Annotated in this window: 411 protein-coding genes and 1 pseudogene (2 of these 412 only partly in view); 237 read left to right on the top strand and 175 right to left on the bottom strand. The window is 36.9% G+C overall.

The window, feature by feature from the left end; all coding sequences use genetic code 11:
• On the top strand, positions 1–2197 hold the 3' portion of the coding sequence (locus NTX65_09765; GenBank protein ID MCX6169618.1) for a T9SS type A sorting domain-containing protein. It extends 1361 nt beyond the left edge of the window; only the last 2197 of its 3558 coding nucleotides appear in the window; its start codon lies beyond the left edge, outside the window; it ends in the stop codon at positions 2195–2197.
• A 195-nt stretch (positions 2198–2392) separates the two neighbouring features.
• Here NTX65_09765 and NTX65_09760 read toward each other — a convergent pair whose 3' ends face one another.
• From NTX65_09760 to NTX65_09715, 10 genes are all read right to left on the bottom strand, one after another.
• The gene (locus tag NTX65_09760; GenBank protein ID MCX6169617.1) at positions 2393–3079 is read right to left on the bottom strand and encodes a class I SAM-dependent methyltransferase; all 687 of its coding nucleotides are present in this window, start codon (positions 3077–3079) and stop codon (positions 2393–2395) included.
• Positions 3080–3328: 249 nt separating this feature from the next.
• Complete coding sequence (locus NTX65_09755; protein ID MCX6169616.1) at positions 3329–4447, bottom strand: ABC transporter permease; 1119 nt, start codon at positions 4445–4447, stop codon at positions 3329–3331.
• Entirely contained in the window at positions 4447–5550 is a 1104-nt protein-coding gene (locus NTX65_09750; GenBank protein ID MCX6169615.1) for an ABC transporter permease, read from the bottom strand. The genes NTX65_09755 and NTX65_09750 overlap by 1 nt, the downstream gene beginning before the upstream one ends.
• A 79-nt stretch (positions 5551–5629) precedes the next feature.
• Positions 5630–5893 (bottom strand): GIY-YIG nuclease family protein, encoded by a 264-nt coding sequence (locus NTX65_09745; protein ID MCX6169614.1) that lies wholly within the window; start codon positions 5891–5893, stop codon positions 5630–5632.
• 62 nt (positions 5894–5955) lie between these two features.
• Positions 5956–6702 (bottom strand): ABC transporter ATP-binding protein, encoded by a 747-nt coding sequence (locus tag NTX65_09740; GenBank protein MCX6169613.1) that lies wholly within the window; start codon positions 6700–6702, stop codon positions 5956–5958.
• A 57-nt stretch (positions 6703–6759) separates the two neighbouring features.
• Positions 6760–7674, bottom strand: coding sequence for an ABC transporter ATP-binding protein (locus NTX65_09735; GenBank protein MCX6169612.1), 915 nt, complete (start codon positions 7672–7674; stop codon positions 6760–6762).
• Between the two features lie 8 nt (positions 7675–7682).
• Positions 7683–8669, bottom strand: a complete 987-nt coding sequence (locus NTX65_09730) for an HlyD family efflux transporter periplasmic adaptor subunit (protein MCX6169611.1) — start codon at positions 8667–8669, stop codon at positions 7683–7685.
• 66 nt (positions 8670–8735) lie between these two features.
• On the bottom strand, positions 8736–9998 hold the full coding sequence (locus NTX65_09725) for a TolC family protein (GenBank protein ID MCX6169610.1): 1263 nt from the start codon (positions 9996–9998) through the stop codon (positions 8736–8738).
• A 2-nt stretch (positions 9999–10000) separates the two neighbouring features.
• A complete protein-coding gene (locus NTX65_09720; GenBank protein MCX6169609.1) occupies positions 10001–10603 on the bottom strand; it encodes a TetR/AcrR family transcriptional regulator in 603 nt (200 codons plus the stop codon).
• Positions 10604–10736: 133 nt separating this feature from the next.
• On the bottom strand, positions 10737–11333 hold the full coding sequence (locus tag NTX65_09715; GenBank protein ID MCX6169608.1) for a class I SAM-dependent methyltransferase: 597 nt from the start codon (positions 11331–11333) through the stop codon (positions 10737–10739).
• An 87-nt stretch (positions 11334–11420) separates the two neighbouring features.
• Here NTX65_09715 and NTX65_09710 point away from each other — a divergent pair, with 87 nt between their 5' ends.
• The 5 genes from NTX65_09710 to NTX65_09690 all read left to right on the top strand — a co-directional run bounded on the left by NTX65_09710 (position 11421) and on the right by NTX65_09690 (position 18241).
• A complete protein-coding gene (locus NTX65_09710) occupies positions 11421–11780 on the top strand; it encodes a co-chaperone GroES family protein (protein ID MCX6169607.1) in 360 nt (119 codons plus the stop codon).
• A gap of 111 nt (positions 11781–11891) precedes the next feature.
• A complete protein-coding gene (gene mscL / locus NTX65_09705) occupies positions 11892–12269 on the top strand; it encodes a large-conductance mechanosensitive channel protein MscL (protein ID MCX6169606.1) in 378 nt (125 codons plus the stop codon).
• A 108-nt stretch (positions 12270–12377) separates the two neighbouring features.
• Entirely contained in the window at positions 12378–13682 is a 1305-nt protein-coding gene (locus NTX65_09700; protein MCX6169605.1) for a sodium:proton antiporter, read from the top strand.
• Positions 13683–13813: 131 nt separating this feature from the next.
• Entirely contained in the window at positions 13814–16888 is a 3075-nt protein-coding gene (locus tag NTX65_09695) for a fused MFS/spermidine synthase (protein MCX6169604.1), read from the top strand.
• 108 nt (positions 16889–16996) lie between these two features.
• Positions 16997–18241, top strand: coding sequence for a T9SS type A sorting domain-containing protein (locus NTX65_09690; protein ID MCX6169603.1), 1245 nt, complete (start codon positions 16997–16999; stop codon positions 18239–18241).
• Positions 18242–18349: 108 nt separating this feature from the next.
• On the opposite strand, the gene NTX65_09685 is transcribed toward NTX65_09690, so the two are convergent.
• Both NTX65_09685 and NTX65_09680 read right to left on the bottom strand, forming a co-directional pair.
• Positions 18350–18895 carry a hypothetical protein gene (locus NTX65_09685; GenBank protein MCX6169602.1) on the bottom strand — a complete coding sequence of 182 codons (546 nt, stop codon included), beginning with the start codon at positions 18893–18895 and terminating at the stop codon, positions 18350–18352.
• A 7-nt stretch (positions 18896–18902) separates the two neighbouring features.
• Positions 18903–19871: an asparaginase gene (locus NTX65_09680; GenBank protein ID MCX6169601.1), complete on the bottom strand. Its 969-nt coding sequence runs from the start codon at positions 19869–19871 to the stop codon at positions 18903–18905.
• Positions 19872–20295: 424 nt separating this feature from the next.
• On the opposite strand from NTX65_09680, the gene dnaA reads away from it, so the two are divergent.
• The 9 genes from dnaA to gyrA all read left to right on the top strand — a co-directional run bounded on the left by dnaA (position 20296) and on the right by gyrA (position 31334).
• The gene (gene dnaA / locus NTX65_09675) at positions 20296–21699 is read left to right on the top strand and encodes a chromosomal replication initiator protein DnaA (GenBank protein ID MCX6169600.1); all 1404 of its coding nucleotides are present in this window, start codon (positions 20296–20298) and stop codon (positions 21697–21699) included.
• Positions 21700–22013: 314 nt separating this feature from the next.
• Positions 22014–23144: a DNA polymerase III subunit beta gene (dnaN, locus tag NTX65_09670; protein MCX6169599.1), complete on the top strand. Its 1131-nt coding sequence runs from the start codon at positions 22014–22016 to the stop codon at positions 23142–23144.
• 1 nt (position 23145) lies between these two features.
• On the top strand, positions 23146–24258 hold the full coding sequence (gene recF / locus NTX65_09665; protein MCX6169598.1) for a DNA replication and repair protein RecF: 1113 nt from the start codon (positions 23146–23148) through the stop codon (positions 24256–24258).
• A complete protein-coding gene (locus tag NTX65_09660) occupies positions 24236–24535 on the top strand; it encodes a DUF721 domain-containing protein (protein MCX6169597.1) in 300 nt (99 codons plus the stop codon). Before recF ends, NTX65_09660 begins: the two co-directional genes overlap by 23 nt.
• Before the next feature lie 20 nt (positions 24536–24555).
• Complete coding sequence (gene gyrB / locus NTX65_09655) at positions 24556–26553, top strand: DNA topoisomerase (ATP-hydrolyzing) subunit B (GenBank protein MCX6169596.1); 1998 nt, start codon at positions 24556–24558, stop codon at positions 26551–26553.
• A gap of 108 nt (positions 26554–26661) precedes the next feature.
• Positions 26662–27663, top strand: coding sequence for a magnesium transporter (locus tag NTX65_09650; protein MCX6169595.1), 1002 nt, complete (start codon positions 26662–26664; stop codon positions 27661–27663).
• A 29-nt stretch (positions 27664–27692) separates the two neighbouring features.
• On the top strand, positions 27693–27908 hold the full coding sequence (locus NTX65_09645) for a hypothetical protein (protein MCX6169594.1): 216 nt from the start codon (positions 27693–27695) through the stop codon (positions 27906–27908).
• Entirely contained in the window at positions 27898–28761 is an 864-nt protein-coding gene (locus NTX65_09640) for an HNH endonuclease (protein MCX6169593.1), read from the top strand. Before NTX65_09645 ends, NTX65_09640 begins: the two co-directional genes overlap by 11 nt.
• Positions 28762–28892: 131 nt before the next feature.
• Positions 28893–31334 (top strand): DNA gyrase subunit A, encoded by a 2442-nt coding sequence (gene gyrA, locus NTX65_09635; GenBank protein MCX6169592.1) that lies wholly within the window; start codon positions 28893–28895, stop codon positions 31332–31334.
• Positions 31335–31376: 42 nt separating this feature from the next.
• On the opposite strand, the gene NTX65_09630 is transcribed toward gyrA, so the two are convergent.
• The 4 genes from NTX65_09630 to NTX65_09615 form a co-directional block, all read right to left on the bottom strand.
• Positions 31377–34076 (bottom strand): TonB-dependent receptor, encoded by a 2700-nt coding sequence (locus tag NTX65_09630; GenBank protein ID MCX6169591.1) that lies wholly within the window; start codon positions 34074–34076, stop codon positions 31377–31379.
• A gap of 48 nt (positions 34077–34124) precedes the next feature.
• Positions 34125–35507, bottom strand: coding sequence for a S41 family peptidase (locus tag NTX65_09625; protein MCX6169590.1), 1383 nt, complete (start codon positions 35505–35507; stop codon positions 34125–34127).
• 17 nt (positions 35508–35524) lie between these two features.
• A complete protein-coding gene (locus NTX65_09620; protein MCX6169589.1) occupies positions 35525–36571 on the bottom strand; it encodes a FecR domain-containing protein in 1047 nt (348 codons plus the stop codon).
• A gap of 79 nt (positions 36572–36650) precedes the next feature.
• Positions 36651–37238, bottom strand: coding sequence for an RNA polymerase sigma-70 factor (locus tag NTX65_09615; protein MCX6169588.1), 588 nt, complete (start codon positions 37236–37238; stop codon positions 36651–36653).
• A gap of 185 nt (positions 37239–37423) precedes the next feature.
• On the opposite strand from NTX65_09615, the gene NTX65_09610 reads away from it, so the two are divergent.
• The 4 genes from NTX65_09610 (at position 37424) to NTX65_09595 (ending at position 43763) form a co-directional block, all read left to right on the top strand.
• Positions 37424–38647, top strand: coding sequence for an aminotransferase class I/II-fold pyridoxal phosphate-dependent enzyme (locus NTX65_09610; protein MCX6169587.1), 1224 nt, complete (start codon positions 37424–37426; stop codon positions 38645–38647).
• A 189-nt stretch (positions 38648–38836) separates the two neighbouring features.
• On the top strand, positions 38837–40729 hold the full coding sequence (locus NTX65_09605; GenBank protein ID MCX6169586.1) for a M1 family metallopeptidase: 1893 nt from the start codon (positions 38837–38839) through the stop codon (positions 40727–40729).
• A gap of 60 nt (positions 40730–40789) precedes the next feature.
• Entirely contained in the window at positions 40790–42700 is a 1911-nt protein-coding gene (locus tag NTX65_09600; GenBank protein MCX6169585.1) for a M1 family metallopeptidase, read from the top strand.
• Between the two features lie 169 nt (positions 42701–42869).
• Positions 42870–43763 carry a putative sulfate exporter family transporter gene (locus tag NTX65_09595; protein ID MCX6169584.1) on the top strand — a complete coding sequence of 298 codons (894 nt, stop codon included), beginning with the start codon at positions 42870–42872 and terminating at the stop codon, positions 43761–43763.
• 21 nt (positions 43764–43784) lie between these two features.
• Here NTX65_09595 and NTX65_09590 read toward each other — a convergent pair whose 3' ends face one another.
• The 3 genes from NTX65_09590 to NTX65_09580 form a co-directional block, all read right to left on the bottom strand.
• On the bottom strand, positions 43785–44948 hold the full coding sequence (locus NTX65_09590) for a metallophosphoesterase (protein MCX6169583.1): 1164 nt from the start codon (positions 44946–44948) through the stop codon (positions 43785–43787).
• A 100-nt stretch (positions 44949–45048) separates the two neighbouring features.
• Positions 45049–46518 carry a glycogen synthase GlgA gene (gene glgA, locus NTX65_09585; protein MCX6169582.1) on the bottom strand — a complete coding sequence of 490 codons (1470 nt, stop codon included), beginning with the start codon at positions 46516–46518 and terminating at the stop codon, positions 45049–45051.
• 71 nt (positions 46519–46589) lie between these two features.
• Positions 46590–48662: an acetate--CoA ligase family protein gene (locus tag NTX65_09580; protein MCX6169581.1), complete on the bottom strand. Its 2073-nt coding sequence runs from the start codon at positions 48660–48662 to the stop codon at positions 46590–46592.
• 114 nt (positions 48663–48776) lie between these two features.
• Here NTX65_09580 and paaA point away from each other — a divergent pair, with 114 nt between their 5' ends.
• The 12 genes from paaA to NTX65_09520 are packed head-to-tail and all read left to right on the top strand — an operon-like array spanning position 48777 to position 59308.
• Positions 48777–49751 carry a 1,2-phenylacetyl-CoA epoxidase subunit A gene (gene paaA / locus NTX65_09575; GenBank protein MCX6169580.1) on the top strand — a complete coding sequence of 325 codons (975 nt, stop codon included), beginning with the start codon at positions 48777–48779 and terminating at the stop codon, positions 49749–49751.
• A gap of 41 nt (positions 49752–49792) precedes the next feature.
• The gene (gene paaB, locus NTX65_09570) at positions 49793–50092 is read left to right on the top strand and encodes a 1,2-phenylacetyl-CoA epoxidase subunit B (GenBank protein ID MCX6169579.1); all 300 of its coding nucleotides are present in this window, start codon (positions 49793–49795) and stop codon (positions 50090–50092) included.
• Positions 50092–50868, top strand: coding sequence for a phenylacetate-CoA oxygenase subunit PaaC (paaC, locus tag NTX65_09565; protein MCX6169578.1), 777 nt, complete (start codon positions 50092–50094; stop codon positions 50866–50868). The genes paaB and paaC overlap by 1 nt, the downstream gene beginning before the upstream one ends.
• A 49-nt stretch (positions 50869–50917) precedes the next feature.
• Positions 50918–51373, top strand: a complete 456-nt coding sequence (gene paaJ / locus NTX65_09560) for a phenylacetate-CoA oxygenase subunit PaaJ (GenBank protein ID MCX6169577.1) — start codon at positions 50918–50920, stop codon at positions 51371–51373.
• Between the two features lie 12 nt (positions 51374–51385).
• Complete coding sequence (locus NTX65_09555; GenBank protein ID MCX6169576.1) at positions 51386–52174, top strand: enoyl-CoA hydratase-related protein; 789 nt, start codon at positions 51386–51388, stop codon at positions 52172–52174.
• The gene (locus NTX65_09550; protein MCX6169575.1) at positions 52171–53370 is read left to right on the top strand and encodes a 3-hydroxyacyl-CoA dehydrogenase NAD-binding domain-containing protein; all 1200 of its coding nucleotides are present in this window, start codon (positions 52171–52173) and stop codon (positions 53368–53370) included. The genes NTX65_09555 and NTX65_09550 overlap by 4 nt, the downstream gene beginning before the upstream one ends.
• 12 nt (positions 53371–53382) lie before the next feature.
• Positions 53383–54591: a 3-oxoadipyl-CoA thiolase gene (pcaF, locus tag NTX65_09545; GenBank protein MCX6169574.1), complete on the top strand. Its 1209-nt coding sequence runs from the start codon at positions 53383–53385 to the stop codon at positions 54589–54591.
• A 5-nt stretch (positions 54592–54596) separates the two neighbouring features.
• A complete protein-coding gene (locus tag NTX65_09540) occupies positions 54597–55196 on the top strand; it encodes a transferase hexapeptide repeat family protein (protein ID MCX6169573.1) in 600 nt (199 codons plus the stop codon).
• 12 nt (positions 55197–55208) lie between these two features.
• Positions 55209–57227, top strand: coding sequence for a phenylacetic acid degradation bifunctional protein PaaZ (paaZ, locus tag NTX65_09535; GenBank protein ID MCX6169572.1), 2019 nt, complete (start codon positions 55209–55211; stop codon positions 57225–57227).
• Positions 57228–57247: 20 nt separating this feature from the next.
• A complete protein-coding gene (locus NTX65_09530; GenBank protein MCX6169571.1) occupies positions 57248–57640 on the top strand; it encodes an SRPBCC domain-containing protein in 393 nt (130 codons plus the stop codon).
• Positions 57641–57653: 13 nt separating this feature from the next.
• Positions 57654–58346, top strand: a complete 693-nt coding sequence (locus NTX65_09525) for a DUF1080 domain-containing protein (protein ID MCX6169570.1) — start codon at positions 57654–57656, stop codon at positions 58344–58346.
• Positions 58347–58384: 38 nt separating this feature from the next.
• Positions 58385–59308, top strand: a complete 924-nt coding sequence (locus NTX65_09520) for a diacylglycerol kinase family lipid kinase (protein MCX6169569.1) — start codon at positions 58385–58387, stop codon at positions 59306–59308.
• Positions 59309–59443: 135 nt separating this feature from the next.
• On the opposite strand, the gene NTX65_09515 is transcribed toward NTX65_09520, so the two are convergent.
• Positions 59444–59941, bottom strand: a complete 498-nt coding sequence (locus NTX65_09515; protein ID MCX6169568.1) for a hypothetical protein — start codon at positions 59939–59941, stop codon at positions 59444–59446.
• A 125-nt stretch (positions 59942–60066) separates the two neighbouring features.
• Positions 60067–60681 (bottom strand): YdeI/OmpD-associated family protein, encoded by a 615-nt coding sequence (locus NTX65_09510; GenBank protein ID MCX6169567.1) that lies wholly within the window; start codon positions 60679–60681, stop codon positions 60067–60069.
• Positions 60682–60760: 79 nt separating this feature from the next.
• Here NTX65_09510 and truA point away from each other — a divergent pair, with 79 nt between their 5' ends.
• From truA to NTX65_09470, 8 genes are all read left to right on the top strand, one after another.
• Positions 60761–61564 (top strand): tRNA pseudouridine(38-40) synthase TruA, encoded by an 804-nt coding sequence (gene truA, locus NTX65_09505; GenBank protein MCX6169566.1) that lies wholly within the window; start codon positions 60761–60763, stop codon positions 61562–61564.
• Complete coding sequence (locus NTX65_09500) at positions 61561–62460, top strand: DMT family transporter (protein MCX6169565.1); 900 nt, start codon at positions 61561–61563, stop codon at positions 62458–62460. The genes truA and NTX65_09500 overlap by 4 nt, the downstream gene beginning before the upstream one ends.
• A gap of 109 nt (positions 62461–62569) precedes the next feature.
• Complete coding sequence (locus NTX65_09495; protein MCX6169564.1) at positions 62570–64294, top strand: amidohydrolase; 1725 nt, start codon at positions 62570–62572, stop codon at positions 64292–64294.
• Between the two features lie 75 nt (positions 64295–64369).
• Positions 64370–65326 carry a polysaccharide deacetylase family protein gene (locus NTX65_09490; GenBank protein MCX6169563.1) on the top strand — a complete coding sequence of 319 codons (957 nt, stop codon included), beginning with the start codon at positions 64370–64372 and terminating at the stop codon, positions 65324–65326.
• Between the two features lie 198 nt (positions 65327–65524).
• Positions 65525–66379, top strand: a complete 855-nt coding sequence (locus NTX65_09485; protein ID MCX6169562.1) for a DUF2911 domain-containing protein — start codon at positions 65525–65527, stop codon at positions 66377–66379.
• 38 nt (positions 66380–66417) lie between these two features.
• Positions 66418–67644 (top strand): 4-hydroxy-3-methylbut-2-enyl diphosphate reductase, encoded by a 1227-nt coding sequence (locus tag NTX65_09480; GenBank protein MCX6169561.1) that lies wholly within the window; start codon positions 66418–66420, stop codon positions 67642–67644.
• 115 nt (positions 67645–67759) lie between these two features.
• Positions 67760–68326: an RNA polymerase sigma factor gene (locus tag NTX65_09475; protein ID MCX6169560.1), complete on the top strand. Its 567-nt coding sequence runs from the start codon at positions 67760–67762 to the stop codon at positions 68324–68326.
• A 170-nt stretch (positions 68327–68496) separates the two neighbouring features.
• Entirely contained in the window at positions 68497–68787 is a 291-nt protein-coding gene (locus tag NTX65_09470) for a hypothetical protein (protein ID MCX6169559.1), read from the top strand.
• Positions 68788–68862: 75 nt separating this feature from the next.
• On the opposite strand, the gene dgt is transcribed toward NTX65_09470, so the two are convergent.
• The gene (gene dgt, locus NTX65_09465) at positions 68863–70131 is read right to left on the bottom strand and encodes a dNTP triphosphohydrolase (GenBank protein ID MCX6169558.1); all 1269 of its coding nucleotides are present in this window, start codon (positions 70129–70131) and stop codon (positions 68863–68865) included.
• A gap of 64 nt (positions 70132–70195) precedes the next feature.
• Here dgt and NTX65_09460 point away from each other — a divergent pair, with 64 nt between their 5' ends.
• On the top strand, positions 70196–71119 hold the full coding sequence (locus NTX65_09460) for a cation diffusion facilitator family transporter (GenBank protein MCX6169557.1): 924 nt from the start codon (positions 70196–70198) through the stop codon (positions 71117–71119).
• 53 nt (positions 71120–71172) lie between these two features.
• Here the strand turns inward: NTX65_09460 and NTX65_09455 are convergent, their stop codons facing one another.
• Together NTX65_09455 and NTX65_09450 are read right to left on the bottom strand one after the other, a co-directional pair.
• The gene (locus NTX65_09455; GenBank protein ID MCX6169556.1) at positions 71173–71631 is read right to left on the bottom strand and encodes a SufE family protein; all 459 of its coding nucleotides are present in this window, start codon (positions 71629–71631) and stop codon (positions 71173–71175) included.
• Between the two features lie 34 nt (positions 71632–71665).
• Positions 71666–72499: a DUF3078 domain-containing protein gene (locus NTX65_09450; protein MCX6169555.1), complete on the bottom strand. Its 834-nt coding sequence runs from the start codon at positions 72497–72499 to the stop codon at positions 71666–71668.
• Between the two features lie 165 nt (positions 72500–72664).
• On the opposite strand from NTX65_09450, the gene uvrB reads away from it, so the two are divergent.
• From uvrB to NTX65_09435, 3 genes are all read left to right on the top strand, one after another.
• Positions 72665–74680: an excinuclease ABC subunit UvrB gene (gene uvrB, locus NTX65_09445; protein MCX6169554.1), complete on the top strand. Its 2016-nt coding sequence runs from the start codon at positions 72665–72667 to the stop codon at positions 74678–74680.
• Positions 74681–74773: 93 nt separating this feature from the next.
• On the top strand, positions 74774–75430 hold the full coding sequence (locus NTX65_09440; GenBank protein ID MCX6169553.1) for a metal-dependent hydrolase: 657 nt from the start codon (positions 74774–74776) through the stop codon (positions 75428–75430).
• A gap of 99 nt (positions 75431–75529) precedes the next feature.
• Positions 75530–75961 (top strand): VOC family protein, encoded by a 432-nt coding sequence (locus NTX65_09435; protein MCX6169552.1) that lies wholly within the window; start codon positions 75530–75532, stop codon positions 75959–75961.
• Positions 75962–76033: 72 nt separating this feature from the next.
• Here the strand turns inward: NTX65_09435 and NTX65_09430 are convergent, their stop codons facing one another.
• On the bottom strand, positions 76034–77203 hold the full coding sequence (locus NTX65_09430) for an aminopeptidase (GenBank protein ID MCX6169551.1): 1170 nt from the start codon (positions 77201–77203) through the stop codon (positions 76034–76036).
• Between the two features lie 150 nt (positions 77204–77353).
• Between NTX65_09430 and NTX65_09425 the strand changes: the two genes are divergently transcribed.
• The 13 genes from NTX65_09425 to NTX65_09365 all read left to right on the top strand — a co-directional run bounded on the left by NTX65_09425 (position 77354) and on the right by NTX65_09365 (position 87099).
• Positions 77354–78346: an isoaspartyl peptidase/L-asparaginase gene (locus NTX65_09425; protein ID MCX6169550.1), complete on the top strand. Its 993-nt coding sequence runs from the start codon at positions 77354–77356 to the stop codon at positions 78344–78346.
• A gap of 66 nt (positions 78347–78412) precedes the next feature.
• Entirely contained in the window at positions 78413–78832 is a 420-nt protein-coding gene (locus tag NTX65_09420; protein MCX6169549.1) for a DUF1761 domain-containing protein, read from the top strand.
• A 73-nt stretch (positions 78833–78905) separates the two neighbouring features.
• Complete coding sequence (locus NTX65_09415) at positions 78906–79571, top strand: HAD-IA family hydrolase (GenBank protein MCX6169548.1); 666 nt, start codon at positions 78906–78908, stop codon at positions 79569–79571.
• Between the two features lie 7 nt (positions 79572–79578).
• Complete coding sequence (locus tag NTX65_09410; protein ID MCX6169547.1) at positions 79579–80337, top strand: enoyl-CoA hydratase/isomerase family protein; 759 nt, start codon at positions 79579–79581, stop codon at positions 80335–80337.
• A gap of 37 nt (positions 80338–80374) precedes the next feature.
• Positions 80375–80893: a hypothetical protein gene (locus NTX65_09405; protein MCX6169546.1), complete on the top strand. Its 519-nt coding sequence runs from the start codon at positions 80375–80377 to the stop codon at positions 80891–80893.
• A 22-nt stretch (positions 80894–80915) separates the two neighbouring features.
• Entirely contained in the window at positions 80916–81260 is a 345-nt protein-coding gene (locus tag NTX65_09400; GenBank protein MCX6169545.1) for a hypothetical protein, read from the top strand.
• Between the two features lie 21 nt (positions 81261–81281).
• The gene (gene blaOXA / locus NTX65_09395; protein MCX6169544.1) at positions 81282–82073 is read left to right on the top strand and encodes a class D beta-lactamase; all 792 of its coding nucleotides are present in this window, start codon (positions 81282–81284) and stop codon (positions 82071–82073) included.
• 48 nt (positions 82074–82121) lie between these two features.
• Positions 82122–84185: a DPP IV N-terminal domain-containing protein gene (locus NTX65_09390; GenBank protein ID MCX6169543.1), complete on the top strand. Its 2064-nt coding sequence runs from the start codon at positions 82122–82124 to the stop codon at positions 84183–84185.
• The gene (locus NTX65_09385) at positions 84148–84507 is read left to right on the top strand and encodes a prolyl oligopeptidase family serine peptidase (GenBank protein MCX6169542.1); all 360 of its coding nucleotides are present in this window, start codon (positions 84148–84150) and stop codon (positions 84505–84507) included. The genes NTX65_09390 and NTX65_09385 overlap by 38 nt, the downstream gene beginning before the upstream one ends.
• A gap of 137 nt (positions 84508–84644) precedes the next feature.
• Positions 84645–85454, top strand: coding sequence for an MOSC domain-containing protein (locus tag NTX65_09380; GenBank protein ID MCX6169541.1), 810 nt, complete (start codon positions 84645–84647; stop codon positions 85452–85454).
• Entirely contained in the window at positions 85455–85979 is a 525-nt protein-coding gene (locus NTX65_09375; GenBank protein ID MCX6169540.1) for a hypothetical protein, read from the top strand.
• Between the two features lie 87 nt (positions 85980–86066).
• A complete protein-coding gene (locus NTX65_09370) occupies positions 86067–86717 on the top strand; it encodes a dienelactone hydrolase family protein (protein ID MCX6169539.1) in 651 nt (216 codons plus the stop codon).
• A 13-nt stretch (positions 86718–86730) separates the two neighbouring features.
• Positions 86731–87099, top strand: a complete 369-nt coding sequence (locus tag NTX65_09365) for a VOC family protein (protein ID MCX6169538.1) — start codon at positions 86731–86733, stop codon at positions 87097–87099.
• A 103-nt stretch (positions 87100–87202) separates the two neighbouring features.
• On the opposite strand, the gene NTX65_09360 is transcribed toward NTX65_09365, so the two are convergent.
• Genes NTX65_09360 through NTX65_09350 form a run of 3 tightly spaced genes read right to left on the bottom strand, consistent with a single transcriptional unit; the run spans position 87203 to position 91200 of the window.
• Positions 87203–87580, bottom strand: a complete 378-nt coding sequence (locus tag NTX65_09360) for a response regulator (protein ID MCX6169537.1) — start codon at positions 87578–87580, stop codon at positions 87203–87205.
• Positions 87581–87611: 31 nt separating this feature from the next.
• Entirely contained in the window at positions 87612–89705 is a 2094-nt protein-coding gene (locus NTX65_09355; protein MCX6169536.1) for an ATP-binding protein, read from the bottom strand.
• A gap of 52 nt (positions 89706–89757) precedes the next feature.
• Complete coding sequence (locus tag NTX65_09350) at positions 89758–91200, bottom strand: hypothetical protein (GenBank protein ID MCX6169535.1); 1443 nt, start codon at positions 91198–91200, stop codon at positions 89758–89760.
• 62 nt (positions 91201–91262) lie between these two features.
• On the opposite strand from NTX65_09350, the gene NTX65_09345 reads away from it, so the two are divergent.
• The 4 genes from NTX65_09345 (at position 91263) to NTX65_09330 (ending at position 93667) form a co-directional block, all read left to right on the top strand.
• Entirely contained in the window at positions 91263–91802 is a 540-nt protein-coding gene (locus tag NTX65_09345) for a GNAT family N-acetyltransferase (GenBank protein MCX6169534.1), read from the top strand.
• 101 nt (positions 91803–91903) lie between these two features.
• The gene (locus NTX65_09340) at positions 91904–92452 is read left to right on the top strand and encodes an RNA polymerase sigma factor (protein ID MCX6169533.1); all 549 of its coding nucleotides are present in this window, start codon (positions 91904–91906) and stop codon (positions 92450–92452) included.
• Positions 92442–92996, top strand: coding sequence for a zf-HC2 domain-containing protein (locus NTX65_09335; protein ID MCX6169532.1), 555 nt, complete (start codon positions 92442–92444; stop codon positions 92994–92996). The genes NTX65_09340 and NTX65_09335 overlap by 11 nt, the downstream gene beginning before the upstream one ends.
• A 14-nt stretch (positions 92997–93010) precedes the next feature.
• Positions 93011–93667, top strand: a complete 657-nt coding sequence (locus tag NTX65_09330; protein ID MCX6169531.1) for a hypothetical protein — start codon at positions 93011–93013, stop codon at positions 93665–93667.
• Positions 93668–93711: 44 nt separating this feature from the next.
• On the opposite strand, the gene NTX65_09325 is transcribed toward NTX65_09330, so the two are convergent.
• Entirely contained in the window at positions 93712–97068 is a 3357-nt protein-coding gene (locus NTX65_09325) for a hypothetical protein (protein ID MCX6169530.1), read from the bottom strand.
• Positions 97069–97098: 30 nt separating this feature from the next.
• Complete coding sequence (locus NTX65_09320) at positions 97099–97761, bottom strand: DUF4159 domain-containing protein (GenBank protein ID MCX6169529.1); 663 nt, start codon at positions 97759–97761, stop codon at positions 97099–97101.
• Between the two features lie 202 nt (positions 97762–97963).
• On the opposite strand from NTX65_09320, the gene NTX65_09315 reads away from it, so the two are divergent.
• From NTX65_09315 to NTX65_09305, 3 genes are all read left to right on the top strand, one after another.
• Positions 97964–99466 carry a M64 family metallo-endopeptidase gene (locus NTX65_09315; GenBank protein ID MCX6169528.1) on the top strand — a complete coding sequence of 501 codons (1503 nt, stop codon included), beginning with the start codon at positions 97964–97966 and terminating at the stop codon, positions 99464–99466.
• A gap of 29 nt (positions 99467–99495) precedes the next feature.
• Positions 99496–100020 (top strand): type 1 glutamine amidotransferase, encoded by a 525-nt coding sequence (locus tag NTX65_09310; protein MCX6169527.1) that lies wholly within the window; start codon positions 99496–99498, stop codon positions 100018–100020.
• Positions 100021–100143: 123 nt separating this feature from the next.
• Complete coding sequence (locus tag NTX65_09305) at positions 100144–101037, top strand: diacylglycerol kinase family lipid kinase (protein ID MCX6169526.1); 894 nt, start codon at positions 100144–100146, stop codon at positions 101035–101037.
• 241 nt (positions 101038–101278) lie between these two features.
• On the opposite strand, the gene NTX65_09300 is transcribed toward NTX65_09305, so the two are convergent.
• From NTX65_09300 to NTX65_09215, 18 genes are all read right to left on the bottom strand, one after another.
• The gene (locus NTX65_09300) at positions 101279–102058 is read right to left on the bottom strand and encodes a class II aldolase/adducin family protein (protein MCX6169525.1); all 780 of its coding nucleotides are present in this window, start codon (positions 102056–102058) and stop codon (positions 101279–101281) included.
• An 18-nt stretch (positions 102059–102076) separates the two neighbouring features.
• Entirely contained in the window at positions 102077–102355 is a 279-nt protein-coding gene (gene eutM / locus NTX65_09295) for an ethanolamine utilization microcompartment protein EutM (GenBank protein ID MCX6169524.1), read from the bottom strand.
• A gap of 54 nt (positions 102356–102409) precedes the next feature.
• The gene (locus NTX65_09290; GenBank protein ID MCX6169523.1) at positions 102410–103369 is read right to left on the bottom strand and encodes a pyridoxal-phosphate dependent enzyme; all 960 of its coding nucleotides are present in this window, start codon (positions 103367–103369) and stop codon (positions 102410–102412) included.
• Between the two features lie 375 nt (positions 103370–103744).
• Positions 103745–104344 carry a TetR/AcrR family transcriptional regulator gene (locus NTX65_09285; GenBank protein ID MCX6169522.1) on the bottom strand — a complete coding sequence of 200 codons (600 nt, stop codon included), beginning with the start codon at positions 104342–104344 and terminating at the stop codon, positions 103745–103747.
• A 119-nt stretch (positions 104345–104463) separates the two neighbouring features.
• Complete coding sequence (locus NTX65_09280) at positions 104464–107208, bottom strand: valine--tRNA ligase (protein MCX6169521.1); 2745 nt, start codon at positions 107206–107208, stop codon at positions 104464–104466.
• Positions 107209–107254: 46 nt separating this feature from the next.
• Complete coding sequence (locus tag NTX65_09275) at positions 107255–107569, bottom strand: pyrimidine/purine nucleoside phosphorylase (GenBank protein ID MCX6169520.1); 315 nt, start codon at positions 107567–107569, stop codon at positions 107255–107257.
• 54 nt (positions 107570–107623) lie between these two features.
• Positions 107624–108859 (bottom strand): cysteine desulfurase-like protein, encoded by a 1236-nt coding sequence (locus NTX65_09270; protein MCX6169519.1) that lies wholly within the window; start codon positions 108857–108859, stop codon positions 107624–107626.
• A 17-nt stretch (positions 108860–108876) separates the two neighbouring features.
• Entirely contained in the window at positions 108877–109638 is a 762-nt protein-coding gene (locus tag NTX65_09265) for an arginine deiminase family protein (protein MCX6169518.1), read from the bottom strand.
• Positions 109639–109677: 39 nt separating this feature from the next.
• Complete coding sequence (locus NTX65_09260) at positions 109678–110040, bottom strand: hypothetical protein (GenBank protein ID MCX6169517.1); 363 nt, start codon at positions 110038–110040, stop codon at positions 109678–109680.
• 17 nt (positions 110041–110057) lie between these two features.
• Entirely contained in the window at positions 110058–110555 is a 498-nt protein-coding gene (locus NTX65_09255) for a rubrerythrin family protein (GenBank protein ID MCX6169516.1), read from the bottom strand.
• Positions 110556–110736: 181 nt separating this feature from the next.
• Entirely contained in the window at positions 110737–111708 is a 972-nt protein-coding gene (locus NTX65_09250; protein MCX6169515.1) for a Gfo/Idh/MocA family oxidoreductase, read from the bottom strand.
• A 31-nt stretch (positions 111709–111739) separates the two neighbouring features.
• Complete coding sequence (locus NTX65_09245) at positions 111740–112393, bottom strand: HAD family acid phosphatase (GenBank protein ID MCX6169514.1); 654 nt, start codon at positions 112391–112393, stop codon at positions 111740–111742.
• Positions 112394–112470: 77 nt separating this feature from the next.
• Positions 112471–114105, bottom strand: a complete 1635-nt coding sequence (locus tag NTX65_09240) for a hypothetical protein (GenBank protein ID MCX6169513.1) — start codon at positions 114103–114105, stop codon at positions 112471–112473.
• 145 nt (positions 114106–114250) lie between these two features.
• Positions 114251–115615 (bottom strand): ATP-dependent protease ATPase subunit HslU, encoded by a 1365-nt coding sequence (hslU, locus tag NTX65_09235; GenBank protein MCX6169512.1) that lies wholly within the window; start codon positions 115613–115615, stop codon positions 114251–114253.
• Positions 115616–115626: 11 nt separating this feature from the next.
• Complete coding sequence (hslV, locus tag NTX65_09230) at positions 115627–116163, bottom strand: ATP-dependent protease subunit HslV (protein MCX6169511.1); 537 nt, start codon at positions 116161–116163, stop codon at positions 115627–115629.
• A gap of 33 nt (positions 116164–116196) precedes the next feature.
• Positions 116197–116841: an isoprenylcysteine carboxylmethyltransferase family protein gene (locus NTX65_09225; protein ID MCX6169510.1), complete on the bottom strand. Its 645-nt coding sequence runs from the start codon at positions 116839–116841 to the stop codon at positions 116197–116199.
• Entirely contained in the window at positions 116838–118307 is a 1470-nt protein-coding gene (gene rpoN, locus NTX65_09220) for an RNA polymerase factor sigma-54 (GenBank protein MCX6169509.1), read from the bottom strand. Before rpoN ends, NTX65_09225 begins: the two co-directional genes overlap by 4 nt.
• 2 nt (positions 118308–118309) lie before the next feature.
• Positions 118310–118876: a DUF3109 family protein gene (locus NTX65_09215; GenBank protein ID MCX6169508.1), complete on the bottom strand. Its 567-nt coding sequence runs from the start codon at positions 118874–118876 to the stop codon at positions 118310–118312.
• A gap of 124 nt (positions 118877–119000) precedes the next feature.
• Between NTX65_09215 and NTX65_09210 the strand changes: the two genes are divergently transcribed.
• A complete protein-coding gene (locus tag NTX65_09210) occupies positions 119001–119789 on the top strand; it encodes an SDR family NAD(P)-dependent oxidoreductase (GenBank protein MCX6169507.1) in 789 nt (262 codons plus the stop codon).
• 7 nt (positions 119790–119796) lie between these two features.
• On the opposite strand, the gene NTX65_09205 is transcribed toward NTX65_09210, so the two are convergent.
• Positions 119797–120099, bottom strand: coding sequence for a DUF962 domain-containing protein (locus NTX65_09205; GenBank protein ID MCX6169506.1), 303 nt, complete (start codon positions 120097–120099; stop codon positions 119797–119799).
• 36 nt (positions 120100–120135) lie between these two features.
• Complete coding sequence (locus NTX65_09200) at positions 120136–121773, bottom strand: M14 family metallopeptidase (protein ID MCX6169505.1); 1638 nt, start codon at positions 121771–121773, stop codon at positions 120136–120138.
• Between the two features lie 143 nt (positions 121774–121916).
• Between NTX65_09200 and NTX65_09195 the strand changes: the two genes are divergently transcribed.
• From NTX65_09195 to NTX65_09140, 12 genes are all read left to right on the top strand, one after another.
• Positions 121917–122273, top strand: a complete 357-nt coding sequence (locus tag NTX65_09195; protein ID MCX6169504.1) for a cupin domain-containing protein — start codon at positions 121917–121919, stop codon at positions 122271–122273.
• A 70-nt stretch (positions 122274–122343) separates the two neighbouring features.
• Positions 122344–123312, top strand: a complete 969-nt coding sequence (locus NTX65_09190; GenBank protein MCX6169503.1) for an aldo/keto reductase — start codon at positions 122344–122346, stop codon at positions 123310–123312.
• A 15-nt stretch (positions 123313–123327) separates the two neighbouring features.
• The gene (locus NTX65_09185; GenBank protein MCX6169502.1) at positions 123328–123618 is read left to right on the top strand and encodes a YciI family protein; all 291 of its coding nucleotides are present in this window, start codon (positions 123328–123330) and stop codon (positions 123616–123618) included.
• A 37-nt stretch (positions 123619–123655) separates the two neighbouring features.
• Positions 123656–124771, top strand: coding sequence for a DUF2891 domain-containing protein (locus NTX65_09180; protein MCX6169501.1), 1116 nt, complete (start codon positions 123656–123658; stop codon positions 124769–124771).
• Between the two features lie 68 nt (positions 124772–124839).
• Positions 124840–125472: a SagB/ThcOx family dehydrogenase gene (locus NTX65_09175; GenBank protein ID MCX6169500.1), complete on the top strand. Its 633-nt coding sequence runs from the start codon at positions 124840–124842 to the stop codon at positions 125470–125472.
• Positions 125469–126458 carry a D-cysteine desulfhydrase family protein gene (locus tag NTX65_09170; GenBank protein MCX6169499.1) on the top strand — a complete coding sequence of 330 codons (990 nt, stop codon included), beginning with the start codon at positions 125469–125471 and terminating at the stop codon, positions 126456–126458. Before NTX65_09175 ends, NTX65_09170 begins: the two co-directional genes overlap by 4 nt.
• Before the next feature lie 92 nt (positions 126459–126550).
• Entirely contained in the window at positions 126551–127894 is a 1344-nt protein-coding gene (locus tag NTX65_09165) for an ATP cone domain-containing protein (protein MCX6169498.1), read from the top strand.
• Between the two features lie 143 nt (positions 127895–128037).
• Complete coding sequence (locus NTX65_09160; GenBank protein ID MCX6169497.1) at positions 128038–130179, top strand: TonB-dependent receptor; 2142 nt, start codon at positions 128038–128040, stop codon at positions 130177–130179.
• Between the two features lie 11 nt (positions 130180–130190).
• Entirely contained in the window at positions 130191–130844 is a 654-nt protein-coding gene (locus NTX65_09155) for a hypothetical protein (GenBank protein ID MCX6169496.1), read from the top strand.
• Between the two features lie 46 nt (positions 130845–130890).
• Positions 130891–131328, top strand: a complete 438-nt coding sequence (locus NTX65_09150) for a nucleoside deaminase (GenBank protein MCX6169495.1) — start codon at positions 130891–130893, stop codon at positions 131326–131328.
• 96 nt (positions 131329–131424) lie between these two features.
• On the top strand, positions 131425–133755 hold the full coding sequence (locus NTX65_09145; GenBank protein ID MCX6169494.1) for a GH92 family glycosyl hydrolase: 2331 nt from the start codon (positions 131425–131427) through the stop codon (positions 133753–133755).
• 205 nt (positions 133756–133960) lie between these two features.
• Positions 133961–135775 (top strand): hypothetical protein, encoded by a 1815-nt coding sequence (locus NTX65_09140; protein MCX6169493.1) that lies wholly within the window; start codon positions 133961–133963, stop codon positions 135773–135775.
• 5 nt (positions 135776–135780) lie between these two features.
• On the opposite strand, the gene alr is transcribed toward NTX65_09140, so the two are convergent.
• A complete protein-coding gene (gene alr, locus NTX65_09135; protein ID MCX6169492.1) occupies positions 135781–136932 on the bottom strand; it encodes an alanine racemase in 1152 nt (383 codons plus the stop codon).
• 167 nt (positions 136933–137099) lie between these two features.
• Between alr and NTX65_09130 the strand changes: the two genes are divergently transcribed.
• The 9 genes from NTX65_09130 (at position 137100) to NTX65_09090 (ending at position 144024) form a co-directional block, all read left to right on the top strand.
• Positions 137100–138071, top strand: a complete 972-nt coding sequence (locus NTX65_09130; protein MCX6169491.1) for a SpoIIE family protein phosphatase — start codon at positions 137100–137102, stop codon at positions 138069–138071.
• 109 nt (positions 138072–138180) lie between these two features.
• Positions 138181–139164 carry an SDR family oxidoreductase gene (locus tag NTX65_09125; protein MCX6169490.1) on the top strand — a complete coding sequence of 328 codons (984 nt, stop codon included), beginning with the start codon at positions 138181–138183 and terminating at the stop codon, positions 139162–139164.
• A 31-nt stretch (positions 139165–139195) separates the two neighbouring features.
• Positions 139196–139852, top strand: a complete 657-nt coding sequence (locus NTX65_09120) for a carbonic anhydrase (GenBank protein MCX6169489.1) — start codon at positions 139196–139198, stop codon at positions 139850–139852.
• A 17-nt stretch (positions 139853–139869) separates the two neighbouring features.
• Complete coding sequence (locus NTX65_09115; GenBank protein ID MCX6169488.1) at positions 139870–140775, top strand: alpha/beta hydrolase-fold protein; 906 nt, start codon at positions 139870–139872, stop codon at positions 140773–140775.
• A gap of 75 nt (positions 140776–140850) precedes the next feature.
• Positions 140851–141474, top strand: a complete 624-nt coding sequence (locus NTX65_09110; protein ID MCX6169487.1) for a hypothetical protein — start codon at positions 140851–140853, stop codon at positions 141472–141474.
• Between the two features lie 13 nt (positions 141475–141487).
• Entirely contained in the window at positions 141488–142237 is a 750-nt protein-coding gene (locus NTX65_09105; GenBank protein ID MCX6169486.1) for a copper homeostasis protein CutC, read from the top strand.
• The gene (locus NTX65_09100; GenBank protein MCX6169485.1) at positions 142234–142911 is read left to right on the top strand and encodes an RluA family pseudouridine synthase; all 678 of its coding nucleotides are present in this window, start codon (positions 142234–142236) and stop codon (positions 142909–142911) included. The genes NTX65_09105 and NTX65_09100 overlap by 4 nt, the downstream gene beginning before the upstream one ends.
• A gap of 23 nt (positions 142912–142934) precedes the next feature.
• A complete protein-coding gene (locus tag NTX65_09095; GenBank protein ID MCX6169484.1) occupies positions 142935–143429 on the top strand; it encodes a hypothetical protein in 495 nt (164 codons plus the stop codon).
• A gap of 40 nt (positions 143430–143469) precedes the next feature.
• Complete coding sequence (locus tag NTX65_09090; GenBank protein ID MCX6169483.1) at positions 143470–144024, top strand: hypothetical protein; 555 nt, start codon at positions 143470–143472, stop codon at positions 144022–144024.
• Here the strand turns inward: NTX65_09090 and NTX65_09085 are convergent.
• From NTX65_09085 to NTX65_09065, 5 genes are all read right to left on the bottom strand, one after another.
• Positions 144021–144842, bottom strand: a complete 822-nt coding sequence (locus NTX65_09085) for a hypothetical protein (GenBank protein ID MCX6169482.1) — start codon at positions 144840–144842, stop codon at positions 144021–144023. The two genes, NTX65_09090 and NTX65_09085, sit on opposite strands and share 4 nt — an antisense overlap.
• Before the next feature lie 178 nt (positions 144843–145020).
• A complete protein-coding gene (locus NTX65_09080; GenBank protein MCX6169481.1) occupies positions 145021–145941 on the bottom strand; it encodes an MBL fold metallo-hydrolase in 921 nt (306 codons plus the stop codon).
• Between the two features lie 131 nt (positions 145942–146072).
• Positions 146073–146267 carry a DUF2892 domain-containing protein gene (locus NTX65_09075; protein MCX6169480.1) on the bottom strand — a complete coding sequence of 65 codons (195 nt, stop codon included), beginning with the start codon at positions 146265–146267 and terminating at the stop codon, positions 146073–146075.
• A 169-nt stretch (positions 146268–146436) separates the two neighbouring features.
• Positions 146437–147390, bottom strand: a complete 954-nt coding sequence (gene trxB / locus NTX65_09070; protein ID MCX6169479.1) for a thioredoxin-disulfide reductase — start codon at positions 147388–147390, stop codon at positions 146437–146439.
• 139 nt (positions 147391–147529) lie between these two features.
• A complete protein-coding gene (locus NTX65_09065) occupies positions 147530–147874 on the bottom strand; it encodes a thioredoxin family protein (GenBank protein MCX6169478.1) in 345 nt (114 codons plus the stop codon).
• 301 nt (positions 147875–148175) lie between these two features.
• Between NTX65_09065 and NTX65_09060 the strand changes: the two genes are divergently transcribed.
• The 3 genes from NTX65_09060 to NTX65_09050 all read left to right on the top strand — a co-directional run bounded on the left by NTX65_09060 (position 148176) and on the right by NTX65_09050 (position 151201).
• Positions 148176–148511: a hypothetical protein gene (locus NTX65_09060; protein ID MCX6169477.1), complete on the top strand. Its 336-nt coding sequence runs from the start codon at positions 148176–148178 to the stop codon at positions 148509–148511.
• Positions 148512–148677: 166 nt separating this feature from the next.
• Complete coding sequence (locus tag NTX65_09055; GenBank protein ID MCX6169476.1) at positions 148678–150018, top strand: multiheme c-type cytochrome; 1341 nt, start codon at positions 148678–148680, stop codon at positions 150016–150018.
• Between the two features lie 10 nt (positions 150019–150028).
• Positions 150029–151201: a hypothetical protein gene (locus NTX65_09050; GenBank protein MCX6169475.1), complete on the top strand. Its 1173-nt coding sequence runs from the start codon at positions 150029–150031 to the stop codon at positions 151199–151201.
• 53 nt (positions 151202–151254) lie between these two features.
• Here NTX65_09050 and NTX65_09045 read toward each other — a convergent pair whose 3' ends face one another.
• The 6 genes from NTX65_09045 to NTX65_09020 all read right to left on the bottom strand — a co-directional run bounded on the left by NTX65_09045 (position 151255) and on the right by NTX65_09020 (position 157258).
• Positions 151255–151641, bottom strand: a complete 387-nt coding sequence (locus tag NTX65_09045) for a NifB/NifX family molybdenum-iron cluster-binding protein (protein ID MCX6169474.1) — start codon at positions 151639–151641, stop codon at positions 151255–151257.
• Between the two features lies 1 nt (position 151642).
• Positions 151643–152062: a DUF134 domain-containing protein gene (locus NTX65_09040; protein ID MCX6169473.1), complete on the bottom strand. Its 420-nt coding sequence runs from the start codon at positions 152060–152062 to the stop codon at positions 151643–151645.
• A gap of 75 nt (positions 152063–152137) precedes the next feature.
• Positions 152138–153499: a sigma-54 dependent transcriptional regulator gene (locus tag NTX65_09035; GenBank protein ID MCX6169472.1), complete on the bottom strand. Its 1362-nt coding sequence runs from the start codon at positions 153497–153499 to the stop codon at positions 152138–152140.
• 9 nt (positions 153500–153508) lie between these two features.
• The gene (locus NTX65_09030; protein ID MCX6169471.1) at positions 153509–155524 is read right to left on the bottom strand and encodes an ATP-binding protein; all 2016 of its coding nucleotides are present in this window, start codon (positions 155522–155524) and stop codon (positions 153509–153511) included.
• A 98-nt stretch (positions 155525–155622) separates the two neighbouring features.
• Positions 155623–156762, bottom strand: coding sequence for a hypothetical protein (locus tag NTX65_09025; protein MCX6169470.1), 1140 nt, complete (start codon positions 156760–156762; stop codon positions 155623–155625).
• Positions 156763–156829: 67 nt separating this feature from the next.
• Complete coding sequence (locus NTX65_09020) at positions 156830–157258, bottom strand: hypothetical protein (protein ID MCX6169469.1); 429 nt, start codon at positions 157256–157258, stop codon at positions 156830–156832.
• 238 nt (positions 157259–157496) lie between these two features.
• On the opposite strand from NTX65_09020, the gene NTX65_09015 reads away from it, so the two are divergent.
• Genes NTX65_09015 through NTX65_09000 form a run of 4 tightly spaced genes read left to right on the top strand, consistent with a single transcriptional unit; the run spans position 157497 to position 160328 of the window.
• The gene (locus NTX65_09015; GenBank protein MCX6169468.1) at positions 157497–157892 is read left to right on the top strand and encodes a YciI family protein; all 396 of its coding nucleotides are present in this window, start codon (positions 157497–157499) and stop codon (positions 157890–157892) included.
• A gap of 34 nt (positions 157893–157926) precedes the next feature.
• Positions 157927–158679, top strand: coding sequence for an arylamine N-acetyltransferase (locus tag NTX65_09010; protein MCX6169467.1), 753 nt, complete (start codon positions 157927–157929; stop codon positions 158677–158679).
• Complete coding sequence (locus NTX65_09005) at positions 158676–159116, top strand: GNAT family N-acetyltransferase (protein MCX6169466.1); 441 nt, start codon at positions 158676–158678, stop codon at positions 159114–159116. The genes NTX65_09010 and NTX65_09005 overlap by 4 nt, the downstream gene beginning before the upstream one ends.
• A 60-nt stretch (positions 159117–159176) precedes the next feature.
• The gene (locus NTX65_09000) at positions 159177–160328 is read left to right on the top strand and encodes an alpha/beta hydrolase-fold protein (protein MCX6169465.1); all 1152 of its coding nucleotides are present in this window, start codon (positions 159177–159179) and stop codon (positions 160326–160328) included.
• Between the two features lie 3 nt (positions 160329–160331).
• On the opposite strand, the gene NTX65_08995 is transcribed toward NTX65_09000, so the two are convergent.
• Positions 160332–161990 carry a M28 family metallopeptidase gene (locus tag NTX65_08995; GenBank protein ID MCX6169464.1) on the bottom strand — a complete coding sequence of 553 codons (1659 nt, stop codon included), beginning with the start codon at positions 161988–161990 and terminating at the stop codon, positions 160332–160334.
• A gap of 134 nt (positions 161991–162124) precedes the next feature.
• Here NTX65_08995 and yjjX point away from each other — a divergent pair, with 134 nt between their 5' ends.
• The 8 genes from yjjX to NTX65_08955 all read left to right on the top strand — a co-directional run bounded on the left by yjjX (position 162125) and on the right by NTX65_08955 (position 170443).
• Positions 162125–162658: an inosine/xanthosine triphosphatase gene (yjjX, locus tag NTX65_08990; GenBank protein MCX6169463.1), complete on the top strand. Its 534-nt coding sequence runs from the start codon at positions 162125–162127 to the stop codon at positions 162656–162658.
• Positions 162659–162735: 77 nt separating this feature from the next.
• The gene (locus NTX65_08985; protein ID MCX6169462.1) at positions 162736–163524 is read left to right on the top strand and encodes a PhzF family phenazine biosynthesis protein; all 789 of its coding nucleotides are present in this window, start codon (positions 162736–162738) and stop codon (positions 163522–163524) included.
• Positions 163525–163623: 99 nt separating this feature from the next.
• On the top strand, positions 163624–164601 hold the full coding sequence (locus tag NTX65_08980) for a hypothetical protein (GenBank protein MCX6169461.1): 978 nt from the start codon (positions 163624–163626) through the stop codon (positions 164599–164601).
• A 19-nt stretch (positions 164602–164620) separates the two neighbouring features.
• Positions 164621–166111, top strand: a complete 1491-nt coding sequence (locus NTX65_08975) for a sigma 54-interacting transcriptional regulator (protein ID MCX6169460.1) — start codon at positions 164621–164623, stop codon at positions 166109–166111.
• A gap of 1 nt (position 166112) precedes the next feature.
• Complete coding sequence (locus NTX65_08970; protein ID MCX6169459.1) at positions 166113–167705, top strand: serine/threonine protein kinase; 1593 nt, start codon at positions 166113–166115, stop codon at positions 167703–167705.
• A gap of 47 nt (positions 167706–167752) precedes the next feature.
• Positions 167753–169039, top strand: coding sequence for a T9SS type A sorting domain-containing protein (locus tag NTX65_08965; GenBank protein ID MCX6169458.1), 1287 nt, complete (start codon positions 167753–167755; stop codon positions 169037–169039).
• Positions 169036–169857, top strand: coding sequence for a hypothetical protein (locus NTX65_08960; GenBank protein MCX6169457.1), 822 nt, complete (start codon positions 169036–169038; stop codon positions 169855–169857). Before NTX65_08965 ends, NTX65_08960 begins: the two co-directional genes overlap by 4 nt.
• Before the next feature lie 220 nt (positions 169858–170077).
• On the top strand, positions 170078–170443 hold the full coding sequence (locus NTX65_08955) for an STAS domain-containing protein (GenBank protein ID MCX6169456.1): 366 nt from the start codon (positions 170078–170080) through the stop codon (positions 170441–170443).
• Between the two features lie 2 nt (positions 170444–170445).
• Here the strand turns inward: NTX65_08955 and NTX65_08950 are convergent, their stop codons facing one another.
• Complete coding sequence (locus NTX65_08950; GenBank protein ID MCX6169455.1) at positions 170446–171654, bottom strand: U32 family peptidase; 1209 nt, start codon at positions 171652–171654, stop codon at positions 170446–170448.
• Between the two features lie 89 nt (positions 171655–171743).
• Here NTX65_08950 and NTX65_08945 point away from each other — a divergent pair, with 89 nt between their 5' ends.
• The 5 genes from NTX65_08945 (at position 171744) to NTX65_08925 (ending at position 177883) form a co-directional block, all read left to right on the top strand.
• Entirely contained in the window at positions 171744–172871 is a 1128-nt protein-coding gene (locus NTX65_08945; GenBank protein ID MCX6169454.1) for an MFS transporter, read from the top strand.
• A 67-nt stretch (positions 172872–172938) separates the two neighbouring features.
• Complete coding sequence (locus NTX65_08940; GenBank protein ID MCX6169453.1) at positions 172939–174900, top strand: PAS domain-containing sensor histidine kinase; 1962 nt, start codon at positions 172939–172941, stop codon at positions 174898–174900.
• A gap of 19 nt (positions 174901–174919) precedes the next feature.
• The gene (locus NTX65_08935; protein ID MCX6169452.1) at positions 174920–176302 is read left to right on the top strand and encodes a sigma-54 dependent transcriptional regulator; all 1383 of its coding nucleotides are present in this window, start codon (positions 174920–174922) and stop codon (positions 176300–176302) included.
• Between the two features lie 19 nt (positions 176303–176321).
• A complete protein-coding gene (locus tag NTX65_08930; GenBank protein ID MCX6169451.1) occupies positions 176322–176663 on the top strand; it encodes an STAS domain-containing protein in 342 nt (113 codons plus the stop codon).
• A gap of 77 nt (positions 176664–176740) precedes the next feature.
• Complete coding sequence (locus NTX65_08925; protein ID MCX6169450.1) at positions 176741–177883, top strand: SpoIIE family protein phosphatase; 1143 nt, start codon at positions 176741–176743, stop codon at positions 177881–177883.
• A 31-nt stretch (positions 177884–177914) separates the two neighbouring features.
• Here NTX65_08925 and NTX65_08920 read toward each other — a convergent pair whose 3' ends face one another.
• Entirely contained in the window at positions 177915–178910 is a 996-nt protein-coding gene (locus NTX65_08920) for a DUF4922 domain-containing protein (GenBank protein MCX6169449.1), read from the bottom strand.
• 1 nt (position 178911) lies between these two features.
• Positions 178912–180369 (bottom strand): glycosyltransferase family A protein, encoded by a 1458-nt coding sequence (locus tag NTX65_08915; protein MCX6169448.1) that lies wholly within the window; start codon positions 180367–180369, stop codon positions 178912–178914.
• A 494-nt stretch (positions 180370–180863) separates the two neighbouring features.
• Here NTX65_08915 and NTX65_08910 point away from each other — a divergent pair, with 494 nt between their 5' ends.
• Both NTX65_08910 and NTX65_08905 read left to right on the top strand, forming a co-directional pair.
• Positions 180864–181082 (top strand): hypothetical protein, encoded by a 219-nt coding sequence (locus NTX65_08910; protein ID MCX6169447.1) that lies wholly within the window; start codon positions 180864–180866, stop codon positions 181080–181082.
• A gap of 248 nt (positions 181083–181330) precedes the next feature.
• Positions 181331–181642, top strand: a pseudogene (locus tag NTX65_08905) (septal ring lytic transglycosylase RlpA family protein).
• A gap of 51 nt (positions 181643–181693) precedes the next feature.
• Here NTX65_08905 and NTX65_08900 read toward each other — a convergent pair.
• Both NTX65_08900 and NTX65_08895 read right to left on the bottom strand, forming a co-directional pair.
• Entirely contained in the window at positions 181694–183118 is a 1425-nt protein-coding gene (locus NTX65_08900) for an ATP-binding protein (GenBank protein MCX6169446.1), read from the bottom strand.
• Between the two features lie 13 nt (positions 183119–183131).
• A complete protein-coding gene (locus NTX65_08895) occupies positions 183132–183800 on the bottom strand; it encodes a response regulator transcription factor (GenBank protein ID MCX6169445.1) in 669 nt (222 codons plus the stop codon).
• Between the two features lie 275 nt (positions 183801–184075).
• On the opposite strand from NTX65_08895, the gene NTX65_08890 reads away from it, so the two are divergent.
• From NTX65_08890 to NTX65_08870, 5 genes are all read left to right on the top strand, one after another.
• Positions 184076–185167, top strand: a complete 1092-nt coding sequence (locus NTX65_08890) for a type III polyketide synthase (protein MCX6169444.1) — start codon at positions 184076–184078, stop codon at positions 185165–185167.
• Entirely contained in the window at positions 185167–185844 is a 678-nt protein-coding gene (locus NTX65_08885) for a methyltransferase domain-containing protein (protein ID MCX6169443.1), read from the top strand. Before NTX65_08890 ends, NTX65_08885 begins: the two co-directional genes overlap by 1 nt.
• Positions 185845–185850: 6 nt before the next feature.
• The gene (locus tag NTX65_08880; GenBank protein ID MCX6169442.1) at positions 185851–186990 is read left to right on the top strand and encodes an NAD(P)/FAD-dependent oxidoreductase; all 1140 of its coding nucleotides are present in this window, start codon (positions 185851–185853) and stop codon (positions 186988–186990) included.
• A 177-nt stretch (positions 186991–187167) separates the two neighbouring features.
• The gene (locus NTX65_08875; protein ID MCX6169441.1) at positions 187168–188898 is read left to right on the top strand and encodes a hypothetical protein; all 1731 of its coding nucleotides are present in this window, start codon (positions 187168–187170) and stop codon (positions 188896–188898) included.
• Positions 188899–189226: 328 nt separating this feature from the next.
• The gene (locus NTX65_08870; GenBank protein ID MCX6169440.1) at positions 189227–190945 is read left to right on the top strand and encodes an NAD-dependent malic enzyme; all 1719 of its coding nucleotides are present in this window, start codon (positions 189227–189229) and stop codon (positions 190943–190945) included.
• Between the two features lie 84 nt (positions 190946–191029).
• Here the strand turns inward: NTX65_08870 and NTX65_08865 are convergent, their stop codons facing one another.
• Positions 191030–191374, bottom strand: a complete 345-nt coding sequence (locus NTX65_08865; protein ID MCX6169439.1) for a hypothetical protein — start codon at positions 191372–191374, stop codon at positions 191030–191032.
• Positions 191375–191564: 190 nt separating this feature from the next.
• Here NTX65_08865 and NTX65_08860 point away from each other — a divergent pair, with 190 nt between their 5' ends.
• Together NTX65_08860 and NTX65_08855 are read left to right on the top strand one after the other, a co-directional pair.
• On the top strand, positions 191565–191993 hold the full coding sequence (locus NTX65_08860) for an Rrf2 family transcriptional regulator (GenBank protein MCX6169438.1): 429 nt from the start codon (positions 191565–191567) through the stop codon (positions 191991–191993).
• A gap of 25 nt (positions 191994–192018) precedes the next feature.
• Positions 192019–192624, top strand: coding sequence for a PH domain-containing protein (locus NTX65_08855; GenBank protein MCX6169437.1), 606 nt, complete (start codon positions 192019–192021; stop codon positions 192622–192624).
• On the opposite strand, the gene NTX65_08850 is transcribed toward NTX65_08855, so the two are convergent.
• The 11 genes from NTX65_08850 to NTX65_08800 form a co-directional block, all read right to left on the bottom strand.
• Positions 192619–193335 carry a class I SAM-dependent methyltransferase gene (locus NTX65_08850; protein ID MCX6169436.1) on the bottom strand — a complete coding sequence of 239 codons (717 nt, stop codon included), beginning with the start codon at positions 193333–193335 and terminating at the stop codon, positions 192619–192621. The genes NTX65_08855 and NTX65_08850 overlap by 6 nt on opposite strands.
• 158 nt (positions 193336–193493) lie before the next feature.
• Complete coding sequence (locus tag NTX65_08845) at positions 193494–195713, bottom strand: nitric-oxide reductase large subunit (GenBank protein ID MCX6169435.1); 2220 nt, start codon at positions 195711–195713, stop codon at positions 193494–193496.
• Between the two features lie 105 nt (positions 195714–195818).
• The gene (locus NTX65_08840; GenBank protein MCX6169434.1) at positions 195819–196154 is read right to left on the bottom strand and encodes a cupin domain-containing protein; all 336 of its coding nucleotides are present in this window, start codon (positions 196152–196154) and stop codon (positions 195819–195821) included.
• Positions 196155–196195: 41 nt separating this feature from the next.
• Positions 196196–196789 carry a DUF6448 family protein gene (locus tag NTX65_08835; protein ID MCX6169433.1) on the bottom strand — a complete coding sequence of 198 codons (594 nt, stop codon included), beginning with the start codon at positions 196787–196789 and terminating at the stop codon, positions 196196–196198.
• A gap of 149 nt (positions 196790–196938) precedes the next feature.
• The gene (locus NTX65_08830; protein ID MCX6169432.1) at positions 196939–197496 is read right to left on the bottom strand and encodes a DUF488 domain-containing protein; all 558 of its coding nucleotides are present in this window, start codon (positions 197494–197496) and stop codon (positions 196939–196941) included.
• Between the two features lies 1 nt (position 197497).
• Positions 197498–197956, bottom strand: coding sequence for a carboxymuconolactone decarboxylase family protein (locus NTX65_08825; protein ID MCX6169431.1), 459 nt, complete (start codon positions 197954–197956; stop codon positions 197498–197500).
• A gap of 162 nt (positions 197957–198118) precedes the next feature.
• Positions 198119–198871, bottom strand: a complete 753-nt coding sequence (gene ric / locus NTX65_08820) for an iron-sulfur cluster repair di-iron protein (GenBank protein MCX6169430.1) — start codon at positions 198869–198871, stop codon at positions 198119–198121.
• A gap of 1 nt (position 198872) precedes the next feature.
• Positions 198873–199526, bottom strand: coding sequence for an SCO family protein (locus NTX65_08815; GenBank protein MCX6169429.1), 654 nt, complete (start codon positions 199524–199526; stop codon positions 198873–198875).
• Positions 199527–199541: 15 nt separating this feature from the next.
• Positions 199542–200342: a formylglycine-generating enzyme family protein gene (locus NTX65_08810; GenBank protein ID MCX6169428.1), complete on the bottom strand. Its 801-nt coding sequence runs from the start codon at positions 200340–200342 to the stop codon at positions 199542–199544.
• 12 nt (positions 200343–200354) lie between these two features.
• Positions 200355–201881, bottom strand: coding sequence for a copper-containing nitrite reductase (gene nirK / locus NTX65_08805; protein ID MCX6169427.1), 1527 nt, complete (start codon positions 201879–201881; stop codon positions 200355–200357).
• 252 nt (positions 201882–202133) lie between these two features.
• A complete protein-coding gene (locus tag NTX65_08800; protein ID MCX6169426.1) occupies positions 202134–202976 on the bottom strand; it encodes a 4Fe-4S binding protein in 843 nt (280 codons plus the stop codon).
• Between the two features lie 114 nt (positions 202977–203090).
• On the opposite strand from NTX65_08800, the gene NTX65_08795 reads away from it, so the two are divergent.
• The 3 genes from NTX65_08795 (at position 203091) to NTX65_08785 (ending at position 206676) form a co-directional block, all read left to right on the top strand.
• Positions 203091–204194 (top strand): 4Fe-4S binding protein, encoded by a 1104-nt coding sequence (locus NTX65_08795; protein ID MCX6169425.1) that lies wholly within the window; start codon positions 203091–203093, stop codon positions 204192–204194.
• Between the two features lie 153 nt (positions 204195–204347).
• The gene (locus NTX65_08790) at positions 204348–206297 is read left to right on the top strand and encodes a TonB-dependent receptor (GenBank protein MCX6169424.1); all 1950 of its coding nucleotides are present in this window, start codon (positions 204348–204350) and stop codon (positions 206295–206297) included.
• Between the two features lie 49 nt (positions 206298–206346).
• Positions 206347–206676 carry a DHCW motif cupin fold protein gene (locus tag NTX65_08785; GenBank protein ID MCX6169423.1) on the top strand — a complete coding sequence of 110 codons (330 nt, stop codon included), beginning with the start codon at positions 206347–206349 and terminating at the stop codon, positions 206674–206676.
• 86 nt (positions 206677–206762) lie between these two features.
• Here the strand turns inward: NTX65_08785 and NTX65_08780 are convergent, their stop codons facing one another.
• On the bottom strand, positions 206763–207590 hold the full coding sequence (locus NTX65_08780; GenBank protein MCX6169422.1) for a hypothetical protein: 828 nt from the start codon (positions 207588–207590) through the stop codon (positions 206763–206765).
• Between the two features lie 13 nt (positions 207591–207603).
• Positions 207604–208773, bottom strand: a complete 1170-nt coding sequence (locus NTX65_08775) for a DUF362 domain-containing protein (GenBank protein MCX6169421.1) — start codon at positions 208771–208773, stop codon at positions 207604–207606.
• A gap of 204 nt (positions 208774–208977) precedes the next feature.
• Between NTX65_08775 and NTX65_08770 the strand changes: the two genes are divergently transcribed.
• The 4 genes from NTX65_08770 to NTX65_08755 all read left to right on the top strand — a co-directional run bounded on the left by NTX65_08770 (position 208978) and on the right by NTX65_08755 (position 213683).
• Positions 208978–209448 carry a DUF2007 domain-containing protein gene (locus NTX65_08770; GenBank protein MCX6169420.1) on the top strand — a complete coding sequence of 157 codons (471 nt, stop codon included), beginning with the start codon at positions 208978–208980 and terminating at the stop codon, positions 209446–209448.
• Between the two features lie 30 nt (positions 209449–209478).
• On the top strand, positions 209479–210738 hold the full coding sequence (locus tag NTX65_08765) for a hypothetical protein (protein ID MCX6169419.1): 1260 nt from the start codon (positions 209479–209481) through the stop codon (positions 210736–210738).
• A 255-nt stretch (positions 210739–210993) separates the two neighbouring features.
• On the top strand, positions 210994–213117 hold the full coding sequence (locus NTX65_08760) for a VIT domain-containing protein (GenBank protein ID MCX6169418.1): 2124 nt from the start codon (positions 210994–210996) through the stop codon (positions 213115–213117).
• 164 nt (positions 213118–213281) lie between these two features.
• Positions 213282–213683 (top strand): PEGA domain-containing protein, encoded by a 402-nt coding sequence (locus tag NTX65_08755; GenBank protein MCX6169417.1) that lies wholly within the window; start codon positions 213282–213284, stop codon positions 213681–213683.
• 4 nt (positions 213684–213687) lie between these two features.
• Here NTX65_08755 and NTX65_08750 read toward each other — a convergent pair whose 3' ends face one another.
• From NTX65_08750 to NTX65_08725, 6 genes are all read right to left on the bottom strand, one after another.
• The gene (locus tag NTX65_08750) at positions 213688–214584 is read right to left on the bottom strand and encodes a PfkB family carbohydrate kinase (protein ID MCX6169416.1); all 897 of its coding nucleotides are present in this window, start codon (positions 214582–214584) and stop codon (positions 213688–213690) included.
• Between the two features lie 41 nt (positions 214585–214625).
• Positions 214626–217415: a hypothetical protein gene (locus tag NTX65_08745; GenBank protein ID MCX6169415.1), complete on the bottom strand. Its 2790-nt coding sequence runs from the start codon at positions 217413–217415 to the stop codon at positions 214626–214628.
• Positions 217412–218326, bottom strand: coding sequence for a DMT family transporter (locus NTX65_08740; GenBank protein ID MCX6169414.1), 915 nt, complete (start codon positions 218324–218326; stop codon positions 217412–217414). The genes NTX65_08745 and NTX65_08740 overlap by 4 nt, the downstream gene beginning before the upstream one ends.
• Before the next feature lie 63 nt (positions 218327–218389).
• Positions 218390–218752 (bottom strand): sulfite exporter TauE/SafE family protein, encoded by a 363-nt coding sequence (locus NTX65_08735; GenBank protein ID MCX6169413.1) that lies wholly within the window; start codon positions 218750–218752, stop codon positions 218390–218392.
• A 106-nt stretch (positions 218753–218858) separates the two neighbouring features.
• Entirely contained in the window at positions 218859–220499 is a 1641-nt protein-coding gene (locus NTX65_08730; GenBank protein ID MCX6169412.1) for a M1 family metallopeptidase, read from the bottom strand.
• 130 nt (positions 220500–220629) lie between these two features.
• Positions 220630–221508 (bottom strand): aldo/keto reductase, encoded by an 879-nt coding sequence (locus NTX65_08725; GenBank protein ID MCX6169411.1) that lies wholly within the window; start codon positions 221506–221508, stop codon positions 220630–220632.
• Positions 221509–221617: 109 nt separating this feature from the next.
• Here NTX65_08725 and NTX65_08720 point away from each other — a divergent pair, with 109 nt between their 5' ends.
• From NTX65_08720 to NTX65_08675, 10 genes are all read left to right on the top strand, one after another.
• Positions 221618–223456: an ATP-binding protein gene (locus NTX65_08720; protein MCX6169410.1), complete on the top strand. Its 1839-nt coding sequence runs from the start codon at positions 221618–221620 to the stop codon at positions 223454–223456.
• A complete protein-coding gene (locus NTX65_08715) occupies positions 223457–224785 on the top strand; it encodes a sigma-54 dependent transcriptional regulator (GenBank protein MCX6169409.1) in 1329 nt (442 codons plus the stop codon). It begins immediately after the preceding gene.
• Positions 224786–225260: 475 nt separating this feature from the next.
• Positions 225261–226031 (top strand): MotA/TolQ/ExbB proton channel family protein, encoded by a 771-nt coding sequence (locus tag NTX65_08710; GenBank protein MCX6169408.1) that lies wholly within the window; start codon positions 225261–225263, stop codon positions 226029–226031.
• A gap of 8 nt (positions 226032–226039) precedes the next feature.
• Positions 226040–226504 (top strand): biopolymer transporter ExbD, encoded by a 465-nt coding sequence (locus NTX65_08705; protein ID MCX6169407.1) that lies wholly within the window; start codon positions 226040–226042, stop codon positions 226502–226504.
• A 15-nt stretch (positions 226505–226519) separates the two neighbouring features.
• Complete coding sequence (locus tag NTX65_08700; GenBank protein ID MCX6169406.1) at positions 226520–227020, top strand: biopolymer transporter ExbD; 501 nt, start codon at positions 226520–226522, stop codon at positions 227018–227020.
• Positions 227021–227035: 15 nt separating this feature from the next.
• On the top strand, positions 227036–227788 hold the full coding sequence (locus NTX65_08695; GenBank protein ID MCX6169405.1) for an energy transducer TonB: 753 nt from the start codon (positions 227036–227038) through the stop codon (positions 227786–227788).
• 11 nt (positions 227789–227799) lie between these two features.
• Positions 227800–228000 (top strand): hypothetical protein, encoded by a 201-nt coding sequence (locus tag NTX65_08690; protein MCX6169404.1) that lies wholly within the window; start codon positions 227800–227802, stop codon positions 227998–228000.
• Entirely contained in the window at positions 227984–228853 is an 870-nt protein-coding gene (locus tag NTX65_08685; protein ID MCX6169403.1) for a substrate-binding domain-containing protein, read from the top strand. Before NTX65_08690 ends, NTX65_08685 begins: the two co-directional genes overlap by 17 nt.
• Positions 228854–228856: 3 nt before the next feature.
• Positions 228857–230269, top strand: a complete 1413-nt coding sequence (locus NTX65_08680) for a tetratricopeptide repeat protein (protein ID MCX6169402.1) — start codon at positions 228857–228859, stop codon at positions 230267–230269.
• Between the two features lie 5 nt (positions 230270–230274).
• Positions 230275–230838 carry an inorganic diphosphatase gene (locus NTX65_08675; GenBank protein ID MCX6169401.1) on the top strand — a complete coding sequence of 188 codons (564 nt, stop codon included), beginning with the start codon at positions 230275–230277 and terminating at the stop codon, positions 230836–230838.
• A gap of 206 nt (positions 230839–231044) precedes the next feature.
• Here NTX65_08675 and NTX65_08670 read toward each other — a convergent pair whose 3' ends face one another.
• Together NTX65_08670 and NTX65_08665 are read right to left on the bottom strand one after the other, a co-directional pair.
• The gene (locus NTX65_08670) at positions 231045–232475 is read right to left on the bottom strand and encodes an amino acid permease (protein MCX6169400.1); all 1431 of its coding nucleotides are present in this window, start codon (positions 232473–232475) and stop codon (positions 231045–231047) included.
• Positions 232476–232691: 216 nt separating this feature from the next.
• The gene (locus NTX65_08665; protein ID MCX6169399.1) at positions 232692–233567 is read right to left on the bottom strand and encodes an ABC transporter six-transmembrane domain-containing protein; all 876 of its coding nucleotides are present in this window, start codon (positions 233565–233567) and stop codon (positions 232692–232694) included.
• 156 nt (positions 233568–233723) lie between these two features.
• Between NTX65_08665 and NTX65_08660 the strand changes: the two genes are divergently transcribed.
• Positions 233724–233846, top strand: a complete 123-nt coding sequence (locus NTX65_08660; protein MCX6169398.1) for a hypothetical protein — start codon at positions 233724–233726, stop codon at positions 233844–233846.
• A 46-nt stretch (positions 233847–233892) separates the two neighbouring features.
• The gene (locus NTX65_08655; GenBank protein ID MCX6169397.1) at positions 233893–235728 is read left to right on the top strand and encodes a KUP/HAK/KT family potassium transporter; all 1836 of its coding nucleotides are present in this window, start codon (positions 233893–233895) and stop codon (positions 235726–235728) included.
• On the opposite strand, the gene NTX65_08650 is transcribed toward NTX65_08655, so the two are convergent.
• Genes NTX65_08650 through NTX65_08630 form a run of 5 tightly spaced genes read right to left on the bottom strand, consistent with a single transcriptional unit; the run spans position 235725 to position 240303 of the window.
• Positions 235725–236537 carry an SDR family oxidoreductase gene (locus tag NTX65_08650; protein ID MCX6169396.1) on the bottom strand — a complete coding sequence of 271 codons (813 nt, stop codon included), beginning with the start codon at positions 236535–236537 and terminating at the stop codon, positions 235725–235727. The genes NTX65_08655 and NTX65_08650 overlap by 4 nt on opposite strands.
• Entirely contained in the window at positions 236534–236965 is a 432-nt protein-coding gene (locus NTX65_08645) for a (4Fe-4S)-binding protein (GenBank protein MCX6169395.1), read from the bottom strand. The genes NTX65_08650 and NTX65_08645 overlap by 4 nt, the downstream gene beginning before the upstream one ends.
• Complete coding sequence (locus tag NTX65_08640) at positions 236966–238345, bottom strand: glycoside hydrolase family 47 protein (GenBank protein ID MCX6169394.1); 1380 nt, start codon at positions 238343–238345, stop codon at positions 236966–236968.
• A 21-nt stretch (positions 238346–238366) separates the two neighbouring features.
• Positions 238367–239824: a glycoside hydrolase family 125 protein gene (locus NTX65_08635; protein MCX6169393.1), complete on the bottom strand. Its 1458-nt coding sequence runs from the start codon at positions 239822–239824 to the stop codon at positions 238367–238369.
• A 20-nt stretch (positions 239825–239844) separates the two neighbouring features.
• Positions 239845–240303 carry a cbb3-type cytochrome c oxidase subunit I gene (locus NTX65_08630; protein MCX6169392.1) on the bottom strand — a complete coding sequence of 153 codons (459 nt, stop codon included), beginning with the start codon at positions 240301–240303 and terminating at the stop codon, positions 239845–239847.
• 205 nt (positions 240304–240508) lie between these two features.
• Between NTX65_08630 and NTX65_08625 the strand changes: the two genes are divergently transcribed.
• Positions 240509–241069 carry a hypothetical protein gene (locus tag NTX65_08625; GenBank protein MCX6169391.1) on the top strand — a complete coding sequence of 187 codons (561 nt, stop codon included), beginning with the start codon at positions 240509–240511 and terminating at the stop codon, positions 241067–241069.
• Between the two features lie 47 nt (positions 241070–241116).
• Here the strand turns inward: NTX65_08625 and NTX65_08620 are convergent, their stop codons facing one another.
• A complete protein-coding gene (locus NTX65_08620; GenBank protein MCX6169390.1) occupies positions 241117–243084 on the bottom strand; it encodes a glycoside hydrolase family 97 protein in 1968 nt (655 codons plus the stop codon).
• A gap of 167 nt (positions 243085–243251) precedes the next feature.
• Between NTX65_08620 and NTX65_08615 the strand changes: the two genes are divergently transcribed.
• Complete coding sequence (locus NTX65_08615; GenBank protein MCX6169389.1) at positions 243252–244340, top strand: M23 family metallopeptidase; 1089 nt, start codon at positions 243252–243254, stop codon at positions 244338–244340.
• Positions 244341–244361: 21 nt separating this feature from the next.
• On the opposite strand, the gene NTX65_08610 is transcribed toward NTX65_08615, so the two are convergent.
• The 16 genes from NTX65_08610 to NTX65_08535 all read right to left on the bottom strand — a co-directional run bounded on the left by NTX65_08610 (position 244362) and on the right by NTX65_08535 (position 266444).
• Complete coding sequence (locus tag NTX65_08610; GenBank protein MCX6169388.1) at positions 244362–245015, bottom strand: GDSL-type esterase/lipase family protein; 654 nt, start codon at positions 245013–245015, stop codon at positions 244362–244364.
• Positions 245016–245051: 36 nt separating this feature from the next.
• The gene (locus NTX65_08605; protein ID MCX6169387.1) at positions 245052–246839 is read right to left on the bottom strand and encodes a beta-galactosidase; all 1788 of its coding nucleotides are present in this window, start codon (positions 246837–246839) and stop codon (positions 245052–245054) included.
• 183 nt (positions 246840–247022) lie between these two features.
• The gene (pxpA, locus tag NTX65_08600; protein MCX6169386.1) at positions 247023–247781 is read right to left on the bottom strand and encodes a 5-oxoprolinase subunit PxpA; all 759 of its coding nucleotides are present in this window, start codon (positions 247779–247781) and stop codon (positions 247023–247025) included.
• Between the two features lie 8 nt (positions 247782–247789).
• Positions 247790–249019, bottom strand: a complete 1230-nt coding sequence (locus tag NTX65_08595; protein MCX6169385.1) for an MFS transporter — start codon at positions 249017–249019, stop codon at positions 247790–247792.
• A gap of 8 nt (positions 249020–249027) precedes the next feature.
• Positions 249028–249972, bottom strand: coding sequence for a biotin-dependent carboxyltransferase family protein (locus tag NTX65_08590; protein MCX6169384.1), 945 nt, complete (start codon positions 249970–249972; stop codon positions 249028–249030).
• 158 nt (positions 249973–250130) lie between these two features.
• Positions 250131–250847, bottom strand: a complete 717-nt coding sequence (gene pxpB / locus NTX65_08585; GenBank protein MCX6169383.1) for a 5-oxoprolinase subunit PxpB — start codon at positions 250845–250847, stop codon at positions 250131–250133.
• A gap of 3 nt (positions 250848–250850) precedes the next feature.
• Complete coding sequence (locus NTX65_08580) at positions 250851–252296, bottom strand: alpha-L-fucosidase (GenBank protein MCX6169382.1); 1446 nt, start codon at positions 252294–252296, stop codon at positions 250851–250853.
• Between the two features lie 15 nt (positions 252297–252311).
• A complete protein-coding gene (locus tag NTX65_08575) occupies positions 252312–253838 on the bottom strand; it encodes an alpha-L-fucosidase (GenBank protein MCX6169381.1) in 1527 nt (508 codons plus the stop codon).
• 177 nt (positions 253839–254015) lie between these two features.
• A complete protein-coding gene (locus tag NTX65_08570) occupies positions 254016–255365 on the bottom strand; it encodes a Gfo/Idh/MocA family oxidoreductase (protein MCX6169380.1) in 1350 nt (449 codons plus the stop codon).
• Between the two features lie 29 nt (positions 255366–255394).
• Positions 255395–256720, bottom strand: a complete 1326-nt coding sequence (locus tag NTX65_08565; protein MCX6169379.1) for a Gfo/Idh/MocA family oxidoreductase — start codon at positions 256718–256720, stop codon at positions 255395–255397.
• Between the two features lie 122 nt (positions 256721–256842).
• Positions 256843–258198: a DUF1080 domain-containing protein gene (locus NTX65_08560; protein ID MCX6169378.1), complete on the bottom strand. Its 1356-nt coding sequence runs from the start codon at positions 258196–258198 to the stop codon at positions 256843–256845.
• Between the two features lie 56 nt (positions 258199–258254).
• Entirely contained in the window at positions 258255–260294 is a 2040-nt protein-coding gene (locus NTX65_08555) for an alpha-L-fucosidase (protein MCX6169377.1), read from the bottom strand.
• A gap of 71 nt (positions 260295–260365) precedes the next feature.
• Positions 260366–260545 (bottom strand): hypothetical protein, encoded by a 180-nt coding sequence (locus NTX65_08550; GenBank protein MCX6169376.1) that lies wholly within the window; start codon positions 260543–260545, stop codon positions 260366–260368.
• Positions 260546–260675: 130 nt separating this feature from the next.
• Complete coding sequence (locus NTX65_08545; GenBank protein ID MCX6169375.1) at positions 260676–263624, bottom strand: GH92 family glycosyl hydrolase; 2949 nt, start codon at positions 263622–263624, stop codon at positions 260676–260678.
• A gap of 61 nt (positions 263625–263685) precedes the next feature.
• Positions 263686–265926 (bottom strand): family 20 glycosylhydrolase, encoded by a 2241-nt coding sequence (locus NTX65_08540; protein MCX6169374.1) that lies wholly within the window; start codon positions 265924–265926, stop codon positions 263686–263688.
• 14 nt (positions 265927–265940) lie between these two features.
• Entirely contained in the window at positions 265941–266444 is a 504-nt protein-coding gene (locus tag NTX65_08535) for a DUF1648 domain-containing protein (GenBank protein ID MCX6169373.1), read from the bottom strand.
• Between the two features lie 179 nt (positions 266445–266623).
• Between NTX65_08535 and NTX65_08530 the strand changes: the two genes are divergently transcribed.
• Positions 266624–267034 (top strand): hypothetical protein, encoded by a 411-nt coding sequence (locus NTX65_08530; GenBank protein ID MCX6169372.1) that lies wholly within the window; start codon positions 266624–266626, stop codon positions 267032–267034.
• A gap of 241 nt (positions 267035–267275) precedes the next feature.
• Here NTX65_08530 and NTX65_08525 read toward each other — a convergent pair whose 3' ends face one another.
• Together NTX65_08525 and NTX65_08520 are read right to left on the bottom strand one after the other, a co-directional pair.
• A complete protein-coding gene (locus NTX65_08525; protein MCX6169371.1) occupies positions 267276–267725 on the bottom strand; it encodes a hypothetical protein in 450 nt (149 codons plus the stop codon).
• Positions 267726–267775: 50 nt separating this feature from the next.
• Entirely contained in the window at positions 267776–268738 is a 963-nt protein-coding gene (locus NTX65_08520) for a fatty acid desaturase (protein ID MCX6169370.1), read from the bottom strand.
• 293 nt (positions 268739–269031) lie between these two features.
• Between NTX65_08520 and NTX65_08515 the strand changes: the two genes are divergently transcribed.
• From NTX65_08515 to NTX65_08505, 3 genes are read left to right on the top strand one after another with little or no spacing between them, the layout of a single operon-like run.
• The gene (locus NTX65_08515) at positions 269032–269412 is read left to right on the top strand and encodes a hypothetical protein (protein ID MCX6169369.1); all 381 of its coding nucleotides are present in this window, start codon (positions 269032–269034) and stop codon (positions 269410–269412) included.
• A gap of 13 nt (positions 269413–269425) precedes the next feature.
• The gene (locus NTX65_08510) at positions 269426–269935 is read left to right on the top strand and encodes a hypothetical protein (GenBank protein ID MCX6169368.1); all 510 of its coding nucleotides are present in this window, start codon (positions 269426–269428) and stop codon (positions 269933–269935) included.
• Positions 269932–271152: a zf-HC2 domain-containing protein gene (locus NTX65_08505; protein ID MCX6169367.1), complete on the top strand. Its 1221-nt coding sequence runs from the start codon at positions 269932–269934 to the stop codon at positions 271150–271152. Before NTX65_08510 ends, NTX65_08505 begins: the two co-directional genes overlap by 4 nt.
• 1 nt (position 271153) lies before the next feature.
• On the opposite strand, the gene NTX65_08500 is transcribed toward NTX65_08505, so the two are convergent.
• From NTX65_08500 to NTX65_08485, 4 genes are all read right to left on the bottom strand, one after another.
• On the bottom strand, positions 271154–271648 hold the full coding sequence (locus NTX65_08500) for a hypothetical protein (GenBank protein ID MCX6169366.1): 495 nt from the start codon (positions 271646–271648) through the stop codon (positions 271154–271156).
• Positions 271649–272119: 471 nt separating this feature from the next.
• Entirely contained in the window at positions 272120–272572 is a 453-nt protein-coding gene (locus NTX65_08495; protein ID MCX6169365.1) for a hypothetical protein, read from the bottom strand.
• Positions 272569–272838, bottom strand: a complete 270-nt coding sequence (locus NTX65_08490; GenBank protein ID MCX6169364.1) for a hypothetical protein — start codon at positions 272836–272838, stop codon at positions 272569–272571. Before NTX65_08490 ends, NTX65_08495 begins: the two co-directional genes overlap by 4 nt.
• A gap of 272 nt (positions 272839–273110) precedes the next feature.
• On the bottom strand, positions 273111–273410 hold the full coding sequence (locus NTX65_08485; GenBank protein MCX6169363.1) for a 4Fe-4S dicluster domain-containing protein: 300 nt from the start codon (positions 273408–273410) through the stop codon (positions 273111–273113).
• A gap of 259 nt (positions 273411–273669) precedes the next feature.
• Here NTX65_08485 and NTX65_08480 point away from each other — a divergent pair, with 259 nt between their 5' ends.
• From NTX65_08480 to NTX65_08455, 6 genes are all read left to right on the top strand, one after another.
• The gene (locus tag NTX65_08480; protein ID MCX6169362.1) at positions 273670–275685 is read left to right on the top strand and encodes a M1 family metallopeptidase; all 2016 of its coding nucleotides are present in this window, start codon (positions 273670–273672) and stop codon (positions 275683–275685) included.
• Positions 275686–275701: 16 nt separating this feature from the next.
• Positions 275702–276619, top strand: coding sequence for a hypothetical protein (locus tag NTX65_08475; GenBank protein MCX6169361.1), 918 nt, complete (start codon positions 275702–275704; stop codon positions 276617–276619).
• A 384-nt stretch (positions 276620–277003) separates the two neighbouring features.
• Positions 277004–278674, top strand: a complete 1671-nt coding sequence (locus NTX65_08470; GenBank protein ID MCX6169360.1) for a hypothetical protein — start codon at positions 277004–277006, stop codon at positions 278672–278674.
• Positions 278671–280089, top strand: a complete 1419-nt coding sequence (locus NTX65_08465) for a DUF5723 family protein (protein ID MCX6169359.1) — start codon at positions 278671–278673, stop codon at positions 280087–280089. The genes NTX65_08470 and NTX65_08465 overlap by 4 nt, the downstream gene beginning before the upstream one ends.
• 91 nt (positions 280090–280180) lie before the next feature.
• Positions 280181–281266: a three-Cys-motif partner protein TcmP gene (locus NTX65_08460; GenBank protein ID MCX6169358.1), complete on the top strand. Its 1086-nt coding sequence runs from the start codon at positions 280181–280183 to the stop codon at positions 281264–281266.
• A 5-nt stretch (positions 281267–281271) separates the two neighbouring features.
• Positions 281272–281994: a phage Gp37/Gp68 family protein gene (locus NTX65_08455; protein ID MCX6169357.1), complete on the top strand. Its 723-nt coding sequence runs from the start codon at positions 281272–281274 to the stop codon at positions 281992–281994.
• 31 nt (positions 281995–282025) lie between these two features.
• Here the strand turns inward: NTX65_08455 and NTX65_08450 are convergent, their stop codons facing one another.
• The 4 genes from NTX65_08450 to NTX65_08435 form a co-directional block, all read right to left on the bottom strand.
• Positions 282026–283093, bottom strand: coding sequence for a methylated-DNA--[protein]-cysteine S-methyltransferase (locus NTX65_08450; GenBank protein MCX6169356.1), 1068 nt, complete (start codon positions 283091–283093; stop codon positions 282026–282028).
• 127 nt (positions 283094–283220) lie between these two features.
• A complete protein-coding gene (gene gatD / locus NTX65_08445) occupies positions 283221–284606 on the bottom strand; it encodes a Glu-tRNA(Gln) amidotransferase subunit GatD (protein ID MCX6169355.1) in 1386 nt (461 codons plus the stop codon).
• 93 nt (positions 284607–284699) lie between these two features.
• The gene (gene gatE / locus NTX65_08440; GenBank protein MCX6169354.1) at positions 284700–286601 is read right to left on the bottom strand and encodes a Glu-tRNA(Gln) amidotransferase subunit GatE; all 1902 of its coding nucleotides are present in this window, start codon (positions 286599–286601) and stop codon (positions 284700–284702) included.
• Between the two features lie 149 nt (positions 286602–286750).
• Entirely contained in the window at positions 286751–288091 is a 1341-nt protein-coding gene (locus NTX65_08435) for a PhoH family protein (GenBank protein ID MCX6169353.1), read from the bottom strand.
• A 124-nt stretch (positions 288092–288215) separates the two neighbouring features.
• On the opposite strand from NTX65_08435, the gene NTX65_08430 reads away from it, so the two are divergent.
• The 4 genes from NTX65_08430 to NTX65_08415 all read left to right on the top strand — a co-directional run bounded on the left by NTX65_08430 (position 288216) and on the right by NTX65_08415 (position 294335).
• Positions 288216–289580, top strand: coding sequence for an NAD-dependent succinate-semialdehyde dehydrogenase (locus NTX65_08430; GenBank protein ID MCX6169352.1), 1365 nt, complete (start codon positions 288216–288218; stop codon positions 289578–289580).
• A gap of 99 nt (positions 289581–289679) precedes the next feature.
• Positions 289680–290231: a DNA-3-methyladenine glycosylase I gene (locus NTX65_08425; protein MCX6169351.1), complete on the top strand. Its 552-nt coding sequence runs from the start codon at positions 289680–289682 to the stop codon at positions 290229–290231.
• A 233-nt stretch (positions 290232–290464) separates the two neighbouring features.
• Positions 290465–291817, top strand: a complete 1353-nt coding sequence (locus NTX65_08420) for a T9SS type A sorting domain-containing protein (protein MCX6169350.1) — start codon at positions 290465–290467, stop codon at positions 291815–291817.
• A gap of 280 nt (positions 291818–292097) precedes the next feature.
• Positions 292098–294335 (top strand): tetratricopeptide repeat protein, encoded by a 2238-nt coding sequence (locus tag NTX65_08415; GenBank protein MCX6169349.1) that lies wholly within the window; start codon positions 292098–292100, stop codon positions 294333–294335.
• Positions 294336–294465: 130 nt separating this feature from the next.
• Here the strand turns inward: NTX65_08415 and alaS are convergent, their stop codons facing one another.
• On the bottom strand, positions 294466–297075 hold the full coding sequence (gene alaS, locus NTX65_08410; protein MCX6169348.1) for an alanine--tRNA ligase: 2610 nt from the start codon (positions 297073–297075) through the stop codon (positions 294466–294468).
• A gap of 216 nt (positions 297076–297291) precedes the next feature.
• Between alaS and NTX65_08405 the strand changes: the two genes are divergently transcribed.
• Both NTX65_08405 and NTX65_08400 read left to right on the top strand, forming a co-directional pair.
• Positions 297292–297870: a sigma-70 family RNA polymerase sigma factor gene (locus tag NTX65_08405; protein MCX6169347.1), complete on the top strand. Its 579-nt coding sequence runs from the start codon at positions 297292–297294 to the stop codon at positions 297868–297870.
• Positions 297871–297875: 5 nt separating this feature from the next.
• Positions 297876–299024, top strand: coding sequence for a hypothetical protein (locus NTX65_08400; protein MCX6169346.1), 1149 nt, complete (start codon positions 297876–297878; stop codon positions 299022–299024).
• A 3-nt stretch (positions 299025–299027) separates the two neighbouring features.
• Here the strand turns inward: NTX65_08400 and NTX65_08395 are convergent, their stop codons facing one another.
• The 3 genes from NTX65_08395 to rocF all read right to left on the bottom strand — a co-directional run bounded on the left by NTX65_08395 (position 299028) and on the right by rocF (position 301315).
• A complete protein-coding gene (locus tag NTX65_08395; protein MCX6169345.1) occupies positions 299028–299531 on the bottom strand; it encodes a hypothetical protein in 504 nt (167 codons plus the stop codon).
• On the bottom strand, positions 299524–300225 hold the full coding sequence (locus NTX65_08390) for a PspC domain-containing protein (GenBank protein MCX6169344.1): 702 nt from the start codon (positions 300223–300225) through the stop codon (positions 299524–299526). The genes NTX65_08395 and NTX65_08390 overlap by 8 nt, the downstream gene beginning before the upstream one ends.
• 163 nt (positions 300226–300388) lie before the next feature.
• Positions 300389–301315 carry an arginase gene (gene rocF, locus NTX65_08385; GenBank protein MCX6169343.1) on the bottom strand — a complete coding sequence of 309 codons (927 nt, stop codon included), beginning with the start codon at positions 301313–301315 and terminating at the stop codon, positions 300389–300391.
• A 161-nt stretch (positions 301316–301476) separates the two neighbouring features.
• On the opposite strand from rocF, the gene NTX65_08380 reads away from it, so the two are divergent.
• Complete coding sequence (locus tag NTX65_08380; GenBank protein MCX6169342.1) at positions 301477–302778, top strand: NCS2 family permease; 1302 nt, start codon at positions 301477–301479, stop codon at positions 302776–302778.
• Positions 302779–302870: 92 nt separating this feature from the next.
• Positions 302871–303299, top strand: a complete 429-nt coding sequence (locus NTX65_08375; protein ID MCX6169341.1) for an OsmC family protein — start codon at positions 302871–302873, stop codon at positions 303297–303299.
• A 57-nt stretch (positions 303300–303356) separates the two neighbouring features.
• Here the strand turns inward: NTX65_08375 and NTX65_08370 are convergent, their stop codons facing one another.
• Positions 303357–303737, bottom strand: coding sequence for a DUF2203 domain-containing protein (locus NTX65_08370; protein MCX6169340.1), 381 nt, complete (start codon positions 303735–303737; stop codon positions 303357–303359).
• 152 nt (positions 303738–303889) lie between these two features.
• Here NTX65_08370 and NTX65_08365 point away from each other — a divergent pair, with 152 nt between their 5' ends.
• From NTX65_08365 to serC, 5 genes are all read left to right on the top strand, one after another.
• Positions 303890–304336 carry a MarR family transcriptional regulator gene (locus tag NTX65_08365; GenBank protein MCX6169339.1) on the top strand — a complete coding sequence of 149 codons (447 nt, stop codon included), beginning with the start codon at positions 303890–303892 and terminating at the stop codon, positions 304334–304336.
• Between the two features lie 77 nt (positions 304337–304413).
• Positions 304414–305118: a pirin family protein gene (locus NTX65_08360; protein MCX6169338.1), complete on the top strand. Its 705-nt coding sequence runs from the start codon at positions 304414–304416 to the stop codon at positions 305116–305118.
• A gap of 74 nt (positions 305119–305192) precedes the next feature.
• Positions 305193–307079, top strand: coding sequence for a redoxin domain-containing protein (locus tag NTX65_08355; GenBank protein ID MCX6169337.1), 1887 nt, complete (start codon positions 305193–305195; stop codon positions 307077–307079).
• A 153-nt stretch (positions 307080–307232) separates the two neighbouring features.
• Entirely contained in the window at positions 307233–308465 is a 1233-nt protein-coding gene (locus NTX65_08350; protein MCX6169336.1) for a DUF1015 family protein, read from the top strand.
• Between the two features lie 64 nt (positions 308466–308529).
• Complete coding sequence (serC, locus tag NTX65_08345; protein ID MCX6169335.1) at positions 308530–309615, top strand: 3-phosphoserine/phosphohydroxythreonine transaminase; 1086 nt, start codon at positions 308530–308532, stop codon at positions 309613–309615.
• Between the two features lie 90 nt (positions 309616–309705).
• Here serC and trxA read toward each other — a convergent pair whose 3' ends face one another.
• The 3 genes from trxA to hisN all read right to left on the bottom strand — a co-directional run bounded on the left by trxA (position 309706) and on the right by hisN (position 314164).
• Positions 309706–310041, bottom strand: coding sequence for a thioredoxin (gene trxA / locus NTX65_08340; GenBank protein ID MCX6169334.1), 336 nt, complete (start codon positions 310039–310041; stop codon positions 309706–309708).
• A 140-nt stretch (positions 310042–310181) separates the two neighbouring features.
• Complete coding sequence (locus NTX65_08335; GenBank protein ID MCX6169333.1) at positions 310182–313004, bottom strand: pitrilysin family protein; 2823 nt, start codon at positions 313002–313004, stop codon at positions 310182–310184.
• Between the two features lie 392 nt (positions 313005–313396).
• Positions 313397–314164: a histidinol-phosphatase gene (gene hisN, locus NTX65_08330; GenBank protein MCX6169332.1), complete on the bottom strand. Its 768-nt coding sequence runs from the start codon at positions 314162–314164 to the stop codon at positions 313397–313399.
• Positions 314165–314249: 85 nt separating this feature from the next.
• Here hisN and NTX65_08325 point away from each other — a divergent pair, with 85 nt between their 5' ends.
• Positions 314250–315215, top strand: a complete 966-nt coding sequence (locus tag NTX65_08325) for an L-threonylcarbamoyladenylate synthase (protein ID MCX6169331.1) — start codon at positions 314250–314252, stop codon at positions 315213–315215.
• 110 nt (positions 315216–315325) lie between these two features.
• Positions 315326–316897, top strand: a complete 1572-nt coding sequence (locus NTX65_08320; GenBank protein MCX6169330.1) for a PAS domain-containing sensor histidine kinase — start codon at positions 315326–315328, stop codon at positions 316895–316897.
• Positions 316898–316899: 2 nt separating this feature from the next.
• Here the strand turns inward: NTX65_08320 and NTX65_08315 are convergent, their stop codons facing one another.
• Together NTX65_08315 and NTX65_08310 are read right to left on the bottom strand one after the other, a co-directional pair.
• A complete protein-coding gene (locus tag NTX65_08315; GenBank protein MCX6169329.1) occupies positions 316900–317730 on the bottom strand; it encodes a hypothetical protein in 831 nt (276 codons plus the stop codon).
• Positions 317731–317826: 96 nt separating this feature from the next.
• Entirely contained in the window at positions 317827–320931 is a 3105-nt protein-coding gene (locus NTX65_08310; GenBank protein ID MCX6169328.1) for a S41 family peptidase, read from the bottom strand.
• A gap of 339 nt (positions 320932–321270) precedes the next feature.
• Between NTX65_08310 and NTX65_08305 the strand changes: the two genes are divergently transcribed.
• The gene (locus tag NTX65_08305; GenBank protein MCX6169327.1) at positions 321271–322461 is read left to right on the top strand and encodes a Xaa-Pro peptidase family protein; all 1191 of its coding nucleotides are present in this window, start codon (positions 321271–321273) and stop codon (positions 322459–322461) included.
• 241 nt (positions 322462–322702) lie between these two features.
• On the opposite strand, the gene NTX65_08300 is transcribed toward NTX65_08305, so the two are convergent.
• From NTX65_08300 to NTX65_08275, 6 genes are all read right to left on the bottom strand, one after another.
• The gene (locus tag NTX65_08300; protein ID MCX6169326.1) at positions 322703–325105 is read right to left on the bottom strand and encodes an alpha-amylase family glycosyl hydrolase; all 2403 of its coding nucleotides are present in this window, start codon (positions 325103–325105) and stop codon (positions 322703–322705) included.
• Between the two features lie 75 nt (positions 325106–325180).
• The gene (locus NTX65_08295; protein ID MCX6169325.1) at positions 325181–325825 is read right to left on the bottom strand and encodes a cobalamin-dependent protein; all 645 of its coding nucleotides are present in this window, start codon (positions 325823–325825) and stop codon (positions 325181–325183) included.
• Positions 325826–325886: 61 nt separating this feature from the next.
• Positions 325887–326534, bottom strand: a complete 648-nt coding sequence (locus NTX65_08290) for a phosphatase PAP2-related protein (GenBank protein ID MCX6169324.1) — start codon at positions 326532–326534, stop codon at positions 325887–325889.
• 83 nt (positions 326535–326617) lie between these two features.
• Complete coding sequence (locus tag NTX65_08285) at positions 326618–327133, bottom strand: hypothetical protein (protein MCX6169323.1); 516 nt, start codon at positions 327131–327133, stop codon at positions 326618–326620.
• 66 nt (positions 327134–327199) lie between these two features.
• Positions 327200–327664: a CoA-binding protein gene (locus tag NTX65_08280; GenBank protein ID MCX6169322.1), complete on the bottom strand. Its 465-nt coding sequence runs from the start codon at positions 327662–327664 to the stop codon at positions 327200–327202.
• A gap of 173 nt (positions 327665–327837) precedes the next feature.
• Positions 327838–332514 carry a lamin tail domain-containing protein gene (locus NTX65_08275; protein MCX6169321.1) on the bottom strand — a complete coding sequence of 1559 codons (4677 nt, stop codon included), beginning with the start codon at positions 332512–332514 and terminating at the stop codon, positions 327838–327840.
• Between the two features lie 304 nt (positions 332515–332818).
• Between NTX65_08275 and NTX65_08270 the strand changes: the two genes are divergently transcribed.
• From NTX65_08270 to NTX65_08235, 8 genes are all read left to right on the top strand, one after another.
• A complete protein-coding gene (locus NTX65_08270; GenBank protein MCX6169320.1) occupies positions 332819–335200 on the top strand; it encodes a M20/M25/M40 family metallo-hydrolase in 2382 nt (793 codons plus the stop codon).
• Positions 335201–335266: 66 nt separating this feature from the next.
• Positions 335267–336361, top strand: coding sequence for a VIT1/CCC1 transporter family protein (locus NTX65_08265; GenBank protein MCX6169319.1), 1095 nt, complete (start codon positions 335267–335269; stop codon positions 336359–336361).
• Between the two features lie 81 nt (positions 336362–336442).
• Positions 336443–337354 (top strand): GNAT family N-acetyltransferase, encoded by a 912-nt coding sequence (locus NTX65_08260; GenBank protein ID MCX6169318.1) that lies wholly within the window; start codon positions 336443–336445, stop codon positions 337352–337354.
• Between the two features lie 52 nt (positions 337355–337406).
• Complete coding sequence (locus NTX65_08255; GenBank protein ID MCX6169317.1) at positions 337407–337814, top strand: hypothetical protein; 408 nt, start codon at positions 337407–337409, stop codon at positions 337812–337814.
• 323 nt (positions 337815–338137) lie between these two features.
• Positions 338138–339034, top strand: coding sequence for a hypothetical protein (locus NTX65_08250; protein ID MCX6169316.1), 897 nt, complete (start codon positions 338138–338140; stop codon positions 339032–339034).
• Positions 339035–339087: 53 nt separating this feature from the next.
• Entirely contained in the window at positions 339088–339465 is a 378-nt protein-coding gene (locus tag NTX65_08245) for a hypothetical protein (protein ID MCX6169315.1), read from the top strand.
• A gap of 150 nt (positions 339466–339615) precedes the next feature.
• Positions 339616–340155 carry an SRPBCC domain-containing protein gene (locus NTX65_08240; protein ID MCX6169314.1) on the top strand — a complete coding sequence of 180 codons (540 nt, stop codon included), beginning with the start codon at positions 339616–339618 and terminating at the stop codon, positions 340153–340155.
• A 174-nt stretch (positions 340156–340329) separates the two neighbouring features.
• Positions 340330–340701, top strand: a complete 372-nt coding sequence (locus NTX65_08235; GenBank protein MCX6169313.1) for a VOC family protein — start codon at positions 340330–340332, stop codon at positions 340699–340701.
• A 51-nt stretch (positions 340702–340752) separates the two neighbouring features.
• On the opposite strand, the gene NTX65_08230 is transcribed toward NTX65_08235, so the two are convergent.
• Positions 340753–341400 (bottom strand): DUF2959 family protein, encoded by a 648-nt coding sequence (locus tag NTX65_08230; protein ID MCX6169312.1) that lies wholly within the window; start codon positions 341398–341400, stop codon positions 340753–340755.
• A 375-nt stretch (positions 341401–341775) separates the two neighbouring features.
• Between NTX65_08230 and NTX65_08225 the strand changes: the two genes are divergently transcribed.
• Entirely contained in the window at positions 341776–342144 is a 369-nt protein-coding gene (locus NTX65_08225) for a hypothetical protein (GenBank protein MCX6169311.1), read from the top strand.
• Positions 342145–342214: 70 nt separating this feature from the next.
• On the opposite strand, the gene NTX65_08220 is transcribed toward NTX65_08225, so the two are convergent.
• Complete coding sequence (locus NTX65_08220) at positions 342215–343099, bottom strand: rhodanese-related sulfurtransferase (GenBank protein ID MCX6169310.1); 885 nt, start codon at positions 343097–343099, stop codon at positions 342215–342217.
• A 181-nt stretch (positions 343100–343280) separates the two neighbouring features.
• Between NTX65_08220 and NTX65_08215 the strand changes: the two genes are divergently transcribed.
• From NTX65_08215 to hutH, 4 genes are all read left to right on the top strand, one after another.
• Positions 343281–344603: a SpoIID/LytB domain-containing protein gene (locus NTX65_08215; GenBank protein ID MCX6169309.1), complete on the top strand. Its 1323-nt coding sequence runs from the start codon at positions 343281–343283 to the stop codon at positions 344601–344603.
• Between the two features lie 101 nt (positions 344604–344704).
• A complete protein-coding gene (locus NTX65_08210) occupies positions 344705–346810 on the top strand; it encodes a BatA and WFA domain-containing protein (protein ID MCX6169308.1) in 2106 nt (701 codons plus the stop codon).
• Between the two features lie 24 nt (positions 346811–346834).
• Complete coding sequence (gene hflX, locus NTX65_08205; protein MCX6169307.1) at positions 346835–348121, top strand: GTPase HflX; 1287 nt, start codon at positions 346835–346837, stop codon at positions 348119–348121.
• Positions 348118–349674, top strand: a complete 1557-nt coding sequence (gene hutH, locus NTX65_08200; protein ID MCX6169306.1) for a histidine ammonia-lyase — start codon at positions 348118–348120, stop codon at positions 349672–349674. Before hflX ends, hutH begins: the two co-directional genes overlap by 4 nt.
• A 16-nt stretch (positions 349675–349690) precedes the next feature.
• On the opposite strand, the gene NTX65_08195 is transcribed toward hutH, so the two are convergent.
• Positions 349691–349867, bottom strand: coding sequence for a hypothetical protein (locus NTX65_08195; protein MCX6169305.1), 177 nt, complete (start codon positions 349865–349867; stop codon positions 349691–349693).
• A gap of 135 nt (positions 349868–350002) precedes the next feature.
• On the opposite strand from NTX65_08195, the gene NTX65_08190 reads away from it, so the two are divergent.
• The 3 genes from NTX65_08190 to NTX65_08180 all read left to right on the top strand — a co-directional run bounded on the left by NTX65_08190 (position 350003) and on the right by NTX65_08180 (position 352885).
• Positions 350003–351526 carry an aromatic amino acid ammonia-lyase gene (locus NTX65_08190; GenBank protein ID MCX6169304.1) on the top strand — a complete coding sequence of 508 codons (1524 nt, stop codon included), beginning with the start codon at positions 350003–350005 and terminating at the stop codon, positions 351524–351526.
• 81 nt (positions 351527–351607) lie between these two features.
• Positions 351608–351976: an H-type lectin domain-containing protein gene (locus NTX65_08185; GenBank protein MCX6169303.1), complete on the top strand. Its 369-nt coding sequence runs from the start codon at positions 351608–351610 to the stop codon at positions 351974–351976.
• A 48-nt stretch (positions 351977–352024) separates the two neighbouring features.
• Positions 352025–352885 (top strand): hypothetical protein, encoded by an 861-nt coding sequence (locus NTX65_08180; GenBank protein MCX6169302.1) that lies wholly within the window; start codon positions 352025–352027, stop codon positions 352883–352885.
• A gap of 57 nt (positions 352886–352942) precedes the next feature.
• On the opposite strand, the gene NTX65_08175 is transcribed toward NTX65_08180, so the two are convergent.
• On the bottom strand, positions 352943–353362 hold the full coding sequence (locus NTX65_08175) for a hypothetical protein (GenBank protein ID MCX6169301.1): 420 nt from the start codon (positions 353360–353362) through the stop codon (positions 352943–352945).
• 154 nt (positions 353363–353516) lie between these two features.
• Between NTX65_08175 and priA the strand changes: the two genes are divergently transcribed.
• On the top strand, positions 353517–355979 hold the full coding sequence (gene priA / locus NTX65_08170; protein MCX6169300.1) for a primosomal protein N': 2463 nt from the start codon (positions 353517–353519) through the stop codon (positions 355977–355979).
• A gap of 133 nt (positions 355980–356112) precedes the next feature.
• Complete coding sequence (locus NTX65_08165) at positions 356113–356721, top strand: pseudouridine synthase (protein MCX6169299.1); 609 nt, start codon at positions 356113–356115, stop codon at positions 356719–356721.
• A gap of 3 nt (positions 356722–356724) precedes the next feature.
• On the opposite strand, the gene NTX65_08160 is transcribed toward NTX65_08165, so the two are convergent.
• The 6 genes from NTX65_08160 to NTX65_08135 form a co-directional block, all read right to left on the bottom strand.
• Positions 356725–357555, bottom strand: a complete 831-nt coding sequence (locus NTX65_08160; GenBank protein ID MCX6169298.1) for a YIP1 family protein — start codon at positions 357553–357555, stop codon at positions 356725–356727.
• A 160-nt stretch (positions 357556–357715) separates the two neighbouring features.
• Positions 357716–358120 carry a hypothetical protein gene (locus tag NTX65_08155; GenBank protein MCX6169297.1) on the bottom strand — a complete coding sequence of 135 codons (405 nt, stop codon included), beginning with the start codon at positions 358118–358120 and terminating at the stop codon, positions 357716–357718.
• Positions 358117–358317 carry a helix-turn-helix transcriptional regulator gene (locus tag NTX65_08150; GenBank protein ID MCX6169296.1) on the bottom strand — a complete coding sequence of 67 codons (201 nt, stop codon included), beginning with the start codon at positions 358315–358317 and terminating at the stop codon, positions 358117–358119. Before NTX65_08150 ends, NTX65_08155 begins: the two co-directional genes overlap by 4 nt.
• Positions 358314–358700: a hypothetical protein gene (locus tag NTX65_08145; GenBank protein ID MCX6169295.1), complete on the bottom strand. Its 387-nt coding sequence runs from the start codon at positions 358698–358700 to the stop codon at positions 358314–358316. The genes NTX65_08150 and NTX65_08145 overlap by 4 nt, the downstream gene beginning before the upstream one ends.
• Positions 358701–358730: 30 nt before the next feature.
• The gene (locus NTX65_08140; protein MCX6169294.1) at positions 358731–359126 is read right to left on the bottom strand and encodes a hypothetical protein; all 396 of its coding nucleotides are present in this window, start codon (positions 359124–359126) and stop codon (positions 358731–358733) included.
• A 123-nt stretch (positions 359127–359249) separates the two neighbouring features.
• Positions 359250–359675, bottom strand: coding sequence for a hypothetical protein (locus NTX65_08135; GenBank protein MCX6169293.1), 426 nt, complete (start codon positions 359673–359675; stop codon positions 359250–359252).
• Positions 359676–359883: 208 nt separating this feature from the next.
• Between NTX65_08135 and NTX65_08130 the strand changes: the two genes are divergently transcribed.
• From NTX65_08130 to NTX65_08110, 5 genes are all read left to right on the top strand, one after another.
• Positions 359884–361254 carry a tryptophanase gene (locus NTX65_08130; GenBank protein MCX6169292.1) on the top strand — a complete coding sequence of 457 codons (1371 nt, stop codon included), beginning with the start codon at positions 359884–359886 and terminating at the stop codon, positions 361252–361254.
• A 72-nt stretch (positions 361255–361326) separates the two neighbouring features.
• Positions 361327–362142 carry a DUF4905 domain-containing protein gene (locus NTX65_08125; GenBank protein MCX6169291.1) on the top strand — a complete coding sequence of 272 codons (816 nt, stop codon included), beginning with the start codon at positions 361327–361329 and terminating at the stop codon, positions 362140–362142.
• Between the two features lie 13 nt (positions 362143–362155).
• Entirely contained in the window at positions 362156–362725 is a 570-nt protein-coding gene (gene amrA / locus NTX65_08120) for an AmmeMemoRadiSam system protein A (GenBank protein ID MCX6169290.1), read from the top strand.
• Positions 362722–363540: an AmmeMemoRadiSam system protein B gene (gene amrB / locus NTX65_08115; protein ID MCX6169289.1), complete on the top strand. Its 819-nt coding sequence runs from the start codon at positions 362722–362724 to the stop codon at positions 363538–363540. The genes amrA and amrB overlap by 4 nt, the downstream gene beginning before the upstream one ends.
• Before the next feature lie 208 nt (positions 363541–363748).
• A complete protein-coding gene (locus NTX65_08110; protein MCX6169288.1) occupies positions 363749–364390 on the top strand; it encodes a hypothetical protein in 642 nt (213 codons plus the stop codon).
• Between the two features lie 36 nt (positions 364391–364426).
• Here the strand turns inward: NTX65_08110 and NTX65_08105 are convergent, their stop codons facing one another.
• Positions 364427–365503, bottom strand: a complete 1077-nt coding sequence (locus NTX65_08105) for a prolyl oligopeptidase family serine peptidase (protein ID MCX6169287.1) — start codon at positions 365501–365503, stop codon at positions 364427–364429.
• Between the two features lie 121 nt (positions 365504–365624).
• Between NTX65_08105 and thrA the strand changes: the two genes are divergently transcribed.
• From thrA to thrC, 4 genes are read left to right on the top strand one after another with little or no spacing between them, the layout of a single operon-like run.
• On the top strand, positions 365625–368081 hold the full coding sequence (gene thrA, locus NTX65_08100; GenBank protein ID MCX6169286.1) for a bifunctional aspartate kinase/homoserine dehydrogenase I: 2457 nt from the start codon (positions 365625–365627) through the stop codon (positions 368079–368081).
• 3 nt (positions 368082–368084) lie between these two features.
• The gene (asd, locus tag NTX65_08095; protein ID MCX6169285.1) at positions 368085–369143 is read left to right on the top strand and encodes an aspartate-semialdehyde dehydrogenase; all 1059 of its coding nucleotides are present in this window, start codon (positions 368085–368087) and stop codon (positions 369141–369143) included.
• The gene (locus NTX65_08090) at positions 369140–370075 is read left to right on the top strand and encodes a homoserine kinase (GenBank protein ID MCX6169284.1); all 936 of its coding nucleotides are present in this window, start codon (positions 369140–369142) and stop codon (positions 370073–370075) included. Before asd ends, NTX65_08090 begins: the two co-directional genes overlap by 4 nt.
• A complete protein-coding gene (gene thrC / locus NTX65_08085) occupies positions 370076–371380 on the top strand; it encodes a threonine synthase (GenBank protein ID MCX6169283.1) in 1305 nt (434 codons plus the stop codon).
• A gap of 27 nt (positions 371381–371407) precedes the next feature.
• Here the strand turns inward: thrC and NTX65_08080 are convergent, their stop codons facing one another.
• Positions 371408–372394, bottom strand: coding sequence for an aldo/keto reductase (locus tag NTX65_08080; GenBank protein ID MCX6169282.1), 987 nt, complete (start codon positions 372392–372394; stop codon positions 371408–371410).
• A gap of 191 nt (positions 372395–372585) precedes the next feature.
• Here NTX65_08080 and NTX65_08075 point away from each other — a divergent pair, with 191 nt between their 5' ends.
• Together NTX65_08075 and NTX65_08070 are read left to right on the top strand one after the other, a co-directional pair.
• Entirely contained in the window at positions 372586–375693 is a 3108-nt protein-coding gene (locus tag NTX65_08075) for a hypothetical protein (GenBank protein ID MCX6169281.1), read from the top strand.
• A 43-nt stretch (positions 375694–375736) separates the two neighbouring features.
• Entirely contained in the window at positions 375737–376588 is an 852-nt protein-coding gene (locus NTX65_08070) for an alpha/beta hydrolase (GenBank protein MCX6169280.1), read from the top strand.
• A gap of 1 nt (position 376589) precedes the next feature.
• On the opposite strand, the gene NTX65_08065 is transcribed toward NTX65_08070, so the two are convergent.
• A complete protein-coding gene (locus tag NTX65_08065; GenBank protein MCX6169279.1) occupies positions 376590–377480 on the bottom strand; it encodes a hypothetical protein in 891 nt (296 codons plus the stop codon).
• A 139-nt stretch (positions 377481–377619) separates the two neighbouring features.
• On the opposite strand from NTX65_08065, the gene NTX65_08060 reads away from it, so the two are divergent.
• The 9 genes from NTX65_08060 (at position 377620) to NTX65_08020 (ending at position 388616) form a co-directional block, all read left to right on the top strand.
• Positions 377620–380022 carry a glycoside hydrolase family 127 protein gene (locus tag NTX65_08060; protein ID MCX6169278.1) on the top strand — a complete coding sequence of 801 codons (2403 nt, stop codon included), beginning with the start codon at positions 377620–377622 and terminating at the stop codon, positions 380020–380022.
• Positions 380023–380118: 96 nt separating this feature from the next.
• Entirely contained in the window at positions 380119–380616 is a 498-nt protein-coding gene (locus NTX65_08055; protein MCX6169277.1) for a hypothetical protein, read from the top strand.
• Positions 380617–380799: 183 nt separating this feature from the next.
• On the top strand, positions 380800–382776 hold the full coding sequence (locus NTX65_08050) for a tetratricopeptide repeat-containing sensor histidine kinase (GenBank protein MCX6169276.1): 1977 nt from the start codon (positions 380800–380802) through the stop codon (positions 382774–382776).
• A 219-nt stretch (positions 382777–382995) separates the two neighbouring features.
• Entirely contained in the window at positions 382996–383622 is a 627-nt protein-coding gene (locus tag NTX65_08045; GenBank protein ID MCX6169275.1) for a DUF47 family protein, read from the top strand.
• Positions 383623–383624: 2 nt separating this feature from the next.
• Positions 383625–384608 carry an inorganic phosphate transporter gene (locus NTX65_08040; GenBank protein ID MCX6169274.1) on the top strand — a complete coding sequence of 328 codons (984 nt, stop codon included), beginning with the start codon at positions 383625–383627 and terminating at the stop codon, positions 384606–384608.
• Positions 384609–384706: 98 nt separating this feature from the next.
• A complete protein-coding gene (locus NTX65_08035; GenBank protein ID MCX6169273.1) occupies positions 384707–386152 on the top strand; it encodes a glycine--tRNA ligase in 1446 nt (481 codons plus the stop codon).
• Positions 386153–386299: 147 nt separating this feature from the next.
• Positions 386300–386869, top strand: coding sequence for an RNA polymerase sigma factor (locus NTX65_08030; protein MCX6169272.1), 570 nt, complete (start codon positions 386300–386302; stop codon positions 386867–386869).
• Positions 386866–387606, top strand: coding sequence for a hypothetical protein (locus tag NTX65_08025; protein ID MCX6169271.1), 741 nt, complete (start codon positions 386866–386868; stop codon positions 387604–387606). The genes NTX65_08030 and NTX65_08025 overlap by 4 nt, the downstream gene beginning before the upstream one ends.
• Positions 387607–387617: 11 nt before the next feature.
• Positions 387618–388616 carry a hypothetical protein gene (locus NTX65_08020; protein MCX6169270.1) on the top strand — a complete coding sequence of 333 codons (999 nt, stop codon included), beginning with the start codon at positions 387618–387620 and terminating at the stop codon, positions 388614–388616.
• On the opposite strand, the gene NTX65_08015 is transcribed toward NTX65_08020, so the two are convergent.
• Complete coding sequence (locus tag NTX65_08015) at positions 388613–390178, bottom strand: hypothetical protein (GenBank protein ID MCX6169269.1); 1566 nt, start codon at positions 390176–390178, stop codon at positions 388613–388615. The two genes, NTX65_08020 and NTX65_08015, sit on opposite strands and share 4 nt — an antisense overlap.
• A 238-nt stretch (positions 390179–390416) precedes the next feature.
• Between NTX65_08015 and NTX65_08010 the strand changes: the two genes are divergently transcribed.
• The 7 genes from NTX65_08010 to NTX65_07980 all read left to right on the top strand — a co-directional run bounded on the left by NTX65_08010 (position 390417) and on the right by NTX65_07980 (position 401131).
• Entirely contained in the window at positions 390417–391742 is a 1326-nt protein-coding gene (locus tag NTX65_08010; GenBank protein MCX6169268.1) for a pitrilysin family protein, read from the top strand.
• Positions 391743–391836: 94 nt separating this feature from the next.
• Positions 391837–393897, top strand: coding sequence for a pitrilysin family protein (locus tag NTX65_08005; protein ID MCX6169267.1), 2061 nt, complete (start codon positions 391837–391839; stop codon positions 393895–393897).
• A gap of 240 nt (positions 393898–394137) precedes the next feature.
• Positions 394138–394788 carry a TetR/AcrR family transcriptional regulator gene (locus NTX65_08000; GenBank protein ID MCX6169266.1) on the top strand — a complete coding sequence of 217 codons (651 nt, stop codon included), beginning with the start codon at positions 394138–394140 and terminating at the stop codon, positions 394786–394788.
• A complete protein-coding gene (locus NTX65_07995) occupies positions 394785–396110 on the top strand; it encodes a TolC family protein (protein ID MCX6169265.1) in 1326 nt (441 codons plus the stop codon). Before NTX65_08000 ends, NTX65_07995 begins: the two co-directional genes overlap by 4 nt.
• A 30-nt stretch (positions 396111–396140) precedes the next feature.
• Positions 396141–397202 carry an efflux RND transporter periplasmic adaptor subunit gene (locus tag NTX65_07990; GenBank protein ID MCX6169264.1) on the top strand — a complete coding sequence of 354 codons (1062 nt, stop codon included), beginning with the start codon at positions 396141–396143 and terminating at the stop codon, positions 397200–397202.
• A 14-nt stretch (positions 397203–397216) separates the two neighbouring features.
• On the top strand, positions 397217–400387 hold the full coding sequence (locus NTX65_07985) for an efflux RND transporter permease subunit (GenBank protein ID MCX6169263.1): 3171 nt from the start codon (positions 397217–397219) through the stop codon (positions 400385–400387).
• Between the two features lie 132 nt (positions 400388–400519).
• Entirely contained in the window at positions 400520–401131 is a 612-nt protein-coding gene (locus NTX65_07980; GenBank protein ID MCX6169262.1) for an HAD-IA family hydrolase, read from the top strand.
• Here NTX65_07980 and NTX65_07975 read toward each other — a convergent pair.
• Positions 401126–401458, bottom strand: a complete 333-nt coding sequence (locus NTX65_07975; GenBank protein ID MCX6169261.1) for an ArsC family transcriptional regulator — start codon at positions 401456–401458, stop codon at positions 401126–401128. The two genes, NTX65_07980 and NTX65_07975, sit on opposite strands and share 6 nt — an antisense overlap.
• 96 nt (positions 401459–401554) lie before the next feature.
• Here NTX65_07975 and NTX65_07970 point away from each other — a divergent pair, with 96 nt between their 5' ends.
• The 3 genes from NTX65_07970 to NTX65_07960 all read left to right on the top strand — a co-directional run bounded on the left by NTX65_07970 (position 401555) and on the right by NTX65_07960 (position 405457).
• Positions 401555–403600 (top strand): dihydrofolate reductase, encoded by a 2046-nt coding sequence (locus NTX65_07970; protein ID MCX6169260.1) that lies wholly within the window; start codon positions 401555–401557, stop codon positions 403598–403600.
• 101 nt (positions 403601–403701) lie between these two features.
• On the top strand, positions 403702–404727 hold the full coding sequence (locus tag NTX65_07965) for a HAMP domain-containing sensor histidine kinase (protein ID MCX6169259.1): 1026 nt from the start codon (positions 403702–403704) through the stop codon (positions 404725–404727).
• Entirely contained in the window at positions 404717–405457 is a 741-nt protein-coding gene (locus tag NTX65_07960; protein ID MCX6169258.1) for a response regulator transcription factor, read from the top strand. The genes NTX65_07965 and NTX65_07960 overlap by 11 nt, the downstream gene beginning before the upstream one ends.
• A 3-nt stretch (positions 405458–405460) precedes the next feature.
• Here NTX65_07960 and NTX65_07955 read toward each other — a convergent pair whose 3' ends face one another.
• The 3 genes from NTX65_07955 to NTX65_07945 form a co-directional block, all read right to left on the bottom strand.
• Positions 405461–405706: a zinc ribbon domain-containing protein gene (locus tag NTX65_07955; GenBank protein ID MCX6169257.1), complete on the bottom strand. Its 246-nt coding sequence runs from the start codon at positions 405704–405706 to the stop codon at positions 405461–405463.
• Between the two features lie 94 nt (positions 405707–405800).
• Entirely contained in the window at positions 405801–406457 is a 657-nt protein-coding gene (locus NTX65_07950; GenBank protein MCX6169256.1) for a fumarylacetoacetate hydrolase family protein, read from the bottom strand.
• A 119-nt stretch (positions 406458–406576) separates the two neighbouring features.
• The gene (locus tag NTX65_07945; protein MCX6169255.1) at positions 406577–407830 is read right to left on the bottom strand and encodes an asparagine synthetase B; all 1254 of its coding nucleotides are present in this window, start codon (positions 407828–407830) and stop codon (positions 406577–406579) included.
• Positions 407831–407916: 86 nt separating this feature from the next.
• On the opposite strand from NTX65_07945, the gene NTX65_07940 reads away from it, so the two are divergent.
• Positions 407917–408861: a DUF3667 domain-containing protein gene (locus tag NTX65_07940; GenBank protein MCX6169254.1), complete on the top strand. Its 945-nt coding sequence runs from the start codon at positions 407917–407919 to the stop codon at positions 408859–408861.
• A 14-nt stretch (positions 408862–408875) separates the two neighbouring features.
• Here NTX65_07940 and clpX read toward each other — a convergent pair whose 3' ends face one another.
• Genes clpX through NTX65_07920 form a run of 4 tightly spaced genes read right to left on the bottom strand, consistent with a single transcriptional unit; the run spans position 408876 to position 413699 of the window.
• Positions 408876–410129: an ATP-dependent Clp protease ATP-binding subunit ClpX gene (clpX, locus tag NTX65_07935; GenBank protein MCX6169253.1), complete on the bottom strand. Its 1254-nt coding sequence runs from the start codon at positions 410127–410129 to the stop codon at positions 408876–408878.
• 2 nt (positions 410130–410131) lie between these two features.
• A complete protein-coding gene (locus NTX65_07930) occupies positions 410132–411982 on the bottom strand; it encodes a tetratricopeptide repeat protein (protein ID MCX6169252.1) in 1851 nt (616 codons plus the stop codon).
• Positions 411983–411989: 7 nt separating this feature from the next.
• Positions 411990–413477, bottom strand: a complete 1488-nt coding sequence (locus NTX65_07925) for an FAD-binding oxidoreductase (protein ID MCX6169251.1) — start codon at positions 413475–413477, stop codon at positions 411990–411992.
• Between the two features lie 6 nt (positions 413478–413483).
• Positions 413484–413699: a hypothetical protein gene (locus NTX65_07920; protein ID MCX6169250.1), complete on the bottom strand. Its 216-nt coding sequence runs from the start codon at positions 413697–413699 to the stop codon at positions 413484–413486.
• 99 nt (positions 413700–413798) lie between these two features.
• Here NTX65_07920 and NTX65_07915 point away from each other — a divergent pair, with 99 nt between their 5' ends.
• Genes NTX65_07915 through NTX65_07905 form a run of 3 tightly spaced genes read left to right on the top strand, consistent with a single transcriptional unit; the run spans position 413799 to position 416319 of the window.
• The gene (locus NTX65_07915) at positions 413799–414362 is read left to right on the top strand and encodes a GNAT family protein (protein ID MCX6169249.1); all 564 of its coding nucleotides are present in this window, start codon (positions 413799–413801) and stop codon (positions 414360–414362) included.
• A complete protein-coding gene (locus tag NTX65_07910) occupies positions 414359–415015 on the top strand; it encodes a phosphoribosylanthranilate isomerase (protein ID MCX6169248.1) in 657 nt (218 codons plus the stop codon). The genes NTX65_07915 and NTX65_07910 overlap by 4 nt, the downstream gene beginning before the upstream one ends.
• Positions 415012–416319 (top strand): hypothetical protein, encoded by a 1308-nt coding sequence (locus NTX65_07905; GenBank protein MCX6169247.1) that lies wholly within the window; start codon positions 415012–415014, stop codon positions 416317–416319. The genes NTX65_07910 and NTX65_07905 overlap by 4 nt, the downstream gene beginning before the upstream one ends.
• Here the strand turns inward: NTX65_07905 and NTX65_07900 are convergent, their stop codons facing one another.
• Together NTX65_07900 and NTX65_07895 are read right to left on the bottom strand one after the other, a co-directional pair.
• Positions 416320–417012: a response regulator transcription factor gene (locus tag NTX65_07900; protein ID MCX6169246.1), complete on the bottom strand. Its 693-nt coding sequence runs from the start codon at positions 417010–417012 to the stop codon at positions 416320–416322.
• Positions 417012–418586, bottom strand: coding sequence for a HAMP domain-containing sensor histidine kinase (locus NTX65_07895; protein MCX6169245.1), 1575 nt, complete (start codon positions 418584–418586; stop codon positions 417012–417014). The genes NTX65_07900 and NTX65_07895 overlap by 1 nt, the downstream gene beginning before the upstream one ends.
• A 128-nt stretch (positions 418587–418714) precedes the next feature.
• Between NTX65_07895 and NTX65_07890 the strand changes: the two genes are divergently transcribed.
• The 12 genes from NTX65_07890 (at position 418715) to NTX65_07835 (ending at position 431570) form a co-directional block, all read left to right on the top strand.
• Positions 418715–419440, top strand: a complete 726-nt coding sequence (locus NTX65_07890; protein ID MCX6169244.1) for a hypothetical protein — start codon at positions 418715–418717, stop codon at positions 419438–419440.
• A 249-nt stretch (positions 419441–419689) separates the two neighbouring features.
• Positions 419690–421330 (top strand): DUF2339 domain-containing protein, encoded by a 1641-nt coding sequence (locus tag NTX65_07885; GenBank protein MCX6169243.1) that lies wholly within the window; start codon positions 419690–419692, stop codon positions 421328–421330.
• A 311-nt stretch (positions 421331–421641) separates the two neighbouring features.
• Complete coding sequence (locus NTX65_07880; GenBank protein MCX6169242.1) at positions 421642–422073, top strand: Rieske (2Fe-2S) protein; 432 nt, start codon at positions 421642–421644, stop codon at positions 422071–422073.
• Positions 422074–422076: 3 nt separating this feature from the next.
• Entirely contained in the window at positions 422077–423159 is a 1083-nt protein-coding gene (locus NTX65_07875) for a cytochrome b N-terminal domain-containing protein (GenBank protein ID MCX6169241.1), read from the top strand.
• Positions 423160–423170: 11 nt separating this feature from the next.
• A complete protein-coding gene (locus NTX65_07870; protein ID MCX6169240.1) occupies positions 423171–424448 on the top strand; it encodes a cytochrome c3 family protein in 1278 nt (425 codons plus the stop codon).
• Between the two features lie 157 nt (positions 424449–424605).
• Positions 424606–426114: a NapC/NirT family cytochrome c gene (locus tag NTX65_07865; protein ID MCX6169239.1), complete on the top strand. Its 1509-nt coding sequence runs from the start codon at positions 424606–424608 to the stop codon at positions 426112–426114.
• Positions 426115–426246: 132 nt separating this feature from the next.
• Positions 426247–426978 (top strand): ABC transporter ATP-binding protein, encoded by a 732-nt coding sequence (locus NTX65_07860; GenBank protein ID MCX6169238.1) that lies wholly within the window; start codon positions 426247–426249, stop codon positions 426976–426978.
• Complete coding sequence (radA, locus tag NTX65_07855; GenBank protein ID MCX6169237.1) at positions 426978–428327, top strand: DNA repair protein RadA; 1350 nt, start codon at positions 426978–426980, stop codon at positions 428325–428327. Before NTX65_07860 ends, radA begins: the two co-directional genes overlap by 1 nt.
• A gap of 55 nt (positions 428328–428382) precedes the next feature.
• Positions 428383–429426, top strand: a complete 1044-nt coding sequence (locus NTX65_07850) for a proline iminopeptidase-family hydrolase (protein ID MCX6169236.1) — start codon at positions 428383–428385, stop codon at positions 429424–429426.
• Positions 429427–429579: 153 nt separating this feature from the next.
• On the top strand, positions 429580–430158 hold the full coding sequence (locus NTX65_07845; GenBank protein MCX6169235.1) for an NAD(P)H-dependent oxidoreductase: 579 nt from the start codon (positions 429580–429582) through the stop codon (positions 430156–430158).
• Between the two features lie 123 nt (positions 430159–430281).
• Positions 430282–430692 carry a GNAT family N-acetyltransferase gene (locus tag NTX65_07840; protein ID MCX6169234.1) on the top strand — a complete coding sequence of 137 codons (411 nt, stop codon included), beginning with the start codon at positions 430282–430284 and terminating at the stop codon, positions 430690–430692.
• Positions 430689–431570 carry a hypothetical protein gene (locus tag NTX65_07835; GenBank protein MCX6169233.1) on the top strand — a complete coding sequence of 294 codons (882 nt, stop codon included), beginning with the start codon at positions 430689–430691 and terminating at the stop codon, positions 431568–431570. The genes NTX65_07840 and NTX65_07835 overlap by 4 nt, the downstream gene beginning before the upstream one ends.
• Before the next feature lie 31 nt (positions 431571–431601).
• Here NTX65_07835 and NTX65_07830 read toward each other — a convergent pair whose 3' ends face one another.
• Positions 431602–432174, bottom strand: a complete 573-nt coding sequence (locus NTX65_07830; GenBank protein ID MCX6169232.1) for an aminodeoxychorismate/anthranilate synthase component II — start codon at positions 432172–432174, stop codon at positions 431602–431604.
• A gap of 9 nt (positions 432175–432183) precedes the next feature.
• Here NTX65_07830 and NTX65_07825 point away from each other — a divergent pair, with 9 nt between their 5' ends.
• Both NTX65_07825 and NTX65_07820 read left to right on the top strand, forming a co-directional pair.
• A complete protein-coding gene (locus NTX65_07825) occupies positions 432184–433161 on the top strand; it encodes an aminodeoxychorismate synthase component I (GenBank protein MCX6169231.1) in 978 nt (325 codons plus the stop codon).
• Positions 433145–433741: an aminotransferase class IV gene (locus NTX65_07820; protein MCX6169230.1), complete on the top strand. Its 597-nt coding sequence runs from the start codon at positions 433145–433147 to the stop codon at positions 433739–433741. The genes NTX65_07825 and NTX65_07820 overlap by 17 nt, the downstream gene beginning before the upstream one ends.
• Positions 433742–433790: 49 nt before the next feature.
• On the opposite strand, the gene NTX65_07815 is transcribed toward NTX65_07820, so the two are convergent.
• From NTX65_07815 to NTX65_07800, 4 genes are all read right to left on the bottom strand, one after another.
• Positions 433791–434528 (bottom strand): C4-type zinc ribbon domain-containing protein, encoded by a 738-nt coding sequence (locus NTX65_07815; protein MCX6169229.1) that lies wholly within the window; start codon positions 434526–434528, stop codon positions 433791–433793.
• Position 434529: 1 nt separating this feature from the next.
• Complete coding sequence (locus tag NTX65_07810) at positions 434530–435636, bottom strand: Nif3-like dinuclear metal center hexameric protein (protein MCX6169228.1); 1107 nt, start codon at positions 435634–435636, stop codon at positions 434530–434532.
• A 178-nt stretch (positions 435637–435814) separates the two neighbouring features.
• The gene (gene ispG, locus NTX65_07805) at positions 435815–437773 is read right to left on the bottom strand and encodes a (E)-4-hydroxy-3-methylbut-2-enyl-diphosphate synthase (GenBank protein ID MCX6169227.1); all 1959 of its coding nucleotides are present in this window, start codon (positions 437771–437773) and stop codon (positions 435815–435817) included.
• Positions 437774–437861: 88 nt separating this feature from the next.
• The gene (locus NTX65_07800) at positions 437862–438377 is read right to left on the bottom strand and encodes a DJ-1/PfpI family protein (GenBank protein MCX6169226.1); all 516 of its coding nucleotides are present in this window, start codon (positions 438375–438377) and stop codon (positions 437862–437864) included.
• Between the two features lie 149 nt (positions 438378–438526).
• Between NTX65_07800 and dnaG the strand changes: the two genes are divergently transcribed.
• Positions 438527–440407: a DNA primase gene (dnaG, locus tag NTX65_07795; GenBank protein ID MCX6169225.1), complete on the top strand. Its 1881-nt coding sequence runs from the start codon at positions 438527–438529 to the stop codon at positions 440405–440407.
• Between the two features lie 2 nt (positions 440408–440409).
• Positions 440410–441888, top strand: a complete 1479-nt coding sequence (locus NTX65_07790; GenBank protein MCX6169224.1) for an alpha-amylase family glycosyl hydrolase — start codon at positions 440410–440412, stop codon at positions 441886–441888.
• A gap of 46 nt (positions 441889–441934) precedes the next feature.
• On the opposite strand, the gene NTX65_07785 is transcribed toward NTX65_07790, so the two are convergent.
• The 4 genes from NTX65_07785 to carA form a co-directional block, all read right to left on the bottom strand.
• Positions 441935–442870, bottom strand: a complete 936-nt coding sequence (locus NTX65_07785) for a hypothetical protein (GenBank protein MCX6169223.1) — start codon at positions 442868–442870, stop codon at positions 441935–441937.
• 40 nt (positions 442871–442910) lie between these two features.
• Positions 442911–443315 carry a response regulator gene (locus NTX65_07780; GenBank protein ID MCX6169222.1) on the bottom strand — a complete coding sequence of 135 codons (405 nt, stop codon included), beginning with the start codon at positions 443313–443315 and terminating at the stop codon, positions 442911–442913.
• A 78-nt stretch (positions 443316–443393) separates the two neighbouring features.
• Positions 443394–446582 (bottom strand): carbamoyl-phosphate synthase (glutamine-hydrolyzing) large subunit, encoded by a 3189-nt coding sequence (gene carB, locus NTX65_07775; GenBank protein MCX6169221.1) that lies wholly within the window; start codon positions 446580–446582, stop codon positions 443394–443396.
• On the bottom strand, positions 446579–447730 hold the full coding sequence (gene carA, locus NTX65_07770) for a glutamine-hydrolyzing carbamoyl-phosphate synthase small subunit (protein ID MCX6169220.1): 1152 nt from the start codon (positions 447728–447730) through the stop codon (positions 446579–446581). The genes carB and carA overlap by 4 nt, the downstream gene beginning before the upstream one ends.
• A 199-nt stretch (positions 447731–447929) precedes the next feature.
• Between carA and NTX65_07765 the strand changes: the two genes are divergently transcribed.
• The 5 genes from NTX65_07765 to NTX65_07745 all read left to right on the top strand — a co-directional run bounded on the left by NTX65_07765 (position 447930) and on the right by NTX65_07745 (position 452825).
• Entirely contained in the window at positions 447930–450200 is a 2271-nt protein-coding gene (locus NTX65_07765; GenBank protein MCX6169219.1) for a TonB-dependent receptor, read from the top strand.
• Positions 450197–451183, top strand: a complete 987-nt coding sequence (locus NTX65_07760; protein MCX6169218.1) for a hypothetical protein — start codon at positions 450197–450199, stop codon at positions 451181–451183. The genes NTX65_07765 and NTX65_07760 overlap by 4 nt, the downstream gene beginning before the upstream one ends.
• A gap of 255 nt (positions 451184–451438) precedes the next feature.
• Positions 451439–451909 carry a septal ring lytic transglycosylase RlpA family protein gene (locus tag NTX65_07755; protein ID MCX6169217.1) on the top strand — a complete coding sequence of 157 codons (471 nt, stop codon included), beginning with the start codon at positions 451439–451441 and terminating at the stop codon, positions 451907–451909.
• A gap of 63 nt (positions 451910–451972) precedes the next feature.
• A complete protein-coding gene (locus tag NTX65_07750; protein MCX6169216.1) occupies positions 451973–452164 on the top strand; it encodes a DUF6132 family protein in 192 nt (63 codons plus the stop codon).
• Between the two features lie 55 nt (positions 452165–452219).
• Positions 452220–452825: a TlpA disulfide reductase family protein gene (locus NTX65_07745; GenBank protein ID MCX6169215.1), complete on the top strand. Its 606-nt coding sequence runs from the start codon at positions 452220–452222 to the stop codon at positions 452823–452825.
• A gap of 68 nt (positions 452826–452893) precedes the next feature.
• Here the strand turns inward: NTX65_07745 and NTX65_07740 are convergent, their stop codons facing one another.
• The 4 genes from NTX65_07740 to NTX65_07725 form a co-directional block, all read right to left on the bottom strand.
• Positions 452894–453244: a DUF971 domain-containing protein gene (locus tag NTX65_07740; GenBank protein ID MCX6169214.1), complete on the bottom strand. Its 351-nt coding sequence runs from the start codon at positions 453242–453244 to the stop codon at positions 452894–452896.
• A gap of 67 nt (positions 453245–453311) precedes the next feature.
• The gene (locus NTX65_07735; protein MCX6169213.1) at positions 453312–454286 is read right to left on the bottom strand and encodes a prohibitin family protein; all 975 of its coding nucleotides are present in this window, start codon (positions 454284–454286) and stop codon (positions 453312–453314) included.
• A 125-nt stretch (positions 454287–454411) separates the two neighbouring features.
• A complete protein-coding gene (locus NTX65_07730; protein MCX6169212.1) occupies positions 454412–455725 on the bottom strand; it encodes a PAS domain S-box protein in 1314 nt (437 codons plus the stop codon).
• A 160-nt stretch (positions 455726–455885) separates the two neighbouring features.
• Positions 455886–457190: a thymidine phosphorylase gene (locus NTX65_07725; GenBank protein MCX6169211.1), complete on the bottom strand. Its 1305-nt coding sequence runs from the start codon at positions 457188–457190 to the stop codon at positions 455886–455888.
• 138 nt (positions 457191–457328) lie between these two features.
• Here NTX65_07725 and pepT point away from each other — a divergent pair, with 138 nt between their 5' ends.
• From pepT to NTX65_07710, 3 genes are all read left to right on the top strand, one after another.
• Positions 457329–458579, top strand: a complete 1251-nt coding sequence (gene pepT / locus NTX65_07720) for a peptidase T (GenBank protein MCX6169210.1) — start codon at positions 457329–457331, stop codon at positions 458577–458579.
• 141 nt (positions 458580–458720) lie between these two features.
• Positions 458721–459572 carry a cation diffusion facilitator family transporter gene (locus NTX65_07715; protein MCX6169209.1) on the top strand — a complete coding sequence of 284 codons (852 nt, stop codon included), beginning with the start codon at positions 458721–458723 and terminating at the stop codon, positions 459570–459572.
• A 124-nt stretch (positions 459573–459696) separates the two neighbouring features.
• Positions 459697–461373 carry the 5' portion of an AMP-binding protein gene (locus NTX65_07710; protein MCX6169208.1) on the top strand. 18 nt of this gene lie beyond the right edge of the window, so only the first 1677 of its 1695 coding nucleotides appear in the window; it begins with the start codon at positions 459697–459699; its stop codon lies off the right edge, out of view.

The following is a 461373-nucleotide window of genomic DNA, read 5'->3' as shown; positions in this document are numbered from 1 at the left end:
ACTTGCTTCTGCGCCCGGTACATTTTGGATTGTCAACGGAAACGATGGCGGTGTCGCTGTTTCAACAAACGGTGGAACAACGTGGCGGGAAGCTCTTAACGGCGGATACAATACAACACAATTTTACGGCGTTGATAAAAAACCGGGGTTTAATGAATACATTGGCGGAACACAAGATAACGGAACGTGGCTTTCTCCTAAAGGCGAAAATGCTTCACCAATTACTGCTTACAAAAATGTAATTGGAGGAGACGGCTTTGATGTTGCGTGGCACTACAAAGATCCAAATAAAATTATTGGAGGAAGTCAATACAATGGTTTTTATAGAACAACCGATGGCGGGAATAATTGGCTTCCATCTACAACTAATCTTGCGGATGTTGGTTCGGGAAAAGGCGTCTTCATTTCAAAAATTGCTAAATCAAATAGCGATCCCGATTTAATTTTTACTACCGGCTCTCAAGGTGTTTGGAGATCTGAAGATTTTGGCGGTGCCTGGGAGAAGAGTTCAATAACTTCAAATGATTGGTCGTATAGCCCAACATCCACTCCTGTTGCAATATCAATTGCAGACCCGCAAATAGTTTGGGCGGGCAGTTTTTTTTCGAATTATTTAAGCAAGTTATTTTTATCAATAGATGGCGGTTTAACGTTTGCATCTCTTCCTAAATATTCTGGCTCTGCTTTAGGTTCAATTACTGGAATTGACACTCATCCAACAGATAGAAAAACTGCTTATGTAACTTTCTCATTTTCGGGTGCACCAAAAATTTTACGAACAACAAATCTGGGAATAAGCTGGGAAGATATTTCCGGTTTCGGTTCCGGTTCAATAAGCAGTAACGGATTTCCAAATGTTGCAACTTATTGCGTTTTAGTAATGCCTTATAACACAGATATTATTTGGGCAGGAACAGAGATTGGCTTATTTGTATCTACTAACAATGGTGTAACCTGGCTCGCTGCTGATAACGGCTTGCCTGCTGTATGTATCTGGGATATGAAAATTGTAGATGATCAAGTTGTTCTTGCAACACATGGCAGAGGAATCTGGAGCGTTACGCTTCCGGATTTGAGCACCTGGCAACCGCCGGTTGTTACATTATCACCAATCATTTCAGCGCTCTCGCAAGGCGTTGATAAAGCGATCAACCTTTCAGCAAAGTTACGGTCCGGTTATGATTCAACTTTGGTTATGATTGACGGACAAAAACTGATTAAGCTAGCATCAACTTCGGTAAAAGATACTTCTTTCAAATTCATTCCAACGACATTCGGTACGAAAAATATTCAACTTATCGCTTACAAATCCGGACTAATTTATAAATCATCTTCCAGAACTCTTATTGTTTACAATCTCAAACCGACTACGGTACGTTACTCAAATAATTTTGAGGTTGATGACTATGATTTTGCTGGTAATGGTTTTGGTATTTCAACTCCATCCCAGTCCGGATTTACCTCGCAAGCGATTAACTCGCTTCATCCTTATGCCGAGGCAACAGATTATTATTATAATCTTTTAGTACCGATAAAAATTTCGTGGTCGCCAAATTTAGCGAACATAGAATATGATGATATTGCAATAGTTGAACCAGGCGATGATCCGAATTTTGGTGATCCGAACTTTTATGATTATGTCGTAGTCGAGGGAAGCAAGGACGGGTTGAATTGGATTCCATTGGCGGATGGATATGACTGCAGATATAATAATTCTTGGAAAACTTTATATGACAGCCCGAACGTAAATCCTACGGCAGCAAATTATGTTCAACACAAAATTGATATGACAAAAAAGTTTAACAATGGGGACGTAATTTTTATCCGCTTCCATTTATATTCTGATGAAGCAGCTGTTGGCTGGGGCTGGGCAATTGATAATCTAGAGATTCAGCCGAACGCAAGTGATGTTGAGAAGGAAAACACAATTCCAACCGCTTATAGTTTATCTCAGAACTATCCCAATCCTTTCAATCCGGAAACAACAATAAAATTTACATTGCCGAAGAGAAGTAAAGTGAAATTAGAAATTTTCGACACGCTTGGCAGAGTGGTTTCTACTCTAGTCAATTCCGATCTTGATGCAGGAAGTTACCGTTATAATTGGAACGCTTCTAACTTTGCTAGCGGGGTTTACATTTACAGACTAACCGCAAATGATTTCGCGAGCTCTAAAAAATTAATGCTGGTAAAATAAACACAAAACCGGATAGAGAAATTTATCCGGTTTTTTATATTAATTAGAGATCTCTGAAAAATTCCAAAAACTGTCTTTGCGAACGAAGTGAAGCAAACTCAAAGCTACGATTCTAAATCATAACCGCGATTGCTTCTTCCGAATAAAATGCGGAATCGCAATGACAATCCTTAATTAATATTTCAGAGGATTCAATTATTTTTTCTGAATAACCCATCCACTGTGCATAAAAGAATTGTAAAAGCGATTCATTTTTCCAAATCCAGTTTCCGATAGCAATTTTTGCATCCCGGATTCGGTGAAAAAACTTTGTTCATTCGCCTGAACCGCAATTTTATTTACTAACTCAGAGTGCGCTCCGCCATGCTTCATAAAACTTTTCCACGCATTTGTCATTGACAAAAAATGATCTTGACTTGGATCAACGTACTGATCAACAAGAATAAGCTTTGCGCCCGATCGTAACCGTTTGGCGATGTTCTGGAGAAGCAATAGTTTCTTTTTATCATCTGGAATAAATCGCATTACAAATATCAGTGTAGCGGCATCGTATTTTTTTTCTTCGGAAAGACCCTCTACAAAACCATGATGCAATGTAGCCCGATTATTTAGTTTGTGTTCATCAATTTTAGTTTTGGATATTTTGATCATTTCTTCGGAGGGATCAACTCCAGTCATTTGCCAATTCGGCATTAACCTTCCGAATGTAATTAATTCCATCCCCGTACCGCATCCAACAACTAAAACATTTTTTGAATCGTTTTGCTCGTCCGAAATAAGTGCTGTAGCCATAATAAAAAGTTGATCGTAACCAAAGACAGCTTTGCGGGCAAGATTATCATATTTTGCGGCATTATCAGAATCAAAATTTACATTATTCATTTTGGTACCATCGATTTTTTAAACGAAGCAACGTGTTGTGTGAATTAAAAAATATAGTTTAATAAACTGTTGAAACAGTTAAAAAAAACATTGTTTCATTGATTAACCCCGCGATTAATCGCGGGGTTAGAAACACAAAACACAATGTCAGAACCGTTTTAACGGTTTATATTCTAATTCACACAACGGGTAGAGACAATCATTTTCATTTATTTAATATATTTTTCTTGCTGTTTCAGCAAATAATTTTTAATTCGTTTTTTTATAATTCCAAATTGCCAACCCGTTGAAGACAAGCGCAAAACCGGTTACAATAAGAAAATAATAACGTAAATCCCAAAAGCCGCTTCCTTTCAGCACAAGCATCCGCATAACTTCAATCAAATAACGTACAGGATTAATGTATGTTAAATACTGCGCCCAGTCCGGCATGTTTTCAATTGGCGCGAATAAACCGCCGAGCAGAACAAAAATCATCATGAAGAAATATGCTATGAACATTGCCTGCTGTTGTGTTTCCGCAAACGTTGAAGTGAACAATCCGAATCCTAGAATGGCAATTAAATAGATTCCTGCAAAAAGAAATCCAACAAGAAAACTCCCTTGCGGAAAAATTCCATATATAATAAAACTAATCACGAATCCAAGCATTAGAACAAGCATTCCTAAAATCCAAAACGGAATAAGTTTGCCAAGAATGAATTGATATTTCTTGATGGGAGAAACATTAAGCTGTTCTATAGTTCCCGCTTCTTTTTCCTTAACAATATTGAGAGACGTTAAAATGAATCCGACTAAAGTAACAAGCAGCGCAAGAACACCGGGAACAATAAAATATTTATAATTCATTTTGGGATTGAACCAGTTTGAACTTGTAATTTCAACCACCGGCTGCGGACTCAACCGCGGCTGCTGAATCCACTCAGCGCGGACATCATTATTAAATTCTCTTATGATTGCGTTTGAATAAGAAACAGCCAGTCCGGAAGTTTGCCCGTTGATTGCATTTGCCGATATCATAATCTTGGTTTGGTTGTCCCGAATTAAGTCCCGTTCAAAACCTTGCGGAATTTCAATTATTAAATCTGCTTTATCGTCTTCAATAACCTTAAGAGCTTTTTCATAAGAAGGAGATGTGCTGGTTAATTTGAAATAGCCGGTGGAGGTAAATTCAATTATTAATTTTCTGGAGTATTCGGAATGATCTTTGTCAACAATGCTGAGCAAAATATTTTTCATTTCATAATTCGCGGCAAAGGGGAGAAGAATAAGCTGCATTATCGGCATGACAAATATCATCCGCAGAATTAATTTATTCCGAAAGATTTGTAAAAATTCTTTTCTAAGTAAAAATATTAATGTTCTCATTATAGCCTGATCTTAAAACGTTTTATGCTGATCAAAAGAAAGAAGAGTGTCATCCCGGAAATTATCAAAGACTCTTTCCAGATTCCGGCAACGCCCATTCCTTTTATCATTACCGACTTCACCATTATTATGTACCATTTTGCCGGGACGATATTCGACAGCACTTGCAATATAACCGGCATGTTCGCGACTGGAAATGCGTAACCGCTTAACATCACAACCGGAAGCATTAATCCGAGAAGAGAAATTAACATCGCCGCTAATTGTGAATTTGTAACTGTTGAAATAAGAATTCCAAGTGAAAGCGCGCAAAGGATATACAAAATTGTAACCGCGATTAATAACAAGATGCTTCCTTGAATCGGCATTCCCAAAACAAAAACACTCAGCAATAAAATTGTTGCAATGTTAACAAGCGAAACAATAAAGTAAGGAATTACTTTACTAAGAATTACAAGCGCCGGCTTCATTGGCGAGACAAGCAGAATTTCCATCGTTCCAAGTTCTTTCTCTTTTACAATCGCTATGGAAGTCATCATTGTTGAAATGAGAAGAAGAATCATTCCCATAACACCGGGGACCGATGAATACGCTCCCTTTAATTCCGGATTGTAGAGCATTCTCATTTCAGTATTAATTGTGTATGGGAGATTATTTTGTTGATTCAGTTCGTTTTGGTATTCTATTATAATTGAGCTTAGGTAATTTGTTAAAGTTGTTGCCTGGTTAGGATCAGAGCCGTCGGCAATTATTTGAATTTGTGCTTTGTTGGAATGAGCTAAATCGTTTTGAAAATTTTGCTGAAAAACTATCGCCACTTTTATTTTTCCGGTTTTGAATGCTTTTTCAATCTGATCGTTTGAAGTAAGCGTTTCATAAAGATCAAAATATTTACTGCTTTCAATTTTTGAGATAATGTTTTGTGTTGCCCCATCTTTCGAGTTGTCAAGAATTGCAATATTTACGTTTCGTGTTTCATTGGTTATAGCGAAACCGAATATCAGAAGCTGAACGATTGGCAGACCGAGCAGAACAAGCATTGATCTCGTATCGCGCAGTATATGGTGAAATTCTTTTCTTACAAATGTTAATAACTGTTTCATAGTTTTTTTCGCTTGTCATTGCGATTCCGCGTTTTACGCGGAAGAAGCAATCTCACAATATTTCTTGATACAAATCTTTTCATTCCGGATTCATTCTGTTTACTAATTCTAATTTCTTCTTTCGTGAACCGGCTTTTATTTGTTTTTCTCTTTCAATAGCACTCAGAATCTCATTATATTCTTCATAATAAACCAACTTATTCATATTATACCTTTTCGTAAATCCGTCTACTATTTTTTCCTTATGCTCATATACTCTTTTAATTAGATCGCCTGTAACTCCAGTATATAATACCCTATCGTTTTTGTTTGTCATTATATATATGTAGTATTTCTTTTCCATGACGTTCATTTGATTTGAGATTACTTCGTCACTTCGTTCCTCGTAATGACAACAACTACAATTTATTCTCCTCTCTTTGCGCTTCGCGCTAAGAGAACAAAAACATCTTCCATCGTTTCCGCTTTGTATTTTTCTTTCAATCCCTTTGGAGAATCAAGAGCCGTAATTACGCCGTCCACCATGATAGAAACACGGTCACAATATTCCGCCTCATCCATGTAATGCGTTGTAACAAATGCAGTAATTCCATTGTGTGCCGCTTCGTAAATCATATCCCAAAATTGTCTGCGCGTAATCGGGTCAACCCCACCGGTCGGTTCATCAAGAAAAACTATTTTCGGTTCATGCAAAATTGCTATGCTGAACGCGAGTTTTTGTTTCCAGCCGAGCGGAAGAGAACTAACAACTTTATCCGCTTCGTTTGATAAATTTAGTTTATCAATCAACGCTCCGCTTTTCGTTTCAATTTCTTTGTCTGTCAGACCGTAAATTCCGCCGAAGAGTTGGATATTTTCTTTTATTGTTAAGTCTTCATACAGTGAAAATTTCTGACTCATGTAGCCGATATTCTTTTTTATTTGTTCCGTCTGTTTATAAACATCAAAACCGGCTATCTGCGCATTACCGGAACTCGGCTTTGAAATACCGATAAGCATTTTGATAGCCGTTGTTTTTCCCGCGCCATTAGCGCCGAGGAATCCAAAGATTTCTCCTTTATATACCTCAAACGAAACTTGATCCACTGCGACAAAATCGCCGAATTTTTTTGTAAGCTTATCCGTCTTTATTACTATTTCTTTTGTAGTCATATTTTTATTTTTCGTTATGGAGACCCGACCATAATGCCAAAGTTATTAAAAGCGGTTTTACCGCTTCATTAATTGCATGAAGCAATCTTCTATTCCCGGTTCAATTTTGTTAATTGTAAAATTTTTCTGTCCCGATTTATTCAAATATTCATTCAACTGCTTAACGTCATCCTCTTTCAATGTAAGGTGATGTTTGTCTCCGAATGCGAAGCAATTTTCAGTTTGAGGGTATGCGCGAAGATTGTTAAGAAGAGTAAACATGTTTTCGGAATGCACCGCGTAAAGATTCTCGCCAAACTCATTAACAATGTTTTGCGGTAAATCGATCTTCAGAATTTTTCCGTTTTGCAGAAGAGCAATCCGGTCGCAAAGTTTTGCTTCATCCATATAGGGAGTTGAAACAATAATAGTGATTCCCTGCGCTTTAAGCCGCTTCAACATTTCCCAAAATTCTTTTCGTGAAACCGGATCGACGCCGGTCGTTGGTTCATCTAAAAATAAAATTTTCGGTTTGTGAATCAGCGCGCAGCTCAACGCGAGTTTTTGTTTCATACCGCCGCTAAGCTTTCCTGCTCTTCTTGTTTTGAACGGTTCGAGCTGTTTATAAATGTCGGAAATCAAATTATAATTTTCTTGAATGGTTGTATTAAAAATTGTCGCAAAGAATTCAAGATTTTCTTCAACCGTTAAATCCTGGTAAAGCGAAAATTTTCCAGGCATGTAGCCGATAATGTTTCTTATCGCTTTCCAATCTTTTACAACATCGTAACCAAGAACGCTCGCGCTTCCTTTGTCGGCGAGAAGAAGAGTTGTAAGAATCCTGAAGATGGATGTTTTACCGGATCCGTCCGGGCCGATCAAGCCGAATATTTCTCCCTCTTCAACAGAAAAAGAAACGTCATTAACGGCATTAACTGTTGATTTCTTGGTTGTGTACGACTTTACAATATTTTCCAGTACGACTGCTTTCATGTTATTCTTTAGAATTTAACTTCGCCATACATACCGATTTTCAAATAACTGTCGTTAACCACTCTTATCTTAACAGCATAGACTAAGTTCGCGCGTTCGTCTTTTGTTTGAATTGTTTTCGGTGTGAATTCTGCTTTAGAAGAAACCCAATAAATTTCTCCGCTCATTTCTTTTTGCTCGCCATCGCCTTTATCAACAAACACTTTTACTTTTTGTCCAAACTTAACTTGTCCCAGCTGATCACCAGTTATGTATGCGCGTAAAGTCATATTGGAAAGATCTGCAATCTTGTAAAGAGCTTTTCCTTTCGCCGTAACTTCATTTTGTTTTGCGTAACGGGTAAGGACCGTTCCATCAACCGGATTTTTAATTATGCTCTTATTTATCTGATCCTGAATTTGCTCGATCTGAATTTGAAGAGGATATGTTTCACTCTGCAGTCCTTGTCTGGTAATAGTAAGATTTGATTTCAGTGCGGTGTGCTGCTTGTTCAACAAATCAAGTGATGCGTTTATATCATCAAGTTGTTTTGTAGTTGCCGCATTTGATTTGACTAGGTTTTCGATTCTCTTTTTTTCAGTTGTCGCGGTTTTTATTTGTTCTTCAATTGCTGCAAGTTGTGTCGCGATATCCGGCTGTTTGCTCAACACCGCTTTTATTGATGCTTCGAGCTGTTTCTTCTTTAGATATAATTGAACCGTATCGACAATTCCAACCAGCTGATTTTGTTTCAGTGTTGCGCCTTCTTCAACATCGAATTTAACAAGCTTGCCCATCGCTTCTGATGAAACAATTACTTCTTCCGACTCGAAAGTTCCGGTTGCGTCAAATTTACCATCGCCGGTACCACAGCTAAATAGAATCAACGACAAAATTATGGCAAGTAGAAATTCATTGCGAACGAAGTGAAGCAATCTTTTTTCGTTATTGGATTGCTTCGGGCTTTGCCCTAGTAATGACAAAACATATTTAAATCTGTTTAATATCGTTTTCATAATGGTTTCTGCGTTTTGTTATTAATAAAATTTTATAAGCAATTTATTTAAATCCGCCGTTGGCAATTAGTTTCCTGTTGTTAATTTGTAATTCTGCTGTGCAAGCAAAAGCTGAATGGTGTGAATTGACAAATTCTGTTTTGCTTGATCCTCTGCATTCAGCTCCCGTATAAAATCGCTTGACGTAATAACACCGTTTTCCAGTTGTGCTTTAGTTGATTCTTTTACAGAAGTTCTGATCGCTATGATTTCTTTATCAACTTTTATCAAATCATTCAGTTTATCAATCTCTCCGGTCTGTTGTTTCAAAGAAAGATTTGTATTGAGAAGAAAAGTTTCTTTCTGAGCTTCAATTGATTTTTTATTGAGTTCATTTATTTCGCTCTCGTTTCCGTAGGTATATAAATTAGAAAGCGACCACGTTAACCGCGCACCAGCGATGTAATACCAATCAAAACTATTTTTGAGCATGTTAAGAGTTGGTTTTCCGTATCCGCCTTGAAAGAATAAACTCGCTTTAGGAAGAATCTTTGCGATCGTAAGCCCGTTCTGATTTTCAATTAAATTTTCTTGCGAAGAATATAATTTCATTTCGGGGCGATTGATTTCTTTCGATTCGTATACATTTTGAATATCCGGCTGCTCGAGTTTCATCGTTTCATCTAAACGCTCGTTAATGAGCAACCCCAGCATATCAATAAAAGATTTACGTGATGATTTTAGTTCTATCTCTCTCTGATCCGTTTTTAACAATTCGGCTTTCAGAATATCAACATTTGTTTTTGTAGCCGTTCCGTTTGTAAAAGCGGCGTTCAGCTTTTCAAGACTCGCATTGAGATCTTTCCTAACCAGTTCTGTTTGAATTAGCTGCTCGTTAAACAAAAGGATTCCAAAATAGATTTGGTTAACCCGGTCTTTCACTTTCAGCAGTTCTATTTCAATCTTCTGGTCATCAACATCAGCATTTGATTTTTGAATACCCGCTTGCGCGCTCATTATTCCGCCATCGTAAATTGTTTGTGATACATCTGCCACGGCTTTGTATTGATCATTCGTCAGCGGTTCAATTTTTATTCCCGGAAGAGAGATCGGCAACGATGTTACGTCAGATTGATACGTTGCTTGTCCGCTTATTGTAGCCTGGGGAAAGTATCCTTTCCAAACATTGCTTATGCTATACTCTTTGCTCTTGGCTATATATTCTTTTTGTTTGATGAGCGGAAAGTTAGCGCGCGCTTTTTCATAGCATTTATCAAGAGTAAGTATCGTTTGGGGCAATACTGTTGCGGATGATATCAATAATAAAATTATGGCTATTAAATTTTTCATAGTTATTTCTGATTGATTGTTTTGTTAAAAACTTTTTTCCCTTTTTCTGTAAGAATTCCACCGATAATTATATTGAACGTTGTTTGAGCGGCAACGACCATTGAAAAATTATTATTAATTATAAACTCAGGGTTTACAGTTGTCCTTATAGAGTTTATCAGAATATTCATAATGATCGGTGTCGGATAATCGACGAATAGTCCTTCCCGTTTCCCCTGGTCTATAACTTTTGTTATGTTGCCATACATCATTTCTGTTCTGAATGAATCTACTTTCTGCCACACCGATGGAAAATGATTCTTCAATTCCCCAAACATTCTGTCTCCGATCTTCCCGGCAGTGTTGCTTAATAAAGTAATCAGCCCCGAAAGTTTTTCAACTGCGTTTTTATCACTTTCCAGTATCGGCAGAATTTTTCTTTTCATTTGTTCCGTAAAGCGCATCGCGATAGCAGTTACCAAATTGTTCTTTGATGGAAAAAATTTGTAAATCGTTTTTTTGCTCATCCTCAATTCGGAAGCGATCTCATCCATGGTGGTTTTGTAAAAACCTTCTTTAAAAAACTTGTCCTGAATGGCTTCTAATATTTTTTCGTTTTCATCCATAAGGTCTCCCGCAGAAACTAATTTTGTTTTTCTGGTTTCCAAAATAATAAGCGGAAACTGGTTTGTCAAGAAATAGTTTCCTGGGTTTCGTGAAATAAGCGGAAAGATTTGTTTTTGCTCGGTTTTAGAAGAATTATTTTTTTGTTCCAACAAATCTAATAACAGCGGCTTTCCCTTGATGGCCTTCGCCTTCATTCAAAACGATGCTTTCTTTTGAGAGCTTTTCAAATTCCAGATCAATAAAATCTTCTACAATATCTTGGAGTGAGTATAGTAATTCTGAATCCTTTGGTCCGCCTGAGCCATTCTTGATTTGATCTTTTTCAAAAACCTCTAGGATAATTTTACCTCCCTGCTTAGCGGCTTCAAATACTTTTTTACTTACCAGTTCTCTCAGATCGGCTTCTAAATGAAGATAGATTAAAACTACTGCATCGTAATAATTTTGTTTTGGGGCAAATTTGGTTAGATCCTCAACATGATAATTTATTATTACTTTTTTTTCTGTTGCTAATTTTTCCGCTTTTTCTTTCCCGGCTTCACTGTAATCAACGGCATCCGCATTCCACCCAAGAGTTGCTGCGTAAACAGCATCTCTACCTTCGCCTTCTCCCAGAAATAAAATTTTGCCGGGAGTAATCTTACCCAGTTCATCTTTTAAAAATTGATTCGGTTCTTTTCCATAAAAATATTGCTCGTCAGAATAACGTTTGTTCCAAACTTCGTTCATATAATTTCCATCTTTGTTTCAAAGATAACTATTTGATGCTCACTTTTTCATTTGCTATTTTTGATCTGAATAAAGCTGCTTATAAAATTGATTAACACAGAAAAAATAATAATTGTTGGCGACCGGATTCTAATAAAACCGGAAGACAATATTAACAAAACCAATAGCGGCCTTTACCTTCCGCCAGGTGTGCAGGAAAAAGAAAAAGTTCAGGGCGGGTACGTCATTAAATCCGGCCCGGGTTATCCAATTGGAACTCCGTCAGAAGATGAACCGTGGCGGGAAAACAAAAACACGAAGTATATTCCTCTTCAAGCACGCGAAGGTGACTTTGCCTTATTTTTACGGAAGGACGCAATCGAAGTCGAAATAGAAACTGAAAAATTTGTTATTGTCTCGCAAGCGGCAATCCTTCTTCTGTATAGAGATGAGGATTTACTTGCTTGATGTCTGGCTGCCGATTAATTCTAACTCAACATTGTTCAAATATTTTTCAATCTGGTGATTCATTTTTATCCAAGAAAGAATAGATCATAAAAAATATTCCGGAGATGTTATATGAAACTAGTTCAGGAATTTAAAACTTTTGCCATGAAAGGCAATGTCGTTGATATGGCGGTTGGAATTATCATCGGTGCGGCATTCGGAAAAATAGTTACCTCTCTTGTTTCCGATGTGCTTATGCCTCCAATCGGGCTGCTTGTCGGCGGACTTGATTTCAGCAACTTATCAATCGTATTAACAAGCGGTGTAGTTATAAAATATGGGTTGTTCATAAACACCGTTATTGATTTCGTAATTGTTGCATTTGCTATTTTTATGATGATAAAGGCTCTTAATCGGTTGCGGAAAAAAGAAGAGGAAAAATCTACACCTCTACTAAAAGAAGAGGTTCTTCTTCTAACACAAATTCGAGATCTTCTAATGAAAAAATAATTCTCTTTTCCCTAGAATAAATAAGAGAATTATGTTTTTTAATATTGGTTTTGATAAAAACGCTTAAGTCTCATAAGTTTGTTTAACTATTTAATCCGGATCGCATTAATGGAAAAACTCAACTTTCAAATTCCACTAATAAGTTTACTTCCCTTCATTTTAATGCTAATGTCTATAGCTGTTTTTCCGCTTTTCTGGAATCACTTCTGGGAAAAAAATAAAAACAAACTATTGGTTGCCGTAATATTAAGCGTACCGATTATTATTTTTTTATTTGCTTCAGGATTAAGTGACCGATTATTTGAAACTGTCATTTTCGATTATATCCCATTTATCATCTTGCTAGGCGCCCTCTTCACAATTACCGGGGGTATTTTTCTTGACGGAGACATTGAAGCAACGCCATCGGTTAATACGTTGTTTCTAACAATCGGCGCTGTACTTGCTTCATTTATGGGTACAACTGGTGCGGCAATGCTGCTAATACGAGCTGTCATTCACACAAACAAAGAGCGGAAATTTAAAGTACACACAATTTTATTTTTCATTGCTATTGTTGCTAATTGCGGCGGTCTTTTAACGCCTCTCGGCGATCCGCCTTTATTTATGATGTATCTTCGCGGCGCACATTTTACATGGTTTCTAAAATTATTGCCGGAATGGTTTGCAACAAATCTTTTGCTGCTTATAACTTATTTTTTAGTTGACACTTATTACCACCGCAAAGAACCCAAAGAAGCAATTGCCGCGGATAAAAGAGTCAATAGACCTATCAGAATTTCGGGAAAGATTAATTTTATTTGGTTGGCAGGAGTTGTTCTTGCCGTAGCATTCCTTAACGAACAATATTTATCATTTATCGGTACAAATCATTATTACAAATTTATTAGGGAAGCTGTAATTCTATCAATGGCAATTCTTTCGTTGCTCTTAACCACAAAGTTAGTGCGTACCTCAAATAATTTTACTTGGGAACCAATCAAAGAGGTTGGTTATCTTTTCTTTGGAATTTTTGTTACGATGGTTCCTTGCCTTCTTTTCCTTGAGTCAAATGCCAAATCGCTTGGAGTATCAGAGCCGCATCAGTTTTATTATTATTCCGGTCTTCTAAGCAGCTTCTTAGATAATACACCGACAGCTGTTACTTTTCATTCGCTTGCTTTGGGCTTGGGCGCGCAAACCTCTAATCTTGTTGCGGGAATTCCGGAAGAAATTCTAAAAGCAATTTCGGTTGGAGCCGTTTTCTTCGGCAGCATGACTTACATTGGCAATGGACCAAATTTTATGGTAAAAGCAGTTGCTGAAGAGAATAACATTAAAATGCCCGACTTCTTTGCTTACATATTTAAATTCTCTCTAATAATTCTTCTGCCGATCTTCATTATAATACAATTAATTTTCCTCAATCATTAATTTAATAATGCATCATGCACCCATTAATTCGATATAATAAAAACGGGTGCTTTATTAATTTTGATTCAAATCATTTTATTTCGGAAAACCTTTCTTAACTTGCAAATAAATCTTTTCCACGGGAAATATTTATGAGAAAACCGGCTATTAAAATTATCGTCTCTTTACTTTTTGTTATTAGCGGAATTGCAGGATTAATTTATCAAATTGTCTGGTTCAAGTATTTGAGTTTATTTCTCGGCAATACAACTTATGCTCAAATGACTGTGCTGGCTGCATTTTTAGGAGGGCTTGCATTTGGAAATTACCTCTTTGGTAAAAAAGCAGACTCTTTAAAAAATCCGGTAATGGTATATTCATTGCTTGAGTTGTTTATAGGTGTATACTGTTTAGTGTATCCAACTCTTAGCTTGTTGTTCGGCAATCTTTTTCTTTCGGTTGCCTCCGGCTTAAATATAACTTCACAAAATTTTTTGTTTACCGGTTTAAGATTTTTAATTGCCGCATTCTTACTCTTTGCCCCGACAACTGCAATGGGTGGAACACTTCCGGTACTAAGTAGATTTTTTGTTGATAGACTTCAGGACACCCGGAAAGAGATTGCAATTCTATACTTTCTTAATTCATTTGGAGCTGTAATCGGAGTTGTTTTTGCCGGTTTTGTTCTAATCAAAGAATTCGGTTTAAACATTACTATTTACTCTACAGCCGCTCTGAATATTCTTGCGGGATTAACCGGATTAATAATATCAAGGCAAGGTAAAAATGTAATACCGGAAGCCGATGATCTTTCAAATAAAAAAGAAGACTCTACTTCCATAATCGAGGTTAGTAAAAAAACCGCTGCAGCCGTAGTGCTTGTTGCGGGAATTTCAGGTATGGCCGCGCTGATTTACGAAATGGTTTGGGTCCGTTTGCTAATTAACTTTTTTGGTTCTTCAACTTACGCCTTTTCTTTAATGCTAATGGCTTTTATAGGAGGAATTACTCTCGGTAGTTTTATAGTCTCCCAAAAGTTTATAAACAAATTTAATTATGTAAGACTCCTTACTTTTATACAAACTGCAATTGCTGTTTCAACAATGATTGTGCTTTTATTTTATGAGCGCCTTCCATATCTCTTGTGGCAAATCTCATCAATTTTTTCTAAGTCGCCGCAATCTTTCGAAGTATTTCTTCTTGTAGAGTTCATGCTCTGCTTCCTGATGATGGTTATTCCAACTTTATTTATGGGGATGGCTCTGCCGGTTGCCTCGGAAATTATATCGGTATCAAATAAAAAAATCGGTTTCTCCGTAGGAAGAGTTTTTTCGGTAAACACACTTGGAACTGTCCTCGGTGTGATTTTAACCGCTCTTGTCTTCATTCCGTTTTTCGGAATTAAGGGCGCATTCGAAATCGGAATTGCATTAAACCTAATTGCTGCAATAATTCTTTCTTGGACATACAGATCATTTTCAATTCCGCGAAGGATTATCTCTAATCTATTTTGTGTAGGATCATTTATTCTTTATTTAATTCTTTTTTCCTCATGGAACGAATCGGTAATGATAAAAGGTGTTTTCAAATCATTCGGTGAAGTTCCGCCGGCTACTTTTAATGAATTTTCTAAAACACTTAGCGATGAAAATATAATTTTTTATGAAGAAGGAACTACCGCGACAGTTGCAGTTACGCAATCCACAACAAACCCCGACAAAAAAAGATTGATTATAAACGGTAAGCCGGATGCAAGCACTTATATTGATATGCCAACGCAAGTTCTGCTGGGTCAAATTCCAATGATGCTTCATCCAAATCCTAAAAATGTTTTTGTGGTAGGATTTGGAAGCGGAACAACAATCGGTTCGGTTCTTACACACCCCGTTAAAAATGTAACATGTGCAGAAATCTCAAAAGAAGTAATAAAGGCATCAAAGTTTTTCGAGAAAGAAAACTTGAACTGCACAAATGATTCTCGTTTAAAATTGGTGAATGAAGATGCCATTACTCTCTTAAGTTTATCCAAGGAAAAATACGATGTTATAATATCCGAGCCCTCAAATCCTTGGATTGCGGGAATCGGAAACCTCTTTTCTAAAGAATATTTTAAAAAGTGCTTCTCCTCTCTTGATTCTGCCGGTATAATGGTTCAATGGTTTCATCTTTACGAAGCAAATGATGAAGTTGTCCGGCTTGTGCTAAATACTTTTGCTTCGGTTTTTCCTAATGCACAATTATGGAATTCTGTTGCGAACGATATAATTTTAGTTGGTTATAAAAACAAACCGGTTTTTAATTCTACGGCTCTTCAGAATAAATTTGGTATCCCCGGAATCCATAAAGATTTTGAGCGGATTGGAATTTCGAATCTGTTTACGTTTTTATCTTGTCAATCATCTTCGCCGAGAGGGTTTTTCGCAATGGCTTCCGAATCTCCGATCAATTCGGAAATTCATCCTTTGCTTGAATTTATTGCGCCAAAATCTTTTTATGTCGGAAAATCATCATCATACGTCTATTCCTTTGATGAAAAATTCGATACGCTTTCAAATAGCCTGTTGATAAAAGATTTTGTTGCCAGTTATCATCCCACTAAAGACGACTTTATAAATGCAATAGAGTACAATCTTAACACAAACGTTAATAACAGATTTGCTTACGGACTTTCAAAATATTTAAGGGAATTATATCCAACCGATTACAAAGCAAATCTTCTCTATTCAAAATCATTTAATAAGCTCGGCATTACAAATTCAAGCACAGCGGCGCTTGAAAAGCTAATCGTTTTATTTCCGGATTCTGCACAAATTATAAAAGATTATAACAACCAGGAGATTCTGGAAAAAACCAATGCTACTTCCTTCTTAAAATTATATTCTATTAAAGAGGAAGCGAGCGCTTTTATTAAGACGACAAAGCCGGATAGCGTCTCAATGGTGGCCGTTTATTTGCAGCTTGCTAAAATATATTTACTAAATGGTGAGTATTCTTCCGCAGAAAATTTATGCGCGAGAGTTGAAAAGATTTTACGCGAGAACCCAAGCCTAATTAAGTTAATTGATACCGAGAGTTATTATTACTATGGTGCCGTTTCGGCATTATATAGGAATGATGTGGAAAAAGTTATCGGGTATTTCTTTGCTCTTACAAATCTTAATCGAAACTTCGATGATATATTTCACCTCCGCAGATTAATGGCGTGGCAGATAAGCGGGAGAAGGTAAAAAATTCTTTGATTTTTTGGAAGAAAAGGCAAAAACTATTATTTTTGGCTTAATAAAACCATTCGTCCGATTAATCATTTGTCTATTTTTACTGGATTTCGAAGTGTTATGAAAAATTTTTTGTTATTGTTTCTTTTCTTGTGTTTTGGAAGTGCAACTGCACAATGGAAAAAACACGAGAGCATTCCTTCTTTATCAAATGTCCCTTCAATTTTTGTGGAAGGTCAATACGTTTACGCCGGTGCAGATAGTGTGATTTACATAAGCGCCGATTATGGAAAAACCTTCTTCGCCTCTTCCCGGATTGGAAAAGATGTTGATTTTGTTAGTGCCGTTGTAAAGTATCAAAATAAAGTTTTTGCAGGTACGTATCACTATGGAATCTTTGTTTCCTCCAATAACGGTTTAACGTGGACGGAAATAAATAATGGACTAATCGGCTTGGGAGCTACCGACATATCCGATGTTGTGATTCGTGGCGATAGTATTTATGCTGCAACTTATGGGGCAGGCATTTTTGTTATGGACTTAACAAATCCTCTCCAGTGGAACAATTACGGCGATGGATTATCATATAATAATTCCTACAACGTTTATGACCTTAAACTTATCGACGACGTATTATATGCCGGTGCGGGCGGTAATGGATATTTTTATAGAAACGATGGTAAATCATCCTTTTGGAATGAAATTGTTTTTGGTGCATTTCAAGGGGAGCCATTGATTATGTACGACATACTAAAATTCAATTCTGAATTCTTTATTGCGTCTTCTTATGGTTTACATAAAAGCAAAGACGGTATTAATTGGAGCTATATTAACCCGGGAGTTGGTTATGTTTCCGGTTCAAACTTTGCCGTGCACAATCAAAAAATTTATATCCATTTTTCGAAGGGATATGGAAGAACAATTTGGTTTACTTCATCAAATGGAGGAGAAAGCTGGGATTTTTTAGAAGATCAAATTGGGGCTGAAGTTTTGAATATTGCTGTTGTTGATAATAAACTTTTTGCCGGGAGACTGTACGGGATGTGGAGCCTTGATCTTAACGCCACTTCCGTTAATGATGGCGTTAATATTTCTCAAAATTTTCAATTGATGCAAAACTATCCAAACCCATTTAATCCGGAAACGACTATAAACTATCTGGTTCCGGCAGTAGCCCGGGTTACCTTAAAAGTGTTTGATGTTCTTGGAAAAGAAGTTGCAACGTTAGTTGATGAATACAAACAGCCGGGCAGTTATAATTTCCGTCTATCGGCTAACAACTTTCATCTTTCAAGCGGAGTATATTTTTATACACTTAGCTGCTTGGGTTTTTCAAATACTAAAAAATTTATGCTTTTAAAATAATCTGTTTGATTTCCCACTAATGCACTGACAAAAAACGACGACTCAGTTTGCAGACTTATGGCTTGGCAAAATAGCGGGAGAAATAATTCTTTGACTGGTTTTTAACTATCATATTCCGAGGGGAATGGTTACATGTTTCTTTTCTCTCATCTGCAATGGAATTAGAAGCGCATAGACGAACATCAAGACACCAAGACCGAAAAAGAAATGCCCGACGTAAGAATCATATTCAAGTAATCCGGTTTCTCTTAAAAGCCAATTCCAATCATGATAAACTTTATTGCCGCCAAGAAGGGGAAGTTTTTGAGCGCGTGCGTCAGCGGCATAAACGCTGATATTAATTAAATTTTCTCCAAGTAAGACAAGGAATACCTGCGTTCCGAATCTTTTCTTCTTAATAAAATAGAATATTATAAACATGCTTGGAATTATAATTTGCATCAGTGTTCCGCCAATAGTATAGAGAAACTTTCCAAAAATCTTGAATATACCATGACCGCCTTCATGAATTAGAAGATTTATGTAATCTATAAACGTAAAGCTTCCTGCGTTAAGGGTATAATAGATAACGATCGGCGTTAAAACTATGGTGCCAGTCCATGCAGAGATGGATTGCCAAAAAGATTTTTGTGTTGGCGGATTATAATCTTTCATCTTTTATTTAAAACATCTTTCTCAATTCATTTTGGTCTTTAGTTATACCCAAACATATAATCAATTTTATTCTCGCTTTTTGACCATTTAAGTAATCTGTAAAGATAACTCCCATTTGCTTTAGCCATTTACCGGCTCCGGGGTATCCGTAAATATCTAAAGTTTCCCCGGCGGGGCAACGCGATACCAATACTACCGGAATATTTTTTTCTACTATATACTTTATTCCTTCAAATGCGGGTGGTGGAACATTTCCAACTCCCATTGCCTCAACTACAACGCCATCAACACCGCTGCTTGCAGAGAAATTGAAAAATTTATCATCCATTCCCGCATAAACTTTAATAAGATCTACGTTGGGATTGATTATTTCTGTTTTTATTGTTTCCAGTTTACGCGGCAGTCTGTTATAAATCACTTTGCCCCTATCTACAAATCCAAGAGACCCAAAATCGAGACTGCGAAAAGTTTCTATGTCCTCTGTATGTGTTTTAGTTACTTCACTTGCGGCATTTATCTCTCCATTTAAACATACTAGAACGCCGATACCATGACTGTTTGTATTATTACAGATATGAATCGCATCCAAAAGATTTCTAGGTCCATCCCAATCCGGCTCGCTGCTAGTTTTCATTGCGCCAATTACAACAATTGGTTTTTCTGTCTTAACTGTTAAGTCTAAAAAATAAGCTGTTTCTTCGAGTGTATCTGTTCCGTGCGTAATAATTACACCGTCGACATCGTCTCGTTTAACAAATTCATCTATTTTTTTTGACAATTCCAGCATTAATTGTGGAGTTATATGCGGACCCGGATAATTTCCAAATTCATAAACAGAAATTTTTGCTAGTGTTCTGGCATCCGGAATCATTTTTACCATCTCTTCCCCGTGAAAAAAGGGAATCGCTGACTTTGTCTTTTCATCTATTCTCATCGAGAACGTTCCGCCGGTAAAAACAACCAATATGTTTTTCATAATTTTCCTAAATAGAATTTTTGCTTTACTATTTTTGTAGGCACAAAATTAGCTCTACATTTTCTCTCATCAAAGGTAGGAAAAGAATTTAAAAATAAATTTTTAAGTCAAAATTAATTTGCACAAATGAGGTGCAAAACATATCTTCACAACTCCTCACGGCAGATAAATTAGTGTGTTAATAAAATGTTGATAACTTATTCTTGTGGAACGTTCCACAATTTTAATCGGGTACGTGGTTTTGGCTTTAGTTGTAATTAGGATGTTCACCATAAATTGTTTTTTCTTGAAAGTGCTTTTATATAAACGAGTTACTCGCTCTAATTAATGTTAATAATTTGTGAACTGGGTTTGGGAAAGTCGTTTTTAGTTAATAAATAATCTGTTTTTTACACCTTTTTCAATCTTCTGTATTGTGGATAATATGCAAAACGCGGCTATGAATCTTCAAAGTCCCTCTCTGGAAAAAAACGCTAAGGATTTATGGAAGGAGTGCTTAAGTCTTATAAAAGATAATGTTCCTTTTATAACTTACAACACCTGGTTCTTACCAATTAAGCCTTTTGAATTGGAGAACACTACTTTAAAAATTTATGTCCCCAATAATTTTTTTATCGAATGGATTGAAGAACACTACAACACGTTGATCAATAAAACTGTTTCTCAAGTTCTTGGCGGCGAAGGCAGACTTGCTTATGTAATTTATGAAGAAAAAGAAATTGTCGAAGAGCGAACTAGAGAAATACCGAGCAATGGAAGCGCTCCAGCCGCAGTTCAAATTATAAAACGAGATTACGAAACATATCTTAATCCGCGTTATACTTTTGAAAATTTTATAAAGGGCGAGGGAAATCAGCTTGCACGAGCTGCCGCTATGGCGGTGGGCGACAGTCCCGGTCAAACTTCTTTCAATCCATTATTTATATACGGCGGCGTCGGTCTTGGTAAAACACATTTAATTCATGCCATCGGTAATAAAATTTTAGAGAAAGATCAAAACAAGAGAGTGATTTATATTTCTTCGGATGCGTTCACGGTGGAATTTGTTGAAGCTATTCAAAGTAATACATTAAATGAGTTCTCAGGTTTTTACAAAAGCATGGACGCTTTGATAATAGACGATATTCAATTTCTGGTAGGTAAGGAAAAAACACAAGATTTGTTTTTCCAGATTTTTAATACTTTACATCAATCCGGAAAGCAAGTTATTTTATCAAGCGATAAGCCGCCTAAAGATCTAAAAGGGTTAAACGAGCGGTTGATCTCCCGTTTTTCTTGGGGTTTGTCCGCGGATATTCAGCCGCCGGATTTTGAAACGCGCGTCGCCATTCTTAAAAATAAAAGTGAAGTTTATGGAATAAGTCTTTCTAGAGAAATAGTAGAATACATTGCGCAGAATATCTCTTCCAATATACGAGAGCTCGAAGGATGCTTAATAAAACTTTTAGCTAACTCGTCTCTTAATTCAAAAGAGATTGACTTTGAGTTAGTAAAAAAGACTGTGAGAGAAGTGTCTACAAATAAACAGGTAAACATTTCAGTTGAGCTTATAACAAAAGTAGTATGCGAATATTTCGGCATTGAAGAAAATAAGTTGCGTGAAAAAAACCGTAAAAAAGAAGTGGTTCTTGCGCGCCAAGTTGCAATGTATCTTTCGAAACAACTGACAAAATCATCTCTCAAAACTATTGGTTTACATTTTGGAGGAAGGGATCACTCAACGGTAATTCATTCGCAAACAACCATCGAACAATTATCTTTAAATGATCCTAAAATGAAAGAAGTTCTCGATTCACTAAAAATGAAAATTGAAATTAGCGTCACATAATTTTTTGTTGATATAGAGTGTATAACTTGTATAAATAATGTTAACATTACATTACTTTCGGTTCGTCAAGGTACAAGTCGCGGTTATTAATGAATTATTAACATTATACAGGTAACAATTTTTTGTTATTCAGGCATTAAAAGGGAATATATAGCAGTTACTAACATATCAACACTCTTTATTATTATTATTCATTTTAAAAATATTACTTAAGTATAATAATAGAGCTGTTGAAATGTTAACAAACAAGTTCAGACATAAATTGAAAATTGCATCAATTTTTGATATTTTTTGACCCAACATGGAGACGGATTATGGAATTTAAGGTAAACAGTAAAGAACTCGAAAAACTTCTAAGTAAAATAATTCCGGCAGTTCCCGCACGGACGCCAATGCCGATTCTAGAAAACTTTTTATTCGAAGTTAAAGACGGTCAATTAACAATCTATGCAACCGATCTTGAAATTTCTCTGAAGTCCTCCTTAAACATTGTATCCGAAGAAAACATAAAAATAGTAATCCCTGCACGTTTATTAAACGATGTAATCCGTTCATTGAAAGACACAACAATTCATTTCAAACTGTTGGCAAATAAAAAAATTAACATCGTAACCGATATGGGAAAATATACGATCAGTTACTTGGACGCAGACGAGTTTCCGGAAATACCATCGGTTGATGCAGATAAAAATGCAAAAGATATAAATGAAGTTTTGGTTAACGGAATGGAATTACGGCAAGCGTTTGATAAATGCGCCTTTGCAATGAGCAAAGAAGAAATGAGACCGGCTATGATGGGAACACTGTTTGAATTTACAGATGACGGTCTTCGCTTGGTAACCACCGACGGTCACCGCCTTGTAAATATTTTGAAGAAAAATATTAAAGCTGCTTTCAATCAGCAATATGTTGTACCAGAAAGAGCTGTCTCTGTTTTAGCAAAAATACTAGACGAAAAAGATGTTAAAATTCATTTAACAAAAACTTTTGTTTCGTTCAAGTTGAACGACATCGAATTAATAACTCGTCTCATAGCTCAAAAATACCCGGACTACGCAAGCGTTATTCCTTTGGAAAACGAATTTCAGATGAAAGTAAACACAAAAGATATTCATGATTCGATTAAGAGAATGATGCTCTTTTCTACAAGCAGTACACGACGCGTTAAATTTTCTATCTCGAAAGATGCATTAGAAATTTCAGCGGAAGATTTGGATATTGGGGCATCCGGCGAGGAAAAAGTTATATGTGAATATGAAGGAGATGCTCTTGAAATTGGTTTTAATTCCGCTTATGTGAATGATGTTTTGAGTCACTTAAATACAGAAGAAGAAGTCATTTTTAAACTTCATTCACCGACAAAAGCGGTTGTAATAGAGCCGGTTCAGAAAAAAGAAAATCAAGATTTAATGATGCTTTTAATGCCGGTTCGTTTGAATACATAAAATGGTTCTTAAACAAATCGAATTGCAAAACTTCAGACTGCATAAAAACACATCGCTGAATTTTTCCGATAAGCTGAATTTGATAGTGGGTGGAAATGGGCAGGGCAAAACATCCATCTTAGAGGCAATTTATTATTTGTGTACCACAAAAAATTTAAATCTTGCAAACGAGAATGATGTAATCTTGTTTGGAGAACAATATTTTGACGCAAAAGGAATTTTTTCCGACTTGACTGAAAATCAAACACGAATATTTTTTGACACAATAAAAAACAAGAAAAATTTTTTCCTAGATGAAAAACCGATCTTTAATTCTTCGTCAATCATTGGAAAATTTCCGATTGTTACATTAATACAATCCGACCACGCAATTACTCAAGGCGCGCCATCGGAAAGAAGACGGTTTATAGATTCAGTAATTTCACAGGCTAGCCATACGTATTTAGAAATGCTTCTGGAATTCAATAAAACATTGCGTCAGCGATCATCCCTGCTGTCGCAGATAAAAGAATCTAGAAACATAAATCTGTTTAGTCAGCTTGAAGCATGGACCGAAACGCTCATTACTACCGGATCGGAAATAATTAAGCACCGGATTCGTTTCGTTAAAGAATTTAATTTGTATCTGCACGAAGCATACAATCACATAATTGAAAGCGCAGAGGAACCGTTAATTATTTACGATTCACTTACAGAAGTAGATGAAGGAAATGCCGCGGATAAATTTCGTGAAGAGCTTGCGTTTATGCGCGAAGATGAACTTCGCAGAGGGACAAATCTTGTAGGACCGCACCGGGATGATTTTGTTTTTTCTATAAACGGACTAGAGTTAAAACGTTTCGGCTCTCAAGGACAGCATAAAACTTTTCAGATAGCATTAAGGTTTGGACAATTCTTCTTCATGGAAGAAAAACTCGGTAAGACACCAATTTTTTTAATGGATGATGTGTTTGGCGAACTTGATACTTACCGCGCGGGAAGAATAAGTGAGTATCTTTCTTTAATCGGTCAGGCATTTATAACTATGACCGATCTTACAAAAACGGAAGGACTCAATATAAATGCGGAAAACATTTTAATAAAAGTTAACAATGGCACAGCAGCATATGCGTAGCAGTTTTAGAACCTTAGAAGACCTACTTAAAAACGAAAGTGAATTTTCGAATTTGCGCGAGTCGCTTAAGAACTACGATATAGTTGATGAGTTTGAAAAAATATTTCCCGAACTGAAAATAATTGCTCAAGCAGTTAGAGTTGATAAACAGGTTCTCTTTTTACGAGTAGAGAACTCTGTTTGGAAAAGTGAACTCAACTTTAAAAAGAATTTAATCGTAGATAAAATAAATAAGCATTTCAACCAGCAAATAATCAAATCAATTAGATTTTTGTAAAGAAGGATAACAGATAAATTATGGCGAAAGAGAACGGAAAAACAAACGGCAATTCACAAGAAGAGTACAATGCGAAAAGCATTAACGTTTTAAAAGGTCTTGAAGCGGTTCGAAAACGTCCCGCAATGTATATCGGTGATATCGGCGCACGCGGGCTTCATCATCTTATTAGCGAAGTTGTTGACAACAGCATTGATGAAGCGCTTGCCGGCTATAACGACCGCGTAGTGGTTACAATTCATAAAGATCAAAGCGTCACTGTTGAAGACAGAGGACGTGGAATTCCTGTTGATATGCACCCGGAAGAAAAAAAATCTGCACTTGAAGTTGTTATGACTGTTTTGCACGCCGGGGGAAAGTTCGATAAAAATTCTTATAAAGTTTCAGGCGGTCTTCACGGCGTAGGCGTTTCTGTTGTTAACGCGCTTTCCGAATGGCTGATTGTTGAAGTGAAAAGAGACGGAAAAATTTATACTCAAGAATACAGACGCGGAATTCCTAAATATAGCGTAAAACAAACCGGAACTTACAAGGGTGAAAATACCGGAACCAAGACTACATTCATGCCAGATAAAGAAATTTTTAAAACAACAAAATTTCATTTCGATACCGTTGCCGAAAGACTAAGAGAACTAGCATATCTCAACAAAGAAGTAACGATGACTTTAAAAGACGAAGCGGAAAACCAGGAAGAAGTTTATAAATTCAAAGGCGGACTGATTGACTTCGTGAAATATCTCGATGAAAACCGTACTCCGATTCACAAGCCCATTTACATTGAAGGCGAAAAAGATAACACTCCGGTTGAAATTGCTTTTGAATACAGCGATTCATATTCGGAAAATGTTCACTCGTACGTAAACAACATCAACACAATTGAAGGCGGAACGCATCTCGTCGGATTCAGAACAGCGCTTACAAGAACGTTTAACAATTACGCATATAAAAACGGGCTGATAAAAGACAGCAATAAAATATCTTTGACAGGTGACGACTTCAAAGAAGGATTAACGGCGGTAATTTCAATTAAGGTTATGGAACCGCAGTTCGAAGGCCAAACAAAAACAAAGCTTGGCAACGGAGAAGTTAAGTCAGCCGTGGAAACTCTTGTCGGAGAAAAACTCTCCGAGTTTCTCGAAGAAAACTCTTCAATTGCAAAAAAGATAATTGATAAATGTATGCGGGCGGCAGAAGCGCGCGAGGCGGCACGTAAAGCCCGTGAACTCGTTAGAAGAAAAAACGCGCTTGACACAATGCATCTTCCGGGTAAACTTGCCGATTGTTCAATTAATGATCCCGAACATTGTGAAATATATATTGTTGAAGGTGATTCTGCGGGCGGTTCCGCAAAGATGGGACGCGATAGAAGATTCCAGGCAATCCTTCCAATCAAAGGAAAAATTTTGAACGTTGAGAAAGCAAAGATCAACAAAATTCTTGAGAATATAGAAATTCAAGCTATGGTCTCTGCTATCGGCGCCGGTATTGGCGAAGAGTTCGATCATGAAAAAGCACGGTACGGAAAAATTATTTTGATGACCGATGCCGATGTTGACGGAAGCCACATTAGAACCTTACTTTTAACTTTTCTCTACCGCCACATGAAAGAATTGATCACATCCGGAAAAGTTTATATAGCTCAGCCGCCGTTATACAAAATTAAAAAAGGAAAAGAAGAGCACTATGCTTTTGACGAAGAGGAGAGAGATAAAATTTTAAAACGTTTCAGAGCGGGTAAAGAAGAAAAAATACTCACGATTGAAGAAGTTGAAGAAACCGAAAACGGGGAAGTACAAGTTAAAGGAATTGTTATATCACGTTACAAAGGTCTGGGCGAAATGAACCCGGAACAATTGTGGTCAACAACTATGAACCCGGAAACCAGAACAGTTCTTCAAGTTAATGTGGAAAGCGCTGCCGCGGCAGATAAAGTTTTTGAAACACTTATGGGCGACGCAGTTGAACCGCGCCGTGCGTTTATAGAGAAACACGCTAAGTACGCAAAACTGGATATCTGACATTGTCATTCTGAGGAGTCCCGAGCTTGTTGAAGGACAACGAAAGAATCCCAAAGATTGCTTCGTTCCCTAGATCGGGGACTCTCAATGACATCGAAAAGAAAATGAATGCAAGACAAACATTTATATCGTCAATTGGCAATGGAACATGCGCGGAAAGATTTTACTGCGCTGGATAAAAATCTTACCGTTGACCAAACGCTGAAGAAGATACGGGAAGAGGGCGTTGGCGAAAGAATAGTTTACTTTTATGTTGTTGATGAAGAGGAAAAACTTGTTGGTGTATTGCCCACAAGAAGACTGCTGATCGGTAAAGCAGAACAGAAATTGGAAGAGATAATGGTTAAGCGTGTTGCAGCGCTGCCGAGCACTTCAACGGTATATGATGCGCTTGAATTTTTTGCAACATATAAATTTTTAGCTTTCCCGGTAGTTGATGCGGAAAGAAAAATTGTCGGTATAGTTGATGTAAATCTTTTTACCGACGAACTGCTTGAAGAGAAAGACTCGGAAGAAGATGAAATAGAAACTCAGAATTACGATTCGATCTTTGAAACAATCGGTTTTCGAATGAGCGAAGTAAAAAACGCTTCGCCGTTAAAAGCTTGGCGCATTAGATTACCGTGGCTCTTTGCCACCGTTACGAGCGGAACAATCTGCGCACTGTTAACGGGAATGTTCGAAACAACGCTGGCGGAAAGTTTAATAATTGTGTTCTTTTTTACTTTGGTGTTGGGACTTGGCGAAAGCGTAAGCATTCAGTCGATGACGGTAACTATACAAGCATTGCATACTTCACAACCGTCGTTGAAGTGGTATCTAAAAAGTATTTTGAGGGAAACGCAGACTGCTTTACTTCTCGGTTTAAGCTGTGCCGCAATTGTTTCTTTGGTGGTTATTTTATGGAAGGGAGAGATTGCCGCAGCGTTTGTAATTGGCTTAAGCGTAATGGCGGTTCAGTTAATTGCTTCGGTCTGGGGATTGAGTGTTCCGGCTCTGCTGCACAAACTGAAACTCGATCCTAAAATTGCAGCCGGACCAATTACGTTAGCGTTGACAGATATTTGTACTATACTCTTTTACTTTGGACTGGCAAAAATGCTATTATAAAAGAAACTATTTGTTAAAGGGGAACATTAATGAGCGATAAAAATTTTGAAAGAAAAAATTGTAAAGAATGCGGTTTTGAATTAACCACTATTAATTTTTCTGCTGAAATGACAGAACAGTGGTCATGGAACGGGAACGCTTGGGAGTGTACGGCGCATAATTCTCTTATAGATGATCCCGCTCAAGAAGTTAGGTGTCCCGAATGCGATAAAGTGGTGGGAACAGGAAAAGAATTTGGATTCTAATAAGATGATAGAATTAATAAAAAAACAAAGCCCCATAAATTATAACTATACAACGATCAGAATGACTAGGAGTAGACTTGAGTATGGTCTTCTAGCAATACCAACTGCCATGCTTGATATTTTTCCAAAACAAAGCATTGAGATATACATTTATTTTGATAGCTCTAACATATTACAAGAGAAAAAATTTATTATCTCAGAAAAAAATAGAGAAGCAAGAGTTTATGGTCTTTCGGAGTGGTATAGAAAGAATAATATTTCTGCGGGAGACGAAATTTTAATTCAAGCGATTAATAACAAAAAAAGAGTTTATCGATTCATTACGGAGAAGAAATTTATTGAGCGAGTTAAGAACGTACAAAATAAATTCGATATATCTAAAAACGAAGATGATGCAAGAACGAGTTTATTAGAAATTGCTAAATGGAATTACTTGGAGGAACAAGAAACAATTCTTCGAGAATTGTATAGATTATCACAAGAATTGCCAACGAACAGAAAGGAAAGAACTAGGGTAAGTGTAAAGGTTAAAGAAAACACACCACCTAACTTGAAAATCATTTTAGAAAAAGTTTATAAGGGGCATTGTCAGGTTTGTGACTTTTGGTTTTTGAAAAGAGACAATAAACCTTTCTTTGAAATTCATCACCTAGAACCTCAAACTGGAAACAACCCGAAAAATTTGATAGTAGTTTGTGCAAATTGCCATAGACAATTTACTTATGCTGAAGTAAAACACTTTTATCAAGAGGGTTGGTTAATAAAAGTTGTTTTTAACAATCGAGAGCATATAGTTAACCAAGTAAAACTCGATAAATATTTAACCAATACGTATAAAAATGTTTTCAATTAAACACAGAAGAACTTTCGATGACCCATATTCGAAAAATTAGAGAAAGAGTAATAGATTCCGGCTTTCGCCGGAATGACAGAAGATAGAAAAAAATAAATCATAAATTCAAAATCCTAAATCAGAAGTAAAACATGACCACAATATTCGAAAAAGTAGTACCCGTAACACTTGAAGAAGAAATGAAATCATCTTACATCGATTATGCTATGAGCGTAATTGTTGCGCGCGCATTGCCCGATGTAAGGGACGGATTAAAGCCTGTTCACCGCCGCGTTCTATTCGGCATGCACGAACTTGGAGTTCCGCACAATAAGCCGTATAAAAAATCCGCACGTATCGTGGGTGAGGTGCTTGGTAAGTATCACCCGCACGGTGACACAGCGGTTTACGATTCAATGGTTCGTATGGTGCAGGATTTTTCCTTGCGTTATCCGCTTGTAGACGGACAGGGAAATTTTGGTTCCGTTGACGGCGACTCACCTGCGGCTATGCGTTACACTGAAGCGCGACTTGCGCGAATTGCGGATGAAATGCTGCGCGACCTCGATAAGAACACTGTAAGTTTTGTTCCAAACTTTGATGAATCATTACAAGAGCCGACAGTTCTTCCATCATATTTGCCGAACTTATTGATTAACGGCGCAAGCGGCATTGCTGTCGGTATGGCTACAAATATTCCGCCGCATAATCTTGGCGAAATTATTGACGGACTTGTTGCGATAATTGATAAACCGAAAACAACTGCGGAAGAATTGATAAAGATTGTTAAAGCACCGGATTTTCCAACCGGAGGAATTATTTACGGTTACGAAGGAGTGAAAGAAGCTTTTCTAACCGGACGCGGTAGAATAGTCATCCGCGCAAAAGCTAATATTGAAACTCTCAAGAATGATAGAGAAAATATTATCATCACGGAAATTCCGTATCAAGTTAATAAAGCCTCTCTAATTGAAAAGATTGCAGATCTAGTTCGCGAAGGAAAAGTTGAAGGGATCTCAAATATTAGAGATGAATCCGACCGTGACGGAATGAGAATCGTAATTGAATTAAAACGCGACGGGCAGCCGGCAGTTACTCTTAACCAGCTCTTTAAACACACACAGATGCAGGTAACATTCGGTGTGATAATGCTCGCGCTTGTAAACGGTCAGCCGAGAGTTTTAACTCTTCAGCAAATGATGCAGTACTTCCTCGATCACAGAATGGATGTGTTGATCAAACGAACAAAGTTTGATCTTGATGCTGCCGAAAGACGCGCACACATTTTGGAAGGATACATAATTGCTCTTGATAATATTGATGCGGTAATTCAGACGATCAAAAAATCGAGAGATGCCGAGACAGCAAAAACAAGCTTGATGAAGAAGTTCAAGCTTTCCGAAATTCAAGCTAAAGCAATTCTTGATATGAGATTGCAGCGCTTAACCGGACTTGAAAGACAGAAGATAGAAGATGAATATAAAGAAGTGCTCAAGTTCATCGAAAAATTAAAAGGCATTCTGACAAACGAAAAGAGAAGATGGTCAATAATTAGAGAAGAACTTCTTGCCCTAAGAGAAAAATATGCCGATGAGCGGAGAACAAAAATTGAAATGCAGCTGCAGGAGTTCAAACTAGAAGATATTATTGCCGAAGAAGATGTTGTTGTTACAATTTCTCACGCGGGATTTATAAAACGTTTTCCTGTTAGTGGATACCGCAGACAAGGAAGAGGCGGTAAAGGTGTAACCGGAGCCGGAACCCGCGAAGAAGATTTTATTGAGCATATGTTTGTTGCATCAACGCATCACTATATTATGTTCTTTACGGATAAAGGAAAATGTTACTGGCTAAAAGTTCACGAAATTCCGGAAGGCGGACGTGCCACAAAAGGACGTTCGATTCTTAATCTAATTGAAAAAGATAAAGAAGAGAACATCACGGCGTTCGTCTCGGTAAAAGAATTTACTGATGATAAATATATTGTTATGGCGACCGAACAGGGAACAATCAAAAAAACAGTTCTTTCCGCTTACTCAAATATCCGTAAAGGCGGAATAATCGCTATTAATCTTAGCGGCAACGATCGCTTGATCGAAGCAAAATTAAGCGAAGGAAAGAACGAAATTATAATCGGTACAAAAAATGGAATGGCCGTTCGCTTCAACGAAAAAGATGTTCGTAATATGGGCCGTACCGCAACCGGTGTACGTGGTATCAGATTGGGTAAGAATGACGTTGTAATTGGAATGCTGGTTATCCGTAATGCAACAACATTAATGGTTGTTACTGAAAAAGGATTCGGTAAACGTTCCGAGATAGAAGATTACAGATTGTCAAAACGCGGCGGCAAAGGAGTTATAACCGTAAAAACTTCCGATAGAAACGGAAAATTGATTGCGATGAAAGAAGTGAACGATGCCGACGAACTTGTAATCATCACAACGGGAGGAATGGTAATTCGTCAAGCAGTCAAAGAACTCCGTGTAATGGGAAGAAACACACAGGGTGTTCGATTGATCCGCTTGAATGAAGGCGACGACATTGCCGATATCGCCCGCGTAATTCCGGAAGACGAAGGCGCAGAAGAATAATATGTTTCTACGCTTTTAAAGCCGGAGAGAAAAATTTCGGTTTTAAAAATTATATAAGATTCCTAAAGAAGGTAGTATTGGCAGAAGAGGATTGTCTTTTCTTACAGGCGTTGAGCTGTTATAGGTATAGTTAAAAGAAAGGACGTTTCTCTTGCCGAATATATTCAACACATCGATATAAATATTCAGCAGGTTATTAAACAGCTCGAAAGATTTACTTAGTCTTAGATCAAACCTTACATACGACGGGTAATGATCAGAGTTTTTCTGCAGCGGCACCCATTCGAAATTTCTTTTGCTGGGATTGTAGCTGGTGCCATATGGTGTAAACGCGTAACCGCTTCCGTAAAAAAATCTAATACTCGACTCCCACATAGAACCAAGATGAGCATTTAATACTGCAGATAAAGTATGACGCTGATCGGTATAACGCGGGTAATACTCACTTTCCGCGTAAAGCTTCTCTCTAGCATTTAGAAATCCATAGTTCAGCCAGAGATCGCAAGGGGAAAATTTAGCAATCATCTGAAAATCAAATCCGGCGGCAGATCCCTCGGCGCTGTTTTGTTTATCAAAGTATTGAAGAGAGCCGTCGCTCATTCGGCTAACAGGAAGAAGGTCGGAATATTTCTTGTAATAAAACTCTATCTTGGCAAATAGATCACTCGAAAAGTTTCTTTCTACACCGGCAACGAAGTGAATAGCCTTGGCGTATGGTGTGTTTGCTGCCGACGGTTCGTAATACTTCAGCTGTTTGAATGTCGGGGGCTGGTAATAAACGCCCCATGAAAGTCTGAGAATAAAATCCTGGGGGAATGTATAAGATAAATTTAACCGCGGTGAAAATTTAGCCTGTTTGTTTAGAGCGAAATAATCACTGCGGAATCCGGCATTAATTACAAGGTTGTCCAACGGTTGAATAATGTTCTCAATAAAACCTTCGGTTCTATAAGAAGCAAAATGTACGTCTGCCGTATCGTTGTATAACGGATTTTTAGGATAATAAATAGTTGTAATAGTTGGATTATAATTGATGTTATCGGAAAAATATTCTTCTGTACCCGCATTTTTATCTAAATCGTATAAAATTCTTTTGTAGGAAAATCCTGTTTTAATCGTATAGAAAGGTGAAGGCGCAAAAATAAAGGTCTGCTTGGCCGATAATGTTTTTGTATCCGATTGATTTAAATAATTCGCATAATACCTGTATGCCGCCCAAAGGTCGGGAAAGTTCTGGTAAGTGTAATCCTGCTTTTTTGTTTGATGCATAGTCTCATACTCCGCCTCATCGTACAAGGACAAAATAGTGTGTGCGGAAAAACGCGGAGAAAAGATTTTATCGTATTTCGTTGCGAGTAAAGTGTTGTGATAATTTGCATCAACAACTCTGTAGTTTACTCCATTATACGATGCGGTGACTCTCTGTTTGTTTATTGTGGCAAGCCATTGTGAGCCGTAATAATCCGTGGTTGGATCCTGAGTATCCTTATCTTTCGAGAAGATTAGAGTTGTCGTTACAATATCGGAATCACTTATTTTATAATTAAATGTACCTTGTAAATCATAATACGAAAGATTAATTCCAACATCGGCATGAAGCGATCTCATAAGCATGTCGAGGTAACTATGTCTAAGAGCAAAAGCGAATGAACCTTTTGATGTAAGCGGTCCTCGTAAAAGCAAAGACAAATCGATCATGCTCAAATCGACTCTGCCCGAATAAGAAGAATTATTTCCCTTGTCATACTCTAAATTCATAATTGAACTTAGAGCATTTCCATATTCGGCGCTGTAACCGCCGGAAGAAAAATCAATATTCTTTACGAGATCAATGTTGAATATTCCAACGCCCATGGGTGACATTGCCTTTAAATGAAACGGGCTGTAGATTTCAACACCATTAACAAGCACTAGATTTTCGTCAAAAGTTCCACCGCGAACATTAAAAAGAGCAGTACCTTCGTTGTTATTGCTTACTCCGGGAAAAAGTTGTACTGAACGGAGAGCATCTTTTGTAAATCCGGCAAAATTATTCACCTGTTCATTCCGGATAGAAGTCAAACTTATCTCACTACTTGATTGACGCGAAAAGACACTTACTTCCTGAAGCATATAAGAAACCGGAGTTAAAGGAACAGCATAAGTTGAATCGTTAGTCGTAATAATTATCCGCTCTGTTTTATACCCAACATATGAAACAAGAATTACCGACGGAATTTCGTTCAGATCAAGTTCAAACTCACCGCTGAAATTTGCTATCGTTCCGGATTGAGTGTTCTCAATTGAAATTGATGCACCGGGAAGGGATTCCCCGTTACTTGAATCAATAACCTTTCCATTTATTTTAATTGTTGATTCACCGACACGATCGTTGTTTATGTTTGCATTCGTACTTTTCTTTACCACGATTTGATTGTTAACTCTTTTGAATTCCAATCCGTAATCTTTTGCGAGAGAGACGAGTAGACGATACATTGATTCATTGTTCACTTTTATTGTTGCTTTTTCATTTAACGGAATTTCTTCTTTTATGTAGAAGAATTTGAAATTTGTCTTGTCCTCAATCATCTGTAAAATTTTTTCCAGTGTAACATCAACAGCGTCTAAAGTTATTTTAATATCGCGAAGATTTCTTCCTTCAACCGAAGCAATAACCATATTTGAAAAAATCACATGCAGTACAATAACTGCAAGAGTAATGCAACAGATCCGTCGATAGAAATGAAATTTAGTTTTTACCATGTTCTTTCAACGGTAGAATAGGCCAAGATCATAATTAATTCTCCTGCTTCACTTTTGTAAAAATTGAATAGCCCGTTCCAAAATAACATCACGACGCGCTGCCTCGTCCGCATTGGTTATTCTTACGGGAATGTCCGGCGGTAATCCTTTTCCTTCGAACACTTCTTGATCAGCGGTGTATTGAATCCAACGGGAAACTCTGTAGCTCCATCCATTTGGAAGTTGTAGTGTTATTGGATTTGCCGAACCACCGCCAGTTGTATCGCCGATAATTGTTACATTAGGCAGAGTACGGAACATCAAAGTTGTTCCCTCCGCACTGCTGAAGCAATGACGGTTGGTTAGGAGCGCAACCGGTTTTGTAAATTGCCTCAATCCTTGCGGTGCTATAGGATGCGAAATATATTCCGTGAAATCGGTATGCTTGGGACCATTGCGCACTTTGGTGTAACTGTAAATTCTTTGTTTGTCTGCAAACCGGCTTGCTACAATATTACCCAAAATGTCGCTGCCGCCGCCGTTGTTTCTGATATCAACGATAATTCCACGCATCTCTTTGAGTGAATCAATTACCCGGTCGATACCTTTTGACCACTCGGTTTGATCACCCATAAGATTTGGACCAACGTAAATGTAGCCGATGTCGTTCGCTACTTTTCCATAGTGTATATATCCGCCGGCGGTAGTCCCGTAATCGGTATTTAAATAATTAATTATAACCTCCATACCAAGAAAATTATTTGGATAGCGGCTGTACCATTCGGTATAAAAGTAATTACCGTATGGTGTTGATAAACTTACATGACCATCTTTAAAATTGCTCAATAGAGAAGATGCGATCTGAAAAAGTTGAGGGTCGGTTGTTTTATTTGTTGCTTGGGGACGATAGACGGAATAAAGTGAATCCCAATTGATATTTTTAATTATAAAGAAGGAATATCTTGCGTCGAACTCTTTCCATAAGGTTTCAAAATTATTCTCGGGTGATTTATCTTTTAAAACAGAACTGGAAACCGGAATAAAAGTTATTTCCCATGTAGAAGAAATGGAAGCAGTTGGTTCCTTCATACTCATACGAAAAATGGTTGAAGTCAGTTCAAGGATCTCCGCAATATTCTCGGATGAAGTTCCTTTGTCGAAAAGAATTTTTGTTTCGCCGTTGATTAACTCCCATGTCCCGTTATGAATTGGTGTTGTATAAGTGCCGTCTTTGCTAAATGTCTGTGATATGTATGGTAACTGAGAAGAGATGTCGATTTTCTGTCCGGGACTGGAACTTATATCGAAAACTTTTTGGATTTGCCATGATGTTCCGGTAAGCAGATCTGCTTTTGTTTGTATTGGCTCATTTAAATTTTCTTTGCAGCTTGTCGAAAAAATAACCAATATGAACAAAAATGAGACGGCATGAAAATTTTTTTTGATCTTCATCTGGAGCCTCAGCACAATTATTTTTTGAAGAAAACTATTTCTTTCAATTCGTGGTTCTCTTTTATCCGTTTATACCAAAGCCCTGTAGCTTTCTTAATTACTTCGGCAATTGTCAATGGAGATTCCTTTTCGAAGTTGGCTCTTATTTTGAGATTGCCAAACGATTTATCGGCTAGTACAAACTTTGTACCGAAAGCTCTTTCTAGGTGAATCAAAACTGTAGAAAGCCGTTCATTGTCGAAAATGAGTTTGTTCTCTTTCCAACCAAGTACTTTTTGTGAATCGAATATATCCACAATGCCTTTTGCCTCTTCTATGTTGTATATAAGTTGCTGTGATGGCGTAAGCAAAACGACCTCTCTTTTCAAATTGCTTTTATCGGCAGAGACTTGGACTTTACCTTCTATCAGTGCAACCGAAACATCATTTTCGTTTGGATAGGCGCAAACATTAAATTTGGTGCCGAGAACTGTTGTCGTTAGATCGCCGGAATGAACAACAAAAGGCTTTGCCGGGTTGTGGGTCACTTCAAAGTAGGCTTCTCCTTCCAGATAAACTTCACGCAACGCTTTTTCAAATGATGAAGGGAATTTCAATTTACTATCAGCATTGAGAATTATTTTTGTTCCATCAGAGAGCGTGACCAAAGATTTTTCACCCATCATCGTAGATTTGCTTTTCCAAACAATTGAATCATTGTTGGATTTTATTACACCCCAATAATAGAGCGCAGAAACGCCGATAGTCAAAAAGAAAATAATAGAAGCCGCTACTCGCAATAAGTACGGTTGCGAAAAAAATGTTCTTATTTTTCCCTCTCGGTAAGTATCAAATGAAGGATCGTGCTTCTTAATTTTACTTGTCAGAGAATTAAATCTATCAGCAAGATACGAGTGCGATAGTTCTGCCGGATCTTTCACCACATTCCACTTTTCAGAAATCGAAAGAAAAAGACGGTTATACTCCTCCTGTTTTAAGAGTTCATTTAGTTGAATGTTTTCATCGGGCGTGGATTCCTTTGACAAATATTTTGTCACTAGCTCGATGAAATTTTCTTCGTTCATAAAATTTATCCTATTTGTAAATATTCTTTACCTATAAGACAACAATTTTGTAATCGATCTACTACTGGCGGTAAAATTATTATGGAAATAATGAAAGAAAAATTGTGAAGAGTTTTTTGAAGCCGGGATATTTACCTGAGATGTATTTTGCCGCTTTAACCATCTGATTCTGAACCGTATTCACAGAAATGGAAAGCGTTTCGGCTATTTCTTTGTAGGTTAGTCCATCAAAACGGTTCATCCGAAAGATCAGTTCTCTTTTCCTCGGAAGTTTTTTCAGAAGCGCGTTAATTTCTTTTATGAGATCCTCAGTATGAATCGGTTGGTCTGCAGAGAAATCCGATGAAATATTGACGCCATCTATATAATCGACGTGTTCGAATTTAGCCCGGTTTCTTTTGATATAATTCAAAGATTGGTTTCTAACCGATGTATAAAGATATGCTTTTAAGCTCGTGTTGATTTCAATTGTAGCTTTCTTCGTCCAAAGATTGAGGAATACATCCATCACGACCTCTTCGGCTAACTGGTGATTCTTCAACAATTGTATTGCGAAGTAGAATAAGCCCGGGTAATATCTATCGAAAAGAATTTTAAGCGCATGCGCATTAACATTCTTAAGCTGAATTAGCAATTCATTATCGGAAATATTTTTTTCAGCGGCCATGTGAAAACATAAAATTATTTTCTTCCAAATAAGAGTGTTATTTTTGCTCCGGCGATAATAGGAAAATTAAGTTCGCTAATATCAGCCGGTCAACGGAAGTTTAAATAAAAGCAACCGAATAAAGTTTTTGAAAGATCGGAAATATATAATCTTCATTCAATCTAAGTAAGCGGGAAATAAACATTATGAAAGATCAAGAAAAATCCACTCACAAAAATTTACAGTTTGATTCAAAATGCGTTCACTCCGGTCTTGGCGATTATGAATTTGGTCCGGTTGTTCCTCCAATTTACCAGACATCAACGTTCAAATTTGAATCTGCAGAACACGGCGCCGCTCTTTTTAAAGGAGAAGCGGAAGGATACATTTACACACGTATGAAAAATCCTACAGTTGAGGCAATGGAAAATGCGGTAGCTGAACTTGAAGGCGGACATAAATCATTAGGTTGCGCAAGCGGAATGGCTGCCATCAGTACGGTTTTTATGTCATTGCTTCAATCGGGCGATCATGTTGTTTGTTCAAAATCGGTTTACGGCCCAACTCTCACTTTGCTTCAAACAGTGATGAGTAAATTCGGAGTCGAATCAACTTTTGTTGATACCGACATTGACGGCGCAATTGAAAAAGCGATGAAACCAAATACAAAAATCGTTTATGTAGAAACACCGGCAAATCCAATGATCACTATAACAGATCTTGAAACAGCATCTAAGATTGCTCATAAACAAGGCGCACTGCTTGTAGTAGACAATACTTTTATGAGCCCCGCTCTTCAGCAGCCGTTTAAATTCGGAGTTGATGTTATTCTTCACAGCATGACTAAATTTTTGAACGGACACGCGGATGTTGTTGCGGGAATAGTTGTAGTAAAAGATGAAGAGATGTATCTGAAGATGAGAAAAACTTTGAATCAGATTGGCGGTGTAATTGATCCATTCAATTCATTCCTTGTTCACCGCGGATTAAAGACTCTATCAATACGAATGCAAAGACATTGTGAGAACGCACAGCTTGTCGCCGAATATCTTGAGAATCATCCAAAGGTAAAATGGGTACGCTACCCAGGATTGAAAAGTCATCCTAATTATCAAGTTGGATTGAAACAGCATAGCGCACCCGGCGGAATGATTTCGTTTGAATTAAATGGCGGATTCAAAGCGGGCGAAATTGTTATGAACTCAGTTAAGTTATGCGCGCTTGCCGTTAGTCTTGGAGGAGTTGAAACGTTAATTCAGCACCCTGCCAGTATGACGCATTTATCAATGGGCGCCGATGCGCGTAAAGATGCGGGCATCACAGAAGGATTAGTTCGTCTTTCGGTTGGAATTGAAAACGTGAAAGATATAATAGAAGATCTTGAACACGCGCTTGCAAAAATTCCAATGATGGAAAAAGCGAAAGCATAAAATCTTATATTATAATTCTGATCCCGGCGCTGAGATTAACTTAGTGCCGGGAGAAGATTCCCTCATAAATAAAGATTTTTTTCTCTTCTCTTAAGTTTACTGGCAGACATACTATTTATTTGTTTTAATCTTTCTACCGCACTATTTTTGCCGCACATCATCACACAAACGAATTTTTGGAAAACAAAAATGAAAACAAAACCCACCCTATATTTTCTAACTGTTGCGTTATTTCTTTGCAACTTAGCATTCGCACAAAAATCATCTCTTAATATTCCGCTCAATATTCAGAAGGCAATTAATAACGGTACGCGCTCACTTGACGGCAAACCGGGGCCAAAATATTGGCAAAATAAAGCCGAGTATAAAATCAAAGCTGAACTCGAACCCAAAACCCGCATGATTACCGGAGAAGAAACAATAGTATATTTTAATAACAGTCCGGATACATTAAAGCAGTTAGTTGTTAAAGTGATGCCGGATCTTTATCGTAAAGGCAACATGCGCGATTTTGAAATTTCTCCGAATGATATTACCGACGGAATTCATTTACGCGAAATCAATGCTGGCGGACAAGAAATAAAAATAGACGGAACCGATAAAGCAATCCGGCGAGAAGGAACTAATTTATTTATTATGCCGAAGCTGCCCCTGGCTCCAAAATCTCACATAGAATTAAAATTTGCATGGAGTTTTATTCTTCCGAAAGAATCTAATGTTAGAATGGGTACATATGACAGCACATCATTCTTTGTCGCTTACTGGTTTCCTCAAGTTGCAGTCTATGACGATATTGACGGCTGGGATGTTGTTAATTATACCGGTCAGGTCGAAATGTACAACGACTTTTCAAATTATGAAGTTGCATTAACCGTTCCGAAGAATTTTATTATTTGGGGAACGGGAATCCTTGAAAATCCGGGCGAAGTTCTATCAAAAAATGTTTTTGAAAAATATAAAAACGCCAATAATTCAGACGTGGTTGTTAAAATAATTGAAGAGAATGATTATAAAAAAGGATTGGTAACAGCAGACAAAGAAAAACTTACTTACAAATTCAATGCGGATTATGTGCCGGACTTTGTATTCGCCGTAAGCGATCATTATCTCTGGGACGGATCGAGTCTGATTGTTGATAAAAAATCGGGAAGAAGAACATTTATTAGCGCTGCGTACAAAAAAGAATCGAAAGATTTTTATACCGTTGCAGAAGTCGCACGTAAAGCAATTGAAAGTTTTTCTACATCAATTCCCGGAGTTCCGTTTCCGTATCCCAAGATGACAGTGTTTAACGGTGAGGGCGGAATGGAATTTCCGATGATGGTTAATGATTCATCCGAGCCCGAACTTCAGGGAACTGTTCATTTAACTTCGCATGAAATTTCTCACACATACTTTCCATTTTATATGGGAATTAACGAACGCAAATACGCCTGGATGGATGAAGGCTGGGCAACAATGCTTCCGTGTGATTTTCAAACAACAAATGCACCGGGCTACGATCCAAGAGCGCGCAACGCAATAAGTTTTTCCGAATTTGCAGGCAATGAACAAGATGTACCGCCAATGGTTTTATCTTATGAATTGCGCGGAGCTTCATACCGTACAGCATCATACCGAAGACCGGGTGCCGCTTACGAATTCTTGCGTCAACTGCTGGGTGATGATTTATTCAAAAAAGCTTTACACGAATACATGAACAGCTGGAACGGCAAACATCCAATTCCTTTTGATTTCTTTTTCACCTTCAATTCTGCATCGGGACAAAATCTCGACTGGTATTTTAATCCGTGGTTCTTTGAAAACAAATATCCCGATCTTGTCTTATCAGCAAAGGTTTCCGGGGACGGCGTTATCGTTAACATTGCTAATAAGGGCGGTTTGCCAGTTCCGGTAAAATTAAAATTCTATTATGATGACGGAACGAGCGAATTTGTTTACGAAAAAAAGGCCGACGTATGGAAAAATGGAAATGCTTCTGTTACAACTCTTATACAAGCAAAAAAGAAAGTAAAGAAAGTTGAACTCGGAACAACTCAAATTCCGGACGTAAACACGAAGGACAACACTGTTGAGTTTTAATGACGGGAAGGAACATAGTAATCAGCCATAACATCTAAAGACAACACATTTTGAGGATATATGAAAAATAAAATAATTCTTGCATCAAACATTTTCTTTTTATTCTTCTTGTTCGCATCATTTTCATTTGCGCAAAAATCTTCTGTCTACATTCCGCGCAACATTGTAAAAGCATATGAAAAAGGAACACGTTCATACGACGGCAAACCCGGCGCAAAATATTGGATTAATCATACCGATTACAAAATCCAGGCAGAGGTTTTTCCTAAAGAACATACTGTTAAAGGATCGGCACAAATTAAATATTATAATGAAAGTCCGGATACTCTGAAACAGCTGGTTTTCCGTCTTTATCAGGACATCGACAAAAGGGGAAATTCTAGAGACTCACAAATTTCTCCTAATGATGAAACGGACGGCGTTCAAATCGATACTTTAATAATCAACGGCAAAGGAGTTGAAGCTAACGGTCGCGGAGGTGTTTTCCGCCGCGGGACTAACATGACTATAAATATTTTTCAGTCGCCGCTTATGCCTAAATCATTTATAAATATTGAAGTAAAGTGGAGCGTAATAATTCCCAGAGAATCGAGAATGAGAATGGGAGCGTATAACGACTCAACTCTTTACGTTGCTTACTGGTATCCTCAAGTTTCTGTTTTTGATGATATTGATGGATGGGATCGAAACAATTACACCGGAGAGGTTGAATTTTATAATGATCAAAACAATTTTGATCTGGAAATTACAGTTCCGGCTAAATATTTAGTGTGGGGCACGGGAGCTTATCAGAATTTACAAGAAATTTTAAAACCGGAAATATATGCTAGATATAAAGAAGCGATTGAATCCGACGGAGTAATAAGAATTGTAAGTGATGAGGATTTAAAAAACGGAGCTACACAGAAGAATGAAAAAACAACTTGGAAATTGAAAGCAGAAAACGTTTCCGATGTTTCTTTTGCAACCACAGACGGATATGTATGGGACGGAATCGGAGCGGTAGTTGATAATAACGGCAGAAGAGTTTTAACCGACGCGGTCTATCCTTCTAAATCGAAAAGCTGGGAAGAAGTTGCTTACTATGCAAAACTTTCTGTTGAGAATCTTTCCAAAAATTTACCCGGAGTTCCGTTCCCTTATTTCAAGATAACGGTTTTTAATGGCGAAACAATGGGTGGAGGCGGAATGGAAATGCCGATGATGTGCAATAACGGAATGGGTGGAACCGCTGCCGGTCAAGCCGGAGTAACATTGCACGAAATAGCGCACAACTATTTTCCTTTCTATATGGGAACAAACGAACGGAAATATGCATGGATGGATGAAGGATGGGCTACATTTTTTACTTCGGCAATGTTGAAAGATATTGTTGAAGGCGCCGATGAATTTACAGGAAATGTTACTTTTCTTGGGAGATCGATGGGAATAGAGATGGATCAACCAATGATCACTCCATCACTCGCGGGCGGACCAATGTTAAATTTCAATTCTTATACAAAAGCATCAATTTCATATTATGTATTGAAAGATATTTTGGGAGAAGAATTATTCAAGAAAGCTCTGCTTGAATATATGAACAGATGGAACGGCAAGCATCCGTTGCCGTGGGATTTCTTTTTCACATTCAACGATGTTGCAAAAGAAGATTTAAGCTGGTTCTGGAATCCGTGGTATTTCGAACGCGGCTTTCCGGATCTTGGAATTAAAAGTGTAAATTCTAAAAAAGGCAAAACTGAAATTGTTGTTGAAAAAATCGGAAATGTACCGGTTCCAATTGATTTGATTGTAACGTATACCGACAGCACAACGGAAAACATACACAAAAGTACCTCATCATGGAAAACCGGAAACAAAGAAGCAAAGTTTGAGCTAAATAATAAAAAGGAAATTCAGAAAGTGGAACTGAACACAAAATTAGTTCCGGATGCCGACGCCAAGAATAATGTATATGAAATGAAGAAGAAATAATTTCAGAAGTTTACTTAATCCTCCCCAAATTTGTGGGGAGGATGAGGTAACGGCAATTTTAAAACAGTTGCCTTTTGATACCGCATATAATTTTAGAACAACTTTTAAATCATTAATGAACAACGAAATCAGAGTATTATAAATTAAAAAAATATCTTTTATAATATTGATGATGCTCTGTCTTTTGCCGCATATTGATGCAGCCGTTGCTCTCGCCCTTGGAATTATTTTCAGTCTTGCTTTTGGTAATCCGTTGCCAAAATTTTCAGCAAACTGGAGCAAGAAACTTTTACAAATTTCGGTAATTGGACTTGGATTTGGAGTTGGGATTGGAAGTGTACTTCGCGAAGGGGAAAAATCCATTGTTTATACAATTGTTGGAATAGTTTTTACTCTCTTGTTTGGTGCCGCAATCGGAAGAATGCTGAAAGTAAATACGACTACTTCCCGGTTGATCTCTTTTGGAACCGCTATTTGCGGCGGCAGCGCGATCGCCGCTCTTGCGCCGGTTATTAAAGCTAAGGATGAAGAAGTCGCTGTGTCTCTGGCAACTGTTTTCACACTCAACGCAGTTGCGCTATTTCTTTTTCCAATCATTGGACATTTATTAAAATTAAATCAGCAGTCATTTGGAATCTGGTCCGGTCTGGCAATTCACGATACAAGCAGTGTTGTCGGTGCAGCTTCATCATACGGGCACGAAGCACTGATGACCGGTGTTACTGTGAAACTTACAAGAGCATTGTGGATAACCCCGTTTGTTATTGGTTTTGCAATCTTCGGAAAATCAAAAAGTAAAATTACAATTCCATATTTTATTTTCGGATTTATTGCCGCTGCGATAATCAGCTCTCTTTTCCAATCACAAAATTATATCTGGAATGAATTGGCGTTTGTGGCTAAACGGCTTTTGGTTGTAACTCTTTTTCTTATTGGAACAGGATTAAGCAGAGAAACAATTAAAAGGGTTGGGGTTCAACCGATGGCTCAAGGAATTATTCTATGGATGATAGTAAGCATAACCACACTAACCGCAATTTTATTGAAAGTCATTCAGTACTGATCACTTTTCAAAATTGCTTGATTACTTTTTTTCTTTTTTGAATTTGATTTGAATGTTTACAATTTCCGGTCGGCTTCCGGTTCTGATAGGCGGACCCCAACCGCCCACTCCGCATGAAACGTAATAATGAGTGTTTCCTCTAATCTCATAACCCCAGGCCAAATCATAAATTTTTTCTATTATATAATTAATCGGCCAAAGCTGACCGTTGTGTGTATGTCCCGAAAGTTGAAGATCAATCCCGTTTTCAAATGCTTCATTTAAACCAAAGGGCTGGTGATCCATCATTATAATCGGAAAAGATTTATCAACTCCCGTTAAAAGTTCTGTTAAATTTTTTCTTTGTTTACCGGAAAATTGTCTGATTGAACGGTCTTCTCTTCCAACCACATAAAAAGAATCATCTATTTTTACGGAAGAGTCTCTTAATTCAGCGATGCCGTGAGCGGTAAGATATTTTACCGCGGCTTCAACTCCGCCGATATACTCGTGATTTCCTGTAATGGCAAAGACTCCAAATTTCGATTTTAAACGCACCAGTTCTTCACCCACATTGTTCTTGATTACGGGATTTATGTCCTCATCAATTATATCTCCGGCAAGTAGAATTATATCCGGTTTTAGCTCGTTGATTTTATTTACAAGATTATTAAGAAAAGATTTGCCTAGGATTGTTCCCAGGTGAAGATCCGAAGCCATTACAATGTTAAGAGAACTTAATTCGCCCGCTTGCTTGTTGATTTTGAATTTGTATGTCCTTGTGTTGATAGTCCTTGTGTTGATATAACCGCCGGCGACGGTTATTATCACAAAGACAAGCACAACAAGAGCGGTTACTTGTTTTGTTTTTTCTATGTTAGCCGTAATAAACGAAGGAAAAAACGGAATGATAAGATTTATTAATCTGAGGGAATCGATAAGTATTAAAGAGAGAAAAAAATAGAACATGAACGCTATCCAGAATGAGCCGACCCAGATTAAAATATCGCTAAAAAAAGAAATCCAGACGCGTTCTAAAAATCGACCCGCAATAAAAGAGATAACTACAAAAATTCCCGTAACAAGATAGATCGTTTTATACGATTCGGGAATTACAGAAAGACCCCGCCGGAGAATATAGAAGTTGATTAATCCGTAGACAGAGAAAACAATTCCGAAGAAAATTAACTGCTGAGATAGTTTCATAATCCATTAAACAAATAATTAATAATCTAGTTCATAATTTGGAATGTAATTTGAAAGCGAAAGCAAGTCTCTATTTCCGTCTCTGATAATAAGAAGTATTCTAGTTTCGATCCCGTCTTTTAATCACCGCTTTTTCATAGAGAGCGACGTACTTTTCTGCAGATTTTCTCCACGAGAAATCTTTGCGCATGCCATTTAATTGTATTCTGTTCCAATTCTGTTTATTAGAAAAATCATTCACGGCACGTTGAACGGAATGAATAAGTGCATCTAAAGAATACTCATAAAAAGAAAATCCGGTTCCTTCTCCCGTAACTTTAGATTCACCCCAATCTTGAACAGTATCCGCAAGCCCACCGGTTCTTCTAACAACGGGAACCGTTCCGTATTTCAGAGCGTAAATCTGCCCGAGTCCGCACGGCTCGAAACGCGAAGGCATCAAAAAAATATCTGCGCCCGCCATTATCAGATGAGAAAGCTCATCATAAAAACCAAGGTAAACCGAAACTTTCTTAGAATATTTTTTTGACATTTTTCTAAACATCTCTTCATAAATCGCTTGACCGTTTCCAAGAATTACCCACTGGGCATTTAACTCCATCAACCGGTCAACACCGGCACTTACTAAATCAAATCCTTTCTGCTCGACAAGGCGGGAAACAATTCCAATCAAGGGAATGTTTTCATCAAAGGGAAGATCTAAACGCGTTAGCAAAGTTTTTTTGTTCTTTATTTTTGAAGAGAGATCTTTGGTTGAATAATGGAATGGAATATTTTTATCCTTCTCCGGATTCCATATGTTATAATCAACGCCGTTTAATATTCCGTAAAGATCATTTTTTCTAACGGATAAAATTTCATTCATTTCTTCGCCATATTCCGGAGTTAAAAGTTCGCGGGCGTAAGTTTCGCTAACTGTATTAATTATGTCCGAAGTTAGAATTGCTGTTTTCAAGAAATTAATATCGCCTTTGTGCTCTGCAATTCCGCCGGACGAAGCGTGTTCTAAGTCGAACTCTGATTTTATAAAAGCATCTTTTTTAAATTTGCCTTGATATGCAATATTATGAATTGTAAAAACAGTTGCCGTCTTTTCGAACAAGCGGTCCCAACCGTAATTTTCTCTAAGCAGCAGCGGTATTAAGCCCGTGGGCCAATCGTTGCAATGGATTATATCGGGCGCCCATTGAAGACGCTGGAGAATTTCAATAACACTTTTAGAAAAGAGAATAAACCGCTCATCCTCATCTTTATCGTTAGTGTAAAGTTCATACCGGCAGAAATAATGGGGACAATCAACGAAGTAAAAGATAACGTTACAATCCTTTTGCCGTGAAGAATAAACCGTAACAGTGTAACTCTTGCCGGCAACCTGAATCGGGATCTCGCCAAGTTCCGGTAAGTGTTGTAGTTTATATTCTGCGTCAGTAATTGTATTGTACTTCGGAAGAAATACCTTTACTTCATGCTCAAGTTTTGAAAGTTCAATTGGAAGAGCCCCCGCAACATCACCCAGTCCGCCCGCTTTTGCATATGGAAAAACTTCGCTTGCCGCGAATGCAATTTTCATTTAGTACTTTTATTTGTTGGTGCAAAAATAGTGAAAGAATATAGAATGAAGAAGTTCACACAAAAAAAGTATTAATCAATCTTAATTCTCACATCAACTGCGTAATATTTATTGTCTTCACCGACAATCAGCGGGTTCAAATCAAATTCAGTTATGTTTTTATTTTCTGCCATCATTCTAGCGCATGAAAGGATAATCCGTTTTAGCTCTTTCATGTTGCACGGCTCTTCTCCGCGGATTCCCTGCAGAATTTTTCCGATCACTGTTTCATTTATCATATCATCAACGTCATCATCGCACATATAAGCGGATTTAATAGAAGTGTCGCAGATTATTTCCACATACTTACCGCCGGTACCGAACATTATTACCGGACCGAATGAAGCGTCCCGTACACCGCCGATAAGTATTTCATGTTTTGTCTTTACAAACGGCTGGATTAAATATTCCTCAACAATAAAATGAAAACGGGAAAAACTTTTCTCGATTTCAACGGCTTTGATTAACAACTCTTCTTTTGTCTTTATATTTAGTTTAACCGCATTAATCTCTGACTTATGAATAATCTCATGATTAATTCCTTTAAGTACGACCGGATATTTTATTCCTCCGTTAAGTTCTTTAAGTGTCTCCGGAGAGATTAATTTATTCTGTATTAACGGAATATCATAATCATTGCAAACCCGGCTGACTTCTATTTGCGAAAGGAACCCGCTCTTAAATTCGTATTTTTTTGATTTGGCATTGAGAAGATCAAGATATTGCCGGTGATTATTTTTCAAACGCTCGCGTGAAGCCGAGAACATAAGCATATTTGAAAGTACTTCTGTGGGATCTTCCGGATTTCTGAAAAGCGGCAAATTTTTCTCAGAAAATTTTCTGTATTCATCCCAGAACTCAGGCAGAGGCATATCCACTTGAAGGATCGGCTTTTCTGAATGGATAGAATAAATAGCTTCTACAACCTCGAATGGTTGAACCATCACCGGTTGCACAAAAATTGAAATAACCGCATCAACATTTTCATCTTCTAAAATAATTTCAATTACACGTTTAAATGTCGCTGCATCGGCGCCGGGCAAAAGATCAACCGGGTTTTCGACGCTTCCTTCCGGATGAACTACTTCGCGCAGAAGTTTTTTTGTTTCGTTTCCCAAAACGGTGAGAACAAGATTTTCCCGCTCAAGCGTGTCCACTGTTAAAATACCGGGACCGCCAGCATTGGTTACAACAGCAACTTTATTTCCTTTCGGTATTGGAAAATTCTCAAATCCTTTTGCCGTGTTGAAAAGTTCATTAAGATCGGAAACACGGATAATTCCAAACTGCTTCATCAATGCATCAACAACTTTATCTTTACTACTCAATGCACCGGTGTGTGACGACGCGGCTTTCATGCCGCTTGCTGTCTTTCCGGCTTTCAGAACGATTGCCGGTTTTGTAATATCGCCGGTTATAAACGGCTTAATAAAATTTTCACCGTTTATAAAACTCTCCAGATAAAAAGTAAGTGTTTTAATGTTTGAATCATTTTGCCAAAATTCAAGCATATCGTTTTCATTTATGTCGGCTTTGTTTCCAACGCTAATGAAATGAGCAAACTTAATATCTGTTTCACGTAATGAATTTAATACTGCTGCGCCAAGAGCTCCGCTCTGAGATAAGAACCCAGTGCTTCCCATTTCCGGTTTTTCTGCTACAAATGTTGCGTTGAGCTTTACGCCTTCAAGTGTGTTGATGATTCCCATACAGTTCGGTCCGACCATTCGCGCACCGGAGTTTTTAATCTTCTCAATAATTTTTTTTTCTAACTCTTCGCCTTCTTTGCCTATCTCTTTGAATCCCGCGGTAATAAGAACAATTGCCCTAACTCCTTTTGCAAGCAAACTATCTATTGTGTCTTCAACAAATTGTTTTGGAACAACTACAATTGCAAGATCAATCTCTGCTGGTATTTCATTAATATTTTTAAAACATTTGTAACCAAGTATCTCTTCTGCTTTCGGATTAACCGGATAAACATTACCCTTAAAGCCGTAACTCTTAATTGTATTCAGCAATTCATAGCCGATGCTTTTCGCTTTTGTTGAAGCGCCGGCAACACAAACCGATCCGGGATAGAAAAAATTTTTGATATATCTCATGTATGCTTTCTTCAATAATAGATTGATTTTAAAAACGATTCAAAAATAAGGAATCCGACACCGACATTCCTTGATTGGACGATCAAACTAAATGTTATTGTTTCATTAAAAAAGATGTTATATATTTTATTAGAACATCGGAAAAACACGCAAATGTCTGAAGATAAATTGTTAGAGCAATTCGAAAAACGGATTGAGGCAGGCGAAATAATTGAACCAAAAGATTGGATGCCGGAACGATACAGAAAACAATTGATAAGAATGATGAGCCAGCATGCCCACTCAGAAATTGTTGGAATGCTGCCGGAAGGAAATTGGATAACACGCGCGCCATCGCTGCGTAGGAAAATGGTCATTCTTGCAAAAGTACAGGACGAAGCCGGACACGGACTTTATATATACAGCGCTACGGAAACATTAGGCGTGGATCGATCGGAACTGATCCAGCAGCTGCTCGATGGAACAGCGAAGTACTCAAGCATTTTTAATTATCCAACTTTAAGCTGGGCAGATATAGGAACAATAGGTTGGTTTGTTGACGGAGCGGCAATTGTGAACCAAACGATGCTTGCAAAATGTTCTTATGGACCGTATGCACGCGCAATGGTCCGAATTTGTAAAGAAGAAAATTTTCACAAAAAACAAGGATATGAAATAGCCGCTACACTTTCGAGCGGAACTCCGCAACAGCACGAGATGATTCAAGATGCGGTTAACAGATGGTGGTGGCCGTCTCTGATGATGTTTGGTCCTTCAGATAAAGATTCGGCAAATTCAGAAGAACTCATGAAGTGGAAAGTAAAATTAAAAGGAAACGATGAACTTCGACAGCGATTTGTTGATCTAACAGTTCCACAGGCACAAGCAATTAATATTACTCTTCCGGATCCGGATTTAAGATTGAACGAGGAAACGGGTCATTATGAATTCGGGAAAATTGACTGGGAAGAATTTTGGAAAGTAGTAAAGGGAAACGGTCCCATGAACAAAGAGCGAATTAAAGCAAGAAGGGATGCTCACGAAAGCGGAAGATGGGTCCGGGAAGCCGCAATTGCGTATGCAGAAAAAAAACAATTGAAAAGTGTTTAATTATCCGTAAGAATTATCAGTTATTAATTTGATGAGTTAAAATGATTAACGACAATAATCAAAGCGATTGGAAAGTCTGGGAAGTTTTTATCCAATCAAAAACCGGTGAGCCGCATTCTCACGCCGGCAATGTTCACGCCGCAGATCCGGAAATGGCTCTGCAAAACGCGAGAGATGTTTATTCACGCCGGAACGAAGCAATAAGTTTGTGGGTTGTCCCATCCGATCAAATTGTGTCAACGTCCCCTTCGGACAGTGGACCATTCTTTGAGCCATCAAACGAAAAAATTTACCGCCATCCTCAATTTTATAAAGTTCCAAAAGGGGTAAGAGGATTTTGATGGTAGAAGAACTAAAACCAGAAACACGGAATTGTTTGTTCGAATATTTGGTTCGGCTAGGCGATGATAAATTAATTTTGGGACACAGACTTTCCGAATGGTGCGGTCACGCACCGATTCTTGAAGAAGATATCGCCCTTGCAAACATTGCTTTAGATTGCATTGGACAGGCGAGCGCTTTTCTTACTCTTGCTTCGGAAGTAGAGAATGAGGGTCGGACTGAAGACGACCTTGCTTATTTCCGGAATGAAACTCAATTCAAAAATCTGCTCTTGGTAGAACAACCGAATAGAGACTTTGCTTATACGATCACCCGGCAATTCTTTTATTCAGTATTCGCAGTTCATTATTTTCAAGAATTATCCAACAGCAAATTTGAGCCGCTCGCCGGAATTTCATCTAAAATAGTTAAGGAAACAACTTATCATTTGCGTCACTGCAAAGAATGGATCCTTCGGCTTGGTGATGGAACAGAAGAAAGTCACAAGAGAACACAAGAAGCAATTGACGATTTATGGAGATTCACGGATGAATTGTTTTTCAAAAACGAAATAGATGAACTATTGATACGAGAAATATTTTCGGTAGATCCCGGGTTGATTAAACCGAAATGGAAAAACGATGTTGAAAAAATTTTGGACCAGGCAACGTTGACAATTCCTAAAGATGAGCTGATGCATACCGGCGGAAGACATGGAATTCATACAGAACATCTTGGTCACTTGCTTGCCGAAATGCAAATTGTTGCGCGCTCTTTTCCAACGGCAAAGTGGTAACAGTTAATATTCTATTTGTCAGTTACAATCAATCCAGAAATAGACAATTATGATTCAAACGAAAACTGAAATAATTAATCTGCTCTCTGAAATTTACGATCCGGAAATTCCGGTAATTAACATTGTTGAAATGGGAATACTGCGAAACGCGTTTTATGAAAACGAAAAGCTAATTATTGAAATCACTCCGACTTATTCGGGCTGTCCGGCAATGAAAGTAATTGAGGATGAGATACTTGATCTCATGCATTCGAACGGGTATAAAAATGTGGAGGTAAAAAAAAGTTATTTGCCAGCATGGACAACAGATTGGATGAATTTAGAGACTAAGAATAAATTAAGAGAATATGGAATAGCACCGCCAGAAAACAGAGCGGACGTAGAGTGTCCATTTTGCGGATCATCTAACACAAAATTAACAAGTATTTTCGGATCGACTGCGTGCAAGTCTCTTCATTTTTGCAACAGCTGCGTTCAGCCGTTCGAACGCTTTAAATGTATTTAGGAATAATTCCGAATGGATTATAAATCAATTAAATATTCGGTCGAACAAAAAATTGCTTTGATAAAACTAAACCGTCCGGAAGTGCTGAATAGTTTTAACAAAGAGATGGCAAAGGAATTTCAAGAGGCATTAATAAGATCGCGAGATTTTAAAGAGGTTCACACAATTTTAATTACAGGAGAAGGAAAAGCTTTTTGTGCCGGACAGGATCTTTCCGAAACTGTTCCGCGAGACAAACCAATGGCAGACGTTGGTGAATTGGTGCGGGAGAGCTACAACCCGATAATTATGCTCTTAAGAGAAATAGAAAAACCAATAGTTTGTTCCGTAAACGGGACAGCTGCTGGTGCTGGCGCGAACATAGCACTCGCTTGCGATATAACCGTCGCTTCTGAGAAAGCAATATTTATACAGGCCTTTTCGAAGATCGGACTGATACCGGACAGTGGCGGAACTTTTTTCTTACCCAGATTAGTAGGATTGCAAAAAGCATCTGCTATGATGATGCTGGCAGAAAAAATTTCGGCTGAAGATGCACTTAAATACGGAATGATCTATAAAACATTTCCCGGAGACCAGCTTTTTGAAGAATCATTTAAAATTGCCAAGCATCTTTCGACTCTACCGGCAAAAGGATTGGGATTGACCAAACGTGCTCTTAACAAATCACTCCACAATGACCTCGCCTCACAATTGAAACTGGAAGAAGAATTACAAATTGAAGCAAGTCATACATATGATTATCAAGAAGGAGTTAAAGCATTTTTAGAGAAGAGGAATCCCGATTTTAGGGGCGAATGATTATAAGTAAAACTAATATTTTGATCGGGATAATCGGTGCCGGAACAATGGGATCCGGTATTGCCCAGGTTGCCGCAACAGCGGAGTACCGTGTTTTTATTTTTGATGATAATAAAGACGCTGTCGTAAAAGCAAAAAATGGAATTCAAGACTCGTTAAACAAGCTTCGGCAGAAAAAAAAAATAACCGATACAGAATGCAAGGAAATATTTTCACGGATCATTTTTGCCGATCGAATTGAAATGCTGTCCGGATGCAATTTTATCTTAGAAGCAATTGTTGAAGAGATTTCGGCAAAACAAAATTTATTTAGAATTCTTGAAAGATTAGTCTCTACTGAAGCAATATTAGCAACAAATACATCATCTCTTTCAATAACATCAATTGCTGAAGCGCTCATAAAAAAGGAGAGGTTAATCGGGGCTCACTTTTTCAATCCGCCGGTGCTTATGCCTCTTGTAGAAATTGTTCCCGCAAAAAATACATCGCAAGAGACAATTGATTTTACACGGGAGTTGATCGGCTCATGGGGAAAAACAACCGTGATATGTAAAGACACTCCGGGATTTATAGTCAACCGTGTCGCGCGACCGTTTTATTTGGAAGCGTTAAGAATTCTTGAAGAGGGCACTGCAGATGTCAGAACAATTGATGATGCAATGAAAGAAATCGGCGGATTCAAAATGGGTCCGTTTGAATTGATGGATTTAATAGGAAATGATATTAATTATAAAGTCACGGAAATGATTTTTATCCAAACTAATAATGATCTCAGATATGAACCGTCAAAAATTCAAAAAGAAATGGTAGAGAAAAATTTATTGGGAAGAAAAAGCGGTAAAGGATTTTACGACTATAATAATCCGGCACAAAGCATTCGATCAAACGAAGATAAAATTCTAAAAGAAAAAATATTTATGAGAATAGTCTCTGTTATTATAAATGAAGCGGCAGATCTGGTTTTATCTGAAACAGCAACAATACAAGATATTGATAAAGCGATGAGATTGGGCGTAAGTTATCCAAAAGGACCTCTGCTTTGGGCAGATGAACTTGGAATAGATAAAATTGTTGCAGAGATACAATCGCTTTACGGTCTTCAAAAAAAAGAACGATACAAAGTTTCGTCATTACTTATCAAGATGAACAAGTACCGGGAAAAATTTTACGTAAATCAAGTGAACTCATTAACCTAAAAGAAAATATTTATGAAGTCGGAAGCATATTTAATAGATGCAATCAGAACACCGATTGGAAAATTGGGCGGAGCGCTCGCCCACACCAGGGCAGATGATCTAGCAGCATTAACAATAAGCGAGATCATAAAAAGAAATCCATCGATAGATCCCTTAAAAATCGATGAAATAATTTTCGGCTGCGCTAACCAGGCGGGAGAAGATAATAGAAATGTAGCTCGAATGGCGTCACTACTTGCAGGAGTTCCATACTCAGTTCCGGCAGAAACAGTAAACAGATTATGCGCTTCCGGAATGAGTGCGATCATTAATTCATCGCGTGCAATAAAAGTCGGAGACGGAGATTTATTTATTGCGGGCGGAGTTGAAAATATGACCCGTGCCCCGTTAGTAATGTCTAAAGTGGAATTTGCATTTTCAAGCGAACAGGAAATATACGACTCATCAATAGGGTGGAGGTTTGTTAATCCCAAGATGAAAGCAATGTACGGCATCGATTCAATGGGCGAGACCGCAGAGAATCTTGCTGGGTTATACAAAATATCGCGAGAAGCTCAAGATAAATTTGCGTACAATTCTCAAATGAAAGCATGCCGGGCGCAAATGAATGGTAGATTAGCAAAAGAAATTATACGCATTGATGTACCTCAAAAAAAAGCCGGAACAATAATTTTTGAATATGACGAATTTGTAAAACCGAACACGACTGTTGAAATTCTTTCTACACTTAAACCGGCATTTAGAAAAAATGGAACCGTCACAGCCGGGAATGCTTCCGGAATTAATGATGGCTCATGCGCGCTTTTACTTGCGTCTGAGAATGCAATTAAAAATTTCGAATTGAAGCCTCGCGTAAAAATAATAGCTTCTGTTTCAGTTGGAGTTGAGCCGAGAATTATGGGAATTGGTCCGGTTGATGCAACAAAAAAGGTCTTAGAAAAATCCGGTTTGAAGCTGGATGAAATTGATATTATAGAATTGAATGAAGCTTTTGCAGCGCAGAGTTTAGCCGTACTGATGGAATTAAAAATTGATCCACATGATAGAAGACTAAATCCAAACGGCGGGGCAATTGCGCTTGGTCATCCGCTTGGAATGTCCGGTGCGCGGCTGATTCAAACCGCAATGATTGAATTGGAAGAGACGCACGGAAGATATGCATTATGCACAATGTGTGTTGGTGTTGGACAGGGCGTTGCAACAATAATTGAACGGGTGTAATTACTATGATTTATAAATTTAACGGATACCGCCCGGTTATTCACAAATCCTCTTTTGTACATAAAACGGCAAGTGTTATCGGCAATGTTTCGATAGGGAAAAATGTGTACGTTGGTCCCGGTGCCGTAATCCGCGGCGATTGGGGCGAAATAATAATTGAAGACGGATGCAATGTTCAGGAGAATTGTGTGATTCATATGTTTCCCGGTGTAACGGTAAGGTTGCAAGAATCCGCACATATCGGGCACGGTGCAATTATACATGGCGCTACGATCGGGAAAAATTCTTTGATAGGAATGAATGCTGTAATAATGGATAATGCAGATATCGGCGATGAATGTATCATCGGCGCGCTTTGTTTTGTTCCGGCAGAAATGAAAATTCCAAAACGAAAAGTCGCGGTTGGTAATCCCGCCAAAATAATTAAAGATGTTAGTAATGAAATGCTGGAATGGAAATCGGAAGGAACTCAATTATACCAGCTTCTTCCGAAACAGCTTTATAATACTCTTGAAGTTTGCAAACCATTGCGGAAAAAATCCAATAGAAAAACAAAACAAGCGGTTAATTATAAAACATGGAAAGAATCGAAACTTGGGAAATAAAAAGGCATACTCATGATTAGATTGAAATCGTACTCACAAGGGAATTGGGTTGAAGGAAAAGAAAAATTTAAGAAGTTATATCACCCGATAACAAACGAGGTCATCGGTGAGATTTCCTCTTGTGGAATCGATTTTAATGGGATGGTAAAATATGCAAGAGAAACCGGCGGATCTAAGCTGCGTGAAATGACGTTTCACCAACGCGCAAGAATGCTCAAAGAAATGGCACAATATTTAATGAGTCGTAAAGAGGAATTTTATCCTCTTTCTTATATGACTGGCGCGACTAAAATTGATTCGTGGATCGATATCGAAGGAGGCATCTCAACTTTTTTTACTTACGCGAGCAAAGGAAGACGGGAACTGCCAGATGAAATATTTTATGTAGACGGTGCCTCAGAAAATTTATCGAAGAACGGAACATTCATCGGTCAGCATATTTGCGTTCCTCTTCACGGAGTGGCGGTTCATATAAATGCATTTAATTTTCCTTGCTGGGGAATGCTCGAAAAATTAGCTCCTACATTTCTTGCCGGAATGCCCGCAATAGTAAAACCGGCGTCCGCAACAGCATATCTTACAGAAGCATTAGTGCGTGTAATGGTCGAATCGAAAATTCTTCCGGAAGGAACGCTACAATTAATTTGCGGTGATACTGGAGATTTGTTAAATCATCTCGGCGGGCAAGATGTAATTACATTCACCGGTTCTGCAGAAACGGGAATCAAATTAAAATCTCACCCGAATATTATTAGAAATTCGATCCGCTTTAATATGGAAGCCGATTCTTTGAATTGTTCAATTCTCGGTCCCGATGTTTCAACTGAAATGGAAGAATTCAATCTCTTCATTAAAGAAGTAGTAAATGAAATGACAACAAAAGCCGGACAGAAGTGTACAGCAATTCGCAGAACGATTGTTCCGGCTAGCCAATTGCAGAATGTTGTGAATGCGTTAAAAGAAAGATTGGCAAAAATAAAAATCGGAAATCCAAAAGAAGAGGGAATTAGAATGGGCCCGCTTGTGGGAATTTCTCAAGCAGAAGATGTGAAGAAAAAAATTGCGGTCTTGAAAAAATCCAGTGAAGTAGTTTATGAAACAGCTGGAAATGATGGCGCATTTATGAGTCCGCTTTTGCTTCAATGTAATTTTCCTCTTGAAAGCGATGAGCCGCACGAGATTGAAGCATTCGGTCCAGTCAATACCGTAATGGCTTACAATTCGCTTGATGATGCAATCAAAATTGCAAACAAAGGAGGAGGAAGTTTAGTTGGTTCTCTTTTTACTGCCGATAATGAAGTCGCCAAAAAAATCGTTATGGGAATCGGCTCGTACCACGGTAGAATAATGATAATCAATAAAGAATGCGCAAAAGAATCAACGGGGCACGGATCGCCTATGCCGCATCTTACACATGGCGGTCCCGGACGAGCGGGCGGCGGAGAAGAACTTGGGGGAATCCGCGGAATAATGAAATATATGCAGCGGGTTGCGCTTCAAGGAGACCCGTCAACGATATCAATAGTTTGCAATCAATGGATTAAAGGCGCACGGCAAATTTCAGATGAGGTTCATCCCTTCAAAAAATATTGTGATGAATTGCAGATCGGAGAAACATACATTACAAAAACAAGAACCGTAACGGAAAACGATGTAATTAATTTTGCAAATATCAGCGGTGATTATTTCTACGCGCACTTTGATGATGATGCCGCACGAGCGTCAATTTTTGAAAAACGAGTTGTGCACGGTTACTTTGTATTATCTGCTTCTGCCGGATTATTTGTAGATCCCGATCCCGGTCCCGTTCTCGCAAATTACGGATTGGAAAATCTACGGTTCACAAAACCGGTTTATATCGGGGATACAATTCAAACAAAACTGATTTGCAAACAGAAGACAGCCAAAGAAAAACGTGAAGGTGAAATTCCTCAGGGTATTGTCGTGTGGTATGTGGAAGTCACAAATCAGAATTTGGAAATTGTTGCCGTGTATGATATTTTGACTTTGGTGAAAAGAAAAGAATTATAAAATTTTTTGAAAGGAAGACTTTGCCGGAACAAATAAAAATCTCCGTAATATTTCCGGTAACACCAAAAAGAATTTACGATGCTTGGCTGAACGGAAAAAAACATTCCGCGATGACTGGCGCAAGCGCTACTTCATCAAATAAAATCGGTGGTAAATTCACCGCATGGGATAAATATATCAGCGGTAAAAATCTTGAACTTGTTCCGAACAAAAGAATTTTACAAGCGTGGCGCTCTACGGAATTTTCGAAAGACCATCTGGATTCTTATTTGCTTATAAAACTTGAAGAAGTTAAAAACGGAACAAAAGTCAGTATAGTTCACACGGAAATACCGGACGGAACAGGCGCAGCATACAAGAAAGGATGGAAAGATTTCTACTTTGCACCAATGAAAAAATATTTTGTTAAATAACACACTCCTCAAAATGAAAGTAAAAATACTATTGTTTCTTACTGTACTGTTTTTTATGACTCTTTTAAATGCGGCTTCTGAAGACGGGACAGAAAGGAAAAACCCGACCGGCACTTCAAAGTATTCAGAACACAAGATTTCACAAGACACAATTCATTTTATAAACAAAACCATGGCTAAGGATTTTGTCTTTGTAATGAGGGATAAGAGTGTTAATCCCGATACAATTTATAAAAACGAAAATGGGGAGCTGTTCTTTAATACAAATCAAGTTGGATATTTCCGCACAAAAAACAAGTTTGATAATTACAAATTACATTGTGAATGGAAGTGGCTCGAAAAAGCAACAAACAGCAACAGCGGGGTTCTGATTTATACACAAGAACCGGATTCGGTTTGGCCCAAATGTATTCAGGTGCAGCTTAAGCAGAAAAGAGCCGGTGATTTAATAGCGATGAACGGTGGGATGATTGCCGAAGCTGCCGGTAAACCAAAAGATACCGCCGAGAGACTAGCCGATTCGAATGAAAAAGAAAATGGAAAATGGAATTACTTTGATGTTATATGCACGCCGGATTCACTAATTGTTTATGTTAACGGCGCTTTGCAAAATAAAGGAACGAAAGTTAATTTAACCGAAGGTACAATCGGTTTTCAATTGGAAGGAAAACCGGTTTACTTTAGAAATATTTATATAATTAAATAATCACTTGCTGCAAAGTTTTCTAACGATAGGAATTTGGTTTGAAAAAGGTTCACTTTGTCATCAATGGTCGTTTTAAACACACAGAAAGGACGATCAAGGAAATTGAAGAAGCATTTGACGATGAGTTTTTAGTTTGGGTTTCGGTTACAAACGGAAATGGACACGCAATAGAGCTTGCCCGCAACGCGGTATTGAGCGGAACAGATTATCTTATTGCTGCCGGCGGAGATGGCACAATGAGCGAAGTTGTAAACGGCATAATGCAAGTTGAAAAATCTAAAAGAGAAAATTTGATTGTGGGGCTTTATCCGTTCGGAAGCGGTAACGATTTTGCACGTACATTTAAGCTATCTAAAAAACTTTCCGATCTACAAAAATTGATGCGGGATAATTCAGTTAATCAGATTGATATTGGAAGACTTGAATACAAGAATATGAAAGGGGAAGATTCAGTTCGTTACTTCAACAACATTACCGACATTGGTTTAGGTGCTGAGGTTGCCAAGAGAGTTAATGAAGGGAAGAAAATTTACGGACCGAACTTCGATTTTTTCAAAGCAACAGTACTTGGCTTCTTGAACTACAAGCGAAAACAATTGAAAATCGAATCGGAAAATTTTAATTGGAGTGGGAGATTGCTAATACTTTGTCTCGCCAACGGGAAGTATTTCGGAAGCGGTTTGGGAATAGCGCCCCAGGCAAAAATTAATGACGGAAAAATATCAATAACTCTTGCCGCCGATGTAAGTCTTTTCGACTATCTAAAAAATTTATCTAGAATTCGAAAATGTCTGCCTGTCGACCATCCGCAGATAATTTATAAAGAGGTTGAGAATTGTTCCATTGAACCGATAGGAACAGAATGTTTAATAGAAGCCGACGGCGAGATGATCGGTAAAATTCCGCTTAAAGCATCAATGCTTCAGAATGAAATAAATTTTTTAGCTCAGAAAAATGTCTGATCTTTTCTTTTGAGCCTCAAACGATTATTACGAATTAAGAACTTTATTCAACTTAACATTTTTATTTCTAAGATCGCGACCACCCTCAAGAATCGATTTTAAATTAGCAAGACAAAAAGTCCAGCAGCATCGTTATTATTTTTTAAATAGTTGATTTGTAAAAGGAGGATTCTGCGGAATCGTTATTACGTTGTATTCATGTTTGGCGGCAAGATGACATGAATTGCAAGTGTTTGTTAAAGTTCGAAACGCTTTCTCGAATTCAACAACATTCTTATTCGTAATAGCCGATGAAACGCCATCAAGTGCCGGGAAAATCATAGGGACTAATTTCGATTCTGTTCTCGCGGTTTCATATTTTTGAATATTGTCTAACGCTTCTCTTATCTCGCCAAGTTCATAATTAGAGAGATCCCAATTTTGATATTTACCCGCGAACCACAATTTGGCATGATGAACCTGTACCGTGCCCATTATCTCGCCAAATCCCGGTGTGTAACTGCTGTTCAATTTCGTCCGAAGGCTGTCAATCCGAAGTTCAAGCGATTTTGTTTTATCATTTTTACCGGTACACGAAACATGAATCAACGCAAGCAAGGACAAAGCTAATAAATATTTATTCTTAAACTTCATGTCACTTTCAAGGCTGAATTATGATCTATGAAAACGATTTTATTTTGTTATTCGTTCAAATCAATTAAGGACAAAGGTATAGTATCATAAAAAAAAGAATGAATACTTCTTCTTGAATAACCAAGTCATTTCTGAGCGTATTTCCAGTTCCTCGTTTTTCCTTCTGAAATCCATTCGAGCGATGTTGCAATTCTTTTGTTTCTTGTTTCATCCGTCTTAGCTTCGGTAATCCATTCAACATATTCTTTCTTTTTAGCAGGAGTAAAATTATTGAATGTCTCCAATGCCTTTTTCTTAGTCTTGAGAGCTTTTAAAAAATAAGACGGAATAACAAGCTCTTTCTTCTCTTTCGGTTTTGATCTGGGGGGATTCTTTACACCGTCTGCATTCAGCTTGGCAGCTTCTTTCAAAAATGAAATCAAAACTTTGTCCTTGGGAAGATCTTTTAGAGATTTGATCTTTCTAAGATGTCCCATTGCCGTTTCTGATTTTGCATTTGCAACTAGAATGGGATCTTTCATAAGTGATGCCTTCCAGAATACAATTGCACAATGTTCCTTAAATGCGGGCGACATACAATACGGACCTTTGTAGTCATAAGAAGGCATTCCCCATTTAATAGTTTCTTCAACATCGGGACAAGCTTTGTGAACCAGTTCTCTAAAATGTTCTAAGATTGGTTTAGCAAATTCTTTCGACTTCGCGATGTAAGCGTCAACGCGTGGATCTTTTTTGCCCATGTTAGTTTAATCTCCTTTCGATCTAAGATGTGTTTTAATTTATGTATCCTTATTTTAACTGTCAACAAAATGGAAATCCATGCGCTTTAAATTATATATAGAATACGAAGGCACCCGTTACAGCGGATGGCAGATGCAGAGGAATGCAAAAAGCGTACAAGGCAAATTAATGGAAGTTGCCGCGCAGATTTTCAAGGGTGAACGGGTTGATATTCAAGGTTCCGGAAGAACTGATGCCGGGGTCCATGCGTTATACCAGGTTGCTCATCTTGATGCTAAAACAATGCTGGCGCCTGAAATCATCAAGATGAAGTTTAACGATGAACTGCCTGCTGACATTTGCATTCTTGAAGTGGAAAAAACGCATCCAAATTTTCATGCGCGGCACGATGCAAAAAGCCGAAGCTACCTTTATCAAATATCAACACGGAGAACGGCATTTGGAAAACCGTTTGTCTGGTGGATCAAAGACAAACTGAATTTTGAAAAGATGGAAAAAACTTCAAAACTTTTTATCGGTATGCATGATTATGTTTCATTTGCCGATCAAGACGATCTCGAAAAATCGACCAAAGTTTTAATAGAAGATGTAGAAATGAAAATCGAGGGCGATTTAATCTTGATTCGAATTATCGGCTCGCATTTTTTATGGAAGATGGTTCGCAGAATGATCGGTGTACTTGTTGAAATTGGCAGAGGTAAACTCACCGAGAAAGATCTTAAATATTTTCTTGAGCACGAATCACCAACTCCCGCAAAATATACCGCACCGCCTTCAGGGCTTTTTCTTGAACATGTTACTTATGAGAACGAGCAGATGGAAAAAGATTTTGGCTCTACAATAAACATCTCTCCGTTTAGCCGGACAAGAAAGAAAATATGAGTTTAAGTTTCCAGATAAATGATAATAAACCGAAACTTAGAACCGTTTGGAAACTTCTATTCGCTGTTACGGTCTGGGGTCTGTCGTTCATTGCAACAAAACGAGCGCTGGTTGAAGTAAGTCCGGTTGTAATTGTATTTGTTCGCCAGCTTTTGGGTATATTATTTTTATCAGTTGTTCTAATCAAGCAAAAGAAAAGTTTTGCCGTTGATCTGCGAAAAGAAAAATGGATTATTGCCTTGGCGGCAATCGCATGCTTTCATTTATGGATTCAAGTCACCGGACTCCAATGGACAACCGCTTCTCATACCGGATGGATAATTGGTATTACTCCCGTGTTTATGGTGTTAATGGGGTTAGCGTTTTTCAAAGAAAAAATTACTCTCACACAAACAACCGGAATCGTAATATCATTTTTCGGACTCCTTTTTCTTGTCAGCAAGGGTGATTTTACTTCTCTCGATTTTATCAAAAACAAGGGTGATCTTCTGATTATTACAAGCTCAATAACCTGGTCTGGATTCTCTATTGCCAGCAAAAAAGCAACACTCACACTCTCGCCGGTTCTTACAACATTTTATTTATTTGTTATAGTTGCCGTTATTATAGCGCCGTTCACAATCAATCAACAGAACATTTCTGATGTTGTAAATCTTTCCGCAAACGGCTGGGGCACTATTTTATTTTTAGGAATTTTTTGTTCGGGAGTTGCCTATACATTATGGGCGCAGGCGTTAAGCGAGATGGATGCATCCCGAGTGGGCGTTTTTCTCTATATTGAACCGTTCGTTACTTTCTTCGGTTCATGGTTATTGCTGAACGAGCAGATTTCAATATTAACTTTTCTCAGCGGATTGATTATCATCGGTGGAGTGGTTTTAGTTAATAGAAAATAATATGAGATGTGAAGCGAAAAAAGTAAAACAAAAAACTTTTCAAATATTATTGAATGTAGTGGTTATATTAAGTCAGTTGAATTAGAATAAAGAAAATAATGAGGAAGCGATGATAGCAAAGAAATTATTAATCGGTATTGTAGCGTTAATTATCATTCTTTTAATACAAAGTTGCGGAGGAAAAGAAGTGGAAAATCCGGCAGATTTAGTTTTGATTAACGGTGTAATAGCAACGATAAATGACGCGAATCCTTATGCTGAAGCAATTGCAATTAAAGACGGAAAAATCTTTGCCTTCGGCTCAACAAGCGAAATTGAGAATTATCGTGGTAATAACACTCAGGTAATTGATCTCAATGGAAAATTTGTTATGCCTGGATTCAATGACAGCCACGCACATTTCCTTGGAATTGGTAATTCCAAACAAATCTTGGATTTGCACGGCGCTAAAAATTGGGATGAGGTAATAGCTATTTTTGCCAAAGCGGCGGAATCTTCAAAGCCGGGCGATTGGATTGTCGGCAGAGGATGGCATCAAGAAAAATTCGATCCTAAACCAAATCCAAATGTTAATGGGTATCCTGTTCATAATGAATTAAGCAAAGCTTCGCCAAATAATCCGGTAATGCTTACACACGCAAGCGGGCATGCAATATTCGCAAATGCAAAAGCGATGCAAATTGCCGGAGTTAACAGAAATACGGAAGATCCAGTAGGCGGAACAATAGAAAAAGACTCACTTGGAAATCCAATCGGTGTGTTTGAAGAGAACGCAGAAAATTTGATTAGAAATTTTTACAATGATTTTCTCGCAAAGCGAACTCCGGAACAGATTCTTGCTAATTATGAGCAGCAGGTTAAACTTGCTTCCGAGGATTGTCTTAAAAAAGGAATTACATCATGTGCCGACGCAGGTGAAACATTTGATGTTATTGACATACTCAAAAAATTTGCCGATGAAAAAAAATTGGGCGTTCGATTAAATGTGATGGTTGGCGATTCTCCTGCAATTATGAAAAAGAAACTGAAAGATTATTTTTTAGTTGGCTATGCAGATAATTTTCTGACTGTCCGTTCCATAAAACAATATATAGATGGAGCGCTTGGTTCTCGCGGAGCTTGGCTGCTTGAACCATACTCAGATTTACCGGATCATGTTGGCTCTAATGTTACGCCGATAGATGAACTGAAAAAAATTGCCGAGCTAGCTTTTGCTGATGGATTTCAGATGCGTATTCATGCCATCGGAGATCGAGGGAATAGGGAAGTATTAAACATTTACGAAGATGTTTTTAAGAAAAATAAAGATAAGAAAGATTTGCGCTGGTGCATTGAACATGCACAGCATTTATCGGCACAAGACATTCCCCGCTTTGCGCAGTTGGGGGTTATTGCAGCAATGCAGTCCGTTCACTGCACTTCCGATATGGGATTTGTTCCGGAGCGGCTTGGTGATAAACGTGCAGAGGAGGGGGCGTATGTTTGGAAAAAATTGATCAATAGCGGCGCAACAATTTGCAATGGAACCGATGCGCCGGTTGAAGACGTTGATCCCATTGCCTGTTTTTATTCTGCGGTTACTAGAAAAAATTCCGAAGGGAAAGTTTTTTACGGCGATCAAAAAATGACCCGGCTCGAAGCACTTAAATCGTATACAATCAACGGTGCATATGCAACGTTTGAAGAAAACATAAAAGGATCAATTCAAGCCGGTAAATTGGCGGATCTTGTTGTACTCTCAAATGATTTGTTAAAATGTTCCGATGACGAAATTAAATCAACGAAAGTGATGTTTACAATTGTTGGCGGCAAAATATTATATAGCGCTAAATAAATTTTGCTTTGTGAGCTTTTATTCAAAAAAGTTCTGCAACAAAAAACGTTTGCAAAATTCTTAAAAGGAAGATGAATGAAATCATTACTCACTATTCTGTCAGTTGCGGCATTACTTAGTACTAATATTTTTTCGCAAACGGAAGCCAATAAAAAGATGGCAGTCACAATGGATGATCTTCCTCTACAGCGAATTGGACATTTCGAAAGTAAGCAAAGCCGTTTGATAATGGACAAACTTATTGAAAAAATTAAATCTCAAGAGGCACCGATAGTTGGTTTTGTTAATGAAGAAAAATTACAATCAGACGGTAAAAACGATGAAGCAAAAATTGAACTTCTTAAAGATTGGTTAAATGCCGGACTTGATCTGGGCAATCATACGTACTCTCATAAGAGCGCTAACCGGGTACCGGTTGAAGAATACGAGAAAGATATTCTAGACGGCGAAAGAACAATAAAAAAATTAATAGAAGAGAAAGGGAAAAAACTTACTTACTTCAGGCACCCGTATCTTCAAACCGGAAGAAGTCTGGAAGTGAAAAACGAAATTGATAAATTTTTAATGGAACATAATTACGTAATTGCACCGGTAACCATTGATAATGGCGAATGGATCTTCGGCGGCGCATATGAAAAGGCAATTGATTCAAACAAGACCGGGATGATGAAACGTATCGGTGATGAATACATTTCATATATGAAGCGAAAACTAGAATATTGGGAAAGTCAATCAACTTCTCTATTTGGAAGAAATATTAACCACATTCTCCTCATTCATGCAAATACACTTAATGCCGATTACTACAGCAGACTTTGCGAAATGATTCGAACAGAAGGTTATAAATTTATTTCGCTTGAGGAAGCTCTTAAAGACGAAGCGTTTAAAACCAAAGATACATTTATCGGCGCTGGGGGAATTTCATGGATTCATAGATGGGCGGTAACTCAAGGGAAGAAAAAAGATTTTTTTGGAGATGAACCGAGTGTACCAGAATATATTATGAAATATGCTGAGGTTGATTCGGAATAAAACAAGATTTACATGAATTGGCGTCTTGACCTCAATGAAATTGATCTAATAGTGTGCGGGAAATAGATAAAATTAATTGAGTTACGATTTAAGTCAACCTTTCATATCTTTCAAAGTGAAGAGAAGCTATTTCAATACTATGAAACTATTCCGAATATAAAATATGTTTAACAAGTAAATCTAAACATAGAGGATAAAATGAATAAGCTGTTATTCTTTATTTCACTGATCTTTTTTGGCGTATCGTCTATCAATGCTCAAAGTGATGAATTTCTCCCGCGTCCTAGTCCTAATGCTTCGGTATCACAGACTATCGGATACACAACAATTGCAATTAAATATTGCAGACCGGGTGTTAAAGGAAGAAAAATATTAGGAGAAGTTGTTCCATACAATAAAGTGTGGAGAACCGGCGCTAATGAATCAACGACAATTCAGTTTACAACAAATGTAATGGTTGATGGGAATAAAGTTCCCGCTGGTATCTATTCTTTATTTACCATTCCCACCGAAAACGAATGGACGGTTATTCTGAATAAAGCTTACAAAAATTGGGGACTCGATTACGATGAAAAAGAAGATTATTTACGTTTTAAAGTTAAGTCGTCAAAAGGAAATTTCACGGAAAGATTAGAATATTCATTTGCAGAGATAACGGATAATTCTACGAATGTTCTCATCAATTGGGAAAATTTTCAAATCGCTTTTAAAATCGAAATTCATTTAGCGAACCAGTTTTATAAAGCAGTAACAGAAAAAATTGCACTTAATCCCGAAGATTGGTCAATCTATGCAGACGCGGCCCAGTATGCGGCAGACAATGAACTCTTATTGACAGATGCATTAAGATGGATAGATCAAGCGATCTCTATTAATAAAGTTTATACTGTATATTATATCAAAGCAAAAGTTCTGCTAAAGATGAATAAAACTACGGATGCCTTGAAAAGTCTGGAAACGTGCCGCAACTTAGGACGGACAGACAAGAATTGGGATACATTTATTTCGCGGGTAGATTTTCTTGAGAAACAAATTAAAAGCAAAATGAATTAACGGGAAATCTTTCCTTCCCAGGATTACAAATTATAATTATGAAAAATTTTGAGGTACCAAATATTTATCGAAGCTCTATTATCTCTAAATTGAAAGAGTTTCGTAAATCTGAAGATCCCCGCAAAAAAGATTTTTCGCCAACCGAATTGGATTTTGGACCGGTAAAATTTTTAATTGCCCGCCATTTTGGTTTTTGCTACGGCGTTGAAAACGCGATAGAGATTGCCTACAAAACAATAAAAGAAAATCCCGGCAAAAGAATTTTTCTTCTCAGCGAAATGATTCACAATCCTATGGTGAATTTAGAACTAGAGAGCCAGGGAATTCAATTTATTTTAGATACATACGGTAATCAGTTAATTGATTGGAGCGAAATAACCAAAGATGATATTGTTGTCATTCCCGCATTCGGCACTTCACTTGAAACTGAAGTTTTTCTAAAAGATAAGGGAATTGACACGGTTAAGTATAACACAACTTGCCCCTTTGTAGAAAAGGTTTGGAATCGAGCGGCAGAGCTGGGAAAGGCGAATTATACTGTTATTATTCATGGAAAATCCAAACACGAGGAAACTCGAGCAACATTTTCTCGAAGTAGGCAAAGCGCCCCCTCGGTTATTGTCCGGGATATTAAGGAAGCGGAAATTATTTCAAAGATAATTCAAGGTGAAATAGCTGGCGAAGAGTTTTATAAGTACTTTGCAGAAAGATATTCAACCGGATTTGATGTTGAAAAAAATCTAATTCGAGTAGGTGTTGTTAATCAAACGACAATGCTTGCATCGGAAACCGAAGCAATTTCTGATCTGTTGCGCGACACAATGAAGAATAAATACGGCGCTGAATTTCTAAAAGAGCATTTTGCCGATACGCGTGATACATTATGCTATGCGACCAATGACAACCAAAGCGCTACAACGCGTTTGTCTGAAAGCAATGCCGATCTTGCAATTGTTATCGGCGGATATAACAGTTCAAACACCTCGCATTTGGTTGAACTTCTGGAAGAAAAATTTCCAACCTACTTTATTTCCGGTTCGGAAAAAATAATTTCGAGTATTCTGATAAGTCATTTTGATTTACATACACGTAAAGAAATAGTAACGGAAAATTATTTTCCGCAAAAAGAACCAATTACAATCGCTCTAACAAGCGGCGCTTCATGTCCCGATTCCCTTGTAGATGAAGTGATGAATAAAATTCTTTCGTTTTACGAGGATGTAAAAAATATCGAAGAAGCACTAAACTCAATAAATAACCGCTAATTTCTACTCTAGTCATCTACTCAATTATTCAATATAAAAGATTAGATTTCTTTCGAACACTTTCCTATAATATTTACTCTTATATCTTGTGAACAGTGAACTTTGTGTATAAAGTATGAAAGACAAGAAGGAACTAATTTTAATTCTAAGAGCACAATCCGGCGATAAAGAGGCTTTAAATTCTTTGTTGAAAACAATCCAGAGTCAACTTTACTGGTACATCTATAATATGCTTTCGGATAAAACACATGCAAAAGATATTCTTCAGGAAGTTTTTGTAATAATTTATAAAAAATTACCAATGTTAAAACAGCCTGAATTTTTTCGTTCGTGGGTGTATCGCCTAGCAACAAGAGAAATTTTTTGTTTCATTAGAAAAAATAGTTCATATAAAGAACTTGCGACGGAGAATGAACAGCTTGAAAACCACTCTTTTTTTGAGTCAGAGAACAAAATTGAAGAAGTTATTCTTGAAAAACTATCATCGTTGGTTAATAGTCTTTCTCCTGCCAGCCGGTCTGTAATTACCCTTCACTATAATGGCGGGATGTCCATAAACGAAGTTGCAGACATTTTAAATATTTCGGTTGGAACAGCGAAGTCGCGACTGGCATACGGTTTACAAATTCTCCGCGAAAAAGCAAAGCAAGATAAAATTTTACTTGAAACTATTGGTACATAGTTTATCAATTGATGGAATAGTTTGTGTTGAATCAAATAAAAAATCTTGAGATGAATACAAAAATAGTTCTTAGTGTAATCGTTCTTATGGAAGCGGCGCTCTGGATATTCTTAATAATTCGTATTGTATTATCAAATACTTAATAAAGTAAAAATAATATTGGAGGAAATATGACATCCGAAGTAGATATTGATGCAATAAGAAAAAAAGCATTAGAGCAGATAGAAAAAAGAGAGAAAAATTTAAAACTTGGGATCATTGGAATAGCTCTGTATGAATTCACGTTGTTATTGTTGTTTATCTTTTTTGCAAATTGGAGCGATAAATTACACCAACTGCTTTTTATTTCAACGCTTCTGATTTACGGAACGCTTGGCCTTGGGATAGTAGCACTTGGCTCATTCTTAAATATAAACACGGCAAGGGTTTTAAAAGCAATTGAGACGATTAATCTCGGTTGATATATGGGATCGCCGATAAGACTTTTGGCGGAGCTAACTTTGCTTCTTTAACAAGTAATTTATTGTTTCTCTGCCCTACACTAAATCGGAAAGAGAACTATACTCCGGATCAAATAACCGGCGGTACATTCTCATTGCGTGAGAATCCGTAGAGCCGGAAATATAATCGCAAATCATTCTTGCTCGTTTTATTTTATTTTTTTCGGCGCGTAATATTTTATCGTTAAAATCCGGGAGAAGCCTAGTTCCGTTTAAAGCAAGAACATAATTTTCTTCAAACCGTAGAAAAAGTTTTTCGAGCATATGATTACCCTTGAACTCGATCTGATGCAGCTGAGATGACCGGAAAACTAAATCAACAGAAATCTTTTTGTATGTCTGAGCCCGCTCGAATATATCTTTATCAATTACCAAAACGTATTTATAACGGTTCGTAAATTCATCCATAAAGGTCTTTCGTTTTTTTAGGCTGCAGCTGCGCACAAACTCACCAATCAAAGCACCGAACTTTTTTTTGAAATTCCCGATTTTAATCCAGTTTATAATTTCGTCGATAATAATTTTTTGAGAAGGATTGAGTTTATTCTCTTCCTGCCAGCGGGAAAGTTTTTGAATGTTTATGAAACCGCCCGAAATGCTGTCAACCAAATCGTTAATGCAATATGCTGTATCATCAGCCCAATCCATTATCTGGCATTCAATGCTTTGGAATTGATTCAATTTTTCGGGATGTGATAATTCTTTTGGTGTTCCCCTTCCGCCGAATGCATACTCAATAATTTTATTTTGATCGTCGTAAATGAAATGATTATCCGGATTCTTAAATTTTTTGAATGCAGCTTTATATTTTAGTATTCCATCAATGAATGCCCTAGTCGGATTCATTCCGCGGTGATGATCCTCATCCCGGTAAAATATTTCGGTTATCATTCTAAGGGTTTGCGCGTTTCCTTCAAAGCCGCCGTATTTTTTCATAAGCAAATTAAGCATTCGTTCGCCTGCGTGACCGAATGGCGGATGACCAAGATCGTGCGCAAGACAGATCGATTCGATCAAGTCTTCGTCGATAAAATATTCTTCGTTGAGAAAGGTCTTTTCTTTCGAAAGAAGAAAACTTGCAATTGCCCTGCCAATTTGGGCTACTTCGATAGAGTGAGTCAGACGGGTTCGGTAGAAGTCATATTCACCCGGTAAAAATACCTGCGTCTTTCCCTGGAGTCGTCTGAATTCCGACGAATGAATAATTCTATCCCGGTCAATCTGAAATGGTGACCGGTAATCGCCTTCGCGTGCATTTGGTTTTAATCTTTCCAGATCAAAATCATTATAAAATTTGTTTTTCATTCTCATCATTCACATTTTTGTGGAGCGGTAGAACAATTTACTAAATATTAGGCTTAATAATAAATTGGCACACGAACATTCGCATCATAATCACTCACACCAGAGCAGATTAAATTCCACAACCGGGCGTCTTGCAATTACAATGACGCTCAACTTTATTATCACAGTTGTACAAATTATCGGCGGAATTATATCGGGAAGTCTCGCGCTGATCTCGGACGCGCTTCATAATTTCAGCGACGGTGTGGCAATCATTATTTCCTACATTGCGTTGAAGCTGAAAGAGAAAAGTAATTCGCAGCGCCATACGTTTGGATTAAGGCGTGCTGAGATTCTTGCCGCCGTTATAAATGCATCCGTTCTAATAGTGATTTATATTTTTCTTTTTTATGAAGCGGTTTTAAGATTTTATGAGCCGCATAAAATAGAAGCGCAAACAATGGCAGTTGTTGCCTTTGTGGGATTGGTCGCAAATATTATCGGCACTGTTTTGCTTAAGCGCGATTCTAAAGACAGTCTTAACATACGTTCATCATATATTCACTTATTGGGAGATTCAGTTTCGTCCGTTGCGTTAATTGCAGGCGGACTTGCCATTGCTCTCTGGAATATTGTTTGGATTGATCCGCTGCTGACAATTTTGATCGGAATTTACATCATAAAAGAAAGTTATGATATACTCGGCGATGCGGTTCATGTTTTGATGGAAGGCGCACCATCGGATATTTCTCTTGATCAAATAAAAAAAGAAGTAGAAAAATTATCAGAAGTAGAAGACATCCACCACATTCATATCTGGACTGTCGGCGATAACGACGTTCATCTCGAAGCGCATCTTAATGTCAGCGATATGAAAATCAGCGAAAGCGATAAATTGAGAATTAAAATCGAAAAATTGCTTGAATCAAAATTCGGAGTTCATCACATCACACTTCAGTTTGAGTGCAATCAGTGCTTAGAAAGCGGGCTACTTGGTAAACATAAATAAATTGAGAATTGAGAATGGCAAATTGAGAATTTTTCTGCTCAACGTTTTCCGTTTCACTTTTCCCGTTTCATATTTAACGATTTAAACGCCACCGCATACATCTGAATTTGTTTCATCATTGCGCCAAGCCCGTTTTTGCGTGTCGGAGAAAGATGATTGTCAATTCCTATTTTTGCAACAAACTCGGGAGGGGAGGAAAGAATTTCATCCGGAGTATGACCGGAATAAACTTTTATTATCAACGCTATTAAACCCTTTACAATAGCTGCATCGCTGTCGGCTTCAAAAAATATTTTTCCGTCTTGAAGTTTGGCGTTAATCCACACCTGGCTTTGACAACCGCTCAATTTGTATTTATCTGTCCGGTAAGTTTCATCAAGCGAGGCAAGCTGCCTTCCCAAATCTATTATTCGTTTGTACTTGTCTTCCCAGTCCGTGTACTGATCAAACTCTTTTACAATTTCATCCTGTGTTTCCGGTATTGTCACGTTGTTTCCATTTTTATAACTCATCCATTTCTCTTTATTAAAAAACGATTGAGCAGATTTATAAAATATTGTAAACGATTCCTATTTGAAGCCCTTCTTTAACTTGTGTATACGGCGACTGAACTTTTTCATAAATGACAAGATAAGTAAAGTTTACTGAGATATACTTTGTAACTTTTGCGGCGATTACGTTATCCAGTCGAACATCCCAAACATCAAGACTTTTAAATTGAGAAAAAAACCTCATCTTACCGGAATAAACAATATTGTCGTCAATTTTGTAATTGATATCTGTTACGGATTCAATACCTATTTCAAACTTAAACCTGTCAGCTAAATTGATTGGATCAGAATATTGGCGAAAGCGATTTGTAAATATTTCCTGAAAGCCAACTCCAAGACGCGTAATAACATTTGAATATTTATCATATGTAAAACCGATTGTTTGAGTCATATAACCGGGGTCAAAGAAATTTGCGATTTCAACCGCGGGTTCAACTTTATAATCAAATCCTTTTGCAATCTGTGTTCTAATTGAATTGGAAATAAAAGGACTTACCACCCAGCCAACATCACGTACAGCAACATTTTCAACGTAAAGGTCGTTATCGGTTGTTCTATATGTTTCTGATCCGATCTTTGATCTTCCGTAAGTAACTTTAATGGAGTTTTTGAATGTCCATGGAGTTCCTATTTTGTCATAATGCAAATCGCCCAACAAAGTCCATGCAATAGAATTATCGCCGCCTTTGACCCAATTGCTGAAGGCGATTTGATTGATTCCAAGTCCGGCAACGAAAGTGGGAATCCATTTATTTTTAAGTGAGTCCGGTATCTGTCCGAATGTTGTTTCCAGTGATAACAAAAATAAAAGAGCAATAATTTTTTTCATAATCACAATTCCTGAAATTAAATTTATTGTGCCCAAAGTTAAAAAATATTTTCTCGCTAATCTTGTTCTAATTATTTAGAAGGAATTTTACCGACCGATTTTTTGTTTTGATTTAGAGCGATTTCATATATTACCCCTCACACTTTACTAAATACAATTAAGAATATGAACAAATTCGAATTAGTCTCAAGTTATGAACCGTCGGGCGATCAGCCGAAAGCAATTGCAGAATTACTAGAAGGACTGAAACGGGGAGACAAGCATCAAGTTTTACTGGGTGTAACGGGAAGCGGCAAAACTTATACAATGAGCAACATTATAAAAGAATACAATCGCCCGACACTCATTATTTCTCACAACAAAACTCTTGCAGCACAGCTCTATTCGGAATTCAAATCATTCTTTCCAAACAATGCCGTTGAGTTCTTCATAAGTTATTATGATTATTATCAGCCGGAAGCTTATGTAGTAAAGCGCGATCTTTTTATTGAGAAAGATTTTTCAGTGAACGAAGAAATCGACCGGCTGCGCTTGAAAGCAACTACATCTCTTATTGAAGGAAGAAACGACGTAATAATTGTTGCAAGCGTTAGCTGCATTTACGGAATTGGCGCACCGGAAGAATACGCGCGGCAGATAATCTTTCTACGTAAAGGACAAACAGTTGAACGGAAAAAACTTTTAAGGAATTTGATAGATATTTATTACACAAGAAACGATGCGGATTTTACCCGCGGTACATTCCGTGCGCGCGGAGATGTTGTGGAAATTATTCCAGCTTACCAATACGAAGAAGCAGTCAGAATTGAATTTTGGGGAGACGAGATAGAGCGGTTATCAATAATTGATTCCATAACCGGAGATGTAATTCGTGAAGTTGATTCAATTCCTATTTACCCGGCAAAGTATTTTGTAACTACTCGAGATCAAGTTAACCGCGCAATTATTTCTATTGAAGAGGAACTGCGTGAACAATTAAAATATTTCTGGTCTCAAGAAAAATATGTTGAAGCTCAACGGCTTGAACAACGCACCAAATATGATATTGAAATGATGCGCGAGATCGGATATTGTTCCGGAATTGAAAACTATTCCCGGCATATGGACGCCCGCGCCCCGGGCTCAAGACCGTATTGCCTATTCGATTATTTTCCTAAAGATTATTTATTAATAGTAGATGAATCTCACGTGACAATTCCGCAGGTACGCGGAATGTATAACGGGGACCGTTCTCGTAAAGAAGTCTTGGTTGAATATGGATTCCGGCTTCCTTCCGCACTCGATAATCGCCCGCTCAAGTTCGAAGAGTTTGACGCTATGACGAATCAATTAATTTATGTAAGCGCAACTCCTTCCGATTATGAATTCACACGAAGCAACGGAACATTTGTAGAGCAAGTAATTCGTCCAACGGGATTGCTCGATCCGGAAATTGAAGTCCGTCCAGTGAAAGGTCAGATTGATGACCTGATAGGTGAAATTAGAAAACGTGTTGTGTTAAAAGAACGTGTTCTTGTTACAACGCTTACAAAAAAAATGGCGGAAGACTTAACCGACTATTTGGATAAGTTAAAAATTAAAGTGCGGTACATTCACAGCGAAGTTGACGCACTCGAGCGCGTTGAGATCATACGTGATCTTCGTATCGGCGAGTTTGATGTTTTGGTTGGTGTGAATTTACTTCGAGAAGGTCTGGATCTGCCTGAAGTTTCTCTTGTCGCTATTCTCGATGCAGATAAGGAAGGATTTCTGCGGAGCGAGAGATCACTTATGCAAACAGCCGGACGAACTGCGCGTAATGTGAACGGGATTGTAATTATGTATGCAGATAAAATTACAGAGTCGATGCGCAAGACAATTGAAGAAACAACCCGACGCCGTAAACTTCAGACGGAGTACAACATAGAGCACAACATAACACCAACAACAATATTTAAAAGTGTTGAAGAAATTATGAACGCAACTTCAATTGCGGATGTCCGCAAGAAAGATTACGAAAGGGAAGATTCGACATTTTTGAAAGTAGCCGAACCGGTTATAAAATATATGACCGATGATCAGCGCAAAGAATTACTGGAACAAATGACCGAAGAGATGCTTGCAGCGGCAAAAGATTTGGAATTTGAACGTGCGGCGAATATGCGGGATGAAATTGATAAACTGAAAAAGATGATTAAGTGATGTGAAAAGTTAGAGGCAAGAAGAAAGAAGTAAAAAGTTTATTGATTGTTGAATTTTAGACTGATTCTTTATAAAAAATATGGAGAATAAGCAATGTTCATTGGACATTTCGGAACCGGGTTGGCGGCAAAGAAACTCGAGCCAAAAATCTCCTTAGGAACACTATTCCTTGCCGCACAGTTTATAGATTTGCTCTGGCCAATTTTTTTACTTCTAGGAATAGAAAAAGTAATAATTGAACCGGGAAATACTTCCTTCACACCGCTGAATTTTATTTCTTATCCGTATTCACACAGCTTATTAGGTGTATTAATCTGGTCTCTCTTATTTGGTATAATTTATTTCCTTTATAAAAAAAACATTAAGAGCGCTTTATTGCTGGCAGCGTTGGTAATGAGCCACTGGATTCTTGATTTGTTCACCCATCGCCCGGATCTTCCGCTGCTTCCATGGATTGATTTTAAGATGGGTTTCGGTTTATGGAATTCAGTTGCACTTACAATAATTGTTGAGGGAGGGATTTTTATTCTGGGTTCTTATTTTTATATAACCGCGACTAAAGCAAAAAATAAAAAAGGTAGTTACAGCCTCTGGGGATTATTGATTTTTCTTGCTCTGGTTTATGTGATGAATATTATCGGTCCGCCGCCAAACGAAATAAATGCAATTGCTGTGGTCGGAATGTTTCAATGGATTTTAATTGCATGGGGATATTGGATTGATAAGAACAGGAATCCGGTTAATAATTAAAAGTAGTTTGACTGTGCTAGCATTTTTTGCTCTTATTGAAAAGGTGAGTTCAAAACATGAACTCATGACAACTTCAAATAACAAATAGGAGGAATAAATATGTCAGTAAAGCCTATTCCCGAGGGATTTCATTCTGTTACTCCTTATCTGATAACAAAAGGAATTCCTCAAATTATAGATTTCCTAAAATCGGCATTCGATGCTGTTGAACTTGATAGAATGGTCGATCGAACCGGAAGAGTTATGCACGCAATGGTAAAGATTGGAGATTCAATTATTATGATGGGTGAGACTATGGAAGGATTTCCCGCAATTCAATCATCTCTCTATCTTTATGTAACTGATACAGACTCTGTTTACAAGAAAGCGATTGAAGCCGGCGGAATTTCTTTGATGAAACCGGCGGATCAATTTTATGGAGACAGAAATGCGGGCGTTCAGGATTCAGCCGGCAACAAATGGTGGATTGCCACTCACGTTGAGGATATATCGCGCGAGGAACTTGAGAGACGAGCGCTTGAGAGAAAATAATTTTTTTTGATTTAAAAGAAGGGCTTGATTTATCAAGCCCTCTAGAATGAATCTATCAATGTTTCTAAATTCTCAATTTTCAATCCGCAATTTATTTTTCAACTCTGCAGGAATTACATCTTTATGAACCATGATGGCGATTGTTTTCAAACGGATATACTGTTCGGAAATATACCAGTAACCATCATATTTTGAGTTCTTCGTTCCCCAAGAGTTTTTCGTGTAATAAAATTTATGACCTTCTTGATCTTTAGCAATTCCAACGATATGCATTAAATGATCATCGGTTGTTGTGCGGTTGTCGAAAGCATCCTGATGCATTTGTTGAGTTACAATTTTTTCTGCTTCCGGTTTTTCTTCGGCATCATCTTCTTTTTTTGAATCATCCACAACCGGCAATTCTTCTTCAAGCGGAACAATTGCAACTCCTTTTTTACGGTTAAAATATTTTTCGCTCACATCGCCGTCCCAATCGACAGAATAACCGTTCATCAAAGCGTTATCAATAATTTTCATCAAGTCATCAAGAGGAACGTTGTAATACAATCCTTTACTCCAATTGTCCGGAACCTCAAGGTCAAATTGTTTATAGAATGGATGATGAGTGAATGATGTTAGCTCAACATAATCGTCCGGTTTGAATCCCATCGCTTCGACAAAACTTTTTGGCGTGTAAGTTTTGCCTTGGTATGTAAATTCTTTTGGCGGATTGCCAAGATAAATGTTTAGCGATGATTCAATTACTTGAGGCCAGAGCGGAGTAATTTTTCCGCCTTTATCTTTATTAACTGCGTCAACAATTCCTTTAATTACGGCGTCCATTTCGCCGTGATTATGCTGCTCTTCGCCGATGTTCATTCCATTGTAGACTTCTTCCGGAACAAACCCATAATCTCGAATTACATTCATAACATCGTGAGCCTGTCCGCCTTCGCCAAAATTTGCAAGGCCACTATATCGAATATAATTTTCCGCTTTGAGCGGATAAGCATAGCGCACATTAAACATTGGAGCAAGAATATTATCGCCTTTTCCCATTCGCATCAATTCTGTTTCAACAAAGGATGTTGTTGCGAACGACCAGCAAGTTCCGGTCTTTGCCTGATTCTTGACCGGCGTGGTTTTAACCTCTTTCACCATTTCAAATTCATAAACATCTTTCTTTTTCTTTCCTTGTGCTGACAACAGGTATGGAAATAATACAAACGCAAAAAATATTAGAGTTAATTGACGGAATTTCATTGCTTCTCCAATTATTTATTATTTATGATTAGAAATTTATCTATTCGTAAAAACAAATCATAATTATTATAAAGTGCTTCTCTAAAGAGGATTGCTTTTTAGATTGAGTAGAGATAATTTGGAATAGAATTCAAAGAAGGAGTGTAAACCGTGTGTGTATCAAAGAGATTTATTCTTGCTAGTTTCTTTTTCTTTATAGCTCTCACTGTTACCGTATTTGCACAATCGTCAAGATTCGGAATAGTAGTTCATGGCGGCGCAGGATCGATTTTAAAATCAAGCATGACGCCTGAGAGAGAAGCAGAGTATATCGCAAAACTTAACGAAGTTCTTGAAACAGGCTATAAAATATTAGTGAATGGCGGAACCGCACTTGATGCTGTAAATGCTGCGATAAATATAATGGAAGATTCTCCGCTATTTAACGCCGGAAAGGGTGCCGTTTTAACCGAAAAAGGTGTAGCCGAACTTGATGCATCAATCATGGATGGCAAAAATTTAATGGCAGGCGCTGTTGCGGGAGTTCGTCATATTAAAAATCCAATTAACTTGGCTCGGCTTGTTATGGAAAAATCTTCAAACGTAATGATGGTTGGTGACGGAGCCGAAGAATTTGGAAAAGAGAATAATATTGAAATGGTTGACCCGAGTTACTTCATTACAAAAGAGAGATGGGAATCATATCAGAAAATGCTTAAAAAAGAAGAAGAAAGAAAAAAAGCTGAGAAGCACGGAACATGCGGAGCGGTAGCGCTTGACAAAAACGGAAATCTTGCTGCAGGTACTTCAACCGGCGGAATGATGATGAAAAAATTTGGACGCGTTGGAGATTCGCCAATTATAGGCGCAGGTACTTATGCGAATAATAATACATGTGCTGTCTCCGCTACAGGCTATGGTGAATATTTTATCAGACTTGGTGTTGCAAAAGATATCTCTGCGTTAATGGAGTACAAAAATTTCTCTTTGAAAGATGCAGCCAACGAAGTAATAATGAATAAGTTAGGCAAACTTGGAGGCGACGGCGGTATTATTGCAATTGACAAAAATGGAAATGTTGCCATGCCGTTCAATACGGAAGGAATGTACAGAGGACAATATTTAAACGGCGAACAACCGGTTGTCAAAATTTATAAAGAATAAATAAACGAGTTGCAGTTTAATAATCCATGGTTGTTCTCAAATCGCAAAACTTCATGAGGAGGAATAATGTCCATTATTGTACAAGTGAATTATTTGGCGGTTTTAGTCTGTGCTGTAATATCAATGATTGTTGGTTCGGTATGGTATAGCCCAATGCTTTTGGGAAGGACATGGATGGAAGAGATTGATAAGTCCGAAGAAGATTTAAGAAAAGAATTTAACCCGTTTAAAACTTATGGATTGGCGTTTCTATGTAATCTATTTATTGCTTTTTCATTGGCGCAGCTAATGGCACATAGCAATGCAACTACAGTTGCGGCAGGCATCCGGTTATCATTTCTTTGCTGGTCTGGATTTATAGTCGCACCGATGGTTATTAATTCTTTATTCGAAGGCAAATCAATTAAACTCCTTTTGGTCGATTCAGGCCATCATTTAATTGTGATTCTCGTATTTGGAATTATTCTTGGTGCTTGGTCTGCATAAAATTAATTTTATAATTAAATATTTTTGAGTCGGTGGCCCAATCGCCTCTATTTAATAGTTTGGAAGTTTTTTAATGAAAATTGACCTTGTTGTTTTTGATCTTGACGGAACACTAATTAGCTCTCACGAAACAATTTATAAAGCCACGCTTCATGCTTTAAAGGATTTGAACATATCGCCAGTAATGCCGGAAGAGAAATTTTATAATATGATCGGACTTCATTTTGAAGACATCTTTCGCGAATTTGGTTTTGCCGTTCCGGATTTCGAACAGTTCATAAATATTTATAAATCAATTTACTTCGATTACATTGATTCGTCGGTAGTCTATTCCGGAGTTGAAGAATTACTAGCAAAATTGAAAGATCGAAAGACAAAAATTAGTTTGTTGACTACTAAAGGTCAGGATCAGGCAGAATTAATTCTTCGTCATTTTTCTTTGATCGATAAATTTGATTATGTTATGGGGCGTCGCCCGGGCATTGCTCATAAGCCATCGGCCGAACCGCTCCAAAAAATTTGTTTGGGTTTGAATATTGATATCGCCAATACGATTATTGTCGGTGATTCCGAAATGGATATTCAATGCGGTAAGAATGCCGGATCTAAAACATGCGCCGTAACTTATGGCTATAGAACAAAGTTAGAACTGCAAAAATCATCTCCCGATTTTTTGATTGACAAAATTATCGATCTAGAGTATATAGTTAACGGCAAAAAGAATTTGTTTGAGAGGTAGGTCAATTATGGACAAAAACGGAAAAGTTTCAACTAGTATGATTAATGGAATTGCTACAATTACTTTTTCTCATCCTAAGAGCAATTCACTTTCATCCAGAATGGTTAAAGAAGTTACAAGCGCAATTGATAAATTCGCTTCCGATAAAAGTGCACACGTAATTGTTCTGCGCAGCGATGGCGATAAGTCATTCTGTGCAGGTGCATCTTTTGATGAATTGTTGGAAATAAAGGATTTAAAAAGCGGGAAAGAATTTTTTATGGGATTCGCCCGGTTGATTAATTCAATGCGGAAATGCCCAAAGTTCATTGTAGCGCGAATACAGGGGAAAGCTGTCGGCGGCGGAATAGGAATAGCCGCTGCGGCAGATTACACCTTGGCGTCTAATGAAGCTTCCGTTCGATTGAGCGAATTAATGCTGGGCATCGGACCGTTTGTTGTAGGACCTGCAGTTGAAAGAAAGATTGGAAAGACTGCATTTATAACAATGTCTATTGATGCTGAATGGCATGATGCGTTTTGGGCTAAGCAGAATGGATTATTCACAAAAGTTTTTGCAAATAACCATGATCTGGATGAAGCGGTTTCTGCACTAGTAAAAAAAATTGCCGGCTGTAACCTGGAAGCTATTTCTCAAATGAAAAAAGTATTTTGGGAAGGAACTGAGAACTGGGACGAACTTCTTGAACAACGCGCGGAAATAAGCGGAAAACTGGTTCTAAGCGACTTCACAAAAAACTATATCAAGGCATTTAAGAATAAATAATAATTAAATACTATCTTTACTAAAAAAGGGGAATCAATTGAAAAACATTTTAAAATTTATTGTGGTTGTATTTTTGTTTACACAAACGTCGAGCATTTTTTCACAACAAGCGACTAAGCCTGCCGATTGGACTGCATTGAAATTTTTAATCGGAGAATGGAGCGGCGCCCCTGGGGAGGCAACCGGCTCATTTACTTTTTCGTACGATTTACAAAAAAGAATCTTGCTAAGAAAGAATTTCGCAGAATACCCCGCGCAAAATGGAAGACCGGCATTCAGACATGATGATTTGATGATTGTTTATTTCGAAGGCGGAGAAAACAAAGCGGTCTATTTTGATAACGAAGGACACACAATTAATTACAAAATAAGTTTTTCCAGTGATTCGCTTTCAACAATTTTTGTAAGTGATATTATTCCTTCCGCTCCGCGCTTTCGGTTTTCCTATACGAAAATTGAAAATGATAAAATGAAGTTTAGTTTTGATATTGCTCCTCCCGGAAAACCGGAAGAATTTACAAAATATATTGACGGCATAGTTGCGAGAAAAAAATAAGAGATAAAACCGAACCGATTTTATGCTCAATAATTTTAAGTATCATCATCTAGGAATTCCCACCAAAGAAAAACACGAGAATGAAGTCTATCTCGAAAAATTTAAAACTTATGTTTCCGGTTACGATTCCAGTCCATATAAAATTGAATGGATGCGTTTTGAAGAATGCTCACCCACACCGGAACTTGTTAAGACTGTCCCGCATATTGCGTTTGAAGTTGACGATCTAAATGAAACCATTAAAGGAAAAGAAATCCTTATTGAGCCAAGCAGTCCTTCGCCCGGTGTGATGGTTGCTTTTATTGTTGATAACGGTGCGCCGGTTGAATTTTTACAAATAGATAGATCAATTGCTAAAGATGTTTAAAAAGAGATTCCGGACAATAAAATGAAAAAACGGATTATTGCAATCATTACACTTTTGATTGTAACAATAACAGCTGCACAGAATCAGAAAAATGATTCGTTAACAGTTGCTAAAATATTTGAAGGGCATTCCGGCGCATTCGTAATGTTAGATATGCAGAAGGAGAAATATTTTAGATTCAACGCTCAACGATGTTCCGAACGATTTTTGCCGGCGTCAACATTTAAAATTCCAAACTCGTTAATAGGTTTGGAAACCGGAATTATTACGGACGAGAATTTTATAATTAAATGGGATGGAATAAAACGCTGGAATGAAGAGTGGAATAAAGATCACTCTCTTGCAACAGCAATTAAATATTCCGTAGTTCCTTATTATCAAGAATTAGCACGCAGGGTTGGACGGGAAAAGCTAAATAAATATCTAAAAGCAATCAGTTATGGAAATCATACTATCGGTAAAAAAGTTGATATGTTCTGGCTCGACAACAGCTTGAAGATCTCCGCCGATGAACAAATTTCATTTTTAAAACGTTTGTACGAATATAATCTTCCATTTTCAAAACGGTCTATAGATATTGTAAAGAAAATTATGCCGGAAGAATTATATTCAAACTCGCGGCTAAAATTTAAAACCGGAACCGGAACAAAAGAAAACGGAACGTGGATTGGCTGGCTTGTTGGTTATGTGGAAAAGAAGGGGAATGTTTATCTCTTTGCATTCAACATTGAAGCAAAAACATACGAGGAAACTCGCGATCTCCGTGATGGTCTTTCTAGAAAAATATTGACTCAGCTAAAAATAATTGAATGATCTCTTTGTGCGGCTAATCTAAACAAATGAAAAATTAAGGAAGTATAAATGAAAAGAATTTTGTTTGCTCTCTTTTTAATCTATTCTGTCCTGCCTGTCAACAACATTTGGGCGCAAAAATTTAAGATGTCAATTGAAAATATTATGCGTAACCAGAAGTGGATGGGAACTTCCCCGGAAGAGATTTATTGGAGCGATGACGGATCTAAAATATACTTCACATGGAACCGGAGTCAAGCAAAAGAAGACTCCCTCTTTTCATATAATACTAAAGATGGAAAGATACACCCGTTAAGTTTGGAAGAGCAGAAAAACTTGCCGTCTCAATATGGATCTTACAATAAAAACAGATCAATCAAAGTATATGAAAAAAACGGCGACATTTTTCTGCTCGAAATAAAAACGGGAAATCAACAACAAATCACAAACACGAACGAAAGAGAATTTAATCCAAGATTCTCTTCCGACGGAAAGAAAATAATCTACACCATGAATGATAATCTTTATTCTTGGGTTTTATCAAGTGGAGAAATCAGCCAGCTTACAGATTTCCGAAAGGGAGTAAAGATTCCTGAACAAAAAGAACCGTCAACAGATCAAGAAAAATATTTAAAGAAAGAGGAGCTAAAATTATTTAGTGTTCTTCGAGAAAGAATTGAAGATCGGGAACAAAGCGAAAAATTATCAAAACAAATAATGCCGAAACGACCAAAGGAAATTTATATTCAAGAAAAAAATGTAAGCGGCATTCAGCTTTCTCCGGATGAAAACTTTGTAACATTCCGCCTAGATAAAACGCCAAAAAATTCTAAATCAGTTATTGTTCCGAATTATGTAACAGAAAGCGGTTTCACAGAAGATATAAACGCACGGGCTAAAGTAGGCAGAGACCAGCCCTCGTATGAATTTGGAATTTACGACATCAGAAAAGACACGGTTTATTATGTTGATACAAAATCCATTCCGGAAATATTTAAAAAACCGGAATACTTAAAAGAATATAAAGTAAAATCGGATACCGCTAAGAAGGAAATAAAAAAAGAACAACCGCGAGAAGTTTTATTCAACGGACCGCTTTATTCCGAAAACGGAATGAATGCCCTCTTAGTCTTAAAATCTTTAGACAATAAAGACAGATGGATAATGCTTCTAGATCTTGCAAGCGGTAAATTAAAAAATCTAGATCGTCAGCACGATGACGAATGGATTGGAGGTCCCGGCATCGGATGGGGAGCCGGTAATGTCGGATGGCTTAGTGACAACAAACGGATCTATTTTCAATCGGAAGAGAGCGGCTACTCTCATCTTTATACACTAAATATTTTAACCGGCGAAAAGAAACAACTCACTAACGGAAAATATGAAGTGTTTGATCCGCAACTATCGCGTGATAAAAAATATTTTTACTTTACAGCAAGCGAAGTTCATCCCGGCGAAAGACATTTCTATAAGATGCCGGTTAACGGAGGTCATTCGGAAAAGATTACAAATATGACCGGCAACAACGAAGTGACTCTTTCTCCAGACGAATCAACGCTTGCCATCCGTTATTCATACTCAAATAAACCATGGGAATTATTTGTAGCTGAAAATCGAGCCAACTCAAGACAAAAGCAAATTACATTTTCCACTTCGGCAGAATTTAATTCTTACCCATGGCGCGATCCCCAAATTGTAACATTTAAAGCGCGGGACGGGGAAAATGTTTATGCCCGCCTGTATAAACCCGAAGATGCAAAAGCAAACAGAGCCGCTGTTATCTTTGTTCATGGAGCCGGGTATTTACAAAATGCTCATAAATGGTGGAGTGAATATTCTCACGAATACATGTTTAATAATTTTTTGGTTGATAATGGTTACACTGTTCTCGATATTGATTACAGAGCAAGTTCCGGTTACGGAAAAAAATGGAGAACCGACATTTACCGGAATATGGGAGGGAAGGACTTGTCGGATCAAGTTGATGGCGTTAAATATTTAATTGATCATTACAAAATCGATCCAAAGCGGGTTGGAATTTATGGCGGCTCTTACGGCGGATTTATAACATTAATGGCAATGTTCAAAGAACCGGATGTTTTTGCCAGGCGCAGCGCTAAGACCCGTTACTGATTGGGCACATTATAATCACGGCTATACATCGAACATTTTAAATATTCCCGGACTGGATAGTGTTGCATATGAAAGAAGTTCTCCGATTTATTATGCGAACGGATTGAAAGGGGCGCTTTTGATCTGTCACGGAGTGATTGATGATAATGTAAATTTCCAAGATGTTATCCGGCTTTCACAAAAGTTGATTGAACTTGGAAAAGAAAATTGGGAATTGGCTCTCTACCCGCTTGAAAGTCATGGTTTTAAAGAACCGAGCAGCTGGACCGATGAGTATAAACGAATCTACAAACTCTTTGAAGAAAATCTAAATAAAAAGTAATTTGTAAATGTTGATTAGGAAGATGTGAAATATTTTATTAACCGTAGAGCACAATTAGATAAAACTAAGAGTCTGGCGGCATTTTTCAATCTTCTTAAAATAAATTGAAACTCTAAACCAATAATTTATAATTAAAGATGAACCGCAAATTATCCGAAATAAATATTTATCCCGTTAAGTCTTTGGGAGGAATTTCCCTTTCCGAAGCAGAAGTTACCGATAGAGGATTAAAATACGACCGAAGATGGATGATAGTTGATAATGATGAAAAATTTCTTACACAGCGCACAAACCCGGAATTGGCACTTCTAAAAACAAAAATAAATCACAACAAACTTATTTTGAGCCATAAGACAAAAGAAATTTCTCCCCTGGTGGTTCCTATAAATTCAAAAATTACCGAGACAACAATTGTAAACATTTGGGATGATTTGGTCACGGCGCTGCTGGTTGGTAAATATGCTGAAGAATGGTTAAGCGATCTACTCGGTAGTAAATGCAAAATGGTTTTTATGCCGGAAGAAACGGAAAGATTTGTTGACCGGGCATACGCAAGTCAAAATGAGATTGTAAGTTTTGCCGATGCATTCCCGTTCTTAATTATCGGACAAACTTCTTTGGATGATTTGAATTCACGGCTTAATGAAAAACTGCCGATGAACCGGTTCCGACCTAATCTTGTCTTTAATGAAGGTAAGCCGTTCGAAGAAGATAATTGGAAAAAATTTAAAATTGGTGATATAATCTTTGAAGCCGTAAAACAATGCTCGCGTTGTGTAACCACAACAATTGATCAAGAAAATGGTTCAAAAAATGATGAGCCTCTTAAAACACTCTCTTCATACAGAATGGTTAATAACAAAGTGATGTTCGGGATGAATTTAGTTCATGAAGGAACGGGGGTTCTACACGTTGGTGATGAAATAGAAGTACTTGAAGAAAAATAGATGCTCTCAATTTATGATTTACTGAAAGGAAACGATCTCCGCTCTATCGGAAAATCAAATGAAGTTGTCTCACTGGTAACAAGCGATCCGCTTTTATTCGATGAAGTTTTCGCTGGAATATTTCACGAAGACAAATTAATTCGAGCCCGGTGTGCCGACGCTGTTGAAAAAGTTTCTAGGAAATATCCCCAATATATTCAGAAGAAAAAATCAATCATCCTGAAAAACTTATATAAGTTCGAACAGAAAGAAGTTATTTGGCACATTGCTTTGATGCTCGGTTATCTAAAACTGAACAATAAGGAAACGAACAATGTTGTGGCTCAACTTTTCGATTGGCTAGATTCATCGGACAGCATAATAGTAAAAGTTGCTTGTATGCAGTCGCTTGCCGCACATGCAATGAAAAATAAAAAACTGGTAAAGACAGTCCGAGATGAAATTGAAAAGCAGATCATCAACGGCGCACCCGCAATCAAAGCACGGGGAAGACATTTATTAAAAAGATTTGATAACATGAAATAAACGAGATACACGTTTACCTGGCTATTACAATAACTGAATCGCAGTCATTCTTTTTTGCTTTGTTTGAACTGAAATAGGAACAAATCGATGGCAACATCAAAAAATATAGTAGTTTCTAAATCTGCACGGTATTATTTGTTGGGTGAATATTCAGAAAAAATAAATTCGGTTTGGTTTGTACTGCATGGATACGGTCAACTCGCAGAAAAATTTATAACATATTTTAAGCCGGTTATAAACGAAACAACTATGGTAATTGCGCCGGAAGCATTAAACCGATTTTATTTAAAAGGGTTCAGCGGTAATGTCGGTGCAACATGGATGACAAAAGAAGGACGCGAAGAAGAGATAAATGATTATGTAAGCTATCTTGATTCTGTCTATGATGAAGTTATTAAATATGGTATAACTAGAAATGCTAAAGTTATAGTTCTCGGTTTTTCGCAGGGGACTGCTACTGCTTGCAGATGGACAACAAAAGGGAAATCAAAAATTGATCGGTTAATTCTCTGGGGCGGTGGAATTCCTCCCGATATTGATCTTAAGCATCACAATGGACTTTTTAACTCTATCAATCTAGAAATTGTAATTGGAAGTGAAGACGAGTTTATTCCGGAAGAACAAGTTGAAAATGAAATTAAACGGCTGCAAGAAATTAAACTTAATTATAAAATTCATCGTTTTAACGGTAAGCATGAACTGAAAGCCAACATTCTCAGACAATTAATTCAACATTAAGAAAGGGAATCACATGACAAACTCATTAAACTGGTTTGAAATACCGGCGATAGATATAAACCGTGCCGAGAAATTTTACGCTCAAATTCTTTCGGTTAAAATGCAGCTAATGGATTTCGGCGGATTAAAAATGTCAACATTTCCAATGGACAGCGGCGGAGTAAGCGGGGCTCTTTGCCAAGGCGCTCCATATAAGCCAAGTCAAGATGGCGCTTTAATTTATTTAAATGCCAATCCGGATTTAAGCGTTGCTCTTTCCAAAGTAGAAGAAGCGGGTGGAAAAGTTTTAATGCCTAAAAAACAAATTTCTGAAGAATATGGATTCATGGCGTTGATCATTGATAGTGAAGGAAACCGAATAGCGCTTCATTCAAATAAATAAAAAAAGATTGAAATGGGGGAAGGGAAAAATCGAAAAATTTTTCTTTAACACGTATTATATTCCAACATTATGAAGCATTAATTAATACCAGCGGTTATTTTAGTCATAAGTTTGGATATAAATCTAGTACCTCTTGCAGAAGAATTTTATTATCAACGGGTTTGGTAATATATTTTGTTGCGCCTGCCTTTAGAGAATTTTCTCTATCTTTTCGTAGAGCGTTTGCAGTAACAACCACAATTGGAGTTTTGAGATAATTTTCCATTTGCCTGAGTTCTTCTATTAACTGCAGACCGTTTTTCTCACCACGTAACGATAAATCAATTATAAATCCATCATAAGCATTGTTTTCAATTAAAGAATAAAATGCGCGAATTGTCTGGGCAAGATTTATTTCAAATTTTTTTTCAAATACTTTGCTGAAAATTTTGAGAATCCATTCATCGTCCTCTACAATAAGAAGTTTTGGTTTTTTCGCCATTGTAATTCCGGTCTAATTAAAAATTATAATTCTATTGCTGTTCATTTTGATCCGCGAAACAGAGTATAAATTTTGTTCCCCGGTTTTTGTCAGTATCAACTTGAATTTCGACACCGTTAATTTCACAATATCTTTTAACTAAAGCCATGCCCAAACCGGTCCCCTCATATTTTCTTGAATAGCCTTGCTGTTCTTGCGTAAACGGCTCAAATAGTTTGGGTAAAAATTCTTTTGAGATCCCAATTCCTGTATCTGATATAATAACGGTTAACTCATTCCTTTCATTACGAGTAACAGTTATTTCTACTTTCCCAATAGGGGTGTATTTAATTGCATTATCAATAAGATTAACAAATATTTGACTCGTGCTGAATAAATCGGCATTGATAATTGTTCTATCGGTTTTTTTTGAAAGGATAAGATCGAGTCCTCTTTTTCTAGCCACAATTTCATATTCATGGAGTATGGCTTCTAAAACATCTTTTGACAAATCAAACTTTTTACGAATTGATTCATACATCCCGGCTTGTAGTTCGGACATATTTAAAATCAATTCAACGGTTCTAATAATTCTTTTTCCGGCGATATCAATTCCCTTAAAACTATTTACCATGTCTTCGGTCAATTGTCCTTTCAAATCATCTTTTAATAATTCTGTAAATCCCATCACTACGTTTAAGGGCGATCTGATTTCGTGAGACATTTGAGCGAGGAATTCGGATTTCAGCCTGCTTGCAATTTCAGCTTCATCTTTGGCTCTTATCAATTCTTCTTCTTCTTTTTTCTTTAGAGAAATATCTCTAGCAATCGATAGCATAACTTTTCGATCTTCATAATCAATTATTCGAACATTAACTCCTACGTGAATCGGTTCACCTCTTTTAGTTTTAAAAACAGACTCAAAATAAAGCTCACCTTTTTCTTTAATTAGCCCGAGTCGGTTTTTAATTCTTTCGGAATCGGGCGGGAAGTTTAGTTCTCCCATGGAGAAATCTAAAAACTCTTCTCTTGTATAACCAAATTTTTCTAATGCATAATCATTTGTTTCAATTATTTTGTCGTTTAACTCTACAAGAAAAATTGAATCTCCCGCGGTATGAAAGAGAGTTTTGAATTTTTGTTCGGATTGACGTAAAGCTTCCTCCGCTTTTTTACGCTTTGTCTCTTCTTTTAATATTGCCCTGGCTTTATTTACGTAATATAAATAGACGGATCCCCCGAAGATCAATAAGATAATTAAGGTCGCCCACTTATTTATAAATCCATTCATTGTGCTTAATGCCTCGGTTTCGGGAGTAGCAACAATTACCGACCAAAACCGATCTGCAATCTTAACGGGATAATAAACGGCACATATTTTCCCGGAATCTGTCTCCGGTAAATTCGGATTAGCCCAGGAATAAAATCCGGAACCGCGTTCGCCTTTTGTAGCTCTATTTAATAAAGAAATCAATTCTGGATTTTTAGAAAAGCGTTGAAATACATTTTTATTATTTAATACTGTAAATGGGCTATAAATTACAACTCCTTTTTGGCTGACTGTCCAAGCAAATCCGCTTTGCCTTACCTTAATATTTCTTAAATAATTTTTTGCGAGGCTTTCAAAAGGAATTAGAATAGCTATACCGCCTTTAAATATTCCATTTTTGAAAACAGGTAAATAATATGCAATACTTCTAAATCCTTGAACCGTTTCAAAAATATCACTCAACACCCGCTGATGTGTTTTTAAAATTCTTTGGATGTGTTCTTGATATGATATATCCTTTCCGGCAAATTGCGGATTATTTGGGACGGTAAAAATAATTTTGCCATTTTCGTCAATGCGGGTAATTGCTTGTATCTCCGGAGCGTGACTGTCATAAAAAAGAGTTGCTAAATTTTTCCCGTTCTCATTAAAATCTATTATTGAATTTTGCTTTGCGAGATAACTTAACAACATGTCATAATCATTGAAAAACAATTGAATTCCGTTTGCAGCTTGTTCGGCGTGTGTCAGCTGTTCAAGATTTAGCTGATTAATGGTTTCACGCTTAACGTCATTATACGCCGAATAAAGTAAAGCTATACATATACCAATAATGGTTATTGGCATGAATATTTGTTTTAAAAAATTAATTAACATTTACTCGTCCGCTTGTTCATTTTATCCCCTTTTTATATTAATAAAATTACAATTATAAATTATACTTCTTTTCTAAATCTCTTGATCTGTAGCCAAGCCGGCTGTTCTTGGAATCATCAATTGCCGAGATTAAATTCTTTACTTTTTTCTTATCTACATCTTGCCGCATGTAAATATCAATCAAATATTTCATAGTAGTATTTCGGTCCCGCTCATCAGTAGAAGTAAGAAGTTTATTAAAAAACGATTCAGCTTTATTCAGCAAATTATTCTTGAAATAAAACTGCCCGGTTAAAATGTTGAACTGATCTTCAAAACCATTTCCGGCGCCGAATGCGGGTTTAGATTTTATAAAATTTTCAACATCATTTATAGATTTCTCTGAGGCAATTTGAATTGCAAACTCTCGCAGCCATTTAGCCGCGACTGCATTCTTCTTGGTATTTTCAAAGTCTGCTTTATTCCTATCATTCAAAGCCGATTCATATTTTTTAACTTTTGTATAATCGCCCATAAGCCAACTGTTAAACACAATTATATAACGAACCGCACCGCCGCCGCCGCGAGATAACTTCTTTTCATTATCAAGCGCAAGTTCCCCGTATTGAATTGCAAGTTTAGAATCTCCTTTTGCATCATAAAAACGTGCCCGCGCATAATCATCAATCAAATTTTGCTTATCGTTTTTAATTAAACTCTCGGCTTTTTTATAATCCCATATGTTCATTAACATTTGGCAATATGCATTGAGTGTTCGATGGTTGCGTGGAAACCGGTTTAGAAAACTTTCAAAATAAGGTAATGCCGCATATTCATTTCCCTCAAGACTTGAGTAGACCTCAATTAGTGTAAGTGCAGATTGACCAAAAGTAAGTTTTCCTTTGTCGTATGCAAGTTGAAGATGATATAACCCTTTTTCTCGGTCACCGGATAAACCCAAAATGCCTGCAATGAAACTGGTTATTCCGCTCATCCGGTCGGCGTAATATTCTATCATCCCGAGAACTAAATAGGAATCATAAAATTGAGAATCTGATTTTAAAATATCTTCCATCAACGATTTTGCGGTTTTGCCGCTCTTAAAAGCGCTCCACCAGGAACCGTCCATTCCATAAATTCGCGCAGCGTAAGCATAAATAGTACCGAGATAAAATTTGTTTTCTAAGTCTAATTTCGATTCGTCAAATTTATCTAGTACAGTTTCGCAGTAATCAATTATTCCTTTATTGAGTATTTTTCTCCCCTCATCACGTTTGTCCTGGTCAAATTCAGCTACTTTCTGATAGTACTCCAGTATCTTTACATTAATTAGATAGTAATAGTACTTAGGAGAAAGGGGATTTAGCTTGATCTGCTCATCGCATGTTTTTTTTGCTAGATCATATTCTTCGTTAAAAGTTTGGGAAATTATCTTTTGATCTAGAAGCGTAGGTTCAATTGGTTTTGCCGCTACAACTAAAGTGGAAAGCAGTAAAAGAGAAAATATTATTTTCATATAACCCTGTTGCCGACAGATATTAAATAATTTAATTTCATCAGACAAAATAATGAAAAATAATGACGAGTATAATTCTAAAAACAAAAAGACTTGAACTTCTCTCCGGATCGCTGGAACATGCACGAGCAGAGAAGTATGATCAAAAAAGGCTTCCAAAATTGTTAAATGCCGCAATTCCGGATAACTGGCCGCCGCCGTTGAATGATGAGGAATCTATAAATTTTTTCTTAAAGTATCTCGAAGATGATCCGGATGCCGGCGGATTCACATCTTGGTATATTCTTCTTCCGGAAGGAAGTAAGAAAAAAGCAATCGGAAATATTGGATTCAAAGGAATGCCGGATGAAAGCGGGACGGTTGAGATCGGATATTCGATAATGGAAACGCATCATCATAATGGTTATGCATCGGAAGCAGTGGCAGCAATTGTTGATTGGGCATTTTCTCAACCAAAGGTTTTAAGAGTTATTGCGGAAACATTGCCGGAATTAGTTACATCGCAAAGAGTTCTTGAAAAAAACGGGTTTAAATTTATAGGCGAGGGTTCCGAGCCGGGGATAATTAGGTATGAGCTTCAAAACAAAAGGATTAAGACTTAGCAGAGATTTAGAATTTTCATCAAATAATTCGTTTTTATATTCAATTCGACATACAATAAATTTAACCCGGTTACGTTTACAGTTATAGAAATCAGAGTTATATGAGTACAACTCACGAACAAAATTTAATAGAAAAATGCCGTAGCGGAAATACATCGGCTTTCGGTCCGTTAATGCAAATCTATAGACGGCAGTTATTTTCTTATTTGTTCAAATTGAGCGGTGAGCGTACGCAAGCTGAAGATCTTCTTCAGGAAACTTTGATTAAAACATGGAAAGGAATTAAAAAATATTCTGAACGCCAAAAATTTTCATCGTGGCTCTTTACAATAGCGCACAATACCGCAATGGACAATTTGAGAAAACGAAATAATGATTACTTAATTAGCGATGTTGAACCGGACGAGCTGCAAAGTGCGAACGATCCTCATAAAGAATTTATAAAAAACGAAACGAATACATTGATTGAAAAAGCAATTGTGACACTATCTACAAAACAAAAAGAGGTTTTTCTGCTTCGATTATATGGCGAAATGAGTTTTAAGGAAATCTCGGAATTAACAAAAGAACCGCTGAACACCGTTCTCTCTCATATGCATTATTCGGTTAAAAAAATTAAAAAGCTGCTGGGGAATGATAATGAACAATGATGTAAAAGTAATTTGCAAAGAATTTCAAAAGGAAGTCTTTCTTTATTTGAACAATGAATTATCAATTGAAAGACTCGCTTTTTGGAAAGAACATCTTTTGACCTGCAGTGATTGCACATTTGAATTGAAATCGGTCATTCAATTAGCGGACACACTAAGTGAAAAAACTTTAGTCGATGTTGAGAATTCGACATTCAACAAAATGATTGAAAAAGCTATAATTAAGAAAACATGGCTTCATTATGTATTCGGGAGCCGGCGTCGTTTCGATATGAATAGAAGTTTTTACGGTAAAGCCGCTTTAGCCGGTGTTCTTGCAACCGCCGCCATCATTATTTCTATAATTACACATCAATCTATTCCCGTTAAAACGATACCGAAAAATCTGCTAGACTGGGAGGGAACAAATTTTTCTTCTCAGATAGACGATATAAAAACAAGAATGCAGATGATTGATGAAGATAAATGGGATAAAGAAATTATTCTTCTAGATCAGAGATTAGATAATCTGGAAAAAGGATCAGATAAATTTTCGTTTAATTAAAAAGGAGAAATAAAATGAAAAAGATAATTGCATTTTTAACTTTAGTTTTATTTGCAATGCCCTTCGTAAAGAACTTTTCGCAAGAGGAGTCTAGCAATTCCGGCGCAGTAGCCCAGCTTTATAATAATCTAGCTCAGGTATATACAGTTCAGGGAAAGGAAATGAGTAAAGAAGAAGAGGAACGCCTTCTGAAAAACTTATCTCCAGAAATAAAAACCAAACTTGAAGAAGTAAAAAAATTAGATAAGAACAAATATTACCAGCTGTTAAGAGAATCATCTCCATTTTCAGCATTAGTTGTCCCTTCCTTATCAGGTACTTATTCTTATTCAAATGGACACGCGCTTAGTTTATATGAGAATTCATATAAGGAAAGAAATGAAAAAATTAAAAAAGAAAAAGAACTTGAGATAGATGTTGAACTTTATGCGCTCAAGTGTAAAAATGCCGATAAGGCGAATCAGCAGACATTAAAAAAGGAACTTCAATCTTCTCTTAGTCAACTTTTTGACATCAGGGAATCGCAAAAACAAGAAGAGGTAAAACAACTTGAAAAACGTCTCCAGGATCTAAAAGAATCTCTTCAGGCAAGAAAACAAAATAAGGATGAAATTGTACAACGCCGGATTCAGGAATTACTCGGTGATTCAAGATATTTGAGATGGGAATAAATTAATCTTTTGTGGAGACGTATTGTGATGCGTCTCCACGAAAATTATTTGTTAATTTTATCCAAAGCGTCAAAATATTTTCTTATCAAATCTTCGTAGTCTTTCTTATAGCCCTCTTTTATTGCTTTCGTCAATGCGTCTTTTAATTTATTCATGGCTTCATCCGTATTCAATAAATCAGGAGGGGAAGTAATTGAATAATTTTTACCGGTATCGGACTTTCTTTCATTCTCGTAATCGCGCTCGTTCATTGATCTCTGAGCGTCAAGAAGTTTGGATAAAATTTTCTCCTGCTGTTTAACTAAATCGTCGTTCACTTTTTCGGATTGTAGATTAGTAACAACTTCTTTCATCTCATTTAGAATTTTTTCAAGATTTGCCGCAAGGCGCTTCGACTGTCCCGACTCTTTAGCTTCTTGATTTAATTGTTCGAGCGATTTGCGTATTGCTTCCTGCTGCTGAGCAAGCCGCCGCATTTGAGCCATCATCTCTTGCGATAATTGACCTTGATTCATCATCTGGGTTAGCTGGTTAAGATTCATTTGCTGCTGACCGAGTTTCTGCAATTGCTGCATCAAACTCATCATGCCGCCGCCCTGACCGCTTCCATTCAACATCTGGTCCATTGCGCCCTTCATCATCCCCGCCGCTTCATTTAGAGAAGCCATCGCATTCTTTTGCATCTGTGCTGCCGGCGGACCTTGATTGTTCTGTAATGCGTTCATTGATTGCTGCATATCCGACAACGCTTGACCGAGCGCTTTACCCATCTCCGGCGTAATTGCAAAAGTTTTTTGAGAAAGATCACTCATGTTCTTAAGAACCTTGCCAAGGTTATTTTGTATTTCGTTCTGATCGCGCGAATTTTTAGAAAAATTTTGAGAATTGGAACTTGACTGTTCCGTTTCGTTCTTCAACTTCTCTTGATCTTTAGAAAGAGTTAGCAGATCATCAAGAATTTTCATCATATCGGAAAAAGTTTTCATCTGGTTCATTTGCTGCATAGCGGATTGCAATCCCTTCATCTGCTTTCCCATGCTTTTCATATTGTTTGAAAGCTGCTGTTGATTCTGCATTGCGTCGGATTTTTGCATTTGCTTCAAATCATTTTCCGTTTCATTCGAAATCTTTTCGTTATTCTGTTTTTCAAATTCCTTTTGAAGTTTCTCAAGTAGATCTTTCGGCATATCTTTCATTGCACCCATTTTATCATCAAGCTTGTTCATTTCATCATTTAAGTCATTCATATCTTGGGTTACATCACTCTGGCGCGTAGAAAGTTCATACCGCTTCGGCTCATCGCTAAGATTCGATTGTTCCGTTTTATTTTTCAAAGCATCAATCTTGTCCGCGAGGTCTTGTGTACGCTTCAACAGCTCATCTACTTTCTGTTCAATCTGAATTCGTTTAAGAAGATTTAGAGTACGTTCAATACTTTTCTTAATATATTCCTCATTTGCTTTCATTTCTTCCATAGACATTTGAACGTTATCCCGGTTCATACTTTTGAGAGCATCTTGCATCCGTTTGAAAGCATCCTTCATTTCGTCACTGCTCATTTTTTCCAGAAGTTCTTGCAACTCATTGTATTTTTTCAAAGTTTCTTCGGAAAGGAGATTGTTTTTAGTCAAATCATTTTTCATCTCTGAAAGTTTTTGAGAAATTTCATCTACCTTTTTTTCGATCTCTTTAAATTTTTCTACAGCTTTTTCCGCCCGTTCTTTTTCCTGCCAGGATATATCTCTCGAGTTCTGTTTAAGATCGTCTGTGATTTTTTGCATTTCCTGTTTTAACTTTTCTGCTTCTTCAAGAGTTTTTGTTAAATCTTTTGCGGCATCATCTTGCTTGTTCTCGGCTTCACTAAAAAGCTCGTTCAGTGATGGGACCGTAATTGTAAATTGCTGAGTCTTTGCAGATTTAGGACCATTGATTATGTCGTTATCAAACACCTCTAGATAACAAGATAAAATTTCACCTTCCGCGAGAACAAGAGGAGCCAAATCCCAGACGAAATAAACTTCATCTTCTTTTAACTGCGTTGAAATTGTTATCGGAATTTTAGTGAACTCAGTAGCCGGCTGACGATACTTTGAAGCAGAAAGTCTATAGTTTAATTCCATTTTACTAAAGCCGTAGTCGTCTGTAATTTTTGAGACAAGTGAAATTTTTGTTTCCTTTCCAAGCTTAACATTGCTTGAAGGAGCGATGAGCTCAATATTTGGAGATTCATCCGGTAAGACTTTGATTGAGTAATTGATCGGATTTATATTGGCAATTCCTTGTGTGTCCTCAATTAGCATTTGATAATTGAGATTTTTGGAGACAGAAAATTCAACCGTAGACTTGGTTGAAAGTATACTCATCTTTTTATTTGTACTATCGCTGAATTGGACCACGGCATTTGATAATTCTCTTGATGAATTCAATGCAATTTTAATTTTACTGCCCGGAAGAGCCGTTATGTTTCCGTTATCTTTTTGATTTTGTTCAGGCAGCCTGGTATAAGCGGGTGGAGAAATAACCAAATCAAATCCGGTGATGTTTGGCCTATTGATAACGGTTATTTTATAGTTCTCGCTTGAAATGTTTTCCGCTGAAACAGAGTATTCAAAAGAACTTTTCACGGAACGCACTTCATAAATAAAATTACCAAGCGAATCCGGGATTAATATTTTTCCGGAAAATTCCGACTGCTCTTCGGATTTTGCTGAAAGTATTATTTCGGCCGGCAGTTGCCCTATTGTATTTATCCGGATAGTTACATTTTGACCTTTCGCTATTTCAGCGTTTCCGGGTTGAACAACAAATACAAATTTTGGCGGCGGTGTAAAATTCTTGCTGAAATGAATTAACCTATATGCAGCTGAATTAAATCCCGGGATAAACCAAACAATTAATATGGTCAAGAAAGATGCAAATAGACTAATTCTAAAAAATTTTTTCGCTGCAGAAAAATCAACAACCTGCCCGAAATTCAATTTTTCCGTCTTTATATAAACATTATTGAATGCCGCATCAATTAGTTGATTTGAATAATTAGTGTTCTTCTCGTTTAATATTTGAACGGCATTAGCAAGCTCATCCTTAATCTCGGGAAAGTAATTGCCGATCTTTTGGGAAGTCTCTACATAATCCGGATGTGAGTAGTAAATAATATCTTTTATGAACGGGTACACTACATAAAAACCGAACAGCAAGAGGGTAAATGATGCCATCAAATAAAATAGAGCGGTTCTGAAACCGGAATTAAAATTTCCAATTAACTCGAAGAGAACAATTAGAAAAAAAAGAATAAAGACTGCGTCTATAAAAAGAGAAAGTTTTTTCAAACCATCTCTTCGTTTTTCACGCTCAACAACAGAGCGAAGTTTTTTTTGTATTTCGGATAACGAATTTGTCATTCTTATTAATGCTTTAGAGTAAAAAGTTTTTCAATTCATCAATGCCCAAACAATTAAGTTCGTTCCAAACTTTAGGGCTTCTTCCCGCTTCTGCGGCGTATCTTTATGTACTTCCGGATCGGTCCATCCGTCACTTGGATTACTTTCATATGTATAATAAACACAAAGCCGCCCGTTAACAAAAATACCGAATCCTTGTGGAGGTTTCCCATCGTGCTCATGTGTTTTTGGTACACCATTTGGAAATTCATAAAAGCAATGATAAAGTCCGTAGCTAAACGGAAGCTCAGTTAAATCTTTTTCCGGGAAAACTTTTTTTATCTCTCTTCTGAATGCTTTGTCTAAGCCGTAATCGTCATCAACATAAAGAAATCCGCCGTTCTCTAGATATGCCCGTAATTTATTTGCCTCTGAATCTGAGAAAACAACGTTGCCGTGACCGGTCATAAATAAAAACGGATACGCGAAAATATTCCCGCTCGTTAGGTCGACAAATTCATAAACTGGATTTGTTTTGATGTTGGTATTCTGTCCGATAAACTTTAGAAGATTTACTTCTTCAGATGGATCGTTATACCAATCACCACCGCCATTGTATTTTAGCCGGGCGATCTTAAATTTGCTTTCATCTTGTGCTGCTGCAATTGCAGAAAGCATAAAGAGGAAAAAAAATATTTTGTATGTAATGTTCATTCTTCCTGGATTAACTCCGCACAAAATAAAGATTTCATCTTCACTTTGCATAGGTAAAAGAAATAGACCATCGGCTACTAATGGCGGCTATCTCAATTTAAGTTCAGGCTAATTATAATCTGAAGTATCGTTCCGTACCGGGTTAAATTTATTAATCGGAATTCAGTAATTTTACGGCAAGAAAACAAACAAAGAGTCAGCCATGAAATATTTATTTCGTCTTTCAATCTTTCCATTTTTTCTCCTTTCCTTTATTCCCTTTTTCATTCTTTCATCCATTCAAACATACGCACAGCCAAAAAGTTTCAGTGATTACTTTAAAGATCAAACGATGCGGATTGATTATTTCCACATTGGTGATGCAACCAACGAAGTTGTTACGCTTGATAACGTTTATCAGTACGGAATATGGGCGGGAAGCACAAAAAATCTAATAGACAACTTTGATAACGGTGCATATTATTATAAAATTTTTGATGCGGCATCGGGCAAACTTATTTTCTCTCGCGGATTTGACAGCTACTTCAAAGAATATCAAACAAGCGATGAAGCATCGAAAGGAATTAAGCGGACATACCATGAAAGCGCGATCATTCCATTTCCAATTAATAAGATCAAATTCATATTAGAAAAACGCGATAAGCAGAATAAATTGAATGAAGTCTTTTCAACCGAAATTAGCCCCAGCGATCTTTATATAATCAAAGACGCGGTTAAGGATAATGCGGTTAAAGTCTATAAAAGTCATTTCAGCGGCGATCCACACTTAAAGGTTGATGTTGTAATTCTTGGCGACGGCTACTCCGCTGGCGAACAGAAAAAATTTGAAAAAGATTTAAAACGCTACACAAATATTTTTCTCAACCAAGAACCCTACAAAACAAATAAAAATGAATTTAATATTTACGGCATCTTCAAAGCTTCGGAAGAAAGCGGAATTACCGAACCCGGTGCGAACATTTATAAGAATACAACTCTTGGAACAAGATTCTATTCCCTCGGCTCGGAAAGGTACGTGTTGACCGAAGAGAACAAAACATTACGGGATCTTGCGTCGCATGTTCCTTACGACGCAATTTATATTATGTGTAACAGCTCCCGATACGGCGGCGGCGGAATCTATAATTTTTACTGCACGTTCGCAGCGGATAATCAATTCAGTCCATACATTTTTTTGCACGAGTTTGGTCATTCGTTCGGCGGATTGGCTGATGAATACTACACTTCCGATGTTGCTTACAATGAATTTTATCCACAAGGTCAAGAGCCGGTTGAACCGAATATAACACGGCTTCTGGATAAAAATAATTTGAAATGGAAAAATTTAATTACACCCGGAATTAAAATTCCAACTCCATGGGAAAAAGAGAATTATGATAAAATGGATTATGCCTGGCAGACTGAAAGAAGGGAGCTTAATAAACATATTGCAGAACTGAAACGGAATAAAGCGCCACAGAAAGAGGTTGATGCCTCTCAAAATGAATATAATAAAAAAGATAAAATGCATAGTGATGAAGTGGACAAATATTTGATGAGCAGTAAATACTGGAATAAAGTCGGTGCATTTGAAGGAGCAGGCTATTCGGCAAAAGGAATGTACCGTTCTATGCTCGATTGTTTAATGTTTTCAAAGGGAACAAAGCCGTTTTGTAAAGTTTGCGAAGAACATGTTGTAAAAGTGATTAAACATTTTGCAGAATAAAATCTTAATTAGGAAAGAAAGGAATAGAAATGAAAAAACTTGCAGGAAAAAAAATATTAATGTTTGTTGAGGATGCCTACGAAGATCTTGAGTTGTGGTATCCAAAACTTAGACTGATCGAAGAGGGCGCTCAAGTTATTGTTGCGGGTCCGGAAGCTAATAAAATATACCAAGGTAAACATAGTTATCCATGTAAGTCTGATGCATCCTACAACGACGTTGAAGAAGAAGATTTTAGCGGACTTGTAATCCCCGGTGGGTTTGCGCCGGATAAATTGCGGAGAGTTGCAAAAGTGTTGGAATTAACAAAACAGTTTAACGATAACCATAAACTTGTTGCATATATATGTCACGCGGGGTGGATAACAATCTCCGCAAAGATTATGAATGGATATACGTGTACTTCGACACCCGGAATTAAGGATGATATAGAAAATGCCGGCGCAATCTGGCTTGATGAACCGGTTGTGGTCGATAGAAATATGGTGTCAAGCAGAAAGCCGGATGATTTGCCGATGTTCTGTGAAGCAATTATAAAAGTGATGACAAACTAATTTGAAGATTAATTTAAGGCCGAGCGCATCGCGGCCTTTTTATTTTTCAATCCTTGAATGCCAATCAACTAACCGTTAATTTCGAACCCAATTAATCACCATAAATAAAATAAGAATTCACACATGAAAATATTCTACTTGAATAATCCGGCTTCCGGAAATAAAAATGGAATTAAATATTTTTCAAGAATAAAAAATGCCCTTTCTAAAAGGAAAATAGATTTTGATTCTGCCCAAACCGAATATGCCGGGCACGGAACAGAGATTATTAAAAATCTGAATTTCGAAAATTTTGACGGTGTTGTAGTCTCCGGCGGCGATGGGACCATTTTTGAAATGCTGAATGGATATTTTGCAAACGAATCTGCAAAAAGAATTCCGGTGGGAGTAATTCCGATCGGAAGGGGAAATGCTTTTGCTCGTGACCTTGATTTGGTACCCGAGAGATGGGAAGAGGCAATAGACGCAATTCTATCCGGCAGAACTAGAAAAGTTGATGTTGGAGTTTTTACAACCGAAGAAAAGAAATATTATTTTTTAAACATATTGGGATTCGGTTTTGTAACGGACATTGCAGCAATAGCACTCAAACTAAAAATGTTCGGTGACCTTTCGTATATACTTGGTGTGTTATACAGAACGATCGCGTTGGAATCATTCAATCTGCGAATGGAAGTTGATGGAAAAATAATTGAACGCGAAAATGTCTTTACGGAAATCTCTAATTCAAGATATACAGGCAAAGATTTTCTAATGGCTCCTTCAGCTAAAATTGATGATGGTCTGCTCGATGTTACTTTGTTAAATAAATTGAGCCGCATAAAAGTTCTGCAATGTCTTCCAAAAATATTTACAGGCACACATGTTCAGATGAAAGAAGTCGAGACTTTTAAAGTAAAACGGATAAAAATTGAAACTATTCCGGCTAAGATTCTTACACCGGACGGACAATTAATGGGGAGCACTCCGATTGAAGTTGAATGTTTACATGATGCGATAGAAGTATTTATTAAATAATGAATACGTGTTGTGTGAATCAAAAAATATAGTTTAATAAACTGTTGAAACAGTAAAAAAATCATTGTTACAGTGATTAACCCCGCGATTAATCGAGGGGGTTAGAACACAAAACAAAACGTTAGAACCGTTTTAACGGTTTACATCCTAATTCACACAACGGATTAACGAATATAATTTGTACTGTATGAAGCTAATCGGTGCAATGTTTTGAAATGCCTAATAGAAAAATCATTAAGCATTATTTTTGTTTATGAAGTTGCCCCAAAATCTCATCTGTAATTTTCTTTATTAATTCTTTATTTGGAATTTCTGTCTTTTCCTTGGCACTAAACGATTTTGCATCTTCAGTTTGCGGCGCACATGCCGCTGTTGTTGTCATTCCAAATTTCTCCCGCTGACTTATTAATTTTGCTATTTGCTCTTGAGGAAGAATATTAATTTTTCCTAATTGAAGTGAAACAAAAATTATGTTGGCAAAGTGTTCGACCGTTTCCATTTTGTGATATGCGCTTAAAATGTCTTTTCCAACAGTAACCACGCCATGGTTTGCCAGAAGAAATGCATCGTGTTGTTTTAAATATTTCATCATTGAATTGAAATACTCACTTGTTCCCGGAGTGCCGTATTCTACTAACGGAACAATGCCGAGTGAAATAATTACCTCGGGCAGGACGCACATATCGAGAGGAATGCCTGCGACTGCGAATCCGGTTGCATAGATTGGATGTGCATGGCAGACACTCATTACATCGGATCTTTCTTTATAAATTTGCAAATGCATCGGAAGTTCGGAGGAAGGTTTTTTATTTCCGCTCAAAACAGCGCTTTCAAGATTTACTATTATCAAGTCGGATGCGTTTATAAATCCTTTGCTAACGCCGGATGGAGTTATTAAAATTTTATTTTCGTCAAGACGCACACTAATGTTGCCGTCGTTAGATGCAACGTATCCCCTTGCATACATTCTTTTCCCGACTTCTATTATCTCGTTCTTAAGTGAATATAAACTCTGTCCCAACTCAAATCTCCGTAAAAATTATTTTGTTGAGGGAAGAATCATTTCAACATCGCTATGTGGACGAGGAATGACATGAACAGAAACAAGTTCGCCAACTCTTTGGGCTGCTGCTGCGCCGGCATCTGTAGCTGCTTTTACTGCACCAACATCTCCGCGTACCATAACGGTTACGTACCCGCCGCCGATTGTCTCTTTGCCAATTAATTTTACATTTGCTGCTTTTACCATAGCGTCGGCAGCTTCAATTGAGCCGATAAGTCCTTTTGTCTCAATCATACCTAATGCTTCTAGCGTCATTTACAACTCCGTAATTACTTATATATTTTTCTTTTAATGATTTACTTATTGTATCTATTTGACCCACGGAAGTTTGTTCAAATCAACATTTCCACCAGAAAGAATTAAACCAACCCGCTTACCAAGAAATTTTTTCTTGTTCTCTAAAACCACTGCGAGGGGAACCGCGGCGGAAGGTTCAACAATAATTTTCATTCTTTCCCAGATCATTCTCATTGCAGAGATAATAGTTTCTTCTTCGATTGTAATTATTTCGCTTACATTTTTCTGAATAATAGAAAAAGTTTTTTCGCTTAGTTGAGTAAGCAAGCCATCGCAAATAGTTTTTGGATTTGTAGATGGTTGAATGGCGCCTTCTTTTAATGATCGGAACGCATCGTCTGCACCTTTCGGTTCTGCCCCAATGACTTTTGTATTGGGAGAAAAATATTTTGCGCTCAAGCAAGTTCCGCTTAATAATCCGCCCCCGCCAACCGGAGAAATTACGAAATCCAATTCTCCCAACTCTTCAAAAATTTCTTTTGCACAGGTCGCCTGTCCGGTAATAATTGTGTAATTATCGTAGGGATGAACAAACGTGGCTCCAGTTTCTGCGACAACTTTTGCAAGAGCTTCTTCCCTTGCGCTGAGTGTCGGTTCGCAAAAAATTATTTTAGCACCATAGCCTTCAACTGCTATCTTCTTAATTTGCGGAGCGGTGCGCGGCATTACAATATACGCGGGAATGTTTCTCATCTTTGCTGCAAGCGCCAACGCGGCAGCATGATTGCCGGATGAATGCGTTGCAACACCTTTTTTAAAATCCATTTTGGGCAGAGATAATACAGCCAGGCTTGCGCCTCTATATTTAAATGCGCCGACTTTTTGAAAGTTTTCACATTTGAAGTAGAGTCTACATTCTAAAATTGCATTTAATGATTTAGAAGAAAAAATAGGCGTACGGTGAATTCTGTTTTGTATCCAATCGTGTGCTTGAATAATGTTATGTTTGTTGGGTTCGTATTGAAGAAACATATTACCTCCATTTATCATTCTAAGCATCAGTCTCTACAACTGTCAACAAATTGGATCTGGGAATGATTCATTTTGAATCCAACCCCGCCCAATTGTTAATTAGAATGACACAGCAAATTATTTTTATAATCCCCGGCGTAAGTATAATTCAGTTCTGTGTACTGCAATTAGATCTTTGTAGAACAACTTTTCACTTTAGTTACTGGATGCGACATAAAGCTTATTTTGTTGGCTCTTTCTCAAAAACAACATGTTCAAAAATCTCTTCACTTAAAATAAAATAAAATTGGAGAAAAGATAAAGAGCAGTTGAAGTGCTTTGCTAATTTTAATTTATTACACGACACAAAGCCAAGAAAGTTTCATTAAAAGGCTATTATATTTTTATTGCCTCCCAGAAAAACTCAACATGTTTATTAGCTTTTTCTATTACACTATTTATGTTTATGGCGTCATCGGAAGAGAGATATTCAGTTCGGAGAAGAAAAAGATTTGCTGTAAATTCTTCCGCCAAAAGACCCGGTTCCAACGGCTTAATGATTTTTGTCTTAACCATTTCCCCAAAGATCAATCTGCAAATTTCTCGGAGCTCACTTAGGTAATCGGTAGTAGAAAGTTCTTTGTTGCCAACACGCGTAAACTGTTCCATTAGAAGAATCCGGATGAATTTTCTTTCCGTCGGACTGTTCCAATGTTCGATTAGTCGCTTCGCAAACTTTTTAAGAAATTTTTCCGGATTAATAACTTCATCCAGCAAATCATCACTAAGGATTTCTTTGCTAATTGTCTTTACTCTAAAAGAGGAAAGGATTGCAAGAAAAATTTCTTCTTTGGATTTATAATGATTGTAGATTGCGCTTTCACGAACTCCTACAGAACGAGCAATCTGCCGAATTGATGCACCCGAATAGCCGTTAATAGAGAAGAAATCAAGGGCAGCGTTAAGTATTTTCTCTTTTGTATTTGTAAGTTTCATTGAACTCAAATGTTTAATGAACGTACGTTAATATAGAGAATAGGTTCCGTGAAGTAAAGAACCATAAGATTCTAATCCGAAGAATTGAGAGAATGCTTATTTAGAGAGTTTTTCTAGTTCTAGTTAAGATCTTCTAAAATTGATTGAAGTTTTACCAACGACTTTTCCCAGTCGGCTAACTTTGTCTTTTCCTTATCAATCACATCTGCAGGAGCTTTTGCAACAAATGCTTCATTCGAAAGTTTTTTGCGGACATTTTCAAACGAAGATAACAGGCGAGCAATTTCTTTTTCGATTCTGGCACGCTCAACATTAAGATCGATTAAACCTTCGAGCGGGATGAAAATATCGCAGCCCTTCACAACGGCAGAAGCGCTCGCTTTCGGTTTGAGCATTTTAGAATCAACGGTAAGTTCATTAATTCTTACAAGTGACTTCATATATCTTTCTTGTTCCGGCGTCACGGCGCTGCTATTCAAAAAAACATTAATCTGTTTTGACGGAGGAAGATTCATTTCGCCGCGAATGTTTCTGATTGCCGTTACAACGTCCTGTACAAATAGAATTTCTTCTTCGGCGCTTTTATTAATCAGTTTTTCATTGAACTGCGGGAAAAGAGAAGTAGAAATACTTTCGCCGTCTTTTCGTTCATCGAGCAATTGCCAAATCTCTTCTGTGATAAATGGCATGAATGGATGAACGAGTTTGAGCATTTCTTCATACAGAGAAATTGCGCGAGTAAGTACTGCCGATTTTACTTCCTCATCCGCGGAATACAAGCGCTGTTTTGAGAGTTCAATGTACCAATCGCAGAAGTCGTTCCATACATAAGAGTAAACAATTTTGGATGCATTGTTAACTTCGAATTTATCAAAGGAGTCGTTCAGTTCTTTAAGTGTAGTCTGAAAGCGGGACATGATCCAGCGGTCGGTGAAATCAATATGTTTTTCTTTCAATGCCGGATTCAGTTTAATGCCAGGTGTTCCGTCGGGCCGCGATGCAAGATTCATTAATAAAAATCTTCCGGCATTCCACATTTTGTTGGCAAAGTTTCTTCCAATTTCACACTTATCGCTGCTGAACATAACATCCTGCCCGAGCGGCGCTATATAAATTATTGTAAATCGAAGGGCATCGGCACCGTATTCATCAATAAGATCAAGTGGGTCGGGCGAGTTGCCAAGAGACTTGCTCATTTTCTTCCCTTGCATATCGCGAACAAGACTTGTTAGGTAAACATCTTTAAATGGAATTTGCTTTTTAAAATGGAGTCCGGCAATTATCATTCGCGCAACCCAGAAGAAAATAATATCAGGTGCTGTTACAAGAAGATCTGTTGGGTAATAATAATCTTGGTCTCGTTGATTTGTAAAAACATCCTGAGCCCACAACCAGCTTGATGCCCACGTATCTAAAACATCTTCTTCCTGATGCCAATTCTCAATGTCCCTCGGCGGTTCGACTTCGCAATAAATTTCTTGTGTGTTTTTATGATACCAAACCGGTATGCGATGTCCCCACCATAACTGACGCGAGATACACCAATCGCGTATTCCCGACATCCAATGTTCGTAAGTCTTAACCCAATGACCGGGATGAAATTTAACTTTTCCATCGAGCACAACTTGAAGAGCCGGCTTACAAAGATCATCCATTTTCATAAACCATTGTTCCGACAGATACGGTTCGATAGGCACATTACCGCGTTGAGAGTAGCCGACCTTATTAGTATAGTCTTCAATTCTGTGAATCGATCCAAGTTGTTCAAGACGTGCAACAACTTTAGCTCTGGCTACATAACGGTCTAATTCCTGGAATTCCTGCGGTACGTTTCCGTTTGTTGATGCGTCTTCATTAAATATATTTATGATCTCAAGTTTATGGCGCATTCCCATATCGTAATCGTTCACATCATGTGCGGGTGTAACTTTAACTGCACCAGTCCCGAATCCCTTGTCAACATATTCATCAGCAAAAAGCGGAATCTCTCTGCCGATAATCGGAAGAATTATAGTCTTACCGATGAGATGTTTGTATCGCTCATCTTCCGGATTTACTGCAATTCCGGTATCGCCGAGCATTGTCTCGGGTCTCGTGGTTGCAACAATTACAAACTCATTCGAATCCTTTACCGGATATTTTAAGTACCAGAGTTTTCCTTGAACTTCTTTGAAAAAAACTTCTTCATCGGAGATTGCAGATTTAGAAGCCGGATCCCAATTAACCATTCTATAACCGCGGTAAATCAATCCTTCTTTATAGAGTTGAACAAATGCTTCAATTACTTTTTTATAATAATGATCATCCATCGTAAAACGTTCACGCTGCCAATCGCAGCTAACGCCCAGTTTACGTAACTGCTGAAAAATTATTCCGCCGTATTTTTCTTTCCATTCATAACAATGTTTTAAATACTCTTCGCGCGAGATATCGTCTTTAGTAATATTTTTTTCTTTAAGTAACGCAACAACTTTAGCTTCCGTAGAAATTGAAGCATGGTCAATTCCCGGTACCCAGCATGCGTTAAATCCTTTCATTCTTTTGTAACGAATGAAAATATCTTGAAGAGTGTTGTTAAGTACATGACCGATATGAAGAATGCCAGTAATATTCGGCGGGGGAATTACAATTGTGTAAGGAATTTTGTTTTCATCAACTTCAGAATGATATAGTTTATGATCTTCCCAGTACTTATACCATTTGTCTTCGGTCTCTTTGGGATTGTATGCTTTCGGAATCTCTTCAAAACTCTTCGGATGCATCATTGCTCTAAATTTTCTAATAATTGAATGCAAATATAAATAATTCTTGGCGGGAATGCGCTTTGGATGCAATAGATTAATGGAGGAAAGGGTGCCATGCATTTATTTTCGAAGGTACCACCAAATAACTAAATTCTATTTTTACGGCTTATTTTAAGTATGAACAACAATAATCCGTAAGTGTTTTTACTTTTAAACTGAATTTGGATTGTGCCGGGACCTCGAACGATTCTCCCCCTTTTACTTCTAACCAAGTACTTCTATTAGGAAGAAGAACATTCAACTCGCCTGCAAGAATTTCCATCAGTTCTTTATCGGCTGTTCCGAATTCGTATTCGCCCGGACTCATTATTCCAAGTGTTTTTCTTGAACCGTCTTTAAAAAAAACCGTTCGGCTAGTAACCTTTCCATCAAAATAGACGTTTGCTTTTTTTATAACGGTAACATCTTTGAACTCAGTCATTATTTTCCTCTTATTAAAAAACGATTTTGAAAATCAGAAAGAATTAAAACGAATTTATAAAATTCTTTCAAAGACATTTATCAATTTATCAACTTCTTCCAACGAGTTGTAATGAACCAAACTTACACGTACAACTCCATTTTGTTTTGATAATCCGAGATCATCAACTAAACGTCGCGCATAGAAATCACCGTAACGGATTCCAATCTTATGTTCATCGACTTTCAGCGTAATGGAATCGCTAATTCTGTCTTTAACTACGAATGAAATAGTTGGAACACGTTTATTTCTATCTTCCTTGGTCTCACCGATAATTTTAATATTGGATTTTGAATTAAGATAATTTAGTACCCGATTTGCAAGCACTTCTTCATGCTCGGCAATTAAATTATAAGCGAACGCAATATTTTCTCTAAATGTTTTATTCTTATAATTGTGTGCTTCTGCAAATGCATTGAAATAATTTTTTATTCCAAATAAACCGTAACTAAGTTCATAGTTCGGGCTTCCGGGCTGAAATTTGTAGGGAATATTATCTTGTTCAATAAAAAAGTGGCTCATGCCAGGCATATTTAGCAGCAATTTTTTCTTTCCGTACAGCATCGAAATATGCGGTCCAAATACTTTATAGAAACTAATCGAATAGAAATCTACATCTGTATTCTGAACATCAATTAATCGATGCGGTGCATGCGCAACGCCGTCAACACAAATTAAAGCTCCGTATGAATGAACCAATTCAGCAATTTCTTTTATCGGGTTCAGCGTTCCCAAAATATTTGAAGTATGAGTAACGGCAACCAATCTTGTTTTCCCGGTCATCAACTTTTTCAGATCATCAAGCTCCATTCGGAATGTATCTTGATTGATTTTCCACCATTTGATTACCATTCCCTTCTTTTCCAACTCAACCCAAGCACCAATATTGGCTTCATGATCACAGTTTGTAACAACAATTTCATCACCCGGTTTAAATGTCTGACTGATACATAGAGCCAAAATTCTGATCAGCATTGTTGTTGAAGGTCCGAGTATAACTTCCGAATGATCTTTCGCGTTTATAAATTCGGCAACAAGTTTATGTGCATCGGAAACGCGGTCAGTTGCAATTTTAGAAATTTCATACGAAGCACCGAGTTGAACATTTGAATGGATTAGATACTCACTTATTTTATTAACAACAGGCTCTAAAATTTGTGAACCGCCGGCATTATCCATGAATGTCCATTCACCGGAAAGAGCGGAAAACTGTTTTCTAACAAATTCCAGATTAATGTTTGAGTCGTTCATAATTTTATCCGTGTGATTTAAAATCTTAAAGAAAGGCAGCTAAGACCGCCGTCAAGTTTTCTAAATTCGGAAACATCAATTTCTATTGTACTATACCCGGCACTTTCAATTGCAAGTCTTGATTTAGGATAACCCATTGGAACCAGAACAGTACCGTTTATCCAGACACAATTTGCAGCGTAGCTTTCATCTTTTTCAATTTTGATGAGAGTATATTTTTGAAATTCCGGATTTTCCAAAAATTCTCCACAGGCAACCATATTATTATTTTCGAGGTAAGCTGCACCGGTTTTTAAATGAAGAACCTTTTCTAATTTAACAACCGAACCGGTTGATCCGTAACGGTTCAATATTTCGATAAGCTGACGCGCCCCTTCTTCATTTGTTCTTTTGGATAGACCTATATAAAAATGAGTGCCAACCATCATTACATCGCCGGACTCAAGTGTTCCTGGAGAATTTATTCTTTCAACTATTGAATAAAAATTTTTAAGTGTCTCTTCAATTAATTTCGTCTCGCCTTTTCTTGATGGCGCGCCTGGATTTGTAATTACCGCAAAATCTCCTGTCAAAAGCGCCGCATCTTCAATAAATGTTGAATCGGGATAATCGTCATTTGCGCCGAGAGTAATAACCTCTAATCCGCAATCCGCTAGCGCGTTAACATAATACAGATGCTGAATAACCGCCTTATTATAATCGGGCAAACCCAGATTTGCTGTTGTTAATCCCCTTGTGATGTTCTTGCAAGGTAAACAAACAATTGCTTTTGAAAACACCAAAAGTATCTTTCCTTATTTAAACACAACATAAATTTGTCAATCAGTTTTTCCGCCGCTGTTCCGCCACCTGATAAGCAGTATACCGAGAAGAATGCCTAATATTATAATTATAAAGTTCGCGATATAAATTTCAACATTTATCGACCAGAGCACCGAACGAATTCCTCCCAGTAAAAAAAAGAGCGTGAACCATAGCTCGAATCGTTGTGCCTTTTGAGAGTTGATTTTATCCCGTCTAGCCAATAAAAACATAATTAGGGAAATTGATAAGAAGAGGAAAGCTTCCGCGGCAACAATTAATTGCATTCGATCATAAAAAAAGATGCGGATACAGAAATCCAGCACAAGAGCAATCACCAGAAGGATGATTGCTCTTTTATACTTGAATAAAGAAATCATAAACCCTCGTATTGGCATCAGACCTTTACATATTTCGATGCGAGTGTTCCGCATATCGGGCAATTTGATTCCGGTTTTCCAAATTCAATATGTCCGCAAACCGGGCATAAATAGATTTCGCTTACATCCAGATCCTTTCCCTGCTCGGCGGCTTCAAGTGCCAGTTTATATAATTCTGCATGAACTCTTTCGGCATCGAGTGCGTACTTAAACATTCGTTGCGCTTTATTATCATCTTCAACCGCTTGATCATGCATCGGAGGATACATTTCCGTATACTCGTAAGTCTCACCATCAATTGCGGCTTTTAAGTTTTCAATTGTTGAGCCGATACCTTCCAAAGCAATAAGATGTCCTTCCGCATGAATTCTCTCCGCTTCTGCCGCGGTTCTGAATAATTTTGCGATGTTGGCAAATCCTTCTTTCTCTGCCTTCTTTGCAAAAGCACGATATTTTTGATTCGCCTGGCTTTCACCTGCAAATGCTTCTTTTAGATTTTCTTGAGTAGTTGCCATTGTTTTTCCTATATAGATTGTTAAAAGGGAATTTGCATTTTTGATAAGCTAGATAAATCACAATTCAACTTACTTAAAAAGCCGGATAAAATAAATTGATGGAAAAGATTGGCGGGCTTAAATAAATTTCACTTGGGTGGATATTATAAATGAAATCTAATTTTAATTTCTTGACTGAAGATTACAATCGTCCAAGAATTTTATCGAGCACCCAGCTTGTTGATGCTCCGGATCTACCGGTGCTCGGGCTTTTCCCAATTCCCAATAATTCATCAACTACATTCTGAATTAGAGGTTGGGCAACATGTTCAGGATGTTTTACGTAAAACTCTTCTGCTTTTCCTTTTCTGATTAATACAATTGGAGAATCGGTAAAAGTTGAATAAATTATTTTTCCCTCGGAACCAACAATTCCCGTTTGATCTAAATCGTCATCAGAGGTAAAACACCAATTGCCCGCTCCTTGAACACCGGATTCAAATTTGAATAGAGCACTAATCAAATCTTCTGCACTATAAAATTTCCCTTGATTTGTTGAATATCCCTCGGCGGAAATAATCGGTCCTAAATAATATTGTAAAAGATCAATCATGTGAGAACCGAGATCGCAAAAGTAACCGCAGCCGGCAATCGAAGGATCGACGCGCCAATTGTAAATTCTATTTTTATCACTTTCAGATGGAGGCTTGCTAAATTGAATATTTACAAATCGAACTTCGCCGATTGCGCCGTCATCAATAAGAGATTTAATTTTTGCAAATCTTGGCAGCGCTCTTCTATAATAAGCAGTAAATAGGGGAACATTTGCATCTTCACATGTCTTCACCATTTCAACACATTCGGAATAATTTAGCGCCATCGGCTTTTCGACATAAACCGGTTTACCGGCTTTGGCAACAGCCAGCGTATATTTTTTATGTGACGATGGAGGTGATGCAATGTAAACAGCATCTATATTAGGATCATTAATTAGCTCATTGGCATCATCATACCATTTAGGGACATTGTGACGTATTGAATAATCTTCTGCAAGCTTTCCGTTTCGACGCATAACCGCGATCAATTGCGATCCGGCAGCTTTTTGAAAACCAGGACCGCTTTTAATTTCCGCGACGTCTCCGCACCCCAGCATTCCCCATCTAACTTTTTTCATGTACTTTTTAATTTATTGAAAAATTTCAGTTCTAATCCAATATATAAAGGTAGTTCGGGAGTTTAATTTCATATCCGGAATTACCGCCGGCAAAATCGTCTGGCTGATCACCGACCGAAGCAATAATCTCGTAACCTTTTCTTACGAGCTCATTTCTTTTTTGCGACTTGAAAGATACTGTAGATAATTTACGTTCACTTTCCGAACGTACAATCAGTGTATCGAATTTTGTGTAACCCTGTTCGATAAGATTTTTTCTTGTAGGATCCAACATTTCGGCTTCGCGTCCCGATAGAAAAACAACATGAATATTTTTTGATATTAGGTAATCATAGAGCCGTTTTGTGCTTTTGATTGCCGGGGCTATCCCTTTTTGCTGCCAGTCATTCCATGATTTGTATATATAGCCGAATCCGATCTCTTTTGTATATTGATAATTTGAAAGAGCGGTTTCATCAATATCAAAAACAACAACGGATTTTTCGCTTATTTTTGTTTTATTCAGATAACTGATGGCATCGTCAATTATCTTGGAACATTCGCGGTCGTGACTGCCGGATTCATAATACTCTTGCACAGTTTTCTTTGCCGCACCCAGATTCACTAATTGAGTCTGATCTGTAGCCGTGCAGCTAATGATTACGAATCCAAGTAAAGTTGCTATATAGATAATTGGCGATTTCATTTTTTTATTAATGCTTTTTAAAAACAATGATTAAATATTCGGTTGGAAATATAATTAACTATAGAAGAATTCTTCTTTCATTTTTCTATTAATTTATGTGCACCATCAACTATTGATTCCGGATAACCGACGTATTTTAAAAGCGCAATAGCATTTTTGCTGTTGGATTTACCCGGATGAAGTTTGTAATCAAAGTATAGACTGGTTTCCGTCATAGTTTCCTTAAAGTGAAAATTCCGGTAGCTCGCGCTTAGAATGTCGGTTAATTGAAGATCGTGTGTGGCAACTATTACAAAATCTTTATCGTTATGCAAATAATTAAGTACCTCAATTGATGCCGCGGTTCTTTCAACTGAATTTGTGCCCCGGAAGATCTCATCAATTAAAAATAAATGAACGCTTCCATTTTTTGAAGAATTAATGATTCTTAAAATTGATTCGACTTCCGACATATAATAACTTTTTCCGTTAATCAGATCGTCGCTTCTTTCGATTGACGACATAACATTAAGAAACGGCGCTTCATATTTTCCCGCAAAGCACATATTAAAAGATTGCGCGAGAATTGCATTCACGCCAAGTGTCTTAAGAAAGGTAGATTTGCCGGACATGTTCGATCCGGTGATCAGAAAACATTTTGTGTCAAAATTAAAATTATTCGGTATTGGATTAATAACCAGCGGGTGAGAAATTTTATCTACTATAAATATTCCCGAATCAGAAAATTCCGGGTGTGAATAATTTGGAAATTGTTCTCTATAAGAGGCAACAGCTATAAACGCATCGAACGAACCCATAATTTCGAAAAGGTGCTGCAAATTTTTTATATTTTTTTTAAGGTTATCAATAGCAGTATAGAAGGTTGTTATTGAAGAGAGGGTGTACAAATTGTAATAAACTGCAAATGCATTAGTTGAGTCGTCAAATTGTAAAGAATAAACTTTTTTCCCAATCTTTTTAGCGTGCTTTAATTCGGCCTTTAATTCAATTCTAATATCGTTAAATTCTTCCGGCAGCAGACTTGCAATTTTATGAGAGATCCCAATCAACTCGCTAAGATATTTGAAAGAAACAACGAACTGGGAAAGTGTTTTTTCATACAAGTTGTAAATAGTAACGTTAACTACAAATATGAGCGCTATAAATCCCCAATGAATAAAATTGAGTAGAACCAACGCTGGAATCCAAATGCTTAGCGCGGATAAAAGATAAAACAAAAAATAATATTTCGGTTTTTCCGGAATAGGGTGCCATAAAGAATAAGCCAAATTTTTTACGGGAATTTTTGCCAATCCTAAAAGTGCAATCTGAATGTCTTGCCGTAAAGAAACATTTTGTGAAAGTGCAGAAATTATTTTTTCTCTTTTGGTTAACTCTTCTGAATTTGTTCTGGGGTGTTTCAACATATCATAAAGAATTTGAGAACCGATGGGTGTAATCGTTCTGTTTAATATTTTGAATAATTCATTTAGATCTAGATCTTTCCATGTCTCTTCGTCGATAGAATAAATGTCTTTGGCTTCTCTTTGTTGATTATACCGGGAATAAAGTTTGGCTGTTTCCAGATCATATGGCGATTCGGGAAACTTGCCCCATGTTTCATTAATCTTTTTAATTAATCTCTTTCTGTTGAGATAGACTGAGGCCTTTACAAAAACTGCTATTAGGAAAATCGTGGTAAGAAAATATATTAGATTAGTTAATGAAGCCATATTGTGAGAAGCCCCGGTGTTATATTAAAAGAGATTGCCTCAAAAGTAGTTTATCAAAAATAAATCTGCGAAAATCAGTTATATCTGTGTTATTGGTGGTCTATTTTTGATTAAATAAGTACTCTTGAGACAGCCTCTCTATAATCTACAAAATATATTTACTCAAATCTCTGTTCTTAACAATCTTATCCAATTTCAGGTTTACCATTTCACCGGTTATTTCAATTTTTCCTTCCGGCATTTTATCCGGAACCTCAAAGAGAATATCTTCAAGCAAAGTTGTAAGAATTGTATGAAGTCTTCTTGCGCCGATGTTTTCAACCTGATCATTAACTGCCGCGGCGGTTCGTGCTACTTCTTTAATAGCATCATCCTTAAATGAAATGTCTACACCTTCTGTTTGAAGCAACGCGGAATATTGTTTAAGAAGCGCATTCTGTGGAAGAGTTAGAATTTTAACAAAGTCATCTTCGCTCAAACTTTTTAATTCAACACGGATTGGAAATCTACCTTGAATTTCCGGAATCAAATCGCTTGGCTTCGAAACGTGGAATGCGCCCGAAGCAATAAATAAAACATGATCAGTTTTAACGGGACCGTATTTTGTGTTTACAGTTGAGCCCTCTACAATTGGAAGAAGATCGCGCTGAACACCTTCGCGCGAAACATCCGGTCCTTGCTGGCTTTTTGCGCCGGCGATTTTATCAATTTCATCAATAAAAACAATTCCGGATTCCTGCACGCGTTTAACGGCTTCGCGCTGGACTGCTTCCATATCAATCAATTTTTCTGCTTCTTCCTGTGCAATCAATTTTCTCGCTTCACGAATTGGGGTTTTGCGTTTCTTCTTTTTCTTTGGAATCATTGTACTCATCATCTCCTGCAGATTCATTGTCATATCATCCATTCCCATCGGCCCGAGTACCTGCATTCCAAACGCAGGCGCTGTTGTATCAAATTCAATTAACTTATCGTCCATCTCTCCATTACGGAGTTTCTCGCGCATCCACTCACGCGTTTTTTCATTTCGCAATTCTTCGGTTTCGCCGTTCTCTTCTTCAACCGCATTTGATTTTTTTACAGGAGGGATCAATTGATCTAATATTCTTTCTTCTGCCATGCGCTCTGCTTTCTCAAGAACCTCGGCAGTTTTTTCAGCACGCACCATGCTGACGGATAGTTCCACAAGATCACGTATCATTGATTCAACATCGCGGCCGACGTAACCGACTTCCGTATACTTCGAAGCCTCAACTTTTATAAATGGCGCGCCGGAAAGTTTTGCTAGGCGGCGTGCGATTTCTGTTTTGCCGACACCCGTTGGTCCAATCAAAATTATATTGTTGGGCATAATTTCTTCTCTCATGCTCTCATCAACCTGCTGACGGCGCCATCTATTTCTTAGGGCGATTGCAACTGCGCGTTTAGCATCATCCTGTCCGATGATATATTTATCCAGTTCTGTTACAATTTGTGTTGGAGTAAGATCTTTCATAACATTCTTCTTCATTTTTTGTTTCCTCATTTGGCAATAACTTCTACTGTTATTTTATCGTTTGTGTAAATGCAGATATCTGCGGCTACTTTTAATGATTCTTCTACAATCTCTTTGGCGGAAAGGTTACCATATTTTATCAACATCTTTGCGGCAGCAAGAGCATACATCCCACCGCTTCCTATTGCAACTATATTATCTTCGGGCTCAATTACATCTCCGGTACCGGAAACAATAAAAGCTTTTTCATCAGATACAATTGCCAGCATGGCTTCAAGTTTCCTCAAATATTTATCTGTACGCCAGTCTTTTGCAAGTTCAACAACTGCGCGTGATACATTGCCGCTGTACTGTTCCAGTTTTTCTTCAAAGCGGGCAAGAAGTGTGAATGCATCCGCCGTTGAACCGGCAAATCCGCAAATAACTTTTCCGTTAAGAAGTTTGCGGATCTTCATTGAATTGTGTTTCATAACTGTATTACCTAGCGTTACTTGACCGTCCCCGCCGAGCGCCGATTGACCGTCTTTAATAATTCCGATTATTGTTGTTGATCTGATTTTCATTTCATCTCCTTAGTTAAACGCAATACGTATAAATTATGATCTGTTGAATATTGCGCCTTTAGTTTTAAATTTTATTGGAATCATCCTCGGTACAATCTTTTGATATTCTTTGTATTCATCACCGAACAATTCCACCAACTTTCTCTCTTCATAAATAGAACCGATATAAAAATAAATAACAATGCAAATAAACATTACCAAATAGAAAAGATTCATAGTTGGGCGAAAGCCCAAAAATAAAATTGAGAATAAATAAATCGGGTGACGCACAAACTTAAACGCGCCATCAATTCTCAAAGTTTGTTTTTCATCCAACTCATCGGCATTATATTCACCGCGCATTACCCGTTTGATCTGCCCAATTCCGACAAACTCATTCAAATCAATTGTCCTGGTTGCCCAAAACAATCCAATAATTGAAAGAACTTGCAGTGCAAATGTAATGATATCGAAAGGAAAGCGTAAGTCGTAAACAATTAGGTCCGGTTTTGGTGCAACGGCATAAAAAGCCAAAAAGAAAACGACCGATGTGATGTTATAGAACAACCGGTAGAACGCAATCTTAATTCCGAGCTTTTCCACAAGGACCCGTTTTATTTTTAAGGAAGCTAACCAGGTATGTGAGAAAGCAAAAATTGTGAAAAGCAGAATAATTATGATTATATCAACAAAAATCATAATTCCTTTCGCAGGCGCGCGACGGATATTTTTAGAGCTTCGCGGTACTTCGCAACAGTTCGGCGGGCAACATGTATTCCTTTTTCTTGAAGTATGCTCGCAATTTTATCGTCGCTGTAAGGATTGTCTTTCGGTTCGTTATCGCAAATTTCTTTTATGAGCTCTTTGATATGTTTGTTTGATATATCGTCGCCGGAATCGGTGGATAAACCTTCGCTGAAAAAATATTTCAATTCATGAATGCCTTGCGGACTTTGAACAAACTTTCCGTTCACCACGCGGCTGATAGTTGAAATATCCATTTGAATTTCTTCTGCTATGTCTTTGTAAATCATCGGTTTTAAAAAGCGGGGACCGTTTTCGAAAAATTCATATTGTCTTTCAAGAATTGCACGCATTATTCTCATCAATGTATTACGTCTCTGCTGCAATGAAGCAATAAACCACTTTGCGGATTCAAATTTCTCACGCAAGAATTTATAAGTTTCTTTCTCTCGGGTGGAAATGTTCCGCTTGTGTTTCTTTGTGTCAATCATTTCGAGATAAGTTCTGCTGATCGTAACAGACGGTACGCTTCTGTCGTTTAGTGTAACAACGTAATTCTCTTCAATTTTTTCAATTAGAAAATCCGGAGTGATCTGATTCATTTCTTCGGAATCAATATTTCCTTCACCGGGCTTGGGATTAAGTTTTTGAATTAAGTCTATCGTGGTGCGCAAAGTTTCTTTGGACAGATTCATTTCTTTTTGGATAACGTCAAAGCGCCGGTTGGCAAAATCATCGAAATGCTCTGCAAGAATTTTTTCAGCTAAATAAGAATAGTACGGGTCATAAGAGGAATTTCTTATTTGAACTAGCAGGCATTCTTGTAAATTCCGAGTAGCAATTCCAACCGGTTCCAGAGTTTGAATCTGTTTTAATATTTTTTCAGCCTGTTCAAGTTGAACTTCAATGTGCTCGAACATTTTTAATTCGTTAACAATTTTTTCGAGATTGGCTTTGAAATAACCGTCTTTGTCCAAACCGCCAATTATATTTTCGCCAAGAATTGTTTCTTCTTCCGTCAGATCAAGCATGTGAAGCTGATCAATCAAATTCTCACGCATCGATCTTTTTTGAGGTGCAACCGGCCGGATTTTTTCTTCATCGCTGCTTCTATTCAAGCGGTCGAATTCGTGTTCGGATTCGGTCTCATTCATATAATCTTCTAACTCGAACTCATCATCTTTGCTGTCGTATTTTTCGTCCTCATCGTCTGAGCTGATAGTATCGTCGGAATCCTCATCCTTTTCCTGATCAAGATCAATTTCTTCGTCAAGAGTCTCTTCGAGAATCGGGTTCAGCTCAAGCTCGGTTTTTATACGCTGTTCCAGGGCGAGAGTATTCAACTGCAGCAGTTTCTGATATTGAATCTGCTGTGGAGAAAGCTTTTGCTGCAGAGATAATTTATGTTGAAGAGATAGCATAATTAATCATCGACCGATTTTTTTGTTTTACTAAACCATTCTTTGCCGTATTCACGTTCAAGAGATTCACGGCAGAAATCTATAATTTTTATTTGAGTTTTATTTCCTTTTTCGAGTGCCGGTTGACACTCGGAATATTTTTCGAACCGTAAAACGTCTCCGCCGAATTTTGAAACGCGAATAGGGAATAAATGACAAGAGACGGGTTTGATGAAATCAATTTTTCCATCGCGATAAGCCTTCTCAATACCACACTTAGCAATATCGCCATCCCAAGTTACGAAAACGCAGGCTCTGTTGTTTAAACTTCGCGTCATCAAATCGTCCTGCTTCTCAATCCAAAAGCCCTTTTTCTCTATCTCCTCATTGTGTTCTTTAGGCAAATATTCCATTACAACGGGGAGAATTTTATTTATCTGTTCAATCTCGTTTTCCGTGAGCGGGGCGCCGAACTCGCTTTCCATCGTGCAGCATGCGCCTTTGCATTTTGAAAGATCGCACGTAAAGTTAGTATCTATTATTTCTTTATTGATAAATACTTTTTCTATTTCAAGAAATTCCGGATTCATATTTTGTCTGTAACCGATGAAGGTGCAAATGTTTCAAAAAAATTTATGAAAAGATACAAATTTTGTTCTATCAAAAAAAACCTGCCAGATTTTGGATTTGTTGATTTTGATTTACGATTTTGGAATGGAAATATTTTCAGCCGAGACAAATATGAATTTCGAAAACAAAGTTGTTTTAATTACCGGCGCTTCCTCGGGTATTGGAAAAGCAATTGCTCTTCAACTTTTAAGAGAAAAGTGCAGACTGATTCTGCTTGCCAGGAGAATCGAGTTACTGGAAGAATTGGTAAACCAATCACAAATCACTAATAACCAGCCGCTAATTATTAAATGTGATGTAAGCAAAAAAAATGAAGTTGCTTCAGCTTATAAAGTCATCAAAGAAAAATTCGGCAGTGTAGATGTTGCAATTTTGAATTCCGGTGTTGGTCGTACCGTTACAGTTGATAATTATGATTCCCGATTTGCTGAAGAGACTTTCGGAGCCAATTTTTTCGGAATTGTTTATTGGGTTGAACAACTTCTTCCCGATTTTGTGAAAATCAAAAAAGGAATGATCGTCGGTGTTTCGTCTCTTGCAGATAACCGCGGTTATTCCGGAAGCGGATTTTATTGTGCAAGCAAAGCCGCAGTTTCAATTTATTTCGAAGGTCTTAGGGTTGAATTAAAACGGTACGGTATAAAAGTGATTACGGTTAAACCGGGATTTGTAAAAACCCCGATGACCGCGCAGAATAAATTCAAGATGCCGTTTCTAATGGAGCCCGAAGAAGCGGCGCAGATTATTATAGATGGAATCAAAAGAGAAAAAAGAATAATTCAATTTCCGTGGCAGATGGCTCTGCTTACACGGATTGTCGGATTGATTCCCGGTTCTCTTTATGAATGGCTCGCTTCAAAAACAAAAGTGTAATTAAGAATTAAGCCCGCCCTTTAATTTTTGCAAACCACCACCGGAGACCAACAAAAAGAAAACGCCAGTCTTTTAAAAATTCCGGCGGCTTTCCTTCAAATGCATGTCCGACAAACTGGAAGATCCACCCAACAATAAACATAGCGGCTGGAATCTTCCAGAGATCCTGAACAAAAATACTTATAACAAAAAACGGAATTGATATTGCAATAAGAGGAATACCGATTGTATGACAAAATCTATTTAATGGATTTTGATGACTTCCCGCGTATTGCGAGATCCATTCATCCCAAGTTTTACCAAAGAACATTTTTACTTCCTTTCTTCTTTGCTCAGTATTTAAATGCTATTTCAATTCCTTCGATGGAATTTCCTGCGCCGTTAAAACTTTGGTAACCGGATACAGTAAAAAAGATCCGCCCCATTGCGGCACTAAATATTTATCCCAGTAATTCCAGAGAAGAAGACCATCGTCGGTTTCCGGTTCAAGCAGATATGCGGCAACATTTGCAAGCGGTTGAGCCGTTCGTATAACTAAACTTCCCGCGGCAAATTCTTTTTTCTCTTTTATATAATCAACTTTGATAGAATTATTATAATGGCCTTGATTCAACCTTGCAGCTGGTTTTAACTCTTTAATTTTTATTGTCTGAACATCTAGTGTAACCGGTTTTTCTAGCTTCTCGATTTTTATTCCGTGCGTCTTCAAGAGTTTTACAACTTGAGCGTCGGGAATAGTAATAATGTATGCGTATGGATATTGAACACTTCGCTTTGGAAAATAATCCGCGAAATAAGGAACTGTAACTTGCTTAACCTTATCGGTCGGCTTAAGTCTTTCTCTTCCGTTCGCGTCTTTATAAGATTCCATTTCATATGCGTTAATAACTTCGGGAGTTGGAGTTGGTTTTTCTACAAACTCAACCGCAAAAGAATCCTTCTCGGTCGGGTTCATTCCATGAGCGATTGTCCTTTCGTCGGCATCCTTCAGCCTCTTTTTAATCTCGTCTTTGTTTGCAGATGCGTAATCCAAAACCCCTCTAAGAAAACTGTAACAGCCAAGTACACGTGTTTTAAAATCGGCATAGACATAATTTTCATTTAATAAAGAGAGACGGTTTCTCAAGCCGACGTAATTAACAATGTATCTCGGTTCAAAAGCGTATGAATCCCATCCTTTGCTCGGATCGCGCATATCTCTAAACTCACCGTAAAAAACATTTGGTGTGGAATACTTTTCCGTAATTGTTTTTTTCAGCCACGGCGCCATTTTATCCCGCATGTAATTCACCAAAGTTCTGTCTGTATTTCCATTATTCATCCAAGTATAAGTTAATGGTTCCGTATGATACGAACCGTTCGTTGTATGAAGATCGAGCATCAGCGCCGGATCCCATTTCCTCAAAATGTTTGTGATCATTCCGTAAACTTCCGGCGTTTCAACTTTCATCGCGTCTCGGTTTAGATCAAGCATTTGTCCGTTGTGGCGGACGCCGACACCGTTAACTGGACCGTTTTGATTTGTTCTATTGAGTTTGCTTATCTGCTCGTTTCCATCGGCGTTGAAGATGGGGCAGATTAACAGAAGAACATTTTTCAAATAGTCTGGAGTTTCTTTTAGTAAGATATCTCTCGCAATCATCTGAATTGCTTCTTTTCCTTCAACTTCTCCGGCGTGAATATTCGCCTGAACGTAGATTACAATTCTTTTATCTTTCTTAATATCTTTATAAGATTTTGGCAGAGGTTTTCCCATTATGATAAGGGGAATCTCTCTTCCTTCAATGGATTTCGCAATCGATTCTATTTTGATATTCGGCGAAATCTTTTTTAATCGTTTGAAGAAATCTATTACTTCTGCGTATCGAGAAGTCGATTCAAAATTTGTTTTTTCCGCGGTTGTAAGAATTTTTCCCTTTGTTGATGCAATCATTAATGACGAAACAAAAAGAGTAAGAACGAGAAACAGTTTGGTAAATTTCATAACGGACTCTGATATTAATTGATAAAATTACTGGCATCTAATCGGCCGGCGGAAAATTACAAAAAGTTATTATCGGTTAAAATCTAATTGTGCTTTTAGTTAAATTTTCTTCTGTAATTTATAAAGTTTCAGAAAGGTAAAACATGTCGGTTAAAAAAATAGACGAAGTTCCGAAAGAAGAAGTTACTGCCGGAACTAAAACAACAAAGCAGGTTCTTATTAGTTCTAATGAAGCTCCTAATTTCGCGATGCGCAAATTCACTATTCAGCCTGGCGGAGGAATGCCGATGCATACAAACACGGTTGAACATGAGCAGCTTGTTCTAAACGGAAATGCCGATGTTGTAATTGGCGAACACAAATTTGTAGCTAAAAAAGATGACGTCGTTTTTATTCCGGCAGGTGTTCCTCATTCATATAAAACTTTGGGAGATGAAGCATTTGAATTTTTGTGCGTAGTTCCGAATAAAGAAGATGTGATAGAAGTAATAAAGCAATGAAGGAAAGAAGGAAAAAGGAATGACGCAATGAAACCATGAAGGAAAAAGGAATAAAGAAAGGAAAGACAAAATGGTTAAGAGAAAAATTGGAAATAGCGATCTCAATGCATCAATACTTGGATTAGGATGCATGGGAATGTCCGAATGGTACGGACCGACAAACGATGAGGAATCAATTGCAACCATACATACAGCGCTTAACAACGGATTAAATTTTTTTGATACCGCCGATGTTTACGGCAACGGGCATAATGAAATATTAGTCGGCAAAGCGCTGAAGGAAAGAAGGAATGAAGCTGTCATTGCTACAAAATTCGGATTTCTTCCCAACGAAGCCGGAATAAGCGGCAGACCGGAATATGCGAAGAGCGCTTGCGATGCAAGTTTAAAAAGACTCGGAATTAATTCAATTGATCTATACTATCTGCATCGGGTAGACCCGAATGTTCCGGTTGAAGAATCTGTCGGCGCAATGTCGGATCTTGTTAAAGAAGGAAAAGTAAAATATTTAGGACTTTCAGAAGCGTCTGCCGAATCTCTAAAGCGCGCTTACAAAATTCATCCGATCACCGCACTGCAGACTGAATACTCAATCTGGGTAAGAGATATTGAAGATAAAATTTTGCAAACGTGCAGAGAATTTAATATTGCAGTTGTTCCTTATAGTCCGCTCGGCAGAGGATTTTTAACCGGAAAAGTGAAAGACACAAATCAGTTCGACGAAAACGATTTCAGAAAAAGAGTTCCTTGGTTTGAAGAGGATAATTTCAAAGCAAATTTGAAAATAGTAGAAGAACTTGAACAAATTGCCGGAAAGAAAGGATGCAAAGCAAGTCAGCTGGCTTTGGCGTGGCTGCACGCACAGGGCGAAGATATCTTTCCGATTCCCGGTACAAAAAGAGAAAAATATTTAATGGAAAATATTAATTCTACTGAAATCAAATTAACGGCAGAAGAGCTAAGCAGAATCAACACTCTTGCAAAGAAAATTAAAGGTGAAAGAAAAAGTCAATCCGGCATGAAGCTGGTTAACGGATAAAAAAGGAGATTGAAAATGCAATTTATAGTAATAGCTTATGACGGCACAGACGATAAAGCCCTGGAAAGAAGAATGGCGGTGCGAGAAAGCCACTTAACAAATGCTCAAAAAATGTTTGATGCCGGCAAGTGGCTTTACGCGTCAGCAATTCTAGATGATGAAGAAAAAATGATCGGCTCTATGATTATTTGTGACTATCCCTCGCGCGAGGAGCTGAATGAGCAATGGTTAAAAAATGAAGCGTACATTACCGGCAATGTCTGGCAAAAAATTAATATTCACCGAGCAAGAGTAGCGAAACACTAATTAAATTTTGTTCTAAAAATTTTCATCCGGAGGAAATGTGAAAAAGTATTTTCATTTATTTTTACTTTTTGCATTATTCCTAACAGTCTCAGATATTTCTCCGCAGCAAAATTCTAAAGGCACCTCTATGAAAAGTACATTCAACGAAAAAATTGCTTCTGGATTTGCTCGACTTGCATTGAAGTGTGTGCAGAAAGAATATCCGAACAAACTTGATCATGTGATGAATGATCCAAAAGAAGTGCTGGCGCCTTCTGTTATGCATCCAGCATTTTACGGCTGTTTTGATTGGCATTCGTCCGTGCATGGTCACTGGATGCTGGTTCGTCTTCTGAAAACATTTCCGGATCTAGAGAACTCTCAAGAAATTAGAAAAGCTCTTAACCAAAATTTAACCGCCGAAAATATTAAAACGGAAGTCGCATATTTGAATCAAGAAAATCGAAAATCTTTTGAACGGACATACGGGTGGGCGTGGCTTTTAAAACTTCAGGAAGAGTTAATGAACTGGAACGATGCTGACGGAAAAAAATGGAACCAGAATTTGCAGCCGCTGACAGATGCTCTAGTGCAGAGCTACATAAATTTTCTTCCTAAACAAAATTATCCAATTAGAACCGGAGTTCATCCCAACACAGCATTTGGAATTGCTTTCGCATTGGATTACGCCCGCAAAGCGCACTACGAAATATTTGAAAATCTTCTTATAGAAAGAGCACTTACTTATTATAAGAATGATAAGGACTATGATCCTAAATGGGAACCGGGAGGAGAAGATTTCTTTTCACCGGGTCTGATGGAAGCCGATCTAATGAGAAGAATTCTTAAGCCAACAGATTTTCAAAATTGGTTTAAGAAGTTTATGCCCAAGATCGGCAGAACAAAAAATCTTCTTGGGCCCGCAGTTGTAACCGATAGAACCGATCCAAAGCTTGTTCATCTTGATGGATTGAATTTAAGTCGGGCGTGGTGCATGTATGGCATCGCTAAAAATTTATCCGAGAAGAGTGTTCTAAAAAAAATTCTTTATTCATCGGCACAAAAACATGCAGAAGCGGGGTTGTCGAATATTACAAGTGGAAATTATGAAGGTGAACATTGGCTTGCGTCATTTGCGGTTTATCTGTTGTCGGAGATTGATAACCATGATTAGATTTCTTTGGAGTGAGTAAATATCGTTGTTAATGAATAGATTTATTTTTTAATAAACTTAGGTGAGCCATGAAAAAAATATTTTTAGCACTATTATTAATTGCTTCCGTTATTAATGCGCAGGAATTAATAACACTTCTGTTGCCGCCACCTCAAAAAGAAATCGGTAAACCGCTGATGCAAGCTCTTTCAATGCGTCAATCAGCTCGCATCTTTGATACCAGGCAGCTGCCTCTTCAAGAACTTTCAAATTTGTTATGGGCAGCATACGGAATTAACCGCCCGGGAACCGGCAAACGCACAGCGCCGTCAGCTCGTAACTGGCAGGAGATGGATGTTTATGTGGCGTTAGCTGAAGGTGTCTATTTGTACGAGGCAAAGGAAAATATGTTAAGTCCAGTTGCACAAGGGGACCTTCGTGAGCTTTTCGGTACGCAGGATTTTGTAAAAGGAGCGCCGGTTAATCTTCTTTACATTTCGGATTACGCAAAAATCAAATCGAGTGATAGCGATGAGATTAAATTAATTTTTACTTCCGCGGACGCCGGGTTTATAGCTCAAAATGTTTATCTCTATTGTGCTTCGCAAGGATTAGTATGTGTTGTTAGAGGTCTTATTGACAGACCAAAATTAGCCGAAGTATTAAAACTAAGAGCAGATCAAAAAATAATTCTTTCTCAAACAGTTGGTTATCCTAGATGAAAAATTTCGACTTACCTAGAAAACAAATTGGATTTTTCCCAACACCAGTTACTGAGCTGAAACAGTTATCTAAAAAACTGCATGGACCGAGAATTTTTATAAAGCGGGACGACTTAACCGGATTAGCTTTCGGCGGCAACAAAACACGCAAACTTGAATTTTTGATAGGGGACGCTCTTTCAAAAGGGTGTGACACAATTATAACCGGCGGTGCAGAACAGTCTAATCATTGCAGACAAACTGCAGCAGCGTGTGCGCTAAGCGGATTGGAATGTCATCTTGTTCTCGGAGGTTCAGAGCCCGAACTGCCGAAAGGAAATTTTTTACTGGATAAATTATTCGGCGCACATATTCATTGGTCGGGAGAGTTCCGCAAAGGAGAAAAAATTCCGAAAATTTCAGAAAAATTAATTCAACTCGGGAAGAATCCTTATATAATTCCTTACGGCGGATCAAATGAAATTGGTGTTGCCGGTTTTGTTGAAGCTGTTAATGAACTCAAAATTCAGCTGGAACAGATAAATCAAAAAATATCACATGTTATTTTCGCCTCAAGTTCGGGAGGAACACACGCGGGACTTGTCTTAGGGAAATATATTTATAAACAAAATTTTAACTTGATCGGCGTTGAAATTGATAAAGAAGAATCTGGCAATCTTGTTTATTCGGAACATCTCTTGAATCTTACAAATTCCTCGGCAAAGTTTTTGGGAGTTGATCATACATTTACAAAAAATGATTTCATACTCAGAAATGAATATCTCGGTGAAGGTTACGGTATTGTTGGTGAATTGGACAGAAGAGCAATAAAACTCTTGGCCGAAACAGAAGGAATTCTTGTTGACCCGGTTTATACAGGCAGAGCTTTCGGCGCTTTGGTTGATACGGTTGAACATAATGAGTTTAAAGATACCGACACAATACTATTCTGGCATACGGGAGGAACTCCCGCAATATTTTCTTATGCCGAAAAGATATTGTATTAGTAATTCTAATTTCGTTTAGTAAAAAGAAATAGTATTTCTATAAGTGATCTGTTTATAGTTAATTTTGTCATAATAAATTTTATGGAGTTGGCGTGAGCAAATTTAAATTTGTAATTAAACGGAGCGGTGCTGTTGTTCCTTTCAATCCGGATCGAATAGCAAATGTAATTTATAGAGCCGCGGTTTCTGTTGGCGGACGTGATAAAGAAAAAGCCGCAGAGCTGGCAAAACAAGTAGTCGTCTTGATGGAAGAAACTTTTGAAGAAGGTTACAAACCGCACGTTGAAGAGATTCAAGATATAATTGAAAAAGTCTTGATTGAAAACGGTCACGCCAAAGTTGCAAAGGAATTTATTCTTTATAGAGAAGAAGCAGCTCAAAGAAGAAGAGAAAATTCGCGCCACTTTTCAAAACCAAATGAATTGATCCCATGGAAAAAAGTTTGGCGTTCTCTCGACTGGGCTGTATCGCATAGACTAAATACAGTTGAAGGAACAAACGCCAGAATTAAAAATGGAGAGTTTCCTCAAATTGTGCATGAAGCGGAATCCTTTTATGAAACGCAACTTGATACTGCCGCAGAACTAATTAAAGAGAGAGCCGCGGAACTTAGAATGGTTATGGTGAGCGGTCCCTCATCTTCCGGCAAGACTACAACAACTATGAAGCTCGAACAAAGACTAAATAAAATGGGAATGAAGTTCGTTGCGCTCGTTGTTGATAATTATTTCTTTGATCTCGAAATGCATCCGAAAGATGAATTTGGAGATTACGATTTTGAAACTCCTCAGGCCCTGGATCTTGATCTTATAAATGATCACCTAAAGCGGCTTGCTGCGGGTGAAGAAGTTTTAATTCCTTATTATGATTTTAAAATCGGCAAACGTTTTGATAACCGCACTCCGTTGAAACTTCATGAAAATGAAGTCCTATTAATAGATAGTCTGCATGGGCTCTTTCCGGAATTCAGCCGAGAGATTCCCGCAGCTCAAAAATTCAAATTGTATCTCGAACCGCTACTGCAGATGAAAATGCCTGACGGTCAATATATTCGTTGGACAGACCTGCGTTTGATACGGCGTATGCTTCGTGATTCTGTGCACCGCGCATACAATCCGGAACAGACGCTTCTGCATTGGCATTACGTACGTTCATCCGAAAAAAGAAATATTCTTCCTTACAACGGAACAGCTGATTATATTGTAAATACATCAATGTCGTTCGAAGTTTCGATCTATAGACCGAAGTTGTTAGAGTATTTCAGAGAGTGGGAAAAGAAATATAATGGTGATCCATTACGCGAAGATGCATATATCCGCGCATCGCGTGTAAGGAAAATGCTCGAGGCGATTGAACCGATGGAAGACGATTCAGCGATACCGGGAGATTCGGTTCTGCGCGAATTCATCGGCGGAAGTACATTGAATGTTCATTAATATTTAGTTTTCAGTGTTCTTTTATTGAGGAAAAGTTAAATCCATTATTGGCCCCTGCTGTAATGGATTTTATTATTATTCCGTCACTAAGTTTTTTTGGATACGTCTAAAGTACGGCTATTAAAATCCTGCCCAGAGGATAAATGAAAAATAATTACTACCTACTAGTTTTAATCTTTTTATTTCCATTTCTACTTAATGCGCAAACAAAAATAAACGGAAAGATTTCCGACAAAAATAACAATCCTCTTCCCGGCGCCAACATTTATATCAAAGACAGTTATGACGGCATTACTTCAAAAGAGGACGGAAGTTATTCCTTCAAAACGAATGAGAAGGGAGACGCTGTTCTTGTAGCTAGTTTTGTCGGTTACAAAAAGTATGAGAACAAAGTCAATTTGAAAAAAGGTGAATTGAAAATTGATATCATACTTGAAGAGGAAATAACTCAAATGAGCGCCGTAGTTGTTTCAGCGGGCTCTTTTGAAGCGAGCGATGAAAAGAAAGGTGTAATACTAAGACCCCTTGATGTTTTAACCACCGGATCCGAAGCCGATCTTTACAGCACATTAACAACACTGCCTGGCGCTCAAAAGATTGGAGAAACAGAAGGGCTCTTTGTCCGCGGAGGTTCAGCGGCGGAATCAAAAACAATTGTTGACGAGATGATTGTTCAAAGACCTTTTTTCAGCAGTGTTCCGGATTTGCCATCACGAGGAAGATTTTCGCCAATGCTTTTTAAAGGAACGGTTTTTAGTACCGGTGGATATTCTGCACAATACGGCCAGGCTCTTTCATCAGCACTTATTTTGAAATCACAAGATCTTGCACCGCAAACGATCAGTTCAATTAACCTGATGGTATTCGGACTCGGCGGATCGCATACAGAAAGATGGGAAAATACATCACTCGCATTTGAAGGAATGTATTACAATCTTAGTCCATACAACAATGTTTTTAAGCAAAGAGTAGAATATGATAAATCTCCTGAAGGCATCGAACTTTCTTCTAACTTCCGGCAGAAACTTTTTAAAAACGGCATGCTGAAAGCATATATTTCATATAACAGTTCAGATCTTGGTCTCTACCTTCCGAATTTAGATAATTTTCCTTCCAAAGATCATTACAGCTTGAAATCAAAAAATTATTATTCTAATGTTAGCTACCGCGATATCTGGGGTGATGATTGGAATGTTTTCGTTGGTTCTTCTTATAGTCTTGATCAAGACAGAATGATAATTGCAGGAAATTCAATTTCCTCCGACCAAATGCTGATTCAATCAAAAATAACAGCTAACAAAAAAATTACAGAGAACACTTACATAACTGCCGGTGTGGAAATTCAGAAAACCGATTATGATGATAGCTACAATCAGTATTCATCTCACATGACTGAAATTTTTACCGCGGGATTTGCTGAGACTGATCTTTACTTCACAAATGATCTTGCCGCTAAAATTGGAATCCGCGCAGAGCATTCAAAAATTTTGAACAAGTTCAACATAGCGCCGAGAATTTCTTTTGCATACCGGCTGGGAGCGTTCGATCAAATAAATTTTGCGTTCGGAAGATTTTATCAAACACCCGAAAAAGATATGCTCGTTCAGTACAAAGATTTTAATTACGAGAACGCAGATCATTTCATTGCAAATTATCAATATATCGGTGACGGTCATACATTCCGCATAGAACTTTATTATAAAAATTATCACAATCTGGTGAAAGGTTCTGTTTTTACTTTTCCATACTTTAATGTTCCTCTTGTTCCATTCAGTAATGACGGAAAAGGTTACGCCAAAGGAGTCGATCTTTTCTGGCGCGACAGTAAAACTTTTACGTATTGCGATTACTGGTTATCATATTCTTATCTAGATACAAAAAGGGATTTCAGAAATTATCCGATTATGGCGTACCCGACTTTTGCCTCACCCCATACTTTCTCGGTTGTTTTTAAGAGATGGTTTGAATCGATCGCCGCTTATCTTGCCGTCACCTATACTCACGCATCTGGACGCCCATATTTTAATCCGAACAATTCTCAGTTTCTAGGCGACCGGGCGGGGAGTTACAATAATCTAAGCGCGAACATTAGTTTTATTACGAACTGGTTTAAAAATTATTCTGTAATCTTTTTCTCGATAGACAATCTTCCGGGATTTGCAAATGTTTACGGATACAGATATTCTTCAGATGGAAAGATCAGCAACGCCGTGATTCCGCCAACACTGCGGACATTCTTTCTCGGTGTTTTCATTTCAATGGGTATTTTGAATCAAAATCAATAGAGGAAAAAGAAATGAAAAAGTTATTATCAGTTATTTTACTGGTGGTTTGTATTGTAAAATTAACTTATGCGGATGATACGCGTTACGTAAGCGCAATGAAAAAAAACATGTATCAGATGGATTCGATGAAAACGTTAAGTGATATGGTGGATCTGACAAATTCTTTTCTGCGGATTGGAAATGCTGAAAAGAGTAAATGGCTCCCTTACTATTACGCTTCATACCTTTATGTCATTACAAGTTTTACGGACACAGTGAATTCTAATAAGGACGGGTATCTGGATCAAGCTGAAAATGTTATTGCGCTTGCGGACTCTCTTCAGCCGGACGAATCTGAAATTTATGTTCTGAAAGGTTTCATCTGTCAGGCTAGGCTTCAAATTGATCCGATGAACCGGTATATGAAATACAGTGCCAAAATGAATTCAAGTTTTCAGAAAGCAATTTTGCTGGATCAGACAAATCCCAGGCCGGAATATTTAATGGGAATGACCTTGTATTATACGCCCGAGCAATTCGGCGGCGGAATTAAAGCGGCGAAAACAGTATTTGAAAGTTCGTTGAAAAAATTTAACGAGTTTGTTCCGAAAGACGAGTTGATGCCGGTTTGGGGAAAAAGACAACTTGAGAATTTCATGAAACAAATTCCCCTAGAAAAAAATTGATAGAGAAAAAAGTTTAGATAATATTGCGGTGTCAAATGGAGGCATTATGGATAAGTTTATGCAAGCCGCAATAGAAGAAGCTCAACTGGGGCTGAACGAAGGGGGAATACCAATCGGTTCTGTTATTGTACACAACGGAAAAATAATAGGACGTGGGCACAACCGCAGAGTACAAAAGGAAAGCGCGATTCTTCACGGCGAAATGGACGCACTCGAGAACGCCGGAAGACAGCCGGCTTCCGTTTATAAAGAAAGCGTTTTATATACAACTCTCTCTCCTTGCCCAATGTGCAGCGGGGCTATCATTCTTTATGGAATTCCAAAAGTAATCATTGGTGAAAACAAAACTTTTCTCGGCGAGGAAGAACATCTGAAATCCCGCGGAGTGAATGTGGAAGTTCTTCAAGACCAAACATGCATTAACATGATGACAAGATTCATCGATGAGAAACCAAAATTGTGGAATGAAGACATCGGTGTTTAAAAACAATAGAACGCAGATAAGTAAGATCGATTATGATTCACTATGATCATAAACAATCATAAAAATCCGCGTTCTATTTCTTTAAAGGAAACATAAATGAAAAAATTATTTTATCTGTTCATAACCATCTCGTCGTTAAATTTATTTGCACAGAATAAAACAAAAACGCCATACGATTATGTAAATCCGTTTATCGGCACAGACGATATGGGACACACATATCCCGGTGCGGTTGTTCCGTTCGGATTGGTTCAGCTTAGTCCGGAAACGGATTCTGTTTTGTACAGCAACGGTAAAGGATACGATCCCGATGTTTATAAGTATTGCGCCGGATATCAATATTCGGACAAAACAATTGTCGGCTTCAGCCACACACACATGAACGGAACGGGTCATTCCGATCTCGGAGATTTTTTGATCATGCCTACTATCGGCAAAATAAAATTAAATCCCGGCACAAAAGAAAATCCGGAGAGCGGATACAGATCAAGATTTTCGCATACAACAGAAAAAGCACACCCGGGTTATTACGCCGTCAAATTGGATGACTATAATATAGATGTAGAATTAACTGCAAGCGAGCGCGTTGGATTTCACAAATATAAATTTCCCAAAACAAAAGACGCTCACATAATTCTTGATATGACAGCAGGCATTTATAATTATGACAGAAAAGTTGTTTGGTCGTTCATTCGTGTTGAAAATAAAAATTTGATTACCGGATTCCGCCAAACAAACGGCTGGGCAAGAACGCGCTACGTTTATTTTGCAATGGAATTTTCCAAACCGGTAAAATCTTACGAATTAAGAAATGAGGAACAATCAGTTTACGGCGGATTCTGGCGCAAGTTTAATCAGAATGAAAATTTTCCCGAAAGAGCGGGACATAAAGTAAAGTGCGCATTCAACTTTGAGACGGAAGACGGTGAAGTAATCATGGTGAAGGTAGCATTGTCCGGTGTGAGCACACAAAATGCAATTGAAAATTTAGAAGCGGAAATTCCCGGCTGGGATTTTGAAAAAGTAAAAAATGATGCGAAGATAAAATGGAACAAAGAACTTTCTAAAATTACAATTGATGCAAGCGAAGAGAGAAAAATAAATTTTTACACAGCGATGTATCACAGTTTTCTGAATCCGAATATTTTCTCGGACGTTAACGGCGAATACCGCGGACTCGATCAGAACATCCATAAGTCTAACAAGTTTACTGATTATACAACTTTTTCATTATGGGATACTTACCGGGCGCTTCATCCGCTATATACGATCATACAGCAAAAACGAACAAGCGATATTGTTAATTCGATGCTAGCTCATTACGATCAAAGCGTTCATAAAATTTTACCCGTCTGGTCTCACTGGGCAAATGAAAATTGGTGCATGATCGGTTATCACGCGGTTCCGGTAATTGTGGATGCTTTCATGAAAGACATCGGAGGGTTTGATGTGAATAAAGCATTTGAGGCAGTCACTGCCAGCGCAAATTACGATCTTTACGATGGAATTGGAGCGTACAAAAAATATGGTTATGTGCCGGAAGATTTGAGTTCCAACTCCGCTTCAAAAACTTTGGAATATGCTTTCGATGATTGGACGATCTACAAAATGGCAGATAAGCTCGGCAGGAAAAAGGAAGCTGATGAATTCCTTAAACGCGCTAACAATTACAAAAATATTTATGATAAAGAAACTCATTACCTACGGGCAAAAAAATCCAACGGAACATTTAAATTGCCGTTCGACCCACTGAGTGTTGTGAATCAAGGATACATCGAAGGTAACGCCTGGAATTATTCTTTATATGTTCCGCAAGATGTGAACGGATTTATTCAGTTGATTGGCGGGAAAGAAAAATTAGTTACATGGCTCGATTCTCTTTTTACGTTTGATCTGCCGGAAAAATATTTCGGTGAAAGCGAAGACGTAACCAAAGTCGGAATGATCGGTAATTATGTTCACGGCAACGAACCAAGCCATCATATTCCTTACATGTACAACTTTGCCGGAATGCCTTGGAAAACCCAGGAGCGCATTCATCAAATTGTAAACACAATGTACAAGCCGGAACCTCACGGTCTTTGCGGAAATGACGACTGCGGACAAATGTCGGCATGGTATATTTTCAGCGTAATGGGATTCTATCCAGTTACACCGGGAAGCAATGAGTATGTTATCGGAAGTCCTTGTGTTGATAGAGCAACAATAAATCTGGAGAGCGGAAAGAAATTTAAGATTACGGCGGAAAATCTTTCTGAAAAAAATATCTATATCAAAGAGATTTTTCTTAACGGTAAAAAATTGGAAAGAAGTTTTCTTACACACAAAGAAGTTGTAAACGGCGGAAAGCTGAAGTTTATAATGCAGGATCAACCAACTAAAAATTGGGCAACTTCACAAGATTCATTACCATATTCGATGAATTAGCCGTAATAACCGGTTTAGAATGTAAAAGTTTTGTAAAACCCGCACCAACACAGAGCTAAAACATAGTTAGCGCCAAATATAATTGGTATTTTATCAGCGCGAAAGAAGTAAAATAACCGCCGATAGATAGCAACTACCACGCGATTAAATCCCTTTCGTTACAAAAATTAAAATGAAGCTATAATCATATCTATTTGGAAATATAATGATCAAGTCTTTTGGACATACATTTCACATCCCGGTTCTCGGCGTTGCGTTTTCTGTTGATGCTCCTCTTAAAGTAGCAAGGTACGGAATCTCATCCGTCATGTCGGTGGTTGATGATACATTAATGGAACGACTACGTAAACACTATCTGGAAAAATTAGGAAGACTTTACATTCCAATTGAAGACGGTGAAAAAGATTCACGCGCCAAAAGAATAACCGCATATTTGAACATGGTTAACCAGATGGTTAAGGAACAATTTGATGAATTAAAAAATTCTTCGTTTACCTTTGGAAGTGAGATTACAAAATATTTTGATATGCTTCCCGATTCTTCAGAGCTTAAAATCAAATACAATAAAATGATGATTGAGAACGATGAAAATGCTAAGAGCAAACTACAAAATGAATTGCGCAACAGTATCTATCGCGGTGCAATAGAAGCAAATATTATGACCAAACTGGATAAAGCTAATTATGATTCCGATGGAACGACGCTATCCAATGAATTTAATGATGCGCATGCTGCTCTGCGGGGATTTGCAATGAGCGATCTGGAAAGTTCAATTGTCTTTTCAGCAGGTATGAACCCGAAACTGTACAGCTATATCGAAACTTTTAAAGATTTTTATCCGGATTCAAAATGCAATTTCAAAAAGAAAATAGTAATTAAAGTTAGCGATTACCGCTCCGCTCTTATTCAAGGAAAATTTCTGGCGAAGAAAGGTTTATGGGTTTCCGAATTTAGAATTGAATCCGGTTTAAATTGCGGCGGACATGCTTTTGCAACCGACGGCTTGTTATTAGGACCGATATTAGAAGAATTCAAAAACAGAAAAGATGAATTGATGAATGCATTGAAGGAAATTTATCTACCGGCATTGATCAAAAAAGAGATTTCGATTGATAAAGAAAAACTTAATTACAATGTAACTGTTCAAGGCGGTGTTGGAAAATCAACCGAGCAGGAATTCCTACTACGCTATTACGGCGTTAAATCGGTCGGCTGGGGAAGTCCGTTTTTATTAGTTCCGGAAGTTATGAACGTTGATGATTACACTTTGCAAAGACTTTCTGCAGCAAAAGAAGAGGACTTATATCTTAGCGATATTTCCCCGCTCGGAATTCCTTTCAATAGTCTGCGCAGCAATAGTAAAGACCTTGAAAAATTGAAAAGAGTAGAAAACGGAAAACCGGGAAGTCCTTGTCCAAAGAAATTTTTGGTCTCAAATAAAGATTATTCCGATAAACCATTATGCACGGCTTCCATTACGTTCATCAACAAAAAAATTGCCGATCTTAAAAGCAAAGAATTAGAACCGGAAGAGTATCAAAAGGCGTACGATAAAGTTGTTAACAAAGTTTGTTTATGTGAGGGACTTACTGTAACCGGATTGATCGTAAATAATATTGAAACTCCAAAACAAAGCCGCGCTGTATCCGTTTGCCCGGGACCGAATCTTGCATATTTCTCCAAGATCGTAAAATTGAAAGAAATGGTTGATCATATTTACGGAAGGATTGATTTAATAACTCACCCAAACCGCCCTAATATGTTTGTTAAGGAACTCGATCTTTACATTGATTACCTTCAGAAAAAAATGGAAGAAAATGGAAGTGAGATTTCTGCCAAAGATGAAGAGTTCTATAATTTATTTGCAGCGAATCTTTTTGAAGGAATCAACTACTACAAAAAAATGATTCCGGATATTTTAGAAGAAACTGAAGCGACTAAAGAAAATATTAAAGAAGGATTTGCTATACTGGAACAACGGCTCCTTTCGATTTTTTCTGTTAATGTAGAAATTGATTGATCTAATTATTCTATATAAACTCTCGGCACGCGCGTGTTGATGTTGGTTAGAATTTCGTAAGGAATTGTACCAGCCCAATCTGCAAGTTCTTCAACCGTAATTTTATTTTCACCATCGCTTCCGAATAAAATAACTTCGTCTCCGTTGTACGCAGAATCTTTTTCGATATTAACCACAATCTGATCCATCGAAATTCTTCCAATGACCGGATAACGTTTTCCGCGAAGAAGTACTTCCGCTTTGTGAGACATACTTCTGAAATAGCCGTCACCGTAACCGACCGGAACAGTAACGGATCTTACATCATGATCGCACTGCCATGTTAATCCGTATCCAACCGGATGATTTGCTTTAATAACTTTGAAATAAACTACAAGAGATTTCCATGTTGAAGCCGGTCTTACTTCTACTGAGTGCGGAATTTCCCGAGAAGGATAAACGCCGTAAAGAAGAAGTCCGGGACGCACCATATCGAGATTTGCTTCCGGCATCTGTAGTATAGAGCCGGATTTTGAAATGTGCCGGATCGGTAATTGAAGCGAATGTTTTTCATAAAACCGTAAAACTTCCATAAACCGTTCAAGCTGAAGATGAGTATAGCTCAATTCGAGATTATCAGAATTTGCGAAATGAGAAAAAATTCCTTCCACTTCTAGATTCATACATTTCAACGTTGCTTCAAGAAGTTTTTCCGCAGAATAGTAATGAACTCCAATTCGTTCCAATCCGGTATCAATTTTAAGATGAACTTTCGCTTTTAATTTCATCTGCCCGGCAAGCTCATCTATCTGGTTTAATTTTTCAATTGAAGAAGCTGTAATTGTTAAATCATGTTTTAGAAAATGCGGAATTTGATTTCCCCATATTCCGCCAAGAACAAGAATTGGAATTCTTATACCTTGCTCGCGCAAAAGAATTCCTTCCTCTAGAACTGCAACGCCGATATAATCAGTCCCGAGTTCCTGCATCAATTGAGCAACACGCACCAATCCGTGCCCGTATCCATTTGCCTTAAGGATCGGCATCATCTTAGCCGGCGTAACATGGTTTTTGATTTGATGGAAATTCTCGGATAGAATTTTTAAATCAATCTCAAGCCGGGTTGGACGGATAATCTCTTCGGAGCTAATTGTTGCATGATTTATAGAATTGCTCATCATATTTCAGATTTTGATTAATTCAAAAATAAGTTATTTATTTCATTTAGTTTGTGCAACATACTATTCTTTTTCAGTTGTGTAATTATAGAGAGGTTGATTATTTTCGCATAAAAGCGGTGTGAATCTTAATAAGAATATAACATAATTTAATAAAGGTTAATAAAATGGAAGCAGGCGAACTTAACAGAATACGCGTGCAGCTTGTCAACAGAAGAGAAAGACTATTTAAAGTCGCACAACAACAAAGTTCAAAGATCCATTATCTAGCACTTTTAAAAGAAGTTGATTCAGCGCTCGAAAGAATTGACGGTGGTACTTATGGTTTTTGCGAAGTCTGCAACGATCCGATAGAAGACGATCGATTGGTTGTCAATCCATTGATCTGTGTCTGCCTGGATCATCTGGATGAAAAACAAAAACGTACATTGGAAGAAGACCTCGATCTCGCGCAGAAAATTCAAAAAGCAATGCTTCCATCAAAAAATTTATCGGCGGAAAGCTGGGATATTCATTTTCATTATGAACCGGCAGGAGCGGTCAGCGGAGATTATTGCGACATAATTCTTGACTGCAACAGTACATACTTTATTCTTGGCGATGTATCGGGCAAAGGAATCGCAGCTTCAATGTTGATGTCGCATATACGTGCATTGTTTCATAGTCTCATTCCGCAGAAATTCGGCATCGATCAGCTTGTCGCAAAGATCAACCGTTTTACATGTGAAAGTAATCCGTCTTCTCATTATATAACTCTCTTATGTGTCAAAGCGGAAAAAGACGGAAGAATTGAAGTTTGTAATGCCGGTCATTTGCCGCCATTGTTGATGAAACGGAACGAACAGTCAATGATTGATTCAACAGGAATACCCATTGGATTATTCTGCGATGCGGAATATTCCGTTAACACTGCCGTATTGAACAGAGATGATATTATGTTTCTTTATACGGACGGATTAACAGAATCTTTTTGCAATGATGAAGAATACGGTATAAATAGGTTGTCGAAAATTGTATTGGAAAATCATAATCTCTCCCCAAAAGAAATGACGAAAGAAATTCTAATTGATCTAAACAAGTTTATCGGGGGTAATCCGAAAAGAGATGATCTGACGGTAATGGCAATTAAAAAACTCTGATTTACACTTAGCTTCCTCGATAATTCAGCCGGCGATTCTATATTAGATGATTGAATTTGCTATTTTCACTCCTGTCGTTTTTATTAATTCTCATTTATAACGAGTCAATATGAAAATTCTATTTATCGGCGGAACCGGAGTTATCAGTTCATCATGTTCTCAACTGTGTATCGAAAAAGGATTTGATCTGTATCTTTTAAACAGAGGTGTATCATTAAGAAAACCCGCTGCGGGTGCAAAAATTATAAACGCAGATATTAGAGATACCCGTGCAGTCAAATCTGCGCTGGGCAACGAGAATTTTGATGTGGTTGTTGACTGGATTGCCTACAACGAGGAACATGTTAGAAACGACTATGAATTATTCAGAGATAAAACGAAACAGTATATTTTTATAAGTTCTGCTTCGGCTTATAACAAACCTCCCTTGAAACTTCCAATTACAGAAGAAGCGCCGCTACACAATCCGTTCTGGAGTTATTCACAAAAAAAAATTGAATGTGAAAATTATCTGATGAAAATTTTTCACGAAAATAATTTTCCGATTACAATTTGCAGACCTTCACACACATATGATAAAACAAAAATTTCATTGTACGGCGGTAATACAACTTTAAACCGGTTGAAGCTAGGCAAACAGATCATTATTCACAAAGACGGAAATACTTTGTGGACACTTACAAATGCAAGGGACTTTGCAAAAGGATTTGTTGGACTTCTAGGCAATCCAAAAACAATTGGAGAAGCCTATCATATAACATCCGATGAAGTACTGACTTGGAACAAGATCGCGGAAATAATAGCAGAAGAAGCCGGTTGTGATTTGAATGTCGCTTATTTGCCGGACGATTTTATTTCAAAGTATGATGCCGAGTGGGGTTATAATTTATTCGGCGATAAAGGATACGACACTGTTTTTGATAACTCCAAGATCAAAAGGATTGTTCCGGATTTCAAAGCGACGATACCATATTCCGAAGGTGTGAAAGAAATTATTGATTTTTTTTCGCATGAAGAAAATCAAATTGTAAATCACGAGCTGGATAATTTGATGGACAAAATGATTGACGAATATAAACCGGTTCGCAGCTAAAAAATATTTACAATTTTGTTAGGAGTAACGAGTGAAAAAATATAAAGCAGTTCTTTTTCTAATTATCATCACACAATTCTGTTTTAATCTTTATGCTCAACACCAATCCGCAACGGATGTAAATAAATTGTTGGCTCAATTAACCGATGGTAATAAGCGCTTTGTAGAATCGAAATCGAGTCATCCAAATCAATCAACGGCAAGAATAAAAGAAACATCAAAAGGACAGAATCCTTATGCTGTAGTACTTACTTGTTCGGATTCGCGCGTTCCGCCGGAAATAATTTTTGATCAAGGTCTCGGTGATCTTTTTGTTATTCGCACGGCAGGCAATCTTGTTGATGACATAGGACTTGGCAGTATCGAATATGCGGTTGAACATCTCGGAATTCATTTGATTGTTGTCTTGGGACATGAGCGGTGCGGTGCCGTTGAAGCCGCAGTTAAAGGCGGTGAGGCACCGGGACATATTGAAAGTTTGGTGAAAGCAATTCATCCCGCCGTAGAAAAAGCAAGGAAAGAGAAAGGCGATTTGGTCAATAATTCCGTCATCGCAAACGTTAGATCAATTGTGGAAAAATTAAAATCGAGCGAACCGATTCTGAAAGAATTCGTGTCGGAGAAAAAATTGGAAATTATCGGTGCGCGTTATGATCTTGATGACGGCTCAGTTACGATTATACACTAGATCAGTGAAAGGCTAATATGATGTCTAAAACAAATAAATATTTTCTAATTTTTATTTTTTATTCGGCTACGTTCTGTTTTTCACAATTATCAGCACAGAATCAATCAAAAGAAACCGCTAATTCCTCGGTTACTCTTCATCGGACCGAAACTATAAAATTAACATCGGCAATTAACGGTAATACTTACCCGATCAAGATTGCATTACCCGGAAGTTATTATACTACCGACAAAACATATCCCGTTGTTTATATGCTGGATGCTTATTCTTCGTTCGGAATAGTGACGGAGATGGCGCGACTGCTTGCATCGGACAAAGAATTGCCGGAATTAATTCTGGTTGGAATATCGTCAGAAGGCGGATCGAAGGAATTTATCTATAACCGTTCACGCGATTATACTCCGACAAAAATTCTGGAAGAAAATTTACCGGAGACACTTCGTTCGTTAATTCCCACTTCCGGCGGCGGAGAAAAATTTTTAGAATTTATTAAAAAAGAATTAATTCCGTTCGTTGAGTCGAAATACAGATTCAAACCGGATGATAGAACATTAGCGGGTCATTCTTTGGGCGGTCTCTTTGTTTTCTACTCGTTATTTTATAATCCTGAATTATTTAACAGATTTGTTGCCGTCAGTCCAGCCCTCTTGTGGGATCATAATTATATCCTAAATCAAGAAGAAGAATTTTCTAAAAAAAATAAATCATTAAACGCAGTTGTTTATTCCGCAGTCGGTTCAAAAGAGGACGAAACAATCATTGCCCCGTGGAAACAATTTATATCAAAAATGGAAGAAAAGAATTATACCGGGCTAAATTTAAAAACCGAAATAGCTAAGGATGAAACACATTACACAATAATTCCTTATATAATAACGCATGGGTTAAAATCGGTTTTCAGCGGAGATCAGACTCAAAAGTAAATCTTACCGCGACAGTTAAAAGTCGCAATTGCAAACGGCATTTAGAATTATAAAAACGGAGAAAGTCAGCAGCACATGAATACAATTGAAATCTTTGGATACGCAGGCTCGGTACTGGTTGCGGTTTCTTTAATGATGAGTTCTATTGTAAAACTCAGAATAATAAATTTGATAGGTGCGGTAGTTTTTTCAACATACGGTTTTGTAATCGGCGCGCTGCCGGTTGGTTTTCTTAACGGATTCATCGCCCTGGTTGATATCTACTATATAATAGAAATCTTCTCAACGAAAGAATATTTCCGCGTGCTGGAGGTTCAGCATGATTCGGAGTATCTAAAATATTTTCTCAAATTTCACGAGAGTGATATTAAAAAATTCATTCCAACTTTTTCTTTTCAGCCGGGAGAAGATTGGATCGTTTTATTCGTTCTGAGAGATACTGTCCCGGCGGGACTTGTTTGTGCTGAATACCATGATGAAGATCATCTATTTTTAAATCTGGATTATGCGATTCCGGGCTACCGGGATTTTAAAGTAGGGAAATATGTTTTTCCAAAAATCTTTGAAAGACGAAAAGTGAAAAAAATCTATAGCGAACCCGGAAATAAAAAGCATGAACAATATCTAAAGCGAATGGGATTTGTAAAAACAACTTTGGATTCTAAACCGGTTTATTCACTCGAGAATAAACAAAATTAGTATTTAGGAAAGTATGTCTACGGAAAAAATATTATTGGAGGCCTGTGTTGATTCGATTGAATCGGCAATGGCTGCACAAGAAGGCGGAGCGGATAGAATTGAATTGTGCGCCGATCTTCTGGAAGGAGGCACAACACCTTCTGCCGGAACAATTGATTCGGTTTGCAAAAACGTTAACATTCCAATTATGGTAATGATTAGACCGCGTGGCGGCGATTTTTGTTATTCAGATCTTGAGTTCGAGGAGATGGAACGCGATATAGAATTCATCAAACAATTTAATGTTGCCGGAATTGTTCTTGGAATTTTGCTTGAAGACGGAACAGTTGATAAGGAACGAGCGAACACCTTGATTCAATTAGCACGACCGATGCAAATCACTTTTCACCGAGCATTCGATATGACACGCAATCCGTTAGAAGCTCTTGATGATCTGATTGCTTTAGGAGTAGAAAGAGTATTGACATCAGGGCAAGAATCCAATGTGATTACGGGAATTGAAATGCTGAAAAAGTTAGTTGAAAAAGCCGGAGATAAAATTATAATACTGCCCGGCGGCGGAATTAATGAAAATAATGTAGCTGAAATTATTTCCAGGTGCGGCGCAAAAGAAATTCATGCTTCCGCTAGAGTAAAAAAAGAGAGCCGGATGAAATTCCGTAATTCAAAAACAACAATGAGCGATTCCAAGAATATGCCGGAGTATGAAACTATGGTAACTTCTGCAGCAAGAATCCGCGCAATTAAGGAAAATATTAAATGACAGATAAACAGGATCTACTTCTTTCGTTACAAATTTTGTATGAGGATGACAATTTAATTGCGGTAAATAAATCCGAAGGGATTGCATCAATCGCGGAAAATGATGCAGCCATCGATTCCCTTCACTCGCGTTTAGAAAAACGTTTGGCGCAAAAACTTTTTATTGTACATCGACTTGATAAGGAAGTGAGCGGCATAATCCTTTTCGCTAAAAATTCGGCTACGCATAAATTTTTAAATGATCAATTCGCCGAGAGAAAAGTAAAGAAATATTACACGGCTCTTGTTCTCGGAGTTATTAAAGAAAGCGAAGGCGTAATTAAAAAACCGATTAGAGAATTTGGATCCGGACGAATGGGAATTGACGACAGAAAAGGAAAACCGAGCGAAACGAAATTTCAAGTTGTTGAAAGGTACCGCGACTATACTATGCTTGAATTAAATCCGTCGACAGGTCGCCGTCATCAACTGCGCGTTCATCTCTACAGTATCGGTTATCCAATTGTCGGCGATGTGCGGTACGGAGATAAGATAATCCAGGAAAAATTTTCTCGCATAATGCTTCATGCAAAACGGCTCGAGTTTCTTCTTCCGGAAGGCAAACTAGTTTCAGTAGAAGCACCGCTGCCGGATTCATTCCGGAAGGAATTAAAAGAATTAACGGGAAACGGTTAACAGCGAATATATATGAGTTTGATATGAAAAAATTTTTAGATGAATTTAAAAGTGTGATTGAATCGTCCGAAGCTAAACTGAGAAACATCAGCGATGAAAAAAGCGCTTTAAAATCTTCGCATAATATTTGGTCATCGAAAGAAATTCTCGGTCACCTTGTTGATTCTTCTATTAATAATATGATCCGGTTTGTTAACGGGCAATTTCAAGAAGACCTTATCTTTGCTGGGTATGACCAAAATAAATGGGTTGAAGCGCAGAATTATCAAAACGCGGATTGGAATTTTATAATTGATCTCTGGAAGCAAAATAATCTGCAGATCATACGGATAATAGAAGCGATTCCCAACTATGTTTTCAGCCGCCCGCATGAATTACACAATTATGATGTGATCGCATGGATGGAAGTTCCTAAAGAAGAGCCGTCAAGTCTGGAATATCTTGTGCGGGATTATTTTGATCATATGAAGCATCATTTGAATGTTATATTTAAAAAGAATTCGATCGACGAAAATTAATTCAGCTTTGATTAAGAAATTTAGATTTTGGAGAGAATAAATGAAATCACTGAAAGAGGCAGGACAAGAACATTTAAGCTGGACACAGCCAAAAGCCACTCATCAATCATTTGAACTGCGCATAAAAGATGATCTCTTTGGAACATTAATATTCCCGAAATCGGTCGGCTCGCTAGCAGAAGCCGAGACCTTCGAAGGAAAATGGACTTTTAAACGGGTCGGGTTTTTCAGTACAAGAATAACGGTTAGAAAGAGCGGAGAAGAAATCGATATTGCTGCGTTCAAACCAAATCTTATGGCTACAACCGGAATTTTGGAATTTTCAAACGGAAAAAAATATCACTGGCACTCGGCAAATTTTTGGGAAACTAAATTTGAGTTCAAAGACGGAGAAGGAGAAACGGTGGTTACATTCCGTTCCGGCGTGGATGAGCCGAAATTAAAAGACTGGTTCAAAACACAGGCACGCGTTGAAATTGCCGAGCACAAAAATGATCTTCCCGAACTTTCAATCATTCTTCTGCTTGGATGGTATTTGATTATTGTTCTTCAGATGGATTCATCGGCCGGTGCGGTCGTAGCGGTGGCATCTTAAAGCTTATACTCAATTCCGGGATTTTTAACCGGCCTTCCGCTTGTGTCTAGAATATTTAAAATAATTCTGTCTGTTATGTTATAATTATTTTTTAAAAAAGTTTTAAGCGGGGATAGATCAAATTTTATTTCTTTTGTGACGTAAGCTTCGCACATATCTCCATCCGCAAAGTGGGACAAATTAATTGTAACCTGTGCGGGATTTGATTTTGCAATTTCCTTCTGCGCGAACAATTCGATAATATGCTCTCTGCATCCGCCGCTGTATCCTACAGAAAAATTCAAAAGATCATTTGCGAGTGTAACATTCGATACATTCAACATGTCTCTTCTTATCATGCCGGAATAATTCGCATCAATCAACTGAACCGGACGTATATAATTTCCTCCGACTTTTGTAACCCTCAATTCTATATTATAATCTTCCTGCCTAATCCGAAGACTTGTCCGCTGCGCCGGCATTAGATTTACAAGCTGAATCATATAACCGCCGGTTATAATTTCACGCGGCTCAAGCCCGGTATGAAGAGAATATTTTTTTGAAGAATTATTCGAAGATACATTCAAATTAACTTCACCGTCTCCGGCCCAGATGCAGACAGCATCTATCGGGCACCGGGAATCCGCCGTAACACCGTCAAATCTAATTTTGATCGAATCATTTAAAGCGATTTCCTCTTTGTACCGTAGGGGAATGACCAAAGATTCATTACCGAGTCTAAAACCAATTAACTCCGGATATAAGAGTCCCGAGTCTTGAGTGCAGCCTGATAAAAAAAAGAAGAAAAAAAATATTGTTAATCGGGTAATCAACTTCATGGATGTAGCCAAAAGTTCAGCGGAAAAATTAGCAATTGCTAAATTAAAAGAAAGGATAAAATTAAGTCTCGTTCGTCGCGGTAAAATACCCAATAGCACACGGATGACACGGATTAAAAGGATTTACACGGATCCGCTTGAACAATATTCATCTGTGTGCTGTTGTTATCTTCAAGCGTCAATTGTTTTGTTTTGAATTCAACTCATCAAATGTTTTTTCAAGATTCATTTTGCGCGCGCCTGCCCATCGCTCTTTAAGTCCTCCGAAACCGGGAATTTCACTTGCCGATGCGATCTGCTCTTTTGTCTTTCCGTTCTTTATTTCTCTCGAAACAAAATCAACAAGCGCAGACATATAATCTTTCATTGCTATCACATCGTCGATCGTACCGGTGACCAGATCATCCGACGCACCGTGACCGAATATGAAAACTGTTCCTTTTGTGTAATAATCGATTACCCGCTCAAGTACCGTAGACCAGTTGGCAACGGAACCGCCGCCGTTCGAATCGATTACCGGAAAAATTCTATTGAATACAAGATCGCCAACATGCGCAACATTTGCGTTCTGAAAATGAATTACGGAATCTCCGCCCGTATGCGCTGCGCCGAAATATTTTGCCGAGACGGTCTCTTTGCCCATCTCTTGATTCCACTCTTTCTTAAAAGTAAAATTGGGGTACGCCTGCGGTTTTGCCGGATCGTTCCCGTATGCTTTTTCCTGGAGCGCTTTGGAGTTCTCGTGAGCGATTATTCTCCCGGCAAAATCTTTTAAATAAATGTTGCCGCTTGTATGATCCCCGTGATGATGTGTGTTAAAGACGAGATCGAGCTTGCGAGAAGTTTTCTTTTGCAGACCTGCAAGCATATTTTTAGCCGTGTCCGGATATTGAGTGTCAATCACAACAAAAGCGTCATCGGTTACAAGCCAGCCGATCGTTCCGCCACGTTCTGTGTAGATGCCCAGGTTGTCGCGCAGATTTTTAAAGTTTCCGGTTGACTGCTGAAACATTTTTCCGAAATTCTTTGTGCCGGGCAGCATCAAACCACCGGCGATTAACGAGGAAGCCTTTAGGAATTCTTTTCTTGTCAAATTCATGATTGCCTCTTTTTCTTTTGGCTTTAATGATCGGTCATAATTTACAACAAAACTTAAATCGTACGCAAGAAGTTCAAATGCGAGGAACGGTTATAAAAGGTGCTTTGGGTAAATCTATTAGACGAAAATTATTATTCAATCTCTTTCTCTATTACCGGCGGTTTAACTTTTGGCGCGGGGACTTCACACGATCCGCCCGGACATGTATTAAAGATTCCGGTAAACAACGGAATGATTCCAATGAACCACCATCCGGCTTGAGAAATTAATCCGGCCATAATAATTACTGCGCCAATACCAATTCTTATTTTCCTGCTCTTATCCATAAAACAAACCTTTCGATGTATAATTGAAAAAATCTTCGAACCGCTTTGTGCCTTTGAGTCTTAGTGGCAACAAGAGGCGTTGTTCTGTAAGTAAATTTTTATGCCGCGAAGACACCAAGTCTCTAAGAAAGATCTAAAAAATTTTAAAACAACTTGTTGCAGTGCATCTTCAGTTTGCAGAAACCAGGTTCAGTTCTTTCTTAATATTATTAATATACTCGGAAGAACTTAATGCGGCGATCGTTCCGTCGGCAACAGCAGTTGTAACCTGTCTATATCTTTTTGCAATCGAATCACCTGCGGCATAAACACCCGCAATGTTAGTTCCCATATTCTTATCAACAATAATTTCACCGTAATTATTGAGAGCTATTTTATCCCCGATCTTTTCCGTATTCGGAACGTAACCGATAAAAATGAAAACACCATCAACACTCATCTCTATAATTTTTAGTGTTGCCTGATTCTGTATGCGTACTTTCTTCAGACTTTCATCACCTGCAAATTCAATGATCTTGGATTCCATAATGAAATTGATCTTTGAATTATTCTTTGCTTCTTCAACGTAGTGTTCAAGCGCCTGGAAATTATCAAATTGATGAACAATGGTTACTTTTGACGCGTATTTTGTAAGAGAGACGGCTTCTTCCAAAGCGGAGTTTCCGCCGCCTACTACAATAATTTCTTTATCTTGAAAAAAATCTCCGTCGCAAGTGGCGCAGTAGGAAATTCCTTTTCCTTTAAATTGTTCTTCACCCGGAACACCGAGAGTTCTTGATTTTCCACCGGTCGCCAGAATGATCGAGTGAGCCGTATAAACTTCTTTGTTATTTACTTCGACGGATTTTATTTCGCCTTCAAGATCAAGTTTTGTGATTTTGATATTAGACTTGATAACACAGCCGAATTTTTGCGCTTGAGTTTTCATATTACGCGCAAGCTGATACCCGCTGATACTTTCAACACCGGGATAATTCGCGATCTCGTGTGTCAGAACCATCTGCCCGCCTACAGCTCCTTCGTTAAGGATAAGAGTGCTTACTTTTGCGCGTGATAAATAAATTCCGGCGGTTAAACCAGCGGCACCCGCGCCGATTACAATTACATCAAAATGATTTTCCAATTTTACCTCTAAATGAAAAAAGCTATATCAAAACAATTTTTCTGTCACACCGAGCGGAGTCGAGGTGTGATTCGGTTATCCCATTTCTCGTCTTCGCTCGAAATGACTTTCATGATTTTTGAGTTAACCTTGCAATTATTTACTTACCAAATTTTTCGTCAAGTATTGTAGTTACTTGTTCTTTGCTTTGAATACTGCTTGTTGCTTTTACAACTTTTCCATTCTTATAATAGATAACAAAAGGAATTCCTTGAAAGCCGCGTACTTCCGGCAGATTGCGTATTACTTTAGCGTCGGCTGTGTCGAATTCCATGTCGGCAAATTTCACATTTTTATATTCGCCTTCAAGATCTTCCATTACTTCGTAGACGGGAATGCACATCGGTCCCATTCTTCCGCAGCAGATCATTACGTTTTCATTCTCTTGTAAAAGTTTTGAGTGTTCCTGTTCGGAAAGAACATGTGTAAGATTTGTATTAAGCATTTTTTTCTCCTTGTTAATAATTTCTTCTGAGTATTTGATGATATTAAACGGGGAACGATTCAAGCCAGTTTTTTTTATTTCCTATCTCCAACTTGCCTTGAAAATCTTTACGTATGTATGAAGTAACTGCATTTGAATTCGACTTCACTGACGAATACTTCGACTCAAAGATCTGTTCGAAATATTTTTTCTGATGAATAACCTAATTTTTAATTGAAATGCTTGAAATTTTTTTTGGCATGATCTTTACCATATGAGAGCCGTAGCAATAATTTAATAACAATATAAAAGGAGAAGTAAAATGAAACGCACGGCATTATTAACAATCGTAGTAATTTTTTCAATTCTTTTCTTGGCATCAACAGCAAATGCACAAACAACAGGTAACGGTCAGGGCAAGGGTGTAAAGACTAATTGGGTTGATGCAAACGGCGACGGTATCTGCGATAAAGTCGGTACGTCACTCCAAGGTGCTAACCGATCCGGCAAGGGTTACGGAAAGAAGGACGGAACCGGAAATCCACTTCGACCACAAGATGGAACCGGCTTCGGTGCAAAAAGCGGAAATTTAAGCGGCACCGGCGTGTGTGATGGCTCAGGTCCAAAGGGATCTGCGGCACGCAGAGGCGGTAAATAAATAATTAACCCGGCTGGTTATGAAGAAGGCATGATGACACATGCCTTCTTTTTTTTATGAATAAACTCTAAATATTATTTAAGATAACAAGGTCTTGATGATCCACGATATTTTGAGTATGTTTTAATCGGCTACAAACATATCACAATTAAGTTGGAGGAGAAAAATGAATAAGAAAATTTTATTCCTCGCTTTCTTGCTGTTGTCTAGTTCAACCTCGCTTTATTCTCAAACAGCACTCGGTTCACTAAAGTATGATGATTTTAAGAAACCGGAGTTTTGCGGAACATCATGCCACACTGATTTTTACCAGCAGTGGAAACAAGCAATGATGTCTCAAGCATACACTCACGAATGGGATGAAATTGAGTATTTCAAATTAGCCGTTCCTCATGCCGAAAAGGATTCTAAAGTTGCGGAAGTAAAAGCCGGATGCAACGGCTGCCACACTCCAATTGCATTTACATCAGGCGATGTTCCGCCCCCGCTTCCAAATAATAATTCCAGAGCTAATGAATCTGTATCGTGCGAAGTGTGTCATAGTATTACAGGATTCAGCGGAGATACACCGTTTAATTTTAATTACATTATGAAGCCCGGCAGAACAAAATTTGCATCCCGCATCCCCGATATTAAATCTCCGGCTCATGAAATTGAAATTAACCCGATAATGAAAACCGGTGACTTCTGTGGAATTTGTCATAATGAAAAAGATCCTTACGGTCTATGGGTTAAATCCACTCATCTAGAATGGAAAGAGGGACCGTATTTCAAAGAGGGAGTTCAGTGTCAGGATTGTCACATGACAAAGACTGAATTTAAAACTGCTTCGATGGGAACGAAATATCAAGATGCAAAGCTGCATCTGTTTCATGGCGCGCACGATCCCGGTAAAGTTAAAGGCGTGATTGAATTAAGAATTCATCCCGATGTTCGCGAAGTTGAACCGGGCGGAGTTGTTAAATTTACCGTTGCGCTTTTCAATCAAAAAACGGGACACAAATTTCCCACCGGTTCCGTTGAAGATAGAATTGTTTGGATGCACGTTGAGGCGGTTGACGAAAAGGGAAATGTCTATCATCTTCCCGTTGATAAAAAAGGTTTTGAAGGAGAAGAGTATTTAATCGGTGCGGATGTACTTGCTTACCAGGATATGGGGATAGCGCTTAACGATCCGAATTTCAAAGGCGTTCAACGCGATGGAATTCCGATTGGTGATAGAATTTTTAGAAAACCATATTTTGACCCGCAAGGAAGAATGACAATTCAGCAATGGAACACAGCATCTCAAGGTGTGGACTATAGAATTGGTCCGAGAGAAACAAAGACGGAAACGCTCACTTTCAAAGTTCCGGATAAAATTGCACCCGGTAAATTAAAAGTAACAGCCACGCTTAATTATCAATTGCTGGTTAAGCCCGTGGCGGATTTTCTCGGCGTTCCGGCGAGCGAATCTCAAATTCTAAAAGTTAACGAGCATTCAACCGAAATTACAATTTTACCATAACGAGGTTGCTATGAAAAAATTAATTTCTTTCTTGCTCATGCTCATATTCTTGCTCTTGATCTTTCAAGAAAGTTCTAATGCAATTCCCGCGTTCGCACGCAAATACAGTATGAGCTGCCAGACTTGTCATTCACCTTTCCCAAAATTAAAACCATACGGAGATGAATTTGCGCGCAACGGATTTACTTTGGCAGATAAAGATGCACCCCGTTACTTTTTGGATACCGGAGACGAAAGACTCTCGTTGATTAGAGAGCTTCCTTTAGCAATAAGATTGGAAGGATATATGACTTACAATCTTGAACAATCCGAAAAACTCGATTTCAGTGCGCCATATATTTTAAAATTTCTCTCCGGCGGCGCTCTTACAAGCAATATCTCATACTACTTTTATTTTTTCTTTAGCGAAAAGGGAGAAATAGTTGGTGTTGAAGATGCGTTCCTAATGTTTAACAATCTTTTCGATGAAGATCTCGATCTATACGTCGGACAATTTCAAGTTTCCGATCCGCTCTTCAAGCGGGAGCTTAGACTTACATTTGAAGATTATCATATCTACGGTGCAAAGCCGGGCTACGCAAAAGCAGATCTTGTTTACGATCGCGGAGTAATGGTTACTTACAACACGAAAACGGAAACCAGTCTTACTCTTGAGATTCTAAATGGAAATGGAATTGGTAAAGCGAATAACTTTAACATCTTTGATGACGACAAATACAAAAACTTTTTTGGCAGGATTTCACAAAATGTTGCGGAAGGAATTAGAGTAGGCGCATTCGGATATTTCGGAAAAGAAGATCTTGAAGATAATTTCAGCCGCAAATTCACAAATAGTTTTTCTATGTGGGGACCGGATGTAACTCTGAACTTAAAAGATAAATTGGAGTTTAATTTTCAATACGCACAGAGAAAAGATAATAAAGCAGATTTCTTTTCTAATGAAACCAATACAAAAGGATTATTCGGTGAGCTTATTTACACTCCTAATGGAGATGAAAGCAAATGGTACGGAGTTGCATTATACAATTGGGTAGATTCTGATGATAAAGCGCTTAACTATAAAGCAGGCACACTTAGTTTAGGTTATCTTTTAAGAAGGAACATCCGGCTTGTAAGCGAATACACTTACAACTTCGATAAGGAATATGGTCAGATGGGGATTGGAGTTCTTTCTGCCTTTTAGGAACTAAAGAAAAAGTAAAAGCTGCCGCAGATAAATTCTGCGGCAGCGTCTTTCTAATTATTATGTCCGCATTGATGGCCGTCGTCATGAGTATGACTTTCGTGTTGACGGCATGATTCACCCGAATCAACAAGTTCTCCCTTAACAAATTCTTTGACAAGTTCATTTACATCACCGCCGCATCCTCTAACAACATCTATTCCACTTTGATTTAGAACATTAACGGCACCGCCTCCTATATTGCCGGCCAGCATAATGCTGACGCCCATTTCCTGAAGAACAGATGCAATGTTTGATTTACATCCGCAGCCTTGCGGCGATTCTACAATCTGAGAGTTTTTAATTTCCCCATCTTCAACGGAGAACACAGTAAAAAATTCGCAATGTCCGAAGTGAGCATCAACCTGGTTTTCTTGTGTGGTGGGTACTGCAAACTTCATTTTATTTCTCCTTATTTATTTTTTTGCACTTATGGCAAGTTTCGTTTTTGTCCGATGGAACATTTTTTCTTGGTGAACCGCAATTTTTGCACTTAACCGCGCGCTTTTCTTTTAACTTTTCCGGGAACTCATTTCCTATTTTAATCGCCTTGCCGTTTAGAATTGCATCAACAACTTTATTCCTAGCGCTTTCAACTATACGGCCAAATGTTGAGCGGGATATTGTCATCTTTGCGGCTGCCTGTTCGTGCGAGTGCGCCAGATAGTCTGCCAAACGAAGTGATTCCAGTTCGTCGATTTCGAGAATTACTTCTTCCAGTTCTGATAAAGGAATTGACTGCGGCTTATAATAGTAAGCGGTTGGATTGCATTTAACGGTTCTATGTTTTTTGTTTCTCGGCATAATATTTATAATGAGCATATGCTCATAACAAACTTATGGCTTAATTTGTTATTAGTCAACTACGATTGCCGGGGCGGGATATACGTAATGGGATTAATTATTAATTCTTTCCAACCGCGATCTCAAATGCCGCTCGCTGATTCCAAGTATTCGTGCTGCGGCGCTTTTGTTGCCGTTTGTTCTAGTTAATGCTTCCTGAATCATTGTTCGTTCATACGATTTAATTTTTTCTTCATATCCGTCGTCAAAATTGTAAGGATCCATTTTTTTATCAATCTCTTTGATGTTTGTAAGTATTGGCAAATCTTCTATCGCGATGAATTCATTTCTCGTCAAAACTACGGCGCGTTCAATTATGTTTTCAAGTTCGCGTACATTGCCGGGAAAATTATATTTCATCAATTGGTCCAATGCTTCCCGGCTGATTCCTTTTATCTCTTTCTGATTTTCTTTTGCATATTTCTTTATAAAATGATCTGCCAAAACGGGAACATCTTCCTTACGCTGACGAAGAGACGGAAGAACAATCTCAACAACGTTTAATCTATAGAATAGATCTTCTCTGAACTCTCCGTTCTTTATCATCTCTTCTAAATTTCTATGAGTAGCCGCAATTATTCTTACATCTGTGTGAATTAAATTACTGCTGCCGATTTTTTGTACATCTCCGAATTGAATGACTCTAAGAAGCTTTACTTGTACAGATAACGGAACATCTCCTACTTCATCAATAAAAATTGTTCCGCCGTTTGCTTCTTCAAATCTGCCGATTCTTTGATTTGTAGCGCCGGTAAAAGATCCTTTCTCGTGTCCGAACAATTCGCTTTCGAGCAAATTTTCGGAAAGCGAAGCTACATTTACAGTTATAAACGGTTTATCTTTCCTCGGACTGGTAAAATGAATTGCTTTAGCGATCAATTCTTTTCCGGTTCCACTTTCGCCTCTTATTAATACGGTTGCCTTGGAATTCGCAACTCTTCCGGCAGTGTTTAATACGGCTTCCATCAAATTGCTTTGAGAAATGATCTGTTCAAACCGGAATTTATCTTGAAGCTGCTCTCTTAATAATTTATTCTCGCCGATCAGCAGTTTTCTTTCTTTAATCTTTCCAAGAATATTTTCCAATTCATCCAAATCGATCGGTTTGGTCAAATAATCAAACGCGCCTTCTTTCATAAGGTTTACGGCGCTTTCAATAGTTCCGAAGGCGGTCATCACAACAATGTCAATCTCAGTATTTAGTCCTTTCATTTTTTGAAGAACTTGCAAACCGTTCCAGCCGGGCATATTAAAATCAGTCAGTACAATATCGACCAAATTTGATCCGGCGATTCTATACCCATCTTCTCCGTTACTCGCTGTATAAATAATAAACCCGCGCTTAGTTAAAAAACTTTTTAAGGATTGTAGCTGAGATTCTTCATCATCAATAACTAAAATTGAAAAGCTATTCATTCTTTCCTCTTATGAATAATACTTCGGTAAAACAATTGTAAAAACAGTTCCATTTTTCTGTTCACTTTGTACAGAGAGCAATCCATTGTGTTCGGAAATTATTTTCTGAACAATGCTAAGCCCGATTCCGCTTCCTTTTGATTTTGTTGTGAAGTAAAGATTAAAAATCCGTTTCAGATCATCGGATGAAATTCCTTTTCCGTTATCCGCGAACTTAATTTCGACTTGATTATTCTTCAGTTCTGTAACATCAATATTTATTTCTCCTTTCTCGGCAACCGCATCAATGGAATTTTCAAATAAATTTATGAATACTTGCGTCATCTGTGTTTTATCCCAGAGAACACTGCCGTCATAACCTAGACTAATATTCAGTTTGATTTTTTTCTGTGCTAAGAGCGGCTGATACTGTTTCTCTAACTGATCAAATAATTCATTTATAAAAAAATCAGTTGCATTAATCGGCTGGGGCTTAGCAAATTTCAAGAAGCTCTCTATTGTCTCGTTTATCCTCCTCACTTCTTTATAGACAACTTGAGTCAGACTTTTAAATTCATCTTCATTCTCTTTCGGAGCGAAGTCTTTTCCTAACTGTTGAGCAATGGTACCAATAGAATTCAAAGGATTTCTAATTTCATGGGCAACCGAGGAAGCTAACTCGCCCATTGCCACAAGCCGTTCACTTCTTTCAATTTGTTTCTCAAGCAATTTCAATTCGGTTAAATCTCTTAACACCAATATTGTTCTGTTCTCTTTGTTCTCATCATAGAAGTCGCTCATTGAGACTAAAAATACTTTTTCCTTTCCAGCAATATTACACTCGATTTCTTCTATTGAGGAAGTTGAATGCAAAATCTTTTCACACTTACTGCCTGCAAAAAAAGAAAAGAACTCTTTTCCTTTTGATTTTCCTTCATCAATACCAAGAAGGATTTCACCGGCTTTATTAATGGTCTGGATCTTCTTACTTGAATCTAAGACAATAATTCCATCACTTACATTATCTATTATGCGGCTCGAGTAGGATTCAATTGCGGTAAATCTTTTTGAAAGCAGATCGAAGTTTTGTCTTACAAAGATCAACGTCATGGTTACAAATCCAAAAATAAAAAGAACGATTCCTATAAAGATAACTCTTCTTGTTAACCGCTCATTTATTTTATTCAGCGGTTCCATCGAAATCCCCAGCCGGAATATTCCAATTGTTTTGTTGTTATACACGAATGGATGCAACGCTTCAAAAACTTCTAGCGAACCTATTTTTGCAATGCGCCATTTATATGAATTTTCTGAGAGAGTTTTTTTTAATACTTCTGAAGAATCAATTGCTTCTAAATTTTGAACTTCACCGGAACCTGCAATTATTCCTTTTTCATCTTGCAATGCCGCATATACAATTTGTGAATTCTCGGTTACTTTTTTCAGCAGAATACCAAAACCAACTTGTTTTCTAAATTTTAACAGATCTTCAGCGTCAACATTAAGCACAATTGCACCGCCGTCTTTTGTTGATACTGCAACCGCAAATCTTTGTCCTTCTTGAAACCGAGCAGACTTAATGCCGATAATAAGTGTATCGGCTTCACCATTCAAAATTGGTTCAATATACTTTATAGGATTTTCCTTTTCGGGTAAGTCGGAATGAATTTCTCTATGGCTGGTAAATCTTTTAATTCCATTCCTATCAAAAATGTTTATCCGGTAAATCTGATTATTCTTTGTAATATTTTCTAAAAGGGAATTGTTAACTAAACCGTTTTCATACATCATTCGGATCATTACGGCATTACTCAGCAGCTTTTGTTTTAATTCATTTTCTATTTTCTCGTATGAGAGGAGAGCAATGTTGGATGAGGCAAGAAGAGTTTCGAGCAAGGAATGTCCTTGTTTTTCCATCAACTCCAGCATCTCGCTTTTGCTTTGGTTCAATTCGATAAGACTGGAAGAGATGACAATTACGGCGGTTACAAAGAAAATTAAGATCAGACTTTTCGTTTGGACAAAAAAATTCTTAAAAACCTTCACTTCAATCCTCAATCTATAAATTCAATTTACTGAAAAATTCATCAATAATAAGAAGCGAAGCTTTGCAAATGGATTCAGCTATATTTGATTTAACGGCTTTAAAATTGAAACCCCAGATTTAGACTAAGTGAATTGTTTTTATAATTGAATGGAACGCTGTTCGATTTGTTATCAATGAGTTGATAGTTTAGCCCTATCGATAGATTGGTGTCATTTAAGAATCCCAAAGGAATACTTTTCTTGATTGAAAAGTTAAAAATATTTTGAGTGTCATTTCGCATTACACCGGTATCGTAATTGTAAAGAACGTCATAGATTCCTTGAGAAGGATAGTGTTTTTGATTCAAATATAATCCAGATTTTAATTCTAAGTCATCGAAAAATATCTGAGTGAGTTCAACAGAAAGATTGTTGCCCTCATAATTTACCGGATCATCAAACATTTCGGATTCATCACCGTAGATCATATTCAGATCTTTCACAAAGGCGCCGAATCCATTCAGAATACTTCGGTTCGTAAATTGTACTGCCAGCCCGGTTGTTGGTGTAATCGATTGAGCGATTCTTCCGAAGGAAACCAACTGTGTAATTGATGAAACATTCTTATCTATATAAGTATCTGTTATTAGTGTGTTGTTCTCATCAAGATAAGTATATGTGCCTGATTGTACGGGGTTAAGATATTTTTTGTAATTAAATGAACCGCCGGTTATAAGCGTTGTTCCGCTCTCAAAACCATGGTTTATATTCAAACCCAAACTTCCTTTGTAATTATCCATTATACTTATATTCTTATACTTGGTAAGACTTAGATTCGGAGACAAAGTAAAGTGAAAATCTTTCAAACTGAATTGGTGACGATAATACGCAGTGATATTCGAGTAATCATAGTATGTATAAATATCTTTGTTCAATCCTTGCTCTGCATAAATACCTAAAGCGGAGTTTTCATAGTCTTTCCATGCGGCAATTTGATGCCAATAAAAATTTCTTTCGGGTACAACATCAAAATTCAGGTAACTTCCGTAATAACCAACGGAAAAATCTCCAATATGGTTTTCTAATCCGAAATCTACTGATGAGAGAAATGTTTTTGTTGCAAGCTGAGTGCGGAAAGGATTGTCATTATATTCTTGATCTGTGGATAATTTAAAACTCCACTGAGCAGTGCTAATTGAGAAGATTGAAAATAATGTGATGAAAAAAATAATTACTTTGCTGCTTACAAGTTGATACATTTATAACCTCAAAAAAAATGGGACTCCAAAGAGTCCCGGTTAACTGATTTTTCGATTTTACTACATACTACTTTCCGCCTCTATGTCCGCGTCCGTTTGTTCCATGAGTTCCTGTAGAAGTTCCAGTTCCAACCCCATTACCGGTTCCGTTTTTAGGACCAACGCCATTATTGCCGGTGCCATTGCCGGGACCGTATCCGCCCTTACCGTTTTTCCCGCCGCGTTTACCTTTGCCTGCATTGTCGTTAATTCCGTCACCATTCAAATCAACAAATTTATTTTTCTGAAGTTTTGGACCTTTATAATCCGGATCAACTCCATTTGGAATTCCATCTCCGTCATGGTCGGGCGCGTTATCGTTGTAACCGTCTCCGTTTTTATCCACGAATCCCTTGCCATGTTGAGCCGGAGGATTTGGGTTTTGTGTTTGTGCGTAGATGTTTGAATATGCAATTAGAATTGCGAAGAGAGCCACCAGTGATACGAACTTTTTCATTTTAAACTCCTGGGTTAATGTAAATATTGTATTGTTTCAAATAACATAAGTAAAAAAACGTGCCAGGAAGAATTTGTATGAATTTAATAAAATTTTATACGAATTTTCTAAGAGAGGATTTAACATTCAACCAAAGAGTCGCACTATTCGTCCAGCGGGTCGAATTTGCTTCTAAGATTAATATTTATGTAAGACTAGACCAATTTCATCATACAATTAATTTTGAAAAGGAGTCGGTATGAAAAAAATGATCTTTACTTCAATTATTTTTCTAATTGTTGTAAATATTTCTTTTTCACAAAGCAAAGAAACTCAATCATCAAAAAAGCAATATCTCTATCTTCTACGTCTCGACAAAACTATGCTTGATACCGCCGCTTGGACACCGGAAAAAAATAAAATTGTACAGGAGCACTTTGCGAATCTGCAAAAAATGCTCTCCGATGGAACTTTAATTCTAGCCGGAAGAACACAAAATGCTCTCGATAAAACATTTGGAATTGTTATTTATGAAGCAGATTCGTTTGAAGAAGCAAAAACAATAGCAGAGAATGACCCCGCCGTTAAAGCTAAAATAATGACGGTTGAGGTTTTCCCTTATGGCGTAGCGTTGATGAGAACCGAAAAGAAATGATTCCGATCTTTTCAATATTGCAGAAGATCATTTTATGAAAATTGAAGAATATCTAAATCGGATTGGTATAGAAAAGATCAAACCGCCGTCTCTTGATTTTCTGACGGAACTTCAAAATGCCCACATGCTCTCGATTCCGTTTGAGGATTTAGATATACCGGAGCGGGATAATATTGTACTGGATCTTGAGCGTATTTATAAAAAAATAATTCCAACAAAGCGCGGCGGATTTTGTTACGAGCTTAATGGATTATTTCATTGGCTGCTTACTCAACTCGGTTTTGAAGTTGATATGTTGTCTGCACGCGTCTTTAATCATGAAAGGAAAGATCTAGGTCCCGAGTTTGATCACATGACTCTTCTTGTTCATCTTGAAAAAAAATATATGGTAGATGTTGGCTTCGGTGATTCATTCCGGATTCCTTTGGAATTTCCAAACGGGGAACTGTGGGATGTAAGCGGATATTATAAAATTATCCGCGTTGCAGAAAACGAATTTGATCTGAGGAGGAGAGAAAATTACGAATGGAGGCTGCAGTATAAATTTTCTTTAACTTTACGCATGTTTACAGATTTTGAAGAAATGTGTAAATATCAGCAGACATTTCCAGATTCAATATTTCGAACAAGAATGCTTTGTACAATTGCGACTCAGACAGGTAGGATTACACTAAGTAATTCATCTTTAACAATTACCGATAACGGAACTAAAACGAAAACAGAAGTGAAAAACAAAAATGAATTTTACAATTTGTTGAAAAAAAATTTTCAAATAGAGTTGTTATGATCTACGAATTCAAAAAGGGGAAATACTCAATCAGCACCGACAAGCGGAGACTGCAGATCAAAACCATTCATGGGTTTCTTATTGATGCATATTGGTCTAAGGGTATTTCAGTGGAAAGAGTTAAGAAGGCAATTCATGGCTCAATCTGTTTTGGCGTTTACTACGATGAGGTGCAAATTGGATTTGCACGGGTTGTCACTGACCGCGCAAGCTTTGGTTACATTGCTGATGTTTTTATAATTGAAGAATATCGCAAGCGCGGGTTGTCCAAATGGCTCATGAAGTGTATTCTAAATTATCCAGAACTGAATGACCTAAAATCGTGGATGCTTGCAACCAAGGATGCTCACGGCTTATATGCAAAATTCGGTTTCGAGAATTTGAAAAATCCAAAGAGATTCATGCGAAAACAAAATCCAAAGTATGTTCAAAGATAAACTCCATCTCTATTATTATTTTAACAAGAGAAACTTTTAATAATGTAATTGAGGATCATCATGAAACGCATTTTATTGATTTTAATTTTTGCCGCATCGCTGTCTGTGTACTCGCAGGAAAAGATTAGCGTAACATTTAAAATTGAAACGCCGACATTGAGCGACAGCGACAGAGTATACATTGTTGGGAACACGGAAGAGATCGGGAATTGGAATCCGTCAAAAGTAATGCTCGATAAAATTTCAAATGAATTACGGCAGAAGACTCTCACTTTTGAAAAAGGGACAACAATTGAGTACAAATTCACAAAAGGAAGCTGGCAAACGGAAGCATTGAAAGCCGATACAACTGTTCCGCCAAACGCAGTTTTGAAAGTTGAACATGATACAACTATTAATTCCGTCATTAACTATTGGAGGGATAAATTTAATTCCAAGGTAACGGCTAATTTCAAAGTTCAGGGGCAGATAACCGGCAAAGTTGAATATTATAAAAATTTTGCAATAGACGGATTAAAACCGAGAGACATAATTATCTGGCTGCCGCCGGATTATGAAAAAGAAATCAACAAAAGGTATCCGGTTCTCTACATGCACGATGCGCAGAATATTTTCGATCCCCGAACATCAACCAATTTTATCGATTGGCAAGTTGATGAAACTGCGGATAGTTTAATTCGAAACGGTGTGATCCAGCCGATTATAATGGTAGGGATGAATAATACCGTTGACAGAAGTATAGAATATTCCGATACACCCCTTGGCCGACTTTACATGAAATTTATTATTGAAAAAGTAAAACCGTTCGTTGATTCAAAATATAGAACTTTGGCAGATGCTAAGAACACTGCGGTTGCCGGTTCATCAATGGGCGGGCTGATCTCTATGATGTGCGCATGGGAACACCCCGAAGTATTTTCAAAGGCGGCTTGTTTTTCCCCGGCATTCAAATTCAGAGACATCAATTATGTAAACAAGGTTTTGGAATATACCGGGAAGAAAAAAAAGATCACTCTTTATATTGATAACGGCGGAGTTGATCTGGATGCGCAACTTATGCCCGGGGTTAACGAGATGGTCAACATTCTTGAGAAAAAAGAATTTTCAATTGATAAAGATCTGTTCGTTTATATTGATAAAGCGGCAACACACAACGAAGCCGCCTGGGCTAAACGAGTATGGCGGCCTCTAAAAATATTTTTCGGTAAATAAAAACTATTTCATCATTGCATCCCGGTTGGCTTTAAATGGGGAGCCTGCCAGCCAATTCGGGAATTTGTTTGTCATGCTTAGATCGTAGCCAACTTCAAAAATAATTTTTAAGTCGGCTAACATTCCGTCGAATTTCCAGATGTCCGGTTTATACTCATCGGAAGGTTTATGATAATTCTCTCTCAGCCATTTTGCTGATTGATCCAGGCCCCATTGTTTGCCATGTTCGATGTTATCCATGCCGCTTCCAAAATAGAGAACAGGAACACCGACCTTTGCAAAACTAAAATGATCGCTTCTGAAGTACATTCCCTTTTCAGGAGTTGGTTCTGGTACAACATACCTCTCGTTTTCCTTAATTACCTTTTCGGCATAATCATCTAATTCGGAATCTTTAAAACCTGCTAGAGTGATATCATTTGTTTTTCCAAATACGTTCAGCGCGTCCAGGTTTATTTCGGCTGCGGTTTTCTTTAATGGAACGAGAGGATGTTTTGCATAATAATCACTTCCGAGTAATCCCGCTTCTTCACAAGTAACCGAAAGGAAAACGATAGAACGTTTCTGAGGCTGCCTTAGAGAGGCAAATGCTTCGGCGATTTCTAAAATTCCAGCCACACCGGTTGCATTGTCTACCGCACCATTTAAAATTGAATCGCCCTGAGCTGGATTTGGTTTAACACCGAAATGATCCCAGTGAGCTGTATAGATAATATATTCATCGGCAAGTTCTTTTCCGGGAAGTATTCCAATGACGTTATTCGATTTTATGTAAGCAAATTTACTCTTGAATGAGATTGACATTTTTGATGAAAGAACAACAGGTTTAAATCCTCTTTGAGAGGCGGATACAATTTCTTTATTATAATCTAACCCGGACATTTCAAAAATTTTCTGTGCGGTTTCTGTGGTAACCCAACCGTTAAACTCGCAGTTTGACATGTTTTTGTCCGGTGAGTCTAAATAGAATCTGGTGCCTGTCCAGCTATTTTCAACAACGCCCCATGGATAACCCGCGGCATCGGTTTCGTGAATAATTATTAAGCCCGCAGCGCCCTGTCTTGCGGCTTCTTCATATTTATAAGTCCATCTTCCGTAGTATGTCATTGCTTTGCCGTTGAATAAATTTTTATCGCCCGTAGCGAATCCGGGATCGTTAACAAGAACAACAACCGTTTTACCTTTTACATCAAGTCCGCGGTAATCATTCCAATTATATTCCGGTGCAACAATTCCGTAACCGGCAAAAATCATTTCTGAGTTTTTCAATGAAGTATTGTCTACAAATCTTGTTGTACCAACAACAAAATCTTTTGAAACGGAAAGATTTATAGTTTCTTTCTTGTCTTTAACTACTGCGGTTACCGAATTTTGGTTTGTAGTAATTTCGACAAGAGGAATTTCTTGCAAATAACTATTCCCGTTACCTGGACGCAGCCCAATCTTCTTGAATTGTTCTTGAAGATAATTGATAGTCCGCTCTTCTCCCAGAGTTGCAGGAGCGCGTCCCCTAAAATCATCGGAAGCCAATATTGAAATCTTTTCTTTTAATCCGTCAGCGTTAATTTTATCCAACGCAGTCTGAATTTCTTTTTGACCATTACTGCAGCTAACCAAAAGAAGGGATGATATCAAGAAGACAAAAAAGAGTTGATTCTTCATAAATTCTCCGTGATAATTTTATATTGGTTTTAATATGCTAGAATAGCTAAGAGATTGTAATGAACAATCACATGGAAAAATAACAAATTATTTTTGTATTCTTTAAAGCATTATTTCTTTTTAAAGGCGGTAATATGAAAGTGCTGGTAGGATCAAAAAATCCCGTTAAAATAGATTCTGTTAAGGAAGCGTTCGCAAATTATTATGATAGTGTTGAAACCATAGGTATTAATGTCGAATCCGGTGTTTCTTCTCAACCGGTAGGAGATCAATCTTTCATCGGTGCTCAAAACCGGGCAATAAAACTCAAAGAATTAAACCAGACTCAAAATCTATCCGCTGATTTTTTCGTAGGCATTGAAGGTGGTATTGCCAAACAATTTGAAAAGTGGTTTGCGTTTGGCTGTATGTGCGTTATTGATAAAGAAGGAAGAATCGGGTTTGGATTGTCTCCTCATTTTGAATTACCCATGAGCATAGTTGAAAAACTTTTACAGGGGATTGAGCTTGGCGATGTAATGGATGAAATTATGAATCAGCAGAACACAAAACAGAAACACGGAGCCATTGGATTTTTTACAAACGGTGTAATGAATAGAAAAGAACTTTATATCGAAGGATTAAAAGTTGCTCTAATTCCTTTTTTGCATAGAGAAATATTTTTTTAAAATCTTGCTGCTAATTTATAGAACAGCTTGATTGAACATAGAGTTGGTATAGAATAAATAAATGAAAGGAGTATTTCATGACGTTTCCAATTTATCAAGTTGATGCGTTCACTTCAAAATTATTTGGCGGAAATCCCGCGGCAGTTGTTCCGCTTGAAAAATGGCTCGATGACGATATTCTTCAGAAAATTGCCTCAGAAAATAATTTATCAGAGACAGCATTCTTTGTTAAGGAGAATGAGTATTACCATATTAGGTGGATGACGCCCGCAAACGAAGTTCCCTTATGCGGACACGCAACCCTAGCATCGGCTTATGTGATTTTTAATTTCATTGAAAAGAATTCTACAAAAATTAAATTTATGTCTAAGAGCGGCGAATTAATTGTTGAGCGGGACGGAGAATTGCTTACACTCGATTTTCCGCTGCACAAGCCGAGACCGGTGAAGATGAGCGATGCAATCAAAAAATGTTTTGATAAGGAACCGGTAGAAGTTTTAGAAAACGGATTTTATCTTCTAGTTGTTTTCGATTCGGAAAAGTTTATTCGAAATTATGAGCCTAAAATTGAATTAATTAAAAAGATCCATCCGCACGCGGTTATAATTTCCTCTAGAGGAGACGATGTTGATTTTGTCTCTCGCATGTTTGCGCCGAATGAAGGAATTGACGAAGATCCGGTAACCGGATCTGCACATACGGTTCTGGTTCCTTATTGGTCCGAAAAATTCAATAAGAAAAATTTTCGTGTACTTCAAGTTTCAAAAAGAATGGGTGAACTCTTTTGCGAGGAGAGAGGAAACCGCGTTAGAATCTCCGGCAATGCTGTGCTCTATTCCACAGGAAGTCTATTTTTGAGTTTATAATTAGAATTATTTCCTGCATATTTGCCGCAAGTCTTTTGGCTTTTATTTATCTTTGTTTTAACAAGGCAACGGCTTTTTGTCCAGTGGATTTAATCTGATATGAAAATTTTTCGTGGTATGCTGTCTCTAGTTTTGATCGGTGTCGCACTTTCGTGCGACGCTCCAAGATTAAATCCGCTCGATCCACTAAATCCAGGATACCAGCTTGCTTCAATTGAAGGTACAATTCAAACGGCTGCTTTACCTCATCAACCTATTGAAGGAGTAAAAGTTTACTGGAAAAATCAAAATCTATTGGTTGAAACAAATGCCGCGGGAAAATTTTTGATTGATCAGCTGCCGCAGAAACAGGGTTGGATCTATTTTGAAAAAAATGGATACAGCAATGATTCTCTTCTTATCAACCTTATAAATCAGAGAACTCAGCACATTGATGCTACTTTAAATGCAATTCCACAGCTTGACAGTCTTGTAATTTACACGAGCGTTGTGAATAGATATCCAACTGTTCAGAGCGACACACTTTATGTGAAAGCGAAAATATCAGATCTTGAAAATGATATAGCTACTGTTTTTATCCGCTGTACCGAACTGAACATTAATAAAAGTCTTTCATTTAAATCTTCTTCCGGATTCTATGAAAATAAATTTACATCATCCGATTTGAATTTAACTTCGATGGATGAAGGAATCGGTAAAAATTTTGAAATTAGTGTATATAACGCGGCGGGTAAAGAATTTAAAATCGGTTTTTCAACAATTAAAAGAACCATACGGCAAGATATCATTTTCAAATCTCCGGCAAATCTCGAAATTGTAAATAAGCCCATTAAATTTGTCTGGAATAGATTTTTACCTGGATTTAATTTCAGTTATAATTTTGAGATATACACAGAAGGTAATTCTCCGAAATTAGTTTTTGGACCTATAAATTTTTCAAAAGAAAAAGTTGAATTTACAGCCGACATAACCGAAATAAATAATTTGCCCGCAGGCCAATATTTCTGGGTAATCTGGGTTATAGATGATTTTCAGAACCGTGCCCGCTCTTTGCCTGCATCTTTTGTTGTTCAATAAAAAGTGAGACGTTCTATCAATGAGTGATTTTTTTAAAGAAAATATTAATCACATAAAAAATCTTTCTAAGGATGAGTTCGAATCACTTTATGAATTCACACAGATATTAAATTCGGCTACCCGCCAGGATTTATTAATAGAAGACGCGATTGATATTGTCATTAATGTTATAAATGCGGAACGGGGTTTGTTTGTTAAGTATGATGAAGAGAATGATAATTTTTCAATAATTTCTGCGCGTAAGATTTCTAACGAAACAATTACTGATCTTCACGAATTTTCTTCCGGTATTCTTCAGAAAGTAATTAAAGAAAAGAAACCTCTTCTTTATCACGATGTTATGGGAGATCCTCATCTCTCACAATTTGAAAGCGTACAGATACAACGAATTAAATCTGTTATCGGCGTTCCGATTGTTAGAGATGAAAAAGTTTGGGGAGTAATAGTTGCGGATAGCCAGTTAGACCGCCGCGAGTTTACAGACGAAAATCTTTTATTCTTAAGTTTCTTTTCAAATCTAGTTTCACTCGCACTGGACCGTATAATTAAATTGGAAGAACTTGAAAAAGAAAATCAGATTCTCACCAATCGGCTGCAATCACTATTCGAAATTCCCGACATGATTGGTGAAAGTCCTGTTATGCGTAATCTTTCTCAAATTCTTTATAAGGTGGCACTTACAGATACAACAGTGTTAATTACCGGAGAAAGCGGAACGGGAAAAGAAATTGCGGCAAAAGCAATTCATGATTTGAGTAAAAGAAAGGATAAACCATTTCTTGCACAGTTCTGCGGCTCAATTCCGGACAATCTTCTGGAAAGTGAACTGTTCGGTTATAAAAAGGGCGCATTCACGGGCGCAAATACAGATAAGCAGGGCTTGCTGGAAGCCGCCGATGGCGGAACATTTTTCCTTGATGAAATTGCAGATATTTCCATTGCTCTTCAGGCAAAACTTTTGCGGGTGCTTGAGAATAGAGAAATTATCCGTCTCGGTGATGTGAAAGTAAGAAAGATTAATGTTCGCATAATTACAGCAACGAACAAGGATTTGCAAGCACTTGTAAAAGACGGATCTTTCAGAGAAGATTTATTCTACAGATTGAATGTATTCCCAATTCGCGTTCCGCCTCTTCGTGAAAGAAGAAGCGATATTCCATTGCTCGTAGATTTCTTTATTAAAAAACTCGGCTCTAAAGATATGTTAATTGATTCTGCCGCAATAAAAAAATTAGAAAGTTATTACTGGCCGGGAAATATTCGGCAACTGATCAATGTTATTCAGCGAGCTCTGATACTTTGCGACGGAAATAGATTACACACCGACCACATTATTCTTGAAGATCAAGCAGTGGTGGCTACTTTTCAAGGCACACTTAGAGAATATGAAATGCTGCTTCTCAAAAAACGGCTGGAGGAATTCAATCATAATAGAACATCAACCGCTAAATCTTTGGATGTTTCTGTTAGATGGATTCAGCTGAAACTGAAAGAAATGGGCGAGCAATAAAATGTCTTCTCTTACATCGGAAATATTATTCGAAAAGTTTCAGATCATTGAAGTTCTCAAGAAAGATGAGCATGCTGCCGTTTTTCTTGCCAATCATATTTATCTAAGCAAAAAAATTATTCTCAAAGTTCTTAACACGCAGAAACTGCCCGACCCTTCGATGGTAGAACGTTTCAAGCGTGAAGGAAAAATTCTTGCCAAACTAGATCATCCGAATATCATAAAGGTTCTCGATTTCGGGATGAGCAAAGAATTCTTCTACATTTCATTTGAATATATTGAAGGAGAATCTCTCCGTAATATCTTCAAAACAAAAACTCTTTCACCGGAACAGAAAGAACATGTGATGATCCAGATACTAAAGGGGTTGGATTATGCACACAAGAATCAAATTATACACCGAGATATCAAACCGGAGAATATTTTTGTAGATAAGAATCTCAATGTAAAATTGGGCGACTTTGGATTAGCTCTTTCTGCTGAAGATAATTTCGTTACAAATCCGTATTCAATTGTTGGAACGCCGAGCTATATGAGCCCTGAACAGGTACGCGGTGCAAAACTTACACCCCAGAGCGATATTTTTTCTACCGGCGTTGTATTGTTTGAACTCTTTACCGGAAAGAATCCATTCTTGAGGGATAATGTTAGTCTTACGTTGAATGTAATAATGGCTTACGATGAAAACGAAGTTGCTAAAATGACCGGAGATCAGCCGGAATTAATAAAAGAAATTCTCTTCAATATGTTGAAGAAGAATATGACGCAGCGTTATGAATCCGCAGAAGAAATTTTAGATGAATTAAACGTTCACGTTGACCAGCCAACGATTGTAATTAACAATGTTGATAGAGAGGGGAATAAATCTAAACTTGCCTGGATCTTTATTGCGGTAATTTTTCTTGGAATAGTTGCAATTTTTGTTGTGCCGATGTTGAATCAACCGGGTCAGAATAAAATTATACCCGGCGGCGATAAAGGAAATATATTAAATAATAATTCTTCTGAACCGAACAGCACACAGCAAGAGAATCAACAAGCAAAAGATCAAGTTGATTTGAATAATCTTAATAAACCGCTTGTTGATAATAAAAATTCAATACCCGCTCAAGATCAGAATACAGATTCATCCCCAAAACAGGATAATAAAGTTGGTATGGGCTGGCTTGATGTCCAATCTTTTCCTGTAAACGCGGGTGTCTCAATAAGTGGAGAAAGTTATGGACCAACTCCATTTGATAAAAGAATTCCCATACTTTCGGGAGAATATTCAGTAGTGTTTACTCATCCTAAATACCCGACCTTTTATAAAAATGTTACAGTTGAAGCTGGTAAAGTAACTTTGGTTCATGTTAATATTGAAGAGGAAACGATGGGGTTCATTTACTGCTCAGTTTTCCCGCCAGTTGGTGATATATACATTGGCGGAACCATAAAAGCTGAAGCACCGATGATTGCAAATAAATTTATTAAAGTTGTTCCTGGTCCGGTTGATCTGAAAATAAAAAACCCGATGTTCAAGGACATTGATACTTCGTTTGTTATAAAGGCAAGAGATACACTGAAACTTAAGTTCAGATTCAAAAACAATTAATTTTTCGCAATGCAAAGAAAAACTTTTTCATAAATATCTTGATAACGATGAAAAAAATATTAGTTGTAATATTGATATTATTTACCGCTGCAATCACGGAAGCGCAATTACGGTGGCGTGTAGTTGGTAAAATGCCTTATCCGGTCTCGGGCGGTCAAGTTATCTACGATATTGCAGCGCAAAGCAATAAAATATATATCCTCGGCGGTTATTCGGATTCATTGCAAAGCGCCGTTGATTGGATTCAAGAATATGATGTGGAAAAAAATTCTTGGCAAATGGTTGGAAGAATGATTCAACCAAGGGATCAATTTGTTGCGGATCTTTGGAAGAACAGTATTATGTACTTCGGCGGTACGGTTGATGCCTCAACAGATAAAAATACATTGGAATCTTGGGATTATAAAATTGTTTCAAATCTTGCTTCAGTATATGACCGGAATAAAAATTTTGGAAGATTATTTTCTACTGGCCAAATTGTAGGAGAGAATTTTTATATCATTGGAGGTGATCCGGCCACTGCAGGAGACACACTCTCATACATTCAAGCATATAACTTAAGTACTAAACAAAATGGAATTTCTTTTAATTCTCCTTCACCGGATCCTCCTCGCCAGCGTATGACGTTTATCGTGGGCAATAACATTTATATTTTTGGCGGTGTAATAAACGGTGTTATGAAAGCAATTCAAAAATTTAACATAAGCACGCAAACATTAGCGGATATGCCCGAACAATTAAACGAGTCTCGCGCTGCGGGATCCGCAGTTTACAACCCGCTTAGCAAAAAGGGATTTCTCATTGGCGGTTATAATGAAACATTAACAGCGTTGAACACAGTTGAACAAGTTGAAATTCAACCGGACGGCTCATTAAAAATTACGCAATCTTTACCGATGACATACGCACGCGCCGGCTTAATGGCAGTTGCTTACAAAAATGGATTTGTTGCAGTTTTCGGGGGCAGAACAGACCGCGGGCATCTTGGCAAAGTTGTTCCTTATATTGAAATTCTTGATGAAGCTTCATCGGTTCAAGATGGTAATAATTTGCCGAATGAATTTGCACTTGACCAAAATTTTCCTAATCCGTTTAATCCATCTACGGTTATCAGCTACCAAGTGTCGACTGTCGGCCAGGTTCAGTTGAAAATTTATGATTTTCTGGGAAGAGAAATAGCCGCATTAGTTAACGAGGAAAAATCACCGGGCAAATATCAAGTTGGCTGGAACGGCGAGGATAAAAACGGCAATAAGGTTCCAAGCGGAATTTATTTTTATAGAATGACAGCGGGTAATTATTCATTAACTAAAAAAATGCTTTTGCTCAAATGATAAAAAAATTATTTCTGATAATATTTTTTTTACTGGGGATCTCCTTAATCCATTCTCAAGAAGTTACTTTTGATAAAGTTCAACAGGAATATGAGAATTTTGAATATGATAAAGTCATAAATCTTTCCGATCAATTGATAGCAAAAGGAAATATTAGCGATTCTCTTTTAATCGAACTTCATATGATGCGCGCTATAGTCTTCTATTCTACTGGCGCAGACTCATCTACAAGGAAAAGCTTCGAAAGCATTCTAAAGATCAAAAGAAATTATCTTCCGGATCCATTAACAACTTCACCTAAATTAATCACTATTTTCAATGAAGTTAAAGCTGAATTCATTAGAAAGAATCCGGATTTGGATGTTATTCAACCGGCTGATTCTACAAGGCGGGAACAAGAAGTAAAATATTTAGCTCCGGTTCCGGCTGTAAGCGCAGTTGTAAAAAATTTATTGCTGCCGGGGCTTGGTCAACTTCATCACGGAAATTTAACCAAGGGCTGGTTAAATACGGTTGCGTCTACTCTCAATATTGGTGCAGTAATTTATTTTACAATTGATGCGAACAAGAAACAAGACAATTATTTGAAAGAAACGGATAGCTTTCTTATTCAGCAGAAATATGATGAGTATAATAAATCATTCAAACTTAGAAATACATTTATAATTACATACGCTGTTCTTTGGCTCTATAGTCAAATTGACCTTCTTTTATTTACAAGCGATAATGAATCAGATCAATTGAAGCCGATCGGCAGCAATGTTGATATAAATCCTTACGGAAATAAATTCCAATTGAGTTTTCGTATTCCACTCTGATTTTCCATTGTAAGTTAAAACTTAATTACTGATTTGTTAATGGTTGATAATTCTTCCGGCGAAAAGAAAAACCCAGTTTGGACAAAATGATTTCATAAAATATAACCCGTGAAATTATTTTTCAAAACCGATTGAAATCATCCTCAGTTAGTTTTCTATTTAATCTGGAATTCATATATTGGCACACAAAATTATTGTATTGAAGAAGTAATAAACTTATATGGATTTCAAATTAGAAAAAATTGGTGAGGTTGCTATTGTTCATGTTTTTTTGAACAGAGCCACACTTGCCAAGGCAATATTGTTCAAAGACTTTGTCTCAGATATAATTTCTGGCGGAACAGTTAAGATTGTTATAGATCTGAGTATCTGCGAGTACGTAGATTCAACATTTCTTGGTGCTATGGTTGCATTATTAAAAAAGACAAACTCGCTTAATGGAGACTTGCGCTTAGTTTATAATGAAGAAATGCCCTCTCTGGTTTTTGTTTTAACACGTATGGATAAAGTATTCAAAGTTTTTCCCGGACTTGATGAAGCGGTGGAAAGTTTTTCCGGCGGGAAACCAAAACTCGAATGGAAATAATTTTAACTTTCTAGAGAAACAATTTTATAAACTTTATCATATTGACGTACACGTTCACTGCATAAAATTGTTATATCATTTCCTTTAGGCGCAAAGCTCAATTCAATCTCATCTTTCATCATTTTATCGATCATAAGTTCCACAACACCGGTAGTGCTGCCAATAATATAAATGGGATCGCCGGTTTTTAAATCGTCAGCTTCAATCCTTATCGACGCAACACCGCTCTTTTTATAGTAATTAAGAACTTTGCCAATATATGCTTTTCTGGTGGTGGCAATGCTGCCGTAAATTTTAGCATAGCTTTCAGATCCAGGCTGACCTAAATAAAAACCTGAAGAGAAACCGCGGTTATAAACTCGTTTTAATTTTTCAACAAATTCCTTTTTCTTTTCATCGTCTAGTTTGTTCTCAAAATATAAGTCTATTGCCTTCCGGTAAGATGAAACAACATTTGCAATATACTCTGGACTTCTCTTCCTTCCTTCGATTTTGAAAGAATCTATTCCTGATTCGATTAGTTTATCTAAAAATTCTATGGTGCATAAATCTTTAGGCGATAAAACATAATCTTCGCCCAATGTCAGCTCGAATTTTTCATCGCTGTCAATAATTTGATATTCTCTTCTGCATGGCTGTAAACATTCTCCACGATTCGCACTTTTGCCAAAGACCTCGTGACTCATAAAACATCTTCCGCTAACTGCAATACACATTGCCCCGTGCACAAATGTTTCGATCTCGATGTTGGATTTGCTTTTTATCTCTTTGATCTTATCTAGAGTACATTCTCTGGCAAGAACAACTCGTTTAGCTCCCAAGCGCTCATAGAATTTTACAGTAGAAGAATTTGATGATGAAGCCTGAGTGCTAATACAAAAAGGTATTTTGTAATCAACACATTTTTGAATTACCGCCATATCCCAGCATATAATCATATCTATTCCGGCATCTCTGGCGGCAGATACAATTTTATCAAGCTCATCTAATTCTTCTTCGAACACAATGGTGTTAAGTGTTAAATGAGTTTTAACATTGCGTTCTTTGCAGTACTCAACAATTTTGGGAAGGTCGGGAAGATCAAAATTATTTGCAGCGGCACGCATATTTAAGGATTTCACACCAAAGTAAACAGCGTTGGCGCCCGCTTCAATTGCGGCACTTAGCATGGTCCAGTTACCGGCAGGAGCCAATAGCTCGGGCTTTTTCATTTTATCTTTTTCCATACAATGTAATAATAAGAAAAGTTGTGTAATTATTTCTTGTTAAGCTATTTTTCCTATTAATAATTAATACATATATGCGAAAAAATTTTATACTTGCGCTTGTCGGAATTGGAATTGGAGGGATTGGTTTTGGGCTTGTTACTCCTGTAACAGTTATGTTGTTAGAATTAAACCACGCACCTAGTTTTATTACCGGCTCTACTGCGATGGCCGGATATATAAGCATTTTCATTTTTTCACGTCTTACGGGAAGATTAATAGACCGATATAATGTTAAAATGATTTTAGCATCGGGACTATTCATCTGGATGATAAGTGCATTAGGGCACATCTTTTGGCGTATCTATCCGCTTCTATACCTTGTTAAAATAATAATGGGTATTGGAGGAACATTTATTTTTGTTTCCACAGAAGTGATGATCAATTACTACAGTGATGATACAAACCGCGGAAAAAATATCGGATTATATGTTGTAATTCTTTCTATCGGAATTGCAGTCGGCTCCATGTTAATATGGACAATAAAACTCGGGAACTGGGTTCCGTTTGTTATCGGGTCTTCAATTGTGCTGCTTGTTTTTATTGTTCAAACTGTGTTTATGGATGAAATAAACTTGAAAGATAATAATGAAAAAATAGAGAAGATGCCGATGGCAAAAATGCCTTTGATGAGTTTACTTGCCGCTTCCATTTATGGCCTGTTTGAGTCATCTGTAATAGTTGTTCTTCCATTGTATGGGCTGAGGAATTATTTTACCAGCGACCAAGTTTCGTATTTTATTGCTTCATTCGTTATTGGCGGAATTGTTGTACTATACATCGTTGGTCATTTTGCAGACAAAATTTCCAAATACAAACTGCTTTTAATTATTTCGACATTGTTAGGATTTCTTTTTTTACTCCCGACTTTTGCAAAAGACTTTATTTTTCTTCTTATCGTTTTCTTTTTAATAGGAGGGTTTGTTCCGGCCTTTTATACTGTAGGATTGAATTATACTATTGAACAAGTTGAGAAAAAATATATGACACAGGCCAATGGATACTTTGTTATGATGTACGGAGCAGGTACTATTTTAGGGCCGCTTATTGGAGCTGTATTAATAGATTTTAATAAGCAGTATGGCTTCTGGATCTTTGCCTCTTCACTATGCATTTGCTTTTACCTGCTTTTTAAATTTTATCATAACGCTAGTACTCGTTAAAGCATTGCCTATTATTCCTCAGACTAATTTATTATCTTACATTAAAATTATTTATAATTGCTGCTGAATGGGTAACAAAGAGGAACATATTCTTAATAAGATCTGCCAGATAACCGAAAGCGATGCCGGTGTAGTTTTTAAATCTAATGGTTTGAAGAAAATTATTTTATCCTCAGTCGGCGGCATTAAAAGAGATGATAAAAATCTTCAGACTTTACTTAGATCCATTGCTTCAAAAAAGGAACCGCCCGCTGCTTATATTAAACAACTGGATGCATATAAAACATTTGCCCGTCAATTCGGGTATAAATCTTTCTATAAAGAATTATTTTTAGAAGAAAAGAGTTCAAGATACTATCTATTATTGTTTTCGAAAAAAAAGATGCCTGCATCAGAAACGATTCATTCCCAAATTGTTCCTCTAATAAATAATTTTAAGAAAAAAATATCGAAGCCACAAATTTTGAAGCAGGATAAAAAACCCGAGCAATTACTTAGTGAATCCGAAATTCAACAGACAATAAAAGAAACCATTAACAGTATTAATACAGTTTTATTCTCAACTAGTCCGGATGGTTCGGAATTTAATTTCATCACCGAAGCCGTAAGAACTCTTTTTGGCTTCTCGCCAGAAGAAATTTATCAGAACAAGTATCGCGTGCTTAAATCAATTCACGAATCAGATTTCGCACGGTTCAAAGAATTTATAAATAAACTAAGAAACAAAGAAGAAGCGGTTGTTGAATACCGGATGAAGGACCGTTACGGAAAGGAACACTGGGTACGTCATTCCGCAAACCCGATTATTAAAAATGATAAGGTAGTACGTATAGTTGGAGTAATTCAGGAAATTACAGAAGAGAAAGAAGTTCAACTTCGTCTTGAAAGCTCTGAGGAACGTTTTAGACTATTGATTGATACTGCGGATGATTTGATTTTTATTTTAGATGGATTCGGCTATTTCAGCATGGTAAACAAAAACGGAGCGGCGGCACTTGGCCTTACTCCCGAAGAAATGCTGGGCAAACATTTTCTTGAATTCATTGATAAAGAAGATGAAGTAAAAATCGCGGAAGCATTTAATAAAATTCTAAATTCAAGCGGCATAACAACTTTTGAAACCATTTTCTTGGACAGGTTTGACAAAGGAATTACATTTGAGATAAGCGCTAAGCCGATGATGACCAACGGTGAAGTAACTGGTATGCTAAGTTTTGGCAGGAACATCACAAAGAGAAAACTTGATGAACAAAAAATAAAAGATTTAAACTACAAACTGATTGAAGCGAATCGTATTATTTTGATTGAAAGAGAAAGAGCTAGAAATAAGATTACGGTGCTCGAAGAAGTCAATAAACTCAAAAATGAATTTATTTCGAATGTTTCACACGAATTAAGAACCCCGCTGGCTTCAATTGTTGGCTTTGCAGAAACAATTTCATCAGATTCGGACCTTTCCAGAGATACAGTCCATGAATTTAGCAATATTATTTTGATGGAAGGAAAACGTCTAGCTAAACTAATAAATGATATTCTTGATTTTTCACAACTAGAATCCGGCGAAGAGGAGCTTCAAAAAACAAGTATGAATGTAGTTGATGTAATTGATGAAGTGGTTAAAAATCTACATGAATTAATAGTTGAAAAAAAACTAGTTATCTCAAAAGAATACCCGGAAGAAAAAATAACAATAAATGCGGATAAAGAGAGAATCTCTAAAGTATTATGGAATTTGATAACAAATGCAATTAAATATACAAACAGCGGCGGAAGGATTTCCGTTATTGTTCAAGATTACGGGAAAGAAATTGAAATAGCCGTCAGCGATACGGGTGTTGGTATTCCGGAAAAAGATTTACCTAATCTATTCCAAAAATTTAATAAGGTTCAAAAAGCAGGAATGCAAATAAGCGGAACCGGCTTTGGACTAGTAACTGCCAAACAAATAATAGATCTGCACAAGGGATTTATCAAAGTAAGAAGCCAGGTAAACAAAGGCGCTACATTTATTATTAGACTTCCCAAATAGAATTTTAGTTGAGGGTATATTGGAAAAATTAGTTTTTATTGTTGATGACGAAGACTCAATTCTTAAAATGCTTTCGCATTGGGTCAAAAATCAATGGAACTATAATTGCGAAACATTTATTAACGGAACCGATGCACTAAATGCGCTTTCGAATAATCCTGATTTAATTCTACTCGATATTATGCTTCCGGATATCAATGGAAACGAAGTCTTAAGTAGAATCAAAATGAAAAACCCAAAGGTCCCAGTAATAATGCTTTCTGCTCAAGGAAGCGTTGAAGTTGCCCTGGAGTCGATACGGCTCGGCGCATTTGATTATTTTCCCAAACCGATTGATAAAAACCGGTTAGAACCCGCAATTAGGAATGCTATAAAGCATTACGACCTTGAACGGGAAGTTGAAAAGTTAAAAGAGAATCTTACTAAAGAATATAGTTTTGATAACATCATCTCTGCAGATAAAAAAATGCAGGAAGCTTTCAAGATGGTTTCGAAAGTTCTTGATAATGATATTACCGTTCTGATCGAAGGAGAAAGCGGGACAGGTAAAGAATTAATAGCACGTGCAATTCATTACAACGGAAAAAGAAAAGCGGCACCATTTGTTGTTGTTAACTGCGCTTCAATTCCCCGCGAACTTCTTGAAAGCGAATTATTCGGTCATGAAAAGGGAGCTTTTACAGGAGCGCATGTTCGAAAGATTGGAAAATTTGAACTTGCAAAAAGCGGTACGATTTTTCTGGATGAGATTGGTGAAATGGAGATGGCTCTTCAAGCAAAAATCTTACGCGTGATACAGCAAAAAGAATTTGAGCGGGTCGGTGGAAATGAGGTAATTAAAACTGATGTAAGAATTATATCTGCTACAAATAGGAATTTGAAAACCGCAGTTGAAAATAAAAATTTTAGAGAAGATCTCTATTATAGATTAAGCTCATTCCCAATTCATATACTTCCTTTGCGCGAAAGAAAAGGGGATATCGTAATTCTGATCAACCATTTTATCGACCACTTCAATATAAAACTTAATAAAAAAGTTAAAGGGGTTTCTAAAAATGCTCTGAAAATTATGTACGATTACGATTGGCCGGGTAACGTTCGTGAACTTGAAAACACTCTTGAACGATGTATGATTTTAAGCGAGGGCGATCATATTGAGATTGATTCTTTGCCGGCAAATATTGCGGGTCAATTTAAAACTTTTAATGTCGGCAGTAACGGTGTTATGTTCGGAGACGACTCCCCGATTATTCCATTTGAAAAATTAAAAGAAGAAGCAATTCGCCATGCATTAAAGATTTCCGAAGGAAATATTGTTGAAGCGGCACGCAAACTTAAAATCGGCAGAGCCACTCTTTACCGATTAATGGATAAATACAAAATTGATTCACCTAAGGATTGACCGGGGAAAAAAAGACAAAATGGAAATAGTCGAAGAAATAATTGATGATGTAATAGTAGAAATAATTAATCTTGATAGAGCAACTTTACGAGAAGCCGAAGAACTGAAATTTAACGTAAATGAGAAAATTAACGCCGGCTATAAAAAAATAATTATTGATCTTACTGCCGTTGAGTTTATAGACTCTACATTTCTTGGAGTAATCGTTAACACCCTCAAAAAAGTAGCAAAGCTGGGCGGTGATTTAAAATTAGTTGGTTTTAAACCAGCAATTAGATCTATGTTTGAGCTAACTCGTTTGTTTAGAGTTTTCGAATCTTTCAGTGATTTACAAGATGCAATAAGAAGCTTTAGTAAATGAAATGCTTTTACAGTTAACAAGAAATCAAGACCGATCAAAGATTCTGAAACGATTCATAAAATTTTATTAGATAATTCATGAAACAAGAAAACACAAAATTTCTGAGCACCATTCTTCTTGTCGAAGATGAGTTCAACATTGCAAAGCTTTTTAATTATAATCTTACTAAAGCCGGGTTCCGTTGCGAGGTTGCAAGTAATGGAAGAGAGGGATATGAACTTGCAGAAAAAATTAAACCGGATTTGATTTTAAGCGACGTTATGATGCCTGAAGTTGATGGGTATGAATTCCGCAAACGTCTGTTAGGAAATGCCGAGCTCAAACAGATTCCATTCGTTTTTCTTACCGCAAAAGGAGAAGAAGAAGATATACTCCAAGGATATGATCTCGAGATAGAAGACTATATTATTAAAACATCCAGCCCAAAGGTGGTAATAGCAAAAGTCTCGGCTATATTAAAGAGTTTGGAAAAGGAACGTGTTAAAGTTGTTGACGAAGTCCAAAGGGCAGCTGATTCAATGGGAACAAAAGTTGTTCCGGAAGATTTTCCACAGTTCGAAGGATTTCAAATCAAACATTGGCATATGCCGTTTAAGAATGTTCCCGGTGGGGATTTTATTGACTACTTTAAATTGGATGACGATAACATTGCAATAATTATGGGCGATGTAATGGGTAAACGATGGGGCGCATGGTATTTTGCAGTGGCTTATGCCGGATATGTACGAAGTGCCGCGCGGTTTGTCCTGGAATCATCGAATGATTATCAGCCAAGTCACATATTACAAAAAGTAAACGATTCGGTTTTTAAGGACGAGAGAATTTCAGAAGTGTTTATAACACTCTCTATAATTATACTAGATAAAAAAAATAAGACAGCACGATATTCGGGAGCCGGAGACCTGCCGCTTATTTTCAAATCCAAAGAAGTAAAGAGAATAGTTTCTACCGGAGTACTGCTTGGTTTTAGTAAATCCGGCGAATATGAAGATATAGAACTTAACCTCGAAAGCGGAGATGAATTATTTTTGGTAACCGACGGAATTACTGAAGCGCGCAACAAAGCAGGTGATCTTTACGGCGAAGAAAGATTAATGCAATTTATCGGCAGACTCAATTCTAAGAATGATTCTCTTGATCAATTGAAAAAAGAAATATTTGATTATACCGGCGGCGAAATGGACGATGATGTTAGTGTTATTAATGTGAAAGTATTGTAAAATATTTCAAAGACATATCCCAAAGCAGTTGTTATATAAAAATCTCACCAATTTTTTTTCTTAAAAACTCAAAATATTCTTTTGGGATAGTTACCTGTTTGAAAATATTAATTACATCTTCTTTTTTTAATTTTTCAAAATCTTCTAGGCGAGGTGCTATAAATAGACCTCCCATATCAACTGCCGCTGGACTGATAAGCAATTGATTTTTCACATCTTCAAAAAATTGAACCGGTCTGTGAACTTGTCGCGGAAAAATAATAAGCCGCCAAACATCTTCCTGAAAACTGACTGTCAAATTCATCATCGGTTCGTTATGTGGTGCGGAAATTTTTTTAAATGAATTTACAAATGTTTTGAAAGCAAACAACAATTCACCTTTATCTCTCGATTCGAAAGAAATAAAGTACCTTAAAAAATTCTCGAAAAATCTTACTTCGATTTTCCCATTTCCGACAACCGCTCTCGGAAGCATGTTGACCATCTTATTAAACTCATATTCAACCGGCATAATATTTTTTGTTCCCGCCTGAAAATGCATATGGTCCGGTGCAGAAGAACCGCATTTGGGACCATTATAGAAGATAGTATAATATTTTCCGATTGATCTGGTGAGATCTAATAACTCTTCAAAATTTCCGATGATGGTTTGCGGAGTATGGTTTCTCTTCGAAATAGTAAAATGTTCCGGAAATATGGGATATGGGTTAACCAGTATATAAAAATGTTTGTTATAAACTAAACTGTTCTGCTCAGTAGGAAGATTCTCTTGACATAAAAAACATTTTCTAGCTTTAATTGCCTTATCGCTAACATCGGCGGAAGAAGATATTATTCTGTCCGGGTTGAATTGAATCTTAATTTCGAAGTCATCAAAAAGAAACTTTCGAATTTGAATATTTGCAAGATTTTCATAATTATTTTTTAATAACGGCCAAGCAGAAGTTTGTTCTATTAGCAACCTTTTTGTACGCTCAGCCCACCAATCGGTGCCGGAATTCTTTTCTAATTTTTCTTCAATCAGCATATTATTTATTCTTCTTTTGTCTTGCTAAAATTTCAAATGTTCTGAGCCTGTCCTTGTAAATATTGTTGCTGTTTTGTTTATAAATATCAAGAGCCGAATCCGTGTTGCCTTCCCACCGCCTGCAAAAATAGATTGGTTCAAAGATTCTTCCAATTATATAATTACGCGAAATAGTTATTCCAAGAAAATAATCTTCTCCGTAACTGACATTTGGAATTTTGATATCTCGAAGAATTGGAGTGTAGAACGCTCGGGGTGCACCTAGTCCGTTTATTCTTAATGCATTATTTGCACCATTCTCGTCTGTCCATTCCCTGTGACTCACTAAACCCGGCGGAATTTCTTCTAATAAGAAATTTGTTAATTTATATGAGCCAATCACCATTGCACATTTTTCTTGTCTAAAAACATTAACAATGGACTGGAGTGAGTTCTCGTCGGTATAGAGATCATCGCTGTCAAGTTGTACTGCGAACTTTCCGCATGCTTTATTGTGAATCGCTTCATTCCAGCATCCGCCAATCAATAAATCTTTTCTATTTGGAAGAATATGAATTAACCTCTTCTCTTTGATTCCAATAGAATTTAATAACTCTGTTGTTCCGTCAGTTGAATAATTATTAACAACTAGTACGTTATACTGGAAATCTGTTTTTTGTTTCAGCGCGGATTTAACCGCGTCGCCAATTGTTTTTATTCTGTCTTTTACCGGAATAATTATTGAAGCTTCAACTTCGAATTCATTTTTAAGCGGTTCAATCTCTAAAAAATTTGATTCTATAAAAGCATTTATCATTTTCAAATGATTTGTCGCCGCTTGTTCCATCTCGATTTGCACAATTCTGTTCTTTGGATCGACATAATCAAATTGTTTTTCTCCGAAATTTCGAAAGTCTGTTTCTGTCGCATGGTAAAAATATTCCGGAATTCTGCTAATTATACTTTTCCGTGAAATGTTCAGACGCAAATCATAAAGACCCGCGTACTTGTAAGTGCCGTGCATTGTTTCTGCAACACTTTTCAACGTCTTTGAGTCTATAAAAAGGAGAGGTCCAAAATCAAAATCATCGCGGATACTTCCAAGCTGATAATCAATCGTGGGATGTTTCTCAGGATTCCCCGCTTTTATCTCATAATAATCTGAATAAAGAATTCCCGCACCGGTATCATTCGCAACATTAATAAATCTCTCGACCGTAAAATTCCCTAAGTCAATCTTTAGCGGCTTTGTCATTAATAAAATAAACGTGGTTTCAGCTTTTTCGGCAATAATTTGGACTGTCTTAGAACTTTCTAAACAATCAATATGTAATACTTCAGTTCCGCTAATCGGTAATGCCGCGATTTCATTTGAGAGTACAAAAATTTTATCAACTGATTGAGTTAGCTTAAGTTGGTTAACTAAACCCTTTGTTGTTGATTCATCTACAAACGGAATAAATGCAGTAACCTTTGCCATCATTTTTCTTTTTTAATCATCTATAACTTATGAAAAAGAGGAGAGACTTTAAATTGGAAGTTACAAAGAGTACTTCCTTAGGAAAGGGTGATGGAGAGAAGCAAAATTAAAATTGTTCTAAAAATGAACGGAAGCCTACAGAGGACAAGTTGCCCGATATTAGTCATGAAATAGACCGGCAGCGGAAATTAGGTAGTAATTTTATGAAAGGGGAGACAAAAAATTTTGTCTCTTGTAAAAATTCTTTAAAAATCGTCTAAAAACAGCGCTTTTACGTTTTCAATTCTTCTTGCGATAGATCCCAAAGGTTGTCTCTTATACTCCTAAATGATTAAATTAGCGGCATCAATATATGAATCAAACTTACAAGTGCTTTAGTGAATCAAAAAAAACTGACATATTTCTTTATCCTGGTTCTTATGTTCTCCGCAGGAACAGCTTTTTCAAAATCTGTGTCTGAGTTTTATCCATCACGGGTTTCTGGAAAGGCACCATTGAAAATCGCTGAAAGGACTATTATTGGTCTTTCGGCTATGTGTCAGAGTGATTCTATTACCGATTCAATCCAAAATTTAGGAAATAATCAACCAGCCCTCTCAGAAAAATTATCGAACTATCTTATCAAAAATTATATTCTTTCAAATATTTCATTGCCATTTGCAGAGAATACAAGACGAATCAGTATCTGGTTCACGTCGCGACTCAAGAATTAACTCCACCTGTATTTCGAACTGAAGTTTTTCCTTTACTCCAACTTTAAAACGTATGTTCAATAAAAAAGAGGTAATATTTGCAAAGATTAAAAATAGTTATCATCGTTAGTCTAATAGCCGCAAGCGTAGGATTTATTGGTTTTGGCGATACGTCTGCGAGCGAGAATAATGGTGCAGCTAAAATAATCATAAGCAGAGATGCTGAACCAAGCATGACAGCTGTGAACATAAACCCAATGGGAGTTATGACGGCATCATGGTACGGTCCGCGTTTTCATGGAAAAGCAACCGCTAACGGCGAACAATATAACCAGATGGCTCTAACAGCTGCTCATAAATATTTGCCCTTTGGTACAATCCTCCAAATAACAAACATCAGAAATAGTAAATCCGTAATCGTTAGAATTAACGATCGGGGTCCCTATGTTGATGGACGCGACCTGGACTTATCGAAAGGAACAGCTCTTGCACTCGGAATGATTGGCAGAGGTGTTATAAGAGTGAAAGTCGCAGTAGTTGCCCTTAATTCAGAGATAAATCCAATCAGCACCCTCAATTAATATCAAGAAAATAACGGCGCCAATTAAGGCGCCGTTTTAGTAATTAGCGCTTCAGATTTTTGGAAGATATATAATTAATTTTGTTAATGAATTGTTCGTTGTTTGCACTTCTACTGTTCCTTTGTGAAGATTCACAATTGATTTCACCACAGACAATCCCAGTCCTACACCCCCGGTTTTCCTTGTTCTAGATATATCTGCACGATAAAATCGATCAAATATTTTTTCGACTTCCTCTGCTGGAATTCTTTCTCCGGTATTAGTGATGCAAATTTTAATTTCCTCTCCCAAATCAATTGCCGAAATGGTCACATCCGTATTTTCATCTCCAAACTTGAATGCATTATCGATGATATTGGATAATGCTTGTTTCATCAAATTAATATCAATCTGTATATATAAATTTGGCAAGTCCTCTAAAACCAAAGACATGTTTTTTTCTTGACCTAATATTCCCAAACTTTTAGACAAAGAACTTAAGAATGATTTAAGCTCGACTTCTTGATAGTCTATATTGATCATTGCGTTATCGCTCTTCGAAATAAAGAAAAGATTATCAATGATCTTAATCATTCTTATTGTCTCTTCGAAATTGCTTTTTAAAACCTCAATGTATTGTTGCGGGGTTTTTTCAGACTTAAGAGCAATCTCGATTTCACCGCGCAAGATTGTCAAAGGAGTTTTTAATTCATGCGCTGCCGAAATAGAGAATTGGTTCATAAAATCCACAGAAGTTTTAATTCTCCCAACCATTTCATTCATTTTTTTCACTAACCTACCGTACTCATCAAAATATTCACCGCCAGGAATGGTCTCATCTAAATTTTGACCGGTTATTTCTTCTGTCTTCCTTATAATTGCATCAATACGAGAGAGGGATTTGGCGGAAATAAGAGCGCCGCCTACAATTGAAATAAGGAAAAATATTGGAGCGATGAGAATATAAATTTCTTTTAGATTGCTGAGTGTTTGGGAAATGTATTCTTTGGAGTAAGCAACAATAACAACATACTTTTTGCTTTTTAATTGACAAACTCTTACCACGCCTTCAGATAGATCTATATTCTTATAATCGAACAGAGCGGCTTTTTCTTTCTTATCCGGGAAGGATAAAGTAATCTTACCAAGATTTGCAGTCTTGAAAATTATTCTGTTCGATGTAGTAACTTCTATAAAAGTGTTTCTACGATTGAAAACAATTGCATCGTAAGCAATATCCCAAATTAACTCATCTTCAGATTTGTATACGGTGCTAGGCTGAAAAGAATCCAAATCAACATGTTTTTCTTCGATAACTCGTAGAATAGAATTTGCCTGCGTTTTGAGGCTTGAATCCAGATTCATATGGGAAATGCTATAAATGTAAAAATAGATTACCATGCCGAGTAAAAATTCCATCAAAAAGAAAAGGGAAGAATACCAGATTGTTATTTTGAATCGTGTTGAAGTGAAAAATAATTTAATCTTTGTAATCATAACCAAGTCTAAACTATTCTTTAATAATATAACCCACGCCTCGTACAGTGTGAATCATCTGTTTTTCAAATCCATGATCGACTTTCATCCGGAGTTTATTGATATAAACATCAATTACATTTGTGCCGCTGTCGAAATGAAAATCGTATACATGTTCAATAAGTTTTGTACGCGTAATGATTTTATTCTTATTTCTTAAAAGATATTCCAGGATTGAGTATTCTTTCGGAGTTAGTATAATCTCTTTATCGGACCGGGTTACTTTATGGGCTACTAGGTCGATGCTCAGATCATCTGCTTTTAACAAATTATCTTTTTGCGAGTCTTGTCTTCTTAGCAAAGCACGCACTCTAGCTGTCAATTCTTCGAATGCAAACGGTTTTGATAAATAATCATCGGCACCGCTATCAAGTCCTTCAACTTTATCTTTTGTGCCATCTTTTACAGTAAGCAAAAGTATTGGAGTAATAATTTTATTTTTTCGTAATTCCTTTGTGAGTTGTAAACCGTTCATCAGCGGCATCATAATGTCTGAGATAATCAAATCATACTCATCTGTAAGAGCAAGTTCAACTCCATCCTTCCCGTTGAACGCGGTGTCAACTTCATAAAGCTCTTCTTCCAATCCTTTCTTTATAAAGGAAGCAACCTTTTTCTCGTCTTCTACTAATAATATTCTCATATACTTAAGATAAACAAAAAAGGAGAGTTCGTAAACTCCCGGGTGTTTAGTTTTTTATTGTTTGAATTACCTGCCAATTCTACTCTTGATTAAAGCTTAATATTATCAAAAATAGCAATAGTTAATTATATATCCGTCTCTCTAATTTTGCATGCTACTTGTATTTTTAAGCCTTTAGGATATAGTGGAATCATTCAATTGAAAATAGTGTTCTTATATCAAAATCAGTTAATGATTGATCGTTAAGATTATTAAACCTTGGGAATCAATATAAAATGTTAATCGATATAGCCACAGCTTCGCCTCCGTATAAAGTTCTTCAATCAAAAGTGTCTGAAGAATTAAAAAAAAGAATGACTGGAAGACCAGCTGTGGCAAGAATGATTGACGCCGCTTCGGCTCATTCGGGAATTGATTCAAGATATTTTGTTTTACCGGATGCCGATGATTCAGAAGATAATAAATTTTATTCTTCTGATGGGAATTACATACGACCGAGCACTAAAACCCGGATGGAAGAATATGAAAAATGGTCTATTGCTCTTACCGAAGATGCAGTAAAAAAACTTTTTGATAGTACAGACTTCGATCCTGATAAAATTAACAGATTAATAACAATATCATGTACAGGTTTCTTTGCACCCGGATTGGATTATAACCTAATCGAAAAATTTCAATTACCGCGTACTATTAAGAGGACTAACATCGGCTTTATGGGATGCGCCGCTTCGCTAATTGGTTTTAATTCCGTTCTTGAAGCAATGAATAATTCAAATGAAGAGGGGAATGCACTTTTAGTTTCTGTTGAACTATGCAGTCTTCATTTACAAACAGAAGCTACAAAAGATAATATTCTCGCAAATCTAATCTTTGCCGACGGAGCCGCAGCCGTATTATTTTCTAACTCTGAATCAATGAAGTCCAAATCAAAATTGAAACTTCTTAAAACAAATTCAATCCTTTTTAAAAACTCGTCTAATTACATGGGCTGGAAAATTGGTGATTTTGGGTTTGAGATGATTCTTTCATCAGAACTTCCTAAAATAATTTTAGAAGAGGCGGTTCCAGCTCTAATAAAGATTTTTGATAACTGGGGAATAAAACAAAATGATATAAAACATTGGGCACTCCATCCGGGCGGTAGAGCAATTTTAGATTCCTTACAAACCGGACTTCAATTAGATAACGAAGAAATGATGCCATCGCGCAATGTTCTAAAGAACTATGGGAACATGTCTTCGGCATCAATTCTGTTTGTGATGAAGGAAATATTTAACACTAGGGAAATCAAGAGTAACGATTTTATTTGCGCTGTAGCTTTTGGCCCGGGGTTAAGCATGGAAGTTGCTTTAATGAAAGGCGTTTAATGTTTCTTAAAAGAAGTTATCAAAAAGAAATTATGGATGATTTTTCTATCACCGATGAAAGAATTAATTATGCATTGAAAGAATTAAGTGTCATAAATAAGTTTCTTGGAGGAAATTCCACAACAAGAAAAGGGTTAAAACTATTTCTGAATAAACACTCTTTCCCCAATCAGATTAAAATTCTAGATGTTGGTGCAGGCGGTTCCGATAATTTTAAAATCGGAAAATTCTTTGATGGAAATGTTGAAATCTGCAGTTTTGATATTAATAAAGGTGTTTGCAGATACACAAATCATCAAAAATTAACTGGGAACGTAATTTGCGGTGATGTGTTTTATCTTCCTTTTAAAGATTCGAGCTTTGATATTATACACGCCTCTCTGTTTTTACATCATTTTAACGAAGAAGAAATAAATGAGTTACTGGAAAAATTTTTAAAAATTTCCAGATATGGAATTATTATCAACGATCTCCAGCGCTCAATCTTTGCTCTTATGGGAATTAAACTACTAACCTTTTTTTTCTCGCGAAGCAAAATGGTACAAAACGATGGACCTTTATCGGTTAGAAGAGGATTTATAAAAAATGAATTGAAAAAAATTCTTTCAAAAATAAATTTCAACTACTCAATAAGATACCGGTGGGCATTTCGATGGCTTGCCGTAATAACCAAATAAATTCATATGAAAAAGTATGATGTTGCAATTATCGGAGGCGGACCCGCCGGATCAGTAGCGGCGCTTAGTCTTAACAAATTAGGCTTTGAGGTCTGTCTTATTGAAAAAAAATCTTTTCCAAGAGAAACATTGTGCGGAGAATTCTTATCAAGAGAAGTTACTTCCAATCTTCAACGGCTTGATTTGTTTGAAAATTTTTTGCTACTTCAGCCAAATCCTATTACTTCATTCAAATTTTTTTATGATAACGGCAAGTTTATTAAATCTGACTTAAATTTCACGGGCTATGGATTAAAGCGGGGTCGCTTTGATAACTTTCTGCTCAAATCCGGAAAAGAAAAAGGAATTGAAGTTCTTCAACCGGTAGAAGTTAAAGAAATTAAATTTCGTAATGATAAATACCACATTACAATTCACGATGGCTCATTCTTGAGTGAAATTACGGCAGATAAAGTTATTGCCGCTTACGGCAGACAGAACATTCTTGATAAAAAATTGAACAGAAAGTTTTTGAACAGCAGATCATACCTCAACGGCATCAAATTTCATGTTGACGACTCAGCATTCCATAATTTGGAAAAAGACACAATTAAAATTTTTACATCAGCTGATATTTATTGCGGCATAAATACCGTTGACGAAAATAAGGTGACGGTTTGTTTTTTGGAAAAAAGAAATAACGGTTTGGCTCATCCGAGGGAACAGCTTAAGAAGTTGATGATGTCGAACAAAAGTTTCGGATCGTTATTCAACGATTCTATTTATAAAGTTCTTGAGGAATTGCCGGTTTACGGAACCGGCAATATTTATTTTGGAAACCGCGAACTGGTTAAGGACGGTATTTATATGATCGGCGATGCCGCTGCTGTTATTGCGCCATTGACGGGAGACGGTATTGGAATGGCTGTAGAGAGCGCAAGTTTGGTGGCGGATGTTTTCCATAAACAGAGATTTAAAAAATTAGATGACCTTGAAACAGAAAAAATTTATATCAAGGAATGGCGGAGTCTTTTCAATAAAAGAATTGCGACAGCAAAAACTGTTCAAAGGATCATCTTAAATAATCATGCTCGGAAGATCGGCTTCAGTTTTATAAAAACTTTTCCCGGTATTCTTAAGGCAATGATCCACTCAACACGCGGATAACGTTTAAAAATAAAGCCTCTCTATTACCAGTTTGCAATTATTTATCCACACTTAATGTGATACAATGAACAAGTCCAATTGAGCAGAAAGCGGCGCATTATTCCTTTAAAATATTTATGAATCACTGTAAATATTTTTATATTTCTTTAACTCTTTTATGGCACTTGTGAGGCTGCGATGAATGTACTTTTCTTTTTAGCAATTCCGATAGTTTTATTTTATTTAGCCAGTAAATTTTATGCAAAGTGGGTTGCAAAAACTCTAGGAGAAGATGCAAACCATCCGACTCCCGCTGTAACAATCAATGATGGACGGGATTACGTACCTACAAAACGCTACGTTGTATTTGCTCATCATTTTTCCGCCATAGCCGGCGCGGGTCCAATTATAGGACCTACAATGGCGGTTCTATACGGATTTATTCCAGCATGGATGTGGGTTGTTGTCGGCGGAATTTTTCTCGGAGCGGTTCATGATTTTACAACTATGTTCATCAGTCTTCGTGAAAAAGGAAAATCGATTGCGGAAGTTGCAAGAACCACTCTCGGCAAAACCGGTTTTAATTTAATGATCACCTTTACAATTATGATGTTGCTTCTTGTTTGTTCATCTTTTTTGAGTGCAACGGCAATTTCTTTAACATCCCTTTGGCCTCTTACAAAACTCGGCGTTGAAGGGACCGATACAATATTAAAAACCGTAACAGCAAATGGAATTACATATGGAAGAATCGGCGGCATTGCTTCAACTTCTGTAATATTTATTACTATTTGTGCGCCGTTTCTCGGCTGGTTAATTCATAAAAGAGAAATAAAAACATTATATGCTTACCTGCTCGCTTCCGCTGTTTGCATAGTTTCGGTTTTCCTTGGAATCGAATTCCCGGTTTCATTACAACCCTTTCATTGGATGATCATAATTTCAATCTATGTTTTGATTGCTTCCGGAACCCCGGTTTGGGTAATTCTTCAACCGCGAGATTTTATTAACGTACAAATTCTTTACGGTGGAATTATTTTGATGGCAATCTCTTTATTATTTGTAGGATTCGGCGGCGCAGTTGTTTCACTTCCAAATTTTAATTTTGCAGAAGGAGCACAAAGCCTTGGCATGATTTGGCCGATGATGTTTATAACTATCGCTTGCGGTGCTATATCCGGATTCCATTCTCTTGTAGGAGGCGGAACAACATGCAAGCAACTTACAAATGAAACAGATGCCCGTAAAGTTAGTTTCAATTCCATGCTTTTGGAATCACTCCTTGCCATTTGCGTTCTACTCGCAATTGGTGTTGGGCTGAGTTTTGTGGATTACAAATCAATAGTGTGGCCGTCAGATCCGTTAGTCAAATCAAATCCAATTTTAGGTTTTTCTTTGGCTGCGGGAAATTTATTTCATCAAGGTTTGGGAATACCTGTCTCGCTTGGAACGGTTTTTGGAATTTTACTTGTGGAAGGATTTGTAATTACAACTCTTGATGCAGCAGTTAGGTTGAACAGATATTTATTTGAAGAGTTGTGGGTAATTCTTTTTAAAAGCCCCAAACCGTTTCTTAAAAATTACTGGTTCAATTCTTTGTTGACGGTCATTTTCATGTTCATTCTTGCGTACTCAAATGCATTCTCAGTACTTTGGCCGATTTTTGGAACCGCAAACCAGCTTCTTGCTGCGCTTGCATTAATAACAGTTGCAAGCTGGTTGGTTTTGAAAGGAAAGAAATATTTCTTCGCTTTATTCCCGGCTCTATTTATGCTAGCAACCACTATTACTGCTTTAATAATTTTATTTTTAGATTATGTTAAGAAGGGAAATTATATTCTAATGGCGGTGGATGCTTTTCTATTTATGCTTTCTCTTGGTGTTGTGTTTTTAGCAGTAAATGTTTTTTTAAAAAAAGTAAAAAAGTAATTGCTTAGCAATGAATGATTTGAAAATTTCCGTAAATATTTTTTAGTATTAGAATAGTTGTTTTGGCATCAGCCCGTAATCAATAGATTTGTGAAATGTTTGAGCTGTAATTCTCAAGTATTAAAGCGGGAATGAAAAGAAAATACCTCCCTGTACCTAATTTGACAGTCTCAAACACAGTTTTCATACACTATATCTCGTCTGCATATCGGATTATTTGACAAACACAATTTTCATTTAAAAAAAAGAAATTTTTATCCAACTAAATTTTCTCTCTGCAATTCTTATTCTATTTATATTTCGGTGCACAATTTATGGAGAGTAGTGAATGAAAACTTATTCGATGAAAACTGACGCATTAACCGGAGAAAACTATTTGGAAGTTTATCTACACGGGCAGCAATTAGTGACCGATCCATTTCTCAACAAGGCATCTGCTTACAGTGAAGAAGAACGATTAAATTTAGGACTTTCAGGATTAATTCGCCCGGCTATCTCAAACATTGAGGATCAGAGACAGAGAAGCTATGAAATGTTTACACGCAAACACGATGAAATTGAAAAGTACATTTTTCTTCAAGGGTTGCTTAACAGAAACGAGACGTTGTTTTACAATCTTCTTTGTAACAATTTGATTGAAATGCTGCCGATTGTCTATACTCCAACAGTAGGAAAAGCCTGCTTAATGTTAAGTCACATTACAAGAGAGTACCGGGGCATTTATATCACCCCGGAAAATATCGGAAGCATTGATAAGATATTTCAAGGAATCTCTTTGCCCGATGTTTATTTAATCGTTGTAACTGATGGCGAAAGAATTCTTGGTTTAGGAGATCTCGGTTCCGATGGTATGGGTATTCCCGTTGGTAAAATTAATTTGTATGTAGCTGCCGGAGGATTGCATCCTTCATGTTGCCTTCCGATCAGTTTGGACGTAGGAACAAATAACGAAAATCTTCTCAATGATCCGCTCTATCTAGGTTACAAAAAGAAGAGACTTGAAGGAAAAGAGTATGATGAATTTATTGAACGGTTTGTCCTGGGTGTAAAGCGAAATTTTCCGGACGCATTGCTTCAGTGGGAAGATTTTGCTAAGCATAAAGCATTTAAACTGCTTGAAAGATACCGTGATAGAATTCTTTCTTTCAATGATGATATTCAAGGAACAGGATCCGTTGCGCTTTCTGCTTTAATTACTGCTATGAGAATTAAAAAACAAAAATTCTCTGATCAGAAATTTCTGATTGTCGGAATGGGACAAGCGGGTTTTGGCATTTCATCAAACATTCAAAATATGCTGATGGAAGAAGGATTGTCAAAAGAAGAAGCTGCTAGTAAAATTTATGCATATGATGTATGCGGACTTCTATTAGAGGATACTCCCGGTTTAACCGATAATCAAAAACGTTTTACTCAGAAGCAGTCATCGGTTGCTAATTGGAAATTAGAATCCCCCAATTCAATTTCTTTATTAGATATTATTAGAAACGCTAAAGTTTCAATTTTGATCGGTGTTACAGCAAACAACGGACTTTTCAATTCCGAAATCTTAGGTCAAATGGCAAAGAATGATGAACGACCTGTAATATTTGCTTTGTCTAATCCAACTTCAAAATCAGAATGCACTCCGGAAGAAATCGTAAAAGCCACAAATGGTAAAGCTTTATTTGCAATGGGAAGTCCATTCGCTCCATTTGAATACTCCGGAAAGAAATTTGTTACATCACAATGCAACAACCTTTACATTTTCCCCGGGGTTGGCTTAGGAGCGCTTGTCAGCCGATCAACAAGAATTACAACAAAAATGTTTTTAAAGGCGAGTAAAGCAATTAGCGATCTGGTTACAGAGGATCAGTGCAATGCGAATATGCTTCTTCCGGATCTTACAAATATTAGAAATGTTTCTTTTCATGTAGCCAAAGCTGTTGCTATTGAAGCGCGCGAATCTGGACTGGGACGATTATTGAGTAATGAGGAATATGATAATGTAATTAAAAAAGCTCAATGGGAACCTCAGTATTATCCATTCCGATCGGGTCTAAAATAAAGATAGCTAGTTTAGAAAAAGGAGTTTATAAAATAAAAAAGGAGAGTTGTTCACTCTCCTTTTTTATAATTATACTAATCGAAATTATTTTTTAGCAGCTTCTACTTTCTTTTCAGCAACTTTTTTAGCTGTTTTGACTTTCTTTTCTGCTTTCATTTCAGCCGCTTCAGTTTTCTTTTCAGCAACTTTTTTAGCTGTTTTAACTTTCTTTTCTGCTTTCATTTCAGCTGCTTCAACTTTCTTTTCAGCAACATTTTTTGCTGCTTTAACTTTCTTTTCAGCAACTGGTTTAGCAGCCTCTACTTTCTTTTCGGCTACTTTCTTTTCTGTAGCAACTTTTGTTGCTTCAGATTTCTTTTGTGGCTGAGCTTGAGCGAATGCTAAAGATGTAAAGGCAACCAATACTACTAATGCAACTAACTTCTTCATTTGAGACTCCATTTATGTTATTAAATATTTAATAAAATTTACGGTCATAACTTATTCTGTCTGTATTAAGAATTCCTTAAAGAAAGATTAAAAAATTTTAATCTTTGAAAGCTCAGAAATAAGTATAAAATAGCATGATTTATAGAGCCAGAATAATTATCTTTAAATAGAAAACATCCAATAGGCTAATATGACGGTATTCTTTTCCAAAGCGTGCGAGTTAGGTCTGCAGGCAGTACTTTTCTTATCTACAAAAGAAAAAAAAATCTATAATGCCGAAGAGATTTCCGGTGAATTAAAAGTCCCCAAGGAATTTGTATCTAAAGTTTTGCAAATACTTACCGGCAGTGGAATAATTGGATCTAAAAAGGGAAAAAATGGCGGCTTCTTTTTAGCCAAAGAACCAAGTATTATTAAGTTAATTGATATTGTTGAAGCAATCGATGGATTAGATGTTTTCAAGTCTTGCGTACTTGGTTTTCCGGGCTGTTCACATGAAACACCGTGTCCCGTACATCATCAGTGGGGCAAGTTGCGTGAAGAAGCTTTCACAATGCTGAGCGAAGAAACATTAGAAAATTTAAGAGAGAAGACAACAAGAAAGATCGCTTCGTTATAATTTATCGATTTAATTTGAGGTATAAATGAGAACGCCTTTAAGAAATGAAGAAAAAATTATTTTTGAAACTCATAAGCATTGGTTCGTTTTAATACTCCCTTTAATAATTACACTTATACTCATTACCTCTTCAGTCGTTATATACATTTTTACAAAATTAGAAATAAAAATATGGTGGCATTTTATAGTACCCGTATTCGCATTCCTTTACTTTATTTACAAATACTTTTCATGGAAATTTGATATATGGGTTGTTACAAGTCATAGAGTTATAGATGAGTTTGGCGTTTTTTCAATCAACTCTAAAGAAAGTCCCATTGATAAAATTAATAACGTATCCTATCAGCAGTCTCTTTTGGGAAGAATGTTTGGTTTTGGAAATGTACAGATTCAAACGGCTGCCGAGATGGGGGAAACAAGTTACATTTATATTTCGCGTCCACAGAAATTGAAGGAAGCCCTTTCCACCGCTCAGGAATTGTATAAAGATTTCCAAATGAATAAGCAGGCATTTAAACTCGCAGATGCGGTCGATGGAGAGATAGGCGAAGAGATGAAAGAATGTCCTTACTGTGCGGAAAAAATTAAAGCCAAGGCAAAAGTTTGCCGCTACTGCAAAAGAGATTTATAATTTCTTAACAGCTTCGATAAACATATCTTTAGAATTATTCGCAATGAATTTTTCGTCTTCAAAATTTTTCATAAATTCTATTTTTTCAAAGCCGGCGGCTTTAAGGTAAGATTCAATTTCATTTTTTGTATGCGGGTAATGTTTTGTAGTAACAAGTTTAAAATCTTTTGGGGAGTTCTGTTGAAACGAAAGAATGTTGAAGTCAAGATCGTTCTTGCGGAAATCGTAAAAGCGGATAATAATTTTTCCGTCCCTGTTGGCAATATTGTTAATTCTTTTATTCTCCTTTTTGATTAACCCGTAATTCAAAATATGAAGAAAGACTTTCCCGCCGGGCAAAAGCAGCCCATAAATTTTCTTAATTGCGCTTTTTAATTGTTTGCTCTCTAAGTGTGCAATTGTATTTCCTACCGATACAATAAAATTGTATTTGCCCTTGTCGCTTTTGGGCAGTGAATCGAATGATTGAATATGGGTTTCTATCTCGACTTTATATTTGATTGAATTTTGTTTCACTTCGTCTATCATTTTAGGTGAAATATCAAATGCAGTCATATGATGACCATTCAGAGCAAGTGCAATTGAATCCAAACCGATCCCGCAGCCAATATCTGCCGCACACCCTTTTGTGGGAAATATTTTCTGATAAGCTTTTACTCGAAGATCCAGATTTTTTTCGAAATCGATCATCTTCTCATAAAAATCGGAAATCTCATCGTAGAAAGAATCAACTTTAAGAATTGAAAGATGTTTTTTTTTTCATAGTATCTATTCCGAATGTCAATTACAATTTGTTCACTTCACAAATTTAATAGGATTAAAAAGGCTCGCATGAAAGTACGAGCCTTTTACTAAAGGAAGCAAAACTGTTATTTTTTTGTTTTAAAAAACTTAATAGATAATCTTGCTATAAAATAAACTAAAACAATTACACCGATTGCAAAAATTGTATCTCCAAAAGCTCGCGTCCATCGTAGTGTATCCATTAATGGAGTTTGTAAAAATTCCGAACTTCTTGCATACCAATAACCATATTGAACTGAAGCCCATGTTTGCATTAAACCAACCGGAAGTAAACTGAAAATAACCATTGCGAATAAACCGAAGTTGATTGACCAGAACGAAAATTTAAGCGGCTTTTCATTCCATTCAATATCTGGTCTTATTGCCCGCAATGTAAACAACATTAAACCGATTCCAAGCATTCCGTAAACACCGAATAATGCTGCGTGTGCATGTACCGGAGTTGTGTTCAGTCCTTGCATATAGTAAAGAGCAATTGGTGGATTAATCATAAACCCAAATAATCCCGCGCCCAGCATATTCCAAAACGCTACAGCAACAAAATAATATATAGGCCATTTGTATTTTAAAACCCATTCTTTAGATTTTGAAATACGAATGTTATCCCACGCTTCATAACCAACAAAAATAAGCGGCACAACTTCAAGTGCGCTAAATACGGCTCCCAAAGTCAGAGCGATCATTGGTGTGCCGCTGAAATATAAATGATGCAAAGTGCCGATTATACCGCCGGATAAAAATATAGTCGAAGCCAGAACTGTTGCGCGAGCTGTTGTTTTTATGCTGATTAATTTTAATCGGGCAAATAAAAACGCAATTACAACTGTAGCAAATACTTCAAAGAATCCTTCAACCCAAAGATGCACAACCCACCATCGCCAGTATTCGACAATTGTTAAATTTGTGTGTTTACCATACATAAGTGCGGCACCGTAGAAAAGTGCAATTGCTACAGAGGAAATTAAAAATAATGTGAGAATCTGTTTTTGATCATCTTTCTTTTTCAATGCAGGTTTTATTGCTCTCACCATTAAAACTAACCAGAGAAGTAAACCAATGAAAAGTGCGGCCTGAAAAAATCTTCCAAGATCAATGTATTCATATCCGCTATGACCAAACAAGAACCAATTACTGTCAGACATTTTGTTCATAACACTCAGCCATTCGCCAGCCATCGAACCAAGAACAACAACAAGAAGAGCGCCGAATAAAACATTCACACCCAGTCTTTGATATTTTGGTTCCACACCGCTTACTGCTGGACCGATGTAAAGACCTGAAGCGAGCCAAGCAGTTGCAATCCAAAAAATTCCTAATTGATTATGCCACGTTCTTGTTATTGTATACGGAAGATATTTTGATAAAGGAATTCCGTAAAAACCATTGCCCTCTACTGCGTAGTGCGCCGTTATTATTCCCATCACTATTTGGAGTAGCAATAATCCCGATACAACCCAAAAATATTTTATTACAGCCTTTTGAGAAGGAGTTACAACAGATCCAAGTAAAGGATCGTCTTTAGGGACATCACCATAAGGTTTTTCTTTTTCTTGAGATCCGTAATACCAAATCATTCCGCCAATGCCGGCAAGAAGCACAATAATACTAACACCCGTCCACACAACAGCATCTCCAGTTGGATGATTATCCACTAACTCTTCATGTGGCCAATTACTTGTATAAGTGATCTCATCATTCGGGCGATTAGTTGATGCTGCCCATGAAGTCCAGAAGAAAAACGCGCTTAGCTTGCGGAGTTTTTCATGATCGGTAAGTGAATTTTTCCTAATGGCATATTCATTCCTGCCGTTTGAAAAAACGTCGCTGAAATGTTTGGTATTATCTTCGATAGCTTTGGCGCGCACTGGATCAATAGTGATAGTTCCGGCAGACTCATTAAAAGTATTTTTTCTAAATAAGTTTTGTAATCGTGATTTTAAAGCGGCTTGATCTTCATTACCCAGTTTGGAATAATCTTTACCAAATTGCGCTTGTGCCCAATAATTTAATACAAAGATTGATTCTCTGTGAAGCCAATCCGCTGTCCAATCCGGCGCAACATAACTGCCATGACCCCAAACAGAACCGACTTCCATTCCACCAAGAGCCTGCCAAATGTTTTGACCTTCTTCAATATCGTTTTTTGTGAAGACCGTTTGACCATCGGATGTAACTATTTTATCTGGTATAGGAGGAGCTAACTGATAAATTTTTGTACCAACCCATCCAAGTACAGAAAATGATATCACAATCACCGATGCAAAGGCGATCCAATGCTTTTTCATGACTATCCTTCCTAAAAGTTATTTGATTAATTATTATTTATAATTTTCAATTAGAGTTCATATTCTTTTTACATGTAGTTATGATCTCAGAATGTTTCGTGATAATTATTTAATCATGATTAAAATCATCTTTGATTTTTGAATCGCCTTCAACCCGTGTGGAATATTTGGCGGCATTACAATTATTTCACCAGCTCTAACGTCATAAGGATTTCCGGCAATTCTAATTTCCATTTTGCCGTCAATTATATAAACAACAGCTTCATAAGGAGAAGTATGTTCGGTTAATGCTTCATCTTTATCGAATGCAAAGAGAGTAATATTTCCATTCGTTTTTTTAAGGATCTGTTTGCTCACGATTGAGTTCGATTGATATTGAACTTCGTTTATTAATTCCTTGGGTGAAAGATCATTCATTGATTCATTTGTATCTTCGGCCATTTCATTTTTCTCCTTTAGATAATAAAATTAATTTTGTGTTTTCAATGTTTATTGTGTCCTTTCTTACCATTATCATTAGTGCCATAAAGTTCTTCAATAAAATGGATGAAATGAACATAAGCTTCAACATATTCTCTTCCCGCTTTTACATCATTCACATTATAGTCTGTCTTAGCCTGAACCAAGTTGAACAATTCGTTCACTTTAGAGTGATCTTTTTTGTCTAGATGAGCTAAGATATTTTTCACAGATTTTTTCTCTATTGCAATATCTGCTTCTGCAATTCCTTTTTCGGGCTTATAGCCGATTGGCTTCAAACCGGTATAACCTTCACCTTCACCCATTCTGTGAAGCCTCACAACAGTTTCAAAGAAATACATCACAGCTAATTCCTTTGCCTCTCCGCCCGCTTTTCTAACGCGTAAAACTTTGTCAAACAAACTCTTTATCTCTTTCTCATCTCCAGCTTTCACCCATACTAAAACATAATTAATGTTTCCAGTCTCAAGAGCTTTTTGAGAAGCCTTAACAACAGGACCTTCCATAGAATCACAATGAGCAGAAACCGTGTTTGAAAAGATGAAAATGAATGATGCATAGAATAACATCCGTAAATATTTTGAATTGAGTAACATAATAACCTCCTAAATCGGTCTAAATATTATTTCGTTTAAATAGCTGGTTCCTTTTTTAACCGAGTGATTTCTTTATCAATGGAGAAAGTAAGTAAGGAGGTCTTAAGTACCCTCCCTTCAGTCTCTCTCTTTTTGTGTCGGACATTTTTTTACTCAGTTTTATTCTCTGATAATTCTTCAGAGGAATAATCAAGTTTACCATTTTTTATTTTTGCCGGTTGCGTGAATGGGTGTTCTTCTGTTTTATGATTTGATAGGATATGAATAACTTTCCAATCATTTAATTTCAGGTAATCTGCAATCAGTGAACGATGACATTTCCACCAGAGAACTTCGGCACACATGATTGCTGTTCTATTTTTCTCGGCAATAAAAATTAATTCATCAATACCAATTTTAAAGTTTGCTGTTTCCATATAATCCGCATAACCGCGAAAAGCGGCATGCTGCCAAGCTGTATTTTTAGAATTTTTATTAACTTTTCTTCTGCCGCCAAGATTAGGAATATGAATATAATTGATCTCATTCGCCGGAAGAGATACCATGAGATTTTCTTTATTGAATTGGGGAAATTTACTCGAACCTGGAAGACTACGTACGTCCGCAATTAATTTTATATCAAACGTCTTGAGATTACCAATAAATTCATCTAAAGTTTTAGTTGAATGACCGATTGTCCAGATAATTTTATCTTCTAATTTGTTCATATTATTTTGCTGATAGGTGCGAAACATAATTTCCAACTTCGGATCGAAATCCAACTGCTAGTCGGTTCCAACTATTAATTGTAACTATAGCCAATGTTAATTCAACCAATTCTTCAGGTGAAAACAGACTCTCAGCTTCTTTGTAAATATTCTCGGGTGCACCGGATTCAGATATAAGTGTTAATACTTCACACCATGCAAGAGCAGCGCGTTCACGCGGAGAATAAAATGGAGCCTCTTTCCAAGCAGACAATACGTGAATTCTTTGTTCGCTTTCGCCAAGTGCAATTGCATCTTTTGTATGCATATCAAGGCAATGAGCACAGCCGTTAATCTGGGATGCTCTAATTTTAACCAATTCTAGAAGTTTGTGGTCAAGACTGTTTTGGTCAACTACCTGTTGTAAGCCCAACATTGCTTTATATCCTTCGGGTGATGTTTTATACCAATCTAAACGCATTTAATATTCCTTTCAAAGAGAATTTCAATTGTATTATTTACTCCGTTTCACAGTACTTTAATTGGTTCAAGAATGTTACAATAGCACATGCATAGCAAATAATACTGTTTTTAATAAAGTATTTAACCGTTGAAGACATTATTAATTTGTTTTCTATTTGTCTCAAATTTTCAAGAGTAATTCTTCAAGCTCAATTGCTCGTGGAAATAAAATATTGTTTTCCAGATGAACATGCTTGTGCAGATCTTTCTCAAATTCGTCAAGTTCTTTATATGTTACCTGGAAAGTCGTGCATGCATCCGCCGGTAAAGAATAGTTATTAGTAAGAGCTCTAATCTTTTCCATTGCGCCGCCTGCAGAGACGTGTTCAGCTTCCATCTGCCTGATTGGATTCTTAATTGTTCCGTATCCGCCGGTTTTAGGTTTCTCGTTAAATCTTTGAGATTCCGTTAAATATTTTACGATCGGGAAGAGAATGCGCTCCTCTTTCATCATGTGATTAGTCAATTCTTCGGCAACAAGAGCAAATATGTTTTGAATCTCTGAAATGTATGAATATTTTTTCCCGTGTGCGCTCTTAACTTTTTCAAGATGCGCGGTAATCTCTGGAATTGCATTTTTTACATATGTATGGTGATTGTTAACAATATACTGTGCCAGAAAATTCAAATCCCACTCGGTATAACGCTGGCTCTCGGACGAAATAGATTGATTTACCTTGTTAAGTTCTTCAAGAAATTTGTTGTTTGAAATTTGTTTTTCTTTAAGTGCTTCCTGCAGAGACCGGTTTCCGTTACAACAAAAATCGATTCCAAATTTTTCGAATAACTCTACCGCATAAAAATTCTCCGCTACAACGTCCTTCACTTTCAAAAGTGAAAAGTCGTTAGTTGATTTTACTGATAATGTATTCATTTTACTGCTCCTTATTTTTATTAATTTCTTCTATTACATCTTGAACATCCTGATTCAGTCCAAAATGCTGATATGTCACTACTCCATTTTCATCCAAAACATTAATAATGTTTGAATGTGAAAAACTTCCGTCAGGTTCTTTTTTGTATTTGAATCCTAAGACAGCTGCCAGCTCGCTAATACCGTTTTCATCACCGGTTAGCAGATGCCATCGTTTCATGTCAAGTTTGTTGTTCTTTGCATATTGAGTTAATGCTTCCGGAGTATCGCGTTTTGAATCAATTGAGACCAAAAGAAAGTCTACATCATTCTGTTTAATTTTGGATTCAATTTTTTTCATATCGTTTACAATTAACGGACAAGCATAAGTGCAGTTTGCAAAGATCATCGCCATTATTTGTTTTTTGCCTTTTAAATTATTCAGAGTAATTTTATTTCCGGATTCGGTTTTCCAAACGGATTCCAATTGGTAAATTGAATTATCATTAGCTTTATCATTTTTTAAATTTGCACAACATGATTTAACTTCCGACGATGATTGTTTTACTTCTTTAAGCGGGGCACTTTCAACATTTTTTACTCCAATTAATAAATAAAGAACAACGCCAAGAAGAACCACGCTTACAGTCGCTGAAATTATTAATGCTTTTTTCATTTTGTAAATCCTTTCTTATTTGTAATCTTTCGCACAACGAAAACCGAGATTGCTCGTCGTGTAATTTGCTTTCAAACTGCTTCTGAATGCAGAGCGCATGAATGCCGGGTAGTTTTTGAAATCGGATGCATTCACAGATCCGCTACCGCAAAAAAGATTTCTTTCTAATCCGCTGTCACCACGGGATTCTCCTGTGACAAGTGAACTAAAGAAATCTGATGTCCATTCCCAAACCAACCCGTGCATATCGTAGATGCCCCAATAATTTTTTCCTCTTGAACCTACTGGAGAAATTTTTTCAGTTGTCGGTTGTGAGTACCATTCTAAAATTTGTTTGATATAGTTCTGATCTTTAGATCCGTCCGCTTGTTTTACGCTTGCTTTTGCCACTAATTCCCATTCTGCCACAGAGGGCAATCTTTTTTTGTAGTACTCGCAATAGGCTTTTGCTGCAAACCATGAAATATTCGTTACCGGACCGTTTGGCAGAACATTTTCCCCTAATTCTAAATCGTCTTTCCAGCTGCTTAAATAGTTCTCATCGGCAAAAAGTTTTTTTGCTTTTGATCTCTGCCATCTGGGATTCTCTTTAACAAACTTTAAAAACTGTGAGTTTGTTACCGCGTATTTATCAATGAAGAACGGCGTAACTTCAACTCCGGGACCTTCTTTTTTCGAAATGTAAAGTGGCGTATAAATACCGCCTTTAATAAACACCATCTCTTCATTAGCATTTATTTTTTTGTTCTGAGCGAATGAAGAATAGCTCATCAAAACAAAAAAGATTAAAACGATATTGATTTTATTAATTTTCATCTTCGTGTCATTCTATTTCTTTGCGGCTCTAACTTTTTTTACTTCTTCGGCTGAGACAGCAACATCCTTGCCCGCAAATTTTTTATAAACATAGGTTAAAACCGCAGCCGACTGAAGATCGCTTAGATTTTGTGGAGGCATAATGCCATTGTATGTTTTATTATTAACTGTCAATTCACCTGTTCTTCCGGCAATTACATTTTTAATCGCTTCTTCTTTTGAATGGGTTTTAAGCCAATCAGAATTCGCCAGCGGCGGAAATACATTCGCAATTCCTTTCCCATCTGCTTGATGGCACGCAACACAACTCTGATTAAAAACGCTTTGACCTATGTTGAACATTTCTGTTGGGGAAGAGGCTTTAGATCCTTCTGCCATTGCTGTCTTTAAAAGATTCTCATCAACCTTGCTGTCACCAGCTGAGTATTTCGAAGCATATCCTTCTTTTCCGTTTTCCTTACTTAATTCACCCGTAAAAGGATTAACCCCGCTGGTAGTAGAAATAGAGCCTGAATAAAGTTCGTCTTTCTGTTTACCCGAATAAATAGTTTTATCTTCAGCTCCGCTAACAGTCAGCATTCCAAGAGCGCCTTTATTAAATGCCCGGAAAATCGAATGATCTACCATTATGAAATTTCCCGGTACATTGACTTTGAATTCTACAATTGATGAACCTCCGGCGGGAATCAATGTTGTCTGAACATTTTTTTGAGTTGCATAATTTCCCCCTTCGGTGTACACCTGATCAAAAATTTCTCCAATAACATGAAATGATGAAATCAAATTCGGTCCGCCGTTTCCAATATAAAGTCTAACTTTTTCTCCGACATTAGCTTTCAATGATTTATCGCCAACCAACGAACCAACCGAACCGTTGAATACAACATAATCCGGTGTTTCGGTTAATGCTTTTTGCATACTGAACGGCTGCAGACCGGCATCGCCGTAATTTCCTTCTGTATAAAACTCACTCTGCATTATGTAATATTCGCGGTCAACTGGCGGCAATCCTTCTTTCGGTTCAACTAATATTAAACCGTACATTCCATTTGCGATGTGCATTCCAACCGGAGCCGTGGCGCAGTGATAAACAAATAGTCCGGGATTTTTTACTGTGAATGAAAAAATTGATGTATGTCCTGGAGCCGTAAAAGAAGATGTTGCCCCTCCTCCAGGTCCGGTTACGGCATGCAGATCAATATTGTGAGGAAGTTTATTGAGCGGATGATTGTGAAGATGAAATTCAATTAAATCTCCTTCGCGGACTCGAATAAAACTTCCAGGTACATCGCCGCCGAAAGTCCAAAAAACATAATCAACTCCATCAGAAAGTTGCTTTATAACTTCCCGCACTTCCAGATCAACAATAACTTTTGTCGGATGTTTCCTTGTAATTGCCGGTGGGACATAAGGTGCTTGAGTTAGTTGCGCATGCTCTTCTCCGATTATTTGATCTGAGGATTCACTGTCACAACTCATTATTAGGGTTGACAATACAATTATTAAAAGTAGTCTAAGTGTAACAATTGCTGATTTCATACTTTGATCCTTTCAAAATAAAGAGAACGTCTTGTCTTATTATACTGCAAAAAAATATTTATTTTATTTTCGGGATTTGTTGCTCAAATCCTTTTGTTTGATAAAGGAATTTTAATTCCGATTACAAGTTAATTGAACTCGGACGATCTGTCAAGTTATATTTTTAACGTGTCCTCTTTGTCCGATTTGGAGGGAAGGTACTGCTAGGGCTTAATAGTTCAGAAACTCAATATGTAGTCTAACGGCTGGGGGTCAATTCAATTTAGAGGTTTGTAAAATTTCTCCGGTATGACTCAAAATTGTAATTATTGTAGGAATCTTACTATTAGAAATGTCAATCGCTTGCTGAACCAACTGTACAAGACCGCCGCAACAAGGTACTTGCATTATTAATACGGTTATCGATTTTAGATTTGATTCGTTAATCATTGTTACTAATTTTTCAAGATAGACTTGTTTATTGGAATCAAGCTTTGGGCATGCGATTGCAAGTGATTTTCTTTTCAAGAAATCTTTTTGGAAATCGGGATAAACAAATCCGCAGCAGTCTGCTGCAAGTAAGAAATCGGAATTTCTGTAATATGCCGCGTTCGGTGAAACAAGATGAAACTGTATCGGCCACTGCCTTAAATGAGAAACACGGGAATCATTCCCATCTTCATTATCGTCAATGTTTTCAATACTCATCTCTTGAGAACCGGGACAGCCGCGATGAGATTTATTTTCTTCAAGTTCATTTGAAGAGATGGGATTTTCAATTTTGTTGTCGCGTAAATATTCAAGAGCGAGTGTTAGGTATTCAAATTCTTGATGATTACGGAGATGTACAAGGTGGGCTTTAATTACGTTTGTTCCTCCGGCGGCAATATATTTCATTACTTTCTTTTCATCGTAAGGTTCCGCTTCACGCTCCTCGACAGTTAATGCTTCGAGAGGGCAGTTTCCAAGACAGGCTCCAAGTCCATCACAAAAGAGATCGCTGATCAAACGTGCTTTACCGTCTATAATCTGCAATGCACCTTCATGGCATTCCGGAACGCAATTTCCGCAACCATCGCACTTTTCTTCATCAATTTTTATGATTTTTCTAAGCATTTTATTACCCACTTGATAAACAGAGTTTTTTTTCTGATATTAATATAGAAAGATTTTTTCTTTATTCAAAAAGGGGTTGTTAGAAAAATTGTTAAGTAAATTGAAAGTAATAGAATGAGTTCAAAGTATATAAAGAATATGGACAAGCCCATCCAGAAGATCAGATTTGCTGTTCAAATCATCTTTGCACTTCTCTGCATCTGGATTGGAATTGAGTTTTCACAATTTGTATCCTATCTAGAATCTCATGGATCGGGTGTTTTTCACCAGAGACCTCCCGGCGTAGAAGGATTTTTACCAATCAGTTCACTTATGAGTGTTGTGTATTTCATTCAAACAGGGCAAGTGCATAATGTTCATCCGGCAGGTTTTTTTATTTTTCTCGCTATTGCCGGAGTTTCATTGGTATTTGGAAAAGCTTTCTGCAGCTGGATGTGTCCGGTAGGTTTTATTTCTGAACTGGTTGGGGACTTTGGAGATAAAATATGGAAGAAACTTTTTAAACGCAGAATAAAACTTCCAAGGTTTATTGATTATCCATTACGGATGGTTAAATATTTACTTCTCGCATTCTTTGCTTTCGCGATTTTTTCTATGACAGAAACTGCGCTAGCGTTTTTCTTAAGCGACACATACAATATTGCTGCAGATGTTAAAATGTATTACTTCTTTGCAAATATTTCCAGGTTTTCTTTGATTGTAATTGGCGTTTTATTCATGCTATCAATACTTATAAGAAATTTCTGGTGCCGGTATTTATGTCCCTACGGTGCACTGCTTGGGCTGGTTGGATTTCTGAGTCCGAATAAAATAAAAAGAAATTCAGCGAGTTGTATTGATTGCGGATTGTGTGCAAAAGCTTGTCCCTCATTTATAAAAGTTGATAAGGTTATTACTGTTCGTTCGGATGAATGTACTTCGTGTTTGAGCTGTGTAGATGTGTGTCCAGTAGAAAATACTCTTGAAGTAAAAAATATATTTAACCGAAAAAAGGTTTCGAAAAAATTTATTGCTGCGGGTGTGATATTAATTTTTATTGCGATAACCGGAATTGGTATGCTAAGCGGAAATTGGCAGAATAAAGTCTCGAAAGATGAATACTTGATTATACACAAAAAATTAGACGCTATAGGGCATCCTACAAGTCCTTCCGAATTTGAAGAACTTAATAAGTCTACTCAACAAGGAAAAGTTAAAGTCGAAGAAAAAGTCAATTAGAGAAATTGATTCATTATAAGTCTTTCGCATTCCGGCAAAATAATTTTATTATTTTGAGGTCGGGATTAATCACTCTTATCGTTTGATAGTGAAATCGTATCACCAATAACAAAAACATACTTCGGATATTTCGAGCCATTATTGAATGAACCAATGAAAATTATTTACGGTTTAATCCTCTCTTGGTTAATTACACCACAAATTTATTCACAAGTGAAAACAGATTCGCTAAAGATTTACAATCTGGGCGAAATAATCGTAACCTCTCAACAGAGTAACATAATAAAATCATCAAGTGTATTTGATATCTATCTTGACAGAATAGAATCTACTGGCGGAACTGATTTATCAAAGGCAGTAGCGAATAATCCTGGGGTTTATGTATCAACATCTTCGAAAAACGAATCAAAAATTTATTTACGCGGTTTCGATCAAAGAGAAATCGCAATATTTATTGACGGTGTTCCTATTTATCAGCCATACGACGGACTAGTTGATTTAAGCAACATTCCGATTAATGCAATCGAAAAAATTACAATTAGTAAGGGAATGCCTTCTTTACTTTACGGAACCAATTCGATGGGTGGAACCATAAACCTTCTATCCAAAACGAGCGACCGTCCGCTAGAAGTAGATGTTAATCTGGAATACGGATTTGGAAATAAAGAATCAGTAGGTCTAAATGGCATAATAGATAAAATTTTCTATTCATTGAACGGAACGTTTTCAAAATCGGGCGGGTTTGATCTTCCAAAAACTTTTTCATCAGCAAAAAATGAAAACGGAGGAGAGAGAAAGAACAGTCAATTTGAAAACCGCGGCGGTATGTTAAAACTTGGTGTTACTGATTTTCTTAATATTGATTTAGCTTATACCCTTATGCTAATAGACAACGAAAAGGGGATTCCAACAGATATATATACTTCGAAGCCGCGTTATTGGAGATTTAGCGATTGGAAAAAGAGTATCAATAATCTGATGTTTAAAACAACCGTAGAAAAAGATTTTGAAATAAAAGGAAATCTGTTTTTCGAACAATTTAAAAATATTCTAGATTCTTATGATGACGCGAACTTTAAAACACAATTGAAACCTTACGCATTTCGCTCAACTTATGATGACCATTCTCTCGGCATAAATTTATCTTCTTCTTTTAATATAGAACAGGCAGGATTAACAAGATTATCTCTTTCATACAGAAAAGATGTTCATAAAGAGGAGGGAAATTTCAACCAGGGATTCAAAGAGTACGAAGCAGATAATTTAAGTTTAGCCGCTGAACAGGATCTTCAAATTGGTAATAATTTATTTATTGTAGCCGGTGCCGGTATTAATTTCTTAAAACCGGTTTATGCAAACGGAGGAGAACTTCGATCATCAACTTCTATTTTTAATGAAAACTTTGGTGTAAATTATAAACCAAATGAGATGATAAGTGTTCATGCAAATCTTGCTAGCAAAAGCCGGTTTCCAAATCTAAAGGAATTTTATAGCGAGACAATAGGACGCTATGTTTCTAATCTGTATCTGAAGCCGGAACAAAGCTTGAATGCAGAAATTGGAATTTCATGCATTTATTCTAAACAGAATAATATCGGGCTGACAGTTTTTTATTCTGATATTAAAAATTTGATTCAAGAGGTTTCGGTAAACGACGGATTAAAGCAATTCCAAAATATAGGGAAAGCTGTTTTATCCGGTTTTGAATTTACGGCAGATTATCAGATAGAAAATTTCATAATTAATTTTAGCTATACATTTCTTTCAGCAAAAGACAGATCCGACAAGGCAGCATCCGATATACTTGAATACAGACCCGAACAGTTGATTTCTCTGATTCCTTCTTATTCATTTAAATCCGGTCTTAACTTAGTGAGTGAAATATCTTATACCGGAAAAGAGTACGGTGTTAATCTTGACACAGGTGCATTTGTCCCTATGCCGGATTATTTGCTGATAAGTTTTAAGGCGGCGCAAAAGATATTTGAGAATTACACACTCTATCTAAGAATTAACAATGTATTGGATAAGTATTATGAAGCAGATTACGGATATCCTCAAGCCGGTAGAGAATTTCTGTTTGGAATAAATATCAAATGGTAAAAAACCGACTATTTTTGATTTGCAATTAGTAATAAACGGACGGTGAAAAATGAAAATTGAAAATGTACCATTTACAGTAATTGATTGGAGCAAAGTTGTTCCAAAAGAATTTGCGGGGGAATCGGGAAAAGCTTTTTGGAAAATTTTTGAAGACGGAAATATTAGAGTTAGAATAGTGGAATACACTCCCGGTTATCTTGCGGATCACTGGTGCCGCCGCGGACATGTAATTTACATTTTAGAAGGTGAATTGATAACAGAATTGAAAGACGGTAGAGTTTTTAAACTTACACCGGGAATGAGTTATCAAGTTGCGGACGATAACGAACCGCACCGATCCAGAACTGAAACCGGCACTAAAATGTTTGTGGTTGATTAATGAAGAATTGAAGGGCTGATCTTTATAGCTGTGAAAAAGTTTATACAGCATTATTTCCAGGCATGTTATAAAAATCAGCACTCTTTTTATTTGATCAGTTCGTTTACTTTGTTCGTATCAAAAGTTGATTCAATAAAAATCAATTCCAAAGAAGAAATGATATTGAATACCCTTGCGACGTCATCTTTTCTCTCTGGTTGATTTTTCGAAACAAATCTTTGCATCTCCTTCGCCGATTCAAATTTAATTTGTGAGATGTAAGCGTAATCTTTTTTATTCTCTATGGGTAAGAGATAAATCTCGTAATTGGAATAATCCTCAAACAGATCCAGCCAATTTGGAAATCCGTTCTGTAATCCAAGTTTACCTTTCATGAATTTCATTTGATTCTTATACGAATCAAAGCTTTTTTTGTGGAATATTGCCGGTAGTTCGAAAGCGGCTTCTTTAGTTTTCGCCAAAACATTTTTGAATAGAGATATTGTTAGATTTTGCGCCTCTTTATTTCCTTTATCATTCGCAATGGAGATATAAAATTTTCCAACTGCAGCTTGAACTTGATAAGGCGTGATGCAAATATATTTTGCTAATGTATCACTCAAGGCACATTTAAAGCGCGATACGGAAAAAATTCCGAACGCAGCTTCTTCGTTATTCATTCTGTAAGTCTCAACTCTGAACTTGATTCCTTTCCATTCGACTTCTTGGAATAGCAATTTGGCAAATCCGTATTCAAGATAAATATCAGCACCGCCGTCAATTAGCCCCCAAAGCGCATTACCATCGTAATAACTTGACCGGATATTCCCACCGTCAATATCATCCTGGCTTAATGCCGGAAAATTTTTATCATCTTGCGCAAAAACAGTAGCGGAAAATATTAATAATATAATTACGGTTTGGAATAATTTCATCGAATCAATCCGGTTACTGTAATTCAAATTTTTGCAATTCGATTTTATCAAGATCCGCGACACCGAGTTTCAGATTTTGAGCGAGATCTAAAAATGTTCTGCTTCGCGGTGAATCTTCTTTTTGTATTTTTTCAGCAATTCTTTTCTTAATTACAATTTCGTGTCCGATCCTATCAATAGCTACCGGGTCAGTTCCAACTAAAACGGTTTTGTAATCCGTGAAGAATTGAGGATTGGCAGCGGGTCCGCCGTTAAAACAACCTTTGATTCCGTCAACAATGTTAAGAACCACTTTATCTCTCAAAGGTGGGAATGCACAAACCTCTGCACAAGTTTCTGCCCAAAGCTGTTTATGTAATCTTCCGGTATTGCTAACGCTTCCGAACGCAATATTTTTCAAGCAAAGCGTAACTGTAGATCCCGCGTTCTTTAAAATTGGAACGTTTATAATTTTATCTACCATTTGTGTAACAATTTTTGTGAAGTAGGAATTTTTTCCTTCGTTAACCATGTATGGAATTGTTTCCGAATCATATTTTTCTTCACAATCCGCCCAGTAGTACCAATCTTTATCAATCATTCTTTCGCCGTAAAGTTTTCCATTTTCATCATACATTGTACCATTTTCTCCTTTACGTTCAGTACCAATTATTTTAATATCGGGAAAAGCCGCAGTGGCAAATCCGGCTTCTGCTAATTGTTCTTCTCTTCTATCCCATATTAAAATATTTTTTCTAGGGATCCCGGCTTCTTCCAGTTGTTTGATAATAGCTTGCGTAACTTCGACACTAGTTGAAAGTGTCGATCCCGCAACCGGATTCACTTTCAATCCGATTCTATCATTTTCATTTACAAACATTTTCCATGCACCGTTTAAAGACTGCGCTCCGGTCAATGCCAGCATTCCTTTTGCAATCATTTCGTAAGCAGCTTGGTAAACGATTTTGTTCTCAACGACTGAATTGATGTGAGTAACTTGAATAACTTTTCCCGGAAATTTTCCTGGCATCGAATTTTCATTGCGTGGATATTTCTGCATTTCGTTGATATTTGTTGCCGGCTTTGCCGGCGGCTGAGTTTGTGCGGTAATATTGTTTGCAATTAAGATTGAGATAAAAGCTGTCAGCAAATTCAGTTTAATGCTTCTTGATATTATTCCTACTACTTCTCCTTTCCGTTTCATAATTGATTCCTATGTTTAAGAAGATATTTTCAATACGTAACTTAAAAATATGTAAGACAAGTTACCGCAAAATATGCCGGGTTAACGGGACTTATAACGAATCTTTTTATTTGCCAGCGAGAAAATTTCTCTCTAAGTTGTTTTTAACTTCTTATTGTTCTAATGGATTTTCGATCACGACCATGATTATAGGTGGATGGAAAAATGACAGAAGGTGAAGAAAAACAAGTTTGTTCTTTATGTGAAAACCAAGTAAAAGAAGAAGATGATTTTTGTCCAAATTGCGGAACGCTCTTCATCGAAGACGTAAAATGTTCCGAACATGAAGAAATTAAAGCAGAAGGAGTTTGTGTAATCTGTGCCTCACCTTATTGCGGTGAATGCGGGCTCTTCGTTGATGACAGGATTTTCCTTTGTAACAATCATTCCGAATATGAGACGATAGAAGGCATGGCGTGTGTTTTGTCTGCCGATGATTCTATTCAGGTCGAACTTATAAAATCGAATCTAGAGGCGGAAGGGTTACACCCGTTTGCCTTTCCAAGAAATATAAGCTCAATTCATTCATCCATTGCGTATACTGGCAACAATAGCAATAATTATCCTTTGATGGTTCCATTCGATGAAGTAAACCGTGCAGAAAAAATATTACGTGAGTTAGAATTGTTGGGATAAAATTTATAGATATAATTTTTGGAGTTGTTAATGAACGCAAACACAAAATTTGGTTTCATTCCCGTTTCAAGTTCCATAACGCAAACACCGATTGAGGAGATAGTTGGAGAATTGATCCCTTCGCTTCACTCACTTGGCGGAGAGCAGTTTACTGATGAAATGATAGCTGCTTCGTTACCGGTTTATTATTTGATAGTTACAGGCGGAACCGAAGAAAAAGTTCTAATACTCCAGACTGAACGGGAAAAAATTTCAAAAAATGAACCGGTGATATTGTTAGCCCACCCAGGAAATAATTCGCTTCCGGCTTCGCTGGAAATTTTAGCCCGGTTAAATCAAGATAACCGAAAGGGAAAGATCATTTATCTTGATTATGAAACGAATAAAGATTGGCAAGACGAATTAGAAAAAATTTTGAAACATCACCTCGTTTATTATCAGTTGAATAATACCAAGTTGGGACTGATTGGAGAGCCATCAAGCTGGCTTGTGGCAAGCAAGCCGGAGTTATCAACAATCAAAAATGTATGGGGTCCGAGTGTAATTAAAATTGATTTGGAAGAACTCAAATCAGTGATTGATGAAGTTAAGGAAGAGCAGATAAGTGACGATCTCCATTCGTTAACTGTTAGGGCAACCGAAATAAAAGAGCCCTCAAAAAAAGAAATGAAAAGTGTTGTAAAAGTTTATGCGGCATTGAAACAATTAATAAAAAAATATGAACTAACAGCAATTTCTGTGCGCTGTTTTGATCTGGTTACTGATTTGAAAACCACAGGTTGTATTGCGCTTTCAAAATTAAATGATGAAGGAATAGTCGCCGGATGCGAAGGAGACCTTGTATCAACACTTGGAATGTTATGGGCAAATTTTTTAACGGATCAAGTTGTGTGGATGGCAAATCCCGCACAATTAGATGAATCGAACAATTCTATTTGGCTTGCACACTGTACGGTTCCGTTGAGTTTGGTCGAGAATTATAAATTGCGTTCACATTTCGAGTCTGGACTTGGTGTAGGTATTCAGGGAAACTTATCAAAAGGTAAAGTGACAATATTGAGGTTAGGCGGAAAAAATTTAGAAAAAATCTGGATCTCAAATGGAGAGATCATCGAATCGGGCTCATCAGAAAACCTTTGCAGAACACAAGTAAAAGTGAAGCTTCACGGAACGTCCAAAGCATCAGATCTGCTGATGTCACCACTCGGAAATCATGTTCTATTGATGCGGGGCAGTTATGCAAAAGAGTTGACGGAGTGGTGGGAGACGTTTATTGAAGAGTACAATTAGAATTTGTTTTTCTTAATCGGTTGAAGTACGAATTCTATTTTTTTAGAGCGAAAATAATTCATTAGTAGTTGTACTAATGATTTGTTTATTACTCTCTAAACGCAGATAAAATCGGGGTACAAAATTTGAGCATGCTATTTATCATTACTGCTCAAAAGTATGATAATCATCAATTCAAATTCATTTCAGTTGAACTCACTATCGAAAGGAAAAGACAGGACACAAAATTATAAACCAACATAAAAGGGGGGCGCGATGCTTTCTAGATTTACAAAAATCATAATATTATCGTTTATTTTAGCTGCAAATCTGCCTGCGCAATACAATCTAACCGTCCAAGATCCGCAAGCGACTTGGTATCAATCTAAGGGTACAATTGAAGAAGCAGTTTTTTCCGTCGGTCCAAAAGGTTTATACAGCCAGGTAAGTATGTATTTAACCTTTTCAGCGAGAGGCGGAAATTTTTTAAATGGGAGCCAGCTTGAAACTGTAATGAATTTTGATTTACCGGAAGGAAGTTTTGTAACTGATCTTTGGCTCTGGATAGGAGATAAAATCAGTAAAGGAATTATGCTCGATGTTTGGAGCGCCTCTTCAATTTATGAAGGAATTGTTCAAAGAAGAAGAGATCCTGCACTTCTTATAAAGAAAGGAACCAAAAGCTACGAACTCAGGGTCTACCCAATGGATAAAAACAGTACCAGAAAAGTTAGAATAACTTATCTTGTTCCCAACACATGGAACGAGACCTCAGTTTCAACTCCTCTGCCTGTAGAACTTTTAAAAGTATCATTGAACAAAGTTAACACTGCACGTGTAATTACCTGGACTACTTCTGAATGGACAAATCCATCAGTAAGCGGGGTAGATGGTGTATTCCAATCGCAGCATGATACTTTTTTTGATGAACACACCAAACTCGATATCAATAATCCCAACACTAGTTATCCATACTCACTGAATTTTAATAATCCGATGATAAACGGTGTTTATTTCAAATATTACAAAACGGCTCAAGATGGATTTTATCAACTCTCCTTAATACCAGCGGCATCTCAAAATGTAACGAATAAAAAAGTACTTTATCTAATAGATTACGATTCGAGGAAAAGCACAACTACGCGCTCTCAAATTCTTAGTGATCTGAAGCAGATGTTGCTGACCAACGCGAAGCCGGGAGATAATTTTAATCTCTTTTACTCTGGTCTTAGTATCGGGAAACTAAGCAGCGATTGGCTGAATGCAGACGCTGCTGGGATTAACGGTGCATTTCAATCAATAAATGAAAATTCACTTTCGACATACAGCAATCTTCCAACTTTATTGAGAGAAGGGTACGATTTTTTGATTAAGAAAGGGGGCGGACTTATTTATTTAATTTCCAATTCGGATCAGCTTGGCAGTAATCTGAATGCTAATCAAGTAATAAGCGACATAAAGAATATTCTAACCATAAATATCCCGACCTATGTTCTGGACTATAACGACAAAGATATTACCTACTTTTATTTCAACAACAGATCATACCTTGGTAACGAATATTTATATGATAATCTTTCAAAACTTACGGGAGGATATTTTCAACACATTTCCGGCGGATTTTATAATACTCTAAATGATCTCCATTTAAAATTAAACGGCACAATTTCTTCTTTCGATCTTTATACTACTCTGGATAACGGATTTTGCTATTCGCGCCAGACTCTTGCAAACAGCGGTTCTACAATTTCAATGAATAAGCCGATAATTCAAATTGGCAAATTTCTCGGTGAATTCCCATTTATAATTAAAACTTCCGGCATCTACAATTCAGTTCCTTTCACCCAATCAATGATAATTGAAGATGCAAATAATAAAATGGGTGAAAGTGCAATCGAGAAAATGTGGGTGAATTCTTACATCAAATCACTCGAAGTTGGGACGCCTAATAATTCAACGGTAACCGAAATTTTAAATTTGGGTATCGAACACAAGATATTAACAAATTATACTGCTTTTCTAGCTCTGGAAGATACCACTTCAATTTGTAGAACATGCTACTATGATGACGGCAAACCGATAGGTTTTACTGACGTTAAGGATGAAAAACAAATCCCCACCGATTTCTCTTTATCCGCTTACCCAAATCCATTTAACTCGCAAGTCGCCATTACGATCAAAATACCTATGCAAATGCTTGGACAAAATTTCACCTTCAAAATCTATAATCTATTGGGGCAAGTAGTAAAAACTTTTACGGTAAACGATCTTACAAGCGTGATCAAATTATTCTGGGACGGTAAGAATGATGAAGGACAATTAATATCGAGCGGCGTGTATATCTTTACTATCGCATCGCCCAGTTTTACTAAGTCTCTTAAACTGATGTATATGAAATAAACTAATTATTATCGGAGATGCGCTCCATGTCTGAGAGCGCATCTTTTTCTTCAAAACCTCAATTAATATCCACTCCCGTTATCATAATTGAACAAGACAAAGCTTAAAACGGCTAATATTTTCCATAAAAATTTCGATAATAATAGCAACAATGGAAACGATTTATGAAAAGACTATTAATTATTGCGACTGTGATTAGTCTTGCAGTTTTATTTAGCGCGTGTTCAACTGTATTAAACACAACAACTCAAGATGTAGAGCTGAAAACAACTCCGCCCAGTGCAAAAATAACTGTCGACGGCAAAAAATTTGGTACGACTCCTCAGCAAGTAAATGTTGACCGCGGAGCGAATCATGTAATTAAATTTGAATTGGAAGGATACGAAACGTACGAGACTCAACTAACAAGAAAAATTTCTTTTTGGTTCTGGGGTAACGCACTCAACGGATTCATTCCGGGAATGATTGTAGATATGTTTACGGGCTCAATGTATAATTTATTACCGGAAAAAATTGAAGTTGAGTTAGTGCCCGCAAAGATAGTTGTACCAACAAAGAAGAAGTAAAAGTTTAATTACCTTTAAATAAATTTTTATATTTATCATAAAAAGAATCATCTTCCGGAAGAGCGCCTTCAACTGTACATATTTCGCCGGCAAACTTGTTAGCCATCTTATTGATTTTTTCAATATCCCAGCTGAGTAAATAACCAAGACAAAGTATTGCAGAATAAGCATCCCCCGCACCTAAGGTATCAACTATTTTCTTTACCGAGGGCTTGTTTTTGCTTGTACCGTTTCTTGAAAATAAATAAGCGCCTTCCTCTCCAAGCGTAATACATAATAAATCCAAATTGTATTCTTCAATTAATCTTTTTGCAGCGTCTTTAATTTTATATTCTCTTTTAAACAACAGATCGGTAATGATTTTGAGTTCATCTTGATTTGTTTTAATTACATTGGATTTACTTAATGCCATTGAGATCATTTGTTCGTTAAAAAAATTGTGGCGGAGATTAAGATCGGTGAAGTATTTTATTCTTTCATTGAGAAGGTGCTCAATAGTACTCCTTGTGGTAAAATTTCTTTGGGACAATGTTCCGAAGTAAAGCAAGTCGGTTTTTTTTGCTACTAACTTTTTAATTCCATCGGTCAATTCTATGTAATCCCATGCACTTTCCGGAGAAATTGTAAATTGAGGGACTTTGTTTTCAAGCAGCCGAAGATTCACTTTTCCGGTGGGATAATGCGGATCGATTGAAATATTCTTACAATCAAATTTTTTCGATTTTAGGAACTTGAGAATTTCTCTGCCGTTTTTATCATCGCCAACCCTCGAAATAAAATTCCCTTGCCCGTTTAATTTCCATATGTGATAGATGAAATTGAACGGAGCCCCGCCAAGCTTTTTATATTCCGGATAAACATCATATAATATTTCACCAATTGAAGTAATTCTGAAATCCATTGTTCACTTTTCCTTTCCAAAGGAAAGTTTTAAACGACATTTTACTTTTTCCACTCTCTGTTTTCAAGACGGTCTTTATCTTGTTCTTTTGCATCGCGCATCATCTCTTTAACGTTATCAATTTCCGGCGATTCTTTCAAGGATTTCCAATCAAATTTTTCATCAAGAGGATCGAGTGCTTTCTGAGGATCAAAAATTCTTCTGTTTATATCAAGCGCTGAATAAGGCGTAAAATCCGGCTTTTCCGTAAAGAAATCAGCAAGATCATTTGCGCCCGCATCATATTGATTTAGATACGGAATGCCAAGAACATTCCAGAATGTTTTAAAGATGCTTCCGAAACTATAATGAATATGACTTACATAATTTCTTTTCACATAAGGAGAAATTACCATAAGCACACTTCTATGAGCATCAACATGATCAACTCCATTCTGCGCATCATCTTCTGTAATTACAATCATCATATTTTTCCAATACGGAGTATGAGAAAGAAATTCAACAAAGCGACCTACAGCAAGATCATTATCAGCCATATAACTTTCCCGGAATGGATAACCAGCTGCCGGGCGTTCGCCGGCACCGTGATCGTTAGGAACAATTGCAGTTATTACCGAAGGCATCTGCTTGCCTTCGCCAATCCATTTCTCCTTAAACTCTTTGATAAACATATCCGCGCGAAATTGATCCGGAATATTTGTGTTATACGTTGCATATATTCTTGACGAATTATTATAGAGCGGTGCGGAAACCGGAAAGTTCACGGTGGACTTAACACCGGTATATTTAAAACTTTCATGATAAGCGCCTGGCTCGAACATTAATCCGCAACCGAAATTGAAAAAATCCTTTTTGTTTCGTGCAAGATGATCCCACAATGTGCCGGCTTCATTCATGTCTTCCGGATATACAGCACCCGCTGCGCTGTTCATTCCAAATACTCCGGGCGCCTTTGAATCTTCTTTGAAGTCCCTGTTATCTCCGTAATTAGCCGGGGTTGTTGTTTCAACCCATTCATTGGGATAGTTATTTGCAAGCCATCGATGACCATCTGCCGAAACATCCGAATCAACATAAAAATTATCAGAGATCGCAAACTGTTTTGCAATTTCAAGATGATTTTTCATAACGGTGGTGTTTTTTACTTCAAGAGTTTTTTTTCTATTTGAGAATGAAACATTTCTTCCGTAGCGCGCAAGCGTTGAATCGCCGTCTCCTTTTTCAACTTGCCCAAAGATTTCATCGTAAGTCCTATTCTCCTTTGTTATGAAGACAAGATGTTTAATTGGACTTTCTTTTTCCATTGGGAAAAGAGGGATCGGATTATTCTTACGTTCTTCAAATTTCTGTGAGCTTGATTTATCAATTGAAAAATTATTTTCAACAACTTTTTGTGTAAGGGATTTCAATTCATCATCATTTGGAAGATCAACTATATTTACCGTCCCTTTCATTAGATTACCGATGTAACTTCCTTCCGGACCGGGTTTGAAATTTTTACCGCCGTTTGGACCGCTGCCAAAACCTTTAGCGTTTGCAATAAATAATTTTTTACCGTCATTGCTCACTTTTAATTTTGAGGGGAACCATCCAGCGGGAATATGTCCAATCACTTTCAGTTTTTTTATATCAATAACAGCGATGGCATTGATGCCGGATTCAGCTACATATAATCTTTTCTGATCAGGTGATAGAGCCAAACCAAACGGAATTATTCCTCTAAAATTTTTTAACCGTTCGTCAAGAATAAGTCGAATTGTATTAACAATTTTTTTCTTCTGAATATCTATAACTGAAATAGCATCATTTGTACCGTTGCTAACAAACGCATATTTATTTGTTGCTACTAAAGAATTTGGGCTCGCTCCGCCAACCGCCGGAATCCCTTCAATCACTTCACCAATCTGAACTCCTGTCTTGATCTTAGCTGTTACACGAACATTATTTTTTTTGTTTTCGAGTACAAACACCGAGAAAGCGTCGGCTGAAAGCGGGTCGCCAAGACCCGGCACTTCCAGTTCTCCTACCTTTATACCGGTTTCAGATTCTTTCGATAAAAATGGGAAAGCCGGAAAATTAAGCGCTTTCTCATTCATGTTTTGTTTTGTAATCCCCCGTATCATTCTGTACTCATACATTCCAACGTTTGCTACAAAAATATTTTTTTCATCGGGTGAGAGAGTAATTCCAAACGGGTATCTCCCAACCGGAACACTTTGAATTAACTTTTTAGTTTTCGTGTCCGCCACAATCATTCTAAAGTTGATTTGGTCAACAGCGTAAATTGTTTTTCCATCTTTGGATAAAATTAAATCTCCGATATATCCGTGCGTGTAATCTGTTTGCTGATCTTGATAAGAACAATTAATAGAATCAATTTTGCTGCCGGTGGATAGATCAAACAAAAATATTTTGTTTGTTTGCCCGCCTGCTACGTAAACAATTTTATTGTTTGGTGAGATCGCAAGTCCCATAAACACCGAAGCAAGAACTCCTTTGTCGGTTTGTGCGCCGTGTGGAACCTGTTTTACTTCCGGATTATTTCCCAAAACATTTTTGATAATTGTAATGGATAACGGTTCGGTTCCGGAGTTTGCAGTTACGATAATATTCCCATCGGGACTAATGGCTAATCCATACGGATGCGGGGCGGTTAAAATATTTTTACCCAATGGAGTAATAAATCTCCCATTTGGAATAACTGTTTTACCGTTTTGATTGATCTTTGTAAATTCTTTTTTAGCCGGGGCAGAAAAAACCCAAGGATCGTACTTAGCTTGAGCATTTAATAATGAAGTCGCTATGAAGATAATAAAAAATATTTTTTTCATGTTCTTATTCTATCGTTGTTAGTATTAACTATTTTATCCGGCACCGAAATTAATTTTTTTCTTCTGATTTGAACAATTACAGCACCGAGGAAAGCGATGAACATTCCGATTCCCTCATTAATTGTTATTGATTCACCAAGAAAAAGCCACGCCAGCAGTGCAATTTGAATCAACATAGTTCCGTTTATAATGCTTGATTCCATTGCTGTTAAATTACGTAAAGTTAAATTCCAAATTGTGAATGCAAATGCTGTGTTTACAATTGAGAGCCAAAATAGAAATAGAATATTTGTAAAACTTATTGAAGGCAATCCTTGAAAAGTAATTCCGGTAACAAGCATTACAACCGAACCGATGCCCATACTGATTAATGTAACAGTAACTGGATCAATTTTGCAGGTGCGGTTTATACTGCGGCCTAAAACCGAAGATGCGGCATTGGCGAGAACACCGATCAGCATCACACCAATTCCCAGCGCTCTGCCCGGCGGTAGATTCACCGGATAAAAATAGAACAGAATTCCAACCATGAATAAAAAAGTGCCTAGCCATTGAAGAAGAGTTGGTTTTTCTGATAAAAGAAAAATGCCCAGTACAGCAACAATTATCGGTGTGAAGTTAAGAAGCAAACTAACAGTAACCGCCGGGAGGAGAGAGAGCCCGATGAACTGGGTGCCTTGTGTAAATGTATAAAATAGGAAACCAAGTAAAGCTAATTGAATCCAATTTTTTTTGTTTAAGCTTTTTATTGCTGCTATTCTTCTTTTTGTTAGCGCGAATGGGAGAAGGCAAAAAAATGCAAGCACATAACGCAAACCCGCAAATGTTAGCGGAGGAATATCTTTCAGCCCCCACTTAATTATTATAAATGAAGTTGACCAAAGAAATGTAACCAGAAGAGCAAGAAAAATTGCTGCTGTTCTTGAAATCGGTTTTGAAAAAATAGAGACCTCGATCTTTAAGAAGCCCGAATATTACTTTCCCATAAACAGTTTAATTGAGTATGCAAGAAGAAACACTGCAAATATTTTTTTTAAAACGCCCTCCGGAAGAGTTAAGGCATAGAGCGAAGAGAAATAACTTCCAATAACAAAAGTTATGACCATAATTCCGGCGGCTTTCAAATTAATATGACCGGCTTTGTAATAATTCATTACTGCAAGAATACCGATCGGCAATAGCAATAAACCAAGTGAGGTTCCCTGCGCATCTTTTTGGGTGTAGCCAAGAAAACCAACTAGCATAGGAATAATAATTATGCCGCCGCCTATTCCCAATACTCCGCTAATCAATCCCCCGGCAAGACCAATTAAAAGTAGAATAATAATTTCGTTCATATGCCAAGTTCTCTGTTTAGTTGAAATTATTTTTTATTATAACAAGTATTACTGATCGCATCGGGATCTTATAGCAATAATTTAAATCCGGATTTAAAGCTATCTATTATTTTGATGTACTCATTAAAATCCATCCGCTCGGATCAACTGTAAATTCAGCGCCCGGTGGTAAATCGAACTCGCCTTTTCCATCTTTCATTTCGACACGCATAGTTTTTCCTGCCAGTTCAACTTCAACAGGAAGAGGGAATGGAAGATTGTTCTCAGTCTCCCAGTTCAAGTCAATTTTATTCTCACTCTTAACTACATTTAGTTTAGGTAAAGAAGCATGTCTCAGATATACTTCAAAGAACCAATCCAATTTTTTACGGGAAATTTTTTCAGCAATTGCCAGTAACTCATCTGTTGTCGTAATCCGGCATTGTCTTCCGTCTGTTATTTTTTCCATCTCCTCAGTTGGATACGCCCATCGTCTCAGAACTTTAAAAAATACTTCATCGCCAAGATAATATCTAAGTGTATGCACTATCCAGCCACCTTTATAATAGATATCGTTGCCGTAACTTTCCCCCGACGTTTTTTCCCCGCGCGGTGCAACCGGCGTTTTATTGGCAAAGCGTTTAATGCTTTTCATATAACGGAAGTATTCATCTTTTCCGAAAACTTTTTCTAGATAAAGCGGCTGCATATAAGTTCCTAATCCTTCGTGAATCCAGAAATCGCTCCAATCTTTACATGTCACAAGATTTCCCCACCACTCATGAGAGAATTCATGATTGTGAAGCCAGTCAAATGCGAATTGCGGATGATTTTTCCAACCATACCCATACGCAATGGCGGTTTGCTGTTCCATGCCGAGATGCGGAGCTTCAACAACTGCATATTTATCCGCACGAAATGGATATGGACCAATAAGTTCTTCAAATACTCTCATATGAGTTAAAAATTGTGGAGCATGTTCTTTTGCTTTATCATAACTTTCCGGTAGAACCCATACTGTGAATGGAAATTTTTCACCTGTTACACTTGTGTAATCATAATCAATTCGCTTATATGGACCGAGATAAAATATTACTCCGTAATTATTGATTGGAGTTGATACAAACCAGTTCCATGTTTTAGTACCGTTGTTGTTGTCTGTTGAAGAAATATATTTTCCATTGCTTACTAGGACAAGATCGGCAGGTGCCGTAAAATGAAGAGAGACTGAATCCGGCTCATCGGAAGGATGATCTTTGCACGGCCACCAAATATCTGCACCTCCGCCTTGACAGGTTAGAGTTACCCACTCTTTTCCTTCTTTTGTTTTGGCAAGAACAAGTCCGTCATCCCAAGGCGGTTTTTGTGCAATGCGCGGCACTCCGGCATAAGTAGTTCTGATCGTAAACGTTTCTCCTTTTTTAATAGGATTTGGAAAATTGATCCAGACTTTGTTGCTATCATGTGAATAATTCAGATCAATTTCTTTCTTGTTTTTACTTATTGATTGAATGCCGTCAATTTGATATCTGCCGTCTAGGTCAATCAAAATTTTATTAAGATCATTAACGGCTTCAGCGCGCATTATAACACTTCCGCCAATCGCTTTTTCTTTCAAGTCAATTGTGAGATTTATATCGTAGAACTTTACATCATAACATGCTTGAAACGGAGAAAGCTTGCCGCCGGAATCCTGAGAGCCGAACTGCGCAAAGATATTGATTGTAAAAAGAAAGGACAATAAAAAATATTTTGGTAGATTTTTCATAAAAATTCCGTTAAATGAAAATTTCTTTATAAAAGATAGAATACATATTACGCCGATTCAATTGAAAGCCGAAAATATTTTATCGTCAAAATTGATAAACCGTTACACTTTTCAATTTATTGGATTTGAACTATACTTGCCCAGTCCAGCCATCATCATTTTGAATAAAAGCGTTTCTAAGTGCAAGGTAAATGTCTTCAGGCAACTTTCCCTTACTGACTATTTCAATGTTCTGTTTCAAATGTTCAATATTTGTCGTACCGACAATGCATGAATTCACGCCTTCCGAAAATGCTGCAAAACGTAACGCCGCTTCATTCCATCCTATCCCGATATCAATATGCATTTTCTTCCATCGCAGCCAATATTCTTCTGCATAATGTCCGTGCGGTTGTTCATTAAACCGCCACGGGGCATTTGCTATGGGACGTTTTGCAATTACTCCAATATGTTTTTTTATAGTTGTTGGAAAAATATTTTCGAGCTTTCTTTGATCGCATATGTTGAAAGATGTTTGAATTGCTTGAAATACATTTGATTCGACTGCAAATTTCAGCTCATCATTTTCACCGGAGTATGCGGCAACTTTTACTTTTCCGGATTGAACAGCATTTTGCAAAGCCAGAATTGCATCGCCTCGTCGCAATATTTCAAGTGAACACGAATGCAGGTGAACAATGTCAATAAAATCTGTTTGCAACAAACTTAGAGCTTCATCGACGCCGGAAATAATACAATCGTAAGACCAATCCTCTTTACCCGGAATTCCATATCCGACCTTTGTTGATAGAACAAATTCATTTCTGCGATGAGAAATAAATTTTCCAATTCTATCTTCGGATGCATAGTAGCCGCGGGCAGTATCAATTAAATTAATACCGTTATCTAAAGCAAAATTTAAAATTTTATTCACATTTTTATCCTCAACTGCTAAATCTCCAATTTCACCGGCGCCAAAACCGAGAATAGAAATAAGTAAGCCAGAATTGCCGAATTTCCTTTGCAGCATTTTGTCCAGTCCGAATTATTAGTATCTAAAACTAAATTAATAAAAAGATGTTTATTTAAGCAACGCAATCAGCTATTTTATATGTGGAAATTAAATAGTTCTTGAATTAATGATAAATTTATATACTACAAGTCTTCGCAGCAAAATTCTTCTCGGCTTCACAGTCATCCTGCTAATTATGTTTTTTGCAACACTCTGGAGTATCTACAACTTTTATTATCTGAATGAGTCGATAAAAAAAACAATGCAGGAAAACTATACAAGTATTATTGCGGCAGATAATATGGGCAGAAGCTTGGATGAACAGCTTCAAGCAATTGTAATAATGTACAATCAGAATTTTGAACAGGGGGAAAGATTATTTCAGAAATACCGGGACGACTTTTACTTTTGGTATGATAGAGCACGTCTTTCTGTTGTAACTCAAGAAGGAAAAAACATTTTGGACTCGCTGAATGTTGGGTACCAGAAGTTGCAGAGAGATATATCCAATATTGATTACAACATTTATCGTGCTGAAAAATATCCCGCCCTTAGAACAGATTTTGTAAGATTCTTAAATGAAATCCAGGCAATCAAAAAAATTAATTATGGCATATTGGAAATTAACCATACATCGTTGAACAGTTCTGTTTCCCATGTAATAGATATCACTCAGAGCGCAACTATTGCAATACTAATAATTCTTTTTAGCGCAATCGGAATTAGTTTAACATTCGGATCGCGGTTCTCCGATTATATAGTAAAGCCAATTACAAAGCTGCGGGAATCTGTAACTCATATTGCCGAGGGCCATTTTGATGAAAGGATAGAAATTGATGAAAACGCGGATGAAATAAATAGTCTGGCGGAAGAATTCAACAAGATGAGCGAGAAACTTCAAGTGTATGAACGTTTCAATCTGAACAAAATTTTATATGAGAAGAAAAAATCCGAGCTAATTATTGAAAGCATGAATGAAGCGGTCCTGCTGGTTGACGAAAATTTCAACATAATCTTATCTAACAAAACATTTAATGAATCTTTTCCGCCAGAACTTTTTGATCTTGGGATCATTCGTACTTTGCTCTCACCGGATAAAAATAAACAGAACGGTAAAAAATATTCAGATCAAGAGGAAAGATTCCTAAAAGACGATATAATGAAGGTTAAAGATAGAGCAGGCAACCAAAAATATTTTAAAGTAATTGCCGCTTCGTTGGAAATACCCGAAAGTGATATGAAAGGGACGGTAATAGTATTCAACGATATTACAAAGTATCAAGAACTGGATAGAATGAAATCAGAATTTGTTGCTAAAGTCTCTCATGAACTGAAGACGCCACTAACCTCTTTGGGGATGGCGCTTGGTATTATAGAAGATAAAATTGTAGGCGAGCTAACGGTTCAACAAAATGAACTAATTGTTTCCATGAAAGAAGATTATGAACGCTTGAACCGGCTAGTATATGAGATACTTGAACTCACCAAACTTGAATCAAGTATTGGGCGCGTAAAATTTGAGAAATTTGCAGCACACAAACTTGCCGAGCACATTCTGAAAAAGTTTTCTATTCTTGCAAAAGAACACAACATTGTTCTGATAATTAATGACGAAAGCCATGAATTAAAAATTAACGGCAGTTACGATAACATAATCAGCGCTATTGAAAACTTAGTTTCAAATTCTCTGCGGTTTACCCCAAATGGCGGTAAAATAAATGTTAGATTTTCAAGAGCCGAAGAAAATTTATTGATAGAAATCTCCGATACTGGGATTGGAATTAGTCCGGACAACTTGAAAAAAATATTTGATAAGTTTATTCAAATTGATGATACGGCGCCGGGAAGCCTGGGGCTCGGTCTATCCATCGCCAAAGAAATAATTGAACTTCACCATGGAGAAATAAAAGCTTTCAGCGCATTAGGTCAAGGAAGCACATTTCAAATTAAATTACCGGCAGCTTAAATGTATAAAGGGAAAATTTTAGTAATAGACGACGAAATTAATATCTTAAAAACAATTGAACTTTCTTTGAGTTCTTCCGGGTATTCCCCGGAAGTTTTTTCGAATCCCATTCTGGCGTTTACGAGAATCAAAGAGATTTATTTTGATCTCGCATTTATAGATTTAAAAATGCAACCGATGAACGGATTGGAAGTTTTAAGCGAGATAAAAAAAATATCGCCGGATACAACAGTTGTGCTAATGACCGCGCACGGATCAATTGAGTCCGCAGTTGAAGCGATAAAAAACGGCGCATACGACTATATAACGAAGCCATTTACACATAAAGAATTTATTCACATCATTGAGCGCGTCTACGAACATCATCGTTTAAGCAAGAAGATCAAAGGGCTCACCTATCAATTGGAAGAAAAATTTGAGGAAGAAAATTTTGTTGCCTCAAATCCGGCGATGAAAGAAATCTTAAAAACAGCTAAGGATGTAGCGGATAGCGACATTCCAATTCTGATTGAAGGTGAAAGCGGTACAGGCAAAGAGGTGCTTGCGCGGTTCATTCATAAAAACAGTTCTCGTTGTAATAATCCGTTCATCACAATAAATTGTTCCGCCATACCCGAAAATCTTTTTGAGAGCGAATTATTCGGACATATTAAAGGCGCATTTACAAACGCAATAAAAGATAGAATTGGTAGATTAGAACTCGCCGATACCGGTACAGTTTTTTTAGATGAGGTTGCAGAGATTCCAAAATCAATGCAGGTGAAACTTCTACGGTTCCTTCAGAGCATGGAATTTGAAAGAGTTGGAGAAAGTATAACTCATAAAATTGATATACGGATTATCAGCGCTACAAATAGAAATGTTGATGCCGATTTGAGCAACGGAATTTTACGCGAAGACTTTTATTTTAGAATTGCCGGAATTAAAGTAAAACTTCCGCCATTGCGTGAAAGGAAAGATGAAATTCGGGCCATGATTGATCATTTTATCAAAAACTATTCGAAAGAAAGAAATATTATTATTTCTGATGATACGAAAAAACTACTTTTTAATTATGATTGGCCTGGTAACATTAGAGAACTTGAAACGGTGATCAAAAGATTGCTGGTGTTTGCAAAAGACGATATTGTCAAACCGGAATACCTACCTTCCGAAATCACTCAATTTAGACCGAAGCAGATTGATTATCCAAAACAAAAAATTGAAGACCTCGAAAAAGAACATATAATAGAAACATTAAAAATTGCACTTAACACAAAAGAGGCCGCTAGAATCCTTGGTATTTCTGAAACGACACTTTGGAGAAAAAGAAAGCTCTACGGATTATAATTTTGTTCTCCATCTTCATTAAGTAAAATATTACAATTATCGTGTTGTGTGAATTAAAAATATAGTTTAATAAACTGTTGAAACAGTTAAAAAAAACATTGTTTCATTGATCAACCCCGCGATTAATCGCGGGGTTAGAATCACAAAGCACAATGTTAGAACCGTTTTAACGGTTCACATTCTAATTCACACAACGGGTTACAATTATTATTTCCGAAAAATTGCGTCATTTCATTGAAATTTCATTTTGAAATACCCGTAAAGCATTTTAATAGAATAATTTATTTTGCCTTGATTGCAAAATGAAATCCCCTTACTTTCACTCTGCAATTTTCTTCCTTCTAATTTAATAGTGAATTCTACGCATTCCGTGATTTCGCGAGAATTTGGCCGGATTTAATTCTTAAATTACTCCGGCATAGTAATTGGTAGTTTTTAAGCAACACTTTAATTTATTAATAAGGAGAGTCGTAAAATGAAACAGTCTGCTTTTATTGTTATCCTCTTTGTTCTGGCAATGGTAGTTTCTGTTGCAATCTACGAAGTCGGTTTAGGTAATCCAGCCAACTTCTCAGATGCAGCCAAAGAAAAACCCGTTAATACTTTAGGCCGTACGTACACCGGTGGTCCTCTTATTTCTCTTTTAATTGCCCTTTCAATCATGGACGTTGCTATTATTATCGAAAGATCTCTTTCATTAAAAAAAGCAGCTGGAAAGAAAGCAATTCCGAAATTCTTCAAAGGCGTGATTGATCAAATTAGAGCCGGACAGATAGATGCAGCAATTACTTCTTGCGACGCTCAACGCGGTTCAGTTGCAAACGTTCTTAGAGCAGCATTAAGCCGTTATAAAGAATTGACTTCTGGTAAATCATCCATTGATGCTGAAAAACAACTTGTTGAAGTTCAGCGCTCGGTTGAAGAAGCAATGATGCTTGAAGTACCGATCTTGGAAAAGAACTTGATTGCTCTTTCGACAATCGCATCAATTGCAACAATGACGGGTCTTCTTGGAACAGTTATCGGTATGATCCGTGCATTTGCGGCTCTTGCTCAATCTGGCGCACCAGATGCAATTGCTCTTGCAACCGGTATTTCTGAAGCGTTATTCAACACAGCAGGCGGTTTGTTCGTTGCTATCATTGGTATCGTTTCTTATAACTTCTTCGTAAATAAAGTTGATAACTTCACATTCCAGGTAGATGAAGCATCATACAATGTAATCCAACTTCTTAAAAGCAAGTGAGGTGATTAATGCCGCGCATTAAAAAAGCCCGAGTCGCGATTAGAATTGATATGACTCCTATGGTGGACGTGGCCTTTTTGTTATTAACATTTTTCATGTTAACTACACAGTTCAAACCACCGGAAGCAGTGCAAATTGAATTGCCTCTTTCTCACTCGGAAGCAAAACTTCCAGAGTCGAATACGATGACTATCAATATAAGCGACAGCAGTAAGATTTATCTTGGATTCGATTCTTCTAATCTTATGGAAAGTATTTTTGGTCAACAAAACAAGTTAAAAGAAGCTATAGAAGTGAAACCAGAAGCTTTAGGTGAACTTCTTATGAAAGCAAGAATTGCCAATCCTAAGCTTGGAACTATTGTAAAAGCAGATGCTAATGCAGATTATGGTCAGGTTTCCGATGTTATAGATATTTTACAGAAAGTACTTATTTCACGATTTGTAATGGTTACTAATTTTAAAACAAATTAATTATAGGAGTAAAACATGGCCGGTGGAGATGTTGGCGGCGGTGGTGGCAGCCACAAAAAGCGTGGAAAGAAAAAAGCCAAAAAAAGAGTTAGCATTAGAATTGATATGACTCCTATGGTAGACGTGGCTTTTCTGCTTCTTACATTTTTCATGCTTACTACCGTTTTTAGAAAACCCAACGTACTTGAACTAAATTTTCCTCCTGATAAAGATGCGACAGTTAAGATGGATGAAAAAAACTTATTGACGGTTCGGTGCGATGATCAAATGAATCTTTTTTGGAATGTCGGCTTTGAACTTCCTCATAAACTCACATTTGCTGAATTGAGAAAGTTTTTGAAAGATAAACGAACTGAAAATCCTAAATTCGTTGTTCTAATAAAAATTGACAGGAAGAGCAAGTACCATGCTATGGTTGATATTGTGGACGAACTAAATCTTGCGGGATTGGGAAAATATGCGTTTTCACCAATGACCGATATTGACAAGAAAGAAATGTCAAAAGCAACCATTTAAGGATTGGAGAGAAAAATGTCAGAGACTAATTCAACAAAAAATAACGGCGGGATTTACGGAGCCTTCGAATTAAAGAAGCTCTACCCCAGGAATTATTCCATCGGAGTGATGGTTGCAATTATTCTTCATATAGTCGGCTTGACTTCCTATTATGTTTATCAAGCTATGACAAGAGAAGAATACGACAACATTCCGACAGTAAGAATGATGAAATACAGCGAACTTGGACCCCCACCTTCACTTACAAACGAAGCTCCTCCTCAAATCGCTGTAGCAAGTCAAACAATAGCTCCTACTGTTGGCGTGCCTGTTCCAGTTCCTTCGGAAGAAGCTCCTCCGGAACAGACGATTCAATCACAACAAGAGATGAGTCAGCAAGCTGCACCTTCATTAAGTACAGATATGGGTTCGGGAGCGGCGCAGATTACTTCAGATATTAAAATCGAAGAAGAAAAAAGTGACGACCCCGATTTTGACAAATTTATTCCTTATGAAAAAGGACCGGAAATGATTGTTAGTGCAAAACCGGAATATCCTGAGATTGCAAAACGAGCCGGTATAACTGGTAAAGTATTTGTCAAAGTTCTGGTTGATAAAGAAGGTAAACCCAAAAGAGCTGTTGTAATTAAATCCGATTCTGAGTTGTTTAATGATGCAGCAATTGCTGCGGCAATGAAATCCGCTTTTACTCCTGCTATTCAGAATCAGCATCCAATAGCTGTTTGGATTGTACTTCCTTACAAATTTCAATTGCAGGATAACCAATAGTGCAGAATATAATGACGTATATAGCTTATACGGCGGGTGCAGTATTTATTTTTCTTGGGCTGGCAATATTATTTACAAATATATTTCCAGCCCAAATTCCTTCTCAACTTAAGTTGATGATGGGAATTGTGCTTACTCTTTACGGTATTTTCAGAATCGTTGCTACTACGTTTAATAATAAAAAGCGACAGAGTAATGAGGAATCTGATTAAAATATCGTTCTTACTCTTGGGGTTTCTTGCCATATTTTCAGCTTGCCACGAACGCCAAGAAACGGCAATCAAGGGTTATCTTAAATGCTATGTGGATGAATCCCTTTATGATGTAGTTAAAGCGGAAAGAGATTCCTTTATTGTACGCTATCCCCAAAGTAAAATCGATTTGGTTACTGTTAAAGCACGAGAAGGTATAACCGCTGTGTTTAACGGAGAGACTAAATTATTTGTTAGTTCAAGAAATTTAAATGACGAAGAAAGAACCTTTTATGATAAGCAAAAATCTCAAATGAAGGGATTCAAATTCTGTTTTGATGCGGTCGTTCCGATTGTTCGTGAAAATGACCCTAATGAAAAGATAACGCTGGATGAAATAAAAAAAATACTTAGGGGAGAAAGACGCGATTTTACAGTATTTGTCCCGGAACACAATTCCGGTGTTTATGAATATTTAAAAGAAAAATTGCTTGATAATCAGGAACCCAAAAATGTTTCAATAGTTCAAAGTGAAAAAGAGACAATCAGTAAAGTGAAATCTGTTAAAAATAGTTTAGGGTTTGTAGGACTTAACACATTGTCCGATGTAAAGGGAGTGAAAATTTTAGAAGTCGCTTCAAAGACAAGAAGCGACGGTGAGTCATTATATTATAAACCATATGTCGCATATCTTGTAAGCGAGTCTTATCCATTAGTAAGAACAACAACAATTTTCATTAATGATTATGGAATTGGTTTAGCAGCGGGATTTTCTACATTCTTAACAAGTTATGATGGTCAAAAAATAGTTTCACAAAATAATCTGGGACCTGCAACAGTTCCCGTAAAAATGGTTGAACTAAATCGGCGGTAAAAAATGAAAAAACGAATGCTCATATTTTTCGGTATTGTTTTTACAATTATCAACATCAACGCTCAGAGTACCGTGAGTGATGGTGAAAAAGCGATTAAGGATAAGGATTATGCTAAAGCATTAAAAATCGCCAGTGAAATGATTGAGGCGAATAATACTTCTGACGCTTTTAAATTATTGATTCCTCTAGAACAAAAAGGCGTGATGGATAAAAAACTTTTTGAATATTTTGGCGATGCGTATGCCCAGATGAACGTAACTGAAAATGCTATTAATTACTACGCCAAAGCCGAAGCGATCGATTCGTTAGATATTGCACTGAAGTTTAAAAGCGCTGAAACTTTTGTTAAAGCAGAAAGGTACACGGAAGCTGTTAATAAATATTTAAAAATTGTTCAAATTGATCCGAATAATGCAAAAGCTTTTATACAAGCAGCTACAATTTTATACAAAGCTAAATTATACGCAGATGCCGCCGTTATGTATGAAAAATATTTGGCTTTAGATCAAACTGAAGACGCTTACCAAAAAATTACAAGAGCATTGCTAGAATCCAAGAGCTATGAAAAAGTTTACCAATTTGCTTTAGAGGGATTGAAAAAGTATCCGAACAACTCCTTATTAAACAAAGGCGCCGCGATATCATCCTTTGTTTTGCAAAAATTTGACGAAGCCGGAAAATATTATTCTGCCGTTCCCGATTCTGAAATGACTGTAAGCGACTTGAAAAATGCCGGTAGAGCATTTCAATTGATGAAAAATGATTCAACCGCGATAAAATATTACGAAAGAGTAATTCAAAAAGATAGTACACAATCTGCTTTGTTCATGGATATGGCAAATAATTATTTCCGTAACAAAGATTACGAAATGGCAATAAAATATTATACGGCAAAAATTAAACTTGATCCGACATATGAACCGGCATACCGTAATGCTGGATTTGCTTATTACGAAGCGAATAATTGGGATGGTGCTAGACAGGCATTTTTGAAAGCAAAAGAATTAAGTGATACAACGTTTACAACCAATTATTGGCTGGCACAGGTTTACACAAAAATGGATTCTTCCGACCAGGCCGCAGAACAATATGTAAAAATTCTTAAACTTACAGAGGGCAGGGAAAGTCAATTTAAGGATTACATTTTGGAAGCTGTAGTTAATCTCGGTCAAAGAGCATTCCTAAAGAAAAATTACACAGGTGCAATCACGTATTATCGAAGAGCTAATCAAATTAAACCGAATGACTGGAGATATATGGAATCGCTCGGCGCATGTTATCAAACATTGCAAAATTATGATGAAGCTATTAAATGGTATTGCGCTACAGTGAAGATTAATCCTAAAAGCGAAAACGCCAGAAAAGGTCTTAGAATGATGAGTGCGGATGATTGTATTCCGAAGAATGGCAAGTAAAGAAAATGGCGTCTGATAAAATTAGAAACAATTTCAATCCTTGGCATAATGTAAGTTATGGTAATGATGCACCGAGAATTGTAAATACAATAATTGAAATTCCCGAAGGATCGAAAGCTAAATACGAACTTGATAAAACCAGCGGTCTACTTAAATTAGACCGCGTTTTATTCTCTGCAGTCCACTATCCCGCCAATTACGGATTCATTCCACGAACTTTAAGCGACGATGAAGACCCTCTCGATATCTTAGTAATTTGTTCTGTTGAAGTTGACCCGCTTTGTCTGATTGAAGCAAAAGTTATTGGCGTTATGGAGATGGTTGATAATGAAGAAAAAGATGAAAAGATTATTGCGGTTGCCAAGAATGATATTTCGGTTAATTACATTGAAGATTTAGAACATATGCCGCCGCATACAATGATACAACTTCAGAGATTTTTTGAAGATTACAAAAAACTTGAGCACAAAAACGTTGTTGTTGAAAAGATCGTTGGTAAAGAAGAAGCGTATTTGGTTATTCGTGACGGTATAAAACGTTACGAAGATAAATACGGGAAAGATTTTTGACGGGGACAAATTGTATGAGCACGGATTCTGAACAAAATGAATTGGTAAACAATTTTAAAATATCAAAAGTTTTGGTTTATCTTTATTCTTTATTGGGACTAATAACAATCTCTATGTCTGTAGCGCTTTGTTATTATCTCTATCATATCTTCAAATAGAAAATTTTCTTAATCATCTCTCCGGTTGCAATTTTTTACTCGCCAAATTTAAACATCCGTTGGAGTAGTTTTATTATTCCGGTCTTTATATTTCCAAAATAAATACATCGGCAGACCTGCAGCAATTAAAATCAATCCCATCATAGCATTGGATGTATCCGAAATAATCGAATTAACCAGAAACAAGAACGAAAAGATAACGAAGATTGCGGGTGTATATGGATACCCCCAAACTTTATACGGACGTTCAACATCCGGCATCTTTTTGCGAAGGACGAAAACGCCAAACGCACCGAGCATATAAAATAACCATGCTGCAAAAATCACATAGTCGGTAATTGTATCAAAAGATCCCGAGAGGACCAACACACAAGACCAAATACCTTGAACAACTAATGAAATATGCGGTGTACCATACTTTGGATGTACCTTTCCTAAATCTTTGAAAAACAAATTTGCTTTAGCCATTGCAAAGGGAACACGGGCAGTTGCAAGAATGCTTCCGTTAAGAGCTCCGAATGTTGAGATGATAACCGCTATTGATATCAATGATGCACCGTTAGCGCCAAAAATCTTTTCTGCGGCAGAAGCGGCTACTAAAGGAGACTTTGCCATCTCTCCAATAGGTAATACATAGAGATAAGCAATGTTTATTAAAACGTAAACAGCAATCACAATCAATGTTCCCCATAATAAACTAAGAGGAATATTTCGCCGTGGATTTTTTACCTCACCCGATACATACGTAACACTATTCCATGCGTCGTATGCCCAGAATGCGCCCGCAAATGCTAGTCCTATCATTGCGATCATATTTGTAGTGCTGGAATGTGGCATCGCAAAACCGGTATAAATATTCGACCAGCTTCCGTTGCCAAGAAGAAGTAGAAATACCGAAATGAGAACTATCGAAATAATTTTTATATATGTAACTATTGTTTGAACTACGCCGCCAAACACTACGCCGATATAATTCACACCGGTTAAAAAAGCAATGCAAAGAATTGCAACAGCTTTTGTCCCAAAATCTAAAAGCGGATGAATGTTTCCAACTAAAGGCAGATAGAATGAAAAATCTTGTAAATTCTGTGAGATCTGAGGATACTTGATAAAGTAACCGACATACTCGGCAAATGCATAAGCAATTGCCGCCTGGCTTCCAGTTTGAATTACCGCAAGAATTGACCAGCCGTATAAATATGCAGTAAAATCTCCATACATTTTTCTGAAATAAACATACTGGCCTCCGGTCGCATCAATCATTCCGGAAACTTCTGCATTTATAAGCGCGCCGATAAATGTAATCAATCCGGCAGCGATCCAGATAATAATTAAAAGTTCCGGCGAACCAAGCTGCTGGGCCATTGAGGATGGTTTCCGGAATATTCCCGATCCGATCATTGATCCCGCTACGATCATGATCGTTGCAGTTAAAGATAATCCGCGGACGAGCTCAGTCTTTTTAGTTTTCTCGGTCATATTATTTTTTTTGTTAAAAGTTTGCACAAAATAGTTAACTAAAAAGAAATGTCAAATGGAAATATGATAGCAGTTGAGATTTGTGAAGAATTATTTCTTGCACTTTTTCCGAATAGAAAATCCACACTTGAAAATAGCTAACTAGATCGATCCGATATTTTTAATAATATTTGAAGTTGGATATAGTTAAGAATCACCATGTCGGACAAAAGTTTTTCAATATAAATCCATTTTAAGTCTGCTTGATAATTCCTTTAAGGATGTTCTGCTTTCCATTAATTCAGGTATGTATTCAACCGATGTCACAAAAGTCCATAAGTATGCAACAATTGAATAAATATTTCCAAGAGAAAAATCATCAAGATCAATTGCAATGTAGAGAACGAATAGAAATATTAAGAGAAGGACAAATCTCATCACACCAAAATTAAATGCACCCCATGTAGCAATCTTTTCTTGAGTTGTCGCCATTGACTGATATATAGTTTTAACTTGTGCAGACTCTTTTTTAGCAAATATATCATAGACTGATTCGAATTTATCGTGCAGGTCTGAATGAAGTTTAACAACATTTTTGCTATATAAAACGCTTAAAACTATTAAAGGAATTGAAATAAAGAGACATACAACTGAAATTCTCCAATCAAAAAAAGAAAGAGCAATAACAGCACCTAAAATAGCAATTGATTGCTCGGCAAGTTCGGGCACTCTGTACTGAACAAATGAAACATATTCTTGAGAAAGGTGGGCGCGTCCGGCAATAACCGAACTATCGAGCCCGGCTTTGTTTCCGCTCTCAGCAATTTTAGTAACAAGCTCAACATAAATTTTTTGAAATACACGCGTTTCAAATCTGCGCCGCAAAGTTCCGCTTCCGGAATTAATTAAGTAAGCAGTAATCCAAAAAATTAATGGAATAATATGTGCGTACTTATCGGCTGGAATTTTCATCTCTGCTCTTTTAAGAAACGCATCAATCAAATTTCCAAATAAAGTTGGCTCAACAACCCACGCAACATTTTCAATTAAGATAAGCATTGCAACGAAAGCGATTCCCTTTCGGTGTTCCTGTACAAGTTGGAATAGACGCATATTTTAACCTTGAAAAAATGCTGAAGTCTCAGCAATAAATAACAAAATCTTTTCGGGCGTGATTTTTATTGAATAAAAATAATAACTATCTTTTGTGTATTCAATAATAGCAGTTGGTTTTATTCACGGCTAAGTTATAAAATAAAGAGGTAATAGATGGAAATCGTTGATCAAAAAAAGACTTTAAATAATGTTGCATTCTATTTATTAATGTCAATATTAGGCTTCAGCGTTTTAGTTGCAGTCGGGTATCTTTTCTATGCGATCCTTTTCAGTTGATCTGTACTAAACATAAGATTTTCCACCAAATACTTAAAAAAGTAACATGAGCTCTAAGGAACTCCCTGGTAGTTCTTTAAGTGACCTTGTAAAGGCTATGGGGTTGGTTTTCGGAGATATCGGAACAAGCCCTATCTATACACTCACGGTAATATTTGTCTTAACTCCACCGACACCTCAAAATGTTGTTGGTATTCTATCGCTTATCTTCTGGACTCTAATAATTCTAGTAACAGTTCAGTATACTTTTCTAGCAATGAGTTTAAGTTCGAAAGGAGAAGGTGGGACAATTGTACTGAAAGAAATTTTACACAGTTCACTCAAGTCAGGCAGATCCATGATCTTCGTTACTTTTTTAGGATTCGTCGGCGTTTCCTTGTTAATGGGTGATGGAGTTATTACACCAGCTATAAGTATTCTTTCTGCTGTCGAAGGTTTGGAATTAATTCCCGGCATAGGTCATATCTCTCAGAACACAGTTGTTCTAATAACTATCGGAATATCGGTTTTGCTTTTTTCAGTTCAATCGCGGGGAACAGATAAAGTTGCTTCTTCATTCGGCCCAATAATGGTGATTTGGTTTCTTTCCCTTTTTCTAACCGGATTCTTTTCGTTGATTCATAATCCCGGGATTGGTATTGCGCTAAACCCTTATTACGGAATTAATTTTTTAGTTCATCACGGATTCAGCGGGATCATTGTACTATCCGAAGTTATATTATGTGCTACAGGAGGAGAAGCACTTTATGCTGATATGGGACATCTGGGAAGAACACCGATAAGACGATCCTGGTATTTTGTCTTCTTCGCGCTTGTTATAAATTATTTTGGGCAAGGAGCGTTTATCATTGCAAGTGGTGAACAACGCGATGAACAAATTAATATTTTGTTCGCCATGGTTAAAAACCAGTCGGAATTTCTTTACATACCGTTTTTAATATTAACATTGTTCGCAACTATAATTGCATCTCAGGCAATGATCAGTGCGGTATTCTCACTTGTCTATCAAGGAATACGAACGCATATTTTTCCTTTGATGAGAGTGAAATACACGTCGAGCCATATTAAATCGCAAATCTATATTGGCGCCGTAAATTTTGGATTACTTATTGCAGTCATATTAATGATTCTGGTATTCAGAGGTTCTAAAAATTTAGCGGCGGCTTACGGATTTGCCGTTACGGCAACAATGACATCCAGCACATTTTTTATGATCTGGATCTTTTCGAGAAGAAAAGATAAACTGAAATATTTTATAGCACTCTTTGTGTTTGTTATTAATCTGGTTTTTTTATTAGCTGTTTTTACAAAGATTCCGCATGGCGGTTATTGGTCAATTATTATTGCTATGATACCATTTGCAACAATCTTTCTTTGGACATTCGGAAACAAAGCTGTTTACCGCTCATTCCGCTCTCTTCCAATTGATACTTACCTTGAAAGTTTCAATCAACTTTATGATACAGGAAAATATTTACCCGGTACGGCTCTCTTTTTTACTAAAAGTTTAGATATGATTCCGCCTTATATGATTCACTGTACAATTCGCGGGAGTATTATTTATGAGCAGAATATTTTAGCGTCAATCGTTACGATGGACAAACCGTTTGGAGTTCAAAAATTATTTGTTCCGGAGATTACAGATGGATTATCGGGACTTGAAATTCAAGTCGGTTATATGGAAAGAATGGATGTACCAAAAATTTTAAAGGAAGCTAATATTGATCCGAAGGTTATGTTCTACGGCGTCGACGACATATATGCAAAACGCCCGTTCTTGAAACTCTTTGCATTTATAAAACGGGTTACTCCAAACTTTGTTCAATTCTTACAATTGCCTTATCAAAAATTGCACGGTGTTATAACAAGAATAGAGCTTTAATTAATTCCAGTCATTTCGCTGCTGATTTCCCAAATTTTTTTCCGCACAGATTCATCATCAACAATCGAATTATAACGTGATATTTTTTTATCGACAAAATATTTTCCGGTTGTATTTTTTACTTCGCGAGCTGATGCCAGAAAGACAGAATTTTCCGCCCCCCTTTTAACAGAAGAACCGCTTATGTTAAAGCCCGCTGCCAGCAGTTTGGTTGTTATAACTCCGGGGTGAAGTGAATTTGATGTTACATTTGAGCCGTTTAATCTTTCCGAAAGCTCTTTTGAAAAAATAATGTTGGCAAGCTTGGAAAGAGAATAAACTCCGTAACCATCATAATATTTTTCAGAATTAAGATTATTCCAATCAAGTTTTGCATTCTGATGAGCCATCGAACTCACATGAATAATTCTTCCCTCATTACTTCTCTTGAGCAGCGGAAGCAATTCATTTGTAAGCAGAAAATGAGAAAGATGATTCACCGCAAAAGTCATTTCGAACCCGTCATCACTCAACGTTTTATTCTTTAAATAAACACCGGCATTATTAATTAATACATCAACGTGATCGAATTGATTTTTTATTGTGTCGGAAAATTGCTTTACCTGGTGAAGTGATGATAAGTCGAAAGTGAATCCGTCAATTCTAAGAGCGTCATTCTCTATTTTCAATTCTTCAACAGTTTTTTCAACGCGGGTTTTATTTCTACCGTGAACAATAACATGCGCACCGAGTAATGCCAATTCTATTGCAGTCTGCTTTCCAATTCCATCCGTGGAACCGGTAATCAGAACAATTTTATTTTTCATCATCCGGTAAAGCCGTTCATTTTATGTGTGCCGTCGCAATATGGTTTGTTGTTTGAGCCTCCGCATCTGCAGAATGCAGTCACATTCGTTTTCTTCTCTTCCTTGCCGTTGCCCTCTTTTACTAAAAGATTTCCATAGACCAGGAGCGGCCCATTTGGAGTTGCCTCAATTATAATCTCCGCGTCGTCTTTTGTATCGGTGTTTAGCTGCTCGGCGGCATTCATATAAAAGCTTAATGCACCGGAGGGACATTGTTTAACTTGATTAACAATTCTTTCTGTACCCGCTGCGCCAATATTAATCCACGGACGGTTTCTTGGATCGAAAACTTGCGGCAACCCGGTGAAACAGATTGCCGAATGAATACATATATTTGGTTTCCAAACAACGGTTACTTCACCGTTCGTATATTTTTTTGTTATCTCTTTCATCTATTTCCAAATATTTCTCAATGGATGCGCTTCTGTGTTAAAAACAATTTTACTTAAGTCAATAGTTCCATCCGGGGCAAAAAAGAGGTAACAATATTTTAGAGTCTCGGCAAAGAAGAAGCTTTCCATCTGATCGCTTTTCTCTTTTGTAACTACACTTTTAAGCGCAGCGTAACCGTCGTCGATTCTGCAGTATTTAACAATACTATCAAAAAATGTTTTTCCCATCTGAAGATATTTCTCGTCTTTTGTAAATTGATATAGATAAAAAGCAGATTCAATTGCCTCCGGCCGCAGAACATAATTAGGGTAAGTTACTTTGTTGGTCTTGTAATCAAATTCTTCAGGTTCAATTCCGTTCATCATCCACATTTTATAAATTGATTCTTGCAATTGGACGGCATGTTTTAAATCACCACCTAAAACTAAAACAGCTGGAAGAAAAGCATCGAGCGCACCGTAGTTTTGAGAAATTTGTTTTCCGGTATTCATATCAGCCTGACAATACCATAAACCGGTTTCGGTTTTGTCGGCTAAGTATTTATTTACCGCGGCAATGCTTTTCTCGTACATAATTTTAAAATCCTTATCGCCAAAAAGCTTCCATGCTTTCAGCAGATATTCATAATACGAATCAATCATTCCGCTGATATGGCTTGAAGTATTTTTCCATTCGCCCGTTTCAACATCAATCGTAGTTCCGACTAATCCAATTTTAGATCTCCGGTTAAATAATTCGACAACTGCTTTTTTTGCTTTTTCAAAATAGATTTGGTTTCCGGTTAATTTGCTCAATGTTCCGAACTCTAAAGTCAGCGTTCCTATTTCAGCCGGATTGTTAATCTTTCCCTTAGTCTCGCCGGTTTTGAGATTGACATTTATGTAAGGCATTCCGGTGGGTGAATTAAATACAGGAAGCAAACGTTTGCCGAGATCTTCTGCTAAATCTAAAAATCTTTTATCGCCGTCAAGTTGATATGCGGAAAGCAATCCGCCGAGAAGTCTGATTGTAACTTCAAAATTTTGTACGAAAAGATTTTTATCGAATGAAAGTTTGTCAAAAATAAGTTGTTTGGCTTCTTCGGATTCTTTCTTCAAACCCATTAATACCATTGTATCAAATGCGTCAACCGGAGTCATTAACAAGGATTGACCTTCGCCGTACCAGTCGCGGTAACTTTTGCTGAGAGGTTTTAACTGGTCGTGTCCCCATGCATATTTTTTATACGCATTCCATGCATGAAGGAATTCGGTTTTAACTTTTTCTGCATAAACGGCTTTGTCTATTTTTTCTGAATTATCCAAGCGATCAAAAGGAGTATGGGCGGAAAAATTTTGAACAGCTAAAAAAGCAATGATGAGAATTAATTTTGTTTTCATTTTGATATCCGTTATTAGTAGTTAAAATTTTGTTTTCAACAATTGCGGCATCTTAGAATGCACGTTAATAATTAACTCGCCGAACAATGTATTAGCCCATGCAAACCATGAGCGGGAGAATTTTGAAGAATCGTCTTTGTCGAATGATTCGTGCATGAAACCTGTATTGGCATGTGTAGATTTCAATGTCTTAAGACAATCTAAAATTTCATTTTCGTTTTTGCTCGTCAATCCGCGCATGATAATACTCAAGTTCCATATTTTGCCGAATCCGGCATGCGGTCCTCCAATTCCTTCTCCTGCTTTTCCTTTGAAGAAGTATGGATTATTCTCGCTGAACAAAAATTTTCTTGTATTCTGATAGAACTCGTCATTCAGATCAACTGCATCTAAATAGGGAAGAGATAATAAACTTGGAACGTTTGCGTCATCCATAAAAAGTTTATTGCCGAAGCCGTCAACTTCATAAGGAAATATTTTTCCAAAATCTAAATGTTCCGCCAAAGCATATTTTTGAAGAGCTTCCTCAATTTCATCACCAAGCATCATAAATTCAAACGCAGTGTTTTTATCTTGAATAACTTCGTCGAATAATTCTGTTAGTTGTCTTAAAGTTTTGACCGCAAAGAAGTTTGACGGAACTAAAAATGGAAATGTCGTCGCGTCATCGGAAGGACGGAACATTGAGCAGATCAATCCAACCGGCTTAACCGGATTACCAGAGCCGCCGCCGGCGAGTGTATCGAGCTGCCATGAAGTTTTTCTACCGAATTTATAAGGCCCTAAATTTTCTTTACGCTGCTGCTCTTTAAATGTTTTGAGGATCAGTTTCATGGCACTCTTCCAATCTTCATCGAATAAAGAAGTATCTCCGGTTGTTTTCCAATATCCGTAAGCTAAGCGGACTGGGTAACACAACGAATCAATCTCCCATTTCCGTTCGTGAAGTTCCGGTTTCATTTCCGTTTCATCTGAATCCCAGTAACTTCCTTTTGGACCGTCGTTGAATGCATTCGCGTATGGATCAATGAGAATACACTTTGTCTGCCGGTTGATTACTCCGGCAATCAAATCGCGTAATTTCTTGTCATCCAACGTCAGTGGAAGATAGGGCCAAACTTGTGCCGTTGAATCGCGCAGCCACATTGCGTTAATGTCGCCGGTAATAACAAAAGTATCCGGTTTGCCGTTTATGATTTTATGTGTAACAGTAGTATCGAGTGTGTTGGGATAGCAATTTTCGAAAAGCCAAGCGAGTTCCGGATCGGCAATATCATTTTTTACTTCCGCAATTTTCGCTTCCACAGAATCGCTTATGAATTTCCGCTGGCTTTGTTCTGGACGTTTACTTATAAAATTATTTGAGGAAAAAAACGAATTTGATGGAATTGTTACTTCACGTGCAGTTAAATCTTTTGTGATTGCAATTCCAGCAAGCGCTAGTCCGCCCTTCTTAATAAAATCTCTTCGCGATGACATAAGGTTTCCATTATTATTTTTTAAAACTTTTCGCCTTTCGCTTCTCTTATATGGCTTCCAACCGATCTTATCCTTCCCCAGATTGAAACAAAGAAAATTATGATTCCAAGAACTTGACCTACCGAGGAAAGTAGAAGCAATAATTTTATTAAGTCATTTACTTGTCCGAACGAAGTAATTATCTGAATAATAAATCTTAATGCGGTTGAAATAGTAATTATGAAATAAGCCGCAAGAATTAAATTTGGTTTATAAAATTTGTCGTCTTTTTCCGGGCGTGGAAAGAACCATAAAGCAACACCCATTATCATCATCATCACCGCCCCGACAAGGATAATATGTGTGTGTGCCGAAACTAGATCGGGCGGCGGCCATGTATTAAAATAATAACGTGCAATGATCATATAAAGACCGGTAAGAATTCCCAACACAAGGAATGCTATGCTGGTTTTTATAAAGTATCTAACGGTTGAGAACATTTTTATTCCTTTCTCTATTCATGATAAAATTGAATTTATGGCTCTAAAATAGTCATTGATTAGTTGAGTAGTAAAGAATTTTCTTGAGCTAAGTAATTCAATTTACTATGTTGTAAACGAAACCCCTTTAAATAATTAAATAATATTTACATTAATGAAGGCATGATAAAGATTATCATTCCATAATTTTATAAGGAGAATTACAATGACAGAATTAACCACACTCTGGCTACCAATCCTCCTATCCGCAGTAGTAGTTTTCATAGTAAGTTCCATAATACACATGTTTTTACCATGGCATAAGAATGACTATCTTAAATTGCCCGAACAGGACAAAGTAATGGACACACTCCGTCCATTTAAAATTCCGCCCGGAGATTATATGGTTCCCCGTCCCGCCGGAACAGATGAGATGAAATCACAAGAGTATAAAGACAAAATAAAGAAAGGTCCCGTTATGATCGTAACGGTAAGACCTAATGAAATGTGGAATATGGGAATGACAATGTCTCTCTGGTTTCTCTATTCTGTTGTTGTAGGATTTTTTGCCGCTTACATTGCAAGCCGCGCACTTCCATTCGATGCCAATTACTTACAAGTTTTCAGGTTTGTTGGGGCAAGCGCTTTTATGGGGTATTCACTTGCGCTTTTGCAGCATTCAATCTGGTACGGGAGATCTTGGAGTACAACTATTAAATCTATGATAGATGGTTTAATATACGCTCTTCTTACTGCAGGCGTTTTCGGCTGGCTCTGGCCGAGATAAAACTATAAATATTTTCATTGGGACAACTCACGAGTTGTCCCTACAACTTATTTACTTATAATCCCAACCCATCCGCCACCAGGTGCAAGATGAATATCTAATTTTGTATTCTTGTTTACCTTTTGAGAAATCTTTTTGTAATCATCCGCATTTCTATCCGCATTGATACCGTCTTTCCAGATTGTAATTTTATATTCACCATCAAGCATGAATGAAAAATCAATTGTTAAATCGCGAGGTGTCCAATTAGTCATTGCGCCGAGAAACCATTTTTCTCCATTCCTTCTTGCTGCCAAAACATACTCACTTACTTTCGCATCAAGAATTTTTGTGTCATCCCATTGAACAGGTACGGCAGAAAGAAATTCCATACACTCCGGCTCTTTATAATAATTTGTTGGATTGTCTGCGAGCATCTGTAATGGACTTTCATAAATTACATACATTGCAAGCTGCTGGCAGCGCGTGCCTTGACTCATCGGTTGATTGAAAATCGGTTTAAAATTATTCTTTGTTCCGTTTATCATTGCACCGGGAGTGTAATCAACCGGTCCGGCAAACATTCGAATAAAGGGAATTGTAACAGCCATTAATGGATTGGCATAATCACTCCACTTGCTTTGTTCGAGTCCGCGTACTCCTTCGCTTGTTACAACATTTGGAAATGTTCTATACAGTCCGGTAGGTTTATATGCGCCGTGGAAATCAACCAGTAATTTTCTTTTCGCCGCTTCTGCTGCAATCTTATAATAATAATTTACCATCCATTGATCGTCACGCTGCATGAAATCTACTTTTATTCCAGCAGCGCCCCATTTAACAATTTGATTCATTGCATCTTCAAGCTGGTTGTTGAGTGTAAGCCACGACATCCATAAGATTACACCGAGATTTTTCTGCTTACCATATTGAACCAGTTCTTCAATATTCATATCGGGCTCCACTTGAAGTAAATTACCAAGTTTGTACCATCCCTCGTCAAGAATTATATATTCAATTCCAAACTTCGAAGCGAAATCGATGTAATATTTATAAGTCTGTGTATTGATGCCGGCACGGAAATCCACATTATAAATATTGTTTGCGTTCCACCAATCCCATGCAACCTTGCCCGGCTTTACCCATGAGAAGTCAAGATTCTTATCTTCCGGTTTTGCAAGTTTGTAAACAATTGTGCTTTCAATTAGATCGCCGTCTTTTTCGGAAACCATAATTACGCGCCACGGAAAATTTCTATTACCTTTTGTTTTTGCTAAATAACCGGCACGCTTTGTTACAACTAGATCTCTATCGCTCGTAACGGAATCTTTTTCGGGATATTCCGGGAAAATTCCGATCAACATTTCAGAATTATTTTCAGAGCCGGTCAAATACATTCCGCAATAATCTTCAAGATCGGCTTCAGTGATTGCGACTTTAATATTGCTCTCAAGTTGAACAAGAGCCGGCAAAGAACAAAAACGTTTTGGCGTAATCTGGCTGATTGGAATATTTAAATACTCCCGCTCCGAATGAGAATAAAAACTTTTTTCTTCCGGGAAAAATATTTTATAATTTTTTCCGAAATTGAACTCCGCCCGTTCACTGTATACTGTAATATCATTTTTAAAATTTGTCCGGAATCGGTATGCCGCTCCATCATTATACATGCGAAATATCAAAAAATAATTCCCATCGAAGGAAAGTGTCAACTCATTAAAATTATCGACTATAGTTTCGAACTTCTGCCTGACAACCGGTTTCAGAACATCATTAACGGTTCTCCATTTCTCGTCCTTAAGTTTAACATTCGCACCGAGTACGAGGTTATCGGCAAGCGTTAAAGAGATTTGAGAAGGTTGAATAATAACTTGACCGTTTTTGTACACGGAATATCTTATCACATCGGTAACATTGATTCGCATTTCCAATTTTTTGTCGGGAGAATTAAGAATAATCTCTTTTGCATTTAGAGAGGATGCAATAATTAAAAAGAATAAAATGAGACCGAGTTTGGTTTTAACAATCTTTGCCATGATTTTATCCTGAAGTTATTAGGGTAATTTTTCTTTGAATTCTTAGCCGTGTTTATTTGTTGTATGCGTAAAGATAAATCTAAGTTATTATTTGAGGAAGACCAAACTTCGACTAAATATGAGGGGAGAAAAATTCAAATATCATCTCACAACTTCGATAATGAGATATGAAAAAAAGTAAAAATCCAATTTTAATTTGTTTTCTCGTAATTATGTTAGGATGCAAAAAGGAGAATCCCGTTGAACCGATTCCTATTCGTACTCCGGACTGGGTTTACGGAACAATAACACAGCCGGTTCCATCATGGGGATCTTCTACGCGGCTTCAGCTTCCGGCATTAGTTGGTCAGATTGTATTAGGGCCTGGCGGGGGAATAGGCGCATTCGGTTCTCATCAAGGAGGACACCCGGAAGGGCTTGATCATGTGTGGATCGATATTATACTTGGCATTCCCGTGAGGAGTTGGGCTGATGGCAAGGTAACCAGAATAGAAGACATGGGCGGCGAATACTTTATTACTATCGAATATAACAACGGCTTAATCGGAAAACACATGGAGGTAAAAACTCCACTGGTTTCAGTCGGACAGCAAGTTAAAGCCGGCGATCCGGTTTGTTATGGGCTTACTTACGGAGCGATGCAAAGCGCAGAATTTATGTTGAATGATAAAAACCGGAATGACGGAGAATCTGCCGGCTCGAGCAGCTCTTACGTTTCTCCTTTTGATTATTTAAGAACTGATATTAGAGAATCTCTTGAGCAGGCTTATTATGCGAACGTAATTCAACCTTATCTTTCTTTGGGGAAAGATGCAGGAAGCAATCACCCGGCCGAACCGTATCTCACAAATCAATTATTGTTTCATAAATATCACAAAAATACAATTGCAGGTGAATGGCTTCTAAAAAGCAAATGGGGCGCCGGCGGCGCTCCGGATATTCTCACTTTGATTGATGCGGATAACCAATATTACAAAGGGAAAAAAATTATTGCGGCAGATAACGGTGGAACCGGTCAGCATGTTTATGAAGGATCATGGACCGTAGATAATGCCTCGCATCAATTCACGTTCACATCCAACCAAGTAACATATTACGGTTTGTTCGAGTTGAATGAAAGCGGAGCGAGAGCAACTCTTAAAATTGAATATAGAACAGATACGTTCCCCTCATCATTTTCTTCCGCCGCATCACTTTATATTGAGCGAAGCAATATTCCAATAGTGACCGATGCGCAAGAGCTTGGCGTGTGGTAATATTAAATTCTGATTAAAGTATTATTTGATAATTGCCTTATAAATTTCTTTTGCCAGCATTACCGCACCGTCTTTATTCGGATGAATTCCATCGGAAAATAAATTTCCTTGATCTTTGAACGGTGCGTATAAATCGATAATCTCCACATTCTTTTCTCTACTAATATTTTCAATCATTGGAATCATCTCGTTTACAATTACAGAATCATTAATTCCCCAGGCAGTATGAAATGCGGGGACAGGTTTGCATATAAAAATTTTCGGATTCGATTTTAGTTTTTTAAATGAATCAATCAAATCGACGTAATCTTTTTCAAACTCATCTTTGTATTTCCAATTCTGCGGCTTGGAATCATTTGTGCCCAATTTAATAACTACTATGTCAGGTAAGAATTCAAGAGCGTCTTGATAGGTCTTTTCGTTCCAGTATGGAAAATCACCTTTTCTTAAAAGTGTTCTTCCGCTGACTCCGAAATTTTTAACGTCGTAACCATCACCAAGAATTCTACCCAATACAGCCGGATATGAATTTTTTTCTCTGTCTGCAATGCCGGAGCCATAGGTAATGCTATTCCCTATACACGCCACTTTTATCGGCTGGACATTCTTGGTCTCTTGTGCGTGTATGATGAAAGAGAATAAGAACAAAAAAATTATTTTAGAAAAATATTTCATGTTAATACCTTTTATTTAGTACAAAAACCTAATCCCCTAGTTTTTTTTGCCGCTAATTAATTCACTTTTTAATGCAAGAAGATCGAATACAACAATCTCATTTTTTCCTTTTTTCAAGAATGGAGCAGGGCAGTACAATCTTTTCTGCGGTCCGATTTCCCAATAACGACCCAGATTGTTTCCGTTCAAAAACACTACGCCTTTTTTATAATTGCTCATATCGATATATGTGTCGCCGGTTTTGGAAAGTTCAAATGTTCCTTTAAAAAATATTCCGGGTCTATCTTGAGTTATTGTCGATTGCTTGATTGATTGAATGTATCTCGAATTAAATGAAAGGTTGCAAACTTCCCAATTCATCAAAGCCATTCCGTTAAGAGTAACCCGGTCGGTAATTCCTTTTCTATCAATCAACTGCTGGGCAAAATTAATTCTTCCCATCGCCTCAACAAAAATTTCGAGGACCGGATCTTTAACATCACTCATGGGAATATCGATTGTCTTTTCTGCTTCGCGTCTATCTAGTTTACCGATATATTTCCCATTTAGAAAAATTGTTGCATAGTCATGAAGTTCGGTGATTGTAAGTTTTCCGTTTTTATGCCCGATCAATTTTGTTTTGTATAATATAAAGCCTTCATACTGATCATATGCTTCCATCGGTTTGGGCTGAACCGACCAGATTGATTTGGGTAGATTATCCCACACGCTTGAAAATGATTCCATTTTAATTCCGGGAATCTCGATTGTTTGAATTGGTTTTGGTATCTCCGGAAGTTTTCCAACGTACTTGGAAATAAGATCTCTCAACGCAAAATATTTTGGTGTGGGAGATCCTTGTTCGTTAATCGGCGCATCATAGTCATAACTTGTTAGATCGGGCTCGTAACCTTTACTACCGGAATTGGCTCCTGCAGTAAATCCAAAATTTGTTCCGCCATGCACAACGTAAAAGTTGAACGACTTTTTATTGTCCATTAGAAATTTTACTTCCTTCATCAAATCTGTTGTATCCGGTCGTGCCCATTTTTCGCCCCAATGAGTTAACCAACCCGGATAAGTTTCGCTGCTGAATGCCGGTACATTTGGATTTCTTTTCTTCGCCTGTTCAAAATCATTTTCGTTGGAGCCGCTATCTAAACCGATTGCGGCGCCGTCAATGTTTCCGGCTTCAAGCATGTAAGGTGTTGCGCCGTCAGCAGTATAGAACGGAACATTAATACCGTTTTTCAACCAGATATTCCGCAAAGCTTCAAGATAATTTTTATCATTGCCGTAACTTCCATACTCGTTTTCAATCTGAACCATCAAGATCGGTCCGCCGTTTGTAATAAGAAGCGGTTTAACAATTTTTGAAAATGTATTGATGTATCTCTCAACCGCTTTCATGTATCGCGGATCCATACACCTAACTTTTATATCGGGAATTTTTAAAAGATAAGGAGGAATTCCGCCGAAGTCCCATTCAGCGCAGACATATGGACCCGGTCGCAGTAGAACCCACATTCCTTCATCCTGCGCAATTTTGATAAAGCGTGATATGTCCCGGTTCCCGGTTTTAAAATCAAATTTGCCTGGAGATGATTCGTGATAATTCCAGAAAATGTATGCGGCAATCGTATTGCATCCCATTGCTTTTGCCATTTGAATCCGGTGCCGCCAATATTCTTTTGGAACTCTAGCCGGATGGATTTCACCGCTTATCATTTGGAACGGTTTCCCATCGAGAAGAAAATTATCAGTCGATAGAGAAAATGTGTGTTTAGGAGTTTGAGCAGCTAGTGTTACACATAAAAGTATTAATGAAAATAAAATGTTTTTCATAAAAGGTCCGTAGTTTTAATTCAAGCCCTGTGGAGCGCATTATTGTCATTGCGATCCCGCTTTAGCGGAAGAAGCAATCTTTGATAAGAGATTACTTCGTCCCGCAATGGCGGGACTCGTAATGACGTGTTTGTAACACTCGCTGCTTGAAACGTGTAGCTTTAACAATTCTTAGTGTTGAAACTATATTCGAGAAATTCCTATTCCCGATTCTAAAAATTTATTTCTGATTTCTTTAATCATTTCAAGTGAATTTTCTGTATCGCTATGAATACAAATCGTATCGGCATCAATTGGTATTTCTAGACCGCTGCGGGAGAGAATTTTTCCTTCCTTGGCAATAAGAAGCGCCTGCTGTGCCGCTTCTTCCGGATCGGAATAGACAGCGTCAAAAAAATTTCTTGAACGGAGTGAGCCGTCATCTTCGTAACGGCGGTCTGCAAATGCTTCTGCCGCAACATTAAATCCTTCATTTCGCCAGACATCAATCATTATTGAGTTTGCCAGACCATAAAGAATAAATTTCTTGCTGATTTTAGAAATTCCGTTTGAAATAGCTATGGCGGTTTTTTCATCTTTAGCCGCAACATTGTAGAGAGCACCGTGAGGTTTTATATGATTGACTTCAAATCCATTTGCATCTGCAATCCGAACAAACGATTCTATCTGGTAATAAACAAATTGCGTAATCTCTTCAGCAGAAAGATTTAATTCGCTCCTGCCAAAATTTAACCGATCGGGATACGACGGGTGTGCGCCGATTCCAACATCATATTTTTTACAAAGTTTCATTATTTCAAGAATTGAATGAGCATCGCCTGCGTGCCCGCCGCAAGCAATGCTTGTAGATGAAATTAATCCAATAAGTTTTTCTTCAATTCCGCAGACTAACGCCTCGGGTCTTTCGCCAACATCGGAATTAATATCAATAACCCTTTTCAAACATTACCTCAAGTGAGTTGCTGTCCCTTTGTTTCAGGCAATAGAAATATAATTACTGCGCCAAGCAAAAAGAAAAACGCTGTTAGCGCAAACGCACTTCCGATTCCGTAATTATCCGCGAGTGCGCCGATTATAAACGGGGCTAAAGCACTAAAAGCCCTTCCAATATTATATGTAAAGCCCTGAGCGGTGCCACGGATGTTTGTCGGGAAAAGTTCGGCAAGCATTGCGCCGAAGACACTGAAATATCCGTGTCCAAAAAATCCAATAAATGGTCCGATCACCAACAACAGAATTTCATGACGCGCGAGCTGTCCATAGAGCGGAACAAGCAGCGCAGCCGCAATTAAGAATGTGAGAAATACTGGTCTTCTTCCGAAACGGTCCGCAAGAAACCCGAATGATAAATAACCGAAGAACGCACCGATCTGCATCGGTACAATCCATGTTGAACTTTTTACAATTCCCAAACCGGCTCCACCTTGTTCAACCGGTTTAGAAAGAAAAGTTGGCATCCAGGTAAATAAACCCCAGTAAGCAAAGAGAACTGAAGTCGTAAGCAATGATGCTGTCAAAGTTTTTTTGAGTAACGGTTTTTTAAAAATAATTAAAAGCGAATCAGTCATCTTACTTTTTCGATTTTCTTTATTCCGAATCCAGATTTCAGGCTCCGGTACATTCCTACGGATCCATAATGTTAAAAATGCAGGAAGAATTCCAACTACAAATAAAATCCTCCACCCAAATTGAGGAAGTATCACAGCAGAAATAATAGCGGCTAAAATGTATCCGATTGCCCAGCCTGACTGCATAATTCCTATCGCTTTGCCCCGGTGTTCAGTCGGCCATGATTCAGAAACTAAAACCGAGCCGGCAGACCATTCGCCGCCCATTCCAAATCCAACAAGAGTTCTCCATAATATAAGCCAGGCGATTGATTGTGCAGTCGCGGTCATTGCGGTAAAAATTGAATAACTGATTATTGAGAATACCAATGCACGCGCTCTTCCGATTTTATCTGCAAGTGTACCAAAGAAAATTCCCCCGATTGCAGATGCAATTAAAGTAACCGATGCAAGCGCACCGGCTTCGGCAGAACTTAATTTAAATTCACTTTGAATTGCTGTAAGTGCGAATGCATAGAACATTATATCCATTGCATCGAGCATCCAGCCCAGCTGCGCGGCAAATAAAGTTTTCCATTGATAGGACCGTATTGATTTTGACCAGTGTTCCAAGTTTGATTTCATGCCAGGGTTAAAGACATTGGTGAAATTAACGATTCAAGATGCATTCTCATCTCGTATGCTTTTTCGATCGATACAAATGAGAATTGAATTTCATCGCGCGGGCGAAGTTGCCCGACTTTGTGAAGATGAGCCGAGATCACATTCGCAATTTTAGGATAACCGCCGGTTGTTTGATGTTCAACGAATAAAATAATCGGATTACCGTCATGTGAAACTTGTATTGCGCCTAACGATACTCCTTCGGTAATAATATCTTGCTTGTTGATGCCTTCTAACATTGGACCGGTGAGTCTAAGACCCATCCGGTTTGTTTCTTCACTTACGGAGTAAACCGATGAAGAAAACAGATTAAGAGTTTCGGGAGAAAAGTTATCGGTTTGAGGAGCATTTGTAATGAATATTTTTTCGCGTGTCATTAATTCAAGCGCTATTTCTCTTTTCACCTTTAGTGGTTGAAGGTATTTGAAATTACATCCGGCATAATTTATTTCATCATTTGATAATAATACCCGCCCTTTGTATCCGCCAATGCTTGTTAGAAGATGTGTCGAGAAGCTTCCAAGAATATTATCAATTTCAAATCCGCCTTTAATACAAAGATAGCATCTTGCGCCCGACTGTGTTGCGCCAAAACTAATTGTTTGTCCCGATCTTACAAAAATTGAAGTCCATAATGGTATTTCAATTCTGTCTATGGTCGGTTGAAAGTCGGAACCTGTAATTGCAATAATCGTATCTGAATCGAATAAAAATTCTCCGCCTACTAAAGTCATTTCAATTGCAGACGAGCTTTCTTCGTTACCGAGTAATAGATTACCAATTCTAAATGACACCACATCAGCGGCTCCGGAGATAGATATGCCGAGATCAGAAAAACCAAATCTTCCCAAATCTTGAATTGTAGATTGAAATCCAGGTTTGATTACTTTCATTAACGGCATAATTAATCTTTTCCTGACCTCTAAAATTATTTCATAATTGTCATTGCGGGGAATTTCCCGAAGGAGTCCCTTCGGGGAAATAACGAAGCAATTTCAATTTCTTATAAGAAACTATTTTTAGTTTGCTTCTCCCGATTTCATCGGGATCGCAAAGACAATTATTCTAATTTCTCAGACACTTCTTTTTGATGTTCGAATTTATTTTTCGTTATTGGAACAAATTTTATTCTGTCGCCCATCTTTAAAAATGTCGGATCTTCTTTCTCCGGTGAAAAAAGCCGTAACGGTGTTCTGCCGATAATATTCCATCCACCAGGTGAAGAGAGAGGATAAATTCCGGTATGATCACCGCCGATTGCAACGCTCCCGGCAGGTACTTTTATTCTTGGTGTTAGTAACCGTGGAGTAGCAATCTCTTTCGGCATCTCTCCCAGATACGGAAACCCGGGCGAGAATCCTAAAAAATAAACTAAATATTCCGGGCGAGAATGAAGTTGAATCACTTGTTCCGTTGTAAGAGAATTATGTTCGGCAACAACAGAAATATCCGGCGCAAATTCTTCATCATAACAAACTGGAATTTCAATCATTCTTGAAGCAGGAATATTAACCGGACTTTCTTTTGTAAATAATGATTTTACTCTATCATGTATATCATGAGGATGAATCAAGAAAGAATCAAAAGTGATTAGAATTGAATTATACGCCGGATGAATTGATTGGATACCGCGGATTCCTGCAGAACGGATCGTCAAAAATAATTTAAAAACGCTTTCATGAATCTCACGTGATATTTCATCTCCCAGCTTAACTAAAAGTGATCTGTCGCTTGCAAATTGAATCTCGGGATATTTTTTCTGCAGTTGTTCGTTCATAAATTAATTTGAAGAAATTTTAATTACCCACGCGTGTTCACACGGCGGATCTTTTTGTAATGATTCCGGTATTCTAACTATAAATTCTGTTCCTATTTTTTCCAATTTTAATTTATTTTTTGAACCGAGCAAAGCAATTTTTGTTTTGTCTCCAACAACGGAAGAAGGGAATTTAATTTCTGACGGAATAGTTTTTTCATTTTCGTCTGCAAGGTAAATGGCGTAAGTCGTTCCGTCTTTCAGGCGAGTAAAACAAATTTTTCCTTCCCTGTATGGTGCTACCGGACGTGTGTTATAAATTGCTTCATCGTTAATTTTCATCCACGCGCCAAGTTCTTTCAATCTCGCATAAGCTTCATCGTCCCATGTTCCTTCGGGAGAGGGAGCAATGTTCAATAAGAGATTTCCACCTTTAGATACAATATCGACAAGCATATTTATCAACTCATGGGCACTTTTATATTTCGCATTGAACGTGTAACTCCAACCGCCGCCCATGATAATACATGATTCCCACGGATAGGGAAGCAGTTTTCCCGGAATTTGATTTTCCGGTGTAAGATAATTCTGATATGGTCCTTCAACGGCGCGGTCGACCACAATTAATCCCGGTTGTTTTTCTCTTGCTTTGCGGACAAGCTCCGGCATATTTATATCCTGGCTCTGGGGACGGGTAGCATATTTTGCAGAGAGCATTTGTACTTTAACTTCTTCGTCGGTTTTAATTCTTACCCAGCCGCCGTCCAGCCAGAGGATATCAATTCTCCCATAATCTGTCATCAGTTCCATAATTTGATTGTGTGTGAACTCAACAAAATTTTTCCATCGGTCGGGATAAGTCGGAATATTATAATTTACATTGCGGTCGGGAGTTGCAAAATTCGGCCACCAATAATTTTCGTTATGCCAATCCGGTTTTGAAAAATAAGCCCCGGTCATGAATCCTTGTTTGCGGAAAGCATCAAAAATTTCTTTTGTTACATTCGCTTTGGGATTTGTACTGAATGCACATTCGGGATCGGTGATTTTAAAATTTGTCTGTTTGGTATCAAACATCGAAAATCCGTCGTGATGTTTGGTTGTGAATACAACATATCTCATCCCGGCTTCTTTTGCCGCAAGCGCCCATTTATCCGGATCAAATTTTGTCGGGTTGAAAGTTTTCTTCAATCCCTCATATTGTTTTTTGTATTCAACGTAATTATCAATCTTTCTTCTTTCCCAGCCCTCGTCCTCAGAACAGATCGACCATGACTCAACAACACCCCATTGAGAATATGGACCCCAGTGCATCAGCAAACCGAATTTAATATCCTGCCATTTTTCCAATTGCTTGAGCACAAGCGGATCGGTTTCCGGATAATATTTTTGAAGATACTCTTGAGCGGAAATGTTGTAGAAAAAAAGTAAGATTAAAATCATGAGTGAAGGGAAGAAATTATTTTTCATGATGATTTCCTTTTGTTATTCGGCCGACTTATACAAACCGAAGTTGGAAATTGTCGGGTTCAATCGTGATTGTTCAATTACAAGTCTAACTCTATTTGTTTTTATTGGTTTGAAATGAAACAGTCTTTTATAGCCTACAGTTGTCCCATCCGCAAATTTTATCCAATCAGTTCCATTCCAAAAATCGAGATGAAATTTTTCGATTCTCTGCCCCACACGTATTTCTTCCTGAAGCATAGCAACATCAAATCTATTTTCCTTTGGAAGAATGAACTCGATTGATGCGGTATCGAGTGTTCCTATTGTTGCCCAGTATGTGCTATTATCAATTAGGAGAGACGCATTAAATATTTCCTTCATGCCTGCGGATTTTATTTTTGCATTTATAGCCAGATTTGTTCTAAAGGTTTTATTAAGAAGCTGTTTCATTCCCATCAAACTTTTTATATCGTAATCTGTTAACAATCCGCGTTTATCCGGAGGAACGTTTAGAAGCAGAACACTATTGCGACCGACTGAGTTGAAATAAATATCAACTAATTTTTCCGGCGATTTTACCAAAGTATCTTGTGAAGAACGGTAAAACCATCCTGGACGAATTGAAACATCTGTTTCGGCAGGATACCAGAACAAGCCATTAGCTTTTGAAATTTTTTCTCTACTTCCAAGGTCTTCACCCATTATATCGTGCGGTTGGTAAATTTCATCAAGCGGTTTTTTCTCAGACGCAATTTTTTCATCCATCTTTGAAAGATCAATCGGAATAACACTCCATTCAGTCACTCTTCCGTAACCGGATTCCGTTCCTACCCATCTTATATCCGGCGCCATTCCGAATATTACCGCATTCGGCTGAAGTTCGCGTATCACTTTGTAATAAGATTGCCAATCGTAAACTTGTTTTTTCCCGTTCGGACCTTCTCCGTTTGCGCCGTCGAACCAGACTTCGGTTATCTCGCCGTAATTTGTAAGAAGTTCCCGCAGTTGATTGCAAAAATATTCATTGTACTTCGGTGAATCTCCGTAATCCGGATTGTTTCGGTCCCAAGGAGAAAGATAAACTCCGAACTTCAAACCGAATTCTTTGCAAGCATGTGATACTTCGCGAACGACGTCGCCTTTTCCGTTTTTCCAAAGAGAATTTTTTACACTATGCTCTGTGTATTTACTCGGCCATAAGCAGAATCCGTCGTGATGCTTCACGGTTAGGATCAGCATTTTTATTCCGGCATTTTTAAATGTGCGAATCCATTGCCGTGCGTCGAAATTGGTTGGCTTAAATAATTTCGGATCTTCTTTGCCGGCACCCCATTCGTTTTCTGTAAATGTGTTCATACCGAAATGCGCGAAAGCAATCAACTCCATCTTCTGCCAGTTGTATTGCTGCTGTGTTGGAACAACATTAGCCGCTTTTGAAATTATTTGTTCTGGTGAGTCTGTTGATTTTATGAATGTAAAGTTTCTGTTTTTATTGTTGCCTGACTGCTGAGGTAGTATGATTGCTAAACATGTGAGTACGAGAACGATAGTAAGTTTTTTCATTACAGTCTCACTGTTTGATATTTACAAAAGCAAGATAGGAAAATAATATTCCTAATGAATGGTTTACCGTTTATAGTAATAGAACACGAATAACACAGATCGAGCGGATTCCCACCGATGGATTCTGATGTATCTTATATATCAGTCTCATCTATGTTTGATCGATAAGTGCCGCGTTTACATCACCATCAATTCTCTTTTCTTCTTCCACATACCGCGAGTGAAATCCGGAAATTTTTGAGGCATCCCTTTTTGCTTTATTGATTTTTCGCTCAGTTCACAAACTGCACTAATAACAGCGGCGTCATAAACATCCATATCGGGCTCAACACCTTTTAAGAGAGCATTTACCAATCTATAATCTTCTATAAAATCCATTCCGCCGTGTCCCGCACCTTTACTTTTTTCTTCAAGATCAACCCAGATTGGATGTTCGTACTTCTTCATATACTCATCAATTTTTTCCCAAGCGTCCGGTTTGCCTTCTTCCTCAATATAAATTTTTTGTTCCGGATATTTTCTAACTAATCCTTTAGTCCCTTGAACATAAATATCTCTGCTGTAAGGACGCGGAGAACTTGTATCGTGTGTTATAAGAATTGTCTCGTCGTTCATAGTTTTAATAAGTGTCGTAACCACATCGCTTAGAACAAATTTTTCTTTTGCTTGCGGGCTATCCGCACCGAATCTTTTTTCAGCATAAAGATGAAGTCCGCGTGTTTTTGTGCCGAACGATACGAGATAATCAAAATAATTTCCGCGGTTAATGTCGAGGCACTGTGCGATTGGTCCGAGTCCGTGTGTGGGATAAAAATCACCGTTCCGTTTCATAGCATGGGCGCGTCTCCAGAGACCTTCACCTTCAAGATCATGCTTAACTGCCCGGAGATCGTGAAGATAACCGCATTCAGTATGAAGCAGCTCGCCGAACAATCCTTTCTTCACCATATTCAAAATCATCATTTCTGTTTTATCGTAATTGCAGTTCTCCATCATGATACAATACTTCCCGGTTTTTTCCGAAGTCTCAACAAGTTTCCAGCAATCTTCAATTGTGTTAGCTGCTGGAACTTCAGTAGCGGTATGTTTACCGTTGTTCATTGCCTCAAGACAAACAGGTACATGCCATTCCCAAGGAAGAGCGGAATAAACAAGATCAATATCATCACGCTGGCATAAGCGCTTAAAATCAGTTTCACTTTTTGTATATAGTTCAGGTTTTTTAAATCCGGCTTTTACAATCATCTCTTGAGCTCTTGCTGCATGAGCTTCAACTATATCGCACACGGCAACAATCTCAGCGCCTTTAATCTTAAGCAGATTAGAAACATGATCTGTTCCTTGTCCGCCGACTCCCACATAACCGATCCTAACTTTTTCCATCGGCTTTGCCACCGGCGCTACTTTAGCCGGACTCTTTAATTTTTGCTGAATCTCATCTGCGAGCGCAACGCTGCTTACTGCAATTCCAACACCTGCCATAGCGCTTCTCTTAATAAAATCACGTCTCTTTAGATTATTTTCCATTTTTAACTCCGCTAATTTTTTTCATATGATTAAACTTTAGGTTCCCAGCCTTTTTCATATTTGCGTCTCCAATACTTCGCTGCTTCGTTGTCATTCAGAATATGACCGGTATTCTTATCTAAATTTAGAATGCGGTTAAACTTCCAAGCAATATTTGATAGTTGAAGAATTGTTACGCTTATATTTCCTTCATCAATAGGTGAATGAAGTTTTTCATTCATAGTTATTCCATTTATAAAATTTTGAAAATGCTGGATTGTCATTGTATCCATACCAACTAAATCTTGAGTAGTAGTTTTGTTTGACAAATCGAACTCATCAATTTTTTTATCATCTAAAGTAAAAACTTGATATCCGTCCCGGTCAACCAAGACAGTTCCTTTTGTACCGTGAATTGTTGCGCCTCTGCCTCTTCCGTAATATTGTTTTCCTTGGCAGCTCATTCCTTCCCATGTGATCATTTTATCGTCATATTCGTAACTTGTAACAAGTGTATCGTAAAATTCCCAATCATCTTTGAAATGATACCTTCCGCCGGAAGCTGAAACCCGGTTTGGATAATCAACGCCAAGAGCCCACCGGCAGAGATCAACTTCGTGAGTTCCGTTATTTAATGTTTCTCCGGTTCCCCAATTCCAGAACCAATGCCAATTGTAAGGATGAATATTATCTTTATATTCTCTACGCGGTGCAGGACCTTGCCATAGATCCCAATCAAGATAATCCGGAACGGGAACAACTTTGCCGACGCCGATAGAAGTGCGCGTATTGCTGTACCAAGCTTTTCCAAAATACGGTCTGCCGATTATACCGTCTTGAATTTTCTTCATGATCTCGATTGTATGCGGGGAAGACCTTTGCTGATTTCCCATCTGAACAAGTTTACCATATTTTTTTTGTGCTTGAACCAGCAGCTCACCTTCATACGGATTGTGGCTGGACGGCTTTTCAACGTAAACATGTTTTCCCGCTTGCAATGCCATGATCGCCATAATCGCGTGCCAATGTTCCGGTGTTGCAATTGTAATTGCATCAACATCTTTCGATTCAAGTATTTTGCGAAAATCTTTTTCTTTCATCGGAGCTTGATTGAATTTTTTTTCTGTTTCGATCGCAAATTTATCGAGTTCGCGTTTATCAACATCACATACATGAGTGACCATTGTATTATTGCACATCTTAGCGCCTTCAAGATGAGCATATGCACGCCCGTGTAAACCGATGATGGCAAAATTTATTCTATCGTTTGCGCCTTTTATTCTTCCATAACTTTTTGCGGATAAACCAATTCCGCCTATTGTAACGCCCGCCGCCGCAAGCGCACTTTTTTTAATAAAATCTCTTCGTGTTGTCATTTTATTTTCCTTGGTTATCGTTTAATTAAACGCGGATTTACAAAGATTGATCTGTGATAATCCGTTTAATCTGTGTCATCCGTGTTCTATTTTTATTTATCATTTTTCTTGAAGAGAGACTTTTATTTTAATACTCTAATCTTGATGTTTCTAAACGAGACTGCATTACCGTGATCTTGCAATAATATATATCCTTCTTTTGCCTCACCGAAATTCGGCCAGTCCTTATACTTGCTATACGCGACAAGTGCGCGCCACATCTGCGTACTGCGTTCATATTCAACAACTTTTTGATTGTTCATCCAATGTTCAACATGATTTCCTTTTACAACTATTCTGGCTCTGTTCCATAAACCGATTCCGTTAAAGCGAGTGTTAACCGGAGGAATTAAATCATATAGCGAAGAGAGAGTTCTGTTTCCTTTGACTCCCAGCTTTGCATCCGGGTGTTTATCGTCGTCAAGCAGTTGAAACTCACAGCCGATGGCAGAGCCCGGACCTTTATTCAACTCCGGATCGACAAAATATTTTATTCCGCTGTTTGCTCCTTCAGTTAAATTAAAATCAACTTCCAATTCAAAATTTTTATAAGTGCCCGTTGTTATTATATCGCCACCGTTAGCCGATTCACCACCCGATGAAGCTTGGACAGATAAAATTCCGTTCTTTACTTCCCAACCTTTCTCGGGAAATTTTTCAAGCTTTGCACCGCGCCAGCCGTTGGTTGTTTTTCCATCCCAGAGCAAAGCCCATCCATCTTTTTTTTCTCTCTCTGTTAAAGTATTGGGAATATAATTGAACTGTAGAATTTCATTTTTATCCGGTGATTTATATTTATCAAGGTTTGTTGTCATGATGCGGATATTTCTCCACATCACTTTTATTCCTTCCAACTTTTTATCGTTGCCAATACTATGAACTTGCAGACCGATAAACCCTTTCGGTGTCATGTTGTCGATTATATTTGCAGTTGGAATATCGTTAACCCAAACTCTAATTAAATTACCGATAGCTTCAACGCGGAATTTATTCCATTGATTATTTCTAAATGATTTTCTGCCCGGTTCATTTCGTTCAAGACTGTAAAGCCAAAGTCGGCGGGCTTCATCATAAATTCCACCGCTCCATGCTCGGGCTGACGGATCGATCTCAACCTGATAACCGTGAACTCTTCCGCTCTGATATTCAGGATAACTTTCGCTTCTTATCTGAACGCCGGAATTTAAATTCGTATCAACCTTGGTTTCAAATTCGAGTATAAAATCGCCGAATTTTTCTGTTGTGCAGAGAAAACTATTTGGAGAGCCAAGAACGGTTTCTCCGACAAGCATACCATTAACAATCGAATATTTTGCATTGCCGTTTAATTGTTTCCATCCATCAAGATTTTTTCCGCTGAATAAATTTTTCCAACCGCTTTGAGCATTAATCGAAACTGATAAAAGAATAAATAAAATAAAAAACATTTTTCGTTTCATTTTTTTGATTCCTTGAAATATGTAATTGGTAAAATACTTTTCTGATTAAGATAGTATTATTTATAAAACAAAATCTCGTTTGGAACTAATTGCTTCTTAAACCCGCCGCCTTCAATATAGACTTTCAAATCTAATCCGCCGGTTTTATTAAAATAACTAACTCGAATTGGATGATACCCAGCAGCAAGCGGAATCAATCCTTTCTTCTCACTTAAACCGTGCAGACCGTCATTATCGACAACTAATTTATCGCCGATATACAAATTGCTTCCGTCGTCCGAATCAGTATAGAAAGCGTAAACATCATTCTTGGATATTTTAACATAACCAATAAATTCAAAACCAAAATGCTCAAGTTCAAGGCGCGGAGAAAGATCAAAATTATTAAGTGTTCCAATTTTTTTTGAATCAAGTTTCGCAAAGTCTTGTAGTTTATTCCAATCGCCTTCATAGTAGGAATATTTAATTCCATCGGCTAATTTTTCAATATCCTCTGCTTCGATCGGAAATGCTTTTGTAAATGTTGCCTGTGAAGTACCGCTCACCGGAATTCCGTTTCTGAAACTTCTTGCAGAGACTAATGCGCAATCGTCCAATTGAATAAAATCTTTTACAACCGGAGAATTTAAATCCGGAATTGAACCATCAAGAGTGTAATGAATTTGCACATTCTCGCGGTTCGATTTAATCCGCACATCAATTTTATCAACAAATTGATCGAATGAATTTTCGATTATCGGCGGAGTGCTTATATCTTCTTTACCTGCAACATCCAAAACGATTACTGTGTTAATTGTATCCGGAGCTTCATTGGGAACGTCAATTACAATTGCGTCTTCATTTCTTGATGCTCTTAATCTCTCTTTAGAATTTGATAAAAGATAGGTCCGTTTAACCTTGTTGAAAATTCCTGGCACAATAAGTTTTCCATCTGTTGGCCAATTGAATACTTGGAGATAAAGCCGTGTATTTTTCCCGATTGATTTTTTTGTACATCGTCCCCAATCAAGTTTTTGAAACGGGTTTGCTTGTGTTCCGTAGATTGATTCACCGTTAACTTTCATCCACGAACCGATCTCTTTCAATCGTTTAATACTTTCATTCGGAAAAACTCCTTCGGCAGTTGGTCCGACATTCAATAAATAATTTCCTCCTTTTGAGGCGATATCTGCAAGCATTTGCAAAATTTCTTTTGTCGATTTCCAGTTTTTGTCATTCTTATTATAACCCCAATGATCATTCATTGTCATGCAAGTTTCCCAATCAACACCGGGCAATCCTGTCGCAGGTATCGTTTGTTCCGGGGTTCCGAAGTCGCCGCTGAACTCGCCATCTTTTGTAAATCCTTCCATACCGCTTCTTCCGGCACCGACACGGTTATTGATAATAATTTTCGGCTGAAGATTTCTAACATAATTGTAAAGCTCACGACCATATTTTGTATTCCAGGTATTTTCCCATTCTCCGTCGAACCATAGAACAGAAATATCTCCGTAGTTAGTAAGTAATTCCTTCAGCTGAGTTTTCATATAATCGAAATAGCGGTTGAAATCAGCACCGTTAGTCGAACGTGTCTTCTCCCATTCTCTTCTTGGAAGATAATCAGGATTATGCCAATCCATAATTGAATAATACCAGCACATTTTCAATCCTTCCTTGCGGCAAGCTTGAGCAAGCTCTTTCAGTATATCACGTTTGAAAGGAGTTGACATCACATTGAAATTAGACTGCTTGGAATCGAAGAGTTGGAATCCATCGTGATGCTTCGAGGTGATGACGATGTATTTCATTCCGGCATCTTTTGCCATCTTAACCCATTCGTCGGCATTAAATTTTACCGGATTGAATTTGGAAACAAAGCCGTCATATACATCAAGCGGTATTTGTGCGGAGGTTCTGATCCACTCGCCGTAATCAGTGTGACCATTCCATTCTCCCGCAGGAACGGCATATAAACCCCAATGAATGAATAAGCCGAAACGGGCTTCCCGCCACCATTTCATTCGCGCGTTTTTTTGATCTTTAGTTTCTTTGGTGAAGTCCTGAGCATGTATTGTTATTAGTGAGATGAGTAAAAATATGATCAGCTTTTTCATAATTGTTCTATCCGATTAATAAGATTGAGATTCTTCAGTTGTGAAGATATCACACCTTCAGAATTAAAAAATCATTCAACAATTATTTCATCAACAAAAATCCAGCTCTTGCCTCCTGCACCGGGATGCCATGCAGGACATCTTCCAACGTTTTTAGCAATCACTTTAATGTAACGGATTTTTGTCTTATCAAAACTTAACGAAAAATCATGGAGAATGACATCTGAAGTTTTTTGCGGAATTTCATTCACGACTTTGCCGATGTTTTTAAAATTTATTTTATCGGACTGGAATTAAAGCTATGTATACCGGAAAAAATATCCTCGGGGTAATACTCGGCACACAACCTTAGAATAATTAGTGTCAAAATATTTTTAAAAACTACTCTACAATAACTTCGTCTGCAAAAATCCACGCCTTGCTTCCTGCTCCTTTATGCCAAGGCGGGCAAATGCCGATATTCTTTGCCAAAATTTTCAAGTAACGTGCGGATGTCACATCAACCTTTGCCGAAAATCTTTTTATTATCAGTTCTGTACTTGTGCTTGGAATATCGTTCACAATATCTGCAACACGTTTAAAATTGATTCCATCATCGGAGACAGAGAAAACAACTTCGCGCGGAAGAAAGATCCAAACATTTGGATCATTTAAAAATCCAGCAGATAATTTATTAATGGAAGTTGGTTTTGTTAAATCTATAACTGCTTCCAGATCTGTTCCTTCTAATCCCTGCCACTCGCCATTTTGAAAATTTGTAGTGCCAAATCGTCCGTCTGTTAATGCCATACTACCGCCGCCATTGTATCTCTCATTGTAGGGTACGGTATAAGTTGCCGGCGGGTAATTTGACTTTATAAATGAAGAAGACATTGTAAAGCTGCGTTCATCTCTTTCTGTATATGAAAACGCTTTTATTGTTGTTGTATGATAAATAGTTATCGGTTTCTCATAGAGAGGCGAGCTAAAATCGGGCTCACTTCCATCAAGTGTATAACGGATTTTTGTTTTTGGTGTTTCGCAAATCAAACTTACTTTAAGAGATTCATAAAATGTTTCTCCATTGGAAGAAACATATGGCATCAAAACACCTTCATCAACAGGACGCATAGAAAACAATCCCTGATCTTCGTTACTCCAAGCTTTGTTAGGTTTGTCGCTCATAACAAAAATCATCTCGCCGCCTTTCATGATCTGGTCGTGTGTGAAATACGATTTTTCATAAGCAGTTCCATTGAACGATGCAATTTGAATGAATTTATTTTGCTCGGAATTATTTTGTGCATTAATAATAAATTTATTTCCGTTTTCAAGATTGATAGTAACTTTATCAAAAATTGGCGAGCCGATTGCGTATGTATTCTGACCCGGAGTAACAGGATAAAAACCCATTGCAGAAAATACATACCAGGCAGACATCTGTCCGCAATCATCGTTACCGCAAAGTCCATCAACTTTAGGTGTGTACAGATCTTTCATAATTTCGCGCACGCGTTCTTGAGTTTTCCATGGTGCGCCCGCATAATCATATAGATATGCAAAATTATGTGATGGTTCGTTCCCGTGCGCATATTGCCCAATCAATCCGGAGATATCCGGTTGAAATCGACCTTCCAGTTTCTCGGATTCATCAAAAAGCCCATCAAGTTTCTTCACAAAATTTTCATTGCCGCCGTGTAGATCGATCATTCCCTTTATATCTTGCGGAACAAAGAAGTTGTATTGATAAGCATTGGCTTCTGTGTATTGCTGAGTAACCGCCTTGGGTTCAAAAGGAGTTATCCAGGAACCGTCAGACATTTTTCCGCGCATAAATCCGGTTGATTTATCAAATAAATTTTTATAGAAGAGTGACCGTTGATTATATTTATCATAATCTTTTTCTTCGCCGATTTCTTTCGCAAATTGAGCAATGCACCAATCATCGTAAGAATATTCGAGTGTTTTAGAAACTGATTCATTCTCTTTATCGGCTGGAATGAAACCGCGTTCGCGGTATAATTTTTGTCCATGCTGTTCACGTTCCGCGCTTGTCTTCATTGCTTCCAAAGCGATTTTAACATCAAATCCGCGTATCCCTTTCATGTATGCATCAAAGATTACAGGTACGGCATGATAACCGATCATGCACCAAGTTTCATTTGAAGCAAGTTCCCAAACAGGAAGCAGTCCGCCCTCTTTATATTTTGCTAAAAGAGTTTTAACAAAATCGCCTGCGCGTTTTTGATCTATGATTGTGAAAAGAGGGTGCTCCGCGCGGAAAGTATCCCACAAAGAAAAAACAGTGTAATAATCAAAACTTTTTACTGTATGAATTTTATTGTCCATTCCTCTATATTTTCTGTCAACATCGATAAACAAATTCGGAGTCAACATTGTATGATAAAGTGCTGTATAGAAAATCTTTTTTTGATCTTCATCACTTCCTTCAACTTGAATCCGGTTTAATTCTTTTTCCCAAATTTTTTCTGCATTTTGTTTCACGCCTTCAAAATCAAAATTAGGAATCTCTTTTTGAAGATTTTTTCTGGCGCCGTCTATGCTTACAGCCGAAATACCGATCCGTACATAAATTACTTCTCCTTCTCCGGTAGCGAATCGAACATATCCTTTAACATCCGTACCGGAAGTTTCTGCATTGCCCTCATTCATTTTTCCATCCAACACCGTTCCGTAAATTGAATACGGTTTTGAAAATTCAGCAACAAAATAAACTGTATGCTCTTTTGCCCATCCGTGCGATTTGCGCATTCCTTCAACACGATTCATTCCGACAAATTTTATTTTAGATTCACAATCATTATCAAGACCGTGTTTTAAATCAATAATGATGTTCGCAGTTGAAGATTGCGGGAATGTGTATTTATGCAAGCCGGCACGCATGGAAACTGTGAGTTCGGCTTTTACTTTGTAATCAATTAAATAAACGCTGTAATATCCCGGAGAAGCTATTTCGGTCTCATGTGAAAACCTTGATCGGTAACCATCTCCCGGTTTTCCTTTCTCACCCGGTACAAACTTCAAATTGCCGACAGTCGGCATAAATAAAATATCGGCATAGTCGGTCGCGCCGGTTCCGCTCAAGTGAGTATGGCTAAAACCCATGATTGAATTATCGGAATAATGATAACCCGAGCACCAATCCCACCCTTCAATTCCGGTATCGGGTGAAAGCTGCATCATACCAAATGGGAGCGTGGCGCCGGGATATGTATGTCCGTGTCCGCCGGTGCCGATAAATGGGTCAACGTAGCTAATCAGTTTTTTATTCTGTGCAACACATGTTATTGAAAAAATGAATGAAAGTATTAAAAATATTTTTTTAATCATGATCGTCACCATTTGGAGAAGCTTCGAAGCCCTAAACAAACTACGAAGCATGTTAGTCAAATTAATTTATGAAATATAAACTCGCCGGAATCGTTCGTCTGCTGATTCCCGGACCTTCATATTCCAACTTTAAAGATTGATCGCCGTTGCCCTCAAAGTATAAAATTTTTACCGGATATTTTCCTGCTGGAAGATTCACCTTTGCGCTCATTTCTTTTTTGCTGTGAAACCCATCGTTATTAATTAATTCATTGTTATTTAAAAATAATTTGCTGCCATCATCAGAGTTTAAGTAAAATATGTATTCGCCCGTCTTCTCTATCTTTATATATCCATAGAGAGCAACACCAAAATTATCTTCTCTAGGATTAATATCGCTTAAAGAAATTTTATAAATTTTTCCGGTTCGAACCGGAGTTAAAGATTCAAAGTTAGGAATCGCCGACCATTCACCCTCATAATATTTATAGTTGAGCCCATTCACAGTGGAGTCTACAAAACTTATCATTACAGAGGATGTGACGCTGGTTTTTCCGTTTTTCAGAAATGTCTTTGCTTTGAGTAGAGCCGGTTTACTGATGATCAAGGGTTTTAAATATTTTAACGACGAGGTTGTTGGCTCGGTTCCATCCTTAGTATAATAAATCGATGATTCTCCGATAGGTTTAGTCATACTAATTCTTTGCTTTGTTGAAACAACCATTTCTCCGTTTTCAGAAAATGGAGTCGGTACACGGTAGTTGAATTTTTTTCTTGAAAGAATATCGTAATGTTTTATTATTCTTTTGGAGAAGTCGTTATAGTTTCTCAATTTTTTTGGTGACCACACTACCTCGCTTAAAGCGAGCAATCTTGGTAGAAGCATATACTCAACCTGGTCGGTCGTTTCTATATACTCTGTCCAAAGGTTTGCCTGCGCGCCCAGAACAAATTTTGATTCTTCATTATTCAAAGAATCTGGTATCGGCTCGTATGAATAGACTTTTTCCAGATTGGTATAGCCGCCGAATGCTTTTGGCTCACCGCTCAACCCTTGATAATGATCGAAGTAACAATACGCACCAGGACTCATAACAACATTATGTCCGGATCTTGCAGCGGCAATTCCTCCAGCAACGCCTTGCCAACTCATAACAGCAGCGTTAGGCGCGAGACCGCCTTCAAGAATTTCATTCCAGCCGATAATTTTTCTTCCTTTTGAGTTGACAAATTTCTCAATACGCTGAACAAAATAACTTTGAAGATGAAATTCATCTTTCAAATTCTCTGCTTTGATGCGAGCCTGACACTTTGGGCAGACTTTCCATCTTTCTTTCGGGCATTCATCTCCGCCAATATGAATATATTGGCTTGGAAATAGATCCATAACTTCAGTTAGAACATCTTCTAAAAAATCAAAAACTTTATCATTACCGGCACAAAAAACATCATCGTAAACTCCCCAAATAGTTCCTACCTCAAAAGGTCCGCCCGTACAAGAAAATTCGGGGTATGCAGTAATGGCAGCCAACGCATGTCCAGGCATTTCAATTTCTGGTACAACAGTTATAAAATTTTTTTGTGCATAGGCAACAACTTCCCTTATCTCGTCTTGTGTATAAAATCCGCCGTAAGGTTTGCCGTCTCCCATTGTTTCTTTGCGAATAGAACCGACTTCAGTAAGCTTAGGAAATTTTTTAATTTCGATTCGCCATCCCTGGTCATCAGTTAAATGCCAGTGAAAAGTGTTCATCTTATACATTGCGAGTATGTCGATATATTTTTTAATGAAAGCAACGGGAAAAATATGACGACAAACATCAAGATGAACTCCGCGCCATTTAAAACGGGGCGAGTCTTCAATTAATGCACATGGAATGGAAAAGTTTTTTTGTTTCGGCTCAACCGGCATCATTTGAAATAATGATTGCAGAGCATAAAAAATTCCGGCACCGCCTCCCGAAGTAATTGTAATTTTTTCCGGTTTAATTTCGAGCGAATATGCTTCAGGAGGAAGAATATCTTTTTTGATTTGCAAAAGGATAAGACTAGTTGGAATTGCGTTGTTCATTTTTGCAGTTGCTAATGATTTCCCGCCTGGTAAGTTGTGTATGCTTGAGGCTACAAGTTCGCCTAATTTTTTTAATTCATCTGTTGGTTCGTTTATCAAAATTTTTGTAGCAGGAGTTAAATTAAAAACTCCTTCAGCGACTTTAACTTTTACCGGTTTTGGTATTATGGAAATCACATCTTTAGGTTGGGAGTAAAGAAATGATGCCAACAAAATAGTCAATAAGAAAAATATGCTTGATAGTTTTTTCATTTTTATCCCGTTTTTTATTTATCCGTCTTATTAAAATGCGAAATCAGTTTAATAATCATGAAAGTAATAGTCGTTAAATAAATTATTAGATAGATCCACAGATTGAATTTTATTTTGTTTATGCCGGCAATATTTGCCGCATAAACTTCCTGCATAACTATAGTTAAAAATCCCAATGTGAGAGTTCCGAACCAAAGCATGAATTTCTTCAGTAAGATTACAGTTTCATCTTTACGTTCTTTGCTCAACCAATAATCTTTATTAGGAAGATTAAGAAATGATTCTGGGAGACGGTTTATTAGAAAGGCAAATCCACCGATTAGAACAGAAGTAAAGAGAATGATCAGAATTTGAATAATGAAAAAAGTTTTTTTGCTCATCCAGGCATCCGCATCGTTCTTGAAATTGAAATGCGATGCAACTGTTTCCGGAAGGTGCGAATAATAGAACACCGGCAATGTAAGAGATAGAATTAATGCCATTATAAAAATAATTGCGGCATACCTGGTATTTGACATGAAAGCGCTAAATTTTTGTACCAAAATCCGCAAAATTTAGGAGAGAGAAAAGAAGATTTATTCGATCTAAATTAATTACTTTAAAACAGTGATTAAAGAACACAGTATTTTTCTTCTGTTTTTGAAAAGAATAAGGATCAATAGAAAATCCAGCTAAAGTTGGTAAAGAGCCGCGGAAAATGAAACCGGTAAATAAATTGAGAAATGAGAAATTAGCTGAGGAGGAATTAGATACAAAACGCTCTACTGCTCTGAGCATATGGTTTATTATAATTCCTTTTTACTTGATCTTCTGCGCGGTAATGAAAATGACTTTCAATTTACATCTGCATTTATTTGATGTGTTTGATGAATTTTATAAATCATTTAATAATGGATTGTTAGGTAAGATCGTAGCGCCTTCAATTATGCTTGGTCTTCCGGCAATTGCGATAATTATAAATATGCTTTCGATTCTAGAAATGTATTATGACCGAAGCACAAGAGAATTAAGAATTAGACTTAAAAATAAACCACTGAATTTCCTCATATTACTTCTCGCCATATTAGTTCTTGGTTTATTTGTAGTGTATTGGTTTACCAAAGTTTAATTTATGAAAGGACATAAATGAGATTGTTATGGTTCAATCGTTACGGTATTTTTTTTCTGCCAAAGAGTTTAATCGGCTGGTTGATTTTTATGCTGGCACTAGTTTATGCGATATATCTTTTTATCGAAATAGATAATCGCTCGCACTCAGTAAGCGACACATTAATGAATTGGGTTTTTAATTGTCTCCTAATTGGTCTAGTATATACACTAGTAGCATATTTTACATCAAAGGAAAAAGATTAGAATATTATTCCAAACTGTGCCAGATGATGAGTAAAATGTTTTCTATGAAATATATCCCATTCAGTCTTATTCAACTCGCCAAATGTGGGATTAAGTAAAGTTGCTTCCTGATTATTCTCAAAATAAATGTAGTATGCTTCAGTTTCCAGAGCCAATACATTTTTTGCTTCTGCAAGTGTTTCGTATTCGAGAGGAAGTAAGTTCTCTCCTATAATCGGATTTATAAAATCTCTTGGTAATGGCCGGCTGCTAATCAATATTTTTTTTAGGACCGGCCATTTTTCGGGCGGAATAAAACAACCAACATTCAGCTTTCCGTTGCTTGTTCTTACTGCCAATATTAGATGCTCAACCATATGTTGGGCAGACATTTTACCCCAGAGTTGTTTCGTGTCTGAATTTAAATTATTAAAAAGGCTGAGTTTCTCTATCAGTGGTTTTTCCAAAGAATTTCCTTTCGATTTGAGTTAATTATGAACGGAATTAATTATTAGGATTATGCTGGAATATTGCTCTTATCAGATCTTACTAAACGCGAGTATAATGATAAACTTGGATCGAACAAAAAGCGGAGCCATAATTTAGTCCATGATTTATGAAAATAAAGATTATTATAAAACTCAGGCGCAGCTTCTTTTAATTTCGGTAGATTATTCCACGGAATGGAAGGAAAGTCGTGATGTTCATTGTGAAATCCGACATTCAAAGCGAAAAAATTTAATGGTCCGTAATAGCTGTATGTCTCCTGTGGAGGATGAGTTAAAAAGTGTTCTTGAATCCAACGGGCGCCCAAGGGGTGAAGTCCTACAGAAAAGAAGAGAGAGGCAAAAAAATAAAATATGGGAGTCCAGCCAAAGAAATAAACTAGTATGATGTCAAATCCAAATACAACAACCCAATTGAGAATTGTCCATTTATTCATGAATTCAATTGCTTTTAAACGCGGAGGTCTCAACGCTTGAAACACAGGGAATAAGAGCTCCCAGAAAAATTTTCCAAGAAAACCGTTACCAATTAATTTTGCTTCCCATCTGCTTGCAAGGTCCGCGTCGAGATAGTAATTGCCTTGGAACGAATGATGCTTTAGATGATAACTTCTGAATGAAATAGCTGTCGGGATTGCGTTTGGAATATCACATATAATACTTGAGACCATATTTGCCGGTCTGCTTTTAAAAATCAAATTATGCGAACACTCGTGAATTAAGACAAACAATGCGTGGTTTGCAAATGCTCCTACAAACCAGGCTGTTATTAAAACAATCCACCAAGGTTGACCGCTTAACAAGATTGCAATAGCAATTTGCATTGCAACAACACCCAGAATTAAAAAGATGCTGTATTGGTTGCGTGTTATAAAATTTCTTACTTCCGGATGAGTCTTTAATATTTCCCTTGTGCGTTCTTTATGAGGTTCCGGTAATTCAGAATACTTAAAATCATTTTCTAGTTTTAACATGATTCCATTCCTTCTTTCAATTCTCTAAACGATATTGAATTGATCATCAAAAGAATTTTACTTTCAGCATTAACGTAACAAGCAGGTATGAATAAGTCAATCCTTTTAAACTGCATTTTTGGAAAAGAAAAATTTTGTTTGTAGTCCAGGTTCTCAAATCTACACTATTAATTGAATTAATTAGATTTTTGTTGAAGCAGAATTATATTATTAATATTATATCCTCAAAAGAATAGCTCTTTTTGTTTCTTAGATTTCACAGGGTTATTATATAAATACCGTCTGGGATTTAAATGGGTTCACAACAATTATTACTCATCGCGCTTGGTGTTATAGTTATTGCTCTCATGATTTATGCGGGCACATCAATTATCCATTCTTATTTAGAATCTTCGAATAGAGATCAAATTATTACGGGAATGTACGATCTTGGATTAATGGCACAGATGTATTATAAAAAGACCGATACTTCCGGCGGCGGCGGGGATTATACAGGCTGGAAAATTCCCCCACAACTAAGAAATACTGCGATAGGAACATTTACCGCAACTGTTCAGAAAGCAAGAGTAAATTTGCGATGTAATGGAATGTATACCGGAAGAAATGGAACTTCTGTAGTTCGGGTGACTGCACGGGTTGATAAAAATGGTATAAGGATAACAGTTGTTAATTGAATAAAGGCTGAATTTGAGAATAGTAAATACAAATTATGTCAATCATTTAATTGAAATGTCCAGAACAGGAAGTAAAAGAGCTTTTTTTGATCTTTGTGAAATTAATTTAAAAAATATATTTACAATTTCTTACAGACTTCTTGCAGATTATAATACTACGAAAAAAATTACTCTCGATACTTTTTGGGGCGCATGGGATAATTTTAAAAACTATAATCCGAATACTCCCTTTGCAATATGGATAAAAAATTTAGCCATCCTTTATTCGATAAATACATTACGCAACACTTCATTTCAAATTCTGGCGGTAAAAGAGAAATCAAGCTACAGCTCAGAAGCCGAATATCTTGAAAAATTAATTATGGCTCTTCCAAATGACGACCGAATTATTTTTGTCCTTCATGATATTGAAGGATATTCTTACACCGAGATAAAGAATTTTTTTGAAGAATTAGAAATGGATGAAATAAAAACCAAGCTTATTAATACACGTGAATATCTAATGAATAAAATAAGCGTATGAACTGCGAAGAAGTAAAAATTAGTCTTCATGATTATGTGGATGAATCCCTAGATGGGTTTTTGAAACGGGAAGTAGAGACACATTTACGCGGATGTGATAAATGTTTTAATGAGTATAAAAAAATTCGGATTTTTTTTGACACATTAAAAAACCTTCCTTATACAATTGAACCTCCCAAAGAAATTGTAGAAATATTCTCTGCCGAATTGTTAAGTAGAAGTCTGAAGGAAGAATTACCGGAATCAGCTGCACCGCCGGTTACTAATTTGCGAAGACTTAAAAAGGAGCAGGCAAAGCAAGATAAAACACTAAGACGATCGCAGACTGCAAATCGCAAAAGTGTTGTTTCGCAAACAATTATGACTTCCCGGATTTCACATTCTCTTCCTTCTTTAGGAATTAATTGGAGCAGAATAATATTTATTCTTCTTCCGCTGGTTCTTTTTGCTGTGGGATATTTTATTTATGATATACAAAAAAACAACTCTCCATGGAAAGTAAATACTAAAGAAGGCTCAGTTGTTGTTAACGGAATTGTAGATAATCCTGGTAAAATTAGGCAGGGGGAGAGTTTGCTAACAGAAAGCGATTCTAAGGCGGCAATTCTTGTCCCTGGTGTTGGAAATATCGATATCGATGAAAACTCTCTTCTATTATTAGAAAAAGCAAAAGACGGTGATAATAGAATCCGTCTTAAAAAAGGAAATATTAAAATTGTTAATATGTCTACAATGCCGGACTTAGCTATTGACGTAGGAAATTGTGTGGTTTTAGACCGTAGCGGGCAATTCAGTATTTCGATTGATGATAATAATATTATAAATATTTTTGTGGAATTTGGCTTTGTAGAAATACAGCACGGTGATCAAACCGTTTATTTGAATGAAGACTACAATTGCGAAATTATATCTGGCAATAAAATTGGTGTTCCTTATCGAAGCGATGCCTCGGATAAGCTAATAGAAGAAGCGAAAAATTTTGATTACAACAGAGCAGATGAGAACACTATTCAAAATATTATTAAAGCTGCCACCGCTAAAGATATGCTTACTTTATTGGAATTGATTCCAAGAACATCAGAATTACACAGACTTGTTTTGTTTCAGGCGATAGCAAATAATTTTCCTCCCCCAGAAAATGTTACGCGTGCCGGTATAATTAAAGGCGATGTACAAATGCTCTATCTCTGGTGGCAGGAAATTGAATGGCAAATCTAATTTATTTTTGATCGTAGCTAAATGTTGGTGTTGCTAAATATCTAAAAATATACCATCCGTCGTTCTTCTGTTTTCTTAAAATTCTTACTGCACGCTCTGAATAAATCGGACTCATCTTATTTTCAATTGGATCCTGCATCAGAAAAGACCCGGTTGTGAAGACATATGCTAGCTCACCCGAAAAATCAATCTCGTCAATTTTAATTTCCCACTTTCCAGCAGGATATTGTTTTTTATATTGAATCAATTCATTTCGCAACATATCCACCCCAACTACGTCGTCAGAATCTGAAATTATTCCTTTATAATCACTTTCAAAAAAAGAAACAGCTTTATCCATATCGTTCGAATTATATGCGTCTATAAAATTCATTACAGTTTGCTCAACAGCTTTTTCTTCGGAAGTACGGACAAGTCTTTTTTCTCCTTCGGGTACTTGTTTAGTACATGCGGAAAAAAGAATTATGATTGATAAAATTAATATTGATTTCGACATATACCATCCGCGCTTATTTTGTTAATCTTAATTACAATTATAACAATTCGGTATCAAATCTGTTAATCTTTATAAGGAATTGATCCCGACGGTTAATTAAACATATTAATTGAAACAGAGGTTCTATTTATAGAAGCAAAAATATCAAAAACGGCGAACGCTTCTTAAAATAAGAGTCCCAAAAATTGTTTCATATTTTTCATTTGATTTTCAATAATTAATTATCCCCAAATTTTTCCATTCAAAAATTTATGGATTTTCTTTGTACCGATGATTTACGACTATTGCAATAGTCACTGTGATGCATTCCAAAAGAATCGGGACGAAATAATAAATAAGAAAGGGTTATTAGTCCTTCTCTACTTCTTGTAGAGGTTACAGTGATTATAAATAAACTTGGACCCCGGCTTCAGTGCCGGGGTTTTATTATATAGTGCTTCGATTTATGAGCGGCATGTTTTTTTCTAGAATTTATTGGTGCTGTAAAAAAAGCCTTAGAAGCGCCACAATCCATGTTATCTGTTCTTGTGTTATTCCCAGAGACTCCAAGATTTTTTCCTCGTCTATCAGATCTTCACCATAGAGTTCCGATAACATTCTTTTTGTTTTCTTTTTATTTAATTCAAAAGAGATCAATTCATCATCAGTCATTCCTGTACGTAGTTCTTCATGTGAAAATTTGTGCGGTTCCAGATATCCATTAATTATAGCTTTCTGATAAATTTTTAAATTTAGGGGAATAAAAATATTTTCATTATTAAACTCGAACCGGTTAGTTGTGTTATCTGGAATTTTGCGGATGATGAAGTTTTGCTCATTCTTATTCTCTTTATTAGTCGTTTTACTAGTATCCCCAACGGTCTGAGCCAAAACCGGCAGAGTGACAACAAGAGAAAAAAATATTGAGAGACAAATATTTTTCACAAAAGACTCAGAATTAAAATAATTATTACACCGGCTGTTTTTGCTACGCCCAAAATTTTTCTAATAGTTGAAACCTCGGGATAAGTTTCTTCTTCGGGAGGTGGTAAAACAAGTAATTTCTTCAGCTCTTTTTTGTTTTTCTTGTAATCGGTTAATTCTTTTTCCGAAAGACCGCTTGCTAATTCCTCATCAGTATAACCTGCTGTATCATCAATAATGATGAATGATTTTTCTTTTAAATTTTTGATCTCGTTAAGATCTTTCAATTTTATGATTAACGATCTTGGAGGAATCTGTGGTGTTATAATAAGTTTTTTTTGAGCTATCTACTAGCTTGTACGGTCCCTCTTTTTTCAAGAGGGTAGTGTCCTCCTGAGAAAATAAAACAAGCGGCGAAAGTGATAGAAACAAAAAAAATATTTGTAACCTCATGGATCCACGCACTTAATTGTTGTTATAAAGTATGAACAACCGCATAGTTCCGTTTAAAATAAAAAACCCCGGCAAATAGCCGGGGTCTTTTGGAAAAATTCAAAAATTATCTTCCAACTTTATCCAAATGCTCCTTCTTAACCGCCAATTGCTCTTTTGTTTCAACATGTGACGGATCTGTTATAATTGCTTCTGTTGGACATGCAGGAATACATTGTGGTTCATCATAAAATCCTACACACTCTGTGCACTTGTCGGGAACGATGTATGTGTGTTCTTCTGAAAGCGCTGCGTATTCTTGTCCACCAACATTATAAGCAAGACCTGGTGAGTAAATAGCTGTGTTTGGACATTCAGCTTCACATGCATTGCAAGAGATGCATTCGTCTGTTATCATGATTGCCATAAAAAAAATCCTCCGGATGAAATATAGTTTAGTAAAAATGCATTCCAAAAATAATCAATTGTTCTGAAATGGAAGCTATCTTAAATCTTTTTTTTACTGATTATTAGATGAAGACCATCAGTCCGATTAAATGAGTTTTTTCAAAAATGAAGATAATTGGAAAACTGAGTTGGAAGTTTGAATTAATGGTTGACTTTTACTTTATGTTAAATGATTTTATAATTCAAATCAGATCGATTAACAAAAACGGCATATCGAAATGAAATTAAAACTTAATCATCTATCCTTCGTCTTTGCGATGACTTTTATGATTGAAGTCGTCACAATTGATGCGCAAATAATTTTTAAGAACCCGCTTAGTCCCCGCATTGCTAACTACAATATATCAGCAACTCTTGATGCGGACAAAAAGATAATTGACGGCAAAGAAATTCTTCGATGGAAAAACACATCACCGGATCTGATAACAGAACTCCAATTTCATCTCTATCTCAATGCATTTAAGAATACAAACTCGACATTTATTAAAGAATCGGGCGGACAGTTAAGAGGAATTTCGACGGACGTTAGTAAAGAAATATCTTGGGGTTACATCGACATCAATTCGATAAAATATGTCGGCGGCAATGATCTAACAAGCAAAATGAAATTTATTCAACCCGATGATCAGAACAAGAGTGATGAGACGGTAGTTAGTGTTTCGTTGGAAAAACCGATCAAACCAAATGAAGAGATTGCCCTGGAAATAAATTTCAAATCGAAACTTCCTAAAATTTTTGCTAGAACGGGATTTGCTGAGAATTATTTTCTAGTTGGGCAATGGTTTCCAAAAATTGGCGTTTATGAATATCCGGGAATTCGGTATGCAGAGAAAGGCGGCTGGAACTGTCATCAATTTCATGCAAACTCTGAGTTCTACGCAGACTTCGCGGTATATGATGTTAATATAACTTTACCTCAAAAATTTATTGTAGGCGCCGTTGGAGTATTACAATCAAAAATCAACAACAATGATGGAACGGCGACTCATCATTATCGAGCCGAAGATGTTGTAGATTTTGCTTGGACAGCTTCCCCAAATTTTCAAGTTGTTAACGATCAATGGCAAAATGTAAAAATAAAATTGATGCTTCAGCCGGAACATTTTACTCAAGTTGCAAGACATATCAATGCAGTTAAAGCCGCGCTGGAATATTTCGATAAAAATCTTGGCAAATATCCGTATACCACAATTACAATAGTTGATCCGCCGTTAAAGGGAATTGGTTCCGCAGGAATGGAATATCCATCATTTATTACAGCCGGTACATTATGGGGAATGCCGGAAGGAATAAAATTTCCTGAAATAGTTACAATACATGAATTCGGACATAATTATTTTATGGGATTGCTGGCATCTAATGAATTTGAAGAAGCGTTTCTTGATGAAGGGTTCAATCAATATTTTGAAACTCGTATAATGAATTATGCATACGGAGAAAATACTTCGGCGCTAAATCTATTTGGTTATACGGCTGGCGATTTTGAAATAACTCGTCAAAGTTACGTTGGACTAAAAAATCCAAAGCTGGCCGAAATTTTCCGAAAATCATGGGAATATACAGCCGGCGGATATGGTTCATTTACTTACAACAAAACCGCTGTTATGTTGAAAACTCTTGAAGGTATGGTTGGCATCGAAACAATGAATGAAATAATGAAAACTTATTATCAGAGGTGGAAATTTAAACATCCATGTGTAAAGGATTTTATCGCGATTGTGAACGAAGTTGTAATAAAAAATCATGGAAGAAAATTCGGCGACAATATGAACTGGTATTTCGATCAAGTGTTATATGGGTCGGATGTCTGTGATTATAAACTTGCTTCAATTTCGAATCAAGAAATAAAAAATGTAACTGGATTAATGGACCAAAACGGTAAGAAAGAATTTTTAAAACGAAATGATGAAAATAGCGGCAATTATAAATCAATAATAGTAGTACACCGGATTGGTGAAGTTAAATTACCAATTGAAATTCTTGTTCATTTTAATAACAATAAAGAATCTCTTGAAAAATGGGACGGACAAGCACGCAGCAGAGAATTCAAATATGAAGGAAAGAACAAAATTGTCTGGGCTAAAATTGATCCTTTTAATAAAATTCCTCTAGACATAAATGTTGTGAATAATTCATTAACGACAGAGCATGAAAGCGGGGTATTCATAAAATATGCTGCAAAGTTTTTGTTCTGGGCGCAAAATGTAATGCTAAGTTTTTCAATGTTGTTTTAATTATGCGAGGTGATAATTGAAAATATTAAAATCATACAGCCGCGGATTTAAAGAAGCTCGCACCTCTACAAAAATTGTTTTCATTATCTACGGAAGCACATTATTGCTGGGATTAATTGCGGCTGGTGCGTTCAATTCACAATTAACCGGAATGGCTGGTGCGAGAATGGAATTATATAAACTGCTTCCTAATTTTGACTTTACAGTCTATTCTGATTTTATGAATAACTATGGTGATATTATTCAACCTTTTATTACGCAATTAACATGGTTTGGTTTATTCTATTTCTTCTTTACAGCGTTTTTCGCCGGCGGCATCTTAAAATATTTTGAGGGATCTTCCATAACAAGCAAAGCGCAGGCATTCTTTGCCGGCAGCACAAAATATTTTTTCAGATTCCTGCGTCTCGGTCTTTACGTTTTGTTTTTTCAGCTTATTGTCTTTGCAATAATTGCATTAATTTTTTCTTCCATTTTTACCAAGGCAGTTGATAACACAACCGAACCGACTCTTTTTGTAATCTTATTAATTTGGAGCGTGCTGCATTTATTCTTTTTCATATTGATCTCAATAATCTCAGATTACACAAAAATTATTTTGGTTAAAGAAGACTCTAGAAAAGTTTGGCGGGCATTAATTACCGGGCTGAAATTCACATTTAAGAAAATTTATGTAGTATATCCGCTCTACATTCTTTTACTGATTGTTCCTGTCGCCGCAACGCTGATTTATTTTTGGCTGGATGAATTAATTGATATGCGGAGTGAATTTACCGTTTTAGTTATGCTTATCATTCAACAGATTTTCATTTGGTTTAGATTGTTCTCAAAGGTGTGGATTCTCGGCAGTGAATTTGTGTTATTTAATGATCATCTGATTGAACAAACAAAACCATTATTAACGCAAGAATTTTTGGTAAACGAATCACTTTAAAAATAAGGAAGGGCTTAAAACCCTTCCTTATTTTACTTCTTATAAATAATCGGCTCTATTTTTTTGCGTCTATTTCTTTCAGCAATTCATCACACGCTGCTTTAAGTTGTTCATCAACTCCTTTTGCAATCCAGTCAATCGAATTATGAATTATAATGTCCGGAACAGCAGGACCCAGTACTAATGAAAAGAATAAATTATTCTATTTAGTTAAGAAATGTTAAAACGGGATTTTGTCTGTAAATATATATCGTCGGGTGCAAATACTTGTTTCCGGAAGCAGAGAACTAATCATCAAAATGTGTTTTACCTCCTTGCCGAAGCAGAAATAAATATCTAAGTTCAATTAAACTTATAAGTACTTATTAATCAGAAGGACAAAAAATGAATTTTAATCGAAAATATTATCCAATATTCTATTCGGCAATTCTTTTATCTCTTCTCGCGCTGGTTCAGTCATGCGATATTAAAGAACCAACAGCGCCGAATTGGGATGTCTCTTTAAACATTCCAATCGCAAATAAAAGTTATACTATGTTAGATATTGTTGAGAATAAATCAAGTCAGATCCAGCACTATACTAACGGTGCGAATCAAAATTTGCTTTATTATTCCAGCGTGCAGCAGGTGGATAATATAACGCTTGGTGATAAACTCAAACCGGATCCTTCTTCTAATCCTGTCCCGGGAACAATTAGCATCAGCTCCGATTCAATTCAAACAGATATCGATCTTTCGTGGATTAATCCTCCGGTAAGTCCCGGAATGCAAATCGTATTACCGGCACTTCCCGAAACAAATATGTCCGGAAATTTTAGTTTAGCAGATCAATTTCAGATTGTAAAGATTGCATCGGGATCTATTGATTTAACAATCACTAATTATTTCCCTTCACCGGTAAAGGTAACTCTTAGAAATATTGTACTTAAAAATGCCGGAAGCGGAGAAATAATTGCTCAGTTGGCGGGACCAATTGATATTCTTCCTTTGCAATCGGTAACTCGAACATCAATTCCAATAGTTCAGGGAATAAGAGTAAAAAACCAGTTGACACTGGAATCCAAAATTTCATCAACCGGAAGCAACGGACAGCAAATTACTTTACCTCAAAAATCTTTGACAATAAAAGCGAAGTTTCATGACCTCAAAGTTTCAGAATATACAGGGCAGTTAAAGCCAACTGTCTTTGAGGCAACGAGAAGTGCTGTTGCGCTTGATGTGAAGGACATTCAAAATAAATTGAAGTTCCAGCAGATCAACTTGAAAAATCCGAAAATAGAACTGCATTTGAGATTAACTGCTAATGTTGAATTTAGCATTAACGGTTCCGTTGAAGCCCGAAATTCGATTGGGCAGAGGAGCGTTATGACTTTGAGTTCGAGAACTTTGGATAGAACACTTATTACGCAAGCAGATTCAGTTATTACATTCAACGCAGATAGTGTAAGTAATTTCTTTAGAAATTTTTCTCAGCTTCCGGATTCCATTGTAGTTTATGTAGGAGGAATTGCTAATCCGAATAATAAAATAATTAGTGTTACAGGCAACGACCAGTTGATTGTAAGCAGTAAAATGGAATTCCCGTTTGAGTTCGGATTGAGCGGCGGAGAATTTGCAGATTCTGTAAAAGTAGATTTTAAAAATGATGACCGGGATAAAATAAAAGATGTAAATTCTCTTGGTGCATCAGTGACTATAACAAATGGAATTCCTGCAGCCTTAAGTTTTACAGCAAAGCTGTATGATCAGAACAACAATTTTTTAACTTATTTTCCCCCAAAGTACCAGGATCAAGATACGGTTGTTAATGTAAGCGGTGCCGGTGTTGATGCAAATGGAAATGTTGTCTCCAACACAACACAAACCGTTACCGTAAAAACCCTTAAGAGCGAAATTGATAAAATCGCGAATGCTTACTACATGCGTGTTAGAATCAAATTAAATACGGCTGGTTCTGGAAATCAATCAGTACGATTCAAAACTGATAATACCATTAAGTTCCTCGCTTCCGGTTCAACTAATTATCACATTAATCCAAAGGGGAACTCTAAATGAAAGCGTATAAAATAATTTTTGTTATCGCATTCGTATTTACTTTGAAAATATTTCCACAGGCAAGCGGCTCAATCGGGATAGCGGATGCACGTTCTGCGGCAATGGGAAAGACAAGCGTAACTTCATCATTCGGATTACGCGCGATCGGTAGTAATCCAGCGAATTTATTCAGCGATTCTTTAAAGCACGTAGAATTTGTTATTTCGTTTCCGCTTCCAAATCTATCGGGAAGTGTCGGAACAAATTTTATGACAATTGATGAATACAATTATTTTTTCGGAACTAAAACAAAAGACGCAGAAGGAAAGAATGTAGGTAGATATTTAACCGATGCCGATAAGAGCAGATTGAAAAACTTATTCGCCGACGGCGGAGCGGTAACAAGCGATATTCAATTACAATATTTTGCAATCTCCATTAAACCAAGCAATGCATTCGGAACAATTTCATTCTCAATGGGAGATGTTTTTTCTTCAAACGTAACTATTCCTAAAGGACTAGTATCCATTGCTTTAGATGGAAATCCAGTAAATCAACTTTATAATTTTAACGATACCAAATTAAAAGCGTGGTGGCTTCGTAAATACTCTCTCTCTTACGCGCGCAGCATAAACATATTACCGGTATTTCAAAAAATTTCTGTCGGAGTTTCATTCAATATAATTCAAGGTTTTGCTTATGTTGGAACCGAGCATGTAAATACTCAATTAACAACCGGTGCGGGAAATATTATAACGGGTAAGGGAGATTTTTTAGCATATGCCGCATTCTCGCCGGACTTCAATGTGAAATATGACTTCGATAAAAGCACAACTGTAAAAAAAGATTTTAATTTTACCCCATTCCCAACTCCGGCTGGAAACGGTTTGGGACTTGATTTTGGATTGAATGCAAAATTGAATGATGTCTGGTCTTTCGGTTTTTCAATTACAGATATTGGAAGTGTTAAATGGAATAAAAACGCCGCTCAATATTCATCCAACTCGCCTATCTATTTAGATGATCTTTCAAGCCAAAGTCAGCGCGACTCTTTGGTGAAAGCGCTCGTTGGAAAAGATAATGGAAAATATATAAGCGAATTCACCACACAGCTTGCGACTGCTCTGCATCTCGGTGCTTCAATGCAGCTTAATAATTTATTGCTGGCTTTTGATTACAATCAAGGATTTAATGATCAGCCGCGCAACTCCAAAAAACCAAGAGTATCAGTTGGTGCAGATTGGGTTTTAGGATTTTTTGCATTGAGAACTGGTCTTTCATTCGGTGGATTTGATAAATTCAATTGGGGATTGGGTTGCGGATTTGATTTCGGATTTCTCGAAATGAATTTCGGAACACCGGATTTTGAATCTGTTGTAGTTCCAAATTCCGCAAAGAGAGTTACAGTTGCAATTGATTCGAGGTGGAAATTTTAATCAGTTATTGGTTATCAGTGGTCGGTTATTAGTTGCAATGATAAAGGGAATGCTTTAAATTGTTATTATAAAGTCTAAACATGGGGATATTATGGCAACACCGAAAGAAACTTTATGGGAAATCGAACCACACACCTTAGCTAAGCACAAAATTTTAGAAAATTATTTGAAGGCCTGGTATCCAATAATCAGTAAATATAATGATAAGTTAAACTATATAGATGGATTCTCTGGACCAGGTAGATACTCAAAAGGCGAACCAGGCTCCCCTTTAATAGTAATAGATGTAATAAGGAACCATATTACTGAATATAAAAAAGAAATAAATATTTTATGTATTGAAGAACGAATTGATAGAGTTGAACATTTGAATGGGGAAATAAAAAAAATTGATTTACCGAGTAACATTCATGTGAATGTTATCATGGGAAAATTTCATGAAGTCATTGGATTTTTATTAGAAAAATTAGATTCTGAAAATAAATTATTAGCACCGACATTCGTATTTATTGATCCATTTGGATTTTCCGGAATTCCATTTAGCGTTGTAAGGAGATTGTTGAGTATTCCAAAAGTGGAAGTCCTGATAACTTTTATGGTTGACTCTATTAATAGATTTATTGACACATATGGGGCAGGAGACCATATTAATGAGGCTTTTGGAAGTGATGAGGCAAGTAGAATTGTTTCCTTTTCCGCTAATAGAATTAAGGATCTCCAAAATCTTTATCAGAAACAATTAGAAGGGTTGGTTGATTTTGTAAGATATTTTGAAATGTGTGATAAAAATGATAAGACGATATACTATTTATTTTTTGCTTCGAAAAACAAACTGGGTCATTTAAAAATGAAAGAGGCGATGTGGAAAGTTGATGCTGAAGGAGATTATAAATTCTCTGATGCTACAGATCAGCACCAAGTAATACTATTTAGGAAAGACAATTTTGATTTATTACTTCAAGAAATAAAAACGAAATTTTCATCACAAAAAATTGATGTAATCGAAGTAAGAAAATATGTACAAGAGGCGACACCTTTCATTGACAAACATCTGACTGGTGCATTGAAACTGGGAGAAGAATCCTCTATAATTACTGTTGAAACTTTGAAAAAAGATGGGAGTAAAAGAAAAAAAGGAACATTCCCAGACGGGACAATAATTATTTTTGGAAAGTAGAATTAATGGCACTCAAATCATCAATAGAATGGACAGAATCAACATGGAACCCGGTTACCGGATGCAATAAAATAAGTCCGGGTTGTAAGTTTTGTTATGCTGAGAGAATGGCAAAGCGGCTCAAAGCTATGGGCTCAGAAAATTACCAAAATGGTTTTAAGCTAACACTTCAAGAACACGCTCTCGAACTGCCGCTTACTTGGAAAAAACCGCAAACGATTTTTGTTAATTCAATGAGTGATCTTTTCCACAAAGATGTACCAATTAATTTTTTATTGAACACTTTTGAAGTTATGAACAAAGCGAGCTGGCACCGCTTTCAGGTTTTAACAAAGCGTTCCGATATTTTACTGAAACTTGATCCGATAATTCCGTGGAGTGAAAATATATGGATGGGTGTCAGTGTGGAAAATCAAGATTACACTTATAGAATAGATCATCTTCGAGAAACTAATGCAGATACAAAATTTTTGTCTATTGAACCATTAATAGGTCCAATTAATAGCCTCGACCTTACAAATATTAATTGGGTAATAGTCGGTGGAGAATCTGGTCCCGGTGCTCGTCCTATGGAAGAGAGTTGGGTTTTAAGAATTAGAGATATTTGTAAAGAATCCAAAGTACCATTCTTCTTTAAGCAATGGGGCGGAGTCAATAAAAAGAAAAATGGAAGACTCCTTAAAGGTAAAACTTGGAGTCAAATGCCTAAATTGAAAAAAGCAGCATAAACTTTTCTAATCACTAATCACCAACAACCAATCACTCTTTAACTTGCTTCTCAAGTTCAAGCAATCGCTGCTTACGCCAGAGTCCTCCGCCGTATCCGCCGAGATTTCCATTCTTATTAACTACGCGGTGACAAGGAATAACAATAGCGATTCTGTTTAACCCGTTTGCATGCCCAACTGCACGTTGAGCTTTTGGAGTTCCGACCTTTATTGCGATCTCCTCGTAAGAAACAGTTTTTCCGGATGGGATTTTTAATAACTCATTCCATACTTTCTGCTGGAATTGGCTTCCGGGAAATACAATCGGCACGGTAAATTGTTTAAGAGTTCCTTCAAAATATTTTTTCAATTCTTTGCGGAGAAGAATAATGTGTTTGTTCTCTCCAGGAACGATCGGAGACTTGAATAATTTTCTCAATGTAGTAAATTGAGCATCAAGCATTCTTCTGTCAGAAAACTCTAAAAGACAAATTCCCTTATCGGTTGCAGCCGTTACCAATGGTCCCATTGGACTCTCAATCCAAGCGGTTAAGATACAATCGCTAGTTTTACTTTTTCCCGGAGGTTTGCCGAAAGTTTTTACAAATGCGTCTCGGAATCCGCTGTGTGATTCATACCCGTGTCCAAGTGCTACATCATCAAGATCTATTCCGTTTTTAATTTGCTCGAAAGAAATTCCCAACCGTCTTCCTCGGCAATATGCTTGAAAAGTCATTCCGTAGTTTTTCAAAAAATATCTTCGCGCACGAGCCGGATCAATTTCAATTGAACGGAGAAACTGGTCATTATATCGCGCGGTAGGATCGGTCTCAATTATACTGAGTAGTTTTGAAACCCAATCCGGCGGTGTCCCATGCGCTTCCAACGGACGGCATCTTTTACACGGACGGTATCCCGCGAATACGGCTTCACGCGCTGAAGGAAAATATTCAACATTCTGTGGTAATGGTTTTCTTGCAGAACATGAAGGACGGCAGAATATTCCTGTGCTTCTGACAGCGAGATAAAAAATCCCGTCGTAAGTTCCGTCGCTTTTTTTATATGCTCTTTCCATCTCTATTATAGAGGGAAGTGTCTGTTGGTTAATTAAAGTGTTCATATCATAGTCCGATCAAAAATTTGTTGTGCTATTATACAAGCATTCAACAATTACATCCACCGAAAATTGAACGTTGATATTTATAAGAAGTACCTGAGTTCCTAAGTGCCTGAGAGTTCAAAAAAAATCATTTCACGTATTTTGAAATAAATTCTTCCACTTCCGGCAAGCCGCCCTGGTAAATTAAATAACCGTTGCTCGGCTCACGTTCTGTAATCTCTCCGGCAATCGATGTGAGCATAATCTCTTTTACTTTTTGCTGATCGGTTGTTTGTCCCAATGCCCAGCACAATTTCATATAAGCAACCTCCGGCAGCATATTTTCTCCGGGAATTACACCGAGTTCCATCATATCGCGACCGGTATCATAAACATACATTTGTACATAACCCCAAAGTGTTTGCACGGTCATATAAATTGAAATTCCTTTTTCATGAGCGCGTTTGAGCGCGGGGTAGAGCGGTTTGTTTACATGACCTAATCCGGTACCTGCAATTACAATTCCTTTATAGTCATTATCAATAAGTGACTCAATTATATCCGGCTTCATGTTAGGATAATAATAAACAATGCTTACTTTCTCTTCGAATGCTGTATTGATTTTTACATTCCGGTCTTTACGCCGGCGTTTGTAATCTTGTCGAAGTGGAGTGATTTCATCTCTACTTACTTTTGCAATCGGGATATCACCGATAGTTCTGAACGTAGAGCGATAACTAGAATGCATCTTTCGAACGCGGGTCCCTCTATGAAGCAATCCGTAATAATCCGATGTCGGTCCGAACATACAAACCATAACTTCCGCAATATCGCTCTCCGCTGCGGTCTTAACGCTGTGCATTAAATTCAGCGCGGCATCTGATGAAGGACGGTCGCTCGATCTTTGCGAACCAACCATAACAATTGGCACTGGAGAATTTTGTACCATAAACGAAAGAACCGCTGCCGTGTGATGCATCGTATCCGTTCCATGACCAATTACAATTCCATCAACGCCTTTTTCAATTTCTCTTCCAATCGCCTCTGCAGTTCCTTTCCATTGATCGGGTCCCATATTCTCACTGAAGACGCCGTATAGTTTTTCTGTTTCCAGATTGCAATAATCTGCAAGTTCCGGTACAGAGCCGTAAAGTTCTCCGGGAGAGAAAGCTGGAATAACTGCGCCGGTTCTATAATCCAAACGGCTTGCAATTGTACCGCCGGTTCCGAGTAGTTTTACTCTTGGTTTATTTGGCTCGTATGGAAACTCCTTTTCCGGAATTTTATAATGTGCTTCTTTTCTTCCATTGATTTTTATATCAGTTACCAAATCCGCCGCAACACCAATGTTATAACCGATCGGCATTTTAATAACAATGTGAAAGGGATCTGCTGTTTCCGAACGGGGAAGTATAATGCCTTTGTAATTTCCTTTCGTAGTTGTTATTTCAACATCGCTCCATACAAGCGCATCAAAATTTTTTAAAACCGAAAGTGCATTCCCCCGGTAACCTTTGTAATTATCATCTGCCATATAATTCCTTTTTGCGCTTCTTTGTGTCTTTGTGATTTTGTGGCGAATGATATGCCACTAAGACTCCAAGTCACGAAGTGACACAAAAATCTTTTATTTTAATTTTTCAGCTACGATTTTTCCTTCAACAATCATCCGAACTTTGCTCATCACCGAACCGAGTAAGACTTCTTTTCGTTTTTCATTATTAAACAATTTTTCTTTGGTCAGTTCATCATTTGTTTCGGAAATAACTTCTTCGAGTTCCACTGCTGATATTTGTCTTGGTAATAACTCCTGATAAAAATTCCCTTTCTCAATTGATTTCTTCATTGCAATTAGAATTCCATCACGTGAGAGCAATTTATCTTTATACGATTTGAAAATTTCCCTCATAATTTCTTCATCAAGAATTTTAACATTGACGCCTTTCTTTTTCAACCGTTTCGGAAACTGTATTAATACAACCGCGGCTAATGTCGGATCAATATTCCAATCATTCACCAACGACTTGAACAGTTTTGCAAATTTTGAAATTGAAAGAGGACGAATTGTGTCTTCCGGAATCTTAAGTTCCCGGTACCATTTTTCTCTTTTCCAAAATTGTTCAGGAAGATTTACTCGAAGTTTTTTCAATCGCTCTTCAGTAATTCTTGTGGGCGGCAAATCGGTATCGGGATACATTCTGTCTGCGCCGGGTAAAATTCTTTCGAAGCCGTTAGTTCCATCACGCAGTGCTTGCCGTGTTTCCGAGGGAACACCAATGGTAGCTTCTCTCGCGCGAATGATAATTTCTTTTGATGCCATCTCCGTGTCAATTTCACTTCCCCAAACAAGAATCATAGTGTCATCATCAACGGCACCAACGGCTCGCTTAATGTTCTGCCAATCTGCAGAAGTTAATGTATCGCCCTTGCTATCGGAGTGAATAATGTTTGGAATATTTGTTAAGCAAGCAATAACTCTCACTCGGTCAGAAATTTCTTTTGAGAAATAAGTATCCGTTTGTGTCTGCCAGCGAAGCAGTCCGGCAAATTTCCCCAGCACAACACACTTGACAACCATTCCTTGTTCGGTTGCAGTTCTGATCGGTTGGTAGTGAGCTTTTTTAACGATTCGTGTTATGTCGCCGACTTTTGAATCGAATGTTTCTTTAGTAATTCCTCTTTTGTGGAGTTCTTCACGCAAACGTAAGAGATTCCATTGGCGCATTGCTTCGTTGTAAGTAAGATGCGGAATTCTTCCAATCTTCGGTACGCCTTTAATTTCAATTCGTGTTCCGCCTTCAACACTCACGTTCACATCTTCGCGGGCGGCGCCGATACCGCGTCTAACATTTCCGGTACTTCGAACAAGATCTGCGCAGATCTCCGCAACTTCAGCAACTTCAACTGGAGTGCGCATATTCGGTCCGGTTACAGTTTCAATGAGCGGCATACCAAGCCGGTCGGTTCTGTAAACCCGTAAATGTCCGGCATCTGAAACCTCACGGCACGAATCTTCTTCGATTGACATTTGCACAATATCTATTTGTCTATTCTTGTATGGAATTTTTCCATCGAGAGCAAAGATTGCGGTACGCTGAAATCCGGTTGGAATACTTCCGTCTAAATATTGTTTTCTTGCGATATGCAATTCATCGACGATTGAACAATCAAACAATATTCCGCACCGTAAGGCAATATCCAAAGCGTCATCATTAATTAAAAAGGGAGGGGTATCGTCCATTTCATAAGTACAAACACTTTCCCGGTTGATACGGTAAAGAATATCTTTTTTTGTCTTGAATTCCATCAATGCGGTGCCGTCATATTCGCCGAGTTCAGAAAGAGTTGGGCGCATATGACGTAAAATTTCCGCATCATATCTCTCGCTGTATTTTCCGGCGGGACATCTGCAGAAAAGTTTTTTTGTCGTTAGTAATTGTTGATGAATTTCAAGTCCAGATTTGAAACCAACAGTTTCATAATCCTTATCGGTCATCTCTTCAAATGATTTAAATAAAAAATCTTTCATTATAATTTTCGCGGTGACATAAAGTCGTAATGGTGAGAAAAAAGAAGTAAAAATTATTTTGCATACACTAAGTTAGATTGATTACCGCCGAAAACTTAGCGACATCATTCTAAAGAAGCAAACCATACAATTGAGAAATCAAGTTGAATTTATAAAAGATTGCTGGCTAATTCCGCCAATTCAGAACGTTCTCCTTTTTCAAGATTAATATGAGCGTAAAGTTTTTGACCCATAAAATGATCAATCAAATATGAAAGACCGTTTGATTGTGAATCAAGATACGGATGATCAATCTGATAGATATCCCCGGTTAATACAATCTTTGCACCTTCGCCGGCACGAGTAATTATTGTTTTTATTTCATGCGGTGTAAGGTTTTGTGCTTCATCAACAATGAAATAAATTCTCTGCAAACTTCTTCCGCGTATATAGCTCAACGGTTCAATAACAAGTTTTTCATCTTTGAGTAATGCGTTAATGGTCTGATGATTTTTATCGGTTTCCGGAAATTGATCTTGAATGATTTTTAAATTATCCCAAAGAGGCTGCATGTAAGGAGCGAGCTTACTCTCCACATCACCCGGAAGAAATCCCAAATCTTTATTACTCAATGGAACAACCGGGCGCGCAATGTAAATCTGACGGTAATTTTTTCTTACTTGAAGCGCACATGCAAGTGCCAGCAATGTTTTTCCGGTGCCCGCTTTGCCGGTCATAGAAACAAGCGGTATATCGGAATTGCAAAGAGCGTCTACGGCAAATGTTTGTTCTGCGTTGCGAGGTTTAATTCCGTAAACAAATTGTTTATCAACGCGTTTAAACTTATCCATTTCGTTATTAAGTGATGCAAGCACCGACCGAGATGAATTACGCATTATAAAATATTTATTGGGAACAGCTTCAATTTTATTTTTCTTTATAATCTGTTTTGAGACGACTTCGAATGGCGGCTGATAAAGTTTTTGCAATACATCGTCATCAAAATCTTCGATGATAGTTTTACCGCTGTAAAGTTCTTCAACATTTGTAACGCGATCGGTTGAGTAGTCTTCTGCCGGAATTCCGAGCGCTTTAGCCTTCATTCTGAGATTGACATCTTTGCTTACAAGTATTGTTTTACTTTTTCCCTTATTTTCCTTTGATACTTCTACTGCGGCACTTAAAACCCGGTGATCAACATTGTCTTCCCGGAATACGTCATGAATTTCAGCCGAGAGTCCTTTCGTTATTACAATTCTTACTTTTCCTTTTCCTTTTCCCAGCGGAACACCGCCATTGAAAACTTCATTGCCGGCAATTGAATCAAGCGTCCTGGCAAACTCCCGGGCATTAAGATTTATAACTTGATTCCCGCGCTTGAAGTGATCAAGTTCTTCAATTACGGAAAGAGGAATAATAATATTGTTTTCTTGAAAGTGATTAATACAAGTTGGATCATGAAGGATGACGTTTGTGTCGAGGACAAAAGTCTTCGGGTAAATTTTTGCCATAAAGAACAATATTTTATTGTGAAATGATTTCTTAGTAATTTCAATAGAAACATAATAAAATTTTTTTGCTTTGTCGAAATGTAAATCACATTTAACAAAAATTTAATTATGACATGGAGCATTAATGGCTATTCAAGCAATTAATCCGGCTACCGGAAAAATTGAAAGAACATTCCGGGAACAATCTATCCTGGAAGTTTATGAGTCGATTGAAAAAGCACACGAAGCATTTCTTAAATGGCGGGAAACAGGCTTTTCGACACGATCAAAATTAATGAAGAAAGCCGCGCAGATTCTAAGAGATCGGAAAGAGCATTACGGAAAAATTCTTACTCTCGAAATGGGAAAGCCAATAACTCAAGCAATTGCGGAAGTTGAAAAGTGTGCATGGGCTTGTGATTATTATGCAGATAATGCGGAAAGAATTCTAGACAGAGAGATTGTTCAGACAGATGCCTCAGAAAGCTTTATTTGCTTTGATCCAATTGGAGTGGTGCTTGCTGTTATGCCGTGGAATTTTCCGTTCTGGCAGGTGTTCCGGTTTGCAGCTCCTGCATTAATGGCAGGGAATGTTGGAATTTTAAAACATGCTTCTAATGTCCCGATGAGCGCGCTTGCAATTGAAGAGATCTTTACAAAAGCCGGATTTCCTCAAAATACTTTTAAAACAATTCTTATCGGCTCATCCTTAGTTAAGAATATTATTGCTCATCCGAAAGTTAAAGCTGCCACTTTAACCGGAAGCGAGCCTGCAGGAATGGAAGTAGCAAAAGCATGCGGTGCAAAATTAAAAAAAACGGTCATGGAATTAGGCGGCAGCGATCCCTTCATTGTTCTTGAAGATGCAAATATTGATGAAGCAGTAAAAACTGCCGTATCGGCTAGAATTGTAAATAACGGACAAAGCTGTATTGCCGCCAAAAGATTTATTGTTGTTGAAAAAATTTATAAAGAATTTGAAAAAAAATTCGTTGAGTTGATGAAAAAAGTAAAGGTCGGCGATCCGATGAATAAAGAAACCGAACTTGGTCCAATTGCACGTGAAGATTTGTTGAATGAACTCGATGAGCAGGTAAAAGAATCGGCAGCTAAAGGAGCAATTGTATTGTGCGGCGGAAAAAGAATCCAAAGAGAAGGATACTTCTACGAACCGACAATTCTTTCAAATGTTTTACCCGGTTCTCCTGCTTATGATGATGAAATATTTGGTCCTGTTGCTTCACTAATAAAAGCCGTAAATGAAGAAGATGCGATCCGCATTGCAAACGATTCGTCTTTTGGATTAGGTGCTTCGCTTTGGACTGAGAACTTGGAAAAAGCCAAAGTAATTGCCGGTAAAATTGAAAGCGGTTCGGTATTCATAAATGGAATGGTTAAGTCTGATCCGCGTCTTCCTTTCGGCGGTATAAAAAATTCCGGCTACGGAAGGGAACTATCGCATTATGGAATTAAAGAATTTGTAAATATTAAAACGGTTTGGGTAAAATAGTTATCGGTAATCGGTTGTCGGTTATCAGAAAAATTAGTCATTTATAGCCGATAACTGATAACAAATAACAGTCACTAATTCATTAAAAAAGGAAATAGAATGAAACAACGATGCCAATGGGCGGGAAATGATCCTCTCTATAAAAAATATCACGATGAAGAGTGGGGCGTGCCGGTTCATGATGATCAAAAACTTTTTGAGATGTTAATACTTGAAGGTGCACAGGCAGGATTAAGCTGGATTACTATTCTTCGTAAAAGAGAAAACTACAGGAAAGCATTTTCAAAATTCGATGTAAAGAAAATTGCAAAATATGATTCAAAAAAAGTTGAACAGCTTTTACAAAATGAGGGAATTGTCCGCAACAAGTTGAAAATTGCATCAACAATTCTGAACGCGAAGCTTTTTCTTGAACTGCAAAAAGAATTCGGCTCATTTGACAAATATATCTGGCAATTTGTAAATGGCAAACCGATAAAAAATAATTGGAAGTCTCTTAAAGAAATCCCACCCAAGACGAAAGAATCTGATGCTATGAGTAAAGATCTCAAAAAGAGAGGATTCAAATTCGTCGGCTCAACAATCTGTTATGCTTTTATGCAGGCTGTGGGAATGGTAAACGATCATACGGTTGACTGTTTCAGATATTAAATCCGATAGAATCTGTGATTCTTTTCACTCCAAACATTTCAAAACAATATTTCACTTTGCAATCGAATCATTTCTTTCTAATTTAAAATCAGAAATTCATGGCTCACTTGTAATTACTGCTTACCTGACTAAGCAATAATATAAATTAATTAAAATTCTCCGGGCAGCATTCAACCTCTTCATTGCCCTCGACTATAAATTAATTGCTTCTCTAAAAAGAGAAAGGAGTGATCATGAAAAAACTAATTACTGTTTTCTTTATTCTTTCCATATTCGCTTTAAATATTTCCGCACAAACTCCAAAGTGGACCACTTACGATTACAATAGTTCAAACTCAGCTTTAACCGCAACATACTGCTTAGCTACCGATGCATCCGGTAATATTTGGATTGGCACAAATCAATCGGTGGTTAAATTCAACCAGGGAAGTACGTGGACTGTCTATGACTATACAACTTCTGGAATGGTGAACGATAGAGTTATGGATATTACAGTAACAAATACAAATTCTTTATGGGTCTGTACTTATGGAAGCGGATTCTTGTATTACAATGGAGTTTCATTGTGGGTTCAGAAAAATATGAGTACAACCGGTAATTTAATGCCGACGAATTGGACATATTGTTTAACACTTGATAACACTAGTAATATTTATGTTGGAATTTATTGCGGCAATAACAGCAATGCGGGATTAGTCAAATGGGATGGAGCGAATATATGGACGCCGTTCAATAATTTTTTTAACGGATATAATTACAGCAACGTTGAAGTAATTGCAAAAGATATTGCAGGAAATATTTGGTGCGGTACTAATATAGGTGTGTACAAATTTAATCCAACAAATTCTTCATGGACAGCATACACTAAAGAAAATACAAGCGGCGGCTTGGGAGGAAATTGGGTAAGAGTAATCGCTCCCGATGCTTCCGGAAATATTTGGTTTGGTACCATGGATAAAGTAAATGATTCTTGGGTTGGCGCTGGTTTGACAAAGTATACCCCTTCAACAAATCTTTGGTCAAATTATATTGCTAATTCACAAGATGCTAGCAGTAAGGTCGTAAGTGCAATTGCTCACAGAGGTAACGACGTTTGGGTAGGAACCGGATTCTGCGGTCAATATAATGGAAACGGACTTTATAAATTTTCCGGTTCATCGTGGACAAACTATGCATATGACAACAACACTTTTCCCGGTAATTGCGTAAATGATCTGGTTGTAGATAAGAATAATAATCTTTGGATCGCAGGTGCAAATATTTTAACCAAAGTTGATTTCAATCCAACTGATGTTAAAGAAACAGAGAGCATTCCAACCTCATTTAAGCTAAATCAAAATTATCCCAATCCTTTTAATCCGGAGACAGTAATTAGTTATCAACTTCCTATTAGCGGCAAAGTTCATTTGAGCGTTTCCGATTTATTAGGAAGAGAAGTAGCTGTCCTTGTAGATGAAACTCAGCCTGCAGGAAATCATCAAATTACATTTTCGACTGCACGTACGACATTATCAAGCGGTGTTTATTTTTATAAATTACAGATGGAAAATTTTGTTGATGTTAAGAAGATGATGATTATAAAGTAGTCGGTGTTATAAAAATTGCGGATAAATAAAAAACCCGGTCTTGAAATAAGATCGGGTTTTAGCTTTTAAATGAGTTTATGATACTAAATAAATATTTTTTCTACACTGGCTAATGAGATATCAAACATTTTATCATTTCTATAAGTTGACAAATAAGGCCCAATCTTCTTCTTTTTGTATAGTTCTGTTGGTAAATTGCTTAAGCGGCAGAAACATTCTTATTTATTTACAAAAGTTAAATTCATAATTTAAGTCAGATTAAAATTCCTTCAGGGTTGAAATGAAAGAAATGTTATTAAAGAAATTTTTGTTCCACTTTGTAAATGATCAAAGAAAGGACAAGAAATTCTGTTTCATCTTAGGAGCGGGCGCATCTAAACAATCCGGAATAAGAACCGGAAGTGAGCTGGCTAAATTATGGATAGATGAATTAATTCAGATGGAAAGTGAAAGTGCAATTCAAGATTGGCTGCAAAAAGAAAATATTCCTCCAGATGATCTTGCCCAAGGATATTCAAAAATTTACGATAAAAGATTTGAAGTAGACCCTCGTGATGGATTTTCATTCCTTGAAAAGGAGATGGAGAATATTGATCCAAGCTGCGGATATTCTGTCCTCGCGAACATTCTATCTTCAACCGAACATAAAATAGTTATTACAACCAATTTTGATTCCCTTTGCGAGGATGCATTATTTATTTATACACAGAAAAAACCTTTAGTTGTTGGGCACGAAGCATTAGCGAATTTTATTAGACCATTCGGTTCAAGACCTGTGGTAATAAAAATTCACCGCGATCTTTTTCTTTCTCCTAAGAGTAATAATGAAGATACTTGTTCACTCGCCGATGGCTTTAAAAAGAATCTTACAGATATCTTCAAATATTATACACCAATTGTTATTGGCTACGGTGGTAATGATGGTAGTCTTATGAATTACTTAAGTGAATTGAGTGCAATTGAAGGAGGATTATTTTGGTTTTACCATAAAGATCATTCCTTATCAGAAAAGATTTCTAAAATAGTTGAAAAATTTAACGGCTATGCCGTGCCTATTGATGGATTTGATGAACTTATGATACAGCTTGGAGATAAACTAAACTATGCGCCTATGGACACGAAGATAATTGAATTTTCTGAAGTGAGAGCAAAAAAATATAGAGAACAGTTTGATGCAATTAATAAGGGAATAAACTTAGCAGGGGAAACAAAACAAGCTCTTAAAAATATTGTTGAACGCACAGAAGTGAAGAATTGGTGGTACTACCAGCAATTGATTAATAATGAAACAGATATCGCAAAGCAAAATGAATTATATAAAGAATATCTTTCAATTTTACCAAATAGTCCTGAACTGACAGGCAACTATGCTATTTTCTTGGATGACATTCGAAAGAATTATGAAGAAGCTGAGAAGTATTATAAGAAAGCTTTAGAACTTGAGCCTAGTAATGCAAACAATAATGGCAGCTATGCTATTTTCTTGAAGAACATTCGAAAAAATTATGAAGAAGCGGAGAAATATTATAAGAAAGCATTAGAACTTGATCCTAGTAATGCAAACAACAATGGCAACTATGCTAATTTCTTGAATGATATTCGAAAGAATTATGAAGAAGCTGAGAAGTATTATAAGAAAGCATTAGACCTTGATCCCAGTAATGCAACCTTCAATGGCAACTATGCTATTTTTTTGAATGATTTTCGAAAGAATTATGAAGAAGCTGAGAAGTATTTTAAGAAAGCATTAGGGCTTGATCCCAGTAATGCAACTAACAATGGCAACTATGCTATTTTCTTGAAGAACATTCGAAAGAATTATGAAGAAGCTGAGAAGTATTATAAGAAAGCTTTAGAACTTGAGCCTAGTAATGCAAACAATAATGGCAGCTATGCTTATTTCTTGAATGATATTCGAAAGAATTATGAAGAAGCTGAGAAGTATTATAAGAAAGCATTAGACCTTGATCCTAGTAATGTAACCAATAATGGCAACTATGCTATTTTCTTGAAGAACTTTCGAAAGAATTATAAAGAAGCAGAGAAATATTATAAGAAAGCATTAGAACTTGATCCTAGTAATGCAAACAACAATGGCAACTATGCTAATTTTTTGAATGATATTCGAAAGAATTATGAAGAAGCTGAGAAGTATTATAAGAAAGCATTAGACCTTGACCCTAGTAATGCAAACAATAATGGCAACTATGCTAAATTCTTAATTGAAATGGAAAGGCTAAATGAAGCACGAAATTTCATAGACATTGCTCTTAATATTAATAAAGATGAAAAAGAAAAAACGGTGAGTTTGGAACTTCACTTTTATTGCTATGCTGTATATTGGAAAGAATACTCTGAAGCAAAACAGAACGTCTTAAATCTATTACAAGAAGGCGTCCGTTCACCAGACTGGGATTTGGAAGGTGTAATAAAAATTTCAGCTAAGCTTGGCCACCCGGAACTAGAAGAAGTAAAAAGATTAGCTAAAATAATTTCCGAGAAAAATAAAGGAGTATAACAAAAGTCTTTTTTGCTATGCCGGACTTGACCCGGCATCGACTAATCTATAAAACTAATTAAGTTTTAGATTCCGCATCAAGTACGGAATGACAGTTCCAAAATCTCTTTGCGGAACCATCTAAATAATTCTAAAACAGTTTATCTACAGATTCTAATGCCTCATCAATTTTGGAAACATCTTTTCCGCCGGCAGTTGCAAGATGAGGTTTTCCGCCGCCGCTTCCGCCAACAATTTGAGCAACTTGTTTAACAATATTTCCGGCAAGAATTTTTTTCTCTTTTATTAACTCATCACTCACAACAGCAACAATTCCAACTTTGCCATCAATTTCAGAAATTAAAACACCGACGCCGCTCTTCATTTTTTCACGAAGTTCATCTCCCATCGATTTCAATTCATCCATGTTGGCAGCAGAAACTTTTCCTTTAAAAATTTTAATACCATTAATATCGGAAGGAGAGGCCAGAATTGAATCGAGCCCTCCAAGCTTGGCTTTAAGTTGAAGTTCAGCTAATTCTTTTTCCAATTTTTTCTTCTCATCATGCAACTCATTAATTCTCAATTCGCCATTTTCAATTTTCGATTCCTGTTCTTTAATAAACTTTTCAACACCGGCGCCGGTAACGGCTTCAATTCTTCTTACACCGCTTGCAATGGAGGACTCACTTAATATTTTAAACAAGCCAATCTGCGAACTGTTCTTAACATGAGTTCCGCCGCAGAATTCCATTGTGAAATCGCCGAACTGAACTACATTAACCTTATCACCGTATTTATCGCCGAAGAACATCAAAGCACCCATCTTCTTTGCTTCTTCAAACGGCGTATCCCGGTGATGATTTAACGGTAAATTTTCTCTAATCTTTTCATTTACCAAAGATTCGATCGCTTCAATTTCGGCATTGTTTACTTTCTCAAAGTGTGTGAAATCGAAACGGAGATGGTCTTGATTAACAAGTGAACCTGCCTGCTGAACATGTTTGCCGAGAATTTCTCTCATTGCTCTATGTAGAAAATGTGTTGCAGAATGATTGCGCATTATATTCCAGCGGCGCTTAACATCTACCGAAACATGAAAATCTCCAATCAATGGTAATCTGGCATCCTTAAATTTTGGATCAGGAACAAATTCAACTTCATGAGCTATATCATCCTGAATTTTATATGTATTAATAATTTTGATTTCAGTTCCGTTTTCTAATAGAATCTTTCCAGTATCTCCGACCTGACCACCAGACTCACCATAAAAAGGCGTTTTATCAAACACATAAACTCCATCTCCAATGGGATGACATTCTTTTACATAGAAGTTAACTAGATTATCATAATCATATCCCACAAATTCAGTTTTGCCTTTGACATGGTCAGGGAGATAATTCTCATAAATAACAGATGTAGTTTTTTTCTTTGAATCATCTCTTGATTTTCTTTTTTGTTCATCCATTAATTCATTGAAACGGGTTTCATCGATTCCAAATCCATGTTCTCTAGCCATAACTGCAGTTAGATCAACCGGAAATCCGTAAGTATCGTAAAGTTTGAATACATCATCGCCGGAAATTGTTTTTTCATTCTTAGCATTCGTCTTTTTTACTAGAACATCGAACAATTCTATTCCGCGGTCAAGGGTTGCGTTAAAACTTTCTTCTTCCGCTTTAATAATTTTTTCAATGTTGGATCTATTGGTTAAAATTTCCGGAAACACATGACTGAAATTATCAACAACTACACGGACAAGTTTATAAAGAAAGGGATCTTTCAAATTTATTTTTCTTCCGTAACGTGCCGCACGCCTCAATAAACGGCGGAGAACATAACCACGTCCTTCATTACCGGGCGTTGCACCGTCTCCAATTGCAAATGTAAGCGTACGTATATGATCTGCAATTACTCTCATTGAAATATTGCTTTGCCCAACGTGGGAATTATCATCGACAGATAATTTTTCATCATATTGTGCGCCGGAAAGTTTAGCAATCTCATTAATTATCGGCATGAAAACATCTGTATCGTAATTCGATTTTTTATTCTGAAGTACAGCACAAACCCGCTCGAAACCCATTCCGGTATCAACATGCTTTGCCGGAAGATCGTGAAGTGTTCCGTTTGCATCGCGGTTATATTGAATGAAAACCAAATTCCAAATTTCTATGCAGAGCGGAGAACCAGCATTAACCAAATGAGAAGCATTTAAATCATCACTTAAGTTAATGTGAATCTCGGAACACGGACCGCACGGACCCGTATCACCCATTTCCCAGAAATTATCTTTCTCGTCAAATTTTAAAATGTGTGCCGGGTTAATATCAGTTTCGCTTTTCCAAAAATTTAAAGCTTCATCATCGGTTCTATAAACAGTTGCCCACAATCTATCTTTTGGAAGTTTCCAAACTTCAGTCAATAGTTCCCATGCCCATCCAATCGCTTCCTTTTTATAATAATCTCCAAACGACCAGTTGCCAAGCATTTCAAAAAATGTATGATGATAAGTATCATGTCCAACTTCTTCAAGGTCGTTATGTTTTCCTGAAACACGGATACACTTTTGTGTATCGGCAGCACGTTTATATTCGCGGGTTCCGGTTCCAAGAAATACATCCTTAAATTGATTCATACCTGCATTTGTAAAAAGAAGTGTCGGGTCGTCATACGGAACAACAGGGGCGCTCGGAACAATTCTATGCTCTTTGTCTTTGAAAAAATCTAAAAAATTTTGCCGGATTTCATTTGATGTCATAATGTTTTCTTTTTGTTTTTCTTGGAGCCAAATATAATAAAATAGCTGAAAGCTATCAGCATTCAGCAGTCAGCATTTAATAATGTTTATTAGTTGATTGTTTTTGTGAGCATCAAACAAGGCTCGGAACAGGTAACCGATTGCTTCTATTCAATTGCAATTTTGATTCAGTAGTGATACTTTTGATTAAGTCATTCCACATTATATGAGTATTGGTTGAGCAAGTTTAAAGAACTTTCAGATATAGAATTGATGCATGAGATTGCACGTTTTGAATCGCGTGCACTGGAAGAATTGTACGACCGATATTCGTCCTTGTTATACACAATCATTAAAAAAATATCACCGGATCAGGCTGCGGCTGAAAAAATTCTTGTTGAAGTATTTGTAATCATCTGGCGAAAGATCCAAAAATTTGATTTCAAAACTGGAAATGTCTTCAGCTGGCTTATTACTTTAGCGCGAAACAAAGCGGTGGATACTTTGAGAAGAGACCGTTCAGCAAATTCAAATGTAATTCAATATGACGACGATTATGAAGACAACTATATTCTTCCAACATTTGCCAAAGAGATGGATAGTTTAGATTTTAATACGGCGTTTACAATCAAACCAAAAATTGAAAGATCATTAGCTAAACTTACCGATACTCAAAAATATGTTTTACACTTAGCATATTATGAAGGATACACGATTGACGAGATTGCGGATAAATTGAACGTTCCGGTTGAAACGGTACGCGGAAAAGTTATGACTGCGCTGCATAGTTTAAGAGATTATCTGGTGAGGGAATAACTGCAATGGCAGATCAAATGATACATGAGATGATTGCTGCATTTTCCGCCGGCTGTATGGATAAGGAAAACTATACTCATTTTAAGGAATACCTTGAACAGGGCGGCTCTCTGCCGAAAGGAGAATTAGGCGAACTTCAGAATATCGTTTCCATGATTCCAATTATTCTTGATTTGGATAATCCCGATTCTTCAATCAAAGATATGGTTGCAAAAAAATTAATCGGAATGAAGGAAGAGATCAAGACCAAGATTATTGAAGAGAAGAAAAAAACTTCTGCTACCTTTATTAAATCAAGCGATACAAAAAAAGTTACGGGAGAAACATCAGTCAAACCGAAACAAAATAGACTGACGTTCTTGAATAAAAAGATGCCCGCACCAACATTTCAATCTTCCAATGAAGAAGTGCCATCTTCTGCTTCTGAAGAAATTCCGGGAATCCCTTCAACGGAAGAGTTCAAAACAGATTTATTCAAAAAGAAAGTTTCTGCAGAGGCGCCAAGCAGGCTTACTTCAATTCCGCCTCCGCCGCAGCAATTACCTTTCGAAAAGAAGGAAGCCGAAAATAAATTTGAACCTGAAAAAGTTTCTTCCAGTGCTGCCGGATGGATTGCGCTTCTATTAACACTGGTCCTCTTTACCGGTCTTGGTTATTTTTCATATAGTTCAATAGATTCTTTGCAAAAGCAAATCAGCGATCTAAAAAATGATGTTACTGAATTGAAGAGCGAACTTGGTAAAACAAATGATTTTATAGCTAACTACTCTTTTCTTGTGGAGTTTTTTAATTACAAAGATATTACGGTTGTTAATCTAGCAAGTCCGAATCCAAACGAAAAAATATCCGCACGCCTCCTCTTCTCATTTAATGAAAAAGAAGGTTTGATTCAATTTAAAAATGTTCAGTCGCTTTCTTCCAATCAGACTTATCATATTTGGGTTGTAAGTAAAAAGCAGAATTATTCGATTGGCGACTATCAACCGAGAGGAAGCGAATACATGAAGATCACTTCTTTCCCGCTTTTACCAAAAGAACAGATTGAATCAATACGCGTTACAATTGAATCAAAAGCTGGTGCTTCGACCGCTTCGGATAAAGATTATTTGTTTGGAACAATGAACGGACAGGCTGTTCGAGGGAGAATCCAGTAAGAATTATTTATTCCTATCTATATAAATACCTATCCCAAGTATAATCAGAATTACAGGCCAGAAAATCTCGACTATATTCCCAATTTTATTTGCTGTCTCAAACAAACCAAGATTTTTAAAATATGTAACAGTTAAGTAGCTCAGAAGAATCAATATTAAAGATGAAATGAAAAAGATCTTTTCTTTCATATTTTCTATGAACAAAAGCAAAAGCACTGTTCCGCTTGTAAAAAGAATTGAAGCAAAAATTATTCCTCGCGTATCAAGAATTTCGAAATATGATTTAACTACAAGAACAACACTAATGCAGAATAAAATGGTTGCCCAGATTAATTTATCCCTTCTTCCTTTTTCTAAAGAAATGTAAACTGTGGGTAAGGCATAAAAAATAATTGCGCCGCCGATTATTTGTTCACCCGGTATGTTTACAATATTTAGATATTTCAGAAGCGAAAAAAATCCGGCAAGAAAAAAACTTATTCCGAGAATAAATCTGCTGTTATTCAAATTTTTGTTCCATTTCGTAAGGAGTGGATAGACCGAAATAAATATAAGCGATGGCAAATAATCCAAGTGTTAAAAGCGTGGCTAAAATAAAAATTATTCTTAAGGCGGCGGCATCAATATTTAAATATTTGCCGAAACCGCCGCAGATGCCAAAAATAATTTTATCACTCCTAGAGCGTGAATAATTTTCTGTATTATGAAACCATGTAACATCATACGGCGATACATTCTTTCTGAGCAATGTTATTCCAAAGATCATTGAAGCAAAAGGAAAAACAAATCCGTTTGGAAGAATGAAAATTCTTTCTCCGCTTCCGATTCCTATATAAACCAGTGCGAAATGGAATCCTATAAGGATCAATAAACCGCTTAAAATAGTTCTAAAATTTACTTTTCGGATTGAATTAATTTCTGCACTCGATAACTGTTTCGGGTTCTGATCAATTGGTAAAAGTAAAGATGTAATTATATACGCAATCGCGCTCCATCCGCCGAGTAAAACAGTCAGTAATGCAATTATACGAATGGTTGCCGGATCCATTTTCAAATATTCAGCAATACCGGAACAGACACCCGCAATCACTACATTACTCTTAGATCGCTGTAGTTTTTTAAGAGGAACGGGCGACTGCTCGTTTGCCATCTTATCAAATAAATTTTCTTCAGCAGAGTTTTTATTTTCTTCTTCAAGCATTGGGATTTATTTTTCTTTTATTTCGCTGAATTCTAAAAACCGGAGAAAAATTTCCAAACAATAATTCCGGACAGTTCTTATAGTAATGATTCTAATTTATCGAGATCTTATTTCGAATATATAAATTTATGTTCAGGGGTACAATAAATAGTAAAATCATGATTCATAATATTCGTAATCCCATACTTGAAGCAACCAATTCGGCAGTAATTTCAGCACTTCTATTGCGTGTATCAAGAATGGGATTGACTTCGGCAACTTCAAGAGAGGACATACATCCGCATTCGGCAATTGTTTCCATTAGCAGGTGAGCTTCGCGGTAGCTCAATCCTCCGCTTACAGGAGTTCCGACTCCAGGCGCTTCGGATGGATCAATGCTGTCAACATCAAAACTGACATGTATATGCTGAACTCGAGATTTATAATCTTTTAAAATTTTATTTATAATAAAATTTATTCCCTTGCGGTCAATCTCCGTCATTGTATATACTTTAAGACCAAGTCGTTTGATCGTTTCTCTTTCTTCATGATCCAAACTTCTAATTCCAATAAATGTAACATTCTCAGGTTTTATTTTTGGTGAGAGTCCATGAATTTGAGTCAACAATTTATTCCCTAAACCAAGTGATGCGGCAACGCTCATCCCGTGTATATTTCCAGAAGGAGTTGTTTCTTCTGTATTCATATCTGCATGAGCGTCAATCCAGATCAAACCGAGTTCATGTTTTTTCTTTTTACAATGAGCGGCAACACCGGCAAGAGTGCCTATTGCCATTGAGTGATCTCCGCCCATACAAAGCGGAAAATGATTTTGTTCAAGAGATTTTTCAACCCGTCGCGCAAGCAGTTCACATGTTCTAACAATCTCGCCGAGATATTTTAACTTTGGATTTTTGATTGTTTGTAATTCTTGATTGCGAATAAACAGATCGCCGAGGTCTTCAACTGTGTATCCCAAACTTTCCAATCGCTGTTTTATATTTGCTATGCGAAGCGCAGATGGACCCATATCAACGCCGCGCCGTCCGGCACCAAGATCCATCGGAAATCCGATAAGGTCAACATATCTGCTTGGTAAAACATGCTTCATATAATTTCCTGCAGTAAAATGTAAAGCAATCTAATAAATATATTGTAATGATTTTTTACAAAGATAAACATATGCAACTGCAAATCTAATCGGTTATATTTAATTAAGAATATAGAACGTTTTATATCTCTCATATTAAGTCTAATCATAATGAGGTTAATATGATTAAAAAATATTTTCTTCTTGATGAACTTGGTACTACGGTTAAGCAAGAAATTCTTGCCGGCGGAACAACTTTTGTGACGATGGCGTACATCATCATAGTCAATCCAAAAATTTTAGAAGCTGCGGGAATGCCGTTCGGCGCTTCAATGGCGGCTACAATTTTAAGTGCATTCTTCGGTACGTTGATTATGGGAGTCTATGCTAAAAGACCTTTTGCAATTGCACCCTATATGGGAGAGAATGCTTTTGTAGCTTACACAGTAGTAAATGTCTTGCATTACAGCTGGCAGACTGCGCTCGGTGCAATTTTCATCGGCGGAGTTTTGTTCACTCTTTTAACTTTGCTGAACATTAGAAGCTGGCTTGCTAATGCAATTCCCGAAAGTTTGAAAATAGCTTTTGCTGCCGGTATCGGATTGTTTTTAACATTTATTGGTTTAAATGAGACCGGGATTGTAAAATTAGGTGTAGCGGGCGCTCCGGTGCATGTGGGTAATTTTCATGAACCGTCCGTGCTGCTTGGAATATTTGCTTTTCTCTTAATCGGCGTTTTAATGATAAAAAAAGTTCACGGATCAATTTTAATCGGAATTCTTTTTACAACTCTTCTTGGATTTTTATTCGGTGTAACAAAATTTCCATCGGAATGGGTTAGCATGCCGCCTGATATTAGTCCGGTCTTTTTGCAGCTCGACATTCTTGGTGCACTTAACTGGGGATTCTTCTCAGTAATTCTTGTGGTCTTCGTAATGGATTTTGTTGATACGATGGGAACGTTACTTGGACTTGGATATAAGGCTAAAATGCTTGATGAAAAAGGGAACTTGCCTGAGATAGAAAAACCAATGCTGGCAGATGCACTGGCAACGGTTTTTGGCGCACTCTGCGGAACAACAACTACCGGGACTTATATTGAGTCGGCTGCCGGAATAGAAGCAGGCGGTAAATCCGGATTAACGGCTGTTGTAACTGCAATTTTATTTTTATTTGCATTGTTCTTTTCACCGCTCTTCGCTTCTATTCCGCCCTATGCCTACGGTGCTGCGTTAATAATAGTTGGTTTGTTAATGATCTCTCCGGTATCGCATCTCAAATTTGACGATCTAGCAGAAACAATCCCGGTTTTTATCACAATGACATTAATGAGTTTTACTTTCAATCTTGGAATTGGTATGACTGCGGGATTTGTAGTCTATCCTTTAACCATGATGGTTGCAGGAAGAATAAAAACAGTTAGTACCGGTATGTGGGTCCTTTTTTGTTTTTCAATTTTGTTCTACATTTTTTATCCGTATTGACAATCGAGCTTCCAGATTGATTTGTTAGTAGAATCCTTTATCAGGCAGGTTCATCTAATTCTTAGTTGACAAATAATTTTGAGGATTAATTCATGGCAACCAAGAAAGCATATGTAAAGCAAATTAAAGGTGTAACATTTATTGGTAAAACTGATTCGAACCATTGGGTGTCAATGGACGGACCAGAAAATTTTGGAGGAAGCGATGCAGGAACGCGTCCTAAAGAATTATTATTACTTGCGCTTGCCGGATGTACTGGAAGTGACGTTGCCGTTATTCTGCAAAAGAAAAAAATAAATCTAGATGGTTTTGAGATTAATGTAACTGCAGAGGTTCAAGAAACTCATCCTCAAGTTTTTACTAAAATTCATTTAGAATATCTTTTTTATGGAAATGAAATTCCGAAAGAAGCTGTAGAAAGAGCAATAGAACTATCACAAAAAACATACTGCAGCGTAACGGCAATGCTTCAAAAGGCGGTTGAAATTACTCATTCGTATCGAATAGAAAATTCCAAATAGACGGTTGTTAAAAATAGAATTGTTAAATTTTGTTTAGAAGTGGTGCTAAGAATCGGATTAATAATATTCTTCCGGAATTGGTTTTCTTCCGGCAAATCCGTCATCAAGACTATGATAAAAGCGGACAGCGTCTTCATCGCTACGCCAGCATAACAATACATCCTCGCCGTCAATAACAGATGGAAAATCAACAAGCCCTATTTGGAAATTCCAATCCTTAAAAGTGCAGCCAATTTCATTTAGTTCCCTTATGTATGAATCAATCTGCCCGATGAGCTGTTGGATTTCTGAGTTGTCGTCAATTTTCCCGTTCAAAGAATCCGCAATTGTTTTTATTTGATATGCGTTATTTAAAATATCACGCACAATCTGTTTAACTAAAGGCAATGTCTTTTGCGCTTCGTTAGGACTGAAATATTTTACTTCTGTCTGCGGCATACATATTCCGGTGGTTACAATCTGATTAATGAAAATTTTGGTAAAATAGTTCCCAAATTATTCGGTGATTTCAAGATGACTTGACAAGTTATTACCGATAACTTAATTTTATAAAGTAATGTTATAGATAGGTATAAACATTGAAGACTACATTGAAATACGGTAAAAGAATAGATTTGGCACTTAGTACATGGGTTAAATTTGCCCGGGCTTATTCTTCGTTTGACAAAAAATCATCCGAGAGTATTAAAGAATTCGGATTAACGCAGCCGCAATTTGCTGTTATTGAAGTCATTGGGCATTTGGGACCGCTTAAGATAGGAGAGATTTGTGATAAGATGTTGGTGACTGGCGGTAATATGACTTTGGTTCTGGATAATATTGAAAAGCTGGGCTATATCGAACGTGTTCCAAGTAATGAGGACCGGCGCGCCATTCATATTCAGCTCACATCTTCCGGACAAAAATTATTTGAGGAAGTATTTGTTAAACACGCCGAGAACATATCACAATTTATGTCTGTATTAACCGCAGCAGAACAAAAAAATCTGGGCGACCTACTAAAAAAATTAGGGACATCACTAAGCAGAAGAAAATAATTTTTTTACTAAATTAGTACTAATTAGTAATAAACTAATTCGTAACATTTACAAACAACAAAAAGAAAGAAATCAGAATGATTGATATAAAAAGAAGTAATGAACGGGGACATACTCAGATAGATTGGCTCGACAGCCGTCATAGTTTTTCATTTGGGGAATATTATGATCCGTCAAACATTCACTTTGGACCCTTGAGAGTTATGAATGATGATGTTATTCAAGCTGGCGAAGGTTTTCCAACTCATCCTCATAGAGACATGGAAATTGTTACCATTATTCTGGAAGGAACAGTTGCACATAAAGACAGTTCCGGCGGCCAGGGGACAATTACTGTTAATGAAGTTCAGAGAATGACAGCAGGCAATGGAATTTTTCATTCTGAATTCAACGCATCGGATTCAGAGACTCTAAAACTTTTACAAATATGGTTTATTCCTAATAAAATGGGGCTAACTCCTTCGTATGAACAAAAGAAATTTTCTCATGATGTTAAGAAAAATAAATTGCTGAAGGTTGTAAGCGGAATTAAAGAAGAAGGAGTTATTTTCATAAACCAGGACGCTGAAATTTTTCTTTCCGATCTCGACAAAGGAAAAGAGATTAAGTATGAAATGAAAAAAAACCGAGGTGTGTATCTTCACTTGATTGAAGGCGAAGCAAATGTTAACGGTATTTCACTACTGCCTGGAGATGCTGTAAAAATTGAAGATGAAAAAGAACTGCTAATAAGCGCGGTAATTGATTCCAAAATCATTCTGTTTGATATGTTAATGGATTGAAAAATAAGTCTCTAATTGTCTTTATAGTTATTACTCGTTATTTTCCTTCCATCATTAAAAATTGTAGGGGAGTCATGAAAAAGATAGTCTCGATAGTTGCACTGTTTCTTTTACTCGGATTCAATTCAAGTATCCATTCGCAATCGAATGAAAATTTTTCGTTTAGTCCTGCTAAACCAAAAGCTGGAGAAAAAATTACAATTACTTATAATCCAGCCGGAACTAAAATAGAGAATGCAGAAAACATTAGTATGCTTGTTCATGCTTATGGAAAGAACATCTATTCAACAAATGAATATGATCTGAAAAAAGAAGGTAAGGTCTGGAAGGGAAGTTTCTCTGCAGCAGATACGTGCGCGGGTGTTGTTCTTCGTTTTACAGATGGAAAAGAATATGACAACAACGGATCAAAATGTTTTCCGGTTCGTTTTTACGGTGCCGACGGTAAGTTCGTCAAATATGCTTCAGGCGGATTGGCGGTGGGTTATATAAATTGGTTCGGTGCGTTTAATCTTGATTCTGATCCCGAAACTGCTTTTAAATATTTTAATGAAGAACTTTCATTATATCCATCCTCTAAAAAAGATTTCTTTTTCATGTATAACTCCGCTTACTCAAAAGTTGACAAAGAAAAAGCAGCAGAATATTTAAAAACAGAAGCCGGGAATTTTGAAAAGACTCTCTCTCAAAACGAAGAAGATCTTTCTTTTTTGTCTCAGCTTTATAGAGTATTGAAAGCCAAAGATAAATACGAGGCAACACAAGCTTTGATTCTACAAAAATATCCGACCGGTTCAAGTGCCGAAATGATAAAGTTCAATGAAGCTTACGGAACAAAGGATGCAGCTAAAAAGGCAGAGCTTGCTGATAAATTCAAAGCTCAGTTTCCCAAGTCACAATATGTTGTATATCTGTTTCCTGATCCGTCTCAAGCATTAATTAAGGAGGGAAAATATGAAGAAGCATTTGATGCGATTAAGAAAAACGAGAAATCAACAAGTTCTGACTACAATAATTTAGCCTGGGCGATGTTTGAAAAAAATGTGAACTTGCCGCTTGCAAAAGAAGTGGCCGCAAAAGGTGTTGAACTGAGCGGTAAAGTTGTGCAAAAAACGGACGTGAAAACACCTCCTTATTATTCGGAAAAAGAGTATAAAAAAATAATGAGCGCTTCGGCTTATGCTGTTATAGATACTTACGGTGCAATTCTTCTTAAGCTTGGTGATAATAAAGAAGCATTACAAGTAATGAAAAAGGCTTATGATCTAGATGGCGGAAAGAGTGCCGATATTAATGAACGATATTCACAGGCGCTAGTTGCAAACGGCAAATATGCCGAAGCAACTACCGAAATGGAAAAATTTATTACCGACGGCAAAAGTACTTCAACAATGAAAGATTTATTGAAAGAGGCATACACGAAAACAAAAGGCTCGGACGCCGGTTTTGAAAAATATCTTTCCGGTATGGAGTTGAAGGCCAATAAATCCGCTCTGGATGAAATGAAAAAAACAATGATTGAAATGCCCGCGCCTAAGTTTACTCTGGTTGATCTGGATGGTAAGAATGTTTCTCTAGCAGATCTAAAAGGTAAAATAGTAATTATTGACTTCTGGGCTACGTGGTGCGGACCATGCAAAGCGTCATTTCCGGGAATGCAGAAAGCGGTTAATAAATTTGGAAGCGATCCTAATGTGAAGTTTTTATTCGTAAACACATGGGAAAATAATGTTGATGATAAAAAGAAGAATGCACAGGATTTTATCACTCAGAATAAATACACATTTCATGTTCTGTTAGATAACGACAATAAAGTGATTGAAAGCTATAAAGTGGATGGAATTCCGACAAAGTTTATAATTGATAAAACCGGTAACATTCGTTTCAAAGCAGTTGGTTTTAGCGGAAGTGACGATAAATTAGTTACTGAATTATCGACAATGATCTCATTACTTCAATAAAATTCATCTCTATTCCTTAGTGCTTTACATAGACTAAAGCACTAAGGGATTTTTTTTAGCCACTATTTTCAGTAAATCCCCTCAATTCCATTTTACAATCATTCCTATTAGTGCTAATTTTCATCTGTAAAATTTTGAAACTATGGAGTAATTATGGCTGTTATCCGTCCCTTTAAAGCTGTCCGTCCGTCCGAGAAGGTTGCTCATCTAGTTGCCAGCGTTCCTTACGATGTTGTTAATAGAGAAGAAGCCGCAGAACTCGCAAAAGGAAATCCGATTAATTTTTTACGTGTTACACGCTCAGAAATTGAATTGAAAGAGAAGACAAATGTCTACTCACAGGAAGTTTATCAACGGGCTAAAGAAAATTTTGACCGTTTAAGAATTGAAGCGCCTCTTATGCAAGACCCGACACCACATTTTTATATTTACAGACTTACTATGGGTAATCATTCCCAGACCGGAATTGCGGCTACATTTTCTATTGTAGATTATGAAAATGATGTGATCAAGAAGCACGAAAAAACTCGCAAAGTAAAAGAAGACGACCGAACAAATCATATTATTACAACCGAAGCTCAAACCGGTCCGGTTTTTCTAACATATAGATCGGTCAAGGAAGTTGATCAAGTTGTTAACGATACGATCGGCAAAAACAATCCAATCTATCATTTCACATCTCACGATGGAATTAAACACGAGGTTTGGATTCTCCAGGATGAATACACGGAAATTGTCATCTCTGAAATCGGGAAAGTTAAAAATCTTTATATCGCCGACGGACATCACCGTGCCGCAAGTGCAAGTCGTGCGCAAAAAGTTAAGATGGAACAAAATTCAAATCACACTGGAGAAGAAGAGTATAATTATTTTATAGGAGTTCTCTTTCCGGCAGAACAATTGAAAATTCTTCCTTACAACCGCGTAATTCGTGAATTGAAATTGAGTAAGACTGATTTTTTAGAGAAGGTTAGAAAGAATTTTACAATCGAAGAAACGGACTCTCAAAATCCACAATCGGAAAAAACATTTACAATGTACTTAGGAAAAAAATGGTATCTACTAAAACCGAATGAAAATGTTAAACCTGGTAAAGCCTTCGGTGATAAACTTGATGTAAGCTTGCTGCAAAATTATTTGCTTCATCCGGTTCTTGGAATTGAAGATCCTCGCACTGATACAAATATTGATTTTATTGGCGGTATTCGAGGTACGGAAGAATTAGAAAAACTAGTTGATAGCGGCAAAGCAGCTGTTGCTTTTTCTATGTTCCCGGTCTCAGTTGACGACCTGATCAACATTTCCGATGCCGGCGAAACAATGCCTCCAAAATCAACTTGGTTCGAACCAAAATTGAGAGACGGTTTGTTAGTACATGTGATATAAATAAATAGAACGCGGATGACGCGGATTAAACGGATTTGCACAGATAAACAACGGAGTTAACAAAATGGAAAAAAGAATTTATAATTTGAGCGCGGGCCCGGCAATTCTTCCAGAAGAAGTTTTGCTTGATGCGCAGAAGGATTTGTTTAGTTACAAAGGTTCCGGTATGAGCATAATGGAAATGAGCCACCGCGGAAAAATATTTGATGCCGTCATAAAAGAAGCTGATGCCGATTTGAGAAAACTTCTCGGCATTGACGATAAGTTTTCAATTTTATTTTTGCAAGGTGGGGCAACACTTCAATTCTCCATGGTGCCTTTGAACTTAATGCCGCCAAAAAATAAAGCGGATTATATTGTCACCGGTGCATGGGCAGAAAAGGCGGTTAAAGAAGCTAAAAGAGTTGGCGCCGTAAACATTGCCGCTACAACCAAATCAGAGAATTATGTTCGCATTCCAAAACAATCAGAATTGAAACTCGATCCGGATGCATCTTATGTTCACTTTACATCGAACAACACAATTTACGGAACTGAATGGCGAACTGAACCTGAAGTCGGCAACGTTCCTCTTGTTTGCGATGCATCTTCGGATTTTCTTCACAAGAAAATAAATATTAACAAGTACGGTTTAATTTATGCCGGTGCGCAAAAAAATATTGGTCCTGCCGGTGTTACTGTTATTATCGTTAGAAAAGATTTATTAGAAAGATCATCGGATACTCTTCATACATATATGAATTATAAAATTCATTCTGATAATGAAACTATGTACAACACTCCGGCTACGTTTGGAATTTATATTGCCGGTTTAGTTTTTAAATGGCTTTTAAACATGGGCGGACTAGATGAAATGTACAGACGCAATGTTGAGAAGGCGGCTATATTGTATGATGCATTCGATACAAGCGATGGTTATTACAAGGGGACAACTGTAAAGGAAGACCGTTCATTAATGAATGTAACTTACAGATTGCCGAATGAACAGTTAGAAGAGAAATTTATTAAAGAAGCATCTGCCAAAGGATTTAGCGGTTTGAAGGGTCATCGCTCGGTCGGCGGAATACGTGCGTCAATCTACAATGCGTTTCCTAAACATGGTGTTGAAGCATTAGTTGAATTCATGAAGGATTTTAAGAAGAATAATTAATTGTATATGTGTAGAAAATTAAAAAGCCGGTTTCTCTTGAACCCGGCTTTTTGTTTTTAAATTCTTTCTGTTCAATAACTCTAATAAAATTTAATTTGAAACCGCTAAATAAGGTGTAATTTTGCTAACCAGGTGATGTTTTGGAACAGCGCCGATTACAGAATCTACCATTTTGCCGTTCTTAAATATTCCCAACGTAGGAATGCTCATAATTCCGTATTGACCTGCAACGTTGAAATTTTCATCCGTATTCAATTTTACAACTTTCAATTTACCGACTAATTCATTTGCGATTTCTTCAACTACAGGAGCAACCATTCTGCACGGTCCGCACCATGGTGCCCAGAAATCTACCAGTACCGGTGTGTCGGATTGTAAAACTTCCTGTGTGAAATTTAAATCAGTTCCTTCTATAAGGTTTTGCATTTTATTCTCCTCTTAAAATAATTATCTGAATATATGATGCTGGTAAATGAGAAAGGATTCGCGAGGAGAAGGAGTTAGATTATGATCAAGACCAAGAGCAAGATAGAATTACTCTTGCTCGTGATCTTGCTCTTGATCTTTTATTGAGATACAGGTTTTCCATCTTTATCAAGTAATACCGGATCTCCCAAGCCTAACTCTTTCAGTTTGGCAAATTGGGATTCTTTATCTCCAACGATTACATAAATCAATTTATCGGGATGAATAAATTTTTGAGTCAATTTCATATGTTCTTCGGGAGTCATTTTCTGAACAACCGTTTCACGTTGCTTGATATAATTGAATGGAAGATTATACATTACAACCGGCTGAAGCATTCCCGAAAGCTGCATAAGGGTTTCAAATTTGCCGGCGTTGCTTTTTAACAAAGCGCTCTTTACTTGATCTAAATCTTCTTTGGAAATTCCATCCTGATATTTTTTGATTTCATCACGAACGATCTGTGTGGATTCAAAAGTAGAATTCGCTTGAACTGCGGATGATGCAAGAAACAATCCGGCATAGGCATTTCCTGTAAATCCGGAACGTGCACCGTAGGTGAACGATTTTTTCTCGCGCAAAATCATGTTCAATATTCCGCTGAAATCACCACCGAGCTTTTGATTAATTACCACGGCTTTGTAAAAATCGGGATCTGTGCTACTTGGTCCTATATGTCCCGCAAAAACTTGCGACTGTTTCGCTTTAGGGACATCAACAAAATAGATTCCTGGTTTTGCAGATTTTACAATTTCCGAAGCTGGAATTTTTACCTCTTTAGAATTCCAATCCTTCAAACCGTTGAACAATGCTACAGCTTTTTCTTTTGTTATATCTCCGACTATCATAACTTTTGCAACTGAAGGAGAGAAATATTGATCGTAGTATTTTTTCAAATCATCTAGAGTAATGGCTTCTACAGATTTAATTGATCCGGCCGGTTCATTAGCTAAAATGTTATCTGTACCGTAAACCAATTTCTCGAATACACTCCTGGCGATTGATGTCGGAGCTGTTTCAGTTCTCTTCAATCCTTCAATGGTCTGATTTTTTGCGAGTTCAAATTCATTTGCATCCCAGCGCGGTTCGAAAATCATTTCTTTCGCCAGAGCAAAAGTTTCATTTAATTTGTTTGCAAGACAACCTCCAGAAATTGTTATCGATTCTGCTTCACCCTGGATATTTATGTTGGCTCCCAAATCCTGTATAGCCTCACGCAATTCAACCGGAGTTTTTGTTTTTGTTCCCTCGTTCATTAATCGGGCTGTTAAAGAAGCCACGCCGATTTTATCAGGATTATCAAGCAGCATTCCGCCTTTCAAAATAATTGAGAATTGAACAAGCGGTAATTCACTCTGCTTGATTCCGAAAACTTCAATCCCGTTTTTAGTTTTATCTTTCCAAATTTTTGGAAGAGTTAAAATCGGGTCTTTTCCTTTCATCGGTTCTTTTGTTCTATCAATCTTGGAAGGGATGGGAACGTATGGTGCGTTAACAACTTCTTTCTTTTTGGTTCCTTGTTTCTCAATTGATTCTTCTTGAACGACCCATAATTTTGAATCCGGCGCGGCTAATTCTGGTTTTCCTTTTTGAACGATGCTGGTAATTAGGTAGTTCTCACCTTTTATGTATTTGTTATAGACTCTCCATACATCATCTTTTGTAACACTCATTCTGTCTTTAAGATCCGTTGCCATATAATCCGGCGAGCCTTTGAAAATATTATAATCGCCAAGCCGCATTGCTTTACCTAAAACGCTCGCACTTTGATTGTAAAAACTATATTCAATTCCTGCTTTCTGTCTTTCAATATCTTTATCAGTAAAGCCGTCTTTTTCAAATCTCAAAAAAGCTTCTTTTACGCCCGCTTCAACATCACCTAATTTTACCTTAGGGAACGCCGTTATCGAAATATCGAAAGAACCTGCAACTTCATCGCTTCCTTGTCTGGCCATTACATTCGGTGCAAGTTTTTTCTCTTCAACAATCACTTTGTATAAAGGTGATTTTTTGCTTCCGGCAAAAATACGTCCGAAAAATTCGAGTGCGTATGCGTCCTTATTAAATTCTTCAACTGTAGGAAATTCCATTCCCAATCTTGGAGCGTTAGCAAGATTGTCTTCACAATAAGCTCTTACGGTTTCTTTTAAAGTAACCGACATTTTAGCAAGAGGCGCCGGTGCCGGCTCAGATTTTATTTCAGCAAAATATTTATCAATCCATTTTTTTGTTTGGGCTACGTCAATATCGCCGGAAACAATTAATGTTGCATTGCTTGGTGCATAGTACTTAGCATGAAAATCAAAAACGTCTTGTAAAGATGCTGCCGCCAGATCTTCCAGTTGGCCAATTACAGTATGACTGTAAGGATGAGTTGCGGGATACATAAGTTTGGTCGACATATACTGACTTTGAGAATAAGCTCTGTTATCTCCCTGGCGTTTTTCATTTTGCACAACATTCTGCTGAGTTACAAATGTTTCCTGGTTGACTTTGCTTAAAAGGAAACCCATTCTATCAGATTCCATCCACAATGCCATTTCAACGGCGTTCTTTGGAACTACTTCAAAATAATTTGTTCTGTCGGTATTTGTTGAACCGTTCACAATTGAAGCTCCAGCAGTTTGAAGTTTTTTGAACCATTGACCCTGGGGAATATCTTGCGATTCATTGAATCTCAAATGCTCAAACAAGTGTGCAAAACCGGTTTTACCTTGAACTTCTCTAGCCGATCCTACATGATAAACAACATAAACAGCAGCAATCGGATCAGATTTATCAATATGCAGAATTACATTTAATCCGTTTGAGAGTTTGTATTTCTCATAAGGAATTTTAAATTCTTTTTTCTTTTCCCCTCCGAAAAGAGTTATGCTAAAACATAAAATCAAGAAAATAAAAATAAATGATCGGTTCTGTTTCATTATTCCTCCAAGGAATTATTTGATGATTTGTTAGTCTATTTGGAAAGATTTTTTTGCAGTCATAAAAGAGATAGTGTTGCTAGATTTCTTAATCAATTTAGCTTTTTTTAACAACTGAAAAAGGAAGAAAAAAGTTATTAACATTTTTTAACAAATGATGATTGTGAAATATTTTGATCGCCCCTAGGAAACTATATAACGAAATTAGTGTCCGGAAAATAAAAATTGAACACGATAAAGGTTATAACCATTATTCCAATCAAGTTCGAATTAGAAGGTAAGTAAAGGTAGTTGTAAAATAATCTTTTGAATTAAACTGAATAGATCAAGAGCAAGATCATGATCAAGAAAAAGAAAACAAATACATCATGCTCATGATCTTAATTTTGCTTTTACTCGCCTTTCAAAATTTCAATCACTTCGTTATGAATCTTTCCGCCGGTAGCAATAATACTTTTTCCCTTAAGCGCATCGTTTCCATGATAATCTGTAATTGTACCGCCCGCGCCGCGAATAATGGGAATGAGCGCGGTTAAATCCCATGGACTCATTATCGGGTCAATCATAATATCGGCGTAACCGGTTGCAACAAGATAGTAGCCGTAGCAGTCGCCCCATTGCCTGTAGAGTTTTACTTTGTGAACGAGTTCATCAAATTTATTTATGTCTTGATGTTTTTCAATATTAAGCTGATCTGTAGTTAGAAGTACCGCATCTGAAAGATTATTGCAATCTCTAACATGAACTTGTTTGCCGTTTAATTCGGTAGTGTGATTATCTCCAATCAAAAATTCATTTATAATCGGTTGGTTGATAACACCAAGAATTGGCTCGCCATTTTTTAATAATGCTATAAGTGTTCCGAATGTAACAGTTCCACAGATAAAACTTTTTGTGCCGTCAATCGGGTCGAGAACCCATTTGTATCCGGCATTCGGATTGTATTCACCAAACTCTTCGCCGAGTATTCCATGGTTAGGATATTTTTTCATTATCATCTCCCGCATGAATTCTTCGGCTTTTTTATCGGCAATTGTTACTGGAGATAAATCGGGTTTGTGTTCAACTGAAATTTGGGTGCGCCAGTAATGTTTAATGATCTTGCCGCTTTCTTCAGCGAGCCATTTGCAGAAATGTCGAAACTCATTCAACTCATGCATATCATCACCACAGTTTGTTTGAGCAGCAGGTTCAAATATATTCGTTTAACAATTCGTTCACAAAAGTTATATTTTCGTACCGACAATGAATTTAATTAAAGCAAATAAAGAAAGCATTCGGCAAGCTGCTGAAATAATAAAGAACGGCGGGCTCGTTGCATTCCCAACCGAAACGGTTTATGGTTTAGGTGCGGATGGTCTCAACCCTATTGCTGTTGCAAAAATATTTGAAGTGAAGAAACGCCCGGCATTCAATCCGTTGATACTTCACATTGCTGATAAAAATTGGTTAAAGAAATTTTCCAATATTCAGAATGAAAAAGTTGACCGGCTGATAAATAAATTCTGGCCGGGACCTCTGACATTAGTATTGCCAAAGACAGAAATCGTACCGGATATTGTTACATCCGGCAATCCGACTGTAGCTGTCCGCATGCCGAATCATCCTGTTGCACTTAAGCTTATCGAAGCAAGCGGAACCCCAATTGCTGCACCGAGTGCAAACAAGTTCGGTCATTTAAGTCCAACAGAAGCATCGCATGTTGCAAAATATCTTGGCGATAAAGTTGATATGATTCTTGACGGCGGTAAATGTTCGGTCGGTGTGGAGTCAACCATAATTCAACTGCATGAAAATGAAATTTATCTGCTGCGTCCCGGCGGATTATCAAAAGAAGAGATTGAAAAAGAGATTGGCGAAATTAAGGTCGGCAGTATTAATATTGATAAACCCAACGCTCCGGGACAGTTACCGTTCCATTATTCACCTCAAACACCGTTAAAGTTTTTTAATAAAAAATTTCTTGATGAAAATAAAAAAATCGGGATGCTATTCTTCAAAGAGTGCAAATTAGATTTTCCATTTGCAGAAACAAGAATTCTTTCACCGAGCGGTGATCTGCGCGAGGCAGCAGCTAATTTGTTCTCTTTCTTGCACGAACTCGAAAAAGAAAATCTTGATCTAATCCTAGTTGAAGCGATTGAAGAGAAAGGATTGGGACGGGCAATCATGGACAGGTTAAAAAAGGCAACCAACAAATACATTGAATAATTGAGTAAACTTACCGCTATTAGATAGGTGTATTAATAACAACACGAAATTTTCTTTTATTTGGCATGTGAGAATCTCTATATTTACACCCAAAATTAATCGCAATTAAAATGCCCAAATTCTCTGACATAGACCTATCATCAATTAAACTTCATGGAACAGACGACCAATCATTAGCTAAATCAAAATTGTTCCTTCACACATTCAATTCTATAAGCGAATGCATCTCTATAACCGATATGAACGACATGATTATTTATGTAAATAAATCGTTCGCTGTAACGTACGGTTATGATGTAAGTGAACTCATCGGTAAACATGTTGAAATATTAAGGTCCGGGAAAAATGATCCGGAAATATTGAAAGAGATTCTCCCGAAGACAATTCAAGAAGGGTGGCGTGGCCGTATCTGGAATAAAAGGAAGAACGGTGAAGAATTTTTAATTGAATTGTATACTACAATAGTCCGCGATGAAAAAGAAAGACCGTTAGCACTTGTCGGTGTTGCACGGGATTTAACAAAACAACTTGAAGCCGAAGAAAAATTAGCCGATGCTCAAAACAAATACAAAAATTTATTCCATCAAATTAAAGCGGCAATTTATGAAAGTACGCCTGATGGCAAATTAATTGATTTGAATCCGGCAGGAATGGAGCTACTAGGTATTAAATCCCGGGATCAGCTTGAAAAGATAGATGTTGCACGTGATTTCTATATTAACGCTAAAGACAGAACTACAATTCATGATGAAGTTGAAAAAAGCGGGTATGTAAAAGATTATGAATTGAGTTTAAAAAACTTGAACAATGAAATCATTATAGTACGTGAGACATCCACAGCAATAAAAGATAAATCGGGAAATATAATTGCCTTCCACGGAATATTAAGGGACATTACAGAAGCAAAAAGAAATGAAGATAAACTTAAACAGCTGGTTGAAAAATTAGAATACGTCAATAATCAACTGCATCAATCGGAAGAAGAACTGAAAAATACGAACGCTACAAAAGATAAATTTTTTTCAATAATTGCTCACGATCTTAGAAGCCCGTTTAGTTCGTTATTAAGTTTTTCAGAATTTTTGGTTGAAGATATAGAAACATTGGAAAAAGCAGAAACAAAGCTCTTTGCAGAAAAAATCCACGAAGCGGCTCAAAATGTTTTTGCGCTTCTTGAAAACTTACTTCAATGGTCTAGAATTCAATCCGGTAAAATTCCTTACAATCCTGCCAACTTCAATATTACTTTCAAAATAAATCAAGTTGTTAAACTTCTTTCAAATAATGCCGAAAGGAAAAACATTAAGATCCTTAACGAATGCTTGAACGGCTTGAATGTTTTCGCCGATGATGACATGCTCTCTTCTGTAATTCAAAACTTGTTATCCAACGCAATTAAATTTAGTAATAATGGCGGTACAATTGTTTTTCGCTCCAAGATTTTGCAAAATGAAAATGAAATTTCTATTACAGATAACGGCGTCGGTATGAAAGAGGAAGATCTCAAAAAACTATTCCGGCTGGATACTCATTTGACCACTTATGGAACTAATGATGAAAAAGGAAGCGGGCTGGGTTTGCTTCTCTGCCAGGAAATGATTGAGAGAAACCGTGGCAAGATTACCGTTGAAAGCAAACTTGGAGAAGGAACAACTTTTTCTTTTACGCTTCCAAAAGCGTAAACTTATTCCGGTCTTAATTCTTCAATCGCATGTTTTAAGAAATTTGGTATTACCGTTTTTTGCGTCAACTCAACTCCGGCACTCTGCTCCAGCAAATTTAATATTTCATAATATTTATTCCCACCGTATTTAGAGACTATTTCTTTTTTCCGTTCATCTTTACAAAAATCATTATGCATGCTAACAGCATCAACTTCCGGATGGAATTGAGTCCCCACAAATTCATTACTTATGCGGATTGCCATCATAGCGCGCTCTAAGGGAATATGCGGTCGTTCTTTTTCCAGACACAAAATTTGCGCGCCCAACTCACCAAACATTTTATTATTTGGTTGAATCGCTTGCCAGCTTCGTGAGTCAACACTGTAAAATGGATCCGGTAAACTTTTCAAAAGAATATCTTTACTACCGCTTTCGGTCTTATAGATAGGCATTACACCGAATGATTCTGAATTTCTTTTTATCACTTCGCCTAGTCTGAAATAACGAACCATCAATTGGAATGAATGACAGATGAAGAAAAAATATTTTTTGTTAGAATTGTTTTGATTGTGGTTCCATAATGAATCCAAGAGCGAAAAATATTTTGCTTCCCAACTGCTGCCCGCCCCATCCCATGGACTGCCGGGACCGCCGGATGAAATGTAAATGTCATAAGCTGAATCGGGTGCAACACCGGTATGACGTGTATCGTAAATATTGTAATCAATTCGTACCTGGTTGAACAGAGAGTCACACTGGTTTAAAATATTCTTTATGTATTGAATATCCCGATTCGGTTCATTGTTATACAAATCAATAACAGCTACGCTTACATTCTTCAATTGTGCCAACTTTTCTTCTGTATACTATTTTTTTTTGACTCTCATTTAGCGGATATCTGATTCAGTCAAATATCCGCTGCTTGAAAAATTCATTCAATGAACAAATTATTTTAATTGTTTTGAAATTTCTTCTATCGCTCTATCAAGTTGCGGATCTTTATTTTCCAGCCGATCCTTGAATGAAGTCTTGACATAAATATCAGGCTTTACACCGGTATGTTCGAGATCTTGACCATCCAATGTGTAACACCCCCACGACGGTAAACGATAAAATGATCCGTCTACCAAGGATTTACCAGATGTGAATATTATCCATCTATAACTTTCAGTGCCAATAATTTTTCCAAGACCGAGCTGTTTAAATCCCGCGCTTGTCATTTCCGCGTCACTTAAGCTCTGTTCGTTAATAAGAAGAACTATCGGTTTTGATGCAGGTGCAAAATTCGGCTGAATAGTAAATTTACCTTCACGGTATTTCCATTTTAGATACGGACGCTGAGAGAGAAAGTTTAAAACATCATTGTGAACATTACCGCCGGTGTTGTAACGCAAGTCGAGTATAAGCCCGTCTTTGTATTGTTCGTCGGTTGTCATATCAATAATGAAATTATCAAGTTCACCGGGTCCCATATTTTTCATATATGTATATGCTATTCGGTTATTTGATTTTTCATCTACATATTTTTGATTCCAGTCAATCCATTCATCATAAAGATTTGACTTGAGCTCATTGTTCGACTGCGGATGTATCTTTACATCAAATTTATTTTCACCGCGCTTAAATGTGAGTGTTATTTCTTCCGGAATTGAGGTAGAAGTAAAATATTTGTTGCGATCTTCGGATTTGTTAATTTCTTGGCCGTTGAATGCAACAAGCTCATCTCCCGGTTGAATTGCTGCTCCTTTTTTATATGCTGAGGAATTTTTAACAATATACTTTACTTTATATGGACTATCATTTTCAAAAATAATCCCTGTTTCAAATGTCTCCGATTTATAGAACACTTTTTCTTCATCACCATTCGAATTAAAACCAATATGAGAACTATTCAATTCGCCAAGAAGATCGTTCAATAAAATTCTAAGATTTGCGCGATTATTTACGAATGGTAAAAATGATGAATAATAATCACGCAATTTTTCCCAATTAGCACCATGGAATTTTTCATCATAATAGTTTTCGTCAAGGTTAGCCCAGGTTTCGTAGTACATCTGTTTAAATTCAGCGGCTAGGTTTCTTGTGAATTTAATTTCCGTTTCAACTGGCGTCAATTTGCCGGCGGCAAAATCAACTTTATAAATTTTTCCTCCGGTCTCTAAAAAATAATTCTCTTTCGATCTGGATATAATATATCCGCCGCCTTTTGCACCTTCAAATTTTTTGGTTTCAGGTTTGTCGAACGGTTTTAAAATTGTTTGATAGAAATTGAATTCTCCCTCGTGATTTGACACGAAGAACAAACGGGTTTCATCTCCTTTTTGATATACGTACGGAGAATTTTGATTTCCGGCAAGTTTTGCTACCGCTTCCCAACGGTCTTTAATATTGGTGAAATCAATTGTTACCTTCGGTTTAACCGAATCTTTTTTCTCATCTTTCGCGGTAACAAACAATTTTTCATAACGATCGGATTTGAATTCTTTATCGGTTAATTGAAGTGCAATTCTATAAATATCGTCTTCCGATGTTCCGCGCGGGTAACTAGCTTTCAACCGGTCAGTCTGAAAATAAATGTATTTTCCATCGGGTGACCATACAGGCGAACTCTCTGTCACTCCGGTTTTTGTAATCGGAAATGCTTTCCCTTCAGTTAAATCGTAAACAAAAATATCTTTCTCAAAATTTCTCATAGCTGCATAGAGAACAAATTTGTCATCGGGTGAAAATTGCGGATCATCGTTGTCAAGAGCCCAAAATTCATCTGTTACAATTGTTTTGGATGAGAAATCTTTTAGATCCAGTAATTTTAATTCATCTCTTCCGCTGAGATAAACGGCTTTAGTTTTATCGTTACTAAGTATAATTGACCGGTTATTTTTATTGTCGGATGTAATTTGTTTTTCTTTTGATATTCCATCTGCCTTGATCGTAAATAAATTCAGCCACCCGTTTACGGTTTGCGTGAAAAGGATTGTTTCATTGTCTCCAAGCCAGGCAACTTCCGTAATACGTTCATTAGGATTTACAGTAATCTGCTTAGTAAATTTACCTTCAATATCGGAAACGAATAATTCACCGCGAGATACGAAAACAAATTTCTTTCCATCTCCCGACAAATTAAAATTAGTTAATGCACCCTTTGTATTGAATTCCTGCTCTAAAGAAAGTGTATTGTTGGTTCCGATAGAGATAGGAACTTTTATTGTTTTGTTTGCATTGACATCGTATAAATAGATTTGGTAATCTTTCTCGAAGACAACAGATTGACCATTGGCACTTACTCTCGGTTTTTTAATTGATGAAGGAAAATCGGTTAATTGCTTCTTCTTAGTATTTTCAAAAGTGTAAAGATTGTATTCGTCGTTCGCCTCGTCGGAGACAAAATAAATTTTGCCGTTTTTATCAACTGTTTGCCAAAAATCTTTACCTGAATAATTCGTGAGTACTTTAAATTCTTTTGTAGCCGGATTATAAAATTTTATATCGGGGTGAAATTCGCCTTTATAATGTTTACGGTTGGTAAATATTGAACTTTCCCAAGAGTCATTGAAATAGAATCCATGTGTCAGAGGATCCTCGACAATGTTGTGGGGCCAGTTGAAGAAATGGGGGAAGAGTCGTACTGGTGTACCGCCGTCGATGGAAACTTTATACGATGTAATCGAATTGTATCTGCCGGAAGTAAAGTAAATATATTCTGAATCCCACGACCATGATTCAACATTATTCCCGGCTGAATGAAAAGTAAGCTGTTTTATTGCACCGCCATCAACCGGAAGAAGATAAACATTAGCGCTGCCGTTTTGAGTAGATGTGAATGCAATCCATTTTCCATCAGGCGAGAATTGAGGACGTGATTCTATTCCGCCCATCCCTGTAAGTCGAAATGCTTTTCCTCCTGTTGCTTGAACGCTCCATAAATCGCTGTCATAAGAAAAAACTATTGTTGCACCATCGGGAGAAAGCGACGGATCGGACAAGAAATATTGATTGCTCTGGGCTAAAACCTGGAAAGTAATTATCATAATGAACAGGACAACTTTTTTCATAATTACACCTTTCTTTATAAAGAAAAAATTTTTCATGATTTGGACGTTTCAGATATCAATTTTGCCTATAGATGATTCTCAATCTATCGTATTTTTTTCTATCATAAAATAAATATTTCCGGTTATTTGAATCGGGTCTGTGACGATCTATTCCTAAAATTTGAAATCGTTCATATAATTACAACCATAAAATCTTGCTAAATGATTCATCTTTGGCTAAGTTTCTCTTGCTGGAAGATCAAAATTTAATAACTTTAGAATATGCAAAAGCTTTTGGGGTTTTCTACGGCTCACAAATATTGGCGTTTATAACAATCTAATACCTGGAGAGGAAAAAGTATGTCGAAAGAAATGATACTTGAAAAGATAGACCAAGCTGTAAAAATATTGAATGAAAAAAATATTGATATGTGGATGACATATGTGCGCGAAACCGGAAACATTAAAGATCCGATGATGGATATGATTGTGGGTACAAACGCAACATGGCAATCAGCGTTTATAATAACCAAAGGCGGAGATACACACGCTATAGTCGGTTCGCTGGAACTTGAAAACATGAAAGCTATCGGGACTTACAAAAACATTCACAGTTATTTGAAATCGGTTAAAGAATCTCTACTTGAAGTTCTGAATCAATACAAGCCGAATAAAATTGCGGTCAACTATTCGGTAAACTCGGCGCTTGCCGACGGACTTACGCACGGTTTATATCTTGAATTGCAAGACCATTTAAAGGAAACTAAATATGCTAATGCTTTAATCTCATCTGAAGAAATTGTTGCCGCACTTCGCGGAAGAAAATCCCAGACCGAGATTGATATAATGAAAGAAGCAATAAAAGAAACGCTCAAGATTTTTGATGAAGTAACAAAGTATTTAAAACCCGGACTAACCGAAAAACAAGTTGCAGCTTTTGTACACGATCTTACAGAGAAAAGAGGATTCGGTTTGGCCTGGGATAGAGAATATTGTCCTTCGGTTTTTTCGGGACCAGATACAGCAGGTGCTCACTCCGGTCCGACCGACCGCGTAATTGAAGCCGGACATGTAATCAATATGGATTTTGGAATTAAATACAAAGAATATTGTTCGGATCTTCAACGAACGTGGTATGTTTTAAATCCGCATGAAGTGAAAGCTCCGCTTGATGTACAAAAAGGTTTTGATGTAATTGTTGAATCAATTACCAGATCGGCAAATGAATTAAAGCCCGGCAAGAAAGGTTTTGAGATTGATGAGATTGCCCGCAACTATATTCAAGTTCATGGTTATTCAGAATACCCGCACGGACTTGGTCATCAGGTAGGAAAACTCTGTCACGACGGCGGATGTTTGCTGGGACCAAAATGGGAGCGATACGGCAATGTCCCTTCACTTGAAGTTGAAGAAGGAAATGTTTTTACACTTGAACCGCGTCTTACAATTCCAAACTACGGAATTGCAACAATTGAAGAAGAAGTTGTTGTAACAAAAACCGGCTGCGAATATTTGTCGGATAGGCAGAAAGAAATTTATTTGGTAAGATAATTGAGCCACTCTTTCAAGGAGAGGTTGTTTAAAATGATAGTTTGTCATCACGAGTCCCGATTCATCGGGGCGAAGTGATCTTATTTTTTTTAATAACAAAAGATTGCTTCGTCGTTACCCTGCCTGCGGGCAGATAACTTCCTCGCAATGACTGTCATCCCAACCTTTAAGACATCCTTAGTTAAAAGCCTCAAAGTCTTGAGTTCAAGATTCACTGCGAACTTTTAGATACCACATTTGTTCAGTCTAGCTTCATTATTCTATAACCCACGCCTTTGACAACCAGATTAAGTTTTCCATTTACCGCATTTACATTTTCTTTAGTAATTAAATCTTCGGCAGACTTAATTGTATAAACTGCCGGTAACTGCAATTCAATATTTTGTGAGTTTTTATTTTTATTTAATACAACTAAAATTCGTTCATTCATATCCGAACGGATGTAAGCGTAAATATTTTCATCTGCAGTGAGAGTTAAAAAATCGCCAAGCCTTAATGCAGAATGATTTTTTCGTGTATTAATAATAACGCGCACCTCTTCAAGCATTTTTCTTTCATAGATACTCAAATCATTTCCAAAACGCATCATCCTTCTATTATCAGGATCGGATGCGCCGGTCATTCCAAATTCGCTCCCGTAATAAATAACAGGCAGTCCCGGGATCGTATTCATATAAGCATAATAAAGTTTTGCTTTGTCATAATTAACCGGATTATCAACTTTAGGAGGATTGTTCCATCCTTCTTCACTTGCGCTCCACTGGCTTAAATCTAAATCGCCATCGGCATAAGCCATAAAACGGTTTTTATCGTGACTGTCCATAATATTTCCCATCAAATTATTTTCACCGTAAACTAAAAATGATTTCTTTATCTCCGCATCAAGTGTTTTGAATGTAGTTTTCTTTTCAAGAAATACCGGAAGCGCGGCATCATACAAATTAAAGTTGAATTGCGCTGAGAGTTGTCCGTTATTTACATAGGAACTTATCAGATCATAACTTCCGAAAGTCTCACCGATTTGATAAACAGAAACATTCATCGGCAGTTCAATTTCTTTCTTAATTTTTTGATTTAACTTGCGCCAAAATTCATTTGGAATATGTTTAACTGCATCCTGCCGGAATCCATCGGCATCTGTTTCTTTAAGCCACCAAACAGCGTTCGACGACATAAAATCAACCACCTCTTTTGACCCGACAAAATTGAATTTAGGTAAATACGGTTCGAACCATGTTGTCAAGCGGTATTCATCCCATAGTCGAAGATTCATTCTGCCGTCCGGTAGGTACAATTTCCCAAACCATTCGGGATGCTGTTTAACAAGCGGATGTTGTTCGTTAACATGGTTGGCAACAAAATCCAGAAGAATTTTAATACCATGCCGATGCGCAGTTGCAACCAATTCTTTCAATTTGTTCATCGTCCCGAACTGGTCTTCAACTTCGGTTGACGAGATGGGCCAGTAGCCGTGATACCCGGAATACCATCTATGCGGAGCCGGAGATTCTTTATATGCGATATCCGAATTATCATTCACAGGCGAAATCCAAATTGTGTTGATACCGAGCGAATCGAAATAATCCTCGTTAAGTTTATTTATTATACCTTGAAAATCCCCGCCCATATAATTTGCTTGAGCAAAAAGGGAATCGTTTTTGATTGGTTTATTAATCGACTTGTCGCCATCGTTAAATCTGTCGATCATCAAAGAATAAATAATACCGTCGTTCCATGTAAAATTATTTTTATCTTCCGGAATTCCGTCCACTAGCTCAACAGATTGAATGTTTGTAACTCTTCCATTTTTTGAAACCGCGACTCTTAGTAAATTTTGTCCTTTCAATTCAGCTTTCGAAAAAGTAAGCTCAACTTTATTCCCGTTGATATTTATTTTTTTCTGTGAAATTCTGGAGTTGTTCAGCAGAGCAATGATATTTGTTTTGTTGAGTTTGTTCTCTTCTTTTTCATTTTCATAAATGAATGTGAATTTTGATTCATTGGCGGTAATTTCTTTGTATCCGACATGAAGAAATAATTTTCCAAGATTTGGCTCGGCAACATTGAAGATGGAATTAAAATCGCCAAAGCCATTTGGTTTTTTTTCCGGGTTTTTCGGATCAACAATTTCAGCGCCGTCGCCCCAGAATTTATATTCATACCGACCAGGCTCAAGAGGAACTTCGACTTCAAAAACGCCGTCTCCGTTTTCATCTTTCATCAGCAAATTACCACGGTCCCATCCGTTAAAGCTTCCAAAGAGAGTTAACTTATTATAATTCTTATCCGGCTTATAACTGAATTTATATTTTTTCTGAACGCGTGAAATAACGGGAATCGAGTAGGTCTGGTTGTCATGGATAAAATCAACTAAAGTCATTCCCGCAAAATTCATATCCGCCTTGAAATAAATTTTTTGGTCGGAATAATCATAATCCACTTTAACTTTTTTATTATCAATGAACTTTATATGATAATTCTCTGCGTAGAAGAGATCGGAGATTGTCAAGACATTGGAAATGCCAGAAACAAGATTTACCGGTTTGATGATGTCTTGTATTTGTGCTGCCGAAGGAGATTGCTGAGCTGATACAGAAAGAATTAAAAAAAAGATAAAAAATAGAATTGATTTAAACTGCCGCATTGCATTCTCCATCTTATAATAAACTTGAATGTAAAATAAAAAATTCCGGATAGAATAGAGAATTGTGAAATTTGCTTAGCGTTGGTGATGGGATGACAAATATTTATCCAAACCATTTATACATGTAATGTAGTAAACGTTTTCATACTCTGATAAAATGGTTGAATGATCTTCCGAGAGCGCCTGCCCCCCAACTAAAATTTCTTGTTCGGGAAATTGTTCTTTAATAGCCTGTATTAATTTTATTAGTCGAGTAATGTTCATATAAAAGCTACTTGAAATTCCTACTACATCCGGTTTCTTGTCTTGAATAAGGCGTATAATTTCCGGTTCCGGGGTATTTGACCCTACGTACATTGTATCCCAACCATTTGCGCTAAAGTAACCGGCTACCATCCGCGCGCCAAGATCATGAAATTCTTTATCAATACAAGTAATCAAAACCAGTTTGCCTATTTTATCATCATTAGCAAAAGAGGTTGAGACAAGTTCAATCAATCCTTCGGTAATATTTGTGGCAACATGTTCATCTGAAATAAAACATTTTTCTTTTTCCCACATCTGTCCAATACGGTACATTGAACGCTGAAAGAGTTCCATGTAGATCTCTTTAATACTAACATTGTTCTGAATTAATCTTTGGACAATCTGAGTACATTGCGCTTTGTCGCCGTCGAGCAAGGTGTTTAAATAATGAAGATAGACTGCTTCCGAAATCATTTCACTCGGCATATTAGTTAGACCATTTTCTAAACGATAAAGAGAGATAAATGATTCCAATTCATGAATTATTTTTTGACATGTTCTTATTGACTAAGCGTGAGATGCGGTAACCGGTATAGGCAAAAAAAGGAGCGGCAATAACATCAATGGTGTAATGAACGTGCTGAAGCAGTACAAAAGATGCCACTAAGAATGTGCAGACTAAAAAAGCAACTTTGAGCTTTTTACCTTTTGCAGTTAAGAAAAAGAGAAACATAGTTGATGTGTGACCGGAGAAGAAAAGATCGCGTAGTAATGTTGTGCCTCCGCCAAAAAATTCTACAAAGGGATCGGTCAATGGAATTATTCGAACTGGGGCTTCTAACGGAAGAAAATAAATTGTAATCATGCGTAGAGCTGAAATTAAAGTGTATGATTGAAGAGCAGTCAGCATCCTTGCCGGATGGAAGGATAAAAAAACCAGCGCGGTAATTAATCCTCCATAGATCAATATAAAAGTCAACCAAGTAAGATCAACCGGATTAAAAGAAGAAAGGAACGGATCATTCAACGGAACGCCGGGGCGGTGTTCATTATACGCAAGAAAATTTGCTAAAAAAAAGAGAACCAGTGCAAGCAGAATAATAGTTATTACAAATTTAATCCTGAAAGTTTTGTCGGATAAAGCTTCTTTCCAGATCGATTTTATTTCAAGAATTTTGTTCAACTATTTTTCACGTGCTCTGCATAATGATGCCGAAAAAATAACGAAAGATAAACTCAAGTTCTATATGAAACAACGCTTAATATTTAACTTTTTCTTTTATAAGATATCTGCCATAAAAGATTCCAAGTCTTACCGTCATCGGTGGAATTTTCCCAGTTCCAGTTGAAAGAATCTTTTGTGATGTTATAATAAACCATTCTCTGTATTGTCTTAACGTTATTAATTGTGAATGAGCGGGAAAGGATCATTTTGCCGTCTTTGAATTCACCAATGAAATCAAGATATCCCCCTTGGTTGTCTACCCAGGTCTGCTGCCACTTGTTAGTGTTTGTGCTAAAAACCGACATACTTCTACCAAGGTAAGGTGTTGCGCCGGGGCCCACAAAATTCTCTTCAATAACACAACTGCCCAAGATTTTTATTACAGTATTTGTACCGTGCTGGATATCCCCTTTCTTATCTTTCCATTCAAGATTCCAACTGCCGATCCAGAAATCAAACTGGCTTGCTTCCGGTTCCGAACACGGAACTTTATTACTCTGCGCATCTATATTAAATGTTACGGTTATTGTTACTAGAAAAAATAAAATAGTTTTCATCTGTACTCCACTCATTAAATTTTCAGCAATATATTTCATGAAGTATTAGCGAACAAGGTAAAATTATCAGGATAACTTTCCAAAAACTTTCATAAAGAATCCAATCAGTTTGTGAAAAAAATCAGCATCCTTAATAAACATCATCGGGCAGCCGGAGCGGATTACAGTAAATCGGTTTTCTTCTCCAAGCTTTGCCGCTTCTTCCGAAAAACTTCCGTTCCCAAATGCGCGATGAAACCAGATTCTTGTAATTCCATTTTCGATGCATTGCTTTACAATATCAACTGAAGCTGACGGATTTGTGGCTATGAACACTGCGTCTGGCTTTTTCGGCGTATTGCTTAATTTTGGATAACACTTATCTCCTTCAATTTGATCCGCGAACGGATTGATGGGATAAACTGTGTAGCCGGCGCTTTTAAATTTCTTATAAATCGGATTACCCACCTCACCTTTAGGATTACGCGATACACCTGCAATTGCAATAATTTTTTGCGAAAGGAAGTCATTTACTTTTTCTTGGTAGTTCATAATTATTTCCTTAATTGTAAAAGATTATTTTTTTTAATGATTAACCCGTTCTGAGAATTAAAATGTAAACAGTTAAAACGGTTCTAACATTGTGCTTTGTGTTTCTAACCCCGCGATTAATCGCGGGGTTAGTCATTGAAACTATATTTTCAAATTCACACAACCCGTATAATTTATAATTTTCTCGCGACGACAATCGGCATTTTAATAACTTCAACATTACCGGAACCTTCTGCCACTGTTTCGATAAGCAAGATGTAAATCCCTATCCGTAAAGGTCTATTATTATCATCAAGCCCGTCAAACACAAGAGAATTTTTTGATGAAGAAAGACGGTTCTCTACTAATGTTCGGACCAATCTACCGCTGCTGTCAAATACTCTTATCCTGACCTGTGAGAGCGGTTTAGTTAAATCAAAATTAATTATTGTGTAATCTTCAAATCCGTCGCCGTCGGGAGAAAACGGATTTGGGCTTATTGTTGCTTTCGACTCGCTTACTAAATTTTGTGAGAAAATAGAATTCTCTTTACCGGGTGTAGCGCCGAATTCACCGACCGAAGTATTCCAATTTGAACGGATATCAGAATTGAATTCAGGATTTAATTTTTCTAAAGATCTGTTTTTTGTTGTTATGACATTTTTACTATGCCAGCCCGATGAATATGTTAGCGAATCTAATGTTGTACCGTAGAAATCTTTCAGCACAATCATTGAAGCATCATTCAATAAACTCAAAGAAGAACTCCCAGTAATGTTTGAATAGGATTCTGTTTTTAACCAGGAGTAATTATTATAAACCGATGAATCTGACGCCAGTACGAAATATTTTTTTGGAGGAAGCATTAAATGTATTTTTTTTAATTTGTATTTATCCGTAATGCCAATTTTTACTTGCAAGCCGGCAAGTTGAACGGAATCTCCCGACGTATTATAAAATTCAAGGTATTCCGAATTTCCGGCAGCCGGATCGAACATAATCTCATTGATCATCATTGAACCGGAACAATATTTCGGCAGATTGATAACCGAATTTCTAATTCCGGGTGATGCGCAATTTAAACTTATTGATGAACACCAATTTGTAGAATCGGCTGTGGGTTTATTTATTGAAATTCTTTCGAGCGAAAAACCTTTATCGCATCCCCAAGCCGAATTGTATTTCACACTATCAATTACCGCTCCGCGAAAATCATATATTAATAATCCATCCATCGAACTTAACGAACCGAACTTAGCCTGGAAAAATTTCTTCGGTGGAAAATAATGATAACGCAGAGAATCATATGCGATAATAGCAAACTCGCCCGGATTTAATAAAACATCTTTTGTTGTGATTATTGATTTTGTAGGAGAGGGAAGCAGATCGCTTATCTGCCAGTTATTCAAATTTACCGGATCTGTCGACGCGTTCACAATTTCGATCCATTCCGATTCGCCCGTTGCCGGATCGAACATAATTTCGTTGATAAGAATAGTATTCCGTTTTAACCCGGGAATAACATCAGCCACAAAAGTATTGTTGAGTGTATCCTCATCTTCGGAAAATAAAATTTTGCACATAACAGTTTTTGTCTCGTTCAACTGTAATTTTGCATTTGAAATGACAATAGCTGAATCGTTAGCCGGAATATTTTTACCGCTGCCGCCGCTAAAGTAATTCCATTGGTTATTTGAAAGAAGAAAAAAGTGAACAATGAAATTGCCGGACGTATTTGTCCCGCTGTTTATAACTTTTGCGGCAAGATCTATTTCTTCATTATAAGCCGGGTATGGTGTTTGAGAAAAGATTGCTTTGATGAATAGATCAATTTTTTTTGATGTAATACTATTTATTCTTCCCGGTGTGCTGAGTTCCAGATCTTTTGAAGAACCCCAATTATTTTTATCTAAAGAAGAAGCAGAAATTGCTTTGCGCTCAAGTGATTTTCCATTTATTCCGCCCCAAGATATTTCATACTTCATTGAATCAATTGCAACACCGCGGTAATCCTTGATAATAAGTCCGTCGGCATCATTGTTTAGATTAGCAAATGATGAGACCATAATCTTTGAGGAAATTACGCGGTGAAAATTTACAATACTCGAATCTTTTGCGATCACTAAAAATGTTTTTGCTGGAAAGATGTAATCATTTGACTCAATTTTTGTTTTTAATGGGTTTGTTAAAAGATCAGTGATTGACCAGTTCGCAAGATCAACGTCGAATTCCAAATTGTTATAGAGTTCTATCCATTCAGGCTCACCGTTAACCGGATTGTACATGATTTCGTTTAGAAGGACTGAATGGAAGGTATAGCCTGGCGAAATACATAAAGAATAAATGTTATTATTTAAATCCTCATCACCGGCACAGATAATTATCGCTTCGAAAGTTCTTTTGTCTATAAGGTGTTCTATTTTATAATTAAAAGTTACGCTAATTTTATCGCCTGGATTAATGTTTGACTCAGTTGATGGTATAAATTCCTCAACTTGAATTTTATTTCCATCTGGTTTGATTTCACTTAAAATAATTTTAAATGTTAAGATGCGCTTGCCAGCGTTTTGAATATCAATTTTCATTAATACTTTTTCACCCGCAATCGGACTGAGCGGAACGGATGAAAAATCAGTTATTGCCAGATCATAATTTTTCTTCGAGACAGAATTCACAAAACCGGGAGTTGCCCCATTCAGACTCTCCGTCGTTTTCCAATTAGTAGAATCGGTTGAAGAGACTGCCGCATTTATCCTTTCCAAAGACTTGCCAGAATTGCCTCCCCAATTCGACTTATACTCAAACGAATCTATAACACGGTTCAGAGAATCGAGAAGAATCAATTTATCTATTGTATTATTCAACGACGGAAAAGATGCAATTAATAACGTTGGAATCTTAGGATACTTTGAAAAACTCAATGTGTCCCTCGCAATAGCTAAATATTCATCTGGCTGGAGAACAATATTACCGCTAATGACTTTGGCTGTATCTGAATGATTTGCAATTTTATAACCGCATAAATTAATTTGTTTCGTGCTTGAATTGTAAATTTCGATCCACTCTTGTTCCGGGGAAGCGGGTCCGTACATAATCTCGTTCACAACCAGGTCGCCTTTTTGTTCATTAATAAAAACACCGTTTATTTTGAATGTAGCGGTGTTATTTTCAAAATATTCATCCTGTGCAAATTCAATTTTAGCTATGAATTGATTTATCCCCTGAATATAATTCGTAATTGTAAATTGGAATTCAACCGAATCACCTGCGGCAATAATTGTCCCGCTCTTTTCACTAACAAGTTCATTGGCTTGCTCAAGTGAGTCCAGATTACTGTCATAATAAAGTCTTAAGGAATAGTTTTGAACGGAGCCGCTTCCTAAATTTTCTACTATGATTTTTGATGTAAAACTTCTCCCTACTTCAGCATATCTTGAAGAAGATGAAAAATTTATAATAGACAAATCGAAAATTTTTGGAACAACAGAATTTATTTTCCCCGGGGTAGCTCTAAATTTACTTTTGCATGTTTTCCAGTTTGTGGAATCAATTGATGAATCATCGGCATTTACTCTTTCCAATGATTTACTTCCGGTGCTTCCGCCCCAAGCGGATGAATACTTAAGTGAATCAATTGTTTTCCCATAATTACTTTTTAAAATGACATCGTCCCCGGTGTTGCTAAGAGTAGGAAGTGATTTTATTATAAATTTTGATGGAATCTCATAGTAATCTGAAATCGAAACATTGTTACTGATTACCAAATATTCTCCTGGATTCAAGACAAAATCAATTGTTGAAATTGTAGAGAGGGAAGTGTTATCGCCGATCTTCCAATTCTTAAGATTAAAAACTCTATTCGATTTATTATACAATTCGATCCATTCCGGTTCACCGCTTGCAGGCGCGTACATAACTTCATTAATAACTATTTCATTCTTAGTTGCCGGTCTTTCTGTTACTGTGAATTTGATAAACAAATTATTATTTGTTGCATTTTCATCTTGGGCAAAATTTACAGTGCCAATGAAATGATAATTCCCGGCTGTATCTGCGAAAATTGTTTTTTGAATAATGAGAGAGTCGCCATTTGCGAGAGAGGAGTAATTTTTACTTAATATCAATTCTTCCGGTTGACTGACGGAATCATTGTTGGCATCATTAAAAATGGTTACGGAAAAATTAGCAGCGGTTAATTTTCCTAAATTTTTTAAAAGCATTGTTATTTTTACCGAGTCTTCTGCTGTTGGCGCTTCCGGGGTTATTCCCGAAAATGTTAATTGTAAATCATAATCTGGCTGCGATACAGAGTTTTTATTTCCCGGTGTTCCATGAAGTCTGATCGAATTTTTCCAGTTTGAAATAGAATTGTCTTTACCAAGAAGTACTTTCTCATCGGAAAGACCTGTTGTGTTATTTGCAGAGTACGTATAAGTATCAACTATTTGACCGGAAGAATTTATGAGAGATACATCCCGGTTTGTTGTATTTGCCATTCCCGAGGAGCCAAAATTATTTGTGCTTATCTTAAGAACAATTACTCCGGTGGGAATTATTGTTTTATAAATTCCGTTATTGTAGTCATAATTCCCCTGCAGAATGACTGCGAATTTACCGGGACCCAATAAGGTGCCGCCGATGAATGACACAATATTATTATTTGACGATGTAGAGTATTTGAATTTGTAGTTGGCAAGATCCACCGTTTCAGTAGTAGATGTATTATAAATTTCGACAAACTCGCCGTTGGTCTCACTCGGGTAAAACATGATCTCGCTAAATGTAAGTGCCGTCCCGGACTGGGCTTGTATCTTATATGATGTGCATATTGCAAGAAAGCCGGCGCATAGAAAAATAATTTTCTTTTGCATTTATATGTAATGTGTTGTTTTAGCAACTAGTAATTACATAATTATCTTTCTTGTATTATCCCCCAAGTAGAATCAAGTTATCCGTAAAGGGATAATCACTCATTCAACAAACGTAAATTTAATTGATCGATTAGCCAACTTCCATAAAAATATTTTTGCTTTACAATTTTTATTCTCCTTAACCTGTTGAAAATGAAAAGAGGTATTTGAATTTAGTCCAGGCTTTCGGATTATTTAATTTTTTGTGAAAGACATTTTTTCTTAATTTGCATTCCACCATTGATAATTAAACTAGAGCCCTTTTATGAAACGTTTATTCCAAAGTTTATTTTTCATTTTATTTGTTTTGACCACAGTTGTCTCCTCACAACAAGATCCCGTTGTTCAAAAAATTATTGAGATAGGAAAATCAGACAACCAAACGATGCGTCATCAGGATATTCTTTGCAACAGAATCGGAGGAAGAATTACCGGATCCGACGCTTACCAGACTGCTTGCAATTGGGTAATGAGTGAATTAAAAAGCTGGGGATTAGAAGTTAAGCTGGATGAAGTTGGCGAGTTTCCGGTTGGATTTAACCGTGGTCCTTGGTTTGGTAAAATGATTAAACCGGAAATGAAAAATTTGGAATTCGTTACGCCTTCTTATACGGCAGGAACAAAAGGAGTTCAACGCGGGCATGTGGTTATTATGCCAAAGACAGATGTGCAATTCGATTCGATGAAAAGTAAAATGAAAGGCGCATGGGTTTTAATTGAAGGAGAAAATACCGGATGGCCGCGCGACCGTGATTCCGTTGTTTCGCTTACAAAAAAATTAAACGCTGTTGGTGCATTAGGGACAATTCAATTAACTAAAGTACCGATCCGGTGTTTGGATTCGCGCTGTGTTAATTCATGGGACAATCTTCCAACTCTCTGCGACATTAAATTAGTAAATACACAATTCAACGAAATAAAGGCGATGGTTGAAAAGAATGAAGAAGTAATTCTTGAATTTGACGTCCGGAATTTTTTCAAACCGGGACCAATAAAATATCATAATGTGGTCGCAACAATTCCCGGCGAAGATATTTCCGATGAATATGTTGTGCTCGGTGCACATCTTGATTCTTATGATGTTGCGACCGGTGCAGTTGATAATGCTTCTGGTGTTAGCCCAATGATGGAAGCTGTTCGGATGCTGATGAAAGCGGGAGCTAAACCGAAAAGAACAATCATTCTTATTTTATTTGCTAATGAAGAACGCGGGTTAGTAGGATCAAAATCGTGGGTGAATAAAAACAAAGATCTTCTTGGAAAAATTTCCGCAATGATTAACAAAGATTTTGGAACCAATCCGATAGTTGGAATCTCGGTGCCTAAAGTAATGGCAAATGATTTCAAAAATATTATTTCAACAATTGAAAGCGCGAATCTAAAGTATCCCTTAGCTTTTTCAGAGAGTAGTCCATTCAGAAAAGCCGGACGGGGCGGAACGGATAGCTTTTCCTTCTTGATGGAAGGAGTGCCAACACCGGGACTTCGCTCTCAAGGTCCTCAAGCTTATGGAAAGACATGGCACACTCCGGCAGATACATACGATGAAATAATACCGGATGCAGAAGAAGACGCCGCAATTAAAATTGCTCTAATGGCATATGGAATTGCAAACTTAGATCATCTTCTTCCGAGAGAAGGCGCTTTTTTACCAGATGGAATTTATGCAGATCTTAATACTAATAAAGGAAGAATAACTCTCAACTTAGATTATAAAAATGTTCCGATGACAGTCGCTAATTTCGTGGGACTTGCAGAAGGCAAGATTAAAAATACCGCAATTGCTGAGGGCAAGCCTTACTTTAACGGAAGTCTCTGGCACCGTGTTGTGCCCGGGCATGTTATCCAAGCCGGAATGCCTGTAAGTAAAGATACTTTGGAAGGTCCGGGTTATGAATTTCCTAATGAAATTTATACAGGGTTGAATCACGGGAGAGCTGGGATGCTGGGAATGGCAAATGCGGGACCGAATACAAATGGAAGTCAATTTTATATTACACTAGGTGACCGATCTTATCTTGACGGCAATTATACTTTATTCGGCTCTGTTGCTGATGGAATGGATGTTGTAAATAAAATTGTTCAGGGCGATACAATTAAAAGTTTGAGCATAACACGAATCGGCGAGGATGCGAATAATTTTAAAGTTACCGATGAATCATTTAAAAAAATGGTTGAAGAAGCAAAACTAAAAGTAAAAGCCGATGATGAAAAAAGAAGTAACGATGAATCCGAAAAGATAAAGAGCGATTTTCCCAATGCGGTAGAAACTCCTGGTGGAATAAAATATATTATTAAAAAAGAAGGTACCGGAAATAAACCGCAGAACGGATCTATTCTAACTGTTAAATACACAGGAAAATTTTTATTGAATGGGCGTGAATTCGTCAGCACAAGTATTGACGGTAAACCGGATGCAATTGAGACTTCCGAAGTTTTTGAATACACAATTGGTAAAACAAAAATTAATCCCGGTCTTGATGAAGCATTAGCAGATATGAAGCAGGGCGAAGTACGAACCGTAATTGTACCGTCTTCTATTGCTTACGGATCAAATGGATTTTACGGTAAATCAATTCCTGGCAAAAAAAGGTTTGTAATTTCACCAAACACAACTCTGGTTTATGAAATAGAAATAATAAAATAGATTTTTAGCTAACAGCTAACAGCTAACAGCTAATTGCTAATGACTTTCAGTTTTTAAGGCATCCAAATGAAAAATAAAAATATTCAGACGGAAATTGACGCTTGTTTTCTATACCAAAAACTTGCCGAGCATGAGGCGGATCCGACAATCGCAAACGTGTTCAGACAAATGAGCGGTATTGAAAAAGGTCATGCCGAAGCTTTCGCAAAAAAAGAAAATATAAGTCTTGAAAATTTAATTCAGCCATCCTGGAGAGCAAAAACTTTCGATACGATTGGTAAAATATTCGGGTATGATTATGTGTTGGGTGTTTTGATGGATACCGAAAAAAGCATTTCGAATGCCATCATCACAACAAAGAAAAATATGAATCAAGAAATAACTGGTACAGAAACAAACCATGTAAAAATACTCCGGTCAATCCTTGAAAAAGAAGAAAAGGTAACGGGAACACAACTTTCAAAATTTGAAAGCAGACACCGTTCAGTTGGAGGAAATGCAATTAGAGCGGCAGTCTTAGGAGGAAATGACGGTTTAGTCTCCAATTTTAGTTTGGTAATGGGAATAGCCGGGGCAACTGCAGGACAGCAAGGAGTTTTATTAGCCGGACTTGCCGGTTTATTAGCCGGGGCATTATCAATGTCTTTGGGAGAATGGATTTCGGTGAAGAGTTCGCAGGAACTTTACGAAAACCAGATGCAGATTGAAATGGAAGAACTGGAAACAAATCCCGAAGGTGAAATGAAAGAATTGGCATTAATCTATATGGCAAAGGGAATTCCGGAAGATCAAGCATATCAAATGGCAGCCGAGATAATTAAAGACACAAGTCATGCGCATGAAATATTAGTTAGAGAAGAATTAGGAATTAATGCCGAAGAACTAAAGGGTTCTGCGGTTGAGGCAGCTATTTATTCGTTTATATTATTCTCGGTCGGAGCTGTTATTCCTGTACTACCGTTTATGTTTACAAACGGAATGCAGGCAATAGTAATAAGCGTTTCATTAAGTGCAGTTGGACTTTTTTTGATTGGCGCAGCCATAACATTGTTTACCGGGAAAAATGTTTGGTTCAGTGGATTGAGACAAGTGTTTTTCGGCTTAGCGGCGGCATCAATAACTTTTGGTATTGGTAAGCTTATTGGTGTTTCTGTTTCCTAATGAAGAGAGCGAGAATAAAAGTTTTGTCTAATTCGATGACTCTTCCTCGAATAAATTATAGAACTAAAATAAAGATGAATCATGGGTAATGTTTTAGAAACAGAAAGGTTATCTCTTAGAGAACTTACCACCAGTGATACAAAATTTGTTATCCAACTCCTTAATAGCCCCGGGTGGATTGAGTTCATTGGTAACCGAAATGTAAATTCAGAAGAAGAAGCGGCTCTCCATATTCAAAAAATTATTGACAGCAGTGATAAAATATATTGGGTAGTTGAACTGAAAGCGAGCAAGACTAAAATCGGGATAATCACTTTCATCAAACGCGATTATCTGGAGTGGCACGATATCGGATTCGCATTCCTTCCGGAGTTTACAAACATGGGCTATGCTTACGAAGCTGCTAAAACAGTACTGATGAATGTAATTAAAAATTCTCAAGAGCCTTATATTCTTGCAACCACGATTGCTGAAAATGTCAGCTCGATTAAATTACTTAAAAAACTCGGATTGGAATTTAGCAAAGAGATTGTAGCAGAGGGAGAAAAATTACATCTCTATTCCGCCTCAACGGACAAAGTTTCAATCGATGATATTACAAAATCTTTTTTTGGAATTTTTACAAACAAAAACAATAATAAACCGGATTGGAATTTATTTAACAGTCTTTGTATTCCAGAAATAATAATTACATGTAAGACCGGAATGAAAGAGATAGTTTATAATCTAGAATCATTTATTGAACCGAGGAAAAAAATACTTTCCGACGGAACACTCAGAGAATTCGAAGAAACTGAAAAGTCTGGAGAAACTAAAATAATTAACAACATTGCTCAGAGATATTCGGAATATCGAAAATGCGGCATTCTGGATGGAAAATTATTTGATCAAAAAGGGAACAAATTATTTCAGTTTGTTAAAACAACTTATGGCTGGAAAATAAGTTCAGTCATTTGGGAGGATGAACCGACGGAAACAACAACAACTAGTTAAACCAAGTCTTATTCCTCATTCGCTTTTGCTGATTTCGTTTTGGAGTTGATGTATGAATGCTCTCGGCAACAACATGCATAAGACCAAACGATTATTTGGCTGGATCGGACTGATTAGTTTACTTCTCATAATCCCGGTGAAGGCGATACGGTTTGTGAGTGAATCCACTTCAAACACAACGTTGTTCAATATTATACCAAGTTTTTTGGGACCCGTTGGATTATTGTTTCTCGTTTTATCGGGTTCCGGAAAATTATCACGTCTAACACTCCCGCAAGTTACATTAATCGTAGCAATTGTTGCATTCGGTCTTGAATTCTTACAGCTTTTTCCACGGACGGGAATTCTATCATACATTTACTACACTTTCGATTGGCTTGATCTTCTTGCTAGTCTGGTCAGTGTCTGTATCGGTTATTTCGCTGCTCTCTTAATTATGAAAATGCATAATATATTGTAATTAAGGAGATCTCTAAGATGGTAGACGGATATTTCTTTTTACTCGGACTTGCGAACAACATATTGTTGATTATTATTTTCTTAATACGGAAAAACCACGTTGTGTTCTTACAATCTTATGGCTGGATCTATCTGCTTCTAGCTGCACCGGCAATATATTTAATCGTTCTAACACAATATGCACGATGCTCAATAGCATATATATATGCAAACATTATGTGTTATTGTTTTGCCTCTGCCTCATCTTAATTTGCTCTATTCAAATCGCTGAACTTTAATTCCTGCCGGTTTGTTTTACCCTAAAGATTATTCGAAAATCATAAAATGCGTGCATCTTTTTTTATAAAAATTTCAATCAACTTGCTAATATTCTTCTTATTTGCAACAATCGCATCGGCACACCCAGGTTCTGGTATTGTAATAAACAAAAATGGGGAGATTTTTTTTACGGATACGGGTCAGGGTGTCTGGAAAATAGATAAACAAGGTAAACTCACCTACTTACCATCATCCAGATTTCATTGGCTGGCTATAGATGAAGCCGGGTATTTCGCAAAATCTGAGAAGAGCTTTGGAGGATGGTTTGAAAGAGTTACAGCGCAAGACTCAATACCTGTCCTCATTATGTGTTCTGATTTCCCTCTTACAATTAATAATGATGGAAAACTCTATTATGCCGATACTCGCGCTGGCTCGTCGCAGATTGTAATGAGAAATTCTGATGGAAAAGAATTGGTACTCGCTCGCGGTGATATGTTTAAGGATATCTCAGGCATTGTTTCCGCTCCTGACGGTTCACTCTATGTAACAGATGCCAGCCGATCTGATTTCAGCGTAATCAGAAAAATTACAATGGATGGAAGAGTCTCAGTCTTTGCAAACATTGTAGTTAATAAAGAAAGTACTAATAACCCTCCTCCGGAAACACCAACTGCTTTGTGCCGGGGATTGGCTATTGATGCACAAGGTATTATGTACGTTGCAGCTACAGGTAGCCGACGGGTTTTAAGAATCACTTCTAAGGGTGAAGTATCTACAATTCTTCAATCACCAAGCCAATGGTCGCCGACTGGTGTTGCTTTGTTTGAAGGAGAAGTTTATGTACTAGAATGGCGCGATGTTCCGCCATCTCAAACCGAAGTTCGCAGAGCATGGGTCCCGAGGGTTCGGAAAGTTGGACTTGATGGAAAGGTAACTACACTGGCAACTGTTGAGAGGTAAGGAAGAAAGTAAATCTCTTTTATAACTTTCTTAATAAAGTGGAAGGTAGAATTATGAAACAACAAGAGTTTGAACCGGTCTTTTATAAATTGCGGGAAATTCTTCACAAGCATTCCAATGTTCTGAATGTGAGTGCCGATAGACCAAATTATTATTGTCTTGATATAGAATTCAGTCCGAAACTTGGTAAGCGCTTACCGGTTGGCTGGGTGAAAATCGGAAAAAACTATGTGAGTTATCATTTTATGCCGGTATACATGTTCCCAAATCTGCGCGAAGGTATCTCGAAGAACTTAAGAGCACGCATGCAGGGCAAATCGTGTTTTAATTTCAAGAAAATTGATGAACCTCTTTTTGAGGAACTTGATAAGCTAACAACAAAGGGATTGAGCATAAGCAGAGAAGCCGGATTTGCACCTGAGCCAAAGTGAACTATAACAAAAGTATAAATGAAAAATCCCTTTTTGGTAGAAATATAATAATCACTCCAATGTTTTTAACACTATAAAATTGAACATATATAAGAACAAAACTGTTGAGTATTTATACTTTTCAGCCGCGACCTTTTAAGAGAGAGCATTATGAAACCAAACTACTTTGTATTTCTTCTGTTTATAACACCAGTCTTTCTATTTGGGCAAGAGATTAGGAATACTTCATATATTACTTCTACGGGAGAGAGGGTTTTACGAATCGAATCTATTCTTCCTGCTGAAAAACAAGAGGTATGGAAAATATTTACCACTGCTGAAGGTTGGCAAAAATGGGCAGCTCCCATTGCCTCGGTCGATTTTAAAGTAGGCGGTCTCATCCTTACAAATTACGACAGGACCAAAACTGTCAACGATTCCGGAACAATTCAATTACCAATTATCAACTACATTGAAGGTGAAATGATCACACTTAAAGTCATACTCACGGAATCATTCACAGAAAAGGTTCGTAAGGAGGATATGAATCTACAGGAAATCATACAGCTCGTTGATCTTGGAAGCGGGAAGACAAAAGTTATTTCTTCTATGATTGGCTGGGGCACAGGTCCTGATTGGGATAAGACTTATGATTTCTTCGAGAGAGGTAATAAATGGTCTTATGAACAACTGATAAAAATCTTCCGTTAACTAAAGTTGCAGTTCAATCGAAAGCACGATCCTCACTTTATAATATGATTTTTTAAAGAAAGCTCTTTTTAATCGAATAAAGGGAAGGATGAACCAACTCATACGAAAATTTTACAGACAACAACTGAGAATTTAAAAAAGAATAAAATCTGCGGTGGAAAGGAAAAGAATTGTATGCTTAATAAATCCAATCTTATCGGCTTTGCGGCAACAAGCAACTCCGCCAAGGCAAAGAAGTTTTACAAAGAAACTCTCGGTTTAAAATTTGTGAGCAGCGATCAATTTGCATTGGTCTTTGATGCAAATGGAACTATGTTACGTATACAGAAAGTTAATAATGTAAATCCACACAGTTATACGACTCTCGGCTGGCAAGTTGCCGACATTAAAAAAGAAGTCAACACTTTGTTAAAACGCGGCATTAAGTTCAACCGGTACAAGGGAATGAATCAAGACGAAAACGGAATTTGGACCTCACCAGGCAAAGCAAAGATTGCCTGGTTTACAGATCCGGATGGAAATATATTGTCTCTTACAGAGTTCTAGTTAAATTACAAAGACAGTCAAGGCATAAACCTTGACTGCCATGAAAAAATATTATTTACCGCTTTGAGACATTGCCTCTCTTGCGCTTTCAATCGAAGGACGAATATTTTTTATTGCCAGTTTAAGATTGTCCCCATCAGTAACGGCTTTCTTGGAAATTGGAACGATTGACTCTATTCCTTTAGGAGTTAAATCGTTCGAAAGATAATTCTGAATTTCTTTAACGTCGGATACATAAGCTTTGAACGCTTCTTTCACTCCAATACTATTTAAGGCTATCTTTCCATAAATCTCGCTAAGTTCAGTTCGGCGTTGTTCGCTGAGCTGCTGTATCTCTGCGTTTTGATATTTGTCGCCGTCCTTTTGCCATTCCTCGAAATAGTCTTTTCCCTTAGCTTGCATTTCATCGGCATGTTTGGTAAACCTTTTTTCCATTTTTTCAATTTTTGAAACATTATCGGTATACACATTAAAGGCTTTCTTTACATCGGATTGACTTGGGTCTGTTAAATTATCAAGCGAAGCTCCAGTAGCATCCAGCTGCATGCTGGCTGACTTAATATCGTCATCCATTGTTTGCATAGTTGTAGTTGCCTTTTCCGAACGCTTTATACCGGTCGAAGAACAGCCGACTATACTTATAACGGTCAAGATACAAATTGTAAACAGGAAAGCAACAGACTGATTTGTTGGTTTCATTTTTTACTCCTTTTATTTTAGAAGAATCATTTAAAAATTTGGTTTACCCGGCACTTTATTCGTATAACAGAATGATCTCAATCTGCTCTAAAAATTTTTGCCTTTTCAATTAAGCTTCATATTTTTTTGAATGTTCGCAGCAATTCCCCTTCCTTTGCTTATAAAGCAAAAAGGAAGAAATTCTTATTAGTTTCAAACAAATTTTACAATTGATTGAGCTGAGTCGCAATCGCCCGAAAGGATGAAAAGGGAGTTAATCCTTTTTCAAAATGAATCATTACCTCTGCGAACTGACCGCCGTTAGCTTTTCAACAAATTGTTTGACAAAGCTGGATCACTTTTCTAACTTTTCTATAAACCATTTTTAAGAAAGGAATGAAAATGTTCTTAGGTTTACGAACAGTCATCTATCATTTAGACAACATAGATAAAGCCAAAACCTGGTACACTGAAGCTCTTGGAATTCAACCTTATTTCGATAAGACCTATTATGTAGGTTTCAATGTTGGTGGATTTGAATTAGGTCTCGATCCGGATTCTACCGGGATTTCTAACGGAAATAATATTGTGCCGTATTGGGGTGTAGAGAATATTGAAAAAACAATTGCGCACCTTATAGATCATGGTGCTAAAATTAATAATGAGATTCAGGATGTTGGCGGCGGTATCCGAGTTGCGGCTGTTACCGATCCGTTTGGAAATATCCTTGGAATTATTGAGAACCCGCATTTCATTACCAAGTGATTAATAAATCAGCCGAATATTTGCTGATAGCTGACAGCTGAACGCCGACAGCTGAACGCTGTCAGCTTTTTTACCCGTGAATTCTGTTTCTTCTATTCGGCGCTTGGCGGCATTCATCCGAACAGCAGTAATCATTTTCAATTTTACATTTATCGCAGGTTAATAAAATTTTGTCGCAGATTTGATTGTGGCAGTTGATGTAATATGAAGTAGGCGTTCCGCAGAAATAACATTTACCGATATGTTTTATCTCTTCTTTCGTGTTCGGTGTAACAATCCTTCGATCATCAAAAACAAAAACCGATCCTTCCCAGTATTTATCGGGATGTTTCGTAATATAATTCCAGATACCGCCGTCAATCTGGTAAACGTCTTTAAATCCTTTTTCGACTAAATAAGCGGAAGCTTTCTCGCACCTTATTCCGCCGGTGCAGTAAGTGATTACGGTTTTGTCTTTAAATTGTTCTAGTTCTTCTACTGCTTTGGGCCAGTCTCTAAAAGTATCCGTATTCGGAATGATCGCGTTTTTAAATTTCCCGATATTGCTTTCATAGTCGTTGCGTGCGTCTATAATTACAAAGTCTTTTCCGCTTTCATAAAAATGATTTAACTCTTCCGGTTTCAAACGCTTCCCGGTTTTGGAAAGATCCACTTTGCCAAAACTCGCGGTTACAATTTCCGGTTTGATGCGCACATGAATCTTTTTGAAAGCATGTTCGTTATGCTGATCTTCTTTGAACCAAATATCCTGGAACTCTGGATATCGTACAATTTCCGATTTATACTTCTCGATATTTTTTACAGTGCCGGATACTGTTCCGTTTATTCCTTCATTGGCAATCCAAACTCTTCCCATGATATTGTGATTAATGCAAAATTTTAAATGCTCTTTTTGAAACTTCTCCGGATCGGCAAAGGTCACATATTTATAAAAAAGTAAAACTCCGTAGTTCATTTTCTAACCTTGTTGATTGTAACTCGATAACAATAATATTTGAAAAATAGTTTTCAATGGACGGAAGTAAAGAAAATGTAAGTGAGTTTAGATATGTTGTTAAAGTCTTGCTATTTATTAACGGGCAAGCAGTTTAAAAATTCCATTGTTATATTGAGGCTCAGTAATTAGATAAAATGATATGACAGAACCCCTAATCAGTGTTGGTATTCTTACTTCAAAGGAAATCCGGTTTGATCTTTACGGCGAATTCATCCCCGAATATTCCGAAAAAAAATTAAGCGGACGGTTCAAGGCAAAACTTGAAGGCGGAAGAATTGCAGTCTGTCACGAGAAAAAAGAGATTCTAGCAGGACCCGAATTAACATTTGCGCCAAACGACATAGAGACGGAATCGTTTCTTCTACGGGATGTGGTGATCGGTAAAAATTTTCACTGGGAGAAAAAAGAAAATCAGCGGTTCCGCGGCGCGTTAAAATTAATAATTGAAAAAGATCAGCTAACCGCGGTAAATATTTTACCTCTAGAAGAATATCTTATAAGCGTTATTTCATCGGAGATGAGTGCGCAAAGTTCATTTGAACTCCTGAAAGCTCACGCCGTAGTATCAAGAGGCTGGCTTCTCTCTCAACTTGAAAAGAAAAATAATAAACCGGTAAACGAATCTATTTCGGCAGAAGAAATTATACGCTGGTATGATAGGGAAGATCATGATAACTATGATTTATGCGCGGACGATCATTGTCAGCGTTACCAGGGTGTTACTAAAATAATAAGCGATAAAGCTGCAGATGCCATTGCGGAGACGCGCGGCTTGGCATTAACATACGAAGACACAATTTGCGATACACGTTATTCCAAATGCTGCGGGGGAGTAACCGAGGCATTCGAGAATGTATGGGAACCAATCGAACATCCTTACTTATCACCAATTCTGGATTACAAATTTCAACTTGATAAATCGGAAAATGATCTATCGAAAGAAAAATCGGCTGAACACTGGATCAAAAACAATCCCAATGCATTCTGCAACACATCCGATATAAAAATTCTGTCGCAAATTCTTGTTGATTCAGATCTTCCAACAAATGATTTTTTCCGCTGGAAAGTTGAATATACGCAGGATGAAATTTCTGATATTATTAAAAGAAAGAGCGGAATTGATTTTGGAGACATTATTGATTTGATTCCGGAGATTAGAGGAAATTCCAGCCGTATAATAAAATTAAAAATCCTCGGCACAAAAAAAGTACTAACAATCGGCAAAGAACTGGAAATAAGAAGAACACTTTCTCAATCCCATCTTTACAGTTCTGCTTTTATTGTTACAAGAGAGAATATTGTAAAGGATATTCCGCAGAAATTTATTCTACTCGGTGCGGGATGGGGACACGGTGTTGGTCTTTGTCAAATCGGAGCCGCGGTAATGGGCGAACTAGGTTATAGTTTTGATGAGATACTAACTCACTATTTCCGCGGAACGAAGATTCAAAAAATTTACTAACTTAAAATCATGCTCTCGATTTTGCTTTTCTGTTTTTTGGAGGGAGAGTATATTCAATTATTAGATCATGATTAAGATAAAGAACACGATCAAGAGTTAAAATGACATTTCTTAACCCTGCAGTTTTATTTGGTTTGCTTGCTGCTTCGATTCCAATTGTGCTGCACTTTCTTAATCTGCGCAAACTCAAAAAGATTGAATTCAGCACACTGGCTTTCTTGAAAGAACTTCAGAAAACAAAAATTAAAAGAATAAGATTAAAACAGTGGCTGCTGCTTTTGTTGAGAATCGTAATCATTCTCTTATTGGTGATGGCGTTTGCACGTCCGACAGTTAAGAATATTATGCTTGGAAATTCCTCCACGGCAAAAACAACCGCGGTTATTATTTTTGACAACACTTTCAGCATGTCGGTTGTTACTGATAAAGGATCATATCTCAATCAAGCAAAACAGACCGTAAAAAGTCTTCTTGATAATTTTCAAGACGGGGATGAAATTGCGCTTATCTTTACCGGAGACCTATCAAATGAAATCCCGAAACCAACAACGAATTTCAAGCAATTACTTCAATCAATTGATGAATTACAAATCTCTTCTGTTTCTAAAACCATCAATGAGTCAATTATTAAAGCCGCGCAGGTTTTATATCAATCAAAAAATTTCAATAAAGAAATTTATCTTCTTACCGATCTTCAAAAGGGAAGTTTGTATAATTCCAAGAACGAACTGACAAATCTCTCCGGTATGTTTAATGAAAGCACTAGAATGTTTTTAGTGAATACCGGCGGAAAAGATATCGTGAATCTCGGGGTTGAAGAATTAATTCCCAATAATCAAATCTTTGAAAAAGGAAAAACTGTAAGCTTTAGTGCCCGAGTAAAAAATTATTCTTCGCAGTCTGTGAATAATTCCGTTGCTTCTCTTTTTGTGAATGGAAAACGGAGCGCACAGCAAAGTCTAAATTTTACAAATGGCGAAACAAAAGAAATCAATTTTGAGACAACTCTTGCAGATACAGGCCTTGTTGAAATTTATACTGAACTTGAAGATGATGATATTCTTCAGGACAACAAAAGATATTTCAGCGTATATGTTCCAGATAAAATCTCTTTATTGATTCTAACCGATCTTCCCGGTGATGCAAAATTTATTAATCTTGCGGTTGAAGATCCTCAGCAAAAAATAAAAATTAGTGCTGTCTCAACCGGACAATTGCATTCGCTTAATTTAAAAAACTACGACGCGGTTATAGTGATCGGCTCCGAGAATAATTTTGATTGGAAAAATCTTACCGATTATTTAGAGAGCGGTGGAAGAGCTGTTGTAATGCCGGGCTCGCAAAGCACTCTTCAAAATTTTCAGAGACTTTGCAATGCGTTAAATGTTAACGCCCCTTCAGCCGTACTGGGAACTTTGAATTCTCAAGCAAAACCGGCGCAAATTGATAAAATTGATTTTCAAAACCCGCTCTTCGCGGATCTCTTTGAAAATAAAAAAAATCCTCAAATTGAATCGCCGAATATCTATTACTACTTCAAAATTGTACCGGGCAGTAAAGGAAAAAATATAATTTCTATGATCGATAATTCATCTTTCTTAAGTGAATACAAAATCGGGTCGGGTAAAGTATTCCTTTTCAACTCGGCACCGGATTTAAGCTGGAATAATTTTCCTCTGAAAGGTTTCTTCGCTCCGATGATAAATAAATTGATTCTTTATTCATCATCAAAAATAAAAGAACAAAATAGCTATGTAACCGGAAATGAAATTACAGCCGACATTTCCAGCAGGATTTCCAGTCAAATAATTGTGGAAAAACCCGGCGGTGGAAAAGAATATGTTGATGCGGATTCGCTCTCCAACAAAAATTATTTTTCATACAGAAAGACGGATGAACCGGGCACGTATAAGTTTTATTCTGGTAATAAATTGCTGGATTATATTTATGTTAACACCGATCCGCGTGAATCGGTTACACAAAAAGAAAGTGATTCCGATTTCAAAAAATATCTTAATCTGATCGGGTTCGATGGAAAATTATATACATTTACACCCAACGATGATTTCTCAAAGGTAATTTATCAATCACGCTTTGGAACCGAGCTCTGGAAATACTTTTTAATTTTTGTTTTGTTACTTGCAATCATCGAATCAATCATCGCCAGAAGCTCGAAAAAAGATATTACTGATATTCAATCAAGTTAATTATAAGGAAACGGATCTTAAGTAATGATAGACATCATCAACAGAAAAAAAGAACGTGCAATACTCGTGGCCGTAGTTACCGGGGATTATTCAAAAGATCAGGTAAATGAGCATCTCGGTGAATTGGAATTGCTTGCTGATACAGCCGGGGCCGATGTGATATTTAAAATTACACAAGACCGTCATAGACCTGACCCGGCAACATTTATCGGCAAAGGAAAAGCAGAAGAAATACAGCAGCTGATCGAATTAAATGATATACAACTTGTGATTTTTGACGATGATCTGAATCCAACGCAAATCCGTAATCTTGAAAAAGTTTTAGAAAGAAAAATTTTGGACCGGAGCGGTTTGATTCTTGACATATTTGCATCCCACGCAAAAACACGCGAAGCAAAAACACAAGTTGAACTTGCACAACTTCAATACATGCTGCCTCGCCTAAGCCGCGCTTGGACTCACTTATCGAAGCAGTACGGCGGCATTGGCACTAAAGGTCCTGGTGAAACACAGATCGAAACCGACAGAAGAATTATCCGCACACGAATAAGCAAACTGAAAGAGAATCTTAAAAAGATTGAAGCTCATCAGGAAACAAAAAGTGCGGGAAGAAAAGAATTTGTTACGGCATGTTTGGTTGGATATACAAATGCGGGTAAATCGACTTTATTAAACCGGCTTACCGAAGCAGGCGTTCTTGCGGAGGACAAATTGTTCGCGACATTAGATTCAACAACACGCGCATTCGAGATTGAAAAAAATAAAAAGATTTTGCTGAGCGATACGGTGGGATTTATACGCAAGCTTCCTCATCACCTCGTTGCATCGTTTAAGACAACTCTTAACGTTGTTAAAGATGCTGATGTAATTCTTCACGTAATAGATGTCTCAAATGATTATTTCGAAGATCACATTAGAGTTGTCGAATCTACGCTTGAAGAATTGGACAGTAATAAAAAAATCCAAATAAAAATTTTCAATAAAGTTGATGCGCTTAAAGACAAGAACCGTATGGATTATATTTCCCAGCAGTTTAAGGACGGAATTTTAATTTCCGCCGAACGGGGAATGAATATCGGTAATTTGAGAAAAATGATGCTCGATATTTATGAGCAAAATTTTGTAGAGAGCACAATTGAATTAAAACCGCACGAATCAAAACTTGTCTCTCAGCTCTATGCTCATGCGGAAATTCTTTCAGTAGAATATGAAGAAGATAAAATTGTCATTACTTACAGGGCAAATGCATCGGCTCATAATAAAATTCAAGGAATGTTAAAAGCACGAACGAAAGGTGAGGATAAAAATTGAAACTGGTACTTGATGGTAAATCATTAACTCTCGATAAAATAGAAAAGTTTATAAAAGAGGATCAGCAAGTTGTTCTCTCCTCCGATGCTGTGAAGAAAATTAATAGATCGCGCGCCTTAGTTGAGAAGTGGATCAAGGAAAAGAAAGTCATTTACGGTGTTACAACCGGGTTCGGGGAATTTGCGAATGTAAAGATATCCGAAGAAGATACTGAAACACTTCAGCGGAATTTAATTATTAGCCACTCTGCCGGAGTAGGCGATAATCTTCCCCCTTTGATTGTGAAAATAATGATGCTTCTTAGAGTGAATGCGCTCGCCCGCGGGAATTCGGGAATACGTCTATCATCTCTTGAACATTTAATAAAGATGATTAATAACAATATTATTCCTGTAATTCCATCTCAGGGGTCGGTTGGATCGAGCGGAGATCTTGCACCGCTCTCCCATCTTGTGCTTGCAATGATGGGTGACGGCGAAGTGCAGTTGATTAAAAATGTTCTGGATGAAAAATCCGGCACTTCAAAAATAATTTCTGCTAATTCTGCTTTCAAAAAATATAAAATGAACGGTGTAAGACTCGCGGCAAAAGAAGGTCTTGCTCTGATTAACGGCACACAAATGATGACTGCATTCGCATCATGGATTTGTATTCAATCTAACAAATTAATTAAGATGGCAGATATCTCGGCTGCGTTGGCACATGAAGCTCTAAGGGGAACAGACAAAGCTTACGATCCGCGAATTCACAAACTCAGACCATATAACGGACAAATCGCGACTGCTAAAAATTTATTGAACTTGTTGAAGGGAAGCGAAATCCGTAAGTCGCATATCGAAGATGATTCTCGTGTTCAAGATTCATACTCGATACGGTGTATCCCGCAGATTCACGGTGCATCACGTGATACAATTAATTATGTCTCTTCACTTGTAGAGATCGAAATAAATTCGGTTAATGACAATCCGCTAATTTTTCCCGAAGAAGGAGATCATCTTGAGGGAGGAAATTTTCACGGGCAGCCGATGGCTCTTGCAATGGATTTTATGGGAATCGCTCTTTCAGAATTGGCGAATGTTTCCGAAAGAAGAATTGAAAGAATGGTAAACGGTTCGTTGAGTCAACTTCCAAGGTTTCTCACAAAGCATGGAGGATTAAATTCCGGTTTAATGATTGCGCAATACACTGCAGCATCGCTGGTTTCCGAAAATAAAGTTCTTGCTCATCCGGCAAGTGTTGATTCAATTCCAACATCGGCAAATCAAGAAGATCATAATTCAATGGGATCTATTGCCGCGAGGAAATGTTTTCAAATTTTAAAAAATGTTCAGACAGTTATTGCAATAGAATTAATGGCTGCCGCACAGGGAGTGGAATTTTTAAAACCGTTAAAATGCGGAATTGGAACTGCATTGGCTTATAAATCGATAAGAAAAAAAGTAGCCCCGCTTAATCATGATCGAATAATTTATAAGGATATTCAAAAAGTATTGAAGTTAGTAAAGGAAGAAGAGATTTTAAAAAATGTTGAAGCAAGTGTGAAGTTAATTTAGTCTAACAAATCGTTCATCAACTGATCTTTCCTTCTTTGCTTCCTTCCTTCTTTGCTTTATAGATACTTTGCTTTCCAACTCTTTCCTTATGGTCGATCCACTTATCAATTTTCATGATCAGCAAACCGAATAATCCTAGTCCGATCAGAATCAAGATTGTTACAAAAATAAAAACAAGTGTGTAAAGGTCCATCGTATTTTCTCTTTTAAAGATTAGACAAAATTTAACCGATATTTTACCACCGAACATACAAAATATTCTTAATCACTTTTTAATAAACTCTTCTTAAGTTTGATTAGTCGATTTCCACATTACGGAGGAAAAATTATGTCAGTTGTTCTTAATGGCTCAAATCTCACGGTTGAAAAAGTAGTTGCAATTGCCCGTCACAATGAAAAAGTAGAATTAGCACCCGAAGCACTTCAAAGAATTAAAGCTTGCCGCGCGATGCTTGAAGAAAAAATTAATGCTCATGAAATTATGTATGGAGTTAACACCGGCATCGGTGAATTTTCCGAAGTTGTATTGAATGATGAACAAGTAAAAGAATTTCAAAAGTACTTGATCTATAATCATGCTGCCGGAATAGGCGATCCCGCGCCGATTGAATATGTGCGCGGCGCGATGGCGGGACGTATAAATGTTCACGCACATGGAATGTCCGGCATCCGTCCGGAAATAACTTTGACTCTAATTGAAATGCTGAATAAAGGTGTTACACCTTTCGTATGTCAGAAAGGTTCAGTCGGAGCTTGCGGGGATTTAGCGCCGATGAGTCAAATCGCATTACTGCTTATGGGAGAAGGAGAGGCATTTTTCAAAGGAGAAAAATTACCCGGTAAAGTTGCTTTCGAAAGAGCAGGAATTAAAATTCCCGGTCTCGAAGCTCGTGACGGACTTGGTACGATTAACGGTTCAAATCTTCTTACGGCAATGAGCGCAATCCATCTTTATGATATTAACCGCTGGCTGAAGCAAGCGGAGATTGCCTGCGCAATGACTCTCGAAGCATTATTCGCAAATTTAAAACCGTACGATACCCGTCTTCATGAAGTACGAGGATTTAAAGGCGCGGTTCGAAGTGCTAAAGCAATTATGAAATGCGTTAACGGGGGCGATCTTCAAACAGGTAAACTGAAATCTAAAGTTCAAGATGCATATTCAATGCGTTCATCTCCGCAGGTTATCGGGGCGGCTCATGATGCTGTTGCATATGCAAAAAGTCAGGTTGAAATTGAATTGAATGGTGTCGGTGATAATCCCATTTTTATGCCGGAACACAAACTCACGCTTACAGGCGCAAACTTTCAAGGTACACCGGTTTCATTGCCGATGGATATGATCAGCGCAGCAGTAACGATGGTTAGCGTTCTATCCGAACGCAGATTGAACCGTTTATTGAATCCCGCTTTAAGTATTGGATTACCTGCATTTTTAACAAAGGGTGCCGGAATGTTTTCCGGATTGATGCTGAGCCAATACACTGCCGATACATTAATCGTTGAGCAAAGAATTTTATCTGTTCCAGCTTCAGTTCAATCAATACCTGCTGCGGCAGATCAGGAAGATTTTGTTTCGATGGGAATGAACACTGCAATTAAGAATGGTCAAATTGTTGATAACGCGTACGGCATTCTGGGAATAGAATTTATCGCCGCGGCTCAAGCACTAGATTTTAGAGAATTCACAAACGGAAAAGGTGTTGCAAAAGCAAAACAAGTTGTTAGAAAATATGTAGATCATCTTGATGTTGACCGCCCTCTTTTTCCAGATCATACAAGAATGAAAGAAGTTGTAAAAAGCTGTGAAATATTGGAAGAGGTTGAAAAAGAAGTCGGCAGTTTGGAATAGTTGCGGTTTTAGATTCTAAGCACCAAACAAAATAAATCTAAACTCTTGATTAATTCATTTCAAACAAGAAGGAGAAGTGTAATGAGAAAATTATCTTTTGTTTTAGCGCTTTCCATCATGCTATTATTAACAGCGGCAACTTCAAACGGACAAATGAAAGTTCAAACAGGTGTTTGGAACGCTGATAAAACTATTTCGAATTATACACTTGCTGCCGGCGGCGAAATGGAAAGAACCTTACTGCTTAATGTTACCTTCCCAAAGCCTTTCACTGTAAAGCCGGAAATTAGTTTTAGCATAACCCGGTTCGATGCAGATACAAATATCAATACTCGTTACGATGTAAAAGTTTCTTCTGCGCATAAAGCCGGATTTACGCTGGAAATAAAAACATGGGGCGGAACAAAAATTAATTTAATCGGCGGAACCTGGATGGCTATTGGAGAGTAAGATATTTGTTTTATAAATCGGTTGAACCAAATATGACGAGAGTTGAACGTGGGAACAATTAGCAAAACCAAAACTATTATTTTCCTATTCCCGGCACTTTTTTTAATCATTATTATTCTTGGAGGCTGCAGCGCCGGTGTGCAAATGAACAGCTCCCGGTCTGAAAAAGAAATTAAGATTGACGGGGATCCTTCAGAATGGAGTAAAGAAATTGAGCCAATAAAAGACAAGAAATTTTCTCTCGGTTTCAAGAACGATGATAAATTTTTATACCTCTGTTTGACTACTAATGACCGCTCTAAGCTCCTGCTAATGGCAAGAGGCGGATTTATTATTTGGTTCGTACCGGAAAGCGGCGACAAAAATGAATTTGGAATTCGTTATCCAATGGCATTAGATCAATCTGAAGAACCGCCTGTTCCGGAAATGAATAGAGAAGGAATGCAGGGCGAGAAGCAGGGCGATTTGCTTGCGAAGATGATCAACAAAATGATTTTGGAGCAGAACGAATTTCAGATAGTTGATAAAGAAAAATTCCCGCTAACCGCTTTCCCGATCCTGAGCAATGAAGGAATTGAAGTTAAATTGGGATATCATTCAAATCAATTTGTTTATGAATTAAAGATACCGCTGCAAAAGAATTCACAATTTCCATTTGCTGTTGAAACTCTTCCGGGAGGAAAAGTAAAAATTAAATTTGAAACGGAAGAATTTAAGTTTGAAAATACGCGCGGCAATAGAAACATGTCGGAAGGAGAAACCAGGCAGCCAAGGGGCGGTGCCGGTGGAAGACGCGGCGGAAGCGGTGGAAATGCAGGAATGAGACAGGGTATGGGCGGCATTGGTAATTCTTTTGAACCGATTGATTACACAGTTGAATTGAAATTGAGTGAGTCTATAAAAAAATAAAATTTTTAGTTGTTAATAAGATGTAATTAAAATGGGCTTGAACTGACAAGCCCTTTTTTATTTAGATAATTCAAAGAAACTCCATAGATACGCTTTCCTTCCCGTAAGTTCATCCTTAACAAAAAAAGTGATTTTGTAATTGCCCAATTTAAAAGTTGAATCAAGTTTAATTTGAGTCTCGATCGGGAGATCAATTAATTTTTCTGCGGAAGTTTTATCAATATTGCCGGACGAAATTTTTCTAAACAGTTTTCCATCGGGTGTTTCCAAGTCTGCAACGTACGAAAGTTTTGCCGTGAACTTATCGCCGCTTTCATCCTGTTCAAATCCCTTAGCGCGGACAGTTGCATTTAATTCCCAGCCGGAATCCATTGAATAAGCAAAAGATTCCGCGCTGAAGAGTTCCAAGTCTTCTCTTTTATTCGAACAAGCTGTCAATAAAATAGAAACTGTAAAAAGTAAAATTATTTTTTTCATTATTTACTCAGATATTTCTCAATAATAATTTTTTACAAACCATAATAAAATTAATCCAATCCCCATTCTTATGCAATGTAACACTGCTTTCTTTATATTAACAAAGTCATTAGAGTTAAGCTAATGGCTAATTACTAACAGCTATAAGCTAAACATGTATTGTCAAGTTGTTTTTCCGTTACCATTCAGAAATACGTTCACTTATTCCATTCCGGATGAACTGATTGATTCGGTCAAAATCGGTGTGCGCGTAGTTGCACCATTTGGCAAACGTGTATTAACCGGTTTTGTTGTAGGCACTTCCGATTCAACCGATATAAAAGAAAAAATAAAACCAATAAATGATGTACTTGATGCCAGCCCAATTTTTGATAAAATGGCGCTGAAATTTTACGAATGGATTTCCGATTACTATTTGAGCTCGCTTGGCGAGGCATTGCGTAATTCCGTTCCTTACGGAACCGAAATTGAGTCTAAGCGAAGAGTTGTAAGTGATAAAGAATTTTGCCTCAAACTTTTAAATCAGGAGAGAAAAAAAACTTCCCTGCGCGCAAAACTTTTAACCTCGCTTTCACGAAAAGAAGTTCATAGTATCTCTCAATTGCAGAAAGAAGTAAAAAACAAAAACATCTATTCATCGCTTCGCTCTTTTGAAAAGATCGGCGCAATTTCAGTGCTGGATGAGATTACGTCTGCAAAAGTTAAGGTGAAGAAGGTGAAATTTGTTAAGCTTGCCAAATCACCTGATGAAATTTATGAATTGATGCCCGAGATCGAAAAGAAATCGCCTAAACAAGTTGTTCTTCTTCTTGAACTTCTTTCTGCGAAAGAACCGGTTTCATTGAGTGAGCTTTTAAAGAAAACAAAATCAGCTTCATCAACTGTAAGTAGTTTGGAGAAGAAAAATGTTTTAGAAATTTTTGATAAAGAAGTGGAGCGCACTTATTCCGATTCTTATAAAGAAGAAACAAAAACTTTTGAGTTAACAGATCCGCAAAAAAAGATTGTAGAACAGGTGGGGCAAACTATAGATAAAAACCTTTTTGAGACATTCCTTCTTCATGGTGTCACCGGGAGCGGTAAGACACAAGTTTATATAGAGCTCGCAAAAAAAGTTGTTGAGAATGGAAAGAGTGTTATAGTTCTCGTTCCGGAAATTTCCCTAACTCCTCAAATCACTTCACGGTTCTTTAATTACTTCGGTGACGGCACAGCGGTTCTTCACAGCAGGATGTCTTTGGGTGAAAGGTACGATTCGTGGCGTGGAATTATTGCAGGCAGATCTAAAGTTGTGATCGGTCCACGTTCGGCTTTGTTTGCGCCGCTTCAAAATATCGGATTGATTGTTGTGGATGAGGAACATGACGCCAGCTACAAACAGCAGGAGATTGTACCAAAATATAATGCACGCGATGCGGCAATAATTTTAGCAAAGTTTAATAACTGTCCGGTACTTCTTGGCTCAGCAACACCATCGGTCGAGAGTATGTTTAACGCGCTCAGCGGGAAATACAATCTACTTGAACTCAATGAACGAGTTGATAACGCAAAACTTCCGAAAATAAAACTTGTTGATATTACAATTGAAAAGAAAAAGAAACGGATGGAAAGCATTTTCTCGCGTGAATTGCTGGATGAAATCGGCATTCATTTGAAGAAAAAAGAAAGTGTTATAATACTTCAAAACCGGAGAGGATTTGCTACACAGGTCTTCTGCAATGATTGCGGTGAAGTTATTACATGTCCGGATTGTTCCGTTCCGATGGTTCATCATCTTAACAAAAATATTTTACAGTGTCACTATTGCGGGATTGTTAAACCCGTTCCAAAGGCATGCCCTACTTGCGGTTCGCTTAGTCTTAAATTTTTTGGAACCGGCACTCAGCGCGTTGAGGATGAACTTGATTTTTATTTTCCAAATGCAAAGATAGAACGGATTGATTCCGATTCGATAAACAAAAAAGGAAAGCTTGGCGAAATTCTCAATAGTTTTAGAAAAGGGGAGATTGATATTCTGGTTGGAACGCAGATGGTTTCAAAAGGTTTAGATTTTGCGAATGTAACTTTGGTTGGAGTTATTGCTGCAGAAACTTCTTTGTGGATTCCCGACTTCCGAGCCGATGAAAGAACATTTCAACTTCTCACACAAGTTTCCGGTCGCTCCGGCAGAAGTGAGAAAGAGGGGGAAGTGATCATTCAGACACAGAACCAAAAACATTTTGTTCTTCAAAAAGTTTTATTGAATGATTACAAGGGATTTTATGAAAAAGAAATTACTCTGCGCGAACAAGGCGAGTATCCCCCGTTTATACGGCTCGGCCTGATTGAATTGAAAGATGAAAAAGAAGAACGTGTGCGCTCTGCGGCTAAAGATTTTTTTGAATATCTGAGAAAACATGAAAAAGGGTTGAAGATTACTCCGCCTACAGAAGCCATCATTTACAAATTAAAAGGAAGCTACCGGTTTCAGATTCTAATTAAAAGTCTTAGAAAATTTGATCCTTCCGGAAAATTTTTACGCAACGCAATTATGAATGCATTTATCGAATTCAACCAGAAATCGCGCTACCGTGATGTTAAATTGATAATTGATATCGATCCGCAATCAATAATTTAACCAATTGTCATTCTGATCCCGCACAGCGGGAGAAGAATCTCAAAGCATCGTACATGAAGAGATTCTTTCGTCGTCTACACTTCGGCTACGCTCAGTGTGACTCCTCAGAATGACAATCTTGAGTAATTGCTAAATGAAACAAACAAACAAAAAATATTTTATTCTGAACAAACCTTACGGCGTGTTATCACAATTCACCGATAAAGAAAACCGGCTTACACTTTCTTCTTTTCATAATTTTCCTACGGATGTGTATCCTGTTGGGCGGCTTGATATGGATAGCGAAGGGCTTCTAATTATTACGAATGATAAACAGTTAACAGACTTTCTTCTAAATCCGGAAAACAAACACGAGCGTGAATATTTTGTTCAGGTAGAAGGAATTCCTTCGGAGAATGATTTACAAAAACTCCGAGTCGGAATTGTTTTAAAAGATGGTTTAACACTTCCAGTCAAAGCTAAAATTATTGATAAACCGGATTTCCCTGCCAGAGTTCCTCCGGTCCGCAAGCGAAAAAAGATTCCAACAAGCTGGTTTAGTTTATCGTTGATTGAAGGACGCAATAGGCAAGTTAGAAGAATGACGGCAGCGATTGGATTTCCAACATTGCGCTTAGTACGTGTTAGAATTAAAAATCTTTTACTTGGTGATCTTGGTGCCGGAACTGTGAGAGAACTTACGAGCTCTGAAATCGAAAAACTTAAAAAATATCCTCCTCCGGAGAGGAGGATAAAAATTTAATAATTAACCAGCAAAACCCGCAAGGAACGGAACAGCTTTTGCGACGAAATGGAAGAGTAAGCCAAATATTATCCATATTGCGAAAACCGTAATAATATATTTCTGTGTATCTCCCGATTTATTCATTTTAGCCAAACCGATACCGAAGACAACATAAAACCAGATAGAAAAAACATCTAACTTGCCTAACAAAAATCCCGTCATAGTTGTTTTATCCGAGCCGACAAAATCAGCCACACTAACGCCCGTTATAAATTTGTTCATTGCCAATGCGGCAATTGTCATTACGATTACTGAGATTGCAGCAATATAATAAGGAAGACCATATGCAACCATTGCATCTTTATACGTACCTGTACCCTTAAGTCCAAATTTTGTTACCAGCATATAAAAACCGGCAACGACAAAAAATACTATAAATACAAAGATTGGCGTGCCAATAATTAAGCCTACAGTTTGAATTGTACCGGTACTCTCCATCGCCTCTTCCATAGTGTTTAACCGCTCATCTGCTTGTGCGCGTGTCATCTGACCTTTAGCAACTGACTCGTCTAGGTTTTTTTGAACTGCGGCAATTTGTTTATCTCTCATCTCGCGTTTAATTTCTGGATTAGTTCTCATCACAAGTTGACTTAGAATAATCATAACAATTAAAACCAGAACCGGAATTACCCAATCAGAAGTTTTAGGAGGAAACTTTGCCGTCTTGGCGAATGTCGTACCGGGCTCCGAGAAAACGCCGACTAGTTTGTCTGTGTGGCTTAATTCAAATTCTTCATGCTCATTTTCCACAGAGGACATTTTTGGAGCTTCTTGGTTTTGCATTTCTTCCATTTAATTTCTCCTCGTTTAGTTGAATGTAATGATAGGTGTTTGCCGAACGCAATTTAGTAAAAAATTTTAATGAAAATGAACTACAATAATTTTTTTCTGAATATTGTATTGGCAAAATAGCGAATGGAGTTGAAATCATTAATTTTCTAATGGAAGATCATTATTGTCTTTCCTCAATTCCTGCCAGTATTAATCCGGTAACTGAGTGAGCAATTAAAAATAGCGGCAGTAGAAATCTTCCCCATAGTTCTTTCAGCGGAAGACCCCAAAAGCCAAAATTGATTTCCTGCAGATAAAAAAGAATTACAAGCATAGTTACAAAAGAAAATGAGGCGCTGTTTCCTGTTTTTGTGAAAATCATCATTTCGCGTTCATCAAGCTTGTATTCTTTTAAAGATTTTATAAATACGAAATAATAGACAGCCCAGCCTGTTGCAATATAGATCAAACTTCCTATCCAGTGTTTATTCAACGGCGGCTCATCAAACCAAAGAACGAGTGCAAATAAAAAGGTAGTAAAGAGCCCAAAGTTAAGTTCTTCTTTAAAAATTTTATTTAATTTCATTTTTCATCCTCCAGAAAGAAAATTTCTTCCACCCTCTTATTAAATACTTTTGCAATCTTTAATGCAAGCGGTAAGCTAGGGTCGTACTTCTCCCGCTCAATTGCGTTAATTGTCTGGCGGGATACATCAAGCTTCTTGGCTAAATCCTCTTGAGAGAGTCTGTGTTCGGCTCTCAATATGTGGAGTATGTTTTTCATTGGTATTTTCGTTTTACAAACACGGTAATAACGATTTGAATAATTGCAACGCAACAGAGATACATTCCAATGCCATCACTAGCATCTAATCTCACGTGGAAACTTTTGAGTAGACTAATAAGAAAAATAAAAATGAAGAATTGTGAGTATTGCGTATAAGCAAGAATTTCCAATTTAATTGTTTTAGATAACTCATCTCCTCCAAAAAACTGAGGAATAATTTTTATCCCTCCAACAGCAAAGCATATAATAACAATACCGAAGAGAATCAGCTTGATTGATGTGGGCAAATTATCTTTGGGATAAATTAATGATGCAAGGGCAAAGACATATAGAATGATTGCAAATGGCGACATTTTAAATTTATTAGGTGCGCTATTCATTTATTTCCTCTTATGTACTAAAATTTGTTTTCATTTATACTTTCTCTTAACAAAAAAGGAAATGATAATCTGAAGTATACTTGTTCCAAATAATACAATGATAAGAACTTGCATCGGCTCCAATTTGAAATGATAAGCTATTTGCAGTAATGCAAAAAGACTAAGGAAAGTTAAAAATGCAATATGAGTGTAAGAAAAAATTTCTAACTGAATTGTTTTTTGAAGTTCATCGCTAATTAGCACCGTTTTATGGCGAACAATCCCTATTACAAGAATAATTAATCCGCCTAAAATCACCGTTATATTATTTATTACTCTGAAATTATTGTAATCTTTAGCCACCACAAGGAAGATTAAAGCAGTGGCTATTAAAATGAAGGAAAAGATAATCATCCAAATAATAAACCAAGATTTTTTATGTTTCATTAACATAAATACTCCGCAACAATTTTATTTTCATTGGTATTTTCTTTGAACAATGTATTTGCAGCAAGGCCAAATCCTCTTGACATAGTCTGTGTGCCGTGCTCAGTATGTGGCGTATTTTTTTCACTGATACTTCTCTTTAACATATTCTGCTCCGAGCAGATAAGAAACAATTCCTACAACGGTAAGAATTACCAAAATGTAATTCAGCATCTTAGGAGCAAAATTCACAAAAACAAAGATTAAGATGAAAAGGAAAACTAATGATGTGGTAAATGCGATGTTCAAAGATTCTAAATGAATCTTAAGTTTCAATTCATCACCACGTAGAATCTGGAAATGATAACCGAGAGTGCAGTAGATAAATCCGATCGATCCAAAGAGAGATGAAAATATTAGCGTAATACGATGAACATAATCCGGTAATCGGAGAAACTGTTCGGTTGGCAACATCGCAAGAATAAACAATGGTAAGAAAAGAACAATTGGTGATAATATCAAAATTTGTGTCTTAAAAGGAAACGAGAAATTCTTCAAAACATTTTTCATTTTTACCTCCCTTTATTTTGATCTTTTTAACAAATCCAAAATATAGCATCCTTTACTAAAAGTCAAGCATGCTTTACACGCAAACTCATTCATTTTTTCCCTCTGAATCCGGATTCTTTTAAAAAAGCTCGAAAAGTCTCTGCCGAGAAGTTGTTAAGAATTCGTAATTTTACTCAAAGAAAAATTATTCATCCTTTACTGAGGTGTTATGAAAACAATTATTGAGCCGTTCAAAATCAAATCGGTTGAACCGATCAGATTTACAACTAAAGAAGAACGAAAGAAAATTTTGGAAGAGTCGGGATACAATCCATTTCTAATCCGTGCCGATGATGTTTTGATTGATTTGCTGACCGATAGCGGAACATCTGCAATGAGTTCAGATCAATGGGCGGGAATTATGCGCGGTGATGAAAGTTATGCCGGCGCAAAAAGTTTTTATGTCTTTGAAGCGGCAGTTAAAAAAATAACCGGCGATAAATTTATCATTCCAACTCATCAAGGAAGAGCAGCTGAGAAAATAATCTTTTCGATTCTCGGCGGACCGGGAAAATATTTTGCAAGCAACACATTTTTCGATACTACACGCGCCAATATTGAATTTACCGGAGCTGAAGCGGTTGACTTACTTGTTGAAATCGGAAAACATCCGGAACAGCGCGCACCATTCAAAGGAAATATGGATATTGAAGCGCTCGAAGTGTTCATCAAAAAAACCGGTAAAGAAAATATTCCCCTCATTGTATTAACGGTAACGAATAATTCCGGCGGCGGTCAGCCGGTTTCGATGCAGAATATCCGTGAAGTAAAAGCTGTTTGTAATAAATATGGCTTGCCTTTGTTCCTGGACGCGTGCCGTTTTGCGGAGAATGCATATTTCATAAAACTACGTGAAAAAGGTTACGAGAATAAATCTGTCCTGGAAATTTGTCAGGAAATGTTTTCATACGCCGATGGTTCTACTATGAGCGCCAAAAAAGATGCGCTTGTAAATATTGGCGGATGGCTTTCGCTTAACGATGATAAACTCGCTTTGAAATGCCGCAATCTCTTAATTGTGACGGAAGGGTTTCCAACTTACGGCGGATTAGCCGGACGAGATCTTGAAGCGATTGCACAAGGTCTGGAAGAAATTGTAGACGAACATTATTTGCAATATCGAATTCGAAGCACAGAATATCTTGGTGAAAAAATGTTAGCTGCCGGAATTCCTATTATCGAACCGCCCGGAGGACATGCAATTTATATTGATGCAAAAAGATTTCTGCCAAAGATTCCGTCCGAACAATATCCCGGTCAATCAATTGTTTGTGAAATGTACATTGAAGGGGGTATAAGAGCTGTGGAGATTGGTTCTGTAATGTTTGGCAAATATGATGAAAAGGGAAAATTGATTCCAGCGATGATGGAACTTGTACGCCTTGCAATCCCGCGGCGAGTTTACACACAAAGCCACATTGATTATGTTGCCGAAGTTATGATCGAGGTATTTAAGAATAGAGATAAAATGAAAGGTTATACCATCACATACGAAGCGCCTATGCTTAGACATTTCACAGCAAAATTTAAACCGATTTAATTCAGTACAACTTAGCGGAGAAGAATCTCTAACATTTGGGATTCTTCTCTTCGCTCAAAATAAAAAATGAAAATGAAAAAACATTTCTCGTATAAATCACCCCGGCAAATATGGAGAATTCTTATTTCCGACAGCGATAAATTGATTCTCGAGACGCGGGACACAAACACAAAAGAAGTTTACCTTCACTGTTACGATTTAGAAAGCGGCAGAATAATTTTTTCAGATCTTCAACTAGAAGAGAAATTCTGGCTTGGCATTGAAGCAGTCTACAAAGACATTATCTTATTCCACAAATTTCCGAAACCTGATTTACCGGGGCATAAGCAGATTATCGCTTTTGATATTGCATCACAGAAAATTTTGTGGACTAACAGCGATTTATCTTTTCTATTTGTTGAAGACAATTTGGTTTATGGTTTCCAGCAAGGATTTGAAGAGCGTTATTTCTTTTCTCTCGATTATTTAAATGGCGAGTTGATTAAAGATTTTGGTAATGATTATAAAACAATTAACGATCTTCGTAGAAAAGCTGAAGACGAAAAAGATTGGAGTAATTATATTTATCCTAAAATTATTAATAAAGACGAAGATGATCCAAGAATTCTCGGGGCTATAAATACTCAAACCAAGAATCTTGCTATTGAAGGAGAAGTGGAGTATAATTTCCGCAGTGATCTTCTCTTTTTTAATTTTCATTCTAAAGTTTTTGAGGGAAGTTACATTAATAAATTTTTAGCAATGAATTTAAACGATGAACAAATTATTCTTAATGAAGTTCTAAATGCAAACGCTTCGGCGCTCTTTACAGATTCATTCTTCGTGTACAAAAATTTTCTTTTTCTGCTTCGTGAAAAAAATGAAGTTTTAGTCTTTGAAATAGATTAAGAGTAAGTATAAAATGGAACCGACTTTAGAAGAGAAAAAAATTCTTCTTGATACTGCCCGAACCGCCATCAAATCTTTCTTCTCCGGTGAAAAAATAACTCAACCCGATTACGACAAACACCCAATCTTTAAATCACACGCAGGCGCTTTCGTAACATTAACGGATCATGGACACCTTAGGGGATGTATAGGATATATAACATCAGACCAGCCATTATTTGAAACCGTATGTGAAGCAGCCGTTCAAGCATCTCAACACGATCCGCGATTTTCACCAGTAAGAAATTCCGAAATACAAAATCTCGCATTGGAAATTTCAATCCTTTCGGAACCGTTTCCATTAAATAGTTATGAAGAAGTTAAAATAGGGAAACACGGATTGATACTTGAAGAAAAAGGAAGACGCGGGCTTTTACTTCCGCAAGTTCCGATTGAACATAATCTGAATCGAGAACAATTCCTAGATGCAATCTGCCGAAAGACAGGATTTCAAGAAGGTTACTGGAAAACAAAACAACTTAAACTGAGCGGTTTTACAGCAACTGTTTTTTCCGATTCATCTATTGGTGAAGAATCAAAATGAAAAAAGTACGTGAGCCAGCTGTTGCAGGTATGTTTTATCCGTCGTCTGCAAACAAATTGAAAGATGAAATTCAATTTCTACTTGATACTTATAAATCCGAAGAAAAATTTGAAAATGTTTTTGGAATAGTTTCCCCTCATGCGGGTTATGCTTATTCCGGAAGATCTGCAGCAATTGCATTTAATACTATAGCAGGTAAAAAATATAAAACTGTTGTTATAATCTCCCCATCTCACCGGGAATACTTTCCGGGGATTTCTATTTTCAGCGGCGATGCTTATAAAACTCCTTTAGGTGAAGTCGCAATCAATAAAGAGATGGTTTTGAAATTAACAGCTGCTGATAAATTTATTTTTGAAGGATTGAACGGGCACCGTACAGAACACGCTGTTGAAGTTCAGCTGCCATTTCTGCAAACAGTTTTAAAAGATTTTTTAATTGTACCGATTGTAATGGGGGACCAAGGTAAAATGTTTATTGATGGACTTGCACAAAAACTTGCCGAAGTTGTTGATGATGAAACATTGATTATTGCGAGTTCGGATCTTTCTCACTTTTATTCAAAAGCCGAAGCCAACAGACTCGATTCAATTGTCGAAAATCATATTGCTAATTTTGATTATGAAGGTTTGCAAAAAGATTTGGAGACCGGAAATTGTCAAGCATGCGGCGGTGGCGGTATAGTTGCAATGATGAAAACAGCGGATTTAATCAATAGAAGAAAATCTAAAGTTCTCTCTCGCACAGATTCCGGCGATATAACAGGCGATGATTCCGAGGTGGTCGGTTATTTGAGCGCGGTAGTTTATGGATAATCGTAAAGCCTGCCTCTGATTTTGTAATTCCATCTAAAATATAAATAGTATTATAAATTCCGGATCTAAAATCAGCATACTGTAAAATGAATTTTTGCATTGTTAATTTCTTTATTCAAGGGTACTTTTAATTCACCTGGATTCTTGATAAACCTTATGCATTAAACTTTTGTCAAATTGTTGTAAAATAAAAAGAAGGAGTTTAGCAATGAGTGGAAAATTTAAAATATTGCTGCTCTATTCTACAATTGTCTTATTCTCAGCTATTCTATTTGCCGGTTGTTCTTCTTCCAGACTTATTGATTCCTGGAAAGACCAAACATATAAACGCGGCACAATGAAAAATGTTTTGGTCTTGGCGATAAACAATAATAAGCTTAAGAAAAGAATTTGGGAAGATTCATACGTAGAAGCTTTACGAGCAAAAGGGATAAAAGCCACACCATCATACAATTATTATCCAAATGATGTGCCGCAAGAGAAGGATATACCCAATCTTTTTAAAGATAATTATGATGGAATAGTTCTCATTCAAAAAGTGAATGAAGAGAGTAAAAAATATCGCGTTCCGGGACGACTTTATTATATGCCGCTTAATTACGGTTTTGGATTTAGAAGATGGTACGGAATGGGCTATAGTGTAATAAGAACGCCGGGATATATAGAAAGGGAAACAATAACTCAAATAGAAACAACTCTCTGGGAACCAACCGAAGATGGGAAAATGATCTGGTCGGCAATTACAGAATCGGTGAATCCAAGTTCACCTAAAATTTTCAGTAAAGAAGTTTCGGAACTCGTAATTCCTAAAATGATTAGGGATCGAATTATTGTTCCAAGGCGGAGATAGAATTTCGGGGCAGAAATTTTCTGCCCCGAATTATAATCAACGGTAACCTGCTTTTTCTAAGTCCTTAATTGTCTTAAAAGGAAACGGTGGATTTAGATACTCACCTATAAATTTATAGATCTTCATTCGAATTTCTTTAGCAAGTTTTGTATCAATGCGGTCAAAACTATGTCCGCCGGGCGCTTCTTTAAAAATTTCATAATCGAATTTTTTACCGGCAGCTTTTAATGCCTCAATTAAATGTTCGACTTCAAGAACATATACGTCATCATCAATTGTGTTCGTGTGAATAAGAAGAGGAGTTTTTAATTTCTCAACATAATTAACCGGTGATCTTCTTCTGTATTCATTCACGTCTTGATTTACCGTTTTACCGATATGAAATTTAGCTGAGAATTCATCTTCGTACGATTTGCCGTGAGAACCTAAACGAATAATCAGATCGCTTACAGGAACACCGGCGAATGCCACTTTGTAGTCGTCCGGATGCTGAAAGATATCCATCAATGCAATTAATCCGCCGTGGCTCCATCCTGTAATACCAACACGATTTTTATCAACAATGTCATAGTTCTCAATCATCCATGCTCGTGCTGCATTATTATCGTCAACTTCCAATCCGCCATAATCAATTTTTTCATAAAAACTTTGACCGTATCCGGTACTGCCGCGGTATTCCGGAGCTACAACAATATAGCCTTGAGCCATCATTTCGCGTATGATGTGCGTATGATATGTTGTGAAGTCTGCATGAACTCCGCCGTGAGGAAGTACAATAAGCGGATATTTTTTGCTTCGATCGATCTTGGTTGGAATAAAAACATAAGCCCAAAATTTTAGAGGATTATTTGCGCCCATAGCAGTCGGATTTGGAATTCTTGCCGGAGGCGGACCGACTATAAAAACTTTTTCTATATTGGCAACATCTCCAACTTTGTTGTACCATTGAATATCATCAATTGCTTTTGCCAGCTGATCGAGACGGTGATCGAGTGATTCAAATTTCTTTTCGATTAATTCATTTGCCGATTTCTCATTTTCTTGTGCCGGAATCTGAATTGCGAATATGACAAGAAATAAAAATGTGCAAATGATAAATTTTACGGATTTCATAAATCATTCCTGTTTTGGTTTTATTGACAACTGAAATTACAGAGTAAAACTTTTCTCTTCCAATATTTTTTTAGTATCATATGAATATAAAATCCAATATTTATTAAAAGCCGGTAAAATAATGCGAGTATTAAAATTTGGTGGTTCATCAATCGGGACTCCGGAAAGAATTAAGAGTGTCATCGAGATTCTGAGCGAATATCAGCAAAAGAAGATTCGCTTTGCAGTCGTGTTTTCTGCCTTCCAAGGAATAACGGACAGTCTTATTTCCATTAGTCAGAAAGCGGTAAACCGTGATGACTTCTACATAAATGATCTAGATCAGATAAAGGATATTCATTTCAAGGCAATTGATTTTCTTATCCCGGCGCAGAACAGCAGTGAACTTAAATCAAAACTTACTTCTCTTTTTGATGAGCTTGATGAAATCCTTCGCGGAATATTTTTAGTTAAAGAACTCACTTTACGCACATTAGATTTTGTAATGAGTTTTGGTGAACAACTTTCCTGTACCATAATTGATGGAGCATTGAATGCGCGTGAAATAGATTCAGAATTTTTAGATAGTAGATTAATAATTAAAACGGATGATAACTTCGGCAACGCAAGAATAAATTTTGATTTGACAGAAAAAAATATCGCAGATCATTTTGCGAAGCATAAAAAAGTTCAGGTAGTAACCGGATTTATCGGTTCGACTGATAACAATGAGACTACAACGATTGGACGCGGCGGATCGGATTACACCGCTTCCATTTTAGGAGCCGCTTTGAATGCAGAGGAAATTGAAATTTGGACCGATGTTAACGGGATTTTAACCGCGGATCCGCGCAAGGTCAACGATTCATATTCTCTTAATTCCGTTACATACGAAGAGGCTATGGAAATGTCACACTTCGGTGCAAAGGTTATTCATCCGCCAACAATGAAACCGGCTCTGATTAAAAAAATACCAATTAGAATTAAGAACACTTTCAATCCGGCATTCAAAGGAACCGTAATAACAGAGAGCGAACCGGAAAGCAGTTTCAGCGTAAAAGGAATTTCTTCGATAGACGATATCACTCTTTTAAGAATTACCGGAAGCGGAATGGTCGGCGTTGTTGGAATTGCCTCAAGAATTTTTAGCGCGCTCGCGAAAGCGAACATCAATGTTATATTGATTACACAAGCATCATCCGAACATAGTGTCTGTTTCGCAGTTTTGCCGCAGCAAGGAAAGCAATCCAAAAATTTAATCGAAGAAGAGTTCAAATGGGAAATACGTGACGGGATGATTGATGAAGTGATTGTCGAAGCTGATATGTCGATCATCGCAGTTGTCGGTGAAAACATGCGGCACACTCCCGGAATTTCCGGAAAAGTATTCCAAGCGCTCGGCAAAAACGGAATAAACATAATCGCAATCGCACAAGGTTCTTCAGAATTAAATATTTCTTTGGTGATATCAAAAACCGATTTGAAGAAAGCGCTGAATGTTTTACATAATTCATTGTTCTTATCAAAACGGAAAATTTTGAATTTATTTCTGGTTGGACCGGGATTGGTTGGCAGCGCACTGCTTCGTCTTTTGGTGGACCGCAATGTTTACGTTTCTGATCGGCTTAGGACAAAAATAAATGTAACAGGGCTGATGAACAGGAAGAAAATGTTTTTTGACGAATCCGGGATTGAATTTAATTACTGGGAAACATTGCTTGGCAACTCCGAAGAAGAATCTGATATTGAAAAATTTATTGAACGGATGAAAGAGCTGAATCTTCCCAATTCAATACTTGTTGATTGCACGGCAAACGACAGCGTTGTAAAAAATTATTTGCAAATATTAAACGCAAGCATTTCGATTGTAACGCCGAACAAAATTGCTAATACACAAAGTTATGATAAGTATCTGTTATTACGAGAAGCCGCCTCTAAGAAAAATGTTCAGTTCAGATACGGAACAAATGTTGGGTCTGCGCTCCCGGTTATAAGCACATTAAAAGATATTATCGCAAACGGCGATGAAGTTGTGAAGATAGAAGGGATATTTTCCGGAACGCTTAGTTTTATTTTTAATACACTGAAAGAGAAAGACAGCTTTAGCGACGTTGTAAAACTTGCTAAAGAGAAAGGTTATACCGAACCGGATCCGCGTGATGATTTAAGCGGGCTGGATATGTCAAGAAAACTTTTAATTCTGATCCGCGAATCCGGAGTTCCGTTCGAACTAAAAGATATTGAAATTGAAAAACTAATTTCTCAAGAATCGGAAAATGCAAAAAGCATTGAAGACTTTTTTGAACTGTTGAAAAAAGATGACGAACGGATTATTCAGAAAAAGAAAAACGCTGCTGAGAAAAATTGTGTATTGAGTTACATTGCCAGATATGAAAATGGAAAAGCAAGATTGGCAATTGAAGAGATCGAGAAGAATCATCCGTTTTCCAATCTAACCAACAGTGAGAATATTGTTGCATTCACCACAAAAAATTATTGGAAAAATCCCCTTGTAATCCGCGGGCAAGGCGCCGGTGCGGATTTCACTGCAGTAGGAATCCTTTCGGACATTTTAAGAATATCAAATTATTTGAGTTAAGAAATGAGCGAGATGAAAAAAATAAATGTTGCAATTCTTGGTGCAACCGGCAGTGTGGGTCAAAAATTTATTGAGTTGCTTTGTAATCATCCGTGGTTCGAGATTTCCGAGCTCGCCGCTTCCGATAAATCCGCCGGGAAAAAATACGGCGATGCTGTTAACTGGGTGATGCAAACGCCATTGAAAAAAGATATTGCTGAAATGGAAGTTAAAAAATGTGTACCCACACTGAAATCGAAAATTGTTTTTTCTGCTCTCGATGCTTCGGTTGCCGGAACTATCGAAGAGGATTTTGCGAAAGCAGGGTATGTTGTAATTTCGAACGCGCGCAATCACCGTTTTGATGATGATGTACCTCTAATTGTGCCGGAGATAAATCCGGATCATCTCGAACTTGTAAGAACACAAAAATTTGGAAACGGTATTATAATAACAAATCCCAATTGCTCGACCATCGGCTTGGTAATGGCGTTGAAACCGCTCGATGATAAGTTCGGGATCGAATCCGTGAACGTAGTAACGATGCAAGCTATTTCCGGCGGCGGATATCCAGGTGTTCCAAGTATGGATATAATTGATAATGTGATTCCATTTATCAGCGGTGAAGAAGAAAAAATGGAAAAGGAACCGAAGAAAATTCTTGGTTTACTAAAAGAAAATAAATTTGAATACTCAAAGATGATTGTTAGCGCGCAATGCAATCGAGTTGGGGTAATTGACGGTCATACTGAGTGTGTTCAGATAAAGCTGAAAAAGAAAATTTCAAAAGAAGAAATTCTTAACGCATGGAATAATTATTCCGGCGAACCTCAGAAACTTAATTTACCTTTCGCGCCAGAGAAACCATTAATTTATTTGGATGATGAAAAATTTCCTCAGCCAAAGCTTCACAGAAATTTAGGAAACGGGATGTCCGTTTCCATCGGCAAACTGCGCGAATGTCCTTTATTCGATTACAAATTTGTAGTTCTTTCTCACAATACAGTTAGAGGCGCTGCAGGCGGAACTATTCTGATTGCAGAATTAATGAAAGCAAAGGGCTACCTGGATAAATATTTATGAATTCAAAAAGTATAAAAGTAGTTGTGCCTGCAACAGTTTCAAACGTCGGTCCCGGATTCGACATTATGGGTTTCGCTATTAATACTCCCGTTGAAGAAATGATAGTAAGACTAACAGACAAACCTGGAATTAAAATTTTAAAAATCACCGGTGATAAAAGCGGAATACCTTTCGATATAAAAAAAAATACGGCAACTGTAGCATTAAAAAATATGCTTTCGAAATTGCGGATTAATATTGGAGTAGAAATTGAAATCCGAAAAAAGATTATTTCCGGCAGTGGACTCGGATCGAGTGCGGCAAGTGCTGTAGCCGCTCCATTTGCTTTGAATGAATTGCTTGACAGACCATTTACAAAATATGAATTATTGCAATTTGCTTTGCTCGGTGAAAAAGTTGCCGCCGGAAGCATTCATGCAGATAATGTTGCGCCCTGCCTGTTTGGCGGATTCATTCTAATACGCGGTTACAACCCGACAGATATAATTGAATTGTCCTCTCCTAAAAAATTATTTTGTACAATCCTTCATCCTCAATTTGAAATAAAAACATCCGAGGCAAGAAAGCTTATCAAAAAAAATCTGCCTATGAAAGATGTAATAACTCAAACAGGCAATGCAGCGGGATTAATTGCCGGTTTGTTGAAGAGCGATTATGATCTGATTAAACGATCTATGAATGATCTAATTGCCGAACCTGCGCGCGCAAAATTGATTCCCGGTTTTTATGAAATAAAAGAAGCTGCTTTAAATTCCGGATCGATCGGCTGCAGCATATCCGGATCGGGACCGGCAATGTTCGCTTTCAGTACATCAAAAGAAAATGCAGAAAAAATCGGAATTGCAATGAAGAGAGTTTCTTCAAAATATGTGAAGAAAAATATTGTCTATAATTCTGCGATCAATAAAATCGGTCCGAGAGTGATTGGCTAAATGAATTATTACAGTACACGCTCTAAAAATAATTTTGTGAGTTTTAAAACTGCCGTAATGGAAGGTCTGGCAAAAGACGGCGGTTTGTTTATGCCGGAATCAATTGCAGCCATGCCGTCATCAATGGTGAAAGAGATTGAAAAATATTCCTTACAAGAGATTGGTTATGAAGTTTCAAAAAATTTTATCGGCAGAGAGATTAATGATCAAAAGTTATTAACCATAATTGAAAACGCAATTAATTTTCCCGCTCCCTTGATTGAATTATCAGAACAATTATCTGTATTGGAATTATTTCACGGACCGACTTTGGCATTCAAAGATTTTGGCGCGCGTTTTATGGCAAAGACTATGGAGTATTTTGCCCAAGATTTGAACAAAGAATTTAATATACTTGTAGCAACTTCGGGAGATACAGGCAGCGCAGTTGCACATGGATTCTACGAAGTTGAAGGAATTAATGTTTTCATCCTTTATCCAAAAGGGAAAGTAAGTTTAATTCAAGAGAAACAATTAACAACTCTTGATAAAAACATTACCGCCATTGAGGTAAACGGAACGTTTGATGATTGCCAGCGTCTAGTGAAAGACGCTTTTGTAGATGACGAACTCAAAGCTAAATTAAATATTAGTTCTGCAAATTCAATTAATATCGCGCGGTTGATTCCGCAAACTTTCTACTTTATAAATGCATATCGTCAGATAAAAGATAAAACCAAACCTGTTGTAATCTCTGTCCCTTCGGGTAACTTGGGGAATATTACAGCCGGATTATTCGCCAAGAAAATGGGAATTCCAATTACTAAATTTATCGGCGCCACGAATCGAAATGATGTTTTCACAGAATTCATTGACACTCGCAAATTTAATCCGCGCAGTTCTGTTCACACGATCTCAAATGCGATGGATGTCGGCAATCCAAGTAATCTTGAAAGAATTATTGATTTGTATAATGATGATCATGTTGAGATGGAGAAAGATATTTCATCTTCCAGCTGGTCTGATGAAGAAACGAGAAAAGGAATCAAAGAAGTTTTTGAAAAATATAATTATGTAATGGATCCTCATGGCGCTGTTGGTTACCAAGCGATAAAACAATTTATATCTTCATATGATGCCGGAATTGTGAATGGTATTGTTGTAGAAACAGCTCACCCGGCAAAATTCAAGGATGTTGTTGAAGATGTTATTCAAACAGAAATTGCCATGCCGGACCGGCTTGCAGATTGTCTCACGAAAGAAAAAAAGTCAATTCAAATTGGGAAAGAATATTCAGAACTGAAGAATCTTCTTCTTAGTAATTAACCAAACATTCTTTCTCTTAAATCAAAATTATCGGTTCACAGAATTCATCATCGCTTCAGGATATCTAAGCCCGCTTGCGGCACCTTTCGGAAAGCCCATTTCAATTTGCGCAAGCTCATCCTTTGTTAAAATTATTTCCGTTGCGGCAACATTTTCTTCAATATGTTTTAGTTTAGTTGTTCCGGGAATTGGAACTATGTTATCGCTCTGAGCAATTACCCAAGTTAATGCTAACTGTCCGGGAAGAACTCCTTTTATTTTTGCAAGCTCTTCAACTTTTTTAACAAGTTCTATATTCTTTTGGAAATTATCTCCTTGAAATCTTGGAGAGAATTTTCTGTAATCGTCTTCTTCAAAGTCTTCAAATTTTTTGAATCGTCCTGTTAAGAATCCTCTACCTAGAGGACTGTAAGCAACGAATGTAATTCCAAGTTCTTTTGTAAGTGTTAAAATTTCATCCTCAGGGTCTCGTGTCCAAAGAGAATATTCGGACTGAAGTGCGGTAACTTGATGGACTTGATTTGCTCTTCTAATAGTTTTCGGTCCGGCTTCTGAAAGTCCGATATATTTTATTTTTCCTTCTTTAACTAGCTCTGCCATTGCACCGACTGTTTCTTCGATTGGTACTGTTGGATCAACTCTGTGCTGATAATAAAGATCTATGCAGTCTACACCAAGACGTTTCAAAGATGCTTCACAAGAAGATTTAACATATTCAGGCCGTCCATTAATGCCGCGAACATTCGGATCGTTTGTGCGGAAAATTCCAAATTTAGTAGCAAGAATAAATTTCTCTCTTTTTCCTTTGATCGCTTTGTTAAGAAGTTCTTCATTTTTGTACGGACCATACATATCCGAAGTATCCAAGAAATTTATTCCGAGCTCAAGAGCATAGTGAATAGTTGCAATCGATTCAGTCTCGTCTGCATTTCCGTAAAATTCAGACATTCCCATGCAGCCTAATCCAATTGTCGAAACCAATGGACCATTTATGCCCAGTTTCCTCTGTTTCATTTAAGCCTCGATATTGTTTCCACAGACTGAAACTTAGAGAAAAAGTGAAATAATCGGAAATTAAAATCTTTATAAAAATTTAATGAAGAAGAAATAAATAAAGTTCACTCTGCTAATGAGAAAAAAGTTGAAATCACAGCTTATTTCAGATAAATTCTTTCTCAGAATTATAACAGAGAAGGAAAAACAGAATGAAACGTTTTTCAAAAATTGTTTCGATTATTTTTCTCTTTTTAACAACAAACATTTTTGCTCAAACAATTGATACAACATTTTTCAACGGACTAAATTACCGCGGCATTGGTCCTTACCGTGGCGGAAGATCTTGTGCGGTTACAGGAGTTCCATCTAATACATCGCTTTTTTATTTCGGTTCAACGGGTGGCGGAGTATGGAAAAGTGAAAATGCCGGAACGACTTGGAAAAATATATCCGACAATTATTTCGGCGGCTCCATAGGTGCAATAGCTGTCAGTTCATGGGACCCGAATGTAATTTACGCAGGCACGGGCGAAGAAACAGTAAGGGGAAATGTTAACAGCGGAAACGGAATATGGAAAAGTGAAGATGCCGGTAAAACGTGGAAGCATATTGGGCTTGAAGATTCACGTCATATAACAAGAATTGTGATCGACCCGAAAAATTCTGATTTAGTTCTGGTATCTTGCCTAGGTCATCTTTACGGACCGAATTCAATGCGCGGAATATACCGTACAAAAGACGGCGGTAAAAATTGGGAAAAAGTTCTATTCGTAAATAATGAAGTCGGTGCGATTGATCTTACGATGGATCCGACAAACTCAAGAATTTTGTTCGCATCAACTTGGCGAGTTAAACGTACTCCTTACAGTTTGGAAAGCGGCGGCGAAGGTTCCGGTTTGTGGAAATCAATTGACGGCGGAACGACTTGGAAAAATATTTCCAGCAGCAAAGGATTACCTAAAGGAACTTTGGGAATTATAGGAGTTACCGTTTCAAAAGCAGATCCTCATAGAATTTATGCTCTTATAGAAGCCGAGGAAGGCGGTTTATTCCGCTCCGATGACGGCGGTGAAAATTGGATCAAGGTAAATGAAGATAGAAATCTCCGCCAGCGTGCGTGGTATTACACAAGAATTTATTCAGATCCAAAAGACAAAGTTTACATACTTAATGTAGGTTTCTGGCGTTCAAAAGATGGAGGGAAAAGTTTTGAAGGAATTGGAACTCCCCATGGTGATCATCACGATCTCTGGATTAATCCTGATAACCCAGACAACATGATTATTGGGGACGACGGCGGCGCTCAAATTTCTCTTGACGGTACAAAGAGCTGGAGTTCTATGTATAATCAACCGACGGCTCAGTTTTACAGAGTTACTACTGACAATCATTTCCCTTACCGAATTTATGGTGCGCAGCAGGATAATAGTACTGTTAGAATTTCTCATCGTACAGAAGGCGGAAGTATTGGCGACCGTGATTGGGAAGAAACAGCCGGCGCGGAAAGCGGCTGGCTCGCAGTTGATCCTAAGAACAATGATGTTGTTTACGGCGGAAATTATGCCGGATTAATAGAGATGATAAATCATCATACTAATGAACGGCATACTGTTGATGTCTGGCCCGATTTACCAATGGGACATGGTGCTAAAGATTGGAAATACCGCTTCCAATGGAATTTCCCTTTGCTCTTTTCAATTCATGATCCGAATACATTTTATGCCGCGGGAAATGTTTTGTTTAAAACAACGAACGGCGGAGAAAAATGGGAAGCGATCAGCGGCGACCTTACACGTAACGATACGACTAAATTAATTTCTTCAGGAGGACCGATTACCAAAGACAATACCGGAGTTGAGTACTACTGCACAATTTTTACTCTTGCGGAAAGTCCTTTGAAAGCCGGAATAATTTGGACTGGTTCCGATGACGGTTTAATAAATCTAACAACCGATGGTGGAAAGAATTGGAAAAATGTAACTCCGCCAAAAGAATTATTACCGGAATGGGCGCAAATAAACAGCATTGAGGCAAATCCTTTTAATGAGGGCGGGCTTTATGTTGCTGCCACAAGATACAAGTCCGATGATTACAAACCTTACTTACTCAAGACAAACGATTTTGGAAAAACATGGAAGAAAATTGTAAATGGAATTGAAGAAGAACATTTTACGCGCGTTGTTCGTGCCGATACAAAACGGCAAGGATTGTTATTCGCCGGAACCGAAGAAGGAATGTATATATCATTTAATGACGGCGACAACTGGCAATCATTCCAGCAGAATCTTCCAATCGTTCCAATAACAGATCTTGCAATAAAAAATGAAGACTTGATAGTTGCAACACAAGGGAGATCATTCTGGATAATTGACGATATCACTCCGCTCCGATTATTAAATGCAGATGTGATGAAGAAAAATTATTATTTGTATCAGCCGCGGGAAACTTACCGGATCAGCGGCAGCGGCCGGGGCGATGGAATTACATCCGGGAAAAATTTGCAAAGCGGAGTTATTCTAAATTATTATTTCAAAGAGATGCCGGATAGTAATGCCGTCGAATTAAAAATTTCAGACAACACCGGAATAGTTATTAAGTCATTCAAACCAAAGACAAAAGAACGCGGCGAACAGCTTCCTATTAAAAAAGGACTGCAGAGATTTATCTGGAACATGCGTTACCCTGACGCAGAAAAATTTGATGGAATGATTCTTTGGGGTGGCGGCGGGATGACCGGACCGAAGGCAATTCCGGGAGAATACAAAGCAACTTTAATTTACGGCAAAGACAGCACAACGGTTCCATTTGTGATTGTAAAAGATCCGCGTTCCTCTTCTACGCAGGAAGAATTGAAAGCCCAGTTCGATTTTGTTTTAACAACATGTGAAAAATTAACAGAAACTCATAAAGCGATTAAAACGATAAGAAACATTCGTAAACAGATTAACGGTGTAAATGATAGGATAAAGAACCGGAAAGATGCCGATGAGATTAAAAAAGTTGGCGAAGAGATAAATAAAAAAATAACTGCAATAGAAGAAACATTATACCAGACAAAAAATAAAAGCTCTCAGGATCCGTTGAATTTCCCGGTTCGATTGAACGATAAACTTTCTTCGCTGAATGGTTCGGTGGAGAGCGGGGATTTCAAACCAACCGAGCAATCGTACAAAGTGAAAAATGAATTAGTCGAGAAAATAGATGCCGAACTGAAAAAACTAAATGAGGTGGTTGAAATTGATATTCCGAAATTCAATGAAATTGTTAACAAGGTTAAAGTTCCGGCGGTAATATTACAGGAAGAAAAAAATAATTAACCAATAGAAAAAAAATATAGGTGATACGATGAAAGGTTTTAATATGAAAAACAAAATCATGTTTACATTATTTATGATCATTCTGGTTGCTTTTTTTAGTTCCGATAATTATTCGCAGCAGCAGAATGTTCTTTCCAAGGATGGAGTAAAGATAAGTTTCTTTGCTGAAGGCAAAGAGGAACCTGCGCTTATATTTGTTCATGGCTGGAGCTGTGATAAAACTTACTGGGAGAATCAGGTAAATGAATTTTCACCAAAGTATAAAGTTGTTACTATCGATCTTGCAGGGCACGGTGAATCCGGAACAAACAGAATAAATTATACAATGGAATTATTCGGCGAAGATGTTGCCGCTGTAGTTAATGAACTTGGTTTGAAAAAAGTTATTTTGATCGGTCATTCGATGAGCGGTGCGGTTGTAATTGAAGCTGCACGTATTTTAAAAAATAAAGTTGTTGGTCTGGTCGGAGCTGATACTTTTCAGAATCTTGGTGAAACTATGACTGCTGATCAGATCGAACCATTCTTGAAACCGTTCAAAGAGAATTTCAGCGCGCACACAAAAGAATTTGTAAAATCAATGTTTCCGCCGAGCGCTGACCCCGATCTTGTAAAAAAGGTTTCTGATGACATGGCTTCCGCACCGCCGGAAGTAGCAATTAGTGCGATGGAAAATATGTTTAAAGACAACGCGATCGAAGCTTTAAAAGAAATTAATGTTCCGATAATCGGAATCAATTGCGACCGCTACCCGGTTCATGAAGAAGAAAACCGCAAATTTGTAAAATCATATGAATTAAAAATGATGAAAGGAATTGGTCATTTTGTAATGCTTGAAGATCCGGCACAATTCAACCGGCTCCTTAGTGAAGCAGTTGCGGAGTTAACAAAATAATTTAGTGATCTTTTTTTTCTTTTCCGGTGCCGGTATCACGCTCGAGAATTGAGGGAATTACGATTGATTTATGTCTGCTGGCAAGCTTTTCTGCCTTTTCCCTTTCTGCAGAAACAGATTTTAAAGCTTTAAGGTATGCGTAATCATAATTTTCTTTTTGAGCCATAAATTTACGCTCAACTAATTCACTCGTTATGGAAAATTCTGTCTCCTCGCATGAAATATCTCCGTCAATCCAAATTTCATTTTTAGGAATGAAATTGTACGCAAGATCATTGCCGCTTAATCCGAAATCCGGAAAAACATCCCGGCGTACATTTGATCCGTCAACGATCCAAATATTAATTCCATCTTCGGTTCTAATATATTTTCGGTAAACCTTAATCAACGAGATTGAATCCGGCAAATCCGATAACTGTTTTAGACCGTCACAATCAGTTGGTGATACGCGACCAATTTTTTTTTCATGTTCATCTGCCTTGAGTTGATCTCTATGACGTATTCGGTGTTCGAGAACAAGCGATGAATCGTGCGCTTCCTCGTAACTCATTCCATAACGCGCCATCAGATTTCTTTCATTGAGTTCGTGGGCCAGTGTGTATTCAAATTCTTCAACAGAGATGGCGTGGTCAATCCAAATTTCATTTTTGGGAATAAACGGATAGCGCTCCTCATTTCCGCCGTATAAAAATTCGGGATAAATTTCTCTACGTATAATTAATCCATCAACAATCCAGATTTTTTTTCCATCGCGTTCTACAAGCGGGACACGGTAAACCCCTTTGATATATCGCGGTTTCTTTTCATGAGTAGAATCTGTCCTGTATTCACCAAAGCAAAAAGACGATATTGATAACAACAAAACGACGATAGTGAATGTTCTATTTAACATATTATTTCCGGTCATTTCTTGCCTCAATAATTGTTTGCCTTATTTAATATGAAGAATACGAAAATCAAATTCAAACAAAGAAAAAATAGAAATTCAGTTTAGCTTCCATTAATTTGAGGATGAATTTCCGAGGGTCACAATGAAAAAGCCAATTATTATAGCTTTACTTTTACCGCTTCTTGCCATTGCACAAATGAAAAAAGATTATCCAATTCATCCTGTTCCTTTCACACAAGTTCAAATGACAAATGGATTTTGGTTTAATAGAATGGAGATTAACCGCACGGTAACTATTCCTTATGCTTTAAAACTGTTAGAGGAAACCGGACGCATTAAAAATTTTGCAATTGCCGGAAAATTAGAAACGGGTGATTTCTGCAGTAAATATTATTTTGATGACTCGGACGTTTACAAAGTTATTGAAGGCGCATCATATTCTTTAATGCTAAAGCCTGACAAACAGTTAGACGAACAACTAGATAAAATAATTTCACTTATCGCAATTGCTCAGGAAAAAGACGGCTATCTCTATACCGTTCGTACAATGGGATCAAAGAAATTTGAAAAAGTTACCGGTCCCTCTCGATGGTTAAACGAGGAAGGTAGTCACGAGCTTTATAATCTCGGTCATCTTTATGAAGCGGCGGTTGCTCATTTTATGGCAACAGGAAAAAGAACTTTATTCGATGTTGCAATCAAAAGCGCCGAACTCGTAAATACTATTTTTGGACCCGGCAAATTGATGCTTCCAAGCGGGCATCAAGAAATTGAAATTGGTTTGGCAAAACTTTACCGCGTTACAGGTGAAGAAAAATATTTAAAGCTCGCTAAATTTTTTCTTGATATGCGGGGCAACTACGTCAACGGAAGAAAATCTTGGGGAGAATATAACCAAGATCATAAGCCGGTTATTGAGCAGGACGAAGCAGTCGGACACGCAGTAAGAGCGGGATATATGTACTCCGGCATGGCGGATGTTGCAGCTCTTACTGGAAATCAGGATTACATTAATGCGCTTGATAAAATCTGGGATAATGTTGCCGGTAAAAAAATCTATTTAACCGGCGGAGTCGGCGCATCCGGTTCATGGGAAGGTTTTGGAAAAAATTATGAATTGCCGAATGCGAGTGCGTACAACGAAACTTGCGCTTCAATTGCAAACGTTCTCTGGAATCATAGAATGTTTTTGCTGAAAGGTGATTCAAAATATATTGATGTACTTGAACGGACTCTCTACAACGCGCTTCTTTCCGGTATCTCTATGAGCGGCGATAAATTTTTCTATCCAAATGTTTTAGAATCATTCGGCACGCATGAACGCGCGGCTTGGTTCGATTGCGCATGCTGCCCGACTAACGTAACCCGTTTCATCGCCTCGGTTGCAAATTATATTTACGCCACTAAGGATAATCAGTTGTACGTAAATTTATTCACCAGCAATCAAACTGAAATTAAACTAAATGATGGTGCGGTTAATCTGCAGCAGGAAACAAATTATCCATGGGATGGAAAAATAAAAATCACTGTATCGCCTAAAGAAGGATCTCAAGAATTTTCACTTGATATCAGAATTCCGGGCTGGGCGGAGAATGAACCAATCGCTAGCGATCTATATAAATTCACAGATATTCAAACGCAGAAAGTATTGTTAACCGTTAACGGCCAGCAGATGCCGTTGAATATTGAAAAAGGTTATGTGCAGATCAATAGAAAATGGAATGCCGCTGATGTAGTTGAGTTAACTCTTCCGATGGAAGTAAGAAAAATAATTGCGAATGAAAAAGTTGAAGCTGATAAAGGAAGAATTGCTCTTCAGCGCGGACCACTTGTGTATGCAGCCGAATGGAAAGACAACAAAGACGGCTTGGTGCATAACATATTGCTGCCGGAAAATTCGAACCTGCAAGCAGAATTCAAACCAGATTTACTTAATGGTGTTGAAATTATTAAAGGAAAAGTTTTAGGTTATAGAATAAGCAATGATAAAAAAGGATTGGAAAAATCAGAACATGATTTTGTAGCAATTCCATATTACGCATGGGCTCACCGCGGTAAAGGTGAGATGAGCGTCTGGTTCGCGAAGGACGAAAGCGCAGTTCGACCTTTATATGGCGAGACAATACTAACCAATGCAAAATTAACCGTATCTCATGGAAAAAATCCTCAAGTAATGAAAGACCAAATGGAACCGCAAAGTTCAGCGGATGAATCGATACCATATTTTCATTGGTGGCCAAATAAAGGTGAGAAAGAATCTGTTCAAATTGATTTTGAGAAACCGCAGGAAGTATCTGAATTATCAATTTATTGGTTTGATGATACAGGAATTGGTGAGTGCCGCGTTCCACAATCGTGGAAAGTTTATTATAAAGAAGGGAATGACTGGCATGCTGTTTATCCAACAAATACAAACCCCTACACAACGGAAAAAGATAAATATAATAATGTAGAATTCGAAACAGTTAAAACGCCGTCAATCAAAATCGAAATTCAATCTCAAAAAGATTTTGCCGGCGGTATACACGAAATAAAATTAAAATGACATCGAAGATGTCATCATGTACGAAGCGAGTGATCGGTGCATAATTAACTTTTCAACCCATCATTCAATTTAATTGAATGTAAAAGGAGAAAAAATATGTTCAGAACAATCAACGATTTTTTGGAAGACTGGAAATATGAGAGTGAAGTAACTCTGAAGATTCTAAAAAATTTAACCGATGAGTCTCTCAAGCAAAAAGTTTCTGAGAATGGGAGATCGCTTGGATTTATCGCCTGGCATATAACAACGACAATTCCGGAAATGCTTTCCAAAACCGGATTGCCATTCGAAATGCTCGAAGAAAAACCCGCACCTAATTCTGCTAAAACTATTTATAATGAATATGAAAATGGATCCAAGGCAGTTAATGAGTTAATATCAAAAATGTGGACAGATGAAATGCTGAATGACGATATTAACATGTACGGTCAAGTTTGGAAGAGAGCGAATGTTTTGTCTAGTCTTATTGCACATCAGGCTCATCACCGCGGACAAATGACTGTACTTATGAGACAAGCCGGATTGAAAGTCCCGGGTGTTTATGGTCCCGCAAAAGAAGAATGGGTCGCTTTAGGGATGCCCGAGCAGGAATAAACTATATTTTCCCTTTTTTTGCTAAAAATTCATTAAAGAGCTAAAGAGTTTAAAATAAATACCGACAATATGTTGATGAACTGTCTATTTTTAAACTTTTTTGTGAGAATTTAACTCTAATCTTCTTCTTGGGGGAGAAAATGATTATTTAATTTGCAACTTGATCTAAGCTGGAAATACAAATTGATACAAAAACAGAAAACATTGTTTGCCATCCTACTAGTTTTTCTTTTACCGGTTGCCCTTATTTTCTCTCAAAACAAAGTTGATACACTTCTCGAAAAGATTAAACAGAAACCGGATACTACAAAAATTCGTTTACTCAACGAATTCTGTTTTGTAAACAGAAATAAATTTCCGTTGCTTGCGTTGGAAGCCGGTCAAGAAGCTTTTAAAATAGCTGTTAAAATAGAAGATAAGACACTTCAGGCAAAGTCACTAAACTTTCTCGGTGTTGTTCATCGGAATCTCGGAAGCTATGACAAATCTATTTCTCTCTACAAACGGGCACTCAGTCTCGCGGAAGAAGCAAATGATTCAGTCGAAATCGCTTATTCATATAATAATATTGGCGGTATCTACCGGCTTGAAGGTAGTCATAGACATGCGTTGGAATATATTCTAAAAGCACTTGCTGTTTTTGAAAAGTTGAAAGATAAAGATGGAATGGCTTATTGTACTGTTAACATTGGACTGATCTATCGACGGCAGCAAAATTATATAAAAGCTCTGGAGTATTTGAAACGCACATTTAAAATACGTGAAGAAATAAACGATAGAAGAGGCAAAGCTCAGGCACTCGATTTAATTGCAGAAGTTTATTTTGATCAGGAAAATATTCAACGTGCTCTTTATTATTTCATGGAGGCTGAGAAGGTATATAAAGCTCTGGATGACAAAAAAGGGCTTGCTACCGTTTGGGGTGGAATTGGAGGAGTATATTACCACAATAAAGATTATTCCAAAGCAATCACTTATCGTAAGCAAGCTTTAGAAATGTCTGCACGAATCAGATTTGTTGAAGGAGAAATAACAAACCATAATAACCTCGGATTGATTTATGCAAAAATCGGTGATTATTCAAAAGCTGATAAAAATTTTGATGCTGCATTAAAGATTGCGGCTAGAACTAAAGAAATCTACAGCCAGCTTGAATGCTATAAATTTGTTGCACAGTATAATGAGATTAAAAAAGATTTCAAGAACGCACTATTCTTTAGTAAGAAATATCATCAGCTCAAAGATTCCGTTAGCAACCAGGAGAATATTGCTTTTGTTACAGAGATAGAGTCAAATTATAATGCGGTAAAGGTTGAGAAAGAAAATGCAATTTTATTGAAAGATGTAATGTTTGAGAAAAGACAAAAAAATTACTGGATTATTATTTCGCTGCTAGTGGTTATGCTTTCAGTTTTTATCTATTCCCGGTACCACTCCAAAAAAATTACAAACCTAAAATTGCGGGAACTCAATGCAATGAAAGATAAATTCTTCGGTATTATTGCGCACGATTTGAGAAATCCGTTTGCCGCAATTTTTGGATTTACAAATATTCTCCTGAACGAATTTGAATCGCTTAATGATGAAGAAAAAAAGAAATTAATTAGTTCAATTGATGATTCCGGAAGACAGACTTATAAACTGCTAGAAAATTTACTCTATTGGTCTAAATTGCAAACTGGCGGCATGGAATTTAATCCAAAAGAGTTGAACCTAAACGAAATCGTCTTGGAAGTTTTTTTCGTTCTGGAGTCTACCGCCAATTATAAAAAAATAACTCTGCACACAAATTCTGTAGAGAGTATGACTGCATTTGGCGATGAAGACATGATTAAGACGGTATTGAGAAATTTAATTTCGAACGGAATTAAATTTACTATCCAAGGCGGAAGAATCTCTGTGAATTTTAAAAATGACGAAAATTATGTGGAGGTTAGGGTTGAAGATAACGGTACCGGAATAAGCAAAGAAATTTTAGAAAGATTATTCCAGATTGATAATGTATCTACTTCAGAAGGGACAAACGGAGAAAAAGGAACAGGATTAGGATTAATTTTATGCAAAGAATTTGTTGAAAAAAATGGAGGCATAATTCGCGCGGAAAGTGAACTTGGAAAAGGCAGCAAATTTATTTTTACAATACCCACAAAAAATAATTAATAACGTTTTATTAATTCTTCTCAATCAGTTCTATTTACCTCGTTTATTTTTTAAAATTGCTTTAAAGAAGAAGCATGTAAGGATGTATTTACACGCTTTTATAGGCTATTCCGTTTTAATATTAAGAGTTGTTGTCACTTCAAGGTAAAAAGTTCATAAAAAATTTTCAGAAATGCCTTATCTTTAATGGCTTTAATTACCAATAAATGGGAAATCAAAATGGGTTTCAACCTTTTACCGAAAGAATATGAATTTTATGATATGTTCGACAAATTAGCCGAGCATTGCGTAATTGCATCAAAACAATTCCAAGAGAATATGAACAAGGCAAGTTTTGATGAAGAAGATGTAAAAAAAATAAAAGAAATTGAACGTACTGCCGACAGCATTGTTTATAACATCGTTGAAAAATTGAATAAAACTTTTATCACACCGATTGATAGAGAAGATATTCATCAATTAGCGCATGAACTAGATAGTGTAATTGATTATATACTCAAAGTATCCAATCATATGAAAGTTTATAAAATTACCGAGATCAATTCCAGATATAAAGAAGAAGTAAAACTAATTGATCGCTCAATAGAAGCACTTTCAAAAGCAATAAACGGATTGCGCAACATGAAAGATTCAAAAAAGATACTCCGTTATTGTAATGAAGTGAATCTAATTGAAGATGAAGGAGATCAGCTTAGAAATGAAGTGATGGCTGATCTTTTCGGCAATAATAACGATGCCATCTATATTATGAAATGGAAAGATATTTTCCAGACATCGGAAAGAGTTCTAGATCAATGCGATGATGTTTCAAAAATAATCGAATCAATTCTCGTTAAGCAGGCATAAATATGACTCTAGCTATTGTACTGCTTATTCTATTAGCTCTATCATTCGATTTCTTAAACGGTTTTCATGATGCGGCCAATTCTGTTGCAACAATTGTTTCCACAAGAGTTCTTTCGCCGCGGTTAGCGGTTATGTGGGCTGCATTTTTTAACTTTGTGGCTTTTTTAGTCTTTGGGCTTCATGTTGCAGGAACCATTGGAAAAGGAATTGTCGATATAAAAGTAATTGACTCGTCAATTATTTTTGCCGCGTTAATGGGTGCATGCATATGGAATATAATTACTTGGTATCTAGGTCTGCCAACAAGTTCTTCTCACGCGCTCATAGGTGGATTGATCGGCGCAGCATTGGTTAAAGCCGGTGCTCAATCTTTAATTGCAAGCGGCATTTGGAAAACTGTATTGTTCATTTTTATTTCGCCAATATTAGGATTAGTGCTTGGAGTAGTAATCGGTGTTGTAGTTTATAATCTTTTTCGGAAAAGTCATCCGATGAAGGTTGACCATATTTTTAGGAAGGGACAATTAATTTCTGCCGCCGCATACAGTCTTGGTCATGGCGGGAACGACGCTCAAAAAACGATGGGTATAATTGCGGGGCTTCTTTTTAGTGCGGGATTAATAGATAAATTTTACATTCCTTTCTGGGTAGTAATTTCTTGTCAAGCCGCAATTGCATTTGGTACTATGTTCGGCGGATGGAGGATTGTTAAAACGATGGGACAAAAAGTTGCAAAGCTTAGACCCGTTGATGGTTTCTGCGCGGAGTTCGGAGCGGCGGTTACGCTTTTTTTCTCAACTTCAATGGGTGTTCCTGTTAGCACAACTCATACAATTACCGGTTCTATTATGGGTGTCGGTTCAATAAAAGGTTTAATGAATGTTAAATGGGGAGTTGCAGGGAGAATAGTTTGGGCATGGATATTAACTATTCCGCTTGCTGCATCTGTATCGGCGTTATTTTATTCATTGGTAAAGTTGTTTTAATTAAAGGAGAAGTTCGATTCTATTCTTCGTAATGAATTTCAAATCTTCCGACTCCCGCCAATTCTTCTTATATTTGCGCAAAAAATTAGAGGTGTATCATCGCAAAGAATCAAAATGACACTGTTGAAAAAATAGTTTCTCTTGCCAAGAGAAGAGGATTTGTATTTCAATCATCTGAAATTTACGGCGGCTTGAACGGCTGCTGGGATTACGGTCCGCTCGGTGTGGAACTTCTGAAAAACGTAAAAGAAGAATGGTGGAAAGCGATGACATACCGCGAGGATATTGAAGGATTGGACGCTTCAATTCTTATGCATCCACGCGTTTGGGAAGCAAGCGGTCACGTTGAAAACTTCACTGATCCAATGATCGACTGCAAACAATGTAAGGCAAGATTCAGAGTTGATACACTCACCGAACTTATCAGCATTAAGAATAAAGAGAAAGCAATTAAAGAACTTGATGCCTCAATTCTTTCTGCAGAAGGAACGCTTGATGATAAATTTTCGGCTCTCATTGAAGACCCAGCTCAATCTGTAAAACTTTTAGAATTGTTGGGATGTCCTCAATGCGGTAATAAAGGTACTTTCACACAACCACGAAAATTCAACCTCATGTTTAAAACTTTTCTGGGTCCGGTAGATGATTCGGCAAATGTAATTTATTTACGACCGGAAACAGCTCAGGGTATATTTGTAAACTTTTTGAACGTCGCCAATTCGAGCCGTCAGAAACTTCCTTTCGGTATTGCGCAGATCGGAAAAGCTTTCCGAAACGAGATCAATACAAAGAATTTTCTTTTCCGCACACGCGAATTTGAACAAATGGAAATGCAATACTTTTGCAAACCCGGAACAGATAAACTGCATTATGATGAATGGAAAGAGAGAAGAATAAACTGGTTTAAATCATTGGGAATGACCGAAAGTAAATTACGTTTTCATGATCATCCTAAAAATAAACTTGCCCATTATGCGAAAGAAGCGACAGATATCGAATACGAATTTCCTTTTGGATGGGGTGAGATTGAAGGGATTCACAACAGAACAGATTTTGATTTAGGAAGACATCAAGAATTTTCCGGAAAGAACCAGCAATACTTTGATGATGAAACAAAAGAAAAATTTATTCCATTCATCATCGAGACTTCAGCAGGCGCAAGCCGTTCATTTATGGCATTTTTGGTTGATGCTTATTATGAAGAAGAAGTTAACGGAGAAATGAGAAGCGTATTAAAATTTCACCCTAAACTGGCGCCTATTAAAGCGGCGATTCTTCCTCTTGTTAATAAAGACGGAATGCCGGAGATCGCAAAAAAAATTGAAGCGGATCTTCGTCCTTTCTTAAGAATATTTTATGATGATAAAGGAGCCGTAGGACGCCGTTACAGAAGAATGGATGAAGTTGGAACACCTTTCTGTATAACTGTCGATACACAGACGCTTGAAGATCAAACTGTGACCGTTAGAGAACGCGATACGATGCAGCAGATTAGAATTCCTATAAGCAATTTACTCAATTACATTTCAGAGAAATTGAGATAATTTTCTTAAAGATTTAGAATTATCTGTAGTTTATTTTAAGAGACGCTCAACTGAGCGTCTCTACATTTACCCATCAAAAAATTTTTCCGATCGATTTAACTTTTCCTATTTTCAGTCGTATCATTGAATGAAAAACGACATAATTGAATGCAAGTACAAATTTCGAATGATGAATTGATCGAATTGATCGAAAAAGCCAAAAGCGGAGAGGTCCGTGCGTTTGAAAAAATTGTTGTATCGTATCAAAGATATTGTCTTGCCGTTTCATTCAGAATATTGTGCAACGAAGATGACGCAAAAGAGATTGTTCAAGAATGCTTCATCCGGATTTGGAAACATTTGAAGAGCTACGATTCAAGATCGAAGTTTACAACGTGGATGTATAAAATAATTGTGAATTTGTGTTATGATAGATTGAAATCCAAAAGAAGGTATAAGTGGTTTGAAAAATCGAATGAAGATATTTTTGAACCGGAGTTTGTAAGTTCAACCGACATAGAAAGAGAATTCACAAATAAAGAAACCGTTATGCTTATAAAATATTTTTCAAATCAACTTTCCGAAAAACAACGGATAATTTTTGTACTGAGAGACATCGAAGAACTTTCTATAAAAGAAGTTGCCAAGGTAACCGGAATGGCTGAAGCGTCTGTTAAAACAAATTTATTTTTTGCACGGCAAAACATTAGAAAAAAAATAATCGGTTTGGAAAAATGAAAATTGAATGCAAAGAAATACAAGAATTTCTCTATTCTCAAAAAAACGGCGGCGATGATCCCGGAAAGTGGGAATTAATACTTCGTCATGTTAATAATTGCACCGAATGTAATAATCTCTACGAAAAAATTATGAAGGCGGACGACCTTATCGAAAGAATAAAAAGAACAAATCATCGTTTCGATTTCGAAGAGAATCTTACAAGATCAATCATTAAACAGATCACTGCTGAAGAAGACTCTTATCCGGAAACGATATTTGATCACTTCATCGAATTGATTTCCAGCCGATCTGTAAAGTTCGCATTAACTATGATACTTCTTCTGAGTACGCTCTCATTCGTTGTCATGGAATACAGCGACACAAAGCAAATTATCTCTCTGGAACAGAAGATTGGTAACCGTTTTGATCAAAAGATGGTTTATGCCGGTGTTATACAACAAGAGGAGCGGGTTTTGAAATTTTTCTATGATGCATACAAACTGATCAATGGAAAAAGTTCTTACATGGAAATCAACAAAGAATTAGTTCTGATGAAGAGAAAAGATCTTATTGCGCTTTTTGATGATTACGGAAAATTAGATGATGCAACCAAAATTCGTCTGGAAGAATTGCGGACTCAATTTTATAAAGATACTTCTTTCGTGCGCTCGTCCGGATTCACCAATAATGAAATAATCTCTCTTCGTAAGGAAGTAGAACGATTAACAAAAGAATTAGAGCAGAGAAATAAATAAAGAGGAATAAAATGAAAACTAAAATAGGTATTTGGATTTACGGGATAATCTCTGTTGCATTATTTAGTCTAGCGGGTTGCAAAGAAGAATATAAAACTACAACCAAGATTAACAGAGACGGTTCATGCGAAAGAATTATTGTCGCAAAGGTTGATTCGTCAAGAATAATGAACGGTAAATTTTTAGTTCCTCATGACAAAAGCTGGGATCTTCAGTACAAAACTTTGGGCGCCGATACACAAAAAGTGTTTATAGTTCATAAAAAATTTGACGATGTGAACCAGCTAAATGAAGAGTATAAGGGAAAAAACAAAGTCGGTGTGGAAATTAAATTTGATAAAAAATTCAGATGGTTTTTCACTTATCTTACATATAAAGAAGAATATAAAACATATAATAGGTTCAATAGAATTCCATTAAAATCATTTCTAAGTCAGGAAGAGTACAATAAGCTTGGAACAGAGGATACAAATAAATCTTTGAAAAATAGGCTCGATCAATTTGTGGAAGAAAATATTTTGGAAGAATTTTATCAACAATTCATTGAAAATGTCCGGGAAGAAAAAGACTCGCTGTTGCTAAATATGCTGGTTTCGAAAAAACGGGAGTTAAAAGATAGTCTGGTAGCCGGACCTGGAAATTCGGATAGTATAATAAGAAGTTTACAAAAAGTACTAGGTTCAAAAAAGGTTGCGTTATATAAAGAGAACATTGACCGTATTATGAAAAATATTAACTCGGATTTGGAACAGATGTCGGGTATTGATGGCGAATACACAAATGAAGTAATAATGCCGGGAATCATTTTAAATACCAACGCAAGCACTTTAGAAGGGAACAAAGCAACGTGGAAATTTAATCAAGATAAATTTGCCTACATTGATTACGTAATGATTGTCGAATCCCGTGTTTCGAATATTTGGACTGTTTATATAACCGGCGGCGTAATAGTTGTAGTAATAGGATTGCTTTTATTGCCGAAGTTTAGAAAAAATAAGATGAAAAATTAATCAACTCCGAACCAGTCCAAACATGTTTTATCAATCGGCTGATTTTCGTTTTTCAACTTATAAGAAGGGATGTCATACTGCTCGCCAAAAATTATTAATTTCTTCCGTGAGTCCATATCCATCTTAAAACATGGACCGAGTGCTTCCGGAAAAGTTTTTAAAACAGCACCTGAATTTAATGTTCGCATCATTTCCGAAAGAATTTGATCACCGGCATAAAATCTTATAAGTGCGCTTAAACTTCCGTTCGAAATTATCAACGATTCATTAACGCAGCGGGATAGTAGATCGCGCATCAGATCATCAAGCGATTTTTTCCATGAGGAATTTTTAAGGATTACAAAATTAAGATTGTGCGCGAAAATTTGTCCTCGCTGATATGGCAGCCTGGTTAGGTCTCTATCGCTCTTAAATTCATTTATCAATCGTTCGTTTTTTTCATAACGCATCGGCGAAGTATAATATGTTTCAAGTATGGTGTTGTATTGATCAACATATTCATCGAGTGAAATTAATTGCGCCCGAAGTAAAAGCAAATCTGCATAATAATCGGTAAAGCCCTCTTTAAACCAGTAAACCAATTGTTCAGGATCTGCAAACTGAACTTTTTCTCCGATCCAGGTATGAAAAAAATCGTGCGAGAGAATCCTTTTCATTCTTATATCAATTATTCTATCGGATGATAAAAATAGTGAGTAAACATTATCCCTTACTATTCCTACTTGATCTCCACCTCCGGAAATTGAAAGAAGATTTACTAAAAAGTATTGAGTGCTATGGTCATTCCAGAAATTTCTTTCTTCGATCATTATATCGCGGACAAGATCGCAGAATTGATCTTCCGAAAATTTCCAATTACCCCGAATGGCAATGTAAATAACATCTTTTCCAATGAAACGTTGCATAATCTTAAAATCTCCGCCGGCAAAAACAGAATGTCTAAATTTCCACAACGACAATCTAAATTCTTGATATTTCTCATTTAGGCCGAAACTATTTGCCAGGCTCCAATTTGCCGGAAGATGATTCCACATAATCTTGAAAATATATTCAGTGTTGTAATCCCATGCCGGTACAATAAAGAATGTCTCACTTAAAAAATGGAAATAGTGTTTGTTCACGATTGCCATGTATTGATTACCCAGTTCTAAGTCGCCGTTTCTCGATTCCTCAAACTGATAATAAATACGCACCAATGAACCGGGCTGATATCTGACAATTTTGATTTCCGGTTTATCCGAATCTAAAATATATGTATTGGGTGAAATCGCTTTTAAATATTTAATTGAATTAAGATCGGGGCTGCCTGGTAGAACAATCTTTGTTTCCCCCGATTTATCTCCTTTGAATTCAAGAACAACAATTAAACGGAATGCATTTAAATCATAAAAGGGTTCTATTGAATAATTTATTTCTTGAGTTTGATTACTACGCGGTTCTTTCAATAGATTATTTATTTCATTTTTCCCAACCGGCAAGGTGGTTATTGACGGATAGACGGGAATTTCAATAAATGACAGAAATAAAACTGTTGTGAAAAGTCTTAGTAAAATTTTTTTCATCAATCCGCCGGTTACCCTTCAAAAACAGTTGCATAATAACAAAAAGAGAGAGTGATTTGAAATACTATTTTTTATACTGAGGATTGATGGGATTTTGAAAGTAAAATTTTCAATATTTATGGTAAACCTAATGGTTCTGAGAATGTTTATTTATTCGCAATCTTTTAAAGAATTTGCTAAGTTTAAAGTGAAAACCACGAGAAGATCTAATCAAATAATATCAAAAGGAGCTGTCTTAATGAAACGCAAACTCATTTTGCTTTTTCTATTAGCAGGATTTGTGCTTGTCAATGCACAATCGAAGAAAATTAATTTCGTTCAGTACAAGTTAGATAATGGATTGAACGTAATCCTGCATCAAGATAATACTACTCCAATAGTAGCGGTGTCGGTACTTTATCATGTTGGAAGTAAGAACGAAGATCCTCAAAGAACAGGTTTCGCGCATTTCTTTGAACATCTAATGTTTGAGGGTTCTCCTAATATTAAACGAGGTGAATATTTTAAAATTATTGAAGCAGCAGGCGGCTCGCTTAATGCAAACACTTCTTTCGATAGAACTTACTACTACGAGAATCTCCCTTCAAACCAGCTTGAGCTTGGATTGTACATGGAATCCGAAAGAATGATGCACTTAAAGATCGATAGCATTGGCGTCGAAACCCAACGTAAGGTTGTAAAAGAAGAACGCAAACAAAGCCTTGATAATCGTCCGTATGGAACACTTATTGAAAAATTATTTGGTAATGCCTACAAGGTTCATCCTTACAGATGGACTCCTATCGGTTCGGCTCAATACATAGATCAGGCAAAGCTGGATGAGTTTATTGCATTTTATAAGATGTACTATGTTCCGCAAAATGCAACTTTAACTATCGCCGGAGATATTGACGTCGCAAAAACCAAAGAACTCATAAAAAAATATTTTAGTGAAATTTCAAAAGGAAAAGAAACTATTGTTCGCCCTAAGGAAGTGGAGCCGGTTAAAACTGCCGAAGTTAGAGATATTGTATATGATAATGTTTCGCTTCCGCTTGTTCTTCAAGCATATCATATGCCTGCGCAAGGGACAGCGGATTACTATGCTCTGAGTATGTTGGGTACATTACTTACAGGCGGTGAAAGTTCGAGAATGACAAAAGAAATTAAAGACAAAGAACAGAAAGCTGTTCAGGTTCAATCAATTCCTTTCCCATTGGAAGATCCCGGATTATTTATTGCTCTCGCTATTGCTAACAAAGGTATTAAAGCGGAAGATTTAGAATCGTCAATTGATGCCGAAATTGAAAAAGTAAAAAAAGATTTAATTACCGAAACAGAATTTCAAAAGATTAAAAATCAAGTTGAAACGGATTTTGTTACAAGAAATTCGACTGTACAGGGAATTGGCCAAAGTCTTGCCAACTACTTTGTTTATTTCGGAGATGCAAATTTGATCAATACAGAACTCCAGCGTTATATGAAAGTTACACGTGAAGACATCAAACAAGTTGCAAATAAATATTTGACAAAAGAAAATAGAGTTACTCTCTATTACTTACCGAAATCAATGGAGAAGAAATAACAATGTCATTGTGTAGTATCTCTTTTACTAACCGGTTAGAGATGCATTGCGTGTAATGACAATTAAGAATTGAAAACATAACGGAGTAATAAAAATGAAAAACAAAATTTTAGTATTAATGTTGATTTTATTCACTGCGGCAATTTCTAACGCGCAGCTGGATAGAAGTAAACGTCCTCAGCCCGGTCCTGCACCTGAAGTGAAAATCGGCAATGCCGAGTCGTTCGTACTTGCAAACGGTCTTAAAGTATTCGTTGTAGAAAACCACAAATTGCCGGAAGTAACATTTAGTTTAGTCGTTGATTCAGACCCGGTTATTGAAGGGAAAAATGCTGGCTATGTTTCTGCCGCGGGAGAACTTTTACGTACTGGAACTAAAAGCAGAACAAAGGATAAACTCGACGAGGAAATTGATTTTCTCGGCGCATCGCTGTCAACTTCCTCATCGGGCATCGGTGCATCCGGTCTTTCTAAATACGCAGAAAAAATTATGGAAATTGTTTCCGATATCATATTGAATCACGAATTCAAGCAGGAAGAACTTGAAAAGATCAGAAAACAAACATTATCAGGATTAGCTTATCAAAAAGATGATCCGGATCAGATTTCCCAGAGGGTTTCTGATGCGGTAATGTACGGCAAAGAACATCCGTACGGAGAATCTCAGACGGAAGAAAGTGTGAAATCAATTACTCTTGATATGTGTTCAAAATACGTTGACACATACTTCAGACCAAACATTTCATATCTCGCTATTGTTGGCGATATAAGCAAAGCAAAAGCAAAATCTTTAGTTGAAAAATATCTCGGCAAATGGGAGAAAAAAGATGTTCCAAAGAATACTTATCAAACACCTAAGGCACCGATTGTAACTAAAGTTGAACTCGTTGACCGTGCAAGTTCAGTTCAATCTGTTATTTCTGTTTGCTATCCTGTTGAATTACCAATCGGTAGCGAAGATGCAATGAAAGCTAGGGTTGCCAATTTAATATTAGGTGGCAGCGCAACCGGAAGATTATTTATGAACTTAAGAGAAGCTAAAGCGTATACTTACGGTGCATACTCAAGTTTGAGCCCGGATAAACTAATTGGAAGTTTCTCCGCTTCAACAAAAGTTAGAAACGCGGTTACGGATAGCGCCATTACAGAAATTATGAACGAAATGAAGAAAATTAGAAATGAAAAAGTTAGTGAAACAGAATTACAGAATGCCAAAAATTTATTATCCGGAACTTTTATACGCACTCTCGAACAACCGGCAACTATAGCCAATTTCGCAATTAATATTGCTCGTTACAATCTTCCAAAGGATTACTATAAAAATTATCTCAAGAACTTGAGTGCCGTTTCTGTTGATGATGTTCAAGCCGTCGCTAAAAAATATATTAAACCGAATAACGCAAATATCGTAATCGTTGGCAATGCTCAGGAGATTGCAAAAAATATTTCCAAATTCAGCGTTAGCGGTAAAATTGATTATCTTGATACCTACGGAGAGAAATACGATCCTAACGTGAAGAAAGTTCCGGAAGGAGTTAATGTTGATCAAGTTCTTAATAAATACATCGAAGCGATCGGCGGCAAAGAAAATATCCTTAAGGTCAAAGACAAAACAACAAAGATGTCCGGTGCTATGCAGGGAATGAATATTACTATGACGCAATCTCAAAAAGCTCCTAACAAATTTTATCAGCTGGTTGATTTTGGAGTTGGACAGCAGACTACTGTTTTTGATGGAGAAAAAGGGAAGTCAAGTTCAATGGGACAAGAGCAGAATATGACACCGGAACAAGTTGAACAAATGAAACTTGGTTCTCTCTACTCAATGCTCGAATACGGAAAGAATAATGTTAAAACCGAATTAACGGGAATGGAAACGATTAATAATAAAGAGGCGTACGTTGTTACATTTACATACCCATCCGGTAAAAAAGCTACAAATTATTACGATGTGAATTCCGGACTTATTGTTCGAACAATAGCCGAAGGAGCCGGGGCAACACAGACTATTGATTTTGATGATTACCGTGATGTTCAGGGAGTGAAATACGCTTTTAAGATGAGTTTGGTTACAGCTCAAGGCGCCATAGATTTAATTACTTCTTCAATTGAAGTAAATACAAATTTAGCCGACTCTCTTTTTGAGATAAAATAATTTATTAGGCAGGGGATTTAATTCTTTGATCCCCTGCCATTTTTCATTTACCGGTTTTTTTCTATCATTCACCGATTTATTCTTAACTTCTTAGACAAGCTCATCTATTTTTACCTCCGTCTTTCTCAAAAATTATTTTGGATTAATCAAGACGCTTTTATAAGTTTGGAAACGAAAAATACAAATAATGTTTCCTATGGAACCATCGTTTTTGCCAAACGTCTTATCCTAAAGAAAAAAATGGAAAAAATGAAACACGATATTGAAACAAAGCAAAGAATACTTTCTAAAACCGAAGAGATGTTTTACCGGTATGGCTATGCTAAAATTACTATGGAAGAGATAGCTGCTGAGTTAGGGATTAGCAAAAAAACTCTTTATAAACATTTCTCCAACAAAGAACACCTTATTAAAGAACTTATAATATCGATAAAGTGTGAAGTCGACGCATTTATTGAACCATTGGTTGCCGATAAGAAAATGGAATTTATCGAGAAGTTGAAACGGTTTATGAATTTTATTGCCAAAACAGGTGCTAAGTTGGAGGGCCCAATGGTTCGCGACATGATAAAAAACCACCCAGAACTGTGGCGTGATATTCAGGAGTTCCGAAAGAAAAAAGCGCATTCTAATTTATCGCGATTGATGGAGCAAGGAATTAAGAGCGGGATTTTTAGAAAAGATGTTCACACTGAAGTAATCGTACTCTCTTATGTTGCGGCAATTCATAGTTTAATAAATCCGGATGTGCTTTCACAATTGCCGATCTCAGCCGATCAAGTCTTCAAAGAAATAATAAAAATTTTATTTGAAGGAATTTTTACAGTTGAAGGAAGGAAGAAATACAACACATCAACACTTATAAAAGAAAATTACGGAGAAACAATATGATGATTAGATCAAATCTCAAACTTATTCTGTTAATATTCGGATTGATGCTATTCAATTCTGCTGTTCGAGCACAGGAAAAACTTTCAATCACGATTGATCAGGCTATTCAGATAGGATTGAAGAACAGCAAAACACTTCATTCATCACTTATGAAAGTGAAATCTGCCGATGCAAGATTAAGCGAAGTGAATGCAGGTCGATTACCGTCTCTTAAACTTGCGGCATCTTACAGAAGACTGAGTAAGATTGATCCAGCTGTCATCTCGGTATTGGGAAATACTTTTGAAATAGCGCCCTCAATATTTGACAACTATTCGGCTCAGCTTTCTGTATTCCAGCCGTTATTTACCGGCTTTAGATTACTAAGCAGTACGAATATTGCCGAATACACTTCGAGTGCAACTAACGAAGATTATAATAAGGACAAAAACGAATTGGTATTCAATATCAAAAACGCTTACTGGTCTTTGTTCAAAGCAACTCAGTTGAAGAATGTTATGGATGATAATGTGCAGATGATAAAAGCACATCTCGAAGATGCTAAAAATTTATTGACAGTCGGAATGTTAACCAAGAACGATGTGCTCAAACTTGAGGTGCAGCTCTCTAATATGATGTTCAATCAAATTGATGCGGAAAATGCTGTAAAACTTGCCACAGTTAGTTTGAACAGTGTGCTCGGTATTGCACTAACAACAAGTATTGAAATAAATTCTTCTGTTAACTTGACACAATTTAATTATGACGAACTTAATAACCTCATTAGCGATGCCGTGGAAAAACGTCCGGAAATAAAATCCGCAGATTATAGAATCAAAGCAAGCGAGGCAGGTGTTACTATGGCTAGATCTTCTTGGTACCCGCAAATTAGTTTGTTCGGTAATTATTATTCAAGCAGACCGAATCAGAGAATATTTCCCTCGAAAGATGAATTTAAAGATACATGGGATGCAGGTGTGAATTTAAGTCTAAATATTTGGGATTGGCTTACAACTGCACATCAGACTGAACAGGCAGAAGCAACACTTTCTCAAGCTCAAGACGGATTGGGAATTATTAAAGACAACATTACGTTGGAAGTAACTCAGAATTATTTGAATGTGAATCAATCTAAAAGAAAAATAGAAATCTCGCAGTTATCAGTTAAACAAGCAGACGAAAATATGAGAATGACTGCGGATAAATTTAAGAACGGTCTGGCTCTCAGTTCGGAAGTTGTTGACGCCGAAACCGCTCAATCAACGGCTAAAATAAATTATACAAATTCTATTGTTGATTTTGAACTTGCGAAAGCAAGATTAGACAAGTCAATAGGTAAATAAAAAATTTAAAATCATTTGGAGAAGTAAATCATGAAGAGATGGAAATCGATAGTTGCAGTAATAGTGATCTTTGCAGTCATTATTACAATACTGTTTATGAACAAGAAAAAAATGGCGGAAACCACAGCTGGCGGCATTAAAGACGTTTATTATGTTTCAGTTGAAAAAGCCGAGAAGAAAAATTTATCGGAATCATTAAGTATGGTTGGTAACATAATTGCAAATGGTGATGTAAATATTATTTCTGAAGCTGCTGGAAAAATTACCGGTGTATTTACCAAAGTTGGCGATTATAAACCGGCCGGATCAGTTCTTTTTCAAGTTGATGACGAGTTAAAGAAAGCTGCATTAATGAGTGCGGAAGCGAACTATGAAAAAGCTAAAAAAGATTATGAAAGATTTCAAACACTTTATCAGCAGAAATCTGTTACCGATTCTCAGCTCGATCAGGCAAAACTGGGAGCCGCAATGGCAGAAGCACAATACATTGTTGCAAAAAGACAGCTCAATGACACCCAAATTAAAACTCCAATTTCCGGTTACGTTACTAGCCGCTATGTTGATTTGGGTTCAATGGTTCAAGGTGCGCCGCAGGCAACAATGGTTGCAAATGTTGTTGATATAAGTAAATTAAAAGTAAAATTAAATCTTGCGGAAAGTGATGCCTTTCTTACAAAAGCCGGAGATGCAGTTACGGTTACTGTTGATGTTTACCCCGGTGTCACATTCAAAGGAAGAGTAGAATCGATTAGTTCTAAAGGAGATGAGGCACATACTTATCCGGTTGAAATTACAATTAACAATGAAAGTGCTCATCCTCTTAAAGCTGGAATGTTTGCGCGAGTTGAGTTCACTTCTTTGAAAAACAGAGAAACAATTGTTATTCCGAGAGATGCATTGGTAGGGAGCGTTAAAGTGCCCCAAGTGTTTGTAGTAGAAAACGGTATTGTAAAACTTCGCAACTTAACAGTGGGAAATGAATCCGGTATTTTTGTCCAAGTGCTTCAAGGATTAATGGAAGGCGAAACGATTGTTGTGAACGGACAAAATAATTTGGTAGATAACTTAAAAGTTGAGATTCTCAATAAGTAAAAAGGATTTTAAAAATGACAATTACAGAATTATCAATAAAAAGACCGTCGCTTATAATAATTATATTTTCAGCGCTCATTGTTTTAGGTCTCTTTGCTTTGCGTCAGCTTCAGTACGAATTGCTGCCTAAAATTTCTCCGCCAATTATAACGATTACGACGATATATCCGGGTGCATCGCCAAATGAAGTTGAAACCGGTGTAACTAAAGTAATTGAAGACGCGGTTTCCGGAATGGATAAAGTTTCCGATGTACGTTCAACTTCTTCGGAAGGTGTTTCGTTTGTTATTATAGAATTATTGCAATCTGCCAATACAGATCTTTCACTTCAAGATGCTCAGAGAAAAGTGGGGCAAATTACAACCCAGCTTCCAACCGCTGCAAAAACACCAACGATTTCAAAATTTGCGCTTGATGAACTTCCGATTTTGAGAATGGGTGTTTCTGCGGATATGGATTCAAAAACATTTTTTCAATTCACAAAAGATAAACTTCAGCCGCTCCTTTCACGTGTGCCCGGAGTTGGTCAGATAGTACTTGTTGGCGGAGAAGAACGGGAGATCAAAGTGAATCTTGATCTGCAGAAATTACGTGCTTACGGTTTTTCAATTCCGCAAGTTACTCAAGTGATAAGAGCCGCTAATCTTGATTTTCCTACCGGTAAAGTAAAAGATAAAGACGGCCAATTCATTGTACGTGTTGCGGGAAAACTTACTTCGGTAGATGATTTGAAAAATCTTACTATCGGCGAATCCAGAATGGGTGGTGAGATAAAGCTTTCAGACATTGCGGAAGTTCAAGATGGAATTAAGGAATACACAAATATTGTTCGTATTAATTTCCGAAGTACTGTCGGATTGATTCTTCAGAAACAAACAGATGCGAATGCGGTTGAAGTTGCAAAACTTGTAAGAAAAGAGATCCAGAGAATTGAAAGTGTTTATAAAGCGAATAATTTGAAATTTGAAATCGCTCAGGATGCTTCTCTATTTACTATTGATGCCGCTAACGCTGTTAAAAGCGATCTAGCGCTTGCAGTAGTGCTCGTTTCGATTGTTATGTTAATGTTTCTGCATAGTGTCAGAAACTCAGTAATCGTTTTGATTGCCATTCCATGTTCTCTGATATCAACATTTATAGCAATATGGGCATTGGGCTTCACTTTGAATTTAATGACGCTCCTTGGACTCTCGCTCGTAGTAGGAATTCTTGTAGACGATTCAATTGTGGTTCTGGAAAATATTTATCATCATCTGGAGAAAGGGGAGGAGAGTCGAGTTGCAGCTTTACGCGGACGAAATGAAATCGGTTTTGCTGCTCTTGCAATAACATTTGTTGATGTTGCGGTTTTTTTACCGCTAACTCTGGTTGGTGGAATTGTTGGAAATATTTTGCGTGAGTTCTCTGCCGTTATTGTCGTTTCAACCTTGATGAGTTTATTCGTTTCATTTACAGTAACTCCAATGCTTGCATCAAGATTTGCCAAGTTAGAAAGACTGACGTCAAGAACATTACTTGGTAAATTCGCACTTTGGTTCGAAAAGAAATTTAAAGAACTTACAGAAAATTATGTCACTGTTCTTAAATGGGCACTAAAAAATAGAATTAAAGTCGCACTTTTAACTGTTGCTGCTTTCGTAGCTGCCTTCGCATTAATTCCGCTTGGGTTTATAGGTGCTGAATTTATGACTCAGACAGACCGAGGAGAATTCGCTGTAAGTCTTGAGTTGGCTCCTGGAACAACAATTGAGCAGACGAACATAGTTTCGCAGCAAGTTGAAAAAATGATTGGTAAAATGCCGGAAGTTGATAGGATGTATGCTAACGTGGGTTCTTCTACTGAAGGGCTGGTCGGTTTTGCTTCCAGCAATTCAACTGAAATAACCGTTACACTTATTCCTAAAGAAAACAGAATTAAATCTACCGATCAAGTAGGAAACGAGATTAAACAGATGGTTCAAAGAATTCCAGGAGTTAAAGTTCGTATTAATCCGATTGGAATTTTTGGTACAGCAAACCAGACACCAATCCAATTAATAATTAATGGTCCGGCTTATGAAGAGGTTTTGAAAACAGCCCATGACATTCAGAATATTGTTAAAAAAATTCCGGGAACTGCAGATGTTCGTCTTTCTGCGGAAGATGGAAATCCGGAAACCAGAATTGAAATTGACAGAAGAAAATTAAATTCATTCGGATTATCTGTCGCGGATATCGGTCAAACTTTACAAGTTGCATTAACCGGTGATGATAATTCCACTCTTCGCGAAGGCGATACTGAATATGATATTAGAATCGTTCTTGATCAATTTGATCGTTCCAAAACCGCTAATCTTGGTAATATCAGTTTTACAAATAGAAAGGGACAGCAAATATATCTTAAGCAATTTGCTAATATCTATCAGTCAACCGGACCTACAAAATTATCTCGTGAAGCTAGAAGCGCTGCAGTAACGGTTTACTCTCAAGTTCAGGGAGGAAGAACTACCGGTACTATATCTCAAGATATGGAAAAAGCTTTTGCGAAATATAAATTCCCGCCCGGTGTTACATATTCTTGGCAGGGAGATATCAAAAGTCAGCGCGATTCATTTGGAGATTTAGGTCTTGCAATGCTCGCTGCAATAATGTTCACTTACATGGTAATGGTTGCGTTATACGATTCATTCGTTTATCCGTTTGTAATATTATTTTCGATACCGCTTGCAATGATTGGCGCACTGCTTGCATTGGCACTGAGTTTAAAAGCTCTCAACATTTTTACAATTCTTGGAATAATTATGTTAACCGGATTGGTTGCAAAAAATGCGATTCTATTGGTTGACAGAACAAACTTTATGCGAGCACAAGGGGAAAGCGTTTATGACGCATTGATTGATGCGGTTAAGATGAGGATTCGTCCGATATTTATGACTACGTTAACCATGATTTTTGCAATGACTCCTATTGCTCTTTCAACAAGTTCAGGTGCCGAGTGGAAATCCGGTTTAGCATGGGCACTAATAGGAGGTTTAACTAGCTCGCTACTATTAACATTGTTAATCGTTCCGTTAGTTTATACTAAAGTTGAAGAATACCGCTTGAGAATTCCTGTATTGTTTAAGAAAGTAAGCGAACTTTTGAGATTTAAGAAGAAAGCAATTGTCCCAGATTCAGTTTCTGAAGATCTGGGATTGAGTAAATAGTTCTAAATTTGAATCTGATAATGATTGATTTAAAAGCCGCATTCATAATTGAGCGCGGCTTTTATTTTCTTTCTCTATAAAAGCTTCTTTTATATTTTTAACACTAAAATTTCATAAAAGTAGAATCATTCAATGAAAAAATATTCTGTAATTGTTTTTGACCTGGGGAATGTTCTCATTCCTTTCGATTATCAAATCATCGTTAACAAATTTAATAGAATTAAGCCCGGACTTGGCACTAAATTTTACAAACTTTACGAAGAGAACTATAACATCCACCGCGAATTTGAAAAGGGAAAAATTAATACAGAAGAATTTTTAACAATTATGCTGGAATGGCTGGAAGGAAAAGTATTTGGAAAACAATTTTGCAAGATTTATTCAAGTTTGTTTTCAATTAACCGGGAGGTAGCGGATCTTCTTCCGATATTGAAAAAAAAGAAATACAAACTTGTTCTTCTTTCGAATACAAATCCGATACATAAAAAGTACGGTTATCAGCATTTCGATTTTTTGAAATACTTTGATAAACTCATTCTGTCGCATGAAGTGAAATCTCTAAAACCGGAAAAAGAAATTTATAAAACGGTTGAATCTTTTACCGGAAAGCCGTCTAAAGAGCATTTCTTTATTGATGATATTAAAGAATATGTAGAAGGAGCAAGAAAAATTGGCTGGGACGCAATTCAGTTTACCACTTACGAAAATCTTTTAGATGAGTTGAAAAGGAAAAAAATTTTATGACCATCCTTTCCATACTTCCGGTCTATAACCAACCGTAACTTCTTTTCCGTTTCTTACAATAGGAGTTTTAAATAATAAAGAATCGTTTAACAATTCTTCCTCCAAATCGAAAACCATAAATTGAAGATTTCTCTTCTTGAATTGTTTCCCATCACGGTCAATCAAATCATCAAGCGGAATAACGCGTGTAATATTTTCTAGCTCACCTTTTGCAATCCCTTTTTCGTTTAAATCTCTAAAATGGAACGTAATTCTCCGTTCTTTGAAATACCGTTCGGCTTTGCGGGTTTCACTGCATCCTTTAGTGCCGAATATCTGAACATTCATAATAATTTCCTAAAAGTGTATCCGAGCCGCATTGTTTAGTGTGTACAAAAGTTTTATTTTTCTTTCGAACAATAATAAATAAACTATGGAAGACTTATGCGACATATCAGGAATATTTTATACATCATTTTAGGAATTATCACTATGAGCTGCAGTTCAGAAAAGAAACAAGTGCCGGACAATTTTAAGTATTCGACAGAACAATTTGCCGACTTGCGTATTCAGCGGTATCAGGTTCCGGGGTTTGATGAACTCACACTCAAACAGAAGCAGCTTGCTTACTATCTCTATCAAGCGGCACTTTCGGGACGTGATATGATTTATGATCAAAATTATAAACACAATTTATACATCCGGCGAACGCTTGAAGCAATAATTAAAACTTATTCCGGCGACCGAACAACACCCGATTTTGGAAAATTTATGACTTACACGAAGCGTGTTTGGTTTTCAAACGGTATTCATCATCACTATGCAAACAAAAAATTTCTTCCGGAATTTTCGAAAGAATATTTTAAAGAATTAATTAACGGTTCAGATGAATACGAATTTCCTCTTCAAAACAACGAACGCCCTGATGATCTTGTTAAAAAACTTATACCGATTATGTTCGATCCCAAAATTGATGATATGAAAGTCAATCAAAACCCGAAATTTGATCTTGTGAAATCATCTGCAGTAAATTTTTACGATGATGTAAATCAAAAAGAAGTTGAGGCATTTTATAAGAAAATTGTAAATCCAAATGACCCGGAACCGATTTCTTACGGACTAAATTCCAAATTAGTTAGACTAAAAGGGGAAATTTTAGAACGTCATTATAAAGCGAACAGTATCTATGCTGGGGCAATTGTTAAGATCGTAGAATGGCTGAAAAAAGCAGTTACAGTTGCGGAAAACGATCAACAGAAAAAAGCTTTAGAGCTTCTTATTCAATATTATGAAACCGGAGATCTAAAGGTCTGGGATGAATACAACATTGCCTGGGTTAAAGACACATCTTCCGTAATTGATGTGGTAAACGGTTTTATAGAAACGTATAACGATCCTCTCGGTTATCGAGGTAATTATGAATCTTACGTTTCCATAAAGGATCAGGAAGCGACAAAACGGATTAAAGCAATAAGCGACAACGCGCAATGGTTCGAAGATAATTCGCCGATATTGCCCGAACATAAAAAGAAAAATGTAAAAGGGATCAGCGCAAAAGTTATTACAGTTGTTGTTGAGTCCGGCGATGCTTCGCCTTCTACACCAATCGGAGTGAATCTTCCCAATTCAAACTGGATTAGAAAAGAGTATGGTTCTAAATCCGTAAATATGGGAAACATTGTTCATTCTTATAATATGTTTTCAAAGACAAGCGGAGTCTTGGAAGAATTTGCATATTCAAAAGAAGAGATTGAACGCGCAAAAAAATATGGCTCTCTTACAGACGATTTGCACACAGATATGCATGAAGTGATTGGACATGCATCCGGGCAGCTTAACCCCGGTGTTGCAGAACCGCATACTACATTGAAAAACTATTATTCAACTCTTGAAGAAGCGCGGGCAGATCTTGTTGCTCTCTATTTTCTAATGGATCAAAAACTAGTTGATATCGGTGTAATGCCTTCGATTGATGCCGGCAAAACCGCTTATGATCAATACATCAAAAACGGATTAATGATACAACTTGCGCGTGTTCAACCCGGAGAAAATATTGAAGAGGCACACATGAGAAACCGCCAGCTAATAGCAATGTGGGTATATGAAAAAGGTAAATCCGAAAATGTAATTGAAAAGAAAGTAAGAGAAGGCAAAACGTATTTTGTGATTAATGATTATAACAAACTCCGGGATCTATTCGGTCAGCTGCTGCGCGAGATTCAAAAAATAAAATCGGAAGGTGATTATAACGCCGGTAAAAATCTAGTTGAAAACTACGGAGTAAAAGTTGATCCGGTTCTTCATAAGGAGATATTAGAGCGCTATAATAAATTAAATATTGCACCTTACGCCGGATTTATAAATCCAATGTTGGTTCCGGTTATGAAAGGAAACGAAATAATTGACGTGAAGATTGAATACCCGGATGACTTTACTAAACAAATGTTGTTTTATGCTAAAGAGTATTCCTTCTTACCAACGTATAATTAGTTTAATGGGGAACGCATACTTGCGTTCCCCGAATTTTTATTGTTAAAATTGGTATGTACGGAAATAATAGCTGTATATTAAATAACTATTAGCATTCATAAATGAAAAAAAACCGGTCTCTTCTTTTTTTAATATTTGCTTTTATCTTTGCACAGTTTGCCTGGTTAGGTTTGCTCGGTTTGTGGATCTACTGGTACGTTGCTAATTATCTAATCATCAAACAAGTTGGCGATAAACTTTCTCCGCAAATAGTATTAGATAGTCCGAACGTACTGATTTTCGTAGGCGGAATTGTGCTGATAGTTTTAATTGCAACCGCAATGTTCCTTATCTTCCGAAACCTAACTGTTCAGGTAAAACTTACAAAGTTATACGATAATTTTATTGCAAACGTTACTCACGAATTAAAATCTCCGCTCGCATCAATTCAGCTTTATCTGGAAACCTTGCACTCTAAAGAAGTCCCCGCAGAAAAGCAGAAAGAGTTTTACGGATTGATGATGAGAGATTCAAAGCGTTTGAAAAAATTGATTGATTCAATATTAGAAATATCGCGGCTGGAGAAAAAACGGATTGCGCATAATTATCATATTTATAATGCAGATGAGGTTATTCGTCAGTTAATTAAGGAATCGATAGAGCAATTTCGTTTATCCGATTCGGCAGTTGAAATCCTAGGTGAAGCGCCATGTAAATGCGTGATTGATAAAGACGCAATGCAGATTGTATTTGATAACCTGACAGATAATGCAATGAAATATTCTGTAGATGCACCCAAGATCACGGTAAAATTATCGTGTGCAAAAAAATATCTGATGATTGAATTTGCTGATAAGGGCATCGGCCTGAGACAAAAAAATCTAAAAAATATTTTCAATAAGTTTCAACGGATTGATAATAAAAATATTCCAAATGTAAAAGGAACGGGACTAGGATTATACTGGGTGAAGGGGATAGTTAAATTTCATGGGGGCAGAATTTCCGCTTACAGCGAGGGTATTAATAAAGGAACTACTTTCAAAATAGAAATGCCGATCTATCAGTCATCAAAAAGGTTCTATGTGAAAAAATTACTTAGGGAAACCGCTCGGAAACAAAAAATGCTGGGTAAAGAAGATGGAGAATAATCTTTTTAAAGGGAAGAGAATTTTGCTTGTTGAAGATGAAGAAACTCTTGCTGTTGGGCTAGAATATAATCTTACAGACGAAGGATACATTGTTGATTGGGCTAAGGACGGCAGACAAGCATTGGAATACTTCGGATCAAACGAATATGATTTGATTATTCTTGATATCATGCTTCCATATTACAATGGCTTTGAAATTGCCGAAAGAGTGCGTGCAAAATCGCCGCAGATGCCATTGCTGATGTTAACAGCAAGGACCAATGCCGAAGACAAAGTTAGAGGGCTTGAAATTGGAGCGGATGATTATTTAACCAAGCCGTTTAATTTGAATGAATTACTGCTGCGTGTAAAAGGGATGCTGAAGCGTAAGATGTGGTACCAGTCGTCAGCAGAGATTGAGCCTTCTTACCGCTTTGGGAACAACATAGTGAATTTTGAAAATCTAAGTTGTATCAGCGGTTCAAAAAACTTTGTACTAACACAACGAGAAGCAATGGTTTTAAAATACTTAATTGAGAGGAAGGGGAAAATAGTTTCCCGTAAAGAATTGCTAGAAAATGTCTGGCATCTAAGTTCGGAGGTCGAAACAAGAACAATAGATAATTTTATTTCACGCTTAAGAAAATATTTTGAACCTGATCCGGAACACCCAATCTATATTAAAAGTATTAGAAGCGCGGGATACACATTCAATGATGAAATAAAGAATAGTATTCCGCCCTCTCTATAATAATTAATTCAAACCGCACATTCCGTTTGCACAGCCGCCGTATGAAGGAACACCGCAACTTCCATCAGAACATGATGAACCGCTATCAAAACTAGATGATCCAGTTGACGCGCTGAACGACGAAAGAAGTTTTTTGTGATTCTTAGATTGACATGACGGACAGATCACTTCTTCAAGATTAGATGATGATTTGTGCAGCACTTCAAATTTTTTATTGCAGTCGTTACATTTGTATTCAAAGATTGGCATTGTTTCCTCTATTTGTTCATTATTATTGTCATTCCGTGCAAGCGAAGCGCGACACGTAATCGATAAATTCCAACTTACGCCGGAATGGCCGTTTTTAAATTACGTGAGTTGAGATCTTTCCTACATTTTCTAGTTCCGCAATAATTTTATCGCCTGGAACTACTTTTCCAACTCCTTCCGGAGTACCGGTGTAAATCAGGTCGCCTTTTTCAAGTGTCATTCGAGCAGAAATAAATTTCACAATCTCGACCGGTGAAAATATCATGTTTTTAATTGATGAATTTTGTCTCACTGTTCCATTTACTGAAAGAGAAATATTTTCATCACCTTTAAGTTGATATTCCTTTTTCATCACAATGTCTGTAAGGACCGCGGCAGTGTCAAAACATTTTGCAAGTGTCCAAGGGTCTCCCTTTGCCTTGAATTCAAATTGAAGATCACGCAAAGTCATATCCAGACCAATTGTATATCCTTGAATTGCTCTTGATGCTGTTTCATCATTACCGTTTTTAATATCCTCGCCTATATAAAGAACCAGCTCAACTTCATGCTGCAAATTTTTCGAGTGAGTAGGATGCACAACTGATTCTCCAGAATATATAACGTTTGACGCCGGTTTTAAAAATATTATTGGAAACTCCGGGACCTCACCGCCTAATTCTTTTGCATGAGCCGCGTAGTTCCGCCCGACGCAAACTATTTTTCCTATTGGAATCTGCTCACTGCTATTTTTGATTTTTAGATATTTCATAACTCCTCATTAGATGAAAATCTTATTAAATGGATTCATTAACAGATACTTGATTCTTGATTTCTGCTAATTAATAATTCTAACGTCTAGAATCGAGCATCCAAAATCTAGTATCTAGATTATGTTTTTTGTTCTTTTTTCTTTGCTGCCGGGAAAAGTATGTTGTTCAGAATTAGCCTATATCCCGGTGAATTCTTATATAAACTTAGATCTGTTGGCGGATCGCCAACTGCATGCTGGTAATCTTCCGGATCATGTCCCCCATAAAATGTAAATGTTCCTCGTCCGTAATTTCCATGAATATATTTTACCTGGTCGGTTCCCGCGCGCTGTCCCAAAATGTAAACCGAGTTCTTAATAAATTTCTTGTTGAACATTGTTGTCTGTCCCATGAAACCATGAATTACGTTAACATGATCTTGCGTAAGCATTGTTGGAACGGGGTCGTATTTGGCGGAGAAGTCAAAAAGTGTGAAATAATCATTTCTCTGATCGCCAATTTCTAATGGTTGAATATCAATGTTACTGTATTCATAAATCAATGGATTCATCTCTAGCTTAAAATTCTGGAAAGCGAATGTATTGTTAAAATCCAATTTTTCCTGCGCGTTTGGATCCGGCGGGTCACCGTCATAAATTCTATCAACGATGTCAACATTCATTGCGGCTAATGCTATATCAAAAGAATCTGTTGCCGAACACATTGCGAACATAAATCCGCCATTGCCGACAAAGTTTTTTATTGTTTGAACAATGGATTTTTCCATATCAGATACTTTTTTGAAGCCAAGTTTTTTGGCTTCATTTTCATAGAGCATCTGCTGTTCAATATACCACTGCGCGCCGCTGAATGACGCATAGAATTTTCCATATTGTCCCGTAAAATCCTCGTGATGGGTATGAAGCCAATCATAATTCTTTAAATCGCCTCTCAATATTTCTTCAACCCAGATTTTATCATAAGGTACTTCCGCATAATTCAGCGCAAGAGTTACAGCATCATCCCACGGCTGAAAGCCAGGAGGAATATAGACGGCAATCTTTGGAGCTTTTTCTAATCTTACAACTTCCATGTTTTGGTCTTCACCCTGAACCAATGAATATATCTGTACCGCCTCTTCATTTGATAATGGTTGAAACGCGACACCTTTTATCCTGCATTTCATTGCAAGCTGATCGGAATAATCAAACATAAAAGAACCGCCGCGGTAGTTTAGCAGCCAATCGGCAGTGGTACCATCTTTCAACGCATTAAAAGTAATACCGTAAGCTTTGAGATGATCTGTCTGATGCAGATCCATATAGATAAGCAATTTGGATTGAGCCAAGCTCAATGAGCAGATGGTCAAAAATATTATTAAAAAAATTTTCATTTTTCTTTTTATTAGAACTGGATAGATTTATTGGTTTATTATAAATACAATATTATATTTTGTTCCGCAACAAAACTAGATTAACTATGGCACATCATAAAAATAAATTACCAGAATGCGCAAACTGCGGGTTCAAATTTGTTGGAGCAGATAATTTTTGTCCAAACTGCGGACAAGAGAATAATGATTTATTAGTTCCAATTAAACATCATATCCACGAAATGTTCGAAGAACTACTTCATTTAGATTCAAAATCATTTCAAACGATTAAAAAATTAATTTTTAAACCGGGATTAGTTAGTAAAGAGTTCAATTCCGGCAAACGAGCAAGTTTAGTAGCGCCAATAAGACTATACATTTTTATAAGTTTTGTCTTTTTTGTGATGATTTCTTTGAAACCATTCTATGAAAAAGTAATAATTTTTCCACTTCCACACGAAAAAAACATTGTTTCCGAGAAAGAAAAAGCTTCCTTAAGTAAAGTAAAAATCGATTCCTTGACAAGATATAGAAGTACTGTCTCTGCTAAGGAATTGAAAGGGCTATCTGCTTTTCAAATTGATTCATTGTTAAATGAGAAAGGAATGCACGAATCTCAAGCACGTAGATTATTCAAGAAGATACTCGTGAAAGTTTCTGATAGAAACGAAGATTTTATTCATATAATTTGGAAAAATCTCTCTTACGGTATGTTTATTCTAATGCCATTATTTGCTGCGTTGATATTTCTTTTTTACAGATCTCAAACAAAATTTTATGTGGAGAGCCTTGTAATTTCGATTCATTACCAAAGTTTTATATTTCTCTTTTATACGTTAATATTTTTGACGGATAAATTTTTTCCGTTTGAATGGGGGAAATTATTAGGACTAGTATTAATCCCGGTATATTTGTTTTTAATTCTCAAAGAATATTACAGACAAAGTTTTTGGAAAACTGCGGGAAAGGCATTCGTTTTAGGTTTGCTACATCTAATTTTGCTGGGATTATTCTTTTTCGGTTCAGTTTTAGTAACATTGCTGCTGTTATAAACAGCAGCAACTATTTATGCCGTTTTTCTATCACTCTCTATGTAAACCGGTTTTTCACCTTTAAGTACAGTGTCTTTTGTAACTAAACATTTGTCAATATTTTCTTTCGTCGGCAGCTCATACATAATATCAAGCAGTATTCCTTCAACAATTGAGCGGAGAGCGCGTGCGCCGGTTTTTCTTTCAATTGCCTTCTTAACAATTTCTTCTAAAGCCTGCTGATCAAAATTAAGTTCAACGCCTTCCATCATAAATAATTTCTGATACTGTTTAATGATCGCATTTTTCGGTTCTGTTAAAATGTTTTTCATTGCTTTAGAATTAAGCGAAGCAAGAGGGGCGATGATTGGAAGTCTTCCCACTAATTCCGGAATCAAACCGTACTTTACTAAATCTTCCGGCTGAACTTTTTGAATAAGATTATCTCTTTCGGTTTCGAATGGATTCGAAATATTCGTATCAAAACCGATTGTGTTTTTGTTTATACGGGACGCTATTACGGATTCAACACCGTCGAATGCGCCGCCGCAGATAAATAAAATGTTTTTTGTGTTAATGTTAATTAGACTCTGCTCGGGATGTTTTCTTCCGCCGCGAGGGGGAACTCCAGCAATTGTTCCTTCTAAAATTTTTAAGAGTGCCTGCTGAACTCCTTCACCGGAAACATCGCGTGTAATTGAAGTGCTCTCGCTTTTACGCGCAATCTTATCAATCTCATCTATGTAAACAATTCCTTTTTGCGCTTTCTCCAAATTATAATCTGCTGCTTGAAGTAAACGTACTAAAACAGTTTCAACGTCATCGCCAACATATCCGGCTTCAGTTAATGTTGTTGCATCAGCAATCGCGAAAGGAACATCAAGAATTCTTGCTAATGTTTGAGCAAGTAAAGTTTTTCCAACGCCGGTTTGTCCAATTAGAAGAATGTTGCTTTTTTCAATTTCAATATCATCCATATCAAAAAGAGAGCTTGAAGCGTTAACTCTTTTGTAATGATTATAAACTGCGACGGCTAAAATCTTTTTTGCCAAATCTTGATCTATTACATATTCATCCAAACTTTTCTTTAATAAATCCGGAGTGAGTGACGAATGATAAGTTTCCTTTTTGGGAAATGATGTGATGTTATTCTTTAAAATATCAACACTAGTTTTTATACATATATCGCAAATATATACATCCGGACCAGCCACCATAGATGTAACTTCGCTGCCGTCCCTTCCGCAGAAGGAACATTTAACTGTACGTGGTTCTTTTGGATCGCTCATTTTTAACCGTTTTTATTTGAAAGACCTTTTAACGCTTCACGCGCACGGTCAAAATAAAGTGAGTTTGGGAAAGTTTCAAGTAATTTCTGATATACTTGTGCTGCTTTTAGAAGATCTTTGGTCCCGTATTGATAGCATTGTGCGAGTAAAAAAGTTGATTTATCAACGAAAATCGCACTTTTCTGATTTTCAGAAGCCTCCTCCAAAACTTTTATGGCATTTAATAGATCATTTTGTGCAATCAACATCTCTACAAAATAAATTTTTGCGAAGTCATTAAGAATAAATAGGTTGGGCTGATCACTTAGAGTTTTAAATTCAATGCCGGCTTCTTTGTACTTATTTTGTATTGCCAAGAGATCTGCCTTAGCGTAGAGAAGAAGATTTAAAGAATCTTTTTTTGTTGTGTTGATAAGTGAAGAAAACTCAAGAGCGTCATTTGCAAAATCTGTAGAGAGATTTTTTGAAGCATTATTGAATAAAATAACCGACTTAGAAAAATCTCCTTTCCAAAATTCAATTCGAGCTAAATAAAAATTTGCCTCAGCAAAATTGTTCGGTTCGATGCGAGGAAATCTCGCCGCATTTTCGAGATATTCTTGAGCACGTTTCAAATCATTCCTTTCAATAGCAATTTTACCGCGTGCAAGATTTGATTCAACGTAAAAATTAGTTGTTGGTGAAAGAAGAGCTACTTTGCTGTAAATAGTATCGGCTTCTTGTAAATCAAAAATTCTGTTTCTATAAATTTCCGCAACTCTGAAAAATGCTTCGACATTAATTGTATTGTCGAGGTATGTTTTCACAAATTCGTAATATGAACTAATAATTTTTTTGTAATCATCAACAAAATACGGTACTTGTTTGGAATAAGGCTTCCACGATTCATTTTGTTGATTATACTTCTCATCAAGAGATGCTTCTAAAGTGCGCGCATAACCAATTTTTGCGGTTGGAAGGTATGGAGAGTTTGTGTAGTTCTGAACAATATAATTGTAACTTTTGGAAGCCCACTCGTACTGCTGGCTTCTGTACGCACTTTGTGCAAAATTAAAAATGGATGTGCCGTTGCCGCTGAATTCTTTTTCTGTTTTAATAACATTCTCGAATGCGTTTTTATAATTACCGGTAGTTTGATAAACAAATGTGAGCAGATCAAAAATTTCTAATTGTGGTTTAGAATCTGTAAAATCGTTCACTGCTTCGATTGTTTGTTCTGCAGCGTCTGGCCCATTCAGATAACTGTTCATACGGATTTTTACAACTTGTATTTGATCTGGATGATGATTAATCAAATTGCAAAACTCAATAGCAGCGTCTTTATATTTCATATTAGCAGCATAAATGTTAGCCATATCCATAGAGAAAATTGTCGGATCGGTAGAGATTTTATTTCCCCTTTTTAATATATCAATAGCTTTTTCGTACGCACGGTTTTCGATTGCATAATTTGCAATTATCCTGTAGCCGATAAACGTTGAAGGATTAAGAGCTAATCCTTTTTCCCAGATTTCAAATGCGCTGTCCGATTGCCCCATAATAAAGTAAGTGGTTCCAAGCAAACCGTAAAGATTAATATCCGCTGGATTCTGTTTAATCTTATTATTTAGTAGGTCGACCGATTGTTGATATTTTTTTTGTGAGATAAGAATTTTATTTAATGCTTCGAAAAAAATATTATTCCATGGTTGAGCATCTGAAAGCTCTTTATAGATTGCTTCAGCTTTTTCCAACTGCCCAGTTTGCTCGAAACTCTGGGCAAGATTAAAACGATTATCCAGATTCTGATTGACTTGAGCATTCAACCCGGTAAATAGCGATAGAACAATAATCAGAATAATTTTAGAGCGCATGATAAGTCTAACCTAAAAATTTCTCGTCAAAAATATTTCCTATGTTCAATATTTTATGAGGATCAAAAATGAGTTTCAATTGTGCCATCTCTTTTATAACACTTTCACCGTACATTTTATATAAATATTCCCGTTTCAATTTGCCTATACCATGTTCGGCAGAAATTGTTCCCCCGAGTCTTACTGCTTCGGCGCAAATTTTTGAATAAATTTCTTTTGCCTTTTGATATTCCTCTTCATCCTTAGGCAACATGTTAAGGTGAGGATGACAATTACCGAAGTGACCGTAAATTATATAATCGAGATTTGCTTCAACTACCTTTTTTTTAATCCAATGGAAGAATAGATTGAACTGATTTACCGGAACAGCTGTATCGGTTCCAACTTTTTTCAAATTTCGGAATGTAATTATTTCATTTACTTTCCACGAAATCGCGTGCCGGAACTCATGAAATTTTTCCTGCTCATATTTATCTAAAGCGAGCCAGACTAATTCTTCATCACAATTATGCTCTTTGAGGAGTTCAATCCAATTATTCAATATAGTATCTTCATCCCGATCAAAATCTTGTTCAAACCACACAGCAGCTTGTATATTATCGGGTATGTTGGGATAATCAGGGCGTAAGACATTAAGAGCGTTTATATCAAAGAATTCAAGTGCGCGGGCGCATAAAGGATTTTTTACAAAAACCGGCTGCTTAAATTTTTCGAGTGATAATGATCGTGCTTCATCAATAAATTTAAGTGCGTCTAATTCGTCTGAAAAGAAAGCAATACATGATAATACATTTTTGGGAATTTCAATCAATTTCAATTTTAATTCGGTGATGATTCCTAAAGTCCCTTCCGAACCTATAAATAAATCAATCAGGTCCATATTTTCTTTGCAAAAATATCCAGCAACATTCTTGGTCTTTGGCATTTTGTAGCCTGCCAAAGTAAAAGAAATTTCCTTACCGCTTTCGGTTATTAAGAGTGCATTTAGCTGTGATGCAAAATGTTTACCCCGTTCAATTGAAATTATTTCTCCGTCGGGTAAAATTATTCTTATGCCGAGAACGAAATCCCGTGTTGGACCATATTTAAAAGTCCGGGCTCCGGAAGCATTTGTCGCAAGTGTTGCACCGATAAAACAGTTTCTCTCAGTTGGATCGGGAGGGTAAAATAGATTTTTTGATTCAACAAAATTCTGCAGATCATTTAATATAACAGCCGGTTGAACCAGAATATATTTTTCTTTCGTGTTCAATTTGAGAACTTGATTCATCTTTTCAAGTGAGATAACCACTCCGCCTTCAGGAACACGCGCTCCAGTCAATCCGGTACCATTACCGGTAACGGTTACTTTTGTTTTATTCTTATTGAATTTTTTTAGGAGCTGGACAATCTCTTCTTCGGATTCCGGAATGTAAACCGAATCGGCAAATCCTTTATAATTGGATGCATCTGAAAGATAGTTTTGAATTTGATCTGGATCGTTCTTAATTATCATCTAAAATCATTCTGTTAATTTGCCATATTTGGACATAATAGCCTTCCAAGTTGCAACGTCAAGTTGTTCGGATTCATCAATCAGCATTATTGGAATATCATCCTCGATGCGATAGCGTCTCCGTGTTGCTTTATCCGTTGATACTAAAAAGTTGCCGTCTAATACTAGATCCGCCTTTGTTTCGGGGCAGCAAAGAATTTCTAAAAGCTCTTTTGAAATCATTTTCATCCTCTGAAATATTTAACTCATTATTGGTAAATTGCATTTAAATTCTTTCGGAATAAATCTAACTAATTTTTTCATAAATATTCGACCCAAATTATGAGCGATTCCAAACAACTCGCGGAATTTCCGCAAATTGAAACCGAACGATTGATTCTGCGTAAACTAAGCTTGGCTGATGTAAATGATATTTTCGAATACGCTTCAAATCCGGAAGTCTCGGAATTCTTACCATGGGAAACTCACAAGACGATCGAAGACACTCATTTTTTTCTAGAGCTAGTTGAAGCTCAATTTAATGAATCAAATATCATCGTTTTGGGAATTGAATTAAAAGCAGAAAAAAAATTGATTGGTACAATTGCCTTACGTAATTGGGATAAAGCAGACCGTTGTATAGATCTTGGCTATGTTATATCAAATAATTATTGGAATAAAGGATTTACAACAGAGGCTGTTAAAGTTGTAATCAAATATGGGTTCGAAGAATTAAACGCTAATCGTGTTGAAGCTCATTGTGATGAAAATAATATCGCATCCTACCGGGTCATGGAAAAAGCAGGAATGAAGTATGAAGGTACGTTGCGTCAAAAAGTTTTAATGAAAAATAAATTTGTAAATATGAGATTCTATTCCGTATTAAAAGAGGAATATAATAAATGACACGCGTGAAGATTTGTTGTATCTCATCAATTGAAGAAGCACGACTTGCAATAAAATTTGGTGCATCTGCAATAGGGTTGGTTTCAGAAATGCCGAGCGGGCCGGGCGTAATTTCAGAAGAATTGATTACAGAAATTGCCGGGCAAATACCTCCGGGCATCTCGACTTTTCTTCTCACAAGTAAACAATCTGTAGAAGAAATCATAGGACAACAGCAAAGATGTAAAACAAACACAATTCAAATTTGCGATAAAATTGTGAAAGGAACTTATGCAGAATTAAAGAATTCTTTGCCTGGGATAAAAATTGTTCAAGTAATTCATGTTTCGGGAGAAGATTCAATTAATGAAGCTGTCGAAGTCTCAAAAGATATTGATGCGCTGCTTCTTGATTCTGGAAATCAAAAACTTGAGATAAAGGAATTAGGTGGTACAGGAAGAACTCACAATTGGAGCATAAGCGCAAAAATAGTTGAGTCGGTTAAAATTCCTGTATTTCTGGCGGGCGGTCTTAATGCGCAAAATGTTGCCGATGCCGTTCATCAAGTAAAGCCCTTCGGAGTGGATCTTTGTTCGGGTGTAAGGACTAACGGAAAATTAGATGAGCAAAAAGTGAAATCATTTTTTACAAATCTAAATGATATGGTAAAATGAAGGAACCACTTTCATACAAAAAAATTCTAAAATTTTGGATGCCGCTTTCTGCAACCTGGTTGATGATGTCTGTGGAAGGTCCGTTTTTAACAGCGTTGATCGCCCGAATGCCAAACCAGGAGTTTAATCTCGCTGCGTACGGAGTTGCATTTGCGTTGGCATTAATCATGGAGTCGCCTGTCATTATGATGATGAGTGCCTCGGTGTCTCTGGTTCGCAATAAATATTCTTTTTATAAACTTAGAAATTTTGTCTATTCCGTAAATTTATTAGCTACACTTTGCATAATAATTCTAATAATTCCCCCGATTTTTTATTTTCTTACAATTAAATTAATAAACCTGCCGATGGAAGTTGCTATACTGACGCATAAAGCTGTCATTTTATTAATTCCCTGGCCGGCTGCGATCGGGTATAGACGGTTTTATCAAGGTATAATGATTAGCAGCAATGCGACTCGACGAGTTGCTTACGGAACTATAATCCGAATGTCCTCGATGTTTATTGTAGCAGTAATATTAATTACTTTTTCTAAATTCGAAGGAGTTGTAATAGGTGCATCTGCTCTTTCTTCCGGAGTGATAATGGAAGCTCTCGCGAGCAGATTAATGGCAAACAAATTTGTTAATAACGTAAAGCAAAATCTTGTTAGTGATTTATCTGCCATTCTTTCTTATAAAGAAATAGCAAAATTTTATTATCCGCTGGCTCTTACTTCATTCATATCTCTCGGTATTCATCCAGTTGTAACATTTTTCATGGGGCAGAGTAATAGTGCATTAGAATCATTAGCGGTTTTGCCGGTATTAAATTCGCTAGTTTTTTTCTTTAGAAGTTTCGGTTTATCTTTTCAAGAAGTCGGCATTGCTCTTATGGACGAATACAAAAGTTATTATAAACTTAGAACCTTTGCATTTATTCTTGGGATTGTTGTAGTGGGAGGTTTAAGTTTAATTTCATTTACACCTCTTTCAGATCTTTGGTTTCGAAAAGTAGCCGGGCTATCCATTCAGTTATCGGAATTCTCAAAATTACCTTTGATGCTCTACACAATCTTTCCGGCAACGACTGCTTGGATTAATTTTCAAAGAGCAATTCTGGTTTATTCAAGAAAAACGAAACCGATTACATACGCAACTATAATTGAAGTAGTGGGAATAATAATTACACTTATAATCACTATTAAATTTTTCTCTTTGATCGGGGTTATTGCGGCGGTTATTGCTTATACATTAGGAAGAATTGCGGCAATTATTTATTTGATTCGGCCGACTAATCTGGCACTTAATAAAAATAAAGAATAGTTATTTGGAGATAAGTTTGAAGCCGGTTCCGTGTACATTTATAATTTCAATTGATTTATCCTGCTTTAGATAATTCCGGAGTTTTGTTATGTATACATCCATACTTCGACCCGTAAAGTAACTCTCGTCTTTCCAAATTCTAGTCAGGGCTTCAGATCGTTCCAAAATTTTATTTTTGTTAATGCAAAGCAGTCTAAACAAGTCGCATTCTTTTTGTGTAAGCCTTTGTTCATTGCCGCCGTGGTATAAAATTCTTTTATTGTAATCAAAACTATACTCGCCGATATTAAATTCATTTCTGTCATCTTCCATCTGAACATTTTTAGTCCGCTTCATAATTGCATTCATCCGCATAATAAGCTCTTCCATACTAAAAGGCTTTGTCACATAATCGTCCGCGCCTATTTTAAAACCCTCCAATTTATCATCTAGCATAGATTTTGCGGTTACAAAAAGAAATGGTGTTTGTTTATCAATCATACGGATTTTTTTCGCAAGTGAGAAACCGTCCATCTTAGGCATCATAATATCAATCAAACACAGATCGAACTTATTCGCTTTAAAATGATTGAATCCATCTTCACCGTTTAGAGCATGAGTAACATCAAATCCTTTAACAGAAAGAAATTCACGCAGCAGAGTTCCAAGATTTGCGTCATCCTCTACTAAAAGTATTTTAATTTTATTTTTCACTATTTGCCATCTATCGGAAGTATTAATTCAAATTGGCTTCCTTTTCCGTCATCGCTCGAAACAGAAATTTTACCGTTATGTGCTTCGATGATTTTTTTTGCATAACTCAAGCCAATTCCAAAACCGCGTACGTTTTGTACGTTGCCGCTTGCTACACGGTAAAATGTTTCAAAAATTTTCCCTTGAAATTCTTTAGGAATTCCAATTCCGTTATCTTTTACTGTTACAACAATTGATTTATTTATGTTTTTTGTAGTAATGGTTATTTCGGGCGTGCGTTCATTATACTTAATAGCATTATCCATAAGGTTCGCAATAATATTTGTTACATGAAAGTCATCACACATAATAGTTGATGGATTGGCGTTCAATTCGAAATTTATTTTTCCTTCTTTAAGTTTTATCGCTTCATCGTACATCAATACAGCCGAGCGGATTAATTCGTGCAGATCAACTTCTTCTCTAGATAAGTTGAACTCGCTTTTTTCCATAGCGGCTGTATTCAGAAGAGTCTCAACCATTATTTTCAACCGGTCGTTTTCTTCTTTGATGATTTTTGAATAACGCATCACAGAATCTTTTTCGCTTATAAGCGTCGGTTCGTTTAATGCTTCACACGCAATTGAGATAGTTGAAATTGGTGTTTTAAATTCGTGCGTGATGTTGTTTATCAAATCATTTTTTACTTGAGTAATTTTCTTCTGGCGCACAAACATTTGAACTGTTTTGAAAAAGACTGCAACTATGACCAAGATTAATCCAACAGAAAGACTCATCATACCGACGATTGAACTTAAAATTTGAGTCTGTTCATCCGGAAAATAAACAACCAATTCATTTCTATCGAGAAACATTTCTGCCGGAAAGAGAAGTGTCCTTAATCTCGATTTTCTGATTTCCGTAGTATCTGTACCTTTTTTAACTAATGTAAAACTGTTATTTTTTGTCTTATAGACACCAAAATAAAAATCAGTATTCAAGAGACGGCTCTTAAATTCTTGCGTAAGAAGTTTATCCAATTGTTCTGTAGAGATACGGTCTTCAATTTTCTTTTGAGAATTAACCTCTACCATTTCCGTAATAACTCTTTGAATAAGCGATTGCCGATTTCTAACAATCGTATCAAAATCCGACCGCCAGACGTATCGCTGCATGTTTGCTCTGCTATTTGGAGAGTATGCAAATACTCTTAACTGTACACCTTTCATGGTTGAATCAAAATCATTCTTAGGATTAACTTTGTAAGGCGCTTCGTCGCTGAATATTTTTACCATCTTAGATTTTGAAGAGCTATCGCCAACAAAAATTCCGATTTCCTTTTGCTTGGCATTATTTTTACTTTTAACGGAAACAGTAGTTTCGGATTTATGCAAAATATTTGCAAGAACTGTTTTTGCAGCTTCTTCCTTGTCAATTTGATCCACTACTCTTATAAGAGAACGAAAAGCATTTCTATGAAATCGTTCCCTTTCAACTTGGATCAAATTTGAAATCCAATACATCTGAACTGCAATTAAGCCGATAACCGCCAGGCTCATCAATGTTACAATAATTTTTATTTTTCGTTCTTTCATGGTGGTAAATTTAGCTTAATCTTTCTCTTTATTCATACCTTTAACAATTTTTAACAAAACCGTCCGGCTCTTTTTTGTTTTTCGATTGTATTAACGTATACTTCAAACCAAGAAAAAGGAGAAACTTTATGAGGATATTTCAAACAAACAAATCAAAATTTATTGTAATGATGGTTTTTGTTTTAATGGGATTTTTTTCGCTTGCATTATTTGCACAAGAGAAAGAAGAATCAAAATCAAAACTGGATCAGCTTAAAGGGAAAGTAGAAAAAATTACTGTAAAAGTTGATGGTAAAGATGTGGTTTTCGAAGGAAAAGAAGCTCAGAGGATTGCCGATCAATTGAGAGATCAGAAGAGAATTAAAATAGTTACTAACAACGAAAGCGAACCCGGAGAAGGTAAAGTTGTGTTTTTTAGATCACGAGAAAAGGGTGATGACAATGATGAAATAAATGATAAAGATGTCAAAAAGAAAGTTGAAATCGAAAGCGAGGATGGAAATAAAACAGTAACGGTTACAACAACGAAAGACGGTAAAGAAGAAACAAAAACCTACAAGGGTGAAGAAGCGGAAAAGTTTTTGAAAGATGAAAAAGGAATGAAACATATCTCTGTATCCTTTAACGATGATGGAAATATGCCACATGATAAGATGATCTACTTCGATAAAAAGATCGGTCGCGGAATGAGAATGCGTGGCGGATGCTGTTGCTGCGAAGAAGGGAATCGCATGGAAAAAATGAAATGGATGGAGAAGCCTGGTAAAGGAATGAAGAGGATGATCATCAAAGAAGATGATAATGATAAAGAATCCGTTAAAAAAGAAGTAGAAAAGAGAACCGAGAAGAAGTAAAAAATTTTTTGTGAGCCACGCAAATGGTGGCTCACTTATTCCTCATCGTCTCTTCTTTATAAATTTTTTCAAACCCTAATAAAAATTTTTGTTGCTTTCAGAAAAGAATACAAGTATTTTATAATCGGATTCAGTGGGCCGATATCCGATTAAGCTAATATTTTTTTATGATTCTATGTACAAACCCAATTTTGTAATTTCTTAGAAAGGAATAAGTAAAGAAAATAAATTTTTATTGGAGGTTTCTTCATGGATTCATCCTCCGAACATGAAGTGAATAATCAGTTAAAAACATATTTAATTAATTTGGAAAAAAGAATTTCTCGCATTGAGGAAAAACTCGATCTCGAGAAATTTTCTTCGGAAGACAATTTCGAATTACCTTCCTTTATACCGCAGAATATTTCAGAACGCGCAGATTCTTTAGAAACACAGATTGGTCAATTCTGGTTTGCAAAAGTAGGTATTGTAATCCTTGCGATCGGAATAATATTTCTAATGACGTTTCCTTATCAAAATTTGCCCTCATTTTTTCCGAGTCTTGTAGGAATTATTCTTACCGGAATACTTTTTTTGTTATCTAATTATTGGAAAACATCGCTTCAGTTTATTTCTCAATACGCTTTTGGTGAAGGTTTACTGCTTCTTTACTTCTCAACTTTACGCTTACACTTCTTCTCGGTTACTCCGGCAATAGAATCTAGTACGCTTGAAGTAATTCTATTGTTGATAGTCTCTTCTATTCATATTTCTCTTTCGTATAAAAGAAGATCTACTTATTTAATGGCTATTGGTGTTACATTGCTCTCCTTGTCAATGCTGATTGCGGACAATTCCTGGTTAATCTTTTTTGTATTGATTTTGATTAGCGGACTATCGGTTTATCTAAAACAAAAATTGAATTGGACTTCGTTCTTTACGTTTGCAATTCTGTTAGTCTTTTTTACTCATCTTATTTGGTTCATTGGCAATCCGGTTGCGGGTAATAAAATTTCTCTTCAAAGTTCGCCATTATTTAATATTTACTTTCTTCTTATTTACGCGTTAATTTTTGCCTACGGTAATATATTAGGAGAACGTGGCGAGAAGGAATCGTTAAATACAATATTAAACACAATGTTTAATTCAATTCTTTGTTTCCTTCTCGTGTTAATTATTTCACTTACAAAATTTAGCGAAACACTCACTGTATCCGGATTGGTAAGCTCTGTCGTTTTTTTATTTCTGTCTGCTATTTACTATGAAAAGCGTAAAAGTAAATACTCCACTTTCTTCTATGCTATACTTGGCTATACAGCATTAAGTGTGGCGATTCTTAATAGTTTTCCAAAGCCCGATTATTTTGTATGGTTGAGCTGGCAAAGTATAATTGTGGTTGCAACGGCACTTTGGTTCCGTTCTAAAATAATTATAGTGGCAAACTTCTTAATGTACCTGCTGATATTTTTTTCCTATTTAGTTTTGGAAGAAAAAATCGGCGCAATTGCATTGAGTTTTGGAATTGTAGCATTAGTTAGCGCTAGAATTTTAAATTGGCAAAAGCATCGGCTCGATCTCAAAACCGACGCGATGAGATTATTTTACCTCGGTTCATCATTTTTCATTTTCCCATATGCACTATATCATATAGTCCCAAAAGATTATGTAGCTCTCTCCTGGACTATAGTTGCAATTGGTTATTATGTAATGAGCATAATATTAAAGAATAAAAAATACCGGTGGCTTGCGCTTTTAACATTTTTGTTAACGGTTCTCTATATTCTTTTTGTCGGCACAACAAATCTAGACCCGATCTACAGGATTATTTCGTTTATGTTTTTGGGAAGTGTACTACTTGTGATTTCAATTTTATATTCTAAACGAAAGAAAGGAAGCGAGTTAAAATCTTGAAATAATAACCGGGTTCACGAAAATGGAATGTTTCGGTTCGGTAATCGTTCATCAAATCGGAATATTTTTCAAGAGTTGAAATTTTTTATTTGGCAGCTAATAATTTCAGAAAAATTTTGAGGATTGACACTTTGCATAATAAAATTTTTTGTATTGGAAGGAATATTTGCACAGATAATTATGTTTTGCCTTCCATTCATAATCCCGTATCTTATTGCGAAGATTCTACTTCCATTGGAAGAATTTAGCGATCAGTAATAGAAAAGTTTTGGTAATAATTAATTGAATTTCTCATCAAAAATAAATTGGTTATGAAATTAGATAGACGAAAATTTCTGAACACACTTTTAAGTGTTGGAGGAATCGGCGGCATCTTAGCGGTGTTTTATCCGATCTTTTCATTTTTAATTCCTCCCAAAAGCGCTGAGCCAAAAGTGAATTCTGTTAAAGCTGGAATGAGTTCCGAGTTTCCAACCAACAGTTACAAGATAGTCAAGTTTGGTAGAAAGCCGGTCATTCTAATTAAAACAGAGGACAATCAATATAAAGCGTTGTCCGCCAGCTGCACACATTTGGACTGCATTGTACAGTATAAAAATGATACAAAGCAGATCTGGTGTGCATGTCATAACGGCGTTTATGATCTTAACGGGCGTAATGTTTCAGGACCGCCGCCAAGACCCCTGGAAGAATATGATGTAAAAATAATTAAAGATGAGATTGTTATTACTAAAATGGGTTAAGCAATGATCGGGAATATTGGAAATAAAATTATTTCATGGATTGATGAACGGTATGATCTCTCTCCGTTAAATAATATGCTCAAGCACAAAAAGGTTCCTGTCCATAAACATTCAATGTGGTATTATATGGGCGGGGTAACTCTGTTTTTGTTTTTGGTCCAGTTACTAACAGGAATACTTCTCCTTCTTTATTATAGACCGGGCGAAGACAGTGCCTACGAAAGTGTACGCTTCATAGTAACCGAAGTTAGATTCGGGTGGTTGATAAGAAATGTGCACAGTTGGTCGGCAAATTTATTAGTGTTCTTTGCTTTTATTCATATGTTCAGTGTTTTCTTTTCCAAAGCTTATGAAAAACCGCGCGAGTTAACTTGGATAACCGGCTTTATTGTTTTGGTTCTTACCCTTGCATTCGGATTCAGTGGTTATCTTTTGCCATGGAATGAACTTGCATATTTTGCTACAAAGGTTGGAACAGATATCGTCGGAGTTGTTCCGGTAATTGGAGAACCGTTAAAAACATTTTTGCGAGGCGGTGAAGAAGTAACTGGCGCCACTCTATCACGTTTCTTTGGAATTCACGTTGCAATTCTTCCTGCCATATTTACTGTTTTTTTAACATTTCATTTATTGTTTATTCAGCGTCAAGGAATGCACGAGCCGGAACATTTCAAAAATTTACCGGAAGAAAAGAAAAAGTATATTTCTTTTTTTCCGGATTTTGCTTTGAAAGATCTTCTTTTGTGGGTTATTGTTTTTAATATTTTGATTTTTTTAGCACTTTATTTCCCGTGGGAATTAGGAAATAAGGCTGATGCTTTTGCGGCAGCTCCTGCCGGAATAAAACCTGAATGGTACTTTATGTTCATGTTCCAGTCACTGAAACTTCTTCCAGCGCATATTTTATTTCTAGAAGGCGAGTTGCTCGGAGTATTGTTTTTTGGCGTTGCGGGTATTGTCTGGATGCTGGTTCCATACATTAAAGTGAAGCATAAACACAATTGGAAAATTCAGCCTTTAACCTTAATTGGAATTATTATTGTTGCGTTCATTGTGATAATGACCGTCATCGGTTATTTAGTATAGGGAATACTAACATGAGAAAAAGATTTTTTAACTTATCGATATATTTTATAACAATCTCGTTTATACTCGGTGTTGTAATTTCCGCTCAGAAAGAAAATAAAAATATACAGAGCTCAAAAGAAGATCATTGTTATTCATGCCATAAAGAAATTGATAATCTGCCAAAAGATTTTTCTGAAAACGATATCCACCGTCATGCAAACATTTCATGTTCATCTTGCCATGGCGGAGACCCGACAAGCGATGATCAAGAAATTGCTATGAGTCCTTCAAAAGGATTTGTTGGTGTACCTAAACACAAGGACATTCCTAAATTCTGCGGAAAATGCCACTCAGATATAAATGTCATGAGAGTTTTTCAACCAAGAATAGAAACAGATCAAGTTGAGCAATATTACACCAGCGTGCATGGTAAAAAACTTTTAACGGGAGATGAAAATGTAGCAGAGTGTGCCAGCTGCCATTCTGCACATTCAATACTTCCTGCTAAAGATCCGCGTTCGACTGTTTATGCTTTGAATGTTCCGGGTACTTGCAATAAATGCCATGGTAATTCGGAGTTGATGAAAAAATATAATCTTCCAAGCAATCAACTGGAAGAATATTCGAAAAGTGTTCACGGAGTAGCGCTTCTTAAGATGAAAGATGTTGGCGCTCCGGCTTGTAACGATTGCCACGGTAATCATGGTGCAATTCCTCCCGGAGTTACCTCAATTTCTAATGTATGCGGAACCTGTCATGTGAGCAACATGGAATACTTCAACTCCACAAAAATGTCAAAAGCTTTTGAAGAACAAGATTTTCACGGATGCGAACAATGCCACGGCAATCATGCAGTATTAAAACCGACGGATGAAATGATCGGTGTGGGAAAAGATTCGAAATGTGTTGAGTGTCATTCATCCGGAGATGAAGGTTACGCTGCTGCGAAAAAAATATATTCATCGCTGACAAATTTGAAGAATCAATTTGCGATGGCAGATGCAAAATATTTAGAAGTTAAGAAGAAAGGGATGAATGATATTGAGATTGGCTTTCTCTTGCAGGATGCTAAACAGGCACTTATTCAATCGAGAACATTGATTCACACATTCGATTCGACTAAAGTTAGTGCAAGAACAAATGAGGGTATAGCAATTTCCAATAAAGCCTCTTTAATGGCACAAAAAGAAATTGATGAATATTATACACGCAGAAATGGTTTTGCGGTAGCAACATTAGTATTTCTCCTAGTTGTTGTAGCGCTATATTTAAAAATAAAAGACAAAGAGAAAAAAACCACTAAATAAAATATTGTATAAGCTATCATTTTCTTTCATAAACGGCTTAATTCAGAGAATAAGGTCTTGGATTTTTAGCCCGCGCTGACTAAGTTTGCCCCAGAAGGTTAAAATCTTTTTGATTTATCCCGGTAAATAAAATTTAAATTTATAAACAAGGAATGAAATGAAACTAAAATTACCTCATTCATCTCAAAATTGGGTTTCATTGGTTGGTGCTACTATTGCATTGATCAGTCTTTTCATGATAATCTTTTTATTTGTTATCACCTTCACTTCCGGAGGAGGAACTTACTTAGGACTAGTTGTATATATAATTCTCCCCGGATTTTTGTTTATGGGTTTGGTAATAATTCCTGTCGGTATGTTTCTAAAGGTTAGAAGAGATCGGAAAAAACATATTCTCCCTGCAACAGAGTGGCCACAGGTAAATCTAAACAATATCCGCCACAGACATGCCTTCTTTATATTTGCTGCTGGAACAACAATTTTTCTTTTTCTAACTGCGTTCGGCAGTTACGAAGCATTTCATTACACGGAATCGGTTGAGTTTTGTGGTAAACTCTGCCACAATGTGATGGCACCTGAATACACAGCATATCAAAATTCACCTCATGCAAGAGTAGCCTGTGTTGATTGCCATGTTGGAACAGGCGCAAGCTGGTATGTTAGATCTAAACTTTCCGGTTTGTACCAAGTTTATGCTGTTACTCTGGGTACCGTACCAAGACCAATTGAAACGCCGATCTCAAACTTACGCCCGGCACGTGAGACGTGCGAACAATGTCATTGGCCTCAAAAATTTTATTCTAGAAAACTTGTAACTCAAAGACATTATATGCCCGATGAAAATAATTCTGAGTGGGATATTTCTTTGACGATGAAAATTGGTGCTCAAATAAGCGCACTTGGAACTCAAGAAGGAATTCATTGGCACATTAACCCAAATGTTAAGATAGAATACAAATCTGCCGATAGTAAACGTGAAAAAATTCCTTGGGTTAGATATACTAACTTAAAAACCGGTGAAGTGTTTGTTTATCAAGACAAAAATGAAAGTGTTACAAAAAGTGCATTGGATACAATGCAGACACGCACAATGGACTGCATGGATTGTCACAACAGACCGTCTCATAATTATCAGCCGCCAACATTCTTCTTAAATAATGCACTTGCGGCTGGCACAATTCCAAAAGAACTTCCTTGGATAAAATCCAAGGCGCTTGAAATTATGGACAAGAAATTTTCTACTACCGATACGGCAATGATTGTTATTAGAGATGAGATAAACAAATATTACAAAGAGAAGTATCCCGATATTTATTCGAATAAAAAATATTTAGTTGATAAGGCAGTTCAAGGAATTCAGGAAGCATTTAAGAAAAATATTTTCCCGGAAATGAAAGTCCGGTGGAATGTCTATCCTAATAATATTGGACATATGGAATTTATGGGGTGTTTCCGCTGCCATAATGATAATCACGCAACCCCTCAAGGCAGAGTAATAAAAAGGGATTGTAATCAATGTCATCTAATAAATGCACAAGGACCGCCGGATAAATTGGAAGTTTCACCGATAAATGCATTCCTAATATTCAAACATCCCGATAAAGAGAGCGGCGATGCGTGGAAAGAAATGGCTTGTGTTGAATGCCATACCGGAGTTAACCCATAAATAGATTTTGAATAGAACGCAGAACAATATGATAGTAAAACTCTGCGTTCTATTCTTTTGTTAAATTTCAAATCGAATAACATTCTTTTCTTTTATATATTTAATCCGGAATAAAATTCAAACCAGTATTTCATGATTGAAATAGTAAATCTGCACAAAAGTTTTGGCGCCAATAATGTTCTTCGCGGCGTAAATCTCGAGATCAAAGAAGGAGAGTCGCTTGCTATAATTGGTAGAAGCGGCTGCGGGAAAAGTGTACTTCTTAAGCATATAGTAGGATTACTTCAACCCGACGAAGGATATATAAAATTCGATGGAAAAATTATAAGCGAGCTTGCGCAGAAGGAACTTTATAAAATAAGGCGGAAGTTCGGTTTTCTTTTTCAAGGAGCAGCGTTATTTGATTCTATGACCGTAGAAGAAAATGTTGGAATTGCTCTTGTAGAAAATGATATCGGATATTCAAAAGAAATGATAAATAAAATAGTTGCAGAAAAACTTGAATTGGTAGGTTTACCCGGCACTCAAAACTTAAAACCTTCCGAACTCTCAGGCGGAATGAAAAAACGTGTGGGACTTGCACGCGCCTTAGTTTCAAACCCGGAATATATTTTGTATGACGAACCGACTACCGGTCTCGACCCGATAATGTCCGATTCGATAGATGATTTAATCAAAGACCTAAATCAAAAATTGAAAGTAACTTCGATTATTGTCACCCATGATATGTTCAGTGTTAAAAATACAGCTGATAAAATTGCGATGATGCACGAGGGGAAAATATATTTTAAAGGTACACCTAAAGAAGTACTTGAAAGTACTGATTCCGTAGTTAAAAATTTTATTCAGAGAACCGGATTCTGATGGCTAAGAATAGAATAAAATATATTTGTTCGAATTGCGGTCACGAAGAATTAAGATGGCTTGGTAAATGCCCTTCATGCGAAAGCTGGAATTCTTTTACTGAAGAATTAATTGAAGAAAAAAAATCTTCAAAGAAAAAATTCACCGGGGAATCATCAATTACAAAATTGAATACGGCTGCTCATCAAAGTGAAGATAGAATAAAAACAAATATTGAGGAATTCGACCGTGTTCTTGGAGGCGGTTTGATGCCTGGTTCGGTTGTTTTAATTGGCGGAGATCCGGGGATTGGTAAATCAACGCTTGTAATGCAAGCCGCTGCTAAAATTAAAAGTGAAGTTTTATATGTAACGGGAGAGGAGTCGGCAAATCAAATAAATCTCCGCGCAAAAAGATTGAAAGTTCATTCGGAAAAAATTTCCGTAATGACAGAAACCGATCTTGATATTATTCTTAATGCAATCGGAAAACATTCACCCGAAGTTGTAATAATTGACTCTATTCAAACTACATATAAGACAGATTTTGATAACGCGCCCGGCACAATAACACAAATACGCGAATGTACAGCTGAACTTATGCAATTGGCAAAAAAGAAACATTGCGCAATTATAATTGTTGGTCATGTAACAAAAGAAGGAGCCATAGCAGGACCAAAAGTTCTTGAGCATATTGTTGATACTGTTCTGCAATTTGAAGGTGAACGAAGTTACTCTTACAGAATATTACGCGCTCAGAAAAACCGGTTCGGAAGTACAAACGAGATCGGTATTTTTGAAATGCATGACGACGGATTGCGGGAAGTCAAAAATCCGAGCGAGATATTTCTGAGTGAACAGGAAAAAGAAATCACCGGCTCAGTAGTAACATCGAGCATGGAAGGCACCCGTCCGATTCTTCTGGAAGTGCAGGCGTTGGTAACACCGTCTTCTTATGGAAATCCACAGCGTGTAGCAACCGGATTTGATTACCGCCGTCTTTCAATTTTATTAGCTGTTCTTGAAAAGAGAGCTAATCTTCGTTTGTCGGCTCAAAATGTATTTCTAAATATTGCAGGCGGAATTAGAATTGATGAACCGGCAGTTGATCTTGCTGTCTGCTGTGCGATAGCATCGAACTTCTCTAATAAGTTTGCCAGAAATGATACGGTTGTAGTTGGAGAAGTTGGTCTTGGTGGTGAAGTTAGAAGTGTTAGTAATATAGACAAACGAATTCAGGAAGCGGCAAAACTCGGATTTAAAAAAATTGTTGTCCCCTCAAATAATTTCAAATCGGTTAAAAGTAAATCGGCAATAGAAATTATTCCTATCGATAATCTTACATCTGCAATAAACCAAATTCTTTTTTAAGTAATAATCCTTTCTAAAATTTTTTATATTTCGATTATCACATCGGAGTATAGAAATGAAAAACATATATAAGCAGTTAACCCTCATTCTATTGTCATTATTATCATTGCCTTCGTGTGGTGGAGAAAAAAAATCTTCTTTACAAGACTCCAACTATTACGCAAGGAATTCGGATGCAGTACAAACCGGCGGTATTAAAATCATTCCGATTGAAACCTCTAAAGGTAAATTTAATATCTGGACCAAGAGTTACGGAAATAATCCGAAAATAAAATTGCTGCTTTTAAATGGCGGACCGGGCGCAACCCACGAATACTTTGAATGCTTCGAAAGTTTTTTACCTGCAGAAGGAATAGAATTTATTTACTATGATCAATTAGGCTGTGGAAATTCCGACAATCCAAAGGATACAGCTTTATGGGATCTTCCTCGTTATGTGGAAGAAGTTGAGCAGGTTCGTAAAGCACTCAATCTCACAAAAGATAATTTTTATCTGCTTGGTCATTCATGGGGCGGTATTCTAGCAATGCAATACGCTTTAAAGTATCAAGAAAATTTGAAAGGACTCATTATTTCCAATATGATGGCAAGTTGCCCCGATTATAAAAAATATGCCGATGACGTTTTAGCTAAACAGATGGATCCTAAAATTTTAGGTGAGATTAAGTCTATTGAATCAAAAGGTGATTTCGAAAATCCCAAATACATGGAATTGTTAATTCCGAATTTTTATCAACTTCACATTTTAAGAATGCCGGCCGACCAATGGCCGGAACCCGTAAACAGATCGTTCGCAAAAATGAATCAGTCGCTGTACGTGACTATGCAGGGTCCGAGCGAATTCGGAATTTCAGGTAAACTTGAAAAGTGGGATATAAAGAAAGAACTTCCTAAAATTAAAGTTCCTACATTAGTTATCGGCGCAAAGAATGATACGATGGATTCGGAACATATGAAATGGATTTCTACACAGCTGCCGAAAGGAAAATATCTATATTGTCCTAACGGCAGTCATATGTGCATGTATGATGACCAGAAAATTTATATGGAAGGGCTAATCAATTTTATTTTATCTGTAGACAAGGATTCGAAAATGTGATTCACTGTTCTCATAGAATTAGTAATAAAAATAGTTTGCAGATAATACAATCAAAATTATAAACCAACACAAGTTTATGATTTATGACACGATAGAATTGGGTTTAGTGGAACTTTTCCATACTTCAAAGCATTTAGTAGAGAAAAGGAAAACATGCCTCTCAATTATTCTATAATTCTAAGTTCAGTTCGAGAGAAAAGTCAAGGCATCAATGCGGCAAAATTCATTTTAAACAAATGCCTTGAACGCGGTTATAACGTTACGTTAATTGATCCCAAGGAATATAACCTGCCTCTTCTTGATAAGATGTATATAGAATATCATAAAGGTACCGCTCCGGAATCACTAGAAAAACTTCATAATATTTTGTCCGCTTCAGATGGATATATAATTGTTACGGGTGAATATAATCATTCATTACCGCCGGCACTCACTAACTTGATGGATTATTTCCGTCAAGAGTATTTTTTCAAGCCGGCCGCAATTGTGAGTTATAGCGGCGGACTGATTGCAGGAATGCGATCGGCTATTCAAGCAAAAATATTTTTGGGTGAACTCGGAATGGTAACTACCAAAACAATGTTAGGAATTCCCAAGATACAATCGGCTTTTAATCAAAGTGGGGAACCTGTTGATGAATCATTCCATGCAAAAGTAAAACGGTTTCTCGATGAGCTAGAATGGTATGCAAACGCATTAAAGTCAGCACGAGCACAAGGTGTTCCATTCTAAAATAATTTTTTAAACTAGACCGTAATTTGTTGCGGCTTTTCAAAAGAATTCCGGAAACTTATCCCGCCCCATAAATCAATTCTATTATTCATTATATTTATTTCATAAAAATCCGGGATGAATATGCAGATTGAATATAGAATAGAAGAAAATTTAAATGTAGATGAATTCATTGATTGCCTAATTGATTCAACGCTTGGCGAACGTCGCCCTGTTAATGATAAAGATAGAATTGCTAAAATGCTTACAAATGCAAATTTGATTGTAACGGCGCGTACAAGCAATTTACTTATTGGTGTATCGCGCTCAATAACGGATTTTTCTTACTGCACATATCTTTCTGATCTCGCGGTGAGAAAAAATTATCAACACAAGGGAATTGGTAAAGAATTAATCAGAAGGACAAAATTAGCTAGTGAACCGGCAAAGCTAATATTGCTTTCGGCTCCTGCCGCTATTGATTATTATCCAAAGATCGGAATGACAAAGCACAACTATTGTTATTTACTAACGGATGTTGAAGAGCTAAAATGAAATCAAAATTGCTGTTCGTGCTTCGATTAATTATCGGATTAGTGTTCATAATTTCGGCTTACTCGAAATTAATTTCTCCGGGACTTATTGAAATAATTTTAATTGATCATGGAATTGCCGGTACAAGGGAAGCTGCTGCAATTCTTGTAAGAGTATTAATTGGCATTGAGTTTGGGCTCGGTTTATTATTCTTTCAACCATTCTCAATGAAAAGAATAGTAATTCCAGTTTCATTTCTCTTTCTTCTTGGTTTTACTTCCTATCTTGTTTATACCGGATTTATTTTACATGATACACAGAATTGCGGATGTTTCGGTGAGATGATTAAAATGTCACCGCTTGAATCGATAATTAAAAATGTTGTATTGATTGGATTACTGGTATTGTTGTTTAGAAATACTGAAGAGAAAAAAAATTATTTTGTGGTACCATCAATTGCAATCGCTTCAATCATAATCGTTTTTATAATATCACCGGTAAAATCACATAAGGATTTCAAGTTTGCCAAGTACACAAATTTTGAAGAAGCAGGGAGAGTGGATCTATCAAACGGGGATAAACTGATTGCAATCTTGAATACCGAATGCGATCACTGCCAAAATCTAGCTAAAGAATTATCCGGACTCCGGAAGAAAGTAAATAGAATTCCGGCAATGTACGCATTGTTATTTACCGAAGGCTCAGTGAGTGCCGACTCGTTCAAGGCTATTACTAAACTTGATTTACCATACAGAATGATCAACATGAATGAATTTTTGGATTTGATAGGGCAGTCTCCGCCTAGAATCTATTGGCTGCAGAACGGTTCGGTTAAAGAATTTTGGGATAAAGATTTTATGAATCATTTGAAAAATAATTTTATGGCTAATCAGAAATAGAAATTCATAAACCAATCGTGCAATTCTTAATTCAATGTTTCAGCCAATTTTGAATTATCTGTTTGCCATAAACCGTCATAACAGATTCCGGATGAAACTGAACACCAATTACATCGTATTCTTTGTGTGAAATAGACATTATCACATCGTCAGTACCGACGGAGGTTATCTTAAGACAATCCGGAAATTTATTTTTTGAAATTGCCCAAGAGTGATATAAACCGGCATCAAATTCCGAAGGAATATTTTCAAATAAATAATCTTCCGGAGAAACAGTTTTTATTTTAGATCTAATACCATGACGAACGATGGGGAGATTATAAAGCTCTCCACCGAATGCTTCTGCGATTGCTTGATGTCCCAGGCATACGCCAAGTATTTTTTTTGATGAAGCGTATTTGGAAATAACTTTTGTAATCATCCCCGATTCAGATGGAAGTCCAGGTCCAGGAGAGATAAGGATTTTGGAAGATTGATCCGCTATCTCATAATTAAGTTGGTCATTCTTAACCAATAAATAATCATAGTGAAATTCTTCTACAATTTGCAGTAAATTGTAAGTGAAAGAATCATAGTTGTCTATAATCAATATTTTATTTTTCAAAACATTCCAATGAGTAATAAAGAATTAGCCGCAGTTAAATTAATGAACGAATATGGAAATGATAAAATTCCATTTCTATTCATAGTTGATTTCGAAATCAAAGAACCGGTTGTAATAAAATTGAGTGAGGTAATTCCGTCAAGTATACTCTTCAACATAAATGGTAAGAAAAATTACAATATTAAAACTAAACTAAACAGTTCCATCCTATTCGAAAAACATCCTATCAGCTATGAAAAATACATTTCAGTTTATGAAAATATTTTAAAAGAGATAAATGCAGGAAACACTTATCTGCTTAATCTAACTTTCCCAACAAGAATTGCAACTAATCTTACACTTGAACAGATATTCCTTTTAAGCCGAGCCGAATATAAGCTCCTGTACAAAAATAAATTCGTTGTTTTTTCTCCGGAATCCTTTGTAAAGATTTCTGATGGGATTATTTCTTCTTTCCCGATGAAGGGTACAATAGATGCTTCAATTGAGAATGCCGAACAAGTTATTCTGAACGATCCCAAAGAGATTGCTGAACACAACACGATAGTCGATTTGATCAGAAATGATTTGAGTATGGTTTCAAAAAATGTTCGTGTTGAGAAATTTAGATATGTGGAAAAAATCGAGACCAATAGTAAAATCCTCTTGCAGGTTAGTTCAAAAATATGCGGTGAAGTGGGAAATGATTATAACCGTAGAATAGGAGAAATAATTTTTAATTTACTTCCGGCAGGTTCAATAAGCGGCGCGCCGAAAAAGAAAACAGTTGATATCATCAAATCGTCTGAAATATATTCACGCGGTTTTTATACCGGAATCTTCGGATACTTTGACGGTTCTACACTCGACAGCGGAGTTATGATTCGATTTATTGAACAAACAGGTGAAGGATTAATATTTAAAAGCGGCGGCGGAATTACATTTATGAGCACACCTGAATCAGAATTTCAAGAAATGATAGATAAGGTCTATGTCCCGATTATTTGAGAGCATAAAGGTATTCGATAGAAAGTTATATGACATTGAATATCATAATGCCAGAATGAATAAAACCCGGCATGAGTTATTTAATTCTCATGATGAAATAGATTTAGTCGAAGTAATCAAAATACCAGCAGACCTATCACACAACCTTTATAAATGCAGAGTAATTTACACTGACGGAATTATCAATATTGTATTCCACCCGTACATAATGAAACCGGTTACTGACCTAAAAGTGGTTTATGACGATTCTATCTTATACAAATATAAGTTTGAAGACCGCGAAGAATTTCTGAAACATTTAGATAATGTTGAAGAAAGAGAAATCTTAATTGTAAAAAATAGATTGATTACCGATACGAGTTATTCCAATATTGTTTTTAGTGATAATGAAAAATTTATAACTCCAGCCACCCCGCTTCTAAAAGGAACAAAAAGAGAAAAATTATTAAATATTGGGAAAATTATTGAAGGGGAGATTCGGTTAACCGATTTACATAAATTCAAATATGCATATCTGATTAATGCAATGATTGACTTGGAAGATAATGTCCGCGTTCCAATCAACAAGATTTTATATTAAAAAGCCGTCAAAAAAGTTACTCTTTTCTGACAGCTTTATTTATAATAATTTAAAACTGAATTTTCTTTTGAACTTCTTCTGCAACTTCCGGAGAAACTAAAATTCTTCCGCAAGATTCACATGAATAAAGTCTCTTTCCGGATTTAATTTCCAATTGTCTCTGTGGAGGGACAACATTGTAACATCCGGTACATGCGGCGCGAATTAGTGTAACAACTGCTTTTCCGCCAAGAGCCTTACGGATTCGTGAGTAGGTGTTATAATCTGGTTTTTTAACTTTGGTAACTACCTTATCTCTTTTATCTTTTAATCTGGCTTCTTCACGTTCATTTGCTTTTATAATTTGCTTTAACTCGGTTTCCTTTTCTTTTAAGTCTTTTGACAGTATATCTAGCTGGGGTTCAATTTCTTTAATTTCCCCTTTTAATTTTTGAATAAGGTCTTCCAAAGCGGTGCTTTCCGCTTCAAGCTTTGTTATCTGTTCTTCCGAATGATCTATCTCTTTGGTGAGGGCATCATATTCTTTGTTGTTGCGAACTTGATAAAGCTGCGACTTAAATTTTTTAAGATTGGTTTTCAATCGGTCAACATCATCATCATTTTGTTTCCGTGTGCTGAGTGATTTTTTCTTTTCGCTCTCTTTTGTTTCGATTTGATTTTCGATAGTCTCGATCTGCTGTTTCAAATCGTTAACAGCTGCCGGAAGATCCCCTCGCAATTCCTCCAATTCATCAAGCTGATTGTCAATCAACTGAAGTTCGTAAAGTATTGCCAATTTTTCTATCAATTTAGACTCCTTCTTGTTTATAAAACTTTACGGGGTTTGTAATACCCGAATATTTTAAAATTTTTATTTTCTTATCACTCGAAATAAACTTTTTCATTTTTTGCTGAACCGAATTAAGTACAACAATTTCAGTTTCATAATGGCCGGCATCAATTAACAAGATATTTTTCTGTGCAGTGTGGTATGCGTGATATTTAAGATCTGCTGTAACAAATGCATCCGCGCCGCTTGACATAGCAGCCGGAAGCAATTCGGAACCGGAACCTCCGCAAACCGCAACTTTAAAAATCGAATTATTCTTACCCTCGCAAAATTTTACGGTTTTAGTTCTTAATGATTTGCAAACATACTTCAGAAATTCTTTTTGTGTCATCATTTTATCAAGTTCACCTACAACACCCGCTCCATAATTTACATTCTTATTTTTCAAAGGATAGATATCGTATGCAGGCTCTTCGTAAGGATGAGATTTTTGTATCGCAGAAATTACTTTGTTCAAGTTCCATGAATCAACTATGAATTCGATCCGTACTTCGTTCACTCGTTCCAGTTTATTTTTCTTACCAATATTCGGCTTAGACTTTTCCGATCCCTTAAAGGTTCCCTCTCCATCTATTCTGAAACTGCAATTCTCATATTCACCAATTATGCCGCCGCCCGCGCGGAATACCTCGCTGGAAACTTTTTGCAAACTTGATTGTGGTACGAATAGGACGATTTTTAACTGATTACTTTCTTCAAATTCCAGAAAGCGGGGGTTTTTCAATTTCAATGTCTTTGCTAGTTCAAACGAAACACCGTCTTTTGTAAAATCTAAATTTGTATGGGCTGAGTAAACGGTGATATTGTTTTTTACAATTTTTTCAATCAGTTTTGCTGTGAAATTTTTCTCGAGGTCTAATTTTTTTATTGGATTAAAAATGAGAGGATGATGCGTAAAAATAAAGTTACATTTTTTTTGAAGGGCTTCTTTTAGGACTTTATCATCTAGCTCTAGACAGAGCATGATGTTTTTGATTGTTGCGCCTCGTGAGCCGACTTGAAGTCCTACATTGTCCTTCTCCCAAGCAGCTCCGGGCGGTGCCCAATCTTCCAGATATTTTGTCAATTCTCCAACAGTCATATATAAAAAAAATGCACTCCGGTTATTGGGAGTGCATTTGGTCTTCAGAAACTTCTATTTGTAAGTTCTGTCGTTTTTTTTCTAGCTAATGTTATTAAAAATTTTCTCATATGTCGTGCCAAAATATACCATAATCACTATTCAGATTCAAATCCATCAAAAATTAAATTTCTGCGGGTTGAATCCAAGAACCATTTTCACGTATAATCTCTATTAACTCTTCTACAGCGTCGTCGGAATTAACATTCCTTCGGATAATCTCCTTACCCCGGTAAAGTGTAATTTTGCCTGGTCCTGAGCCAACATAACCGAAATCGGCATCGGCCATTTCACCGGGACCATTTACAATACAGCCCATAATAGCAATTTTAACACCTTTCAAATGCTCGGTTCGTTTACGTATCTTATTTGTGACTTCAACAAGATCAAATAAAGTTCTTCCGCAAGATGGACAAGCGATATATTCGGTTTTGGAAATCCGCGTCCGTGCTGCCTGCAGAATTCCGAAAGAAGTTCTGTTAATAAATGAGTTATTAAAATTTTGCAAGGATTTGTCTTTCCCGGTAAGCCAGATTCCATCTCCAAAGCCATCTATTAGCAAAGCACCCAAATCTGTTGAGGAATAGAGCCGGAACTCGTCTTCGTCAACTTTATCGTATGATCGTTTTATGATTACTGGATTATTAATTCCGTTCGCAATCAGTTCAAAAAATATTCTTCTCTGCTCTGCCATTCCGTGAAGATTATTTGTCGTTATGACTAAGACCACAGTCTCATCATTTGCCGCTGATAAAATTCGTTTATTGAAAATTGATTTTGCATCAAGTTCTACAAAATTTAGAATAAATGATTTGTCTTTTGAGCCGTTAAATTGATCGCATGATAGGAAAAATGGAAATCCTTTTGTTTTATCTTCCAGCAAACTCCATTTTTCAAAATCGTAAACTACTTTTAATCCGGTCGGTACATCAAATGTAAGATCATGTTTGGCAACATAAATTAAATCACAAGCTTGATCGCTCATGTTCCATTTATCTGTTAGTGGATCGTAATTATATCCAACATTTTTTAAATCTTTTTCAGATAGAATTTCCTTTTTGCTGAAGTCGGCGAAGACTTTTGGAACTGTATTCCCGCCAATGCCGGCAGTTTCAAATGATTCTCTTCGTGAATAAACGAACGGATCTTTCGGTAAATCATCAATTGGAATAATCGGTATGTGATTTTCTCTTTCTTTGTATCTGTTTACAAGAGAGATTGCAACCGGAATTTCATATTCGGGTTCTTCAGTTAATGAAACACGAATTGTATCACCGATTCCGTCTTCAAGGAGTGTTCCAATTCCAACTGCAGATTTAATTCTTCCATCTTCTCCGTCACCAGCTTCAGTTACTCCCAGATGGAGCGGATAATTCATTTTTTCGGCTTCCATCTGCTGAATTAGCAAACGGTATGCATGAACCATTACTTGCGGATTACTTGATTTCATGGAGAGTACGATATTGTAATAATTCAGATCTTCACAGATGCGTAAAAACTCTAAAGCAGACTCGACCATTCCATGCGGTGTATCACCGTAACGGCTCATAATTCGATCCGATAGAGAACCATGGTTTGTTCCGATGCGCATTGCCGTTCCGTATTCTTTGCAGATTTTTACTAGCGGAGAAAATTTCTCTCTAATTCGTTCAATCTCTGCATTGTATTCGGTATCTGTGTATTCAAGTTTTTGAAATTTTTTCTTATCGGCATAATTACCAGGGTTAACCCGAACTTTTTCAACAATTCTAGCAGCAAGTTCCGCCGCATTTGGTGTAAAATGAATATCTGCAATCAGAGGTGTTTTATAACCGCGCCTGCGCAATTCATTTTTAATGTTTTGAAGATTCTGGGCTTCATTTATACTTGGTGCTGTAATGCGTACATACTCGCAGCCTGCGTCAATCATTCTTATTGATTGCTCAACCGTAGCAATTGTGTTCATAGTGTCTGTGGTAGTCATGGATTGAATACGTATCGGATTATCGCCGCCTAGAGGTACATCACCGATAAAAACTTCACGCGTTTTATATCTCGAATACTCGGTTAGACTATTACAGTATTTCTTTAATTGCTCAATCATTATTTCGTTACACTAACTCAGTCATTTATTAATTATTAATGTGCCATTCATAAAACAATTTGAAAGGTAAAATGGTTCTGAAGAAAAATTAACTTTTAGCAAGCTCATATAAAAATGCTTTCACAAATTCAGGTGCCGCAGAAGGGTTTTGAGCAGTAATAATATTTTTTTGTGATACAACTTGTAAATCTTGGTAAACAATGCCTTCACTTTCGAGTGCGCGTCTGTCATCGGAATGACACGTCGCACTTTCGTTAAGTACTCCGGCTTTTGCCAATATAACGGGTGCGCTGCAGATTGCGCCAAGCGGTTTTTTGCTCTTCGCAAATTTTTGAGAAATAGATTGAATTGTTTTATTGTCCCAGTACTTTCTCATGCCGCTTCCGCCGATTAGTATCATTCCGCTGAAGTTACTTTCATGAATATTATAAAGCTGAACGTCATTTTTAACTTTCAAGCCGTTTGAACCGAGACAAAGAAAATTCGAATCCGATGCAATGAATATTTTAACATCGGCTAGTTCGAGAGAATTTGTGATGATAAGATATTCCTCTTCATTGAAGTTTTGTGCGGGAATGATGAGCAGAACGCTTTTCTTGATCAAAAATATTTTCTCTTTTCAATTCTATCAACAAAATACAAATATTAAGTTAGACGGGCAATTAGATGAATGTTTGGTTTAATGAAATAAATTTCTAATTTCGTTTGTGTAAAGATCGCTACGAAGAAACGAAGGCTTAAATACTCACAATTATGCGCATTCCCGAAAATAAAATTGAAGAGATTAGAAACGCAGCCGATATAGTTGATATAGTTTCGGCACACGTTCATCTGAAAAAACGAGGTAAAAATTTCATCGGTCTCTGCCCATTCCATCAGGAAAAGACTCCATCGTTTACAGTTAGTGATGATAAACAGATCTATCACTGTTTTGGATGCGGGGTAGGAGGAAATGTTTTTAAATTCTTGATGGAATTCAAAAATATCTCATTTATCGAAGCAGTAGAAGAGATTGCCGATCATCTTGGGATTAAAATTGAAATAGAAAATAACCAATCGGACGCACAGCAGAATGAACTTGAAGAGTTATACGAACTAAATGTTCTTGCTGCCCGTTTCTTTTCGGACAATCTCCTGAAGAGCAACGATGGTGAACAAGCCCGAGAATATTTAAAACGAAGAAATATCAAACTGCAAACTCAAAAAATTTTTGGGATTGGTTACGCTCCTTACGGCTGGGATAATTTTCTATCGCATGCAAAAGAAAATAAAGTTGATCTAATAAAAGCAAAAACACTTGGACTCATTGATATCAATGATAAGGGCGAGTATTATGATAAATACCGCGGTAGAGTAATCTTTCCTATCTTTTCTCCGAACGGAAGAGTTATTGCATTCGGCGGCAGGGTCTTGGAAAATCAAGAAAACGCAGCTAAGTATCTTAACTCACCGGAATCGCAAGTCTATTCAAAGCGGCGTTCACTTTACGGATTGTATCACTCGAAAGATGATATCAGAAAGCTTGATAGAGCCATTCTTGTAGAAGGCTACATGGATTTGGTATCTCTTTTTCAAGCAGGGGTGAAAAATGTAGTTGCTTCATCCGGAACATCGTTGACAGAAGAACAAGTTCAACTACTTTCACGCTTCACAAAAAATATTATAATTCTTTTTGATGCCGACCCGGCTGGACAAAAAGCATCTCTCCGAAGTATAGAGATTTTACTCAAACAGGATTTTGAAGTTAAAGTTATTGCTCTTCCCACAGGTGAAGACCCGGATTCGTTCATAATTAAATTCGGCAAAGAAAAGTTTGATGAAGAAGTATTCCGCGCAAAAAACTTTTTGGAATATCAGACCGCACAATTTGAAGAACAAGGATTGTTTGAAGACTCTGCGGATATGACGAAAGCAATTCGCGAACTAGTTAAAACTTTAGCACTGGTAAACGATGAATTAAAACGCAATCTTTTAATGAAAGCAATTGCCAAGAGATTTAATCTGCGCGAAAAGTTAATAGAAACTGAGCTGAATATATTTCTCGATCAGCAAACAGAAAGAGTTAATCCCATAGGTGTACGTCCTGAGCAAAGAATTGCCGCACATCAGTCAGCCGAACAATTTGCGTTGACAACAAAAACTGAAAACGAAAATCCTTATGAAAAAGAATTAGTTCGTTTACTTTATAGCGGGGATGAGCAAGTTATTGCGCATATTCTTGACAACTTATCATTGGAAAGTTTCTCCAGTCATCAACTAAGAAAACTTGCCGAGATTGTTCATGCCGGTTTTGATGAACAAAGAATTTCTCCGGCTTACTTAATAGATAAAATTCCGGATGAAAACTCACGTGAATTTATTTTCGATTTAACCTTATCGGATGAAACGATTAGTAAAAAATGGGATGAATTTTCGTTCAACGGTAAAATCGAAAAAGATACCTTAGAACATGCACAAGAGACAGTCAGAAATTTTCTTCTTTATCAAATTGATCTTCAAGTAAAGTTAAATAATCAGTTCATAACCGATTCAAAAGACGAGCGCCTTCATCTGGAAATGATGAAACGAAACAAAGAGCTTTACGAAGAAAAAAAATCTTTGCTGGAATCAAAACCTAAAAACAATATTGATTGATAATGAATTACAACCCATCTCTTTACGAAATTAATACGCGTGTTTGGTTGCACAGGTTCGATCAAGGAAAAGGAAAATTAACTCTTGCAGATGTTCCAAGCTCATATTGGGATGATTTTAGTAAAAAAGGAATTAACTATATCTGGCTTATGGGAGTCTGGAAAATTTGTGATTCTATCATAGAGAAATATTGTTTCGAAGACTACCTAGTAAAAAGTTATAAACGCGCTCTCAAAGATTGGGAAAGAAAAGATGTTATCGGTTCTCCTTTTGCTGTTGCCGAATACAAGATTAACCCGGCTCTTGGGCTCAAACGGTCCTTGCTTGAATTAAAATCCCAGCTTAATAAAAAAGGTATGAAATTAATTTTAGATTTTGTCCCAAATCATTTCAGCGCGGAAAGCCCTTTAATAAAAACTCAACCGGAAATCTTTCTCTCCGTTGATCAAGAGCAGTATGAAAACGATCCATATACATTTTATCAACCATTTCCCAATACACAAAAATTTTTTGCGCATGGACGAGATCCATTTTTTCCCGCTTGGCAGGATACTGTTCAAGTGAATATTTTTGATCAACACGCAAGAGACTTTCTTGCTAAAACATTGCTCGAACTAACAAAAGTATGTGATGGTGTACGCTGCGATATGGCGATGTTGGTTTATAATAATGTTTTTCAAAATACATGGAGCGGTACGCTTGAACGGAATGGTTCTGAAAAACCAGATACCGAATTCTGGGCAGATGCTATTTCTAAAGTGAAAAATATACGGGCTGATTTTATATTTATAGCTGAAACCTATTGGAATCTAGAATGGGACCTTCAGCAACTGGGATTTGATTACACGTATGACAAAAATTTAACCGACCGTTTAAAATCTGCCGGCCCTATAGAAATTAAAGAACACTTTCTTGCCGAACATGAATATCAAAAAAAATCATTGCGGTTCATAGAAAATCACGATGAAGAAAGAGCCATATCGGCTTTTGGGAAAGAAAAATCAAAAGCTGCAGCAGTCATAATAAGTACAATTGAGGGAATGCGTTTTTATCACGATGGTCAATTTGAAGGGAAAAAAATAAAACTCCCGGTTCAACTTGGAAGGGAACCGAATGAACCAACAATTGAAGGCATGCCGGAATTTTATTCAAAACTTCTTACAATTACTTCAAATGAAATATTTAAAAATGGGAAATGGAAATTACTCGAACCGGTTTGCTCATGGGAAACAAATTCAACATTTAAAAATATTCTTGCGTGGGAATGGAGTTTGCAATCTGAAAAGAGAATTGTGGTTGTGAATTATTCCGATAAAGTTTCAACATGCAGATTGAAATTAGATTTGCGAGGGTTTCAAGAAGAATTTATTATTAAAGATTTGTTGAACGATCAAACTTACACGCGATCAGCCGAGGAAGTATTTCATGCCGGGCTTTACATAGAACTCAAACCGTATCATTCGCATATCTTTTCTTTCTAAGCATTTTAAATAATGCCGTCTCACTTGAGACGGCATAGCAGTCAAATCAAAATGTAAATGTTAATCCGATCTTAAAAGTCTCGTAAGTTAACGGTTCTTCAGTAGCAAAAGGCCAATTCATATTTCCTTTTTTCAAAGAATAGAAAGCATACGATAATCCATTCTTCAATAGAAAATTTACAATAGGTGCCGCTTCCGGAGATGAATCACCAACCTCGTCAATGAAATGATTTAATACGCCCATTGTACTTTCCTCAATAATAAAACTTCCAATATGCTTCCACACTAAATATCGAGGAAAAATTACAACGGCTTCGTAACCAAAATCCAATGAAGCAAACGAATCAACTTCGATTCTCACTCCTCCTTCAGAGAGTGTTCCAAATCTGAATGCATCATGAAAGCGGTTTAGAATATCAGTATCGTTTCTTGCGTCATCAATACTAATTGGAGGAATTGTAAGTAGGTAAGTGTTTGCCGGATAATCGATCATATCAAGTTTTGACCAGATGAATCCGCCTCCATGATATGGTAGAATAGAAACATTTTTTACCTTATACCCATATCCGCTCCGATCCGCAAAACCAAATCTCCACAAGTTGGATTTCATGTCGCCTCGAGTTAAGGAAGACGATTTCAGATCCGCAGAAATTTTTGAAATAAAAAAATACTTATCGTGAGATTCGATGATGTCATCGGAATAGTAAGAATCTTGTGTTGCATAACCCAATTTGATTTCCGCCAAACCCACATCTGCAAATTTGCTTACAAGCTTATCATGCTTCGGTGTTCCAATGCCGTAATTAATTTCAATAAAGGGCTTGCCGTGAAATTCCCAGCTTAACCATTCATAATTTTTCCAGTCGCTCCACTTGCCATGGCTCCATCTGCCTTCTGTTGAGTCCGGTTCATCCTGTGCGATGATGTTGATGCTTAAAAAAAGAGTTAATAGAGATGCGATAAAAAATATTTTACGGAACATTGCAAACTCCCATTTTCTATTTGAAATTTATTTAAAAAGATTAGTCCAGAATAATTCCAGATTTCTGCTCAAGAACATTTCTAAGGCTCTCTATGAGAATATTCCCCTGGACGGGTTTGGTAATAAATATATCAACGCCAGCATTATAGGCATTGTCTTTATCTTTTTGGTATGCATGAGCAGAAAGAATAACGATTGGTATGTTGCAATGTCTCGGATCGTTGCGAATTTCTTTTGTTAATTGGAGACCGTCTTTTGTGCCCCTAAGAGAAATATCCATAAGAATAGCATCGAATTTTTTTTCTTTGAGTTTTACATAGAAAGATTCGGCGGAATCGCAAATATCTATTTCAAATGATTTCCTTAAAAAAATTTTTAGAAATTTCTGATTCTCAATATCATCTTCAACAATCAGCAGTCCCGGTTTCGATTTACTTTCTTTCAAAATGAACCTGCTTTAAGTTTATATTCTTACAATAAAATAAGAATAATTGTGTCCAGATGAAACGGTTAGATTAGCTTTTCAATACTCGCCCCAGCTCTTTACTTCCAGGTTAAGGGGATCCTTATTGATGATCGCTTCGGCAAGTCTCATTGCCAGTTGGCGGTTCGTAATAAGGGGAATCTTATAATCAACGGCAGTTCTCCTAACCAAATAATCATTTGTTAATTCATCCTGCTGAAAATTTTTGGGAATATTGATAACAAGATCAATCTTATTGGATTTAATAAGATCAACTGCATTTGGACTCTTCCCGCCGGAGGGCCATTCTACTTCTTCAGCCTCAATTTTGTTTGTTTTCATAAACTTCGCGGTGCCAGGGGTAGCATAAAATTTAATTCCTAGTTTCACAAGCTGACGAGTTGGTTCTAGTAATTCAGATTTAGATTCAATTGTACCCGAAGAGACTAAAATAGCCCGGATTGGAAAGCGGTAGCCTACGGAAGTAAGAGCTTTTAAGAATGCTTCATCAAAATCGCGACCTAAACAGGCAACTTCGCCTGTTGATGCCATTTCAACGCCTGTCGTTGGATCGGCACCTTCAAGACGGGTAAAGGAGAACTCCGGTGCTTTGACTCCAACGTAATCGTAGGTAAATGTAAAATATTCCCATTTCTCAACTTTTTTCCCGATGATTACTTTTGAAGCAATTTCGATAAAATTTTTCTTTAGTGTTTTTGAAACAAACGGAAAACTTCGGGATGCACGCAAATTACATTCAATTACTTTTACACGATTATCTTTTGCTATATACTGAATATTGAATGGTCCGTTAATTTTAAGCGATCTTGCGATATCCGCGGAGATTTGTTTTATCTGCCTCATTGTTTCCAGATAAGTTCGTTGTGCAGGGAGGACTAATGTGGCGTCACCAGAATGCACTCCGGCATTTTCAACATGTTCTGAAATTGCCGAACAAACAATCTCACCGTTTTGCGCGACAGCATCAAATTCTAATTCTTTTGCATTAACTAAAAATTTTGAAATTACGACCGGATGTTCAGGAGAAACATCAACTGCTTTTTGCAGAAAACGAGTTAGTTCGATATCATCTGTTGCAATTGCCATTGCCGCACCGCTTAACACGTAAGACGGACGAACTAGTACCGGGTAACCAACTTTATTTGCGAACTTTAATGCATCATCTATTTTGCTAAGTTTACTCCATTCCGGTTGTTCAATTCCGAGTTCATCTAACATTGCGGAAAACTTACTGCGGTTCTCTGCTTTATCAATTGAATCCGGAGAAGTTCCAAGAATTTTTATTCCGATGTTATGAAGTTTTAATGCAAGGTTGTTAGGGGTTTGTCCGCCCATTGAAACAATAACACCGCGCGGATTAAGGGCATCGTAAATTTCCCAAATTGTTTCTGTTGTTAGTTCTTCAAAAAATAAAGTATCAAACTGATCATAATCTGTGCTGACTGTTTCGGGATTACAATTTATCATAACTGTTTTGTAGCCCATCTCACGTAAAGTTTTTCCAGTAATTACGCAACACCAATCAAATTCTACCGAACTTCCAATTCTATAAGGACCGGAGCCGAGAATTATTATGCTTTTCTTCAGATTGAATTCGAAATCATGCGCAGAACAATTGTAAGTAAGATAAACATAATTCGTCTTGGCAGGATATTCTGCAGCGAGAGTATCTATATGCTGAATGAACGGATGAATATTGTATTTCTCTCTCAACAGATAAACATCATGAGCATCTTTTCCAATTACGTTTGCAATTTGGCGGTCGGAAAAACCATGCTGCTTTGCTTCAAGTAATAATTCTTTGGAAATTTTTTTCTTTGAAACAGTCAAATGATTTTCAATATTAACAATGTTCTGAATTTTATGGAGAAACCATTTATTTATATGCGTTAATGAATGAACCCAATCAACAGAGTAGCCTTGTTTCAAAGCTTGAACTACGGCAAAAATTCTTTCTTCTGTTGGATTGCGAAGTGCTTCTTCAAGTTCGTCGAACTCAACTTTTATTCTGCTTGCGGTTAATCCTTCAACACCAATATCGAGCATCCGCATTGCTTTTTGAATTACTTCTTCAAAATTCCTTCCGATAGCCATCACTTCGCCGACTGACTTCATCGAAGAACCAAGCTGACGTTTAACAAGGCGGAATTTTTTCAAATCCCAGCGTGGTACTTTTATAACAATATAATCAAGCGCCGGTTCGAAAAATGCTTTTGTTGTTTTTGTTATTGAGTTAGGTAATTCGTGAAGTCCATAACCGAGTGCAAGTTTAGCTGCTACGAACGCTAATGGGTAACCGGTTGCTTTCGATGCAAGAGCTGAACTGCGGGAGAGACGGGCATTCACTTCTATAACCCGGTAATCTTGAGAGTTAGGATTTAATGCATATTGAATATTGCATTCGCCGACAATTCCAAGGTGACGAATTGTTCTTATTGCAACTTCACGCAGCATGTGGTATTCATTATTTGTTAATGTCTGGCTTGGTGCAACAACAATGCTTTCCCCGGTGTGAATTCCCATCGGATCAATATTTTCCATGTTGCAGACAGTAATGCAATTGTCGAATCGGTCGCGTACTACTTCATACTCAATTTCTTTCCATCCTTCAAGATATTCTTCAACCAAAATTTGTGAAGAGTAGGAGAGTGCTTTTGTCGCAAGTTTTCTCACTTCATTTTTATTGCGGCATACTCCCGATCCCAATCCGCCAAGCGCATATGCAATTCTAATAATAATAGGGTATCCAATGTTTTTCGCGAATTCAACAGCATCTTCTACCGAATTAACTGCATTACTTTGGGGAAATTTTACATCAATCTCAGAAAGTTTGTTGCAAAATAATTGTCGGTCCTCAGTATTTTCGATGGCTGAGATTTGTGTACCGAGAACTTGTACTTTATATTTTTTTAATATGCCTTCACGGTGAAGCGCAAGTCCGCAGTTGAGCGCTGTCTGTCCGCCGAATCCCAAAATGATTCCATCTGGTTTCTCTTTATCTATTACTTTTTCAACATAATTTGTGTTGATTGGAAGAAGGTACACTTGATCAGCAAGGTAATCCGAAGTTTGAATTGTAGCAATATTCGGATTTATAAGAATAGTATAGATGCCTTCTTCTTTCAAAGCTTTAATTGCTTGTGAACCGGAATAATCAAATTCTCCTGCTTCGCCTATCTTAAGTGCTGAACTTCCGATAATTAAAACTCTTTTGATTTTATTTTTCACTTCACATCCTTCAAAAATTCATCAAATATAAAACCTGTATCAACGGGACCCGGCATTGCTTCCGGATGGAACTGGACACTTCTGAAGGGAAGTTTTTCATGTATAACACCTTCATTTGAATAGTCGTTAAGATTTTCAAACCATGGCTGCCAGCCGCGGGGTAAAGATTTTGTGTTCACGGCAAAACTATGATTTTGCGATGTGACGTAACATTTGTTGGAACCAACTTGATTTACCGGCTGGTTCTGACTCCGGTGACCGTACTTTAATTTGTAAGTCTTTGCACCTGCTGCTAGAGAAAGTATTTGATGCCCCATACAAATTCCTAATGTTGGAACTTGTTTCCGTATTAGCTTTTTTGCGGAAGCAACAAGCTGCTTGTAAACCACGGGATTGCCCGGACCATTTGAAATAAGAACACCATCATAATCTTCTTTATCAATATCATAGTCATATGGAACTCGTAATACAGAAACTTTTTTCATCAGGAGATTTGTAATAATACTTTTCTTGCATCCGCAATCAATTAATAATATTCTTTTTTTTCCGGTACCATAACTTTCAACTTTATCAATGGTTACCTTTGAAATAAGATTTTCAACATCGGGATTGTAATAATCAACTTCTTCTTCTCCAATTACAATTTTGCCTAACATTGTACCGTGCTCGCGTAAAATTTTTGTAAGCCGGCGGGTATCAATTCCGTAAATTCCCGGAACGGCAAAACGTTTTAACCAGGAATCAAGACTTTCGATTGAATTCCAATGACTGAAGGATTCGGATACTTCTGAAACGACCAATGCCTGTACCTGAATTCGGTCCGATTCAAAATATTTTGGTAGATCTTTTTCCCATGAGGCAGAACGAGTTGAATCTGATTTTGGGTAATGAGTTTTTTTTGAGATTAACAAATTATCGGCAAAGCTAGTAGGCGGAATTCCGTAATTACCAACAAGCGGAAAGGTCATTACAAGTATTTGCCCTTTATAAGATGGATCGGTTAATGTTTCCGGGTATCCTACCATTCCTGTGTTAAATACTACTTCACCGGCAATTGACTTACAAGCGCCAAAAAGTTTTCCTTCAAAAATATTTCCATCTTTTAAAATTAATCTTGCAGTCTGTTTGGTCGGTGTTTTTTTGATCAATCTTTTAAGCTCCTATCAATCTTTTCTGGAATAAATGGAAGGAAGAGGTTCAAAAATGATGCACGAAAGTATAAAAATTCTATGAACACACAAAACCATTTCTTTTAACAACGGACTCAATTAACTTTTGTCCTCTATTATTCCATTGAATGTTTAATGTTGTTACCATAAGTTGAAATCAAAATTTTGGAGATGCTGATTGAATAATTCTACTACGACTCATTCTCGACTAGACCATTTCATACCAATGCATTTCATTACCATAATTTTTCTTTTCTTTATTTCTTATAGTATTGTTGATGCGCAGGAGAGAGGAATTCTCCGCGGTTTTGTTGCCGATTCTTTGACCGCCGAAGCTCTTCCATATGCAAATGTTATAATTAAGGAATTAAATAGAGGCGCGACAACGGATTCCCGCGGTTTCTTTGTAATGGCTTCTCTCCCGAATAAGAGATTAACTGTTTTAATTTCTTATGTCGGCTATAAGGCAAGACAATTTGTTGTTGAGATTGAACCGTACGTTGTAACTAATTTGCGGGCTCTTCTTCCATCAACAAACATTCAAATGAAGACGGTTGAAACAACAGGTGAAAGAGTTGCTAAAGAAAATGCGACAGATTTAAGTCTTCAAAGAATTGCAATCCGGGATCTTGAAAATTTACCTAAGGGAGTTGAACTGGATATTTTCAGATCATTACAAACTATGCCCGGTGTACAAACGGGTGGTGATGTTTCAGCCCGCTTTTATGTGCGCGGCAGTCCGAGTAATGAAAACCTGGTTCAACTTGATAACACCACTATTTATAATCCGTACCATGCATTAGGAATTTTCAGTGCCATTGATCCGGATATGATCAGTTCTATGGAATTTTACAAGGGAGGATTTCCGGCAGAATTTACTCACCGCTTGTCATCAGTTCTTAAAGTGAATACTAAAGACGGCAATAAAAATTCCTTCGGGGGAAAAGCTTCCATCAGTTTACTAACTGCAAAACTTTTTTTGGAAGGACCTATTCCTTCCGGTTCATTTATTATTAGCGTAAGAAAAAATTATTCTGATGTTATTTTAAAGAAATTTAGAAATAACAATTCAATACCGGCAGATTTTTATGATCTCTTTGCAAAAGCAACTTATTCGGATAATTCATTTTTACAAGATGCCAAATTTTCCATCAGCATGTTCAATAGCGGTGATAAAATTATGAATAATAACCCGCTTCGCGAGGACTTCAAATGGAATAATAGAACACTCGATTTCAATTATTTTCAGGTTTCGGATTCGCCCCTTTTTTATCAATTGGATCTTTCCTATAGTTCTTTCGACGGAGAAAAAATTCCTAATCTTAGCGGAGCCAAAGGGCTGAAAAACAACTTGACCGATTTTACAATGCGGCTTGATTTCAATTATGTGTATGACAGCAAAGATGAATTAGCCGGCGGGTTTAAGATAACCGAAGTCCATACGGATTTAACATTAGAAAATTTTAGAGGACAAGCAACAAATACAAGTACACATGGAGTTAATGTAAGTGCTTATGTCAAATATAAAATTTTGAGAAGTTCAATGTTCGGAGCTGATATTGGCGGAAGAGCACATGCAACGCGTTTTGCCGGAGGCGGCTCCTCGGTCTTTCTCGAACCAAGAACCAGCTTTACTTTAAGATTCATTCCCGAAGTAGCTCTTAAAGGTTCCTGGGGTATTTATATGCAAGATTTAGTAACTATCTCGGACGAAAATGAAGTAGTCTCCATTTTCGATCCGTGGGTCATAACACCTCTGTACTTAAGTCCATCAAGTGCTATTCATTATATAGGCGGATTGGAAATTACGCCGTCATACAACCTTTCTTTTAATTTAGAAGGTTATTATAAAATTATGCACGATTTGGCAATCGTTAACGATCAAAAATATTTTGAATCTGATCCCGATCTTATTGCCGGTTCCGGTAAAGCATACGGAGTAGAGTTTGAAACAAAATACCAATTTGATCCATTCAAGTTTACCGGCTCGTATGCATGGATGCGCGCATTTAAGGATGTTAGAGGAGTTGTTTATTCACCGCGGTACGATTCCCGCAATAATGTAAATTTATCTTTGGAAGCTGATTTTGGCAATGGCTGGGCTGCCAGCGCCGTGTGGACTTACACTTCCGGACTTCCGTTTACTCAAATAGCTGGTTATTATGACCGTCTAACAATAGATCAACTCTCGGATAATAAATTTTTACTTGATGCTTATAATCCGTTCGTATTACTTGGCGATATGAATACAGGTCAGCTGCCGGATTATCACCGTTTAGATTTGAGTTTGTCAAAGAAGATTCAAATAAATCGTTTGAAGATGTATATTGATGTTAGTGTGTTAAATGTTTATAACAGGAATAATCTGTTTTATTTCCGAAGGGATACCGGCGAAAGAGTAAACATGCTTCCATTTTTGCCGTCAGTTAATTTCAAGGTGGAGTTATGAGAAAATTATTTCTCTTTTTATTTATAGCGCTGAATATAATTGTAATCATTTCTTGTGACGATAATGTAAATCCCAAAACTGACTTCAGAGAGGTTTATGCATTAAATTGTGTTATAAGAGGAGACACATCATTTCAGGTAGCGACAATAACAAAATCTTATAATGTGAATGGTTTCGACCCATTAACAAATTCAAATGATCCATTTATTAAAGGGGCAAAGATAAAATTAATATATGAAGGTACCGGAGAAACATTTTTGTTCCGGGATACAACTCTTGTTCGTCCGGCAGGATCCCGATATACTACGCCAATGAGTTATTATTACATCAAAAATTTTAAACCAGCTTTTGAAAGTCCCATAACAATTGAAGCAGTTTTGCCTAGTGGAAAAGTGTTGACCGCAAAATCAACTACTCTTTTTATCTCGCGTTATGTTATAGAGGATAAATTTTATAATATACCCATTGCTACTTTAGGAGATTTTATAAATTTCTCATGGACCCCAGTAACTCAATTTACAAAAAATGCTCAAATTTATTATGTGCCTGAACTTGTAATTGCATATGCTAAAATTGAAAATGGAGTTCAAGTCGAACTTCAAAAAAAGGTTCCACTCAAATATATCTGGGGAGATAATGGGGAAATTCCTATTTATCCATCAATTCAAAGTAATGTTACAAATGCCATTTTCGATACTTTGACTATTAGAAGATCTTTAGAAGAAATTTCTACCGGCGATCCTAATAAACAAAATTACATTATTCATAAAGCAATATTCCGTTTACTTATAGCTGATAAGAATCTAGCATTTTATTATGCAGCGCAAAAAACATTTCTAGATGAATTTTCAGTTAGAGTAACTCAACCCGAGTTTACCAATGTTAAAGGAGGATTAGGAATTTTCGGAACTCTAAATTCAACACAAATTGATGTTCCGATAAGACCAGCTTACGTCAAAACTTTTGGTTATAGATCTTTCTGATTTTACAAATATGAGTTTAGTGATATTCATTGTCTAAAATATTTTTTGTACTGATCTATTTTTCGTTTGATCGTTTTCTTATCTCTGGTGGTGTGATAAAGAACAAATTGAATTATTCCGTAAATCAATATGTTATAATTGCAAAGATTCGGTACTAAGAAGTTTTCCGGCTGGTAATTTCTTGGTACACTTTGAAGCTAAGGGAGCGTTTGATCGCTCCCTTTATTATTTTAAAAGAAACTTATCGTGAATTAAATGAAGCTCAGGCTAACTTTTTATATTTTAGTTTTTAGCATACTAATTATACTTCCGGCTTGTGCGTCAGCTCCCCGTTTTACAACTAACGGTTCACGTTTCGATGACAGAACGCCTTCCCGATTTGAAAATCTTAACCAGTACAAGGATGCAGAGGTATTGGAAACCGTAATCGGGGTGGCCTCCTATTATGCAGATAAATATAACGGACTAATTACATACAACGGCGAAGTTTATGATATGTACGGTCTAAGCGCCGCACATCCAACATATCAAATGGGAACTGTTGTGAGAGTTACCAACCTATCGAATGATAAGAATGTTATCATTAAAATTAACGATAGAATGCCATATCGCCCGGACAGAATAATTGATCTATCCCTGGGAGTTGCCAAGGAACTCGATATGCTGATTGTGGGTATTACGGAAGTAAAAGTTGAGGTGCTTGAGTGGGGAACCGGAAAAAAATAAAAGATTGCATCTTTCTTCACGCTTTATCATCATATATAGTGGTAATATAAAGAGTAATAAAAAATGATTATAAGAAAAGTTTTACCGGTTTTTGGCGGGGCAGCAATAGGGTTTTTGTATTATTATTTTATTGGATGCCGGACTGGAACTTGTCCAATTTCAAGTAATCCATATATTTCCACCTTGTATGGAGCTCTTGTAGGGGCAATTTGGCTTATTCCATCCAAGAAGAAAGTCGAAGAGGAAAAAAAATAGCTTCAAGAATTTTAATTAATTATTATTTTTGCATCAAATTAATCGCGAGGAAGAAATGTCACAAAAAGAATCCACTGAGAAAAATAAATTTGTCGGATTGACCAAAAAACATAGAAGCTGGATTTACACTGGTTTTTTTATAGGCGTAATTATTTTATTGTTCATCTTTAATAACACAGATTATTTATTTGGAAGAAGTGAAGAAAACGGTCCCTATCCGCCTAATTATGTTCCGAGTGCGCAAAAATCATCTGCACTCGCACCAGATTTTACGCTTCCTACAACCGATGGTAAATCAATTAAACTTTCCGATCTAAAAGGTAAGGTAGTAATTGTAGATTTTTGGGCAACTTGGTGTCCGCCGTGCCGCAAAGGAATTCCCGATTTGATTTCTTTGAAGAAAAAATACGGCACAAAAGGATTTGAAATCATCGGGGTTTCGGTTGATACTGAAACCAAAGACGAAGTAGTTCCATTCATAAAAGAAAAGGGAATGAATTATCCTGTGGTCTATGGTAATATGAATGTTTATCAGCAGTACGGAGGAATTCGCGCAATACCAACTTCTTTTGTAATTGATAAGCAGGGAAAGATTGTTGCTTCTTATGAAGGATTAATCCCAATATCAACGTATGAAGGTCATATTAAAAAATTGTTATAAATCGATTAATTGAATTGAAAAAATTGGGCAAGGGCAAGAATATTCTTGCCCTTGTTCATTTTATATTTCTAGTGATGATGATCGAAATCTTGATGAAGATTTTCTCTAACTTCTAGATAATCGGCAAACTGATTTAGTAATTCCCAAGAATAAATTCCAAAATTGTATCCATCTTTCCATTTGATTTGAATCGCATAGTTTCCAACCGTTTCAATCTTTTCTATTTCGTAAGAATCCGGTTTTAACGGCTCTTGTTTTTGCGGCGCATAATGTTTCCATAAAATGGTTTCTCCTTTATTGCCCGCATCGGGAGTTTCATCCCGTAAAAATTTTAAAGGGTATTTTATTACTTTGCCGTTATCCCATGTTACCTCAAGGAATTCCTGCTTGTATAATTTTATTTTTGTCGGTGTGCTCATATTTTTTCTTGATTATAAGAATGAAAAATTAAATATAAAATTAACTTATCACTTCTTACCTTTCATATTATTGATTTAAAATAATAGGTAACCCGTTTTTCCCGCTTCCAATAATAACAATTTTAGCGTTAGTAGAGTTCGATAGCTTTTCGGTTGCTTCAATACCTTTCCACTGCAGATAATTTTGGCTGATACCTCTTGCAACAATTTCTTGAAAATCAGCAATACCCTTAGCTTCGATTCGCTTACGATCTGCCTCCTGTTCTTCTTTTTTCAAAACAAATTGCATTTGTTGACTTGCTTGTTCTGCTTGAAGTTTTTGCTCGATAGATGCAGTGAGCCCAGCTGGTAAAATTATTTGTCGCATAGGAGCGGATTCTATGGTTATTCCTCTTGGACCAATTAACTTTTCTAATTGATCTTTCATCTTCATTGATAACTGTTCACGAGATTCTGTGTAAAGAGCTTTCGCTTCGTATTCGGAGGTTACGCCGCGGACAACCGAGCGGAATTGCGGAACTATAATAATTTCCTCGTAATTCTCTCCAACAGTTTTGTAAATCTTTGATGCATTTTCCGGATCAAGACTGTAGAGCAAACTTATCTCAAGCTGAACGCTTAGTCCCTCTTTTGACGGAACATTCATAGTCTCTTTTAATTCTTGAGTTTTAATACTGAACTTGATCACGTTAGCTAATGGATTAACGAGGTTAATACCAGATTTTAGAGTCGTATTGCTAACACTTCCAAGGAAATCAACAACGCCAACAGTTCCAGCAGGAACAACAGTGAAAATTTGAACCAGCACAAGAAGACTTCCAATTGTAACTCCGATCAGCGAAAACTTTGATTCCTGAATTCTCCCACTTTTTTTTGAATTGATGTAGATCAATACCGATACGGCAAGTAATATAAACGCAAGTATGAATAACATATCTCCTCCTTTTCCCATTTTAATTAATTCGCTAACACTATCTGTCTTTGACGGTGAAGTTAAGAAAAAGAAAAGGAAAAATGTGGATAGAATATTGATCCAATTCATGAATGATTTGCAATATCCTAGATGTAATTATTATTCTACAATACAAAAATTTTTTTTTCGAATGATATAACCGTTTTGCTTGTGAATCGTTGAAAGAACAAATTTTAACGGTGAGAGATTTCAGATTAAGCTGGAAATTCAATTCTAAATTCCGAACCATTATTAACCAATATGTTCAATTTGCCATTCATCTGCATAGACATCATTTCAACTAATTTGAACCCTAACGTATTTGAGCCGGAGATATTAAATTCTTTGGGTAAACCAACACCGTTATCCTTTACGATTAGACAATATTGATTGGCTTTTTTAGATAAAGCTATCCATACCATTCCGCTTTCTTTGTTCTTGAAAGCATATTTAAAAATATTTGAAAGAAGTTCGTTAATAATTAACCCCATCGAAATTGCTTTTTCCGGTTCAAGTCTAATGGTGTGATCTATTTCTAAGTTTATCGAAACATAAGCTGATCCGGTTATATAGCTGGATTGAATATAACTTACCAATCTTTGTACGTAGCTGTAAATATCAATTTCAGAAATAGTTTCCGACTGATATAATTTTTCATGGATTAAAGCCATCGAACGAATTCTGTTCTGGCATTCTAAAAAGATTTCGGTGACTTTAGGTTCATTAACAAGTTCAGATTGAAGAAAGAGCAAACCGGAAACAGTCATAAAATTATTTTTAACTCTATGATGGATCTCCTTCATAAGCATATCTTTTTCGACAATGGTTTTTTTCAGCTGAGTTTCGATTTTAACTCTTTCTGTAATATCAAAAATGTTTAGAACAATACCCTTTATGATCGGGTCTGATATCATATTCTTACCTGAGACGCGTACGTTTGCCCATTCACCGTTCTTTTTTAAGAACCGTAATTCGATTGATTTTGTTGAGTATGGTTTCTGAATTGCCTGAGTAAAGGTGTCAATAACTATATTTACATCATCGGGATGAATGAAATCAATTGCACTTCTTCCAATCACTTCTGCTGGTTCATACCCAAAGTTTTTTTTGCTCGAGGGGCTTTCGTAAATTATATAGCCTTTCTCGTCCACTACAGTTATTACATCAACGGAATTTTCAAGGTATGATCTGAATTTTTTCTCACCTTCGCTTAATACTGCCTGTGCTTTTGCTTCCTCTTCGGCTTTTCTTTTATACTCAGCATATTTAGCCGTTTGACCGGCAAGTGTAATTACCAGAGGAGCAAGAAGGGCAACTATAAATAGTGCGTCAATGGTTCCAATAAGGATTAATTCAAAAGACCAGAAATGCCACCAGATAATACTTTGGATGCTATTAAGCAGAAATGTAAAAAGCTCGGCAGCGATCAACGTTCCGATTAACAATTGCCATTTTTTTAAAGAAAAGAGAGCGTTAAATTGTCTTAAAAATCTTTCATTTTTGAATAATTTTTCGAGTAAAAAGTTCACTTAGAGCTCAAGATTTATAATACACCAATTCATTATCGGACTAATCTTCGAAAAGTTGAGGGGAGAAATGATCTTTGCCAAATATTAATTACCGCTTCACGAATGGCTCTTTTTGAACTTCTATGAGTTTGGGAATAAATCAATCAGGAGAATAATTCTATCAAGTCATTAAAGATTTTATAAACTTTACCGGTGCCGGTTTAGTGTTTGATAATTTTATTGATGTGAGTAATTTTTTCTTAACCTCGTCAACTTTCTCTTTTTTATCTGTAAAAAGTTCTGCAATTAGTTCTCCTTTTTTAATTCGATCTCCAATTTTTGGATAGAAAATAATTCCCGCTTTCATATCAATTTTATCTGTCATAGCCATTCTTCCGGCGCCAAGTTTCAGCGAGGCCATTCCGATTTCATAATTATCTGTCGATTCAAGAAATCCATTTTTATCTGCAAAAAGTTTTTCGTGAATTTTAGATTTCGGATATTTCTCAGGTTGTTTCAATAATGAGATATTTCCGCCTTGAAGCTGAACCATTTTTAAAAATATTTCGAATGCCTTACCATTATCAATCATTGTTTTTGAAATCTCAATACCTTCTTTGATGGATTTAGCTTTTCCTCCAAGAAAAATCATAGCGCCGGAGAGATTCAAAGTTATTTCAAGTAAATCGTTAACTTTTTCACCTTGCAAAACTTTTACAGATTCATAAATTTCAAGCCAGTTGCCAATATAATTTCCAAGCGGCTGATTCATGTCCGTAATAAAACCGATGACTTTTTTATCAAAAGCCTTTGCGGTGTTGATGAGCGAAAGTGCAAGTTCTTTTGAATCTTCCAGTCTTTTCATAAATGCACCGCTTCCGGTTTTAACATCTAGAACAAGTCCGTCAATTCCTTCCGCTAATTTTTTGCTCATAATGCTTGCGGTGATAAACGGAATTGATTCAACCGTAGCAGTAACATCCCGTAATGCGTAAATCAATTTGTCTGCTGGAGCGATTTCTTTAGTCTGCCCAATTAATACAACCCCGCATTTTCTAATTACGTTTTTGTATTCACTTAAATTAAGATTGGTTCTGAATCCAGGGATTGATTCGAGTTTATCAAGTGTTCCGCCCGTGTGTCCAAGTCCGCGACCGCTTATCATCGGCACTTTTATTCCGGCCGCTGCAGCAATCGGTGCAAGTATCAATGAAGTCTTATCACCAATACCGCCGGTTGAATGTTTATCAACTTTTACACCGGGTATGGAAGAAAGATCAATTACCTTTCCGCTGTAAAGCATTGATTTAGTTAAAGCCGCGGTCTCTTTTTCATTAAGACCATTTAGAAATCCGGCCATTAAAAATGCGGAGAACTGATAATCCGGTATCTTTCCATTTGTCAGGTTTGAAACAAGAAATTCAATTTCTAAATCGCTTAATATTTTTCCATCTCGTTTTTTTCTAATTAATTCAACTGGATTCATTTTTAATTCCTAAGGTTAAGATTGAGAAAAGTACTAATAGGCAAAAATTTTAAACTAGTGACTTTTCATTGAAACTCTTACTCAATTTCCATTAACTTGCTATCAAAAATAATAATCTTAAACAGAATCGAGGCAAAAATGTTTGACTCTAACTACAAATTTACTTGTGTTGACCGTTTTCTGAAATACGTAAAATTTGATACTCAATCGAACGAAGACTCAACAACTTTTCCTAGTGATCCAAAACAGATTGAACTTAGCAAAGTTCTGGTTAAAGAATTGAAACAGATCGGAATGAAAAATGTTGAAATGGATGAATTCAAATATGTTATGGCTACATTACCTTCTAACACTTCTAAAAACGTTCCTACCATCGGTTTTATAGCCCATGTTGATACATCACCTGCAGTAAGCGGGAAAGATGTTAACCCGGTCATTCACAAAAATTATCAAGGCGGAGATATTGTTCTAACCGGAGATCCAACTAAAATTATTGATGCGGCAGGCAATCCTGAATTAAAAGATATGATTGGATACGATATAATAACAACTGATGGTACAACGCTGCTTGGTGCAGATGATAAAGCCGGTATAGCTGAAATTATGGATGCGATGAATTATCTCATCACTCATCCAGAAATAAAACATGGAACAATTCGCGTCTGTTTTACTCCCGACGAAGAAGTGGGACGCGGCACGGAAGAATTTGATCTTAAAAAATATGGCGCAAAATACGCTTACACAATTGATGGTTCAACTCGCGGTGAAGTAGAAACAGAAACATTCAGCGCCGATGCTGTTGTAATTAAGTTTAACGGTAAGAATGTTCATCCGGGTTATGCAAAAGATAAAATGATTAATGCTGTCAAAATTGCCGCACGGTTTTTAGAAATGCTTCCTAAAGATTCTCTTTCACCTGAAACAACAGAGAAACGGCAAGGTTATGTTCATCCAACTCAAATCAATGGTAACGAAACTCAGGCAGTAATAAAATTCATCATTCGAGACTTTGAAGCTGGTAAATTAAAGGAGTATGAAAGTTTTTTAAAAGATCTTTGCCAAAAAACAGTTGCACAATTCCCAGGTTCAACTCTGGACTTTGAAGTGATTGAACAATACCGGAATATGAAATATGTGTTGGATCAGAATCCAATGGTTGAAGAAAACGCACTTGAAGCATTGAAGCGTCTTGGTATAAAACCAATTCAATCAGCAATTCGCGGCGGAACGGATGGTTCACGTTTGAGCATTATGGGCTTACCAACTCCAAATTTGTTTGCAGGCGGTCATAACTTTCACGGATTCTTAGAATATGTTGCCGTTCAAGATATGGAAGCTGCTGTCAAAATGATTGTAACACTTGCAAATGTGTGGGAAGAAAAAGCGTAAGGGAAAAGGAAAAAACGAAAAATGAAAAGTAGGAAAAAAGAAAAGATAGAAAGAGTAATTTGATGTAACTGGAATTGATGATATTGCATGTTAATTCTAAATTTATATTTTTATTCATTCATCTAATTATGTGAATAAATAATGCCAAAAAGACTTAAGAGGGCAACTGATGTTGCCCTTGCTATAAATATCTTTCTCTTCATAATCAAAGCAATCGTTGGTATTCTATCTAATTCCATCGCAGTTATTTCCGAGGCATTAAATTCATTTACGGATATTCTGGTTTCAATTGGAATTAAGATTGCGGTAAATATGTCGCATGAAAAGCCGGATTCAAAACATCAGTTCGGTCATAACGCAGCCCAGCCGATTGCGGCTTTTATGCTTTCTGTCTTCGCGTTTGTTGTCGGAATCAATATTATTGAAGAATCGATAAAACGCTTAATTGAACCGCAGGTGATTCATACAATTCCCGCTGTATATGTTGTTCTGATAATTACGGTCATCATAAAAATTTTATTGAACCGTTATCAAGTTCGTATTGGAAGGATATTTAACAGTCCAGCGGTACGCGCAGCATCCGTTGATAGCATCAATGATGTTCTTGCATCTTCTATTGCATTGATTGGTGTAATTGGCGTGGCTTTAAATTTTAAAATGGTAGACAGCATTGCAGGCATAATGGTAGCGATGTTTATCTTCAAATCCGGGTACGAGGTAGCTAAAGAAAATCTTGATTACCTTATGGGCCGTTCCGCCAATAGAGAATTTACAGAGAAAATAAAAAATCTAACTCTTCAAATAAACGGAGTGAAAGGGATTAATGATCTTCGCTCTCATTATGTGGGAGACAAATTCCACATCGAAATTCATGTTGAAGTAGATAAAAACAGTTCAACTAAAATTTCTCACGATATTGGAAATGAAGTAAGATATACGCTTGAAAAAATTGAAGAGGTTCAGAAAGTTTTTGTACACGTGGACCCGGTTTAATTAATGTCTTCTGAATGTAACAATTGCATATTTTATTTTAGACTAACTAACGAAATCCCCAATCTCTGAATGAAGAATCTATAATTATTTGTATTTTTCTTCTATAAAAATAAAGAGTAGTTCAATGACCGAATTAAAAAAGATGACGCTTCTACATGTTCTGAATAACAGTGCTGAAAAATTTGCTGACCGTCCTGCTGTTTCGTTTGTAGATAGAACTAAAATTACTTACCGGGAATTTAAATCAAAAGTAGATTCTATCTCATCCTTTCTCAAAGACGAGGGAATAATTGCCGGAGACAAAGTTGCAATTCTTAGCGAGAACCAGCCGAATTGGGGAATAGTTTACTTTGCCATTACAACGATGGGCGCAATTGCTGTTCCTATTATGACGGAATTTAATTCTACGGAAGTACATCATATACTTCGCCATTCGGAAAGTAAAGCAATCTTTGTCTCGGCAAAATATTTCAATAAAATTGAAGATGCGGATGTTGATTCTTTATCGACAACGGTTTTATTAGATGACTTTTCTGTTATACCTGCTAATACAAAAAATGATCTTTTAAAAGAAGTGATTTCAGGCGGTAAAAAAGAGTTTGCAAAAATTAAAGAAGCGGCTCTTAAATTCGTTGGTTTGCTGCCAGGCGAAGTTGAAGAAGAAAGCATTGCCTTGATACTTTATACAAGCGGCACTACGGGACATTCGAAAGGAGTGATTCTAACTCATAAAAATATTGTCTCGGACGCACTCTCAACTCTTAATATGGTTCATGTTGATGCCAACACAAGAATGTTGTCAATTCTTCCTCTCTTCCATACAATTGAATCTACTCTTGGATTAGTAATCCCGATCATTCAAGGTGCTTCTGTAACATACTTGGATAAACCGCCGACTGCCGCGGCACTCCTTCCCGCGCTAACAAAAGTAAAACCAACCGTTATGCTGGCTGTTCCGCTTATCATTGAAAAAATATTCCGCAATAGAATCTTGCCGGAATTTAATAAGAAAGCAATCGTACGAGGTCTTTATAAAATCCCAACCATAAGAAAACGGTTACATAAAATTGCCGGCAAAAAATTAATGCAAACCTTTGGTGGAGAATTGGAAATGTTTTGTATAGGTGGTGCGTCGCTTGCTGCAGATGTCGAAAGGTTTTTGAATGAAGCTGGATTTCCTTATGCAATAGGTTACGGTTTAACCGAAACTTCTCCGCTTGTAACGGGCACAAACCCCCAAGGTGTACGGCTCCGCTCTGCCGGAAAAGTTATGCAATGGATGGAAGTAAAAATTGATAACCCGGACCCAAAGAATGGAGAAGGTGAAGTTCTTATTAAAGGTCCGAATGTCATGAAGGGCTATTACAGGGATCCCGAAAAGACAAAAGAAGTTTTTACTTCAGACGGTTGGTTTAAAAGCGGCGATCTTGGTGTGATTGATAAAGATGGATATCTCTTTATTAAAGGAAGATCCAAAAACGTTATTATTGGCCCTAACGGCAAAAATATTTATCCGGAAGAGATCGAATCAATCATAAACGAATTTCCTTACGTTGCAGAATCATTAGTGATAACTAGAGGCGATCAACTTATTGCAAAAATATATCCGAACTTTGATGAAATTGACCTGGAATATAAATTACAACGGTTGACTGAACCAAAGGCACGAGAGATCATTAATAAAATTTTTTCCGATCTACTTGTACAGATCAACCAAAGAGTTAACACATTCTCGCGTATCAATAAAATTATTGAACAGCGAGAACCTTTTGAAAAAACTCCGACTCAAAAAATTAAAAGA

Source organism: Ignavibacteriales bacterium (assembly GCA_026390795.1).
In the GTDB taxonomy this organism is placed as follows: Bacteria; Bacteroidota; Ignavibacteria; order Ignavibacteriales; family Melioribacteraceae; genus Fen-1258.
This window is presented reverse-complemented; position numbering and strand designations above follow the sequence as displayed.

Excerpts from the sequence above, each read along its gene's own strand:
- NTX65_07860 (MCX6169238.1), top strand. The coding sequence starts at position 426,247 with ATGATTGAAATAGTAAATCTGCACAAAAGTTTTGGCGCCAATAATGTT.
- NTX65_09370 (MCX6169539.1), top strand. The coding sequence starts at position 86,067 with ATGGCAACATCAAAAAATATAGTAGTTTCTAAATCTGCACGGTATTAT.
- NTX65_08215 (MCX6169309.1), top strand. The coding sequence starts at position 343,281 with ATGACAGAACCCCTAATCAGTGTTGGTATTCTTACTTCAAAGGAAATC.
- NTX65_09335 (MCX6169532.1), top strand. The coding sequence starts at position 92,442 with ATGAACAATGATGTAAAAGTAATTTGCAAAGAATTTCAAAAGGAAGTC.
- NTX65_09415 (MCX6169548.1), top strand. The coding sequence starts at position 78,906 with ATGAAAATTGACCTTGTTGTTTTTGATCTTGACGGAACACTAATTAGC.
- NTX65_09375 (MCX6169540.1), top strand. The coding sequence starts at position 85,455 with ATGCTCTCAATTTATGATTTACTGAAAGGAAACGATCTCCGCTCTATC.
- hslV (MCX6169511.1), bottom strand. The coding sequence starts at position 116,163 with ATGAAAATCAGATCAACAACAATAATCGGAATTATTAAAGACGGTCAA.
- NTX65_09495 (MCX6169564.1), top strand. The coding sequence starts at position 62,570 with ATGATAGCAAAGAAATTATTAATCGGTATTGTAGCGTTAATTATCATT.
- glgA (MCX6169582.1), bottom strand. The coding sequence starts at position 46,518 with ATGAAAATTGCATTCGCGGCAAGCGAAGTTTTTCCATATGCAAAAGCG.
- NTX65_08320 (MCX6169330.1), top strand. The coding sequence starts at position 315,326 with ATGCCCAAATTCTCTGACATAGACCTATCATCAATTAAACTTCATGGA.
- NTX65_09055 (MCX6169476.1), top strand. The coding sequence starts at position 148,678 with ATGAATAAGAAAATTTTATTCCTCGCTTTCTTGCTGTTGTCTAGTTCA.
- NTX65_08530 (MCX6169372.1), top strand. The coding sequence starts at position 266,624 with ATGAAACCGGTAAATAAATTGAGAAATGAGAAATTAGCTGAGGAGGAA.
- NTX65_08625 (MCX6169391.1), top strand. The coding sequence starts at position 240,509 with ATGACAGAATTAACCACACTCTGGCTACCAATCCTCCTATCCGCAGTA.
- NTX65_09755 (MCX6169616.1), bottom strand. The coding sequence starts at position 4,447 with ATGAGAACATTAATATTTTTACTTAGAAAAGAATTTTTACAAATCTTT.
- NTX65_09410 (MCX6169547.1), top strand. The coding sequence starts at position 79,579 with ATGGACAAAAACGGAAAAGTTTCAACTAGTATGATTAATGGAATTGCT.
- NTX65_08920 (MCX6169449.1), bottom strand. The coding sequence starts at position 178,910 with ATGCTGATTGAAGAAAAATTAGAAAAGAATTCCGGCACCGATTGGTGG.
- NTX65_09115 (MCX6169488.1), top strand. The coding sequence starts at position 139,870 with ATGATGTCTAAAACAAATAAATATTTTCTAATTTTTATTTTTTATTCG.
- NTX65_08520 (MCX6169370.1), bottom strand. The coding sequence starts at position 268,738 with ATGTTAAAACTAGAAAATGATTTTAAGTATTCTGAATTACCGGAACCT.
- NTX65_09510 (MCX6169567.1), bottom strand. The coding sequence starts at position 60,681 with ATGGGCAAAAAAGATCCACGCGTTGACGCTTACATCGCGAAGTCGAAA.
- NTX65_08250 (MCX6169316.1), top strand. The coding sequence starts at position 338,138 with ATGCGTGCATCTTTTTTTATAAAAATTTCAATCAACTTGCTAATATTC.
- NTX65_08775 (MCX6169421.1), bottom strand. The coding sequence starts at position 208,773 with ATGAAACGGAAAGGAGAAGTAGTAGGAATAATATCAAGAAGCATTAAA.
- NTX65_09630 (MCX6169591.1), bottom strand. The coding sequence starts at position 34,076 with ATGGTAAAAACTAAATTTCATTTCTATCGACGGATCTGTTGCATTACT.
- NTX65_07750 (MCX6169216.1), top strand. The coding sequence starts at position 451,973 with ATGATTATAAGAAAAGTTTTACCGGTTTTTGGCGGGGCAGCAATAGGG.
- NTX65_08940 (MCX6169453.1), top strand. The coding sequence starts at position 172,939 with ATGGGTAACAAAGAGGAACATATTCTTAATAAGATCTGCCAGATAACC.
- dnaG (MCX6169225.1), top strand. The coding sequence starts at position 438,527 with ATGCGCATTCCCGAAAATAAAATTGAAGAGATTAGAAACGCAGCCGAT.
- NTX65_09700 (MCX6169605.1), top strand. The coding sequence starts at position 12,378 with ATGGAAAAACTCAACTTTCAAATTCCACTAATAAGTTTACTTCCCTTC.
- NTX65_09280 (MCX6169521.1), bottom strand. The coding sequence starts at position 107,208 with ATGCATGGCACCCTTTCCTCCATTAATCTATTGCATCCAAAGCGCATT.
- NTX65_09485 (MCX6169562.1), top strand. The coding sequence starts at position 65,525 with ATGAATAAGCTGTTATTCTTTATTTCACTGATCTTTTTTGGCGTATCG.
- NTX65_07790 (MCX6169224.1), top strand. The coding sequence starts at position 440,410 with ATGAATTACAACCCATCTCTTTACGAAATTAATACGCGTGTTTGGTTG.
- NTX65_09435 (MCX6169552.1), top strand. The coding sequence starts at position 75,530 with ATGTCAGTAAAGCCTATTCCCGAGGGATTTCATTCTGTTACTCCTTAT.
- trxA (MCX6169334.1), bottom strand. The coding sequence starts at position 310,041 with ATGCAAAACCTTATAGAAGGAACTGATTTAAATTTCACACAGGAAGTT.
- ispG (MCX6169227.1), bottom strand. The coding sequence starts at position 437,773 with ATGATTGAGCAATTAAAGAAATACTGTAATAGTCTAACCGAGTATTCG.
- NTX65_07850 (MCX6169236.1), top strand. The coding sequence starts at position 428,383 with ATGAAAAACATATATAAGCAGTTAACCCTCATTCTATTGTCATTATTA.
- NTX65_08295 (MCX6169325.1), bottom strand. The coding sequence starts at position 325,825 with ATGATTTCGGAAGCAGTCTATCTTCATTATTTAAACACCTTGCTCGAC.
- paaA (MCX6169580.1), top strand. The coding sequence starts at position 48,777 with ATGTTATATATTTTATTAGAACATCGGAAAAACACGCAAATGTCTGAA.
- NTX65_09620 (MCX6169589.1), bottom strand. The coding sequence starts at position 36,571 with ATGAACGAAGAAAATTTCATCGAGCTAGTGACAAAATATTTGTCAAAG.
- truA (MCX6169566.1), top strand. The coding sequence starts at position 60,761 with ATGCGCTTTAAATTATATATAGAATACGAAGGCACCCGTTACAGCGGA.
- NTX65_08465 (MCX6169359.1), top strand. The coding sequence starts at position 278,671 with ATGAAAGCGTATAAAATAATTTTTGTTATCGCATTCGTATTTACTTTG.
- NTX65_09385 (MCX6169542.1), top strand. The coding sequence starts at position 84,148 with ATGTTTTTGCCAGGCGCAGCGCTAAGACCCGTTACTGATTGGGCACAT.
- NTX65_07715 (MCX6169209.1), top strand. The coding sequence starts at position 458,721 with ATGCCAAAAAGACTTAAGAGGGCAACTGATGTTGCCCTTGCTATAAAT.
- NTX65_08380 (MCX6169342.1), top strand. The coding sequence starts at position 301,477 with ATGATTAAAAAATATTTTCTTCTTGATGAACTTGGTACTACGGTTAAG.
- NTX65_08010 (MCX6169268.1), top strand. The coding sequence starts at position 390,417 with ATGAAACGCAAACTCATTTTGCTTTTTCTATTAGCAGGATTTGTGCTT.
- NTX65_08280 (MCX6169322.1), bottom strand. The coding sequence starts at position 327,664 with ATGAACTACCAAGAAAAAGTAAATGACTTCCTTTCGCAAAAAATTATT.
- NTX65_09270 (MCX6169519.1), bottom strand. The coding sequence starts at position 108,859 with ATGAACGACTCAAACATTAATCTGGAATTTGTTAGAAAACAGTTTTCC.
- NTX65_08770 (MCX6169420.1), top strand. The coding sequence starts at position 208,978 with ATGACAGAAGGTGAAGAAAAACAAGTTTGTTCTTTATGTGAAAACCAA.
- NTX65_08715 (MCX6169409.1), top strand. The coding sequence starts at position 223,457 with ATGTATAAAGGGAAAATTTTAGTAATAGACGACGAAATTAATATCTTA.
- NTX65_08590 (MCX6169384.1), bottom strand. The coding sequence starts at position 249,972 with ATGCCGTTAATGAAAGTAATCAAACCTGGATTTCAATCTACAATTCAA.
- blaOXA (MCX6169544.1), top strand. The coding sequence starts at position 81,282 with ATGAAAAAACGGATTATTGCAATCATTACACTTTTGATTGTAACAATA.
- NTX65_08535 (MCX6169373.1), bottom strand. The coding sequence starts at position 266,444 with ATGTCAAATACCAGGTATGCCGCAATTATTTTTATAATGGCATTAATT.
- NTX65_08505 (MCX6169367.1), top strand. The coding sequence starts at position 269,932 with ATGAACTGCGAAGAAGTAAAAATTAGTCTTCATGATTATGTGGATGAA.
- NTX65_07975 (MCX6169261.1), bottom strand. The coding sequence starts at position 401,458 with ATGAATGTTCAGATATTCGGCACTAAAGGATGCAGTGAAACCCGCAAA.
- NTX65_08140 (MCX6169294.1), bottom strand. The coding sequence starts at position 359,126 with ATGAAACATAAAAAATCTTGGTTTATTATTTGGATGATTATCTTTTCC.
- NTX65_09205 (MCX6169506.1), bottom strand. The coding sequence starts at position 120,099 with ATGTTCTTTGGTAAAACTTGGGATGAATGGATCTCGCAATACGCGGGA.
- NTX65_09440 (MCX6169553.1), top strand. The coding sequence starts at position 74,774 with ATGTTCATTGGACATTTCGGAACCGGGTTGGCGGCAAAGAAACTCGAG.
- NTX65_08995 (MCX6169464.1), bottom strand. The coding sequence starts at position 161,990 with ATGAAGAATCAACTCTTTTTTGTCTTCTTGATATCATCCCTTCTTTTG.
- gatE (MCX6169354.1), bottom strand. The coding sequence starts at position 286,601 with ATGAAAGATTTTTTATTTAAATCATTTGAAGAGATGACCGATAAGGAT.
- NTX65_08930 (MCX6169451.1), top strand. The coding sequence starts at position 176,322 with ATGGAAATAGTCGAAGAAATAATTGATGATGTAATAGTAGAAATAATT.
- NTX65_08415 (MCX6169349.1), top strand. The coding sequence starts at position 292,098 with ATGAAAGAAATGTTATTAAAGAAATTTTTGTTCCACTTTGTAAATGAT.
- NTX65_09540 (MCX6169573.1), top strand. The coding sequence starts at position 54,597 with ATGATTTATAAATTTAACGGATACCGCCCGGTTATTCACAAATCCTCT.
- NTX65_08300 (MCX6169326.1), bottom strand. The coding sequence starts at position 325,105 with ATGCGGCAGTTTAAATCAATTCTATTTTTTATCTTTTTTTTAATTCTT.
- NTX65_08360 (MCX6169338.1), top strand. The coding sequence starts at position 304,414 with ATGATTGATATAAAAAGAAGTAATGAACGGGGACATACTCAGATAGAT.
- gatD (MCX6169355.1), bottom strand. The coding sequence starts at position 284,606 with ATGGCAGATGATAATTACAAAGGTTACCGGGGGAATGCACTTTCGGTT.
- clpX (MCX6169253.1), bottom strand. The coding sequence starts at position 410,129 with ATGAGCGATCCAAAAGAACCACGTACAGTTAAATGTTCCTTCTGCGGA.
- NTX65_09290 (MCX6169523.1), bottom strand. The coding sequence starts at position 103,369 with ATGTTTCTTCAATACGAACCCAACAAACATAACATTATTCAAGCACAC.
- NTX65_08730 (MCX6169412.1), bottom strand. The coding sequence starts at position 220,499 with ATGAAAAATCTACCAAAATATTTTTTATTGTCCTTTCTTTTTACAATC.
- NTX65_08650 (MCX6169396.1), bottom strand. The coding sequence starts at position 236,537 with ATGATGAAAAATAAAATTGTTCTGATTACCGGTTCCACGGATGGAATT.
- NTX65_08885 (MCX6169443.1), top strand. The coding sequence starts at position 185,167 with ATGTTTCTTAAAAGAAGTTATCAAAAAGAAATTATGGATGATTTTTCT.
- NTX65_08800 (MCX6169426.1), bottom strand. The coding sequence starts at position 202,976 with ATGCTTAGAAAAATCATAAAAATTGATGAAGAAAAGTGCGATGGTTGC.
- NTX65_08005 (MCX6169267.1), top strand. The coding sequence starts at position 391,837 with ATGAAAAACAAAATTTTAGTATTAATGTTGATTTTATTCACTGCGGCA.
- NTX65_09720 (MCX6169609.1), bottom strand. The coding sequence starts at position 10,603 with ATGGATGAAAACGAAAAAATATTAGAAGCCATTCAGGACAAGTTTTTT.
- NTX65_09390 (MCX6169543.1), top strand. The coding sequence starts at position 82,122 with ATGAAAAGAATTTTGTTTGCTCTCTTTTTAATCTATTCTGTCCTGCCT.
- NTX65_09060 (MCX6169477.1), top strand. The coding sequence starts at position 148,176 with ATGAAACGCACGGCATTATTAACAATCGTAGTAATTTTTTCAATTCTT.
- eutM (MCX6169524.1), bottom strand. The coding sequence starts at position 102,355 with ATGACGCTAGAAGCATTAGGTATGATTGAGACAAAAGGACTTATCGGC.
- NTX65_08065 (MCX6169279.1), bottom strand. The coding sequence starts at position 377,480 with ATGTTAAATAGAACATTCACTATCGTCGTTTTGTTGTTATCAATATCG.
- NTX65_08265 (MCX6169319.1), top strand. The coding sequence starts at position 335,267 with ATGAAAAATAAAAATATTCAGACGGAAATTGACGCTTGTTTTCTATAC.
- NTX65_09745 (MCX6169614.1), bottom strand. The coding sequence starts at position 5,893 with ATGGAAAAGAAATACTACATATATATAATGACAAACAAAAACGATAGG.
- thrC (MCX6169283.1), top strand. The coding sequence starts at position 370,076 with ATGAATTATTACAGTACACGCTCTAAAAATAATTTTGTGAGTTTTAAA.
- uvrB (MCX6169554.1), top strand. The coding sequence starts at position 72,665 with ATGAACAAATTCGAATTAGTCTCAAGTTATGAACCGTCGGGCGATCAG.
- NTX65_09330 (MCX6169531.1), top strand. The coding sequence starts at position 93,011 with ATGAAAAAGATAATTGCATTTTTAACTTTAGTTTTATTTGCAATGCCC.
- NTX65_08880 (MCX6169442.1), top strand. The coding sequence starts at position 185,851 with ATGAAAAAGTATGATGTTGCAATTATCGGAGGCGGACCCGCCGGATCA.
- nirK (MCX6169427.1), bottom strand. The coding sequence starts at position 201,881 with ATGAAATCAGCAATTGTTACACTTAGACTACTTTTAATAATTGTATTG.
- NTX65_08450 (MCX6169356.1), bottom strand. The coding sequence starts at position 283,093 with ATGAACACTTTAATTAACCAACAGACACTTCCCTCTATAATAGAGATG.
- NTX65_08150 (MCX6169296.1), bottom strand. The coding sequence starts at position 358,317 with ATGAAAAACATACTCCACATATTGAGAGCCGAACACAGACTCTCTCAA.
- NTX65_09475 (MCX6169560.1), top strand. The coding sequence starts at position 67,760 with ATGAAAGACAAGAAGGAACTAATTTTAATTCTAAGAGCACAATCCGGC.
- NTX65_07895 (MCX6169245.1), bottom strand. The coding sequence starts at position 418,586 with ATGAAAGAACGAAAAATAAAAATTATTGTAACATTGATGAGCCTGGCG.
- yjjX (MCX6169463.1), top strand. The coding sequence starts at position 162,125 with ATGAAAGTGCTGGTAGGATCAAAAAATCCCGTTAAAATAGATTCTGTT.
- NTX65_07755 (MCX6169217.1), top strand. The coding sequence starts at position 451,439 with ATGAAGCTCAGGCTAACTTTTTATATTTTAGTTTTTAGCATACTAATT.
- NTX65_08710 (MCX6169408.1), top strand. The coding sequence starts at position 225,261 with ATGAAACAGTCTGCTTTTATTGTTATCCTCTTTGTTCTGGCAATGGTA.
- NTX65_08390 (MCX6169344.1), bottom strand. The coding sequence starts at position 300,225 with ATGCTTGAAGAAGAAAATAAAAACTCTGCTGAAGAAAATTTATTTGAT.
- NTX65_08545 (MCX6169375.1), bottom strand. The coding sequence starts at position 263,624 with ATGATTAAAAAAATATTTTTAATACTTTCATTCATTTTTTCAATAACA.
- NTX65_07760 (MCX6169218.1), top strand. The coding sequence starts at position 450,197 with ATGAGAAAATTATTTCTCTTTTTATTTATAGCGCTGAATATAATTGTA.
- NTX65_09275 (MCX6169520.1), bottom strand. The coding sequence starts at position 107,569 with ATGACTGAGTTCAAAGATGTTACCGTTATAAAAAAAGCAAACGTCTAT.
- NTX65_08110 (MCX6169288.1), top strand. The coding sequence starts at position 363,749 with ATGAGTGGAAAATTTAAAATATTGCTGCTCTATTCTACAATTGTCTTA.
- NTX65_08645 (MCX6169395.1), bottom strand. The coding sequence starts at position 236,965 with ATGAAAGAGATAACAAAAAAATATACGAACGGTGAAGTAACCGTTGTT.
- NTX65_08815 (MCX6169429.1), bottom strand. The coding sequence starts at position 199,526 with ATGAAAAAAGCATTAATAATTTCAGCGACTGTAAGCGTGGTTCTTCTT.
- NTX65_08350 (MCX6169336.1), top strand. The coding sequence starts at position 307,233 with ATGGCTGTTATCCGTCCCTTTAAAGCTGTCCGTCCGTCCGAGAAGGTT.
- NTX65_08900 (MCX6169446.1), bottom strand. The coding sequence starts at position 183,118 with ATGATTACAAAGATTAAATTATTTTTCACTTCAACACGATTCAAAATA.
- NTX65_09555 (MCX6169576.1), top strand. The coding sequence starts at position 51,386 with ATGGATTATAAATCAATTAAATATTCGGTCGAACAAAAAATTGCTTTG.
- NTX65_07880 (MCX6169242.1), top strand. The coding sequence starts at position 421,642 with ATGAAATTAGATAGACGAAAATTTCTGAACACACTTTTAAGTGTTGGA.
- NTX65_07745 (MCX6169215.1), top strand. The coding sequence starts at position 452,220 with ATGTCACAAAAAGAATCCACTGAGAAAAATAAATTTGTCGGATTGACC.
- NTX65_08480 (MCX6169362.1), top strand. The coding sequence starts at position 273,670 with ATGAAATTAAAACTTAATCATCTATCCTTCGTCTTTGCGATGACTTTT.
- NTX65_08720 (MCX6169410.1), top strand. The coding sequence starts at position 221,618 with ATGATAAATTTATATACTACAAGTCTTCGCAGCAAAATTCTTCTCGGC.
- NTX65_09760 (MCX6169617.1), bottom strand. The coding sequence starts at position 3,079 with ATGAATAATGTAAATTTTGATTCTGATAATGCCGCAAAATATGATAAT.
- alaS (MCX6169348.1), bottom strand. The coding sequence starts at position 297,075 with ATGACATCAAATGAAATCCGGCAAAATTTTTTAGATTTTTTCAAAGAC.
- NTX65_09075 (MCX6169480.1), bottom strand. The coding sequence starts at position 146,267 with ATGGATAAGAGCAGGAAAATAAGAATTGGTATTGGCGCAGTAATTATT.
- NTX65_09430 (MCX6169551.1), bottom strand. The coding sequence starts at position 77,203 with ATGAAATTCCGTCAATTAACTCTAATATTTTTTGCGTTTGTATTATTT.
- NTX65_07870 (MCX6169240.1), top strand. The coding sequence starts at position 423,171 with ATGAGAAAAAGATTTTTTAACTTATCGATATATTTTATAACAATCTCG.
- serC (MCX6169335.1), top strand. The coding sequence starts at position 308,530 with ATGGAAAAAAGAATTTATAATTTGAGCGCGGGCCCGGCAATTCTTCCA.
- NTX65_07885 (MCX6169243.1), top strand. The coding sequence starts at position 419,690 with ATGGATTCATCCTCCGAACATGAAGTGAATAATCAGTTAAAAACATAT.
- NTX65_08640 (MCX6169394.1), bottom strand. The coding sequence starts at position 238,345 with ATGAAAACAAAATTAATTCTCATCATTGCTTTTTTAGCTGTTCAAAAT.
- NTX65_07970 (MCX6169260.1), top strand. The coding sequence starts at position 401,555 with ATGCGACATATCAGGAATATTTTATACATCATTTTAGGAATTATCACT.
- NTX65_07925 (MCX6169251.1), bottom strand. The coding sequence starts at position 413,477 with ATGATAATTAAGAACGATCCAGATCAAATTCAAAACTATCTTTCAGAT.
- NTX65_09065 (MCX6169478.1), bottom strand. The coding sequence starts at position 147,874 with ATGCTTAATACAAATCTTACACATGTTCTTTCCGAACAGGAACACTCA.
- NTX65_08225 (MCX6169311.1), top strand. The coding sequence starts at position 341,776 with ATGAAAATGTTCTTAGGTTTACGAACAGTCATCTATCATTTAGACAAC.
- NTX65_08655 (MCX6169397.1), top strand. The coding sequence starts at position 233,893 with ATGAGCTCTAAGGAACTCCCTGGTAGTTCTTTAAGTGACCTTGTAAAG.
- NTX65_08130 (MCX6169292.1), top strand. The coding sequence starts at position 359,884 with ATGAAAACAATTATTGAGCCGTTCAAAATCAAATCGGTTGAACCGATC.
- pcaF (MCX6169574.1), top strand. The coding sequence starts at position 53,383 with ATGAAGTCGGAAGCATATTTAATAGATGCAATCAGAACACCGATTGGA.
- NTX65_08975 (MCX6169460.1), top strand. The coding sequence starts at position 164,621 with ATGAGTGATTTTTTTAAAGAAAATATTAATCACATAAAAAATCTTTCT.
- NTX65_07835 (MCX6169233.1), top strand. The coding sequence starts at position 430,689 with ATGAAATCAAAATTGCTGTTCGTGCTTCGATTAATTATCGGATTAGTG.
- dnaA (MCX6169600.1), top strand. The coding sequence starts at position 20,296 with ATGCAAAACGCGGCTATGAATCTTCAAAGTCCCTCTCTGGAAAAAAAC.
- NTX65_08370 (MCX6169340.1), bottom strand. The coding sequence starts at position 303,737 with ATGCCGCAGACAGAAGTAAAATATTTCAGTCCTAACGAAGCGCAAAAG.
- hisN (MCX6169332.1), bottom strand. The coding sequence starts at position 314,164 with ATGCATGAGTTGAATGAGTTTCGACATTTCTGCAAATGGCTCGCTGAA.
- NTX65_08685 (MCX6169403.1), top strand. The coding sequence starts at position 227,984 with ATGAGGAATCTGATTAAAATATCGTTCTTACTCTTGGGGTTTCTTGCC.
- paaB (MCX6169579.1), top strand. The coding sequence starts at position 49,793 with ATGATTAACGACAATAATCAAAGCGATTGGAAAGTCTGGGAAGTTTTT.
- alr (MCX6169492.1), bottom strand. The coding sequence starts at position 136,932 with ATGAGCAATTCTATAAATCATGCAACAATTAGCTCCGAAGAGATTATC.
- NTX65_08700 (MCX6169406.1), top strand. The coding sequence starts at position 226,520 with ATGGCCGGTGGAGATGTTGGCGGCGGTGGTGGCAGCCACAAAAAGCGT.
- NTX65_08210 (MCX6169308.1), top strand. The coding sequence starts at position 344,705 with ATGACATTTCTTAACCCTGCAGTTTTATTTGGTTTGCTTGCTGCTTCG.
- NTX65_09455 (MCX6169556.1), bottom strand. The coding sequence starts at position 71,631 with ATGAGTTATAAAAATGGAAACAACGTGACAATACCGGAAACACAGGAT.
- NTX65_09725 (MCX6169610.1), bottom strand. The coding sequence starts at position 9,998 with ATGAAAAATTTAATAGCCATAATTTTATTATTGATATCATCCGCAACA.
- NTX65_09305 (MCX6169526.1), top strand. The coding sequence starts at position 100,144 with ATGAAAATATTCTACTTGAATAATCCGGCTTCCGGAAATAAAAATGGA.
- NTX65_08745 (MCX6169415.1), bottom strand. The coding sequence starts at position 217,415 with ATGAAAAAAATATTTTTTATTATCTTCATAGCGACTTCATTATTAAAT.
- NTX65_07820 (MCX6169230.1), top strand. The coding sequence starts at position 433,145 with ATGTCCCGATTATTTGAGAGCATAAAGGTATTCGATAGAAAGTTATAT.
- NTX65_08960 (MCX6169457.1), top strand. The coding sequence starts at position 169,036 with ATGATAAAAAAATTATTTCTGATAATATTTTTTTTACTGGGGATCTCC.
- NTX65_08860 (MCX6169438.1), top strand. The coding sequence starts at position 191,565 with ATGACGGTATTCTTTTCCAAAGCGTGCGAGTTAGGTCTGCAGGCAGTA.
- NTX65_08260 (MCX6169318.1), top strand. The coding sequence starts at position 336,443 with ATGGGTAATGTTTTAGAAACAGAAAGGTTATCTCTTAGAGAACTTACC.
- NTX65_08575 (MCX6169381.1), bottom strand. The coding sequence starts at position 253,838 with ATGAAAAAACTTACTATCGTTCTCGTACTCACATGTTTAGCAATCATA.
- NTX65_09050 (MCX6169475.1), top strand. The coding sequence starts at position 150,029 with ATGAAAAAATTAATTTCTTTCTTGCTCATGCTCATATTCTTGCTCTTG.
- NTX65_09615 (MCX6169588.1), bottom strand. The coding sequence starts at position 37,238 with ATGGCCGCTGAAAAAAATATTTCCGATAATGAATTGCTAATTCAGCTT.
- NTX65_09245 (MCX6169514.1), bottom strand. The coding sequence starts at position 112,393 with ATGAAATCGCCAATTATCTATATAGCAACTTTACTTGGATTCGTAATC.
- NTX65_09320 (MCX6169529.1), bottom strand. The coding sequence starts at position 97,761 with ATGAACATTACATACAAAATATTTTTTTTCCTCTTTATGCTTTCTGCA.
- NTX65_07960 (MCX6169258.1), top strand. The coding sequence starts at position 404,717 with ATGGAGAATAATCTTTTTAAAGGGAAGAGAATTTTGCTTGTTGAAGAT.
- NTX65_08705 (MCX6169407.1), top strand. The coding sequence starts at position 226,040 with ATGCCGCGCATTAAAAAAGCCCGAGTCGCGATTAGAATTGATATGACT.
- NTX65_08945 (MCX6169454.1), top strand. The coding sequence starts at position 171,744 with ATGCGAAAAAATTTTATACTTGCGCTTGTCGGAATTGGAATTGGAGGG.
- NTX65_08155 (MCX6169297.1), bottom strand. The coding sequence starts at position 358,120 with ATGAAATTAAATAAAATTTTTAAAGAAGAACTTAACTTTGGGCTCTTT.
- NTX65_08135 (MCX6169293.1), bottom strand. The coding sequence starts at position 359,675 with ATGAAAAATGTTTTGAAGAATTTCTCGTTTCCTTTTAAGACACAAATT.
- NTX65_09195 (MCX6169504.1), top strand. The coding sequence starts at position 121,917 with ATGTCGGTTAAAAAAATAGACGAAGTTCCGAAAGAAGAAGTTACTGCC.
- NTX65_08400 (MCX6169346.1), top strand. The coding sequence starts at position 297,876 with ATGGCAGATCAAATGATACATGAGATGATTGCTGCATTTTCCGCCGGC.
- NTX65_09740 (MCX6169613.1), bottom strand. The coding sequence starts at position 6,702 with ATGACTACAAAAGAAATAGTAATAAAGACGGATAAGCTTACAAAAAAA.
- NTX65_08760 (MCX6169418.1), top strand. The coding sequence starts at position 210,994 with ATGCTTTCTAGATTTACAAAAATCATAATATTATCGTTTATTTTAGCT.
- gyrA (MCX6169592.1), top strand. The coding sequence starts at position 28,893 with ATGACCACAATATTCGAAAAAGTAGTACCCGTAACACTTGAAGAAGAA.
- NTX65_09140 (MCX6169493.1), top strand. The coding sequence starts at position 133,961 with ATGATCAAGTCTTTTGGACATACATTTCACATCCCGGTTCTCGGCGTT.
- NTX65_09190 (MCX6169503.1), top strand. The coding sequence starts at position 122,344 with ATGGTTAAGAGAAAAATTGGAAATAGCGATCTCAATGCATCAATACTT.
- NTX65_07940 (MCX6169254.1), top strand. The coding sequence starts at position 407,917 with ATGGCACATCATAAAAATAAATTACCAGAATGCGCAAACTGCGGGTTC.
- recF (MCX6169598.1), top strand. The coding sequence starts at position 23,146 with ATGGTTCTTAAACAAATCGAATTGCAAAACTTCAGACTGCATAAAAAC.
- NTX65_08570 (MCX6169380.1), bottom strand. The coding sequence starts at position 255,365 with ATGGAAAATAATCTAAAGAGACGTGATTTTATTAAGAGAAGCGCTATG.
- mscL (MCX6169606.1), top strand. The coding sequence starts at position 11,892 with ATGAAACTAGTTCAGGAATTTAAAACTTTTGCCATGAAAGGCAATGTC.
- NTX65_07740 (MCX6169214.1), bottom strand. The coding sequence starts at position 453,244 with ATGAGCACACCGACAAAAATAAAATTATACAAGCAGGAATTCCTTGAG.
- ric (MCX6169430.1), bottom strand. The coding sequence starts at position 198,871 with ATGAATACATTATCAGTAAAATCAACTAACGACTTTTCACTTTTGAAA.
- NTX65_08615 (MCX6169389.1), top strand. The coding sequence starts at position 243,252 with ATGAAAAAAAGTAAAAATCCAATTTTAATTTGTTTTCTCGTAATTATG.
- NTX65_08915 (MCX6169448.1), bottom strand. The coding sequence starts at position 180,369 with ATGGCAAAGGTTACTGCATTTATTCCGTTTGTAGATGAATCAACAACA.
- NTX65_08620 (MCX6169390.1), bottom strand. The coding sequence starts at position 243,084 with ATGGCAAAGATTGTTAAAACCAAACTCGGTCTCATTTTATTCTTTTTA.
- NTX65_09090 (MCX6169483.1), top strand. The coding sequence starts at position 143,470 with ATGAAATCACTGAAAGAGGCAGGACAAGAACATTTAAGCTGGACACAG.
- NTX65_09045 (MCX6169474.1), bottom strand. The coding sequence starts at position 151,641 with ATGAAGTTTGCAGTACCCACCACACAAGAAAACCAGGTTGATGCTCAC.
- hflX (MCX6169307.1), top strand. The coding sequence starts at position 346,835 with ATGATAGACATCATCAACAGAAAAAAAGAACGTGCAATACTCGTGGCC.
- NTX65_08185 (MCX6169303.1), top strand. The coding sequence starts at position 351,608 with ATGAGAAAATTATCTTTTGTTTTAGCGCTTTCCATCATGCTATTATTA.
- NTX65_08925 (MCX6169450.1), top strand. The coding sequence starts at position 176,741 with ATGAAACAAGAAAACACAAAATTTCTGAGCACCATTCTTCTTGTCGAA.
- NTX65_08285 (MCX6169323.1), bottom strand. The coding sequence starts at position 327,133 with ATGAAAACTATTTTATTTTTTCTAGTAACAATAACCGTAACATTTAAT.
- NTX65_08780 (MCX6169422.1), bottom strand. The coding sequence starts at position 207,590 with ATGAAATTATTCCAAACCGTAATTATATTATTAATATTTTCCGCTACT.
- NTX65_09685 (MCX6169602.1), bottom strand. The coding sequence starts at position 18,895 with ATGAAAGATTATAATCCGCCAACACAAAAATCTTTTTGGCAATCCATC.
- NTX65_07890 (MCX6169244.1), top strand. The coding sequence starts at position 418,715 with ATGAGGATATTTCAAACAAACAAATCAAAATTTATTGTAATGATGGTT.
- NTX65_08765 (MCX6169419.1), top strand. The coding sequence starts at position 209,479 with ATGAACGCAAACACAAAATTTGGTTTCATTCCCGTTTCAAGTTCCATA.
- NTX65_08000 (MCX6169266.1), top strand. The coding sequence starts at position 394,138 with ATGGAAAAAATGAAACACGATATTGAAACAAAGCAAAGAATACTTTCT.
- NTX65_09680 (MCX6169601.1), bottom strand. The coding sequence starts at position 19,871 with ATGAAAAACATATTGGTTGTTTTTACCGGCGGAACGTTCTCGATGAGA.
- NTX65_08335 (MCX6169333.1), bottom strand. The coding sequence starts at position 313,004 with ATGAAACAGAACCGATCATTTATTTTTATTTTCTTGATTTTATGTTTT.
- NTX65_08830 (MCX6169432.1), bottom strand. The coding sequence starts at position 197,496 with ATGAACAAATTAGAAGATAAAATTATCTGGACAATCGGTCATTCAACT.
- NTX65_09750 (MCX6169615.1), bottom strand. The coding sequence starts at position 5,550 with ATGAAACAGTTATTAACATTTGTAAGAAAAGAATTTCACCATATACTG.
- NTX65_08970 (MCX6169459.1), top strand. The coding sequence starts at position 166,113 with ATGTCTTCTCTTACATCGGAAATATTATTCGAAAAGTTTCAGATCATT.
- amrB (MCX6169289.1), top strand. The coding sequence starts at position 362,722 with ATGAAAAAAGTACGTGAGCCAGCTGTTGCAGGTATGTTTTATCCGTCG.
- NTX65_09515 (MCX6169568.1), bottom strand. The coding sequence starts at position 59,941 with ATGAAGTTTAAGAATAAATATTTATTAGCTTTGTCCTTGCTTGCGTTG.
- NTX65_08675 (MCX6169401.1), top strand. The coding sequence starts at position 230,275 with ATGGCGTCTGATAAAATTAGAAACAATTTCAATCCTTGGCATAATGTA.
- NTX65_08420 (MCX6169350.1), top strand. The coding sequence starts at position 290,465 with ATGAAAAAACTAATTACTGTTTTCTTTATTCTTTCCATATTCGCTTTA.
- NTX65_08240 (MCX6169314.1), top strand. The coding sequence starts at position 339,616 with ATGAAACCAAACTACTTTGTATTTCTTCTGTTTATAACACCAGTCTTT.
- NTX65_08755 (MCX6169417.1), top strand. The coding sequence starts at position 213,282 with ATGAAAAGACTATTAATTATTGCGACTGTGATTAGTCTTGCAGTTTTA.
- NTX65_07785 (MCX6169223.1), bottom strand. The coding sequence starts at position 442,870 with ATGTTCCGTAAAATATTTTTTATCGCATCTCTATTAACTCTTTTTTTA.
- NTX65_08325 (MCX6169331.1), top strand. The coding sequence starts at position 314,250 with ATGAATTTAATTAAAGCAAATAAAGAAAGCATTCGGCAAGCTGCTGAA.
- NTX65_08845 (MCX6169435.1), bottom strand. The coding sequence starts at position 195,713 with ATGAAAAAGCATTGGATCGCCTTTGCATCGGTGATTGTGATATCATTT.
- NTX65_09095 (MCX6169484.1), top strand. The coding sequence starts at position 142,935 with ATGAAAAAATTTTTAGATGAATTTAAAAGTGTGATTGAATCGTCCGAA.
- NTX65_09595 (MCX6169584.1), top strand. The coding sequence starts at position 42,870 with ATGATGCTCTGTCTTTTGCCGCATATTGATGCAGCCGTTGCTCTCGCC.
- NTX65_08470 (MCX6169360.1), top strand. The coding sequence starts at position 277,004 with ATGAATTTTAATCGAAAATATTATCCAATATTCTATTCGGCAATTCTT.
- NTX65_08105 (MCX6169287.1), bottom strand. The coding sequence starts at position 365,503 with ATGAAATCCGTAAAATTTATCATTTGCACATTTTTATTTCTTGTCATA.
- NTX65_08660 (MCX6169398.1), top strand. The coding sequence starts at position 233,724 with ATGGAAATCGTTGATCAAAAAAAGACTTTAAATAATGTTGCATTCTAT.
- NTX65_07995 (MCX6169265.1), top strand. The coding sequence starts at position 394,785 with ATGATGATTAGATCAAATCTCAAACTTATTCTGTTAATATTCGGATTG.
- NTX65_08060 (MCX6169278.1), top strand. The coding sequence starts at position 377,620 with ATGAAAAAGCCAATTATTATAGCTTTACTTTTACCGCTTCTTGCCATT.
- NTX65_09550 (MCX6169575.1), top strand. The coding sequence starts at position 52,171 with ATGATTATAAGTAAAACTAATATTTTGATCGGGATAATCGGTGCCGGA.
- pepT (MCX6169210.1), top strand. The coding sequence starts at position 457,329 with ATGTTTGACTCTAACTACAAATTTACTTGTGTTGACCGTTTTCTGAAA.
- NTX65_08950 (MCX6169455.1), bottom strand. The coding sequence starts at position 171,654 with ATGAAAAAGCCCGAGCTATTGGCTCCTGCCGGTAACTGGACCATGCTA.
- NTX65_09105 (MCX6169486.1), top strand. The coding sequence starts at position 141,488 with ATGTCTACGGAAAAAATATTATTGGAGGCCTGTGTTGATTCGATTGAA.
- NTX65_08865 (MCX6169439.1), bottom strand. The coding sequence starts at position 191,374 with ATGAAGAAGTTAGTTGCATTAGTAGTATTGGTTGCCTTTACATCTTTA.
- NTX65_09735 (MCX6169612.1), bottom strand. The coding sequence starts at position 7,674 with ATGAAAGCAGTCGTACTGGAAAATATTGTAAAGTCGTACACAACCAAG.
- NTX65_07965 (MCX6169259.1), top strand. The coding sequence starts at position 403,702 with ATGAAAAAAAACCGGTCTCTTCTTTTTTTAATATTTGCTTTTATCTTT.
- NTX65_09355 (MCX6169536.1), bottom strand. The coding sequence starts at position 89,705 with ATGTTAATTAATTTTTTAAAACAAATATTCATGCCAATAACCATTATT.
- NTX65_08875 (MCX6169441.1), top strand. The coding sequence starts at position 187,168 with ATGAATGTACTTTTCTTTTTAGCAATTCCGATAGTTTTATTTTATTTA.
- NTX65_08810 (MCX6169428.1), bottom strand. The coding sequence starts at position 200,342 with ATGAAAATTAATAAAATCAATATCGTTTTAATCTTTTTTGTTTTGATG.
- NTX65_07905 (MCX6169247.1), top strand. The coding sequence starts at position 415,012 with ATGAAGGAACCACTTTCATACAAAAAAATTCTAAAATTTTGGATGCCG.
- NTX65_08270 (MCX6169320.1), top strand. The coding sequence starts at position 332,819 with ATGAAACGTTTATTCCAAAGTTTATTTTTCATTTTATTTGTTTTGACC.
- NTX65_08955 (MCX6169456.1), top strand. The coding sequence starts at position 170,078 with ATGGATTTCAAATTAGAAAAAATTGGTGAGGTTGCTATTGTTCATGTT.
- paaC (MCX6169578.1), top strand. The coding sequence starts at position 50,092 with ATGGTAGAAGAACTAAAACCAGAAACACGGAATTGTTTGTTCGAATAT.
- NTX65_09580 (MCX6169581.1), bottom strand. The coding sequence starts at position 48,662 with ATGAGATATATCAAAAATTTTTTCTATCCCGGATCGGTTTGTGTTGCC.
- NTX65_09525 (MCX6169570.1), top strand. The coding sequence starts at position 57,654 with ATGAAAGTAAAAATACTATTGTTTCTTACTGTACTGTTTTTTATGACT.
- NTX65_08610 (MCX6169388.1), bottom strand. The coding sequence starts at position 245,015 with ATGAAATATTTTTCTAAAATAATTTTTTTGTTCTTATTCTCTTTCATC.
- NTX65_08690 (MCX6169404.1), top strand. The coding sequence starts at position 227,800 with ATGACGTATATAGCTTATACGGCGGGTGCAGTATTTATTTTTCTTGGG.
- NTX65_08310 (MCX6169328.1), bottom strand. The coding sequence starts at position 320,931 with ATGAAAAAAGTTGTCCTGTTCATTATGATAATTACTTTCCAGGTTTTA.
- NTX65_08305 (MCX6169327.1), top strand. The coding sequence starts at position 321,271 with ATGTCGAAAGAAATGATACTTGAAAAGATAGACCAAGCTGTAAAAATA.
- NTX65_09015 (MCX6169468.1), top strand. The coding sequence starts at position 157,497 with ATGAAAAAAATGATCTTTACTTCAATTATTTTTCTAATTGTTGTAAAT.
- NTX65_09625 (MCX6169590.1), bottom strand. The coding sequence starts at position 35,507 with ATGAAGATCAAAAAAAATTTTCATGCCGTCTCATTTTTGTTCATATTG.
- NTX65_09340 (MCX6169533.1), top strand. The coding sequence starts at position 91,904 with ATGAGTACAACTCACGAACAAAATTTAATAGAAAAATGCCGTAGCGGA.
- NTX65_09110 (MCX6169487.1), top strand. The coding sequence starts at position 140,851 with ATGAATACAATTGAAATCTTTGGATACGCAGGCTCGGTACTGGTTGCG.
- rocF (MCX6169343.1), bottom strand. The coding sequence starts at position 301,315 with ATGAAGCATGTTTTACCAAGCAGATATGTTGACCTTATCGGATTTCCG.
- NTX65_09660 (MCX6169597.1), top strand. The coding sequence starts at position 24,236 with ATGGCACAGCAGCATATGCGTAGCAGTTTTAGAACCTTAGAAGACCTA.
- NTX65_08785 (MCX6169423.1), top strand. The coding sequence starts at position 206,347 with ATGAAAATTGAAAATGTACCATTTACAGTAATTGATTGGAGCAAAGTT.
- NTX65_08435 (MCX6169353.1), bottom strand. The coding sequence starts at position 288,091 with ATGGCAAAAATTTACCCGAAGACTTTTGTCCTCGACACAAACGTCATC.
- NTX65_08245 (MCX6169315.1), top strand. The coding sequence starts at position 339,088 with ATGAAACAACAAGAGTTTGAACCGGTCTTTTATAAATTGCGGGAAATT.
- NTX65_09365 (MCX6169538.1), top strand. The coding sequence starts at position 86,731 with ATGACAAACTCATTAAACTGGTTTGAAATACCGGCGATAGATATAAAC.
- NTX65_08695 (MCX6169405.1), top strand. The coding sequence starts at position 227,036 with ATGTCAGAGACTAATTCAACAAAAAATAACGGCGGGATTTACGGAGCC.
- NTX65_09590 (MCX6169583.1), bottom strand. The coding sequence starts at position 44,948 with ATGAAACTATCTCAGCAGTTAATTTTCTTCGGAATTGTTTTCTCTGTC.
- NTX65_09450 (MCX6169555.1), bottom strand. The coding sequence starts at position 72,499 with ATGAAAAAAATTATTGCTCTTTTATTTTTGTTATCACTGGAAACAACA.
- NTX65_07945 (MCX6169255.1), bottom strand. The coding sequence starts at position 407,830 with ATGAAAATTTTTTTAATAATATTTTTGACCATCTGCTCATTGAGCTTG.
- NTX65_07990 (MCX6169264.1), top strand. The coding sequence starts at position 396,141 with ATGAAGAGATGGAAATCGATAGTTGCAGTAATAGTGATCTTTGCAGTC.
- NTX65_08580 (MCX6169382.1), bottom strand. The coding sequence starts at position 252,296 with ATGAAAAATAATTTCTTCCCTTCACTCATGATTTTAATCTTACTTTTT.
- NTX65_08630 (MCX6169392.1), bottom strand. The coding sequence starts at position 240,303 with ATGTTCTCAACCGTTAGATACTTTATAAAAACCAGCATAGCATTCCTT.
- NTX65_08965 (MCX6169458.1), top strand. The coding sequence starts at position 167,753 with ATGAAAAAAATATTAGTTGTAATATTGATATTATTTACCGCTGCAATC.
- NTX65_09215 (MCX6169508.1), bottom strand. The coding sequence starts at position 118,876 with ATGAATCCGGAATTTCTTGAAATAGAAAAAGTATTTATCAATAAAGAA.
- NTX65_09025 (MCX6169470.1), bottom strand. The coding sequence starts at position 156,762 with ATGTATCAACTTGTAAGCAGCAAAGTAATTATTTTTTTCATCACATTA.
- NTX65_08665 (MCX6169399.1), bottom strand. The coding sequence starts at position 233,567 with ATGCGTCTATTCCAACTTGTACAGGAACACCGAAAGGGAATCGCTTTC.
- NTX65_08790 (MCX6169424.1), top strand. The coding sequence starts at position 204,348 with ATGAAAATTATTTACGGTTTAATCCTCTCTTGGTTAATTACACCACAA.
- NTX65_07875 (MCX6169241.1), top strand. The coding sequence starts at position 422,077 with ATGATCGGGAATATTGGAAATAAAATTATTTCATGGATTGATGAACGG.
- NTX65_08890 (MCX6169444.1), top strand. The coding sequence starts at position 184,076 with ATGTTAATCGATATAGCCACAGCTTCGCCTCCGTATAAAGTTCTTCAA.
- NTX65_09240 (MCX6169513.1), bottom strand. The coding sequence starts at position 114,105 with ATGGCTTCATTAACTAATCTAATATATTTTCTTACCACGATTTTCCTA.
- NTX65_07865 (MCX6169239.1), top strand. The coding sequence starts at position 424,606 with ATGAAACTAAAATTACCTCATTCATCTCAAAATTGGGTTTCATTGGTT.
- NTX65_08165 (MCX6169299.1), top strand. The coding sequence starts at position 356,113 with ATGAAACAAACAAACAAAAAATATTTTATTCTGAACAAACCTTACGGC.
- NTX65_08055 (MCX6169277.1), top strand. The coding sequence starts at position 380,119 with ATGTTCAGAACAATCAACGATTTTTTGGAAGACTGGAAATATGAGAGT.
- NTX65_08855 (MCX6169437.1), top strand. The coding sequence starts at position 192,019 with ATGAGAACGCCTTTAAGAAATGAAGAAAAAATTATTTTTGAAACTCAT.
- NTX65_08025 (MCX6169271.1), top strand. The coding sequence starts at position 386,866 with ATGAAAATTGAATGCAAAGAAATACAAGAATTTCTCTATTCTCAAAAA.
- NTX65_09200 (MCX6169505.1), bottom strand. The coding sequence starts at position 121,773 with ATGAAATTTACCAAACTGTTTCTCGTTCTTACTCTTTTTGTTTCGTCA.
- NTX65_09325 (MCX6169530.1), bottom strand. The coding sequence starts at position 97,068 with ATGACAAATTCGTTATCCGAAATACAAAAAAAACTTCGCTCTGTTGTT.
- NTX65_08565 (MCX6169379.1), bottom strand. The coding sequence starts at position 256,720 with ATGACAACACGAAGAGATTTTATTAAAAAAAGTGCGCTTGCGGCGGCG.
- NTX65_08195 (MCX6169305.1), bottom strand. The coding sequence starts at position 349,867 with ATGGACCTTTACACACTTGTTTTTATTTTTGTAACAATCTTGATTCTG.
- NTX65_09695 (MCX6169604.1), top strand. The coding sequence starts at position 13,814 with ATGAGAAAACCGGCTATTAAAATTATCGTCTCTTTACTTTTTGTTATT.
- NTX65_08680 (MCX6169402.1), top strand. The coding sequence starts at position 228,857 with ATGAAAAAACGAATGCTCATATTTTTCGGTATTGTTTTTACAATTATC.
- NTX65_09480 (MCX6169561.1), top strand. The coding sequence starts at position 66,418 with ATGAAAAATTTTGAGGTACCAAATATTTATCGAAGCTCTATTATCTCT.
- paaZ (MCX6169572.1), top strand. The coding sequence starts at position 55,209 with ATGATTAGATTGAAATCGTACTCACAAGGGAATTGGGTTGAAGGAAAA.
- thrA (MCX6169286.1), top strand. The coding sequence starts at position 365,625 with ATGCGAGTATTAAAATTTGGTGGTTCATCAATCGGGACTCCGGAAAGA.
- rpoN (MCX6169509.1), bottom strand. The coding sequence starts at position 118,307 with ATGCTATCTCTTCAACATAAATTATCTCTGCAGCAAAAGCTTTCTCCA.
- NTX65_08090 (MCX6169284.1), top strand. The coding sequence starts at position 369,140 with ATGAATTCAAAAAGTATAAAAGTAGTTGTGCCTGCAACAGTTTCAAAC.
- hslU (MCX6169512.1), bottom strand. The coding sequence starts at position 115,615 with ATGAAGAAGAATGTTATGAAAGATCTTACTCCAACACAAATTGTAACA.
- NTX65_09345 (MCX6169534.1), top strand. The coding sequence starts at position 91,263 with ATGACGAGTATAATTCTAAAAACAAAAAGACTTGAACTTCTCTCCGGA.
- pxpB (MCX6169383.1), bottom strand. The coding sequence starts at position 250,847 with ATGAACGAACAACTGCAGAAAAAATATCCCGAGATTCAATTTGCAAGC.
- NTX65_09380 (MCX6169541.1), top strand. The coding sequence starts at position 84,645 with ATGAACCGCAAATTATCCGAAATAAATATTTATCCCGTTAAGTCTTTG.
- NTX65_09315 (MCX6169528.1), top strand. The coding sequence starts at position 97,964 with ATGAAATATTTATTTCGTCTTTCAATCTTTCCATTTTTTCTCCTTTCC.
- NTX65_08375 (MCX6169341.1), top strand. The coding sequence starts at position 302,871 with ATGGCAACCAAGAAAGCATATGTAAAGCAAATTAAAGGTGTAACATTT.
- NTX65_08160 (MCX6169298.1), bottom strand. The coding sequence starts at position 357,555 with ATGGAAGAAATGCAAAACCAAGAAGCTCCAAAAATGTCCTCTGTGGAA.
- NTX65_08895 (MCX6169445.1), bottom strand. The coding sequence starts at position 183,800 with ATGAGAATATTATTAGTAGAAGACGAGAAAAAGGTTGCTTCCTTTATA.
- NTX65_07840 (MCX6169234.1), top strand. The coding sequence starts at position 430,282 with ATGCAGATTGAATATAGAATAGAAGAAAATTTAAATGTAGATGAATTC.
- NTX65_08460 (MCX6169358.1), top strand. The coding sequence starts at position 280,181 with ATGGCAACACCGAAAGAAACTTTATGGGAAATCGAACCACACACCTTA.
- NTX65_09010 (MCX6169467.1), top strand. The coding sequence starts at position 157,927 with ATGAAAATTGAAGAATATCTAAATCGGATTGGTATAGAAAAGATCAAA.
- NTX65_08540 (MCX6169374.1), bottom strand. The coding sequence starts at position 265,926 with ATGAAAAAACTATCAAGCATATTTTTCTTATTGACTATTTTGTTGGCA.
- NTX65_09225 (MCX6169510.1), bottom strand. The coding sequence starts at position 116,841 with ATGATTTTTGTTGATATAATCATAATTATTCTGCTTTTCACAATTTTT.
- NTX65_09005 (MCX6169466.1), top strand. The coding sequence starts at position 158,676 with ATGATCTACGAATTCAAAAAGGGGAAATACTCAATCAGCACCGACAAG.
- NTX65_09490 (MCX6169563.1), top strand. The coding sequence starts at position 64,370 with ATGAAATCATTACTCACTATTCTGTCAGTTGCGGCATTACTTAGTACT.
- NTX65_08235 (MCX6169313.1), top strand. The coding sequence starts at position 340,330 with ATGCTTAATAAATCCAATCTTATCGGCTTTGCGGCAACAAGCAACTCC.
- NTX65_07825 (MCX6169231.1), top strand. The coding sequence starts at position 432,184 with ATGAGTAATAAAGAATTAGCCGCAGTTAAATTAATGAACGAATATGGA.
- NTX65_09360 (MCX6169537.1), bottom strand. The coding sequence starts at position 87,580 with ATGGCGAAAAAACCAAAACTTCTTATTGTAGAGGACGATGAATGGATT.
- NTX65_09645 (MCX6169594.1), top strand. The coding sequence starts at position 27,693 with ATGAGCGATAAAAATTTTGAAAGAAAAAATTGTAAAGAATGCGGTTTT.
- NTX65_08030 (MCX6169272.1), top strand. The coding sequence starts at position 386,300 with ATGCAAGTACAAATTTCGAATGATGAATTGATCGAATTGATCGAAAAA.
- NTX65_09715 (MCX6169608.1), bottom strand. The coding sequence starts at position 11,333 with ATGAACGAAGTTTGGAACAAACGTTATTCTGACGAGCAATATTTTTAT.
- gyrB (MCX6169596.1), top strand. The coding sequence starts at position 24,556 with ATGGCGAAAGAGAACGGAAAAACAAACGGCAATTCACAAGAAGAGTAC.
- NTX65_09130 (MCX6169491.1), top strand. The coding sequence starts at position 137,100 with ATGGAAGCAGGCGAACTTAACAGAATACGCGTGCAGCTTGTCAACAGA.
- NTX65_08015 (MCX6169269.1), bottom strand. The coding sequence starts at position 390,178 with ATGAAAAAAATTTTACTAAGACTTTTCACAACAGTTTTATTTCTGTCA.
- NTX65_07845 (MCX6169235.1), top strand. The coding sequence starts at position 429,580 with ATGCCTCTCAATTATTCTATAATTCTAAGTTCAGTTCGAGAGAAAAGT.
- NTX65_07950 (MCX6169256.1), bottom strand. The coding sequence starts at position 406,457 with ATGAAATATCTAAAAATCAAAAATAGCAGTGAGCAGATTCCAATAGGA.
- NTX65_08735 (MCX6169413.1), bottom strand. The coding sequence starts at position 218,752 with ATGAACGAAATTATTATTCTACTTTTAATTGGTCTTGCCGGGGGATTG.
- NTX65_08750 (MCX6169416.1), bottom strand. The coding sequence starts at position 214,584 with ATGGATTTCAGAATTACTTCAATTGGTGAAATATTATATGATGTTTAT.
- NTX65_08425 (MCX6169351.1), top strand. The coding sequence starts at position 289,680 with ATGAAACAACGATGCCAATGGGCGGGAAATGATCCTCTCTATAAAAAA.
- NTX65_09500 (MCX6169565.1), top strand. The coding sequence starts at position 61,561 with ATGAGTTTAAGTTTCCAGATAAATGATAATAAACCGAAACTTAGAACC.
- NTX65_09600 (MCX6169585.1), top strand. The coding sequence starts at position 40,790 with ATGAAAAATAAAATAATTCTTGCATCAAACATTTTCTTTTTATTCTTC.
- NTX65_09100 (MCX6169485.1), top strand. The coding sequence starts at position 142,234 with ATGACAGATAAACAGGATCTACTTCTTTCGTTACAAATTTTGTATGAG.
- NTX65_09610 (MCX6169587.1), top strand. The coding sequence starts at position 37,424 with ATGAAAGATCAAGAAAAATCCACTCACAAAAATTTACAGTTTGATTCA.
- NTX65_09160 (MCX6169497.1), top strand. The coding sequence starts at position 128,038 with ATGAAAAATAATTACTACCTACTAGTTTTAATCTTTTTATTTCCATTT.
- NTX65_07980 (MCX6169262.1), top strand. The coding sequence starts at position 400,520 with ATGAAAAAATATTCTGTAATTGTTTTTGACCTGGGGAATGTTCTCATT.
- NTX65_07910 (MCX6169248.1), top strand. The coding sequence starts at position 414,359 with ATGACACGCGTGAAGATTTGTTGTATCTCATCAATTGAAGAAGCACGA.
- NTX65_08040 (MCX6169274.1), top strand. The coding sequence starts at position 383,625 with ATGACTCTAGCTATTGTACTGCTTATTCTATTAGCTCTATCATTCGAT.
- NTX65_09000 (MCX6169465.1), top strand. The coding sequence starts at position 159,177 with ATGAAACGCATTTTATTGATTTTAATTTTTGCCGCATCGCTGTCTGTG.
- NTX65_09730 (MCX6169611.1), bottom strand. The coding sequence starts at position 8,669 with ATGAAAACGATATTAAACAGATTTAAATATGTTTTGTCATTACTAGGG.
- NTX65_08985 (MCX6169462.1), top strand. The coding sequence starts at position 162,736 with ATGACGTTTCCAATTTATCAAGTTGATGCGTTCACTTCAAAATTATTT.
- NTX65_09605 (MCX6169586.1), top strand. The coding sequence starts at position 38,837 with ATGAAAACAAAACCCACCCTATATTTTCTAACTGTTGCGTTATTTCTT.
- NTX65_08500 (MCX6169366.1), bottom strand. The coding sequence starts at position 271,648 with ATGTCGAAATCAATATTAATTTTATCAATCATAATTCTTTTTTCCGCA.
- NTX65_09420 (MCX6169549.1), top strand. The coding sequence starts at position 78,413 with ATGTCCATTATTGTACAAGTGAATTATTTGGCGGTTTTAGTCTGTGCT.
- NTX65_09250 (MCX6169515.1), bottom strand. The coding sequence starts at position 111,708 with ATGAAAAAAGTTAGATGGGGAATGCTGGGGTGCGGAGACGTCGCGGAA.
- NTX65_08020 (MCX6169270.1), top strand. The coding sequence starts at position 387,618 with ATGAAAACTAAAATAGGTATTTGGATTTACGGGATAATCTCTGTTGCA.
- NTX65_09650 (MCX6169595.1), top strand. The coding sequence starts at position 26,662 with ATGCAAGACAAACATTTATATCGTCAATTGGCAATGGAACATGCGCGG.
- NTX65_08080 (MCX6169282.1), bottom strand. The coding sequence starts at position 372,394 with ATGAAACAGAGGAAACTGGGCATAAATGGTCCATTGGTTTCGACAATT.
- NTX65_08560 (MCX6169378.1), bottom strand. The coding sequence starts at position 258,198 with ATGAAACGAAAAATGTTTTTTATTTTATTTATTCTTTTATCAGTTTCG.
- NTX65_08190 (MCX6169304.1), top strand. The coding sequence starts at position 350,003 with ATGTCAGTTGTTCTTAATGGCTCAAATCTCACGGTTGAAAAAGTAGTT.
- NTX65_09040 (MCX6169473.1), bottom strand. The coding sequence starts at position 152,062 with ATGCTCATTATAAATATTATGCCGAGAAACAAAAAACATAGAACCGTT.
- NTX65_09285 (MCX6169522.1), bottom strand. The coding sequence starts at position 104,344 with ATGAAACTTACAAATACAAAAGAGAAAATACTTAACGCTGCCCTTGAT.
- NTX65_08635 (MCX6169393.1), bottom strand. The coding sequence starts at position 239,824 with ATGTCATCGCGAAGAGATTTTATTAAGAAGGGCGGACTAGCGCTTGCT.
- NTX65_09170 (MCX6169499.1), top strand. The coding sequence starts at position 125,469 with ATGAAAAATTTCGACTTACCTAGAAAACAAATTGGATTTTTCCCAACA.
- NTX65_08515 (MCX6169369.1), top strand. The coding sequence starts at position 269,032 with ATGGGTTCACAACAATTATTACTCATCGCGCTTGGTGTTATAGTTATT.
- NTX65_09185 (MCX6169502.1), top strand. The coding sequence starts at position 123,328 with ATGCAATTTATAGTAATAGCTTATGACGGCACAGACGATAAAGCCCTG.
- NTX65_08275 (MCX6169321.1), bottom strand. The coding sequence starts at position 332,514 with ATGCAAAAGAAAATTATTTTTCTATGCGCCGGCTTTCTTGCAATATGC.
- paaJ (MCX6169577.1), top strand. The coding sequence starts at position 50,918 with ATGATTCAAACGAAAACTGAAATAATTAATCTGCTCTCTGAAATTTAC.
- NTX65_09255 (MCX6169516.1), bottom strand. The coding sequence starts at position 110,555 with ATGGCAACTACTCAAGAAAATCTAAAAGAAGCATTTGCAGGTGAAAGC.
- NTX65_07725 (MCX6169211.1), bottom strand. The coding sequence starts at position 457,190 with ATGAATCCAGTTGAATTAATTAGAAAAAAACGAGATGGAAAAATATTA.
- NTX65_09145 (MCX6169494.1), top strand. The coding sequence starts at position 131,425 with ATGAAAAAATTATTTTATCTGTTCATAACCATCTCGTCGTTAAATTTA.
- NTX65_09260 (MCX6169517.1), bottom strand. The coding sequence starts at position 110,040 with ATGATTTCTTTATTCAAGTATAAAAGAGCAATCATCCTTCTGGTGATT.
- NTX65_09020 (MCX6169469.1), bottom strand. The coding sequence starts at position 157,258 with ATGAAAAAGTTCGTATCACTGGTGGCTCTCTTCGCAATTCTAATTGCA.
- NTX65_08485 (MCX6169363.1), bottom strand. The coding sequence starts at position 273,410 with ATGGCAATCATGATAACAGACGAATGCATCTCTTGCAATGCATGTGAA.
- amrA (MCX6169290.1), top strand. The coding sequence starts at position 362,156 with ATGGAACCGACTTTAGAAGAGAAAAAAATTCTTCTTGATACTGCCCGA.
- NTX65_09175 (MCX6169500.1), top strand. The coding sequence starts at position 124,840 with ATGAAAAAAATATTTTTAGCACTATTATTAATTGCTTCCGTTATTAAT.
- NTX65_08230 (MCX6169312.1), bottom strand. The coding sequence starts at position 341,400 with ATGAAACCAACAAATCAGTCTGTTGCTTTCCTGTTTACAATTTGTATC.
- NTX65_08555 (MCX6169377.1), bottom strand. The coding sequence starts at position 260,294 with ATGAAAAAGCTGATCATATTTTTACTCATCTCACTAATAACAATACAT.
- NTX65_09150 (MCX6169495.1), top strand. The coding sequence starts at position 130,891 with ATGGATAAGTTTATGCAAGCCGCAATAGAAGAAGCTCAACTGGGGCTG.
- NTX65_08980 (MCX6169461.1), top strand. The coding sequence starts at position 163,624 with ATGAAAATTTTTCGTGGTATGCTGTCTCTAGTTTTGATCGGTGTCGCA.
- NTX65_07735 (MCX6169213.1), bottom strand. The coding sequence starts at position 454,286 with ATGAATTGGATCAATATTCTATCCACATTTTTCCTTTTCTTTTTCTTA.
- priA (MCX6169300.1), top strand. The coding sequence starts at position 353,517 with ATGTATTGTCAAGTTGTTTTTCCGTTACCATTCAGAAATACGTTCACT.
- NTX65_08605 (MCX6169387.1), bottom strand. The coding sequence starts at position 246,839 with ATGAAAAACATTTTATTTTCATTAATACTTTTATGTGTAACACTAGCT.
- NTX65_07955 (MCX6169257.1), bottom strand. The coding sequence starts at position 405,706 with ATGCCAATCTTTGAATACAAATGTAACGACTGCAATAAAAAATTTGAA.
- NTX65_09125 (MCX6169490.1), top strand. The coding sequence starts at position 138,181 with ATGAAAATTCTATTTATCGGCGGAACCGGAGTTATCAGTTCATCATGT.
- NTX65_07920 (MCX6169250.1), bottom strand. The coding sequence starts at position 413,699 with ATGATTTCAAAAGAGCTTTTAGAAATTCTTTGCTGCCCCGAAACAAAG.
- NTX65_09155 (MCX6169496.1), top strand. The coding sequence starts at position 130,191 with ATGAAAAAGTTATTATCAGTTATTTTACTGGTGGTTTGTATTGTAAAA.
- NTX65_09350 (MCX6169535.1), bottom strand. The coding sequence starts at position 91,200 with ATGAAAATAATATTTTCTCTTTTACTGCTTTCCACTTTAGTTGTAGCG.
- NTX65_09035 (MCX6169472.1), bottom strand. The coding sequence starts at position 153,499 with ATGAATAGCTTTTCAATTTTAGTTATTGATGATGAAGAATCTCAGCTA.
- NTX65_08075 (MCX6169281.1), top strand. The coding sequence starts at position 372,586 with ATGAAACGTTTTTCAAAAATTGTTTCGATTATTTTTCTCTTTTTAACA.
- NTX65_08795 (MCX6169425.1), top strand. The coding sequence starts at position 203,091 with ATGAGTTCAAAGTATATAAAGAATATGGACAAGCCCATCCAGAAGATC.
- NTX65_07915 (MCX6169249.1), top strand. The coding sequence starts at position 413,799 with ATGAGCGATTCCAAACAACTCGCGGAATTTCCGCAAATTGAAACCGAA.
- NTX65_08725 (MCX6169411.1), bottom strand. The coding sequence starts at position 221,508 with ATGCTGCAAAGGAAATTCGGCAATTCTGGCTTACTTATTTCTATTCTC.
- NTX65_08045 (MCX6169275.1), top strand. The coding sequence starts at position 382,996 with ATGGGTTTCAACCTTTTACCGAAAGAATATGAATTTTATGATATGTTC.
- NTX65_08355 (MCX6169337.1), top strand. The coding sequence starts at position 305,193 with ATGAAAAAGATAGTCTCGATAGTTGCACTGTTTCTTTTACTCGGATTC.
- dgt (MCX6169558.1), bottom strand. The coding sequence starts at position 70,131 with ATGAAAAACAAATTTTATAATGATTTTGATCTGGAAAGATTAAAACCA.
- dnaN (MCX6169599.1), top strand. The coding sequence starts at position 22,014 with ATGGAATTTAAGGTAAACAGTAAAGAACTCGAAAAACTTCTAAGTAAA.
- NTX65_08430 (MCX6169352.1), top strand. The coding sequence starts at position 288,216 with ATGGCTATTCAAGCAATTAATCCGGCTACCGGAAAAATTGAAAGAACA.
- NTX65_09690 (MCX6169603.1), top strand. The coding sequence starts at position 16,997 with ATGAAAAATTTTTTGTTATTGTTTCTTTTCTTGTGTTTTGGAAGTGCA.
- NTX65_08825 (MCX6169431.1), bottom strand. The coding sequence starts at position 197,956 with ATGCGTTTAGATTGGTATAAAACATCACCCGAAGGATATAAAGCAATG.
- NTX65_08220 (MCX6169310.1), bottom strand. The coding sequence starts at position 343,099 with ATGAACTACGGAGTTTTACTTTTTTATAAATATGTGACCTTTGCCGAT.
- NTX65_09400 (MCX6169545.1), top strand. The coding sequence starts at position 80,916 with ATGCTCAATAATTTTAAGTATCATCATCTAGGAATTCCCACCAAAGAA.
- NTX65_09080 (MCX6169481.1), bottom strand. The coding sequence starts at position 145,941 with ATGAATTTGACAAGAAAAGAATTCCTAAAGGCTTCCTCGTTAATCGCC.
- NTX65_09085 (MCX6169482.1), bottom strand. The coding sequence starts at position 144,842 with ATGAAGTTGATTACCCGATTAACAATATTTTTTTTCTTCTTTTTTTTA.
- NTX65_08070 (MCX6169280.1), top strand. The coding sequence starts at position 375,737 with ATGAAAAACAAAATCATGTTTACATTATTTATGATCATTCTGGTTGCT.
- NTX65_08175 (MCX6169301.1), bottom strand. The coding sequence starts at position 353,362 with ATGAAAAAAATAATTTTACTTTTTACAGTTTCTATTTTATTGACAGCT.
- asd (MCX6169285.1), top strand. The coding sequence starts at position 368,085 with ATGAGCGAGATGAAAAAAATAAATGTTGCAATTCTTGGTGCAACCGGC.
- NTX65_08670 (MCX6169400.1), bottom strand. The coding sequence starts at position 232,475 with ATGACCGAGAAAACTAAAAAGACTGAGCTCGTCCGCGGATTATCTTTA.
- NTX65_08145 (MCX6169295.1), bottom strand. The coding sequence starts at position 358,700 with ATGAATAGCGCACCTAATAAATTTAAAATGTCGCCATTTGCAATCATT.
- NTX65_09310 (MCX6169527.1), top strand. The coding sequence starts at position 99,496 with ATGAAAAAACTTGCAGGAAAAAAAATATTAATGTTTGTTGAGGATGCC.
- NTX65_09470 (MCX6169559.1), top strand. The coding sequence starts at position 68,497 with ATGACATCCGAAGTAGATATTGATGCAATAAGAAAAAAAGCATTAGAG.
- NTX65_08870 (MCX6169440.1), top strand. The coding sequence starts at position 189,227 with ATGAAAACTTATTCGATGAAAACTGACGCATTAACCGGAGAAAACTAT.
- NTX65_08840 (MCX6169434.1), bottom strand. The coding sequence starts at position 196,154 with ATGGCCGAAGATACAAATGAATCAATGAATGATCTTTCACCCAAGGAA.
- radA (MCX6169237.1), top strand. The coding sequence starts at position 426,978 with ATGGCTAAGAATAGAATAAAATATATTTGTTCGAATTGCGGTCACGAA.
- NTX65_08835 (MCX6169433.1), bottom strand. The coding sequence starts at position 196,789 with ATGTTACTCAATTCAAAATATTTACGGATGTTATTCTATGCATCATTC.
- NTX65_08255 (MCX6169317.1), top strand. The coding sequence starts at position 337,407 with ATGAATGCTCTCGGCAACAACATGCATAAGACCAAACGATTATTTGGC.
- NTX65_07985 (MCX6169263.1), top strand. The coding sequence starts at position 397,217 with ATGACAATTACAGAATTATCAATAAAAAGACCGTCGCTTATAATAATT.
- NTX65_08125 (MCX6169291.1), top strand. The coding sequence starts at position 361,327 with ATGAAAAAACATTTCTCGTATAAATCACCCCGGCAAATATGGAGAATT.
- NTX65_09210 (MCX6169507.1), top strand. The coding sequence starts at position 119,001 with ATGGAAATATTTTCAGCCGAGACAAATATGAATTTCGAAAACAAAGTT.
- NTX65_08455 (MCX6169357.1), top strand. The coding sequence starts at position 281,272 with ATGGCACTCAAATCATCAATAGAATGGACAGAATCAACATGGAACCCG.
- NTX65_07930 (MCX6169252.1), bottom strand. The coding sequence starts at position 411,982 with ATGCGCTCTAAAATTATTCTGATTATTGTTCTATCGCTATTTACCGGG.